General features: G+C 57.2%; 362 protein-coding genes, 2 tRNA genes, 1 other RNA gene, 4 pseudogenes, 1 riboswitch and 1 other annotated feature (1 of these 371 running past the window's edge). Of the genes and pseudogenes, 176 read left to right on the top strand and 193 right to left on the bottom strand.

Translation table 11 applies throughout. The features are described 5' to 3' along the window. Positions 1–300: 300 nt before the first annotated feature. The 4 genes from OVA03_RS16940 to gatC all read right to left on the bottom strand — a co-directional run bounded on the left by OVA03_RS16940 (position 301) and on the right by gatC (position 3,723). Positions 301–1,263, bottom strand: coding sequence for a FecR family protein (locus OVA03_RS16940; protein WP_267526201.1), 963 nt, complete (start codon positions 1,261–1,263; stop codon positions 301–303). Then, positions 1,257–1,739 (bottom strand): RNA polymerase sigma factor, encoded by a 483-nt coding sequence (locus tag OVA03_RS16935; protein WP_267526200.1) that lies wholly within the window; start codon positions 1,737–1,739, stop codon positions 1,257–1,259. Before OVA03_RS16935 ends, OVA03_RS16940 begins: the two co-directional genes overlap by 7 nt. A gap of 209 nt (positions 1,740–1,948) precedes the next feature. After that, entirely contained in the window at positions 1,949–3,433 is a 1,485-nt protein-coding gene (gatA, locus tag OVA03_RS16930; protein WP_267526199.1) for an Asp-tRNA(Asn)/Glu-tRNA(Gln) amidotransferase subunit GatA, read from the bottom strand. A gap of 2 nt (positions 3,434–3,435) precedes the next feature. After that, positions 3,436–3,723 carry an Asp-tRNA(Asn)/Glu-tRNA(Gln) amidotransferase subunit GatC gene (gene gatC / locus OVA03_RS16925; protein ID WP_267526198.1) on the bottom strand — a complete coding sequence of 96 codons (288 nt, stop codon included), beginning with the start codon at positions 3,721–3,723 and terminating at the stop codon, positions 3,436–3,438. A gap of 178 nt (positions 3,724–3,901) precedes the next feature. Between gatC and OVA03_RS16920 the strand changes: the two genes are divergently transcribed. Next, a complete protein-coding gene (locus tag OVA03_RS16920; RefSeq protein WP_267526197.1) occupies positions 3,902–4,717 on the top strand; it encodes a 2OG-Fe(II) oxygenase in 816 nt (271 codons plus the stop codon). Positions 4,718–4,728: 11 nt separating this feature from the next. On the opposite strand, the gene OVA03_RS16915 is transcribed toward OVA03_RS16920, so the two are convergent. The 3 genes from OVA03_RS16915 to OVA03_RS16905 all read right to left on the bottom strand — a co-directional run bounded on the left by OVA03_RS16915 (position 4,729) and on the right by OVA03_RS16905 (position 6,088). After that, the gene (locus OVA03_RS16915) at positions 4,729–4,971 is read right to left on the bottom strand and encodes a hypothetical protein (RefSeq protein WP_267526196.1); all 243 of its coding nucleotides are present in this window, start codon (positions 4,969–4,971) and stop codon (positions 4,729–4,731) included. Further along, on the bottom strand, positions 4,968–5,393 hold the full coding sequence (locus OVA03_RS16910; protein WP_267526195.1) for a class I SAM-dependent methyltransferase: 426 nt from the start codon (positions 5,391–5,393) through the stop codon (positions 4,968–4,970). The genes OVA03_RS16915 and OVA03_RS16910 overlap by 4 nt, the downstream gene beginning before the upstream one ends. 332 nt (positions 5,394–5,725) lie before the next feature. Continuing rightward, positions 5,726–6,088, bottom strand: a complete 363-nt coding sequence (locus tag OVA03_RS16905; protein WP_267526194.1) for a UrcA family protein — start codon at positions 6,086–6,088, stop codon at positions 5,726–5,728. A gap of 290 nt (positions 6,089–6,378) precedes the next feature. On the opposite strand from OVA03_RS16905, the gene ruvX reads away from it, so the two are divergent. Together ruvX and OVA03_RS16895 are read left to right on the top strand one after the other, a co-directional pair. Further along, positions 6,379–6,849, top strand: a complete 471-nt coding sequence (ruvX, locus tag OVA03_RS16900) for a Holliday junction resolvase RuvX (protein WP_267526193.1) — start codon at positions 6,379–6,381, stop codon at positions 6,847–6,849. Positions 6,850–6,852: 3 nt separating this feature from the next. After that, a complete protein-coding gene (locus tag OVA03_RS16895; RefSeq protein ID WP_267526192.1) occupies positions 6,853–7,794 on the top strand; it encodes an AEC family transporter in 942 nt (313 codons plus the stop codon). Here the strand turns inward: OVA03_RS16895 and OVA03_RS16890 are convergent. Then, positions 7,791–8,537, bottom strand: a complete 747-nt coding sequence (locus OVA03_RS16890) for a hypothetical protein (RefSeq protein ID WP_267526191.1) — start codon at positions 8,535–8,537, stop codon at positions 7,791–7,793. The two genes, OVA03_RS16895 and OVA03_RS16890, sit on opposite strands and share 4 nt — an antisense overlap. Before the next feature lie 281 nt (positions 8,538–8,818). Here OVA03_RS16890 and OVA03_RS16885 point away from each other — a divergent pair, with 281 nt between their 5' ends. Genes OVA03_RS16885 through dprA form a run of 4 tightly spaced genes read left to right on the top strand, consistent with a single transcriptional unit; the run spans position 8,819 to position 12,886 of the window. Then, positions 8,819–9,793 carry an aspartate carbamoyltransferase catalytic subunit gene (locus OVA03_RS16885; protein WP_189486493.1) on the top strand — a complete coding sequence of 325 codons (975 nt, stop codon included), beginning with the start codon at positions 8,819–8,821 and terminating at the stop codon, positions 9,791–9,793. A 6-nt stretch (positions 9,794–9,799) separates the two neighbouring features. After that, on the top strand, positions 9,800–11,095 hold the full coding sequence (pyrC, locus tag OVA03_RS16880; RefSeq protein WP_267526190.1) for a dihydroorotase: 1,296 nt from the start codon (positions 9,800–9,802) through the stop codon (positions 11,093–11,095). 9 nt (positions 11,096–11,104) lie between these two features. Further along, entirely contained in the window at positions 11,105–11,734 is a 630-nt protein-coding gene (plsY, locus tag OVA03_RS16875; protein WP_267526189.1) for a glycerol-3-phosphate 1-O-acyltransferase PlsY, read from the top strand. Beyond that, on the top strand, positions 11,735–12,886 hold the full coding sequence (gene dprA / locus OVA03_RS16870; protein ID WP_267526188.1) for a DNA-processing protein DprA: 1,152 nt from the start codon (positions 11,735–11,737) through the stop codon (positions 12,884–12,886). A 130-nt stretch (positions 12,887–13,016) separates the two neighbouring features. Here the strand turns inward: dprA and OVA03_RS16865 are convergent, their stop codons facing one another. Further along, positions 13,017–13,199, bottom strand: a complete 183-nt coding sequence (locus OVA03_RS16865; RefSeq protein WP_267526187.1) for a hypothetical protein — start codon at positions 13,197–13,199, stop codon at positions 13,017–13,019. A gap of 328 nt (positions 13,200–13,527) precedes the next feature. Here OVA03_RS16865 and topA point away from each other — a divergent pair, with 328 nt between their 5' ends. The 6 genes from topA (at position 13,528) to OVA03_RS16835 (ending at position 22,815) form a co-directional block, all read left to right on the top strand. Continuing rightward, complete coding sequence (topA, locus tag OVA03_RS16860) at positions 13,528–16,155, top strand: type I DNA topoisomerase (RefSeq protein WP_267526186.1); 2,628 nt, start codon at positions 13,528–13,530, stop codon at positions 16,153–16,155. A 208-nt stretch (positions 16,156–16,363) separates the two neighbouring features. Next, positions 16,364–16,957: a hypothetical protein gene (locus OVA03_RS16855; RefSeq protein WP_267526185.1), complete on the top strand. Its 594-nt coding sequence runs from the start codon at positions 16,364–16,366 to the stop codon at positions 16,955–16,957. A 58-nt stretch (positions 16,958–17,015) separates the two neighbouring features. Next, on the top strand, positions 17,016–19,391 hold the full coding sequence (rnr, locus tag OVA03_RS16850; protein ID WP_267526184.1) for a ribonuclease R: 2,376 nt from the start codon (positions 17,016–17,018) through the stop codon (positions 19,389–19,391). A 162-nt stretch (positions 19,392–19,553) separates the two neighbouring features. Then, on the top strand, positions 19,554–19,721 hold the full coding sequence (gene rpmG / locus OVA03_RS16845; RefSeq protein WP_004620056.1) for a 50S ribosomal protein L33: 168 nt from the start codon (positions 19,554–19,556) through the stop codon (positions 19,719–19,721). A gap of 130 nt (positions 19,722–19,851) precedes the next feature. Next, the gene (locus OVA03_RS16840) at positions 19,852–22,020 is read left to right on the top strand and encodes a TonB-dependent receptor (protein ID WP_267526183.1); all 2,169 of its coding nucleotides are present in this window, start codon (positions 19,852–19,854) and stop codon (positions 22,018–22,020) included. 69 nt (positions 22,021–22,089) lie between these two features. Continuing rightward, positions 22,090–22,815, top strand: coding sequence for a sterol desaturase family protein (locus OVA03_RS16835; protein WP_267526182.1), 726 nt, complete (start codon positions 22,090–22,092; stop codon positions 22,813–22,815). 127 nt (positions 22,816–22,942) lie between these two features. Here OVA03_RS16835 and OVA03_RS16830 read toward each other — a convergent pair whose 3' ends face one another. Beyond that, positions 22,943–24,310 (bottom strand): PleD family two-component system response regulator, encoded by a 1,368-nt coding sequence (locus OVA03_RS16830; RefSeq protein WP_267526181.1) that lies wholly within the window; start codon positions 24,308–24,310, stop codon positions 22,943–22,945. Positions 24,311–24,323: 13 nt separating this feature from the next. Next, positions 24,324–24,692 carry a response regulator gene (locus tag OVA03_RS16825; protein ID WP_267526180.1) on the bottom strand — a complete coding sequence of 123 codons (369 nt, stop codon included), beginning with the start codon at positions 24,690–24,692 and terminating at the stop codon, positions 24,324–24,326. Between the two features lie 230 nt (positions 24,693–24,922). Between OVA03_RS16825 and OVA03_RS16820 the strand changes: the two genes are divergently transcribed. From OVA03_RS16820 to OVA03_RS16800, 5 genes are all read left to right on the top strand, one after another. Next, positions 24,923–25,393 carry a RidA family protein gene (locus OVA03_RS16820; RefSeq protein WP_267526179.1) on the top strand — a complete coding sequence of 157 codons (471 nt, stop codon included), beginning with the start codon at positions 24,923–24,925 and terminating at the stop codon, positions 25,391–25,393. Between the two features lie 159 nt (positions 25,394–25,552). After that, entirely contained in the window at positions 25,553–26,701 is a 1,149-nt protein-coding gene (locus tag OVA03_RS16815) for a GNAT family N-acetyltransferase (protein WP_267526178.1), read from the top strand. Between the two features lie 315 nt (positions 26,702–27,016). Further along, positions 27,017–27,439: a DUF1801 domain-containing protein gene (locus OVA03_RS16810; protein ID WP_267526177.1), complete on the top strand. Its 423-nt coding sequence runs from the start codon at positions 27,017–27,019 to the stop codon at positions 27,437–27,439. Between the two features lie 9 nt (positions 27,440–27,448). After that, on the top strand, positions 27,449–27,841 hold the full coding sequence (locus OVA03_RS16805; protein WP_267526176.1) for a CPCC family cysteine-rich protein: 393 nt from the start codon (positions 27,449–27,451) through the stop codon (positions 27,839–27,841). Between the two features lie 210 nt (positions 27,842–28,051). Then, on the top strand, positions 28,052–28,423 hold the full coding sequence (locus tag OVA03_RS16800) for a DUF962 domain-containing protein (RefSeq protein ID WP_267526175.1): 372 nt from the start codon (positions 28,052–28,054) through the stop codon (positions 28,421–28,423). Positions 28,424–28,431: 8 nt separating this feature from the next. On the opposite strand, the gene OVA03_RS16795 is transcribed toward OVA03_RS16800, so the two are convergent. From OVA03_RS16795 to OVA03_RS16780, 4 genes are all read right to left on the bottom strand, one after another. After that, complete coding sequence (locus OVA03_RS16795) at positions 28,432–29,181, bottom strand: ATP12 family chaperone protein (RefSeq protein ID WP_267526174.1); 750 nt, start codon at positions 29,179–29,181, stop codon at positions 28,432–28,434. A gap of 27 nt (positions 29,182–29,208) precedes the next feature. Continuing rightward, the gene (locus tag OVA03_RS16790) at positions 29,209–29,886 is read right to left on the bottom strand and encodes an HAD-IA family hydrolase (protein ID WP_267526173.1); all 678 of its coding nucleotides are present in this window, start codon (positions 29,884–29,886) and stop codon (positions 29,209–29,211) included. Between the two features lie 135 nt (positions 29,887–30,021). Continuing rightward, entirely contained in the window at positions 30,022–31,029 is a 1,008-nt protein-coding gene (locus OVA03_RS16785; RefSeq protein ID WP_267526172.1) for an RluA family pseudouridine synthase, read from the bottom strand. A gap of 1 nt (position 31,030) precedes the next feature. Next, complete coding sequence (locus tag OVA03_RS16780) at positions 31,031–31,420, bottom strand: fluoride efflux transporter FluC (RefSeq protein ID WP_267526171.1); 390 nt, start codon at positions 31,418–31,420, stop codon at positions 31,031–31,033. An 86-nt stretch (positions 31,421–31,506) separates the two neighbouring features. Here OVA03_RS16780 and OVA03_RS16775 point away from each other — a divergent pair, with 86 nt between their 5' ends. The 12 genes from OVA03_RS16775 to kduI all read left to right on the top strand — a co-directional run bounded on the left by OVA03_RS16775 (position 31,507) and on the right by kduI (position 51,484). Continuing rightward, entirely contained in the window at positions 31,507–31,938 is a 432-nt protein-coding gene (locus OVA03_RS16775; protein WP_267526170.1) for an HIT family protein, read from the top strand. Positions 31,939–32,056: 118 nt separating this feature from the next. Beyond that, positions 32,057–33,313: a PQQ-binding-like beta-propeller repeat protein gene (locus OVA03_RS16770; RefSeq protein WP_267526169.1), complete on the top strand. Its 1,257-nt coding sequence runs from the start codon at positions 32,057–32,059 to the stop codon at positions 33,311–33,313. Then, positions 33,262–33,609: a hypothetical protein gene (locus OVA03_RS16765; RefSeq protein ID WP_267526168.1), complete on the top strand. Its 348-nt coding sequence runs from the start codon at positions 33,262–33,264 to the stop codon at positions 33,607–33,609. The genes OVA03_RS16770 and OVA03_RS16765 overlap by 52 nt, the downstream gene beginning before the upstream one ends. Positions 33,610–33,722: 113 nt before the next feature. Further along, positions 33,723–34,346 (top strand): histidine phosphatase family protein, encoded by a 624-nt coding sequence (locus tag OVA03_RS16760; RefSeq protein ID WP_267526167.1) that lies wholly within the window; start codon positions 33,723–33,725, stop codon positions 34,344–34,346. Between the two features lie 334 nt (positions 34,347–34,680). Then, complete coding sequence (locus OVA03_RS16755) at positions 34,681–36,954, top strand: hypothetical protein (RefSeq protein WP_267526166.1); 2,274 nt, start codon at positions 34,681–34,683, stop codon at positions 36,952–36,954. Positions 36,955–36,993: 39 nt separating this feature from the next. Next, a complete protein-coding gene (locus OVA03_RS16750; RefSeq protein WP_267526165.1) occupies positions 36,994–40,362 on the top strand; it encodes a DUF4450 domain-containing protein in 3,369 nt (1,122 codons plus the stop codon). A gap of 347 nt (positions 40,363–40,709) precedes the next feature. Next, positions 40,710–42,005, top strand: a complete 1,296-nt coding sequence (pelA, locus tag OVA03_RS16745; RefSeq protein WP_267526164.1) for a pectate lyase — start codon at positions 40,710–40,712, stop codon at positions 42,003–42,005. Between the two features lie 11 nt (positions 42,006–42,016). After that, complete coding sequence (locus OVA03_RS16740; RefSeq protein ID WP_267526163.1) at positions 42,017–43,438, top strand: glycoside hydrolase family 28 protein; 1,422 nt, start codon at positions 42,017–42,019, stop codon at positions 43,436–43,438. A 96-nt stretch (positions 43,439–43,534) separates the two neighbouring features. Next, on the top strand, positions 43,535–46,891 hold the full coding sequence (locus tag OVA03_RS16735) for a TonB-dependent receptor (protein ID WP_267526162.1): 3,357 nt from the start codon (positions 43,535–43,537) through the stop codon (positions 46,889–46,891). A 111-nt stretch (positions 46,892–47,002) separates the two neighbouring features. Then, on the top strand, positions 47,003–49,240 hold the full coding sequence (locus OVA03_RS16730; protein WP_267526161.1) for a glycoside hydrolase family 88 protein: 2,238 nt from the start codon (positions 47,003–47,005) through the stop codon (positions 49,238–49,240). Positions 49,241–49,251: 11 nt separating this feature from the next. Beyond that, complete coding sequence (locus OVA03_RS16725) at positions 49,252–50,628, top strand: oligogalacturonate lyase family protein (RefSeq protein ID WP_267526160.1); 1,377 nt, start codon at positions 49,252–49,254, stop codon at positions 50,626–50,628. 7 nt (positions 50,629–50,635) lie between these two features. Further along, positions 50,636–51,484, top strand: coding sequence for a 5-dehydro-4-deoxy-D-glucuronate isomerase (gene kduI / locus OVA03_RS16720; RefSeq protein WP_267526159.1), 849 nt, complete (start codon positions 50,636–50,638; stop codon positions 51,482–51,484). Between the two features lie 21 nt (positions 51,485–51,505). Here kduI and OVA03_RS16715 read toward each other — a convergent pair whose 3' ends face one another. Then, on the bottom strand, positions 51,506–52,105 hold the full coding sequence (locus OVA03_RS16715) for a biliverdin-producing heme oxygenase (RefSeq protein WP_267526158.1): 600 nt from the start codon (positions 52,103–52,105) through the stop codon (positions 51,506–51,508). 45 nt (positions 52,106–52,150) lie between these two features. After that, positions 52,151–53,359 (bottom strand): NAD(P)/FAD-dependent oxidoreductase, encoded by a 1,209-nt coding sequence (locus tag OVA03_RS16710; RefSeq protein WP_267526157.1) that lies wholly within the window; start codon positions 53,357–53,359, stop codon positions 52,151–52,153. Between the two features lie 99 nt (positions 53,360–53,458). Here OVA03_RS16710 and OVA03_RS16705 point away from each other — a divergent pair, with 99 nt between their 5' ends. The 6 genes from OVA03_RS16705 to OVA03_RS16680 all read left to right on the top strand — a co-directional run bounded on the left by OVA03_RS16705 (position 53,459) and on the right by OVA03_RS16680 (position 62,982). Further along, the gene (locus tag OVA03_RS16705) at positions 53,459–54,346 is read left to right on the top strand and encodes a Ku protein (protein WP_267526156.1); all 888 of its coding nucleotides are present in this window, start codon (positions 53,459–53,461) and stop codon (positions 54,344–54,346) included. Then, complete coding sequence (gene ligD / locus OVA03_RS16700; RefSeq protein ID WP_267526155.1) at positions 54,347–56,893, top strand: DNA ligase D; 2,547 nt, start codon at positions 54,347–54,349, stop codon at positions 56,891–56,893. 80 nt (positions 56,894–56,973) lie between these two features. Beyond that, a complete protein-coding gene (locus OVA03_RS16695) occupies positions 56,974–57,492 on the top strand; it encodes an RNA polymerase sigma factor (protein WP_267526154.1) in 519 nt (172 codons plus the stop codon). Next, positions 57,482–58,438 (top strand): FecR family protein, encoded by a 957-nt coding sequence (locus OVA03_RS16690; protein ID WP_267526153.1) that lies wholly within the window; start codon positions 57,482–57,484, stop codon positions 58,436–58,438. Before OVA03_RS16695 ends, OVA03_RS16690 begins: the two co-directional genes overlap by 11 nt. Positions 58,439–58,569: 131 nt before the next feature. Then, positions 58,570–61,500: a TonB-dependent receptor gene (locus tag OVA03_RS16685; protein ID WP_267526152.1), complete on the top strand. Its 2,931-nt coding sequence runs from the start codon at positions 58,570–58,572 to the stop codon at positions 61,498–61,500. 81 nt (positions 61,501–61,581) lie between these two features. Continuing rightward, on the top strand, positions 61,582–62,982 hold the full coding sequence (locus tag OVA03_RS16680; protein WP_267526151.1) for an alkaline phosphatase: 1,401 nt from the start codon (positions 61,582–61,584) through the stop codon (positions 62,980–62,982). A 54-nt stretch (positions 62,983–63,036) separates the two neighbouring features. On the opposite strand, the gene OVA03_RS16675 is transcribed toward OVA03_RS16680, so the two are convergent. Both OVA03_RS16675 and OVA03_RS16670 read right to left on the bottom strand, forming a co-directional pair. After that, a complete protein-coding gene (locus OVA03_RS16675; RefSeq protein ID WP_267526150.1) occupies positions 63,037–64,263 on the bottom strand; it encodes an MFS transporter in 1,227 nt (408 codons plus the stop codon). A gap of 84 nt (positions 64,264–64,347) precedes the next feature. Beyond that, positions 64,348–66,309 (bottom strand): sialate O-acetylesterase, encoded by a 1,962-nt coding sequence (locus tag OVA03_RS16670; protein WP_267526149.1) that lies wholly within the window; start codon positions 66,307–66,309, stop codon positions 64,348–64,350. Positions 66,310–66,569: 260 nt separating this feature from the next. On the opposite strand from OVA03_RS16670, the gene OVA03_RS16665 reads away from it, so the two are divergent. The 4 genes from OVA03_RS16665 (at position 66,570) to OVA03_RS16650 (ending at position 73,878) form a co-directional block, all read left to right on the top strand. Continuing rightward, a complete protein-coding gene (locus OVA03_RS16665; RefSeq protein WP_267526148.1) occupies positions 66,570–69,683 on the top strand; it encodes a TonB-dependent receptor in 3,114 nt (1,037 codons plus the stop codon). A 90-nt stretch (positions 69,684–69,773) separates the two neighbouring features. Further along, positions 69,774–70,853 carry a LacI family DNA-binding transcriptional regulator gene (locus OVA03_RS16660; protein ID WP_267526147.1) on the top strand — a complete coding sequence of 360 codons (1,080 nt, stop codon included), beginning with the start codon at positions 69,774–69,776 and terminating at the stop codon, positions 70,851–70,853. A gap of 21 nt (positions 70,854–70,874) precedes the next feature. After that, the gene (locus OVA03_RS16655) at positions 70,875–72,164 is read left to right on the top strand and encodes an alginate lyase family protein (RefSeq protein ID WP_267526146.1); all 1,290 of its coding nucleotides are present in this window, start codon (positions 70,875–70,877) and stop codon (positions 72,162–72,164) included. 13 nt (positions 72,165–72,177) lie between these two features. Further along, positions 72,178–73,878 carry a glycosyl hydrolase family 28-related protein gene (locus OVA03_RS16650; RefSeq protein WP_267526145.1) on the top strand — a complete coding sequence of 567 codons (1,701 nt, stop codon included), beginning with the start codon at positions 72,178–72,180 and terminating at the stop codon, positions 73,876–73,878. A gap of 380 nt (positions 73,879–74,258) precedes the next feature. Here OVA03_RS16650 and OVA03_RS16645 read toward each other — a convergent pair whose 3' ends face one another. Then, entirely contained in the window at positions 74,259–74,882 is a 624-nt protein-coding gene (locus OVA03_RS16645; RefSeq protein WP_267526144.1) for a TetR/AcrR family transcriptional regulator, read from the bottom strand. Positions 74,883–74,884: 2 nt separating this feature from the next. Next, complete coding sequence (locus tag OVA03_RS16640; RefSeq protein WP_100771327.1) at positions 74,885–75,349, bottom strand: DUF1348 family protein; 465 nt, start codon at positions 75,347–75,349, stop codon at positions 74,885–74,887. Between the two features lie 110 nt (positions 75,350–75,459). On the opposite strand from OVA03_RS16640, the pseudogene OVA03_RS17110 reads away from it, so the two are divergent. Beyond that, positions 75,460–75,825, top strand: a pseudogene (locus OVA03_RS17110) (IS5 family transposase); the annotation flags it as partial. An 18-nt stretch (positions 75,826–75,843) separates the two neighbouring features. On the opposite strand, the gene OVA03_RS16630 reads toward OVA03_RS17110, so the two are convergent. The 3 genes from OVA03_RS16630 to OVA03_RS16620 form a co-directional block, all read right to left on the bottom strand. After that, the gene (locus tag OVA03_RS16630) at positions 75,844–76,269 is read right to left on the bottom strand and encodes a hypothetical protein (RefSeq protein ID WP_267526143.1); all 426 of its coding nucleotides are present in this window, start codon (positions 76,267–76,269) and stop codon (positions 75,844–75,846) included. A 99-nt stretch (positions 76,270–76,368) separates the two neighbouring features. Then, positions 76,369–77,157, bottom strand: a complete 789-nt coding sequence (locus OVA03_RS16625) for an SDR family oxidoreductase (RefSeq protein WP_267526142.1) — start codon at positions 77,155–77,157, stop codon at positions 76,369–76,371. Next, positions 77,154–77,480, bottom strand: a complete 327-nt coding sequence (locus OVA03_RS16620; protein WP_267526141.1) for a nuclear transport factor 2 family protein — start codon at positions 77,478–77,480, stop codon at positions 77,154–77,156. The genes OVA03_RS16625 and OVA03_RS16620 overlap by 4 nt, the downstream gene beginning before the upstream one ends. Positions 77,481–77,538: 58 nt before the next feature. On the opposite strand from OVA03_RS16620, the gene OVA03_RS16615 reads away from it, so the two are divergent. Beyond that, positions 77,539–77,952, top strand: coding sequence for a winged helix-turn-helix transcriptional regulator (locus OVA03_RS16615; protein WP_267526140.1), 414 nt, complete (start codon positions 77,539–77,541; stop codon positions 77,950–77,952). A 70-nt stretch (positions 77,953–78,022) separates the two neighbouring features. On the opposite strand, the gene OVA03_RS16610 is transcribed toward OVA03_RS16615, so the two are convergent. Further along, positions 78,023–78,490: a MarR family winged helix-turn-helix transcriptional regulator gene (locus OVA03_RS16610; protein ID WP_267526139.1), complete on the bottom strand. Its 468-nt coding sequence runs from the start codon at positions 78,488–78,490 to the stop codon at positions 78,023–78,025. Between the two features lie 143 nt (positions 78,491–78,633). On the opposite strand from OVA03_RS16610, the gene OVA03_RS16605 reads away from it, so the two are divergent. Beyond that, positions 78,634–79,425 (top strand): alpha/beta fold hydrolase, encoded by a 792-nt coding sequence (locus OVA03_RS16605; RefSeq protein WP_267526138.1) that lies wholly within the window; start codon positions 78,634–78,636, stop codon positions 79,423–79,425. A gap of 120 nt (positions 79,426–79,545) precedes the next feature. Here the strand turns inward: OVA03_RS16605 and OVA03_RS16600 are convergent, their stop codons facing one another. The 5 genes from OVA03_RS16600 to OVA03_RS16580 form a co-directional block, all read right to left on the bottom strand. Continuing rightward, the gene (locus tag OVA03_RS16600) at positions 79,546–80,349 is read right to left on the bottom strand and encodes an anti-sigma factor family protein (RefSeq protein WP_267526137.1); all 804 of its coding nucleotides are present in this window, start codon (positions 80,347–80,349) and stop codon (positions 79,546–79,548) included. Further along, a complete protein-coding gene (locus OVA03_RS16595) occupies positions 80,346–80,873 on the bottom strand; it encodes an RNA polymerase sigma factor (protein ID WP_267526136.1) in 528 nt (175 codons plus the stop codon). The genes OVA03_RS16600 and OVA03_RS16595 overlap by 4 nt, the downstream gene beginning before the upstream one ends. Before the next feature lie 18 nt (positions 80,874–80,891). Further along, entirely contained in the window at positions 80,892–81,416 is a 525-nt protein-coding gene (locus OVA03_RS16590) for a cytochrome b (RefSeq protein WP_267526135.1), read from the bottom strand. Beyond that, on the bottom strand, positions 81,413–82,465 hold the full coding sequence (locus OVA03_RS16585) for a catalase family peroxidase (RefSeq protein WP_267526134.1): 1,053 nt from the start codon (positions 82,463–82,465) through the stop codon (positions 81,413–81,415). Before OVA03_RS16585 ends, OVA03_RS16590 begins: the two co-directional genes overlap by 4 nt. A gap of 199 nt (positions 82,466–82,664) precedes the next feature. Then, positions 82,665–84,281: a GMC family oxidoreductase gene (locus OVA03_RS16580; protein ID WP_267526133.1), complete on the bottom strand. Its 1,617-nt coding sequence runs from the start codon at positions 84,279–84,281 to the stop codon at positions 82,665–82,667. Positions 84,282–84,420: 139 nt separating this feature from the next. Here OVA03_RS16580 and OVA03_RS16575 point away from each other — a divergent pair, with 139 nt between their 5' ends. The 3 genes from OVA03_RS16575 to OVA03_RS16565 all read left to right on the top strand — a co-directional run bounded on the left by OVA03_RS16575 (position 84,421) and on the right by OVA03_RS16565 (position 88,261). Then, entirely contained in the window at positions 84,421–85,533 is a 1,113-nt protein-coding gene (locus tag OVA03_RS16575; RefSeq protein ID WP_267526132.1) for a GAF domain-containing protein, read from the top strand. A gap of 78 nt (positions 85,534–85,611) precedes the next feature. Continuing rightward, positions 85,612–86,793, top strand: a complete 1,182-nt coding sequence (locus OVA03_RS16570) for a benzoate/H(+) symporter BenE family transporter (RefSeq protein WP_267526131.1) — start codon at positions 85,612–85,614, stop codon at positions 86,791–86,793. A 457-nt stretch (positions 86,794–87,250) separates the two neighbouring features. Continuing rightward, positions 87,251–88,261 carry an alpha/beta hydrolase gene (locus tag OVA03_RS16565; RefSeq protein WP_267526130.1) on the top strand — a complete coding sequence of 337 codons (1,011 nt, stop codon included), beginning with the start codon at positions 87,251–87,253 and terminating at the stop codon, positions 88,259–88,261. A 669-nt stretch (positions 88,262–88,930) separates the two neighbouring features. On the opposite strand, the gene OVA03_RS17105 is transcribed toward OVA03_RS16565, so the two are convergent. From OVA03_RS17105 to OVA03_RS16550, 4 genes are all read right to left on the bottom strand, one after another. Next, a complete protein-coding gene (locus tag OVA03_RS17105; RefSeq protein ID WP_420710441.1) occupies positions 88,931–89,176 on the bottom strand; it encodes a helix-turn-helix transcriptional regulator in 246 nt (81 codons plus the stop codon). A gap of 610 nt (positions 89,177–89,786) precedes the next feature. After that, positions 89,787–90,566, bottom strand: a complete 780-nt coding sequence (locus OVA03_RS16560; RefSeq protein WP_267526129.1) for an ABC transporter ATP-binding protein — start codon at positions 90,564–90,566, stop codon at positions 89,787–89,789. Beyond that, positions 90,563–91,381, bottom strand: a complete 819-nt coding sequence (locus tag OVA03_RS16555; protein ID WP_267526128.1) for an ABC transporter permease — start codon at positions 91,379–91,381, stop codon at positions 90,563–90,565. The genes OVA03_RS16560 and OVA03_RS16555 overlap by 4 nt, the downstream gene beginning before the upstream one ends. A gap of 1 nt (position 91,382) precedes the next feature. Next, on the bottom strand, positions 91,383–92,477 hold the full coding sequence (locus OVA03_RS16550) for a putative urea ABC transporter substrate-binding protein (RefSeq protein ID WP_267526127.1): 1,095 nt from the start codon (positions 92,475–92,477) through the stop codon (positions 91,383–91,385). A 239-nt stretch (positions 92,478–92,716) separates the two neighbouring features. On the opposite strand from OVA03_RS16550, the gene OVA03_RS16545 reads away from it, so the two are divergent. From OVA03_RS16545 to OVA03_RS16515, 7 genes are all read left to right on the top strand, one after another. Further along, positions 92,717–93,172 (top strand): CopG family ribbon-helix-helix protein, encoded by a 456-nt coding sequence (locus OVA03_RS16545; protein WP_267526126.1) that lies wholly within the window; start codon positions 92,717–92,719, stop codon positions 93,170–93,172. 24 nt (positions 93,173–93,196) lie between these two features. Next, the gene (locus OVA03_RS16540) at positions 93,197–94,006 is read left to right on the top strand and encodes an urea amidolyase associated protein UAAP1 (protein ID WP_267526125.1); all 810 of its coding nucleotides are present in this window, start codon (positions 93,197–93,199) and stop codon (positions 94,004–94,006) included. Between the two features lie 5 nt (positions 94,007–94,011). Continuing rightward, positions 94,012–94,650, top strand: a complete 639-nt coding sequence (locus OVA03_RS16535) for an urea amidolyase associated protein UAAP2 (protein ID WP_267526124.1) — start codon at positions 94,012–94,014, stop codon at positions 94,648–94,650. Further along, positions 94,640–98,236, top strand: coding sequence for an urea carboxylase (uca, locus tag OVA03_RS16530; protein WP_267526123.1), 3,597 nt, complete (start codon positions 94,640–94,642; stop codon positions 98,234–98,236). The genes OVA03_RS16535 and uca overlap by 11 nt, the downstream gene beginning before the upstream one ends. Further along, a complete protein-coding gene (locus OVA03_RS16525) occupies positions 98,236–98,622 on the top strand; it encodes an amidase family protein (protein ID WP_267526122.1) in 387 nt (128 codons plus the stop codon). Before uca ends, OVA03_RS16525 begins: the two co-directional genes overlap by 1 nt. Next, positions 98,508–100,001 (top strand): allophanate hydrolase, encoded by a 1,494-nt coding sequence (gene atzF, locus OVA03_RS16520; protein WP_267526121.1) that lies wholly within the window; start codon positions 98,508–98,510, stop codon positions 99,999–100,001. Before OVA03_RS16525 ends, atzF begins: the two co-directional genes overlap by 115 nt. A gap of 86 nt (positions 100,002–100,087) precedes the next feature. Beyond that, a complete protein-coding gene (locus tag OVA03_RS16515) occupies positions 100,088–101,020 on the top strand; it encodes a LysR family transcriptional regulator (protein WP_267526120.1) in 933 nt (310 codons plus the stop codon). Between the two features lie 20 nt (positions 101,021–101,040). On the opposite strand, the gene OVA03_RS16510 is transcribed toward OVA03_RS16515, so the two are convergent. Together OVA03_RS16510 and OVA03_RS16505 are read right to left on the bottom strand one after the other, a co-directional pair. Continuing rightward, the gene (locus tag OVA03_RS16510; protein WP_267526119.1) at positions 101,041–102,258 is read right to left on the bottom strand and encodes an alpha/beta fold hydrolase; all 1,218 of its coding nucleotides are present in this window, start codon (positions 102,256–102,258) and stop codon (positions 101,041–101,043) included. A 183-nt stretch (positions 102,259–102,441) separates the two neighbouring features. Next, a complete protein-coding gene (locus OVA03_RS16505) occupies positions 102,442–103,680 on the bottom strand; it encodes an MFS transporter (protein ID WP_267526118.1) in 1,239 nt (412 codons plus the stop codon). Positions 103,681–104,039: 359 nt separating this feature from the next. Between OVA03_RS16505 and OVA03_RS16500 the strand changes: the two genes are divergently transcribed. Beyond that, a complete protein-coding gene (locus tag OVA03_RS16500; protein WP_267526117.1) occupies positions 104,040–104,819 on the top strand; it encodes an N-acyl homoserine lactonase family protein in 780 nt (259 codons plus the stop codon). Between the two features lie 26 nt (positions 104,820–104,845). Here OVA03_RS16500 and OVA03_RS17100 read toward each other — a convergent pair whose 3' ends face one another. Both OVA03_RS17100 and OVA03_RS16495 read right to left on the bottom strand, forming a co-directional pair. Next, entirely contained in the window at positions 104,846–105,640 is a 795-nt protein-coding gene (locus OVA03_RS17100) for a helix-turn-helix domain-containing protein (protein ID WP_420710439.1), read from the bottom strand. A 129-nt stretch (positions 105,641–105,769) separates the two neighbouring features. Beyond that, a complete protein-coding gene (locus tag OVA03_RS16495; RefSeq protein ID WP_267526116.1) occupies positions 105,770–108,061 on the bottom strand; it encodes a TonB-dependent receptor in 2,292 nt (763 codons plus the stop codon). 380 nt (positions 108,062–108,441) lie between these two features. Between OVA03_RS16495 and OVA03_RS16490 the strand changes: the two genes are divergently transcribed. Continuing rightward, entirely contained in the window at positions 108,442–108,906 is a 465-nt protein-coding gene (locus tag OVA03_RS16490; protein ID WP_267526115.1) for a hypothetical protein, read from the top strand. 367 nt (positions 108,907–109,273) lie between these two features. On the opposite strand, the gene ftrA is transcribed toward OVA03_RS16490, so the two are convergent. Then, positions 109,274–110,260 (bottom strand): transcriptional regulator FtrA, encoded by a 987-nt coding sequence (gene ftrA, locus OVA03_RS16485; RefSeq protein ID WP_267526114.1) that lies wholly within the window; start codon positions 110,258–110,260, stop codon positions 109,274–109,276. A gap of 82 nt (positions 110,261–110,342) precedes the next feature. Between ftrA and OVA03_RS16480 the strand changes: the two genes are divergently transcribed. Together OVA03_RS16480 and OVA03_RS17095 are read left to right on the top strand one after the other, a co-directional pair. Continuing rightward, complete coding sequence (locus tag OVA03_RS16480; protein WP_267526113.1) at positions 110,343–110,741, top strand: rhodanese-like domain-containing protein; 399 nt, start codon at positions 110,343–110,345, stop codon at positions 110,739–110,741. After that, positions 110,707–111,123 carry a GNAT family N-acetyltransferase gene (locus OVA03_RS17095; RefSeq protein ID WP_420710438.1) on the top strand — a complete coding sequence of 139 codons (417 nt, stop codon included), beginning with the start codon at positions 110,707–110,709 and terminating at the stop codon, positions 111,121–111,123. Before OVA03_RS16480 ends, OVA03_RS17095 begins: the two co-directional genes overlap by 35 nt. On the opposite strand, the pseudogene OVA03_RS16475 reads toward OVA03_RS17095, so the two are convergent. From OVA03_RS16475 to OVA03_RS16465, 3 genes and pseudogenes are all read right to left on the bottom strand, one after another. Next, positions 111,120–112,036 (bottom strand): annotated as a pseudogene (locus OVA03_RS16475) (IS3 family transposase); the annotation flags it as partial. The gene OVA03_RS17095 and the pseudogene OVA03_RS16475 overlap by 4 nt on opposite strands. Beyond that, positions 111,636–111,752, bottom strand: a sequence feature (AL1L pseudoknot). Its footprint overlaps the pseudogene before it by 117 nt. Before the next feature lie 105 nt (positions 112,037–112,141). Further along, a complete protein-coding gene (locus OVA03_RS16470; RefSeq protein WP_267526112.1) occupies positions 112,142–113,377 on the bottom strand; it encodes a hypothetical protein in 1,236 nt (411 codons plus the stop codon). 478 nt (positions 113,378–113,855) lie between these two features. Then, a complete protein-coding gene (locus OVA03_RS16465; RefSeq protein ID WP_267526111.1) occupies positions 113,856–115,553 on the bottom strand; it encodes a methyl-accepting chemotaxis protein in 1,698 nt (565 codons plus the stop codon). Between the two features lie 427 nt (positions 115,554–115,980). Between OVA03_RS16465 and OVA03_RS16460 the strand changes: the two genes are divergently transcribed. Further along, entirely contained in the window at positions 115,981–116,967 is a 987-nt protein-coding gene (locus OVA03_RS16460) for a LacI family DNA-binding transcriptional regulator (protein ID WP_267526110.1), read from the top strand. Here the strand turns inward: OVA03_RS16460 and OVA03_RS16455 are convergent. Next, complete coding sequence (locus OVA03_RS16455; RefSeq protein ID WP_267526109.1) at positions 116,964–118,190, bottom strand: MFS transporter; 1,227 nt, start codon at positions 118,188–118,190, stop codon at positions 116,964–116,966. The genes OVA03_RS16460 and OVA03_RS16455 overlap by 4 nt on opposite strands. Before the next feature lie 141 nt (positions 118,191–118,331). Then, positions 118,332–120,761: a TonB-dependent siderophore receptor gene (locus tag OVA03_RS16450; protein WP_267526108.1), complete on the bottom strand. Its 2,430-nt coding sequence runs from the start codon at positions 120,759–120,761 to the stop codon at positions 118,332–118,334. 343 nt (positions 120,762–121,104) lie between these two features. Here OVA03_RS16450 and OVA03_RS16445 point away from each other — a divergent pair, with 343 nt between their 5' ends. The 4 genes from OVA03_RS16445 to OVA03_RS16430 all read left to right on the top strand — a co-directional run bounded on the left by OVA03_RS16445 (position 121,105) and on the right by OVA03_RS16430 (position 126,659). Beyond that, positions 121,105–122,898, top strand: coding sequence for an alpha-amylase family glycosyl hydrolase (locus tag OVA03_RS16445; protein WP_267526107.1), 1,794 nt, complete (start codon positions 121,105–121,107; stop codon positions 122,896–122,898). A 4-nt stretch (positions 122,899–122,902) separates the two neighbouring features. Beyond that, positions 122,903–123,787, top strand: a complete 885-nt coding sequence (locus tag OVA03_RS16440) for an ROK family protein (protein WP_267526106.1) — start codon at positions 122,903–122,905, stop codon at positions 123,785–123,787. 325 nt (positions 123,788–124,112) lie between these two features. After that, positions 124,113–125,156, top strand: coding sequence for a PAS domain-containing protein (locus OVA03_RS16435; RefSeq protein WP_267526105.1), 1,044 nt, complete (start codon positions 124,113–124,115; stop codon positions 125,154–125,156). 471 nt (positions 125,157–125,627) lie between these two features. Continuing rightward, entirely contained in the window at positions 125,628–126,659 is a 1,032-nt protein-coding gene (locus OVA03_RS16430; protein ID WP_324291013.1) for a glucokinase, read from the top strand. Positions 126,660–126,837: 178 nt separating this feature from the next. Here the strand turns inward: OVA03_RS16430 and OVA03_RS16425 are convergent, their stop codons facing one another. Next, positions 126,838–127,776, bottom strand: coding sequence for a hypothetical protein (locus OVA03_RS16425; protein ID WP_267526104.1), 939 nt, complete (start codon positions 127,774–127,776; stop codon positions 126,838–126,840). Positions 127,777–128,300: 524 nt separating this feature from the next. On the opposite strand from OVA03_RS16425, the pseudogene OVA03_RS16420 reads away from it, so the two are divergent. Continuing rightward, positions 128,301–128,730, top strand: a pseudogene (locus OVA03_RS16420) (ATP-binding protein); the annotation flags it as partial. A 150-nt stretch (positions 128,731–128,880) separates the two neighbouring features. On the opposite strand, the gene OVA03_RS16415 reads toward OVA03_RS16420, so the two are convergent. The 9 genes from OVA03_RS16415 to OVA03_RS16380 form a co-directional block, all read right to left on the bottom strand. Beyond that, on the bottom strand, positions 128,881–129,843 hold the full coding sequence (locus OVA03_RS16415; protein WP_267526103.1) for an AraC family transcriptional regulator: 963 nt from the start codon (positions 129,841–129,843) through the stop codon (positions 128,881–128,883). 313 nt (positions 129,844–130,156) lie between these two features. Continuing rightward, the gene (locus OVA03_RS16410) at positions 130,157–130,642 is read right to left on the bottom strand and encodes a methyl-accepting chemotaxis protein (RefSeq protein ID WP_324291012.1); all 486 of its coding nucleotides are present in this window, start codon (positions 130,640–130,642) and stop codon (positions 130,157–130,159) included. A gap of 495 nt (positions 130,643–131,137) precedes the next feature. After that, positions 131,138–131,272, bottom strand: a complete 135-nt coding sequence (locus OVA03_RS17090; protein WP_420710514.1) for a helix-turn-helix domain-containing protein — start codon at positions 131,270–131,272, stop codon at positions 131,138–131,140. Positions 131,273–131,523: 251 nt separating this feature from the next. Further along, a complete protein-coding gene (locus OVA03_RS16405) occupies positions 131,524–131,829 on the bottom strand; it encodes a DUF2149 domain-containing protein (RefSeq protein WP_267526102.1) in 306 nt (101 codons plus the stop codon). Next, on the bottom strand, positions 131,829–132,299 hold the full coding sequence (locus OVA03_RS16400) for a MotA/TolQ/ExbB proton channel family protein (RefSeq protein WP_267526101.1): 471 nt from the start codon (positions 132,297–132,299) through the stop codon (positions 131,829–131,831). Before OVA03_RS16400 ends, OVA03_RS16405 begins: the two co-directional genes overlap by 1 nt. Before the next feature lie 7 nt (positions 132,300–132,306). Further along, positions 132,307–136,125 (bottom strand): cobaltochelatase subunit CobN, encoded by a 3,819-nt coding sequence (gene cobN / locus OVA03_RS16395; RefSeq protein WP_267526100.1) that lies wholly within the window; start codon positions 136,123–136,125, stop codon positions 132,307–132,309. Further along, positions 136,125–138,086 (bottom strand): TonB-dependent receptor domain-containing protein, encoded by a 1,962-nt coding sequence (locus OVA03_RS16390; RefSeq protein WP_267526099.1) that lies wholly within the window; start codon positions 138,084–138,086, stop codon positions 136,125–136,127. Before OVA03_RS16390 ends, cobN begins: the two co-directional genes overlap by 1 nt. A 234-nt stretch (positions 138,087–138,320) precedes the next feature. Beyond that, a complete protein-coding gene (locus tag OVA03_RS16385; RefSeq protein ID WP_267526098.1) occupies positions 138,321–139,589 on the bottom strand; it encodes an ABC transporter permease in 1,269 nt (422 codons plus the stop codon). Continuing rightward, positions 139,583–140,245: an ABC transporter ATP-binding protein gene (locus OVA03_RS16380; RefSeq protein WP_267526097.1), complete on the bottom strand. Its 663-nt coding sequence runs from the start codon at positions 140,243–140,245 to the stop codon at positions 139,583–139,585. The genes OVA03_RS16385 and OVA03_RS16380 overlap by 7 nt, the downstream gene beginning before the upstream one ends. Before the next feature lie 122 nt (positions 140,246–140,367). Between OVA03_RS16380 and OVA03_RS16375 the strand changes: the two genes are divergently transcribed. The 3 genes from OVA03_RS16375 (at position 140,368) to OVA03_RS16365 (ending at position 142,171) form a co-directional block, all read left to right on the top strand. After that, a complete protein-coding gene (locus OVA03_RS16375; RefSeq protein WP_267526096.1) occupies positions 140,368–140,853 on the top strand; it encodes a DUF3299 domain-containing protein in 486 nt (161 codons plus the stop codon). A 37-nt stretch (positions 140,854–140,890) separates the two neighbouring features. Further along, positions 140,891–141,223, top strand: a complete 333-nt coding sequence (locus tag OVA03_RS16370; RefSeq protein ID WP_267526095.1) for a hypothetical protein — start codon at positions 140,891–140,893, stop codon at positions 141,221–141,223. A 510-nt stretch (positions 141,224–141,733) separates the two neighbouring features. Next, complete coding sequence (locus OVA03_RS16365; RefSeq protein ID WP_267526094.1) at positions 141,734–142,171, top strand: DUF3471 domain-containing protein; 438 nt, start codon at positions 141,734–141,736, stop codon at positions 142,169–142,171. Between the two features lie 77 nt (positions 142,172–142,248). Here the strand turns inward: OVA03_RS16365 and OVA03_RS16360 are convergent, their stop codons facing one another. The 6 genes and pseudogenes from OVA03_RS16360 to OVA03_RS16335 form a co-directional block, all read right to left on the bottom strand. Continuing rightward, complete coding sequence (locus OVA03_RS16360; protein WP_267526093.1) at positions 142,249–142,668, bottom strand: carboxymuconolactone decarboxylase family protein; 420 nt, start codon at positions 142,666–142,668, stop codon at positions 142,249–142,251. Further along, positions 142,598–143,032 (bottom strand): MerR family transcriptional regulator, encoded by a 435-nt coding sequence (locus OVA03_RS16355; protein ID WP_267526092.1) that lies wholly within the window; start codon positions 143,030–143,032, stop codon positions 142,598–142,600. The genes OVA03_RS16360 and OVA03_RS16355 overlap by 71 nt, the downstream gene beginning before the upstream one ends. A gap of 730 nt (positions 143,033–143,762) precedes the next feature. Beyond that, positions 143,763–144,122, bottom strand: coding sequence for a hypothetical protein (locus OVA03_RS16350; protein WP_267526091.1), 360 nt, complete (start codon positions 144,120–144,122; stop codon positions 143,763–143,765). Between the two features lie 303 nt (positions 144,123–144,425). Beyond that, complete coding sequence (locus OVA03_RS16345) at positions 144,426–146,105, bottom strand: methyl-accepting chemotaxis protein (RefSeq protein ID WP_267526090.1); 1,680 nt, start codon at positions 146,103–146,105, stop codon at positions 144,426–144,428. A gap of 182 nt (positions 146,106–146,287) precedes the next feature. After that, a pseudogene (locus OVA03_RS16340) lies at positions 146,288–146,727 on the bottom strand (transposase); the annotation flags it as partial. A gap of 107 nt (positions 146,728–146,834) precedes the next feature. Beyond that, entirely contained in the window at positions 146,835–147,728 is an 894-nt protein-coding gene (locus tag OVA03_RS16335) for a LysR family transcriptional regulator (protein ID WP_267526089.1), read from the bottom strand. Between the two features lie 119 nt (positions 147,729–147,847). On the opposite strand from OVA03_RS16335, the gene OVA03_RS16330 reads away from it, so the two are divergent. The 4 genes from OVA03_RS16330 (at position 147,848) to OVA03_RS16315 (ending at position 150,455) form a co-directional block, all read left to right on the top strand. Then, positions 147,848–148,528 (top strand): DsbA family protein, encoded by a 681-nt coding sequence (locus OVA03_RS16330; RefSeq protein WP_267526088.1) that lies wholly within the window; start codon positions 147,848–147,850, stop codon positions 148,526–148,528. A gap of 45 nt (positions 148,529–148,573) precedes the next feature. Beyond that, positions 148,574–149,449: an MBL fold metallo-hydrolase gene (locus OVA03_RS16325; protein ID WP_267526087.1), complete on the top strand. Its 876-nt coding sequence runs from the start codon at positions 148,574–148,576 to the stop codon at positions 149,447–149,449. A 4-nt stretch (positions 149,450–149,453) separates the two neighbouring features. After that, positions 149,454–149,846 (top strand): nuclear transport factor 2 family protein, encoded by a 393-nt coding sequence (locus OVA03_RS16320; protein WP_267526086.1) that lies wholly within the window; start codon positions 149,454–149,456, stop codon positions 149,844–149,846. 123 nt (positions 149,847–149,969) lie between these two features. Next, positions 149,970–150,455 (top strand): GlcG/HbpS family heme-binding protein, encoded by a 486-nt coding sequence (locus tag OVA03_RS16315; protein WP_267526085.1) that lies wholly within the window; start codon positions 149,970–149,972, stop codon positions 150,453–150,455. Between the two features lie 35 nt (positions 150,456–150,490). Here the strand turns inward: OVA03_RS16315 and OVA03_RS16310 are convergent, their stop codons facing one another. From OVA03_RS16310 to OVA03_RS16295, 4 genes are all read right to left on the bottom strand, one after another. Further along, positions 150,491–151,054, bottom strand: coding sequence for a thiosulfate sulfurtransferase GlpE (locus tag OVA03_RS16310; protein WP_267526084.1), 564 nt, complete (start codon positions 151,052–151,054; stop codon positions 150,491–150,493). A gap of 442 nt (positions 151,055–151,496) precedes the next feature. Next, a complete protein-coding gene (locus OVA03_RS16305) occupies positions 151,497–152,264 on the bottom strand; it encodes an SDR family NAD(P)-dependent oxidoreductase (RefSeq protein ID WP_267526083.1) in 768 nt (255 codons plus the stop codon). A 21-nt stretch (positions 152,265–152,285) separates the two neighbouring features. Continuing rightward, positions 152,286–153,044, bottom strand: a complete 759-nt coding sequence (locus OVA03_RS16300; RefSeq protein WP_267526082.1) for an SDR family NAD(P)-dependent oxidoreductase — start codon at positions 153,042–153,044, stop codon at positions 152,286–152,288. 22 nt (positions 153,045–153,066) lie between these two features. Then, positions 153,067–153,810: an SDR family NAD(P)-dependent oxidoreductase gene (locus tag OVA03_RS16295; RefSeq protein ID WP_267526081.1), complete on the bottom strand. Its 744-nt coding sequence runs from the start codon at positions 153,808–153,810 to the stop codon at positions 153,067–153,069. Between the two features lie 105 nt (positions 153,811–153,915). On the opposite strand from OVA03_RS16295, the gene OVA03_RS16290 reads away from it, so the two are divergent. From OVA03_RS16290 to OVA03_RS16255, 8 genes are all read left to right on the top strand, one after another. Next, positions 153,916–154,863: a LysR family transcriptional regulator gene (locus OVA03_RS16290; RefSeq protein ID WP_267526080.1), complete on the top strand. Its 948-nt coding sequence runs from the start codon at positions 153,916–153,918 to the stop codon at positions 154,861–154,863. Positions 154,864–154,924: 61 nt separating this feature from the next. Continuing rightward, entirely contained in the window at positions 154,925–155,371 is a 447-nt protein-coding gene (locus tag OVA03_RS16285) for an Rrf2 family transcriptional regulator (RefSeq protein ID WP_267526079.1), read from the top strand. A gap of 148 nt (positions 155,372–155,519) precedes the next feature. Next, positions 155,520–156,164, top strand: coding sequence for an NADPH-dependent F420 reductase (locus tag OVA03_RS16280; protein WP_267526078.1), 645 nt, complete (start codon positions 155,520–155,522; stop codon positions 156,162–156,164). A 208-nt stretch (positions 156,165–156,372) separates the two neighbouring features. Next, positions 156,373–157,443, top strand: a complete 1,071-nt coding sequence (locus OVA03_RS16275) for an alkene reductase (protein ID WP_267526077.1) — start codon at positions 156,373–156,375, stop codon at positions 157,441–157,443. Between the two features lie 114 nt (positions 157,444–157,557). Beyond that, entirely contained in the window at positions 157,558–158,340 is a 783-nt protein-coding gene (locus OVA03_RS16270) for a pirin family protein (protein WP_267526076.1), read from the top strand. A gap of 175 nt (positions 158,341–158,515) precedes the next feature. Beyond that, positions 158,516–160,057, top strand: coding sequence for a GMC family oxidoreductase (locus tag OVA03_RS16265; RefSeq protein ID WP_267526075.1), 1,542 nt, complete (start codon positions 158,516–158,518; stop codon positions 160,055–160,057). A 28-nt stretch (positions 160,058–160,085) separates the two neighbouring features. Then, positions 160,086–161,081 carry an alpha/beta hydrolase gene (locus tag OVA03_RS16260; protein WP_267526074.1) on the top strand — a complete coding sequence of 332 codons (996 nt, stop codon included), beginning with the start codon at positions 160,086–160,088 and terminating at the stop codon, positions 161,079–161,081. A 52-nt stretch (positions 161,082–161,133) separates the two neighbouring features. Beyond that, positions 161,134–162,072: an amidohydrolase family protein gene (locus tag OVA03_RS16255; protein WP_267526073.1), complete on the top strand. Its 939-nt coding sequence runs from the start codon at positions 161,134–161,136 to the stop codon at positions 162,070–162,072. A gap of 230 nt (positions 162,073–162,302) precedes the next feature. Here OVA03_RS16255 and OVA03_RS16250 read toward each other — a convergent pair whose 3' ends face one another. Continuing rightward, a complete protein-coding gene (locus OVA03_RS16250) occupies positions 162,303–162,941 on the bottom strand; it encodes a hydrolase (protein ID WP_267526072.1) in 639 nt (212 codons plus the stop codon). A gap of 60 nt (positions 162,942–163,001) precedes the next feature. Further along, entirely contained in the window at positions 163,002–164,468 is a 1,467-nt protein-coding gene (locus OVA03_RS16245; RefSeq protein WP_267526071.1) for an aldehyde dehydrogenase family protein, read from the bottom strand. Positions 164,469–164,974: 506 nt separating this feature from the next. Between OVA03_RS16245 and OVA03_RS16240 the strand changes: the two genes are divergently transcribed. From OVA03_RS16240 to OVA03_RS16230, 3 genes are all read left to right on the top strand, one after another. Then, positions 164,975–165,586 carry an FMN-dependent NADH-azoreductase gene (locus OVA03_RS16240; protein WP_267526070.1) on the top strand — a complete coding sequence of 204 codons (612 nt, stop codon included), beginning with the start codon at positions 164,975–164,977 and terminating at the stop codon, positions 165,584–165,586. 42 nt (positions 165,587–165,628) lie between these two features. Beyond that, a complete protein-coding gene (locus tag OVA03_RS16235; RefSeq protein WP_267526069.1) occupies positions 165,629–166,414 on the top strand; it encodes a DoxX family membrane protein in 786 nt (261 codons plus the stop codon). A gap of 182 nt (positions 166,415–166,596) precedes the next feature. Further along, the gene (locus tag OVA03_RS16230; protein WP_267526068.1) at positions 166,597–167,460 is read left to right on the top strand and encodes a pirin family protein; all 864 of its coding nucleotides are present in this window, start codon (positions 166,597–166,599) and stop codon (positions 167,458–167,460) included. Between the two features lie 69 nt (positions 167,461–167,529). Here OVA03_RS16230 and OVA03_RS16225 read toward each other — a convergent pair whose 3' ends face one another. The 14 genes from OVA03_RS16225 to OVA03_RS16160 all read right to left on the bottom strand — a co-directional run bounded on the left by OVA03_RS16225 (position 167,530) and on the right by OVA03_RS16160 (position 180,829). Continuing rightward, positions 167,530–167,742 carry a DUF2274 domain-containing protein gene (locus OVA03_RS16225; RefSeq protein ID WP_267526067.1) on the bottom strand — a complete coding sequence of 71 codons (213 nt, stop codon included), beginning with the start codon at positions 167,740–167,742 and terminating at the stop codon, positions 167,530–167,532. A 1-nt stretch (position 167,743) separates the two neighbouring features. Beyond that, positions 167,744–168,913 carry a TrbI/VirB10 family protein gene (locus OVA03_RS16220; protein ID WP_267526066.1) on the bottom strand — a complete coding sequence of 390 codons (1,170 nt, stop codon included), beginning with the start codon at positions 168,911–168,913 and terminating at the stop codon, positions 167,744–167,746. Next, the gene (gene trbG, locus OVA03_RS16215; RefSeq protein WP_267526065.1) at positions 168,910–169,815 is read right to left on the bottom strand and encodes a P-type conjugative transfer protein TrbG; all 906 of its coding nucleotides are present in this window, start codon (positions 169,813–169,815) and stop codon (positions 168,910–168,912) included. Before trbG ends, OVA03_RS16220 begins: the two co-directional genes overlap by 4 nt. A gap of 11 nt (positions 169,816–169,826) precedes the next feature. Continuing rightward, positions 169,827–170,555, bottom strand: a complete 729-nt coding sequence (gene trbF, locus OVA03_RS16210; RefSeq protein WP_267526064.1) for a conjugal transfer protein TrbF — start codon at positions 170,553–170,555, stop codon at positions 169,827–169,829. A gap of 3 nt (positions 170,556–170,558) precedes the next feature. Beyond that, entirely contained in the window at positions 170,559–171,800 is a 1,242-nt protein-coding gene (trbL, locus tag OVA03_RS16205) for a P-type conjugative transfer protein TrbL (RefSeq protein ID WP_267526063.1), read from the bottom strand. Positions 171,801–171,832: 32 nt separating this feature from the next. Beyond that, positions 171,833–172,558 carry a P-type conjugative transfer protein TrbJ gene (gene trbJ, locus OVA03_RS16200; protein ID WP_267526062.1) on the bottom strand — a complete coding sequence of 242 codons (726 nt, stop codon included), beginning with the start codon at positions 172,556–172,558 and terminating at the stop codon, positions 171,833–171,835. 91 nt (positions 172,559–172,649) lie between these two features. Then, complete coding sequence (gene trbE, locus OVA03_RS16195) at positions 172,650–175,061, bottom strand: conjugal transfer protein TrbE (RefSeq protein WP_267526061.1); 2,412 nt, start codon at positions 175,059–175,061, stop codon at positions 172,650–172,652. Further along, the gene (locus OVA03_RS16190; protein ID WP_267526060.1) at positions 175,055–175,318 is read right to left on the bottom strand and encodes a VirB3 family type IV secretion system protein; all 264 of its coding nucleotides are present in this window, start codon (positions 175,316–175,318) and stop codon (positions 175,055–175,057) included. Before OVA03_RS16190 ends, trbE begins: the two co-directional genes overlap by 7 nt. Continuing rightward, positions 175,318–175,668, bottom strand: coding sequence for a TrbC/VirB2 family protein (locus tag OVA03_RS16185; protein ID WP_420710513.1), 351 nt, complete (start codon positions 175,666–175,668; stop codon positions 175,318–175,320). Before OVA03_RS16185 ends, OVA03_RS16190 begins: the two co-directional genes overlap by 1 nt. A gap of 11 nt (positions 175,669–175,679) precedes the next feature. After that, complete coding sequence (trbB, locus tag OVA03_RS16180; protein ID WP_267526058.1) at positions 175,680–176,657, bottom strand: P-type conjugative transfer ATPase TrbB; 978 nt, start codon at positions 176,655–176,657, stop codon at positions 175,680–175,682. A gap of 38 nt (positions 176,658–176,695) precedes the next feature. Next, positions 176,696–177,106 carry a CopG family transcriptional regulator gene (locus tag OVA03_RS16175; protein WP_267526057.1) on the bottom strand — a complete coding sequence of 137 codons (411 nt, stop codon included), beginning with the start codon at positions 177,104–177,106 and terminating at the stop codon, positions 176,696–176,698. An 8-nt stretch (positions 177,107–177,114) separates the two neighbouring features. Continuing rightward, positions 177,115–179,199 carry a conjugal transfer protein TraG gene (locus OVA03_RS16170; RefSeq protein WP_267526056.1) on the bottom strand — a complete coding sequence of 695 codons (2,085 nt, stop codon included), beginning with the start codon at positions 179,197–179,199 and terminating at the stop codon, positions 177,115–177,117. Positions 179,200–179,520: 321 nt separating this feature from the next. Further along, on the bottom strand, positions 179,521–180,231 hold the full coding sequence (locus OVA03_RS16165; RefSeq protein WP_267526055.1) for a hypothetical protein: 711 nt from the start codon (positions 180,229–180,231) through the stop codon (positions 179,521–179,523). A 124-nt stretch (positions 180,232–180,355) separates the two neighbouring features. Then, positions 180,356–180,829 (bottom strand): carboxymuconolactone decarboxylase family protein, encoded by a 474-nt coding sequence (locus OVA03_RS16160; RefSeq protein WP_267526054.1) that lies wholly within the window; start codon positions 180,827–180,829, stop codon positions 180,356–180,358. A 78-nt stretch (positions 180,830–180,907) separates the two neighbouring features. Here OVA03_RS16160 and OVA03_RS16155 point away from each other — a divergent pair, with 78 nt between their 5' ends. Then, complete coding sequence (locus tag OVA03_RS16155; protein ID WP_267526053.1) at positions 180,908–181,240, top strand: LysR family transcriptional regulator; 333 nt, start codon at positions 180,908–180,910, stop codon at positions 181,238–181,240. 629 nt (positions 181,241–181,869) lie between these two features. On the opposite strand, the gene OVA03_RS16150 is transcribed toward OVA03_RS16155, so the two are convergent. The 17 genes from OVA03_RS16150 to OVA03_RS16070 form a co-directional block, all read right to left on the bottom strand. After that, positions 181,870–182,127, bottom strand: a complete 258-nt coding sequence (locus OVA03_RS16150) for an Arm DNA-binding domain-containing protein (protein WP_267526052.1) — start codon at positions 182,125–182,127, stop codon at positions 181,870–181,872. 162 nt (positions 182,128–182,289) lie between these two features. Then, positions 182,290–182,365 (bottom strand) — tRNA-Phe (locus OVA03_RS16145). A gap of 124 nt (positions 182,366–182,489) precedes the next feature. After that, positions 182,490–182,735, bottom strand: coding sequence for a DNA gyrase inhibitor YacG (locus tag OVA03_RS16140; RefSeq protein ID WP_267526051.1), 246 nt, complete (start codon positions 182,733–182,735; stop codon positions 182,490–182,492). A 9-nt stretch (positions 182,736–182,744) separates the two neighbouring features. Beyond that, on the bottom strand, positions 182,745–183,776 hold the full coding sequence (locus tag OVA03_RS16135; protein WP_267526050.1) for a ribonuclease E/G: 1,032 nt from the start codon (positions 183,774–183,776) through the stop codon (positions 182,745–182,747). Then, the gene (locus OVA03_RS16130; protein WP_267526049.1) at positions 183,773–184,360 is read right to left on the bottom strand and encodes a Maf family nucleotide pyrophosphatase; all 588 of its coding nucleotides are present in this window, start codon (positions 184,358–184,360) and stop codon (positions 183,773–183,775) included. The genes OVA03_RS16135 and OVA03_RS16130 overlap by 4 nt, the downstream gene beginning before the upstream one ends. Positions 184,361–184,375: 15 nt before the next feature. After that, complete coding sequence (gene infA, locus OVA03_RS16125) at positions 184,376–184,594, bottom strand: translation initiation factor IF-1 (protein WP_189486447.1); 219 nt, start codon at positions 184,592–184,594, stop codon at positions 184,376–184,378. Between the two features lie 183 nt (positions 184,595–184,777). Next, on the bottom strand, positions 184,778–185,284 hold the full coding sequence (locus OVA03_RS16120) for a porin family protein (protein WP_267526048.1): 507 nt from the start codon (positions 185,282–185,284) through the stop codon (positions 184,778–184,780). A 386-nt stretch (positions 185,285–185,670) separates the two neighbouring features. Then, the gene (locus OVA03_RS16115; RefSeq protein ID WP_267526047.1) at positions 185,671–186,126 is read right to left on the bottom strand and encodes a UPF0262 family protein; all 456 of its coding nucleotides are present in this window, start codon (positions 186,124–186,126) and stop codon (positions 185,671–185,673) included. A 5-nt stretch (positions 186,127–186,131) separates the two neighbouring features. Continuing rightward, positions 186,132–186,596, bottom strand: a complete 465-nt coding sequence (locus OVA03_RS16110; RefSeq protein WP_267526046.1) for a DUF2948 family protein — start codon at positions 186,594–186,596, stop codon at positions 186,132–186,134. 9 nt (positions 186,597–186,605) lie between these two features. Further along, on the bottom strand, positions 186,606–187,904 hold the full coding sequence (gene murA, locus OVA03_RS16105) for a UDP-N-acetylglucosamine 1-carboxyvinyltransferase (protein ID WP_267526045.1): 1,299 nt from the start codon (positions 187,902–187,904) through the stop codon (positions 186,606–186,608). Between the two features lie 95 nt (positions 187,905–187,999). After that, positions 188,000–188,167 (bottom strand): hypothetical protein, encoded by a 168-nt coding sequence (locus tag OVA03_RS16100; RefSeq protein ID WP_267526044.1) that lies wholly within the window; start codon positions 188,165–188,167, stop codon positions 188,000–188,002. A gap of 154 nt (positions 188,168–188,321) precedes the next feature. Further along, positions 188,322–188,396, bottom strand: a tRNA-Thr gene (locus OVA03_RS16095). 365 nt (positions 188,397–188,761) lie between these two features. After that, the gene (gene mutT / locus OVA03_RS16090; RefSeq protein ID WP_267526043.1) at positions 188,762–189,160 is read right to left on the bottom strand and encodes an 8-oxo-dGTP diphosphatase MutT; all 399 of its coding nucleotides are present in this window, start codon (positions 189,158–189,160) and stop codon (positions 188,762–188,764) included. Continuing rightward, positions 189,157–189,540 carry a type II toxin-antitoxin system VapC family toxin gene (locus OVA03_RS16085; protein WP_267526042.1) on the bottom strand — a complete coding sequence of 128 codons (384 nt, stop codon included), beginning with the start codon at positions 189,538–189,540 and terminating at the stop codon, positions 189,157–189,159. The genes mutT and OVA03_RS16085 overlap by 4 nt, the downstream gene beginning before the upstream one ends. Continuing rightward, complete coding sequence (locus OVA03_RS16080) at positions 189,537–189,794, bottom strand: type II toxin-antitoxin system Phd/YefM family antitoxin (protein WP_267526041.1); 258 nt, start codon at positions 189,792–189,794, stop codon at positions 189,537–189,539. Before OVA03_RS16080 ends, OVA03_RS16085 begins: the two co-directional genes overlap by 4 nt. A gap of 125 nt (positions 189,795–189,919) precedes the next feature. Beyond that, positions 189,920–191,329: a bifunctional glutamate N-acetyltransferase/amino-acid acetyltransferase ArgJ gene (argJ, locus tag OVA03_RS16075; protein WP_267526040.1), complete on the bottom strand. Its 1,410-nt coding sequence runs from the start codon at positions 191,327–191,329 to the stop codon at positions 189,920–189,922. 77 nt (positions 191,330–191,406) lie between these two features. Continuing rightward, positions 191,407–192,366, bottom strand: a complete 960-nt coding sequence (locus OVA03_RS16070) for a peptidylprolyl isomerase (protein WP_267526039.1) — start codon at positions 192,364–192,366, stop codon at positions 191,407–191,409. Positions 192,367–192,546: 180 nt separating this feature from the next. Here OVA03_RS16070 and secA point away from each other — a divergent pair, with 180 nt between their 5' ends. The 5 genes from secA (at position 192,547) to OVA03_RS16045 (ending at position 198,614) form a co-directional block, all read left to right on the top strand. Continuing rightward, positions 192,547–195,414 carry a preprotein translocase subunit SecA gene (gene secA, locus OVA03_RS16065; protein WP_267526038.1) on the top strand — a complete coding sequence of 956 codons (2,868 nt, stop codon included), beginning with the start codon at positions 192,547–192,549 and terminating at the stop codon, positions 195,412–195,414. A gap of 258 nt (positions 195,415–195,672) precedes the next feature. After that, positions 195,673–196,206: a hypothetical protein gene (locus OVA03_RS16060; RefSeq protein WP_267526037.1), complete on the top strand. Its 534-nt coding sequence runs from the start codon at positions 195,673–195,675 to the stop codon at positions 196,204–196,206. Positions 196,207–196,263: 57 nt separating this feature from the next. After that, on the top strand, positions 196,264–196,974 hold the full coding sequence (locus OVA03_RS16055) for a hypothetical protein (protein WP_267526036.1): 711 nt from the start codon (positions 196,264–196,266) through the stop codon (positions 196,972–196,974). A gap of 199 nt (positions 196,975–197,173) precedes the next feature. Then, the gene (locus OVA03_RS16050; RefSeq protein ID WP_267526035.1) at positions 197,174–197,368 is read left to right on the top strand and encodes a hypothetical protein; all 195 of its coding nucleotides are present in this window, start codon (positions 197,174–197,176) and stop codon (positions 197,366–197,368) included. A gap of 124 nt (positions 197,369–197,492) precedes the next feature. Next, entirely contained in the window at positions 197,493–198,614 is a 1,122-nt protein-coding gene (locus OVA03_RS16045) for an aromatic ring-hydroxylating oxygenase subunit alpha (protein WP_267526034.1), read from the top strand. A gap of 148 nt (positions 198,615–198,762) precedes the next feature. Here the strand turns inward: OVA03_RS16045 and OVA03_RS16040 are convergent, their stop codons facing one another. The 3 genes from OVA03_RS16040 to OVA03_RS16030 all read right to left on the bottom strand — a co-directional run bounded on the left by OVA03_RS16040 (position 198,763) and on the right by OVA03_RS16030 (position 200,588). After that, positions 198,763–198,963 carry a DUF3126 family protein gene (locus OVA03_RS16040; protein ID WP_267526033.1) on the bottom strand — a complete coding sequence of 67 codons (201 nt, stop codon included), beginning with the start codon at positions 198,961–198,963 and terminating at the stop codon, positions 198,763–198,765. Between the two features lie 137 nt (positions 198,964–199,100). After that, positions 199,101–199,928, bottom strand: a complete 828-nt coding sequence (gene cysE / locus OVA03_RS16035; protein WP_267526032.1) for a serine O-acetyltransferase — start codon at positions 199,926–199,928, stop codon at positions 199,101–199,103. A 33-nt stretch (positions 199,929–199,961) separates the two neighbouring features. Beyond that, the gene (locus OVA03_RS16030; RefSeq protein ID WP_267526031.1) at positions 199,962–200,588 is read right to left on the bottom strand and encodes an NUDIX domain-containing protein; all 627 of its coding nucleotides are present in this window, start codon (positions 200,586–200,588) and stop codon (positions 199,962–199,964) included. Between the two features lie 78 nt (positions 200,589–200,666). Here OVA03_RS16030 and OVA03_RS16025 point away from each other — a divergent pair, with 78 nt between their 5' ends. Both OVA03_RS16025 and OVA03_RS17085 read left to right on the top strand, forming a co-directional pair. Beyond that, complete coding sequence (locus tag OVA03_RS16025; protein WP_267526030.1) at positions 200,667–201,305, top strand: nitroreductase family protein; 639 nt, start codon at positions 200,667–200,669, stop codon at positions 201,303–201,305. Between the two features lie 36 nt (positions 201,306–201,341). Next, a complete protein-coding gene (locus OVA03_RS17085; protein ID WP_420710436.1) occupies positions 201,342–201,566 on the top strand; it encodes a DUF6980 family protein in 225 nt (74 codons plus the stop codon). Between the two features lie 54 nt (positions 201,567–201,620). On the opposite strand, the gene queF is transcribed toward OVA03_RS17085, so the two are convergent. Further along, positions 201,621–202,082: a preQ(1) synthase gene (gene queF, locus OVA03_RS16020; protein ID WP_267526029.1), complete on the bottom strand. Its 462-nt coding sequence runs from the start codon at positions 202,080–202,082 to the stop codon at positions 201,621–201,623. A 195-nt stretch (positions 202,083–202,277) separates the two neighbouring features. Here queF and OVA03_RS16015 point away from each other — a divergent pair, with 195 nt between their 5' ends. Both OVA03_RS16015 and OVA03_RS16010 read left to right on the top strand, forming a co-directional pair. Beyond that, positions 202,278–203,240, top strand: a complete 963-nt coding sequence (locus tag OVA03_RS16015) for an NAD(P)H-dependent flavin oxidoreductase (protein ID WP_267526028.1) — start codon at positions 202,278–202,280, stop codon at positions 203,238–203,240. After that, complete coding sequence (locus OVA03_RS16010; RefSeq protein ID WP_267526027.1) at positions 203,233–203,931, top strand: TorF family putative porin; 699 nt, start codon at positions 203,233–203,235, stop codon at positions 203,929–203,931. Before OVA03_RS16015 ends, OVA03_RS16010 begins: the two co-directional genes overlap by 8 nt. Positions 203,932–203,982: 51 nt before the next feature. Here OVA03_RS16010 and OVA03_RS16005 read toward each other — a convergent pair whose 3' ends face one another. After that, the gene (locus tag OVA03_RS16005; protein ID WP_267526026.1) at positions 203,983–204,645 is read right to left on the bottom strand and encodes a TetR/AcrR family transcriptional regulator; all 663 of its coding nucleotides are present in this window, start codon (positions 204,643–204,645) and stop codon (positions 203,983–203,985) included. Positions 204,646–204,970: 325 nt separating this feature from the next. On the opposite strand from OVA03_RS16005, the gene OVA03_RS16000 reads away from it, so the two are divergent. Further along, positions 204,971–205,174, top strand: a complete 204-nt coding sequence (locus OVA03_RS16000; protein WP_267526025.1) for a twin transmembrane helix small protein — start codon at positions 204,971–204,973, stop codon at positions 205,172–205,174. Beyond that, positions 205,174–205,746, top strand: coding sequence for a cob(I)yrinic acid a,c-diamide adenosyltransferase (locus tag OVA03_RS15995; protein ID WP_267527745.1), 573 nt, complete (start codon positions 205,174–205,176; stop codon positions 205,744–205,746). Before OVA03_RS16000 ends, OVA03_RS15995 begins: the two co-directional genes overlap by 1 nt. A gap of 70 nt (positions 205,747–205,816) precedes the next feature. Here the strand turns inward: OVA03_RS15995 and OVA03_RS15990 are convergent, their stop codons facing one another. Both OVA03_RS15990 and OVA03_RS15985 read right to left on the bottom strand, forming a co-directional pair. Further along, complete coding sequence (locus OVA03_RS15990) at positions 205,817–206,065, bottom strand: hypothetical protein (protein WP_267526024.1); 249 nt, start codon at positions 206,063–206,065, stop codon at positions 205,817–205,819. A 38-nt stretch (positions 206,066–206,103) separates the two neighbouring features. Next, positions 206,104–206,409 (bottom strand): hypothetical protein, encoded by a 306-nt coding sequence (locus tag OVA03_RS15985; RefSeq protein WP_267526023.1) that lies wholly within the window; start codon positions 206,407–206,409, stop codon positions 206,104–206,106. 299 nt (positions 206,410–206,708) lie between these two features. Between OVA03_RS15985 and OVA03_RS15980 the strand changes: the two genes are divergently transcribed. From OVA03_RS15980 to OVA03_RS15960, 5 genes are all read left to right on the top strand, one after another. Then, entirely contained in the window at positions 206,709–207,455 is a 747-nt protein-coding gene (locus tag OVA03_RS15980; RefSeq protein ID WP_267526022.1) for an electron transfer flavoprotein subunit beta/FixA family protein, read from the top strand. 1 nt (position 207,456) lies between these two features. Then, positions 207,457–208,392, top strand: a complete 936-nt coding sequence (locus tag OVA03_RS15975) for an electron transfer flavoprotein subunit alpha/FixB family protein (RefSeq protein ID WP_267526021.1) — start codon at positions 207,457–207,459, stop codon at positions 208,390–208,392. 136 nt (positions 208,393–208,528) lie between these two features. Next, on the top strand, positions 208,529–209,407 hold the full coding sequence (locus OVA03_RS15970; RefSeq protein WP_189486420.1) for a 3-hydroxybutyryl-CoA dehydrogenase: 879 nt from the start codon (positions 208,529–208,531) through the stop codon (positions 209,405–209,407). A gap of 14 nt (positions 209,408–209,421) precedes the next feature. Then, complete coding sequence (locus OVA03_RS15965) at positions 209,422–209,877, top strand: hypothetical protein (protein WP_267526020.1); 456 nt, start codon at positions 209,422–209,424, stop codon at positions 209,875–209,877. After that, entirely contained in the window at positions 209,870–211,072 is a 1,203-nt protein-coding gene (locus OVA03_RS15960) for a DUF418 domain-containing protein (RefSeq protein ID WP_267526019.1), read from the top strand. Before OVA03_RS15965 ends, OVA03_RS15960 begins: the two co-directional genes overlap by 8 nt. Positions 211,073–211,223: 151 nt before the next feature. Here the strand turns inward: OVA03_RS15960 and OVA03_RS15955 are convergent, their stop codons facing one another. Then, positions 211,224–211,886: a Fe2+-dependent dioxygenase gene (locus OVA03_RS15955; RefSeq protein WP_267526018.1), complete on the bottom strand. Its 663-nt coding sequence runs from the start codon at positions 211,884–211,886 to the stop codon at positions 211,224–211,226. Between the two features lie 125 nt (positions 211,887–212,011). On the opposite strand from OVA03_RS15955, the gene OVA03_RS15950 reads away from it, so the two are divergent. Next, positions 212,012–212,782, top strand: a complete 771-nt coding sequence (locus tag OVA03_RS15950; RefSeq protein ID WP_267526017.1) for a hypothetical protein — start codon at positions 212,012–212,014, stop codon at positions 212,780–212,782. 281 nt (positions 212,783–213,063) lie between these two features. Here the strand turns inward: OVA03_RS15950 and OVA03_RS15945 are convergent, their stop codons facing one another. Beyond that, positions 213,064–213,792: a TlpA family protein disulfide reductase gene (locus OVA03_RS15945; protein ID WP_267526016.1), complete on the bottom strand. Its 729-nt coding sequence runs from the start codon at positions 213,790–213,792 to the stop codon at positions 213,064–213,066. Here OVA03_RS15945 and argH point away from each other — a divergent pair. The 5 genes from argH (at position 213,791) to OVA03_RS15920 (ending at position 218,166) form a co-directional block, all read left to right on the top strand. Continuing rightward, a complete protein-coding gene (gene argH / locus OVA03_RS15940) occupies positions 213,791–215,209 on the top strand; it encodes an argininosuccinate lyase (protein WP_420710435.1) in 1,419 nt (472 codons plus the stop codon). The genes OVA03_RS15945 and argH overlap by 2 nt on opposite strands. Before the next feature lie 15 nt (positions 215,210–215,224). Continuing rightward, on the top strand, positions 215,225–215,509 hold the full coding sequence (locus OVA03_RS15935; RefSeq protein ID WP_267526015.1) for a hypothetical protein: 285 nt from the start codon (positions 215,225–215,227) through the stop codon (positions 215,507–215,509). A gap of 18 nt (positions 215,510–215,527) precedes the next feature. Further along, positions 215,528–216,823, top strand: coding sequence for a diaminopimelate decarboxylase (gene lysA / locus OVA03_RS15930; protein WP_267526014.1), 1,296 nt, complete (start codon positions 215,528–215,530; stop codon positions 216,821–216,823). Positions 216,824–216,973: 150 nt separating this feature from the next. Next, the gene (locus tag OVA03_RS15925) at positions 216,974–217,543 is read left to right on the top strand and encodes a DUF4175 family protein (protein WP_267526013.1); all 570 of its coding nucleotides are present in this window, start codon (positions 216,974–216,976) and stop codon (positions 217,541–217,543) included. Between the two features lie 71 nt (positions 217,544–217,614). Further along, entirely contained in the window at positions 217,615–218,166 is a 552-nt protein-coding gene (locus tag OVA03_RS15920) for a thermonuclease family protein (RefSeq protein ID WP_267526012.1), read from the top strand. Between the two features lie 9 nt (positions 218,167–218,175). On the opposite strand, the gene OVA03_RS15915 is transcribed toward OVA03_RS15920, so the two are convergent. From OVA03_RS15915 to OVA03_RS15905, 3 genes are read right to left on the bottom strand one after another with little or no spacing between them, the layout of a single operon-like run. Beyond that, positions 218,176–218,670 (bottom strand): hypothetical protein, encoded by a 495-nt coding sequence (locus OVA03_RS15915; RefSeq protein ID WP_267526011.1) that lies wholly within the window; start codon positions 218,668–218,670, stop codon positions 218,176–218,178. Positions 218,671–218,677: 7 nt separating this feature from the next. Next, positions 218,678–219,193, bottom strand: a complete 516-nt coding sequence (locus tag OVA03_RS15910) for a phosphoribosyltransferase (RefSeq protein ID WP_267526010.1) — start codon at positions 219,191–219,193, stop codon at positions 218,678–218,680. Positions 219,194–219,201: 8 nt separating this feature from the next. Beyond that, the gene (locus tag OVA03_RS15905) at positions 219,202–220,167 is read right to left on the bottom strand and encodes an MJ0042-type zinc finger domain-containing protein (protein WP_267526009.1); all 966 of its coding nucleotides are present in this window, start codon (positions 220,165–220,167) and stop codon (positions 219,202–219,204) included. Between the two features lie 96 nt (positions 220,168–220,263). On the opposite strand from OVA03_RS15905, the gene OVA03_RS15900 reads away from it, so the two are divergent. The 6 genes from OVA03_RS15900 to OVA03_RS15875 all read left to right on the top strand — a co-directional run bounded on the left by OVA03_RS15900 (position 220,264) and on the right by OVA03_RS15875 (position 225,858). Further along, positions 220,264–221,070 carry a cell division ATP-binding protein FtsE gene (locus OVA03_RS15900; RefSeq protein ID WP_420710434.1) on the top strand — a complete coding sequence of 269 codons (807 nt, stop codon included), beginning with the start codon at positions 220,264–220,266 and terminating at the stop codon, positions 221,068–221,070. Then, positions 221,067–221,996, top strand: coding sequence for a cell division protein FtsX (locus OVA03_RS15895; RefSeq protein ID WP_267526008.1), 930 nt, complete (start codon positions 221,067–221,069; stop codon positions 221,994–221,996). The genes OVA03_RS15900 and OVA03_RS15895 overlap by 4 nt, the downstream gene beginning before the upstream one ends. After that, the gene (locus OVA03_RS15890; protein ID WP_267526007.1) at positions 221,983–222,630 is read left to right on the top strand and encodes a YdcF family protein; all 648 of its coding nucleotides are present in this window, start codon (positions 221,983–221,985) and stop codon (positions 222,628–222,630) included. Before OVA03_RS15895 ends, OVA03_RS15890 begins: the two co-directional genes overlap by 14 nt. A 3-nt stretch (positions 222,631–222,633) precedes the next feature. Next, positions 222,634–223,365: a lysophospholipid acyltransferase family protein gene (locus tag OVA03_RS15885; RefSeq protein ID WP_324291011.1), complete on the top strand. Its 732-nt coding sequence runs from the start codon at positions 222,634–222,636 to the stop codon at positions 223,363–223,365. Between the two features lie 115 nt (positions 223,366–223,480). After that, positions 223,481–223,702: a hypothetical protein gene (locus OVA03_RS15880; protein ID WP_267526005.1), complete on the top strand. Its 222-nt coding sequence runs from the start codon at positions 223,481–223,483 to the stop codon at positions 223,700–223,702. Between the two features lie 479 nt (positions 223,703–224,181). Further along, positions 224,182–225,858, top strand: a complete 1,677-nt coding sequence (locus OVA03_RS15875) for a putative bifunctional diguanylate cyclase/phosphodiesterase (RefSeq protein WP_267526004.1) — start codon at positions 224,182–224,184, stop codon at positions 225,856–225,858. On the opposite strand, the gene OVA03_RS15870 is transcribed toward OVA03_RS15875, so the two are convergent. From OVA03_RS15870 to OVA03_RS15860, 3 genes are all read right to left on the bottom strand, one after another. Next, positions 225,859–226,374 (bottom strand): hypothetical protein, encoded by a 516-nt coding sequence (locus tag OVA03_RS15870; protein ID WP_267526003.1) that lies wholly within the window; start codon positions 226,372–226,374, stop codon positions 225,859–225,861. Between the two features lie 4 nt (positions 226,375–226,378). Then, positions 226,379–228,037, bottom strand: coding sequence for a DUF2793 domain-containing protein (locus OVA03_RS15865; RefSeq protein ID WP_267526002.1), 1,659 nt, complete (start codon positions 228,035–228,037; stop codon positions 226,379–226,381). A gap of 75 nt (positions 228,038–228,112) precedes the next feature. After that, entirely contained in the window at positions 228,113–228,574 is a 462-nt protein-coding gene (locus tag OVA03_RS15860; RefSeq protein ID WP_267526001.1) for a DUF4112 domain-containing protein, read from the bottom strand. Positions 228,575–228,670: 96 nt separating this feature from the next. Between OVA03_RS15860 and OVA03_RS15855 the strand changes: the two genes are divergently transcribed. Together OVA03_RS15855 and OVA03_RS15850 are read left to right on the top strand one after the other, a co-directional pair. After that, entirely contained in the window at positions 228,671–228,988 is a 318-nt protein-coding gene (locus OVA03_RS15855; protein WP_267527742.1) for a heavy metal-binding domain-containing protein, read from the top strand. Positions 228,989–228,994: 6 nt separating this feature from the next. After that, positions 228,995–229,942 carry an endonuclease/exonuclease/phosphatase family protein gene (locus OVA03_RS15850; RefSeq protein ID WP_267526000.1) on the top strand — a complete coding sequence of 316 codons (948 nt, stop codon included), beginning with the start codon at positions 228,995–228,997 and terminating at the stop codon, positions 229,940–229,942. A gap of 3 nt (positions 229,943–229,945) precedes the next feature. Here OVA03_RS15850 and OVA03_RS15845 read toward each other — a convergent pair whose 3' ends face one another. The 4 genes from OVA03_RS15845 to OVA03_RS15830 all read right to left on the bottom strand — a co-directional run bounded on the left by OVA03_RS15845 (position 229,946) and on the right by OVA03_RS15830 (position 233,594). Continuing rightward, positions 229,946–230,497, bottom strand: coding sequence for a hypothetical protein (locus OVA03_RS15845; protein WP_267525999.1), 552 nt, complete (start codon positions 230,495–230,497; stop codon positions 229,946–229,948). Between the two features lie 200 nt (positions 230,498–230,697). After that, complete coding sequence (gene rlmJ, locus OVA03_RS15840; protein WP_267525998.1) at positions 230,698–231,570, bottom strand: 23S rRNA (adenine(2030)-N(6))-methyltransferase RlmJ; 873 nt, start codon at positions 231,568–231,570, stop codon at positions 230,698–230,700. Then, positions 231,567–231,926 carry an MmcQ/YjbR family DNA-binding protein gene (locus tag OVA03_RS15835; RefSeq protein WP_267525997.1) on the bottom strand — a complete coding sequence of 120 codons (360 nt, stop codon included), beginning with the start codon at positions 231,924–231,926 and terminating at the stop codon, positions 231,567–231,569. Before OVA03_RS15835 ends, rlmJ begins: the two co-directional genes overlap by 4 nt. After that, positions 231,927–233,594: a homoserine dehydrogenase gene (locus OVA03_RS15830; RefSeq protein WP_267525996.1), complete on the bottom strand. Its 1,668-nt coding sequence runs from the start codon at positions 233,592–233,594 to the stop codon at positions 231,927–231,929. 173 nt (positions 233,595–233,767) lie between these two features. Here OVA03_RS15830 and OVA03_RS15825 point away from each other — a divergent pair, with 173 nt between their 5' ends. After that, positions 233,768–234,691 (top strand): DMT family transporter, encoded by a 924-nt coding sequence (locus tag OVA03_RS15825; RefSeq protein ID WP_267525995.1) that lies wholly within the window; start codon positions 233,768–233,770, stop codon positions 234,689–234,691. Here the strand turns inward: OVA03_RS15825 and OVA03_RS15820 are convergent. After that, positions 234,680–235,189 carry a chalcone isomerase family protein gene (locus OVA03_RS15820; RefSeq protein WP_267525994.1) on the bottom strand — a complete coding sequence of 170 codons (510 nt, stop codon included), beginning with the start codon at positions 235,187–235,189 and terminating at the stop codon, positions 234,680–234,682. The two genes, OVA03_RS15825 and OVA03_RS15820, sit on opposite strands and share 12 nt — an antisense overlap. A gap of 128 nt (positions 235,190–235,317) precedes the next feature. Next, positions 235,318–235,433: riboswitch (SAM riboswitch) on the top strand. A 16-nt stretch (positions 235,434–235,449) separates the two neighbouring features. Here OVA03_RS15820 and metX point away from each other — a divergent pair. The 3 genes from metX (at position 235,450) to OVA03_RS15805 (ending at position 238,830) form a co-directional block, all read left to right on the top strand. Beyond that, the gene (gene metX, locus OVA03_RS15815; protein WP_267525993.1) at positions 235,450–236,523 is read left to right on the top strand and encodes a homoserine O-succinyltransferase MetX; all 1,074 of its coding nucleotides are present in this window, start codon (positions 235,450–235,452) and stop codon (positions 236,521–236,523) included. Positions 236,524–236,528: 5 nt separating this feature from the next. Beyond that, entirely contained in the window at positions 236,529–237,701 is a 1,173-nt protein-coding gene (gene metB / locus OVA03_RS15810) for a cystathionine gamma-synthase (RefSeq protein WP_267525992.1), read from the top strand. A 241-nt stretch (positions 237,702–237,942) separates the two neighbouring features. Continuing rightward, on the top strand, positions 237,943–238,830 hold the full coding sequence (locus OVA03_RS15805) for a DUF4349 domain-containing protein (protein WP_267525991.1): 888 nt from the start codon (positions 237,943–237,945) through the stop codon (positions 238,828–238,830). A gap of 6 nt (positions 238,831–238,836) precedes the next feature. On the opposite strand, the gene OVA03_RS15800 is transcribed toward OVA03_RS15805, so the two are convergent. The 4 genes from OVA03_RS15800 to OVA03_RS15785 form a co-directional block, all read right to left on the bottom strand. Continuing rightward, complete coding sequence (locus OVA03_RS15800) at positions 238,837–239,664, bottom strand: PhzF family phenazine biosynthesis protein (RefSeq protein WP_267525990.1); 828 nt, start codon at positions 239,662–239,664, stop codon at positions 238,837–238,839. A 68-nt stretch (positions 239,665–239,732) separates the two neighbouring features. Next, entirely contained in the window at positions 239,733–240,143 is a 411-nt protein-coding gene (locus tag OVA03_RS17005) for a YdcH family protein (RefSeq protein ID WP_189486388.1), read from the bottom strand. 73 nt (positions 240,144–240,216) lie between these two features. After that, on the bottom strand, positions 240,217–240,729 hold the full coding sequence (locus OVA03_RS15790; RefSeq protein WP_267525989.1) for a TIGR02444 family protein: 513 nt from the start codon (positions 240,727–240,729) through the stop codon (positions 240,217–240,219). Beyond that, entirely contained in the window at positions 240,722–241,306 is a 585-nt protein-coding gene (locus OVA03_RS15785) for a UbiX family flavin prenyltransferase (RefSeq protein ID WP_267525988.1), read from the bottom strand. Before OVA03_RS15785 ends, OVA03_RS15790 begins: the two co-directional genes overlap by 8 nt. Positions 241,307–241,462: 156 nt before the next feature. Here OVA03_RS15785 and OVA03_RS15780 point away from each other — a divergent pair, with 156 nt between their 5' ends. Beyond that, a complete protein-coding gene (locus OVA03_RS15780; RefSeq protein ID WP_189486385.1) occupies positions 241,463–241,663 on the top strand; it encodes a DUF465 domain-containing protein in 201 nt (66 codons plus the stop codon). A 74-nt stretch (positions 241,664–241,737) separates the two neighbouring features. On the opposite strand, the gene OVA03_RS15775 is transcribed toward OVA03_RS15780, so the two are convergent. From OVA03_RS15775 to OVA03_RS15740, 8 genes are all read right to left on the bottom strand, one after another. Further along, positions 241,738–243,693 (bottom strand): sialate O-acetylesterase, encoded by a 1,956-nt coding sequence (locus OVA03_RS15775; RefSeq protein WP_267525987.1) that lies wholly within the window; start codon positions 243,691–243,693, stop codon positions 241,738–241,740. A 145-nt stretch (positions 243,694–243,838) separates the two neighbouring features. Then, a complete protein-coding gene (locus tag OVA03_RS15770; protein WP_267525986.1) occupies positions 243,839–244,540 on the bottom strand; it encodes a DUF1013 domain-containing protein in 702 nt (233 codons plus the stop codon). 186 nt (positions 244,541–244,726) lie between these two features. Next, positions 244,727–247,363: an alanine--tRNA ligase gene (gene alaS / locus OVA03_RS15765; protein ID WP_267525985.1), complete on the bottom strand. Its 2,637-nt coding sequence runs from the start codon at positions 247,361–247,363 to the stop codon at positions 244,727–244,729. A 271-nt stretch (positions 247,364–247,634) separates the two neighbouring features. Then, positions 247,635–248,717 carry a recombinase RecA gene (recA, locus tag OVA03_RS15760; RefSeq protein WP_189486381.1) on the bottom strand — a complete coding sequence of 361 codons (1,083 nt, stop codon included), beginning with the start codon at positions 248,715–248,717 and terminating at the stop codon, positions 247,635–247,637. A gap of 193 nt (positions 248,718–248,910) precedes the next feature. Then, on the bottom strand, positions 248,911–251,748 hold the full coding sequence (locus OVA03_RS15755) for a beta-L-arabinofuranosidase domain-containing protein (protein WP_267525984.1): 2,838 nt from the start codon (positions 251,746–251,748) through the stop codon (positions 248,911–248,913). 24 nt (positions 251,749–251,772) lie between these two features. Then, complete coding sequence (locus OVA03_RS15750; protein WP_267525983.1) at positions 251,773–252,066, bottom strand: hypothetical protein; 294 nt, start codon at positions 252,064–252,066, stop codon at positions 251,773–251,775. Beyond that, complete coding sequence (locus OVA03_RS15745; RefSeq protein ID WP_267525982.1) at positions 252,011–253,360, bottom strand: family 43 glycosylhydrolase; 1,350 nt, start codon at positions 253,358–253,360, stop codon at positions 252,011–252,013. The genes OVA03_RS15750 and OVA03_RS15745 overlap by 56 nt, the downstream gene beginning before the upstream one ends. Before the next feature lie 10 nt (positions 253,361–253,370). Further along, complete coding sequence (locus OVA03_RS15740; RefSeq protein WP_267525981.1) at positions 253,371–255,782, bottom strand: glycoside hydrolase family 127 protein; 2,412 nt, start codon at positions 255,780–255,782, stop codon at positions 253,371–253,373. 108 nt (positions 255,783–255,890) lie between these two features. On the opposite strand from OVA03_RS15740, the gene OVA03_RS15735 reads away from it, so the two are divergent. Next, the gene (locus tag OVA03_RS15735) at positions 255,891–257,645 is read left to right on the top strand and encodes a DUF885 domain-containing protein (protein ID WP_267525980.1); all 1,755 of its coding nucleotides are present in this window, start codon (positions 255,891–255,893) and stop codon (positions 257,643–257,645) included. Positions 257,646–257,648: 3 nt separating this feature from the next. Here the strand turns inward: OVA03_RS15735 and OVA03_RS15730 are convergent, their stop codons facing one another. The 4 genes from OVA03_RS15730 to OVA03_RS15715 are packed head-to-tail and all read right to left on the bottom strand — an operon-like array spanning position 257,649 to position 260,685. After that, positions 257,649–257,924: a type II toxin-antitoxin system RelE/ParE family toxin gene (locus OVA03_RS15730; protein WP_267525979.1), complete on the bottom strand. Its 276-nt coding sequence runs from the start codon at positions 257,922–257,924 to the stop codon at positions 257,649–257,651. After that, positions 257,921–258,217 (bottom strand): antitoxin of toxin-antitoxin stability system, encoded by a 297-nt coding sequence (locus tag OVA03_RS15725; protein WP_267525978.1) that lies wholly within the window; start codon positions 258,215–258,217, stop codon positions 257,921–257,923. The genes OVA03_RS15730 and OVA03_RS15725 overlap by 4 nt, the downstream gene beginning before the upstream one ends. Before the next feature lie 52 nt (positions 258,218–258,269). Beyond that, positions 258,270–259,448, bottom strand: a complete 1,179-nt coding sequence (locus tag OVA03_RS15720) for a M24 family metallopeptidase (RefSeq protein ID WP_267525977.1) — start codon at positions 259,446–259,448, stop codon at positions 258,270–258,272. Between the two features lie 10 nt (positions 259,449–259,458). Beyond that, a complete protein-coding gene (locus tag OVA03_RS15715) occupies positions 259,459–260,685 on the bottom strand; it encodes an NAD(P)/FAD-dependent oxidoreductase (protein WP_267525976.1) in 1,227 nt (408 codons plus the stop codon). Between the two features lie 84 nt (positions 260,686–260,769). Here OVA03_RS15715 and OVA03_RS15710 point away from each other — a divergent pair, with 84 nt between their 5' ends. From OVA03_RS15710 to OVA03_RS15695, 4 genes are all read left to right on the top strand, one after another. Further along, positions 260,770–261,684, top strand: a complete 915-nt coding sequence (locus tag OVA03_RS15710; RefSeq protein WP_267525975.1) for a dihydrodipicolinate synthase family protein — start codon at positions 260,770–260,772, stop codon at positions 261,682–261,684. Between the two features lie 170 nt (positions 261,685–261,854). Beyond that, complete coding sequence (locus OVA03_RS15705; protein ID WP_267525974.1) at positions 261,855–262,874, top strand: 4-hydroxyproline epimerase; 1,020 nt, start codon at positions 261,855–261,857, stop codon at positions 262,872–262,874. Positions 262,875–263,024: 150 nt separating this feature from the next. Continuing rightward, positions 263,025–263,681 carry a GntR family transcriptional regulator gene (locus OVA03_RS15700; protein ID WP_267525973.1) on the top strand — a complete coding sequence of 219 codons (657 nt, stop codon included), beginning with the start codon at positions 263,025–263,027 and terminating at the stop codon, positions 263,679–263,681. Positions 263,682–263,856: 175 nt separating this feature from the next. After that, the gene (locus OVA03_RS15695) at positions 263,857–264,495 is read left to right on the top strand and encodes a GntR family transcriptional regulator (protein WP_267525972.1); all 639 of its coding nucleotides are present in this window, start codon (positions 263,857–263,859) and stop codon (positions 264,493–264,495) included. 60 nt (positions 264,496–264,555) lie between these two features. Here OVA03_RS15695 and OVA03_RS15690 read toward each other — a convergent pair whose 3' ends face one another. From OVA03_RS15690 to OVA03_RS15680, 3 genes are all read right to left on the bottom strand, one after another. Then, positions 264,556–265,962 (bottom strand): amino acid permease, encoded by a 1,407-nt coding sequence (locus OVA03_RS15690; RefSeq protein WP_267525971.1) that lies wholly within the window; start codon positions 265,960–265,962, stop codon positions 264,556–264,558. A gap of 147 nt (positions 265,963–266,109) precedes the next feature. Continuing rightward, positions 266,110–268,881 (bottom strand): DUF5695 domain-containing protein, encoded by a 2,772-nt coding sequence (locus tag OVA03_RS15685; protein ID WP_267525970.1) that lies wholly within the window; start codon positions 268,879–268,881, stop codon positions 266,110–266,112. Between the two features lie 240 nt (positions 268,882–269,121). Continuing rightward, the gene (locus OVA03_RS15680) at positions 269,122–271,119 is read right to left on the bottom strand and encodes a glycoside hydrolase family 97 protein (RefSeq protein WP_267525969.1); all 1,998 of its coding nucleotides are present in this window, start codon (positions 271,117–271,119) and stop codon (positions 269,122–269,124) included. Positions 271,120–271,301: 182 nt separating this feature from the next. Here OVA03_RS15680 and OVA03_RS15675 point away from each other — a divergent pair, with 182 nt between their 5' ends. Beyond that, positions 271,302–272,930, top strand: coding sequence for an ABC-F family ATP-binding cassette domain-containing protein (locus OVA03_RS15675; RefSeq protein WP_267525968.1), 1,629 nt, complete (start codon positions 271,302–271,304; stop codon positions 272,928–272,930). Between the two features lie 6 nt (positions 272,931–272,936). Here the strand turns inward: OVA03_RS15675 and OVA03_RS15670 are convergent, their stop codons facing one another. The 4 genes from OVA03_RS15670 to OVA03_RS15655 all read right to left on the bottom strand — a co-directional run bounded on the left by OVA03_RS15670 (position 272,937) and on the right by OVA03_RS15655 (position 277,770). Further along, positions 272,937–273,422, bottom strand: a complete 486-nt coding sequence (locus OVA03_RS15670) for a MarR family winged helix-turn-helix transcriptional regulator (protein WP_267525967.1) — start codon at positions 273,420–273,422, stop codon at positions 272,937–272,939. Beyond that, the gene (locus tag OVA03_RS15665; RefSeq protein WP_267525966.1) at positions 273,415–274,746 is read right to left on the bottom strand and encodes a S41 family peptidase; all 1,332 of its coding nucleotides are present in this window, start codon (positions 274,744–274,746) and stop codon (positions 273,415–273,417) included. The genes OVA03_RS15670 and OVA03_RS15665 overlap by 8 nt, the downstream gene beginning before the upstream one ends. Positions 274,747–274,905: 159 nt before the next feature. After that, entirely contained in the window at positions 274,906–277,197 is a 2,292-nt protein-coding gene (locus OVA03_RS15660) for a S9 family peptidase (protein ID WP_267525965.1), read from the bottom strand. Positions 277,198–277,221: 24 nt separating this feature from the next. Then, a complete protein-coding gene (locus tag OVA03_RS15655; RefSeq protein WP_267525964.1) occupies positions 277,222–277,770 on the bottom strand; it encodes a hypothetical protein in 549 nt (182 codons plus the stop codon). Positions 277,771–277,922: 152 nt separating this feature from the next. Here OVA03_RS15655 and OVA03_RS15650 point away from each other — a divergent pair, with 152 nt between their 5' ends. Then, entirely contained in the window at positions 277,923–279,434 is a 1,512-nt protein-coding gene (locus tag OVA03_RS15650) for a tryptophan halogenase family protein (protein ID WP_267525963.1), read from the top strand. A gap of 119 nt (positions 279,435–279,553) precedes the next feature. On the opposite strand, the gene OVA03_RS15645 is transcribed toward OVA03_RS15650, so the two are convergent. Further along, positions 279,554–282,289 carry a TonB-dependent receptor gene (locus OVA03_RS15645; RefSeq protein WP_267525962.1) on the bottom strand — a complete coding sequence of 912 codons (2,736 nt, stop codon included), beginning with the start codon at positions 282,287–282,289 and terminating at the stop codon, positions 279,554–279,556. A 385-nt stretch (positions 282,290–282,674) separates the two neighbouring features. Between OVA03_RS15645 and OVA03_RS15640 the strand changes: the two genes are divergently transcribed. The 5 genes from OVA03_RS15640 to OVA03_RS15620 all read left to right on the top strand — a co-directional run bounded on the left by OVA03_RS15640 (position 282,675) and on the right by OVA03_RS15620 (position 290,383). Beyond that, on the top strand, positions 282,675–285,041 hold the full coding sequence (locus tag OVA03_RS15640; protein WP_267525961.1) for a glycoside hydrolase family 127 protein: 2,367 nt from the start codon (positions 282,675–282,677) through the stop codon (positions 285,039–285,041). Between the two features lie 22 nt (positions 285,042–285,063). Further along, a complete protein-coding gene (locus OVA03_RS15635) occupies positions 285,064–286,956 on the top strand; it encodes an Svx/AvrXca family virulence/avirulence protein (RefSeq protein WP_267525960.1) in 1,893 nt (630 codons plus the stop codon). After that, complete coding sequence (locus OVA03_RS15630; protein ID WP_267525959.1) at positions 286,953–287,726, top strand: hypothetical protein; 774 nt, start codon at positions 286,953–286,955, stop codon at positions 287,724–287,726. The genes OVA03_RS15635 and OVA03_RS15630 overlap by 4 nt, the downstream gene beginning before the upstream one ends. 84 nt (positions 287,727–287,810) lie before the next feature. Next, positions 287,811–289,616: a translation elongation factor 4 gene (gene lepA / locus OVA03_RS15625; RefSeq protein WP_267525958.1), complete on the top strand. Its 1,806-nt coding sequence runs from the start codon at positions 287,811–287,813 to the stop codon at positions 289,614–289,616. 179 nt (positions 289,617–289,795) lie between these two features. Beyond that, complete coding sequence (locus OVA03_RS15620; protein WP_267525957.1) at positions 289,796–290,383, top strand: DUF3833 domain-containing protein; 588 nt, start codon at positions 289,796–289,798, stop codon at positions 290,381–290,383. An 82-nt stretch (positions 290,384–290,465) separates the two neighbouring features. Here OVA03_RS15620 and OVA03_RS15615 read toward each other — a convergent pair whose 3' ends face one another. The 3 genes from OVA03_RS15615 to OVA03_RS15605 form a co-directional block, all read right to left on the bottom strand. After that, positions 290,466–290,714 (bottom strand): hypothetical protein, encoded by a 249-nt coding sequence (locus OVA03_RS15615; RefSeq protein ID WP_267525956.1) that lies wholly within the window; start codon positions 290,712–290,714, stop codon positions 290,466–290,468. Between the two features lie 301 nt (positions 290,715–291,015). After that, positions 291,016–292,503: a sigma-54-dependent transcriptional regulator gene (locus OVA03_RS15610; protein ID WP_267525955.1), complete on the bottom strand. Its 1,488-nt coding sequence runs from the start codon at positions 292,501–292,503 to the stop codon at positions 291,016–291,018. A 170-nt stretch (positions 292,504–292,673) separates the two neighbouring features. Beyond that, positions 292,674–293,630: a hypothetical protein gene (locus OVA03_RS15605; protein WP_267525954.1), complete on the bottom strand. Its 957-nt coding sequence runs from the start codon at positions 293,628–293,630 to the stop codon at positions 292,674–292,676. Positions 293,631–293,796: 166 nt separating this feature from the next. On the opposite strand from OVA03_RS15605, the gene OVA03_RS15600 reads away from it, so the two are divergent. The 10 genes from OVA03_RS15600 (at position 293,797) to OVA03_RS15555 (ending at position 302,202) form a co-directional block, all read left to right on the top strand. Then, a complete protein-coding gene (locus OVA03_RS15600) occupies positions 293,797–295,599 on the top strand; it encodes a M3 family oligoendopeptidase (RefSeq protein ID WP_267527740.1) in 1,803 nt (600 codons plus the stop codon). A gap of 81 nt (positions 295,600–295,680) precedes the next feature. Then, positions 295,681–295,932 carry an aa3-type cytochrome c oxidase subunit IV gene (locus OVA03_RS15595; protein WP_267525953.1) on the top strand — a complete coding sequence of 84 codons (252 nt, stop codon included), beginning with the start codon at positions 295,681–295,683 and terminating at the stop codon, positions 295,930–295,932. A gap of 273 nt (positions 295,933–296,205) precedes the next feature. Continuing rightward, entirely contained in the window at positions 296,206–297,345 is a 1,140-nt protein-coding gene (locus OVA03_RS15590) for a Re/Si-specific NAD(P)(+) transhydrogenase subunit alpha (RefSeq protein ID WP_267525952.1), read from the top strand. Then, positions 297,342–297,737: a nuclear transport factor 2 family protein gene (locus OVA03_RS15585; RefSeq protein ID WP_267525951.1), complete on the top strand. Its 396-nt coding sequence runs from the start codon at positions 297,342–297,344 to the stop codon at positions 297,735–297,737. Before OVA03_RS15590 ends, OVA03_RS15585 begins: the two co-directional genes overlap by 4 nt. Continuing rightward, entirely contained in the window at positions 297,724–298,056 is a 333-nt protein-coding gene (locus OVA03_RS15580; RefSeq protein ID WP_267525949.1) for an NAD(P) transhydrogenase subunit alpha, read from the top strand. The genes OVA03_RS15585 and OVA03_RS15580 overlap by 14 nt, the downstream gene beginning before the upstream one ends. Before the next feature lie 187 nt (positions 298,057–298,243). Beyond that, positions 298,244–299,662 (top strand): NAD(P)(+) transhydrogenase (Re/Si-specific) subunit beta, encoded by a 1,419-nt coding sequence (locus tag OVA03_RS15575; RefSeq protein WP_267525948.1) that lies wholly within the window; start codon positions 298,244–298,246, stop codon positions 299,660–299,662. Positions 299,663–299,764: 102 nt separating this feature from the next. Beyond that, complete coding sequence (locus OVA03_RS15570) at positions 299,765–300,043, top strand: hypothetical protein (RefSeq protein WP_267525947.1); 279 nt, start codon at positions 299,765–299,767, stop codon at positions 300,041–300,043. 54 nt (positions 300,044–300,097) lie between these two features. Then, a complete protein-coding gene (locus tag OVA03_RS15565; protein ID WP_267525946.1) occupies positions 300,098–300,877 on the top strand; it encodes a hypothetical protein in 780 nt (259 codons plus the stop codon). A gap of 11 nt (positions 300,878–300,888) precedes the next feature. Next, complete coding sequence (locus OVA03_RS15560) at positions 300,889–301,377, top strand: DUF1801 domain-containing protein (RefSeq protein WP_267525944.1); 489 nt, start codon at positions 300,889–300,891, stop codon at positions 301,375–301,377. Positions 301,378–301,440: 63 nt separating this feature from the next. After that, the gene (locus OVA03_RS15555; protein ID WP_267525942.1) at positions 301,441–302,202 is read left to right on the top strand and encodes a hypothetical protein; all 762 of its coding nucleotides are present in this window, start codon (positions 301,441–301,443) and stop codon (positions 302,200–302,202) included. A 16-nt stretch (positions 302,203–302,218) separates the two neighbouring features. Here the strand turns inward: OVA03_RS15555 and OVA03_RS15550 are convergent, their stop codons facing one another. From OVA03_RS15550 to rpsU, 3 genes are all read right to left on the bottom strand, one after another. Next, positions 302,219–302,758, bottom strand: coding sequence for a hypothetical protein (locus tag OVA03_RS15550; protein ID WP_267525941.1), 540 nt, complete (start codon positions 302,756–302,758; stop codon positions 302,219–302,221). 249 nt (positions 302,759–303,007) lie between these two features. Beyond that, positions 303,008–303,412, bottom strand: a complete 405-nt coding sequence (locus OVA03_RS15545) for an acyl-CoA thioesterase (RefSeq protein WP_189486338.1) — start codon at positions 303,410–303,412, stop codon at positions 303,008–303,010. Positions 303,413–303,516: 104 nt separating this feature from the next. After that, positions 303,517–303,753 (bottom strand): 30S ribosomal protein S21, encoded by a 237-nt coding sequence (gene rpsU, locus OVA03_RS15540; RefSeq protein WP_189486557.1) that lies wholly within the window; start codon positions 303,751–303,753, stop codon positions 303,517–303,519. 285 nt (positions 303,754–304,038) lie between these two features. On the opposite strand from rpsU, the gene OVA03_RS15535 reads away from it, so the two are divergent. Next, positions 304,039–304,704, top strand: coding sequence for a COQ9 family protein (locus tag OVA03_RS15535; protein ID WP_267525939.1), 666 nt, complete (start codon positions 304,039–304,041; stop codon positions 304,702–304,704). A gap of 246 nt (positions 304,705–304,950) precedes the next feature. On the opposite strand, the gene OVA03_RS15530 is transcribed toward OVA03_RS15535, so the two are convergent. Next, positions 304,951–306,036 carry a 5-(carboxyamino)imidazole ribonucleotide synthase gene (locus tag OVA03_RS15530; RefSeq protein ID WP_267525938.1) on the bottom strand — a complete coding sequence of 362 codons (1,086 nt, stop codon included), beginning with the start codon at positions 306,034–306,036 and terminating at the stop codon, positions 304,951–304,953. Then, positions 306,036–306,527: a 5-(carboxyamino)imidazole ribonucleotide mutase gene (gene purE, locus OVA03_RS15525; protein ID WP_267525937.1), complete on the bottom strand. Its 492-nt coding sequence runs from the start codon at positions 306,525–306,527 to the stop codon at positions 306,036–306,038. The genes OVA03_RS15530 and purE overlap by 1 nt, the downstream gene beginning before the upstream one ends. Before the next feature lie 241 nt (positions 306,528–306,768). Between purE and OVA03_RS15520 the strand changes: the two genes are divergently transcribed. Beyond that, positions 306,769–307,635 carry a GGDEF domain-containing protein gene (locus tag OVA03_RS15520; protein WP_267525936.1) on the top strand — a complete coding sequence of 289 codons (867 nt, stop codon included), beginning with the start codon at positions 306,769–306,771 and terminating at the stop codon, positions 307,633–307,635. A gap of 127 nt (positions 307,636–307,762) precedes the next feature. Here OVA03_RS15520 and OVA03_RS15515 read toward each other — a convergent pair whose 3' ends face one another. Then, positions 307,763–308,062, bottom strand: a complete 300-nt coding sequence (locus OVA03_RS15515) for a DUF5615 family PIN-like protein (RefSeq protein ID WP_267525935.1) — start codon at positions 308,060–308,062, stop codon at positions 307,763–307,765. Positions 308,063–308,081: 19 nt separating this feature from the next. Next, positions 308,082–308,717, bottom strand: coding sequence for a DUF433 domain-containing protein (locus tag OVA03_RS15510; RefSeq protein WP_267525934.1), 636 nt, complete (start codon positions 308,715–308,717; stop codon positions 308,082–308,084). Positions 308,718–308,927: 210 nt separating this feature from the next. On the opposite strand from OVA03_RS15510, the gene OVA03_RS15505 reads away from it, so the two are divergent. Then, the gene (locus tag OVA03_RS15505) at positions 308,928–309,515 is read left to right on the top strand and encodes a hypothetical protein (protein WP_267525933.1); all 588 of its coding nucleotides are present in this window, start codon (positions 308,928–308,930) and stop codon (positions 309,513–309,515) included. A 334-nt stretch (positions 309,516–309,849) separates the two neighbouring features. On the opposite strand, the gene OVA03_RS15500 is transcribed toward OVA03_RS15505, so the two are convergent. The 4 genes from OVA03_RS15500 to OVA03_RS15485 form a co-directional block, all read right to left on the bottom strand. Next, positions 309,850–310,869: an alpha/beta hydrolase gene (locus tag OVA03_RS15500; RefSeq protein ID WP_267525932.1), complete on the bottom strand. Its 1,020-nt coding sequence runs from the start codon at positions 310,867–310,869 to the stop codon at positions 309,850–309,852. A 68-nt stretch (positions 310,870–310,937) separates the two neighbouring features. Beyond that, the gene (locus OVA03_RS15495; RefSeq protein WP_267525931.1) at positions 310,938–311,900 is read right to left on the bottom strand and encodes a class I SAM-dependent methyltransferase; all 963 of its coding nucleotides are present in this window, start codon (positions 311,898–311,900) and stop codon (positions 310,938–310,940) included. A 256-nt stretch (positions 311,901–312,156) separates the two neighbouring features. Next, positions 312,157–312,645: a bacterioferritin gene (bfr, locus tag OVA03_RS15490; protein WP_267525930.1), complete on the bottom strand. Its 489-nt coding sequence runs from the start codon at positions 312,643–312,645 to the stop codon at positions 312,157–312,159. Positions 312,646–312,696: 51 nt separating this feature from the next. Continuing rightward, the gene (locus tag OVA03_RS15485) at positions 312,697–312,882 is read right to left on the bottom strand and encodes a (2Fe-2S)-binding protein (protein ID WP_189486327.1); all 186 of its coding nucleotides are present in this window, start codon (positions 312,880–312,882) and stop codon (positions 312,697–312,699) included. A 242-nt stretch (positions 312,883–313,124) separates the two neighbouring features. Here OVA03_RS15485 and thiE point away from each other — a divergent pair, with 242 nt between their 5' ends. After that, positions 313,125–313,769, top strand: a complete 645-nt coding sequence (thiE, locus tag OVA03_RS15480) for a thiamine phosphate synthase (protein WP_267525929.1) — start codon at positions 313,125–313,127, stop codon at positions 313,767–313,769. On the opposite strand, the gene OVA03_RS15475 is transcribed toward thiE, so the two are convergent. Next, positions 313,741–314,940, bottom strand: a complete 1,200-nt coding sequence (locus OVA03_RS15475; protein WP_267525928.1) for a hypothetical protein — start codon at positions 314,938–314,940, stop codon at positions 313,741–313,743. The two genes, thiE and OVA03_RS15475, sit on opposite strands and share 29 nt — an antisense overlap. A 7-nt stretch (positions 314,941–314,947) precedes the next feature. Beyond that, complete coding sequence (locus tag OVA03_RS15470) at positions 314,948–315,628, bottom strand: hypothetical protein (protein WP_267525927.1); 681 nt, start codon at positions 315,626–315,628, stop codon at positions 314,948–314,950. A 229-nt stretch (positions 315,629–315,857) separates the two neighbouring features. Between OVA03_RS15470 and efp the strand changes: the two genes are divergently transcribed. The 3 genes from efp (at position 315,858) to OVA03_RS15455 (ending at position 318,430) form a co-directional block, all read left to right on the top strand. Further along, complete coding sequence (gene efp / locus OVA03_RS15465) at positions 315,858–316,427, top strand: elongation factor P (protein WP_267525926.1); 570 nt, start codon at positions 315,858–315,860, stop codon at positions 316,425–316,427. A gap of 156 nt (positions 316,428–316,583) precedes the next feature. Continuing rightward, complete coding sequence (locus OVA03_RS15460; protein WP_267525925.1) at positions 316,584–317,381, top strand: inositol monophosphatase family protein; 798 nt, start codon at positions 316,584–316,586, stop codon at positions 317,379–317,381. A gap of 77 nt (positions 317,382–317,458) precedes the next feature. Next, positions 317,459–318,430 carry an SMP-30/gluconolactonase/LRE family protein gene (locus OVA03_RS15455; protein ID WP_267525924.1) on the top strand — a complete coding sequence of 324 codons (972 nt, stop codon included), beginning with the start codon at positions 317,459–317,461 and terminating at the stop codon, positions 318,428–318,430. Between the two features lie 213 nt (positions 318,431–318,643). Here OVA03_RS15455 and OVA03_RS15450 read toward each other — a convergent pair whose 3' ends face one another. After that, positions 318,644–320,494 carry an ABC transporter transmembrane domain-containing protein gene (locus OVA03_RS15450; protein WP_267525923.1) on the bottom strand — a complete coding sequence of 617 codons (1,851 nt, stop codon included), beginning with the start codon at positions 320,492–320,494 and terminating at the stop codon, positions 318,644–318,646. Positions 320,495–320,646: 152 nt separating this feature from the next. Here OVA03_RS15450 and rpmE point away from each other — a divergent pair, with 152 nt between their 5' ends. Beyond that, on the top strand, positions 320,647–320,871 hold the full coding sequence (gene rpmE / locus OVA03_RS15445) for a 50S ribosomal protein L31 (RefSeq protein WP_267525922.1): 225 nt from the start codon (positions 320,647–320,649) through the stop codon (positions 320,869–320,871). Between the two features lie 87 nt (positions 320,872–320,958). Further along, positions 320,959–321,831, top strand: coding sequence for a heme-dependent oxidative N-demethylase family protein (locus OVA03_RS15440; protein ID WP_267525921.1), 873 nt, complete (start codon positions 320,959–320,961; stop codon positions 321,829–321,831). A gap of 176 nt (positions 321,832–322,007) precedes the next feature. On the opposite strand, the gene cckA is transcribed toward OVA03_RS15440, so the two are convergent. The 4 genes from cckA to fliQ all read right to left on the bottom strand — a co-directional run bounded on the left by cckA (position 322,008) and on the right by fliQ (position 326,703). After that, the gene (gene cckA, locus OVA03_RS15435) at positions 322,008–324,173 is read right to left on the bottom strand and encodes a cell cycle histidine kinase CckA (RefSeq protein ID WP_267525920.1); all 2,166 of its coding nucleotides are present in this window, start codon (positions 324,171–324,173) and stop codon (positions 322,008–322,010) included. A gap of 331 nt (positions 324,174–324,504) precedes the next feature. After that, positions 324,505–325,578 carry a flagellar biosynthesis protein FlhB gene (flhB, locus tag OVA03_RS15430; RefSeq protein ID WP_267525919.1) on the bottom strand — a complete coding sequence of 358 codons (1,074 nt, stop codon included), beginning with the start codon at positions 325,576–325,578 and terminating at the stop codon, positions 324,505–324,507. 3 nt (positions 325,579–325,581) lie between these two features. Then, on the bottom strand, positions 325,582–326,394 hold the full coding sequence (gene fliR / locus OVA03_RS15425) for a flagellar biosynthetic protein FliR (RefSeq protein ID WP_267525918.1): 813 nt from the start codon (positions 326,392–326,394) through the stop codon (positions 325,582–325,584). A 45-nt stretch (positions 326,395–326,439) separates the two neighbouring features. Beyond that, positions 326,440–326,703, bottom strand: coding sequence for a flagellar biosynthesis protein FliQ (gene fliQ / locus OVA03_RS15420; RefSeq protein ID WP_267525917.1), 264 nt, complete (start codon positions 326,701–326,703; stop codon positions 326,440–326,442). A gap of 290 nt (positions 326,704–326,993) precedes the next feature. On the opposite strand from fliQ, the gene OVA03_RS15415 reads away from it, so the two are divergent. Further along, the gene (locus tag OVA03_RS15415) at positions 326,994–327,920 is read left to right on the top strand and encodes a hypothetical protein (protein ID WP_267525916.1); all 927 of its coding nucleotides are present in this window, start codon (positions 326,994–326,996) and stop codon (positions 327,918–327,920) included. Between the two features lie 106 nt (positions 327,921–328,026). Here OVA03_RS15415 and fliE read toward each other — a convergent pair whose 3' ends face one another. From fliE to flgB, 3 genes are read right to left on the bottom strand one after another with little or no spacing between them, the layout of a single operon-like run. Beyond that, entirely contained in the window at positions 328,027–328,341 is a 315-nt protein-coding gene (fliE, locus tag OVA03_RS15410) for a flagellar hook-basal body complex protein FliE (protein WP_267525915.1), read from the bottom strand. 9 nt (positions 328,342–328,350) lie between these two features. Then, complete coding sequence (gene flgC / locus OVA03_RS15405) at positions 328,351–328,788, bottom strand: flagellar basal body rod protein FlgC (protein WP_267525914.1); 438 nt, start codon at positions 328,786–328,788, stop codon at positions 328,351–328,353. Between the two features lie 10 nt (positions 328,789–328,798). After that, the gene (gene flgB, locus OVA03_RS15400) at positions 328,799–329,206 is read right to left on the bottom strand and encodes a flagellar basal body rod protein FlgB (RefSeq protein WP_189486311.1); all 408 of its coding nucleotides are present in this window, start codon (positions 329,204–329,206) and stop codon (positions 328,799–328,801) included. A 164-nt stretch (positions 329,207–329,370) separates the two neighbouring features. Here flgB and OVA03_RS15395 point away from each other — a divergent pair, with 164 nt between their 5' ends. Further along, positions 329,371–329,721: a flagellar biosynthetic protein FliO gene (locus tag OVA03_RS15395; RefSeq protein ID WP_267525913.1), complete on the top strand. Its 351-nt coding sequence runs from the start codon at positions 329,371–329,373 to the stop codon at positions 329,719–329,721. 104 nt (positions 329,722–329,825) lie between these two features. Continuing rightward, positions 329,826–330,536, top strand: coding sequence for a flagellar type III secretion system pore protein FliP (gene fliP / locus OVA03_RS15390; RefSeq protein WP_189486554.1), 711 nt, complete (start codon positions 329,826–329,828; stop codon positions 330,534–330,536). Here fliP and OVA03_RS15385 read toward each other — a convergent pair. From OVA03_RS15385 to OVA03_RS15350, 8 genes are all read right to left on the bottom strand, one after another. After that, on the bottom strand, positions 330,533–330,865 hold the full coding sequence (locus tag OVA03_RS15385) for a hypothetical protein (RefSeq protein ID WP_267525912.1): 333 nt from the start codon (positions 330,863–330,865) through the stop codon (positions 330,533–330,535). The genes fliP and OVA03_RS15385 overlap by 4 nt on opposite strands. A gap of 15 nt (positions 330,866–330,880) precedes the next feature. Next, entirely contained in the window at positions 330,881–331,450 is a 570-nt protein-coding gene (locus OVA03_RS15380) for a hypothetical protein (protein ID WP_267525911.1), read from the bottom strand. 134 nt (positions 331,451–331,584) lie between these two features. Then, positions 331,585–332,490, bottom strand: coding sequence for an SPFH domain-containing protein (locus OVA03_RS15375; RefSeq protein WP_267525910.1), 906 nt, complete (start codon positions 332,488–332,490; stop codon positions 331,585–331,587). A gap of 109 nt (positions 332,491–332,599) precedes the next feature. Beyond that, positions 332,600–335,647: a tetratricopeptide repeat protein gene (locus tag OVA03_RS15370; protein WP_267525909.1), complete on the bottom strand. Its 3,048-nt coding sequence runs from the start codon at positions 335,645–335,647 to the stop codon at positions 332,600–332,602. A gap of 22 nt (positions 335,648–335,669) precedes the next feature. Continuing rightward, on the bottom strand, positions 335,670–336,536 hold the full coding sequence (locus tag OVA03_RS15365) for a MotE family protein (RefSeq protein ID WP_267525908.1): 867 nt from the start codon (positions 336,534–336,536) through the stop codon (positions 335,670–335,672). A gap of 16 nt (positions 336,537–336,552) precedes the next feature. After that, positions 336,553–337,287, bottom strand: coding sequence for a DUF6468 domain-containing protein (locus OVA03_RS15360; RefSeq protein ID WP_267525907.1), 735 nt, complete (start codon positions 337,285–337,287; stop codon positions 336,553–336,555). Positions 337,288–337,300: 13 nt separating this feature from the next. Beyond that, entirely contained in the window at positions 337,301–338,341 is a 1,041-nt protein-coding gene (gene fliM, locus OVA03_RS15355; RefSeq protein ID WP_420710512.1) for a flagellar motor switch protein FliM, read from the bottom strand. A 265-nt stretch (positions 338,342–338,606) separates the two neighbouring features. After that, on the bottom strand, positions 338,607–339,281 hold the full coding sequence (locus OVA03_RS15350) for a flagellar basal body-associated FliL family protein (protein WP_267525905.1): 675 nt from the start codon (positions 339,279–339,281) through the stop codon (positions 338,607–338,609). A gap of 346 nt (positions 339,282–339,627) precedes the next feature. On the opposite strand from OVA03_RS15350, the gene flgF reads away from it, so the two are divergent. The 5 genes from flgF (at position 339,628) to ssrA (ending at position 343,260) form a co-directional block, all read left to right on the top strand. Further along, positions 339,628–340,380 (top strand): flagellar basal-body rod protein FlgF, encoded by a 753-nt coding sequence (gene flgF, locus OVA03_RS15345; protein ID WP_267525904.1) that lies wholly within the window; start codon positions 339,628–339,630, stop codon positions 340,378–340,380. A gap of 154 nt (positions 340,381–340,534) precedes the next feature. Next, positions 340,535–341,323, top strand: a complete 789-nt coding sequence (flgG, locus tag OVA03_RS15340; protein WP_267525903.1) for a flagellar basal-body rod protein FlgG — start codon at positions 340,535–340,537, stop codon at positions 341,321–341,323. 12 nt (positions 341,324–341,335) lie between these two features. Continuing rightward, positions 341,336–342,109 (top strand): flagellar basal body P-ring formation chaperone FlgA, encoded by a 774-nt coding sequence (gene flgA, locus OVA03_RS15335; RefSeq protein WP_267525902.1) that lies wholly within the window; start codon positions 341,336–341,338, stop codon positions 342,107–342,109. Positions 342,110–342,118: 9 nt separating this feature from the next. Beyond that, the gene (gene flgH / locus OVA03_RS15330; RefSeq protein WP_267525901.1) at positions 342,119–342,853 is read left to right on the top strand and encodes a flagellar basal body L-ring protein FlgH; all 735 of its coding nucleotides are present in this window, start codon (positions 342,119–342,121) and stop codon (positions 342,851–342,853) included. 49 nt (positions 342,854–342,902) lie between these two features. After that, positions 342,903–343,260: a transfer-messenger RNA gene (gene ssrA / locus OVA03_RS15325) on the top strand. Between the two features lie 98 nt (positions 343,261–343,358). On the opposite strand, the gene OVA03_RS15320 is transcribed toward ssrA, so the two are convergent. Further along, a complete protein-coding gene (locus OVA03_RS15320; RefSeq protein WP_267525900.1) occupies positions 343,359–344,699 on the bottom strand; it encodes a globin-coupled sensor protein in 1,341 nt (446 codons plus the stop codon). 550 nt (positions 344,700–345,249) lie between these two features. Between OVA03_RS15320 and OVA03_RS15315 the strand changes: the two genes are divergently transcribed. Next, positions 345,250–345,756, top strand: coding sequence for an SspB family protein (locus tag OVA03_RS15315; RefSeq protein WP_267525899.1), 507 nt, complete (start codon positions 345,250–345,252; stop codon positions 345,754–345,756). A gap of 39 nt (positions 345,757–345,795) precedes the next feature. Then, positions 345,796–347,970, top strand: a complete 2,175-nt coding sequence (locus OVA03_RS15310; RefSeq protein WP_267525898.1) for a serine hydrolase domain-containing protein — start codon at positions 345,796–345,798, stop codon at positions 347,968–347,970. Positions 347,971–348,090: 120 nt separating this feature from the next. Here OVA03_RS15310 and OVA03_RS15305 read toward each other — a convergent pair whose 3' ends face one another. The 5 genes from OVA03_RS15305 to OVA03_RS15285 all read right to left on the bottom strand — a co-directional run bounded on the left by OVA03_RS15305 (position 348,091) and on the right by OVA03_RS15285 (position 352,370). Next, the gene (locus tag OVA03_RS15305; protein WP_267525897.1) at positions 348,091–348,453 is read right to left on the bottom strand and encodes a RusA family crossover junction endodeoxyribonuclease; all 363 of its coding nucleotides are present in this window, start codon (positions 348,451–348,453) and stop codon (positions 348,091–348,093) included. Then, entirely contained in the window at positions 348,450–349,250 is an 801-nt protein-coding gene (locus tag OVA03_RS15300; protein WP_267525896.1) for a peptidylprolyl isomerase, read from the bottom strand. Before OVA03_RS15300 ends, OVA03_RS15305 begins: the two co-directional genes overlap by 4 nt. Positions 349,251–349,252: 2 nt before the next feature. Further along, on the bottom strand, positions 349,253–351,562 hold the full coding sequence (locus OVA03_RS15295; RefSeq protein ID WP_267525895.1) for an ATP-dependent helicase: 2,310 nt from the start codon (positions 351,560–351,562) through the stop codon (positions 349,253–349,255). 213 nt (positions 351,563–351,775) lie between these two features. After that, a complete protein-coding gene (locus tag OVA03_RS15290; protein WP_189486289.1) occupies positions 351,776–352,015 on the bottom strand; it encodes a ribbon-helix-helix domain-containing protein in 240 nt (79 codons plus the stop codon). Between the two features lie 151 nt (positions 352,016–352,166). After that, positions 352,167–352,370 (bottom strand): DUF4169 family protein, encoded by a 204-nt coding sequence (locus OVA03_RS15285; RefSeq protein WP_267525894.1) that lies wholly within the window; start codon positions 352,368–352,370, stop codon positions 352,167–352,169. Positions 352,371–352,708: 338 nt separating this feature from the next. On the opposite strand from OVA03_RS15285, the gene OVA03_RS15280 reads away from it, so the two are divergent. The 5 genes from OVA03_RS15280 (at position 352,709) to OVA03_RS15260 (ending at position 357,143) form a co-directional block, all read left to right on the top strand. After that, positions 352,709–353,107 carry a YccF domain-containing protein gene (locus OVA03_RS15280; RefSeq protein ID WP_267525893.1) on the top strand — a complete coding sequence of 133 codons (399 nt, stop codon included), beginning with the start codon at positions 352,709–352,711 and terminating at the stop codon, positions 353,105–353,107. Positions 353,108–353,153: 46 nt separating this feature from the next. After that, positions 353,154–354,101 (top strand): alpha/beta hydrolase, encoded by a 948-nt coding sequence (locus OVA03_RS15275; RefSeq protein WP_267525892.1) that lies wholly within the window; start codon positions 353,154–353,156, stop codon positions 354,099–354,101. Between the two features lie 249 nt (positions 354,102–354,350). After that, positions 354,351–354,488 (top strand): hypothetical protein, encoded by a 138-nt coding sequence (locus OVA03_RS15270; protein ID WP_267525891.1) that lies wholly within the window; start codon positions 354,351–354,353, stop codon positions 354,486–354,488. 25 nt (positions 354,489–354,513) lie between these two features. Then, a complete protein-coding gene (locus OVA03_RS15265; RefSeq protein WP_267525890.1) occupies positions 354,514–355,407 on the top strand; it encodes a GIN domain-containing protein in 894 nt (297 codons plus the stop codon). Positions 355,408–355,517: 110 nt separating this feature from the next. Then, positions 355,518–357,143, top strand: coding sequence for an FMN-binding glutamate synthase family protein (locus OVA03_RS15260; RefSeq protein ID WP_267525889.1), 1,626 nt, complete (start codon positions 355,518–355,520; stop codon positions 357,141–357,143). Here OVA03_RS15260 and OVA03_RS15255 read toward each other — a convergent pair. The 3 genes from OVA03_RS15255 to OVA03_RS15245 all read right to left on the bottom strand — a co-directional run bounded on the left by OVA03_RS15255 (position 357,140) and on the right by OVA03_RS15245 (position 360,350). Next, positions 357,140–357,700 (bottom strand): PH domain-containing protein, encoded by a 561-nt coding sequence (locus OVA03_RS15255; protein ID WP_267525888.1) that lies wholly within the window; start codon positions 357,698–357,700, stop codon positions 357,140–357,142. The two genes, OVA03_RS15260 and OVA03_RS15255, sit on opposite strands and share 4 nt — an antisense overlap. Before the next feature lie 75 nt (positions 357,701–357,775). Next, positions 357,776–359,170 (bottom strand): class II fumarate hydratase, encoded by a 1,395-nt coding sequence (gene fumC / locus OVA03_RS15250; protein WP_267527739.1) that lies wholly within the window; start codon positions 359,168–359,170, stop codon positions 357,776–357,778. Between the two features lie 229 nt (positions 359,171–359,399). Next, positions 359,400–360,350, bottom strand: a complete 951-nt coding sequence (locus OVA03_RS15245) for an SDR family oxidoreductase (protein ID WP_267525887.1) — start codon at positions 360,348–360,350, stop codon at positions 359,400–359,402. A gap of 91 nt (positions 360,351–360,441) precedes the next feature. Between OVA03_RS15245 and OVA03_RS15240 the strand changes: the two genes are divergently transcribed. The 4 genes from OVA03_RS15240 to sodC all read left to right on the top strand — a co-directional run bounded on the left by OVA03_RS15240 (position 360,442) and on the right by sodC (position 366,127). Further along, positions 360,442–361,320: a LysR family transcriptional regulator gene (locus OVA03_RS15240; RefSeq protein ID WP_267525886.1), complete on the top strand. Its 879-nt coding sequence runs from the start codon at positions 360,442–360,444 to the stop codon at positions 361,318–361,320. A 94-nt stretch (positions 361,321–361,414) separates the two neighbouring features. Further along, the gene (locus OVA03_RS15235) at positions 361,415–363,760 is read left to right on the top strand and encodes a glycoside hydrolase family 127 protein (RefSeq protein ID WP_267525885.1); all 2,346 of its coding nucleotides are present in this window, start codon (positions 361,415–361,417) and stop codon (positions 363,758–363,760) included. 28 nt (positions 363,761–363,788) lie between these two features. Beyond that, entirely contained in the window at positions 363,789–365,369 is a 1,581-nt protein-coding gene (locus tag OVA03_RS15230; RefSeq protein ID WP_267525884.1) for an alpha-N-arabinofuranosidase, read from the top strand. A 236-nt stretch (positions 365,370–365,605) separates the two neighbouring features. Continuing rightward, the gene (sodC, locus tag OVA03_RS15225) at positions 365,606–366,127 is read left to right on the top strand and encodes a superoxide dismutase[Cu-Zn] (protein WP_420710511.1); all 522 of its coding nucleotides are present in this window, start codon (positions 365,606–365,608) and stop codon (positions 366,125–366,127) included. A gap of 88 nt (positions 366,128–366,215) precedes the next feature. Here the strand turns inward: sodC and OVA03_RS15220 are convergent, their stop codons facing one another. Together OVA03_RS15220 and OVA03_RS15215 are read right to left on the bottom strand one after the other, a co-directional pair. Then, complete coding sequence (locus OVA03_RS15220; RefSeq protein WP_267525882.1) at positions 366,216–366,806, bottom strand: lipid-binding SYLF domain-containing protein; 591 nt, start codon at positions 366,804–366,806, stop codon at positions 366,216–366,218. Positions 366,807–366,911: 105 nt separating this feature from the next. Further along, positions 366,912–367,583: a peptidoglycan DD-metalloendopeptidase family protein gene (locus OVA03_RS15215; protein ID WP_267525881.1), complete on the bottom strand. Its 672-nt coding sequence runs from the start codon at positions 367,581–367,583 to the stop codon at positions 366,912–366,914. A 135-nt stretch (positions 367,584–367,718) separates the two neighbouring features. On the opposite strand from OVA03_RS15215, the gene OVA03_RS15210 reads away from it, so the two are divergent. Then, positions 367,719–368,120, top strand: a complete 402-nt coding sequence (locus tag OVA03_RS15210) for an OsmC family protein (protein ID WP_267525880.1) — start codon at positions 367,719–367,721, stop codon at positions 368,118–368,120. Here the strand turns inward: OVA03_RS15210 and OVA03_RS15205 are convergent. After that, the gene (locus OVA03_RS15205; RefSeq protein ID WP_267525879.1) at positions 368,098–368,715 is read right to left on the bottom strand and encodes an alpha-ketoglutarate-dependent dioxygenase AlkB; all 618 of its coding nucleotides are present in this window, start codon (positions 368,713–368,715) and stop codon (positions 368,098–368,100) included. The two genes, OVA03_RS15210 and OVA03_RS15205, sit on opposite strands and share 23 nt — an antisense overlap. A gap of 61 nt (positions 368,716–368,776) precedes the next feature. Then, on the bottom strand, positions 368,777–371,923 hold the full coding sequence (locus OVA03_RS15200) for an autotransporter outer membrane beta-barrel domain-containing protein (protein ID WP_267525878.1): 3,147 nt from the start codon (positions 371,921–371,923) through the stop codon (positions 368,777–368,779). Positions 371,924–372,167: 244 nt separating this feature from the next. On the opposite strand from OVA03_RS15200, the gene OVA03_RS15195 reads away from it, so the two are divergent. Beyond that, a complete protein-coding gene (locus OVA03_RS15195; RefSeq protein WP_267525877.1) occupies positions 372,168–373,643 on the top strand; it encodes an alkaline phosphatase in 1,476 nt (491 codons plus the stop codon). Here the strand turns inward: OVA03_RS15195 and OVA03_RS15190 are convergent, their stop codons facing one another. Then, complete coding sequence (locus OVA03_RS15190) at positions 373,644–374,981, bottom strand: sigma-54-dependent transcriptional regulator (protein WP_267525876.1); 1,338 nt, start codon at positions 374,979–374,981, stop codon at positions 373,644–373,646. Continuing rightward, the gene (locus OVA03_RS15185) at positions 374,978–376,687 is read right to left on the bottom strand and encodes an ATP-binding protein (protein WP_267525875.1); all 1,710 of its coding nucleotides are present in this window, start codon (positions 376,685–376,687) and stop codon (positions 374,978–374,980) included. Before OVA03_RS15185 ends, OVA03_RS15190 begins: the two co-directional genes overlap by 4 nt. Before the next feature lie 204 nt (positions 376,688–376,891). Between OVA03_RS15185 and OVA03_RS15180 the strand changes: the two genes are divergently transcribed. From OVA03_RS15180 to OVA03_RS15170, 3 genes are all read left to right on the top strand, one after another. Next, the gene (locus OVA03_RS15180) at positions 376,892–378,274 is read left to right on the top strand and encodes a dicarboxylate/amino acid:cation symporter (RefSeq protein WP_267525874.1); all 1,383 of its coding nucleotides are present in this window, start codon (positions 376,892–376,894) and stop codon (positions 378,272–378,274) included. Between the two features lie 48 nt (positions 378,275–378,322). Then, complete coding sequence (locus tag OVA03_RS15175) at positions 378,323–379,027, top strand: TorF family putative porin (protein ID WP_267525873.1); 705 nt, start codon at positions 378,323–378,325, stop codon at positions 379,025–379,027. 69 nt (positions 379,028–379,096) lie between these two features. Then, positions 379,097–379,816, top strand: coding sequence for an SURF1 family protein (locus OVA03_RS15170; RefSeq protein ID WP_267525872.1), 720 nt, complete (start codon positions 379,097–379,099; stop codon positions 379,814–379,816). On the opposite strand, the gene OVA03_RS15165 is transcribed toward OVA03_RS15170, so the two are convergent. Next, positions 379,813–380,247, bottom strand: coding sequence for a hypothetical protein (locus tag OVA03_RS15165; RefSeq protein ID WP_267525871.1), 435 nt, complete (start codon positions 380,245–380,247; stop codon positions 379,813–379,815). The two genes, OVA03_RS15170 and OVA03_RS15165, sit on opposite strands and share 4 nt — an antisense overlap. A 306-nt stretch (positions 380,248–380,553) precedes the next feature. On the opposite strand from OVA03_RS15165, the gene cyoA reads away from it, so the two are divergent. The 4 genes from cyoA (at position 380,554) to cyoD (ending at position 384,829) form a co-directional block, all read left to right on the top strand. Next, a complete protein-coding gene (cyoA, locus tag OVA03_RS15160; RefSeq protein WP_267525870.1) occupies positions 380,554–381,618 on the top strand; it encodes a ubiquinol oxidase subunit II in 1,065 nt (354 codons plus the stop codon). Between the two features lie 80 nt (positions 381,619–381,698). Continuing rightward, positions 381,699–383,723, top strand: a complete 2,025-nt coding sequence (gene cyoB, locus OVA03_RS15155) for a cytochrome o ubiquinol oxidase subunit I (protein ID WP_267525869.1) — start codon at positions 381,699–381,701, stop codon at positions 383,721–383,723. Positions 383,724–383,726: 3 nt separating this feature from the next. After that, the gene (gene cyoC / locus OVA03_RS15150) at positions 383,727–384,392 is read left to right on the top strand and encodes a cytochrome o ubiquinol oxidase subunit III (RefSeq protein ID WP_189486270.1); all 666 of its coding nucleotides are present in this window, start codon (positions 383,727–383,729) and stop codon (positions 384,390–384,392) included. Beyond that, a complete protein-coding gene (gene cyoD, locus OVA03_RS15145; RefSeq protein WP_267525868.1) occupies positions 384,392–384,829 on the top strand; it encodes a cytochrome o ubiquinol oxidase subunit IV in 438 nt (145 codons plus the stop codon). Before cyoC ends, cyoD begins: the two co-directional genes overlap by 1 nt. Positions 384,830–384,907: 78 nt before the next feature. Here the strand turns inward: cyoD and OVA03_RS15140 are convergent, their stop codons facing one another. The 4 genes from OVA03_RS15140 to OVA03_RS15125 all read right to left on the bottom strand — a co-directional run. After that, on the bottom strand, positions 384,908–387,406 hold the full coding sequence (locus OVA03_RS15140; protein ID WP_267525867.1) for a zinc-dependent metalloprotease: 2,499 nt from the start codon (positions 387,404–387,406) through the stop codon (positions 384,908–384,910). Between the two features lie 165 nt (positions 387,407–387,571). Beyond that, on the bottom strand, positions 387,572–389,176 hold the full coding sequence (locus OVA03_RS15135; RefSeq protein WP_267525866.1) for an amidohydrolase: 1,605 nt from the start codon (positions 389,174–389,176) through the stop codon (positions 387,572–387,574). Positions 389,177–389,204: 28 nt separating this feature from the next. Beyond that, positions 389,205–390,809, bottom strand: coding sequence for an amidohydrolase (locus tag OVA03_RS15130; protein ID WP_267525865.1), 1,605 nt, complete (start codon positions 390,807–390,809; stop codon positions 389,205–389,207). Positions 390,810–390,916: 107 nt separating this feature from the next. After that, a protein-coding gene (locus OVA03_RS15125; protein WP_267525864.1) for a TonB-dependent receptor plug domain-containing protein crosses the window boundary here: on the bottom strand, positions 390,917–393,550 show its 3' portion. It continues 177 nt past the right edge of the window; 2,634 of the gene's 2,811 nt are visible here — the last part of the coding sequence; the start codon falls outside the window, past its right edge; it ends in the stop codon at positions 390,917–390,919.

The following is a 393,550-nucleotide window of genomic DNA, read 5'->3' as shown; positions in this document are numbered from 1 at the left end:
ATAAACTTTAACAATGTTGATAAACCGCCACGCATCGAATGTGCTTAAACAATTCAGCAAAAACTGAATCATCTGTTTCACAATCAGGCCTAATAAATGCGGCCTCTAAAGTGTTGACGTAATCCGGATGGCAAACCCGCATCCATCGAGCGAAAAAATTTATAATATTTTTGCCGCGGACCTAAAACTAAGACCTGACAGCCTCTGTGGCAGGATGTCTGAACGGCTGGCCTTAAGCCACGGTCGAGCAACCGGCTAAAGCCGCCCTAGAGTTTACGGCCGCCGGCTTGCACTCAACGCTTAAGGAGCGACTTTGCTCGAAAGTGTAACGGCCTTATCCGTATTATTGACGCGCAGATCATAAACGCCGGCCACCGTCTCAACGAAAATCTCAGGCTCGGCGATACGCACAACACCGCTTATTTTTCGCTCAGCCGCACCCTGATCATTTAAGACGATGGATTTTTTGGTGTAGCGGTTAACCTCGGCTATCGCGACATTAAGCGGCGTTTCATCGAATATGATCTCGCCGTTGCGCCAGGCGGTGACGGTCTCTATCTGAGGCCTGTCTAAAACCGGTGCGGCCCCCGTTTCACGCCAGCGATCTCCGGGTGTAAGCGATATTTTTTTAGCCGAAGGGTTAAAGTGGCCGCGCCCGATGTCGACCAGCCCCGACAGCAAGGTCACTTCCATTCCCTGCGCCTCAGACCGCACGACGAACAGCGTGCCGACCGCTTCGACATATTTGTCATTGGCTTCAACAACAAAGGGTCTTTGCTTATCATGGGCGACATTGAAAAGCGCTTCGCCCCGCTCAAGGCGCACCCGGCGAATACCTTTTTCGAAATCCACTTTCAGCACAGAATTTGTATTGAGCACTAACCGGGTGCCGTCCTCAAGACGCACCGTGCGCTGCTCACCAATGCCGGTTTTGTAGGTCGGCGTCATGAAAGCAGAACCGAAACCAAACGCCAGCAAGATAACCGCCGCCATAGCGGCAATCGCTGCGGGCAGACGCCATTTGTTGGGGTGAATAAGGCGCTCAGACGCCCCGTCCCCAGCCACCTGCCCCAATTGCTCCCAGATCAGAAGTCCCTCGGCATAGGCCTCAATATGGGCATCATCTTCAGCCAGCCAGTCATCCATGGCGCCGCCCGCAACCGCCGACATATCAGAAGAGTCGATGATCCAGTGGGCAGCCTGCTGGTTGACAGACGTGCCAGTCGTCTGCTCACGGATGTAAGACACTGATGACCTTACCATTCCTTCATCCAATCCAACAGAAATGCCAATCCCTTTGCCAGCCTTTTTTCGACCGCGCTGACACTAAGGCCGTGCCGTTTGGCTATGGCCGCCACCGTTAACCCCTCAACCCTCTGCGCACGGACAATCTGCCGGGTCAGGGGATCAAGCGCTGCGAAACCAAGGCTTAATCTTTGTAGACGTTGTTTTGAGGCATAAACCTCATCAGGTTGCGGATAATTATCTACGATCGTGTAATTTTCGACCGGCTCCGGGGCCACATCAACGTCCTTGTGCTTACGATATGAATCGATAACCAGATTGACGACGGTACGGGCCAGAAAGCCCTTTACCTGGAGAACCTCATTCGACTTTTGATAGATTTCGAGCCGGATCAGGGCTTCCTGAATAAAATCGTCAGAGTCCTGCGGATTAACGCCCCGGCGCGACAGAACCCTTTTCAAGTGGGTTATGATCTCGGAAACAGAGGTCGTCATCCCCGCCTGAAGCCCTCAAATTTTTAAAGAACCATTCTGTCAAATGGCGTCAAACAGGTATCATAATATAAAATTGTGACGGATAATGTATACCACCATGCGCCTGCGTCTCTCAGGCCCGAACCTCATGACTACCTATTGTAGACGATATTTTTGCGCACACCCACATCAACCAGCATAAAAAACGGGGCCGAAGCCCCGTTTTTCACTTACCACCACTTTGAGGGCTTTTGCGTAAAGCCTGCGGCCTTCTCCAGCACCGAGGCAATGTTGAGGACCGTGCCTTCATCCAGCGCTTTACCGATGACCTGCAAACCCAGCGGCAGACCGTGCTGATCGAGGCCCGCGGGCACCGAAAGCCCTGGCAGACCGGCCAGATTGGTCGTGACCGTGAACACGTCATTCAGATACATCGACACCGGATCGGCGGCCTTTTGCTCATCACCCAGCGCAAAGGCCGATGACGGCGTGGCGGGGGTCAGGATCACGTCGCAGGACTTGAAGGCCTCAGTAAAATCGTCAGAGATTTTCCGCCGGACTTTCAAGGCTTTAACGTAATAGGCGTCATAGAAACCGGCCGACAGCACATAGGTGCCGATCATGATCCGGCGTTTGACTTCCTTGCCGAAGCCCTCTGAGCGCGACAGCTCATAGGTGTCAGTCAGGCTGGTCGCCTCCGGATTGCGATAACCAAACCGCATCCCGTCATAGCGCGCCAGATTGGACGACGCCTCGGCAGGCGCCACGATATAGTAGCACGGCAGAGCGTATTTGGTGTGCGGCAAGGTAATGCGCACGATCTCAGCACCGGCATCTTTCAGCCAGGCAATGCCTTGCTCCCACAGGGCGTCAATTTCCGCTGGAATACCCTCAAGGCGATATTCGTCAGGGATACCAATGCGCAAACCCTTGACCGACTTACCGATAAACTGCGTGAAATCAGGGACTTCGATATCGAGACTGGTCGAATCCTTGATGTCATGCGAGCACATGACATTCAGCATGATCGCCGCGTCTTCGACAGTCTTGGTGATAGGACCTGCCTGATCCAGAGACGACGCGAACGCCACCATGCCAAAGCGCGAGGCTCGGCCATAGGTCGGCTTGATCCCGACCGTGCCGGTGAACGCTGCCGGCTGACGGATTGAGCCGCCGGTATCGGAGGCCGTCGCCGCCAGACACAGATCCGCAGCCACCGCCGCCGCTGAACCTCCCGAAGAGCCACCCGGCGTCAGGGCCTGATTGGAATCTTTGGCCTTCCACGGGTTGACCACCGGCCCCCAGTGCGAGGTCTCATTGGATGAGCCCATCGCAAATTCATCCATGTTGAGCTTGCCCAACATGACCGCGCCGCCCTGCCACAGATTGGCAGTGACCGTCGATTCGTAGGTCGGTATGAAATTGCCCAAAATCTTGGAGCACGCCGTGGTGCGCACACCTTCGGTACAGTACAGATCCTTGATGCCGAGCGGTGCGCCTTCAAGTGCGCGGCCCTCACCCTTGGCCAGTAATTCGTCCGATGCCTTGGCCTGAGCGCGGGCCTTATCAAAGGTCGTCTCGACATAGGCATTGAGTGCGCCGCTGCTGTGCTCAATCGCGCCAATAAAGGCTTGCGTTAATTCGGACGACGAAAACTGCTTGGCTTTCAGGCCGTCCAGCGCGCCTTTGAGGGTCAGTTTGGTAAGATCACTCATGACTATTCGACTACCTTCGGCACGATGAAAAAGCCATCGACGGTTTTGGGCGCGTTTTTAACGACATCGGCGACCTTGCCACCGTCGGATACCACATCATCACGCAACGGAGCGGCGGCGGCCACGGCGGTCGTCATGGGTTCCACGCCGGTCACATCGATCTCATTCAGTTGTTCGATCCAGCCCAGAATACCGTTCAGTTCGCCCGACAGGCTTTCCAGCCGCGCTTCGGGCTCCCGCAGTCGCGACAGGGACGCGACCTTCTTCACCGTTGCCACATCAATGGCCATGAGCTTTAGACTCCATGTAAAATCAATGACAGTGGGTTAGACATTACACCGCGGCTTGACAAGGCCCCGCTTCGCAAAGAGTGCACAATTTGACGCACATAATTTGAGCGCTACCGTCTGGACAGGCCCGTCAAAGCCCGTCACAACTGCGCAGATTCTAGGCGCAGAGGAACCTTCCATGTCCGAAAAGGACCGCTTTATCGCCCTGATCCGCGACGCTCTGATCCGCAATCGCGATGGCCTGATCCGTCAGTGGCAAAAGCCGCACGGCACAAAGACCCGCCATTTTATACTGGATGACCTGCTGCCCACTGCCGACGCGCACCGTATTCATGAGGCGTTTCCGCGAGATGGTGACGGCTTTTTCAACCGCGACACCTTTCGGGAAAAGAAGCGCACCTCAACCGACCTCAGTGGTTATGCCCCCATTTTGTCCGATATCACCTATGCCTTGCAGGATAAGGCTATTGTTAAGCTGATTGCCGATATGGTCGGCTTTGAGGCTATTGAGCCGGACCCCAAGCTGTACGCCGGCGGGTTGTCAATGATGTTCAAGGACGACTTTCTCAACCCGCACATCGACAACAGCCATGACGGCGACCGCCAAAAATACCGGCGTCTGAACCTGCTCTACTATGTCTCACCGGACTGGCAGGCCGATTTTGGCGGCAATCTGGAGTTATGGGACGATGAGCGCAAAACGCCAGTGACGGTCACAGCCCGCTTCAACCGGCTGGCGGTGATGGAAACGACCCGGATTAGCTGGCACTCGGTTAGTCCGGTGATTGCGGATCGTCCGCGCACTTGCGTCTCCAACTATTATTTCTCGGATATTTCGCCGGATCAGTCGGACTATTTCCACGTCACATCCTTTTCCGGCCGGCCAGATGAGCCGATGAAAACCGCGATTGGTGTGGTTGATAATGCCGCCCGCAATCTGGTATCCAAAGCCCTGGGCACCGGCCGCGGACGTGACCGTATCAATAAGACGTAGCACGCACAAGGCTACAATTTTTGAAACAGATACACATCCTGATATATGTTGACCAGATTCCCGACAGGCAAAAAGGCCTTTAATTCAAACCCTTTAGCCATAACCTTGGTCACATATTCATGCGGATGATAGACCCCGCACAGGTTTAAGCCACTCACCTCACTAAAACGAACAACAGGACGCCCTGCATCATATTCAGCTTTCTCGTTTGGGGTAAGTTTAGCCGCGAAACTGTCACCATGGGTTGTAATCAATACATACCCCCCGGCATGGTGACCCGGCTCAGTTCCTGAAACCAAGGCACCTGCAAATCTGCGGACAGATGAGTAAACACAGATATGGCATAAATAAAATCAAAGCTTGCATCTTCGTAAGGCAAGGGCGGTGCGGCTTGATTAATCGCAATATTGGCAAAGCCGAGATTGTTCCGGCTCCAGTCAGCCAACCGCGCATTATAGTCACAACCATGTATTTTCGGCCCTTTAACGCCAGCCCAGTGCCGTAGCACACGCCCGCAGCCGCAGCCAAATTCCAGAACGGACTTCAAATCTTCGAGGCGCACATGCTGTTGCGCCATAATTTGCCGCAAACTTTCGTGTAAAGAACTCCCAAAGTTCAGAAACCAATGCGTGTCCGCACTACCGCCGACCAGAACTCTGAGGCTGGCTGGCGGCAAGGGCAAGCCTTCATCATATATATCCCTCTCCCCCCCCCTCAAGCGTTCGTATCCACTCATAAATTCTAAAAGATACCCCAAGCAGCATAAAACGGCGGGCAAGTCCTAATAATGGGGCCAGCCAGCCCGATCGCTTAAGACTGACAATAGAATCGCCCCAATTTCCCATGCCCACTCACAATCATCCTGATATTTCGACACATTAACCACTAGGGTGGCTCTGGGCGTTTAAGCTATTCCCCCTGAGCATGCATCAAATATTTAGCTGACGCGTCGACAAAATAAGCGCCGACAACGTAACTGCCGGCACCATATGCGCTTCAGGCGGTTCATTAATTAGCGCCGTAAAGTATACCCTTATCGGCATAGATCGTGCGCTGAGCCGTTTTTTCCTCATGCATCGCCGTCAGGGTTGGCTGATTCAGTTGACGCACCGCGCTGGCAAGAGCCGCATCGGCACATTGACGGTCCTGAGCGGCGTAGCGCTGATATTCGCTGTCACACAACGTATAGGCCGTGTTTTTAAGCTGACGATAAACCTTCGCCACCTGCGCGGCATTATTGAAGTTAACCCCCTCAACCGACACCACAGCCTTGGTCGGCGAACGGTCTTTTTCTCCGGCCTGAGCCGCTGATACGCCGACACCAATCAGTGCGGCTGAAACCAGAGCCACCATATAAACTGAACGCTTCATTTTCATTCTCCCGCTTTAAATGAGGCGGCATCGCCTCGGTGCCCACTCAATACACTTACCAATCATTACTTGAAATAACATTTTTATTAAATAATCGTCATACATTACATTGATTTCATTAATTAAATACATTCCATTTATTACACTTTTTTAACAGATTAACTTTTCGTAATGCGTTAAATACTTGTAACAAAATCAACCAGACCAACTTTTGTTAACGCTGCAACAATGCCTGGCGCACCAGTTCCAAAATCGTTGACTTTTCAGCCGTTCAGGCCCACAGCACCGCCATGTCTGTAGTCGATATTACCGAACTGAAAGCCCTGCTGCCTGCCCGCTCAGGCCTGCTGGGCCTAGATCTGGGGGAAAAAACCATCGGCGTGGCGGTGAGCGACATAACGCTTACCATCGCGTCGCCGCTGGAACTGATCAAAAAGACTAAATTTACCCAGGAGGCTGAACATCTGTTTGGCCTGATGAAAACGCGTGAAGCCTCCGGGATTGTGATCGGCCTGCCCGTCAATATGGACGGCACCGAAGGCCCACGCTGCCAGTCGGCACGGGCTTTTGCCCGGAACTTACTGAGATTACGCGACCTCCCGATTGCGTTCTGGGATGAACGCTGGTCATCGTCAGTGATGAACCGCTTTCTGATCGAAGAGGCTGACCTGACCCGCGCCAAACGCGCCGAGGTCATCGATCGATCGGCAGCCGCCTATATCCTGCAAGGGGCGCTCGACCGTATCAAGGGCATGGAATAGGCAATGACGCCGGAGGTTTTCATCAACGGCATTATGCCGGTCTTTCTGATGATCGCCCTGGGGTACGGCCTGAAAAAATCAGGCTTTTTGCCACTGCATGTCTGGAACCCGATTGAGCGGCTGGCGGTCTATGTCTTTTATCCTGGCTTTCTGATCCCCGCCATCTGGCACGCCGACCTCAGCGGTCTGTCCGCCGGGCCGGTCAGCATTGGCGTTACCGCGGCGATGATATTATCGGCAGGTCTGGGCTTTGCGTTAAAGCCGTTTCTGCGCTTGAGCGGCCCCACTTTCACATCGGTGTTTCAGGGCCTGATCCGGTTTAATTCGTTTGTGTTCCTGCCGATCGCCACCGCCATTTTCGGGGATGAGGCCTTGGGATTGGCGGCCATTGCCATGAGCGCGCTCATTCCCTTAAGCAATATGGCCTCGATCATGGTGCTGGCCCGCTGGGGCGAGCTTGAGGGCGACAACCAGCCCGACCGCTCATTCAAGGCCATAGGGCTTAAGCTATTCACCAATCCGATTTTTCTATCGTGCCTGATCGGTCTGTTTCTCAATGCCACCCACGCCCCCAGCGTGCCGTTTATCGACAAAGACCTGAAAATGTTGGGCGATGCCGCTATTCCGACAGGACTGATATTGGCCGGCGCGGGTTTGAGTTTCGGCTATATTTTCAAAAGCCCCGGATTGGTAGTCGCCACGTCGCTGTTCAAGGTCATGGTGGTGCCGATCCTGAGTTGGGGCATCTGCCGCGCTCTGGGTGGGGATGAACTGGCGCAAGGTGTCGCTCTGTGCTGCGGAGCGGCCCCGTGTGCGGCCGTGGCCTATGTGCAGGCCCGCCATATGGGCGGCGACGCCGCCCTCATGGCCGGTATCGTGGCGCTCACGACTTCACTGAGCCTGATCACCCTGCCGATATTGTTATGGTTATTTCATCTGGCTTAGGCGAAGCGCGTTTGCGGTGTTAACTTTGTCAAATCCTCGCCGTGGTTATCAGCAAACAATGCTACCAAACTCAGCCACACTAGCCGCTCATCGAGGCGGGCACCCGCCTGCACCAGCTTATCAGAGTTAAGCCCAGCACTAAATTCCGCGAATTGTCCGAGCGTAATGATATTCTTTGGATATCTTCGAGGTGAAATAGTTTGCGAAAGCAAAGCGGAAATAACCAATACCAAAATCAAGTCGATCAAGAACATCAGAAACACCATGCTGTCAGCGATAAAATCTTGCCACACGGGCAAATTGAGGCGCTTCAGAAAATCTGAAACCCAGAGACACAGCGCCCCAACACCAGTACCGAGAACGATCAAAAGCAACACCTGCATAATCGGGCGCGCAACATCTACTGGACGCCAGCCTGAGTGCTTTTCCATATGCCTAAACAACGCGCCATAGTGAAAGCCTTTTATGTTGCTCAAGGGTGTTGAAGGGGTAAGTCTGCGCCTGATGCCATTTTGGCGCAAATTTTCTCTAAGCCTGTAAAAGGTAATCTGGGTCGCACATTTGCCCCCCGCAGTTGCACCCCCAAGCTTGTTCATGACAAGACCATGCAGACCACCCAAGGTCTCACATCTGAAAAGCTCTTCAGGCGTCAGGGAAATATCGAAGTGCTCGGAAATGAAATCCGCCATATCTTCTTCGGAAAAGTCCTGAAAGACGATACGATAATCTACAGAACTTGGCATGATATCTCCCCAGACCCGATCAGCGAAATGATTGGCAAACCCTATAAAATTGTCAATAAGCGGATTGATCGTACAGAACTCCCCCTGCGGGGCCGCCCGCGCGGTGCAGGGGGAGCTGAATTTTCAACGAAAATTCAGAGGGGGTAAACCGAAGCGTGGAGCCTGTTATTACCCCACCACCGCTGCGCTGTCGCTTGCGGTCCCCCTCCCCTCCAAGAGGGGAGGTTCTAAATGCTATCTCCCCTTGCCACGTCCATCATTGCGGCCTATAGCCCCCTTTTATGACCGATTTCACCGACCAGATTCGTGAGCGGCTGCTGCCGTTCCCCAAACGCCACTTTATCGCGTCGCAGGACCTCGATCCGCCCGACATCATGGCGCTGCTTGATCTGGCCGATCTGTTCGTCGATATGAACCGGCGCTCGACCAAAAAACTCGACCTGCTCAAAGGTCGCACCCAGGTCAATCTGTTCTTTGAGAACTCCACCCGCACCCAATCGAGCTTTGAACTGGCCGGTAAGCGCTTAGGCGCCGATACGGTCAATATGGCCGCCAAGACCTCAAGCGTGGCCAAGGGTGAAACCCTGATCGACACGGCGGTGACACTCAACGCTATGAAGCCCGATCTGCTGGTCGTGCGCCACTCGGCATCGGGTGCGGCAGAACTTCTGGCCCAGAAAGTCGGCTGCTGCGTGATCAATGCCGGCGACGGCCAGCATCAGCATCCGACGCAGGCCCTGCTTGATATGCTGTCGATACGCCGCGCTTTTGGGCATGTGGATGGTCTCACCGTGGCCATCTGCGGCGATGTCGGCCACTCCCGCGTGGCGCGCTCCAATGTCATACTGCTCAACGCGATGGGAGCCAATGTTAGGCTGGTTGGCCCTGCGACCCTCATTCCGGGCGATGCTGACCAATGGGGCTGCGAAGTCTATCACGACATGCGCGAAGGCATTGCCGGGGCCAATGTGGTCATGATGTTGCGCCTTCAGCTTGAGCGCATGGACGGGGCCTTCATCCCCTCAACCCGCGAATATTTCCGCTTCTTTGGCCTTGATCGTGAGAAATTACAGGTCGCCGCCAAGAATGTGCGCGTCATGCATCCCGGCCCGATGAACCGCGGCGTTGAAATCGACTCCGAAGTGGCCGATGATTTGTCGATCTCCCTCATTCAGGATCAGGTCGAAATGGGCGTCGCCGCCCGCATGGCGGTGCTGGCCTCGCTGGCCGCGCGTCTCGAAGCGGAGGGGAAGTAACCCGTAATGACATCTCAACCCCTCGCCCTTGTGAACGCCCGCCTGATTGACCCCGACAGCGGTTATGATGGTCCGGGCTCGGTCATCATTGCCGAAGGCGTCATCGCTGACGTCATTTTCTCCGACGTGCCGCCTTCGGGTAGCGCGGACTATAAGGTCATCGACTGCGACGGTAACCTGGTCTGTCCCGGCCTGATTGATCTGAGGGTCAAGACCGGTGAGCCCGGCCATGAGCAGAAAGAAACCTTAAAATCAGCGTCGTTAGCGGCGGCGGCGGGTGGCGTGACCTCGTTTGTGGTGCAGCCCGACACCCATCCGGTCATTGATGAACCGGCCATGGTCGATTTTATCCTGCGCCGTGCCCGCGATATCGAGCTTGTCCACGTCTACCCTGCCGGTGCTGCCACCAAGGGCTGCGATGGCAAGACCATGGCCGAGATCGGCCTGATGAATGAGGCCGGGGCGCTCTACTTCACCGATGTCGATCAGCCAATCATTAATACCAAGGTCTTTGGCCGCGTCCTCGCCTATGCAGGCGGGTTTAACGCGCTTGTGGCGCACCGCCCCAAGGAGCCGTGGCTGTCGGACGGCGCGGTTGCGACCTCCGGCGAAATGGCGTCGCGCATGGGCTTGTCGGGGGTATCAGCCCTAGCGGAGCGCATCGCGCTTGAGCGCGATCTGGCCATGGTCGAACTGACCGGCACGCGGCTTTTGGTCGATCAGATATCAACCGCCGCGTCGGTGGAAACCCTGAAACGTACCAAGGCCAAGGGCCTGGAGGTCTATGCGTCGGTCAGCATCAACCATCTGGTGTTCAACGAATTTGACATCGGCGATTACCGCACCTTCTACCGCCTTGATCCGCCGCTTAGGGCCGAATCCGACCGGGTCGCCCTGGTCGATGCGGTTGAGGACGGCGTGATCGACGTCATCGTCTCCAACCACTGCCCGGCCCCCGCAGAGGATAAGCGCCTGCCGTTTTCGCAGGCCACCCCCGGCGCTATTGGCCTTCAAACCCTTCTGGCCGCCCTCATCGGCCTGCATTTCGACCGCGATATCCCGCTGATTGACCTGCTGCGAACCGTGACCATCAACCCGGCGCAGATACTGGGCCTTGAGGCCGGACGGTTGAAAAAAGGCGCGCCTGCCGATATCATTGTGGTCGATGTCGATGCGCCGTTTGCGTTGCGCGAAAAAGACATATTGTCAAAATCCAAAAACTCGCCGTTTGAAAACCGCACCCTGCAAGGTAAGGTCTTAAAAACGCTGGTGGATGGACGAATCGTCTACGCCGCCGATTAAGGACAAACCGTGCTGAGCCAACCGATCATCTATGCCCTTGCTGTCCTCGGTGGCTACCTTCTGGGGTCGATCCCGTTTGGCGTGCTGACGACCAAGTTGGCGGGCATAGACATCCGCGAAGTCGGCTCCGGCAATATTGGCGCCACCAATGTGTTAAGAACCGGCCGCAAGGATCTGGCTCTGATCACCTTTTTAGGCGACACCGGTAAGGGCGCTATGGCCGTCGGTATCGCGTTTGCCGCCCTTTTATCCGTCGATATGGCTACGCGCCAGACCGGCATGGCGCTGGCGGGTGCTGCAGCGTTTCTGGGCCACCTGTTCCCCGTCTGGCTGAAATTCAAGGGCGGCAAGGGGGTGGCCACATTCTTAGGCACCCTGTTTGCCGCCGCCTGGCCCATGGGGCTGGCCGCCGGTGCCATCTGGTTGCTGGTGGCGTTTACCCTGCGCATCTCGTCTTTAAGCGCTCTGGTCGCCGCCGCACTCATCGCACCCGTAGGGTTCCTAATTGATCAGCCCTACCCGTTCGTGCTGATGAGCCTGTTCATGGCGGTGCTGATCTACATCCGCCATAAGGACAATATCAAACGGCTGATGGCTGGCACCGAGCCGAAGATCGGCAAAAAGGACAAGACCGCCTAGATGTCCCTGTTCGATGCGCCGCCCTTTCCACCTGTGAAGACCGAAGAGGAGCGCATCGCCCGCCTGAGACTGGCGCGCACCCAGCGCATCGGCCCGATCAATTTTCAGCAGCTTATCACCCGCTTCGGCAGTGCCATCAGCACACTTGAAGCCCTGCCCACCTTGGCCCAACGCGCAGGCGGCGGCATAACACCCGCCCCCATGGCGATGGTTGAGGCTGAGATCAAAAACAGCCGGGCCACCGGTGCGCGTCTGGTTGTGCTGGGGGATGCGGATTACCCCAAACTGCTCAGCCATATCGCCGCTGCCCCGCCCGTTCTGTGGCTGCTGGGTGAGCACGCCCTGCCCCCCAAAGCTGTGGCGATCGTGGGGGCGCGCAATGCCTCGGCTGCCGGCATGAAGATGGCCCACCAACTGGCCGCCGAACTGGGCGAAGCCGGTTACACCATCGTCTCAGGTCTGGCGCGGGGCATCGACACCCACGCCCATCAAGGCTCCCTCAAAACCGGCACGGCGGCGGTACTGGGCGGCGGGATTGATGATGTCTATCCTCCGCAAAATCAGGATTTATATACCGCGCTTAAAACCTATGGTGTGCTGATCTCCGAAAGCCCGGCGGGCTATAAGGCCCACGCCAGAGATTTTCCCCGTCGCAACCGGGTCATCAGCGGACTTACACTCGGCACCATCGTGGTTGAGGCCGAACTGCGCTCAGGCTCCCTGATTACGGCGCGGCTGGCCGTTGAGCAAAACCGCGATGTCTTTGCCGTACCCGGCTCGCCGCTTGACCCAAGGGCGCGAGGATCGAATGACCTGCTGCGTCAGGGCGCGCACCTGTGTGAAACCGCCGAAGACGTCATTCGCATTCTGGAAAGCGGCATGGGCTTAAACGACGGCGCACGGCCGGCCTATGACGATATGCGCCCGCACTATCTGGCGACACCTGAGGACACCACCGACGATCTCGATGACCGGATCGATGACCTGCGCACGCAAATCCTCAACCTGATCAGCCACACTCCCAGCCACCGCGACGAAGTCTTACGGCTGGCGGGTGCGTCGATGACGCTCGGTTTTGCGGCCTTGAGTGAGCTTGAAATCGCCGGTCTGATCGCCCCTCAACCCGGCGGCTATTACGTACTGGCCAGTTAATCAGGCCACAGGCCCTCTGGCCTTTTGTGCCGCATCAAAGATGACGCTCGGTTTTGCGGCCTTGAGTGAGCTTGAAATCGCCGGTCTGATCGCCCCTCAACCCGGCGGCTATTACGTACTGGCCAGTTAATCAGGCCACAGGCCCTCTGGCCTTTTGGGCCGCATCAAAAAGGTGCTCACTCAGGCCCTGATGCCCCACCTTCTGCGCCAGTTGCGCCAAAGATACCGCCATGTCCCCGATGTAGACCAGCACATCAGACCGCTCCTCGATGGAAACCTCCTGACCACCAGCGTCACGCTCCAGTTCCTTCATAGGTACTCCTTATGCCTAAATGCCCGCAGGCATGAGATATGGTACAGGCCACACCTCCCCCATGAGTTGAAAGCTTAAATAAAATTACCGTTAATTGCAATTCTCATTCTTACCACCTCTGGATTTATGTGGGGGAGGCTTTAGATCAGCCCTTAGCAGTGGCTGTGGTAAAAAAGCCGCTTCACAGTTCGTCGAAACCGCTTTAAGGCTGGCATATTTGATGCCTGCGCCTATTTTCAGGTTCATTATTTTTTGATTAGCCCGCGAATTAACTCCTGTGAGTTAACGCTCTGGCCTGAATAGCGTTTAGAGGATTTGTCGAAACCTTATGAACCTCGTTATTGTCGAAAGCCCGGCCAAGGCCAAAACCATCAACAAATATCTGGGTAAGGATTACAAGGTTCTGGCCTCCTATGGCCATGTGCGCGATCTGCCGTCCAAGGATGGCTCGGTCAAGCCCGACGACGACTTCGCCATGATCTGGGAAGCCGACCCCAAGGCCAGCAAGCGCCTGAGCGAAATCGCCGACGCCGCCAAGTCGGCCAACCGCGTTATTCTGGCGACCGACCCCGACCGCGAAGGGGAAGCCATTTCATGGCATGTGCTTGAGGTGCTGAATAAGAAAAAAGTGCTCAAGGACAAGATCGTTGAGCGCGTGACCTTCAACGCCATCACCAAATCCGCCGTTGAGCAGGCCATGGCCAGCCCGCGTCAGTTGGATATGGAGCTGGTCGAAGCTTATCTTGCCCGCCGCGCGCTGGATTACCTTGTCGGCTTTACCCTGTCGCCAGTGTTGTGGCGCAAACTGCCGGGTGCGCGCTCAGCAGGCCGAGTGCAGTCGGTGGCGCTCAAGATCGTCGTTGACCGCGAAGTCGAGATCGAAAAATTCAAAACCGAAGAATACTGGACCGTCGATACCGAGGTTTCGGCCAATTCGCCGCCGTTTTCGGCCAAGCTGATCCAGCTTAATGGCAAAAAACTGGGCAAATTCGACCTGCCCAACGAAGCCGCCGCCAAAGGTGCCGAAGCCGCCATCGCGGCGTCAAACTTCACCATTACCGAGGTCGACCAAAAACCCGGCAAGCGCACGCCGCCACCGCCGTTTACGACCTCGACCCTGCAGCAGGAAGCGTCGCGCAAGCTGGGCTTCTCCGCGTCGCGCACCATGCAGACGGCGCAGAAACTTTACGAGGGCGTTGATATCGGTGGGGAAACCACCGGCCTGATCACCTATATGCGAACTGACGGCGTCTATGTCGAGCCGGAGGCCATTGCCGAAATGCGTAAGCTGATCGGCGAACGCTACGGCCCGGCCTATGTGCCGGAAACCCCGCGTTTCTATAAGGCCAAGGCCAAGAACGCCCAGGAAGCCCACGAAGCCGTGCGCCCGACCTCGCTCTATCGCCGCCCCGAAACCCTGCGCCTTGAGGGCGATCAGGCCCGGCTTTATGAGTTGATCTGGAAGCGGACCATGGCGTCGCAGATGGAAGCGGCCAAGGTTGAGAAAACCGCCATTGACCTCACCAGCCCCGATAAGCAAATCGCCTTGCGCGCCACCGGTCAGGTCATCACCTTTGACGGCTATCTAGCGGTCTACGAAGAAGGCAAGGACGACGATGGCGACGAAGATGGTGGCCGCTTGCCCGCCGTGCGCGTCGGCACCACCGCCAGCGTCCATGCTATCAAGCCCGCTCAGCATTTTACCGAACCGCCCCCGCGTTATAGTGAAGCCACCCTCGTCAAAAAGATGGAAGAACTGGGCATCGGACGCCCATCGACCTATGCGTCGGTGCTGACTGTCCTGCGTGACCGCGCCTATGTCCGCATGGATAAGAACCGTTTTATCCCGGAAGACAAAGGCCGGCTGGTCACGGCTTTCCTTGAAGAGTTTTTCAAGCGCTACGTCGAATATGATTTCACCGCCGACCTTGAGGAAAAGCTCGATCTGGTTTCCGCCGGTGAGCTCAACTGGAAGGCGCTGTTGCGCGAATTCTGGCAGGATTTCCACGCCGCCGCCGGTGGGGTGCAGGAATTCCGCGTCTCTGAGGTGCTCGACCGCCTCAATGATGCCTTGGGGCCGCATATCTTCCCTGACAAAGGCGACGGCACCAATCCACGCGCCTGCCCGTCCTGTTCCAATGGTCTGCTAAGCCTGAAAACCTCACGGTTTGGGGCGTTTATCGGCTGCTCCAACTATCCGGAATGTAAGTTCACCCGGCCCGTCGGCAACCCTGAAAGCGCGTCTGAGGACGGTGGTGCCTCCGGCGACCGCGAGCTGGGCGTTGACCCGGCCACGGATAAGGTCGTCTCCTTGAAAATCGGGCGCTTTGGCCCCTATGTGCAGTTGGGCGAAGCGGAATCGAAAGAGGATAAACCTAAGCGATCATCATTGCCCAAGGCCTGGCCACCGGCATCGATCGATCTGGAACGCGGGCTTAAGCTGTTGTCTCTGCCGCGCGAAATCGGCATCAATCCGGAAAATAACAAGCCGATTACCGCGGGCTTGGGGCGCTTCGGGCCGTTCATTGCCAATGACGGGACATACGCGAACCTTGCCAATTTCGATGAGATTTTTGAGGTCGGCATCAACCGCGCTGTCGTCATGCTGGCCGAGAAAAAAGCCAATGCCAAGGGTAAGGGTTCCGCGGCCGCACCGCTGAAAGACTTAGGCAAACATCCTGATAATGATGAGCCCATTCAGGTCATGTCCGGCCGCTATGGCCCCTATGTCAAATGCGGTAAGGTCAACGCCACCCTGCCCAAGGACATAACGCCCGAAGAGGTGACGCTGGAGCAGGCGCTTGAACTGATCGCAGCCAAAGGTGGCGTGAAAAAAGCTACGGCGAAAAAGGCTCCGGCCAAGACCGCGGCAACCAAGACCACGGCGGCCAAAAAACCCGCCGCCAAGAAAGCCCCGGCTAAAAAAGCCCCCGCAAAGAAAAAGGCCGAGGCGTAAGGTTAGGTAGTTCGCTCCCCCCCTCCTCCCTGTTGCGCAGCAATGGGGAGGTGGAAGACCGCCAATGGAGGGATGACGGAGGGGGATAGCGCCGCAATTGTGAACACTCCGGCGCTCAAGATTAAGTAAGAACACCCCTCCGTCGCGGACTTCGCCGCGCCACCTCCCCACCCGTGGGGAGGAGAGGAACGCCAGCCCCAAGAACCGCTTGCCGCCGCCTGAATATGCTGGCATTTTCGCTGAGACTGTATTTGGGGGAACATCAGTGCTGGAAAAATCGATATTCATGGCTATCGCATCAGTCTGTGTTTTCACGGTATCTTCTGAAGCTCAAGCTTGTGCAGAGCCCAAGACCTTAAGCCTAAGCGCCATCGGATCAATCGAACTCGGCAGCAGCATAAAATCGCTGACGCCCCGTTTCAAACTGAAAACCGAGCAATATGCATCAGATGGTGACGATTACCTAAGACACGAAATAGACGTTTGCCCCGACGTTATCGTGATAGCAGCAACCGCTTTGGATAGCCCCGCCATCGACAGGATCGAGACGATATCAAATTACTTTGTGACAGCAAAAGGCGCAAAGGTCGGCATGACCGTCGCCGAACTCAGGAGGCTTTATCCGCGAGGAGAAACCTATACTGGTGCTGAAGAAGGATGGCATGCCTCTTTTTCGACGAATGATGGCGTTTATTTCGAACTGCACAAAGCGTCGATCCCGCGGGATTGCTTTGAAACCAACCGAAACTGTGAAACTGTTATCAATGGCGTCAAGGCGATAAGAGCATACATTCAAAAATAGCCTGATTTATGCCCCCTACGATATGGCTTAAGGGCCGACTCTGCCGTACATATTGGCGATGATAAAAATCCCCAAGCCGCCCCGCGCACCCACCCCACCACGTAGCTCTGCGGGCCTGCCCGACGATGACACCTTGCTTGAGGCGCTGAGCGCCGCCCGCGAAGTCGATGTCAATGATCTCGCCCGTAAGTTTGGCCTCAAAGGTGATGACAGACGGGCACTTAGGCAGCGGCTGAAAGCCCTGTCGGAAGCCGGAAAGCTCGATAAACGCGGTCGCAAGACCTTTGGTGCGCAAGGCGTACTGCCCGATACCGGCGCTGGAAGCGTCATCTCACAGGATGTCGATGGGGAACTTTGGGTCAAATGGGGTAAAGACGACAACGACAAATCCCCGCTCGCCCGCCTCGCCCCGCTCAAGAAATCCGCAGCCCAAACCCCGCCGGGTTTGGGCGACCGCGTCTATGTGCGCTTTGAAAAAGCGGCTGACGAATGGATCGCCCATCTGATCAAGGTGTTGGATCAGGGCGCGCCCAAGGTCATCGGCGTGGTGCGCAAAACCAAAAAGGCAAAAGGCCAGCCAGAAATCCGTCTGGAAAGCGTCAACCGCAAGTCCAAGGAAAACTATGTCCTGACCGGCGCGGATCTCGATAAACTCAAAGACGGCGATGTCGTCATGGCCCGTCCGCAAGGGGGCCTGACCCGCTATGGCCCGCAACCGGCCACCCTGATCGAGATCGTCGGCCATGAAACCGACCCCAAGGTTGGCTCGGTCATGGCGGTGCATGCCCACGGCCTGCCGATCGGGTTCAAGACCTCGACCGAGGATGAGGCCAAATCGGCCACCGCACCCGACCTCAAAGGCCGCACCGACTTGCGTGATCTGCCCTTTGTGACCATCGACCCGATGGACGCCAAGGACCACGATGACGCCGTCTACGCCCATCCTGACGACGATGAAGCCAATCCCGGCGGCTATGTGGTCTGGGTCGCCATTGCCGATGTCGCCCACTATGTGAAGCCCGGCTCATCGCTGGACCGTGACGCCCGCGAAAAGGGCAACTCGACCTACCTGCCCGACCGCGTGGAACCCATGCTGCCGCATGTGCTGTCGTCAGGCCTGTGTTCGCTGCAGGAAAATGAGAACCGCGCCACGCTTGCTGTGCGGATGGTGTTTGACGCCTCCGGCACCAAGATCGCCCATAAGTTCGTGCGCGGCCTGATGCGCTCGGCAGCCAAGCTTAGCTATGAGCAGGCCCAGTCCGCCATTGATGGTGAGCCGGACGATAAGACCGCCCCCCTGCTGGACAGCCTGCTTAAGCCCCTTTGGGCGGCGCACGCCTGCCTGACCAAGGGCCGCAATGTGCGCGGTCCGCTGCATATCCATTCGCCGGAACGCAAGGTTCACCTCGACAAAGAGGGCAATGTCATCGCGATTGAGCCGCGCGTGTCGCTTGAGGCACACGGCCTGATCGAAGAGATGATGATTCAGGCCAATGTCAGCGCGGCAGAGACGTTGGAAAAGCACAAATCACCGCTGATCTACCGTGTCCACGAGACTCCTTCGCTGGAAAAGATCACCAATCTGGCGGATTTTCTACACACCATCGGCCTGCCCTGGAACAAGGGTGAAGCGCCCAACACTTTGCGCTTTAACAAGCTGCTGGATAGCCAGCGTGAAGGCCCGCATTCGGAAATCATCAACGAAGTCGTCCTGCGCACCCAGATGCAGGCCCATTATTCGGCGGAAAACTTCGGCCACTTCGGGCTTAATCTTGATCGCTATGCCCACTTTACCTCGCCGATCCGGCGTTATGCTGACTTGATCGTGCACCGGGCCCTGATCCGCGCGCTCAAGCTGGGCGATGACGGCCTGACCGACTATGAGGTCAAGACCTTAAGCGACACCGCCGACCACATCACCGCCACGGAACGGCGCTCTATGGCGGCCGAGCGCGAAGCCATTGAGCGCTATATCGCGGCGTACTTAGAAGAACATGTCGGGGCTAATTTCGCCGGGCGGATCGTTGGGGTCACACGCTTTGGCCTGTTTGTGCGCCTGCTCGATACCGGTGCGGACGGGATTGTGCCAGTGTCGTCCCTGCGTGATGATTACTACATCCATGACGATAAGGCCCATGCCCTCGTGGGGGAGCGCACCCATCAGCGCTGGCGCCTGGGCGGCTCAATTGTCGTTAAGCTGATGGAGGCTATGCCGCTGACCGGCGGGCTGGTGTTTGAGGCCAAGAGCGAGCCTGAACCGCATGACCCGAATATGCCCCGTCCGCGTCTGGGGGCACGGGTCCGGGCTGATTCCCGCAACCCGGCGCGCCGCCCGACCGGCGGCCCGCCGAAGGGGCCTTCCAAGGGGCGCACCAAGGGCGTGACCGAGAAGAAGGCGGGGAAAGGTGGCAAAGGCGGGAAAAAGCGGAGATAGCGTTATTGTCAGTGAAAGGTTTAAAACCTTCTCTCTGCTAATTTACGACGTTTTTTCTGCTAAGATTGTTGACTTATCACTTGGTCTTTGTCATATCCCCCGCTCTTAAGAATTTCTGCGACGGCTCGCGCCGGTGCGCACCCGTTAATAAGGATTTTCATCATGGCTAAACCAGCCTCTATTAAGATCCGCCTGAACTCGACGGCGGACACCGGCTTCTTCTACGTCACCAAGAAGAACGCCCGCACCAAGACCGAAAAGATGGTACTGAAGAAGTACGATCCGGTTGTGCGTAAGCACGTCGAATTCCGCGAAGGCAAGATTAAGTAGTCTTCCGCTTTCAGCGACCGAATACATAAAACCGCGCAGGACAACCTGCGCGGTTTTTGTTTGGCCGCATCACTTGGCACTCTCAACTTTTCGTATATGGTATAAATATGCAGGTGTGAGGGTGGCGCGCATGGGGGACATCAAACGAAAACTGGCCTGTTTGTGGTGGGTCACCGTCGCCCTAAGTCATCCGGCCTGGGCGCAGGAAACAACTAAGCCTAAAGATGAAACCCCGACCGTCACCATCAAAGGCAAAAAGCCGCTCAACCGCGCCGACCGTCAGGTCTATGACGTCACCAAAGACCCTGACCATGACACTGCCACAGCGGATGATACGCTTAAGAAAATTCCGGGCGTCGCGGTCGATGCCGAAGGCGGCGTGACGATCCGCGGCAATCAGGCCCAGGTCATGGTCAATGGCCGCCCTTGGCTGATGTATGTTGGCGATAACCGCGCCGCCGCCCTGCGCTCCATGCCATCAAGTATGATCGCCTCAATTGAGGTCATCTCAACCCCCGGCGCGCAATATGGCTCAAACGGCACTGGCGGCATCATCAATATCGTGACCAAGCGGTCCCTGCCGCCGGGCTGGTTCGCCAGCACAACCGTGCAAGTGTCGTCAAACGGCGCTGGCATGGTCAATGGCGTTTTTCAGTACAACAGGGATAAGCTGACCGCCTCGGTCTTTGCCAATATCGCCGATTACAAAAGCGAATCCCACTCTGCCTTTGATCTGGCGCAACTGACCCCCGATGGCCGCCCGGTCATCACCACGGATCAGACAAACCGGTCGACGGTTAAAAGCCGGTCAAACGTGATCAACGGTTCGATTGACTACCAACTGGATGACAACGATTCGCTCAGTGGTCAGTTCAGCTACCTGTCCTCCTCCGGCACTGACGGCGGCGAAGGCCAGACCCGAAGGTCAGACGCTAATGGCACGCCCACCGACCTTTACGACAGCGACTTAACCTCACGGTTTGACAACGAAACCCAGACCCTTGGGCTGGGCTGGACGCGCACGGGTGCTACGGCGGGCGATGCGCTCAAGGTCGATCTGAAGGTCAATCGCAACACATCGACCAACCGTGGTGATAACCTCTCCTTCTACAGCCTGTCGTCCCTGCCCGAAAATCAGGGCCCACGGGCGCAGAATTCCCTTAACCGCTCCGAAGCCACCACCGCCGTCTTCAGCGTCGATTATAACAAAGGTCTGGAATCCGGCGAGGTTACCACCGGCCTTCAGATCACCCACGATGATGCCGACAATAATAATGAGAGCAGCTTCCTGTATACGCCGGGCGTTGAGACGCCTGCGCTCAATCCGGCCTTCAGCAACCCGTTTACCTACAGGCAAACCATCCGCGCGGCCTATGCCACCTGGCAGACCATGCTGGGCGATCACTGGGTGGTGCTTGGGGGCTTACGGGCCGAAGGGCTCAGTTTCGAGAGCCGCAATGCCGCAACCGGCGCGCCGGTTAAGGTCGACTACACCAATCTGAACCCCAGCGCCTTTGCGACCTATGTCATATCGGAGCACAAGAAAATCCGGTTCAACTATTCGCGCCGCCTGCAACGGCCAGGCGCCTGGGACCTTAATCCGTCCCAGCGATACGGCGGGGCGCAATTGGTCAGCGTCGGCACGCCCGACCTGAAACCGCAGGAAACCGACTCGTTTGAAACGTCTTACGAATACGCCAAGGACATGACCAGCCTGTCGGTGCGCGCCTACCGCCTGCAAAACCGCAAGATCATCAGCAATGTCCGCACCTTCATAGACGACCCGCAAAATGCCGGCAATCAGGTGGTTCTGGTCTCCCGCCGCAACGCTGGCCGCAGCGAGCAGACCGGCGTGCAGTTCGATTACCGAAGCCAGATAAGGCCGAACCTGTCGTTCAATACGACGCTGACGGTCTTTGAAATGGCTATGACCCTCCCCGACATGCCGGATCGGTCGCAGGTAACGGTCAACAGCCAGATCGGCCTGAACTACTATTCAAAAAAAGGCCACGGCATCTCGCTGAACCTCAATTCCGTGGGCAAGCAGATCAACGATTATGGCTATATGGTCGGCAACACCAGCGTCATGGCGACCTATAATCACGCGTTGTCGCCGCCCCTGACTCTGACGGTTATGGCAACCGATGTGCTGAGGACTACCAAAACGAAGTTTGTGACCGAAACGCGCGATTCCCGCGGCCTGAGCTACGCCTCACGGCAGGCTCCGGTGATATCGATCAGCCTTAGCCGCCGGTTCGGATCGGGCTACGGCGCGCCGAAGTCCGTGAAACCCAAATAAGGGCAGTGCATTGATAAGGGAGAACCTCAAAGCTATAAAGCTCAGGCTTCGCATCCGGGGGACGGGTTTATGATTGTGGTCTATTTTATTACCGCTCTAACTTTCACCCTCATATTTACTCATGAAGTTATTGCCCCGGCATCAGGGGCGACCTGTGACAAGCGCTGGCAATTGATCGCGGGCGGACTCAACGCTGTGAACTTCGCGGTGATTGTCGGTGCAGGCTTCGTGTTCGAGACACTGATCTCAAAATCGTCTTTCCTGCATATGCAGCAGCATGTCGACCCGGTCACAGGCGGGGTACTTGCCTTTTTATTATCAAGCCTTCTGGCCTACTGGTGGCACCGTGCCACCCATGAATCCGATACACTGTGGCGCCTTACTCATCAGTTGCACCACGCGCCGCAACGAATAGAAGCCCTGACGGCATTTTATCTTCATCCCCTCGATTCCCTGATGGCGGTGCTTTTGAACGTGGGTGTTGCTTACGGCATTTTGGGCGTAAACGGCCTGTCTCTGGCGTTGGCACTCATCCTGGCGGTGCTGTTTGATCTGGTGGCCCATGCCGATAAGCGTACCCCCAGATGGCTGGGATACATCACCCAAAGACCGGAAATGCACCGCATTCATCACCAACGCGATCATCACCGCCAAAACTATGGTCTGCCAGTCTGGGACATGCTGTTTGGCACCTATGCCAATCCTCAAGACGGGCCGGAAACCTGCGGTTTTGATGCCGAGAAATCAAGCCGCGTCAAAGACATGCTGCTATTTCGCGATGTGCATAAATCGTGAGTTTTCAGCCTTTTGCATAAGGTAAAATCGTGAGATTTGAGACTAGCTGCAGGAGCCTAGCGCTGCAGGTACTTTTGTACCTGCCAGCGACGGCGACGCCCAGATAGTCCAAATACCGCGATTTTTCTCAGGCGGCGGCTTTGACGATAACCCTATTCCGGCCCGCCTGCTTGGCTTCGTAAACGGCCTGATCGGCGCGTTTCATCAGGGTATCAGGTGTATCCCCCGCACCCTTGGAGGTCGACACCCCGACCGATATGGTCACATCGAGCGTGCGCCCATCGGCCAGTTCAAACGGCTTGGCCGCCACCTGCGCCCTCACTCGCTCAGCGATCATGGCGGCATCCTTGGCTTCGGTTTCGGGCATGATCACCACGAACTCTTCCCCGCCCATCCGGCAGGGCAGATCAATAGCGCGGACATTGTGGCCGAGCCTGCGCGCAAATTCTTTTAAGACCTCATCGCCGCCGTCGTGGCCATAGGTGTCATTGACCTTTTTGAAGTGGTCGATATCGACCAGCAGCAGCGACACCTTGGGCCCGCCCTTGATGGCCTTGGCGACCAGACGCAGCAACTGATGATCCATAAAGCGGCGATTATTCAGGCCGGTCAGAGTATCGGTCACCGCCAGTTCCATGGTGCGGTCAAGCGATACCCGCAGATGATCGGCATAGCGTTTGCGGTGAATGAGGGTTTTGACGCGGGCTGACAGTTCCTGCCCATCGACCGGACGCACGATAATGTCATTAGCACCCAGTTCCAGCGCCTTAAGCAGGCCGGTGCGGTCTTCGGCGCTGGCAATGCCAAGGATCGGCTTGTGGCGTGTGGCCTCATGTGACCTGAGTTGCGCAATCAGCCGCAGCGGATCAAACCCTCTGGCCGACAGGTTGATAATCACCAGATCGACCCTTTTTGCGGCAATCTCCAGCGCGCGGGCGGTATCGGTCTCGTAGGCGCAGCGGTGATTGGCACCCAATAGCCCCATCAACCGCTCGGCCTGACGTTCATTGTCATCGATGATAAAGACATTGCCGGGGGCCGACATCTGGCGCTGACGGTCAGCCTCATCGATCATGCCCAGGCGCCGGCTGGAGGCTTCGCGCTGGCGCAATTCATCGATCATGACCTTAAGCCGCACCAGAGAGCGCAGGCGCGCGGTCAGCAGGGCAATATCCACCGGCTTGGTCAGGAAATCATCGGCGCCAGCCTTTAAACCGGACAGCCGGTCGCTCTGGCCGTCAAGGGCCGTGACCAGAATGATCGGGATATGGCTGGTGGCGGCATGGTCTTTCAGCCAGCGGCAGGTGGCATAACCATCCATGCCCGGCATCATAACATCGAGCAGGATGATATCCGGCTGTTCGGTCACCGCTTTTGAGATCGCCTCATCACCGTTTGCCGCCACGATCACATCGTAATAGTCCGCTTCCAGCTTGGCCTGAAGCAGCTTTACGTTGGCGGGGGTATCATCGACAATAAGAACCTTGGCGGTCATGATCCCTACCCGATCAGCCTAAATAACGCCGCACGGTATCCAGAAAATGCGCCACCGAAATCGGCTTTGAGATATAGGCCTCACAACCGCCGTCGCGGATGCGCTCCTCATCGCCCTTCATGGCAAAGGCGGTTACCGCCACCACCGGAATATGCGACAGTTCATCGTCCTCTTTCAGCCACTTGGTGACTTCAAGACCGGAAATCTCCGGCAACTGAATGTCCATCAGGATCAGATCCGGCAGGTGCTTACGCGCCAGCGACAGAGCCTGAAGCCCTTCGTGGGTTTGCAGGGTCTCATAGCCCTGCGCATCAAGCAGATCATGAAACAGCTTCATGTTCAGCTCGTTATCCTCAACGATCAGGACTTTTTTAGGGGTCATCACCAATTCCATATAGAGCCCGCCTCAAAGAGACGATTCGCTCACCTTTAGGCTAAATCTCTACACCAACTGTCTTAAGGCGAGGTGAAAAGGAAGGTAACAAAAGGTAAACGCAAACGGTATCTTATGGCCGCCACACACTAAGCCTGCTGAAAATTACCGCTTCTAAAAGCCTTGGGGTTTGGCTTATAAGGCGCCAACCACCCTGCCCACTCACAAAGGTAACCTCCATGTCTCAAGTTAAGGCCCGCCTGGACTCCCTCGGCATCACTTTGCCCGCCGCCGCCACGCCGGTGGCCAACTACGTCTCCTATACCCGCACCGGCAATATCGTGAACATTTCGGGCCAGATCTCGGTCGATGCCAACGGCGGCATCAAGGGCACGGTTGGCGTTGACGTGTCGCTGGAAGACGGCGTGAAAGCCGCCCGGATTTGCGGACTGAACCTGCTGGCCCAGATGCAGGCCGCCTGTGACGGCGACCTCGATAATGTTGTGCGCGTGCTGAAACTGAATGCGTTCGTGCAGGCCGGCCCTGATTTTTACGACATCCCCAAGGTCATCAACGGCTGCTCAGACCTGATGGTTGAGGTGCTGGGCGAAGCGGGCAAGCACGCCCGCTCGGCCGTTGGCATGTATAAGATCCCGCTGGGTTTCGCGGTCGAAATCGATGCCCAGATCGAGGTCAAGGACCGGCGGTAATAATCTCCTCCCCATTTCATGGGGAGGTGGCATTTGAGCGATTGCGAAAATGACGGAGGGGTATCTGTCCCACCTCACGTCACCAACGTATAAGACCCGCAGAGCACAAATCTGCGGGTTTTTCATTGTGCTTTCGCAAAGGCGAACTAGATTAGCCTTATGCCCGACACCGATCAGCCCTCCCTAACCATCACCCTGTGCAACAGCCTGCGCGAGGTTGACGCCTCAGAGTGGGATGCACTGACAATCGACGCCAACCCTTTCACCAGCCACGCCTATCTTGAGGCGCTGGAGGCCACCGGTTGCGTCGGCGAAGACGCGGGCTGGCAACCTGTCCACCTGCTGGGCCGCGATGAAGCCGGGGCGCTACGCGGGGCCATGCCACTCTATGTCAAAACCCATTCATATGGCGAATATGTCTTCGATCAGTCGTGGGCGCAGGCCTATGAAAGTGCGGGCGGTAGATATTACCCAAAACTGCAAGCCTCGGTGCCGTTCACACCCGTGACCGGATCACGCCTGCTGGCGGCGGATATCGCAACGAAACAGGCACTGGTGCGCGCCGCCATAAACCTGTGCGACCACAACCGGCTGTCGTCTCTGCACGTCACCTTCCCCACCCACGACGAATGGCAAATGATGGGCGAAAGGGGATTGTTGTTGCGCCAGGATCAGCAGTTCTGGTGGGAAAATCGCGACTACGGCACGTTTGATGATTTTCTGGCCGCCCTGTCATCCAACCGGCGCAAGGTCATCCGGCGCGAACGGCGCGACCTCAGCCATCTGGATATGCGCGTCATTACGGGCACGGACATAACCGAAGCCCACCTTGATCATCTGTATGAATTTATTGAAGATACGTCTGATCGCAAATGGGGCCGCCCCTATCTCAATCGCGACTTTTTCAGCCTGATCACGGAGCGGATGCGCGATAAGATCGTGCTGATCTTTGCCTATGACGGGGATCAACCGATTGCCGGGGCAATCAATTATCTGGGGGGCGATACGCTGTACGGCCGGCAATGGGGCTGTAACCGCCAGGTGCCGTTCCTGCATTTCGAGGTCTGCTATTATCAGGCCATCGACTATGCCATCGCGCATGGCCTCAAGCGGGTCGAAGCCGGGGCGCAAGGCGAACACAAACTGGCGCGGGGCTATCTGCCGCAGGCGGTCTATTCCGCCCATTATATTCGCGATAAGGCGTTACGCACGCCGATCGAGCATTACCTCAACCGCGAGCGCGACGCTGTTGCTGCTTATATTGAAAGTAGTAGTAAAGAAGGCTCACCATTTAAAAATCTCTCTTAAATCTCCTCCCTATCAAAGATGGGGAGGTGGCAGCCCGAAGGGCTGACGGACGGGGAATGAGACGAAATCTCAGACTTAGTTCGACGCTGAGCCGGGCGCAAAGCCCATGGCGATCAGGGCGGCGATAAAGTTTTCAAACAACTTTTCCATGAATTTTTCTCCAGACAACACACAAAACATCTATGACAGCGCTGTCATTATTGCATCTGCGAGATAAAGTCCAGCCCTCACCCAGTCACATTTGAAATTATGTTTTGTAACCGTCCGTGAGCGATATCATGGTTATATGGCCGATCGCCACACCGGGAGGCCCTGATGACTGAGACAAAAACCGATAAACCCGTTCTACTGTCCGGCGGTAATCCGCAAATCCCAAAGGGCTATGGCGACGGGCCGGTTCAGGCCTATATTGCCGCTATGCCGGAGTGGAAGCGCGATATAGGCCGCCGCCTGGATGCACTCATCGAACAGACCGTCCCCGGCGTGCATAAGGCCGTCAAATGGAACACACCGTTTTACGGCGTCCGCGATGACCACTGGTTCGTGGCGTTCCATTGTTTCACCAAGTACGTCAAGGTAACCTTCTTTCGCGGCACCTCACTCGCCCCGGTGCCGCCCAGTAAATCGAAACAGGCCGAGGTTCGCTATCTCGACATCTATCAGGACCGCCCGTTCGATGAGGCCCAGTTTACCAACTGGATCAAACAGGCTAGCCAATTACCGGGTGAAAGATTATGAGTACAAGATATGACCTATCCTCGTCCAACCCTTTGCCCGTGCTGTAAATTTCCGACATTAAATGCTCGTGGACCACGCGGCGAAATATGCGTGATCTGCTGGTGGGAAGATGACGGTCAGGATGATCACGATGCCAATGATGTTCGTCGCGAACCTAACAGACGATACTCTTTGAGCGCCGCCCGCGCAAATTTTGCTGATCACGGGCATATGTATGACCGTCGCAAAGGCATTAAAATTGTCGAGCAACCCTCCGCAGCACGCTCAAATTTGATCGATTACCTGCGTAGCGTTGAGTTTTCACCCTCACATGCTGACATTCAACACTTAGGCAAGCTCTTGAGCGCGGCTGACCAAGCCGTCGGGCAGCTACAAACGAATATTAACAAACAAGATAATTGACGGTCACAAAACACCGCACACAAAGGTGTGATGACTGTTAACCGCCAATCCTCTGCCGTCTGAATACATAGCGTGGTATTATTCTGTTTAAGTCCACGCCAGATATGGCTATCGCGACGTCTTATGCCAATGCGCCTGTGAACTTCCATAATCGTGGACCAATACTGATCCGATAAAAGTATCCGCATTTCAAATAAGGACTAAGGACAGATGGAAACCCCGCAACCGCAGGCTGAAGCCGAGCCCCAGTTCAAAAGATATATCCACTTTTTCGACCATTACTTAAGTCATCCGCGCCAGCCCTTGTCGCGGCTTATGCACTATGCGGCCATAGCTATCAGTGTGGCGACGCTTCTGGTAGCGATCTGGGACGGCAATCCCCTGCTGTTTCTGGCGGGATTGATTGTCAGTTACGCTCTGGCCTGGATCGCCCACACCGTCGTCGAAAAGCATGACGGCTCAAAGCTTATCTATCCGCTGTGGGCGCTGATTGCCGATTTCCATATCGTGCTTCTGACTATGATCGGTCAGATCGATGTGCGCCGCCGTGTGGCCCGCCACGATCACGATTATCGGGCCTAACATTGGGCCTAAACTTTTAACGCCTTAAACCAGTCCTCAAGGCTTTGCGCCTGCGCCCGGTGGGCCTCTGCGCGGGCGCGCGCTTCGGCATCATCCCCCCAAGTCTCGGCCTGAAACGCCTCACCGATGCGCGACAAGGCGTGCGCCTCATCGCCCGTCACGCGCCCCTTGAACAAAGCCAGCGCCAAAATGACCGACCCAAACAGTGGCGTTGCCGCCATGATCCCGGCCCGTTCATAGGTACTGGCCTGCGCCACCAGATCCTTTAGCGCCGCCACGGTCGCTTCCGGTTGCGGCTTATGGACAATCGACAGGTTCTGTACAAACCGCAGGCCCAGTTCCTTTTCAGCCCAGTTCAGCACAGGGGCCCAGCCTGCGGATTCGCGCGCTGTCAGCTCCTCTGGATAGTCCGCCGGATAGCACAACAGGTCGGTTTCGGCGTAGCGATTGATTTCCCTCAGCATTTCCTCCAGCGTATCGCCCATACGGTCGATAGCGGCGTAAGCGAGGCGCGTCAGCGGCATGTCGTTAAATTCAACAACCTCACCGACCGCGTTCCATTCTGCAGCGACCTTGGCGGCCAGCGCGAAATTGGGCAGGGCCAGAGTTTTGCCTGCGGGCGTTTTGGCGGAGCGGCCATCCAGTGTCACCGCAAAACCTTCGGGCGTGTGCGCAAACGCGGCCTCTTTCCAGAAGCGCTTAGGGCGAAAGCCGATCTTATCAGCGTCTTTGGCGGGTTTATCTTTGGGCTCGTTCATAGCTGTCAAATAGAGCGCCTGAGCGCTTTACGCAACCGCGCGGGCCTCAAAAGCGTTGAGTGCCACGTCCAGCTCATTGAAATCATGCACGATCTGATGGGCACCGGCGGCATCCAGTTCCTCAACCGTATGGAAACCCCACGACACCCCAATGGCATAGGCGCGGGCCTCACGAGCCATACGCATATCAAACGACGCATCGCCGATCATCAGGGTTTGGGCAGCATCAACCCCCAATACACGCATGTTTTCCGTCACCATAAACGGGTGTGGCTTTGACGGGCCATCATCACCGCAATAGGTGGCATCGAACAGGTCGCGCCAGCCAAACACATCCAGCACGCGGTTTACCCCGCGGCGCGATTTGCCGGTCGCCATACCAATCAACCAGCCTTCGGCCTTAAGGCGCAGTAAGGTCGCCTCGGCACCGGGATAAAGAATTTCACGGAAATCCGGATCGGCATGAAAGCGTAAAAACGCTTGTTTGTACTCATGAGCATAGGCATCGATCAGGGCCGCATCAGCCTCTGGTCGCAGGTGTTGCAGAGCCTCAACCAACGACAGACCGACAATGTGGCGTGCCTCTTCATAGGATGGCGCAGCAAGCCCCACGGCGCTGGCACCTTCGATCAGGGCCTGTAAAATCGGGCCGCGGCTGTCCACCAGGGTGCCGTCCACATCAAAAACCGCCAGCTTCAAACTCATCGGGGCTTACTTTTATCTATTATGTATTTAAACAATCAATTTAGATCAAATTTGACAAATTGAAACTACAAATAACGCAAAAATTGCACAATAATGATCATACAAATTACAGCGGTAATACTTCGCCTAAACCATTTACCGTGACCGCTTCTTGCCCGATTTGGCGAACGGGTCGGTCTCGGCTTCATCGGGCGTAAACCCAAAGCGCGCAAAGCCCGCCTCAATCACCGGATCAAGTGGCGCCTCGACGATCAGCGTCCCGTGAGTCGGGTGCGGCAGTTCAATCCGGCGGTGATGCAGTTGCAGACCTAAGCCGACGCTCAGTTCGCCTGATTTTTCATCGGCATATTTCGGATCGCCCAGGATCGAATGACCGATCGCCTTCATGTGGGCGCGAAGCTGATGGGTGCGGCCGGTATGAGGGCGCAGGGCCATCCATGACACGCGCGGACCAGCGCGGGAAATGGTGACATATTCGGTCTCAGCCGCCTCGGCGCCCTGCTCTTTGATATCAGCAGGCATGACGATTTCGCGGTCGTTAAAGCCCTTTTTGATCAAAGGCGTGTCGATATAGCCTTCTTCGGGCTTAGGGTTACCGGCGACCAGCGCCCAATAGGTCTTATGGGCTTTACGACGGGCAAACGCTCCGGCCAGACGGGCGGCGGCATTGGGGGTCTTACCCAGCAGCAGGACGCCGGACGTATCGCGGTCAAGGCGGTGGACCAGACGTGGGCGCTCCAGCCCCTCACCCCACGCCGACAACAGGCGATCAACGTGGTTCTTGGTCTTGGTGCCGCCCTGAACCGCCAGCCCCGCGGGCTTATTGATGGCGATAACGTCCTCGTCCTCATACAGCACTAAGGACTTGGCGTATTTGATCTCATGGGGGCTGAGCGTCGCCCGTTCGCGCTTTTGCTGATCCTCAGATGGGGCGGCGGGCAGCGGCGGCACGCGCACGGTCGATCCGGTGCTCAGGCGGGTGTCGGCCTTGACCCGGCCACCATCGACGCGCACCTGACCCGACCGCAGCAGCTTATTGAGCTGGATGTGGTTGATGTGCGGCCAGCGGCGCTTGAAGAACTTATCGACGCGCACGCCGTCTTCGCCGTCAGTGACATAAAGGGTTTTGACTTCGTTCGACATCTTAAAACACAAACTTTCGGGTCAGATAAAGACCGACAATGACGGCCCCCACCGCCAGTAAAACAGATAATAACGCATAGCTGCCGGCCAGGACATAGTCGCGCCGCTCCAGCATCTGCACGACCTCCAGCGAAAAGGTCGAAAAGGTGGTGAACCCACCTAAAATCCCAACGCCAACAAACAGCCGCAGACGCTCGACCTCCATCGGGGCCTGTGCGCGCATGACAAAGGCCATGAGCACACCCATCAGCAACCCACCCAACACATTGGCGGCAAAGGTCGCATAGGGCCAGCCGCCCATCGGCAGATAAAGCGCACTCACGCGCCACAATCCGTACCGCCCGACCGAGCCAATCGCGCCACCCGCGGCAATAAGCACCCAATTCAACATTCGCTCTCATTACCTGTCTTGGCGGGCAAGGCATAGTCCTTTAGAGAGATTATATAACCTCATTCCCTGATGGACGAGCCGATTTCATGAGCCTTTACGGTGACTACGACCCAAAGAACATCTTCGCCAAGATCTTAAGCGGCGATATTCCGTGCGCCAAGGTCTATGAGGATGCCCGGATTTTGAGCTTTATGGACGCTTTCCCGCAGGCCAAGGGCCATACGCTGGTGATCCCCAAGGTGTCGGCGCGCAACCTGTTTGATATTCGCTGCGAAGACCTGCAATACCTGATCGCCCATACCCAAAAAATCGGCCGCGCGGTCAGATCAGCACTTGAGCCCGACGGTATCCGTATCGCTCAGTTCAATGGGCAAGCCGCCGGACAGACGGTATTTCACATTCATTTCCATATTATCCCGGCCTGGGATGACACCGCCCCACGCGCCCATGCGTCCGGTCAGATGGCCGATCTCGCCGAACTCAAAGACCTCGCTGCCCGTATCAAATCAAAGCTTTGATTAGAGTACCAAGACCTGCCGGATACGCCCGCGCCTTCCTAAAGTTGTGCGCAGCCCCCTTGACACCCCGGATTTAAAAAACTTAATATAATACCGAATACTACGGGGGCGACTTACCATGAATAAGACCTTTTTTGCCATGAGCTCCGCGCTCATGTTGTCGGCGTGCGGCGGTGGTGGAGGCGGTGGAAGCAGCGCACCGCCCCCTCCTCCCTTGCAGATATCTTTGTCAGCCTCCAGCGGCAGCGCGTCTGCTACCGAAGGTAATACGCAGACAATCTTGACGACTACGGCGACATTAAGCGGGACTATTCCCGCAGGCGCCATAGCTGATGTGCAGTATGATAAAACCGTTTTCGCTTCGGTAACGGCTGCCGCCGGTGCCACCAGCAGCACCTACACAATCACGGCCCAAACCTTGCCGGACCTTGGTGGTGGCGACTACAAAGGCAATATCACGTTCCGGCTATGCCGCGAAGTGGCCTGCACCAATGTCCACGCAGGGTCAGCGACCACTTATAATTACTACATAAACGTAAAGTTACAGGATTGGCAGACTCACCAGAGAAACACCTCTCACACCGGCTATGTGCATGTCACGCTTGATCCAACCAAGTTTGCCAAGGCATGGGAATGGAACCATCCTGAAAGCACAGGGAGTGGAATAAGTGCCGTAACCACATACGGCGGCAACGTGGTCATCACCCGTGGCAGCTCCTTCTCATATCCCGGAACTGTTTTTGCCGTTAACGAAGTAACTGGCACTACAAACTGGAACACCAGTATTCCAAACATTGCCAGTATCGGGACACCATCGTCGCATAATGGTAAAATCTATGTTCCTGCCATCGGCAGTTCGCAGGACAATGCCGTTTATGTCTTTGATGCCGTTAAAGGCACATACCTTTATAAGTCGATATTTTATGCGCAGTGGACCATGCCAGGTGCTGCAGTGCCGTTTAAAGATAACTTTTACGTCGCATCTGGTTATTATGGCGGAGAAGTGAGTAGTCACTCAGACCTAAACGGCGACATTAACTGGCGAACCATGTCTACGATAGGAAACGCCTGGGGCGGTCAATCCCCAGCCGTAGACGACGCATATGTCTATTATACATCAGGCTCTGGCCTTATGGTTTTTAATCGCGCGACCGGGGCGGTGAATGCTGCCATTACCGATCCCTTGGGCACCTGGAATGGATACGATTATTACGGCAGCCCTATAATCGCAGCTAATAATACGGTCATTGCCCTCAGTGGCCAAGGGGGATACTATGCGTCCAGGCCCTTGATAAGGTTTGACATAGCCAACAAATCCGTACTATGGCGACAACGCAGGGATATTCGATTGCACCTGCCTATGCCAAGGGCTTGATTTACACGGCGAAAAATACGCCGCCACGCTTTGAAGTCATTAACGAAAGCGATGGAAGCGTGGCTTGGACATGGGTTCCGCCAATTGCAGACACCTCCTTCGTGGGCAATGTTGTCTTGGCAGATAATCTGGCATTCATAAGTACTGATAAAGCGGTGTATGCTATCGATTTAGTGACACGGCAAAGTGTCTGGTCGTACCCCATGAGCGGTAACCTGGCGATATCACCGGATTTCAAGCTATATATCCAAAACAATGTGATACCGGTGCGCTTGGTTGGGATCTCGCTCAGATAACAATCGGCCGGTACACTAGACAGCCATATTGCGAAAATTTGTCTGCAGGGTAGGCTTTATAAGCAAATCATCCTATCAGACAACGAATCCGCAATAAATGTTGAGCCTACGCCATGTTTTACGTCCTCCGCCACGGCCAGACCGACTGGAATGCCGCGCTCAGGCTGCAAGGTTCAACCGACATTGCGCTCAATGAGATTGGCCGTGAGCAGGCGCGGGTCGCGGCGCAGTTACTGACCGGACAGGGCCTGACCAAGATCGTGACCTCGCCCCTGTCGCGGGCGCGGGAGACGGCGGAGACCGTCGCCCATGCCGTAGGTCTTGAGGTCGAGACCGACCCGCGCCTGATTGAGCGCAATTTCGGCGCCTTTGAGGGACTAACCCTGCCCGAAGTCGAAATCCTGCGCCGAGACATGGGCGAAATCATGAACCCCGAAGCTGATTTGGATGGCCGCCACTACCCGCTCGATGCCGAACCGTTGAGCGACGTATTCACGCGTGTATCATCGTCTCTGATTGATCACAGAAAAAACAACGAAATCAGCCTGTTTGTCTTTCACGGCATCCCGTTCCGCGTCGTCAGCAAACTTTATCTGGGTGAAATGCACACCAGCCCCAATGCCTCGCCGGTGAGGTTTGAGCCGGTGGGTGATGGCTGGCATATGTCGCCGCTTGACCCCGGTAACACACCGCTGTCCCAACACCAGAACCTCCAGACCAGCATGGGCCGGTTTTAGACGTCAATTTCCGAAACAGGCGTTTCATCTTTATGCGGCATTTGGACAAGCCATTGCCGTATATGATAGGCATTTTATATTTAAAAACTCACCACGCGATCATTTTCAGGCAAAAATTCACAGCCGATAACGCTAAATTTGATCCATTCCGATCAGTTTCGAGCCACATCTGATCGTTTTTAGCCTTGATGCGGCTTTTGCCTTACCTTACTAATTTTAGAAACCTCCGTCCGGCATACCGGAACGGATATCCACATAATGATACAAAATATAAAAATGTGAGACCAGCCCGTAAGGTAATTGGTCTCCGCGAGGCAACAAAAAGGACCCAACCGTGCCGAATCTTTCGCGCCGACACCTGATGATGACCGCTGCCGCCGCGGCAAGCGCCTCTCTGCTCAGCCCGCCCGCCCACGCTGCCCGCGCAGGCCGGATAGATCGCGAACGTCTGGTCCGGCGCCATAATCCGGTTTTGACGACAATCGATCCTCATGCCCCCCTGATGCTGGGCAACGGCAATATCGGCTTTACCGCCGACATCACCGGCCTTCAGACCTTCACCGAACCCTATAGTAAAATCGCGCCCCTGCTGACCGAAGCCCAATGGGCCTGGCATAGCTTTCCCAATCCAAACGGCTACACCGTCGCTGACACTCAAGTCCCGATCGAGGTGAACGGCCACACCCGCCGCTATGGCTATATTAAGGACTGGGCCGACGCGGCGACCAATCCGGCCATAGCCTACATCCGCGAAAACCCGCACCGCTTTTCTCTGGGGCGGGTGTCGCTCGACCTGCGCGCCAGGGACGGCACGCCTGCAAAATTCGCGGATATAAAAGACACGCATCAGACGCTGGATATGTGGACCGGCACCCTGACCAGCCGGTTTATATACGATGGCGAGGCCGTCACAGTTGTGACCCGCGTCTTGGCCGATCAGGATGCGATCATGGCCGAGGTGACCTCCGCTCTGGTGGCGCAGGACCGATTGGGTGTGACCGTGCGCTTTCCCGGCGTATCAAAATCCCTCAATCCCGATCCGTCAGACTGGACAAACCCTGATGGCCACAGCACGACTGAAGTTTCGCGCAAGGCTGGCGATATCCGCCTGAAACGCCAGATTGATGACACGGTCTATTACAGCCGCATCCATGCCCCCGGTGCGTCCGTCGAAAAAGCTGAAGCCCACACCTATCGCGCCACCTCAAAAGCCAAAACCCTGACGGTCACGGCGGCGTTTGCCAATACCCCTGCCCTCGACCTGCCCAGCCCAGCGGACGCGAAAACGGCGGCGGAGCGTCACTGGCGCGACTATTGGTCAAACGGCGGCATGGTCGAGCTGGCGGGCAGCCCCGATCCGCGCGCGACCGAACTGGAACGCCGGATTATCCTGTCGCAATATCTGATGGCCGTGAATGCTGCAGGGGCCTTCCCGCCGCAGGAAGAAGGGCTGTTTTCCAATAGCTGGAACGGCAAGTCGCACCTTGAGATGCATCCGTGGCATTCGGCACATTTTGCCCTGTGGGGTCGACCGCAGTTGCTGGAGAAAAGCCTCGGCTGGTATACCACCTTCCTGCCCAAGGCCCGCGTCCGCGCCGACGAACAGGGTGTCAAGGGCGCGTGGTGGCCCAAGATGATCGGCCCTGATGGTGCCGACAGCCCCTCAAAAGTCTCTCCCTTCATCCTGTGGCAGCAGCCGCACCCGATCTATATGTCGGAATTGCTTTATCGTGCTGGCGGCGATCAACGAGTCCTGAAAACCTATGGCCAACTGGTCGAGGACAGCGCCGATCTGCTGGCCTCGATCATGGTACTGGATACCGCATCCGGTCGCTATCGCCTCGGCCCGCCGGTTATTCCGGTACAGGAAAACTTCCCGCCGCTGACCACTTTTAATCCGATGTTTGAACTGGCCTATTTCCGCTGGGGGATCGAGACCGCCCAAAGCTGGCGCGAACGAACGGGTCAGCCGCGCCGCGCCGACTGGGACGCGGTTCTGGCCAAATGGCCGGACCTGCCGCAAAAGGACGGGCTTTACCTGCCGGTCGGCTCAGAACCCGGTTTCTGGGATAAGGCGGCAGATACCTGCAAAAGCAATGCGATTGCCGAGACCTGCCAGAACCGCGACCACATGTCGTTCCTGATGCCGCTCGGCTGGCTGCCCGGACGCGATGTCGATAAACCGGTGATGCGTAATACACTCGACCGGATGAAGCGTGACTGGGATCTGCGTCAGACCTGGGGCTGGGACTATCCGATGATGGCCATGACCGCCACACGGTTGGGCGCGCCGGATGAGGCCATCGACTGGCTGTTTTTCGACGCCAAAAACAATAAATTTGGCACAAGCGGCATGACCCCGCGCGTCCATCTGGATGCCCATGCCGCCGCGTTCGTGCCGACCGCGACGGGTGCGGGTGTGCAGGCCGACGCGGGCCTTGACGGGCATGGCTATCAGCGGGCGGCGGAAACCTATTTCCCGTCAAATGGTGGGTTGTTGCTGGCGATTGCCCTGATGGCCGGTGGCTGGGACGACCAGACCGGCCACGCCCCCGGCTTCCCCAAGGACTGGAAGGTCAAGGTCGAAGGTATCCGACCTTCGCTTTAACCGCATCAAGTATAAAAAAACTCCAGAGGAAATGCCAAAATGCCCCGTAACCTGCGATCGACTGCCGCCCTGTGGTGCCTGCTGCTGGCCACACCGGCCTTAAGCTACAGCCCGCAGGTTTTGGCTCAGTCGGCCGTGCCGTCGGCCACGCGCGGCCTGACGCCGAACCTTGAGGGACAACTGGCAACGCCGATGCGCTACCGGCCAGAGGGCGGCGATTTCATTATTCGCAATGGCGCGGAATATTTCAACCGCGCCCTTTACGGCGGCCACACGGCCTTTCGGGTTGATGCGGGTGATAAGCCGGAGTTTTCGCTTTATCTGCCCGGCCGTGGCGGCAATGTCCGCTTAGGCGTACGCACATCGGCGGGGGTGAAGTGGTTCAGTGATGCGGCAGAGATCGAGACCCGCTACCGCCCCGGTGAGATGCTTTATACTATCCGTGACCCGCTGCTAGGGCCAAATGGCCGGATCGAGCTTGAGGTCATCGCCTATCATTCGGTTGAAGGCCTATCGGTGCGCGCGACCGGTCACACCCTGCCCAAGGGGGCGGAACTGGTGTTCGCGTTTGGCGGCGGTAACGGTGTACGCGGCAAACGCGACGGCGATATCGGGACTGAAAATGTGCCGATCAGCGAGTATTTCCAGTTCAAGCCGGAGGTCGCCGCCGATACCCGCTACGGATTGATGAAGCAGGGCTTTACCGCCGATGGCAAAAACTCAGGGTTAACCGGCACGGTCTCCGCCCCCGTCACGATCAGGCTGGCCGATGCGCAAATGTGGGCTGATCCGGCGGCTTTATTAGCATCCTCCGCCGAGGCCCCCACAAAGGTCGTGATCGGTCACCTCAAACTGACCGACAAACCGGTGTTCTTGACGGTGCAGGTCACCCGCAAAGGGGCCGCGCCTGAACTGGGCGATTACCGCGATGTCACCGCCGGCAATACCGGCACCGGCCCCAACACCGTCACCACCATTGCCCCCTACGCGGCCAAAGACCTCGCCGCCCAGTTCGATCTGACCCGCCGCCATTTTGAGACCTTGCGTAATCGCGTGCGTACCGAAACCCCCGATCCGCATCTTGATGCCGCTATGGGCGCGCTCAATGTCGCCGCCGATGCCCTGTGGGATGTCAATGACGCTGGCGGCGGCATTACCCACGGCGCAATCGCCTGGCGGGCGCGACTGCTGGGCTGGCGCGGCCCTTATGCGCTCGATGCCCTGGGCTGGCACGACCGGGCGCGGGAAAACCTGAACCTGTGGACGCGCAAGCAGAACATCAAGCTCATCCCCGATCATGTGGCTCCCGCCGAAGAGGCCACCAATCTGGCCCGCAATCCGGTTGGGCTGCATACCAATGGCGACCTGTCCAACACCCACTATGATATGAACATCGGCTTTTTCGACGCCATGTTCCGCCATATCCTGTGGACCGGCGATCTGGACTATGCCCGCGAAGTCTGGCCTGCGTTAGAGCGCCATCTGGCGTGGGAGCAGCGCCTATTCCGCCGTGAGTTCGGCCCCGATAAGCTGCCGCTCTATGAAGCCTATGCCGCCATCTGGGCGTCGGATGATGTGCAATATAGCGGCGGCGGGGTCGCCTACACGACCGCCTATAACCTCTATCATAACCGCATGGTCGCCCGCCTCGCCCGCCTGATCGGTAAAGACCCCGCCCCTTATGAGGCCGAGGCCGCCCTAATCGCCAAGGCCATGAAAACCCACCTGTGGATGGAAGATCGCGGCGCGTTTGGCGAATATAAAGACTATCTGGGTGGACAAATGCTCCACCCCAGCTATGGCGTATGGAGCTTTTATCACACCATGGACTCCGGCGTGCCTGATGCCTTTGAGGCGGCCCGCATGGCCGCCGATATTGAACGCAGCTTCAAGCCCCTGCCGGTGACCGGCGAAAATGTCCCGAACGACCGCCCCTACCGGATGCTGCCCAGCACCGACTGGATGCCCTATAGCTGGTCGATCAACAATGTCGTCATGGGTGAAAACCTACATACCGCGCTGGGGCTGTGGCAGGCGGGACGATCCGATACGGCCTATGAAATCACCCGCGGCGGCATTTTGGCCAGCTTCTTTATGGGCATCGCCCCCGGCAATGTCGGCAGCCTGAACTACCTCGATGTCTACCGCCGTGAAAGCCAGCGCGACTTTGCCGATGGCGCCGGTGTGATGTCGCGCACCGTGGTTGAAGGCCTGTTTGGCGTCAAGCCCGATGCCTTAAGCCACACATTGACGCTCACCCCCGGCTTTCCGGCCGAATGGGATCATGCCCGCCTGACCCACCCGAACCTGACGTTCGGGTTTAAGCGCGAAGGACAGATTGAGACGTGGCAGGTCAGCCAGACCGGCAAAACCTTTGAACGCACAGTCCTAGATATCCCTGCCCGTCAGGATGGTGTGGAAGCCGTCACCGTCAACGGTCAGCCGGTAAAGTGGACGGCCCTCAAAAGCGTCGGCGCACCGAAACTGCGCATCGAAGCGCCATTGTCAGCCGCCGCCGAAATTCGCATCGTCTGGGCCGGTCAGGCGATTGATGCCGCGAAAACCACGACCGTGGCTGCCACCGCGCCGTTCAGCCAGAAGCGTCAGGGCGCGTTTGAATGGTACGCGCTCGATGCTACGCCCACTCTACCCGCCACCTGTCCGGTCAATGCACCGGTCTGGGCCAGCGGCACGGCTGCGGTTGAGCCGATCGATATCAGCGCGGCCTTTAACGATAAGGTTACGGCGATCTTCGCACCGGGTAAGTACCGCTCACCACGCTCGCCTTTCGTGTCGCTTGCCATGCCCGCCCAAGGCATTGGAGCCTGGGCCGGTCACGTCAATGCCACCGCCACTATTGATGATAAGGCCTTACGCGCCTCCGGCGGGCAGATCACGCCGATCAAAGGGTTAAACTTCAAAACCCCGGCAGGCGATACCAACAACATCGCCTTTGCCTCCCTGTGGGACAACTACCCCGATGAGATCAGCGTCAAGCTGTCCGGCAAGGCGAAACGCGCCTATCTGCTGATGGCCGGATCGACCAACCACATGCAAAGCCGCATCACCAATGGTGAGGTCATCGTCACCTATACCGACGGGACCACCGCAAATCTGGAACTGCGCAACCCCGACAATTGGTGGCCGATCGAGCGCGACTACTTCATCGACGACTATCAGTTCCGCCTGTGCGGTGAAGCCCCCGTCCGGGTCGATCTGAAAACCGGTAAGGTCTGGGTGCCAGGGCCGGAGTCAAAAGGCCGGAAGGACCGTGAAAAAATCGACGGTGGCGCGGCCAATGTGCTGGCGCTCGATCTCGATCCGTCGAAAACCCTCAAAAGCTTGAGTGTGCGCGCCGTCGCCAATGAGGTGGTCATCGGCCTGATGGGCGTCAGTCTGGAACACTGACCTTAATGCGCTTCATTATCAATATGAAGTTTCAATTATCGGAACGATATTTGCGTCTGTGCGGCTAAGACGGCACCTCTGACGCCTCAGAAAACCGCGCAGCGTCCCGTTAAGCGGCACCTTAAGGCAAAGTCAGTACAGACTCTGCGACGTCACTAAGAAGCATATTTAATCATACAAATACTCGAATTAAGGCCTTTTTATTTCAAATAAATTGGCATGAAACGAGTTACCATTCACTAATAAAAACATTTGCAAAAAATCCGTCGAAATCGAGCATTTTCGTTTACAGCCGCTCAGACCTAACGTATCGTTTTTGAAATAATAATCCGATAATAGGGACGGAAATGAAACTGGGTAGATGGTCGGGCGCAATCCCGGTAATCGGAATGGTGTTTGCAGCGCACGCCACGGCGGCGGTCATCGGGGTCAATACCCCGGCGACTGAGGTCAGTGTGACACGCCTGAGTGAGGTGGCTGAGGCGGATCGCGCGGCGTGGAGCGCCTATATTCTGAGGTCCGAGCAGCAGATGACCTTTGACCGCGCCACCTTGGCCGCAGAGCTTCAACCCGGCGAGGCCGCCCCGCCCCCACCTACCGCGGGCAGCGGCAAGATGGTGCTGAATAAGGACGCAGCGTGGTATGCCACGGCTGAGGCGCGCGCGATAGCCGATACGATCGTCAGCTTTCAAACCCCGTCCGGCGGCTGGAGCAAGAATCAGGATCGCACCAAACCGCCGCGTCTCAAAGGCCAGCGCTATAGTAATAATGCCGAGACCATGACGGTCGGCACCGGCAGCTTTGATGAACCGCGCGACCAGTTCTGGACCTTTGTCGGCACGCTCGATAACGACGCCACCACCACCGAAATGCGCTTTTTGGGCAAGGTTCAGGCGCAGTTACCGGGTGCCGAGGGTGACGCCTACCGCGCCAGCATCATTAAGGGCGTGACCTACCTGCTGATGGCCCAGTACCCCAATGGCGGCTGGCCGCAGAACTATCCGCTGGAGGGAGGCTTCCATGACGGCATCACCTTTAATGACAATGCGGTGGCCAAGGCCGCTGATATTTTAGAAGACGTCGCCGAAGGCCATGCCGATTTCGCTTTTGTGCCTGCGGAACTGCGCCAGAAGGCTGGAGCCGCCAGCGCGCGCGCCGTCAAGATCATTCTGGACTCGCAGGTGGTTGTGAACGGCAAAAAGACCGTCTGGCCGCAGCAGGTCGATGCTCTGACTTTAAAGCCCATCTCGGCCCGCAACTATGAGCCACGCTCGCTGGCCAGCGCCGAAAGCAGCGATGTTCTGCTGTTCCTGATGCGCCAATCCAACCCCTCACCCCAACTCAAAGCGGCGGTCCATACCGGCGTTCAATGGCTCAAAGATCATGCGGTTTACGACGTGGCCTTTACCTCGGTCAGTCCCGAAGAAGGCCGTAAGCTGATCGCCAAGCCCGGTGCTGGGCCGATCTGGTCGCGCAATTACGACATCAGGACGGGTAAGCCGATCTTCGGCGACTGGAGTAAGTTCATCCATAACGATGTCAATGAAATCTCCAAGGGCCGCCGCAACGGCTATTCCTGGTACGGCAACAGCCCGCAAAAGGCCATTGACGCCTATCTGGCATGGAAGGCTGCGAACCCGTAATGGCCCCTTTCGTGCGACGCCTTTTCCTGAAAATGACCTGCGCTACGGTGGCGGCGACGGGCTTTGGCTTGGGCGTGCCAGCACTTGCCGCCGATGCCGACGACATCGCCATTGACGCTCCGAAGGACCTGACCGACGCGGTTATCCACGCATCAGCCTACGGTGCTAAAGGTGACGGCATCACCAATGATACCGCCGCCCTGCAACGGGCCATTGACGCCACAGCCGCGGTTCATGGCACTCTGGTGCTCAAACCCGGCACCTATCTGACCGGATCTTTGTTCCTGAAATCCGGCATGGCGCTTCGTCTTGATAAGGGCGTGACCCTGATGGGTGAGCAGGATATCGCGGGCTATCCGGATATGCCGACGCGCATCGCGGGGATTGAGCTGTCGTGGCCGTCGGCCCTGCTCAATGTCTACGGCCAAAGCGATGTCAAAATCTATGGTGAAGGCACGATCGACGGCAATGGCAAGGTGTTCTGGGAGCGCTTCAATTCGATCCGCTATGATTACGAAGCCCGTGGCCTGCGCTGGGCGGCCGATTATGACGCCAAGCGCCCGCGCCTGATCCAGATCTATAATTCCAGTCGCGTCGAACTGGGCGGCGGCCTGATGCTGACCCGCTCCGGTTTCTGGACGGTGCAGGTCGTCTATTCCAACAATGTCAAAGTCTCTGGCATTACGGTACGCAACAACGTTGATGGCAAGGGCCCGTCGACCGACGGCGTCGACATCGATTCCTCCCATACGGTCTTGGTCGAAAATGCCGATATCGACGCCAATGACGACGCCCTGTGCCTTAAGGCCGGACGCGACGCCGATGGCTTGAGGGTCAACCGCCCGACCGAGAATGTCGTCATCCGCAACTCAACCGTGCGCACCGCCTATGCCGGAATCACGTTTGGGTCGGAAACCTCCGGCGGCATCCGCAATGTACGGGTTTACGGCCTTAAGGTCGTCGGGCCAGTGCGTTACGGCATACTGTTTAAATCGGCCGCCACGCGCGGCGGCAGGGCCTCAGACATCCATATCCGCGACATCGACGTGAGTGAGGCCGAAACCGGCATTCGCATCAACCTCAACTGGTTTCCGGCCTATTCCTACGCCAAGATTCCGGACGACCTGACCGATTACCCGTCCTACTGGACAACCCTGACCACGCAGGTGCCCAAGGATAAGGGCCTGCCGCAGGTCCACGACATCCACATCAGCCGCGTCAGAGCGCGCGGGCTGAAAACCGCCATCGAGCTTGAGGCCTATCCGGACGCACCGCTTTCGGACATCCACCTTGAGGACATCGATATCGAAGCCGCTCAGTTCGGCGTCATTCGCCACGCCCGCAACGTGCATGTCGCCCGCAGCCGGATCGTGGCCCAAAACGGGGGGAAGATCATTCTGGAGAATACCGAAAATATAACCGGTCTGACCTAAAGGCCATTAGCCCATAACCGCGCTACATAAAATGACACCGGTAGCGCGACGATTGAACCACCAAAAAACCATCACCAAAAAAAGGGGTAGGAAACCATGAAACACAAGGAATTTAAATATTTGCTGGGCGCTTCGGCGCTGGCGATGTCGATAGCGCTGGCGGGAACCGTCCAGGCACAGGACGCTGCGACGACGGCACCGGAAGCCACCACCACGGACGATGTGCAGGAAGTTATCGTCGTCGGCGCCCGTAGAGCTGAACAATCGGCCATCAATCGTAAAAAACGCGCCGCCACCACTCAGGATTCGATCGTCGCTGATGACGTCGGCAACTTCCCGGACAAGAACGTCGGTGAAGCCATCGCCCGCATCGCCGGTGTGGCCCTCGACGTCACCGATTCCGGCGATACCGGCGGCTTTACGATCCGCGGTCAGGCCGCCGATCTTATCCGCATCGAAGTTGACGGCATGTCCATGTTGCCAACCGACTCGCAAAACGGTCGTTCGGTCACCGGACTGGGCGATATGTCGTCCGATCTGATCAAGAGCGTGGACGTCATCAAGGGTCAGACCGCTGACATGCGTTCCGGCGGCGTCGGCGGCACGGTCAAGATCGAGCAGCGTAACGGTCTGGATTTCGCCAAGCCGCTGTATAAGTTAAATGTTCAGTATCAAAAGAATACGCTGGATGGTCACTGGTCGCCGCGCATCAACACTATTTTCACGCGCAAGTTCCTTGATGGTCGTCTGGGGGTTTTGTTCAACGCCACCTATGACGATGCCCGCACCTCAACCGATTTCAACAGCGTGTCGGACAAGCAGGTTGGCTACCAACCCTTTGGCGATCACGACAATTCGCCGGAAAAATCCTTTACCACACCATATGACCCGGTAGCCGCAGCCGTCACGACCAAGGCCGGTTGTGCGGCCCTGCCCACCACTGGTATCAACAGCCGTCTGAACTGCTATGCGCAATGGGAAGACTTTACGCCGTCCCTGCCACGTATGCGTCGTGAAAACCGCCGCGATACCCGCACCTCGTTCCAGTTGCGTGCGGACTACCGTGTAAACGACGACCTGACCATTTTTGCCTCATATAACCCGAATATTCGCAAGCAGGATTTTCAGGCCTATAACCTGCAAATCATAGCCCCGACCGGATCGACCAACGCCTCCGGCATATTGTCCACCAATATGCGTAACGTCGTGGTCAATGAAAACCACTACGTCACGCAGTACGACCTGATCAGAGGTAACGGCGTTACTACCTTGAACTACGACAGCCAGGTTCGTGACATTCAGCGCACCAATGAGCAGCACTATTCCCAGGTCGGTGCCGATTTCAAACGCGATCAGTGGGTCGCGAAAGCCCGTATCCAATACGGTTTTGCCAAGGGTGAACGCGAAGACGATGCCTTTAAGATCATCGCCTCCATTCCTCAGGCGCGCTTCTATATGATCCCGGAAAATGGCCTTTGGACCTTCGAGGTGCCTAACTTCGATCTGAACAACCCCGCGTCATACTACCCAACCGCCCCTGACAACCGTTCAACAGGCTTGGGCGGCGTGCGTCCCGGCGTCTTCCAAAACCCCGGCACAACGGCACGTCTTGAGTACACACCTCAGGCAGATAAGAACAAAGAGTGGAACTATCAGATGGATGTGACGCGTAGCTTCGATAATTTCGGGCCGCTGAAATCCATTAAGTTCGGTGGCTCTCATACCAATCGTGAGAACCAGACATGGCGTGAAGGTGGCTTCCTGATTGCGCCGGGTGTCACCCTGTCTCGCGCCAGAAGCCTTGACTATGTCAAGTTCTGCGACCCGACCGTCACCAATGCCAACTGTCAGTTCGGTTCCACCACCATCAATACGATCAGCACCAGTCAGGATCGACTGGAAAAGGAACATATGCTGACGCGAGCTCAGTATGAAGAGTTGATCAACAACAGCCTGATCACCTTGCCCGGCGCCAACTATTTCAACGGTATGCCCGATCGCGGCAGCCTGATAGATTCCTGGAAAGCGTTTGATTTCGATGATTTCTATGGCACTCTGAGCAAGTATGCTGATCTCAGCGCGCACAATCTTGATTGCCTGTATGAATGTATCGCTTCGGACGGCAAGACCTATACGCGCCCCAGCTACTCGACCACAGAACTGACCACGTCAGCCTACCTAATGGGTGACTTTGAAACCCGCCTGTTTGGTATGGATGTCATGGGTAACCTCGGCGTCCGCTATCAGAAGATCAAGGTTGAGGCGGCCCCTTCGGTTAACTTCCAGACAACCACGCTTGATCCCGTGGACATTGCCGCGATCCGTGCCGGTGCTGTGGGTGTCGACCCGACGGTCACCACACTGGTCTCACGCCGGACAACGGAAATTTCCCGCGAATCCGAAGACTTCCTGCCGAGCTTCAACCTGGCGATCTGGCCGATCGAAGATCAACTGGTTATCCGCTATGCGAGCGCAAAACAACGCGCCCGGCCCAGCATGACCCAGCTTACCGGCACATCGGCATCCACCTGTAACTTCATCAGCGCCGCCGACCAGGCGACCCTGGAAGAACTGGGCGTAGCCTTCCCCGGCTACTGGAATGATGCCGATGCTGACGTTGAGAGCGAACCTGTCAGCGAAAAGAGATGCTCAGGCCGTATCGGCAACCCGGAGCTTAAAGGCTATGAAGCCACCACTCAAAACCTGTCGCTGGAATGGTATCCGAACCGCGATACCCAGGTAAGCGTTGGAACCTACTCTATCGACGTCAAAACCGGACGGCCTGATGATGATGTTGTGCTTCCGGAATATGAACTGGAAGGCAACACCTATATCGCCCCCACCTATCGGGATGGCGATGGCGGTCTGAAACAAACCGGCTTCGAAGTCGCCGCCCGTACCGCCTTTACGTTCCTGCCCAGCTTCCTGAGATATACAGGCGGTGGATTCAACTACTCGACCACAGAAGACAACGCCAGCTACACGGCCGTCGATCCGCTGACCGGCAAGCCTTTGCCTCCGATCAATCAATCAAGCTACTACTACAATATCAACTTCTGGTATGATGACGGCCGTATCAACGCCCGTATCGCCTATCAGGAACGGGACTTCTACTATAACCGTATCGACGCTTCCGAAGGTACAAACCGTGTGCCTACCGAAGCGGTTCAAAACGCTATCGGCATAGACCTGCCACCCGCCGGCGGTGCCACCAGTTACTTCAAGACGGTTACCCCCGTCTATAAGAACGGCTCAAAGTCTCTGGATGGCCGCGCCTCTTATAAGGTCAATAAGAACCTTGAGTTCTTCATCGAAGGCAAGAACCTGCTGGATGATACCGTCACCCGTTATGCGCCGGACGAACTGCGTGACATTGGCGGAGGTACCCCATACGTCTTCGATACTCTGTACTCCGGTCGCCGTTACTATGTGGGTGTAACCACGACCTTCTGATTTTAACGGATACTCTCCTGGCCCTGTCCGGCCCTGATTCGTTGGGGCCGGACCTTTTTTCCTTAAGGTCAGCGTTAAAATCGATCTGTTTATAGCTTAAAGGATTACCTTATGAATATGCGCGCGATTATGCTGTCCTCAGCCCTGTCACTGGCCATGATCGGCGCGATACCCGCCTATGCGCAAACGTCCGCCCCTGCTCAGGTGGCTGGTATTGAGACCCGTTGGCTTACCCCCCCCGCACGACCCGATCTTGAGTTTTCGCCGGCCAGCGTCCCGTCGCGTCAGTCCGTTTTGTCCGCGCTGGACTATGTCGCTGCGTCGCAAATCGCTGACATGAGCCGCCGCCCCATCCAGCTTTCGACCGGCTCAAACCTGTCGGAAATTTCGTCCAACTGGGTGGCCGCCACCTTCTATGTCGGCGCAGCGCGTCTGGCGCGCGAGTCCGACAATACAGACATTCTGCGGTTTTTGACCGCCACTGCCGAACACTATAACTACGCCTTTCGCGGCGCGCGGGCCGAGCGCCTGCTGCTCAATGCCGACGATGTGGCGATTGGTGATCTCTATCAGGAAATCTATGCCCGCCGTGGCCAGCAAGGCGTGATCATGCCCTTGCAGCAGCGTCTGGATTACATGGTGCCGCACCTGAACCGCGCTCAGGAGACGGAAAGCCTGATCTGGTGGTGGTGTGACGCGCTCTATATGGCCCCGCCCGTTCTGGCGCGTCAGACCGCGCTGACCGGTGATATGAAATACCTCAAGGCGATGGATAAGGAATGGCGGCGCACGGCAGCCCGCCTGTGGGTCGAAGACGACCGCCTGTTCCTGCGGGATGAGCGCTTTAAGGACGAACATCATAAGGGCGCGGGTGGCCAGCCGATCTACTGGTCACGCGGCAATGGCTGGGTCATGGGGGGGCTGGCGCGCACGCTGGAGTCCATGCCGGCGGATTTTGAGGGCCGCGAGTTTTACGTCACCACCTTCACCAAGATGGCGGCCCGCATCAAAGACTTACAACGCCCCGACGGCCTGTGGGCGACCGATCTCAACGATCCGAAGTCTTTCCCCGAAGCGGAAACGTCGGGCTCGGCGTTCTTTGTTTATGCCCTGGCCTGGGGGATCAACCACGGCCTGCTCGACCGCGCGACCTATCAACCGTCAGCACTCAAAGGCTGGGCGGCGCTTAACCGCCATGTCCTGGCCAACGGTCTGATCGGCGCGGCGCAAAAGACCGGCGACCGCCCGGTGCCCACCAAAGCCGAGGATGTCGGGCCCTATGCGACAGGGGCTTATCTGTTGGCCGGGATCGAGGTCATGAATCTGAATGGGGCAACGCAGGCCCTGCCCGAAGCCGAACCGGCCCGCGACGATGAAGCCACGATCTTTGCCACCACGCCGCAGCCGATTGCGCCGGTGACGGTCATTGGCGACGAAGAGAAAAAGCGCCGCGCTGCCGAAATGCGCGCGACCCGCGCCCTCGCCTACGATCCGGCCACGCTAAAACGCCCGGCCAATGTTGAAAAACTGACTCCGCCCGCTGATCACACCCCGCGCGCCGTCGCCCGCTTTGCGCCCGACCGGTTTGATGACCTGCTTTGGGAAAATGATAAGGTCGCCCACCGCATCTATGGCCCCGCTCTGGAAGCCCGCGAAGCCCCGTCCGGCTCCGGCATTGATGTCTGGGCGAAGCGCGTGCGCTACCCCTATATGGACCGCCAGCTTAAGTTCCCGAACTACCACGTCGATCGCGGCGAAGGCTTAGATTATTACGATGTCGGGCGTGGCCGCGGGGCGGGTGGGCTTGGCATCTGGTATGACAATAAGCTGTGGACATCGCGTAATTTCAGCACATATGAGATCCTGAAAACCGGCGGGGACGAAGCCAAATTCAAGGTTGATTACCGCCCGTGGCCGGTCGATGTAACGCGCAAAGTCTGGGAGACACGGACGTTTTCACTGCCGCTGGGGTCGAACTTCACGCGCATGACCTCGACCATCTCTTCGGATACCAAAGATCCGCTGATCGTCGCCATTGGCATCATCAAACGCAAAGGCGATGCGGGCAATGGCATCGTCACCAAGGATGCCAAATCCGGGACTTTGAGCTTCTGGGAACCGGCCAGCGTCAACGGCAGCATCGGCATTACCATCGCCGCTGATCCGGCCATGGTCACAGGCTTCACTGAGGACGCTGAAAACTACCTGATCCTGCTGAAGGTCACACCGGGCAAGCCCTTTACCTACTACATGGGCTCGGCCTGGGACGGCGGGCTTGATTTCAAATCGCGTGAGGCATGGGACGCCTTTGTGAAGTCCCAGACCTTTTCATTCGCGCCCGTTAAGTAAGGAGTACCGCCATGACCACCGGAACACGCCGCACCGCCCTCAAAGGCTTTCTGGCCGGAGCCTCGGCTATTGGTATGTCGATGACGCAGGCCAGCGCGCAAACCGCGCCCGCGACTCCTGCAAAGCCTGCAGGCCCAATCCCGAAAGATTGGATAGACCCCAAAACCGGCCACCGCATTATCCGTGTGTCGGAAGAGGCCGGTGCGCAGGGCATGTACTTCTACCGCCATGTCTACACGCCGCAGGGCGATATCATGGTCATCAAATCGCCGACCGGCATTCAGACGGTTGATCTCAAAACCTGGAAAGTGACACCGCTGGTTACCGGCGCAGGGAATGACCTTTTGTTCGCCGCCCGTAAATCGCGCGACATCTATTACGCCGTCACCGATGCGGGTGAGGCCCTGCCCGCCGACCGGCCCAAGACCATCTTTGCCATCAATATCGACACGAAGAAAAAGCGTCAGGTCGCCCGCATCCCTGCCGGTCAGATCAGCGCCATGAACGCTGACGACACGGTGCTGCTCGGCACGGTCGCATACGGTGCCAAACCGTTGCAGCCCAAGGACAAGGACAGCCTTGAAAAGTTCGGTCAGGCCGAATATGCCGCCCTTGGGCCCGACGGTAAGCCGCTCAACTTCGCCAAGGCGAAGGGTGTGCGGATGCTGGAGCGCTGGGCCTCGCGTGTGCCCGCCGAGCTGTTTACCATCGACATCAAGACCGGCACGCGCAAAGTCATCTACAGCACCGAAGAATGGATCGGCCACGCCCAGTTTTCACCGACCGATCCGAATCTGATCCGCTTTTGCATGGAAGGGCCGTGGCACCGGGTGGATCGCATCAAGCTGATCAATGCTGATGGCACCAACCTGCGCTCAGTCCACACCCGCACCATGAATATGGAAATCTGGGGCCATGAGTTCTTCAGCCAGGACGGCAAGTGGCTGTGGTTTGACCTGCAAACGCCGCGCGGTCAGGTGTTCTGGGTCGCAGGTCTTGAACTGGCGACCGGCAAGCGCGTCTGGAAACGGGTCGAACAAAACGACTGGGGCGTGCACTTCAACGTCGCCCATGACGGGGTGACCTTTGCCAGCGACGGCGGTGATTTTGACATGGTGGCTCACGCGCCCGATGGCAAATGGATATCACTGCTGGAGGCCGTCACCATCGTCGATGCCGACCTGCCGTCATATGATGACGACCTGATCACCATTGAAAAGTTCACCTCCACCCGTCTGGTCGATATGTCGGCCCACGACTACCGGCTGGAGCCCAATCTGCGCTTTACGCCCGACGATAAGTGGATCGTGTTCTGCTCCAATATGCACGGTGACAACCATGTCTATGCGGTTGAGGTCAAACCGACCCGCGCGCCTGTGAAGGGTTAAGTGTAACGTGTTTCATAAGACCTATTACGCCACCCATCCTGACCAACTGGCGACGGCTGACACCAAGGCCCTACGAGATCGATATTTGATCACCGATCTGTTTGCGACCGATGATATCCGGCTCAACTATGTCCATCAGGAACGCCTCGTCATCGGCGGGGCAGCCCCCGTCAGCACGGCGGTGGCATTACCGAGGTTGACCGAACCGCCCTCGGCGGCCGGCACCTCGCTGCTGGACCGGCGGGAAATGGGTGTGGTCAATGTCGGTTCAGGCGCGGGTGTTGTGCGCGTCGACGGCGTGGCGTTTTCGCTTGCCCCGCTCGATGCGCTATATATCGGCAGTGGTAGCGGTGATGTATCGTTTGAAAGCGACAGCCCGGACAAACCGGCGCGCTTTTATCTGGCGTCCACCCCGTCGCATCAACCCTACCCGACCGTGCGCATTGCCCTTAAGGACAGTCAGCCGCTGGAACGCGGCAGCCTTGAAACCTCCAATGAGCGCACCATCCATCAGTTGATCGTACCGCGCGTCTGCCGATCGGCGCAGCTTCTGCTGGGCTTGACCCTGCTTAAACCCGGCAGCGTCTGGAACACCATGCCGCCGCACCTGCATGACCGCCGCTCAGAAGCCTATTTTTACTTTGATATGGGCGCCAATGACCGGGTGTTTCACTTTATGGGACAGCCCGACAATACCCGCCACCTGATCGCCGCCAATGAGCAGGCCGTGATCTGTCCGCCGTGGTCGATCCATTGCGGTGCCGGCACATCCAACTACGCCTTTATCTGGGCGATGGGCGGGGAGAACCTCGACTACGGCGATTTCAACGAACTGGATCTATGTCAGTTGGCTTGATGTAAAACCGGCGCCGATTAGTCAGTCAAAAAATTGCCGCACCCGCGCGTGCACGCTCACAAAAGCCGCTTCAGCGCCGGACACAACGCGCGCGTCTTCTTCCGCCGTCAGGTCGATGCTGTCAAGTGCGGCCGTAAAGGTGCGCCAGTGCAACCCCCGTCCCTCATCCGCCGGCGCCAGATGACGGGCACCGTATTTGGCATTCAGCCCCAGTTTTGCGGCGAATTTAAGCAGAAAGGCCGCTCCAAGACTGGAGCCTTCGGCGACATAAAGCCACCCCAAGGCCGTCGGAACATCAATGATCTCCCCGGCCACAAATCGCGCGGGATCGGCCTCAAGTCCCTGAATATCCGCCACCCCAAGATCGGCCAAATCCTGCGCCACCGCCTCAAACCGGCGCCGCCCGACCAGATCAGGCAGTAAACCCTCCAGTTCGGCTACCTGATAAAGTGCGGCAATATCACGGTGAAACAGATACTGAACCTTCAGAAATTTCGCATAGTTCGCGCGGTTGGCAAACGGATCACCAACCATAATCGCCTTATCCAGCCGATCATGCGTCCCGCTGGTCAGAGCTTTCAGGCGTCTGGCACGGCTATCCTGCGCCGGGATCTGGTTCATGCTGCACTCCGTTCAGCAACAGTCTAAACGGGCAAGCCCCCGAATTCAAAACTCAAATAAATCCGCCTCGGGGTCCTGCCCGCCGGTGAGCGTCGTGGTCAGAAGTTCCGCCCCTAACCGGCTGAACGTAATACCATTTCCGCCGTAAGCCATAATGGCAAACACATTGGCCTTACCCGGCACCGCGCCTATGGTCGGCAAGCCGGTGGCTGAGGCCCCGAATGAGCCGCACCAAGCAAAATCGGCCTTGGTGTCAAGCTGTGGAAATATGTCCTTAAGCTTGGCCTCCAGCCGCGCGACCTTTTCGGTAAGCATCCCGTCACGCTTGTCCTCGTCCTCAAATTCCTCGTCCTCACCGCCGCAGATAACTCGGCCATCCGCCGTGCAACGCATATAGAGATAAGGATCAGACGCTTCCCAGATCAGGCATTTCTGCGGCCACAGCTTATCCGGTTGTGGGCGGGTGGCGATGGCGTAGGTCGAATTGAGGCTATGGCGACGGGTGCGGATATCTTTCGGCATCTCATAGCCGCTAGCATAGATGACGTAGCGGGCACGGATCACCGGCCCCTCAGCGGTGATTACATCGGCGCCGTCGCGGTGGGTCTCGACCCTCTCGGCGGTCACCGGCGCAAAGACCTGCGCGCCCTGGCCTATGGCCTTGAGCAGAAACCCACCGGCCAGTTTGACCGGATTGACCGACAGATTATCATAGGCCTTAAGGGCGGCGATTCGGCGGATATCGTGATCGTTTTTCAACATGTCGCGGGTGAGGTAATCGGTATAAAGCCCGATTTCATTTCGGTTTTTGGCCTCTTCTTTAAGACCATCCGCGTCCAGAACATTGCCCGCCAGAAACAGCGAACAGACTGGCTTTACATCGCATTTCAACCCCAGAGACGATATCCGCGCATGAAGGCTCTCCAGCGCCAGCTTAGACCGCCGCCAGGCCCGCATGGCCTTATCGCGCCCGATCTGGCCCAACAGCACGGTCAGCGGCGTGTCGATCTCATACTGCAACAGGGCGGTGGAGGCCGAGGTTGCCCCTTTCAGCGGCCCGCGCCGGTCAAGCAGAATGATCTTAAAACCGGCCGCACTTAGGGATTCAGCGGCCATAGCGCCAGTAATACCGGCCCCGATAATGACGATATCGGTGCGCTGATCTTTGGTCAGTTTTGAGGTCGGAATGCGCGGCTTAGGCTTAGACAGCCATAACGGATTGCCGGTGCGCAGGTCTTTGGATTTGGTAAGCATTTTCCAAGCGTACGGTGCGCCATATAAAAATGACATTCCGACTGACTTTTTACGCGAGGTAAGCGCACCCTCTGACGAAACCCATATCCGGAGGCCAAAATGGCTTTGCGACCCTATTGGAGCGGCAATTTGCGCATGTCGCTGGTGACCTTGCCGGTCAGTATCTATTCGGCGCTCAATCGTTCGCGCACCATTGCCATGCACGAAATCTACCGCAAAACTGGTCAGCGAATCCGCCACCAGAACGTCACCGACGACGGCACCGAGGTCGAGCGCGACGATATCATTAAGGGCTATGAGGTTGAAAAGGGTGAATATGTCCTGATCGAACCGGATGAGATCAAGGATTTGAAAATCCCGTCATTGCGCACGCTCGATATCGTGCAGTTTGCCGCCGCGGCTGACATTGACGATATCTATTTCGACAGCCCCTATTTCGTCGCCCCGCAAAAATCAGCCGACGAAGACACCTTTGCCGTGATCCGCGATGCCCTGCGCCAGACTAAAAAGGTGGGCTTAGGCCAATTGGCGATCGGCGGGCGCGAGCGGTTATGTTCGGTCAAGCCTTGCGGCAGCGGGTTGTTGCTGCACACCCTACGTTATGAGGATGAACTGCGCGAATCGGACCCTTATTTTGAAGATATCGACGCCAAGGCATCCTCCGAAGAACTGGACTTGGCCAAGGAACTGATCCGGCGCAAAACGGCTAATTTCGACGCGGGTAAGTTTAAGGATCACTACCGCCAGGCCTTGCAGGACCTGATTGATTCCAAGATCGAAAACCGTGAACCGACCGCCGTTGAAGAGGATCGCCCAGCCGCCAAGGTCATCAACCTGATGGATGCCCTGCGCAAAAGTTTGCAGGATAAAGAGGGTGACAAACCAGCGACAAAGCCCACCGCAAAGGCCAAACCCAAGACGACGACGAAAGCCAAACCCGCCACCGCCAAAACTTCCACCAAAGCGCCGCGCAAAAAGGCCAGCTAAATGGCAAGTCTCGACCTTTATAATCAGAAGCGCGATTTTACCAAAACCGCCGAACCGGAAGGTAAGCTGGGCGATGGCAGCGGATTTCGCTACCTGATCCAGAAACATGCCGCCACCCGTCTGCATTATGATTTCCGGTTGGAACTGGACGGGGTGCTGAAATCCTGGGCCGTAACCCGCGGGCCCAGTCTCAACCCCGATGATAAACGGCTGGCGGTCGAAACCGAGGGCCACCCCGTCAGTTACGGCAGTTTTGAGGGCATTATCCCCAAAGGCCAGTACGGCGGGGGCACGGTCATGATGTGGGACGAAGGGACATGGGAGCCGCTGGAAGACCCACATAAGGGCTTAAAAGACGGCAATCTCAAATTCCGGCTGCATGGGCAGCGTTTGACCGGCGACTGGGCGCTGGTGCGCATGAAACCGCGTCCGCAAGATAAGGGACGCGCCAACTGGCTGCTAATCAAGCATAAGGATGAAGCATCCACAACAGACGATGCGGAAAGCTGGCTGGAGACTATGGCCACCTCCATCATCAGTGGCCGGTCGATGGACGACATCGCCAAAGCGGGCAATAACGTCTGGAACTCGCGCCCAAAAGACACCCCTGCCAAGGCCGCCAAGTCAGGGAAACTCAAATTCGTCCCGCCCGAACTCGCGACCTTGGCCGTCAGCATCCCGCAAGGCGATAAATGGGTGCATGAAATCAAATTTGATGGCTACCGAATACAGGCGCTGATCGAGAATGGCACCGCCCGCCTCCTAACCCGCACGGGGTTAGACTGGACCGCCAAGTTTGCGCCCCTGCCGGAAATTTTGGGCCGTCTGCCGGTAAAATCCGCCATACTCGACGGCGAAATCGTGGCCGTAGATGATGATGGCCGCATCAATTTTAAAGCCCTGCAGGCGACCTTGAGTGGGGAGGATAGCGCCCCGTTGCAATATTACGTTTTCGATTTCCTGCATCTGGACGGCGAAGACCTGCGCGCCCTGCCCCTGCTGGATCGCAAGGCCAAGTTGGAAGCCATGCTGAACGCCGCCGATACCGATGATCGCATCAACTATTCGGAGCACTTTACAAAAAAAGGCGACAGCTTTCATCAGCAAATCTGCGACATGGATATGGAGGGCCTGATCTCTAAACGGGCTGATGCCCCCTATAGCTCAGGCCGCGGCAAGTCGTGGCTGAAGATCAAGTGCCATAAGCGTCAGGAATTTGTCATTGGCGGCTTTACCCTGCCCGCTAAGGGCGGACGCGGCATCGCTGCGCTGCTGGTCGGTTATTATGACGAGGATCGCCTGATCTATGCGGGCAAGGTCGGCACCGGTTTTACGGCTGATAGCTCTATAGACCTGCGCAGACGCCTCGATACCCTGGCTGATGATAATCCGTTTGAGGGCGTGCCGGCCCTGGCCCGACGCGGGGCGAACTGGGTGACGCCTAAGCTGGTGGCCGAGGTGCAGTTCGGCGAGTGGACCTCAGACGGCCGCCTGCGCCACCCGTCGTTTCAGGGCCTGCGCGATGACAAACCGGCCACAGAGGTCAGCCGCGACTACGCCGTCAAAACCGCCAAGGCTGAGACCGAAGCTGAAAAGGAGGTCAGGGTGGCCCCCAAAACCAAACCCACTGCCCCGCGCAAGTCCTCAAAAGACTCTGAGGTCGGCGGCGTGCGTATCTCCCACCCTGACCGCATTGTCTATCCAGGCACGAATATCACCAAGGTCGATATCGCCCAATATTACTTCAGCGTTGCCGACCATATCCTGCCCCACATTGCCGGACGGCCGATCTCGATGATTCGCTGCCCGGAAGGCATTGGTGGTGACTGCTTTTTCCAGCGCCACATGGGTCTGGCCAAAATGGCCCACGTCAAGGACAGCGGCATCAAGGTCAAGGGCCGGCGCGAATCCTACATCATGATTGAAGACGCCAAGGGCCTGATCAGCCTGATCCAATGGGGGGTGATTGAAATCCATCCGTGGGGCTGCATGGCCTCGGGTCATGACCGGCCTGACCGGATGATTTTCGACCTCGATCCGGATCCAGACGCCAAATGGGAGGATGTTATCGCGGGCGCTACCGAGGTGCGCGATCGCATGGCTGAGTTTGGCCTGCAAAGCTTCCTGAAAACCACCGGCGGCAAGGGCCTGCATGTTACCGTGCCGATCATGCCTGAGCATGACTGGGACGCCATCAAGGCCTTTACCCGCGTCATTGCCCAGTCGATGGCGCACGATAACCCTAAGCGCTATATCGCCACGGCGTCAAAGGCCGCGCGCAAAGGTAAGGTCTTCATCGACTATCTACGCAACGACTATACCGCCACCGCCATTGCCCCCTTTGCCGTGCGTGCCCGTGATGGTGCGACCGTGGCCACGCCGATCGCCTGGGATGAGTTGCCCCCCAAACTTAAACCGGATGAGTTTACCATTGCCACGGTGCCTAAGCGCCTCACAACCCTCAAAACCGATCCGTGGGCGGATATATTTGAGGTTAAGCAATCTCTGTCCGGCAAGATATTGACAGCACTCGGCATTCAGTCGTGAGGGTTGAATAGGCGGACCGATAGGCGTTGCAACAATGACGTTGTAATATAACTGTCACCCAAGCCGTCTATTCAGCAGGCATGGCCACAGGACTACCCGAACATTTCTGGGTGCCGCAGGAGCGCGGCCGTCTCATGCAGTTTGTCGCGGGCAAGGTGCGCGATGAGGCCGTGCGCGAAGATGTGGTCCAGGAAACCCTGACCCGCCTGATCAGCTACAGTCGCCGCCACGCCGTCGAGAACCTCACCGCTCTGGCCCGCACCATCGCCACCAACCTGATTAACGACCATTTCCGGGCTGCCAAAGCGCGTCCCACCGAAGAAATCGACACTGACCTTGCCTGCAATCAACCCTTGCCGGAGCAGATCCTGATGCACCGCCAGCGACTGGATGTTTTCACGGATGCCTTAAAAGGGATGCCGCCGCTGCGGCGCGAAGTACTGATCCGTAGGCGCGTCCGGGGCGAAACCTGCGAAGAGATTGGCAAGGCCCTGAACCTTAGTCCTGACGCCGTCGAAAAACATATCTCACGGGCCCTGCGCCAACTGCACGACCATCTCGAAAAAGCCGAAAAGAAGCGCGTAAAATATGACTCCTGAGACGGCGGATATCACAGACACCATTTGGGACGTTGCCGCCGGATTTGTTGATCGCCAGCTGCACGATACAAAGTTCACGACCGCAGCCTTCGATGAGTGGATCACGCGCGATCCCCGCCACCGGATCGCCTATGATACCCTGATGCGTGTGGCGCGCGACGCGGCGTTGAACGATGCGCTGGCGGCCTTTGACACCCCGCCTGCCGTCAATATAGCTGCCGTGAAGGCGACGCGGCGTAGGTTCATGGCCGGTGGCATCATGGCCGCCGCTGCGGTCGCAGTTGCCGCCTTCTTGCTGCCGCCGGTCGTGTATGATCAGTTCACACCGCTCAGCGTCTATGAAACGGAGGCCGGACAGCCGCGTGAGGTGCGCTTAAGCGATGGCACCGATCTGCATATCAATGGTGCCAGCCGCGTGGAAGCCCGCATAACCCCCTATCGCCGTCATGTGCGCCTAAGCCAGGGGGAGGCCTATTTTGCCGTCGCCAAAGATGCCGACCGGCCCTTTACGGTCGCGCTCGATGGCGGCGATGTCCGGGTCTTAGGCACCCAGTTTAACCTAAGCTATATGCCGGATGGCGTTGAACTGAATGTCTATGAGGGCAAGGTCAGGCTCAAGGGCAACGACCGTAAATTTGGCCTGTTCACCCGCGGCATGAGGGCGCGCCTGGCGGATGGTGCCATCACACCGCTGGCGGCCTTTGATCCGGACGGTGGTGACTGGCGCGCCGGCTGGATCGAGCCCGATAACTGGAGCTTAGAGCGAGTCGCGCAGGAATTTACCCGCCGCTCCGGTGTGGCCATCCGCTTTGAAAACGCGGCCCTGAAAGATAAGCGCATCATCGGCCGTTTGCGCCTCGATGACCCGCAAAGCCAGTTGGAGACCCTGGCGGTTGTGCACGGCTTTGAGGTCGCCCGCGAAAACGGGTCAATAATTATACGTTGAAATACATAAGCTTAGGCATGTCATGAATAATTCACGAAATGACCTGTCGGGTAAATCCGTCTCTCATCCGTCCCTTTAACCGTAAGACGCTCGTCACTGGGGCTGAGCAATCTATTCATGGGGATCTGGTTTTGACTTTTAATTTTCATCGCATTCTATGCCTGTCGGCGTCGCTGGCCGCGCTCAATCTGGGGGCGGGCATGGTCGCCGTCACCGCGCAGGCCCAGACCGTCGCCAACCGCGTCGTCACGGTTGACATTAAGGCCGGTGACCTGAACACCGCTCTGGTGCAGTTGTCGCGCACATCGGGCGTGCAGGTCGTCGCTGACCCCGCCCTTCTGGCCGGTAAGACCACCCGCGGCGTCAAGGGCAACATCAGTGTAGATCAGGCTCTGGGCAGCCTGCTGTCCGGTCAGAACCTGAGCTATAGCCTCAAGGGCGATACGGTGATCGTCAAAGCCGGTGTCACAAAAGCTACCGCCCAAACCGTCACCCCGGTTATGGCCGCAGCCTCAGTCCCGCAAGCGGACACCACCGCCCCCGAAGCCATCGAAGAAGTTGTCGTCACCGGTTTCAGAAGCTCACTGGCTAAGTCGCTCAATGAGAAACGCAAGGCCGTCAACGTCATCGACGTCATCAATGCCGAAGATATCGGTAAGTTCCCGTCCAACAACATTGCCGAAGCGCTGCAGCGCGTGCCGGGAATCTCCATCACCCGCGACCGTGGCGAAGGTCTGTTCGTGCGGGTGCGCGGCCTTGGCCCCAACTTCCAGAACGTGACCATCGATGGCCGCAGCGCCGCCGTGAACGAAAACGTCCGCGACTCGGGCCAGTCGGGCCGCCAGTTCCGCTTTGACACCATGGCGTCAGAACTGGTTTCCGGCGTCGAAGTCATCAAGTCGCCGCTGGCCTCACTTGACGAAGGTGCCATCGGCGGCACGATCAACATCCGCACCTTTAAGCCGCTTGATTTCAAAAAACCGACGACCTCGGTCAGCCTGACCACCACCTATGTTGAACTGGCCGATAAGGTTGATCCCAAGGCATCGGCCCTCATTAGCTGGAACAACGAAGACCGCACGTTTGGCGCGCTGGTCTCCGCCAATTACGGCATCCGCTCCCTGCGTTCGGATCGCATCACCGGCGTAAGCTGGGCGGCCAATAAGATCGATGTCACCGGCGACGGTGTCACCGATACCAACTTCACCCCGTCCGCTGTGCGCCCGACCCTGGAGCGCGAACGCCGCGAACGCTATGGCCTGACCGCCGCTCTGCAATGGCGCCCGACCGAAAATACCGAAATCGCCCTGACCAGCTTTTACACCTATCTCGACAACTTCTATGACGAACTGACCTATTCGGCTGATTTCGTTTTGTCATCGCTGGTGCCTGGCACCGCAAAGGTTGAAAATGGCGCCCTCGTCGGCGGGCGCACCACCTCAACCAGCACCCAGATCGGCCGTGAGATCGACTACCTGACCCACGACAACATGCTGACCGATCTGACCGTCAAGCATCGTCTGGGCGAATGGGATCTGTCGGGCAGCGTCTATGTGGCGCGCGCCTACTCCAATACCGATAAGCCGATCACCCGCACCCGCGTACTGGGCAATTCCGGCGCGTTAGAGTTTTATATCCCGCAAGTTGGTGATGGGGTACCCAGCCTTGATTTCCTGACCCGCGACCTGAACGATCCGATCCTGCCGTTCCGCCGTCTGGAATGGCGCATCAACGACTCGACCGACGAAGAAGATGCCGTCCAGTTCGACGCCAAACGCGACCTGAGCTGGGGCGTGTTCAGCCAGATTTCCGGCGGCGTCAAATTCCGTGACCGTTCGCGTGAATATAACCGCCGCGATATCAACTTCACCCGCAATAAGTCAGGTCAGACCATCGGCGGCAACAACACCCTGTTCGGCCGTGAGTTCTATGACGGCTTCCCCGAAGACGACTTCCTGAGCGAAGTGTCCGGCACCCTGCCCCAGACCTGGCTGCTGCCAAACCGCGATGCATTTCTGGCTATTCTGGACACATCAGCCATCGCCAATGCCGCCCCGGCGCGCGGCGATCTGAGAAACTCATATTATGTGGCCGAAAAGATCAAGGCCGCCTATGTCGCCACCAATATCGACACCATGGTGTTCGAGCGGTCCCTACGCGGTGAAATCGGTGTACGCTATGCCGAAACCGACCAGACCTCACAGGGCCATGCCGACACCGGCTCTGCCGCCGTGCCGGTCAGCTTTGATAAGACCTATAAGGACACCCTACCGAGTGCCAACTTTGTCTACGAACTGCGCGACGACATTCAAATCCATGCCGCCGCCGCCAAGGTCATCACCCGTCCATCACTGGCTGACCTGTCGCCGCGCCTGACGCTTAATTCATCGGGTACGGTCTTTACTGCCGTCGGCGGCAATCCGCTGCTCGATCCGTTTGAGGCCAATCAGTTCGACCTGACCGCCGAGTGGTACTTCGCACCGGGTTCGGCCCTGATCGGCGGGGTGTTCTATAAGGACATCACCACCTTTGTGTATAACCAGAACACCACAATTGCTATCGACGGCCAGAACTACCTGCTGACCGCGCCGGTCAATGGCGGCGAAGCCTGGGTCAAGGGCTTTGAGCTGGCCTGGCAGCAGAACTTTAAGTTCCTGCCCGCCCCGTTCGATGGTCTGGGCGCGCTGGCCAACTATACCTGGACAGATTCTGAGGCGACCTATTCGGCCACCCTTAAGGACAAGATGCAGAACGTGGCGGAGAACAGCTACAACATCACCGTCTTCTATGAAAAGGATAAGCTGGGCGCGCGCCTGTCCTATTCATGGGTCGATGATGTACTGGCCTCGGTCGGCACCGGCGGCCTGAGCAACCTGAACGAAAAAGAATACGGCTCGCTCGACGGCAATATCAGCTATAAGATCGATGACCGCTACAGCATCGTGGCCGAAGCCCAGAACCTGACCAACGAAGCCCAGTGGCAGTTCGCCCAGAACGGCCAGTTCGGCGGCTATACCTATAATGGCCGCACCGTCTCCATCGGGGTTCGGGCCAAGTTCTAGTTCCCGCCCGTAACCTGATGACCTCCCGCCCGGTTCTCCAACACCGGGCGGGATTTTGTAATTTTGCTGAGGAGTACACCGATGAAAGCCGCCCTGTGTCTCGCTACCGCCCTCATAACCACACCGGTATGGGCGCAACCGGCCTCCCCGGCTCTGGACGTGGCTTTGGCGCGCACGCCCAATACCGGTAAAGCCAAAAACATCATCCTGTTTATCGGCGACGGCATGGGCATCAATTCGGTCACCGCTGGCCGCATCATGGCCGGACAGGCGCGTGGGCAGGACGGCGCGTCCTATCGGCTGACCTTTGAGACCCTGCCCTATTCGGCGTTTTCCAAGACCTATTCGGCCGATAAGTTTGTCACCGACTCGGCCAACGGCATTTCCGCCATCACTACCGGCGTTAAGACCATCAATGGCGCGATCGGGGTTGATGCCACGGTCACCTCAAAGGCCTGCGCGCTCAGGGCAACCCATATCCCGACCATAGCCGAACAGGCCAAGCGCATGGGCAAATCCGCAGGCGTCGTGACCACCTCTGGAATCACCGACGCCACACCGGCCGGAGCCTATGGCCACACATCCACCCGCGGCTGGCGCTCAGATTCAGAACTGCCCGCCGACGCTGCCAAATCCGGGTGTGTCGATCTGGCCCGCCAAATGGTCGAAGCCGCCGAAGATGTCCGCATGGATGTGGTGCTGGGCGGTGATCTGGCGCGTTTTCAGACCGTTGCAGATGGCGGCAAGCGTAAGGACCAAGACCTGACGAAGGTTTGGGCCGCACAAGCCAAAGCTCAGGTCGTGACCGGAAAATCAGCCCTAAGCGCGGTCGATGCAAACAACACCTCAAAACTGCTCGGCCTGTTTGCTGAGGGCGATCTGCCCTCGGTCGTCGATCATAAGAACCAGACCGAAGTCCCCAACCTGGCCGACATGACCGCCAAGGCCATTGAGGTTTTGTCCAACGATCCTGACGGCTTTTTCCTGCTGGTGGAATCGGCCGCCATCGATAAATGGCACCATCAGAACAATGCTTACCGGGCGCTGACCGATGTCGATGAACTGGATAAGGCCGTGCAGGTCGCCCTCAGTAAAACTGATGCCAGAGACACTCTGATCATCGTTACCGCCGACCACAGCCACGGCCTGACTCAATCGGCGGGCTCTACCCGCGAAGAACCGATCATGGGCCTTGCCCGCAATCGCGGTGTCAATGAGCCGGATAAAAACGGTAAGGGCCGCACGGTGTTGGCCTACGCCTCCGGCCCATCTGCGCTGGGGCCGCACGATCATGATCTGACGCAGGATGAGGCACTGGCACCCGATTTCAAACAGCCGACCCTGGTGCCGCTATCGAGCGCCCAGCACACCGGCGAAGATGTGCCGGTCTATGCTTCCGGCCCGCAAGCGCACCTGATTTCCGGCACGGTGGAATCGACCTTTCTGTATGATGTCATGAATTACGCTATGTCAATGAAATAGCCAGACCACAAAAACATAAATAGAGTTCCGCCCTGGATATCTGGTTAGCTGACATCAATCGATTTTTTCTGGGATCACTGAGTAAACCCGGCTGAAAATAATGATCAAGGTTGCAATACCATAGACCACGCCAGCCACACAAAATATCGGAACGTAGGACTGCATAAATTCCAGCACCACGCCCGAAAACAGTGCCATTAGAATAGCACCTATGGCGCCGGCAGCCCCGCCAACGCCTACGATGCTGCCGACGACCTCTTTCGGAAACAGGTCGGACGGCAGGGACAGGAGATTGGCTGAAAACGCCTGATGGGCCGCGGCGGCTACGGCGATGATGGCGACCGACAGCCCCAGCCACGGGCTGAACGGCACGGCGATGAGCGGTAAAATCAGAACCGCGCATACTGCCATAACCGTCATGCGGGCGCGACCAACCGAGGCCCCTTTGGCGATCAGGGCCGAAGATGTCCAACCCCCGGCCACGCTGCCGACATCGGCCAGTACAAAGATCGCCAGTAGCGGCACACCAAATACACCCAGATCAAGCTGGTGATTGCGGTACAGAAAATCAGGCAACCAGAACAGGTAAAGCCACCAGACGGGGACGGTCAGGAACTTAACCGCCACATAGACCCAAGCCTGCCGGTGCCGCATCAATTCGGCAAATACCGTCCAGGTCAAGCCCTGTCGCCACGCGGACGGATCAGCATTGGGCGGGCGGCGATAAAACGCCAGCCATAGCCCTAGCCACAGCAGACTGAGCAGGCCCGTTCCGACAAAGGCCCCGCGCCAGCCATAGAATTGCGTCAGCACCGGCACCAGAGCCAGCGTCAACAGCGCCCCGGTCGACGCCCCGGCATTAAACACCCCGATGGCCAGCGCGCGTTCCTGCGGAGGAAACCATTCGGACACCGCCTTGAGTCGGGCGGGAAAGGTACCGGATTCCCCCACGCCTAACAAAAAGCGGATAAGGCCAAACTGCATAAGGCTGCTGGCCAGCCCCAGCGCCGTGTGCGCCGCCGCCCACAGGGAAAAGGCCGCCGCATACCCCCGGCGAGCCCCAAAGCGATCCATGACCGGCCCGAACGTCAGAAACCCGACCACAAAGGCCGCATGGAACGCAATCACGACACCGGAATAATCGAGTTCCGACCAGCCCAGATCGGCTTGCATCACGGGTTTAAGCAGACCGAACATCTGCCGGTCCATATAGGTCAGACACGACGCCAGAAAAATCAGGCCAACGATCAGCCATCGCTCGCGGCGTGTGCCTGTGGTCATTCTGTGTACGCCCGCCCCTGTGTTTTAGCGATCATGGGTCAAACCCGTCGCCGTGTCACCTCTGCCGAAAGCTTACGGACGGCGTTACGGTATATTTATGGCAAACGGCACCACCGGCAGACCGCTCTTGCCATAGAGATTAACCGGCGGAGAGCCCTGCCAGGCATAGCGAACCTGACGGGCCTGCGGATCGGCGGGCAGGCGAACCGCGTCACCGTCCACCTGCGCCGTCGCGAACCGGCACTTTGCGTCAGAGTCACACAATTCGAACGCCGCCGCGTCATGCGACCCATAGGCCATAAGCCCACCCCCGGTATCTTTAAACTGCACACGGATGCCGTCGCCCGCGGCCTCTGCCTTAACCGGCGACGGCGCGGACAGGACTTTGCGGCCATAGGCCAGACGCAGCATTTCGTTACTCAACCGAGCCCCGACTTCATCTTTGTGGGCCGGGTGAATATCATAGGACACCCCCAGATCAATCAGAACCGCCAGCCCTGCGTGCGGATCCTGAGCCACCATAAGGCGCTGGGCCTCCCGCAGTTTTGCCCAGTCATTGTCGGTCGGCACGGCACTGCGCGGGCCATATCCCGGCAGTTGGGCAATAACGACCGGCAGGGATGGATCGTTAAATTCCTCACGCCACGATGACGCCCACAGGGTCAGGAGCGCCCCATAGTTTTCAGCCTCGCTGGTATTGGTTTCGCCCTGATACCAGGCGATCCCTTTGAGCGGAAAGCCATGCAGGGGGGCTATCATGCCATTCCACAACATGCTGATACCGCGCGGCGCAGCCCACGGCACAAACGGCGGCGGGGTTTTCCAGATGCGGCGTGCGCGGCCGGTCTGGTAGCGCCACGCACCACTGAGATCAACGGACGCGCCCGCCGTCAGATCGAGCCGCACATCCGAGGCCTTGCCCATCAGTCCGCCCGCCCCGCGTTCATCGAGCACACGGATGGCAATGACATTGCGTCCAGCCTTGAGGACGCCCATGGGGACAACATAGGCGCGGGTTTCGCTGCCCAGCAGGGTCGCGCCCACGACCTGACCATTGATCCAGACCTGATCGCGTTCATCAATACGCCCCAATCGCAGGATAGCAGGCCCAATGGCCTGCGCTACGGTCAGATCAAGACTACGGCGGAACCACATCAGGCCGTCGAAACTGCGTAAAGCCGCGATGCCGGAGCGCTCCCACACACCGGGCAGCGAGATTTCTGGCCAAGCGGAATCGTCAAAGGCCGCCAAGTGATAGCCTGCCGCCACACCTTGCGGATCGGCGGTTTGCGCCCAAGCCTCGGTTGCGGCGATACGTTCCTGCGTAGCCGCTTGCGGATCGCCGGCATACTGGCTCAGGCGGTCAACATCCTCACGATACTGAGGCACGGTCTTCAGCGCGCCACCGGAAAGCCAGTCCTCGATCGACGTGCCGCCCCATGAGGCCTGAATAACGCCAATAGGTGCGCCAGTGTTGGCCGCCACCAGCGACTTAGCCATATGCCAGCAGGCGGCGGAAAAGGACGGTAAGCTGTCAGGCCCCGCCGGTGCCCAGCCGATTTCCGGCGTGACCCAGCTTTGCGGCTGCGCGCTGGCGGTGCGGGCAACCTTAAACAGGCGGATGGGTTTGCCGCCCCCCTCCTCAGCCGTGCGCTTGGGATAGGCCGTATCGCTGACCGACAGGTCCATATTCGACTGCCCGGAACACAGGAACACATCGCCCGCCACCACATCTTTGAGACGCTGTGTTTCGCCACCCGACACATTGATGTCCATTATACCTTTGGCGCCATCAGGCACCGGCGGCAGGATGACGGCCCACCTGCCATCCGCATCGATCTGGCCTTTAGCAGTCATTCCGGCAAACCCGACCGTTACCGTGGCTCCGGCCCGGCCGTCACCGCGCACCGTGACCGGTTTACCCCGCTGCACGACCATATGGTCGCTAAATAACGGATCGATCCTGAATGGCGTGTCGGCCTGAGCGGCAAAGCCTGCGCAAAGCCCAGCCATAAACAGCCCGCGAAGGGCGGTCGTCCTGATCATGCGTATCTCCCTTTTATCCCGCACCATTGGGCGAGGCTTTTGAGGGAGATTATTCATTTTTCGATACCGGTGTCAATTTATTTTGCAAACCAAAACTCGTCATAATCCTTTTAAAATAAGGCATAAATTACTTGAAAAGATTCATTATTGACACCGGTATCGATTCAGAACTACCAATATAAGCAGGGTTAAAGGGCAAAAAAACAGCCCATCACAAGGAAATGCCAATGATCAATTCTCAGGGAAGGGGGCGCCGCCCCTTGAAGGCATTGTGCCTGGGCACAGTGGCGCTCGCCAGTTTATGCAGTGGCGCGACGGCGCAAACCGCTTCGGAAACGCAAACGCCTCTAGCGGAAGAAGATATTGAGGTTGTGGTCGTGCGCGGCATACGTGGATCGCTCAATGACGCGCTTGAAATCCGCCGCAAGGCCGATGTCATTCTGGACGGCATTTCCGCTGACGATATCGGCTCGACCCCGGATCTCAATCTGGGCGAAGCCCTGCAACGCATTCCGGGCGTGCAGATCAACCGCTCGGATGACCGGCGCGATGCCTCGATCAGCGTGCGCGGCCTGCCCAGCGAATACACCAAAACCACCGTTATGGGCCAAAGCATTGCCGCCCCTACGCTTGGCACCCGCGGATCAGGTAATCCGTTTGGGATATATGATGCCGCCATCTTTGGCGGGGCGGATGTGATTAAGTCGTTTTCGGCCGATATGCCCGCCGGTGGGCTTGGGTCCATCGTCAATCTGCGCATCCGTCCGGCCCTGTCGCGCAAAGACGGCGGCGTGTTCAGAATTGAAACTCAGTGGGAAGAGTCCACGGAAAAACTCAATCCGGCCTTTTTCCTGACCGGCTCAAAGAAATTCACACCCAACTTCGGCGTCTATGGCACCCTGTCCTATTCCCGTCAGAATTTCCGGCGCGACACCATCCGCATCAACGCCTACACGGCCTATAGCGCTGCGCGCCTGACGCAACTGGCGGCCAGCAATCCGGCCTTTGCTATTCCGGCCACCACCGACGGCGTCGCCAATCAGGTGGTCTTCCCCTCAGAAGTCCGGCAATATTCACGCACATCGGACGGCTCCCGCCTGTCAGGGGCTGCCGGTTTTGAGTGGCGCGTCAATGATAATCTAAATATTCGCCTTGATGGGATCGCGACGCGCCGTGAGCTTGATGAAGCCAACCTCGATATACTCACCGCGTTTGCCTCCGATACGACCGGGATCGTAACGCCGCTCAGTGATCCGGTTCTGGTCGGTCAGTTCGACCGCGGCTCGGACGGTACGGTTGAAAACGTCTATGTCGTCAATAAGGTGCAGGCCAGCGATGTGCAGTTACCCATCGGTAATCGCGGCATGCCGTCAATTGACGAAAGCTTTGCCCTTTATCCGCAGGTGAACTTCAATACGGGCGGCTGGCAAATCAATGCCATCGGCACGATCTCCGAAGCCCTGGGGACGCGCGATGAATATCTTTATGAGCACCGCATCCAGCCAACCACCGGTCGCACGGACCCCGACGGCGACGGCATAGACAACACCACCAACGGCATTACCGCCATCATTGATACCGGCCTGGGCAACTATAAGAACTACCTGTTCGATCTTAACCTGCCCAGCCGCCTGTTGACCGCGACCGGCCCCTATACGGTCAGCGGCGGCAATGGCACTCAGGCGCGCAACGGCCTGCGCCCTGAAAACGTCGTCGTGACCGCCAGCGGCGCTAATCTTCGGGTACGGCGTAATATGTATGCGCTCGATCTTAAGGCCGAGCGTGATGTCAATTTTGGACCCTTCACTACGGTGAATTTTGGCGTCTATTACTCCAAGGAAAAGGCCCGTCAGATCTATCAGGAAAACGCCAATCTGGGCCTGCAACTCAACAAACTGACCAGCGACATCTTCAAGCTCAACGATGCGGTCACACGCGGCGGTGATTTCTTTGGATCGGGTGCGCCCAATGCCGAGCTTGATAATTTCTGGTCGGTCGATTACCGCCTGATCGAGCAGCAGATATTCCCGGTGCTAAACACAGTGCCGACCAATGTCGGCTTCACGATGACGACGGCGCAACTGGCCAACTTCTTCCCGGAACTGACGCCCGCCGCCCGCAGCCGCATCACCTATCAGAAAATACTGGAACTGGCGCCGCGCAACGAACTGTCGGGCATGATCCAACGCTTTCCGCTCAACCGGGTGGCCGGTCAGAACTTTCGGGCCTCGCGCGAAAACCTCGAAGCCTTTGCCCAAACCAAGTTCGATTTTCTGGAAACAGCCGCAAGTTGGCCGGTACGCGGCAATCTGGGCCTGCGCTATGTTAAGGCCGATCTGACCGGATTGATCGAGGATCAGGCTTTGAAATTCTATGAGGCGCTGGGCTTCACCAGCGCGGATTTCCGCCCCGGCTATTTCAGGCCCGCGGAACCGGCGGGCGGGTCGTACGATGCGCTGTTGCCCTCAGCGAACCTGATTGTCGATTTTTCGCCCAAGCTGGTGGCGCGCGCCGCCTATTATGAAACCTTTGAAGCGTTCGATATGGTCGAGTTTTCACCAGCCCCAACGCGGGTGCTGGAAAATGTCGATCCGGATACAGGTGAGACCCAAAGTTCGGTGCGTATCGACATGAACCGCTTTGACCTCAAACCCCGCAGTTCAAAGGCCTTCGACCTTGGCGTGTCGTACTATAACCGGCGCGGCAATGTTGTAGCCATCGGCTATTTCCACAAGACGATCGAAAACAATATCATTGAGCAGAACAACTACTGCCCGGTAGGTGAGAATTTTGAAGTTGAGGGCGAATCTTACGGCCCAATGTTTATCGACGCGACGGGCTTTTGCCGGATCAGTCAGGGGGCCACACCCGAAACCGCCAATCAGCGCATCGTCATCAACCGCGTCATCAATGATCCCAATCAGCTCAAGGTCGAAGGGGTCGAATTCCAGATGCAGCAGGATTTTTCCTTCCTGCCGGGTATCTGGCAGAACTTCGGCATGGTCTTTAACGCCACCAAGGTCACCTCCAGCGGCAGCAACGGCTCAAAGCTTTACGGCGTTGCTGACCATACCTACAATCTGATCGGCTATTACGAGGACGACCGGTGGCAGGCGCGACTGGCCTATAACTATGCCTCGGAAATCCTGCTTGAGGGCGGCTCGACCTTTACCGGCAGTTCCAGCCGCGTCAGTCCGCGTGGCCAGCTCGATTTTTCCGGAGCCTATACGCCCACTAAAACCACTGAACTGCGCCTTGAGGTCTATAACATCACCAATTCGCGCCGTGAGGAATTTGAAGGGGTCGAAGCCTTTAACCGCGTGGCCGATTATGATGGCATTACCTATTCGCTCAGCGTAACCAAAAAATTCTAACTGTAACCGGCGGGCGGCCACCACCGCCTGCCATTCCCCCCCGATCAGCCAAGTTCAGGCGGCTGATCACAACATGAGTACAGACCCAACGTGACCGAAAAACGGACGGAAAAGACAGGGACGATTGTCGCCTTGCCGCGAAAAACAGGCTCAGCGCCGACCATCACCGATGTGGCGGAACTGGCGGGCGTGTCGAAAAAGACCGTTAGCCGCGTCATCAACCGTGAGGCGCTCAAAGCCTCCACGCGGGTCAAGGTCGAAGCCGCCATCGAACAGCTCGGCTTTGTGCCGAATGTACAGGCGCGCGCTCTGGCGTTTCGCAAGAATTTCGTCATCGTCCTGTTTATTCATGACTCGACCTCGCCCATGGCCATGACCTTTCAGCGCGGGGTACTGTCGGCCATAGCCGACAGCGAAATCGCCCTGGCGGCACGGCCACTGGATCGCAGCGCACCTCACCTTTTGAGCGATATTGAGACCTTCCTCACCCGCCAAAAACCCATGGGCGCCATCTTTCTGCCGCCTCTGTCGGAGCGCGACGATATCGGCGAACTGTGCCAGCGCATGAACATCAAATATATCCGCGTCGGCTCAGCCCAACTCGACATGATGTCGCGCAGTGTCTGGTCCAACGACCGTGAGGCCGTTATGGCGGTCGTTCGGGATATGGTAGCCCTGGGCCATCGCCGCATCGGCTTTGTGCGTGGCCCGGCGGGGTTCCGCTCCGCCCGTGAGCGCGAGGCCGGGTTCCGGCAGGCCCTGCAAAACGCCGGTCTGCCGATGGATGAGACTCTTTTTGCCGATGGTGAGTACAGTTTTGAGTCCGGCGTGAGGGCGGGCAAAGTCCTGCTCACCGCGCCTGTACCGCCCACGGTCATTTTCGCCAGCAACGATTCGATGGCCGCCGGGGTCACGCGCGCCGCCCATGAACGGGGGCTTAATCTGCCGGGTGACCTGTCGATTGTGGGTTTCGATGACGGGCCGGTGGCCATGCAGCTCTGGCCATCGCTGACGACCGTGCATTGGCCGATTGCCGAGATGGGGGCGCTGTCGGTGCGTAAGTTGGTGCCGGAAATGGTGCTGAAATCCGGCGAGATGGCCGACGACCTGCCGTCCATGGTCGAGTCGACGCTTATCCGCCGGGAATCGCTGAGTGACGCCAAGACCTGACCTTTTGCCCAGGAGATCGTGATGAAACGCTATTTTAAATTCGGGCTTAAATACGGCCTCTTATCCGGCCTGATCGGGGTAATGCTGATGGGGCCTGCGCACAGCGCGGAACTGGCCCGCTGCGACGGCGTAGAAGGCTATGCGACGCAGGGCGCGCGGACATTTTTGTGGCGACCAGAATGGCTGGCCATCGCCAAAACCCAAATCACCACCTCGCCGGAACAGGCCAAGGCCCTGAAATCAGCCGCCGATAAGGCCCTGGGTCGCGGCCCATATAGCGTCACGGATAAGCCCCGCGCCCCCACTGGCGGCAGTCCTCATGACTATGCCAGCATCGGCCCCTATTGGTGGCCTGATCCCGCTAAACCTGACGGGCTGCCCTATGTGCGCCGCGACGGTGAGGTCAATCCCGAACGCGCGACCGCCAGCTTTGACATGACCCGCTCACAGGCCCTGCGCGATGATGTGCAAACCCTGTCGCTGGCTTATAGTCTTCTGGGTGATGAAGCCTATGCTCGCCATGCCGCAAACCTGTTGCGGGTGTGGTTCCTTGATCCCAAAACGCGCATGAACCCGAACCTGACCTTTGCTCAGGCCGTACCGGGCCAGTCTGACGGGCGGGGTGAAGGTATAATCGACGCCCTGCGCTTTCAGCCCATCGTCGAGAGCATCGGACTGATCGCGCCGTCAGGGGCGCTGACCGCCGATGAGTTGCGCGGGCTTGAGCAATGGTTCGGCGCGCTGGCCAACTGGATGCGCGATAGTGACAATTGCCGGGATGCGCGCGCCAGATCCAATAATCACGGCATCTATTACGATATGATGCTGGCACATTTTTCGCTGTTTGCCCGTCAGGAACCGCAAGCGAAAACCGTATTGTCAGCCTTTGCCGAGACACGGCTAAAGGCTCAGATGGCGGCGGACGGCAGTTTCCCGCAAGAGATGTCGCGTACCCGCTCATGGCATTATTCGGTATGGGCGCTGGACGGGGCTCTGTCGGCAGCCCAACTGGCGCAGTGCGTCGATGTCGATCTATGGCGCGCTTCAGCGGACGGGCGCAACCTGAAAACGGGTGTTGATTATCTCACGCCGTATCTGACCGGCGCCCGCACCTGGCCCAAGGCCGATCTCGACCTAAACGATCCAAAGCGCAAAGCCCGCGAACAGGTCGCCGCCAAACGCACCCTCCGGCGGGCCGCATGGGGCTTTGGCGACGCCCAATTGTCGCAAGCCATAGAAAACCGCACGCTACCTTCAAATCTCGAAGACGACCTGCTGCTGCCGGCCTTCCCTGTTACCACTCAGAAATGAAAGGACATATCTCATGTCTGACGCCCCCTCGCGCCGCGAGACTCTGCACCGGCTTTGCGCCACGGTTCTCGCCTCCGGTATGATGGGCGCGGGTTACACTCAGGCGCATGGGGCAAATTCGCAACCTTTTGAGCGGTCCGCGGTTCTGCCTTCGCTGAAAGGCCTGGCCGATTATTCCTACGCCGGGTACGGCTTCGGGCTGGAGGCTATTCCGTCCGACAGCGGCACCCTCATCAACGTCGCTGACTTTGGGGCCAAAGGCGATGGACAGACCGACGATTCAAGAGCTGTGCGCGAAGCCATTGCCGCCGCCCATAAGGTGGCGGGCAAGGTCACCGTTCGTTTCCCGAAAGGCCGTTTCGTCCTGACCGAAGTTATGCGCATTGAGCGCAGCGACTTTGTGCTCGAAGGGGCCGGACGTGGTGATGACGGCACGACGCTCTATTTCCCGCGCCCCTTGCGGTTGGTGGATGAAAGCCAGAGCCTTAAAGAACTGCGCGAATATATCCGCAAAGAAAACAAGCGCCAGATCGAAAAAGACCGCAATGTCGACTACTGGTTCAGTGAATATAGCTGGAGCGAAGGCTTTATCCGCGTCGGCATCCCTGGCACACGTTACGCTGAATATCTGCCGGATTATGACACCGCCCCCGACATCGTAACGACAGGGGCTTCTGGCGCGAAATGGACGCGGCATCTTGAGGTCAAGGACGCCCGTGCGATCAAGGCCGGGCAAATCCTGCAAATCCAGTGGTTCTCAGACAAAGGCCGCGACAGCGCCATCATCCGGTCGCTGTACGGAGAGACCGACCTGCCGATCGGTCAGCGCCATTATGACAACCCGGCCCGCGCCCTTGTCACCCAAACGACGCGGATCCTATCCGTTCGCGGCAACCGCATCGAACTGGGCGATCCGCTGCTACATGCCGTGTCGGCGGAACAACCGGCGAGGATTGTGCGCAAAGCCTTCCTGACCGATGTGGGGATACAAGGTCTGCTCATCGAGTTTCCTGATGCACCGGCCTTTGGACATCATCTGGAAGAAGGCTATAACGCGCTGGCTCTGCATGAGATGTTCGACGGCTGGGTGCGCGATGTGACCATCCACAATGCCGATTCCGGCGTGCTGACCTACGACAGCGCCAGCCTGACCCTGACGGACATAGCGACAACCGGTGAACGCGAAGCCCATTATTCGGTGCATGTCGGCAATGCGCACAACGTCTTGGTGCGCAATCTCATGGTCGCCAATACCGTTATTCATCCGTTGAGCGTGAACACTCAGGCGACCCGCGCCGTCTATTCACGCGCGGTCGTTCTGCGCGGCGGACTGATTGACCAGCACGCCGGTGCCAACCATGAAAACCTGTTTGATGCCGTGCGGCTTCATATTCAGCCGCGTCTGGTTGACGGGGTCTGGGTTCATGATACCTGGGCGGGTGGCGGCGCGCCCTACTGGCAGCCCAATCATGGCCTGCACAACACGACGTGGAACCTTGAAATCGTTATCGAAGGCGGCGCACCGTGGAACGCGACCGTCGAACTGCGCGGCCTGAAACAGGGCGTGGGTGAGAACATCATAGGCGTTTATGGCAATCGCAGGCTTACCGTCACCTATCCCCGCGCCGCCCGCATAGAGGGGGTGAATAGCTCATATGAGGCCGCCCCGTCCCTCTATGACTATCAGACCTCAAAACGAAAACGGCTGACCTGACGGTCAATCCGAAATATAGACTTGCGCTCGAAACGACTTAGCTCGGCGCAGCGGGCTTCAGCAAAGGGACGGCTACCGCTGCGCTGACCGCGTCAGCTTCACTGTTCTGCACATACTTAAGTCGTTTTTTACTCCTGTCTTTGAGCGCCTCACGATTCCCGGCCCACTTGAATGAAGCCCAATCGGATCTTGGCAGACCCGCACTATCTGTAAGCGGCTCAAGGCTCTAACAAATTACTTAGGTTCTGTTGACAAAGTTCTGTCCCGTCTCCCAGCGGACGCTTTGCCGAAACTCCTGCCGCTGGTCTTTGACCGCTCGTGGAGTGGCAAGATTGCCCGAAGTCCTGCCGCTCCGCGTTGTGTTGATATCTCCGCTAATCTTAGACAAGCCGACCTTCATTTTGCGGTGAAACGTCGGTTGTGCCTTTGTTGTTAGAGGTATCGTTTTCGATCACCAATCGTCCCCGGAGTTGGTCGATAGCCCGTTGGAAAACGGCTGGATCGTCCATTGCCCGAGAAAGAATAATTGCGCCTTGGATAGCGAGAACTGCCTCTTCCGCGAGGAGGCGCGATTGATCGGCTTCACGGCCCTGCCGAATAAGCGCTGACTGCAATGCGTCCACCCAAGCTACGAAATAACCTCGGATGGCTTGCGCGAAGAGGTCACGCGTATTGGCCACTGCCAAGGCACCGACGAGGCACACGCGCCTGCCGGACCGAAAATATTGGTCCGTCGAGGCGAGCATGGCACGGATGGCACCATTAGCATCGCTCTCGTTACGCAACGGGGAATATACGGCATCCTCGAACCATTGGCCGATTTCGCCGAGAACAGCCCGCACCATCTCTTCCTTTCCGTTCGGGAAGAAGTGGTAGAGGCTGCCCTTGCCGAGACCGGTAGCCTTGCCGATCAAAGCAAGGCTTGCGCCTTCATAGCCATGTTCTCGGAAAACTTCCGCCAACGGGGCTATGGCATCGGCTCTTTCAGCGACCATGCGGGCCATGATTAGAGGCCCAGATCGCTGAGGCTGGCGTGATCATCCGGCCGACGGCCAAGAGGCCAGTGGAACAGACGATCGCTTTCAGCAATCGGCATTTCATTGATGCTCGCGTGCCTGTGCGCCATCAGACCGTCCTCTGCGAATTCCCAATTCTCGTTACCATATGCGCGGTACCAGCGGCCGCCATCGTCGCGATATTCATAAGCGTAGCGTACCGCGATGCGGTTACTGGTGAAAGCCCATAGCTCCTTTATGAGGCGGTATTCGTGCTCCTTGTTCCACTTACGTGTCAGAAATGCCTGAGCTTCTTCGCGATTGCTCGCGAACTCGACGCGGTTCCGCCAGCGGGTGTCGAGCGTATAGGCCAGCGCAACTTTCGCCGCGTCTCTGGTGTTCCAGCCATCCTCGGCTAACCGAACCTTTTCGATGGCGCTTTCGCGGGTGAAGGGGGGGAGTGGGGGACGTGACATCTCTAGTTCCTTGTTGAATTGATGAAAGTGTACCGATCGGTAATTTGTTTACCGATCGGTACACTTTCACATGAGCCTGTGGTTGTCAAGCGGCATTTCAGGGACGCCCTCTTGACTTCGTCCTGACAGGCGGGGAGGCTTCGGACTACAACGCCGTTCCGAACCTGCTGGCGCTACCAGTCGGCAAGCCGAGGCTGTTCCTTGCTGACAAGGGTTACGATGGTGATTTCCTGCGCGAGGAACTCCTGATCCATGGGATCAGACCAGTCATTCCGCCGAAGGCCAACCGGAAGAGCCCGCCTGTCTGCGACTTCCGGGTTTACAAGGACAGAAACCGCATCGAGCGGATGTTCAATCGCCTCAAGCAATTCCGTCGCGTTGCGACCCGATACGACAAGACACGAACATCCTTCTCAGCATTCCTTGCCCTGGCCGCCACAAAGATATCGCTGCCATACTTTGTCAACAGAACCTAGTACTGCAACGCGTCGTTGTTATTTGTTTGGATCGAAGGTCTGGAGAGCTGCAGGCAAATCATAGGCAGGACAATAGCCGTAACTCAATACGCCTGAATTGGTTCTTAGCGAGAAATTCAAGGCGTCGGTGGTACGCACAACATATTTCTCATCAGAACGAATGCCCGCGTCCTTACCTCGGCTCAGGCAGGACTGGACGGCGGTATATCGGTTACCCTCTATCGATACGACGCGCGCAATGCAGTCATTCGACGACGGTGCGTGGAGTGATTTGCCGTCATATATTCTTACTGAGGTATTCGACGCCTTCGCACACGACGAGCCTTTTTGGGCGTAAATGCCTGGCTTAAGGCCAAACACCCCACCCGGAGGCATTGTGTTATCAACCGCCGCCCAGGCTGGCGCTGCAAAACAAAACGCCAGCAGACATATATTCAACTTCATAATTAAACCCGCTTAATAATCAAAATAGTCGGCTCTCAGCCGTCACGCCGCGGCTGTTAGGCACCACAAAGGCGGCATTCTTACGGCCATGGTCCGGCGTCAGGTCGTCGGGATAGTCCCGCCGTCAATCACATACTCCGCGCCGTGGATGGCTGACGCGCGGTCAGACGCCAGAAACGCGATGAGCTCAGCCACCTCTGCCGGCTCGGCGGGACGACCAAGCGGAATCCCCCCCAGAGCCTTCAAAACGCTCTGACGAGCCTCCTCTAAGGTGCTACCTGTGCCCTCAGATATCCGTTTCATCAATTCTTCAGAGGCCTCGGTGTAGATCCAGCCGGGCGATACCGCATTGACCCGCACACCTTTCGGACCAAGCTCTTTAGATAGGGCCTTACTATAGGTAGACAGGGCCGCCTTTGCAGCTGCATAGGCTATGGTGGACTCCGGCAAAGGCAGCGTGCGCTGGATCGACGAGACATGGACGATCGTGCCCGACCCCCTATCGATCATCTGAGGCACAAGCAGACGATCCAGTCGCACAGCGGGCATAAGATTCAGGTTCAATTCCGCCTGCCAGTTTTCATCCGTCAGGGCCGCGAACCCTCCAGCTGGCGAAGATGAGCCACCAACAACGTGCACCAGTATATCTATACCCCCGAAACGCGCCCTTGCCGCCTCGGCCAGAGTTTCGCAACCTTCTGCGGTCGCAAGGTCAGCGGTCACGAATTCGACGCCGTTCAGGGCATCCGGGGCCGCGCGGGCCGCGGTGATAACCTGCGCGCCGCCAGCCAGGAAGCGCTGCACCGTCGCCCGGCCCGCGCCCTTGGTGCCAGCCGTGACGAGGACGCGCCGGCCTTCGAACTCCAGAGGATCAGGTCGTGCCATCATAACGAAATCTCCAGAGCGGTGATCAGGTCATTTTCAATCGTGAACTGAAAGGTGAAACGCAGCGGACTGCCCTTAAAGTTACCAGAGGTCAGTCCCGACACAACACACCGCCCCTCTTCGTCTCGGACTGTATCGGGTGTGAAGATCGCTTCACTGGCGATTGTTGCGGACTTTAGCCACGTCAATATCTCGGCATGGCCCTGGTGTGTGCCGCCCTCATCTTTGACGACGGCGTCCGTCGCGAACGATTTAAGCATCCCTCCGGCATCGAGCCGGGCATTGGCGTCCACATAGTCGGCGATAGGTTTAGGTAGATCAATCATATCGGAACTTTCTTCGTCCTGAGTTGCATCAACACAAAACTAGGAATAAGCTGCAGGAATGACAAGAACGGACGAAAAAGTAAGGGACTTACCCGAAAGTAAGCGTGACGAATACACGGCACATACCGCCGCACAAAGCGTCCAGAACATTATCCGCGTGCTTGAAGGGCGCTGGAAGCTGGTGATCCTTTTTCAGCTCTTTGGCGGTCAGGTGCGCCGGTTCTCAGACCTTGAACGATCCATTCCGGGCGTGTCCCAAAAAATGCTTATTCAGCAATTGCGTCAACTCGAAGCGGATGGCGTGGTCGCCCGGATAGTCCACGCGCAGGTGCCGCCAAAGGTCGAATATCACTTGACCGATTGGGGCCAATCCCTGTGTCCGGTATTGGATAAGCTGCTGTTATGGGCTGAGTCCGCCCCTTCTGAGGTACGATCACGGATGATCGAAACCCAATCGCCCTCTGCGGAATGATCCCAGTCATATTGTTGCGATGCGCGTGACGCCTCCTCCCGAACCAAAAAGCCTTGGTAGCCGTCTCTGATCAGGCGGGCGCGCTCCAGCCATCTATCCCGGCATAGATCGTATCGCGCAAATGCCTGATACCTTTGTTTAGGTCAGCCAGATCTTGCGGACTTTGCATAGACGCTTCAAGCAGGGCTTGACCAAGGCACCCGGCGCGCGACTGCAGCGCGCGTCCATCGGGCGTCAAAGCCAGAATAACCTGCCGCTCATTTTGAGGATTCCGCGTCCTAAGAACGAGCCCTGCCGATTCGAGGCGCTTGAGCATGGGCGTCAGCGTGCTCGATTCCAGAGCCAGGGCCTCAGCAATAGCACCGACGGTCTGTTGATCGTCTCGCCATAAAACATTGAGCACCAGATATTGAGGATAGGTCAGCCCGAGCTCATCAAGAAGCGGCTTATAGACACGCTGAATGGCGATCCCGGCCGAATAGATCGAATAGCACAACTGGGCGTCCAGAGGTGGCGGCGTATTTGTCTGATCTGCCATGTGAAGCTCCTTTGGCCACTATATAATACGTGATATCGCGAAAAACAATATCGCGATAATTTTTTAGCTTGACAGCTAAATAATCCGGAATTAAAGCTTAATTTATCGCGATAACTGTTACCGCGGTATAGATGGAGATGACGATGAAACCCACGATCAAAACAGTCCTCGCAGCCACAGCCGCCACCCTGGCGATCATAGCTGTTCAACCCGCAAATGCGAAGGAAGCCATCCCGCAGAACCAAGCTGTCAAGAATGTCGTGCTGGTTCACGGCGCCTTTGCTGACGGCACCGGCTGGCGCGGGGTTTACGACAGACTGACGCAGCGCGGCTACCGCGTGACTATCGTTCAGAACCCGCTGACCTCACTTGAAGACGATGTAGCCGCCACCAAGCGCGCCCTGAATCAGCAAGACGGCCCGACCATCCTTGTTGGCCATTCATGGGGCGGCACCGTCATAACTGAAGCCGGGGTCGATCCAAAGGTTGCAGGGCTGGTGTACGTCTCCGCCTTGTCGCCCGATGCCGGAGAAACGACCGCTCAACAATATGAGGGCTTCGCACCGGCGACCGAGTTTGTTCTCGATACACGGTCAGATGGCTTTGCGTTCATCAACCGGGATAAGTTCAAGGCCGGGTTCGCCCATGACGTGAGCGATGCGGACGCCGCCTTCATGGCCGACTCGCAAGTCCCCATCAATCTGTCCGCCTTCGGTACAAAGCTCAAAAACGCGGCCTGGAGAACGAAGCCAAGCTGGGCGGTCATCGCCACCGAAGACAAGGCCTTTGATCAGGCGATGTTGCTGCACATGGCCAACCGCATGAACGCCAAGATCACCAAGGTCTCGGCCAGCCACGCCCTGTTCATGACCCAGCCAGAAGTGGTCGCCGATACGATCGACACGGCCGCACAGACGGTCTCAAAAACCCGCTAAAGTCCAGATAAATTGGACTATCGGAGCAGATGCCCCCGGGTCACCTGCTCCGCTTTTTTTTTGCGCGGCGCACAAGAGGCCCCGGTAGTATTGCGTGAGTGGACGCACCATGATGCGGCGTCAGGAACTGAACCTGCCCTGTTCAGATTGAATACGTTGCGCCAGTGACCGAAGAACGTGATCAGGTGCGGCCCCCACCAAGGAATAGCCGATACCAGAGGATGCCCAGGCGTAGCGCCTAAGGTCGCCATCCTGACTGTTTCGCAGCGGCGCCTCCCGGTCTTTGTGGTTCATAGTCCGCGTAAACAGGACAAATCTCGATCCATGGTCGTCGTCGTACATAATCATCAGCGCCGGCCCGCGTGGGGTTGCCACAACCCGCCCCCCCATCAAGCGATACCCGGCGGGGCTAAGATCCGGAAGCGCAGGGGTATAGCCTAGCCGCGTTTGCGCCCAGTGGCTGAGGGTTTGTCTATCCGAGGCCCGGATTTCTACCGGTCGCTCCCGGTCAGGGGCGTAGACCACGTAACTGGCGCTGGCTTCTTCAATTAAAGCCGTTAGCCCTTCTGGCTGAGGTAAACTCGCCTGCCGCAAACCCCAGCCCCCGGCACCGCCAATCAGCAGGAGTGCGCTGGCGGCTGCCGCCCGCCAGAGCGGGACAACTAAAGCCCCGCGCCGTTTGGCAACGACACGCTCCTGAATATGGTTCAGGCGCAAACGTGATGGCAGAGGCTCCTCGGCGACCGGTCTGAACATGTCGCGCAGCGCTTCGGTTTGTTCACGCATAATCGATACGCGTTGCGCGTCTTTCGGATGGGCTTTAAGCCACATCTCAACGACGTGCACCCTCTCGGGTGTGAGATGTCCGTCCACGAAAGCGTGCAGATCATCTTCGGTGACGGGGTCGCTGACGGACTCGATCACGTTTCCTGTCTCCTGTTATCCAGTTTTTGCCTAAGCCCAAAGGGGATGACGCCGTCGCCTGTGGCTTTAATCATCGTCGCCAGCCCCTCGCGCGCGCGTGAGAGTCTCGACATAACCGTTCCGGTCGGTATGCGTAACACGTCGGCACATTCGCGATAACTTAGCCCTTCAAGCGCAATCAGAAGCAGAACGGTGCGCAGCCCCTCCGGCAACTGATGGACTGAGGCCAGCAATTGGGCATGTTCAAGTTCATGTAATTGTGGCGGCGCAATTTTCGGCAAGGTGGCTTCATCAAGCGGCACTGTCATATGTCTGCGATGTTTACGCCCTTGATCGATAAAACGATTATGCAGAATAGCGAATAACCAGTTGCGCACATCCCCTTCACCTCGCCGGCTGTGCCAGCGGGCTACGGCGCGTTCAAGCGCATCCTGCACCAGATCGTCCGCCGCCGTCACGTCGCGCAAAAGCGCACGGGCATACCTGCGCAGGGCCGGTATATGCGGTTCGATCAGGCGCGTCATATCGTTCATGTATACAAGTTACCGTCCAAAACCCATGCTGGCCAGAACCCCGTCTTTACGGATCAGGCCATGAGCGAGTCCAACGGCCAGGTGCCCCAGTATTAGCGCAAAAAAGATGAACGCCAGACACGTATGGAGCTTTCGCAAGCCTGCGAAAAGCTGAAGGTCGTGGGGCGCAATCGGCGGTAAAATTACTCCATTGATTAAGACCACAGGCGTGCCTGATGCCGACAGCATGGCCCATCCTATCATGGGCATGGCCAGAAGCAGCCCATAAAAGGTTAAATGTACGGCTCGCGCGGCCATTTTTTGCCACCCCGGCAGATCGTGGGGAAGCGCTGGCGCCCCTAAGCGCCATCTTAAGGTCAGCCGTATCACGACCAAGGCCAACAGGGCTATGCCCACTAAGCGGTGAAGCGCGAGGAGCCACGGGTAGGCCGGGCCCGCCGTTGAAACCATGCCCACGCCTATAAACAGCATCGCTATAATGAGGGCTGCCATAAACCAGTGCAGGAGCCTCAGGGTCAGATGAAAACGGGTCATGAGTGCGCTCCATTGGATGGAGGCGGCGTTTCGCCCGCCCTGCGCGTAAAGGATGCGGAATAGGCAGCAGCGCGCGCCGCCAGAAGAGGATCGTCTGAGATGGCGATACCTGGCGGCAGCACGGTTGGATCGAAATTGAGATCGCGACAGGCGTCACCGGATTGAGGCTCGGCGCGATCGATAACGAGGCGTCCCGTCTCAAGCTGGCGTCGCCCGGCGGGCCACCGCACGGTGGCATTGTCCGTGACATCATCCGGGGCCGCTAAGGTCACCACCATGCGCCAGGCCACAGGCCCCTGTTTTAGGCGCGCCTTCATTTCGTCGAACAGAAAGTCCTTTGGTAAGTCATTCAGGTTCGCTTTATCAAGCAGCGGGCCTGAGGCTTCGGGCTGAAAAGACCAGCGTACAAAGCGATGCTGTGCCTGAGCGTCCGTAAAGCGGAAGGCATTGATGCTGTGATATGGCCCCGTCGCAAAGCTGCCGGGCAGAGGATTAGTCTTCATATAGTCCTGGAAGGCCTTGGTTTCGGGGTGTTCAGCCAGATAAGCCTTCATGACGGCGGGATCGGGCTGGCCGGTCGCAGGCAAGGGCGTCGAGGCCTTTTGAAGCGCGACGAAGGCTTGCGGGGTCGCGACGGGGAAGATGTCGGTGTGGTCCATGGCCAGCCGCCACTCTTGCCGGTCCGGGGTGACAATGCGCAGGGCCAGGGCATGGAATACGTTGCGTCCGTCCCTAGCCAGCGGGTTGCCCCCGCCCAATGAAAAGCGCCCGACGACGGGGTAGCGTCCCGGCTTAAATACCGTCGCGGTCGAAACCTTGCGTCCGTTGCCGTTACTGTCGAAGTACCCGGTCACGCACATACCCTTGGCATGGGCGCGGCGATGTCCGGCATGCTTACCGGCATTGCCTTCCAGAGCATCGGCAATGGCCGCACCACTCACGCGCGTCGGGCCCAGCCATCCCCGCGCCCACCCAAAGCCTAGTATAAGAACCGCGACTATAGCGCCAATGGCGCCGAGCGCGGGCAGAGCCGATTTAGAATCCAGCATGAGCGTTATCTACCTCCATGAAGTGATAGACGCTTTCGGGAGCTGATTATTCCATTCCAGTGAAAATTTAGACTCAGTCTCGTAATTTTACCTCCCACCAAATCTCAAAACTCAAGGATCGAAGGCGTGTGCGCAGCCAATATGATCTCGGCTGCACACACCTTTTCACTGTACCGTAGTCTTTTTATCGGTCGGGAACCTAGAGCCCGTAGGTGGCCCGAATATAGCGTGACGCCTTTTCTCCAATGATAGTGCATGGCGCCATGGTGTTACCGGTGGCGACGCGTGGCATGATCGAGCCGTCAGCTATGCGCAGACCTTCGATGCCGTAGACCCGCAGGCTGGCGTCAACTACCGACATCTCATCCCGCCCCATCTTGGCTGAACAGGTCTGGTGCCAGTAGGTCACCGCCGCGTCGCGCACATACTGTTCCATTTCAACGGGGCCCAGCGGGCCGGGCATGGCTTCGCGGGTGACGAGGTGATCAAAAGCGCGCGTATTGCCCAGATCACGGCAAAGCTGGACGCAGGCTACGGCCGCGCGCAGGTCATCAGGGTGGCCGAAGGTGTTCAGGTCGATCTGCGGTACAGCTAATGGGCGGTTACTCTGCAACCGCACGCGCCCCCGGCTCTTGGGGTGGGCCAAACCTGCAAACATCGTCCAGCCATGTTCGGGCACGCCCCGCGCGGCGGTTTCCGGGCTTGCCACGGGGAATTCAACCTGACAGAACAGCATATCCGGATCGGCGATCGACGGCTCCGATTTCCAGTAGAGCGTCGCCGAGCTGCCACTGTTACGCGGGGCTATAGGTTCACGATATTCCCAGATGCAGCCGAACGATACATGGTCCTGAAGATTACGCCCGACGCCCGGCAAACTGTGATTGATCTTTATGTCGGCGGCTTTGAGCTCCGCCTCATCACCAATCCCTGACCTCATGAGGACAGCAGGTGTCTGAATAGCCCCCATTGAGAGAATGACTTCGTGGGCCGCAGTGTACCATTCAATGAACCCGTCACGAACCACCTCCACCCCAACGGCCCGCCCATTGCGCAGGATGACGCGGTTGACCTGGGTGTGGGTTAACAGGGTCAGATTTGGGCGATCAAGGTAGGGCCAGGCAAAGGCCCGAAATATGGAGTTTCGCTTACCATCGCGAATAAGCACGTCACTAATGGCGCAGCCCCCCTCGCCTTCCATCATAGCCCCATTCGGACTTTGATAGGTCGGGATGCCCATTTCCAGCGCGGCGTGCAACATGGCTTGCGCGGCCGGACCGGGTTCAGGCGCGGGCTGGACGTAAACCGGGCCACCTGAACCGCGCCGCAGCGGGTCCGGCGCGCCCTGCCAGTTCTCGATCTCACGGTAAATGCCGAGCACGGACTCGTAGTTCCACGATGCGTCGCCGCTTTCTTGCGCGAAATAGTCCCAGTCGCTGCGGTGGCCGCGTGCCCAGACCATCACGTTGATGCTTGAGCCGCCCCCCAGCACCTTGCCCATCGACATGGGCATAGCGCGGCCATTCAACTCAGGATTTGGCTCAGCCATAAAGCCCCAGTCGGTTTCGCTGCCAAGGTTGGTCGGCCAGGCGGCGGGCTCCATCACACTCGGGCGATCGTCGCTGCCACCCGCCTCAATCCACAGCACCTGCACAGAGGGGTTCTCAGCCAGGCGTCGTGCCAGAACTGAGCCCGCGCTGCCCGCACCACAGACAATAAAATCATAGGTCCGGTTTAAATGGGCTAAACGTTCGGCCTGATTGGCGGCTATTCGCGCAGCAAATTCAGGGGTGTCGGTGGTGGGCTGATCCATCATTTTAATCTCCTTTTTGGGTTAAGTATCAATTTTATCAAATTTATCAATTTTTCCATTTACATCAAATTATGGCCTTGTCAAGGCAATGGCGGTCGGGTATTTCTACCGTTCAGAGGGGCCAGTGCCCGCAGGAGTACGGATGGGCGCAGCAGAAAAAGAGATTGTGACGACCGCAGACGCCGCGAAAATCCTTGGCGTGTCTGTCAGAACGGCGCAGTTGCTGATCGAGGGGGGGACAATCCCGTCATGGAAGACGCCTGGCGGTCATCGCCGGGTTTACCGCAACGATGTCATCGCGCTCGTTAAAGGCGCAGATACGAGTGTAAAACTGGCTTCGGCCCGGGTTATTCTCATCGCCGGGCCTGAGCGCCTGCCCGAACTCACGGCCGCCCTCGAAAACGCGCCGTCATGTTTTGTCGACAGCTACCCTGAGCCATTTACGGCCTTGCTGGATATCGGGGGCCGCTCTCCGGCCGCTGTAGTCCTTGACGCCAACACTGTTGCCATATCCGACGGTCTGCTTATCGCTCTGGGCTCCGACGCGGGCCTTCAACACACCGCCATTCTCGTGGTGGGCAGGAGTGATCGTCAAATCGCTTCGGATTTTGCCAGGTCGTCAGGAAGGGTACAGTTTATCAACGGCCCTGATGAACTGGCTGAGGCGGCGGAGGCCGTAGTCAGCCGGCCACACGCCACAGCCGGACTTATCCCTCCCTCCCCATTTCCGCTGCCCGGTAACGAGGCCCAGCGGTTGCTGGCTCTGGAGCGGTCGGGACTGATCGATACACCACCCGAGGATACCTTCGACCGCCTGACCTGGCTGGCGGCTCAGACCCTGGACATGCCGATCTCACTGATCACCTTGTTGACGCCCACTCGCCAGTGGTTCAAGTCGCGTCACGGCCTCGACATGGCCGACACGCCCAGAAGCTGGGCCTTTTGCAACCACACTATCTTGCAAAACAGGTGTATGATTTCTGAGGATCTGTCGGCAGATCCCCGCTTCGAAGACAACCCGGCCGTGATAGATGCACCGCATTTTCGCTTTTACGCCGGCTGCCCGGTGGTTGATCCGGATGGTTTCACCCTGGGGTCTCTTTGCGTGATCGACACGCGGCCCCGCACGCTCGATGACACCCAGCAGGCTATTTTGACCAACCTTGCCGCATTGGTATCTGACGAGATCAAGCTGCGAGCGACCGATAAGCGGTTGCGGATAGCTATGGATGCGCTTGACCGCAAACCAAACTGATCCTACGCCCACAGACACCACCCAATCCTGTCATACCCCTTATCTGGATGGCTTGCGCCCCACTAGAAGCTCAGATTGATGACCCTTAGCTTTCCGCCACTGCCTTCATGGTCCGCTGCCTTAGTTGCCACCTTTGTTGGTTTCGGGGGCACCATTGCCCTCGTCGTTCAGGCCCTGAGAGCCATGGGCGCAACGGTGGATCAAACGGGCTCTGCGGTTACCGCTCTGTGTCTTGGCATTGCGTTTGCGGGGGCAGCGCTATCTTTTCGCCATCGGATGCCGGTTGTGCTGGCGTGGTCAACGCCGGGAGCGGCACTCCTTGCGGCCACGTCAACGGGTATATCCTGGCCTGCGGCAATCGCCGTCTTCGTAACAGCCGCGGTAATGATGATTATCGTCGGTGTAACACCAGCTCTGGGACGGCTAATTGCCAGGATTCCTGCCGCCATTGCCTCGGCCATGCTGGCCGGGGTGCTGCTGCCTTTTTGTCTGGCCCTGTTTCGACTGGGATCGACGGATCCGGTTTTGGTTGCCAGCCTTGTCGTCGTGTTCTTAGCCGCACGTCGGCTAATCCCCCTCTACGCCCTTATCGTCGTTCTTGCCCTTGCCATTGGCTTCACCTTGGTTCGCGGTGATATGGCGCAACTCGCCGCAGGTCCAACATTCGGCACCCTGTTACCGATTGCCCCCCAACCAGACATAGCGTCTATTATTAGCCTCGGCATACCTCTGTTTATGGTGACACTGGTCTCGCAAAACCTTCCTGGCCTGGTGGTATTGCGCTCGGCAGGCTATCAGCCGCCGGCGGGTACTCTGATTGCGACCACGGGTTTGGCCAGCCTTATCGCGGCCCCTTTTGGTGCCCACGGCGTCAATATCGCGGCCATAACGGCCAGCCTTTGTACGAGTGCTGAAGCCCACCCTGATCCGGCACGTCGCTGGCAGGTCGCGATGATCTATGCGGGATTTTATCTTGCCCTCGCCCTGTTCTCGCCCGCACTCGTCCGTCTTTTCCTGGCATTACCCCCACCCGTTATCGCATCTGTGACGGGTCTCGCGCTCATTCCGCCCCTCATTGGCGCGCTGGAAAACGCGATGAGCGACCCGCGCGACCGTGATCCGGCGATCGTCACGTTTCTAGCCACCGGTTCCGGAGTGGTGCTGTTCGGTTTGGGCTCAGCCTTCTGGGGCCTGATCGCCGGGGCTGTAGCCCTTGGCCTGAAGCGGCTATTTGAGAAACGCGCAGCCCCGGCTAACTAAAAGTCCGCCAATCATGAAACCTGTCTCAGTTGCGTCGGCCAACCCTAGAGCTTCAAAGCGCCCGAACCGGACATATAGGCGACCGCAAGGAGCAACCTTGGAAGCGGACATCAGCGTTTTATTGGTCGCCACCTTTAACGACGATTACAGCTTTGGTGTAGAGCTTTGATTGAAAAAGGAAACCACCTACGAAAGCTGCCATTCCGCAGGATCACCAAGAGCGAGTCCGGAAGCGGACAAGCACTGGTTTGCCATGCGCGCTGCCAATTTGAGCCTTATTTTCGGCGCGATGCTTTGATGGTGTCCGCAAAAAATGGAGGAGCCTGTGCGCATTTATGATTTTATAACTATCACCTCGTTGATTGGACTTCTAGGTAGCGTGCCCTCTGAAGGGCGCGCGTTAATCAGGCATTCGGTTCCCTCCTGTGCATCCGCTGGCGCTGGTGATAGGTGTTCGATGACACCTGATTTTACGGCCGACGACGCGGCGGCGAAATTGGGCTCGAAAGACATCGTCTTCTGGGTTGAGGGAAACATTCTCAGAATAACCGCCCGCTCAGACACCACTCCCCACATCTGCTGCACCTTTTCAGAACGCATGATGCCCGTTGGAGAATCCCTGTGGGGTTTACAGTATATAGTGCCTGAAATTCGGCAGTCTTACTTACAGTTGGGTCTTCAAAGTGATCGAACACTAATCGGTATGCAAAACTACGTAGGCCCTGACGCTGCCCCGTTACCTGAGATTGCGACAACGCTGAAAGGCAAACTGGAAACCATTGAATTGCCTAGTCGTTCGCTGGGCACTAACCGGAAAATCTCCATCTACATCCCTCCAGCCCCACGTCCAGTAGACGGATATGCGACCATTTACCTCGCCGACGGTCAGGACACTGAACGCTTCGCACGAATATTGGAGCCGTTAATTCGTACTAATAAGGTCAAAGCCGTCATGCTCGTGGGCCTCTGGTCTGGCGTAGGGTCATCGAACTCATCAGGTGAGTACGATTTACGAGGTGCCGAGTACCTCCCTGGTGCCGTTCCTGAGGTATATGCACAGCATGAGAATTTCGTCCTTAGTGAAGTGATGCCGCTAGTAGAGCAGAAATTCAATGCGAGCCGAAATCGAAATGACCGAATGACTTTCGGCATATCCAATGGTGCGGCTTGGGCCATCTCCTTCGCTTCGCGGCATACCAACCTGTTCGCGCAAGGCAGCGGGTTTGGCGTGCCACACTCGGCGGACCACTTCCGGTTTACTCAAGGAGCCGCGCCACTGAAAATTACGATGGGTGCCGGACGCTACGATTGGGCGTACGGCCCCACTTTCGCATTAGCTGATAAGGCGCGTACAGCAGGTTACGACGTTGCTACCGTCAGCCTTTGGAGTGGGCATGATGAAGCTGTGTGGGACACCGGATTTTCCAAGGCCTTAGCGAACTATTTTGCGTTCAAAAAGTCGCCATGAATAAACGTGCCTTGCCGTCTTTCAAACGGCCTAGCCTATTCAGCCCTTCAAGGATGTGACTCGTCACCTGTCAGAAGTATAGATCGGTCGTTAAACTCCGCGATCACGACGATGCTGGAAAATTGTAGGGCGTCCTGTCATCGAAACCCGCGAGCACAATTTCCTTCCGGTTTTTCTTCCAGACCGTTCTCAGCTTTTCAATAGCATCAACGGCCTGTCACGTTTGTACGCCGTACCCCCATTCGTACCCCCAAATGATGGTGACTCGTGTGAACTTTAGCGGACGAATTCGGACAAGAATTCACGCAACATACCATATTTAAAGGGTTTTTTCAACAAATCCGAACATATGCGGAAGAGGAAATGGTGCCTGGAGCCGGAACCAATTTCACCGCTCAACGGTCTGATTTAATTCGACATTCTACTCTGAAACAATTACGGACTGCCCCCAACTATGCCCCAGAAAAAGGTGACTGTCTCAGGAATCGAACCCGTGCCAACACACTGATAAATTTGGCATAATCCTCATATTTGAGGTACATTTTTGCGGCAATATATAGCCGCAACAAACTGTGAGAATGGGCTTTGGTGCGGCAAATTTCGGTAACATTCGCGTTATTTCCGAGTTTTGATCAGTTTTTCGATAGTCGAAACGGCCACTTTCCCCCTCTATAAATCGTGAGCCCGAGCAGTTTCGACTTGCTTGAATATCCACCGCCGCACTTCACATTCAAGCCACCCTACACTCCGCCCGCCCAAGGGAATTGGCTTGGGGAAACGCCCGGCCTTCACCCGCTCGTAAACAGTCGATCGACTAAGTCCAGTCAGCAATTTAACCTCAGGCAATCGTACGATACGGGTATCATCCAACGACTTGGGTTCAACTGCGTATGCCTTAATTTCATCGGTTACCATAGCGCTCTCACGGATTTGAAAATTGCCCAACAACAAACACACTGTGCTCACACGGTTCCAACAAGAGTAACACTTAAGAGACCGCATTGACGAGGCTCCGGCCGAGGCAATCGGCAGTATGCGGTCAGTTGCGATGTGGGACTGGGAACACTGTAAGTGGTACTGCGAGGAAGCATGATCCCCGCCAGTCTCATCTGGGGCCAGCCCTTGCGCACACCACAGACCTCGTAGTTCTCGGCATACGTGCGACCTACGGCTTGAGTTCCAGATCACGCTTCACCCGCGCCGACAGTCGACCCGGATCATTGCGCTGAGCGACGCGTTCGAAATTGGAAAATGGCGCAAACGGCTGCATGATCCAGAACCATTCGCACAGAGCGCTCGCGGATATCAGGGGGAGAATTTACTCGTCGTTTTGTTTGTCCTAGCCCTATCTACCCACGAGTTAGGGCGTCCGGCAAACCCGGGGCGGTTCAAACCCAAATAAGCTGTAGGATCTAGCTACGCTTACTAAATAGCTTATCAAGAAAAGCCGCAAAATGGCGCGCGAAGGAAAGACGCGCAAACTGTACTGAGATTTCACCTTTGGGATGGGGAGCGGACATGATGATTATGCGTCCTCAGGCGCGGGCAACAGGAGAGTGGAAATATCGGCCGGAATAGGTGCCGATTTATCGGGTGAGATGTCGCAAACAATCTTGGAGCCGTAGCGATGCGGGGCTTGAGGGTCGTGACGGCGCTTATCGACCTTGATTACGCGCGTCGCGAGTTTGAAAGCCTCGTGAAGATCGTGGGTTACCATGAGTATGGTGAGCTTTTGCTCGGACCACAGCCGCAAGACCAATTCGTGCATTTCAAGGCGGATTTCAGGGTCTAGCGCGCCAAAGGGCTCGTCCAGCAGTAGCACGCGCGGCTGCTTTACCAGCGCTTGAGCGATAGCGAGCCGTTGCTGCATACCTCCCGATAGCGCGCTGGGATAGACGTGGAGATTATGCTGTAATCCGACGGCGGTGAGCATATCGGTCGCTATTATCACCGCGTCACGACGTGCCCTGCCGAATAATCGGCCCAGCAAGGGCGATTTGGCAAATTCAAGACCCAGCAATACATTCTGCAGCACCGTCAGGTGCGGATAGACCGAATAGCGTTGAAAGACCACACCGCGATCCGGATCGCACTGCGGCTCTAACACTTTACCGTCCAGAAGCACTTGCCCTTTGGTCGGTGCCTCCTGCCCCAAAGCCAGACGTAAGAAGGTGCTCTTGCCAGCACCGGATGGGCCGATGATCGATACAAAGCTGCCTTCACAGATGTCGAGACTGACTTTCTCGAGCACAATCTTGTCACCGTACTCAACCCAGATGTCCCTGAAGCTCAGGATATCGGTCATGTGCCCCACCGATGATACCAGGGATACACTTCGCGACTTATAGCGCGCAGCGCCACATCCATCAGCAAGGCCAGGACCGCAATCCAGATGACGTACGGCAGTATGATGTCCATAGATAGATAGCGCCGGACGAGGAAGATCCGGTAGCCGAGCCCGGAATCAGCCGCGATCGCCTCGGCGGAGATGAGAAATACCCATGCCGGACCAAGCGACAGACGCAAGCTGTCGATCAGTCTCGGCAGCGCCTGGGGCAATGCCACGCGCAAGGTGAGCTGCCAGGTGCTGGCCCCAAGTGTCTGCGCCTTGAGTATCTGCTCATTTGGCAGGGCGGCAACGTGGGCGGCCAGGTCACGGATCATCAAAGGCGCGATACCAATGGCAATCAAAACGATCTTCGACGTTTCCCCAAGGCCCAGCGCAATGAAAAGGATAGGCAGGACGGCAATAGGTGGAATGACAGCGAAGGTGGCGATGGCCGGCGCAAGCGTCGCCCGAACCAGAGGCACGACCCCCAACGCCAGGCCGAGGATCAGGGCGACCAGCGTAGCCACGCCAATGCCGATACCTAAGCGCTGAAGGCTCGCCACAGTATCCGTGAGCAGCAGCACCTTCCCCGTTATGACATCCGGGTGAAATCCTATCCGCGCAAAACTGTCGGCCATCTTATCGATGGATGGCATAAGCTTGTCCGCGGAATTGGCGGCCAAGCGGTCCCCCGCCACCTTCACATAGGTCAGGAGCAAACCTATCAGCGGAACGGCCCCCAGAACAAAGGCCGCCCCCTGATGAGGCCTTATGTTGATCAGGCGTTTCATCCTAGAGCTTGTTATCGGCTGCCATTTGCATATAGGCAGAGTCAAAGCGCAGTTTCACATTGTTGGCGGCCCCTAGAACTTTTCCGCCAGGAATTGAAATCCCGATGGCATCAACCGACGTCGCGCCAGGTCCGAACAGGCCTTGTGCGAAACTGAACTGACGTACGCGGTCCGTGGCCTCGGCAAACGCGGGCGCGGTGACCGCAGCGACAGCTTCGGCGGGCGTGTAGTACATAAAGGTTGTCGACAGTTGGCTTTCGTAATCCTCTGGCGTCGTCCCTGACAAGCTTGCCATGGCCGCGCGCGCCGCCGCACCTTCCGGGGTCTTTGCACTCATAACCGTCATGGTCTCGAACCAGATTCCTACAAGCGCCTTGCCAAGATTGGGCGTAGCGACAAGAAGCGCCGTATCCACAACGAGCAAATCAAGGATTTCGCCAGGGATTTTTGAGCTGTCAAAGATTAGGCTTGAGCCGGGAGCCTTCTTGACTTCGCCGAGTTGCGGATTCCATGTCGCAACGTTTTGGACATCCGCAGAAGCGTAGGCGCCCACAATGTCAGCATCAGAAGTATTTACGGTTTTAATGTCAGCCAGTTTTAGATTTGCCGTCTCGAGTGCGCGCGCCAGCAGATAGTGGGAAACCGAAAGTTCAACCAAATTGACGGTCGCGCCCTTAAGGGCCGCGACGGTCTTGGCAGACTTTGAGACAATACCATCATTGCCATTGGAATAGTCACCAACGATCAGGGCCGTTGTATCTTTGCCACCGGCGGCAGGAATGGTAAGTGCATCCATGCTGGCCACCGTGACGCCATCAAGTTTGCCAGCGGTGAATTGATTGACCGACTCTACATAATCATTGATCTGGAGGAGGTTAATCTTGAGGCCATACTTGTCAGCCCATTTCTTCACGATCCCGGCCTGAGCGGCATACGGCCACGGCATCCAGCCGGCATAGATTGACCAGCCAATTGTGAACTCTGTTTTCCCCGCAGGCGCCTGAGCCTCGTCTTTTGGCTTACTGCATGCCATCAGGCTCACCACAGAAACAGAGGCAAAAAGGCCACCCAGAATGACGCGTCTCGATATGCTCATTTCAATCCCCTTTTAATCCTCGCGACGGCCCGGTTCGTCCGTTCGCGGATGTTGCAATGCAATGGGTATGGAATGCGAAAAAATATCCACAGTCCAAACACGATAATGTAACGGTTTGTAATTGTTATTTTCTTTCAAAATTCGTCCACATCAATTATTACGATTTACAAATTTCGTAATAACCTTTAGAGTATTCGGCCATGTCAGACTCCGAGACCGATTTTTTAGCGCGGCTCAGTATGAGCTTGCCGGGTTCTCTCCTGGATTCCTTCGATAAAATGGTGGCCGATCGCGGCTTGCCATCCCGTTCCAGCGCTATGACCGAGTTGATCCGTGGGGCGGTCGCCGATCACGCGGAACGACAACGCCCTGACGATGTCATTGCGGGCACGGTGACGCTTGTCTACGTCTCTGATTCCGGCACGGTCAGACACCGTGTGGCCCAGAAGCAGAGAGATTTTCTCAAGGAAGTCATATCTTCTCAGCACGTTTTTCTGGAAAATGATCAATCTCTGGAAGTGCTTCTGGTTCAGGGGCCGCCCGCGCAACTGGAGGCGCTTTGTGATGCATTTAGACGGATACGCGGCATGTATCAGGTCAAACTGGTAACGACCGCGGCCCTTCTGCCCCAACTTCACGACCATAGCGAAACTGAGGCGCCACCGGTTCAGCCGGCCGCTGCCAACAGCCGATAAATTCTCTTTCTAACGAGGCCATTCATGACTACCGCAGACCCCAGGGGTGCGCGCGACCACGCGCGTGCTCAGGCCAGCATCCGTGTTGATGCCATGCCCATTCTTCCCGCTGCTGCCGATGATGCCCCCGAAGGCACGAGGGTATGTTGGGAGGAGACGGTGGCGTCAGGGGGCTATAGTGCCAAACGTGTGTCTCGCGGGACGCGGGTGCGTCTGATTGATATCCACGGTGACGGCTGCGCCTCAATGTTGATATTCAACGCCGAAATGCCCACCGAACGCCTCAACATTGCCGATACGCTGAAAGTGCAATGGAACGGATATATTACGCAGGGTAAACTTCTGTTGTCTGACCTCGGCCGGGTCATGGCGTCGGTGATGGCCGATACAGCCGCAACGCATGATGCGTTCTGTGGCGCGTCAAATCAGGCCTCGAACGCGCGCAAATATGGTGAGGGTGCCAATCACGGCGATCATCCCAATGCGCGCGATCGCCTCATGCTGGGCGTCGCAAAGTTCGGTCTTTCTCGTAAGGACATTCATCCTTGCATAAACTGGTTCAAAGGCGTGACCATTGAAGCCGACGGCACGACCAGTCCTCGCATTGGCCCCTTCTCTTCCGGCCGTGAGGTCATTCTGCGCGCCGAGATGGATCTGATCATCGTCATCGCCAACGCTCCCCATGTCCTGGACCCACGCGACGGCTACACAGTCACGCCGATACGACTGACGGCCTGGAGCGGTGCGATCACACCGGCGGATGATGAGATCCGCACCAGCACCCCGGAAGGCTTGCGGGCCTTCCTTAACACTGAAGACTTCTACGCACGGTGAATGCCATGAACGATACCCGCCTGAGCGACCTGAACGGCGCTATCCTCCACGATGAAACCGTCGTGGCCCGCGCACCATGGATTCATACGGTTAAAAAGGGGCAAAGTCTGCGGATCATCGACCTCGAAGGCAATCAGGCCGTCGACTTCCTCGTATATTCGGCCCGCGATGATGCCGAGCGCTATAGCGCGCAGGACACGATAGCGGCCCAGGGCAATCTGTTCCTACGCGAGGGCGCCTTGCTGCTCTCAAATGAGGGCAATCCCATGATGCGTATTGCCGCAACCTCAGTCGCGTATCATGACACCATCGGAGGGGCGTGCAGTTGCGAGTCCAACACCCTGCGCTATGGCCACCACACCCGATCTCAACACTCCTGTGTCGACAATTTCCTGACGGCTAACGCCACTAAAGGGCGCGGAAAACGCGACATGGTATCCAACATCAACTTCTTCATGAACGTACCTGTCGAAGCCGACGGCACGCTGGGGATCGTCGATGGCATTTCAGCACCTGGTTTGACGGTAGATCTGGAAGCCTTGATGGATGTCGAGGTAGTGGTCTCGAACTGCCCGCAAATCAACAACCCCTGTAACGGATTCAATCCAACCCCTATCCGCATGGTCGTAACAGATGTTCACTAAAGTCCTGATTGCCAATCGTGGCGCGATCGCCTGTCGCATCATTCGCACCCTTAAAAAAATGGGTATTGCTTCGGTCGCGGTATTTAGCGACGCCGATGCGGGCTCCTTACACGTCGCGGAGGCGGATGAAGCGGTTCATATAGGCCTCTCACCAGCTCGCGACAGCTATTTAAATGTTGACGCTATTCTCAGGGCTGCGCGCGATACAGGCGCTCAGGCCATTCATCCGGGTTATGGTTTTCTATCGGAGAATACCGCTTTCGCCGAACGCTGTGCGGCAGAGGGTATTGTATTCATCGGTCCCACACCTGACAACATTCGTGCTTTTGGCCTGAAGCATACAGCGCGCGACATGGCTCAGGCTCTGGGCGTACCCTTGGCCCCGGGCACAGACCTGCTGACAGACGAAGCGGCCGCGATAGAAGCTGCCAGCAGTATCGGCTATCCCGTTATCCTGAAAGCCACGGCGGGCGGCGGCGGCATTGGCATGAAGGTTTGCCATGACGCGACTGACATCCGTGAAGGTTTTTCGACCGTGGCGCGCCTCGGGGCAGGAAACTTCGGTGACGGCGGGGTCTTCCTTGAGCGCTATGTCGCGATCGCTCGCCATATTGAGGTTCAGGTTTTTGGTGATGGCCAGGGCAATGTCATTGCTCTGGGAGAGCGGGACTGTTCCCTGCAGCGCCGCAATCAGAAGGTCGTTGAAGAAACCCCCGCTCCGCACTTGCCTGAGATGACACGTCAGGCCCTTATGGACGCCGCTGTGCGTCTGGCGTCTGGCGCAAACTATAAATCTGCGGGCACGGTCGAGTTCCTCTACGACGCCGATCGCGACGACTTTTTCTTCCTCGAAGTCAACACCCGTCTCCAGGTCGAGCATGGCGTGACGGAACAGGTGACCGGCGTGGATCTGGTCGAATGGATGATCCGGGGGGCAGCGGGTGACTTCAGCTTCCTGAAAGACGCCGTCGTCGCCAAAGGTGCGTCGATCCAAGTCCGGCTTTACGCGGAAGACCCCGCCGAAGGCTATCGGCCATCGTCGGGTCGCCTGATTGAGGTGAGCTTCCCGAAAGGGCCGCGCGTGGATGGCTGGGTAGCATCGGGTTCCGACGTGAGCGCCTTCTACGACCCCATGCTGGCCAAGCTGATTGTCACCGCATCCAACCGCGACACGGCGGCGAAGGCTTTGGCCGAAGCCCTGGATAACACCATCCTGGCCGGTATCGAGACGAATCTAGACTGGCTGCGGACCGTGGTGCGTTCTGAAGCCTTCACAAGCGGCAAGGTCTCAACGCGAGCGCTGGAACAGATTAGCTATACGCCTAATACAGTCAAAGTACTGTCCGGTGGCCCAGCCACGACGATTCAGGACTATCCGGGACGGCAAGGTTACTGGGATGTGGGCGTCCCGCCCTCAGGCCCTATGGATTCCCTGGCGTTCCGGCTTGGCAACCGCCTACTGGGTAACGTAGAAGAGGCGACGGGCGTTGAGTTCACCGTTGCCGGGCCAACGCTCACCTTCAACGGTGCGACCCGGGCTTGCCTAACGGGAGCTGCCTTTGAGGCAACACTCGACGGACAGGCTGTGCCGCTCTACACGCCCTTTGCGGTCGGTGCGGGGCAGACTCTCAAGGTAGGACGTGTCAGCGGCGCGGGTCTGCGCGGATATCTTCTCGTGGCGGGCGGGTTCGACGTTCCGACCTATCTCGGCAGCCGTTCAGCCTTCGTACTGGGCGAATTCGGGGGCCACGCCGGGCGGGGCGTCACCACGGGTGATACCCTTCACCTAAACGTCGCCGTACCCACCATCGAGGCCGCCCTACCCGAAACGCTGCATCCCGAAATTACGCGCGAATGGAACCTGCGCGTGCTCTACGGTCCGCATGGCGCGCCTGATTTTTTCACACCGGCTGACATCGAAATGGTCGCCGGGACGGCGTGGAAAGTGCACTACAATTCTAACCGCACCGGCATCCGCCTCTCCGGCCCCAAACCGGAGTGGGCGCGTAAGGATGGCGGCGAAGCCGGTCTGCATCCCTCCAACATTCACGATAACGCATATGCTATTGGTGCCGTTGATTTCACCGGGGACATGCCGATTATCCTCGGTCCGGACGGGCCGTCGCTCGGTGGATTTGTTTGCCCCTTTGTGGTCATCCAAGCCGATATATGGAAGGTCGGGCAACTGGCACCGGGCGACACCGTCCGCTTTGTGCCGGTAGACGATGCCTTCGCGGTCGCCGCCGAGCAGGCGCAGGATGCTCTGATCAGCTCGTTGTCGACCCCAGCGTCCCTGCCCGATTTTACCCCCTGCGCATCTCCTGTACTGCGCTCGGTTGACGGCTGCGGTGACAGACCTGCCGTCGTATACCGGCGACAGGGAGATCGACACTTGCTGGTAGAATATGGCCCCATTGTCCTCGACCTGGAGCTCAGACTACGTGTTCACGCCCTTCTGCTGGAGATCGAAGCCGCTAAACTCGATGGCATCATCGATATCACCCCTGGCATCCGCTCGATTCAGATACATTTTGATAGCCGAATACTGCCACAAGCCGAGCTCCTCGACGCCTTGCAAGCGGCCGAGGATCGACTGGGTACACTCGATGATTTCGAAATCCCTTCACGTATCGTCCATCTTCCTCTGAGTTGGGGCGACCCCGCCATTTACCAGACTATCGACAAATACATGGCTTCGGTACGAGACGACGCCCCCTGGTGTCCGGACAACATCGAGTTCATCCGTCGCGTAAATGGCCTGGGCAGTGTAGACGATGTCAGGCGCATCGTTTTCGATGCCAGTTACCTTGTGATGGGCCTCGGCGACGTATACCTCGGCGCCCCGGTCGCCACGCCCACCGACCCACGTCATCGCCTCGTAACGACGAAATACAATCCTGCGCGCACCTGGACACCTCCGAATGTCGTCGGTATCGGCGGAGCTTACATGTGCATCTACGGCATGGAAGGCCCTGGAGGCTATCAGTTGTTTGGCCGTACAATCCAGGTTTGGAACACCTATCGACAAACCGATGCATTCGTCGATGGCAAACCCTGGCTTCTTCGGTTCTTCGATCAGATCCGTTTCTTCCCGGTCAGCCACGAGGAACTTAACATCTGGCGCCGTGACTTTCCTCTCGGTCGACGCGCCATCAAAGTCGAAGACAGCGTATTTCGCCTGAAGGATTATCGTGCCTTTTTGCACGAAAACGCCGAAAGCATCGAGACTTTTCAGGCGACTCGCGAAGCTGCCTTCCTTGCTGAACGCGAAGACTGGCAGCGCCGCGGCGAGTTTGATCGCGTCGCATCACTGACCGCCGATTCTGCCACGGACGGCGATTCCAAAGACATAATCGCTCCAGCGGGCAGCGAATTGGTCGAGTCTCCTTTTGGCGGCTCGATCTGGAAGGTGAATGTTAAACCCGGACACACGGTCGAGAAAGGCGCCATAATCGCCATAGTCGAAGCCATGAAGACTGAATGCAGTATCGCAGCGCCCTATAAAGGCATCGTCCGGGCCGTTTATGTCGACGAGGGTAAGACGGTTAATCCGGGGGCACCTCTACTGGCCTTGGAGGCTGTTTGATGGAACGCCTGCACGTTGGAAAAATCGCCGATGCCGTCAATAGCCACCGAACGTCAGCGAGAGATGTGATCGAAAACGTCATCGCCCGGCTCGCCGACTATGACCGACGTCAACCCCAGGCGTGGATAGCTCGTGCCGATGACGCGGCCTTACGTCTGCGTGCGCGTGAGATAGATGAACGCGTGAAAGCCGGTGAGCGTTTGCCCTTGGCAGGCGTCCCCTTCGCGGTAAAGGACAATATTGATGCGATAGGCTTCGAGACGACAGCCGCGTGTCCCGATTTTGCCTATACGGCCAGGGCCAACGCGACCGTGGTCAAAAGGCGTTGGACGCCGGAGCCATTCTCGTCGGCAAGACCAATCTTGATCAGTTTGCCACAGGGTTGAACGGAAGCCGCAGCCCCTATGGGGCCCCGCGTTGCGTATTCAACCGCGCCTATGTCAGTGGTGGGTCAAGTTCAGGCTCGGCCGTCGCCACCGCCGCCGGGCTTGTGGCTTTTGCCTTCGGCACAGATACCGCTGGCTCAGGCCGCGTACCGGCCGCGTTCAATCACTTGACGGGGTATAAGCCTACAAAAGGCCGCTGGAGCACGACGGGCCTTGTCCCTGCTTGCCGGACGCTGGACTGCATCACCGTCTTCACTGATGATCCCCGGGATGCGGCGCTTATCGATAGCGTGGTGGGCGGTTACGACACGACGGACGACTATTCGAAAGACGTGCCGGATAAAAAACGCAGCGTGCATCGCATTGGCGTCGCGAACGCGTCTCAGCTTAACTGGTGCGGCGATTTCCAGTCTGAATATCTCTATGGCGAAGCGCTGAACAGGCTGAAGACACTAGGGTTCGAACTGGTTGAGATTGACCTGGCGCCGCTGAGCGCCGCCGCCGCCTTGCTCTACTCCGGCCCCTGGGTCGCCGAAAGAACCGCCGCCATCAAGTACTTCCTGAAAACCTCCCCCGATGCACTCGATCCAACCGTTCGTCAGATCGTTGAGGGCGGCCTCAGTGTCAGCGGCGTAGACACTTTCGAGGGCATATATAAGCTCGCTGGCTACAAGCGCTACGCCGACGGGCTATGGAGAAACATCGATGTCCTCATGCTACCGACCGCGCCGACCATCTATCGCGTTCAGGAAATGCTGGCCTCGCCGCTGACGTTGAATGCCAATCTCGGTCTCTATACCAACTTCGTCAATTTGCTGGATATGGCGGCAATCGCTGTCCCAGCCGGTTTCCGCCAGAATGGAACGGGCTTCGGCATCACCTTCATTGGCCCCGCTGCGACAGACGCCACGCTTTTTAACCTCGCCGCGAAATGGGACGGTCATAACGCCTACCCAATCCCCGAATATGATCTTACACAGGACTCTCGAATGGACACGATTAAACTTAGCGTCGTTGGGGCGCACCTGGAAGGCATGCCGCTGCACTGGCAGTTGACCTCACGTGAAGCGAAGTTCGTTGAAAAAACCAAAACCGCAGCGACCTATAAGCTCTATGCTATGGCCGACACGGTGCCCCCGAAGCCTGCCCTAATTCACGACGCCGGCGGCGCCGCCATTGAAGTTGAGGTCTATGAATTGGATGTCGCGGCTTTTGGTAGTTTTGTCGCTGAGGTGCCGCCGCCTCTGGCTATCGGGACGGTTACGCTCGCCAGCGGCGAACAGGTGAAAGGCTTCGTTGCTGAACCGCGTGCTATTGTGGACGCCACCGATGTCACTGACCTCGGGGGCTGGCGCGCCTACTTAGCCTCTAAAGATTAGGAGAATGGGTCTATGCCTCTCTGGTGAGCATCCCGGTTCGGCTTTACGGGTTACCGCGCGGGTGAGACCTCGTTTGGAGTACATGTATGGACCTTAGCCTCAAGCGCTTTAGCGGACGAATAAGTGACAATGATCTGCGGCTGCTGCGAACCTTTGCCACCGTGGTCAGGCACGGCGGGTTCGTGCCGGCTGAATCCGAGCTTCAGGTCGGCCTGCCTTCCATAAGCCGCTATATCAAAGATCTGGAAGTCCGTCTCGGCGTGCGGCTTTGTGACCGCGGCCGTCGGGGCTTTGCTCTGACATCCGAAGGCGTCCATGTTTACGAAGCGTGCGTCAAACTCTTTGAGCAGTTGGAAAGTTTCGAGAGCACCATCCGAGATATGTATGCGAATCCGGTAGGCGCCCTACGGATCGGCATTATTGACGCCATGGTTTCGGCGCCTCAGCAACCCCTAGCCGCCGCCATAGACTCGTTCAAGCGCATCTACCCAAACATCTACCTGAACGTCAGCTTCATGACCTCCAACCGCGTCGAACAGGACATCATTGATGGACGCCTTGACCTGGGCATCGTGTTCGAACGACGGCATATGGAGCAACTCCAGTACCATTTCCTCTACGAGGAATGGAGCAATCTCTATTGTTCATCTACACATCCGCTCTGGGACGCGCACGGACCGGACGTAACCGAGGCGGACCTGACGGCACTCGAATATGTCGGCTACCCCTTCATAACGGGGATGGGAAAACTGAAAATTGAAGGTTTTGTGCACCGTACCGCAACCGTCAACCACATTGAAGCGATTGCTATCCTGCTTCGCTCCAGCCGCTATCTCGGTTACCTGCCTGATCATTATGTTGAAGCGCTTCCTGACAAGAGCACCTTTAGGAAGGTATCTCCCAAAGTCTTCGGTATCAACAGCCGTATCTCGGCCATCACACGGCAGGGCCCACTTTCTGGCCTCATCCCGCAATTCCTAAAGCATTTGATGGACAGTGCGGCCCGCAGCGCCAAATGACGCTGAGGTAAAAGATCTCCTTATTCCGCTTCCGGTTCTTGCGCAGGCCCGGGCGGCACGAGTTCGCCGCAACGATTTTGAGGCTTTTTACCGTGCAGAACTTTCTCGATGAATGCCGGACTGTCAACGCGCGAGCGCATGACGGCGCTGCTATGGGTGGCATTGGGATAATAGCGCCACTCCACCGAGGTCCCCGCCACACACATGGCTGAGATGAAATTGTACTGAAAGTTGCTCTGGGCCACGACGTCGGCCTGACCGGTGCCTGTAAAGACCGGCGTCTGGATTTTAGCGTCCGGAAACGCACTCACCTTTTCCGCCTGCGTCGTCAGGGCCTGTATATCCTTCTTATACATATCCGGGATGCTGAGTTTAATCTCGTTAGCGTAGCCGATCAGATCCCAGAAACAACTCGATTGCGCTTTGCGCAACATGGGCAGGCCCGCCTCAGATATGTAATCTTCTGCTTTTATGCCCGCGCTGTCCATAGAGCGGATAGTGCCCAGGAAGTACAAAATTTCAAACGCTGTATTGGAGTAGTCTGAGGGATCCGCGAATATACCGGGTAATGGTTCCTGATGGGCTTTTCCAAAATTCTGAGTGTGCGCTACCGGACCCGTTGCTACTGTTCCTTTAATTTTGAGTTCCGGTGCGTAAGATGGGGCAAGGTAGGCAGCGGCCAACGCCGCCCCACCGCCCTGAGACTGCCCCATAATAATGATCTGGTCATCACGCAGGAGATTAGGGTAGGCGTTCTGAGCCGCCCTTAAACTGTCAAGCACGGATATCGCCTCTGACTTGTATTGCAAGTAGGGGTGCGGTCCCGGCGTACCCAATCCCTCGTAGTCGGTTGCGACAATTGCAAAACCCGCCTCAAGCCAGGCGTTCAGATAATCCTTGTCCCGGTCGGATCTCGGCAGGAAGGATGGCGCACAAACGTCCGCTACGCCAGTCGTCCCGTGGGCCCAGGCGATAATGGGCCATCCGCCTTTAGGCATTGCGCCCTTCGGAAAGAAAACCATGCCAGAGACTATGGTGGGTTTGTCCGGATTGAGCCAGTCAATTGAACTGTAGAGAATCCGCTCGGTCCGCACCGCTTGCTGCAGGGACGCCTCTGGTGACGCTAACTCACGACGCAGCATTGTCCCCGCTTTTGTGGGGATCGGCCCTTCCCAGCGGTAGAAAGGTGTCACGCCACCATCGCCATTCCAGGTCTCAGCGACTGTTGCAAAGGGCATCGCGCAAACTGTAAACGCAAGCCAAATCGATTTCGCCGTTCTGCCACGCATAATCAGAGATACTCCACGCCGGTCGTTAATTCCAGATCAACTCACAATGAGAGGTCTGTTGCGAGATCATTTTAAGCCGCAGCGAGCGGGATTAAATGGATAGTTTTGGAAGTTTAGTTGTTTGGGAGACAACTATTCTAAGCCTGCGCCGAGTGCGGAATGCGCCGAAGGCATGGATGGACGGCGCCAAAGAGGCAGGACCAGTAAACTGACCAAAAGCCCTACACAGGCGTAGATTATATACTCATTCCAGCCCTGACGCTCTAAGGCTGCGAAATATATGGGTGGCACGGCGAACGCCATTAAAGAGATGACCTGACCAACAATACCCGCGGCTGCCCCACTGCCCACGCGCTCACTAACAACCTGCGGCAACAAAGCCATGGATATGGCGATGGCCATGCCCTTCAGGCCCATCCAACCGGCCAGGGCAAAAAGTGCTAGTCCCAGTGGCATAGCAGGCTGAAATAACAAAAACTGCGCTGCAATACACAAACCAACAATGCCCATGAACAAATAGGCCGTGGGAACGCGCCTCGTCATCAAGATGCCGGCAGCAATTCCGCCAACGACACTTAGCACATTGGCTGCCGCGAGAATGGCGGTGGCCCGGCTGATGGGAATTGCATGCAGGCGAGTAAGCGCGTCGGTGGCGACAAGCCCGGTTCCGTAGGCCACTGCGGCGACCAATCCTGCGCCAATAGCCAAACGGAGAACCTTGACATTTCGTACGGCCGACCAAAGGCTAGGTTCAGTCGTTTTTGCTTCAAGCCCCTTTATAGTCGGCTTCGCTATGAATGGGGTACATAGAAGGGCCAAGACCAACATTACCCCGTGTGCAACAAAGGTCAGCCGCCAGTTGTCGGTTCCGGCCAGTTGTCCGCCTGTAATCAGTCCCACGGCGTAGCCGGCGCAAGGATATGTCGACCACACAGACATCGCACGCACGCACTTCGTGCCCTGCACTGTCGTCATGATGAGGGCTGGCGCAGCAATACTGATACCGGCAAAACCAAGCCCCGCCAACACCATCGCCACATTCAGTCCGAGCGCGCCCGGCATGAGATACGCGACCGGATCGGCGAGTAGCGCAACGAGGGCACTTACGATGAGACTAGGCCGAGCCCCAAAACGATCAATGGCCCCGCCTCCAAAAGTCGCCAAAATAGCTGAGGGTGCTGAAAACAATGCGAGCGAAAAGCCAAGGGCCGTGGGCGTTGCCCCTGAATAGCTCTGAATATCTCCCAAAAGGGGGACAACGCATGTCACTGAGGCCATGCTCAAGAAGGTTATAACGTAAACTACAGCGATCGATAACCAGTCGCTCGCCCCCGCCGCCATCGATTTCGAACTTTTCGCAAAGGTTGACATGGTCTTGACCTGAAAATGTACCGTTCACTAGCATGAGCCTAGTGCGGCATTTAAGCCAAGGATCACGCGAACTCTGGCTACTATTCAGGGTCATACGATAAGCGTCAACATCGTTACTAACCGACAGACAGGCTTGTTCGATAATCGAACGCACTTTCTGTTGCAAACAGCACTCGCGATCGACTTTTACGCGCGTCGCGGGCGATAAAGGTTGGCAAACCTCCCCACAAAACTTGCACAATTACTCATACATCCGCCCCCCTCCCGCCCCTATAGCCATAGTCTAGCCGAGTCCGTCTCGCCCTCGTGGGCTACCTAGGCTCGGCCAAAAGCTACCTAGACGTATAAAGGTGATGAGTTTGACGACCGATGTCCGCCGCTTGTTTGTTCTGCTGTGTGGATTTGAGTTCATACCCAAAACCGTCTCCACGAAAGACCGCGGTGGACGTTTCATATTGAGTGCGCCAGTGTGCGCCTATTTGCTAGACACGTCTCACGGATGGGTGATGCTCGATTGCGGCATGAACGAGGACACTCTGGCTGATCCGGACCAGGTTCGGAAGAAGTTCCTCGATCTGGGGTTGATGCCGCCAGTTGTGCGACGCGATCACCGGCTTGATCGTCAGTTTGAAGCTATCGGCATCGGCTATGAGGACGTCAAGCATGTGATCCTGTCGCATCTACACCTCGACCACTGCGGTTCGCTCAAGCGATTCCGGCACGCGCGCATCTCCCTCCAGCGTCGAGAATTCGACTACGCTTTCTCCGAGTACGCTGGCTTTGCCTACTTCAGGGAGGACTACAGCATGCCGGATATGGACTGGGATCTGAAAGACGGTGACTGGGATGCCATGCCCGGACTTGAGTTGCTAGATACGGCCGGCCACACCCCAGGACACCAATCTGCGATCATCACTCTGCCGAGCGGTCAAACCATTGTCCTGCCTTTCGACGCCGGTGACCTGCAAGAAAACTTCGACCACGAACGGCTGCCAGGCGAATGCTCCGACGAAGTCGCGGCCTTGGCAGCTATTCGGCGTTTGAAATCGTTAACCGTCGATCGATCGGCGAAGATGATTCTTTTCCACGATCCGGTTCAAATTCAGTCGATCCGACTAGCTCCAGAGTTCTACGAATAGCCGAAGCGGGCAAAGTGGCAGACCAGCTATTCAAGTTGGCAGCAAAGGACCGCCGCTTCGCGTAGCAGGACTGGCAAGTGGCTTTCAAGCGGGAACTCAAAAGATGCGTCCGGTGCAGCGAAACGCAAAACCAACGCGAATGCGGCCGTTTGACTTCCATGCGAGATGGGAACGGCCAACTCCATCCTACCGTCTTCTTCGACCCACAAAGCGTAGCCGCTTGCAGCTACCTCATTGAGGCGCTGACGCAGGCGTCCCTCACTTGACAGGGTCGCGCTCCTCGCCGCTGTAGGCGCATACTGGTGAAGGTATTGCGCCCGCGCGGTCTTTGACAGCCCTCCACATAAAACCTGCCCCGCTGCCGTCTCAAATGGGCTTAATCGGGCCCCGATTGGTGGCACGTAAAGTTTATCGCCAGGCCCTTGTTTAGCGGCAATGGACACCACGCTGTCTCCCTCGAGGGTCGCCACATAGACCGTAGTTCGCGACTCCTCTGCTAGACGATCACAGACTGCCTGGAAGACAAGCGCGGATACAGGAAATGGAACAAACATGCCCGAAAGATGCAGCACTTTGGGCGACAAACGATATCCTTCATCAGTAGCTTCGGCATATCCCAAGTAGATCAGAGTGATTATCGCCCGTCTCGTCGTGGCACGCGGTAGCGCCAACCGGCGTGCGACCTCGCTGAGGGTTAATGCGGAAGGGCTAGATCCCAATGCACGGATGACAGACAGTCCACGGGACAAACCCTCGGAAAAGTCTTTCCCTACGGGTCGCGCCGCCCGCGCCTGAGCGGCTTTATCACCAAGTCTGCCCATCAACACACCTTACCTATGAAGCACCAAACGCAGGAGGACATACCCGCGAGATAATAGGTTTGCACTACCAACGCAAACGGCTTCGGACCTTTCGATCCAAAGCCGCTCTCACTCTTTACGGCCGTTACCTTAGAAGGTCTTTCTGACATTGATCCCAACCGTGCGCGGGCGGATCGTCAAGCCGTGCGTCGTAAACAGCACTGAGGGCTGCTGTATGATTTTATCTTCGTCGAAGAGGTTTTTCGCAAAGATCGACCACGTCAGGCTCCTGGTCTCCAGCCCCAGGTTGGTGTTTACCACATCATAGGCCGGGCGCTCGAAGTCTGTGTTGGTCCGGGAGAAGGAGCCATTGCTTCGTCCCGTGTGTGTCACGGCGATACTGGCGTACCCAACCATGCCCTCCCCCAGCGCGCGGGTATAATCCAGACCGATGGTGTAGTTATTGCGAGGTACGGAAAGGAGATGCTGACCGTTTACCGCGCCTGAACCTACGGCGGCGTCCGTAATCGTAGCATCGGTGACGGTTCCCGACACATTGAGGACCAGATTGTCGGTTAGACGTGCCGTGGCTTCGAACTCACCGCCCTGGCTGCGCGCCGTACCCGCATTGACGGTAACATTATAGCCACACGACCCCAGGAGAAGACGTTGCTGGACATCCTCCCAGTCGACGTAGAAGGCCGATGCGTTTAGGCTTACGCGATTAGAAAATAGCCGTGCCTTGATGCCCCCTTCATAGCTCCAAAGAGAGTCGGAACCGAATGATTTAACGGCGTCATTGGTGAGTCCCAGCGACGACAGAGCGGAAGCGCAATAAGTTGGAACGGGTGCGTTCTGACCACCCAACCTGAAGCCCTTCGAGGCGCTGGCAAAGAGGTTTACCGTGCTGGTCAGTTCGTAAACAAAGGCCAGTTTAGGCGTCACTGGGCTTGAGCTCTGTTCGGCGCTATCCGTTGCCGGCACGGCGCTGTAGAGCCAGCCGCCTTCATCAACACGATAGCGGCTCTCGGCTTTCGTATATCTGAGACCTAGCGTCGCTTTGAGTTTCGGCGTGACCAGATAGGAGCCTTCTGCAAATAACGACGCCTGTTGATAGCGGCTGCGCGTATGGAAGTATCCGAGCCTGTCGTCCGGCGCCGCGTAGCCGAGCAGGTCTTCGACTGTTCGACCATACAGCTGTTGCACAGTCTCGTTCAGCCCTTGGACATACTCGTCATCAATGCCGGTTACTCTCAGGCTGGACACATAAAGGCCAGCTTGCCACTCATACCGCTTGCCGGACTCTTTAATACCGGGGCTAGCCAGACGAAATTCCTGCGACCAACTCCGTGTTGTATCGGTGTTTGGAAAAATCCCCGGCAGAGCCGCCAGCGTGTCGTAGTTGGTCCCAAAGTTTGGATCGAGAGTGAAGGCGACGTAGGAGCTGTCAAAGATAGTCGCGTCGAAAGTTCGAGCAAACTCGCGGTGAGCGTAGCTTGTGACCGACGTAAAAGTGAGATCGCCGAAGGTTTTTTCGATAGTTAGGCTCGGCACGTAGAGGTTATCTCGGCTAGGCTCGCGAACAATTTTATCCTGCTGGAACTTCGGCAGCGCTGGATTGAAGATGCCTGTATCGGCGCTGGATACTTTCTGCCACTGCAAGGATGCCGTAACTTTCAGCGAATCCGAAGGGACAAAAAGCAGTGTCGCTCGTGCCGCCGTTGTGCGTTCGGAGTTGACGTTATCGCGATCGACTTGACCGGTTGAATCCACATGATCGACAAAGCCGCTCTGGAACTCGTTGACGGCGGCAATGCGGAGCGCGAACTGGTCGTTTAGAGGCAAATTGGCCGCGCCTTCGATCTTGTGGTTCAGGTCACCGCCTTCCGTTGAAGAGACCTCTGCCGACATATAACCGCTATAGTCCTCGAGCCGAGGTGCTTTTGTAATGAAGCGGATTGTCCCGCCCATAGAGCTATCGCCGAAAAGCGTCCCTTGGGGGCCACGCAACACTTCAACCCGCTCCAGGTCGAAAATTCGGGGCATCGTGACACCGGTAAAAAATTGATTGGGCAACGTAAGTGAAACATCATTCAGGTATACGCCAACGGTTGCGGCCCCTTCAGACGAACTTACGCCGCGGAGGCTTATGCGAGACAGGCCACTGTTGCCGGTGTTCGTGAAAGATAGCCCCGGCACCAGACGGGCCAAATCCGCGTAGTCTGCCACATGGTGTTTCTCAAGCGCCGCCGCACTCAGGGCGCTGACACTTACCGGAACAGAGCGAGCATCCTCTCGGCGCTTCTGAACGGTTACGACCGTCACCCCATCTTGAGCCGTTTGGGCTTCGGGTGCGGATTGCGCATAGCCCAGGCCAGGCAGCACGGCAGCCGCCAGGATTATCGCGCTGCCACAACGCAATAGAGCTTTTGGTGAAATCATCTTTTTATCCCCTTCAGTGTTAGCGCTCGCCAACGCCGATCCTCAGAATGAAGACGGGACTGCGTGATTTGCCCGAGTCGAGTACTTTCCCTAACCCGACCTAGTATTGGGGAAGCACCTGTCCGTGACGTCGCTGGAGGTCCATAGGTCGCAGATTTCACGATCCGAACAATGATGCTATGCACAAAGAAAGTTACCTGAATTGTAAACTATCGATGATTGTCGGTGCCGGGGCTAGCACCGATTGTAGCGCCCCCGGTTATTGCCTGTGAGGTGGCACACCCTTCGAGAACATTGCTCTGGTCATTCAGGGCGGCGGCGCGCTAGGCTCTTCAGGTTGGGGTCTATGAGGCCATGGCTGAGCGCGGCATTGAACCGACATGGGTTTCGGGCATTTCGATCGGTGCCATAAACGCAGCCATCATTGCGGGAACGCGCCGGTTGATCGCGTCAATAAACTGCGAACTTTCTGGGAGCGGGCTAGCACCGATGCTGGCTGGAGCCAATGGTTTGGCAGTGCCTGGCAGAACGATAGTCAGCGCGGAGTCATCAACCAGATGGCTGCCGCTCACATTATGACCCATGGCGTACCCGGATTTTTTACGCCGCAGCGCCCGCCGCCATTCATGGCACCCTCAAGAAGCATGCAGGCAACAAGCTGGTATGACACCCGCGATCTCAAAACGACTCTTGAAGCGCTTGTTGATTTCGACCGCATATCGGCGTCCGAAATGCGGTTTAGTGTTGGCGTTGTCAAGATAAGCAAAATTGCCAGTCCGGACATTGACAGCGGCCGCAATATCGCTGCGAGCGCGCCCCTGACTCTGCCACCGTGGGGCTGGTGATCGTTGAACAGGCGTCACCGGGGAAGAAATAAGCTATGCCGCTGCGGCTCAACCGTGGCGAAATTGGGTGTCCGTTACACAGCATTCACTGGCCACCATAAAAGGACATTGAGAGACAAAAACTCGCTGTCATCCGCAGAGGAAGTCCATCCGGGGATGCAATGTCTTCGCTGCATTTCTGGAATTTACGCTGATTTGCAACACCGTTGGCGGACTTGTCGAAAAGCTTCTCGGTGGTTGTAGGCTGGCCGTATCCCGCCGTGGGGCCGGGTTTCTCATCCAGGCGGCCTTCCTCGTAGGTCGTCACGACGCCGGAAAACTAACCTTCAAATTGGCTGAGCAAACTGGGAGGACGTCACAGACTGCATTATAATACCGCATCCGCGCCCGATCGGTTATCAGAAAACTGGCTACGATACTCACTGGGACTGAGCTTCACTAAGCGGCGGAAATGATGTCGCAATGTGTGGGAACTACCAAAACCAACAGCCTCTGCTATCTCTTCCATGGGGCTTTTTGTTTGGATGAGGAGTTCTTTTGCGGCCGCGACTCGTTCACCGATCAGCCATTCGCCTGGCCATTGACCCGTTGCCTCTACAAAGCGCCGCTCGAAGGTGCGTTTACTCATACGTGCTTCGCGCGCCATGTCCTGTATAGGCCAACGGCAATGGATCTGCTGTCTCATTAGGTCAAGCAGCGGTGCAATTTCCGCAGTGGGCCTAATGCTCACAGGACGTTCAAGAAACTGCGCTTGCCCACCACTGCGATGCGCGGGCATGACAATTCGCCGGGCAACGGAATTGGCCGCGTCAGAGCCAAAGTCCTGCCGTACGATTTCAAGCATCAAGTCGATCCCGGCCGCGCTGCCTGCCGAAGTGAAGATGCCGTCCGCACCACGATAGAGCGATGCTTCATCCACCTCGATCGCAGGAAACTGACGGCGAAGTGCGTCTGCATAGCGCCAGTGGGTCGTTACCACCGCACCATCCAACAGACCGGTTGCGGCAAGGACGAATGCGCCCGAACATATTGATGCGAGCCTTGCGCCGCGCGCATGAGCGCGCCGTAAGGAGCCTGTCAAACTATCGGGTACGTGGACGCCGGCTCCCTTCCAACCGGGCACGACGATTAGGTCGGCGTGTTCGATCAGATCAGAGGCACCGTCAGCAATGATGCTGAACCCGCCGTGCGCCCGCAATGGCCCCGGCTCGATCGCACAACTGGCGAAGCGATACCATGTCGGCCCCATCTCCGGTCGGGCGAGGCCGAAAACCTCCGCGACGATCCCGAATTCGAATGTGCATAGCCCGTCATAAAGCAGGGCGACGACGAGTGGGTTCTGTAGGTTTGGCATAATATGTACGTATATTGTCATTTACGCCAATTGCAAGCAACGCGCGCTGCATGTCACCAGTGCTGCGAAAGGAGATTTCACTATGCCAACCGCTGTTACCGCTGTAGCTCCCGCCCCAAGCCATCTTGCGCGCGAGCATTTCGCTGCTGAGTTCACGTTCGAGACCGACTGCTGGGACGTTCACGAGTCCCTATCGAAGGGCGCGGACTTCGTGCTGCTCGACGTGCGCAGTCCCGCTCTCTTCGCCAAGGGCCATGTTCCTGGTGCAATTAACCTGCCCCACGGAAAAATCGTTACTTCGAAGATGGCGCAGTGGAGCGAGGACACCATTTTCGTGACCTATTGTGCTGGCCCGCATTGTAACGGAGCTGCACGCGGCGGACTCCGCCTCGCCGACTTGGGACGCCCCGTGAAAATTATGGCCGGTGGTGTTACCGGCTGGCTCGATGAGGGTTTTTCGCTTCAGGTCGAGCCGACCTGATGCCCGTCACCGTCAGGCAAGCCCGGCCAAGCGATTGCGACGGCTTGCTGGCGATGATCCGCGATCATGCGAAATTCGAACACAGCGAGGCGACAATTTCCAAGGAGGATTTGTCTTGCATTTTGGGCGCGAGTCCTCCGAGAGTTCATATCTTCGTGGCGGACAAACATGGGCGCATCTCGATTGCCTGTATGTGGAAACCCAAGCACGTAGCCAAGGCGCCGGCGCGAGCCTTCTTCATCATGCTAAAGCGACCGCTCAACGCCTCGGTGCCGACCGGCTTGAATGGCAAACACCCGAATGGAATGAGCGAGCGATCGCGTTTTACATTCGAGAGGGAGCATCCGGACAAGCAAAGATGCGCTTCGCATTCGATACATAGTGAGGAGCCTGCATGCGATGCGTCAGACGCGCTGAATGGCTCGCCTGCTCCAGCGCATCGAGGACGAAACTGGCATGGGCGGTACGACTGGCGCGCCAGCCGACGATCCGTCGGGCGTAGGTGTCGATGACGAAGACCACATAGACAAAGCCCTGCCAGGACGCGACATAGGTAAAGTCAGACACCCATAGCCGGTTGGGTGCCGGAGCGCGGAATTGCCGGTTCACATGATCAAGCGGGCAAGGCGCCGCCTTATCGGAAACCGTTGTACGAACTGGCTTTCCACGGATGACACCCTGCAGGCCGAGGCCACGCATCAACCGCTCGACTGTACAGCGGGCAACCGTGATCCCCTCCCGTCGCATCTGGCGCCAGACCTTGCGCACGCCATAGACCTCGTAGTTCTCGGCAAACACGCGCGCGACCTCCGGCTTCAGTTCCAGATCACGCTTCGCCCGTGCCGACAGTCGAGCCGGATCCTTGCGTTGAGCGATGCGTTCGAAATAGGAAGATTGGGCAATCGGCAAAACTCTGCAGATCGGCTCGACCCCGTACGCCTCCCGGTGATCATCGATGAACGCAATCATCGCCTGAACGCGCGGTCGAGCTCCGCCTGGGCGAAATAAGCGCTGGCCTTGCGCAATATCTCATTGGCTTGCCGCAACTCCCGGTTCTCGCGCTCCAGGGCCTTCTTCTTCTCCGCCATATCAGTCGGAACGCCGACACGCTTGCCGGAATCAACCTCGGTCTTCTTGATCCAGTCGTTCAGCGTGCCTGGCGCACAATCGATCTTCTGAGCCACCGACAAGATCGCTGTCCATCGCGATGGGTAATCGGCTTCATGATCGAGAACCATCCGCACAGAGCACTCACGGACCTCGGGCGAGAATTTATTCGTCGTCTTGTTTGTCATAGCCCTATCTACTCACGAGTTTGGGCCTCCGGCAAATCCGGGGCGGTTCAATTGGCACTTGGGCATGGACACGAGATTGATCCAAGTAATTTTACGCAATTGGCATCAAAGGCTGATCGACCTTTCCCGGCTTCTTTCGTCGTTGAGATGAACGACGGCTAGGCTTTCTTCAAAGTCCATCAGAATATCGGCATAATCTTCGGCTGGAAGCCGAAGATGGTTAGAACCACTGCCCATTCTATAATTCCAAAATGAACAGATATGGCTGAGAATGCCAATATTCTCGCCTAATTCATAAAACAGTTCAGGACCGTTAATCAGGAAATTGCGAAAATGCGACGGCTCTTTTCCGACAACTAAGGCTGAGTATGCACGATCATAAACACTCAAAGTTTCACTCACCGCAACAATAGATAAGTAAATTTGCCGAGCCAGTCGTGGTTTCACCTGCTCTATATAAGCCTTTACATCGTTATTTAGTGTGCTGCTTGGCTGATATTTTGATAGACTTTTTAACAGCCATTCAATTTCGCTCTGTAGAGTCAGATGCCGCCATTTAAAATAAAGAAATGCCCGCCAAGAAAAAATACCGTCGGAGAATTCTTCCGGCTTCATCCGAAAAGTTGACCTAAGGGGAGTCAGCTCAATATCTAGCTCGTTAGAGAGAATTTTACTCGCGAGCTTGAATGTTCCATGCTTAATAGCACCGCCGAATGCGGTTACAACCAGCTTTTCTATTTCTGAATTAGCGAACCCAATCATGTCATTTACATCAGAGGACGATATTTTAAGATAACAAGAGGCCGGTGTAACCCCCAGCCGACCCAGATGTTCCTTTACTAGAAAGGGGTCCAAAGAGGGAATTGCGTCGAGGGCTTTGAGGACTTCGATATCAACATGCTTGCCCGCACCCTGGTCGTCGAAGAAGTCTTTTATGAATCTATCGAAACCATGTTGATTCACAAAAATTGAGCTGCCCCCTAACCTTAAATCCAGAGGGTCGAAAGGCAATATCACCTTGGTACCTGTGCGACGGCTTGATGAAAACAGCGCTCTTTCATTGGGCCGCAGCGTATGCTTAACGAGAATCGCTTTGTTGAGTTGGCTGTCTCTGAAAAACGGTGCGGCTCGGTACTCCTTTTCTTGACCGCTGACCTTGAATATATTTGACAGGTTTAACACTCTGCTGGTCGATGCAGTTTCTCCCAAATTTGATAAACTTCGAATATCTTTTCGGGACGTTTGTTTACGGTCGTTGTTACGCATGGCGATCGCTCTTGAAATGGCCGGCCAGGTTTTGGCCCAAGGTCTGCTGTCTTCAAAACTGTCATCGCCTGTCACGAGCCGCGGGCGTGTTCGGGGGAAAACCGCAAGCCTGTGACAGGCGATGTTACAGAGGGATAAAATCACCTCTGTAACTCTATGGTCTGTTGGACTCGCCACGCTATTCTCTGAGGCTATAAAGCCGCGAGCCATACCAAGCTAAGTCACCTCTGCGCGTGACCAGTTCCGTGGTCTGGATGCGCGGTCGCTTCTGGCCGACCAATTTGCCGCACAAGGCTCAAGTAGTTTTCGACAAACTGGTCTAGCCCATTGAGCATCATGCTGACAGTTTCTGGGGCCTTATTGTCCATCATTTGGGTCAGCTCTACACACTCTGTACGCAGACGGCTGAATTGCACTTCAGATATATTCACCAAGCGCGCACGTACTAGATCAAGATCTTCAGGGGGTAGTTTAGCGGCCAACCTGAAGATACTGTCAGACCCTAGGCTAGATGGGTGCATCGCTAAATTGTCCTCGCGGCGTCGATTATCCATCATGCTGCCCTCACAGTACCAAGGAATTTTTGCATCTCATGGGTCAGACGTGCGGCCTGTTCGGCCAGTTCACTTGAAGAACTCAACACCTGAGAAGCAGCAGCACCTGTTTGCTCCGCTGCGTCGGCGACACCTGAAATATTTACCGTCACCTCCGTTGTTCCCATCGAGGCCTGATTGATGGAATGTACGATTTCCTGAGTTGCTGAGCTTTGTTGTCCGACGGCTGAGGCGATTGCGGTAGAGTTGCTGTTGATTTTATTTATGGTGTTGCCGATATTCTGCATGGCTGCCAAAGCCCGGCCCGTAGCCGTCTGGATTTCGCTAATCTTTTCGGATATCTCCGTCGTGGCTTTCGCCGTCTGACCGGCAAGCGCCTTAACTTCAGACGCCACAACCGCAAACCCCTTACCGGCTTCACCAGCTCTTGCCGATTCAATCGTGGCGTTTAACGCCAACAGGTTGGTCTGGCTGGCAAGGCCTGAGATCATATCGACAAACCCTCCTATACTTTCAGCCGCTTCGGTTAGTTCCTCGACTATCCTGCCAGCCTGAGCCGCTTCAGCCATAGCATCTGCGGAGATTTGCGCGGAGCTTTCGACTTGGCGACTGATTTCAGAGACGGAGGCACTCATTTCCTCAGTCGATGCCGCAACTGAGGCGACATTGGCTCCAGCTTCTTCGGCGGCAGCCGAGACCGCGAGCGTTTGGGCGGACGCTTCCTGCGCTGTGCTCGTAAGTTGTTGTGCCGACGCCTGTAGTTCTGTTGCCGCGCCTGAGACCATGTTGATAATTCCACCCACTGATTTTTCGAAATCGTCGGCGAGGTCAAGCATGCCCTGGCGCCGTTCGGCCTCAGTGCGCTCCTTCAATGCCGCAGCGCCTGCGCGTAATGCCTCTGCCTCTTCGAGGCCCTTGCGGAAGGTCTCTGCCGTACGCGCCATCTGTCCAAGTTCGTCCTTTCGATCCTGTCCCGGCACCAATGCAGCTAAGTCGCCTTGTGACATGCGCGTCATGACGTCTGTAAGTGCCTTTATCGGCGACACAATTCCAGTCAGCGTCAGCCAGAAAGCAAGGGCGGCAATCACAGCAAGGGCCCCAAACACTGACACATAAGTGATCATGATGGTCGATTTTGTACTTGCGGTGGCCTCATCGGAGATCTTGTCGAGCCGTTCCGAAGAAGACGTGGCATAGTCGACAGTTGTTTTAACCAAAGCGTCTATGGCGGGAGTACAAACTGTTTTTGCAAGCTCAACAGACTTAATCGCGTCTAAAGGATTGGTTGAATGGCCCATACGGATAGTCTCGGCACAGGTGGTATTTAAGATGGACAGAAAATCGGCGCGAAACTTTTCATAGTCCGATGCGTGTTCTGGGTCTGCCGCCTTTGCGATATCAATCTGCGTACCAAAAAATGCCTTGGATTCGTCCAGCGCTTTAGCCGCCCTATCCATTTCGACAGGCGCGGTGGCCACGCTCAGCGCAAATATGTCTCGGGATGAAGAGACCATACTTCGGTTTGCTCGAGCCAGTGCGGTCAACGCCTTTTCAGGCCCGCTGATAATCCCACTGTAGAGATTATCGATCTTATTCATGCTGTTTGCAGAAAAGATAACCGTCAAAATGCAAGCGAAACCAAGCGCCGCCAGTAGCGACAACGATTTGCCTAGTACTGGCCAATTTTTGAAATTCATCTAAATCTCCAAACCATCACATGAATAAGGACAGAACATTTCCAATATGAAACATGGTAAATAGAGTTGGTTTAAAATAATTAAATCATATGGTGGTCTAAGCGCCTGTAATATATTTTAAAGTGATACCAGTTATCAGAAATATCTGCTTATAAATTTTACCCCATTTAAAATGGTCAAATACACTTCATTCCAGTATTGTCGCATTATTATGAAGCGTTGCGTTCTGGATGTAATTACAAGTTGCGTGCGCCGGCACTGGATCGCGCTATGGTTCTATTTGCAGGGCGTTGCCTAGAGCGGAATGCCGTAAAAACTCCACACAATGCGGCCAAGATCGGCTAACATCTTCGCAGAATTGCAATCGTTTTCGGATGCCCACTTGCCAAGTACACTCCCTGATAAGCCAGCCATACAACGTATCAAGATGGCTGATATTGCCAAACTCGCTGGCGTTTCGGTTTCAAGCGTGTCTCGCGCCCTCGCGGGCAGCCCGTTGATTCCTCATAACGTACGGGAAAAAATAACGACGATTGCTGAAGAGAATGGCTACGTGGTCAATCAGGCGGCCCGGAACTTACGCCTTCAGACAACGCGCACTATCGGGCTCGTCTTACCCATGCGTCATGAAACCGGCCAGCAGGTAACCGATCCCTTTCTTTTGGAACTGATCGGTCACCTGTCCGAAGAAGTGTTTAAACGCGGATACGATCTGTTGATGTCGAAAAACCCCGCACCTCGTCAGGGATGGTTGAAAGACCTGGTACAATCACATCGCTTTGACGCCATGCTGGTTCTGGGGCAATCGGATCAACACGCCCAGATTAATGCTCTGGCGGAGAAATATCCACCCATGGTGGTCTGGGGAGAACGCCTTTCCGCACAAGCTTATTGCTCGGTCGGCGTCGATAACGTCTATGGTGGACGCTTAGCCACCGAACATCTGATCTCACGAGGTCGCAATCAGATTCTATTCTTAGGCCCCACTCAGGTGCCCGAGGTCTCAAGTCGTCTGCACGGCTATAAACAAGCCCTCACCGAGGCCGGGGCACCTCCCCGCCCCGCCCAGATCATCGAGGCGCATTTCACCTATGACTCCGCCTATCAGACCGTACGCGACCTCCTGACCTCACGCCGGAAGTTCGATGCCATTTTCTGCGCCTCGGACGTGATTGCGCTCGCTGCGATAACCGCTCTCACCGAGGGGAACCGCAAGGTACCAGAAGATGTCGCGGTCTGCGGGTTCGATGACGTGACCATGGCCAAGTCGATCACGCCACCCCTTACCACGATCAAGCAGGATCTGCGCATGGGCGCTCAGATGATGGTTGACCTGCTTTTCCAGCGGCTTGGCGGAGACAAGACATCCTCAGCCGTTATTCCCGCCAGCCTGATTGTCAGGGCTTCAACCTAATATTCGCTGACATCGAGTGCCTTAAGCCGCGAGGCACTGGGGTCGCGTATCAGGTTAAACAGCAAGGCGCCAAACAACAGCGCGGCAAGAACTGTCGCAAGCACAAATCCATACTTAGCATCACCAAATACATCGCTGATCGCCCCCATAGCCAGGGGCGCGATAACCGCACTGAGGCATGTGAAAAAAAGGATAATTCCCCCCACCGCGCCGTGCTGTGCCTTTTTGAAGCCCGATATGCCCTTGGAGTTTATGGTCGGATAAATGACCGACATAAATAAGCCCGACAACGGCAAAACATAGACGGCCAACGACTGACCTCCGAACAATGCCAGCACAAAGCAGATCAGGATAGCCCCAGAGCACAGGGCCATGACAACCGTCCATGACAGACGCGCCAGCATCCATGAGCCAAAGAAACGGCCAGCCGCGCGCAAGACGAAAAATACTGAAAGCGCGTAAAGCGCCAACCACATCGCGGGGCCCTGATACCCGGCCAACAAGGTCGGCATCCACACATATATGGCCGTTTCCACCCCGACATAAAGCATGGCCAGACCCGAGAATGCCATGGCATAGGGGTCTTTCATCATGGCGAGTGAAGCCTTGAGATTGACGGTCTCTTGCGAGGGTTCATGTGTAGTGGGATATTTAACGCCGAAGGCCGCAAGTATCAGCAAGCTACATAGTACGCCCGCGATGACATAGAGCCACTTCCATGATGCCTCACTCAACAGCAATTGGGTGACGATCAGCGGTCCGAGAATGGCTCCAACACCAAAAAAGCCCTCAACCATATTCATGACGCGAGTATGGCTTTGGGTCGAGGTGGAGATATCGCCAATCAGCGCCAAGGCTCCGGTCTTGAACACCCCAATCGACAGACCTGAGATAAATAGCAAAGTACAGAAAAACAGGAAATCATTACCCGCGGCAAACAGGAAGGAATTTAGCGCAAACATAGCCAACCCCAGAATGATCGTCCACTTACGCCCCATCCGGTCAGCCAGAAAGCCTAGCCCTAAACCAGCCAGCGCAATGCCGGCCATGGTGGCATAATGGAATGCCCCAGCCTCCGTCATAGTCAGGCCAAATTCTTTGATGATTTGTGGAATGATCACACCTACGGCATCCGTGGTCATGGCAAACATCATGAACATGAGGTAGGTCAGCCAGGTGATTACCATGAGGTTCACGGGCCGAGTGGCCGCAGCATTTTTCATAGGGCATTATCCCCCTGGTTTGTGTCTATTGACATGAAAAAGAGGCGGGAACGGCCTTTGGTCGTCCCCGCCTAAAGCAGTCACAAGCTTACACGCGAACGAAGAGGGATTTCGCATAGCCATGACTAATAGCAACCCCCGTCAGAACCTGTACTTTAGCGTGGCTGTCGAGGTGCGTCCGTTGATGGCTCGGGCGCGGATGTAGTTGACCGCATTGTTCGTGATGCTTCCCTCTTCGGCTTCAGTAATGCCTACCACATCAAACGCATTGTTCACATTAAGTGACAAGGTAAGCTTGTCTGTAAGGGCGTAATCCAGAAACAAATTCGTCTGGACATAGGCGGGCATGACGAGCTGATTATCATCTGATGTATAGGCCTTGGTTGTGCCCACAAAATTAGCCCCCAGATCGACCTTACCAATCTTGTAAGTTGGCGTTAGCTGATAAACCCATTTCGCCTGACGACGGGGTGTGTTGCCAACTTGAGTTGGATTGAGCGGGTCCCTGACAATCTTGGCGTCGGTATAGGTCGCGCCGCCGTTCACCGAGAACCGGCCGAGACGGTAAGAGGCTTCCAGTTCCACACCCTTGGCTTCGTAAAGACGATCGATGAAGCGTTGCGTCGTCGCCTCGTAGTTCTGCTCCTCTGTCTCAGCTTTGAAAGCCGTGACATAAAGTCCGATTCCGTTGGCGCGATATTTGACGCCGGCTTCGTATTGCTTGACAAAATCGATCGCGTCTTCACGTGACACCGAGCCATCGGCATTGACCTTGCCGAATAACAAACGATCCGCATTCACCCGCGCTCCCTTCGATGCCCGCGCAAAGACCGAAAGGCTTTCACCCAGACGGTAGTTGGCGCCTAAGGAGTAGCTGAGATAGTTCCAGCTATAGTCGACGGGCTTTGAATTGGCGTAATCGATGACGGTTACGCTTTGCTCAGGTCTTGAGATAACGCCATCGCCGTTGACATCAAAATTGGCACGCTGGGTATTTCCAGCATAGGAGCCCTTGGCCGTACCATGGTCGTAGCGCAGGGAGGCTTCGAGTGTAAGTTTGTCCCAAGCCGCACTTACGATGGCGTAGGGCGCCGCAATGTCGTACTTCGTATCATAATGACGGGTGCAGCAGTTCCCCCATAGCGGTTGACCATAGGCCAACAACCCATCCTGCGACAGATTGGTTGTCCCATTAAAGGCGTTTAGCAGACGAGCATTGTCTCCGGACAACTCCATCAGGTAGGTGCTCCACACCCAGTCCATATTGATGGTTTGGGTGGAGTTATAAAGCCCCATGGTCAGGTTCAGTTTCGATCCGGCGACATCAAAGCTGTTCATCAGACGCAGGTCGTTGGTGGCGTTATCGAGATTGTTAAGGATAACGTTGAAAGTGTGAACCCGCATGGCGAGGCCGGTATAGGTCGAACCCACACCCGAGCCATTAGCCACAACGAGGCGCGTCCCGCCGGCGCCGGTCGCAATCGCCGCAGCCGTGCCGACTTCGGCCGGGAAAAGAGACGCGAAATTGCCCTTGGTGCGAGCGATACGGAACTTGTCGTTGATGGTCCAACCGCCAGCAAGGTCGAAATTCAGCTCTGTGTTGAAGACGACACTATCAGGATGCATACCGTCACGCATATCCGTGACGTGATATTTATTATGCCCATCAATGCCTTTGTCCGCCAGCATATTCGCGGACAGGATAGAACCCGAGCGGATGTTTAATCCGGGTGCCGAGGACCAGTCAGGATCGCCGTCCGTCCCCGTCACCTGCATGGGCATCGGCAAATAGCCGGCCGCCTTATCATTGAGGTACTTTAGCCCCACGGTGACAAAACCGTTGGAAAAATCGCGAGTAGCATTGGCCTTGATCTGACCACCCTTATTGCCGTTATAGCCCGTCTCGCGGGGGCCTTCACCCGAACGATAAAAGCCCCCGACATGGAAGCGCCACTCCTTAGTTAATTTGCCGCCATATTCGAAATCGGCGCGGGTTTGATCGAAATCCAAACCCTGGGTCACCGCAACCGTACCGCCTTGGGTGGTGCCCGTCTTCGACAAAATATTAATGATGCCGCCTGGCGAGTTTGAAGCGAACGTCGAGGCTGTCCCGCCCCGAATAGCTTCCACTCGGGCGATGTTCAGGTCTGTGCGCAGGAAAATGTCGGCGTTAGCAAAGGCGATATCGCCAAATTCCAAAACCGGCAAACCATCTTCGTGAATCTGAAGAAATTTAGCGCCGCCGGCCGCTACCGGCAATCCACGTACTGCGATATTGGCGTTGCCTTCACCGCCCGTCGATTCCGACCTTATACCGGGCACGTTGCGGAAAACTTCTGCCGCAGACCGCGGCGCAAACTTCTGAATTTCATCGACCTGTAGGGAACTCACTGAGGTGGACGTATTGAGCTTGTTCGTCCCCTTGGCAACACCGGTCACAATAACCTCGGTCACCCCGTCAGTATTGGCCGCCTCTTGCGCAAAGGCGCTGCCCATCGGCAAGCCCGCAAGACTCACGACGGAAACGCCGAACATCAAACCCATTCGCTGGCGGTGCAGAGAGCTCTTCATTTTTTAATCCTTCCTGTGTCACGGTCATAAGTCGCCGCGATTATTATCTTCGGCCGCCACAAAGGCGCCGCTTGCTCCAAGCTCTCATCACTTACAAACGTTTGCAAGATAAATTTGTAAATTTTAACACTAGCGGGCCAAAGCGTGGCCATAATGCCACCAACCTACCGCAAGAACGCCCAAAATCTAACGGTTGGCGGTTAAATGAGTCCTGGGAGACAAGATTTTATTGCAAACGTTTGTATTGATCTGCATATTGCTGCCTCAACAATGCGCGCAGGATGCACTTACGCGCAAGCACACTAAAAGAGCCATCTGACGAGGCGAAGGAAACGACGGATAAATGATGAGAACGGCACAATTTAAAAAGATAATGACGAAAGACGCCGTACAGTTTCCGGGTTTGCCCCCGCAATCAGAGTCCTATTGGAGGCAGGCAGCGGAGGCATTGACCCGCCTCTACGGTGGCCACTCGAATTTCCCTCATCTCCTGAACGAAATTGGATCGCGCACGCTTGCCGCCCTGCAGGCACGTCCGGATGAGCTTAAATGCCTGGACCAACAGCGCCCACCAAACTGGTATCTAAAGTCCGGGCGCCCGGCCTATTGCGCCTATATTGACCGTTTTGGTGGCACACTGGCGGGCAGTGCGGCCCGCCTGGACTATTTGCAAGCCTTAAACGTCGGTATATTTCATCCTTTGCCCCTGCTTAAGCCGCGCGAAGGTGACAGTGATGGCGGCTTTGCCGTCGCCGACTACCGCGATGTGGATCCGCGCCTTGGCAGCTTTGACGATCTGAAAGACTTCGCCACCGCTTTGCGTCAACGGGATATGTCCCTCGTGCTCGACATGGTGTTGAATCACACCGCGAAGGAGCATGGATGGGCTCAAAGACAACTCGCGGGTGACCCGCAATTTGAGGACTTCTATATTGTCGTCAAGTCAAAGACTGAGGTGGACGCCTGGGAGGAAAATTTACAGGATGTATTCCCCGACACGGCCCCGGGCAACTTTACGTTGGACGAGCGTGCTGGCGGATATGTCTGGACAACGTTTTATCCTTTCCAGTGGGATTTGAACTATGCCAATCCGCAGGTCTTCATCCAAATGATGGACTGCCTTTTGCATCTGGCCAATGCCGGTGTTGAAGGCTTTAGACTCGATTCAACGGCCTACCTTTGGAAGCGCTTGGGCACCGCCAGCCGCAACCTGCCCGAAACCCATGACATATTAAGAGCCTTCAGGGCGTTATTGTCGATCGTAGCACCATCAGTCTTCCTCCTCGCCGAAGCGATTGAGAGCCAGGCCTCCGTCCTGCCGTTTTTCGGAACACCTGAGGATAGAGAGTGTGATCTGGCCTACAATAATGGTGTCATGACCGCCCTTTGGGGTGCGCTCGCCGACCAAAAGGTCGACGTTCTGACCAAGGTGATAACAACCGCCGCCGAGAAGCCCGACCACGGTCAGTGGCTGAACTATGTCCGATGCCATGATGACATTATATGGCACGCCTTGTCAGACTCGGCGCCGAAAGAGCGCCTGCAACACTGGTCTGATTTCTTCGCGGGGAAAGACAGCTATGCACAGGGCATGGCCTTTCAAGCCCCGCCTGGCTTTCCGGCGTCCGGCTGCGGCATGGCCGCGAGCCTTTGTGGCGGTCGCGACGATGCGATGGCGATCGATCGCCTGAAACTTCTTTACGGCGTGACCTATGCGCTCGAAGGCGTGCCCTTGCTTTATATGGGGGATGAAATCGCGCTGGAAAATTTCGAAGACTTCAGGAACGACCCCACGCTGAAAGATGAAATGCGCTGGTTGCATCGCCCTAAAATGGATTGGAACAAGGCCGCAGCACGAAGCGATCTAGCGACCCCGCAAGGCGAGATGTACACCTTTCTGGCTGAACTCGCTCAAGGCTTAGCGATACTGCCGTTCGCCGCTGGCATGCGCGTTATGGACACGGAGCACCCCTCTCTTCTGCACATTGAGAGACCGCTGGAAACCGGCAGGTTTGTCTGCGTCGCCAACTTTAGTCCGCGGCCGGTAACCTTCACGGCACCTGGCACCCTTATCATTGGAAACGAAGGCACGGCCCTGGCCCCCTATGCGGTCAATTGGTATGTTGCGGGAGTATAAGGCTATGTCAAAATTTGTGGGCATTGAACTCGGTGGCACCAAGGTCAATATCATAACCGGCACTGGCCTGAATGACCATTCGGAGATGATCCGTATACAGACGCGTGATCCGCGCTCCACATGGCAAGAGGTCATCGACACACTGCGTTCACTTCAAGTGCACCAAGGTGAATTTGCCGGAATTGGTATCGCCAGCTTCGGCCCGATCAACCTTTCGGTTCGCGATCCTAACTATGGAACCTTTCTGAAAACCCCAAAGCCGGGATGGAGTCATTTTAATCTGTTTGCTCCCCTCAAGGCAGCCTTTCCGCAGGCTCAGATTGTCTTTGATACCGACGTCAATGGCGGGGCACTTGGTGAGTACCTTTGGGGCGGCGCCCAGGGTTTGGAGAATTTCGCTTATGTGACCGTAGGCACCGGTGTTGGGGTTGGGGTTATTTCGAACGGCAAGCCTGTGCACGGCCTGCTTCACCCCGAAGCCGGGCATATACTGATCAAGCGTGAACTGTCCGCTGATCCGTATATCGGACATTGCCCCTTCCACGGCGATTGCCTGGAGGGGCTAATATGTGGCCCAGCCATCCTGGCGAGAACGGGGAAAGCTGGTGAAGACCTTGCCTATGACGATCCACTATGGGGCATCCTCGGTGGCTACCTGGCTCAGCTATTCTACAGTTTGGCCCTGATTGCATCCCCCCAACGGATTCTGGTTGGGGGTGGAGTGGGGTTGAATGAACCGGTGATTAAGGCGGCCCGTGATGAATTCCACCGTTTAATGGGCGGGTATATTGAGGCCTTATCTGAACGCTCCGCCTATGACAGCTTTGTGCGCCCAGCACACCTGCGTGAAAAGGCTGGCGTGCTCGGAGCCCTGAGTTTGGTGGGCTAAGTTGCTATCCGAGGTCGAAATTTGTTATATGGCTAGCAATTTTTGAGCAACCCGGTTTTTTTGAATACCTATAAGTAACAGCAGAGAATATATAGCGCAAAAATATGTTTTGTAATTTTAACAAAGAAGTAATTGCTGCTAATTTTGTGAATACAATATTTCCGAGTCGCCCTTATTCACTGCAATTTAAATATAAAATATGGTGCGTTACTAAATTTATATGCTTATTTGCGGACAAGGTATTAAGTATTAATTGTGGCTTTCTAAGGGCGAAAATTTGGAGATACAGTCAATCTCGACGCCGCGGCTTTGAAGGCAGATAGAAATGTCCAAAATCGTCAAACTTTCCTCTATTCATATACTGAAAATCATCGAGCAAGTTGGGCGACTGGGTTGGATTGAACTCCCGGTATTGCCATCTGATGGCCTCGTGAGTTTTTCGCAAGGGTTTCGGGGACTGTTTGGGATAGATGAGACCGAGCCCGAGCGACTAGAGAGTGTCGCTCGGGCGATCCAGCCGAGGGAACGCAGTTTGTTTGTTGAGGACGTGGCCGTGCTACGTCGCAGACAAGAAGCGCCGCCTCGGATCTATCGCTTATCAACTCAGTTCATGCCGCCAAGGTACGTCTCCCTTATATTTACGCCCGTGCTAGGCGACGATGGAGAGATTGCAAAATTTCTTGGGCTGGCGCGTGACGTGAGCGCTGAAGAGGTAGTGGCTCGACATAAGATCCAGAATGCCCATCGTATTGACATGTTGATGACATATTTCGGCGCCGCGTGCGTATGGAGCGCAGACGAGGCCGGCCAGCTTTTCGAGCGCTACGCCTCGGGCAACCTTGCTGGGGTGATGCCAAAATTCGATCCAATATCACCTAGTTCCATACATCCTGAAGATCGCAAGAATGTGCTGACTGAACTGGATATTGCCATGTCAGGCAAAGAAGCTTTCTCTGTGCCAATGCGGTTGTTCGGTGCTGATGGCGTTCCTCGGAAATACATATATATGGGCTTCCCCATTACGGAAGACGGTAAGGTTGTCGAGTGGTGGGGCGTCATAAACGAAGAAAACGCCTCGCTGGCGATGAAAGCTATAGCCCTGGATCACGCGATAACGGTAACAACCGGCGCGACCCTTCGAGCGATCTGTGCACTTATCGGATGGACCCATGACGAACTGGCCAAACAAACAGGGATTTCACGTACAACCATTTATAGAATGGTCTCGACATCCGCTCCTCTTTTGGGCCAGTTCAAATCTAAAACCATAGAAACCGTACTGCAAATCTTTATCCCGTACGGCATACGTTTCTTCGCTGATAAGAACGGAAACCTTGCAATTTTATCCGAGGCCGTAAACAACGAATAATTCGATCTTTAAAATAAACTCCCGAACAAATTTCAACATTAGATTTTGAAAAGAGAATTGAATGGTAATTAACGATTTCAAATTTGATTACTTTGAATAAATTTTCTTCACTTCTCGGTGCAATGTACATATTTTCGTATTCGAATATTAAAATTATAAAAATCAATTTCATTCACTGTATTTAAATAGTCGGGAATTTTGGGATGAAAATGATGCTACGTCTATCTATTATAAAAGATCTTGTTTGTTCGATTTTATATGCACGTTCGGACGTACGCCTGGTTCGAGCATAAGTTAAGCGCGCTGAATATCTGAAATAGATAACCAGTTATACGGGGGCGTCGGCTGCAAATAGGTCTGGTGATTTGCACATATCCGAAGCCTTTGCGCGTAAGCCTTTAGCAGACCTCTCGTACTGAATTCAATTTAGACTCGGTAGTTCGGTCCCTTATTGTTCTTTATCTAACCCTTGTGAGCAGGGCGTCGCAGGCCGCCAATGGTAAACTCTTTGGTCGCCATTTTCATTCCGTTTTCAAATATTGGTATTTACAGGTGCTAGCACAGGTTTTGTTTGTCGATTTTAGCGGAGACAATAGCGTCCGGATAACCACAGCAGAGCCAGGGCGGCGCCCGCCTGCGGCTCAACTCTATAGATGCCAATCACTGGGCGAGTTTGACAAGGCTTTGGAAAACTTCCTCGCGAGTGCAAATAAGCCCGATTTGCTAGGGGCAGCTTTCTCTATATGTGGTTGGGAACAAGAAGGCACATTTGAAATGCCCAATCTCAGCTACCGGATCAATCGCAACTGGATTAAGGAGCGGCTGGGTATTCGCCGACTGAACATAGTCAATGATTGCGTGGCGACCGCACTGGCTATCGACCATCTTGAGGTAGCGGAGCGTCGTCTGATTTGCGGCAGCGCGACGGCATCTGAGCAGATAAGGGCGATGATCGCCGTCGGGCGTGGTCTTGGAACCGCTTCTATCTTGACCGACGAGTTGGGGAATTCAGTGGCTTACCCGTGTGCCGGCGGACACAGCGATCTGCCTGCGACGACGGATCGGGAATTTGCCGTGGTCCGTTGGTTAAGACAGAAATATGGACATGTGTCGCGCGTCAGGGCGATATCCTCTGCAGGCCTCGCCGAGGTTTACTACTGCTTGATGGTTTTAGACGGACTTAAGCCGCGCGTAACAAGTGTAACCCAGGTTGTGGCTCTCGCACGCGACGGGGATATGTGGGCAAGTGATGCAGTCAAGTTGGTAACGGGCTGGCTCGCGGCGATGGCGTCGGACACGGTGCTTTGCGTCGGCGCGCGTGGTGGACTGTACCTAGCGGGTTCTTATTTCGATATGATCGGGAACCTTTTTGATAGCGCCCATTTCACAACTCGATTCTATAGGAAGGGGCGGCTTGAGAGCTACCTTCAGAACGTTCCAGTCTACCTTGTCAAAACCCATGAGCCGGAGATGCTGGGTCTTAGCACCCTGTTCGGACGATGATTCAAAGAGCCCAATCCAGTTCGAGAGCAACACCCTCTGGCAGGCCGCCTAACCCGAAGATCGCTCTCCACTTTTCCCGGGCAAGTTCAGGTTTCGCGCACCTGCAAAGGCACTGACTTGACAATGGTCGCCGAAAGATCATCCTCTCTGATGCGCTTTGCGCGGTATAGGAGGTTTCTTAAGGGCCGTTCAACGATGGAGAAATATTTGTGTTCGGATAGTCATTCGCGGATAACCATGAGAACGCTAGCTTCCCGTCCGGGGCCCTGTGAAAGCGCACTCCGTGCTGGACGAAAATATTCAACACGGCTTCAATAGTTTTGCGTTTGAAGTGAGCCTGTAGGCCCCCCGATACGGAGACCATGCGGTAGATTGTGGTCCGCGATATGCCGGTGTTCTTAGCAAGTTCGTCATGCGTCCATCCCGCGAGAGCGCACAAGGCACGCAAATTGGTTCCGTTCGCCGCCTCGATTGCGTGGTCCATTTCAGTCGACGTCAACGCCAGAAGCTCTTTTTCCTTAATGATTAGCCCCCACCACTCAACCACGCGGTCTTGCCGCCTAAGTGGAAGGCCCTTTTTCACGTACTTTCTTGCCAGCCCATCAACCCCCAAGATGCGCATGGAAATCGAAAAAGGCTCGTCTCCCTCCAGCGCCGAGGCTATCTCAGCTAACACCGCCTCGCGATCATCCGGATGAATCGATGAGGGCCGAAGTGGATCAAAATGCGGTATTATAGATTCGAGGCCCCCGGTCGTGAAATGCTCGAATAATTGTCCCGACTTATCCGTATTCCAAATGCACTCTACACCAAAATAATCCATGAGCACCCCAATCCGACGCGCATTCTGGTCCTTGTGTCTCGCCCTCACCTCATCCACACTTACATCGCGCGCTAGTCCGAAAAATTTCCTTACATTACCAACCTCGTCTGTAACGGGCGTGAAGGCGAGCGACACATAGCGCATAGGAGTATGGTGCCCCACCAAACGGTAGATACGTGGAGGCGGCTCTTGTCCATGCCGCATGACACCAATGTCCTCAACGAATATGTTCTGCTCGCATGGATGTATAGTTTTAACTATGTCGTCCAGCTTAGGAACCTCTAACGCATCCATACGAAAAAGTCTTCGAAACCCTTGCGAACATAGCATAGGTTCATCCGTCGGTGTCAAAGGTATTTCCATCCGCCCGAGTTGTCCGAGTTGCTCCATAAGGGAGAGAATGTGGACTGATGACAGTTTCATTGGTTGAAGCGATTTCGATTTACGATAGTCTAGGTGAGAAAGTCATGGGTACGCATACAAATTCAGCATTGCCGTGCCGTTCAAAGCGTGCAGACGCTCGGTAGAACATGCCGCACGCTTTCATCCTACTAAACACCTGCTTTGAGAACGGCTTTTTTTCAAAGAGCTATCCCCAGAGCGAATTCAACATCCCCCACACGCAGAAAACGTTTTTCGAAGCCGGCTCTATAAGCGGCGGTGCAAAAAGCAACCACGGAAGGGTCGGAATCGTGCCGACGCGGGCGGGTAAAAGTCGTCCACCTATGTTCTTCCTGCATGTGGCAGGGAGGGCGGAAGGATTTATACCGTGGAATTATATTTGAAGGTTCGTCTTGCCTGTTCTTAGGGGATGAGTCAGCGGGAAGACACATGTCGCCATAGGGCTTGGGATGGCGGCTTGCCAGAAGGGCCTGTCCTGTCGGCTTCGCCACAGCGGTCGCGCTGGTCAGCGAGATGATAGAAGTGCGCGACGAGCTCCGTCTTCTGCGCTTCCAGAAGCAGATGGCGGCCTACAAGCTGCTTATCATCGATGAACTGGGCTCCGTACCTCTGTCCAAGAACGGGGCAGAGGTTCTGTTCGAGCTGATCTCCCAGCGCTACGAGCGCGGATCGACGCTGATTACCAGCAACTTGCCCTTCGATGAATGGACCTAAACCTTCGGATCCGGGCGGCTCACCGGCGCCTTACTGGACCGCATGACCCACCATGTCAGCATCCTCGAGATGAATGGCGACAGCTATCGTCTGGCTCATAGCCGCGCTCGTAAGGCCAGCCAAGCCCCCTGATTACCCCAAAAACAGGCCGACCGCGTAGGAGAGCACCCTTCGGGCTACACGCTATAGGGGCTCTCCTACGCGCAGAACAACTGGCCTACTTTTGCGTCGCCACGTGGCCGACTTTTACTCCGCCGTTGACACGGCTCGCTGAAACCTCGTTTATCGCGCCCGATGCATTGAGGGATTTTCGCCGAATGTCGAGAGATAGCTTGCGGCGAAATGGCCTAAGTGGATAAAGCCCCAAGACCGGGCAATGTCGCCAACAGTCCGACCGCTTTCCGGATTCAACAGCTCACGTCTGACACCATGAAGCCGTACCTCTCGTATATACGCTCTGACCGTTGTATCCTTGAAACGACGGAACCCCATTTGCAACGCGCGCACGCTAACGTTTACGGCCTCGGCTATTTGCGGAATGGTCAAAGGCTCACCCGCGTGTTCGTCAATGTAATCGATGGCGGCCTTGACGTGTTTTGGGGAAACTGACGGCGCGGGCGACACCATCAAATCAGAATAATTGTGCGTAAGGTTGCCAAGCACCATATGGACAAGCGCCTGAAACATATGGTGCGCCGCAATGGGCGCTTGGCACAAGGCGCCACCATCTTCCAAACCCGATGAAATAGCCTTCACCATCGTATTCAGTGTGCCGCCGAACCTCGAATTTTGTTCGAAGTTCGGCGTGAAAATTAGGTCCTCGCGAATTCCCCTATCCAGCACAGAGACCAAACACTGCGTGATCATGCTACGCGGAAGAGAGATCCCGGTCGCCAGATTGCCGGGTGCGTGGTATATGCGCGTGGTCCGCCTTGCCTCCTCAACAAATCCTTTGTCGGGTGTGGAGCCGTTAACCTGGCTTGGGCTGGTAAACTCGACAGCGTTATGAGAGGACAGGTGAACCAGAAACGCATCCGGTGGATCGTAAGGAAGGACTTCTGCGCCGTGCGCGTAATCCGTTGTCCAAAGCATACCCTCGCCGATGACATGCATTTTGACGCGCGCTGAGAACCGCGAACCAGAAATCGGCAGTATACGCGTCCTGGAAACATGCCCCGCAACAAACCACTCAAGTTCCTCGGCAGAAGTCGAGTAATGGTCAACTTGGTGAACCGTTATAACCATAGTGTCCTTTGTCAAAGATGGTGGGACAGTTGCGTGCGCAAAATAGCGGAGAGTTTGGTCTAGAGGTGGTTTGAAATTAGGCCGCTTGTTTTTCATATTGCAGGCAGCGGTGTTCGAGGGTTTTCAGTTTTATTTTTTGCCGTTGGTTGAGTATAGGCCTGCGCGCTGCCGAGGTAAGCATCCTACCTCTTCGACCCGGACCGTTGTCCGCAACTTTTGTGCGCTAGAGCTTTGACCACGGGCACTGAAATCATTGAGCCGCCAGTGTAACCAGGTAAATTTCGGCGTTCATATCTAAATTTGAACATCATCTTCACCCTAAAGCCCTGGCGGCGTCACTTACACTTTTCGTGCTTTGATCAACCTGAACCGCCGCACTGGCTATGGTTGCGGCGTTATTTGTTATGGTTTCAATACTATCCGCCGCCAATTGCATATTCGAGGCGATATCACGAACCACGGCAGACTGTTCGTTCATGGCTCCGGCGATGCCCGTCGAAATCACATTGATCTGGTCGATAACCGTGGTGATCTGCCCGATGGCATCCACAGCGTTTTGTGTAGAGTTTTGAACCGCAGCGATCTGGGTTCTGATTTCATCGGTCGCCTTCGACGTTTGGGAGGCAAGGGTTTTAACTTCGGACGCCACAAACGCAAACCCTTTGCCCGCATCGCCTGCCCGCGCCGCCTCGATGGTCGCATTCAACGCCAGCAAATTTGTTTGCGAAGCGATCTGATTGATTAATAAAACGAAATCACCAATGTTTTGGGTGGCTTCGGCTAGAGAATTATGGAACATGGTTTCCTGACCTGATGAGGCGCGGATGATTGCCTTGAATTACATAACGCCATTATCGTTACACGCCATTAATCTTGGTTTTATTAATTGTTACGCAGGTGTAACAATTTGTCTTTCGGCATATCTTTGTTAGAAAACAATATTCAATATGCCCCTCTAGGGAGCTTGAGAGGTTTCAGCCTCTCTCATAATCTACCTTTGAATGAGCGTGGTCAATGCCATCAAGTGGGCGGTTCGGCGCGGACGCTACATCACCCTTGAAACCATCGCTCAAGTCAGCGATGATCCGCTCTTCAGCATTCCATCAGTGGGAAACTGAGCGAAACCCGGCCCTATCCGTAGGTCATTGATTCCAAGCGCTCAATTGCGGCATCACCCGGGGTACGATCCTGTTCCGCCCGCTTCAATTTCCTGTCCATCAAAGTGATGTCCGGTTGACCTTCTAGAACGGACAATATGTTATCTGACGATATTTCAGTGGCTTTGGAGCGAAAATCACCTCCCTGTAGTCTTGGACTCGATTAGGCCCGTTTCCCGAAACCGCCGGATCCACTTGATCGCGCTCGACTCGCTAACACCAAAATGGGCGCCGGCCTCAAGGCATGTGGAACCCACTAAAACAAAATCGATTACACGCTTGCGGAGCTAAAAAGAATAAGCTTGTGACATCTGAACTCGCCTCCGAACACCAGTCAAACCATGAATCACTGTTCGCAAGTTGAGGAATCCCCAAAGAGTCAGCCAGATAGCAAACGCTCTAGGCGCAGTTCTACATTCTACAAAGTCGCTCGGCGGTCAATTGCTGCCGAACGCCCTTTTCGGACATTTTACAGTCCTGCAGATGCATCCATAAAGGCTGTGAATTACCTCCCTAAAAAACGTCACTCAGGCACATAGACCAGTTCGCCCGACGGCAGACGGTAAGTGACGCCAGCCTTAGTGCCCTGACCTTCACCGATCTCACCGCTTGATTCGTAGCGGGTCAGTTTTTCGCCGTCCCTGACGGTAATGCGCATATCGTCCTGGCCAGGATTTTCAACGACCACCACGGATTTCGACTGAAACGGATTAAGCGGGTTGGCCGCGATCATCACCATCAGTATGGCCGCGACCACCAGGAACAGATCCACCAAATTGACCACGCTCAGGATCGGGTCATCACCTTCTTCGTCTTCGATAAAGCGCATCAGATATCTCCCCGCTCATAGCGACGCAGATCCTGAAGTAACCAGCGGCGGCGCACGGTCTGAATGTAGAAGGTAACCGAAGCGGCGATTAGGGCAATAATAACGGCCGAGAACGCTGCCACCAGATGCTGACTAACATTTTCGGCCTGATTGGTGCTGAGCGCCATCAGGGCCGGCCCCATCGGGATCATGGTAGCCACCAGTCCCAACATGGGCGCGGTGCGCGAGACAATGCGCAGCCCTTCCAGCTTTTTGAGGATCAGCAGTTCCACATCGGCACTTTCAAGTCCGTTATTCCGGGCGGTGCGCACAAACAATGGCGCGTAGCCTTTCTGAAACCGTTGCCCCCATTCGATCACAAAACCACCCAGCGCATACAGCGCAAAGACAAGGCATAAAAGGATTAGCGCCATCACCGGCATCTGGAAAAGAGGCGTGAGACTATAAAGCTGGAGTTCTAACGATGGCATGAAAAACCTATGGTTCAAGGGGGCTACGGCTGGCGCGCCATTGATGAAGCGCACCGGCCAGCATGAGAAGGAGTCCGCAAAGCCCGGCCAGGAAGGGGAAACCCGGTGGACTTTGCGGTGCCGACGGACGCTGAGCCTCAGGCTTCAGCACCCGCCCGCGAACGGTAGGATTGGGCGGCGTACCCGGCTCAGCCACCGCTGGATCAGATGGGGCTGCCGCCGTAGCAGCAGGCGGGCCACTCATTAGACGGCCAAATCCAGACGCGGCGGCCGAGACGCGCTCTAGCTGTTGCCGACGATTTTCGAGCACGCTTACGGTTTCAGCATCGGGCTTCCAGTAGCCTTTGCGTACGGCCTCCAGCATCTGATCGACCATCTGTTTCTGGGCGGAGGGATGGTTTTTTTCGAACCAGTCGTTAAGGCCCAGATTTCGACTGTCACGCACATAGGTATCGGTCATGGCCTGCCATTGATCGGGGCGGACGGAGGCTGGATCCGTAACCTGCCAGCCGAACAGGTTTTGGGTGACGGCCAGCATTTCATTAGCCCCGGCATAACCTTCGGTTTGCATCTGCCGTATCCATTCCGGATTGAGATAGCGGGTTCGCAATTCGGCGGACAAGAAGGCTGCCGGCGTGGTGGTGCGCACCTCACCGGAACGGGTATCGGTAATAAACAGCTCGGGAGACTTACCGCTTAAATGTCGCACCGCCAGCGACAGCCCGCCCAGATATTCAAACGGATGATCGGTCGATAGTAGACCGTGCAGGCTGGAGGAGCGCGACAATACCGCAGCATCGACGGTTTTCAGGTTCTCCGCCAGCAGATTAGCGCCGTCCTCCGATGTCCCCCAACCGTCAGACCCGTAACCATATTGCAGCCGCGCCAGAAAGTCTTCGGCCAGTTCGCCTTCGGTTTCCCAGCTCTTAGAGTCGATCACCCGGTCCGGCAGGCCGGAGCCGTATTCTCCCGGTGCATTTGAAAACATGCGCAGGCGGGCCAGGGCTTTGGCTCGATCCGGGGCTATACCTTTGGCGATAAGTTGCGCTTCAAGTTCAGCGCTATTAGTCGCGACCGGATTACCGCCTTGTGCGGCCAGCTTATTAATCGCGCGCGCCAGCAGGGTCATGAAATTATCGAACTGATCACGGTAGACGCTGGTAATCTGAAGCACCGCATCAACCCGCGGCGCGCTCAGGTCGCTATCCGGCCGGATCGTCAGGTTGATCACCCGCCCGCTGGCATCCCAAACCGGGTCAAGGCCATAGGCCCGCAAGACCTGCCCCTCCATGACACCTAAGGTGCGGATGGACTCGCCCGACCACAGGCTAAAAACCAGCTTACGCGGCAGCCGCCGGTGCTTGGCCTGATAGGCGTCAATCAAACCTTTATATGCCGCTTCGGATTGATCATAGGCGGCTTTGGTGGGGATTTTGGCGGCATCAAAGGCATAGAGATTGCGCCCGCTGACCAGCATAGGGTCGCGTACCGGATCGCCGCCGGTGGCGGGCCGGACAAACCGCGCGTCAAGGGCCGCCAGCAAGGCCTCCATCTCGCCCGTAACTGACAACCGCTCAAACTGCGCCCGCCCTTTTTCGATCTCAGCCTTGAGGGCCGGGTTGAGATCATCAACCGCTTGCCCATCAATGAGGTGCGCCTTCAGAACGCGGTAAGGCTCACCGGTCTGGATCGCGCTGAAATCCTCGGCAAAGGCTTCATTCGGATCAAGTCCAAGGGCCGACAGATAGGGCTTCCCGAGCGCCTGCATTACCGTCATCAGGCGGTGTTCGACTGTGGCCGACTGACCAAAGGTGTGCAGCCCCAGCGGTACCGCCGCGCGCGCCAACTCATGCAGATGATCATGAAGCACAGCGTAAAATCCGGGAAAATCCGCACGCGCCGCTGCCTCGGTCCAGCCGATATCCTTATGCAGGTTGGCTGCCACCGCCGTATTCAGCAAATTATCCTGCACACGATCGCGCACCCCGCCAGGCTCAAGCTGCGAATATTCGTGGATCAGGCCGTGCAGGTCGCGCAATTCATCATATAGCCCAGACGGCGCAAAGGGCGGAGTCTGATGGCTGATAGTCACGGCCCGACCCCGACGTTTGGCCTGAATGGCCTCGGCGACATTATCCTGAATATAGGGGTAGATCACCGGCATATCGCCCACCGCCAGATTGGGGTAGTCATAGGCCCACAGCCCGCGATCCTTACCCGGCGTCCATTCCTGAGTGCCGTGGGTACCGAAATGCACCAGGGCATCGATCTTTTCCTGTTCACGCAGTATGACATAGGCGGCCAGATAGATATGATCCGGCACGCTTTTAGTGTCGTGGGTCGCGGCTCCGACCTTCCCGGCGCGGGGGGGCTGCGGCAGAAAGGTCATGTTTCCGATCCGCACTCTGGGGATAATGAAACAGGCCGATGCCCCCGAACCACGCACCGCCCAGTGTCGCTCCGGCGCGCCGTGCCGGTCAAGCAGTTCGGTCCGAGTCACTGGTGGCAAGGTGCCTAGCCACGCTTTATAGGCACTTACTGGCAGGCAGGCGGCAAAGCCCTGACGTGCCAACCCATCCAGGGTTTCGGGCCGGTAATACCCTCCCATCATCAGTTGGGCGGCTGTGATCAGTGTCGCCTCTGTGGTCGGCGGCACAGTATAGCCCGCAGCGTGCAGGGCGGCGGTAATCGCCTCAACACTACGCGGCACATTGAGATGCGAAGCTGAAAAGTTCTTTTCACCCGCCGGAGAATTCCAGAACATCAGGGCGACGCGTTTCTCGGCATTGGGCCTACTCCGCAAGGCGGCCAGACGTCTGAGTTTGGCCCCCAACAGCGCCACCTGCTCCGGGATAGGCACCTGCGCGCCGTTTTCGACTGCGCTGATCAGCACCGGATCGGACAGACCCCAGCTTTCCGGCACGGCAAACTGCGTCGGCACCGATGAAAACCCCACACCTGACGCCTCCGCCCGCCACTCGGCTATGGTGCCCGCGCGATAGCCCATGACCTGAAGGACAGTGATATCGAGGTCGGCAAACTCGGCCTGCCTAGCCGGGCCGTTCTGCATGTGCGTCATATTAACGAGTGCCACAGCCTTCAGCGGACGCACGACCCTGGTCAGCGCCTGCGGATCGCGTTCATCGTACCAGAAGGCGACCGCACTCAAGCCCCGTGTTTCGGCATCCCGGATAACCGCATCGACCACGGCGGTTTGCATATCCGCGATGACACCGTCCGAAATCGCCAGCACCACGGTCGGACGATCCGCGCCACGCCAGCTTAGAAAGGCTCCGGCATCAACAAGGACGCCCGCCTGCGGATGATATAGCCCGCTTGCCGCGCGGCGCGGCGCGGCGGGCAGATCCGCCAGTGACTGACCCGACAGACGACGCTTGAGGGCTTTCAGGAATATTCTGAAATTGGCCTCACCGCCGGCTGCATAATAGCCGGCCAGCTTGGCGGCATCGGGCGCTGACAACCCCTCCCATTTGGGCGGGCCGCCGCCAACCGCCAGCCAGGCCTTACCCGATAAGTTGTCTGTGGTCACTTTCTGAAGTGCGGCCATATCGTTGGGGCGCGGCCCATCCAGCAGGATAAGGTCAGTCCCTTCAACTAACGCCGGATCAGGCTTGCCGCGGTCGACATAGCGGTAGTCCAACTCAAGGCCCTCTTCGGCGGCCCAGGCTTTCAGGGTCTCAAACTTGGCGGGCAGGACAAAACTGGTCGCCACAATACGCACTTTTGGCGGCGGCGCGGCCTGAGCCCCGCCCCCAAAAGCTATCATCCATGCGAACATAGCGATCAGCCAGACGCGAACAGTCATCAAAACCTTCCCGACAGGCCCACAAACACCACCCGCCCTGGTTCAGCGAAACTGTAGAGCGTGGACTTTTCGGCCAACCGCGCTTTGAACAGATTGTCCACACCCGCCCTCAGGGTGACGTGTTCATTGAGGTCATAGCTGACATTAGTGCCCCACAGACTGTAGCCTGGCAGACGCACATAGGTTGAGGTCAATTGCTCGCCGATGAACCGCCCGCGCACCCCGACCGAAAGGCGCGGTGTCGCCTGTAAGTCGAGACCGATCTTGCCGGTGCGTTGCGGTCGTTCGGCTATCGGCCGATCTGTGGCCTTATCGAGACTGTCGACATAGGTGTAGGATGCCATCAGGGACAGCCCCTCGACCGGACGCAGCCCAAAGGCGGTTTCAACCCCCTCAAGGCGGGCCTCATTCACATTGGTATAAGTACGTGTTTCACGTCCGCGAATACCGCAGTTGGTCAGACAGTAAGAAGTCACCAGATTGCCGACCTCATTGCGGAAAAGGGTGACCGAAGCGTCGGCCATCTCATTGCGCCAAGCCAGCCCCAGTTCGGCACTGTCATTGGTTTCAGGCTTGAGATCAGGATTGCCGTAGATGGTAAACCGTCCACCGGCCGCAATGGCCGCATAGGTGGGCGATAGTTGCTTCAGGCCGGGGGCGCGGAAAGCGTGCCCTATCCCGCCGCGCACTGTCCAGTGCTCAGACGGTTTATAGACAATGTAAAGCCGGGGACTGGTTTCCCAGCCATAGGCGTCATGATGGTCGAAACGGGTACCCGCAACGATCTCAAGCCGGTCAGTAAACAGGTTGATCTCATCCTGAACAAACAGGGCCTTATGTTCGGTCTCTTTCTCTCCACTGGTCGAAACCGTGGCATCCTTCAGTTCTTCGCGCCGCCATTCGGCCCCCGTCGTCAGACGGTGCACCCCTATGGCTGGCAGAGTGTAGCGCACATCCGCCACCGTGTCGACCAGATCGCTGGATGGGGTTGGCGTCTGGCCCTTATCGCGCGCATTCACCCGGCGCAATTCGGTGCGGTAAAGGCGCGCTTCGATGTCGCCAAAGCCGAACTGGCCATTATAGGTCACAAACCCGCTTTGGCGGCGTACCTTGTCCATATAGCGGTAGCTGAAAATCGTGCCCGAAGTCGTCAGGGTATCGCGGCCGCGCTCATCTTCGCCGTAGGTCACGCCGATATCGACCCGCTGGCGGTCAGTCGGGGTCAGGTGCAACTGCGCCGTCCCGCTATAGGAATCACGGCTTTCAAGTTCGCTTTGGCGCGGGTCTTCCTCAGAAGCGGTTATATCGCGCTTATGGTAATCGCCCCATAGCGACACCGCCACCTTGTCGTTGATCGGACCGCCCGTGTAGAGACCATATTGTTGGGTATCACCGCCCTCGCCTTCACGGAAACCCGTCATGGCATCAAAGCGTGTCTGCCATACCGGCCCAGGCTTGCGGGTAATGATATTGACCACGCCGCTTAAGGCTTCGGAACCGTAAAGCGCAGACAGCGGCCCGCGCACCAACTCAATACGGTCAATGGCCACCGACGGCACCCAGCCCAGGTCAAAATCGACGTGGGCCATATTGGATGAGGCGGCATTGATCCGGCGACCATCGATAAGGGTCAGGGCATATTCCGGCGCCATGCCGCGGATGATGATGCCGCGGCGGCTCATGCCGATTCCGCCAATAACCACGCCCGGCTCATCTTCCAAAGCTTCTGCCATATCCTGAACCGGCCGGCGGGCCAGTTCCTTACCGTGTACGACGGACATAGACGCTGGAACATCTGACAGATTACGTTCGGTTTTGGTCGCCGTGACCACCACTTCGGTGACTTCGGAATCCACACCCTCAGCCGCCATAGCCCCAGAGCCCCCCACAACGGTCAGGCTGGAAAATGCCAACAAAAATCCCTTCAGGCGGCTAGAGCCCCCCGATTGCACAACACGCATGATACGCCCCATATGTAATGTTATATCGTATCATCTTCGATATAAAAACATCACGCTTATGGCAAGGGGTAAGCGTTACTTTATATCATTTATTTTAATGGACTTCCCTGTTGGGTAATAAAAAGAAGTGCGCACAGAAATAACGGTAAACGCCTACAATTTCTGGGCATAACCGAAAAATGAGCCGTTTCGACAGGTTAGCTTTTAAGATGTCCCTAATCCAGCAAGCCAAACTTACTGTGCTCTAGCCAGGGTGTGGGCAAGATCGACGCGGAAAATGCGTATCGCCGGCATCAACGCCGCCAGCAACCCAATGACCTGGACTCCAACCATGATCACAAGTTCGCCGGGGTGAACCATCCAGGGATTGAGCCCGATCTCGGCAAGCGGCTCGAAAAGTTCACGCGCAACGCTCAGCGCTACATGCCCCATAATGAGGCCGAGCAGCGCACCAGCCAAGGCAGTGAGCCATCCTTCAAGCAGGATAGTCCCGAATACCGAGGCGCGCGTCGCCCCCATAACGCGCAGAAGAGAAAGATCCGCCTCGCGCGCGCGCGAGGCGTTGAGCAGAGCGACAAAAATGGCAAGCCCTCCGGTTGCGGCGAGTAGCCACGCGAAGACCCGTGCGCCTTCGATGGCAGCACCGAATAAAGATAACAGTCTTGCGGTCTCCTGCGCCGGCACCGCAGCCTGCATATTGGTTTGGCGATTGACGAAGCCCGGCACCCGTACCGCCCCCAGAGCCGAGCGATAGGTCACCAGCAAGGCCGTCACCTCAGGCTCCGGCGTTTCGGTCGCGCCGATGATGGGTTCGGCTTCATGGTCGTGAGGGGCATCCAAAGCATCGAAATTTTCGGGCGTATCATGAACGGCATGAGCCTCATGGCCGATGCCATGAACGTCCCAGACGCTTTCGACCGAGGTGAGGATCAGCCGATCAACGACCGTACCTGTGGGCACCAGAATGCCCACAGTGGCGAAGGGACGCTCGTCATGGCCCGCAGATCTACCATCGTCACCCAGACCGTGGCTGCCGATAAAGCGCTGGCCGATTCCAGCCCTCAGTTTACGTGCAGCGGTGGCGCCCAGCACGGCCTCGCCTTCTTGGGCGAAAAGCTTGCCCTGCGCCAGTTTCGCACCATAGAGGTCGAGATAGCTGTGCTCGGTACCGACGATCCGGTAGCCGCGAAAGTTGTCGCCGATCGCCAGCGGAACCACACGCGCCACAGCCGGATCGCGGCGCAGGATGTCGATGCTGTTAAGCGGTATGTTCCCTGTCGGGGCGTCGATATGGTAGATGCTCGACGTAATGAGCTGAAGCGGCGAGCCCTTGGCCCCAACCACTAGGTCAATCCCCTGGGCATCGCGCGTAAGCCGGTTACCAAGCTGCGTCGAAAATAGCAGCAATATCGTAAGCGTCGCCACCGCAAGTCCAAGCAGCAGCACATTGAGCAGAGTCGTAAGCGCACGATCGCGCAGATAGGCGAGCGCCAGACTTAACATGGGGCAGTCTCGGTGATTGGCGTGAGTTGTACCGCGTCGGGGATAAAAGATTTGATCCGTGCGTCATGGGTTGCGACCAGAAGCGTCGAGCCATAGGCATCAGCAGCACCTAACAGCAGGCGTGATACGCGCTCCGCATTGCGGTCATCAAGCGCCGAGGTCGGCTCGTCCGCAATCAGCAGTTTGGGCCGCGCGATTAAGCCGCGGGCGATCGCCGCGCGTTGCGCCTCACCCTGACTTAATTCTCGCGGTCGGGCATGGGCACGGTGGGACAGACCCAGGTCGCCGAGCAGCGCCTTCGCTTCGGCGCGGTCAGGTTTCTGCCCGGACAGGCGCTGGGCTAACAGTAGGTTCGAAGTCACATCGAGCGCGCCCACGAGACGTAAGGTCTGGAAAACCACACCGATCTTTCGGCGGCGCAAATTGTCACGTTTAGCCTGCGGCAGGTTGCTGATCGTCTCGCCGTCTATCACGACCGCCCCCTGCTTTGGGGTGAGTAGACCGGCGATCAGATGGATGAGCGTGGTCTTTCCCGACCCGGAGGGTCCCAGCAGTACGCGGTGCTGCCCCATCTGTTGCACCAGATTGAAGTCCGCAAGCACCGGGCGCGCGTCATAACCGTAGCCCAGCCCGCGTATCTCCAGAACAGGTGACATCTATACGCTCCTTAAGGAAAAGGTATCCCTTCACAGGATACGCTGCAATGCAAAAATAAGCTTAACATTGCCCTACATCCTAGATATGATATACCGTTACATGAAAATTATGTGAGATAAAGATGCAAAAAGGATGGATTATCGCCGGACTTTGCTGCGTGTCGGTAGTCTCCGCTGCGGATGCACAGCAATCTGGCGCGTTGAAACCGTACGAGCAGGTGTGGAAGCCGGCCGCGACACCGCCCGGAGGTATCGCTTGGTCGGTCTTGGAATCTACCAAGGAGATCCAACGCATCGAAAACGGTGTCATCTATTCTAAGCCGGTATTCCCGAAAGCCATCAAAGCGCTTGCTGGTAAAAAAATTAAGGTAAATGGATACATGCTGCCGCTTGAGAATGGCGTGCGCCAATCCCGCTTTGTACTCTTGGCCTACCCACCCGATTGTCCGTTTCACCTCAACCCCTCGCCTATGCAGTTCATTGAGGTGCGGGCCGTTACCCCGGTGGCTATGAGGGACGATGTGAATACTATTGAGGGCACATTGGTGCTGACTGGCGATGACGAAGGCGGAATCTTCTATAAGCTGGTTAACAGTAAGGAACTTTAAGCCCGTTCAGGCACGGCTCTAAAGTAAGGAAACACGAATGCGACATCTATATTTCGCTCTTTCCCTATCGCTTCTGACGGGAGCGCCGGCAGCCTATGCCTGCGATATGCATGGCAATGCGGATGAAAACTTTTTCCTGGCTTATATTGATTTTCGCGGGATGACCGAAGAGCAACAGCGCCAGGTCGAACAGCAGGCGATAGACAAGTATCACGCTCAAATGCTCACCGCCGCCAAAACACAGTTCTTAAGTCGTTTTAAGTCCGGCGATGACGCACCAGAAGCGCCCGACACTGAGCGGACCGCTAAGAAAGTTGATGAAACCTCGCAAACGGCGAGTGCTAATCAGGCAGATAAGAAAAGATATTAGGCTGTAAAGTCATAGAGCCTGGCAGTCATGCTGACCTGAACGCATTAAAATGTGCCAGTAGCAGACTACGCCTTTTTCGGTGAAAAATTTAAGGGCAGATGTCACTGGTCAGACAGCATTCAGGATGGACGGGATCAGTTCGGCAGCGATTTTGGCAGAACTATAGGTCACCTTATAGATATTAGCGCGTTCTATGGCCTAATAATCAGCATGATTAAGGAATATATGGGAGCCCAGACTGTAACGACCTGTACCTGACTGTTTTTAACTGCGACTCGGGCTAGCGTCGCCCGCGGGTACCGCGAACAGAGAAAGTTTTTAAACGGCCACTCCAAAGCCTGGCCAGCGTGTGTAAGTCACGGCGCGCGCACAAGATCGATCGCGATAGGCCAATGGTCCGATGAACCCGAGCTTTTGCCGGAGACCTCATCAAAGCGGAACGCTTTTGGTCGCATTACCTGGTCGCGTTCGTCCCAGTGATTTCCCAACAGACGCGCTGGTTGCCGCCGGATGGCAGATGTCCTCCAAAAACAGACATTATCTGACCATCCGGGAGCGCCAGATCTACCTGCAGGATATCGCGGGTGGCACCGGGCGACCCATCCCGGCCCTGACATTCGCTATTTTGGGTCAAATCGACCACATGTGCGGCATCCCGCTGAGGTCGTGCCGCTGCCCATAGCAATCAAGGTCGCTCCGGAGATCCTTGCGCAGTACGACGGCACCTATGTACTGATGCCCGATCTGAGCCTCACCGTGAGCGTTGAAAGCGATCATCTGGTGGTCCAAGCGACTGACCAGGACAAGGTCAGCGCCTACCCTGAATCAGAGACGCTGTTTTTTGCCAAGTCTGTTGAAGCCAAGCTGGAATTCGTGCGCAACTGGGACGGCACGATCGGCTGCGTCCTTCACCAGGCTGGCCAGCAAATTTTGGGGGTTAAGCAGTAACGGCAAGTGCCAGGTAGGCGCCCGAAGCGGTCACCAAGCCCACACCGCAAACCCCCATCATCAGTCGTCTCGGCGTATCATACTTCGTGGCCCAGCCCTATCGCGGACATGTTCGCGAACACTTCCTTGGCGGCAAACAGCCCGTTGAGCGCCGCTGGGAAACCGGCGTAAACCGCCATCTGCATGATGATCTCGGTGATTTCGTCCCGTGACAGTCCAACGTTCAGGCCCGCTTCGATATGGACTTTGAGTTGTGGGGCCGCGTTGCCCATGGCTGTCAGGGCGGCGATAGTAGCGATCTCCCGGGCGCGCAAGTCGAGTCCGGGGCGGCTGTAAATATCGCCAAACGGAAACTCGATCAGATAGGTCGCAAAGTCGGGCGCGATATCCGCCAGGGCGGCGACAACCTTTTCTCCGGCCTGGCCGTCAATTTCCGCGAGCGCGCGCCGCCCGCGTTCCAGTCGGCTTTCGCCGACGCTCTGGTGGTGTTGCATCATAGTCTTTCATCCTCTCTTCCTGACCGGCGTAACCGGCGATCTTGGTGTCGAGGACGAGAAGCGAGGCCTGGAGTTCGGCAACATGGATGCGGACGCGCTCACGATGCTGTTCCAGCATTTCGCGCCGCTCTGTCTCCGTACTGACGCCGCGCTCCCGCAGAGCTGCATAACGCAGCATGTCCCGGATCGGCATCCCGGTCGTTCGCAGACGCCCAAGGAATTCGATCCAGATCAGGATTGACGCGTCGAAGTCCCGTTGGCTTAATCGGTCCCTATCCGCATAGGGAAGCAGCCCGATCCGCTCATAGTAACGGAGGGTATGGGCCGACAATCCCGAACGCTTCGCCAGTTCACCAATCTTCATCAGCACCTGTTCTTGTCACGACACATAAACAGATACGAGTTCGAGTGCGCTCTAAGTCAATAGTGTTTTTATGTGAAAAATGGAAGTCTTCAATTTCTGACACCTATGGACTGAGGTGATGGGGTGGACGGCTCCCGCTCCCGGCATCTAGGTGCCATACTGTGGCTGTCGAAGGTCACAACATTGGGATCATACCCCGGTGGGAGCCTGTGCGTTCGCCTGACTGAAGCCGGATGGTGCGAGAGTATCGCGTCCGGTTCCTAGAAAGGCCGTGGGTGAAATCCCCACGTCCTACACACCTCGCGTTGCGGGGAGAAAGCTTTTCTCTAATTTTAAGTCTCCGTCGTCAGCCAATCTTCGCAGCGCAATCCTTCAACGTTTGAAAACTCGCCGAAATTCCCAGTCACAACCACAGGCGCTACTTAAGCTTCAGACACAGGCAATTAGGCTCCCTAAGGCCATTGCTGAGTGCCGTGCGGCAAGCGAATAATCTCAACCCGGCTCAGGCGCTTTTTAACGCGGTATACAACAATAAACGAGGTGCCCTGAACGACAAGTTCACGGGTTGCTTACATTCGCCCGGTACGGCCCATTTCAGGGAAATCGGCAAGGCCGATTACTTGGTCATCAATCAATTAGTCCTGATAGGCTGCAGCGGCAGGATTTCGCTGCGCGACGTAGTCGATGTTCCGGTCGAGTTCGTCGAGCGCTTCCTTCAACCAAACGACGTTCAAGTGTTAGCCCCTGCTGCATCGACGCGTGCTAAAAGCTTGGCAATCATCGATGCTTTCACGTCCTCGTGGCTGATCCATATCGCATCCGGGGAGTCGGCTGCTTTCAAGCCTTTGGCGACCTCTTTCTGGAACCACTTGTCATGAGCGGCGGCTTCATGAGCTTCTTTGAGCGCGGTCGAACGGTCAGGACGAGTGTAGCTTACCGGCGCATAGGCGGCGGTATCCACGTCAAATTTCTCGATTCCGAGTTTTTTCAGATAGCCGACCAGCGTATCCATCTTTTCGAATACCCGGGGTTCAGATTTACGTTGAACGGAGAGGATGTAGAGCTTGTCGGCCCGAACGCGCACGACCACTTCCCAGCCGCCTTAGCGCCCTACAACCCTCGCCTCTTTCACTGCACCGTTTTCAACGAGCTGAGTAAGGTGGCTATGGTCAATGCTGCGGTGAGGGAGGCCATATCGTTCTCCATATTTTATTGCTCAAATTGTAGTCAATTAATAGTAGTTTGCAACGACAAGCTCTTTGACCTTATCCGCCCGCGAAAATCGTCGGCAAATCTAAAAGTACCGGCCACTACACCCTCCGGGCCGTTTTGCATTCCTTACGCCGAAAATTGCCTTTCACATTATGGCCTCCTGGGGCGGATCGGCCGTTTTCTAAGCCGCCTGTATCTGAGCCACGAAGGTTTCGACTTCGCGGCGCAGCACCGAAGATTGCTGCGCCAATTCCTCCGACGCCCCCAGCACCTGAGACGCTGCCGCGCTCGTTTCCTCCGTGGAGCGCGTCACACCAGTGATATTTTGCGTGACCTCTAGCGAGACCATCGAAGCCTTTTGGACATTTCGGGCGATTTCCTGCGTCGCGGTAGACTGTTCCTCGACCGCCGCTGAAATGCTGGCCGATATACTGGCCAAACTTTCGATGGTTTGGGTTATCTGGGTGATGGCGGTTACGGCAGCCGCCGTGATAGTCTGAATTTCGTTTATCTGCTGAGATATTTCGCCTGACGCGCGCGCGGTCTGCCCGGCGAGCGTTTTAACCTCATTGGCCACGACGGCAAACCCCAGGCCAGCCGCGCCAGCGCGCGCGGCCTCTATGGTTGCATTGAGGGCCAGCAGATTAGTCTGTGACGCCACGTCGCCTATTAGCTTGACGATATCCCCGATCTTTTGCGCACACTCGGACAATTGCTGGACGATCTGGGAGGTCATCATGGCATCATTGCGAGCCTTAGCCGCTATTCTAACCGAAGTCTGCACCTGCCGCGCAATCTCGTTCACCGTCGCGGCCATCTCTTCAGCAGCGGCCGCAACCGTCTGCACATTGACTGAGGCCTCTTCCGACGCAGATGACACCGCGATGGACTGTTTCGAGGTTTCCTCGGCACCCATGGTCATGGTATGGGCCGACGCTTCCAACTCGGTCGCGGCGGTTGAGACTACCGAGATGATTTCCGAGGTCTTGGTATTAAATTGCCGGACCAGCCCTTCGATATGGATGGCCCTTCGCTCGCGTTGCGCCACCGCCGCCTGGTCGGCGGCCTCAAGGCGCGCCCGCTCCATACTGTTAGTCTTGAAAATCTCCAAGGTCTTCGCCATGGCGCCAATTTCGTTGGGTGCGCCCAGTGATGGTACCGCTACACTGAGCTGACCGTTGGCCAGAGCCGTCATGGCGCTCGTCATCGCATTGATCGGTTGGATCACGCGGTGCCGCACTACCCAAATGCCAGCGGCACCAATCGCGAGGTTTATGACGACGACAAGGCCTAAAATTTTAAACAGCACGCTTTGTTGCCCCAGCGCCTGATCGTAGGATTTTTTCGCTTCGGTCACCTGCAATTTGGTCAGAGTGTCGATAATACCGGTAAAAGGATCGATGGCCGGATACAGCTCTGTTGAAATATAGATTTCCAGCGCTGCCTGATCACTTCCGGCCACAATGTTCTGCAATCTGTCCAGAGATCGGTTTGCCTCTATCATGCGTACGCGTGCCTCGTCCGCCAAACGCTTCTCGTTTGCATCCATACGCGTCAGCATATAAGCGGCGTATTTTTCCTCCGCCAGAGCTAGAGCGTCACGCATAGTATTGGCACCCTCGTCCCAGCTGACTGCGCCCGACCTTATCTTGTGGGCATTGTCTACGATTGCGACAGCATAAGCGTCGCTGACGCTTTTCAGGTCGCTCAATGGCACCACGCGATCTGCAAATACCGTCTGAAGGCCCGTGCGTCCAGCGCCGGCGATTTGCCAGGCGCATATCGATAAAGCGATGATGCCGACGATCAAAACGCCCACTACACCCAAAAGTTGCGTTCTGATTAGCTGAAATTTAAACATGTTTCCGCAATCGATTTCATTGTTCTCAGAACAATGATTTGGAGGCAAAGTCTTAAAGACCTTTTAATCAAGGCTCACAACTTACGGAAACTGGGTTAACCTAACCCATTTCCTTTTGCCGCGCAGAACAGAGTTATATTCCGGAATGACTCGCCCGAAGCTTAACCCTAACCAGGTGTGCATGCCTGCCTGATCAGCGCCGTCTGACGCGCATCCTCGATAGCCCGTTGGCTCAAAGGGGCCTTCAGCCAGGCATAAAAGCCGCTGAAATGTACACTCAGCATGCGGCACATAGCCCGGATCGAAAACTCAGGCCTGTGAGCTTCGATAAATGCGTACCTCACCGAGAGTCTCGCGCGAAGTACGCTGCGGCCTTTTTTAGAATGTTGCGCTCCTCCGTCACACGGGCAAGCTCGGCTTTGACTCGCCGAAGTTCTGCCGCCACCGCGTCATCTTCGCGCCTGACCTTCGCAGGCTTCGAAAACTCAGCCTTCCATGTGTAAAGCGACTTCGTGCTGATCCCGAGTCGGGCGGCGACCTCTTTGACCGCATAGCCACGATCAACAACCTGAATCACCGCGTCCTTTTTGAACGCGTCCGAAAACCTGTTTCCAGTCTTCATCTGTAGCTCTCCTTGCTTCCGTTTTATAACGAGCAAAGCGTCTACAATTCTAGGGGCACCTCAAACAGCATCTCATGCGCCTGCAGCGGATATGGGAATTTACCGCTCTAGTTTGAATGGGATATCAGCATGTCGACGAAGGCGCGAACCTTTGCTGGTCTGTATCTGGCGGCGGGAAAGACAACAAATATCCCACCTGCCGGAAGCTCCCATTCCGGAAGCACGTGAATAAGTTCACCAGACGCGATCATCGGGTTTGCAACATAGTCGGGCAACACGGAAAGGCCCGCACCCGTTCGAACGGCCGCTAGAACGGCGAGCGTTGCATCTATCGTAATTGCGGCGCGGAGACTGACGGCTTTTCGCTCGATTTCGCCGCGAGAGAAACTCCACTGCAACGGATGGCGCAAGGCACCGTTGGCGATGAACGGCAAAGCTTCCAGAGCTTCCGGCGACGTCAGCCCAGAGACGACAGATGCCATTTGCGAACCGGCCACGAGGATCTGCTTGAACGCGCCAATCCGGCGGGCCTGCAGGCTGGAATCGGTCAGCCAGCCCACACGAATGGCCATATCGATGTGGCCTGAGATCAGATCAACCGTTTCATCTTTTAACGAGAGGTCCACCTCACAGGCGGGGTAACGCGCAGTGAACGCCGCAACCTTTGGCACGATAATCGAAATGCCATAGTCAAAGGGTGCCGTCAGACGCAGAACACCTGACGGAAGGGTTGCACCTTCGGCCATGGCATCAAAGGCGTCTTCGGCTTCGCGAAGGATGATCACGCAGCGGGCATAGAAGGCCATCCCACTTTCCGTCGCACGCACATTACGGGTGGTTCGGATCAGCAAGCTTGTACCAAGCTCTTCTTCAAGGCGGGCAACCTGCTGGCTGACGACGGCCTTTGTTGTGCCGAGCCTCGCGGCCGCGGCCGTGAAAGATTGGGTTTCAACAACGGCTGTAAAATAGGCCAGACGATTGAGATTCATATGCTTGGTCACGCTTGTCTCCTGGGCGGAGATTGTATGTCAAAAACAGACAGTATGTAAAGATTGACCCCTATTATAGCGCGAAGTCTTCTCTGGTATCTTGCAGCCTGTAAACAAGTTGAGGACGTATCATGCTGATCACCTATCTCTTCGATCCCCTGTGCGGCTGGTGTTACGGCGCCGCACCCGCGCTGGATAAGCTGGCTGGCATTTCAGGCGCAGTCATCGAACTGGCACCCACAGGGCTGTTTTCAGGCACGGGGGCGCGTCCTATGGATCAATCCTTCGCCGCCTATGCCTGGTCGAACGACCAACGTATTGCCCGCCTGACGGACCAGACGTTCAGCGACGACTATCGCAACAATGTGCTGGAAAACTTTGCACAGATGTTCGATTCCGGTCCGGCAACCCTGGCCTTAACCGCCGTCAATATCACGCAGCCAGATCGTGAGCGTGACGCGCTAAAGGCCATCCAGACAGCACGCTATGTGGAGGGCCGTGACGTTTCGTCCCTACCGGTCCTGTCAGACATATTGGCAAGCTTGGGTCTCACTACAGCGGCCAACGCTCTTCTCGCACCGGACGAAGCCCTCGTCCTCGCCAACCGCCAGCGTATCGATAAGGCCCAGTCCTTGATGCGCGAGTTTAACGCGACCGGCGTGCCCACCCTGATCATTGAGCGCGATGGCAAGCACTATCCTGTCCTGACCAGTGCCTTGTTTGGTGGACTAGAGGCATTGGTCGCCGACTTGACGCCTAAGAGCGCGGCATCGGATGGCGCCGCAGAAGACGCAAACGTTCTCTATCTCTAAATCACCCCAAAGGAGCTCTTAACAATGTTAAATCGGAGACAAACCATGAAATCCATCCTCGCTACCGGTTCAGCCGCCGTCTTCGCGCCGGCCGAGCCTTCGTCGGCCGCCACGCCTCTGACCTGGAAATCATTCCCCGCGGGTGAAAACGGCTTCTTTCGGGCGCCGGTTCTGATTACCGGACAACACGACGCGATCCTGATCGACGGCGGCTTTACCCTACCCGATGGGCAGGCATTGGCCGCTGAGATCACAGCGTCGGGCAAAACCCTGAAGACCATCTATATCAGCCAAAGCGACCCTGACTATTATTTCAGCCTCGGCCCCATCCACAAAAGCTTCCCCAAGGCCAAGGTCATTGCCGCCAGCGATACGGTTGCGGCGATCAAGGCCAGCGTCCAGAAGAAGCTGGATACCTGGGGCCCGCAATTGAAGGAAAATGGCCCGCAAAACCTGACGGATGTTGTAATCCCCGAAGTTTCGGATGCGGCACACCTGACTTTGGAAGGCAAAACGATCGAGATCGTCGCCGCCAAAGGGCTGGCCAATCGTCGCTACCTTTGGGTACCCTCGCTGGAGGCCATTTTTGGCGGAGTCCTTATCTTCAGCGGCGTTCACGTCTGGACCGCGGATACGGCGACGGCGGAGGGCCGCGCAGCCTGGGTGAAGACTTTGGAAGAGATGGCCGCGCGCAACCCGAAGGTGGTCGTCCCTGGCCATATGATGCCCGGTGCTGCGCTTGATGTTTCTGCAATAGACTATACCCGTACCTATCTTCTCGCCTTCGAAGAAGAACTGGCCAAGGCCAAGGATAGTGCTGCCCTGATCGAAGCGATGACCCAGCGCTATCCGCAAGCCGGTATGGGGATCGCCCTTTCGATCGGCGCTAAGGTCGCTCTCGGCGAAATGAAGTGGGGCTGATCCCATGCCCAGCAATCTCGACATCATCCGCTCGACCTATGAAGGGCCGTCAGAAGAAAACGGTAAGCACCTGCTCAGCGCGCTTGCACCCGACGCCGTTTGGGTAGAGGCTCCCGGCTTTCCTTATGCGGGCACCTATGTGGGTGCCGATGCCATCATCGCCAACGTCTTTCACCGGTTGGCGACCGAATGGATCGACTACAAGGCCAATGTCGAGAGCTATATCGAGGACGGGGATAAGGTCGCGGCTTTCGGTGTTTACTCCGGTACGTACAAGGCGACGGGCAAATCCATGCAGGCCATCTTCGCTCATCGCTACGAGCTTAAGGACGGCCAGATCGTGCATATGAACCAGTATGTCGACAGCCACATGGTCCAGCAAGCCATGCAACCTTGATCGAAGACGGGGTTCAGTCTCCAACCGGGGCTGAACCCTTCCTTCAATACGTAGCAAAGTGACCACCAAACGTCGGTCACTCCGTGCTGCCCCTCGCCTTTAACCGAAGCAAAGGTATCCCAGATGCCCCTTAGACCCATTGCGCCTTTGATGGCTGCCATCGCCGTGCTCCTGACCCCAGCGACACCGAGCCTCGCCCAGAACCAGCCTTACGGTGCGCCTATTACGGTTGAGCAAGCCAAGCGTGTCGCGCAAGCCGCATCCGTTGAGATGCGCAAACGCAACCTGCAAATGACCATTGCCATAGTCGATTCCGGGAGCAACCTTGTCTATCTGGAACGGGCTGATCAGGCAGGCATCGGCACCATCGACGCGGCTATTGGCAAGGCCAAGGCCGCCAATGGCATAAAATCGCCGACCAAAGCGATCGGCGATCTGATCGTCAACCAGAACCAGATCAATCTACTGGGTGTTACGGGCGCCTTCCCCGTCGAAGGTGGCGTGCCGCTTATTGTCGACAACAAGGTCATTGGCGCGATCGGTGCCAGCGGCGGAATGCTGCCGGATGATGGCGCGGTCGCCAATGCGGGTGCAAAGGGCTTACAGTGAGCGGGTATTATTTGTGCGGCATAGTTTGACGAAGGCTACGACGCTCGCGCACTTTGGGTGGCGTCCAGCCAAGCCTCATAGCCTCCGGCCAAAGGCCTTATTTTTTGAAAGCCCGCGCGACGCAAATGCAGGGCGGCGACGGCTGCTGAGACCTCGTTGGGACATGCGCAATAGACCACGACTTCAATCTGCTTTGGAATATCCTTCAGCAGATCCTCCACTTCGTCCGGATGGGCAAACAAGGCCCCGGGAATAACTCCAGCCTCGCGCAGGGTCGGCGCCCGCACATCCAGAATAACCGGCGGAGGTCCAAGCCGGACAAGGTCAAGAAACTCGGAGATAGCCATCCTGTCCATGCGCAGCCGATGTATGAAGATTTGACGCTGCACCATTCGGATCGCGCCATAGAGCCCCAAGGCGCAGACCAGGACTATGGCTCCAATCGTACCCATGTTGCCAAGAACTGCCATAGCGGTGCTGATCGCCGACTTGAAGAATGCCCCAATCAGCGCCGACAGACCAACCAAAACGCCAAGGCCCAAGGTGTCGAGTAGAACAAACTGAGCGACGGAGGTCTGCGTAGCCCCCGCCAACACCATCGCAATGACACCGCTGCCGGGGACAAATTTGGATAAAATGAGTGAGGCTTTTCCAAACCGCCCATAGAGCAAATCGGTTTTGCGGACGCAGGTGTCAGGTGACGCTGATACCTTGCAAGCGAAACGCAGTAGGGATCGGCCATGCCGGCGGCCAGCCAAGAACCACGTACAATCAGCGACTAAGCCTCCAGCCACCCCCGCCATCACAATTGAAAGTATATCCCAGTGCGTGTGTGCGGTAAAAGCGGCTGCGGACATCACGACCAAGGGGGATGCCGTTGGCAATCCGGCCTCATCAATGAGGACCGCAAAGAACACTAAGGCGAGGCCGTATTGAGTGAGTAGCAAGACAATGTGTGTCATATTCAGGTACCAGTGGATCTATTCTCGACCGTCAGTGTCCGGCCGCCTTAGGGATGACCGGTGACCACAGTCTCACCGGTTATAAGAACATACCGCCAGACGCTTCGATGCGTTGCGCATTGATCCAGCGATTATCATCAGACACCAAGGCGGCAATCACCGGGCCAATGTCGTCGGGTAAGCCCACACGACCAAGCGCCGTCTGACTGGCGATGATCTTGTTCAGCGCTATATTATCGCGCACCACACCCCCACCGAAGTCCGTTTCAATGGCACCTGGTGCTACGGTATTAACGCTGATCCCTCTAGGTCCTAGTTCCTTTGCGAGATAACGGGTGAACACTTCGATGCCGCCCTTCATCATGGCGTATGCCGCATACCCGGGCAGCGCAAAACGGGTTAAGCCTGTCGACAGATTGACGATACGTCCGCCGTCGGCAAGAACGGGCAAAACCGCCTGCGTCAGAAAGAACACGCCTTTCAGGTGAACGCTCATGAGACGGTCGAACATGTCTTCGCTAACGCTCTCAATTGGCCCCGTAAGACCGATACCGGCATTGTTCACCAAAATATCCAGGTGGGTGCGGGACCATGTGAACCGTAGGATTTCTCGAAGTCGGTCGGTGAAATGCGCAAAAGACGCCACGTCGCTCACATCAAGCGGCAGGGCGACGGCATGGGCACCGAGGCGTTCAACCTCACGCACAACCTCGGCAGCCTGCGCCGCCTGAGTGTGATAGGTGAACACGGTGTCGATGCCGACCTTTGCCAGAGCCAGGGTTGTGCTGCGACCAAGGCCCCGGCTCCCACCGGTGACCAAGGCGATCTTACCAATACGAGGCGTCACTTCTGTATTTCCTTCCCCAGTTTACCAAACCGCCATGCCGCCATCGACCTTGATATCGATGCCGGTGACAAACGAACTTTCGTCTGAGGCCAAAAACAGCGCGACGTTCGCAACTTCTTCAGGTTTGCCCAAGCGCCCCACAAGAGTCTTACCGAGCATATAGTCAGCCCATTCCTTATCCTTGAGCTGTTCCTGCGTCTGACTGGTTTCGATCACGCCCGGCGATATGGAATTTGCCCGCATCCCGTATTCGCGGCCCTCCATTGCCAGTTGTTTCGTCATCCCGACAATACCCATCTTGGCCGTTGCGTGGGCCAGACCGCCCAGGGTCTTAAAGACCCGCCACCCGGTGAGCGATGCCGTATTGACGATGGTTCCACCACTTGTCTTCAAATGCGGCCAGGCACACTTCGTCAGGAAGAAAACGAGGTCCACCTCCTCACGCGTGTTGCGCCGCCATTCTTCCTCGGTAATGTCTTCGATCCAGTTGAAATGCGCCATAGCCGCGTTGTTGAACAGCACATCTATCCGACCAAAACTCTTAATGGCGAAATCGACAAGCGCCTGACAATTGGCCATGGTTGTCAGGTCGAGCGGATGCAAGGACACCATCTGTCCGCCCCTGGCCCGAACCAGTTCAACCGTCTCCTGCGACGTCAGGGCGTTCATACCACAGCCCACGACCAGCGCCCCTTCTTCGGCGAACCGCAAAGCCGCCGAACGTCCAATGCTGCCGCTGGATCCCGTGACGATGCACACCTTGTCCTTCAATCTATCCATCTAACGTACTCCCTGACTGCATTTACCCGACCCGGTATTGGCCGCCGTCAACCACGAGGGCCTGGCCCGTCATAAAGGCCGCATCATCTGTGGTGAGGAACATAACCGGGCCCACAATGTCTTCCGGCTCAGCGAAACGTTTGATCGCTTGTGTCTGCCAGGTCGCCCGCCTTTGCTCTTCGCCCTGGGCTTCAGTGGCCACGGTATGGGTCAGGCCTGGGAGGACGGCATTGCAGGTGATCCCGTCGTCGGCCACATCATTGGCGAGCCCGCGCATGAAGCCCATGATGCCCATTTTAGAAGCCATATAATGGCTCATGCCGGGAACCGTTAAACCGATAGAGTTCGAGGAAATTCCGACAAAGCGACCCCATTTTTTACGACGCATGCCGGGGACAAATTGCTTGGCACTTAGAAATTGAGCGTCGAGGTTCACCGACATGGTTCGCCGCCAGGTCTCGAAATCGAGATCGTCGATGGCATGATTGGGGTAGTAGGCCGCGTTGTTGACGACGATATCCACGTCGCCAAAAGCCTCTTTGGCGGCCATATCAATCGCTGCCCATCCAAGTGGATCGGACACATCGGCGGCAACACCGATGGCATTTGGCCCGATGGTCTGAACCGTGACAGACGGGTCCTTAAGATCGACAGCGACGACCTTAGCGCCCCTGCGGGCAAATTCTAAAGCCATCGCTGCGCCAATACCCCGGCCTGCCCCCGTGACGACGGCGATGCGGTTGCGATGGGTGACAATGTCGGTCATCTAGGTTCCTTCTGAGCGGCGTCGCGGGAGCGCTGGTCCAGCTCAATTAGATTTATAATTGTGTGTCAGTTGCACGCTTGCAGAACTTAGGGTAGCCTATATTAAATGATGATAACCATCGGTCAGACCGATAGGAACCTAACCATGCTTGATGGCGTATCTTTGGATCAGTTGCGTACGTTCGTTGCCGCCGCCGATGAGGGCAGCTTCTCAGCCGCGTCGCGCCTACTGAAGCGCACTCAATCCGCTGTCAGCGAAACTATTGCCAACCTCGAAAGCCAGCTTGGCGTCGCCCTTTTTGATCGTTCGGGAAAATATCCAAAGCTAACGTCAGCCGGCGGCGTTCTTCTCTCCGATGCCCGCGAGATCGTCAACGGCGCCGACTGTATGAAGGCACATGCCAAAGGCATGGCCGGCGGGTTAGAGGCGGAGCTGACAGCGGTCATTGACGTCTTTTTTCCGATCGAAGTCATCGCCGATGTTGCCGAAGAATTCCGAGTGCAATTCCCCGCAACGCGCTTACGCATATACGTTGAAGCACTGGGTAGCACCATACAACCCATCCTCGACGGGCGCGCCAGTTTTGCGCTGGTCGGATCGTTACCCACCCTGCCGTCAGGGCTTATGTCCGAGCGCATGACAACCGTCTCGTTTGTGATGGTAGCCAGTGCCAATCATCCCCTTGCCGCGCACAATGGCTCAATACCCAGGGACGTCTTATCTCAGCATGTTCAACTGGTACTCACGGATCGGTCTGAGTTAACCGCAGGCCTGAATTTCGGGGTTGTTTCGCGGTTAACCTGGAGGCTGGCAGACCTGTTCGCGAAACACGCCTTCCTGATTCGCGGTCTCGGCTGGGGGGCCATGCCCCTGCACGCTGTGGCCAAGGACATAGAGGCGGGACGCCTCGTCCAGCTCAAGATTGATGGCGTTCCCACCCATGAATTAAAACTGCCGATGTCGGCCGTTTACCGCACGGCGGAACCTCCCGGCCCCGCAGGGCGCTGGATGATCGATCGGCTCAAAGGCTGCTCGGAAGACGTCCCGCACTGAATAGGCGTTGACAAAAGCGATTGTGTGTAATAGTGACAATGACACACATTTAGGGATTGCCATGCCCACCAGCACACGATTTGCCGTCGCTATCCACACTCTGACCGCCATGGCGGTCAGTGAGGGTAAACCGTTGCGCTCAGAAGACATCGCCTATTCGGCCAATACCGGTGCCGTGGTGATCCGTGGGATTTTATCACGCTTGAGTGAGGCCGGATTGACACGCTCGCAACTGGGCGCAGGCGGCGGTGCTCTGCTGGCCAAACCCGCCGAGCATATCCGGTTACTTGACGTTTATGCGGCGGTTGAAGACACTGAGTTTTTTTCCCTTCACCGCACCCCCCCATGTGAGAACTGCGCCGTAGGCGGGAATATTATCGCCGCTATGCAGCCATCGCTCGATCGCGCCCGTAAAGCGCTGGAAGACGAACTCTCTAAAGTGACCATTGCTGACATTGCGGCAGAGGTTGCACGCCTTGGCAGGTTCTCCATCCCCCTCCTCTGGTAGCGCATTTTATTTTAATTTAAATGTCATTACGTCGTTGACACACTAATATAATAGTTTAGATGTGTCGATGCACTGATTACACACTACCGTAGGCATCGGGGCGCCTCGGTTTCTCACTCCTCAGCCCCATCTTAGATTGGATAAAGATATGAGCATTGGCATCATCGGTTCGGGCGCACTGGGTTCCAACCTGGCACGGGCACTTGCAAAAGCCGGGATCGCGGCGACCATTTCCAACAGCCGTGGCCCGGCCTCGCTGGCCGCCTTTATTAAAGAAGTCGGCCCTTCTATCAAGGCCGGTACCGTTGAAGAGGCCGCCAGCGCCGACATCGTCGTGGTCGCGGTTCGCTGGACGGACGCTGAGCGCGTACTGAAGGCCCTCCCCGCCTGGAATGGCCGCATTGTCATTGACGGCACTAATCCGGTCGAGTTCATCGATCCCAATTCGCCGGATGCGAGCGATCCCACAAACCCTTTGGCTGCCTGGGGCATCAAGGCCGTCGACTTGGGTGACAAATATTCTAGCGAAATCATCCGCGACTTCGTTCCTGGGGCTCGCGTGGTAAAGGCGTTCAATCACCTCGACGTAAATGTGCTGAATGAACCTGAAGTGTCCGGTGGACAACGCGTCCTGTTCTACTCTGGCGATGACGCCGCAGCCAAGGCGGAAGTCCGCGCCTTAATCGAGGCCACGGGCTTCTTCGCTGTCGACCTTGGGACACTGGATGTTGGCGGTCGGCTCGCAACCCTGCCCTTCGGCGCGCTCTCGGCGATCAGCTTCATCAAGATCTAAGCGGGGAGCTTTGGTCTCGATACGCTCATCGTGAGACGGGATATGCGCTTTGGCGAACGAAGCGCATATCCCACCATCGAAATTAACTGGGAACTCCACTCATCGGATTTATTGATGGGTTACATCGGCTTATACCGGCTTCATTCCGGTGGCCTTGTGACTCTAAAATAGATCCTTAAGTCCTTGTCCCGATGTTTGGTAAAACAATATGACTTCCGTTTGGAACCCTATCACGATCGGCATGCTCACGCTTAAACATCGGTTTGCTCTGGCACCCATGACCAGAGGGCGCGCACAAATTGACGGCACGCCTAGCCCTCTGGCGGCAGAATATTATGGTCAAAGAGCCAGTCTGGGCTTGTTGATTACGGAGGGCACCCAACCTTCTGCTGACGGCCAGGGCTATATCGGATCACCCGGCATCTATACCGATGCGCATGTCATCGGTTGGCGCAAAGTCACTGATGCCGTCCACGAGGGCGGCGGGCATGTGTTCATCCAACTCATGCACGTTGGCCGTCAGTCTCACCCTGATAATACGCCTCATCATCGTCAGCCCGTAGCCCCTTCGGCGGTCAGACCGGGCGTTCAGATGTTCACCCTTTCGGGTATGCAGGACATTCCTGAGCCTCGTGCGCTGAGCACAGAGGAAGTCCAATCCACTGTCCAGGATTTTCGTCTGGCCGCGAGGAAGGCTATCGAAGCCGGGGCTGACGGGGTCGAAATCCATGGAGCCAACGGCTACCTGGTGCATCAGTTTCTCGCAGAAAATGCCAATCTGCGCACTGACGCCTACGGCGGATCAATTGAAAACCGTGGCCGCTTTGCTCTCGAGGTCGCCCAGGCTATAGCCGACGAGATCGGGCCTGAGCGCACCGCCATCCGACTGTCACCCGGTGCTCCACTTGGCGGCATTGTCGAGGGATCTGACAGCGCAGAGCTTTATCGTTATCTCACCCGTGAGTTGGCCAAGCTCAATCTGGCCTATCTGCATATCATGCACTTTGGAGACGATGCTTTATTGGCGGATATTCGCACCCTGTGGTCAGGCCCGGTGCTGGTGGTCCGGCTGGGTCGAACCCGTGAGACACTGCTTGACGACCTTAACAGCGGCCTCGCCGATCTGGTTCCCATTGGCCGCTGGGCCTTGGCCAATCCTGATTTCGTTGAGCGCTATCGCACCGGCGCCGCCTTTAACCCGGACGACCCAGCGACCTACTATGCGGGCGGTGCTGTTGGCTATACCGACTACCCTTTTTTGGCGAACGCAACCGCCTGACTTAACCCTACCTCATCGAGGATAACGATCATGAATGCTCCCACATCTATCACGCCACAACGCCAAGTCGCCCTTAAGACCCGAGGTCGGGGGCAGGGCCCGATCGTGCGCCTCATGAGCCCAGGCGATTATGGCAAAATCGTCAAGCCGTTCGTGTTCCTGGATCTGTTCTCACCCGAAGCCCACGCCGTCGGCGACATGCCGTTGCACCCTCACTCAGGTCTGGCGACCATTACGGTCCTCACCGAAGGTGATTTGCGCTTCGATGATCCGGTGTCTGGTTCCGGCACGCTGTCATACGGCGGCGTCGAATGGATGCGCGCCGGTAATGGCGTCTGGCATGGCAAGGAAATGTCCCCCGGCACAGCGGCACGCATCAAAGGCTTTCAGCTTTGGATCGCGTTACCGCCTGAGTTGGAGAATGGGGCCGTCGACAGCCAATATCTTGAGGCGCCGGCCATGCCGGTAACCGGGCCCGCGACGGTCATTATGGGGGAATACGATGGGGCGAAAAGCCCAGTACGTTCTCCCGACGGCATCAACTATCTCCTGGTAACGCTCAAACCCGGTCAGTCCTGGATTTATACGCCCCCCGAAGGACATGATGTGGCGTGGTTGGCCGTCAGCCACGGCGCTCTGATGGGCTCTGTGCCGGTGGAAGCTGGCGAAATGGCCGTTCTTGAAGGCTCAGGCCCAGTCGTATTGGATGGGTCGTCTGAGGGAGCCACCTTCGTCATCGGCTCAGCGGTGCCTCATCCGTTCGATCTGGTGACCGGTTATTACTCAGTCCACACCAGTAAGGTGGCCCTGATCAAAGGCGAAGCACACATCGAAGAACTTCGCGCCCGGCTCCCTACGCAAAACCCTACGGGACCGACGCCTGTTTTCAGAGGTTAAGGGCTTACCTGGGTCGATCGATCCGTCCACCACACGAAACGACTAACGCTTTCACCTGAAGGCGTTAGTTCCTCACCTATTAAGGCCGAAACCCATGACTGACAGCAACGCTTCGAATGTTCCGGGACAAGATCGCCGGCAGTTTCTTGCCACGAGCAGCGCTGCTGCGGCCCTCGTGGTATCGGGGCCAGCAATCGCCGCGACCAAAGACGCTGCCAACTACGATGTCATCATCGTCGGCGGCGGGTCTGCCGGGGCGACGCTTGCCAATCGTCTGAGCCAGACACCTGCAACGCGGGTTTTGCTCATCGAGGCCGGTAAAGCCTATCAGCCAGAAGCCTATCCCGACGTGGTGCGCAGCCAAAAGATCGTCGGCGGTGACCCGGCGCACGATTGGGGGTTTGCCTCAGAACCCGGTTGGGCGGGAAAGCCAGAACCGATCCCCCGCGGCAAGGTGTTAGGGGGCTCATCGGCGGTCAATGGTGCGGTGGCGATGCGCGCGCACGCCGGCGATTTTGAGCGTTGGGCACGAAACGGATTGCCCAACTGGAGTCATGCCGAGGCGCTTCCTTTCTACAAACGCATGGAACGGACAAGCCATGGTGACGACGCGCTTCATGGACGCGATGGGCCTTGGCCTATCCATCAGTTGGGTTGGGAAGAAATTTCGGACATGCAGCGGGTCTTCGTCCAATCTGCCGAGGTTGCTGGCTATAAGCGCGTGAGCGACTTTAACGGCGCCGACCCGTTTGGCGCCGGGCCTTATCCGATGAACACCCGAATTGGTGATCGCCTCAATACCGGCATGACCTTTTTGTCGAGGGGTGTGCGAGCGCGCAAGAATCTCACCATCAAATCGGAAACCCTCGTCGATAAGGTTGAGTTCGATAAGGGCAAGGCAGTGGCGGTGCGTTTGGCCACGGGTGAACGCGTCACCGCAGATAAGATCGTCCTCGCAGGCGGTGCGTTTGGGTCAGCCACGATTCTGCTGCGTTCCGGCGTTGGGCCTGCGAAAGACTTAAAAGCCCTGAAAATCCCTGTTGTCGCCGACCTCCCCGTCGGCACACGCCTTCAGGATCACCCTTTCTTTTATGCCACCTATGCGGCCTACCCGGAAAAACTCGGCCTGCCCTCCCCGCCGATTGGCGCGATCCTTTGGGCCAAGTCGTCACTGGCGCTACCGGAAGATCTCGACATCCACGTGACGGCCGTGCACTTCGGCGACCCCGCCATGTCACCAACCGGCGGTATTTTCGTGCTTGGCGTGGCCAATACCCGCCCTCAGGCCCGCGGTTACGTCAAGCTGAGGGATACAAACCCGAACTCGGCACCGCTCATAGCACTCAATCTTCTGGGTGAAGCGGAAGATCGCACCCGGATCATGGATGGGATAGACATCGTTCGCAAGGTCGTCACAAACGGTCCGCTCAGTGAGATCATCGCCAGCGAACTTTTACCCGGGCCTTCGGTTCAGGATCGGACCGCTCTGGAAAAAGTGCTCCCCGTGGGCCTGGCCAGCTATGGGCACCCAACATCCACAGCCCCAATGGGCGGTGACAAAGATCCTCACGCTGTCCTCGACTGGCAAGGTCGCGTTCGCGGCGTCAAGAACCTTTGGGTAGCCGACGCCTCAATTTTCCCGGACGTCCCCTCTGTCGCGACCAATCCGACCGTCATCATGGCGGCCGAACGCATCAGCGACTGGATCTTAGGTTAAACGCGCACGCTTTGGAAGAACGCTTTCTATGACGGATCAACCGCCCAAGACCAGCCGACAGACCACTCGTCGATTTCACATCCCCGAGACCATCTCTGGCGAGGCCGCGACAGCCCTTACAGAGATGTACGGTTTGTTATCTCAGGCGCCTGAAAGCACGCCGCCGGTGTCGCTTTCAGATTGGGATGAGCGAAATACGCTGGCAAAGCAGGGATTTGAACCTCTTTCGCAAGCCACCGCGCAGCGACTTCAAATCGAAACCATCAAGGACGTTATCGGTGGGGTGCCAGTCCTGCGAATTCGGCCACCAGATTATGCGCCAAGCCCTGTTCGCCTGATCTACACCCATGGCGGCGCTTATACAATGTTCTCGGCAGAAACCCCGCTTATGCTTCCGGCGCTGATGGCGGTGGAGTCTGGGTGCGAGGTCATCTCAATTGACTACACTTTGGCTCCACAGTTGAGATGGCAAGGGGTGACGGATCAGGTTCTCGCGGTCTGGCGGGCTTTGCTGGCGGATGGCATGGACTCTGAGCGCACGGGATTGTTTGGCGATTCAGCCGGAGGCGGATTGGCGGCGGGCTCAGTGCTCAAAATGCGAGATGCAGGCTTACCGCTTCCGGGCGCGCTTTACCTTGTCTCCCCATGGTCCGACATAACCGCCACCGGTGACAGCGTGACCACCCTGGCGGACTTCGATCCGATCCTTACAAGTGAAGTTCTATCGTGGTCGGCGGCGGCTTATGCGGATGCGACTGACCAGACCCATCCGTATGTGTCGCCGGTATACGGTGACTATTCAAAACCGTTTCCCCCTACCCTGATCCAGGTCGGCACACGGGAAATTTTTCTCAGCCACGCCGTCAGACATTATCAGGCGATCCGCTTCGGAGGCCACGACGCAGTTCTGGATGTCTATGAGGGTATGCCTCACGTTCATCAGGCCATGCTCCCGTTTTCACCCGAAAGTATGACGGCAACACTACGCGCCAGCGAGTTTCTAGCCCGCCACCTTAAAGTCTGACGGAATTATTTTCCTGCCGTTCAACGAGACCGTGCAATCACATGAGGCGAATATGAGCTTGGGTAAAATCGACACGCACCAGCATTTTTTCCCGAAAGTCTATATAGAAGCGGTTAGTATGGATGTGTTGGCGGCGCAGATGCCAGATAAGCGCGCGCCTCAATGGACGCCAGAGGGCGCCATCGCAATGATGGACGCGAACGATATTGCTGAAGGCATTCTCTCCGTATCGTCCGTGCCGAATATAGAAGACACGGCCGTCGTGCTACGCGGTTGCAATGAGGCGGCAGCCGATCTGCGCGCGAGATATCCGGGTCGCTTCGGCGCGTTTGCCAGCTTGCCCTTGCCAGATATTGACGCAAGCCTTGCCGAGGTCGCATACGCTTTGGATACGCTTAAAGCCGACGGGTTCATTGTTTTCACAAGCTATGCCGGCAACTATCTTGGTGATGAGCGTTTTATGCCCTTGTGGGAAGAGCTTGATCGGCGCGCTGCCGTCGTTCTGATCCACCCTAATGAGCCGAGCTACGCCCTGCCAAACGTGGCGCCGGCGTCCGTGCTTGAGTTTCCATTTGAAACCACGCGGACGGCCACAAGCCTGATCCTTGCCGGGGTCCTGACACGCTTCCCAGGTATCCGGTTTATCCTGTCTCACGCCGGCGGGACTCTGCCCTTTCTGTTTCCCCGGATTTCGCTCTGCTTACAGATGATGCCAGGTGTCATCGAGCGGATCGGTGATCCGGCGACTGCATTTCGCGCTTTCTATTACTACACCGCGCTTGCGGCTGGTCCGGCGACCTTTGCGGCCTTAGCCAAGGTTGCAGACCCGCAAAAAATCACTTTCGGAACGGACTTTCCGATGGCGCCTGCGTTCGGGATTGAGGGTTTTGCCAAAGAACTTGTGGCGATGGATATCGAGGGATTATCGCGCGCGGCAATTTACAGGCACAATGCGGCACGACTGATTGGACGACATATCTCAAACCAATGAGTGAAACTTTACACCTCTCGCGAGCGCCTTGCCTTTTGCCGACACTTCCGAGCCATTTTGACTCATCCTGGCAGGGGGAATTGGGTAGAGGACTAAAACCGGCCACGCGAGGCGCGACCGGGTCACAAGATGATTGTCGATCAATCCTGTACGGCCCCAATGGGGATGTTTGATATAGCTCAATAGGTCAGGGATCAGACTTTCAGGCACGTCTGGGCCGTATGAGCTGCCTAGCTGCGCAAGCCTAAGAGTTGCATCTCCCAGGCTAGAGCAATGCCGCTGGCGCCACCGTGGTCAGATAAAATACTGGCCACACCTGGCACGGTGGACTCCCGCGCCCAGTCGCGTTGCCATTCCCCTGCCACGGCCAGCCAGGTCATCGGCACGGCACCCGCCGCCGCCATACGGTGCACGGCCATGTTGTGTGCCTCAACTGAAACGCCACCAGACGCGTCAGTGACGATAAAGACGTCATAACCTTCCCCAAGGGCTTGGATCGCTGGCATGGCGAGACATATTTCGGTCCACAGCGCCGCCAAGACAAGTTGCTTGCGACCCGTCTTCTTGACAGCCTCAACCACCCGCGCGTCCTGCCAGGTGTTTATAAAAGTCCGGTCGATCGGCGTCTGATCCGGGAACACATCTTGCAGCCCTTTGAGAATGTGGCCACCACGCTCGCCTAGAACTGTTGTCAGGATAGTCGGAACATTGAAGTTCCGTGCGGCTTTGGCCAGACCAATGACGTTATTAGCCACCAAGGTCGGGTCATGGCTTTGTACGGCCGCGAATTGGTAAGGTTGATGATCGATCAGCACGACGATGCTGTCTTCCGGGCGGAGTAGCGCATCAAGTCCAGTTTTAGCAGTCACAGGGAACTCCTTGAAAACGAGTGGACGGGCCCCGTCCGGGGCCGTCGCACTCTGAGTCGATCAGAACGGATATTGTGCTTCGTTGGCGCTATGGCGGGCATTGATCCAGATTGTGTCGGTGAAATCGTTCATGCAATCGGGCCCCGTCCGTCCCCATCCGCTATCGCGGACTCCGCCCAAAGGCACTCGGGCCTCGTCGTTGACTGTCGCTGTGTTGACATTGACCACGCCCGCCTGAATGCGAGGGGCCAGTTCCAAACCCCGATAGCTATCGCCACTGAGGATGGAGGCGACCAGACCATAGGATGTTCGGTTGGCCACCCGAATGGCATCCTCGACCGTATCAACCGGCTCGACGATTACGACCGGACCGAACGTCTCTTCATTAGAAATCGTCGCCTCATAGGGCACGTTGGTCAGGATTGTTGGATGGTAGACCTGCCCCTCGAACGTACCGCCTATCTCGACCTTGGCACCCAAGGCCACCGCTTCCTGAATACCCTGGTGTACCTTCTGGATAGCGGCAACATTGATGAGCGGCCCGATCAAGGTCTTGGGGTTTGAGGGATCACCGCGAGGGAGCTCACCCGCACGCTTGACGAATTTCTTGAGGAACGTGTCAAGCAAGTTGCGCTGGATAATGATTTTGCGCGTGTTCATACATATCTGGCCCTGATGGAAGAAGGCACCGAAGATCGCCGTCCGTACGGCGTAGTCGACATCGACGTCATCAAGGACAATCATGGGGTTGTATCCGCCCAGTTCGAGAACGCTGCGCTTAAGGGTTTTACCGGCCCGTTCAGCGAGAATGCGGGCAGTCTTTACCCCGCCGATCAGATTGATGCACCGGACGTGGTCCGAAGCAAACACCGCGTCGGAGATCGCACCGGCGCCACCGGGCGCGTGTGGTACGACATTGATTACGCCGGCAGGAAATCCGGCTTCTTCCGCAATCAAGGCCACCATGAGCCCCGCAGAGACGGGGGCAAACTCTGAGGGTTTAATGACGACAGTATTGCCGGCTGCCAAGGGACCAAGGGCGGCTCTCCACGAGAGAATATTGGCACCGTTCCAGGGCGTAAAGCAGGCGACGACACCAAGGGGGCGACGAATACTGAAGGAGAAGCGACCGGGAACATCGCTCGGGAAGGTCTCGCCGCGAGGATGATGAACCCACGCCGCCGCCGCCTCAAGGTTCTCGACGACAAGCGTTTGTTGAAAGCGGGCAAAAGAGATTGTGCTGCCGGTCTCGCGCGAGAGGATATCCGCGATCTCATCCATTCGGCTTCGGTAAAGTGCCGCCGCCTTCAAGAACAGGGCCGCTCGTGCCGTTGGGGCCATTGCAGCCCAGTCCGGGAACGCTTTGTGGGCGGCTTCGATGGCCGCGCGGGTTTCGTCGCCCCCGCAGTCCGCCACGCGAGACATCAACTTGCCACTATAGGGCTCGATCACGTCGAAGGTCTTATCACCAGACGCGCCTTTCCATTCTCCGCCGGCGTAATACGAGTAGGTTTTGATATCAGTCATTTTTAGGTCTCCCAATTAAGTCGCGCCTGCGCATGTCAATGGAATTTCAAGGTTCCACGCCCGCCAAGCGGCCTTGCCCGCCCTTTGGGGGTGCGCCAGTAAAAACGATCGAAAATGCCTGACGACCTTTTGGCCGATTGAGACATTTGACCTTTCGTCTTCATCGTTTTGAAATGTCGGCCCCTGAGTGACACGCCGGAAAGACCGTAAAAAGCCTTTATATTTTGATGGAACCCATCGGATTTCCCGATGCAAGAATGAGCCGGGCGCAGGCATTAAAGGCCAGAAGCGCTCTCCCCCTTCCCTGTCGAAGACAATTCCATCGCCGGGATGAAGCAGATCCCCACGCGCTCATCCATCGTAATTTCCGATTATAACCATCGCATTATCCCGGCTAGTCCCGATTTTAATGGCGTGTCATGCACAGGCCCATGCTCAGATTTCTCAAACAGCTTCTTTCAAAATCAGTAGCGCCCGCCAAAACCGGGCCGAATAAGGCTAAATCCATGACAACGATCCTTCATATCGACTCAAGCATTCTCGGTGGTTACTCGGTCAGTCGCGCGCTGACGGCAGAAATTGTGGACAGGCAACTGGCTTTGCATCCCCATGCTCAAGTCGTTCGTCGTGACCTTGTCAAGGATGCCGCCCTGCACCTGTCGGATGCTCATCTGGCCGTATTTCAAGGCGGCGCAATCTCAAGCCCTGCACTTGGCCAAGACCTAGCGGTAGGCTCTGCCTATATGGATGATCTGTTCGCAGCCGACGTGATCGTCATAGGCGCGCCCATGTATAACTTCTCCATACCCTCACAACTCAAGGGCTGGGTCGATCGGATCTCCGTAGCCGGTCGTACCTTCCGATACACCGACAAAGGCCCCGAAGGACTGGTTAAAGGAAAGAAGGCCTATATCGCTTCGGCTCGTGGCGGGGTTTACACGGGCGATAGCCCCATGGCCACCCTGGACCATCAGGAAACCTACCTGCGCAACGCGCTGGCCTTCATCGGCGTGACGGACGTGACGATTATCCGGGCCGAAGGTCTTTCTCTGGGTGACGAAAGCAAGGCCTCAGCCATAGCCGCCGCCAAGGCGCAAATAGCGGCCATCGCCGCCTGATCCGTACCGACTACGCAGACGCCACTCAAGAAAGTTACTTACATGCCCTTCACAAAACTTAACCCGGCCGTCGGACGCGTCATGATCGCGCTATTGTTCCTGATAAGCGGCCTTGGCAAGATCGCGGCGCCTGAAGCCACGCAGGGCTACATCGCCTCAGTTGGTCTGCCATTTCCTGCTCTGGCCTACTTCGGGGCCCTCGCCGCCGAACTTGGGGGCGGTCTTCTGCTGCTGATCGGATATCGAACGCGCATTGTCGCTCTGGGTATGGCCGGCTTCACGCTAGCGACCGCTTTGTTTTTCCACAACAACTTCGCGGATCAAAATCAGATGATCCACTTCCTGAAAAACATCGCGATCATGGGTGGTTTGCTTCAGGCCTATGCCTTTGGTGCTGGCGCCTACAGCATCGACAGCCGGCGACCAACGGCGGAGAGCCTTTTTACGCGGAGTCTCGATACCTTCCTGGCCAAAGATATGAAGGGGTGGGCCGCGCTGTGTGACGAAAATGTGGTCGCCGAATTTCCTTTTGCGCCTGCAGGTTCGCCCACACGTATCGAAGGTCGTGAGGCGCTATACGAGTATCTGCGGAATTACCCAGATGTGATCGACGTGCGGTCGATCCCGACGCGAAAAATTTACACGACGAGTGATCCCAATGTGGCGATTGCTGAATGGAGTGTGTCAGGGCGTGTGATCCGCAACGGCAACCCCTACGAAATGAGCTATGCAACCTTTGTCACCTTCCGGAATGGCCTGATCGTGAATTACCGCGAATACTGGAACCCGCAGGTATTTCTGGCCGCGCTTGGCGGAGACAAGTTTTAAACCCCTGAAAACTTGCCGTTATACCTCATCGTTAAATGACTGGGCCGAACGACATGTGTGTGAACGTGCGTGTTTCGGCCCAGGTGGGCGGTTGCGGCAATCAATCGAAACATTACGACCTCTCGGCCCCACGCCTATTGCCGTTGGACATCAGACCTTAAAATTCGAGCGAGCCCGCGGCTATGTCAAACGTCAGCGAGACAACCGACCGCTTGGCACTCTCGCTTCACAAAGCGTTCCGCACCCTGGAAGTCGACGGCTTCGACGTGCGCCGTGCCATACCGTCCAAAGCCTTTGAGGCGATCGGCCCCTTTATCTTCCTAGACCATTTCGGACCCATTCCTATACGGCCCGGCGCGGCCAAAAGTGCATCCGCCCATCCGCATGCCGGGATTGAGACCCTGACCCTGCTTCTTGAAGGCCAGGTTCAGCATAAAGACAGTTTAGGCAATGACAGCACGATGCAGCCCGGCGAGGTCCAATGGATGCGGGCGGGCAAGGGCATCGTCCATGACGAAGCACCCGGTGCCAACGTGTTACGCCACGGCGGCCACCAGCATGGCATCCAATTTTGGATCAACATGCCGATGACTGAGAAGTTTTCCGAGCCGATGTACCGGCACGTCAACCGCGACGAAATCCCGCTCCTGGAAAGCAGCAATGGCACGGTGAGACTTGTGGCAGGTCAATCAAACGGACAGACAGGTCCCGTCGGAACCTGGGGGAATCCCTTTCTTGTTCACGCCTCGCTCCCGGATGGTGGTCCTCTGGCCCTTGAAGCACATAAGCCCAAGGAATTGGCACTCTACGTGATGACAGGCGCGATTGATATAGATGGTTCACGCGCCAGGTCTGGCGAACTTGTCCGCCTTAGCTCGGGTGAAAACGTCAACTTGGTAGCTACTCCCCACACAGAGGTCGTTCTGGTTGGCGGCGATCCCCTCGATGCGCCTATTGTCCGCCAAGGTCCCTTTGTCATGAACACCAACGCCCAGCTCGAACAGACCGTTCGCGACTACTATGCAGGCAAGATGGGTAAGGTTTAGGCGCGACCAATACGCACGATTCCCAAGCATTGAATGGTGATGTTGCCGACAGGCCCCCGGTGACGAAACCTACTTTCGGATCGTTCGCACAAACCCTTTGTCACTCTGCAGGAAGGCGTCGAGCATGAACGGAATCAAGTCCACGACCTGTTCGGTGATGCCATAGGTCGCCTGATAGATGTCAGCATAGTCCTTGAGCGCCTGATTGAGGTCAGCGCCCAGAGTAATGGTCAGTTTCACCGGAGTGCGATCCGGAAGCTTTGCGAGTTTGAGTTCGGCCATCTTAGGCCCCCTTATAGGGCTTCAGGATAAGATCCTTGTGAACGACGACGCGCACAGGCCAGCCCGGCCGGACCGTCAGGCTTGGTTGGATATTCAGCGCTATTTCGACGATACGCTGCCCGGCCTGATTGGCGGTGTCGCGGGTGGCCTCGCGAAACGCCCGGATAAGGTCACTGTCGTCGCCGGTCTGTCCGCTGTGGGCGGCGATCCCAAGCAGGGTCGAGAGGCCCACGCCCTTCAACAAGCTCCAGGTGTGATAATCGACGCGGTCGGATAGGCCGGCGTATCCTTGCCGGTCGGTGGCCGGCAGGTTGTCGATCTCAAGGGACGAGCCGTCCGGCAGGATGAGGCGTTTCCACACCAACAAGGCCCGCGACTGCCCGAAGCCGATCTGGTTGTCATATTCGCCCAGCAGCCGGGTGCCCTGGGGGATCAGGAGATGGTGGCCGGTCACGGTGTCGAACACCGGCTGTGTCACTTGGGCGATGACGAAACCCGGCAGATCGGACTTCAATCCGGTGACCAGACTGGCGCTGATCACCGTGCCCGCCATGACCTGATAGGGGGACCGCGGCGTCTCCAGGGTGTGGCTATTATAGATGCCACCAGTATCCCTGCGGTCCCGCACAACGGGAATAACCTCAGGCCGGGGCAATTCGGGTCGCATTTGAAGACCTAGTGCCGTCAAGGGGTCTGGTGGTGGCGGTCCAGCGACCTGACCATTCTGGTTTCGGGTTGCCACCTGAAAGAAAAGCCCGCTATCGCGCTGCGCCTCCGCAGGGGCCGACCTTTGATCGGAACCTTTGATGACCGGGGTCACTTGACCGCGCTGTGCCTCAAGCATCGGGCCGCCTAGGTCACCCGGCAAGGGCGGGCCGAGTTGCGGAATACTACCCGGGAGGTCGACATAGGAATGGGGCAAGGCCGTCAGAGCCTCCGGCCGGGGCTTCTGGTTGTCACTGCGCTTTTCCGGGTCGTACAGTTCTTTGGCTTCAGGCACTTTCGGTTTTGAGCCACTCAGGCCCATCCAGGCGATGCTGACCAAGGCCACAGAGCCGATGGCGGTCGCGCCGACCAGCAAATGTCGTTTAAAGCGCACGACCCGACGCGGCTGCGCCCGCAGCACGAGGGTTTCCGGATCTGCCTTAAGCGGGTTCACGGGTTCGGTCATGGCCGTCCTCCGGCGCGCTTGCTCGATCTGGCCTCATCCGTCCGGGTTATGCGCACCACGACCTGTTTCTTGTCACCAAGGCGCAACTCTGCGGCGCCGAACAGGGTATCGACGACATAGAAGCGCCCCTGGACGCGGTAGTTGGTGAGGTCCGCCGTGCCGGACGACGAGATCACGAACAGAGGCGGCGCCTCACTCTGGGCCAGGGTTGGCGGGAATTCGATATAGACCTTCTGGCCGTCATCGAAGGCGCGCACTGGTCGCCACGAGGGATGGTCACCGGTGATGGCGTAGTCAAAACGGAGGTCCTCGATCTTCGGTCCGACACCTGTGGTCACCGGCACTGGTGTGGGCGATCCCACCTTTACAGGCTCGACCTTATGGGTCAGAAGCATATCCTTCGGGTATCGCCAGGAAATGGCCGCCATGGCGGTGGAAACGGTGCTTTCCAGTTGCAGATGGTAGGTACGACGCGAGGTCGTGATGATCAGGTTTGTCTTGAGCCCGGCGGAAAATGGCTTGGCGAGGATATGAACCTGCTTGGCCTCCCCCTCGCCGCTGACGGTATCGCCAATGACCCAACGCGCCGTGTCGCCTGCCGATACGGAGATCAACTCTTCGCCGGCTTGCAGGACGATGTCGCTGACCTTGTCGGGTGCGGTAAACAGCCGATAGATCGCGCCCTCCGTATAGGTATAGACCTGGACGGCGTTCATGAAACTGTTAGCTTGCGGGTTCTGCACGGCCGAAGCGTTGGCGTTTAGGATCACGCGGGCGGATGATTCTGTGGCGAGTGGCGCCTGAACCCGCTTAATCGGGCGAACGGGTTTGGCGTCGGCCGCCGTCACCATCAGCAGGGTTAAGCACGACATTGCCGCGCCGAGAGAATATCGCGTTTTCATTGGGGGGCTCCTTAGGGCTGAGGAACGGACGCAACAACCGGGGTTTTGACCTCGGGCGTCCCATAGTCCTGCGACCAGGCGAGATCGGTGACGTAGAGGCCGAGCGGGTTCTGGCGCAGAATGTCTTCGCGTTTGGGCAAGGATTGCTGAACGCTCAATATGGCGGTCCAGGCGCTGGTCTTGGCGGGCACGCCGCGAACATAGGTTTGCTCGCGCCACTTGACCTGGAACGAGGTCGGTGACGCTCGGACGACACTGATGATGGAGACGGTGACGCTACGTTGTCCAATACCGGCAAAGGGGTCATTGGCCTGAGCCTGCGCGTTCAACACCTGCGCAGCTCTGTCGGTGGCAAACGCATAGGCCTCCAGCCAGTTCTGCCGCACGAGGACCGGATCGATGGACAGACCGCGGATATTGGTGATGAAGCGGGCGAGGAACCAGGACACTTGCGCATCCGTCGGCTCGTAGGTTTCATTGGCGGGCCCGACCGCCCTTACCTCTCCCAGACCGTCCACCTCCACCACGTAGGGGGTGACCCGGCTCTGAGCGGACATCCAGATCATGCCGCCAGCCAGGGTCAGGGAGACGAGGCATGTCCCAAAGGCCAGAGCGCGCCAATTGGCGGCCTCAGCGGCTGCCGATCCGACGCGATCGTCCCAGATTTGCGCGGCTTTCTGGTACGGGGTTTCCGGTGCCGGACTGTCGCCGTAGCGTTGGACGGGGCGTTTAAAGCGCATGATCTACTCCTTTTGAGCTATGTCGGGATTGGCGGCGGCGATAGGCTGATCGCCGGAAGCAATGGCCGTGTGGGCGGCCTGCAGGTGCCCGCGCAGGCGCTGCTCGGCCTGCATTTTCTTGGCCCAAGCCGGTTGCGCCGTGTCTTTGGCCGGATCGCCTCCCGTTGAAGAAGACGGCGATGCTACGGCGGAGGATCCACTCCGGGAGCCTGAAGACGGCGGAGGCGACGGTGGCGGTGGAGGCGGCGGTGATGATGAGCCCCCCGCCCCCGCACCGCCACCCGATGATCCGCTACCCATGGAAGCCGCCGACTGAACGGCAGACGGCCCGCCCCCAACGGCGCCACCCGCCATACGCGCGGCGGCCATGGCGCCACCGCCAGCCAGCATCCCAGCGCCTGCGGCGGCCGCCATGGTGCCAAGGGCGGCATCGGCGCCGAGTTGAGGGGCGCCCGACACGAGGCCCGAGGCGATACTTGGGCCAAAGATACCCAGGCCCAACAAGGTCAGGGACGCCAGGACCAGGGTCATCGTCTGACCGATGTCAGGTTCTGCGCCATCCAGCGCGCCAACAAAGGTTTCAAAAAAGCCTGAGCCAATGCCGATGATCACGGCCAGGACCATGATCTTGATGCCGGAGGTGATGACATTGCCTAAGACGCGCTCGGCGAGAAAGGCCGTCTTGTTCCAAAACGCGAAGGGGACGAGGACGAAGCCTGCCAGGGTGGTCAGCTTAAATTCGAGGACGGTGATGAAGAGCTGAATGGCGAGGACGAAGAAGGCCAGAAGGATGATCAGCCAAGCAATGAGCAGGATGACGATCATCAACAGGTTGGCAAAAAAGGTATCGAGACCCAGAAGGTCAGCGACCTGTTCCAGCAAGGGATGCGCCGCCTCAAAGCCTATCCCCGCCAATCGGCCGGGTTTTAGGAGATCACCGGCGGCTACTGTGCCACCGCTGGCATTGATGCCGAGTTGGGCAAAGGACTGATGGATGAGATTGGCCAGCATCTGGAAGTTATTGAGGATGTAGGCGAAAGCGCCGACATAGAGGACCTTCTTGATCAGCTTGCCAAATATCTGGCCTTCGCCATCGAGCGCCCAGAATAGGGCGGCGATGGTGACGTCTATGGCGATCAGGATGCTGGTCAGATGCGCGAGGTCCCCGCGCAACAGTCCGAAGCCTGAATCGATATAGGCGATGAAGGTGGCCAGAAAACTGTCGATGATGTTGAGGTCGGTCATGTCGATGCCTTCACAGGTGGCAGATTGGCGGGTTACTGAGAGGAATAGGCCTTGCCGTCGCCGAGGAACTTCATCGTGGCCGCCTTGGCCGCGGCTTCCCCTTGGGCCCGGCGGGCAGCGTCGAGCGCCTCGGCGCGATATTGGGCCGCCATCAGGGTCGCGATCTGCATCTGCTGTTTCGCCACGAGTGCGGTGAGCTGGTTGGTCGCCTGCTGGGCCTGAAGGCCGCCCTCTGCACCTTCCGACGCCCGAACCAGGTCGTTCAGCGTGCCGGCGTCGGCCTGAAGCGCCTCACTGATTTGCGACTGGACCTGGATGGTTTGTTGAAACGCGTCCATGGCGCTTTGCCATCTCGCTTCCGCTTCGGCGGCCAGCCCCTTGCCAGTCATATTGAGGCTGTAGCCGGACGGAAACTGTGCCGTTAGGGCGGCCTTAGTCTGCTCCAGGGTGAAGGCAATGCCCTTGGCCTGCGTCATCAACTGGTTGATGGCAGCCAGGTCCTTGTTGAGTTTCAGAAGCGCCGAGACGTCGAGCTTTTTGAGGTTGGTCGCCATGTCACGGATCATCTGGGCTTCGTGCTGAAGCGACAGGATCTGGTTGTTGATCTGTTGCAGGGCGCGCGCGGCCTGAAGGATATTCTGGGTGTAGTTGGTCGGATCAAAGACAGCGACCTGCGCTGAGGCGGGCACGACGATGGCTGAGGTTCCGCCAAGCAAGAGGCAGGACAGGGCCATGGGGCGAAGGGATTTGAGGAACATTAGATATCTCCAGGTTAGGACAAAGGAAGGGCGTGACCAGTGGAAGCACTGGCCGGATTTCGTTGATTCAAAAGACGAAGTGAGGTCGACTCTAAGGTGGTTTGAGAAGTTCAGCGGCCCAGCCCAACCCGCGGCCGCGCAGGAAGGCCGAGGCAAAGCCCCCGGACCCCGACTCGGCCAGGAGTTGGTCGATGAGCACCTGATCTTCGGGCGATGAAGCGCTGCATATGGCCAGAGCCAGTTTGCCGAGCCCGAGATCGAACAGACGATTACCGCGCCTGGACTGGAGGTAATATTGCCGCTTAGGCACGGCGTGGGCGATGAGTTGAATCTGTCGCTCATTCAGGCCCATGCGCAAATAGGCGGCTTGGGCTTGGGGCTCGACCGCCCGCTCATTGGGTAGGAAGAGCCGCTGGGGACAGGACTCGATCAGAGCCGGCGCTATCGGACTGTCGGCGATGTCGGCCAGAGATTGGGTGGCGAAGACGACACTGACGTTCTTTTTGCGCAAGGTCTTCAGCCATTCGCGTATTCTGCCGGCGAACTGCGGGTTGTCGAGGAAGACCCAGGCCTCATCAAGGATCAGGAGCGTTGGCCGTCCGTCAAAGCGGGCTTCGAGCCGATGGAACAGGTAGGTTAGAACGGGCACCACCAGTCCCGCCTCCCCCATCAACTCCTCGGTCTCAAAACAATGGATATGGGCGATATCCAGCCCGTCCCGATCGGCGTCGAGGCACTGCCCGTACGGCCCATCCAGCGTATAGGGCTGCAAGGCCAGTTTAAGGTCGTTTGATGGCAACAGAACACTTAATCCGGTCAAGGTCCGCTCATGTGCCGGGGCGACCGCCAGGCTGTTCAACGCCGACCAGACCATCGCCTTGATGTCGGGGGTGACCTCTATCCTTTCATTGGCGAGCAGGCCCAACACCCAGTCCAAGGCCCACGCCCGCTCAATGGGGTCATCAATGCCCCATAAAGGTTGAAAGGCCAGACCGGCACTTCTGCCCAGCGCATGATGACGCCCGCCCATACTGAGCGTGGCCGCGCGCGCCGATCCCCCCTTATCGAAGATGAAGGTCTGGGCACACGGATAACGCTGAAACTGAAGTGCCAAAAAGGCCAGGAGCACGGACTTGCCGGCGCCCGTTGGGCCCAGCACCATCATATGGCCGACGTCGCCAACATGGTTGGACAGACGAAAGGGGGTCGAGCCGGAACTCAGGGCATAAAGCAGCGGCGGACCGTCGAGATGGGTGTTGCGGTCCGGTCCGGCCCAGACGGCGGACAAGGGCATGAGGTGGACGAGATTAAGCGAATGCACCAGCGGCTGGCGGACATTGGCGTAGAGATGCCCCGGAATGGTGCCGAGCCAGGCTTCCACGGCATTGAGGCTTTCGCGGAAGGTGGTAAAGCCGAGACTATTGATAACCTGCTCGACCGCCCGCAGCTTTTCATCGGCAAGATGGGGATCAGGATCGAACACGGTAACGCTCGTGGTGAGATAGCCAAAGCTGACGTGGTCGCCGCCGACGGCCTGCAGGGCGACATCAGCGTCGGCCACCTTGTTGTCGGCATCGGTATCGGTTAGCGCCGAATTTTGGGAATACATGACCTCGCGCAGGATCGCTGTAACGGATTTCCGCTTGGCGAACCATTGTCTCCGGATCTTAGTCAGGGCCTTGGTGGCGTCTTCCTTGTCGAGCGCGATAAACCGCGACATCCAGCGGTAGCCGAACTCCAGATGATTGAGGGCATCGAGCAGGCCCGGATGGGTATGGTTGGGGAACCCCAAAATGGTCAGGGTGCGCAGGTGCTGATCGCCCAGTTTTGGCGCCATGCCACCGGTGAGCGGCGTATCCACCAGTAGGGCGTCAAGATAGATCGGCGTATCGGGAACCCTGATGCGGTGGCTTTTGGTCGAGATGGTTGCGTGCAGATAGGTCAGGGTTTCCGCGTCATCCAGGGGTGCTATGAACGGCATGAAGGCGGTCAGCATATCGATGGCGCTATTGGTGCGATTAACGAACAACTGAACCTCCCGACGCCAATCGCGGACGTCGGGCGTCTCTCCTGGCGTCTCGATAAAGGCCTGGCCGGCCTTGGACAGCGTGTCCGGCGACGGCATGAAGACAAAGGTCAGGTAGTACTGGGTCTCAAAATGCTGATCGGCCTCACCCTCAAAGGCGGCGCGGCGTTCTTCATCGACCAGTCGCGCCACACCGGTCTCGGCGCCGGGCCCCGGATAGGCCATGGCTTGAGACCTGCGGGCCTCAAAGAACAGCGCCCAACCCGAGCCAAAGCGGCGCAATACATTATTGGCCCGGGCCGAGACGCCGACCAGTTCAGCCGCCGTGGCACTTTCGAGATCAGGGCCGTAATAACGCACACTGCGTTGCAGGCTGCCGTCTTTGTTGAGGATGACGCCGGGGGCGACGAGTGCAACCCAGGGCAGGTGATCGGAAAGCCGGTCGGCGGTGGGTTTATACTGTTTGAGGTTCAACATGAGAGAAAGGCCTTCTGCCGGAGGTGACGCAACATGACGGGGACAAAGTCGGGATCGTAGCGTGCGGCAAAGACCGCCAAAGTGTGGCCAATGAGGCCGACGCACAGACCCGGTAGCCACATCTGCAATCCGAGCCCCAAGGCGGCGGCCACGGTGCCGTTGGCAATGGCCAGGGTCCGCGGCGCACCGCCCAGCAGCAGGGCTTGCGTGAGGGATTGATGCAGGGGCACTTCAAACCCCTCGACGCGCGCTGACATCAGATGACCGCCCCCCCGGCAAAGCTGAAGAATGTCAGGAAGAAACTGGAGGCGGCAAAGGCGATGGACAGACCAAAGACAATCTGAATCAGCTTGCGAAAGCCTCCCGAGGTTTCACCGAACGCCAGGGTGAGGCCCGTGACGACGATGACGATCACTGCCACTATTCGGGCGACGGGCCCTTGGATACTGTTGAGCACTTGCTCCAGCGGCGCTTCCCATGGCATGCCGGAACCGGCGGCCTGGGCTGAGCCAGCAAGCACGATCGCCATGGCCAGCAACGCCGGAGCGACAACTTGCGGGGATGGGACACGACCTGCCAGAAAGGCAGGTAGACGGATAGACGTCATCATTAGATCTCCTATGGGTTAAAGGGGGTGGTGTCAGGGTCTTCCCCGGGCCGGAGCACCGGGCGAAGGTCGTAATCGCCACGGGCATCAAGGCCCAGCACCTCAATTATCTCGGCGACATGGCGGGGGGTACGGCTTAGAGCGTTCGCACCCTGAATAAAGACGATGACGTCAACGGCCTCAGCGATCAGGGCCTTGGGCACATTTGTGACCGCCTCCTGAATGAGTTGTTCGAGCCTAAACAGAGCCCCGCGCGCCGAATTGGCATGAAGGGTCGCGATCCCGCCGGGATGGCCGGTGTTCCAGGCCTTGAGGAGGTCGAGGGCCTCGGCGCCGCGGACTTCACCGACGATGATGCGGTCGGGACGCAGGCGTAAGGTAGAGCGCACCAGATCGCCGATCGTCACGTGATGCGGGCGGGTCCGAAGCTCGACCACGTCCTCGGCGGCACAGCGCAATTCGCGGGTATCCTCGATGACGATCACCCGCTCCTGCAACTCAGCGACTTCGGCCAGCAAGGCGTTGGTCAGGGTCGTCTTGCCAGAACTGGTGCCGCCGACCACAAGGATGTTTTCACGGTACCGGACGGCCCGACGCAACGCCCTCGCTTGCGCCACGGTCATGGCGCCGATGGCAACATAGTCTTCCAAGGCAAACAGGCGATAGGCCGGTTTGCGGATCGAAAAGCACGGTGCCCGGGCAACGGGGGGCAGAATGCCTTCGAAACGTTCGCCGCCCGTGCCATCGCTGGCCATGGGCAGTTCGGCGCTGACGATGGGGCGCTCAGAATCGATTTCGATGCGGACGTGGCTGGCGACCAGGCGAATAATGCGCTCAGAATCTGCGGCTGGCATGGAAAGACCGCCGGGCACCCGCCCCTCGCCAGCCTTATCGAATCTGACCGTGCCATCGGGGTTTACGAGAATTTCAAAGACATTGGGATCGGCGAGTGCCGATGCCAAAACATCGCCCATGGCGGTCCGGAGCATGCCTCGCAGCCTTTGATGCGGGATAGACAGCGTATCCATCAGGTGCGCTCCGATGCGGTTACAGGGTTGAGGGAGGACTGACCCGACGCGAGATGGCGTCCGACCTGGGCCACGAAAGTCTCGTAGCGATCACGGGCCAGTGCCCGTGCCGACGGATCGGGATCCGGCAGATGGGCGTCGCGTAGGAGGGTCAGGCGAATGAACAGGGCGAGGCTCTCAAGCAGGATCATCTGATCGCGTTCTATCCGATTGAGTTGGGCTGACAGGCGGTTCAGGCGTTGGCCGAAATGATCGTCCAGTTCGTTGGTGCCCCGGCGATCGAGCCAGGCGGTGACGGCGTCCTGAAGGACCGCCGACTTGTTCATGCCGGGCTTGGCGGCCAGAGCTTCCAGCCGCTCACTGACGGCGAGGTCCAGGAAAAGCTGATAGCGAACTTTGCGTTTCGACATGAGCCCTCCTAAAAGCCGGAAAAGAGGTCGGGGGTCTGGTCAGACTTGGCGTGACCTTTGGTCTTGCCGCTGCCCTTGGTCTTGGCTTTGGCCTCGATGTTATGCAGGTCGGCACGAGCTATGGCGGCCGTACCCTTCAGTTGATTCATAGTCTGCGTCGCGCTGGCCACATCGCCATCGTCTTCCGGCGCGACCTCGGGTGCAACAGCCTCGGCATCGCGTTTGCCTTCTAGCTTTTGTTCCTTTTCCGGGTGACGTTCCTTGGCGAGACCGCCGGAGGTCTCCTCTACACCCGCCTCTTCGACAAGGGCCGCCGCCAGCCGCGCATCCGTCCCCCGCACATGGCCTTCCCAGTCGTTGGGCTGAGCAAGGGGGCAATCGCTGAAGCCATCAAGGGCCAACTCAGGTGGCGGGCACTGACGGGAAACGAAATTGCGGTCCTCATAGTAGCGGAGCTTCTTTGCGCGGATGGGTGCGAGGCCCGACACCAGCACCAGTTCGTCGGTATTGGGCAGTTGCATGACTTCGCCGGGGGTCAGTAACGGGCGAGCGGTTTCCTGACGGGAGACCATGACGTGCGACAGCCATGGCGCCACACGGTGGCCTGCATAGTTGCGCTGCGCGCGCTGTTCGGTGGCGGTACCCAGGGCATCGGAGATGCGCTTGGCGGTACGCTCATCGTTCGAGGAAAAGGCGATGCGGACATGGCAGTTGTCGAGAATGGAATTGTTATCACCGTAGGCCTTGGAAATCTGGTTCAGGGACTGAGCGATCAGGTAGGCGCGCAGACCATAGCCCGCCATGAACGCCAAAGCGGATTCAAAGAAATCCAGACGGCCGAGTGCGGGAAACTCGTCGAGCATCAGGAGCAATTGATGGCGGTTGCGTTTGGCCGGATCGCCCTCCAGACGCTCCGTTAGCCTGCGGCCGATCTGATTAAGGATCAGGCGGACCAGGGGCTTGGTGCGCGAGATGTCCGACGGCGGTATGACCAGATAGAGAGAGACCGGGTTCTTGGCATTGACCAGGTCCGATATACGCCAGTCGCAGGTCGACGTCGTCGCAGCCACCACCGGGTCGTGATAGAGCCCGAGAAACGACATGGCCGTGGACAGGACGCCGGAACGCTCGTTAGGTGACTTGTTCAACAACTCTCGGGCGGCAGAGGCGACAACAGGATGAACCCTTGGCGCCTCTTCTGACCCCAGATGGTCGGTAGACAGCATGCGCTCCAGCGTATCGACCAACGTCCTTTGAGGATCAGAGAGGAAGGTGGCCACCCGCGCCAGGGTCTTTTCTTCTTCGGCGTAGAGGACGTGCAGGATGGCGCCGACCAATAGCGAATGACTGGTTTTTTCCCAATGGGAGCGGTGTTCTAAGCTACCTTCCGGATCGACCAGGATATCGGCTATGTTCTGAACGTCGCGGACCTCATTGATGCCTTTGCGCACCTCCAGCAGTGGATTGTAGCGGGCGGAGCGCAGGTCGGTGGGATTGAACAGGACCGCGTGGGAAAAACGCGAGCGCCAGCCGGCGGTCAGGTCCCAGTTTTCGCCCTTGATGTCATGAACGATGACAGACCCAGTCCACGATAACAGGGTCGGTACGACCAGGCCTACGCCCTTGCCGGAGCGGGTCGGGGCAAAGGCCATGACGTGTTCCGGTCCATCGTGGCGGAGGTAATCGCCGCCCATCCGCCCCAGAAACACGCCGCGCTCGCGCAGTAACCCCGCCTGTTGGATTTCCCGAGGCTTGGCCCAGCGCGCTGAGCCATAGGTGGTGACCTGACGGGACTGGCGCGCGCGCCATAGAGACCCGAAGATCGCCGCCCCGCACCCGACCGATCCACTCGACGCGGCCATCCACCCCGCACGCCGAAAGACGTCTGGCGCATAGGCCTCATAGTGGTACCACCATGGAAAGAGCTGCCAGGGCCGATAGATCGGCACGCCAAAAAATGGAAACCACGGCACCCCTAATTGCGGCTGATAGCTCAGTTGATGGGCCGCCCATTGCGTCGATGCCCACACCCCCAGGACCACAATCCCGAGGACGACACATATCTGACCGATGAGGAGTTTGGTGGGGGTCACAGATCTGTCTCGCATCCAGCGCAAAACGCGCGTTCGCAAGACCATCCATGATTAGCCGAAAAACTCATATGGCCTTCACGGCGTCATTGGACGCCGTCCACCGCAGTTCGTTCAGTGAATGCCTTCTCAATTGCGCATAAGGCCGTTCTTCGCTGGGCACCGAAACGTCGCATTATCGGGAGTGGAACCAGATTACTATCATTTAGACATATCTAGCCGACAGCGGATGCCAGCCCGACAGTATAGCTTACGAGAAACTCAGCTTGGGCTGACCTTCCCAGGGATGGACGTGGCGCGCCGGTTACCCAATTTGACCACTGATTACCGAAACGTCTTCTCCTGGATATGCCATGGAACGGGAGCGGATGCCGGCTTCCAGCAAGGATCGAGGGTTTTTGCAAGTTTGTCGGCCCAGGCCGCAGGTGAGCGTTTCGCCAAATATCCTTGGTACCGGACCTGACGTAGATAATAGGGAAACTCGACCGTGATCGTGTCGGCATGAAGCACCAACTCAAACTCGGTCTCAGGGGTTGGCTTCAGGGTTTCAGATGTCACCCATATAAGACTATTGCCCTCGGCCAGGACTTCCATGGCTCCGGGGCAAGTTACAAGATCCGCCTCCATCCACTCCATACCGACAGTATCGAGCACTTTCGCGGTCTCATAAGGATTTGCCGGTTTTTGGGCTGAGACTTTGCCAATCAGCGCCGTGCCTCGCCAGCGAGGTCGCTCCATCTTCTCAATTACGGGTGCCCGCACCATTCGGGCGCGGCGGCCCATGTGGCACTCTTTTGTGCGTTCGTTCAGGCATCCGTTACGTATCGCTATCGAATACACAGGCCAACCATAATCGTCACCACGGTAGGCAAAGCGGACGAGGTCCTGACCGTTCTCTTCTTGAAAGAATTTACTTGGATCAAAAGCCAAAGCCGATACGACATCCCGGGTCTCAAACATCGGATTTGGCGTTTCAGCTGACGCACTGGCTGTCACGACCAACACAAGACCGGCAACCGTGGCTAACAACTTCATAGACATCGCTCCCTTGTTCCTTGCGCAAAGATAGGACGGCGCCATTCCGTTGACGAGAACAAATTTTTTGGAAAGCGTGTATGCGGAACAGGGCGAAGGTCTACGGTTTAAAGCCTGAGCAGTCTTACGGTTCCTCTGGCTCGGGATGTCTGTCAAAAACGGCCTGCGCCGCATTCAGGCCGTTAATCGCCGCAGGGAACCCGGCATAGACTGACATCTGCATGATGATTTCCAGGATTTCCTCCCGCGTCAGGCCGACATTCAGCCCGGCTGCGATATGAACCTCCAACTGCGGACGTGCATTCCCAATCGCGGTCAAGGCCGCAATGGTGGCGATCTCACGGGATTTTAGATCCAGTTGCGGGCGCGCGTAAATATCGCCGAACGGATATTCGATCAGATAGCGCGCGAAATCTGGTGAAATCTTCCTCATACTTTCGACCACCACCTCGCCATCCCGACCGTCTATGGCCTTAAGTTGGTTCAGTCCTCGGGTGTAGCGATCGTTCATGGGCGTGTGCTCCTGTGTTTGGGCGAAGACGTGACTGGTTGTCACCGATAGTGTTGCGGCCATCAGAACCGCTATGAACCTGCGCATCTCTATCTCCTTGCCGATGGGGAGATCACTCTCCCGCAAACCCCTTCACCACTCCAATTCATTCTGATAGAGTTTGACATGCGCCAAATTCATATCTCCAGGCTCGACCTTAACCTCCTGAAGATGTTCGATGCCCTCATGACGGAACGCCATGTCACCCGGGCAGGTGAACGTATCGGCCTGACCCAATCCGGTGTCAGCCATGCACTCAGCCGGCTACGGGTATTGCTAAACGATCCACTGTTTGTCCGCACCCCCAAGGGCATGATGCCAACTAAAACCGCTATAGATATGGCCGACGATGTCCATGCACTGCTGGAACACGCCCAAAGTCTGCTGACACCACGCCGTCATTTTGATCCGGTCACCAGTGAGAGAGTGTTTCGGCTAGCCACGCGCCAACTTGGCTGACCTTTAGCAGTCTCTACTGAGGTATGCTGCAAAGCGCCCAATGCGGACATTCTAGGGTGGGGGGTGAAACCTCCGTAGCGGACATTTACCGACGGACCCCATTTTCTTGGAAGGGGGCCATACTTCTGAAACCAAAGCTCGGAAAACGGCGACGATTCGGCCCAAACTGGAGGAGTTGGCAGCAGCGAGTTATCTCGTCTTAACGCTTCTTTTCCTGACGAGCCGGTTCAAACGTAAAATAGAAGTTGGAATCGATGTTAGCGGTGGAAAAATCCAAAGTCGTTGGCTCAGACAAATGATCTTGCCCATCCTGTTTGACATGCAAAATCCGTCCCGGAAGGTCCGAGCGTTTCAAGTATTTGCGTGGGCGATTTTTAATTGCGCTCATCAGTAATTGGTAAAGAGCTTTCTAAGCTCTTTCTCCGTAATCGATTTATTGCAGGCATCACCAACTCGACGCCGTGCCCCTCCATTCACAGATTTGTAGCAGATTGAACTTCCATCAGCGTTAACAGTCACCTCATATGATGTTCCGTTTTCGTTCTTTGTCCAGACTTTTTTGTCTGCATGAGGGGCATAGTTCCAGTCCAGACATTCCCCGTCAATACCAGCAAGGGCGTTTGCTACGTCTATTGCGGATTTGTAGCGGCCATTCGGATTTCCAGAAGCTCCCTTGCCTCATCGCGCTGCTTGCGCGCTTCCTTCAGTGTGGTGGCCGGATAAGACCCTAAGGCCAGTTGCTTCTCTTTCCCGTCAAATCGGTATTTCAGGCGCCATAGCTTGGAACCAGAGGGCGAAACCAGGATATGAAGTCCGCCGTCATCGAAGAGTTTGTAAGCTGCGTTTTTGCCTTTGGCAGAACGGATTGCGGTGTCTGAGAGGGCCATTTGGGGGCATCGCCTTTCTAAGATGGCGGTGATGCCCCCAATCGTGCCCCCAAACACTCAGGATTTGGTCGGACGTCGTCGGACTTCACCGGATCGAACAAGGCCTAACCTACCATATTTAAAGGGTTTTTTCAACTTACCGGACTTGTGCGGAAGGTATAATGGTGCCTGGAGCCGGAATCGAACCAGCGACACGCGGATTTTCAATCCGCTGCTCTACCAACTGAGCTATCCAGGCACGCTTACACCAATAAAAGCTTGGCATCGCCGAAAGCTTGGTTCCTTGCGGCGGGAGGCAGGTCTATAGGCGAGGATTTAAGTCATGGCAAGCCGCTGCTGCGCCCATTTTACAAAAAATCCGTCTAAATCCCGTCATCTTCTTCAAAAGATGAGGATAAGTTGCCGGTGTCCGCACCGTCCTGATCGCTGTCGTCAACGCTTAATCCGCCTGCACCATCGATGACATAATCGCCTTGCAGCCAGTGAACCAGATCGACATCGGCGCAGCGTTTAGAGCAAAACGGTGTGTAGTCGCGCGCCGCATTGGGAAGCGTGGCGTCAGGCGCATCATAAGCTTGCTGGCAGCGGGCACAAAATCGGATCGCCATGGTGTGATCCTATACAATCTTTCCGGCCATCGGAGCCGCATCGTCACGTTCAAGCTTCAGACGCGCGGTCAGCGGGTCAAGCGAGCCTTTAATATAGTCGCGCACGGCGTCAATCACCACGGACGACGCTCGGATCGTCAGCAACCGCCCGCCGTCATGACGGCCTGCCTCGGCGGCCTGTCGCAGCAGCAGACGCGCCGCGCGGTCGGGACGCAGCCGCCCGGCCTCATCATAAGCCCGATCTCGCAAAGGGGCAGCCCCCCACGGTCGGATGAACTCAAGCGTGCCGAACTTGGTCACCGGCGCTATGATCAGGCGGGCGGCCTCATCACCAAACGCTGTCTGCGCCAGGCCGCGGATGATATCCGCATCGTGTCTGCGCCCAATCAGGTCAACCACCACAAGGCCCGCCAGATTGGATAGCCGCAACCGCCGCGCCACCTCGAATATCGCCCGCTCATTGCACTGGCGCGCCCATTGTTTGGGTGACGCGGCGATAGTGTCCGCCGCACCCGCATCTAAATCGCAGGCGATCAGAGCGCGGGTCGGCTCGATGCTCAAATAGCCACCGTCCGGCATCGGGCCTGACGGCGACAGAGCCTCGGATTCGGCGGCATCGAGATAGTCTGCGGCCTCTTCGCCCTCAACCACACAGGCGTCCGGTGCGTGGCGTAGCAGTGCCACCTTAAGCGACACCGGCGGCGTTATCCGGCGCGGTTCGCCATCAAGCAGCTTAATGAAATTGGCGCGGGCACGCTTGTCACGACGGGCCTCCGCAATCATCTCTACCTCAACCGCCGCCCCCAAAGGCGGCACCTTAATGTTTTGCGGCAGATCCAGCACGGCCTCGATGCCATCCGCCAGGGTCAGGAAATTGACCCCACCAGCCCGGCCCGACAGCCGCGCTACCGAGCGCACACCAACCCGAGCACACGACGGCTCAATCTCAAGCCCTTCGTCATAATAGTGGGGCTGGCCGTTGAGATAAAGTGCTGCGCGCGCAATCCCGAACCGGCTATGGTAATAAAGAACCGCGCTCATGCGACTTTGTACCCCGCGCCCTCCAGCAGGCAGCGGGTTTCATAAAGCGGCAAGCCGACCACCGACGTATAGCTGCCGACCAGTTGGGTCACATAACCACCGGCAATGCCCTGAATGCCGTAGCCCCCGGCCTTGCCCAGACCCTCACCGGAAGCGACATAGGCTTTGAGTTCCACAGCGCTCAAACGCTTAAACCCCAGACGTGTCTCAACTACCCGCGCCGATACCCGTCCACCTGGGGCAATAGCCGCAACACCCGTTAACACCCGATGATTACGGCCGGACAGCAGTTTAAGGCAATCCGCCACCTCCTGATCGGTCTCGGCCTTGGGCAGGATGCGGCGGCCCACACACACCACCGTATCGGCGGCCAGCACAAATCCGGGCGTCTCAAGTGCTGCAAACACAGCGTTCGCCTTGGCTCGGCTGAGACGTCCGGCCAACTCGCGCGGAGTTTCAAGTTTTAACGGAGTCTCATCCAGATCAGCCGCCACAACCCGGTCAGGCACGATGCCGATCTGTTGCAAAAGCGCCAGCCGTCGGGGGCTGGCGCTGGCCAAAATAAGGTTTGCGGTCACGCCCATCACCGGAGCGGAAGCTTACTTAAAGCGGTAGGTGATACGACCCTTAGTCAGGTCATAAGGCGTCATTTCGACCATGATCTTGTCGCCGGCCAAGACGCGGATGCGGTTTTTGCGCATCTTGCCCGCCGTATGGGCGATGATTTCGTGATCGTTCTCAAGCTTCACGCGAAAGGTCGCATTCGGCAGCAGTTCAATGACGGTACCCGGAAACTCTAAAAGCTCTTCTTTTGCCATACGGCCTTCTCAAAAAATTGGGGAACAGTGCGAATCTTACACGCATTCGCGCGGGCGCTCCGTTCAGGAGCGCCTCCTTTATACCTATTAGGGTTTGGAGAAAAGTAAAAAGACGTTAAGCGAAGAAAAGCCCCGGTGCGGGGGCGCACACCGGGGCTTTTTGACTACAGTCATTTATGCAGCTTAGAACTTACGGACAAGGTTCAAAGACACCGTGTCGGAATCGCCGTGCTTTTCACGGTACTCCGAGCGCGTGTAGTCGCCGCGGACAGCATAGGTGTCATTGACCTTATACTGGGCACCGACGCCGTAATCGAAGGCATTGCCGTTTTCGACCATGTTGACGCCTTCCGGGCGCTTAAGGCGGGTGTTGGACACACCGGCGCGACCGATCAGTTCAATGTTTTCGGTCACCGGCAGATAACCTACGGCATAGGCCCCCAGACGGTGGGTCTGCTTATAGGTGCCGGTGGCGTTGGTATCGGAATTGGTGCCGACGGCCGCCTCACCTTCGACGCCAAAGTGCGGGGTAATCTTTTTACCCACACGGGCATTGATTGAATTCAGGCTGGAATCGGATTTGGAGGTCTTTGAGTTCTGGACGCCGATCGACCCATAGGTTTCAGCGCTGGCGATACCGGCGGTGGCCACCAGAGCCAGGGCAGCGGCAGAGGCGATGATCTTGTTCATGGGTATGCTCCTATTTTTACTTTCAGGGGTGGGATGTGATCCCGACGAAACGCACAAACAATTTCGCGTTCCGACCTGAATGAATATAGGCGCTGAGATCAGGGCATGTGTGACCCTTGCGAGGTGATTTCGGGGCATTTGATGACAAATGTGGCGCATTTGCCCCGATCCCGCCACCTTGATGAACGATCGTTCATCTACATTAAATTTTAGTCATTTCAACGGGATGCGGCAAATAAAAATGCGATGAGGAAAGCCCTGCCAAAACCATCAGTCACAGCAAATGCGGCCTTTATGCAACAGCCGGATCGCCATTAAATTAATGCCGATCCTTTTTTGACGCGCATTTATTTCCGAAAACCGCTGCACACTTTTCGGAATGCGCTCTAGCTCCGCAAATGCAGGGCATGAACCAGCGTAAACAGGCGGCGCGCCGTTTCATGGTCAATGGCGATCTTACCCGCCAGCCGCTCGGTCAGCAGTTCGGCCCCTTCGTTGTGAACCCCGCGGCGGCCCATGTCGATCGACTCGATCTGGGTCGGCGTCGCGTTCTTCAAGGCATCATGATAGCTTTCGCAGATCATGGCATAGTCGCGCGAGATTTGCTTGAACGGCGCCAGCGACAGCATGAACTTGCGCGCATAGTCCGGCCCCGTCACATCGAACACTAACCGACTGTCTTCATAGGCCAGCCGCAGATCATAGGGCCCCTCGCCGCCACCATCGGGCGTGAAGCTGTTCTTTTCGATCAGATCGAAAATGGCGACCTTGCGTTCATGCTCCACTTCGGGAGTGGCCGCGGATAGGCTATTGTCATCAATCTCGATACGGGCCAAACGCATGGGTTTTAGTCCTCTATATTATGGTTAGGCACGGACTGAGCGCGGTGGGGGGCGGCCAGATCCATCAGCAGTATATCAAGACATTCAACTTCAAGGCAGAGCTGATTGCCTTGCGGCCCCGCAAAGGTCAGCAGCAACTCGTATGCCCCGTCCGCAAGCGGCTTAGCCTCCATAGTCAGCACGCTCAACGCCTGCACTCGGCGTTTAAGATCAATCCCACGCGACCTGACCTTAAGCACACTATGGATTTGCAGCACGCACGGCGCGCGTAGCGGCACAGACGTCACCTGTTCATGGCAAAAGCGGTTCATGCGCAGCATGAAATGACGCGCCTTCGGGTCATAGTTCAGGCCGACCCCACGCAGGGCGGCATCCTGAATAAGGGCAGCGATCGGCATGACATCTTCGGCCGACTGCGCCATCAGGCGCAACGGTTTGGGCTGTGATCGTTTTTTAAAAAGCCCGAACATTCGCCAGCCCTATTCCAGTTCTTCAGGCAAGGGTTCATCACCTTTTAGGCGCTTGATCTTCGCCCCGCAGGCCGACAGCTTGCCTTCAAGATTTTCAAAACCACGATCCAGATGGTAGACGCGATTGACAATGGTTTCCCCTCGCGCCGCTAAGCCCGCAATGACCAGACAGGCCGAAGCCCGCAGATCAGTCGCCATCACCTGCGCCCCGCGAAGTTCCTCAACCCCATGCACCCGCGCTTCCGGGCCGTGAACCGTGATGTCGGTTCCCAGACGGCCCAGTTCAGGTACGTGCATGAAGCGGTTCTCAAAGATCGTCTCACGGATAACGCTTTCGCCGTCGGCCATGGTCATCAGGGCCATGAACTGAGCCTGAAGGTCGGTGGCAAAGCCCGGATAGACGCCGGTCGTCACATCAACCGGCTTCAGGCGGCCCGCGCCGCGTTTGATGGTGACTGTGTCGGCGGTCGTCGAAATCTCACACCCAGCCTCGACCATCTTATCGAGCAATATCTGGATAAGCTCCGGCCGCACATTGGTCAGGCGCACTTCGCCGCCCGCCATAGCCCCGGCCACGGCGTATGTGCCGGCTTCGATCCGGTCGCAGATGACGCTCCAGTCAGCCCCATGGAGCGACGTGACGCCTTCGACCACGATCGTCGGCGTACCGGCACCAGAGACCTTGGCCCCCATCGCATTCAGGCATAGGGCGAGGTCTTCGATTTCCGGCTCACAGGCGGCGTTTTTAAACACGGTCGTGCCCTGCGCTAGAGTCGCGGCCATCAGAGCGTGTTCGGTGGCGCCGACGCTGACGAACGGAAACTCAATCTCGGCCCCTTTGAGCCCACGCGGGGCCTGGGCGAACACATAGCCTTCGTGCATGTCGATATGGGCACCCAAAGCCTCAAGGGCTTTGAGATGCAGATCAACCGGCCGCGCGCCGATGGTGCAGCCACCGGGCAGAGATACCTTGGCGTGGCCGGTACGCGCCAGCAGCGGACCCAGCACATTGAACGACGCCCGCATCTGACGTACCAGATCATAGGGCGCAAAGGCCGAGGTGATTTCCGGCGTGTGCAGGATCGTTTCTTGACCGTCAACCCCAACGGTTTCGGTGATCTGCGTCCCCAAACGGGTCAGCAATCGCCCCAGAAGGCGGGTATCAGCCAGACGCGGCATATTGGTCAGGCGCAGCGGCTCGGAGGTCAGCAATGACGCCGCCATCAGCTTGATGGCCGAGTTTTTAGCCCCGCTGATGGGGATATCGCCGAACAGGGGTGTGCCGCCTTCGATGGCTATACGATCCATAAATACGCCTTATAAACTTTTAAATGCAGGGCCAGAGACAACTCACAGCGCGGATTAGCGGTTCTACATCGAATACAGACGATGGCAACACCGTTTTATCTATCGTCCTGGGGTGTAGGGCTATCCGTGGCCGAGGTGGGGCTTGTGGCCGCCTTACGGCGCTTAAGATTATGACGCAGGGCGTCAGCCAGACGCCGGGCCTTATCGGCCTGAGCTTTGGTGCGCACCTCTTCGGGTGTGGGGGCAGCGGGTTTTTCAGACATGGCGGTAATCTGTGTGAGATTGTAAATGGGTTATAGGCTATTCCAACCGAAGCCTTAACACGCTTTTAGCGCGAAAACAGCTTAAGAAGCCCCCCAATACCTGTCATTAAGCCCAAATGAAGAAGGCCCGAACCCTTTAGGGGCCGGGCCTTCGTGGTGCCGCCGAGAAGGATTGAACTTCCGACCTCAGCCTTACCAAGGATGCGCTCTACCACTGAGCTACGGCGGCTTAAGACGGTGTCAAACACCGGCTGAGGGGTGCGGCTATAGCGAAACTTATCCGGCAACGCAAAGCAAAAAATGATATAATCTGTGAATTATTGCCAAAAGGGGCTGTTTAATAACCCGCCAATGCTTTGTGGATCAAGGCGGCATTTATTATACCCAAATTACGGGCCAGATCCGTTTCCTTGATCTTCGCGTATTAGGCCTGCGAAACAGGGGGGACGTGGCTTTATGAATACATCAGTTATATGGGTGGGCCTGATCAGCTTTTGCGCGCTGGCACTTTTGTTTTGCTACCTGGTGTTTAAATTTATTCCAGAGGAAAAAGATGACGATGACGATTCTCATCATCTTTAAACCAGAGCTTGTTTAAATGAAATCAATCAGATAGGCAACCAGCGGATCATCGGCGGGCGGCATGGGGTAGTTGCGCATGTCCTTGGCCTTGACCCATTTGATGGCCTGATGCTCGATGGCCGTGGGTTGCCCTTCCCAGCGGCGGATCAGGTAAAGCGGCATCAGCAGGTGAAAGGCCTCATAGGTGTGAGACGCGAACACAAACGGCGCCAGACACGCCTGCTTGACGGTAATGCCCAATTCTTCGTGCAATTCACGGATTAAGGCCGCTTCGGGGGTTTCCCCAGCCTCGACCTTACCGCCCGGAAACTCCCACAGCCCCGCCAGTTGCTTGCCCTCCGGCCGCTGAGCGATCAGCACACTCCCGTCATCATCAACAAGAGCCGCAGCGACGACTAGGATGGTTTTCATAGAGCGCTCACAACATCGGTTTGGGAAAAATCATTGCCGACGAACAGCAACGGACATTCATAAGCCTTGGCGGTAACATAGGAAAAACAGTCCATAAGATTTAAGGACGCTTTGTGCCGCCCCTTCCCCCACGCCATGTAGGCCGCTGTGACCATTTCAGCGACATGCTCATCTGCGGGAACGATCTCGATATCAAGACGGTCTATCAAGGTCTGCAAATCCCCCAAAAAGCCACGATGGCCGGCAACGACAGAAACCTCCGCCAGAATAGCCGCTGAAATAAGTAATCTTTCCGCCGTTTCTAACACCTCTATGCAGGCGTGACCGGTTGGCTCTTTCAATACAATTGAAATAAGCGCCGAACTATCGACGACAATCATCCAGGCAAACCATCATCGCCGTAAAGGAAATCAGCCGCATGCGCCGCATCGGGGCCTGGTGCCACTTTCGCACCCGCGTTTTTCTGAAACTCTTCTAAAAGCTTGCGCCGTTCTTCAGGCCTAAGCCGGGCCCTGACCGGCACAAGTCGCACCGCCGCGTGGCCGTGGCGGGTCAGAATAACCTCATCCCCCGCTTCGGCACGGCGCACCAGATCGGTGAGTTGAGCCTTAGCGTCAGTTACGGAAATAAACATGGTGACCTCCGCTCATAATTTAGACCATTTATTGGTCCAGATCAAGCGATAGGAGCACAACTTTAAACTGGTATATTAATACCCGTTATTGACGACAACGAAGCAATGACCCTAAGACCGCGATTTTAGCTGCGGTAGTCGCCGTTGATGCTAATATAGCCATGTGTCAAGTCGCAGGTATAGACATGCGCCGCGCCGCGGCCGACGCCGACATCGACGCTGACTTCTAACTCGGCGTTTTTCATATAGGCGCTCATGGCGGCCTCATCATACCCTAGCGACACCGCACCGTTTTCGGCAGCCACAAGGTCACCAAACTTGATCGAGATACGGTCGCGATCAACCTCTTCTTCGGTCTTACCCACCGCCATGACGATCCGGCCCCAGTTGGCGTCTTCGCCCGCAAAGGCGGTCTTGACCAGCGGGCTTTCGGCAATCGACTTGGCGATCTTGCGCGCTGATGCCGGTGATGACGCGCCAGTCACATTGATCTTGACCAACTTGCGCGCCCCTTCGCCATCGCGCACCAGTTGGATGGCGAGGGTGTGCATGACCTTTTCCAGCTTGACGCGGAAATCGGCCAGCCGCCGGTCACCGGCTCTGGAGATCTTCGCCGACCGCGACGCCCCGGTGGCAAACAGCAGCGCTGTGTCATTGGTCGAGGTATCGCCATCAACCGTCACGCAATTGAACGTCGTGCGGGTATAGAGCCCGAGCAGTGATTGCAGCACGCCCGCCGACAGATTGGCGTCGGTCACGATAAAGGCCAGCATAGTCGCCATATCGGGCGCGATCATGCCGGAGCCCTTGGCGATCCCGGCGATACGCACTTCGACGCCGTCGATTTCGGCAAATTCGTAGGCGCCCTTGGGGAAGGTGTCGGTAGTCATGATCGCCTGCGCCGCCTGATGCCAGGCATCGGCTTTGAAACCGGCGTCGATTTCCGGCAGCTTGGCGGCGATCTTGGCGTCGTCCAGCACCTGCCCGATCACACCTGTTGAGGCCAGCATGATGTCGCGCTGACGGCAATCCAGACGCCGCGATACCGCGGCGGCGGTCCGGCGGGCGGCATCGGCGCCCAGTTTGCCCGTAAAGGCATTGGCGCACCCGGCATTGACCACCAGCGCACGGATGTCGCTGCCTTCGTTAGCCGCCAGTTGCTTTTTGCACCAGTCAACGGGTGCAGAACCAATCGTGTGGCGGGTAAAGACGCCCGCCGCCGTGGTGCCTTCGATAAACTTCATAACCAGCAGGTCGGGCCGGACGTGCTTATAGAATCCGGCGCTGGCTATGGCGATTTCGACCCCCGCCACCACCGGCATGACCGGCAAGGGCTGCATCAGCGGCGACACCTCAAGCCCCGGTTTTCCGGTGGTAGGTTTCGCGGGCTCAACCGACGCAGGCGTGCCCAGGCCGGCCATTTCCGCCCCTGTCTGCACGGCGCGTTTCAGCGCATTCGCCAACGGGTCGAGCGCACGCTCCAGACCGCTTGATGGCGAAGACGATGAGGCACCGGAAGTCGGGGTTTTAGTCACAGGCAATCTCCACAAAACAGACAGGCTAAGCCCCTTATCAGAGGCTAAACCGTTCGCCAAATAAAGATTTTACAAACCTATCGCGCTGCGGGTGCAGGTGCGGCTGAGGCCGCCTCGGATGCCGATTCTGATGCCATTTCGACCACCTGAGACGCCGAGGCCGGTTCCTGATCGGCCCCAACCCCAAAGTCGGAATCCTTGACCAGCATTTTGACATCGGCCTTATCGCGCAGCTTAGTCAGCAGGATGCGCACCTGATCATAGGTCAAAAAGCGCAGGATCTGCGGGCGGGCTTCATCCAGCGACAGAGGCTGTTCCTGACGGCGATCCTCGACCTTCAAAATCGCAAAGCCGCCATCAATCTCAATGGGACCGGCGATCTGACCGGGCTTGGCGTTGGCCAGCACGCCCTTATAGGCCGCCGGCATGACGTCGGTGGTGAAATAGCCCATATCGCCGCCATTAAAGCGCGTCGCCTGATCGGTCGATTTCTCCATCGCCAGCGCCTCAAACATCGATCCGGCCTCAAGCTGCTTGATGATCGCCTCGCCCTCTTCGCGGGTGCGAGTCATGATCAGGCGGGCGCGGATTTCTTCGGACTGCTTGGCGAGTTTGAGCTGTTCTTCGTAAAGGTTCTTGACCGCATTATCATCAATCGCCGCATCGACCGTATTTTCGACCAGCATGTCGCCTAAGATGCGCTCGCGCGCGGCGGCCAGTCGGCGTTGGGCGACGATAGATTTATCAAGGCCGTTTTTGACCGCCTCACGCGCCAGAAGCTTTTGGTCGATGACTTCCTCCAGCATCCGCCGGAACAGGTCAGAGGTGATATCGAGCGGCTCACCTTCACCGATCAGGCCTTGTGCGACCGCTTCGTTGCGCACGTCGGACGCCCACACCGTCTGGTCTTCGATCTTGGCCACAGCGGTGTCGCCAGGCTCCGGCGCAGGCTCATTTATAGAGGGTTTATCACAGGCCGAAATGACCAGAGCCATCATCAAACCGGTCACCGCCAGAACTATTTTACCCTTACCCATGCCAAACCCCATATATCCGCTCCCCAAATATGCCCTTAGCTGCGGTGTACGTTGACATACACCAGTTGGCCGCTTAAGTCAGTCCCCGCGCTTGAATAAGGCGCAAACCATACTATTTGCAGTGATACCCTCCGCACTGTTCACGCGGACATCATATAATTCAAGCATAGAGTTCTTCGAATGCTGGCATTTGCCCAAAAGCTATTCGGCTCATCCAATGAGCGTAAAGTTAAGTCCATGATGCAGCGCGCGACGCGCATTTCGGCCCTTGAGCCGAAATATAAAGCCATGAGCGACGAAGAGCTTTCGGGCCAGACAGTCCTGTTCAAGGAACGAATCGCAGGCGGCGCCTCGCTTGATTCGCTGCTGGAAGAAGCCTTTGCGGTAGTGCGCGAAGCCGCCTGGCGCACCATTGGTCAGCGCCCTTATGATGTGCAGTTGACCGGCGCCATGATCCTGCACGACGGCGGCATTGCTGAAATGCGCACCGGTGAAGGTAAAACCCTTGTCGGCACCCTGCCCGTTTATCTCAATGCGCTGGCCGGTAAGGGCGTCCACGTCATTACCGTCAACGATTATCTGGCCCGCCGCGACTGCGAGTTTATGAGCCGGGTCTATAAGTTCCTCGGCATGACCACCGGTGTGGTGGTGCAGGGCATCAGCCAGCCGGAACGCAAGGCTGCCTACAATGCCGACATCACCTACGGCACCAATAACGAGTTTGGCTTTGATTATCTGCGCGATAATCTGGTCTACAACAGCCGTGAAAAGGTTCAGCGCGGTCACAACTTCGCGATCGTCGATGAAGTCGACTCCATCCTGATCGACGAAGCACGCACCCCACTGATTATCTCCGGCCCGACCGAAGACCGCTCTGAGCTTTATAAGATCCTCGACGGCATCATGCGCGAGATGATCACCGATCCCGAAACCTTTGAACTAGACGAAAAGCAGCGTCAGGTGCTGCTGTCGGAACTGGGGTCTGAGCGCCTCGAAGAAGTGCTTGAGGCCCGCGGTCTGCTGGCTGAGGATTCGGCAGGGCTTTATGACCCGGTCAATATCTCGCTGGTTCACCATGCCAATCAGGCCCTGCGCGCCAACACGCTCTACACGGCCAATAAGGACTATATCGTCAAGGCCAATGACCGCGGCGAACACGAAGTCGTCCTGATCGACGAATTTACCGGCCGTATGATGACGGGCCGCCGTTTGTCCGAAGGTCTGCATCAGGCGATTGAAGCCAAGGAAAAGGTTGAGATCCAACCGGAAAACCAGACGCTGGCCTCGGTCACCATCCAAAACTATTTCCGCATGTATACCAAGCTCAGCGGCATGACCGGCACGGCGGCGACCGAAGCGGCGGAATTTGGTGACATCTATAAGATGGACGTACTCGAAGTCCCCACCAACCGCCCGATCAAACGTATCGATGACGACGATGAAGTCTACCGCACCGAAGCCGAAAAGCTCACCGCCATCGCCGCGCAGGTTGCCTATTGCTACAATCGCGGCCAGCCGATTCTGGTCGGCACGGCGTCGATTGAAAAATCCGAACTGCTGTCGGAGTTCCTGAAAAAATATAGCTTCAAGTCCGAAGTCTCCCGCACGGTTAAGCCTGAATATGCGGGCAAAGACGCCAAGGAACTGAATAAGCTTGGCGATGACGCCTACGACATCACCTATAAGACCGGCAAGGGCATCCCTCACAGTGTCCTGAACGCCCGCCATCACGAAAACGAAGCCTATATCATTGCCGACGCGGGTGTGCCCGGCACGGTGACCATCGCCACCAACATGGCCGGTCGCGGCACCGACATTCAGTTGGGCGGTAACGTCGATCTAAGAGTCCAGAAGTGGCTGGAAGACGAAGCTGCCGCCGGTCGTGACCCCAGCGCCGAGCAGATTCTGGCCAAACGCGGCGAGATTGAAACCAGTGTCGCAGGCCTTAAGCAAAAGGCGCTTGAGGCCGGTGGCCTGTTCGTGCTCGGCACTGAACGCCACGAAAGCCGCCGTATTGACAACCAGCTTCGCGGTCGTACCGGCCGTCAGGGCGACCCTGGCCGCTCAAAGTTCTTCCTGAGTTGCGAAGACGATCTGATGCGCATCTTTGCCGGTGACCGCCTCAACGCCATGATGAAGACGCTCGGCGTCGAAGACGGCGAAGCCATCACCCACAAACTGCTCAACTCGGCCATCGCCACCGCCCAAAAGCGCGTTGAGCAGCGCAACTACGAAATCCGTAAGAACCTGCTGAAATACGACGATGTGGTCAATGACCAGCGTAAGGCCGTGTTTGAACAGCGCCAGGAATTTATGGATTCAGAAGACCTGTCCGAACTGATCGCTGAGATGCGCGTCGATACGATTTCCGACATTGTTGAGCGCCACCTGCCGCCCAAGGCCTATGCCGAACAGTGGGATGTTGAGGGCCTGAAAGAGCGCTGCGTCGCCTTGCTTGGCCTTGACCTGCCGATCGAGGATTGGGCTAAGGAAGAAGGCATTGCCAACGAAGAAATCGAAGAACGCATCCAGAATCTAGCGGCTGAAAAAATGGCCAAGCGCCTTGAAATGCTGGGCAACGACCAGATGAAGGCGCTGGAGAAAAACTTCCTGCTGCAAATGATCGACATGCAGTGGCGCGAGCACCTGATGCACCTTGACCACCTGCGCGCGGTTATCGGCCTGCGTGGTTATGGCCAGCGTGATCCGCTCAATGAATATAAGACCGAAGCCTTCACTCTGTTTGAAACCCTGCTGATCAACCTGCGCCACAATACGACGCGGTGGCTGATGACGCTGGAGATCCGTTTTGAAGAGCCCGCCCCGCAGCCTGTCGCCTTTGATCCGCTGCAGTTTGAGGAAATTCACCTTGATCCGCTGACCGGCCACAACGAAGCCGGTGCTGATCCGTCGAGCCTGACGCCGGAACAGCGCGCGGCCTTGCCGAACTCATCACTTCCGGCCGGGTGGGAAAACACGTCGCGCAATGGCAATTGCCCTTGCGGATCGGGCAAAAAGTTCAAGCACTGCCACGGGGCGCTTGTCTGATCTCATCGAAAAGTCCTTCGCTGTCGCTCAGTGTACTTTCCGATGGATTGTTATTGTAAATTTCAGGCGTGGAGCAATCCGCGCCTGAAATTGTTTTTCGGGGGCATTCGCGCCACACTTAAGCGCTGAAATCAGAGCCATAAATTCAATCATTGCCACGGATGCACCGATTAACTATCATTAACCCTGAATTGGGGGTTGATGATGATGGGTGTGGGACTTCACAAATTAGCTGCGATATCAGCGGGCGCGATGTTTATGGCCGGTGCTGCTCAGGCTCAGGTCGTGGTTGACGACCGCCCCGTCCATGCCCCTGCGGTCATCACCGATCTGGCCCAGGACGCTCTGGCTCAGGTCAATGACACGGCCAATGCGTCTGCCGAAGCCCGTAAAATCGCGCTCTATCGTCAGTTGATGGAGCTTAACGGCACCTCACGCAATATTCGCACCATCATGCTCAACACCAAGGCGGCGGTGCGTCTGGTCATACTCGACCGCGCCAAAGCCACCTCCTTGAGCGCAGCGCAGGAACATAAACTCGATCAGATATCAGATGATATTCTCAAAGAGACCGAGTTCAGCCTGATCAACGCCGTCGCCTTATCTCAGGCAAAGGCGTTTTCCGAAGACGAAATTACCTTGCTAATCAAGGCTAACGGGTCTGAAGCCGGGATGCGCTACAATGCCGGCAAGTTCATGGCGCCGGAAGCCAGTGCTCAGCAAATTCAAACCTACATGGTCGATGCCGTGGTCAAAATCATCAAGACCTTCAAGGAACAGGTTCAGAGCTGAGGCTCTGTCGCTTAAGATATGGGGACGGCCCGGAACGGGCAATGTGGGGGTTATTTAGTGTTTAAATTCAGTCATTTGCTTATTTATGCCTTTGGGTTGATCAGTGCCGTGTCAGGTTCCGCCACCGCCGGATCGATTGATACACCCAACACCTTACCTAAGCTGATCCTTGATCCGATCCGCCAGCAGGCACTGGCACAAAAACAGCCGGTCATTGATGCCGACACCCTCAAGGCCATTATCGACAAATCAAACAAAGAGACAGAGCTTAAGGCGCAACCCTTAGTGCCTCTGCCCGGCAGCGCCCTAGATGCCAGCCAGCAAGCCGCTACCCCGGCCGAAGACCCGGCCTTTCTGGAGCGCGTCGATCTGATGCGTAAGCTGTTCGAGGTTGATGGCACAGACGAAATCACGCGCCAGTTCATCAATAATATTCACATGCGCCTCATCATTCTGGAAGTGAATAATTATATTGATATCAACTCCTTATCCGAAAGCGACAAATACCGGATCGCGGCTATCGCGGCCGTTGCGGCCACTGAATTAGGCGATAAGGTGCTCAATCTGGGTGCCCGCCAGCACGCGCTTTATCTAACCCGCGATGAGATCGTGCAACTCACCGCCGACCTTAGCAACGGCGCGCAAAAAAAGCTGACCTACATCCGCATGAACGATGACGGGGCCGTCGACAAACGGGCCGAGATCGATATGCAGATTGCCGCGCTTAAAATCATTCAGGCCTATGAGACCGCCCCCGCGGTTCCCTGAACCCGCCTCTGATCCGGCAAGCAAATCGCAATTAAAAAATGAATGATTACAGTAACCCGCTACAGCCATTCGCCTGTAGCGGGTTAAATTCTTAATAGTGGTTAAATTTTAGTAGTCGAAATCCAAATTTGCGCTACACTGCTTTACGTTAACGTCCACTAAAAACCAAGGACGGACAGCCTTAAGGGAGGCAAAACCGATGAAGTGCGTGCGTAAGGTCTTGGCGGCCGTTGCGGTCGTTTCTCTATTATCGGCAGGTGCCGTGCAGGCCCAGAATGCCATTCAATGCAAGCGTAATTGCGACAACACCTACAACACCTGTCAGAAAACCGATAAAAATTCGGATAAGTGCCTGAAATCCTGGCTGCAGTGCAAGAAAACCTGCCCGAAGTAGTTACTGCGCCCGCCCCTTGTGGCAACGCGCCGCAGGGGCGGAAATCCATAAAAGACTTTGGGCGCACGACTGAGGACTGCTATAGTGGGCAACATATTGCTCCCTGATTGAATCCGTAGCCTTCATGCCTGATCAAGCCGCACCGTCTGAAATATCGTCATCTGCGAATACGCCGCGTGAGCGGATGGTGTTTGGTCAGGGTTTTCTGAAAGACTGCTGGTACTTCGCGGCCCTGTCATCGGAACTGGTTTCCGGCAAACTGCAACGCTATGTGCTACTGGATGAACCGGTATTACTGGGCCGCGACCTGAACGGCAAAGTCTACGCCATGCGCGACATCTGCCCGCACCGCGCCGCCCCTTTGTCCGCCGGTCAGATGATAGAGGATGAGAGTGGTGCCTGCATTGTTCAATGCCCCTATCATGGCTGGACATTTGATACGACGGGCACCTGCACCAAAATACCGTCCCTGACCTCGGATCAGGCGATGGATGCCTCGAAAATCCGCGTGCGTCAGTATGCGGTGAAGGAGCAGCAGGGACTGGTCTGGGTCTATGTGACCTCAGACCCGCGCCGCACCGCCGAGCCTGATCATGAGCCCCCGACCCTGCCCGGTGTCGTCGGCGGTAAGCCCATAATTGTCGAGCGTATGGATTTCGACAGCCATATCGACCATGCGGTCGTGGGCCTGATGGACCCCGCCCATGGGCCATACGTGCATCAGCAATGGTGGTGGCGCTCATCCAGAAAACAGTTAGAAAAATCAAAGGCGTTTGCGCCGACTGAATATGGCTTTGCGATGGTGCGCCACGCCCCGTCGAAAAACTCCCGCGCTTACCGTATCTTAGGTGGTGCACCGGCGACCGAGATCACGTTTCGTTTGCCGGGCGTGCGCTATGAGCATATCGTGATCGGAGAGCGCCAGATTTTGGGGTTGACCTGTCTGACGCCGATCGATGCCAGGACCACGCGTATCACCCAGATTTTCTGGTCGGATCACAGCATTTTCCGCGCCATCACGCCGTTTTTCCGGCTGGGGGCAAAGGCCTTCCTCAAGCAGGACGGCGATATGGTCAATTTGCAGAATGAGGGCCTGAAATACGACCCCAGCCTGTTGTGGATCGACGATGCTGACACTCAGGCCAAATGGTATCAGCAGCTAAAGCGGGAATGGGTGCAGTCGCGGGCCGATAAGCGGGCGTTTGTGAACCCCGTCAAACCCACCACGCTCAAGTGGACGAGTTAATTGCCTTCCGGGCTAAACCTCCCAAAACATAAATCAAAAATCGTGAGATTTGAGTCCTATAATAGCCGGCAAGCGCCGCGGGTATAGTTAATACCCGCAAGCGCTGACTGCGTATTAGAGGGCCAAAGACCGCGATTTTGACTGGTTTTTACAGGTCTTCTTTTAAGATCGCCATTTCGAAGATGTATGAGCCCTCTTCGTCTTCGTCGACATAGACCACGCCGATGAACTCTTCGCCGATATAGACTTCCGACGAATCCTTTTGCTTGCGGGCTTTGACTTCAAGGCCCTTGGTGCCGAAGGTTTTGGTGAGGTAGTCCTGGACCTTGGTGATATCCGAAGCGTTCATCGTTTTAAGTCTCTACGTGATTGGTGAGGCATCAAAGCATGAATCCCAGCAAGCGGGGATAAACTTTGCGTTAGACGTCTATAGCGACGACCACTTCAGCGCAAACCGAAAGCTGTCCCGCCCGCAGATTTCTGGGATTAAATCACGTAGTCGTAGACCACATCCGACAAGGTCTGATCCATGCTGCGGGCCGGATCGGAGCAGGTCTTGCAGTTGATCAACTTAGCCGGCACGCCCGCCGCTGTGCAATGTTCCGGCACGGGCTTAAGCACCACGGAACCCGCGGCAATCTTGGCATGGTCGCCAATTTTAATATTGCCCAGCACCTTGGCCCCGGCCCCCAGAAGAACCCCATTCCCGATCTTGGGGTGACGGTCGCCGGTATGAGCACCGGTACCACCCAGGGTCACCCCGTGCAGCATGGAGACATCATCACCAACCACCGCCGTTTCACCGATCACAATGCCGGTACCGTGATCCATGAAGATGCCTTTGCCCATCGTCGCCGCCGGATGGATATCGATCTGGAACAGTTCCGACACACGGCTCTGGAAATGGTGGGCCATGGTAAAGCGCCCGTCCCGCCACAGCCGGTTGGCGATGCGGTAAATCTGGATCGAGATAAAGCCTTTGAAGAACATGAAGGCCTGCAGATAGCCCTTGGCGGCGGGGTCGCGCTCATAGACCGCCTGCAGGTCGCGCTCAGCGGCCTCAATCAAGGCCGTGTCCTTCGCGTAGTAATCATCAATGATCTCACGCAGGGTCATTTCGCCGAAACCCGCGTCATTAAGCTTTCGCGCAATGTGGAATGACAAAGCGCAGTTTAAGCCATCGTGGGACAATATGGTCGAATGCAGCATGGACGCCAAAGCGGGCTCAGCCTTGGCCGCCTCCAGCGCTTCGTTCCGCAGCGTATGCCAGATCGGCTTATCATTGCGCGAAATGACATCAAACTTATTGGCCATATCTTTACCTCCGGTGGGATAGGGATACATCCCTTATCCCAAGATCGCGTTAATCAGGTGCGGCGGTAAATCACCCGTAGTTGCCATATGGTGTATCCGCAACGCGCACACAACCGTCTGGGAGTCCCTGACCTGCCCGCTTATAACAGCCTTTAACAGGTCTTTGAAGGGGATGCGCCTGATTTCAAGGCTTTCGGTCTCATCCAGCGCCCCCTTAGTAGGTGTGAGGCCTGTCGCCAGATAGCCGGTGGCCACCTCGTCGGTAATGGAGTTAGACAAATCCATCTGGATGATTTCGTGCCAGTGTTCGGCTTTTAATCCGGCCTCTTCGGCCAGTTCGCGTCTGGCCCCCTCAAGCGGATCCTCACCGTCCGGCACACCGCCTTCGGGCAGTTCCCAGCTATAGGCGTTCAGCGCAAACCGTTGCTGGCCCACGATCATCACCGTGCCGTCATCAAACAAAGGCACCACCGCCACCGCCCGGTTTTTAAAGCGCGTCACGCCGTAATGGGCGGAATGGCCGGTAGGGGCTATCACGTCATAGCTTTCAACCCGCATCCACGGGTTTTCAAACACGATATCTTGCGTCAAAATTTGCCAGTCAGGACGCGCCGCCGCGGCATCAGCACTATCCCAGGGCGGCAGGTTACTATTTTTCATGAGAAAGACTCGCAATTTTCGTGACGCGCTATAATATAGTTATGGTCGGTTACAATTTGATTTTAAAGAGACATTTCCATGAGTTTACCTGATTTCGCCCCATCTGATCTGGATTTGGCCCCAATTGAATTTGGCACCCCGTTGCCGCTCATGAAATCAAAGGAAACTCTGGAACTGCTGTTGCGCCGCCGCTCAGCCCCAGCCCCGACCCTGGGTCTGCCTGCCCCGTCAGAAGATGAAATCGAGCTTCTGATCAGCATTGGCCTGCGTGTGCCCGACCACGGTAAGATCGGGCCGTGGCGGATTGTGCGCTTTACGCCCGAATCCAAAGGCCATCTGGTTGATAAATTGAAGGCACTGGCCGATAGCCGTGGCGACCGGCAGGCCGCAGGCGCGCTGCTGAAACTGTCGGCCCCACCAGAAGCCCTGCTGGTGATTTCCTCCCCCATTCAGCCGCACAAAATTCCCCTGTGGGAGCAGCAACTGTCGGCCGCCGCCATCTGCCAGAACCTGCTGATCGCGGCGGGTGCTTTGGGGTACGGCGCCAACTGGATCACCGACTGGTATTCCTACGATGCTGAGGCCAAGGAGATTCTGGGCCTGAAAGACGGCGAAGAGGTGGCGGGCTTTATCTTCCTCGGCACCCCATCCGAGGCCCCGCTGGAACGCGACCGCCCCAACTACGCCGAGCGCATCAGTTGGTGGGCAGGATCTTAGACCCTGCACCCGGAAATCAAAGGTACAAACGACCACATGACCAAATATTGCTGCGAGCGCATGGCTGACGATTTTGAGCAGGTTTGCGACCTTCATCCAGATCGCTATGAATGTCCCGACACGCTTATGGCCGAGGTGCGCGGAGGGTATGGGCTAATCATCCACGACGGAGGGAGCAGTCAAATCGAAATATCCTTTTGCCCTTGGTGCGGAACCAAGCTGCCTCCGATTGGCGACTTCAACCCTGACGACATCGACTAAATCGAGTTTGTAGGCACAGCTAAAAACTAACGGGTCAAGGGCCTGTGGCCCTTGTTATCCGCGACCGCGATATGGAGCAACCCCCGTCTCCGGCACCCAGACGCCCTTGGGGGCTTCGGACGTTTGCCAGAAGACATCGATCGGGATGCCGCCGCGCGGATACCAGTAACCGGCGATGCGCAGCCAGCGCGGGTCAAGCAGGTCTTTCAGGCGCTTGGCGATATAGATGGTGCAGTCTTCGTGGAACGCGCCGTGATTACGGAACGAGGTCAGAAACAGCTTAAGCGACTTTGATTCCACCAGCCATTCGCCCGGCACATAGTCGATGACAATATGGGCAAAGTCCGGCTGGCCCGTCACCGGACACAGGGAGGTAAACTCCGGCGCGGTAAAGCGGGCGACATAATCGACATCGGCGTGAGGATTGGGTACGCGCTCAAGCAGCGCGTCCTTGGGATCATTCGCGGAGCGGGCATCTGCGCCCAATTGAGTGAGGTTATCTGTGTAATGGCTCATGATATGGGTCTTTAATACTGCACAAAACAAAAATGAAGCGAAACTTACTACAAGCACCACAGAGGCATAAAAGAAAGACTATTATGGTATTTTATTACTAAGGTAAAATTAAGGATTGATAAACACTTATTTAAACCTATTGAAACCCATTTATTTTATAGTCTCTGCAGTGAATACTTTGGAAACTGTAACCCAATGCCGGTACCTGAACGTCTCAAAAAAGGCATGTCCTTTCCGGCCATAGCGGCACCTATGTTTCTGGTGTCCGGCCCTGAACTGGTCATCGCGACCTGTAAATCCGGGATGATAGGCACCTTCCCGGCCCTCAACCAACGCACTTCCGAAGGCTATGCTCAGTGGCTGACTGAGATCAAATCGGCACTGACACCCGATGACGCGGCGTTTGGGGTCAACCTGATCGTCCATAATACCAACACCCGCCTGATGGCTGATCTTCAGATCACCGCCCAACATAAGGTGCCGCTGGTAATTACATCTCTCGGCGCCGTCAAGGACGTGGTTGATGCTGTACATGCTTATGGTGGCGTTGTGTTTCACGATGTCATCAATGCCCGCCACGCCAAAAAGGCCGCGGAGGCCGGTGTCGATGGCCTGATCCTGGTGGCCGCCGGCGCTGGCGGTCATGCCGGCAATCAGCACCCGTTCGCCCTGATCAATGAAATCAAAAGCTTTTTCAGCGGCACCATCATCTTATCGGGCTGTATCTCGACGGGCCGCGACGTCGCGGCCGCCCTGATGGCAGGGGCTGACCTGGCCTATATGGGCACGCGCTTTATCGCCACCCGTGAGGCCCGCGCCGATGACGGCTATAAGGACATGCTGGTAGAGACCTCGGCAAAGGACATTACCTATACCGACGCCATTTCGGGAATAAACGCCAACTTCCTGACACCCTCTTTGATTGCCAACGGGCTTGATCCCGCCGCGGCCAAAGACCCGCACCACGCCATTGATATGGCGCACGAACTCAACCCTGACGCCAAAGCCTGGAAGACCGTCTGGTCCGCCGGTCAGGGGGTCGGCTCTATTCACGACATTCTGCCCGCGGCCGAACTGGTCGCGCGGTTGAAGGGGGAACTCACTGCCGCTATCGCGGATTTCAATCAACGTACCATCCTAGGGACAACCCATGCGTAAAGCTTCTCTCCTTCTCATCGCCACCACTTTTGGCGCCTCTTTGGGCGTAACCTCTGTCGTTCAAGCCGCCGAATCTGGCCCGTTCGATATAGGCGGACAAGTCAGCATCGGCAACGATGGTGTCGTCAAGGGCGTTTCGGAAACCAATGGTAATGCTCAGGCCGTTGGCACTCTAACGGTCTCAAAAGGCATGTTCTTTGCCGGAACCAAAGTCAAAAACGTCAAAGGTAGTGACGGCAGCGACGCCCAGACCCAACTGTTTGCCGGTATCAAAGGCGATATTGCGGGCTTTAAAACCGGCCTGCAATTCTTATATAAGGCTAATCAAAATGCCCGTCCCGGCGTTGATGATGATTTCTATGAGTGGCAGGGCGACATTAGCCGCACCGTCGATAAAACGACGGTGAAATACACGACCGTGTATTCAGCCGATTCATCCGGCTCCACTAAGGAAGCCTGGTGGCACGATCTGGGGGTTTCGCAAAAGCTGAACACTAAATGGACCGTGTCGGGTAGCGTCGGTCTGCGCCGCGTCACGCCAAAGAAAGATTACACAGCTTACAATCTCGGCGCGACCTATGCGCTTAATAAGACGACCAGCCTTGATATGCGCTACTACGACACTGACAAGCACGAGTACGGTAAGCGCTTTGGCGACCGGGTCGTGCTGACCCTGTCACGAAAGTTCTAAACTTCAGGCTTTCACCTGAGAAAGGCGGCCTTTGCGGGCCGCCTTTTTTATTTACGCGGCAACGGCCTTAAGCCCAGCCACCACAAGCGTAATTTGCTGTTTCATACGCTCGATCAACTCGCTGAGTTGCATCTCACCGTGAAAGCCACGGCGCAGGTTCGAAAAGCACAAATCTTCCAGAATCTCAGAGGCACATTCGATCGGGCTACCCGCGGGCAGTTCGTTGTGCTCACGCGCATAGCTCAGGCTGGCCAGCATGGTCTGGCGCACCAGGTCGCTGAGGCGGTCAATCTCATTAAACGCCGGATCCCGGCGCGCCCAATGCATCACAAAGGCCGACAGGATAAGCTGCATGTCGGTATGGGCAGCTTCATAGGTACATTTCAGTTGTTTGAGCAGGCGTTCCGTCAAAGGCAGGGTCGGATCATGGGCATCAATCATGCGCTCCAGTACGACAGCAGATTCAGCTTCGACGACCTTGATAAAAATTTCGTTCTTATCGCTGAAATTAGCAAATAGCGCGCCCGTGGATAACCCGGCTTCCTTGGCAATATCGCGCAAGGTCGCGGCTTCGAACCCGCGGTCTTTGAACAAAGCCTTGGCCGAAGCCAGAATCTTTTGGCGGTTCAGTTCTTTGGATCTGGCTCTGGCACCTAACGGCACAGTTCTCTCCTCACGCGCCAACTTCTCTTTCAACTCATAGGCCTTGTACATACGCTAACTCACACTCAGATATATCTAAAAATAAAGGCAGAGCTTACCCTAGGTAAGCCTGCCCTGAATGTCACCATATCACCTATATAGGTATACATAGCCGTCCATCCAATAGGCAAAAATCAGGTAGGCCATCGCATTACATATGGTATACGTGACACCTGCGTTAAACTGTCGCAACGCATTCGCAGTTGCAAACGATATAGTCTAACATTTATGTCCGGTTCATGGCTTTACGCCTGACAGGTGTGCACTTATGCACAAAAAGCGCTTTCGCAAAACCGGACTATGGCGTAACGGACACTTCTAGTCGAATGGATATACGATGAATACGTTTCTGACTAATCTGGCGCTCGTGGCCATGCTGAGTGTTCTGGTCGTTTTGGGGCTTGGCATTTTCAGCCTAGCCAGAGGCGGGGCGTTTCGTGAGCGCTGGTCCAATAAGCTGATGCGCCTGCGCGTACTTTTGCAGGCGGTCGCAATTATTCTGCTGTGCGTGCTGTTGTGGTGGCGGGCGCAGAACGGCTGATGGTCAAGCTGAATAAGATTTACACCCGCACCGGTGACGGCGGCGACACGGGTCTGGCTGACGGGGCGCGCCGGTTAAAATGCGATGCCCGTATCCGCGCCTTTGGCAGCATTGATGAAGCCAATTCCATGATCGGCGTGGCGCGGCTTTATGTCGCTGGCTTTGACGGTTTCGATGCGCTTCTGGCGCAAGTTCAGAACGATTTGTTCGATCTGGGGGCCGATCTGGCGGTGCCCGAAGACGGCCAGCCTAAGTCCTGGACGCCGATCCGTATCAAGGCCGCTCAGGTCACAGCTCTTGAAGCCGCTATCGATAGTTATAACGCCGAACTGTCGCCGCTAAATTCGTTTATCCTGCCCGCCGGAAATCCTTTGAGTGCGCACCTGCATCTGGCGCGCACCATAGCCCGCCGTGCTGAAAGCGATCTGGTGGCGCTGACGCATACACCCGATGAAGTCGTAAATCCCGAAGCGCTGAAATATCTCAACCGGCTGTCAGATCTTCTGTTTGTACTTGCCCGCTATGCCAACAACAAGGGCGCGGATGATGTGCTGTGGGTGCCGTCGACTTAGTTCTCTCTCCCCGCTCGCGGGGAGAGGGTTAGGGTGAGGGGCCAAACTTGGAAGAGGCGCTTCCGTAAGATTAAGGCTCTCCGTCTTTCCAGCGCTTGAAGGATTCCGTTTTGATATCCTGCTTATTAAGCAAGTGCCTGTAACTAAAGTATTTTAACAAATGAAAGATGCCTGCGCTCAGCCAGATCAGGACCACGCCGACAACTAAGAAGATGACAAACAATCGTCCCTGAAAAGCCAGCCTGTCCAGGTCAAAGCCATCGAACAGAATATTGCTGATAACAGGTACTGCCATTGCCACAGACAAAAGCTTGAGCAACCATATACTCCACCTGATTGCCCCCATGTCTCGGCGCCCTACTGCGTTGCAGCCTCTTTCTCGATAACCGGGGCCTTGGCGCCCGGAGCGGAATTGTTAACCGTCGGGGCCTGCTCGGTTGGCCAGTGGATTTCACGGCCTTCGCCGGCTGGTCGGCCGGTGATCGTTGGAAGGTAAACCGGTGCGCGGCAGATGCGGTACTCATTCGACCACCACGCCCCTTTGGCCTCGCATTTTTTGCGCGGGATTTCGTACAGGGCCGTATAGACCCATGCCCCCGCCGACGCGAAAATAAACACGATCAGCGCGATAATCTTGATGCGCATGATCAGATTATTTTTCATGGGTCGTCCTTCTTAAAGTTGCTCACGCTGGTTTAGGGCGTGGCAAAGGTGGTGTCAAAGCCATCAGGGCTGGTGCAAATTGACTTTAGGGCACCGCAAATTACTGTGAAATGCCCTGAATTTCCGGCTGTTATGTATCTCTTTGATTGACTTTGGCAAGCAGGCTCGTCACTTATCTCGACCGAAATCTGAAGAGTAAAGACTCTTAAGATACGTTTGAAACGATAAAGCTTATTGCCGCTGCGGTATGTCAATTTTACGGCCACCGCAAAGGCTTCATGTCTTAAGGTGAGAGACTGATGAAAATTCTGGTCCCCGTTAAGCGGGTCATAGATTACAACGTCAAGGTACGCGTCAAGGCCGATCAGACCGGCGTCGATCTGGCCAATGTCAAGATGTCGATGAACCCGTTTGACGAAATCGCCGTCGAAGAGGCTGTGCGTCTCAAAGAAGCGGGCATTGCCACCGAAATCGTCGCGGTCTCCATTGGCGTGGCCCAGTGCGAGGCCATACTGCGAACGGCCCTGGCTATGGGCGCTGATCGCGGCCTGCTGATCCAGACCGATCAGGATATCGAGCCGCTCGGCATCGCCAAGCTGCTCAAGGCCGTGATTGCTGAAGAAAACCCGAATATCGTCCTGATGGGCAAGCAGGCCATTGATGGCGACAACAACGCCACCGGCCAGATGTTGTCGACACTGCTCGGCTGGCCGCAGGCGACCTTTGCGTCAAAGGTGGTCATCGAGGGTGATGAGGCCAAAGTGACCCGCGAAGTCGACGGCGGCCTGCAAACCTTAGAGGTGAAGCTACCGGCGGTCATCACCACCGACCTGCGCCTCAATGACCCGCGCTATGCCTCCCTGCCCAACATCATGAAGGCTAAGAAAAAGCCGCTCGATACGAAACAGGTGGCTGATTACGGCATCGATGTCGCCCCGCGCCTTAAGGTGCTGAAAGTGGCCGAACCGCCCAAGCGGTCGGCGGGCATCAAGGTCGCCGACGCCAACGCCCTGGTCGCCCATCTGAAAACTGCGGGAGTGCTGTAATATGGCTGTTTTAGTTATTGCCGACCACGACGGCGCGCACTTACGCGATACCACCCTTAAGGTTCTGAGCGCCGCCAAAGCCCTGTCGCCTGACATCGACGTGCTGGTTTATGGTGCGGGCTCGGCGACCGTAGCCGTTCAGGCCGCCAAAGCCGACGGCGTGCGCAAAGTGCTGACCGCTGAGAGTGCAGGCCTGAACGCCGATATCGCCGAAGATGTCGCCGCACTGATCGCAGGCCTTGCCGCCAGTTATGACACTATTGCCATTCCGGCGACGGCGGCGGGCAAGAACTTTGCCCCGCGCATTGCGGCTCTTCTGGATGTTTCCATCATCTCTGATGTGATGGAAGTCGTTGATGCCAATACGTTTGTGCGCCCGATCTATGCGGGTAATGCGCTGGAAACCGTGCAGACCTCGGATACCAAAAAAGTTCTGACCGTCCGTCCGACCAGCTTTGCGGCGGTGGCCGCTGACGGCGGTTCGGCCTCGGTTGAAGCCGCGTCAGCTGCGGCCGATTTTGCAGGCACGCGCTTTGTCGGCGAAGAAAAAGTCACCTCCGACCGCCCGGAACTGGGGGCGGCCAAGGTCGTCGTCTCCGGCGGACGGGCGCTGGGTTCCGCCGAGGAGTTTCATGCGGTGATCGAGCCTCTGGCCGATAAGCTGGGGGCTGCCGTCGGGGCCTCACGGGCGGCGGTCGATGCCGGTTATGCGCCCAACGACTATCAGGTCGGCCAGACCGGTAAGGTTGTGGCCCCGGCCCTTTATATCGCCGTGGGTATTTCAGGTGCCATTCAGCATCTGGCCGGGATGAAGGATTCCAAGGTTATCGTTGCCATCAACAAAGACCCCGAAGCGCCGATCTTCCAGATCGCGGATTATGGTCTGGTCGAAGACTATAAAACCGCCGTTCCGGCCCTGATGGCTGCCCTCGGTTAAGGGACAGGCATCTATAAAATTGCAAATCCCTCAGAGCCCGCCCTCAAGCTGGCTCTGGGGGATTTTCTTTTGGGCTTGATTGTGCGGTCAGGCCCTATAGTCTTACAGATACAGTTTTGTAGCAGGTGTAATGGTGATTATGAATATCAAGTCAGTGGGCATTATCGGCGCGGGTCAGATGGGGGCAGGTATCGCTCAGGTTTGCGCTCAGGCGGGTTACACGGTGCTGCTGCATGACCAAAAGATCGACGCCGTCCACGCTGCCCTTGAAAAGATCAATAAGGGCTTCAATCGCCTGATCGAAAAAGAGGTCATTACGCCGGACGACGCCAAGGCCAGCATGGGCCGCCTGCAACCGGCAGCGTCCGCCCATGACCTGAAAGACTGCGATCTGGTGATCGAAGCCGCCACCGAAAATGAAGAGATCAAAAAAGCCATCTTCAAATCGGTCAGTGAGCACTTAAAACCTGACGCTATTCTGGCCTCCAACACTTCCTCCATTTCGATCACGCGCTTAGCCGCCGCGTCCGATCGTCCGGGCAAGTTTATCGGTCTGCACTTCATGAACCCGGTGCCGGTGATGAAGCTGGTCGAGATTATTCGCGGCATCGCCACCGACCCCGAAACCTATCAGGCCGCCGTCGAATTTGCGCAAAGCTTAGGCAAGATCACCGCCAATTCCGAAGATTACCCGGCCTTTATCGTCAACCGCGTCCTGATCCCCATGATCAATGAGGCGATCTATACCCTGTACGAAGGCGTCGGCACGGTCGAGGCTATCGACACAGCTCTGAAACTTGGGGCCAATCACCCGATGGGGCCGCTGGAGCTTGGCGATTTCATTGGGCTTGATACGGTGCTGGCGATCATGGAAATGCTGCATGACGGTCTGGCGGATTCCAAGTATCGGCCCTGCCCGCTGCTGGTGAAGTATGTCGAGGCTGGCTGGCTGGGACGTAAAACCGGACGCGGCTTTTACGACTATCGCGGCGAAAAGCCGATACCTACCCGTTAAGACAAGAGCCCTGCGTGCTTCAGCTTAGACAACCCGCCTTTCCATGGATGGTCACCAGCCTGATCGGGGCGATGGTGTTGCACGGCTGTGTGTGGTTTTTCGCGCGTCTGCTGGCTCCACAGGGTGCCGATGCCGTGGTTGAAACCCAAAGGCAGATCGGGCTTGGGTTCTTCTGGATGGTCGGGGCCCTGGCCCTGTGGTCGCTCAAGGTGCCCAAATCGCGCCTGAAGGCCGTCGTGATGGGATTGACCTGCGCAGGGCTGATCGGCCTACTGGGCAGTGCCTTGGCGTTCGGGCAGTTTCTGCTGCACCATAAGGTCCCCGCGACATCGCACAACCTCATCCCCTTTGCCGGCTTCAGCCTGTTGATGGTGGTGGCGCAACTGGTACTGGCCATTCCGGCAGCCATTACCCTGCAACAGATAGCCCTGAAACGCACCCCGCCCGACACAGCGGTTCCCCATGTCTGACGCTGCACCCCGCCGTATTGTCTATCTCGACATCGTGCGGGGCCTGAGCATTCTGGGCATATTGTTTGTCAATGCCATAGCCTTTGCCATGCCGATGCATGTCTATGTCAACCCGGCCCTGTCGCCGCTGGGTATGACGTCCGCCGACATCGCCGTGTGGTGGGTTGATGAGGTCTTTTTCACCGGCAAGTTCATCACAATTTTTTCCATGCTTTTCGGCGTCAGCCTCCATCTGATCAGCGCATCAGAACCGGACGACATGCCATTGACCGGGCGGGTGATCGGCAGACGGTTGGGTTGGATGGTGATCTTTGGCCTGATCCACGGCGCGCTGATCTGGTACGGCGATATTTTGCTGCTCTATGCTATATGCGGGTTTGTCTTTTTCAGTTGGCGTAATCTGGGGGCTAAAGCCTTGCTGGTCGCGGGCAGCGCGCTTTATCTGGTCGGCAACGGCATCATCCTGTGGCCCGCGATTAATGACGGCATCGGGGTTATACCTGAACCGTCCATGCCCCTGCCCGATCTGTTGAATCCGATCATTGAGCAGATGCGTTCAGGCTTTTCCGGTTCACTGAGCGGTAATTTCGCCATGTGGTCGCAAAGCATCGTCAATGAAATCCTGTTCTACCTGCCGGTGACGATCGGGCTGATGATGATGGGTCTGGGCCTGTTCAAATCCGGCTTTTTCAGGGGCGAGAGCCGGACGGCCACCTATGCCACGGTCATCGCCCTTGCCGGGGTCAGTCTTGCCGTGATCGGCTGGCAGGCCGCCGTGATCATTAGTGAGGGCTTTCCCGCCGTTCGGATTATGGGGCTTTATGCCGTCGCCAATGAATATCTGTCGATCATCGTCAGTCTGGGCTATGTGTCGGCCCTGATACTGATCGCTCGGACACCGTGGGGGCTTAGGCTGTTGTCGCCTCTGCGTGATGCCGGTCGTATGGCCTTCACCAATTACCTGCTGCAATCGCTGATTATGACAGTGATATTTTACGGTGGTCGCGCCCCGCAAAGCTGGGGGCTTGGGCTATATGGCACGGTTGGCAATGCGGGCCTTGTGCCGATTGTCGTCGCCATCTGGGTGGGCCAGCTTATCTTCAGCCACCTGTGGATGCGTGCCTTCCGCTATGGGCCGTTCGAGTGGGTGTGGCGGTGTCTAAGCCATCAGCGGTTTGTGGCTATTTTGAAATAAAAGTACCCCTCCGTCACGCCGCTAAAGCGTCGCGCCACCTCCCCACGCAAACGTAGGGAGGAGATTAAAAGTCGCGCACACCCTACCTCCTCCCCATTTAATGGGGAGGTGCCGAGCCATAGCGAGGCGGAGGGGTACGACGAGCGATTTTTTAAACTTCGGACCACATACGCAGCAGATTCCCCACGCTCTTATCGACCATCAGCTTTTGCGCGCTTTCGGGCAGGCTGGCGCGCACCTGATCAAGGTCAAACAGCACCTCACGCTGATCGTCGCGGCGGATCTGGCTCTGCACCCAGCCAACGCAAGCGCGCCGTTCGCCCTCAGTCACCGGAGTTACCTGATGCAGCAGGCCGGTGCGGTAGACGATCATATCCCCGGCCGCAAGGCGCACATCGCGCACCCCCTCAACGCTTTCCAAGCTTAGCGCGCCGCCCTCATAGCTGTCACGCGGCGACAGAAATAACGTAAACGACAAATCGGTACGCAAATGCCCGCCCGCCTCATCCTTCATCATGGCGTCATCGGTATGCATCCCGTAGGCATTGCCGACACCGTACCGGCTTAGGATCAGGCGCGACCACTTCGCCGGACGGACATAGGACATAAACAGAGGGTGGCGCTCCATCGCTTTTCGCAAGAAACCACGCAGGGCAATCGCCTTGGGGTCGCGCCAGTCGGCCTGCTGATTGGACTTGACCTTGCGCGCCGCAGCGCCTGCGGTTTGCTTGCCGTCGGTCAGCCGCATCTCATCAAACAGGGCCGTCACACGCTTAAGGTCTTCGTCATCCAGTACGCGATTGATCAGCAGCATGTCGGACCTTAATTTACGTCGTAAGCCAAAAACTAATATTGCGAACCACTTGCAAAGTGACACATGGTGCGCTACAGACCACACCACATTGATATATGGCGTCAACTTATTTCGGGTGATTTTAGATGATCGAGTTCAAACCTAAACTGTGGACCGGCGCGGCCGGCGGCCTGATGATGCTTGGGGCGCTTAGCGCCTGCGGTGAAAAGCCAAAGGACGGCACGGCCACCACAACCGAAGATGCCGCCGCCAGCGCTGATGCAGCCAACACTGCGGTTGTCGCCGGTGGCGAAGCCGGTGAAGGCGGCGCGGTTCTGGCCTATTCGTCGATCCCGGAATCGAGCCGTTTGACCCTGCGTTTGCAGCACATCAAGGGCTTTTTGCTGGTCGGTCAAAAGGTCTCCAAATCCGCTGACGGCACCGAAGGGGCGGCTATCGTTATCGGTCAGGGCCTGTCGGAAGCGCTCGATCCGCAGGAGCCTAAACTGGTTGCCGCCGGTCTCGATGTTGCGGCTGTGCGCAAAGCTGCGGAAACCGGATCTGAGGCCGACATCAAGGCCGCGATTGCCGCCATCGACGCCGCCTACGCCAAGAACCCCGGCGTGGCCAAGGACACCGCCATTGGTATGGCCGAACTGACCCAAGGGCTTTATGCCGAAGTCCTGAAAGAAGGCATCATCGATCCGACCGAATATCTGCACAGCCAGGGTGCCGCCCTGTCGCTGAAGGATCTGGTCGCGCGTGAAAAGTCGCTGGCCCCGATCAAGGCCGATGTCGATGCCCTGGCCGCCTACTGGCCAACGACCCTGGCTCCGGAAGAGGCCGCCAAGATCGTTGATAAATCCAAGGTCGTCTCTTCGGTCAGCCGTATCGAGCTTTCGATCAACTCGCTGTAATTAAGGCGTTATTGATCTGCGCACCCGCCGCACTGTGGCCTTAAGTCACCGTGCGGCCCGGATAACCTGAAACCGGCACATGCGCAGACATATAAGGGCGGCGATCCATCCCCGATCGCCGCCTTTTTTAGTGCGTACCTTCTCCTCCCCATTTCATGGAGAGGTGTGAGCCTGAAAGGATGACGGGGGGGTATTACCCGCCATAAGATACCCCTCCGTCTTGCCGCTTACGCGCCAATCCACCTCCCCACGCAAGCGTAGGGAGGAGAAAAGCCACGATTTTACTGGGTGAGCAACTTATCCAAAAACGCCTTCACTTCCGGCTGATCCCAGTGGGCTTCGCCCTCCAGGCGGGCGACTTCGCGGCCCTGCTTGTCGATGATCAGGGTCGTGGGCATGGCGTTGACGACATAGTTCGACGGCGCGGCAAAATGCGGATCGTTATAGATCCCCAGCGGCTCATGCACCCCGATAAAGCTTTTGACATCGGGCAGTTTGTCTTCGGTATCGACGCTGAGCGGCAGCACTTTCATCTGATCGACCGGATACATGCCTTGCAGGCGGGCCAAGGTAGGCATCTCGACCCGGCACGGCGCACACCAGGTCGCCCAGACGTTCAGCACCACGACCTTGCCCGCAAAATCGCTGACGTGGATGGGGTTTTTGTCGCCGTCATAAAATTCGATGTCGGTCAGAGTCTTTGGCGTCTCATGGGTGATCAGTTTGGCCAAGGTGCCGGTGGCATAGGCTTTCAGCGGCCCCTGTGCAGTCGGCACCGCTACGGCCTGCACCGCCTGACTGTCGGGCTTCATGGCAATGACCGCAAACAAACCAGCCCCAAGCACCGCCACAATACCTAGGCCAATCGCCATTCCCAGACGGCGCTTATTCTTTTTGCCCTCGACGATTTTGGACTTTGCCGCCAGTTCAGACTTGGCCTGAACCTTTTCCGAGGTTAAGGGTGCGTCAGTTTTTTTCACACCGTTGTTTTCGTCCGGAACTTCACCCATGACCGATCAATCCGACCCTCAAAAACCCGTGGCCCCGGAAGGCCAGAAAATGTGGGGCGGTCGCTTCAATGCCAAGCCCGATCAGATCATGCAGGCCATCAATGTCTCCATTGAGGTCGACAAGCGCCTGTGGGCTCAGGACATTGCGGGCTCACGCGCCCACGCCGCCATGTTAAGCCAGCAAGGTATCATAAGTTCTGACGATGCCCAACAGATTGATACCGGTTTGGCGACAATTGCCGAAGAGATTCAATCAGGTGTATTCCCCTTCCGCGCGGAATATGAGGACATTCACATGAATGTCGAGGCGCGCCTGCGTGAACTGATCGGTGCCACCGCCGGGCGTTTGCATACCGCCCGCTCGCGCAACGATCAGGTCGCGACCGATTTTCGTCTGTGGGTGCGCGCTCAGGTCGATCAGACCATCGTGCAATTGACCGACCTACAACAGGCCTTGCTGGAGCGCGCTGAGGAATATGCCGACGCCCTGATGCCGGGCTTTACCCATCTTCAACCCGCCCAGCCGGTGACCTTTGGCCACCACCTGATGGCCTATGTCGAAATGTTCAGCCGCGATGCGTCGCGCTTTGCCGATGCCCGCGCGCGCATGAACGAAAATCCGCTCGGGTCGGCAGCACTTGCCGGATCGCCCTTCAATATCGACCGCTTTGCGACGTCCGCAGCACTTGGTTTTGACCGGCCAATGGGCAATAGCCTTGACGGCGTCTCCGCCCGCGATTTCGCGCTTGAGTCCTTAAGCCACGCCAGCATTTGCGCCGGTCATCTGTCGCGTCTGGCCGAAGAAATCGTCATCTGGACCACGCCGCAATTCGGGTTCATCAAGCTGTCCGATGCCTTTTCGACCGGCTCCTCGATCATGCCACAAAAGCGCAACCCTGACGCTGCCGAACTGGTGCGCGCCAAGACCGGGCGAATTACCGGTGCTCTGATGGCGCTGACCACCGTCATGAAGGGCCTGCCGCTCGCCTACTCCAAGGACATGCAGGAAGACAAACCACCCGTATTCGAGGCCTTCGATTCGCTTGAACTGGCGCTTAGCGCCATGACCGGCATGGTGCGCGACCTGACCGCCAACACGGCCCGCATGAAGGCGGCAGCCTCCGGCGGGTTCTCGACCGCCACCGACCTTGCCGACTGGCTGGTGCGCAATCTCAACATGCCGTTCCGCGATGCCCACCATGTTACGGGGGCTGCGGTAAAGCTTGCCGAAAGCCGTGACATCGATCTGGCGCAATTAAGCCTCAATGACCTGCAAAAACTTGAAGCGGGCATTACCGATGATGTGTATAAGGTTTTGACTCCCGAAGCCTCCTGTGCGTCGCGCCAAAGCTATGGCGGCACGGCTCCGGATCAGGTGCGTTTGCAAATCGAGCGCCACAAACAGCGCTTAAGCTAAAAGGGATTTAAGGTGATGGTGAAACTGGGGAAAGCCGCTCTCATTATCGGCGTGGCGATGGGCTTAAGTTTAAGCGCCTGCGGTAAGCAGGGCGATCTGGATAAGGCGCCGCCGTTGTGGGGCAAGGAAGCCAAGGCCGAACGCGAGGCCATCAAGACGGCAGAGGCCCAAGGCAAGAAAACCGAAAAATCCCTGCCGCGCGCCAGCGATAAACCGGCCGCAGCCGACCCTTACTACAGCAACAACGTCAAGGTGCAGGACGCCCCGCTTGAGGGCACGGGCAATTCCCAGCGCCAGTAATTAAAAGATAAGAGTTCGATGAACCATTTCGACTACAAAGACGGCGATATGTTCTGTGAGCAGGTTTCGCTCAAAGACCTGGCCGACCATATCGGCACGCCGCTTTATGTCTATTCATCCGCCACGCTGGAGCGCCACTATAAGGTGTTTGCGGGGGAGCTGATCGATCAGCCGGAACTGCAAAGCCCCAAGGGCGAAGACCCGCTGATTGCCTTTGCGATGAAGTCGAACTCTAACCGCGCCGTCCTGCGTAGCTTGGCCCGATTGGGCTGCGGGGCCGATACGGTCTCGGAAGGCGAAATCCGCCGCGCCCTTGATGCCGGGATTGCGCCCGAAAAAATCGTCTTTTCCGGTGTGGGCAAGACCGATGCGGAAATGGCCTTCGCGCTCAAGGTCGGTATTTATCAGCTCAATGTCGAATCCCGTCCCGAACTCTTACGCCTATCAAAGGTCGCGGCCTCGCTCAACATGGTCGCCCCGCTGGTCATCCGCATCAATCCGGGTGTCGGTGCGGGCGGGCACGCCAAGATCACCACCGGCGGCGCGAAAGACAAGTTTGGCGTATCAGCTCAGGAGGCGATCGCGCTCTATGCCGAGGCCGCGAGTGATCCCAATCTCGCCCCGCTCGGCATTGCCTGCCATATCGGTAGCCAGATTTCAGACCTCGCGCCGATGCAGGCCGCCTTTGCGCGTATGAAATCATGGGTTCTGGAACTGCGCGCCCAGGGCTTAAGCGTTGAACGGCTTGATCTGGGTGGCGGTTTGGGCGTGCCCTATTTCAACCAGCCCGCCCCGCCCTCGCCCGATGTCTTTGCTGAGATGGTGGCGCTGACCGTTGGTAATCTGGGCGTGCGCTATACCTTTGAGCCCGGTCGCCTGATCGCCGCCAATGCCGGGATCATGCTGTCGCGCGTCATCCATGTTCATGAGCGCAAGGATTCCGGCCAGCAGTTCTTAGTGGTCGATGCCGCCATGAACGACCTGATGCGTCCGGCGCTTTATGACGCTTTCCATGATATCCGCCCGGTCACGCAAGTGGGCGATGCCAAAACAGCCATCTATGATGTGGTGGGCCCCGTGTGTGAAACCGGCGATACCTTCACCCGCGACCGTACCTTGCCCGAACTCAAAGCCGGTGACCTGATCGCCTTCATGTCGGCAGGGGCGTATGGTGCCGTAATGGGAGGCGAATATAATTCGCGTCCACTCGCCCCGGAGGTGTTGGTGCGTGACGAAAAATGGGCAATAGTGCGCCCTAGGCCAAGCTATGAAGACATGCTGAAACGCGAAACACTTCCTGAGTGGCTGGCGTAACTCATAAAAAAGTCCTTCGCTGACGCTCAGTGTACTTTTTCATGGGGCCCATATGGCCAAATTTAATCTTGGGGCGGCCCTGCGATTAAATTTGTCATTATAAGTTTTTACGGCAAGGCGTACCGCCTTGGTTTTAGGTTGGGGAACCGGATGAAACTGCAACGACCATCGCGCTTTTCCGATCACGGCCGGGCCATGACCGGCACGGAATGGGTCATGATCTGGGAGCGGATATTACCCGCCCTCGCCCCCATTGTCGTGAGTGCGGCCCTGATTGCCGTCGGCGGTCAGTGGGGCCTGTTTGCACTTTTGGTACCTTTGGCCCATGCCGGAGTTTTGGCTGGAATTGTCATCGTGACGGTGGCGTTTGTCGTGCGGGGCCTTATGCGTTTTAAGCGTCCGACCTTTCAGGAAATCATTGCCCGTCTGGCGCTTGATAACGGCTATGAGTACCATAAGGTCTTAGGGATGCGTCATCTTAAGATCCATCCGAAACTAAAGGTAGCCAAGCCCAAGGCCGGGCTAGCTCAGGGCGATCCGATGGCGCTGCGCTTTGTGGCAGCCCTTGCCGCCGTGCTGGGGTTCCTGATTATTGGGCCGGTATCCATTAACCAGGTCGGCGCGGCCTTTAACCCTTTCCTTGAGGATCGCCCGCCCGCACCCGCCGCGATTATAGCGGTATCCCAGAACCTGATGAGCCATTTACCCCCGAACGGTTAACTGTGTCGCTTAACATTTGCGAAACACGCCTGTGAATAACTTTGATATCCGAGCCTTTAATGGATATCACAATGACCAAGTTTGTTATGGCCGCTAACCGCTCTACCCGTCCGAAAATCAGGCGCACCATCGTCAGCACCGCCCTGCTGTGGGTCACCCTGATCGTGGTCGGCGTCATCATTTACGATAAGACCTTTCCAGCCCCCGCACCTGCCGAAGCCGCCGCAGCTCAATCCACCCTACAGGGCCGCGCCACCGCCATAGACGGCGACGGACTGAAAATCGGCGACCACAAAATCCGCCTGCACGGCATCGATGCGTTTGAATATGATCAGACCTGCGGACCTTACGCCTGCGGTCAGGCCTCCAAAGCGCATCTGGCGCAACTGGTCGCGGGTCTGGCCATCACTTGCTGGGCCCGCGATACCGATCGCTATGGCCGGATCGTCGCCATCTGCAAGGCGGGAAGTAAGGATATTGGTGCCGAACAGGTCAGATCAGGACTGGCGCTGGCCTATACCCGCTATTCAGATATATACGTCCCGCTCGAAAAAGCCGCCCGCGATCAGCGCCGCGGCGCGTGGGCCTACGGTTTCAGCCGCCCGGAAACCTATCGGCATTAATGCTCAAGTTTAAATCCTAGTCACACGACGCCTAGCATACTCGCATGTTAGTTTTTCATACTCTGCGTTCCATTCCCCTATACCATTCAATGCTTGTAGCGCTTTATGGAAATGGAGAGGAGAAACATTAAACTTGTAGTCAAGCAAATCGACTTCATGCGGACGAATGGGCCACGTCTGCTTTCCATCATAATCCGTAACCCGTAGTTCTTGAGCAGTGCCGATCTTCCAATTTGGGTAGGGAATATTTACGGGAATAAGAAAATCATGAGCAATTAAATTCCAACGATCATGATGGAAAAAACTATCTGTTGTGGCACCAATCAATCCAGAGTCATCTGCAAGCAATTCATTTATGTCAGGCCTTCCGATGTAAATTTTGCTTAAAATCAGTACACTAAAAACAACACCGGGCTTTGTAATTACGCCATAACCAAAGCAGCCATCGTCAACAGTCAATTCAAAAAGATCACCAACCTGCAAGGCTCGTTTTGGCTGCGCCATTGGAAGGTCAGTCCAAAGCGCCGATATAGGGCAAACCCCGCATCCTGGCGCCATCATCAAGGCCGTAGCCGACCAGATAGCGCAGCGGCGCTTCCCAGCCGACCACATCCGCTTCGATAGAGCGGGCGACCGGCTTTTGGGCCATGACGGCGATGATGACCTCGCTGGCCTCGGCGCGCAGCACATGGTCGCGCGCGAATTTCAACGACGCCCCGGTATCCAGCACATCGTCCATCAGCAGCACCTGCCGCCCCTGCACCGGGCGTTGCAAATCGGCCCGCAACAGCAGTTCGCCGCTTTCACGGCCATCACCATAGGACGATAGCCACAGGGCATCAAAACTCAGGTCAACCCCCAGCCGTGCAAGCGCCCGCGTCAGATCGGCGGTGAACCACAACCCTCCCGTCAGCAGGCAAATCCCCACGCAGTCGGGTTTCAGCCGCGGGGCCAAGGCTTGCGCTACGCGCTCAACGCAGGCGGCGATCTCGGTTTCGCTTAACAGAACGGTTGTTGCTGCGGTCATGGGGCTACTCAGTGATGCGGGGTCGTTTTAAGCGGTGGTGGCGCATGGCCGTCACCGCCTGAAGACAGTGCCGGTTTTAAAGCAGGTTCCTGATGAGCGTCTGGTGCCGGTTCATGACTGGCCTCATCCGGCACAGCATGGGCATCAGCGGCTTGCTGGGCATGATCAGCCGCTGTGGGGGCGTGATCGGCTGCCTCTTCGCCGTGCCCGTCTGCCGGAACCGCATGGCCATCCGTTTTATGGCTGGCCGAGGCGTGTTGCGTAGACTTGCTCTTTCCTTGCGCCTTCATCGCGACCAGATCAAACATCAGCTCTACCGATGCGGCCATATTTTTGGCATCCGGCACATCGAACACCAGGGTCCGTGTTTCATTGGGAGCGACCACCAGCCCGTTCGATGGCACCAGAATGGTTGAGACCGTGCGGTTCTCAGAATCCAGAATCGTGGCCTTGACCGGCGGTACAGGAGTGTCTTCGTCGCGCAGGTTCTTCACCTCCGCATGGACGCTGACCACAAAGCGCCCGCCCTTGAACGACGGCTCGACCTTATAGTTGACGAACTCCAGCCCCGCCGCATTGACCTTCAGACCGGCCATGGCATAGGCATTGGCGACACCGGGAAAGGCGCGCACAATATCAACCCGCAGAAAATAACTTAAGCCCAGAATAGCGACAAACACGGCAGCAAGCCCGCCCCAGATCATGCCTTGCGTCGCCAGCGCCTGAGCGCGTTTTTTATCGACCAGCATGGTGCGGTAAAGCTTCGGCAACTCTTTGGCCTTGACCTCAGCCGGTTTTTTATCGACAGGCTTGGGGGCGGCCGCGGCACTTAACGGCAGTTCAATCGGTTCTTCCGGCTTTTGGGCATGCCACATGGTCTTACAGGCCGCGCAGCGCACATTGCGCCCGGCCGGACCTAAGCTGGCATCGGCGATCTCATAGCTGGTCGCGCAATTGGGACAGGTGAGAATCATTTAAGCAGAATCAATTCTGGCGAATCGCCAGATAAAGCCCATATTAATACCTGTCCGTTTTATGCTTCGGAAACCCTTAACAAGTGATCAAGCCCGTTGCGCCAATATGCTCCGTCTGCCCCGCCCGATAGCGCTGATGAACAGGCGATTCTGTCGTTCATCGACGTCAGTCTGGGCTACGGGCGCGACGCCAAAATCAGCCGCGACCCCAATCAGTTCATCCTGAAATCCCTTAATTTTCAAATCGCTGCGGGCTCATTTCATTTTCTGACCGGCCCATCGGGCGCGGGCAAAACCTCCCTGCTCAAGATGATCTATCTGGCCCAGCAACCTAGTGCCGGGCAGATTTTACTTATGGGCGAAAAAATTAACCCTGATGACCGCGATCAACGCACGCGCCTGCGCCGGCGGCTGGGGGTCGTGTTTCAGGAGTTCCGGCTTCTGGATCATCTCAATGTGTTTGATAATGCCGCCCTGCCGCTGGTGGTTACCGGTGCCAAGCCGCGCGACTACGCCGGCGATGTTACCGAACTTCTGACCTGGGTCGGTTTGAAAAACCATCTCCATCTGATGCCGCCGGTACTGTCGGGCGGGGAGAAACAACGGCTGGCTATTGCCCGCGCGGTGGTCCATCGCCCGACGCTGATTCTGGCCGATGAGCCGACCGGCAATATCGACTACGCTATGGGCCTGCGCATCATGCGGTTGCTGATTGAGCTCAACCGGCTGGGGGCGACGGTAATCTTTGCGACCCACGATGAGAGCCTCATTCAGGCGTCGGGCATGCCGGTGCTGGAACTGCGCCACGGCAATATCCATAAGCGCGACCTGAGCCGCGACCTGTCGGCGCGGCTGCAACCGGGCAACATGCCGGAGCGCAATACACCGGAGCCTGGAGTATGATCCGCGTGTTGCGTCGTAAGAAAGTCAAAGCCCCCAAAGAGTCCATTCCCGGCATTGTCCGGGCCGACCTTTTGCCGGCCGAAGACACCCGCGAAGTGTCGCTGCACTTTGTCATCGCCGTCCTGTGCTTCATCGCTTGCCTGTCGGCGATTGTGGCTATGGCCTCTGACCGGGCGGCGCAGGGCTGGGCCCGCGACCTGCGCGCCGAAGTCACCGTGCAGGTGCGCCCGTCAGGGCTGGAGACCGGGGCCATGGCCGCCGCCAAGGCCGCTGAGATTCTGGGCGGCGTCAAGGGCGTCGAAGAAGCCGCGGCCCTTGAGCCTGAACGCGCCCGAGAGCTGATCAAGCCTTGGCTGGGCGATGTGGTACTGGATGACCTGCCCGTACCCAATCTGGTCGAGGTCAGGCTGGATAAGGACAACCCCGCCACCGCCATTGATGTTATGAGCGCGCTGACCGCCCGCGACATTGACGCCAGCCTTGATGACCATTCGACCTGGCTTAAGGATATCGAGCAAGCGGCCCTGATTATTCGACTGATATCGTTTGCGATTTTCACGATTGTCGCGGTCGCCGCAGGGGCCGTCGTCAGCTTTGCCACCCGCGCCGGTTTGACCACACGATCGGACATTATCGAAATTTTAAGCCTGTGCGGTGCGTCCGATGGCTTTATCGCCCAGCGCTTTCAGTACCGCTTCATGAGCCTTGCCGTGACCTCCGGTGTCATGGGTGCGGCGGCGGCGGGTCTGGTCACAGTGATCATCAAACTGATCTCCCCGTCACAAAGCTTTGCCTTAGCCCTTCCCTTTTCGTGGTTTGACCTGTTAATATTAATACCGTGTCCGTTACTGGTGGCATTGATTTCCGCCACGACCGCACGCATGGTCACGTTGAGACTATTGGGGGGAGCACATGAAAAAGCGTAAGATTATGCTGGCTGTCCTCAGCCTGATCCTGTTGTGGGTGGCGGGTCTGTTTTTCTTTGCTGACCGTGTCATCGATTCGACCCCCGCCATCGAGCCCGAAGACAAGGCTGACGCGATCGTCGCGCTTACCGGTGCCTCCGACATGCGCATCCGCGAAGGTATGCGCCTGCTGGAACGGCGCAAAGGTGAGCGTCTGCTGATCTCCGGCGTCAACAAAGAGGTGCGCCGTCCGGAACTGCTGCCCGTCACCGATGGCTCAAAGCGGCTCTATGACTGCTGCGTTGATCTGGGCTTTGATGCCGTTGATACGGTGGGTAATGCCGCCGAAATCGCCGCCTGGGCGCGGGCCAAGGACTATGATGACCTGATCGTGGTCACCTCCGACTACCACATGCCGCGCAGTTTGCTGGAGATCAAGCAAGCCCTGCCCGAAGCGACACTGCACGCCTACCCGGTGGCCACACCGTCTCTGGATGCGCGGGCGTGGTGGAAATCGACCTCAGGGTCGCGGGTTCTGGTGATCGAATATTGCAAATACCTCGCCATACTGGGGCGTAATCTGGTAGGGAGTGTCGCGTCGCTGTTCGGCAAGGATAAACATGCCGATGGCGTGGCCCCGGAGACTTCTTCTTAAGTGATGGCTTTGCGAAATATTCTGTTCCAGATCTGGCTTTACGGCATGATCTTCCTGGTCGGTTTCGGCCTCTCCCCCCTGCTGCTGCTGCCGCGAAAAATGGTGATGGCTATCATCCGTTGGTGGGCGAAATGTGTAATTTGGGGGCTTAAGGTCATCTCCGGCGTTAAGGTCGAGTTTCGCGGCCTTGAATATGCCCCGCAGGGGTCTGCCCTGATTGCGGGCAAGCACATGAGCATGCTCGATACCATAGCGCCGTTTCTGATCCTGCCGGATACCTGCTTTGTGCTCAAAAAAGAACTGACGCGGATGCCGTTTTTCGGCTGGTACATGTGGCGCGCCCATATGATCCCGATCAAACGCGAAGACGCAGCCAAGGCGCTCAAATCCATGCTGGTCATGGCCAAAGAACGCCTGCGCGAGCAGCGTCAGATCGTGATCTTCCCCGAAGGTACGCGCACCGAGGTCGGCGAAGACCCAACCTATAAGCCGGGGGTCGCCGCTATTTATCGCGATCTGGAGGCGCCCTGTTATCTGATGGCCACCAATTCCGGTCAGTGCTGGCCTGCCCACGGCATCAGGCGCTTCCCCGGCACTGTGGTTTATGAATTTCTGCCGCCCCTGCCCGCCGGGATGAAGCGCGCCGAGTTTATGAGTGCTGTGCGCGAGCGGATCGAGACCGCCTCAAATGCCCTAATGGCGGAAAATAGCCGCAAACAGGCCGCCAGGGATTAACTGTCTTTTTCTACCGTCCCATTACCGCAGCGCAACATGACACTTATCGATCCTTTATATTAATAATGATACGGTATCATCATGCCTTTATGTGTTTGTGATAAGGAGGATCGCTGTGAGCCAGCCATTGTCAGAAGACGACAAACGCGCCCTGTTTGAAAAATTGGACCGCGTTATGGACGAACTGGGCCATAGACCGGTCGAATATAACCGCGCCTGTATCTATGTTGAAAAGCTGATCGGCGAACGCGCCGGTGATAGCGATGACGCCAGCGACCTGATCACCATGACAGAACGCGAGATTGCCGGGATATTATCCCGACCTCGCGCCGCCTGATATTTTAAGACTTACACATCTTTCGCATAGCTATGCGAGTGTCGTTAGCGATGCTCGTGGTCCTGCATCCAGGGAAGCACTACGAACGCTACGAAACACGCAAGCATTATCGCGGTGGCGGTTAAGCCTACGAACGCTTCCATTTTCATCCTGCCCTAATTGGAATAAGAATCTTAAGCGTACTATATTGCCGCCCCGGATTCATTCGCCCCACAGGTTTCACCGGGGCCTTATATAAAAAGTTAATAAATTCTTAATTCGATAGCAAGCCCTATCGCATTACGAATCGTTGTGGCGCTGCGGTAGGGCAAAAATGACACGAAATTCTCTTATTTGGCGAATTATCGCCCCTCGAAAACTCAAAAACCCTTAACGAAGTATAATGCTTTGCCCATTATGGTCGAGATGGTCGAGCGACCCGCGGACAAGACGGCACAAAGACCGGTACAACCTAAAAAACAGCCCATAAGGCATTCCTCATGGCCCAATCCAGGCGCTCAGGGTCTCTTTTATCCGGTCACATCCGGGCTGACAACGCCCGTGACCTGATGGTGGGTCTGGTCTTTCTGGTAGCTATTGGCATTGGCGTCTATATCGACCTGTTTCGCGGTCTGGTTATTTTCGCTCATGGCCATCATACCGCTTGGATTAATTCGGCAGCCTTTGTCTTCTTAGCCTTACTGGCGTGCGGCTATGTTCTGTCACATCGGCGGGCAATCGCGTTGAAGGCTGCGCTCAAAACCCGCGATGAGGCCGAAGTCAGGTTAAACGAAATTGCTTTTTTTGATGCCCTGACCGGCCTGCCCAACCGGCGCAAGCTGGGCCAGGATCTGGCTGAGGCCCTGTCGTCGCCCCACGCCCGTGTCGGTCTGATGATGATTGACCTCGATAATTTCAAACCGCTCAATGATACCCACGGCCACCGTGCGGGTGATTTGTTATTGCAGATGGTAGCTGAGCGCATGGTCGAGGCCCTGCGCCATCAGGGCCAGCTTTACCGCACGTCCGGCGATGAGTTTGCGGCTCTGCTGTCGGCTCAAACCGATGACGAAGCCTATGCCAATACAGCGCTTCGCCTGTTGCAGGCGTTTGAGGCCCCGTTTGAGGTCACGACCGATAAACCCGTCCCCTGCCATCTGGCCGCCAGCATCGGCATTGCCCTGGCGTGTGAGGCCCATAGCCTGACCGGCAGCGAGCTTTTGAAACGTGCCGATATGGCCCTGCACCGCGCCAAGGACGATGGCCGCGGGCAGTTCCGTTACTATGATCAGGAAATGGATGCCCGTATTCAGGCCCGCGCCCGGATCGAAGCCGACATGCGTCAAGCCATACTCAAAGGCGAAATCAGAGCCTATTATCAGCCTTTGGTCACCCTCTCGACCGGGCAGATCGAAGGCTATGAGGTTCTGGCGCGCTGGCACCATCCACAAACCGGCACCATCGCCCCCTATGCCTTTATTTCGGTCGCCGAAGATATGGGGTTGATTGATCAGTTAACGCTGCAACTGCTGGATCAGGCCTGCGTCGATGCGCAGGCCTGGCCGGATGATATCTATATTTCGCTCAATATTTCGCCCAACCAGCTTATGGATGATCAGTTATCCAAAGACATTCTGACCTTGCTGGATAGTTATGAGTTCCCGCCCTCACGCCTTGAGGTCGAGGTGACCGAGACCGCGCTGGTTCATGATTATGAAGCCGCCAAGCGCATTTTATTTGCCCTCAAAGCCAAGGGGGTGCGCATCGCGCTCGATGATTTCGGCACCGGCTATTCCAACCTCAACCACCTGCGCGAACTGCCGATCGATAAGCTCAAGATCGATTCGTCCTTTGTCATGGCCGCCCAGCGCACCCCGGCCAGCCGCAAGATCGTTGAGGCCATTTTAAGCCTGTGCAAAAGCCTTGATCTGGCCACCACCGCCGAAGGGATCGAAAACTTCGAGACCGCCCACTGGCTGTCCGAGCAGGGCTGCAAAACGGGTCAGGGCTTTTTGTTCGGCAAGGCCATCAGCGGTGAGGAAATCACCGTCAATGGCTTCTGCGACGAACAGATCGAGGCCCTGCGCATTGCCCTGTCAGCCCTGATCGCCGCAGACCCGGAAAAATCGGCCCTGATGACTGATGGGCGCTTTCCGGCTTTGCTGGCGGCGAAGTAACTAAAACCTAGGCCGGACAGGCCCGCGATCGCCAAACCACCACGCTAGCGCGGTTGAGGCGCTAAACGTCACCGCATTGACGAAGGTGATGACAATGTCGTCTCGGATCGCCGCGGGCAATCGCGCCCCCAGAGCCGTGAAAAACAACAGACTGAACACCAGCCAGATCAGCACCGTCAGTACCGGTCGCACCAAGGCCCGCACGGCCTCAACCCAAGCGTAGCCGCCAGTCAGTTTCGCCTCAGCCGCAATCGAGGCCTCAAGCCCCGCCCAGCGGCCTTCGGTGTCGGCGCGGTCTAAAGCCTGATCCGCCTGACGGGCCTGCGCGTCCGACTGCACCCCGATCAGCCTCAGATCATGATCCCAGCGGTCGCGATCATGGGCGATGTCCATGGCGCGGTCTTTGCGTTTTTCGCGCAGCTCATAGATGCCGATCAGACGGCTCAGGCCAGAGCCCACCGCCCCGAACACCCCGCCCAAAGCGCCCGCGCCACCGATCATATCCAGTATGGTCATGACCTTAGCTCCGGTAAGTAAAGCTATAAGCCGACACTGAGGTCATGGCCCGCTGACCCGTGCCCGTATTGGCGACGGCAGCAAACAAACCCAGTTCCGGCGACCATGCTACGCTGTGCCAGCCCTTATCGGCAGCGCTGACGCCCAACGACCAGTTGATACCATCAGGCGAAGTCATGACACGATTGCCGGTGCCGGATGAGGCCACCGCGCAAAACAGGCCAATTTCCGCTGCCCGAGATACGCTGCGCCATTCCAGATCAGCGGGCGTGGTGCGCAAAGTCCAGGTGATGCCGTCGTCGGAGGTCATGACGCGACTGCCCGAACCCGATGCTGCCACCGCCACGAGACGGTTCAGCTCCGGTGAAAAGCTTAAGCCCTGCCAGTCAAGATCGGCGGGTGTGGCCTGCTGCGTCCACACTACCCCGTCGGCTGAGGTCATAATCCGACTGCCCGTGCCGGATGAGGCTACTGCGACAAACACACCCATCTCTCCCGCCCAGACAAGGCTGCGCCAATCAAGGTCAGCCGGGGTTGTTCGCGCCGTCCACACCGCCCCATCGGGTGAGGTCATCACCCGATTGCCTGTACCGGACGCGGCGACCGCGCAAAACAGATGCCGCTCCGACGACCAGCAGATACTTGACCAAATATAATCAGCCGCCGATGTGCGTGCTGTCCACGTCACGCCATCGGGGGAGGTCATGACGCGATTGCCGGTGCCCGATGCTGCCACCGCGCAAAACTGCCAGGTCTCACGCGACCAGCAGACACTCATCCAGCTATTATCGGCGGCAGAGGTGCGCTGCGTCCACGTCACCCCATCCTCAGAGGTCATGACCCGGTTGCCGGTGCCGGATGCGGCGACGGCGCAGAACCGGCCCAACTCCGGCGACCAGACGACGCTTTGCCAGTCATGGTCAGCAGGTGTGGTGCTGTTCAGCCACCCCTGCCCTGCGACATGGCGGCGCTGAACGACATTGGCGGTCTTAAACGGCGCCGAGGCAAACCGCACGCGCCCTGAGACGTGATTGACCCGCAAGGCTTCACGCCAGTTCATGCCGTCCGAGACCTTGAGCGTCAGATCATCATCGCCCAACAGCCCCAAAAGCGCACGAGTCTCGTATTCCGACTGCCACAGGATCTGTACCTCGGCGTCACCGGCACTGCGGTTGAGTGTCAGACTGAAATCACCGCTGCCGCCATCTTCGGCCGACATGAGGGCCGCCGGGCTTTTGAGCGCCAGCCGGTTATAACTATCGGCACCGGTACCGATTCCCAACCGGAGCAGGTTATCTATCGCTTTCAGGTGACTTTCCAGCGCCACCCAGCCGGTGTCCGTACGCACCACAAAGCTTTGGGTATCGGCGACATAAACCAGAGCACCGGCGGGTATATTGATCACCGCCCATAGGTGGGTATCATAGCGCATCATCGCCCCATTGGGCTGTCCCGCCCAATCCGCGCCTACCGCCCCGGACGGCAGGATATAGGCGTCACCATCCAACGGCGTGGCGGGCTGCGCGCTCACGCTCACACTTAAGACGCGGGCGTGGATAAGGGCGTCGCAGCGCATCAGGGCTTCGTTCAGGGTGATGTGTTTCTGGCTCTGCCCCGCCGCCAGCAGGGCAAGGTTCAGGCGCGGTGTCTGGGTGTCGGGCACAATTGATCCTCAGATAAAATGGGTCTGAGGTCAGGATGGCGGCTTGGCTAACGGCGGGCATAGATGCGGGGATAGTCACGGATGAAGGTAAATGACCCGCTTTTTGCCCTTGACGGCTTTCATCGCCGCGACATGATCGGCGTGCGCCCCTGATGCATGGGCTTCGCGCTTGCTGGCGGCGACATAGTGGGTCTTGTCGATATAGTTCTGCACCAACTTAGCAGCATAGAGGTGGCCCTGAAAGAACAGGTCGGCGGCTTGGCCCACGACCGGCACGGAACTTACGCCGTTATCGACAAACAAAACCCCAACCGCCATCAGAAAAGTCGGCAAATCCATGCGCGCCCGAATACCGTGCAGCAGGATAATAATACTGGCCCCGATGCTGTAAATCAGCCCCGCCCCCGGTATCCAGGTCAGAATCCCGTCAAGGCCGATACCAAACGGCCCAAGGCCCACAACGCGGTCAGACAGGCGCTTGATTGTACCTATCTGTTCATAGACGCGGTTCACATCTTCATGAGATTTCACAAACATAGGCCTTGCCCCCCGCAAGGATGTGGATATTAATCCGTGCAATCACCTGCCATTTAGGCACAGCTTAAATCAAAAGGAAATACTATGTCCGAGGGAATAATCCTGACCACGACCAACACGATAGAAGGCCGCCCCGTCGAGGCCTATCTCGGCATTGTCACCGGCGAAGCCATTCTGGGCGCCAACATATTCCGCGACCTGTTCGCTGGCATCCGCGATATCATTGGCGGGCGGTCAGGATCGTATGAAAAAGTCCTGCGTCAGGCCCGTGATGCGGCCCTCAAGGAAATGCAGATCGAAGCCGAGAAACTGGGCGGTACGGCGATTTTGAGCGTCGACATCGACTACCAAACCGTCGGTCAGGGCACTATGCTGATGGTTAGCTGCTCCGGCACCGCGGTCAAGCTCGGTTAAATTCTGTTGCTTATCACCAGGCTTTTCAACGCGCTCTGTTACATAGCCGCGGCGGCTCTGCTGGCGCTTGGCGGTGTCGTTTGGCTCGATCCGATGAAGCGGGAGCTTTATCTGATCGACATCTTCACTCTGCCGGTACTGACAGTAACGGCAGGGCTGGCTCTGCTGTTTCTGCTGATGCGAAAGGCCCTGCCGTGCGTGATGGCCTTAATCGCCTCGGTTCTGATGGCGATCAGCCTGATCCCCGCCGCCGTCAACCACAGCCCGCCGCCCGCGATGGGTACCAAACCCGTGAAGCTGATCTTTGCCAATCTGTGGGTCAATAACAAGACGCCGGAAGCCCTAGCCGACTGGGTGATCGCAGAAAACCCCGATGTCGTGACCTATATCGAAGACAGTCCCGGCGCCGAAAAACGGCTGATGCCAATCTTGACCCAACGCTATGAATACCATTTCGAGACCTGGGACAGTCACGTCTTTTCACGCTTTCCGCTGGCCAATGCCCACGGCTATATCGATCACCGCAACCTGCACCGCGTCGATGTGCTAGCCCCGCAAGGCCGGTTTACGCTGGTGGTTGCGCACTTCACGCGTCCATGGCCGTTTCAGCCGCCGCAGGCTCAGGTCAGGCAACGCGATTTCCTGAATGATTATCTGATAGACCATACGGGTGCCAATACGGTGATTATCGGCGATTTCAACTCGACCCCCAGTGCCGATTTGCTGCATACCCTGATGAAGGCCAATGCCCTGTCGGCGGCCCCGACCATCGGCGGCACATGGCCCGCACGGCTGCCCGCGCCCTTACGCGTCAATATCGATAATGTCTTTGCCCGCCATGACATTAGCCTGTCGCGCAAGACGATCGGCCCCTTTAATGGCTCAGATCACCTGCCGGTGATGGTCGATATCCGCCCCGCCAGACATACGTCCGCCACATCTCAGGTCAGATAAGGATTATTCTTCTTCGGCCTTATCGGCTGATTTCGGGGCACGCTTCTTTTTTACAGGCTTTTCCAGCGGCTCAAAGCTGTCCGCCGCCGTATCGAGCGCCGCCGCCACAACGGCCGGGGGCAGTGTGATGTCATCTGCGACCTCTTCGGCATCAGGGACAAAAACCGGTTTGATATCCACTTCAGGCATACGTTCTACGGCCTCAAGGGCGACCTCTTCGGCCTCCATCATCATCTTCATGGCCGCGCGCTGAGTGTCGCGAATAGCGCTTTCGGTTTCGGCCAGCATCGTGGTCATCACAGAGCTGTCAGGCAACCACGGATTGATGAACCCTAACGGCTTGCTCCCGCCAGAGCCCACAACCTTAGTCGCACTCAGAGCCTGCGTCATGCTCCAGGCGCTGATCCCGAATGAGGTTGCGGCGAAGAATGGCACCCACATGGGCGACAGCGCCCCCATCCAGAAATTAGCCATGCGCTCAGACGCCTGCTGCACGGCTTTTCCGGCCTCTTCAGCCTGCGCCAGCGGAGCAAACTCGACAGTATCGTCAGCCATAGACATGTTTCCGTAAATGAAGTTGGGGGTTAACCCAGCGTAACATGGAAAACGCGCGCTGACCATGAAGTCGGCATCACAGGCGCGTTATTGCACTGCGGCATTTTAGGCACTTATTTAGCTCAAACGCCGCATGGCTCCTCACATTAGTTCGGGCGACCGGTCGGTCTTGCCAAAGCGCCTTATAAGGCACTTTGGATTTACGAATTGAGCGTCCAGACCTTGGCCAAACCGCCCTTGTCGCCAAACACCGTGACCACATCGGCGGCAATCGAGCGCAAATCAGCTTCAAAGCCCACCGGCGCATTGACCGCCACCAGCGCGCAGCCGTTCATCTTCATCGGGTTCCATAGCGGCCGCAGACGCAGTTCGGCAATCAGCAGGTCCGGCTCATGGGTTTCGCCATCAGAATCTTCATGGGCAAATAACTCATGCTCCATATCGCGCAGATAACGATCGAACGTCTCAAGATCTTTCAGCGGCAACCAGATCAGGGCGCTTAAGCTTGGTCGCGCCGTAAGTCCCGCCTTTAACGCATCGACAATCTGCGTATAGTCATCCGACCGCTCAAACGGCGGATCGATCAGCCAGAACATATCGGCAGGGTCATCAATCTGAGCGGCATTGACGGCGAATTTGTAGCCGTCGACATTTTGCGCCTTACCGCGCGGCACAATCGCTTCCTGCAAATAGCGGAAATCGTCAGGGCGTAACTCACAGCCGACATAGGCATCGCCGACCCGGAGATGATCGAGCGTCAACACGGGCGAGCCGGGATAAAGACCTATCGAGTCGCGAAATCCGGCCCGCTCATTCTTGGCACGCACATAACCGGCCAGAGGTTTCAGGCTATCCGGCACATCCGAACTGAGCAGGTATTTGATGCCGGCCTCGGCCTCTTTTGAACGCGCAAAATGCGGATCGGACAGGTCGTAATAACCCGCCCCCGCATGGGTATCGATGACCGTCAGCGGGGCCACAGACCCGCGCAAATGCTTGAGGAAACTCAATACCGCCGCGTGTTTAGCCAGATCAGCGAAATTTCCGGCATGAAAGCCGTGGCGGTAGTTCATTCCATCAGTCCCAGTTCACGCTTAAGTTTTTTAGGCAGGGCCGCTGCAATCAGATCATACGACCCGCGCAAATGATCGCGCAATTCGTCATCGCTCATTTGCTCAGACCCGCGCGCCTGTATCCAGGTCATGCCCCGCGACGCGAGATAAGGGGCCGGAATGCAATCGGGATGATCGCGCAGGATTTCAAACCCGACCGGCGTGACCTTGAAACTCACCTTAAACTGATCATTCTCTACGGAAGCAATCGCAAACACCTTACCACCGACCTTCCACACATCTGAGCCGCCCCACTGCACCACATGGGTCGTGGCGGGTAAGGCAGCACAGAAGGCGTTCAGGTCATCAAGGGTCATCTATTTCAAATTAGCCTCACGCGCGATTTGCAGCACATCGGCCAGAAGGGCCTCAGATGTTGGCCACGCGCCCGCGCCCTTACCGGTGACGTACCAGGTCTCATCGTTATCGAGTTCGAGGATCAGGCGGTTCTGCTCCCCCTTGGCCCCGACCAGATAGTGATCGGCATCCAGCACCTCAAGTTTCATCGAGGCATCAATGCCGTCCTCAGTCCGCCAGCAACGCGCCACATAACGCAGGCCTTTGCCGTCGGGGATGATCAGCGAGTCCTCAGTGATCGCACCAACTTCCAAATGCTTTGGCGTCAGGCCCGGATAGGCGATTTCACGCAACAGTTTGAGTTTTGCGCCAACATCAGTGCCGTCAAGGTCGGCGGTTGAATCCGGCTCGGCAAAGCCCAGACGGCGGGCCTCATCCATAGCCGCGTCAAAGGTTTTACCCGCCTCGACCTGATCAATCACAAAGTTCGAGGTGCCGTTAAGCACACCGCAGAAGCTTTTGATCTTATAGGTTTTGACCGCCCGGCTCAACGCTTCGATGATCGGGGCCCCGCCGCCGACCGAGGCTGAATAGGTCAGCATAGCGCCTGACGCCTTTGATGCCGCCCGCAGCTTGTCGCCCGATGCCGCCACCGCCTGCTTGTTGGCCGAGGTCACCGACACACCTGCCTTGAGGAAAGATTCCAGCAATTCGGCCGAAGGCGACACGCCGGTGCCAATATCGACAAACACATCGACATCACCCTTGGCAAAGCTGCGCGCATCCGAGGTAAATTTGGCAGCCAGCGGATGATCGCGGCGCTTGGAGACATCGCGCACCAGCACGCGGTCGATCTCGATCAGGTCGTCCCATTCCTGCGCGCGCTCAAGGAACTTCGCGCCGACACCGCCAGCCCCCATAACGGCGATGCGCAGCTTGCGTTTCAGCGGCACGGCCTTGCGCACGCTGGTTTTACCCCCCAGCACAGTCTCATAGCCCTTGGTCAAAGCTGCAACCTCAACCGTCATGCCGTTGTCCTTGGCATAGCGCATGGCCTTGTTCTGCACCACCGGATGGGCGATTTTCAGCGCCTCATCCCAGGCCAGCGCTTCGTATGGCTTGGCGCTGTCGCCGACCTGCGCCGGATCAGCGTCATAGACGGCATCGATGTCCTTATAGAGCTTGACCGGCACATCCAGCGCCTTAGCGATATAGACGGCGGTCAGATCAGACCCGCCGCGCCCCAGCAGAACCGGCTCGCCTGAAGCGTTTTCAGCCACATAGCCCGGCACAACCACCAGATCGAATTTTTCAAGATCACCCTTAAGCACATCGGCATTAACGCCGGTCGGATTGGCGTTGAAATGATCGCCCTCCGCCGTCAGGCCGATTTCATAGGCCGAGCGAAACTTGGTAACGATGCCCGACCGCTCACAGGCCATAGCCAAAAGCGTCGCCGCCTTCATCTCACCGGTCGCCAACAGGTGCGGCGTGGCCGAAGAGGTTGAGGCCTGAGTATAGGAAACCGCCAGCCGCATAAGCTGATCGGTGTCGCCCTTAAAGGCAGAAACCACGGCAATAATCTTATGGGCGTCGCGCACATACCGATAAATTTCAGCCACCGCCCGGTGCAGCGCACCCTCAGACGTCAGGACTGAACCGCCGAATTTCACAACAAGGGTAGACATATCAAAGTTCCGATCATGAGTTTGCGCCCATACGGCAGGCGACAAATTTTAAGAGTTAAGGCTTGCGTGGTTATAAGACCTGACCCGAAATTCAAAGGAAAAAGATAAGCCATCCGGCAAATTGTGTTATGGCGATCATATAACGCACCCAATTGGTTTCAAAAGAAATTTTCGTGTCTTCGACTCCCGTCACCCCTGCTGCCTCCGCTTCGCTCAAAGCCTATGGCTTTTTGGCGACCGCGGGTCTGTTGTGGGCCGGTAATACGGTCGCGGGCAAGATGGCGGTCGGCCATATCGATCCGGTCACGTTGAGCACCCTGCGCTGGCTGAGTGCCTTTTGCCTGATAGCCGCCTTTTCAATTAAGCCTTTGAGCCGCGACTGGCCGAAAATCCGCAGCCACTGGCCGTTGCTGCTAGGTTATGGGGCCGCAGGGTTTGGCCTGTTCAATATCGTGCTCTATTCGGCGCTCAGCCTGACGTCGGCCACCAATGTGGTCATTGAGCACGCGGCCATGCCCGCCGTTATCTTCGCGCTCAACTATGCCATATTTCGGGCGCGGGCCAATCTGGCCCAGATCGCCGGCTTCAGCCTGACCCTGTTTGGCGTTCTGGTCACGGCCAGCCACGGCGACCTGATGTCACTGATCCACCTGAACCTCAATCGTGGCGATGCCCTGATGGGGCTGTGCGTGCTTTTATATGCTGGCTACACCATTGCGCTGCGCTTCAAACCCGACATCCACTGGCAAAGCCTGATGGCGGTCTCAGCCCTTGGGGCCGTGCTGGCCTGTTTTCCGGCCTTGGCCCTGCAAGGCATGGCGGGCAAGATCATCTGGCCCGATGCCACCGGCTGGGCTATTGTCGCCTATACCGCGCTTCTGCCCGCTTTGGTGGCGCAGGTGGCATACGTCTGGGGCGTCGAACTGATCGGCGCCAATCGGGCAGGCCTGTTTATCAACCTGATCCCCATATTCGGCGTGGGGTTGTCAGTGCTTATCCTGCGTGAACCCTTGCACGGCTTTCACTTTGTGGCGCTGGCGCTGGTCTGTGCGGGCATTGCGCTGGCGGAACTGGGGAGACCTAAATCAACCGCCTAACAGCTTATCGCGCAAGGTTTGCGGCGCTTTAGGCCCCAGCCAGATATTAAAGAACGCGCGGCTAAACTCCGCATCCCTGATCGTGCCCAGCAACCTGCCGCCGCTGTAAAACAGCGCATGACCACTGGCATCACGTATTCCCGTAATACTGGCGCCTTTAGAGACATCCGGGAAAATCGCCGCCATCTGCTCACGCCAGCGGTTCAGCTTATCGGCACTCACGCCCTGCTTCTGGATTTCCTTGACCGAATTATCTGTGATGGACTTGCCCTTGATGTTCCTGAGATATTCAAGCTTTAGCGCAAATGGCCCAGAGGCATTATACCGGCTCTGCGGCGCATAGAGGGTGGCATCAAATATATCAAACCCCAGATGGCTGAACCGTCCGGCCCCGACTTTTTGGGCGCTGGGAACGTGTTTCAGGATATCCGGCGTTTCGGCCTGAGCCGCAAAGGCCGAAACGGCAAGACATGAGGCAATAAAATAGCGGCGGTGCATGGCAGATGGCCCTTTTGGTCTGATCTTTTGTGTCCCGTCACATCAGTCTACGCACCAAACAGCCCCCCGGATCAAACCCAGCTACATATACCCTTGACGGTTTTATACAAAATACGGCATAGGAAAATCACTCATCGAGACCAGCCGAGGGACAGGCCCATTGACGCTGGGGCAACCGCTTATCCGTTTACCGGATAAAGTATGGTGCCAACTCCTGCGAAGATTTATCTTCGACAGATGAGAGGAAGACGCGCCGCGCCGTGCGGCAGAGCCGTCTTATCTTCTCGCCCGTCATGATAATTGTTCTGGTCGCGATTGAGCCCGTTTTGCTTGATGCCCATATGGATGACATGACCGCGACTTTGGACCACTTGCCCGATCTGACCGGCGTTGATGTAATTGCGCCGATCCCTGCCGATTTTCGTCTCGCCAGCGGCCAAAAGCTGAGCCAATCCCACGCTATCGGCCGCGTTTACGGCCCGGCCAACGCGCCTATGGTGGTGGCGATCGGCGGCATTTCAGCCAGCCGTGTCCTGTTCCAAAAGGAAGACTCGACCGACACCGCCCCCGGCTGGTGGGAAGGTGTCGCGGGGCCTAATCAAGCGCTGGATCTTAATCACTGGCGGGTCTTAAGCATCGACTTTGCCCCGTCCCTGCCCGCCGATCAGGTTTATACGATTTCTACCCACGATCAGGCGCGGCTGGTTAAGCTGTTGCTCAATCAGTTGGGCGTGGATGAGGTGCATGACTTTATCGGCGCGTCATATGGTGCCATGATTGGCCTTGCCTTTGCCGAGCTTTATCCGGACTTTGTGAAGCGTTTGTGCGTGATCTCCGCCGCCCACCGCGCCCACCCGATGGCGACCGCCATGCGCGGCCTGCAACGGCGCATCCTGATGTTCGGCAAGCAGACCGGTCATGAGCGCGACGCTATATCGCTGGCGCGGCAACTGGCTATGACCACCTACCGCTCTGAGCAGGAGTTTCTGGAACGGTTTGACGGTCTGGCGCCCGATGTCGCCGGTGAGAACTACACGGTCTGCAATTACCTGCGGGCGCGCGGCGATGCCTATACGGCGTCGGACGTCAACCGCTGGGTGTCGCTGTCGGATTCGCTCGATCGCCACCGCGTTGACCCAAAGAACATCAAGGCCAGAGTCTTTCTGGCGGCCGTGCCGACCGACCGGCTGGTGCCCTATGCCGACATGGTCGCTTTGTATGAAAGCCTGTCAGACAGCGTGTTCATTGAACTGCCCTCACTCTATGGCCATGACGCCTTCCTTAAGGAAATCGCGCGCGTGTCCGATATCGTCAAACACTCCCTGGAAGACTGAGTATCATGTCGAAAAAAGACTACCTCAAAGACGCCAAGCTTTCGACCCGCGTCATCAATATCGGCATCGATACGGATACGGCCCACGGTGCGGTCATGCCGCCGATCTACCTGTCATCGAACTACACGTTTGAGGGCTTTGGCAAGAAGCGCACCTTTGACTATGCCCGCTCCGGCAACCCGACCCGTGAGGTTGTGTCTGAAGTGATTGCTGAACTCGAAGGCGGTGTGGGTGCCGTCATGACCGCCTCCGGTATGGCAGCGATTGACCTGTTATGGCAGCCGCTGACCACAGATAATAACCGCGTCGTCGCCCCCCACGACTGTTACGGAGGTACTCAGCGGCAGTTGAACGCCCGCGCCAAACAGGGCTTGATTGACCTCGTTTATGTCGATCAGGGCGATGACGCGGCGGTGGCGCAGGCCCTGTCGCAACCAACGGCCATGCTGCTGATTGAAACCCCGTCCAACCCGCTGATGCGGGTGGTCGATCTGCAAAAACTGATCGATCTAGGCCACAAAGCGAGGGCTAAGGTCGCCGTTGACAACACCTTCCTGTCGCCCGCCCTGCAAAACCCGATCAAATTCGGTGCTGATTTTGTGGTTCATTCGACCACCAAATATATTAACGGCCATTCGGACGTGATCGGAGGCGCGCTGGTGTGCACTACGGCGGAGGATCTGACACTGTACCGCTGGTGGGCCAATTGCGTCGGCTCAACTGCGCCTGCGTTCGATTCCTATCTTACCTTACGCGGCGTGCGTACCCTGTTTGTGCGCATCAAACAGCAGCAGCAATCGGCGCAGGCCGTGGCCGAATATCTGGAAAGCCATCCGGCTGTATCAAAGGTCTTTTATCCCGGCCTGAAATCCCACCCGCAGCACGACCTGGCCGCCCGTCAGCAGGCCGGTTTTGGCGCGATGATGAGCTTTGAGCTTAAAGGGGGCTTAGATGCGGTCAAAGCGGTGCTGGATGTGGTTGATCTGTTTTCACTGGCTGAGTCTCTGGGCGGGGTCGAAAGCCTGATCGTCCATCCGGCCTCCATGACCCACGCCGCCATGTCGCCAGAAGCGCAGGCCACGGCCGGCATCACCGGCGGCTTACTGCGCCTGTCGATTGGCCTGGAAGATGCGGATGATCTGGTCAAGGCGCTGGAGCGGGCGTTGGCAGCGGCATGACCTGACCAAGGGCGGCACACCACGCCGCCCATTTCGTGATCAAAGACGCCATAAAAACGCCGAAAATATGTTTTCAGCCGCGCTTAATACATAATAAAACAAAATAAATTCAATACATTACAATAAGTAACGAAAAATCACGCAATTATCACATTTACGTGATTTCGTCGTGAAAACGCCACGGTTTGCGCGCCGGAATAGGTCATCCCCAACGGGGATCAACCCATGCCAGGAGGCCGCCATGACCACGCGTTTACTCAAGTTTAAGTCCTTAATTGTTGGCGTATCCTTATTTATAGTCCCCGCCTATCTTACCGCCTGCTCCAAACCCGCCGAAGCCCCGGTCGAGGAAGCTGTCATGGAGGCAGCACCCGAAATCACGACGGATGGCCAGACGTCCGAGGCACGCCTCGACACCCCATCTCTGCCGCAACTGGCCTACGACTACAGCTTTAGTTTAAGCGCGCCGGACAAGGCACTGGACAGTTTGTTGTCGGCCCATCGTAACGCCTGCACCGCTGCCGGGGCCGCAATCTGTCAGGTCATATCGATGGACAGCACCTCTGATCGGGCACAGCATTTCCAAAGCCATCGCCTGATATTGCGCGCCACGCCCCAATGGATCGAGAGCTTCCGCAATGACCTGAATAAACAACTGGCGGCGACCGATGGCCGGATCGAGGCCCAGACCATCGCCACCGAAGACCTGACCGCGCAGATGGTCGATCATGAGGCCCGCATCAACAATCAGATCGCCCTGCGCGACAATCTGCAAACCACCTTACGCACCCACAGGGGTAAGATGTCCGACGTTATCGAGTTGCAAAACCAGCTTAACGACGTTCAGTCGCAGATTGATTACGCCCGGTCTCAACTGGCGCTGATGAAAAAGCGGGTGGCGATGTCGAAGGTCACCCTGACCTATTCCGGTGCGGCGGCGGCACAGTCGCAAGGGACACTCTCGCCGCTACTGAGCGCTTTTGGCAGCGTCGGTCCTAACTTTATCGCCGTCATGACCTTTATGGTTATGATTTTCAGCTATGTCCTGCCATTTGCGGTGGTGTTGGCGCCCATCGTCTGGATCGTGACCCGGCGCAGGAAAAAACCCGCAAAAGTCCCTGGCGCCTGATCAAGCTCACTCCTCAACTGCGATCATCACCTGGGTTTTCTGGGTGGTGATCGCACGCCCGCGCAGTTTCACGCGGTCGCCGACCAGTTCGCACCTAAGATCGCCACCACGGCGGGGATAGGCTTGGTGAAACTCAAGCACAGCCTTCCCCGTAAGGTTTGCATAGAGCGGCATCAGTGCGCAGTGCATTGACCCCGTCGTCGGGTCTTCGGCAATGCCAAAACCGGGCGCAAAAAACCGGCTGACGACATCATAGGGGCTGCCCGCATCCGCAAACGCCGTCACCACCACATGGGCGGCATCAAACAGAGTGCAGGCTTGCGGATAGCCGATCTCACCGGCATTGAATTTCAGTTCGTGCACGGCAGCCTCTGAGGCCAGTTGCAGGATCAGCATCGGCCCGCCAAAGGTCGCCACCGCCGTCTGACCGATCACCGCTTCAATCTCAGGCACGGGCGCGATGGCCTGCACCGGATAGGCCGGAAAGTCCATTTCAAGCTGGCCGCCCACGCGGCGCACGCTCAAACGGCCCGCATGACGCGTGTCGAAATGCACAACCTCGGCCTCAAGCCCCAGTTCGGTAAACAGGGCATGGGCCGCCGCCAGCGTGGCATGACCGCACAGATTGACCTCAACCGCCGGCGTGAACCAGCGCAGGCCAAATACATTGGCCTCAGCGGTTTTGAGCATATAGGCGGTTTCGGCCTGATTGTTTTCCATGGCCAGACGGCTCATGAAATCGTCGGACGGCCAGGTATCAAACGGCTCGACCACCGCCGCCGGATTGCCCATAAACGGCGCGCGCGCAAAGGCGTCGATCAGAAATTGTCGCATAGAATAACTTTCAGAAAATAAAAAGGCCGGGATTACCCCGGCCTGCCACGTCAATGATGTGGATCACATCAGGCGATAATGTCCGGGCGGATCTTGTCTTCGATCTCGGTAATCTGATCGCGCAGGGCCAGTTTTTTGCGCTTTAGGCGGGCAATCAGAATCTGATCCGGCAAGGGCATGGATTCCAGCGCGCTGATGGACTCGTCCAGATCCTTATGCTCCATCCGCAGATGCGCTACCTGCCCGCGCATCTTGACAGTTTCGACGCTGATCGGCAATTCGCGCACGGTCGGATCGAGGTCGTCCTTCTGGTAATCCAGCACGTCCTCAGCAATATCATCGAAATTTTCAGCATCGACATCGCGACGGCCAAAGACACGGCGCTCAATATCGGCTCCGCCTTCGCCCGCACCGGTTTTCACGAGGGTGAGGCCCTGGGTCGGAAACAGCGATCTTATATTGCTCTGATCGTCATGCATGTAGACATCCGCTCCTTAAAATCTTCGACCGGAACCCGATCCGAAGTCTTCGGGCCCCACAGTATTCAGGACATTAAGACGCAGGAGTATACTCTAAAAATCCGCCGTCCGAAAGAGTGCCAATCAGACTAATCAACTGAGGTCGTGGCACTTTTGGCCCCCACGCTTTTGACACCATCGCCACATTGTCCGTGCACAGAGCGGTAAGATTTTGTTTCGTCTCAGAAAAATCAACAATGGACAGCGCTTCTAACGCCACCATCAGCTCGCGCTCACTGTTCAGTTCCACTGATTTTACCTGCGCACGAATACGCTCCCGCGCCAAATCATCTATGTCGGACAAAGGTTTCCGCAGCCTTTTGCGAAGTATTCGCAAGTGTTTAATCACGGCCTCGCTCCATGACCGGGCCACCTCTGCACCTTCTTCGGCCACCTCGGCGCTGAGTTTGCCGCTATTTGTGCCTACCCAGACCGCCCACAGCACCAGCGGCACGCATTGATCATGATCGTCCTGCAAACTAAGGCACTGCGCCGCCACCCCGTCCGCGCCATAGACCGCCACAGCCCAATTCCAAAAGCTAGTCATGGTTCAGCGATACGTCCTCGCCCCACTTTTTAAACGGAGCATTGAGGCCAAACAGGTCCAGCACCCGCCCGATATTCTGTTCCACCATCTCATCAAGCGACTGCGGGCGGGTATAAAAGGCCGGCATGGGCGGAGCTACGATCGCCCCCATCTCTGTCACCGCCGCCATCGAGCGCAGATGCCCCAGATGCAGCGGGGTTTCGCGTACCATCAAAACCAACCGACGACGCTCCTTAAGCGTCACATCCGCGGCCCGACTAATCAGGGATGATGTCACGCCAGTGGTGATTTCGCTCAAGGTCTTGACCGAACAGGGCGCCACCAACATGCCCAGTGTACGGAACGAACCTGATGCAATCGCGGCACCAATATCAGCGGGTTTATAGACCACATCGGCCTTGGCGTGCAGATCGGACAAGGTAATGTCCAGTTCCGCCGTCAAACTCAGCGCCGCCGCTTTCGAGACGATCAGGTGGCTTTCGACCTTTAACGCGCGCACGGCTTCCAGCGCCTTAAGGCCATATATAGCCCCGGATGCGCCGGAAATGGCGATGATCAAACGCGGTGTGTCAGGCATGTGGGTACTCATCATTCATATTTTATAAACTAACAATCTCTCAGTTCCGTGATCAATTGTAATCCATTGTGATTCTACACACAGCCATTTCGGGTGTTCCCTAAGCAGGTTCGGACATGGGGTTCGGACCGGTATAGACAAAGAGGACCCTGCAATATGACCATAGCAGCCAGAGTACGCGAGTTGGATCAGCGTCACCAATCCCTCAAGCATACGATTGAACGCGAAGCGAAAAATCCGTCTGTGGACTCTCTATACCTTAAGGAGCTGAAGCGCAAAAAACTTAAGCTCAAAGAAGAAATCGAACGCATCAGGGATGTTATGCGACAGGGCGACGGCATGAAGGTGCTGCAATAACCGCGTAAAATATCATTGATGGGGAAAAAACGCCGGAGAGAAATCTCCGGCGTTTTTGTTATTTACCCCGCGTCTTACTTGATCGCGATCTCAAACGGCCCCGCCGGAAGGCCCGCCCGATCATAGAGCGTGCAGGTGGGCGCATCAGCCCAGCAATAGCGCACATATTGAGCGGTGGCCGCATTGGGTGCTTTTAAGGTCACGCCGTTGCCGCTCAGTTGGGCGGCGGCATAGGTGCACGGCCCGCGGTTGCTGTCGCACAGTTCAAAACTGATCGGCTTGTCGGTTGAATAGGAAATCAACCCGCCGTCGATATCAGTAAAGTTTACCGTCACCGTGTCGCCTGCGCGCGTGGCCGACTGAGGTTGCGGCCCCGAAGGCGTGATGTTTTCCTTATAGATCACCGACCGCGCCCCGCGCGCAAGCCGTTTACCGACCGTGTTCTTATCGAGCGGGTGGATATCGTTCGGGTCACCAATATCAACCGTCACCGCCAGAGCGGCATTACCGTCGCGTGCCACGGCCAGCCGTTGCTGATCCTGCAAACGCGCCCAGCCAGATTCGACGGGCTCAGTCGGGCGCGCACCGTAATTGGCCAATTGCACGATCAGGAACGGCAAATCCGACCCGAACTGGCCGCGCCAATCCTTCATCATGCCGCCAAGCAATCCGGCATAGCTATCGGCCTCACCCGCATTGGATTCACCCTGATACCATAGCGCCCCTTTCAGGCCATAGGGCCCGATCGGCGCGATCATGGCGTTATAAAGCGTCATCAACCCACCCGTGGCATCCCACGGTGCGCGCGGCGGCTGAGGCACAGTTTTCGCGACGCGCTGAAACCGCCAGTCGGTAAGCGCGACGGTCGTGCCATCGGCAAGGGTCAGGGTGCGCGGCCCGTCGCCGTAAACGCCGCCCGCGGCCCAGGTATCGACCACATTCATTATGATGGTGTTATCGCCCGCCTTAAGCGCCACCGCCGGCAGTTTATAAACGCGCGGCGTCCCCGCCCCTGAGGTATAGCCCGCCGGTTTGCCATTAACCCAGGTCTGATCGATCTCATCAATCGTGCCGAGGTTCAGGGTCGCTGCCCCCTTGGCCTGCGCGGCGGTCAGCTTCACCGTCGCGGCATACCACAGACCGCCGTTATAGGCCGCAAATTCGCCAAACCCCCATTGCTCCCAGTTCTTTGAAATGTCGGGCACCTTGTCCCAGGTGGCGATCGTTTTCGCGTTGGCCGCCCACGGCTTGCCTTCGCCGCCATTGGCCGCCCACCAGCTTTCAAACTGCTGCCCCCAGCGGGTCGTCCCCGCCGCGGTGTCTCTGGCATAGACCTTCATCAGATCAAGCTGATCATTATATCCACCATTATTTCGCAGCGCCGTCTCGCTCATAAACGGGCGGATATTCGCCCCGCCCCACGACGCATTGATCAGGCCGATAGGTACATTGATGGTGCGCTTCAACTCACGCGCATAGTAATAGCACACCGCCGACCAGTTCGGCACGGTCTCCGGCAATGCCACCTGCCAGCGTACGGGCGAAAGGAACGTATCGGACGGCGTCAGGCTTTGGGTCTTGGCCACCGTCATCATACGGATGGCGTCATCTTTGGACGTGGCGACAGCCCCCTGAGACCCGATCGTACCCTGAACATTCCATTCCATATTCGACTGGCCCGAACACAGGAACACATCGCCGAACATCATGTCGCGGGCCGTTTGCTTTGCACCGGATGCGGTCACGACCTCCAGAGTATACGGCCCGCCCGCCGGTGTCGCCGGATAGCTGACCCGCCACTGACCGTTCGCATCCGCCATGGCCGTCAGGGTCTGCGCCCCCAGCTTGACGGTCACCGCCTCATTCGGGGCCGCCTGCCCCCAGATCGGCACGGCGCGATCACGTTGCAGCACCGCATGATCCTGAAACATTTCGGCCAGAAGCGGCGTCGCCGATTGAGCGTGCGCCCCTGTGGTCAGCATAGTTAAACCCGCGCCAATGGCGCCTGCGATAGCAAGCCTGAGCTTCATGATCCTGCCCTGTCTTTTTTATATGTTAGCGGTAAAACTAGCGCGCACCTCACCGTCTCGCAAGTCACCGCTACCGTTATATTTTCAGGATTTATCACACAAAAAAGCCTCCCCGGAGGGAGGCTTTTATTCTCAGATTGACCGATTAATAATCCTCATCATCTTCATTAACAGGCCGCGACGGTGCCGATCCGAACACGTCTTCAGCACTGAGGTCAGGACGGCTGTTGTAGGTGTCTTCTTCCTCATCCGGAATGATAGCGGCCGCTGGTTTCAGCGACGGATCATCGAGCGGGATACCCAGCTTTTCAGCCTGCTTGATCTTGACGGCGGCGGCCTTGCGCACGGCGGCGTCCAGTTCAATCTGCGACACGAGGCCGAGCGTCACCGGATCGACCGGCTTGATATTGGTCGCGTTCCAGTGGGTGTTGTTGCGCACCTGCTCGATGGTCGATTTGGTGGTGCCGAGCAGCTTGGAAATCTGGGCGTCGGTCACTTCGGGGTGGTGGCGCACGAACCACTTGATGGCGTCCGGGCGATCCTGACGACGCGACACCGGCGTATAGCGCGGGGCTTTTTTGGCGGGCTTAAGCAGTTCGGCGTGACGGCTGACCAACGCCTTCATGCGATAAGCCGGGGTGCTTACGGCCTTATCCAGTTCTTCGCGGGTCAACTGACCGTTGGCGATCGGGTCAGCGCCGCGGATGTCGCGGGCGACTTCGCCATCGGCAATGCCCTTGACTTCAAGGAAGTGCAGGCCACAGAAATCGGCGATCTGCTCGAACGAGAGCGAGGTATTGTCGACCAGCCACACAGCGGTCGCTTTCGGCATCAAAATATCAGACATAGATGCATCTTTCCTGAGCGGTGAATGTTGGCTCTCGTCATGAAAACCGCCATTCAGAAACGGCTACGCCCGACCTTTTCGGCCGGGCGCGGGTTGTTGCCACCATCTATAAAGCGGTTTTGCGTCAATGGGAACACCCCAAACACAATTTCTGCGGCGAAGGCCGCACACCGATAAAAAGACCGGTTAAATCAGCCCCTTGATCGCCGCAAGCCCTGCCTCAGCCTTAGTGGCATCCGGTGCGCCGCCTTGCGCGAAGTCAGGCTTGCCGCCCGCTCCTTGCCCGCCCATAGCGATGACGGCAGCCTTGGCCAGTTCAGCAGCATTATATTTATCGGTCAGATCAGCCGTCACCGCGACCGTCACCGCCGCCTTGCCATCCAGAACACCGACCAGCGCCACAATACCGGAGCCCAGCGCTTTACGGAAATCCTCAGCCAGCGGCCGCAAATCCTTGCCGCCAACCCCGTCCAGCACGCGAGCCGTGACCTTGATGCCATTGATCTCTTCGGGGCCAGACGCGGCCCCGCCGCCACCGACCGCTAAAGCGCGCTTGGCGTCAGACAGTTCTTTTTCAAGGCGTTTGCGATCCGCGATCAGGGCTTCCACGCGGGCAGACACTTGCGCCACCGGCACCTTAAATTGATCGGCTAATCCCTTGGCGATACCCGCCTGCTCCAGCAGGTACTGCCGCGCAGCTTCGCCGGTCACCGCTTCGATTCGGCGGATACCCGCCGCGATGCCGGTTTCGGACACGATCTTGAACAGGGCAATATCGCCGGTGCGCGCCACATGGGTGCCGCCGCACAGTTCGACCGAATAGCCGCCCTCGCCTGCCAACTTGGTGCCGAGCGACAGAACGCGCACTTCGTCGCCATATTTTTCACCAAACAGGGCCACGGCCCCTTCTTCGATGGCGGCTTCGGGTGACATCATCTTGGTCGCCGCCGCCTGATTTTGCAGGATGACGGCATTGACCTCGGCTTCGATACGCTCGATCTCTTCGGCCGTGACCGGGCCACCGTGGCTGAAGTCAAAACGCAGACGCTCAGCATCGACCAACTGACCTTTTTGCGCCACATGCGGCCCCAGCACATTTTTGAGGGCTGCGTGCAGCAGGTGCGCCGCCGAGTGATTTGAGCGCGTGGTTTTACGCTTTACCGGGTCGACCTGAAGTTCAGCCTTATCACCGACTTTCAGAACCCCCTCAATGATTTCAATGCGGTGGACAATCAGATCACCGGCCTGCTTTTGGGTATCGAGCACACGGCCATGACCGTGAATAAAATCGACCACGCCGGTGTCCCCGGCCTGCCCGCCGCCTTCAGGGTAAAAGGAGGTCTTTTCAAACACAACCTCAACCGTATCGCCAGTATGGGCGGATTCGATGCCCTCACCGTCATGGACGATAAATTGGGCATGGGCCTGCGCATTAAGGTGGTCGTAGCCAACAAATTCAGAGGCCCCGATCTGATCCTTGATCGAGAACCATTCGGCGGCCACGGCTTTTTCACCGGAGCCGGTCCAGTGTTCACGGGCGCGAGTACGCTGCGCTTCCATGGCAATCTCAAACGCGGCCGTATCGACCGTCAGGCCCTTGGCGCGCACAGCGTCCTGGGTCAGGTCGAGCGGGAAACCATAGGTATCATAAAGCTTAAAGGCCGTATCACCGGACAAAACATCGCCGTCTTTCAGGGTTTCGGTCGCTTCATCCAGCAGGGTCATGCCCCGGCCCAGGGTGCGGCGGAAGCGTTCTTCTTCCTGACGCAGGGTCTCAACGATCGTCGCTTCGGCGCGTTTCAGCTCACCATAATGACCGCCCATTTCCTGAACCAGAACAGGTGCCAGACGGGGCATCAGCGGTTCATTGGCACCCAGCATATAAGCGTGGCGCATGGCGCGGCGCATGATCCGGCGCAGGACATAGCCGCGGCCTTCGTTCGACGGCGTCACCCCATCGGCAATCAGGAACGCGGTTGAGCGCAGGTGGTCGGCAATAACGCGGTGCGACGGCAAGGCCTCGCCTTCGGCCTTGACGCCGGTCAGGTCAACGCTGGCGCCAATCAGGGCCTGAAACAGGTCGATGTCATAATTGTTATGCACGCCTTGCAAAACCGCCGCGACTCGCTCCAACCCCATGCCGGTGTCAATCGAAGGCTTGGGCAGGTTCAGGCGCGTGCCGTCAGGCTGCTGGTCGAACTGCATGAACACAAGGTTCCAGATTTCGACGAAGCGATCGCCGTCTTCTTCGGGTGAGCCCGGAGGGCCGCCCCAGATGTGTTCGCCGTGATCATAGAATATTTCCGTACACGGCCCGCACGGGCCGGTATCGCCCATGCTCCAGAAATTGTCCGAACCGGCGATGCGGATAATGCGCGATTCCGGCAGCCCGGCGATTTTCTGCCACAGGCCAAAGGCTTCATCATCGTCGATATAGACAGTGGCCAGCAGGCGGTCTTTGTTAAGCCCGTAATCCTTGGTAATCAGGTTCCAGGCATGTTCAATCGCCTGTTCCTTAAAGTAATCACCAAAGGAAAAATTGCCCAGCATTTCAAAGAAGGTGTGGTGACGCGCGGTATAGCCGACATTATCGAGATCGTTATGCTTGCCGCCCGCGCGGACAACCTTTTGCGAGGTCGTGGCGCGTTTGTAGGGGCGGGTTTCGGCACCGGTGAAGACGTTTTTGAACTGCACCATGCCCGCATTGGTAAACATCAGAGTCGGATCATTTTGCGGCACAAGCGATGACGAGGACACCACCTCATGGTCGTTGCGGGCAAAGTAGTCCAGAAAGGTCTTACGAATGTCGTTTAATGAGGGCATGGATAAGACGGAATAACCGCTCCGCGTTCAGGGGGATTACAAAATTCAGGCGTATATAAAGGGCTTATGCCTGAGCGCAAAGGGGTTTGCGCGATATTTGAACTTTACGTGAAAAATTTACAAAAAAGCCGCTCCCGAAGGCGCGGCTTTTAGTCTAACGCGCATTTGGGGTCCGAAAACCGCTACACACTTTTCGGAATGCGCTCTAAGACGGTTAAGGCACAGGATCGGGTTGGTTTAGGGATTCGCGCCCGTGCCCTAACCGATGGCCTTATAACGATTCATCGCCTTCGTTAGCGTCGGGTTCAGGGGTGCCCAGCAGATCTTCGGACAGTTTCTCCGTTTTCTTGCGTACACCCATCTCGATTTCATTCGCCATGGCCGGATTGGCTTTCAGGAACTCACGCGCATTTTCGCGTCCCTGACCGATGCGGGTCGAATTATAAGAGAACCATGAGCCCGATTTTTCAACGATACCGGCCTTTACGCCCATATCGATGATTTCGCCCAGCTTGGAGATACCTTCGCCGTAAAGGATATCAAATTCAACTTCGCGGAACGGAGGGGCGACCTTGTTCTTGACGACCTTGACCTTGACGTTGTTACCGATGATTTCGTCGCGAACCTTGATCTTACCGATGCTGCGGATATCCAGACGCACCGAAGCATAGAATTTCAGCGCATTGCCGCCGGTCGTCGTTTCGGGCGAACCATACATGACGCCGATTTTCATGCGGATCTGGTTGATAAAGAGCACGATACATTTTGATTTAGAGATCGAGCCGGTCAGCTTACGCAGGGCCTGCGACATCAGGCGCGCCTGAAGACCGGGCAGGCTATCACCCATATCACCTTCGATTTCCGCGCGCGGTGTCAGGGCCGCGACCGAATCGATCACAACGATATCAACGGCACCGGAGCGCACCAGCGTATCGGTGATTTCCAGCGCCTGCTCACCATTATCGGGTTGCGACACCAAAAGCTCATCCAGATTCACACCCAGCTTTTGGGCATAGGCGGGATCAAGGGCGTGTTCGGCATCCACAAACGCCGCCGTGCCGCCAGCTTTTTGAATTTCGGCGACTGTATGCAGAGCCAGCGTGGTCTTACCCGACGATTCCGGCCCGTAAATTTCAATCACGCGGCCCTTCGGCAGACCGCCGATACCGAGCGCGATGTCGAGGCCCAGCGAACCGGTGGAGATAGATTCCACTTCGGCAAATTTGCCCGATGCGCCCAGCTTCATCACTGAGCCTTTACCAAAGGCGCGATCAATCTGCGCCAGCGCCGATTCTAAAGCGCGTTGTTTTTCTGCTTCGTCTTTTCCCACGAGTTTCAATACCGCTTGCGACATACCAATCCCTTCCCTATGTCACGATTCCCATTCAAGGCTGCCCTAAATCTCGAAATCTTTGCGACACCTAATTCGTACCCTATTTGTTCCAGGTTCGCAATATGTTCTCACAAAAAATTTGGAACATTTTATTATCTGAATGGATTCAAAAAATTAGGGGGACGATTGTTGCCGCCCCCCCCTCTTCAATGCTTCATACCTTGTCGCGAATCCAGACCTGAGATTGCAGGCCCGTCACCCGCACCCGTGGGCCGACCGGCGCCTGAGCCGCCGGTGTGGTCGCACCGGGCGCAAAGTCGACATCGCCGCTGCCGATGGCCGCCACTTCACCGACGCGGTTCATGCGTGCATAGTTCGGGATGGCCAGCATGGGTGAACCGTCCTGCCATTTACCGGTCAGGGCCATGACCCCGCCCAGCAGGTCGCCACGCCACTCAGCCTTGATCGGCGCACCGCTCAACACCTGCTCGATATTAGGTTGATCGGCTTTTTCGACATTGTAAACCAGCGGGCCAAAGCCCAGCGCCACCCGGCCACGATCCGCCTCGATACGTTCATCGGCATGGATGCGCTGCGGTGCCAGTGGCAGCTCAAGCTCAATGCGGTCACCGGCTTTCCATTCGCGCGTGACAACGGCATAGCCTTTTTCGATGGTCGGCGTAACGGCCTTACCATTGACCTTGAACGATTTCACACCGCTCACCGCGGGCGTTAAGGTGTAAAGATCGCTGGTCTTGCGGTTCGGGATGCGGACATAGACGGTAAAGGTCTTGGTTTCTTTAGGGTTGACGGTGATCGAGACAGCCCCGTTCCACGGATAATCGGTCTTTTGCACCATCTCAACATCGGTGCCTGCGACGCGATCGACTACGATCTTTGAGCCGACGAACATGTTCACATAGATACCGGCCTTATCCTTGACGTAGGTCCAGGTCGGCACCATCAACAGCGTGCGCGGGATATTGCCGACACAGCACGGACAGACGTGCCACAGGGTGCGCTCACTGTTGATCAGCGGATTGGTGTAACCAAAGCTGGTGCCGTTCAAATCCGTACCACCCAGCAGGGCATTATACATGGTCTGCTCATACAGATCAGCGTACTTGGCGTCGTGATAGGCCAGGTTGAGCTTATACTGGAAGAAGATTTCCCCCGCCGACGAACAGGATTCGCAGTAGGCATTGTTGCGCAACGAATAGTCCGCACCAAAGCCTTCGGCGGTTTCGCCTGAGCCTATGCCGCCGGTAACATAGTATTTGCGGTTGACGATATTGTCCCACAACGACATGACCGCACTTTGGTACTCGACATCGCCGGTTTCGGCGGCAATATCGGCCATAGCCGAATAGGAATAGACGGCGCGGACGGCGTGACCGACGGCTTCGTACTGCTTTTCGGGCGGCAGGTGGCTCTGGTCATATTCATGCCCCCCCTGGCGGGATTCGAGCAGGAAACGCGCCAGAGCAATATAGGCATCGCCATTGCCGCCGCCTTCCATATCGTTGACGAAACGGCCAAAGCGCACCAGCGCCTGCTCCATCTCCTGATGGCCATCAAACCATTCGATCTTGCCGGGGCCGACATTGGCGACCCAGCAGTCGGCCAGTTTCTTGGCACCGTTATAAAGCCGCACGTCCTGACCATTGGTCAGGGTGTAGTGATTGATGGCCGATTCGATGAAGTAGCCCGCGATATAGCCTTCGTGGTCGGCGCGGTGGGCAGGGTCCCAGCGCTTATCCCACGCGCCCGGTGCCGCCAGTGTCTTGGCGGTTTGCAGGTAACCGTCCGATTCCTGCGCAGCCAGAATCGGCGGTATCCAGCGCTCCAGCGTCGCCTTCATGTGGGCTTGCGCCTTCATCATGTCGGCATCGCCTTGCGGGTCAACCATCAGGGCAATGCAGATGGCCTCAACCGTTTGCAGCACCCACGCGTTTGAGAACACAAGGCCCTTATGCGGGCCATGCGGTTCGCCGCGATTGGCCTTGGCGGCCTCAATAAAGTTGTCGATACCGCCTTGGCCCGTCGGCAGATCGGTGCGCTCACAATAGTTGATGCAGTGCGGAATCCAGTTGACGATCAAAGACTTGGCACGCGCGTTCCACAGCGGACTGTCGAGGCTATAGCGGCGGGTATAGACCACATCAAGGCGTTCCTTCGGCGGGGCGGCCTGAGCGCGCACCCGCAGGCGTGAGGTGCTAACCCGCTGACCCGAATGGGCGGCCAGTTCCAGCACATAGTCGCCGGTTTCCGAGAACGTCGCCGTTGTATCCGCCGACAGAGCATCGGCAAAGCTGACCTGACCGGGGCCGGAGACCTTACGCCACAGGCTGCCGGTGTCGGCCCCCGGATTGAGCCAGTCGGCCTTACCCATCAGATAGGTCTTGCCGCCCATGATGACAGTGCGGTCAACACCGGCGACCACGACCGGCGCAAACGCCGGCACGACGCCAAAGCTATAGACCTTCCATTCCAGAACGCCGGTCGACAGCTTACCGTCCGAGACGATCTCAAGCCGCAGTTTGTCGGTTGTGACCTCATCAAAGGTGGTGGTGTTGTAGCCATTGGCCTTGACGCCCAGCCCCTTGGCTTTTGGCACCGGCACGAAAGCCTTGCCGTTCCAGTACAGCACGCGGCACGATTTCGGCGCGCCCACGCCCTGCCCGTCGATCCACCAGTAGACATCGACTTTGTTGGTGGTGATCGGCTGGCCCCAGTCATACTGCACCCATTCCGTGCCGGTCTTGGGCCAGTTGCCATAAGAGGTGGCGGCATTATCAGAGGAGTTTTTAGGCTCAACCCCATCATTGAGCGCGGTCAGCTTGCCGTCACCCGACATGAACGAGGTCGATGGGGTCGCCACCTTGGCCAGATTAACCACGGTCGTGTCAGCAAAGGCAAATGAGGCACCAAGCCCTAACCCGCCGACCACAGACGCCCCCGCAGCGCCCGCCAGAAATCCGCGCCGGTCAAGGCAGCGACAATCGGGCTGGCACAGATGAGGGTTGATCTCGGCGGTAAATTTGCGGGTCATGATATGGGTCTTTATTTAACAGAATTATTCGGACGGGACGCAGGTGGCGGAGGCCGAAAGCTTGGTGTCAGCGGCTTCGACCAGCACCGGCTTGGGGTACAGGGCTTCCCATTCCTGAGCCGCGACGGCAGCATAGGTTTTACCGTCGGTCGAGGCATCAAACACCGCCCGCAGACAGCGCGTGGTCACGGTCTCAAACGCCACTTCGTTAAAAGTATTGAGAGTCGCGGTCGGGTATTGGGCGCTGATCGGCGTCCATTTTTTATCGGCATCCGACCAGTATTCCAGATGCCAGGCCGTTGGGCGGGGCCACGCCAATGCCGGAACCGGCGGGCTGATCGCCCCAGAAATAGAGACGCGAACCGTTAAACTTCAGCGGCTGTTCCCATTGATAAACCACCCATTGCTGCTTGGGGTTATTCGGCGACCAGGTGCCCCAGGTATCGGGCGGCAGCGGCGCTTCGCGCACCTTGCCGTCATTGAGCGCCCTGATCCAGTATTGCACCGGCACGGGTGAGTTTGAGGCGACAATACGGGCGGCGGGGGCTAAGTTGCGGGTCGGTGTCGGCGCAGGCGGCGGGGCCTTGGTTTGCACAACCTTTTCAATTGCGGGCGGTGAAACGGTATCGTCCCAAGTGAACTTATCGAGCGCTACGGCGCGGCGGAAATGGCCGCCATTTTTGCCATCAGCCGTGTGATAGGCGATGTACCACTCACCCTTATAGTGCGCGATACCCGAATGCGAGGTGGTCGACGATACCGGGTCAAGCATCACGCCGCGGTAGGTCCACGGCCCCAGCGGTGATTTGGCGGAGCCATAAGCGATACAGGCATAGTAAACCGCTTCGGTACATTCGGAATCCGGCCCGGCCTTATTGCCGGCATAGGCCATGTAATAGGTGCCCTTGCGCTTGAAAATCCACGGGGCCTCAAAGAAACCGGTCAGGGTGTTCACATCGACCGGCTTACCCTTAAAGGTCACCATGTCTTTTTCGAGTTCGACGCCTTTCAGGCGGCCAAACGTGCCCCAATAGAGGTAGACGCGCTGATCGTCGTCAATAAGGATGGTCGGATCGATGTTCTGAATGTCATTGGCGACCGGATAGGACTGCGAAATGACCGGCCCTGACGGATGGGCATCGACCCACGGCCCGGTCGGGCTGTCGGAGACGGCGACGCCAATGGCAAAGCCGTCTTTGTTAGCCGATCCCTGCTGCATCACCGGCGCGTAGAGATAGAACCTCTTGTCCGGCCCCTGGACGATCTGGGCGCCATAGGCACGGCCCGGTGTCGCCCATTTGAAGACATCATTGGGCTTGAGGAAATACGGATAGTGGGTCCACTGGCCAGACTTTGGGTCAGAGGTTTCCAGCATCTGCCATTCCGGCATGATGAAGTCGTTGACGCCCGGTTCGGCCACGTCGCGGCCGGTCAGGATATAAAGCTTATCACCCACAACCAGCGGGGCCGGATCGGTCGTATAGTCTACGCCGTCGGCTAAGATCGGGTTATAAGGGGCCGTGACCTGACGGGTTTCCAGCGCCGTTTGAGCTAAGGTTGGCGCACATGCCGCCAGCAGCGGCAAAAGGCTTAAAGCCGCGAGACGTTTCATAATATGATCCTTAAACCGCTTTGGCCGCTGCCGTGGTGAACAAACGCACGCCGAACACAGGGCCAGCGGTCTTGCCTTCCTGCGGGTTGAACTTGACCGTGACCTTTTGTTTGCCCTTGGTCAGGTTGTGCGGGATCGGATAGCTGACATCGATCCAGTCGCCCGGTTGACGGCCCGACAGGCGTTCATGGGCAATGACGGTGCCATCGATCTCGATCGTGAAGCTGCGGTTGAACTCTGAGCCCCAATAGGTCGCCTGCAGCACCAGCGGGCCGGCATCTTTACCGTCCTTAGATACCTTCATATCAAACTGGAAGAAGCCCATGGTGCGGGCATCACGGCCCTTACGTCCACGGTAGACGACCGGATAGGAGGTGCCGCCGGTCGTCAGATTATGATCCCGTTCGGGCTGCATTTCGCCCAGATACATGACATCGACCGACCGCGCCGCCAGTTCCTTAAGACGGGCCTGCTCTTCGCGGAAGGCGACCTGAGCCGTCGCCCATTCAGCATCGTTATAGCGGTTGAAATAGACGGCGTTGCGGCGTTCATACTGGGCGTAGAACGGCTTGAACGTCAGGTCGCCCGGACGGCCAATACCATTGGTTTTATAGACCGCCTCGGTTGCCGATACCGGCACAATACCAGCCAGCAGATCCGCACCCACCAGAGCGGGGGCGTCGCCCTTATATTCCGGATCTTCGTCCTTGTTAGGCGCTGGCCCCAGATCGGCGGCCATAACCATCGGCCCGCGCAGCAACGCCACGACCTTATCGTTGCCCGCCGTGGCCTCAAAGCGCAGATCAAGCGGCAGATCCAGCGTGACCACATCGCCGGAGCGCCATGTGCGCGTGATCAGGGCATAGCCCTTATCCATCCTGGCCAGAGCCGGTTTGCCGTTGACCAGCAGGGTGTTGGATTTCGCCCAGGCCGGAATCCGTAACGCCACGGTGAAGGCTTTCGCCCCCTGCACGCGCTTAAGCTTTAGCGCGATATTGCCCTCATAGGGATATTTGGTCAGAAGCTCGAACTCAGCTTTTTTCGCCGCCCAGTTCAGGGTTGACGGGATAAACAGGTTCACAAACAGCGTATCGCCGCTTTCCCAATAGATGGAATCGCCATGCTTGGAATGGCTTTCGATCCCCGACAGCACGCAGCACCAGAACGAATCAAACGGTGTTGAATATTCCCGCGCCATGCCCGACATCAGCGGCATCATATAGGTGAACATGCCGGTTTCAGGGTGCTGGTGCGCCAGAATGTGGTTCAGGTGCGCCCGCTCATAGTAGTCAAAGTATGACGCCTGCGGCGACCAGCTATAGAGATGGCGCGTCAGCTTCATCATATTATAGGTGTTACAGCTTTCGCAGGTCTGCTCGGTGATGTGGGCCGAAATGGTATCTGGCTCGAAGAAATACTCACGGTCGGCATTACCACCAATAGCAAACGAATGGTGGTTGACCACCCGCTCCCAGAAGAAGCTTGAGGCCTTTTGGTATTCCGGCTTACCGGTGATTTCATAAAGCCGCGCCAACCCGACCAGTTTTGGCACCTGAGTATTGGCGTGGAAATTGGCCAGTTTGTCCTCACCGGCTTTCAGCGGATCAAGGACGCGGTTGTCATAGATGCGCTCGGCCAGCACCAGCCAGCGCGGATCCTTGGTACGGACATAAAGCTCGGCAAACGATTCGTTGAGACCACCATATTCACAGGCCAGAACCTTTTGAACCTGCTCATCATTCAGGGCGGCAAATACCTTCTCGATATAGCCGCTCAAACCCAGCAGGATCGGAATACCCGCATCGTTTCCGGTTAGGGCCTGTACATCCATCAGCCCCGCATAAAGCTTATGCCAGTTATATAACGGCACCCAGCAGCCGTTGAGGTCAAACCCGGCCGAGCGGATATCGCCGGCCATGATTTCGGGGAAAATTTCTTTGCCATCGACGACCGTGCCGTCTTTGCGCTTACGCATAAAGCCCGCCACATAGCCATCGCCATGCGCTGCCTGAACTTTTTTCAGCTCAGAAATGATATAGTTGATGCGGGTGATGCATTCGGCATTGCCGGTTTGGGCGTACATCAGCGACAAGGCCGAAAGATAGTGGCCCAAAGCTTCCCCGGCAATCGTGTCCGATTCCCATCCGCCATAGATTTCGCCCTTGACCGGCAGGCCTGCAAACTTATGGTAGTTATGCAGCAGGCGGTCAGGCTCAAGTACCATCAGATACTTGGTGTTGACCTCAACCGCGTTCAGGAACGGCGATGGCAGAAGGCGCACATCCTTCATCGGCACGGGTTCAGCCTTCAGCGGCACCCCTGTGGCGGCCATGACCGGCAGGCTCAGGCCACTGATGAGCGTGGTGGCAGCCACCCCTCCTAGAAGGGCGCGGCGGTTGGTGATAAGGGCGGGTCGGGACATGATAGCGGCCTCGCATTTTTGAATAGTCAGACAGTTGCACCACAATCATTATACTGTATACAATTGTCAAGACACATTGTTTCGTTCTGTTCGTGAGGTCCGCACCCTATGAAGTCCCTGTTCGCCGCCACCGCTGTTGCCGCCGTTTTATCCCTGAGCGCCATGACCTCTTTTGCTGACCCCGCCACAGACTCTCAGTTCAAAGACATCTATACCACCGAATGGAAATGGCGCGGCGAGCAAATGTCGGTCAGCGAAGACATCCCCGCCGATCAGCGCGGCGGTGGCTTGCCTGATGTCTCAAAGGCCGCACAAGATAAGAAGCTGGTCTACTGGCAGAACGTGCTGAAACAACTGGACGGCATCGATAAATCAAAACTGTCGGAAGCCGCGGCTGTCGATTATCAGATTTACCGTTTTCAGATCGAAACGCTCTATAACGCCCAAAAGTTCAAGACCTATGAGCGTCCACTGGCGGGTGATACCTCGTTCTGGAGCGACCTCAGCTACATCACGGGCGGCACCTACCGCACCGAGGCCGACTACCGCAATTATCTGCGCCAGTTGAATGACATGCCGCGCTATTTCGGCCAGAACATGGACAATATGCGCACAGGTATGAAGCGTGGCTTTACCGTACCGAAGGTGTCTCTGGCCGGACGCGATGTGTCCCTGACCACCGTGATTGATGCCAAGGGCGAGAATAACTCATTCTACAAACCCTTCAAATCCATGCCCGCCTCAATACCTGCCGACAAACAGGCGGAACTGAAAAAGCTGGCGCTTGAGGCCATCGCCAAAAGCGTCATCCCCGCCCACCAGTCGGTTCTGACCTTTATCACCAAGGAATATGAGCCCAAGGCCACGACCAAAATCGGGGCCTACGACCTGCCCGACGGCAAGGCGTTCTATGCCGCCCAAAGCCGCGAATACACCACGCTAGACCTGACGCCGGAGCAAATCCACCAGATCGGCCTTGATGAAGTCGCCAAGATCAAGGCTGAAATGCTCACCGTCATGAAAGAGGTCAAGTTTGAGGGCGACCTGCCCGCGTTTTTGCACTTCCTGCGCACCGATCCGCAGTTTTATGTGACGAAGCCCCAGGATCTGCTCGACCGCGCCGCCTGGACCGCCAAGGAATTTGATGCCGTCTCCGGCAAATATTTCGGCCGTCAGCCACGCATGAGGTTCGGCATCTTCCCCGTCGCCCCGGAACTGGCCCCGTTCTACACTGGCGGTCGCGGCGGCCCCGGCGGTTACTGGGTCAATACCTATAACCTGCCCGCGCGTCCGCTCTATTCGCTGCCGGCCCTGACCTTGCATGAATCGGCGCCGGGCCATGCCTTCCAGATGCCACTCGCCATGGAAAACAAGGGCCTGCCGGAATTCCGTCAGAATACCTATATCTCGGCTTACGGCGAAGGCTGGGCGCTGTACTCTGAGCGCTTAGGCGTTGAAATGGGCATGTATCACACACCGTATGAGCACTTTGGCATGTTAAGCTATCAGATGTGGCGCGCTGCCCGTCTGGTGGTTGATACCGGCATCCACGCCAAGGGCTGGATCCGCGATCAGACCATGGCCTTCATGCGTGATAATACCGCCCTGTCTGAGCACGAAATCACCACCGAAACCGACCGCTATATCGCCTGGCCCGGTCAGGCGCTGAGTTACTATCTGGGTGAAATGGCGATCTGGAAAGCCCGCGCCAAGGCCGAAGCTGCGCTCGGTGAAAAGTTCGACATCCGCGCCTTCCACGACACGGTGCTGGAACTGGGCTCCGTGCCCTTGCCGGTGCTGGATTCGGCCATCGATAAGTTCATCGCCCGTGGCGGCACCAGCCCCTATGAAGGTAAGGACTAATATTTATCGGTTTTGGGCGGTGTGTAGAAACCGGAGTATCTGCACCGCCTGATCCGTGACCCTGTAAATGACAATGAACGGTGTGTTGCGGATGACCAGTTCCCGCGTCCCTTTAATGCGGCCCAGACGGCCTATATTGGGTTGGTCTATCAGCAACCGGGTCTGACGCTGGATTTCATCCAATTGCGACAAGGCGGCCTGCGGGCTGTCTCTGGCGATATATTCCATGGCCTCATTACGCCGGACGCGCGCCGCCGTCATCCAGACAATAGCCCTCATTCGCCCGCCTTAATCCGGCCGAGGAACGATTGACGCTGACGCTCCATATCGGCCACAACGTCTTCATGGCTGTGCCAGACGGTGTTGGGGTCGTCAGCCTCTTTCAGCCCGGCCTCAACCTCAGCCCGGAACCAGTCATCATATTCGCGGGCCTTTTGTTGTTGCTCAACATAGTCGCGCATAAATTCCCGCACGATTTGGGAGGCCGGACGATGCACCGCCGCTGCTTCGGCCATAAAGGCTTCGCGCAGTTCCGGCTCGATCTTCAGCGTAAAGACGGCTTCCTTGGACATGGCGACCTCCGCGAACCATACTCACGATGTATATACACCGTGAGTACCCGTTCTACAATCGATCGATCGCGCCCTGCGGTTCGGTGAACCACTTGGCACCAGATTCAGCGACGTACATGTGGTCTTCCAGCCGGATGCCAAAGCGTTCCGGCACCACGATCATCGGCTCATTGGAAAAGCACATGCCGGGGGCCAAAAGCGTCTTATCCCCGCGCACCAGATAGGCCGGCTCATGGATGGCCAGCCCGATGCCATGACCCGTGCGGTGCGGCGTGCCGGGCAGGTTATAGTCCGGCCCCAGACCGTGCTTCTCTAAGATCGCGCGGGCGGCATAATCGACGCTTTCGCACGGCTTACCGACCTCAACCGCCGCAAATGCCGCCGCTTGGGCCTCCTTTTCGATGTCCCAGATGCGCTGCTGCTCTGGTGTGGCCTGCCCATAAATATAGGTGCGGGTGATGTCGGAGGTGTAGCCCTGCACGTAGCAACCGGTATCAATCAGAACCAGATCATTCTCAGCCAGGGTCTGCACACCCGGTAGGCCGTGCGGATAGGCGGTGGCGTGGCCGAACTGCACAATGACGAACGAATTGCCCGCCGCCCCCATCTTGCGGTGAGCGGCCTCGATGAAATTGATCACCTCTGTGGTCGTGATACCGTCGCGCAGGATTCGCGCCGTCGCCTTGTGCACGATCTCGGTCATGGATTTCGCCTGCTGCATCAGAGCCAGTTCGGCGGACGATTTATACATCCGGCAGCCATTAATGACCGATGAAGCTTCCTGAATCGCCAGACCGGTTTCGCGCATCAGGCGGCTAACCATTTCAAACGACAGGGCCGGATCAACGGCGATGACCCCGCCGCCCCAGTCGGACATGGCCTGCTTGATCAAAGCATGGGGGCTTTCGTCCTCCTGCCACAAACGTAGTTCCGCCGGAATTTTGAGATCGGCCTCTAACGACCCGCGCTCAAAAAACGGGCAGATAATGACCGGCTCGCCATCTACGGGCAGCAGCATGGCCACCAACCGCTCCGACGCGCCCCACGGCACGCCTGCGAAATAACGCAAAGATGCTCCCGCCCCAACCAGCAACGCCTTGGCGCCCATGTCACGGGTCAGTTTGCGGGCCTTATCCAGCCGCGCCTGATATCCCGCCGCCGAAATAGCCTCTGCGGCCACCGGAGGCTGAAGCTTGGCCAGTTCGGCCTCAATCGTCGATCCACCAATCATCGTCTATCCTTTACGCAAATCTATTCAAATCAAAGGCCTTGGGCGCATGGCCGGTCGTGACCATATCGGCCACGATCTCACCGGTCACTGGCCCCAGCGTCAGGCCCAGATGCTGATGGCCGAAAGCATAATAAAGATTATCGGCCTTATCGCTTTTGCCGATAGCTGGCAAATAATCCGGCAAGGTCGGTCGCGACCCGATCCATTCAGCCCCCTCACCCTCAAACGGCAGGCCCAGCGCCTTGACATGGCCGCGCAGCCGTTGCCACTTGCGCGCATCAGCGGGGGCATCCGGCCGGTTAAGCTCCACAAAGCTAGCCGCGCGCAGCCCGCTTTCAAAGCCCGTCACGATCATCGAGCGGTCTTCAAACACCACCGGCGGCAAGCTTTGCGGCCAGCCATGCTGCGCCGTCTGAATGTGATAACCGCGCTCGGCAATGATGGGGACGCGGTGCCCTAATGGTTCAAGCAGGGTCTTTGATCCCACGCCCGCACTGATGACAACGCGATCTGCGGTCAGTATCTCTCCGCCTTTAAGTTTTACAAAAGCCTGCCTGCCTTCGACGCTAAGAGCGGCCACGGATTTATAGTAGATCACCCCGCCCCGTTCGACAAACACCGCTTCCAGCGTTTTCAGAAGACGGGCGGTGTCACTGACCTGCCCGGTGTTTTCAAAGCGAATCGCGCCTGCGATCGGCGCTTTGGTGATGGCCTTTAACTGCGCCATTTCATCATTGGTCACCTCATGAAAGCGCGCCGTGCCGGTGTCGGTGGCCTTCCAGCCCGCCAGCCCTTTGGCCGCACTCTCCGGCGTTTCCCATATAACAAAGTGTCCATCTTCGCGCAGCAGGTCAGTCGCACCTATGTCTGACACCCTGCGTTTCCAGGCCGGCATGGCCTCAGCGATCAGAGCAGATAACGCAGCCTTACCCTTTGCGAATCGGGCCGGTGCCGACGCCCTTAGCAGTCGCAGCGAAAACGGCAGCCATTCCCTAAAACCCGCCGCCGGAAACGATAATGGCCCGCCCAAAGCGAACCAGCGCTTAAACGCCGATTTAACCATGGCGGCCGACGCCAAAGGTTCGACCTGTTCGATCGCAATATGTCCGGCATTGCCATAAGACGCCGCCTTGCGCACCGGCTCAGCTTCAAGCAAGATAACGCCGATATTTTTACTCTGGAGCGCCAGAGCGATGTTCAAACCCACCAAGCCACCGCCGACCACAATCGCCTTCATTTAACCGACCAATCTGTGTTGCATTACACCATCGCATATAGTATACGGTATATGTTCCTATACAAGACTCAGGAGTAGTATAAAATGAAAATCGATTGGCAGGGTGTGTTTCCGGCCGTTACCACACAATTTAATGAAGATCTTTCAATCGATTATGCTGACAGTCAGCGCGTCGTCGATGACCTGATCAATGATGGCGTCACCGGTATTATAGCACTCGGCACCTGCGGCGAAAACAATTCTCTTGAGCCTGACGAAAAGCGTAAACTCCTGACCGCTATCGTCGAAGTCGTCGCCGGTCGCGTACCGGTTGTTGTCGGCACCTCTGAACTGACCACCCCGCGGGCGGTATCCTTTGCCCGGGACGCCGAAAAGATCGGCGCCACCGGCCTGATGCTGCTGCCGGCCATGGTCTATGTGCCAAAGACCGCTGAACTGGTTGAGCACTTCACGCAGGTCGCCAATGCGACCTCACTGCCGATCATGCTTTATAACAACCCGACCGCCTACCGCGTAAACATCGGCAACGATGCACTGGAAGCCCTGCGTCCGGTTAAGAACATCGTCGCCATCAAGGAATCGGCGGCCGATACCCGCCGTTTCACCGACGTTTATAACGCCTTCGGTGACCGTTATTCGATCTTTGCCGGTCTGGATGACGTGGCCTATGAAGGTCTGCTGCTGGGTGCTCAGGGCTGGGTGTCCGGACTGACCTCGGCCTTCCCGGCTGAGTCGGTTCTGCTGGTTAAGGCGCTCAAGGCCGGTGACCTGAATACGGCGCTTGAAATCTATCGCTGGTTCCTGCCGCTGCTGCACCTTGATGCCGAGCATGACCTTGTTCAGTCGATCAAACTGGCTGAGCAGATCATGGGCCGCGGTTCTGAGCGCGTGCGTATGCCGCGCCTGCCGCTGACGGGTGCGCGCCGCGCCGAAGTCACCAAGATGGTTGAAGAGGCCGCCGCGTCGCGTCCTTCGCTGTCGATCCACAAAGCCGCTTAAACTACACATGGGGGGAGTTTTCTCCCCCCATGTGCCCCCTCCCCGGCGCGCCAGGGAGGTAAAAGTGTCTCGTTCCGCCGAAGGGCCGCCCCGAGGCTGAATGTGTCGATATTGATTTACATGAAAAAGTATTCCCGATCTTATCGGGAAACTTTTTTATGAGGTGCCCCATGCGTCATACCTTCTTCTGCATCGATGGTCATACCGCCGGTAATCCGGTACGCTTAGTTGCGGGTGGCGCGCCGCTACTCGCGGGCAGCAATATATCCGAGCGGCGGCAGGACTTCATGAACCGCTTTGACTGGATCAGAACCGGCCTGTGCTATGAACCGCGCGGTCACGACATGATGTCGGGCGGGTTCCTGTATCCGCCGACCCGCGAAGACACCGACGCCGGTATCCTGTTTATCGAAACCTCCGGCTGCCTGCCCATGTGCGGCCATGGCACCATCGGCATGGTGACCTTTGCGCTCGAAAACGGCCTGATCACCCCGCGCACACCGGGCAAGCTTAAGCTCGAAGTTCCCGCCGGCATCATCAATATCGATTATAAGACCGAAGGCCCAAAGGTCACGGCGGTCAAAATCACCAATGTCCCGGCCTATCTGGCCAGGACCGGCATCGAGATCGATGTGCCGGAGTTCGGTCAGCTGACGCTGGATGTGTCTTACGGCGGCAACTATTACGCTATCATTGAGCCCACCACCGACGGCCCCTATACCGGCCTTGATGATCTGGGGGCGGCGCGAATCATCGAGCTGTCGCGCACGATCCGCACCCTCGTTCGGGAAGTCTATGAGCCGGTTCATCCGCTTGATTCGACTATTCGCGGCGTCAGCCATGTCCTGTGGGCCGACAAGCCAAAGAACGCCGAAGGTGAACCCAACCCGGCCCACGGTCGCAATGCGGTATTCTATGGTGAGCGCGCCATTGATCGCTCACCGTGCGGCACCGGCACTTCGGCCCGTCTGGCGCACCTGCACGCCAAGGGCAAGCTGAAAGTCGGAGAAGCCTTTATACATCAAAGCTATATCACCAGCCGCTTTTCCGGCGTGGTGACCGAAGAGGTCGACCTGAACGGTGTGGCCGCCATTATTCCGTCCATCGAAGGCTCGGCCATTTCGACCGGTTTCAACACCATCTGGATTGACCGCGAAGACCCGTTCTGGCAAGGCTTTCAGGTCGTTTGATAGCGCTAACAGATAAGCACAAATCCCCCCTTGCCTTTCGTAACAATTTAATGAAATACTGGTATACTTTATAAGTAAAAGTGCCGGAATTCTTACGGAATTAAAGGCCGCAGGGGAACGCCGATTATTCGGTTTTAATGGATTTGATAGATGGCCATTGTGGTTCAGACGCTCTCAGAGCAAATATTCTCCCTGGTGCGTGACCGCATCATCTCAGGTAAGTTCCCGGTTGATGTTGCCATCCGACAGGACGCCTTGGCGGCGGAACTGGGCGTCAGCAAAATCCCGTTGCGCGAAGCTCTGGCACGTCTGGAACAGGACGGCCTGCTGCTGTCTCAGGCCAATCGCGGCTTTTTTGTCCGCCCGCTCAATGCCGATGAAGTCGATGAAGTCTACGCCCTGCGCCTCAAGATCGAACCCGAAGCCGTAGGTCTGGCCTCAAAGATGGCGACCGATGCCGACCGCAAGGCGGCACGCGATGCCCTCGACGCCCTTGATCAGGCCGCGATCACCGATAAAACTCAGGTTGGCCGACTTAACCGCGCCTTTCACATGTCGCTGGTCCGCCCGTCAAAGCGTCAGGTAACCATTCAGATTGTAGAACGCCTGAATATCATTTCTGAGCGTTATGTGGGTAAGCACCTGGAACCGGCCGGTCGCGGTGACCGTGCTCATCAGGAACATAGCGCTATGCTGGAGCTTTGGTCGGCCGGTAAGGGCGATGAAGTCGCCGCCGTCATGTATGACCACATTGCCTCGACCCTTGATGATCTGCGTAAGCAGTTCGAGGCCGAAAAGGCCGGTTGATCCCAGCGAGAAGAACTGCCGTCTTTATTGATCCAAACGAAACAATATGTGTAGGCATTTTTATAGTCATCCGTCGTAAAATCACCACATCTCGGATATATGGATTGTATAAGATATAACAATCCATCAGGAAGCACGCCCCCGGAAGCGCTGGTAATCATTCAGTGGTGCTATCATGGGAATACATGTCCAGACCGTTTCCGAACAGGTCTATAAGCTTTTACGCGACCGGCTGGTGTCGGGTACTTTGAGTCCGCATGACGCCATACGTCAGGAGGCCATCGCGGCGGAACTGGGGGTCAGCAAGATCCCTGTGCGTGAAGCGCTAATCCGGCTCCAGAACGAGGGCTTGGTGGTGCTGGAGGCCAATCGCGGCTTCTTTGTTTCGCCGCTATCCCTCGAAGAAGCCGAAGACGCCTATGGCCTGCGCCTGACCATGGAACCGCAGGCCGCAGCCTTAGCCGCCATGCGCGCCACCCCCGAAGACCGGCTGGCAGTGACCGCCGCCCTCAACGGGCTGCAACATGCCGCCGAATCCGACCGGGGTGATGTCGGTCGCTGCAACCGCCTGTTCCACCTGTCGCTGATCCAGCCGGTGCGCAAGCCCGTGACCATCAACTTTATCGAACGCCTGCACCTGATCTCAGAACGCAATGTTTGCGAGCATCTAGTGGCGGCGGGCAGCGAAGACCGCGCCCATCAGGAACATCTGGTGATGTATGACGCCTGGATGTCGGGTAAGGGCGATGAGGTGGCAAGGCTGGTCTATGACCACATCAATGCGACGTTTGAGGAACTCAAAGCGCACTACTGATCATAAAAAAGGCCCCGGAAACCGGGGCCTTTTACGTTTCGCTTAGACGCCCTTGTTCGCTTAAGTACCTTTGCGCAGACGGCTGTTCCACTTGCCATAGGAGAAGTAGACCGCCAGACCGATCACCATCCAGATCAGAGTGAACAACTGGCTCTCTACCGGCAGGCTGGAGAAGATGAATATGCAGCCGCCAATCGCGAACAACCCGACCACCCAGTAGAATGGCACCTTAAAGGTTCGGGGCGCGTCCGGCATTTTCTTACGCAGGATGATCATCGACAGGGCCACGGCCACGAAGGCAATCAGTGTCCCGGCATTGGACAGTTCTGCGATCTTCTTCAGCGGCACAAAGCCCGCAAAGATGGCCACGAAAATACCGGTCAGCAGGGTGATCAGGGCCGGAGATCCCTTGGCATTGACCTTAGCCACCGCCTTGGGCAGCAGGCCATCACGGGCCATGACGAAGAAGATGCGGCTTTGGCCGTACATCATCACCAGAATAACCGATGGCAGAGCGACAATAGCGGCACCCCCAACCAGAGACGCAATCAGCGGATAGCCCAGGGTGCGCAGAACGTGCGGCAAAGGCTCACCCGATCCGGCGATTTCGTTGAAGTTGACAGCACCGATCGCCACCGCGGCCACCAGCATGTAGATAAAGGTCGAAACCCCCATTGAGCCCAGAATACCGATGGTCAGGTCACGACCGGGGTTCTTGGCTTCTTCGGCTGAGGTCGAGACGGCATCGAAACCAAAGAAGGCAAAGAAGACGATGGCCGCCGCCGCCATGACGCCGAACTTTTCGGCCCCGACTTCGTGAGCCAGAAAGCCAAACGGCATGAACGGATCATAGTTACCCGCCTGAATGGCGGGCAGGCCGAGCACGATAAACGCCCCCAGAGCGACGATCTTAATGATGACCAGAACGATATTGACGGTCGCACTTTCGCGCGTGCCGAGCAGCAGCAGTCCCATGACCGACAAGGCCACAAAGACGGCGGGCAGATTAACCAGACCACCGGCATAGGGCCCGCTCAGGAGCATGGCCGGTAACTGCAAACCGATCCCTTCCTGCAACCAGCCGACCAGGTGGGCTGACCAGCCAACGGCCACGGTCGAACAGGCCAGCGAATATTCAAGGATCAGCGCCCAGCCGACCACCCACGCCGCCATCTCACCGATGGCCGAATAGGTATAGGTATAGGCCGAACCCGCGGTCGGGATAAGAGTTGACATTTCGGTATAGCAAAGCGCTGCACAAGCACAGACCAGACCACACAGCGCAAACGATACGATTACCCCCGGCCCGGCCAGCCCTGCGCCCACGCCGGTCAGCGTATAGATGCCGGTGCCGATAATGCCGCCGATACCGAGCGCCATCAGATGCGGCCAACTCAGCGTCTTAGCCAGCGCCTTGCCATCCTCCTCTGCCCTATGCAAAGGCTTGATTGGACCAAATAATCCCATTGGAATCCCCTTAAACTACCATTTACCGAATTAGGGTGACGAAACCCGACACTGTCAACATATCGTCACCAATTTGTTGCAAATGCAACCTGTCACTCTGTTGCGAAAAAAGGCCATGCCGCATTTGCGCGACATGGCCTGATGAAATTATGCGGGAACAAGTTCCACCGTGGTTGGGCCTGAGCCTAGCTTGACAGTGTAGGCACCAAGCTCCTTTGGCGCTGACAGGCTGTAGGCCTTAGCACCCTTGACCGTTGTCTCAAGATTGACATAGGCCTTGGGCGTATATTGATCGGCGGCTTCAAATGTGACGCTGACCTTGCCCGTGGCGGTGTCAAAGGCGACCGACGCGATTTTACCGGCATCGAGCGTGATCCACAGACCGGCAGGGGCGATGAACACCCGACGGCGACCGCTGTCTTTCGGGGCGATCGTCACCATCGAACCTGAGTGCGTGACCACACCGCCAAAGCCGGTCCAGCCAAAGGTCGGATGGTTGACGAGGTAAGATGCCGTCGTCACGGCATGGCCAAAGAAGCTCATGCCGTAGTCGCCGTTGATGGCATCCCACTTCATGGCGTCGGGGAAAGAGTGAAACGCTGCCGAGGCAAAGCCTTCGGTGTCGATATTGGTCAGCGACCCCATCAGGCCGCCGTAAGCGACCCGCAGCATGTAGAGATCATCCGGCGTTTCACGGAAGGCATCAAACAGCGGCACCGCATTAAGCGATGAGCCATAGTGGTGAAGCTGACGCTCGATACGCGACTGCTTCCCGGCATAGAGGAAGTCCCAGAACCGGCGCGCCGAGCCATTATAGCCCCAGTGCGGAATGGCCGGGTCATAGGCCATGATCACTTCGCGGGTGACATCGGCCTTATCCTGATGGCCGAAATAGCGCATCCACATATAGACTTCGGCCTGACCGGTCGAATCCCACGGCATTTCCGAGCCGAACGGATATTTGAGCTTTTGCCAGATTTCGACGCGCTTTTTCATCAGCGCTTCGACCTCAGCGGCCAGTTCGGTCATATTCTCGCGCTTGAGATCAAGCAGGATATAGAGGAAGACATCGCCTTCCATCTGGCCGAACTGGGTATAGTACGGCGCTTTAGACATCATGGCCTTGGTGGTTTCCGCCGCCCGCGTCAGATAGGTCTGCCAGCTCTCGCCCGCCGTCATGCTGTCATGATAACGGCCGAGGCGGTACAGCGTCCACCACGCCGCCGCCGGGTGCGGATAGTTGTAGGAACGGCCAAGGTCAGCGGCACCTTTGCGATCCCATGCCGACCAGACTTTCCAGTTGATCGACGGATCATAGGTGCCCGCGGGCATGCCTTCGGGATCATAGAACATCACCGACTTGCGCACGCCGTACTTATCGGGGCCGTCAGGAGTCTGGATCTGGCCCCACAGGGTGGTGTTGGCGAAGCGCTCGAACTTGGCGACCTCTTCCTTTTTAGGGTTATCAAGCTGCTTCATGATCGCCGCCAGCCACGCGCCAGCGCCGCCTTCGTCCGACAGGCCGGAAATCCAGATGCGGTTATCCTGAAGCACGATCTCGTTCTTGTCGCGGTCATAGATCATGATCGACGGCGAACGCTTGAACGGATCGTTGGGGTTCTCATACCACTGCTTGGTGGTCAGGAAGTGGCCCATATCGGCCACGGCTTCGGCTTGCGGTTTCGTGACCTTATAGTGGACGGTTTGAATGGTGCCGTCAGCATAGGTCACATCCAGCCGCGCACGGCCCAGAATCTTACCGGTGATGCTATATTTGACCCAGCCCCCCTTGACGGTGCTGGCCGATGAGACCTCAAGCGCACCCGCTGTATGAACGGCCAGAGATTTCACCGGCTTAGGCGCATGGATAAACAGATCGGCGGGCAGATCGGTCGGCACCACATAGCCCGGCAGGCCCACGGCCACCGGACGGTTATGCTTGATCAGGGTCGGCTCGATCTCACGGATGGTCGGCGACAGCACAAACTTGACGGCCACCGTGGTCGATTGACCGGGCTTGATAAACAGCGAGGTCGGCGTGTTCCATTGCTCGATCCCCTTCCATTCGGTGTCGGCAAAGCCCTTGGCGTTAGTCATCCAGCTATAGAAGCCTTCAAACGTCATGTTGCGACGTTCGGCGTCGTTGTAGATTTTCAGCTTCTTATCGGCATCAACCTCATTGAGGATGGGCTTATAAAGCTCGAACTTGGCCGTATCGGTTTCCGGCAGCACCAGCAGCGACGGCCCCTGCCCGTTCAGACGATTGACCTGCAAATAACCGGCATTGAGGCCGACATAGGGGTCGTAGAACGACGCCACATCATGGGCCTCATCCAGATGACGGCCCGTGATGATGTTATCAAACACCATCGCAATTCCTAAGCCGCCGACCTCAACGCTCTTTGTGGTAAGGTTCGACAGGGTAAAACGTAAGACCAGCTTGCCACCGACCACGGCCCATGTCCGCACGACCTTAAGCGGCACACCACCGAGCGACGGCGTAATATCAGCGGAGGCCAGCGCGCCTTTTGGCTTAGGCAAGGCCTTAACCTTAGTGCGTTTAAAGGCGGTCGAATGATCGCTCCAGGCCGTATCGCCTTCTGAGCGCACGCGCAGATCAAGGTCGCCCAGACGATAGCAACCGTCGGCCAGACGCTGCGTGAACTTGCCCGACGGGGCGAAATCAAACCCACCGGCGACACCCTTGGGCGCCAGCGACACGAGGGTCTGAGAGGTATCTTGTAGTGAAATCAGAAAATCTGGTGTTTCAAAGATCGTGGTCTTCGCATCCGGGCTGTTCCATGAATTTCCTTGGGCATGGGGCGCGCTTTGGGCCAGCGATGGGCCAGCCGTCGCGGCGGCCGCTAATGAAATCAGGCTCGTCCGTCTCGTTAAATGCGGGGCGGGGATGCGGGTCATTAGGGTCAGTCTCCGAATGGGTATTTAGGACGAAAAGAACGTCTGCCGCAGTCCTTCCACGGCAGACGCCTAAAGTTGCCGACAAAATGCTCTGCACCAGGGAGGACCAGAGATTTCAGTGCCGGTGTGAGGATACGCAAAACAAATCTACAACAGTCGCAAGCGACTAGGTTCGATAGTAACCACCATATGACAAGAGCGTCAAATATAAATTATACGATTATCATAACGACAGCGTTATCACTTGGTTTTTTTCACCTTATCCTTTGGCGTGATGACGGCCACTGCCCCACCGGAGGGTGCCAGCGTCAGGGTCAGGCTGTCCGATGCGGTGGTTTTTTGCGACGTGGTGATAAGGCTGGAAACGGTGGCCCCGTCCTGCCACAGACGGGCATCATAATTGCCGCCCTTCAAGAACGATAGCGGCAGGGTGATGGTGCGGCCCTGCTCATTGGTCATGGCCCCGATGTACCAGACATCGCCCTTACGGCGGGCGGTGACGATGAACTGACCGATATCGCCTTGCAGCACACGGGTTTCATCCCATGTCACCGGCACGGATTTGATAAAATCAACGCCGTCTTCCCATTGGCCATCAGCCTTTTTGTAGGCTTGTGGCGCATCGGACAGCATGGTCAGGGGGCTATCGTAAACCACATACATGGCCACCGCCTGACCGCGGGTGGTCATGGTCATCGGACGGTCAATCTGGATCTCAAACGTCTCCGGCGTGCGGTGCGCGAACCCGCCCGGCGTATAGTCGATAGGCCCCAGAATCATGCGGGTATAGGGCAAGGTGACATTGTGGGTGGCGGTGATCCGCGTCGTCCATTTATTGTATTCCGCCCCCAGCACGCCTTCCTGCGTGATGTAGTTGGGATAGGTGCGCACCAGTCCGTTCGGCGCATAGGCCCCATGCAGATCGACCAGCAGCTTGTGCTTGGCAGCCTTGGACAGCACCTTATGATAATAATCGACCATGTCCTGATCGGAGCGGTCCATGAAGTCGATCTTGATGCCGACAATGCCCCATTGTTCATAGGTTGCCAGCGCTTCATCCATCTGCCAGTCCAGTTGCTGCCATTGCAGCCACAGCATGACCTTGACGTTGCGGTCTTTGGCATATTTGAGGATTTTAGGCATATCGAGCGCCGGAATGGCCTTAGTGACGTCCGATCCGGGCTTAGGGCGCGTTGATGATCCAACCGACCAGCCTTCGTCGATCAGCATGTAGTCCAGCCCCATCTCTTTGGCGAAGTCGATATAGGCCAGATAGGTTTCCGTATTGATGCCGGGGTTTTTGACCGGCGCATTAAAGCCGTTCCACCAGTCCCAGGCGCTCTTGCCACCCTTGATCCAGCCTGTGTCGGCAATCTTAGACGGCTCCCCCAGCGTGGCGATCAGGTTGGATTCGACCAAGGCGCGCGCGCTGTCGCCGATCATGACCACCCGCCACGGGGTTTTGAACTCAGGCCCCGTCTGGGTGATTTTGGTGACATAAGGCTTGAGCGAGTCGCTATCCAGACGCGGGGGCAGCTTGACCGCGACGCCTAAGCCATTGTCGCCTTTACGGTTATAAAAGGCCGCCGGATAGTGCTTCACGTCCGATTCCGCCAAAGCAAACGCGGTCTCTCCGGTTCCGGTCTTACAGACCAGCGGCGAATCGAGCAGGTAATGATCGCGGATCAGGGACGCCTTGACCGCATCGAATTCGCCTTCGTGGGCATTGTGGAATTTGCCGAGGTTCAGCCCCCAGCAGTCATAATCCTTTGGGAAAGCAAACTCGGTCTTTTCGCCCAATATCCCAAAGCTTTCAAAGCCCGGCTGATTAGGCAAAACATAGCGCACCGCTGCCCCGTTATCATAGGCGCGCACCACGATCGCCATCTTACGACCGCCCTCCACCTCTTCAAAAGTCAGGGTGGTTTCGTTAAAATGATCGGGGGCGGATTTGGCCTTACCCACCACGATGTTGTAGGTCTCATTGACCGTGCGGTTGGTCACGACCGGCGGCTTGAACCCCTTAAGCCCAAAGCCCGCCACATCGGTGCGCAGGCCCGTCGCCGAAGGAGCTATCACCGGCTGGCCTTTGTAAGCGACACGCCATGTCGGCAGGTCAGCCCCTGATTTATCGAGCGTCACCACCACCTGACCGTCCGGCGAAGCGGCGGTGTAGGTTTCGGCAGACACTGCTACCGCCACGGTCATCAGCATCAGCGGTAAAATCGAGCGAAGCATGGGCCGCCTTTTCAATAAACAGACAATTCAAAATATGAATACTGTATACGATAATCGTCTGTAAAGGCCTATTGGCACGGATGGCGCGTGCCGGACATATTTCCCTCAGCCAAACTTACCCTTCCCTAAACCGGCGCGCCATTGTAGAGGCGTCTCAACACCCAATTACATAGTTAGTCCGCATGATCCGCCTCGATAATATCAGTAAGCAAAACGGCCACCAGATCCTGTTCATCGATGCGTCTATGGGCCTCCAGAAGGGCGAAAAGGTCGGGCTGGTCGGGCCGAACGGTGCGGGTAAATCGACGCTGTTCCGCATGATCACCGATCAGGAACAGCCCGACGACGGTCAGGTCGCCATCGATACCGGCATGAAGATCGGCTATTTCAGTCAGGACGTGGGCGAAATGTCCGGCCAGAGCGCGGTGGCCGCCGTGATGGATGGCGTCGGCCCGGTCAGCGCGCTGGCCACCGAAATGGCGCAGCTAGAAGCCGCCATGGCCGACCCGGATCAGGCTGACGCGTTTGACGCCATCATTGAGCGCTATGGTGAGGTACAGGCCCGCTTTGAAGAACTGGACGGTTATTCCGTTGAGGCGAAGGCGCGTGAAGTTCTGGCGGGCCTGAGTTTCAGTCAGGAACGCATGGACGGCGATGTCGGACTTCTGTCTGGCGGCTGGAAGATGCGGGTGGCGCTGGCCCGCATCCTGTTGATGCGGCCCGATGGGATGTTGCTGGACGAACCCTCCAACCACCTTGACCTCGAAAGCCTGATCTGGCTGGAGGCTTTCCTTAAAAACTACGACGGCGCGCTGTTGATGACCTCGCACGACCGCGCCTTCATGAACCGCATCATCAATAAGGTGGTGGAGATCGATGGCGGCTCGCTCATCACCTATTCGGGCGATCTCGACTTTTATGACCAGCAACGCGCCCTCACCGAAGCGCAGCGGCAGGCGCAGTATGAACGCCAGCAGGCCATGCTGGCCAAGGAAATCAAGTTTATCGAGCGATTCAAGGCGCGGGCCTCCCACGCCGCGCAGGTCCAGAGCCGGGTCAAGAAACTCGACAAGATCGAACGGGTCGAAGCTCCCCGGCGTCGGCAGACTGTTCAGTTTGATTTCCGCAGTCCCCCGCGGTCGGGCGATGATGTCCTGAACCTGCGCGATGTCCATAAGCGCTATGGCAGTCAGTCGATCTATGCCGGGCTCGATTTCAAAGTCCGCCGCAAAGAACGCTGGGCCGTGCTGGGGGCTAATGGTGCCGGCAAATCCACCCTGCTTAAGCTGGTGGCCGGCGATACGACACCTGATGAGGGCAGCGTGACCATCGGCGCCAGCGTCAAAATGGGCTATTTCGCCCAGCATTCTATGGACCTGCTGGACGGCGAAGAGACGATTTTCGAGTCACTGGAAGGCTCGTTCCCGCAGGCGGGCCAAGGGGCTTTGCGCACGCTGGCGGGGTGTTTCGGCTTCTCCGGCGATGATGTCGAAAAGCCGTGCCGTGTGCTGTCCGGCGGCGAAAAGGCGCGTCTGGTCATGGCCAAGATGCTGTTCGATCCGCCCAATCTGCTGGTGCTGGATGAGCCGACCAACCACCTCGATATGGCGACCAAGGAAATGCTGGTGGCGGCGCTTGCTGATTTCGAGGGGACTATGTTGTTTGTGTCCCACGACCGCCATTTTCTGGGGGCACTGTCGAACCGGGTGCTGGAACTCACCCCCGACGGCATTCACCAGTACGGCGGCGGCTACAGCGAATATGTCGCCCGCACCGGCCAGGAAGCCCCCGGCCTTCATCCGGGCGGGTAGCCGCATTCAGCCGTCTGGATTTATGCGCGCGCCCAACGGCCTCACACTGAGCGCATCGGCCATTTGATCGACCAGCGTCTTGACGTCTCCTGCCTCTGCAAAAAGCCCTTCATAGACTATGTGAAGGCGCGCCCTGCATTGCTCAAACTTTGCAAGCTGCTCTACGCCTTTATCCGTAAGGTGAAAGACCCGCCGACGCGCGTCCTCGTCATCCTTTTGATGGTGTATCAGGCCCAGACTGACAAGCTTGGGTATTTTTTGCATGACCAACTGATGCGAACGCCCAAGCTCTTTTGCCAGATCCGATGCTGAGGCCGCGCCGAGGTGTGCCAAAATGACCATCAGTGAGCAGGAATGCACCGGGATGACAATCCCCATATCATCGAAGACGGCTTTCGATTGCTCATCAATCAGAACACTTAATCGCTCCAGAGCGCGGCCGAGAAAGACGATGTCATCAATCGCGGCCGGATTATTTTTTCGCTCAGTCATGGCGTTTATAGACCTGAATGGTGCCGTCTTTGTTCACACGCTCCAGCGACGTCACTTTTCCGCGCTGCGTATTTAACCGATATCTGAAATCCGACACACCTTCTACCGCGAACACATTCCCACCGATCGGCTCCAGCGCCACGCGGAAACGGTCTCGCCAGATATAGTATAGCGTACCGTTCTCCAGAACTATTTTGCGCCCGTCGTATGACCCGACGGCTTTTTGCAACATGCCGGTATCGACATCGGGACGCTGAATCTTTGCCATTAATACCGGCAACTGCCAGACATATGCCTCTCGACTAGCGCTATCGGCCCTCGACAGATTTTCAAGCGCCAGCTTATGCGCGAACGGAAGGGCTTGAATCGAGGGGCTTTCAATGTCGGGCTTCACCCCGATGCCTTCAAAATCACCATGATCTACCGGATCGCGTATCTGACCGATCGGCACCTGCACAAAGAAATCGTCATTGACCGGTTTACTGGCAACCGGATGCGCCCCGCCCGCGGTCAGCTCCCCGATCAGGGTCGCCCGCCCAAGCTTTTTCATCGTGTAAGAAAACCATTCAGCCGCTGAGAACGAGGTGGAGCCCGTCAGAATATAGACCGGCTTATCCACCATACGCTTCCCCGGCAGCCCCGGCAGCACCCATTGCCCGCGTTCGATCCGCTTGCCGTCTTCATTGTAATAATAGTCGAAGAGAAGCTGGTCTTTGTCCGCGGGGAAGAAATAGCTTGCCAGAAATTGTGCCATTTCAAGGTGGCCGCCATTATTATAACGAAGATCGATGATTATGGCATCGCTGTTCTCAACGAAGCGCATCACAGATGCGGCGGTATCATACGCAAGTTCGGGATCGGCAAAATAGCTGAACCGGATGTACCCGATATTACCATCCAGACGGCGAACCTCGTCAAATCCGAAATTGGTTTCCTCAAGCCTGGCCCGTTCTTCTGCACGTATTTTGGCCTTAAGCGCCGGGTCAGCCGTCGCCCGATATTCGGCTACCCACTTGGCATCGACGCCTACGAAGAAGTGCAGGTCACCGCTGAGTTTAACGAGATCATCCGTCAGCTTGTGCGCAAACTCATCCTTCGTGGCGGCTGAATCGTAGGCTCCCATTTTCAGTTGATTCTGAAGCGCTGGCGCAATTTTTTGGGCCATGTCTGGAAACGCATAGTTCGCATTTAAGGTGCTGTTAAGCGATGCGACGATCGCTGTCTTTTCGTCCTGCGAGATGGCCGGACTATCGGCAAACGCGCCGGTCGCTAAAAAAAACGATAGTACCGGGATTATCGAAACCCGTGATAGTCGAGCGCGCATTTGGTGCTTCTCCAGAGTGGCAATATTTTTATACAACATATTGCGCAATATATTGTAATAATTATCGCACCAGATTTTTGTTAGCCGTGCGCATCGATCTGAATTTTGCGGTTAGCCGATACTAAAACCCCCTCCCGAAGGCTTCGGGAGGGGGTTTTGTTATTTTTGAACGATGGGGTCGTCGGCTCTGGGTTCGATCAGGTTATCGTAAAAGAACCCGAACATTTTCTGGAAGTAATAGGGCTGGCTGACATTGTGCTTGGTGTTGGGCAGGATGACCAGTTCATGATCCTTACCGGCATCAATCAGGGCCTTGGACAGCTTCATGGTCGCGGCAATCGGCACATTGTCATCAATGTCGCCGTGGATCAGCATCAGCTTACCCTTAAGGTTTTTGGCGACCGGAATATTGGAATTGGCTTCCCAGGTCGCGTCATCGGCAATGCCCATCGTCACTTCCGGCCACCAGGCCTTATCGATGCGCTGATCATGGTTGCCCGATGAGGCCACCCCGACCTTATAGAAATCCGGCCGGCGCAACACAAAGCGCGCCGTATCATAGCCCCCGGCCGAGCCGCCGTAGACGCCGACACGGTCAAGGTCAAAATACGGATATTTCGCCTTCATGGCCTTAAGCACCCAGATGTGGTCGTCAAGGCCGACTTCGCCCAGATTCTGATAGGCCGACGACCGGAACGCCTTACCGCGCTGGGAGGTGCCGCGCCCGTCAACCGTGACCACGATCGCCCCCAGTTGCGCCATGGCGTTCAGACCATTGACGATATTGCCGGCGTAATCCTCAGTGAAACGGTGGGTCGTAGGCCCGGTATAGACGTTTTCAATCACCGGATAGGACTTTGACGGATCAAAATTCTTCGGGCGGTGGATCATACCGTACAGCTTGGTCTTACCGTCATCGGCCAGGGTCTCAAACGGCTCCGGCGGGGTAAAGCCGGTGGCCAACAAGGCCGATATATCGGCGACCCCAAGCTCAGACACGATCCGGCCATCCCTGGCGTCCCGCAGCACGGTACGCGTCGGATCGGTCGGTGACGACATGCGGTCGATGATCCACTTGCCATCCGGTGAAATCGTCGTGTTGTGATCCAGCGGCTCCGGCGTCAGGTGGGTGATCTTACCGCCTTTGGTGACGCGGTACAGCGACGATGCATACGGGTTGACGCCCTTTTCGCGGCCGATACCGGCGATGATCACATCGTCTTTGTCGATCCGTTCAATGCCGGTGACTTCCCAGTCGCCGCTCGTCAGAGCCTTGCCGCCATCAGGATTTTCGCCGGTCTTGATGAAGTATAACTGTGCCCAGCCGCTGCGTTCGGAAATGACGAAATTGCCGCCCCATTCCGGCGCGTGGCGGATACCGCTGGAGGTCACGGTCACGATGGGTTTGAGCGCTTCACGTACCCGCACCACGCCCTTGGCCGTGGCTGGATCGACCTCAAACAACACGATTTCGCCGTAGCCGCGCTTTGACCACTCATAGATAACCTTATCGTCCGACCAGTAAACCGCCGGATCGCCGGGCCACAGCAGTTCGGTCGCGGGGACGTCCAGATAAGTCGCCTTGCCCTTAAGGTCGATCAGGACCGGCTTGACCAGCGGCAGATTGGGCGCCCCGGCGGTCGGATAGACATACTCAAACGAACGCGGGAAATGGCTGCCCTGCGGCGCCTGTTGCACGCCGGTCCAGATATAGGCCCCGTTGCGATCCAGCCGGTAGGTCAGTATCTTTTGCGAATCTGGCGACCACTGCACGCTCAGGCGCATTTTCGGGGTTTCGGAATTGGCATCGGCCATATCGCCAAACTGCGGATAGTTCTGGCCGTAACGCTGATCATACCCACCATCAAAGGTCAGCGGCGTTTCGCGATTGGTGGCGACCTCAACCAGATAGAGGTTACAGTCACGCCCAATGACCTTATACTTGCCGTCAGGTGACACCGCCCCATCCGGCATAACGAACGGCGCATTGGCCGTAAGGTTTCCGGTCGCGATCTCATAGCTCCACTCGCGGCCACCCGCCGACAGCTTAAGCACATTTTTATCCGCGTCATAATCCAGCGGGCGGACATCGATGACGCCGTCCGCCTTGAGGCCCGCGGCTTTGAGCTTGGGCGTGAGCGCCGCCTCGGTCGTCAGTTCGGTCTGCGTACCCTTGGCCGGATCGGCCAGGATGAGCCGGCCCTGCCCTTTTGGGCCCTTGCGATAGATCACGCCGTTGCCGCCGCCCGTAAACGACGCTGGCATATTCAGATCGGTTACCAGCGCCGACAAGTTGGCGTACATATAGGCGTCCGCCGCCTTGAAACGGTCTGCGCGTTGCGTGGCTGGCGTGGGGGCCTGCGCATAAGCCAGCGGTGTCGTCATAAGACAGGTAGCCATAAGCGCGGCGGCCATGACCGATGAGGCCAGAAGGGAGGATTTGAATGTCACGAACATACTCATTGAAAAGAAGAATTATTGCGCCGCGACGGCGCTGACCACAACCGTCAATTCACCGGCATTGTCGGCGAAGATATCGTCATTGAGACCGAACTGAAGCTTTTTGGCATTTGGCGGCACGATGACCTGAAACGCGTCGCCGACCGCAAACGGACGGGCGACCAGGGCGCCCTTATCGTCGACAAACACGCCAATCAGTTCGTTGAGATGCACCGGATACATGGCCGGGTCGATAAACCGCGCCGGAAAGATCGAGCCCGACCCGCCGACCTGATCGGTGGCTATGAACGACTCCTGCCCCGCCGGCCCAAAGGTCGGTCCGCCCGGAATGGTCGAGGTCGCGCCGGTTGCGGTAATCATCAGCTCTTTACCGGCAACGATATCGCCGCCCTTGACCTCGATGGGCTTGGTGCCATCATTGCGGCCAAACGGAATATTCTTGTTGGCCTTGAGACTCCACGGCATGGTCGTGCCCGGCACCTTGACCGTCACAGTCTCCGCAAATGCCGCCCCCGCCATAATTGAAAACGCGGCGATTATGACCGCAGTGACCTTAACCGACATATCGGCTCCCCTCGATACCAGCCAAAACTATTGTCAGACATATTGAGTAGTTTTGCGGAACAGTCAAATATTTTATACGATATACCACGCTATTGACAATTGTCAGCGCAGATCTAGGGTCATAAACATAGGGCCAAAAAGTGGGTGATATAATGAGCCATATTCGCAAGCTGGTAATTGTCGGCGGCGGTACCGCGGGATGGATGGCCGCGGCTGCCCTGTCGCGCGTCATGGGCACACGCAATTATCAGATCACGCTCATTGAATCCGATGAAATCGGCACGGTCGGCGTCGGCGAAGCGACGATACCTACCATTCAGGAATTTAACACCCTGCTGGGGATCGATGAAAACGACTTCATGAAGGCGGTCAATGGCACGTTTAAGCTCGGCATCCGCTTTGATAATTGGTCAAAACCCGGCAGTTCCTACTTCCACCCGTTCGGCGTTTACGGCGTCGATATGGGCGGTTTGAACTTCAATCACTTCTGGATGCGCTACCATAAGGCCGGCGGCTCAGGCGATTTCGGCCTGTTCAACCCGCAGACCCTGGCCGCCCGCAAAGGCCGCTTTGGACGCATGGCCGAGATAAACCCGCAGGCGCCGAAGGTCAACTACGCCTTCCATTTCGATGCCTCATTATACGCCAAATTCTTGCGCGGATACTGCGAGAAAAACGGCGTCGTGCGTCAGGAAGGGACGATCACCAAGATCGCGCAACACCCCGAAACCGGCGATATCACCGCGGTGACCTTAGCCAATGGTCAGGTGATCACCGGCGACCTGTTTATCGACTGCTCCGGTTTCCGGGGTCTGCTAATCGAACAAACGCTCAACAGTGGTTATGAGGACTGGTCAAAATGGCTGCCATGCAACCGCGCCGTCGCTGTGCCGTGCGATAAGGTCGGGCCCGCCACGCCTTACACCACTTCGACCGCGCAGGAAGCTGGCTGGCAGTGGCGCATCCCGCTACAGCATCGCACCGGCAATGGTTATGTGTTTTGCGACGCTTATATGAGCGAGGACAAGGCCAGCGACCTGATCCTGCAACGACTGGACGGCAAGGCTCAGGCCGAGCCGCGCGTTATCCGATTTGTCACCGGCCACCGTAAGCAGATGTGGAATAAAAACGTCATCGCCATGGGCTTGGCGTCGGGGTTCCTTGAGCCGCTGGAATCGACCTCGATTTGGCTGGTGCAGGACGCGATTACCAAGCTGTTGAAATATTTCCCCAAAGAGCGGATCACGGACGTTCAGCGGACCTGCTTTAACCGCGACATGTTGGCGGCCTATGATAACGTCAAGGACTTCCTGATTGCTCACTATAAGGTGACCGAACGCGAAGACACGCCGTTCTGGGCCTACTGCAAGCACATGGATATCCCCGACAGCCTGAAATTCCGGCTGGAGTCCTTTGCCGAACATAATCAGTCACTGGTTGCGCCCACCGAACTGTTCAAGGACGCCAGTTGGTTCGCCGTTCTGGCCGGTCAGGGCATGGTCCCAAAATCCTACAACCCCGCCGCAGATATTATGCCGGACGATGAATTCCGCTGGCGGATGCAGCGTATCCGCGAAGGCAGTGCGGGCTTAGCCGACATGATGCCGCCGCACGAAACCTATCTGGCTAAGGCCTGCCCCTCCCCGCAACTGGTCGCGGTCTAAGGCCCCATAACCTTTGGAAACCGCCAGCCTGTCTGGCAGTTTTTTAGTGTCTGCAAACACACAAAACAAAACAGCCCGCCGTTTCCGGCGGGCTGTTCGTTTAGGTAATCACAGTTCGATTAGTAGCGGAAACGCGCACTAACCTGAATGGAGCGCGCCTGAACCCGCAACCCCATCGGAGATTTGTTGTCCTCGCCCCAATAGCGCTTGGTGTTGTCTTCGAGCAGGTTTGTGCCCTCGACGCTAAGCGTAAGCTGCTTAATTGGTGTCCAGTTAAGCGAAGCATCCAGACGAGAGGTTGGCTCAACATAGAGTGAGTAAGCCCCTTGATCGTAATCAAGCACAGCGCTGTCACGATAACGATCACGATAGTTATAAGCCACCCGAGCACTCAACTGAGGCGTATCGTAATATAGAGACAGGTTATAGGTATACTTAGAGTTACCCACCGCATTGTAGTCGCCCAGACCATTATCATCAAGGTATGGATACTTGATTTCAGCCTTCTGGTTATAGGTGGCATTAAATTGAGCGCCAAAATTTGACCAGAAATCCGGCAGGAATTCAAAGAAACCTTGAGCCGCGAATTCATATCCCTGGAACTTACCGGGGCCCGCATTGACAGGGCGATCAAGTATCCAAAGGCCGGAGTATCCCGGAACCTCAACCCCCAGACCGTCAGGCCCGGTTTCACGTACCCATGTGATAAAGCCGTCCGGCTCTTTCAGATAAGTCGCGAACGATACAATCCCGCCACGGCCGAAGTAATATTCAAGTGACGCATCATAGCTGGTTTCACGGTTAGGCTGCAAATCAGGGTTACCACCCCAACCACACCGGCAGCCATCGCTCAGTGATGCCCATGACGTAGCCTCACCAAATCCGGGACGCTGAATGTTTTCAGTGTAGGCAAGACGAAGTTGCAGCTTCGGTGTGAAGTGAATAGCGGCACTTGCACTGGGCAATACATCCATATACTCGATAGGTGCCGTTACCGGATCAGCGGTTGGGTTAGCCCGGGTTGTACTCGCCCCTTCAGTACGGGCGACACGAACACCGGCATTACCATCAACGGGGAATTGACCCAGATTAAATCCGTAGTCAAGGCGACCGTAAAGCGATGTCACCTGCTCAGTCGATATAAACGAGCTGAAGCCATTTTCAGTCGTAACGACCTTATCTCCCCAACCGCCGGAGCCACCGGAATAAGACCATTTGGTTGGATCGGAAGCATAGGTTCGGATAGCATCAAAATTGCTGATGATGCTGTTGAGATTTAAGCGATACCATGTCGGAGAATCGAAGCCGGGAACCTCAATGGAAACAGCATCGTAATTTTCAGAACCAGGGAAATCGAGAAGCTTAACGGCCTTAGCCCCCTCGAAGCCCGCGTATCTGTAACCATAGGCGCGAGCAGCGTCACGATCACTGTAGCGCGCACCAAACTGCACAGCACGGAAGAACTTATCCTCACTTATGCGATAGTTGACATTCGCTTGCCAGACGATTTCTTCGCTTTCTTCAAAGCTTTTGCCGTTTTCGATTTCGCGAAGATAATAGTTATCAACATTGTCGAGACCAATGCCGACATATTCGACATAAGGCGCACTATCCACCGACTTAGGGGAGTCCATATCTATCTTGAAGGATGTGGCATTGTTGAAGCGAATAGTCTGTCTATACCATTCCAGATCAAGGCGGTTTTCATCACGATAGACGCTGGCATCAAAGGTCAAGCGGCCATTGGTCCAACGGGTTTCAAAATTGATACGCGTATTTTTTGTATCAATCGCCGAGTCATTAGCCCACGGGCCAATCGGCAAGTTTGTGCCGGTAAAGGTCGCCGACTTAAGCGTACGCCCGTCAGGCATAAGCACAACATCAGAAAGAACCGCATTGGAATCCTTAAGGCGGGCTTCTAGAACGTCCATCTGACGATGTTCTTCAGCATCAAAACCAGAAGCTTCCAGCAGGAAGCTCAACTGGTCATTCACCTTCCACTGCAAGGCCGCGTTATATGACGGGCGCTCAACATAGCCACGCTCAACGCCGTAACGGGCCTTGTAAACACCAACGACACCCTTCTGATCAGCCGGAAGACTGGCTAGCTGGTCCCCCCAGAACGGGCGAGGGGTTTCGCTTTCGATGTACTGCTCACCGTAGTTGTTCTTCTGGTACGAAAGATTGAGCAGGAAGCCTAATTCGCCCGCATCGGTCAACCAACGGTTCGCCACCAAGGCACTGTAGTAAGGGCTTTCGGTATCGCCGACATTGCTGTAAACGCGGCGAACACTGCCTGCGGCCGTTAAGCCCATGGGCAGGTCCAGCGGACGACGCAGATCTACGTTCACGGTCCCGGCGATACCGCCTTCGACCTGATCAGCGCTTCGCGTTTTGTAGACCTGAACTGACTTGAGCAATTCAGCCGGGATATCGTTCAAAGATGCGCTACGTCCCGTGCCGGTATTGGTGGAATTTCCGTTAACCGTCGTTTGAATGTCCGTCATGCCGCGAATGGCAACGCTGCCGCCTTCGCCACGCTCACGCGTAATCTGCACGCCCGTGATGCGCGCGATCGCTTCGGTCACGTTGTTATCAGGCAGCTTACCCACGTCTTCGGCGTCGATGGCGTCAACGATTTGCGCGGCGCGGCGCTTTTTGTTGACGGCGGACTGAAGGCTCTTGCGCAGGCCTTTAACAACGACGGTTTCGAGTTCCTCGGTCGCCGCCGCGTCGGCGGCAGCGCCGGTCGTAGGTGTAACTTCTTGAGCAATCGCGGGCGCGCTGATAACTGCGGCAATCAACCCAGTGGCCGCCAGTACCCACCGCCTGGCGCTTCTGTTCGTGTGCATCATAATTTTCCCTTTAAGCGAATGTCGCCTGAAGGGTAAAAGGCCATGAAAAAACGAGAACGTCAAAATATTTTATACGATATACCGGCGTTTTCGTGACGATTTTATTAACCGGACAAATAGTGTTGCGGTTTTGTCACGCCATTTTCACCTGTGATATGCTGCGCCGCAAACCAACAACCACCTGTTATAGCTGTGTATTTTCCACATAGAGCCGCCCCATAAGGGATAAGATATACAAAATACGAAAATGGCCGCCACTATAGCCACGACCAGCCCGTAGTCTGGATTTCGGCAAAATGTAGGCAAACCTCTACCTATTTGTCTGCGTAAAGCCTTGCATATATCTGTATATTGTATACAACTTGACGCAATATTGGAGACCCACATGCCCTCATTTGCCCTCACCTCCCGCCGCCGCCTGCTGTGCGGAGCCGCCGGTTTGACCGCCCTGTCCGCCCTGCCCGCCATGGCGCAGACCGCTTCGAAATTACTACCACAAAAGGCAAAGTCATTGCCGCTGTCGGACGTGCGGCTTTTGGCATCGGACTTCAAAACCGCCGTCGATGTCAATGAAAAGTACCTGCTGACGGTCAATGCCGACAGTCTGCTACATAACTATCGCAAGGGTGCGGGCCTGACACCGAAAGCCGAAATCTACGGCGGGTGGGAGCGCGACACCATCGCCGGTCACAGTCTGGGGCATTATCTGTCGGCCATCTCCTTGATGTACGCCTCGACCGGCAATGCTGAGTTTAAGACCCGCGCGGCCTACATCATTGATGAACTGGCGCTGATTCAGGGGATGCAGGGCGACGGCTATGTCGCCGGCTTTACCCGTAAGCGTAAGGACGGCAGCGTCGTTGACGGCAAGGAAATCTTTCCGGAAATTATGGCCGGTGATATCCGCTCAGCCGGATTTGACCTCAACGGCTGCTGGGTGCCGCTCTATAACTGGCATAAGCTGTACGGCGGCCTGTTCGATGCGCAGACCTTTTGCGGCATCAATAAGGGCCTCTATGTCGGCGAAAAGCTGGGCGTCTATATCGATAAGGTCTTTGCTGCCCTGAACGATGAGCAGGTGCAAAAGGTGCTCGACTGCGAATTTGGCGGGCTGAACGACAGCTTTGCCGAGCTTCACCGCCGCACCAATAACCCGCGCTGGCTGGCTCTGGCCAACCGTATGCACCATAAGCGCATCATCGACCCGCTGATGGCCGGTGAGGATAAGCTCGGCGGCAACCACGCCAATACTCAGGTGCCGAAGCTGCTGGCCGAAGCCACGCTCTATGAAATCACCGGCAAGCCTGAGCACCATAAGGCGACCTCGTTCTTTTGGGAGCGCGTCACCAAGCACCATTCCTATGTCATCGGCGGCAATGCCGACCGCGAGTATTTCTTCGCGCCCGACACCATCTCAAAGCACATTACCGAAGCGACGTGCGAGCATTGTAACACCTATAATATGCTCAAGCTGACGCGCAGCCTCTATAGCTGGAACACGGATTCAAGCTATTTCGACTATTTCGAGCGCGCCCATTTAAACCACGTCCTGGCCCAGCAGAACCCAAAAACCGGCATGTTCAGCTATATGATGCCGCTGTTTACCGGGGCCGAGCGCGGTTTCTCCAGCCCATTCGATAACTGGACCTGCTGCCACGGCAGCGGCATGGAAAGCCACGCCAAACACGGCGAGTCGATTTTCTGGGAAGGTGGAGACGCCCTGTTCGTCAACCTCTACATCCCAGCGACCGCCAAATGGGCCGCGAAGAACGCGCAGATAACGCTCGATACCCGCTATCCTTATGACGGTGCGTCAAAACTAACCGTGACCTCGATCCGCCGACCGACGCGGTTCAAGCTGGCCCTGCGCGTGCCGGGTTGGGCCAAGTCGGCTGACGTATCTGTTAATGGCAAGCCCGCCAAGGCCACCCGCGAGGGCGGCTATCTGGTCATCGACCGCGTCTGGGCGGCGGGCGATTCGGCCACCCTCACCCTGCCGCTTGATCTGCGGTTCGAGGCCACCACCGACGACGCCAAGGTCGGCGCCATCCTGTACGGCCCGCTGGTTCTGGCCGGTGATCTGGGGCCGGTGGAAACCGAGTTCAAGGGCACCGAACCGGCATTGGTGGCCAACGACCTGATCGCGACCATCAAGCCGGTGGCGATTGAAAAAGCCCACTTCCGTACTCAAGGCTCCGGTCGTTCGGGCGAGCTTACCCTCGTGCCGTTCTACAGCCAGTATGAGCGCCGCAGCGCTGTCTATTTCAAGAACTTCGACGAAGCCCAATGGAAAATCGAAGAAGCCGCGTTTCTGGCCGAGCAAGCCCGCCTGAAAGACCTCGCGGCCCGCTCGGTCGATGTCATGCACCTCGGTGAAATGCAGCCCGAACGTGACCATAATCTCGAATCCGAAGTGTCCTGGCCGGGCAGCTATCGTGGTCGCTATGGCCGCGATGCCCGTCAAGGCGGCTTCATACAGTTCACCATGAAGGTGCGCCCCGATGCGCCGCTGATCCTTCAGGCCAGCTACTGGGGCGATGACCGCCGCCAGTACGACATCCTGATCGACGGTGAAAAGCTGACCACCGTCACTCACGCGACGGCCCCGAAACCCGGTGAGTTCTTCGATGAGCAGTATCCCGTGCCGGAGCATTTCACCAAGGGCAAGTCGCAGGTACTGATCCGCCTGCAACCGTCCGGCGGGCGATCGACCGGCATGGTATTTGGTATGCTTTTGTTTACAGCGAAATAATTAATCCATCAGGACTCCGAACATGATCCGCGCCCTGCACCACAGCGCCTCAGCGATTGCGCTTTGTCTGTCACTGTCTCTTACCCTGTCGGCCTGTGGCGGCGGGGGCGGATCAGCCTCGGCCCAAACCCCGCCTGCAACTCCACCCACTACCCCGCCGGTTGATGCCAGCGGCTGCGTTTCGGGCGACTATAAGGTTGTCTCCGGCACCCCTGAAGAAGCTGCCGTCAGATACGAGACCGCGCACTATGCCTTCCGCTGGAAGGGCGATGCGGTCAATATGAATGATGCGGTGGCCGCCGGTCAAAAGCTGGAGCAAATCTGGACCGCCTATATGGGCCCGATCAAATTTCCGACGCCCTATTGCGACACCGCCACCAAAGGCAAGGCCAATATCAACCTGGATCCGTCGTTTGCGCTATCGGGCGGCCCGACCGGCGACCGCGACATGGGCATGTGGATTCATCCGTTGTCACTGAAAGACAACTGGGGTCTTGCCCACGAATTTGCCCACGGCCTGCAAGGCTCGACGCGGGGCCTGCGCGATTCGCCCTATGTTGGGTGGTTGTGGGAAAGCCACGCCAACTGGATCACCCATCAACTGCCGGAGTTTCGTTCCAACGTCCATTGCTCGGAAATGCTGGTCAACTTCCCGCATCTCTATTACGGCTCGACCCGTGACCGGTACTGCAACTGGCAGTTCCTGGAGTACCTGAAAAACGAACATGGCTATGAGGCCGTCAATAATATCTGGACCGGTGCTATTGATACGGGCCAGCCGGGTTACCTTGAGGAAGACGTTTTTGCGATCCTGATGCGTAATCAAAAATGGACGATTGATGAGTTGAACACCGTCTTTGGCAACTGGGCGCTGAGCAATGTCAACTGGGACTATATCAATCCCGATGGCAGCGATCAGGGCGCGGTTTACCGAAACTCCTATGGCTCCTACGATAGCCGTGACGGTCAACGTGCGCTGAGGGTCACCCAGCTTGATCCGATCGATCTGGCCAAGGGCCGCTTCTCAGTACCAGAATTATGGGCGCCGCAGCGCTGGGGCTATAATCTGGTCAGGCTTTATCCCGATGCCGGGGCGACCCGCGTCACCGTCACCTTCCGAGGCGTGGTGCAGGATAAGACGTCCTCACCCCTGCCCGGCCTGAATAATGAACCGGCCACGGTCGCGTATGCCAATTCCGACTGGCGTTGGGGCGTGGTGGCGATTGGTGCGGACGGCAAATCACGCATCAGCCCTGCCGTCGATGGCGCGGACGGCGATATGGTCTTCCCCGTCAAGGCCGATGATAAGGCGCTCTATATGGTCGTGGTCGGCACGCCCAAGGTGCACCAGAAAATCGCGTGGGATCAGGCCTACTACTCGCTCTACCGCTACCCGTGGATGGTGCAGTTGGACGGCGCCAAACCCGAAGGCTTTCAGGCGGGTGCCCCCACCCCGACCGCCAGCGGTCACCGTCATGCCAATGGCGGCGGCTGGGTGGCAAGTGCCGCCAATGTCGCCTCAAGCGCCTATGTTGGGCCCTATGCCCGCGTGCTGGGCGGCAAGGTATCCGGCAATGCCCGCATCGAAGACCATGCCATCGTCACCGGCGGCGACATCTCCGGCAATGCGGTTATCGGCGGCATGAGCGTTATTTCCAAGAGCGTCGTCGTCAAAGACAATGCGGTGGTCAAGACCACCTTCATGGGCATTGGTGAGTTTGAACCGGGGACGGAGCTATCCGGCACCGCGCAGATTTACGGCGATGCCGAGGTCCGCGGCGGGCCGAAACTGTCGAAAGGGGTTTATACCGGCATGGTTGATCAAAATTCTCAGACCGACCCTAAACAGGGGTTGGAGCTTACGGCTATACCTGCCGGTGTCACCGCGAAACCTAACTATGTGTGGCGACCATGATCCGGCGCAGGTTTTTCATGGCGGGGGCCGCATCAGCGCTCCTGCCCGCCATCGCGTGGGGGCAAACAGCACCCGCCATGCCTGATGACAACACCAAGGTCATTCAGATCACGGACTTATCTAACCGCCGCACCAATCTGCGCACTCTGGCCGACAAGGCGGGCTACACCGGCCAAAGTCCGGCCAGCTTTGCCTTTGTGGTGCCCGCCAAGACCAATATCTTGGGCGCATCGGGCGGCGGTCACGGCATCGACACCGGCGAATGGCCAAAAGACGCCCAACTGTGGCTGATCGTTGACGGCAATGTCTACGGCGGCGGCGGAGACGGCGGCAATGGCGGCGACATTCCGGGCGCTTCTGATGGCGGACGCGGCGGCGATGCCATCTTTGCGCGCGCGCCAATCCACATCATTGTCACCGGCAAAGGCTCGCTCAAGGCCGGAGGTGGCGGCGGTGCCGGTGCCAATGGCGGCGGTGTTGGCGGATCAGGTGGCGGCGGTGGTTTCCCAAACGGTCGCGAAGGTGAGGCGGGTTCAGCGTCCAATCCTGATGATCAGACAACGGCTGTCGGCAACAAGGGCCGCATCGGCACCATAGCCGGGGGCGGTGCGGGCGGCTCCAAGGGCAATCCGGGCGGTAACGGCGGCAATGCCGGCATGGCCGGACAGTCCTTAAGCCGATCCGGCGGCGGTGCCGGTAATGCCGTCCGCAAAAACGACCACGCCGTGAAGATCGTCAACTACGGCCAGATCATCGGGGAGAGCTATTAAGCCCACGATTATCATCCGGGTGCAGGGGCCGTGCCCCTGCCTGCCCCCTTCCCTTCGCTTGTGCCACATGCTATCGCGGCGCGTATGAGCACTGATTTATCCCTGATCCGTAACTTTTCCATCGTGGCCCACATCGACCACGGGAAATCGACCCTGTCTGATCGTCTGATCCAGTTCACCGGCGGCCTGACCGCGCGGGAAATGAAGGAGCAGGTGCTCGACAATATGGACATCGAGCGCGAGCGCGGGATCACCATTAAGGCGCAGACCGTGCGGCTGAACTATAAGGCCAAGGATGGCAAATCCTATATCCTCAACCTGATGGATACGCCGGGCCACGTTGACTTTGCCTACGAAGTGTCGCGCTCACTGGCCGCGTGCGAAGGCTCGATCCTGGTGGTCGATGCGTCACAGGGCGTCGAGGCGCAAACCCTGGCCAACGTCTATCAGGCGATTGATAACAACCACGAAATCGTGCCGGTTCTGAACAAGGTCGATCTGCCGGCGGCTGAGCCTGAGCGTATCCGCGCCCAGATCGAAGACGTGATCGGCATCGACGCCAGTGAAGCCGTGCTGTGTTCAGCCAAGTCCGGCATCGGGATTGAGGACGTGCTGGAGGCCATCTGCGCCAAGCTGCCGCCGCCCAAAGGCGATGTGACCGCCCCGCTTAAGGCGCTGCTGGTTGATGCCTGGTACGACGCTTATCTGGGCGTGATCGTTCTGGTGCGGGTGTTTGACGGCGTGATGAAGCCCGGCCAGCAGGTCAAGCTGATGAACGCCGGTGCAACCTATAAGATCGACAAGCTGGGGGTATTTCAGCCCAAGGCGACCGACGTTGAGGCGCTGGGCCCCGGCGAAATCGGCTTCTTTACCGCCCAGATCAAGGAAGTGTCTGACGCGGCGGTGGGTGACACCATCACCGACGAGAAAAAACCGACCGCCCAAGCCATGACTGGCTTTAAGGAAGTCCAGCCGGTGGTGTTCTGCGGCATCTTCCCGGTCGATGCGGCCGATTTTGAGGATCTGCGCGCCGCCATGGGCCGCCTGCGCCTGAATGACGCCAGTTTCTCCTATGAGATGGAAACCTCAGCCGCGCTTGGGTTCGGGTTCCGCTGCGGGTTCTTAGGCCTGCTGCACCTTGAAATCATTCAGGAACGTCTGTCGCGTGAGTTCAATCTTGATCTGATCGCCACCGCCCCGTCGGTGGTCTATAAGATCTATATGAACAATGGCGATGTCATTGATCTGCATAACCCCGCCGACATGCCGGACGTGGTCAAGATCGACCATATCGAAGAACCGTGGATCAAGGCGACCATCTTTACGCCCGACGATTATCTGGGCGCGGTCATCAAGCTGTGTCAGGATCGCCGCGGGGTGCAGCTTGACCTGTCCTACGTCGGCACGCGCGCCATGATCGTCTATAATCTGCCGCTCAATGAGGTCGTGTTCGATTTCTATGACCGCCTGAAGTCGATCTCCAAGGGCTATGCGTCGTTCGACTATACGATCGAGGAATACCGCGAAGGTGACCTGGTCAAAATGTCGATCCTGGTGAATGCCGAGCCGGTCGATGCTCTGTCGATGCTGGTCCACAAAGACCGCGCTGAAATGCGTGGGCGCGGCATGTGCGAAAAGATGAAAGACCTGATCCCGCAGCACCTGTTCGTTATTCCGATTCAAGCCGCCATCGGCGGGCGCATCATCGCCCGCGAAACCGTCCGCGCTCTGCGCAAGGACGTGACCGCCAAGTGTTATGGTGGTGATGCGACCCGTAAGAAAAAGCTTCTGGAAAAGCAGAAGGAAGGCAAGAAGAAGATGCGGCAATTCGGCAAGGTCGAAATCCCGCAGGAAGCCTTTATTGCCGCGCTCAAGATGGATAATGATTGACCCCCTCCTCCCCATTTCATGGGGAGGGGAACCGCGAAGCGGTGGAGGGGTACAAAGGGGATAGATACCCCTCCGCCTCGACAAGCTCGGCACCTCCCCACTTCGTAGGGAGGAGGAGGCAGTCCAAAACCGGCCGCCGTTCGTAGAAAGCGTAAGTTTTCACAACCGGAGCCCATGCCATGTTCATTCGCCCTGCCGCCCTCATCGCCGCCGTCAGCACGCTGGCCTTATCGGCCTGCGCGTCACTGGATATGGCCACCAATTCGCAAGCCGAACCGAAGTTTATTCTGGAAGACTATTTCGCGGGCAAGACCCTGGCCTACGGGACGTTTGAGGATCGCTCATCCAAGGTCATGCGCACTTTTACGGTCGTGACCTACGGCACCAAGACCAACAGCGGCTTGACGCTGGATGAGCAGTTTCTATGGAGCGACGGTGAGCGTCAGCGCCGCACATGGACATTTACTAAACTCAGCGACGGGCTTTATGAAGGCCGTGCCGGCGATGTCGAAGGGGTGGCCAAGATCACCAATCGCGGCAATGCTATCCGCATCCAGTATGACCTGAACGTGCCCTATAAGGGCAAGACGATCAAACTGAGGTTCGATGACTGGTCGCATCTGGTGGCCGATGGCGTGGCCATCAACCGCGCCGATGTCTCTAAATTCGGCATCCATGTCGGTCGCGCGACCTTGAGCTTCATTAAGCCCGATGCGGATCGCCCCGTCGCAGATGAGCTTGGGAAAGCGTTTGCGGCAAACAAATAAAATATAAATTAAATTGTTTAGTTTTTTTATTTATAAAAGAAGCAATATGAGTAATATTCGAAACTTTTAAAGTAAAATTTCTCTAAACAATATTCCCTAATTTATCAAAAACAGCCACGTAAAAGTTAGACTGTAAATCATTTCCCTTTTGATTTATCCATTCTGCAACTCTTTTGGCTTTTTGAATATTATGGGTTTCCAGAACATTTGCTACGACGAACAATCTGTCACTCACATCTGTTCCCGCTCCATTGCGTCTTACGTGATCAATCACAGTGATAACCGAGAATGATCCCGCCCCCATTTCCATTTCAGTAGCTTTCTCTACCATGAAAACATCTCCAGATTGTATAATCGCCAATACACAACCTGGGATTTTTCGTTAAGTAAATTCTCCGTGATCGCCGCAAAAAAGAGCCTTGTAAGGCCGCATTTAAATACAGAAGCCCATAGATTATCGTGGGAGCAAACTCAAAAACGCCCTGAAAATTCAATACACAGTGTAAAAAATAAGGCTACTTTCTGTTCATGGCAGCTATATGCACTTGCCAACATGAAAAGAACACTTAGCTCGCCCTCAAACAGCGAAGCGTACGAGCAACGCATCAAGGGATAGGGACTTTCTTACGAGCCTAGCTCGCGTCCTTAACCATGCCCTCAAGGCCGCAGTCGCGCACCTTGCGATACAGCGTTGAACGGCCAATGCCTAAGCGGCGGGCGACTTCGGACATATGACCGGCATAGACGCCGATGGCATGTTCGATCAGATCGCGCTCGATTTCCTCAAGCTTACGCAGATGGCCCTTATCGTCCAGAATACGCACCGGCGCGTCCTGATGCAGTTCATTAAAGGCCGCCTGATGCTCAACAATCACCTGCGGTAAGGTCGGTGTAGGTGCCGCCTCAGACGCCGTAGCGTAGCTGGCCGGGGCCGGCATGGGCGCGCTCTGGCCACTGATGGCCGGGAAATCGAACGCTTGCAGATGCGGCGTATCCGACAGCACTATGGCGCGGTAGATGGTGTTTTCCAACTGACGGACATTGCCGGGCCAATCATACTGGGTCAGCATGTGCAGGGCTTCGGGCGACACACCCGTGACGCGTTTGCCCTCTTCGATATTGAAGCGGCGGATGAAATGTTCCACCAGCGCCGGAATATCTTCGCGGCGTTCGCGCAAAGACGGCGCATCGACCGGAAAGACGTTCAGGCGGTAAAACAGGTCTTCGCGGAAGGCACCGGCCTTGACCTGATCCTGCAAATTGCGGTTGGTGGCGGAAATGATGCGGACATCGACCTTGACCGGGCGCTTGGAGCCGACCGGATCGATCTCGCCTTCCTGCAGCGCGCGCAGCAGTTTGACCTGCATATCGAGCGGTAGTTCCCCGATTTCATCAAGGAACAAAGTCCCGCCATTGGCTTCCTGAAACTTGCCCAGATGCTTATCCGACGCGCCGGTGAACGAGCCTTTTTCGTGGCCGAACAGGATAGATTCCACCAAATTTTCCGGCAGGGCCCCGCAGTTGACGGCCACAAACGGCTTACCCGCCCGCTCCGATGAGCCCTGAATGGCGCGCGCGATCAGTTCCTTCCCCACCCCGCTTTCGCCCAGGATCAGCACCGGAATGTTCGACTTGGCGGCCCGTTCGCCCAGACGGCGGACCATCAGCATGGCCTGAGACGCCCCCACCAGATCATCAAACGACGTACGACCCGTGGTGTGTTTTTTCAGGCGCTGCACTTCGGCGACCATATCGCCCATTTGCAGCGCGTTACGGACGCTGACGACGATGCGTTCCGGCGACGCGGGCTTAATGAAAAAATCCTGCGCCCCGGCCTGCATGGCCTTAACGACCGTGTCGATCCCGCCCGAGGCGGTCAGCACCACCACCGGCGTTTTGATACCGGCCGCGCGAATGTCTTTTAAGGTGTCGATGCCCGATTGTCCCGGCATGACCAGATCCAGAATGACCGCATCAATGGTCTGCCCGCCCGAGAGGCGATCATAGGCCTGCGCGCCGTTTTCGGCATGCACCACCCCAAACCCTTCGCGTTCCAGAACGGCCTGAATCAGGCGACGCTGCGTCGGATCGTCATCGCAGATCAGTATCGTCTTAGCCATGTAACACCCATCATCTGATTTTCGGCGCGGACATTTCCGCCTAACCGGATTATTTTGAGACAGGTTTACGCCCATCAGGTGAAAATCACGTCAAGACATGTGGTTAATGTATCGTTTCAGTACGGATGGGTGGGATTTTGTCCAATATTTACGTACTCAGTTTGAGCGTTTTATAATGCCCTCAACAACCAACGGCTGATATTCAAGGCGAATTGTTCATTGTCGATGCTTCGTAATCCCATACCAACCGTTTGAGACTGCCCATTACCAAAATTCACACGTTGAGCGGTTATCATTGCGGCCTCCCCGAGAACGACAAGGCGCCCGGCACCGTGCTCAAGCGCAAAGCCCTGTACGCGACCTGCAACGGCGGCATCCATAGGGGCCTGCCTCTTCTTGAAGGCCATTTCTGCGTCGCTCAGATCCTTATTTGATCTGGCTTCACGAGCGCCGGCTCCGAGAGACAACAAGGCAACCCCTCCGGGAGGCAAGGTTAATGACTGGCCTGAGAAGCTTTTGACTTTCTTGATTGCCTCTTTTGCATTCAAGCCGTTTGTGATGGGATGATTTCCGAGAGCACCTGACTTTCGGTCAAATTCTATCTGGGTTGTTAAGCCGCCCGATGTCGGCTCATAAACCCATCCATCTCCCATTTGAAACCCAAATACGTTCGCAAGGTTTTGGGTGGCAGCGCCGAAAGGTGCGTGGTCGGCAACCAGCCAAAGCGCCCCTCCCGATCGAACCCAAGCCTCAAGTGCTGCGCATTCCTCAAGTGTGAAGGCGGTGTCGCTGGATCGATCTCTGGGAGGAAGGGCATTGGCGATAACCAGAGCATCAATGCCAGTCAAAGCATTTTCGTCGAACTTTACGACACCAGGCTTGACGATGAGACCATCGGCTCTCAGTAGATTCGCAAAGGGCTCATAACGCCCGGTCGCCGTATGAAAATTATTGTGGGCCTCGTCTATGACGACGACCTTTCCCGAACCTTGAAAGACCGGGGCGTCCACTTTGGGCTTATAGCTCTTGTCGGCCTGTTGTTGGGCCAGGCTGGGATAGGCAGTGGATACAGCAGACACCGCAGCCGCAAGCAAAAACAAACGCCGATCAATGGTCACAGATTCCATTAAAGTCGTCCCCCCATATAATCCCGATAGTCGTATGGTCAGAATTCATATAATGCAAAAATAAAAGGGTTATGACAGGCGTTTTCCCTTAAATTCATACCGTAGCGGAATTCGAGCGCAAAGATTCCCGCTCGATTTTTGAGGAGCATTGTGGTTGAACGCGACTATGACCCCAAATGCCCCCCTGCCCGTCGATCCTGAAACGCAACTGCCCGTCTGGGATCTGTCTGATCTCTACAGCGGCCCGGAGGATCCGGCTATCGCCGCCGACCTCGATAAAGCGCAGGGCCTGATCAAAGACCTCGCCAAGCTAAACGGCGCGTTTCTGGCCGGACGGCATGATGCCGAGCGATTGGGGGCGTTAATCGATCAGGCCGCAACCCTCAATGAGCGGGCGATGGACAGTTTGAGCGGGGCTATGGCCTATGCCACCCTGGCGTCCACCATCAACCGCGACGATGCGCGTATTTCAAAGCTTGATGCCGATCTGCGCGCCAAGGTCGCCATGATGTCGACCGACACTTTGTTTCTCAATCTGGAACTGAATAAGCTTGAAGACTGGGAAATCGAGCAGGCGCTCAAATCCGACCGTGCCACCAAATGGCGGCCGTGGCTGCGTCGTATCCGCGCCGGTCGGCCCCACGAATTGTCGCCTGAGCTTGAAAAACTGATGCTGGAACGGATGCCGGCCACCACCCAATGGACGCGCCTGTTTGATGAGACCCTGGCCCGTTTGCGCGCCAAGGTTGGTAAAGAAAGCCTGACCCTCAATGAAACCCTGTCGCGGCTTGCGGCCCCGCAGGCCTCGGTGCGTAAGGCTGCCGCTAATGGTCTGAGCGCGGCCCTGAAAGACAACGCGCCGACACTCGCGTTGGCGCTCAACACACTGGCGTTTGAAAAGCAGATCGACGACCGCTGGCGCAAATACCCCACCCCCGCGGCGTCTCGCCACCTCGCCAACGAAGTCGATGCCGACGCGGTCGATGCCATGGCCGAGGCGGTCAGTGAATCCTATGCTGCCTTGTCGCACCGTTACTATGCCCTGAAAGCCAAGCTGATGGGCAAGAAACAGCTCGATTTCTGGGACCGCAACGCCCCAATCACCAGTGATATCCAGAAAAAATATAGCTGGGATGAGGCCAAATCCGTCGTCCTCAAAAGTTTTGCCCAGATGGGCGGCGATTTCGAGGCCCGCGCCCGCGTGTTCTTCGAAAAACCGTGGATTGATGCCGCCCCCAGAGCCGGGAAATCGTCCGGAGCCTATGCCCATCCGGTGTCGTCATCGCACCACCCTTACGTTATGCTCAACTTCACCGGCGACCGGCGCGAAGTTTTGACCTTAGCCCACGAACTCGGCCATGCGGTCCATCAGACTATGGCCGCGCCGCTGGGCTCGACGCTGGCCGACACGCCGCTGACGCTGGCTGAAACCGCCTCGATCTTTGCCGAAGGTCTGGTGTTCGAGCATCTGGTGGCGGGCGCAACGCCTGATGAGAAAAAAGCCCTGCTGGCCGGTAAAATCGAAGACGGCCTGAACTCCGTCATCCGCCAGATCGCCTTTCACCGCTTTGAGGAGCGGTTCCACGCGGCCCGTAAGGACGGCGAAGTCAGCGTCGATCAACTGAACGCCCTGTGGCTTGAGATCATGGGCGAATCCCTCGGCCCCGCGATCAAGCTGAATGACGGTTATGAATACTGGTGGGCCTATATCAGCCACTTCGTCCATGTGCCGTTCTATGTCTATGCCTATAGCTTTGGGGATTTGCTGGTATCCTCCCTGATGGAAAAGCGCCGTCAGGATCCGACAGGCTTCACCCCGCTCTATGAGCAGCTTTTGAGCGCGGGCGGCACCAAAACCTATGTTGAGGCCTTAGCGCCGTTTGGCCTCAATCCGCGCGAAAAAGCGTTCTGGAAACTGGGCTGTCAGCGTTTAGAGAGCCTGATCGACCAGTTTGAAGCGTTAAACTGAGCCCGAAACCGTGACAGTTGACCGGATCACCCGGTGTTTGCTATATCCTCAACGACATAAGATTTATTCAGGGAACCTGTCATGGCCGATCATCACGATGCTCACAACGATTACGTCAAGGGTGAGATGGATGTCCACGCTCAGCAAAATTCATATGACCTGTTCGTGGGCATGACCAAGTGGGGTTCGCTGGCCACGGCGGCGTTTGTCCTGTTCATCACAGTCATGTTCGCCGTTAAGGGCGCGGGCTTTATCCCGGCTGTGATTTCGACCGGGGCGCTGGTGGTTGTCGGCTGGTTCATGCTTAAGACCAAGCCTGACGCCAAACATTAACTGGCCGTTCACCGCATCATCTGTTTTACGCCCTGACTTTTAGCTAAGTCAGGGCGTTTTCATGTGCGCCGCACAATAAAGCTTTTAATTGTAGGACTAATACTTAAAAATGACACCGGTGTCTCAAAACCAATAAACAGGCTTTGACACCTCGACTATTTCCTCATAATGACGCAATACTTGTACAAAGCGACACATCCGGTTTCAATTGATAGTATTTACATGATGTAACTACCTTCCTTTGCCGCCGGACAAGCAAAAGAGGGAGCGAACGTGGCCATTACCATCGCCATACCAAAGGAAACGCGCACCGGTGAGACCCGCGTGGCCGCCACCCCCGATACCGTGAAGAAATGGACCGCTGCGGGCATCGTTGTGCAGGTTGAAACCGGCGCAGGTCTGGGGGCGGCCATCACCAATCAGGCGTTTGTGGACGCAGGCGCGCACATCGCCAAATCGGCCACCGAAGCCATAAAAACCGCCGATATCGTGCTTAAGGTGCGCGGGCCGGAAGCCGTGGAAATCGCCGCGCTGAAACCCGGCGCGCAGGTTATCGCCCTGCTCGATGCCTACCGCGAGAAAGAAACCCTCGCCGCGCTGGCCACGGCGGGGGCTTCGGCCTATGCGATGGAGTTTGTGCCACGTATCACCCGCGCGCAGGTCATGGACGTGCTGTCGTCTCAGGCCAATCTGGCCGGTTACCGCGCCGTCATTGATGCCGCCGCCATATACGGTAAGGCGTTCCCGATGATGATGACGGCGGCGGGTACGGTCGCCCCCGCCAAGACCTTCATCATGGGGGTTGGCGTTGCGGGTCTGCAAGCCATCGCCACCGCCCGTCGTTTAGGCGCGGTTGTCTCCGCCACTGACGTGCGCCCGGCCACCAAGGAACAGGTCGAATCACTGGGGGCCAAGTTTACCGCCGTTGAGGACGAAGAGTTCAAAAACGCCCAGACCGCCGGTGGCTACGCCAAGGAAATGTCGGCGGAGTATAAAGCGAAACAAGCCGCCCTCGTCACCGCCCATATCGCCAAGCAGGACATTGTGATTACCACCGCCCTGATCCCCGGCCGGGCGGCCCCCATTCTGGTCACCAAAGAGCAGGTCGCCTCGATGAAGCCCGGTTCGGTGCTGATTGATCTGGCGGCCCCCCAGGGCGGCAATGTCGAAGGTTGCGTACCCGATCAGATCGTCGATGTGAACGGCGTCAAAATCTATGGCCCGACAAATATCGTCACCAGCATAGCCACGGACGCCTCCGCCCTGTATGCCAAGAACCTTCAGGCGTTTGTGGGCCTTCTGATCACCAAAGACGGTGCCTTAGCCCCGGATTTTGAGGATGAAATCCTCAAGGCCGCGCTGGTCACCAAGGATGGCGCCATCGTCCATCCCTCTTTGAAAGCCCCCTCATGAGCCTTAATGCCTCCACACCCCACGCCCGCGAACTGGCCTTTTACGCCGCATGGAACAACCGCGATGCGCAGGGCATTTGCGAGCTTTATGCCGACGACGTTGTGTTTTCATCGCCCTTCGTCACCCGAATGGACATGTCCGAAGACGGCGTCCTGAACGGTATCGAGGCCTTATTTCACTATGTTAAAGCCGCCCTTGAGCGCGTGCCGAACCTGCATTTTGAAGGCATCGCCAATTGTCAGGGTGTCGCGCACAACACTCTGGTCTACCGCAACCAATCCAGCCATGTGGTGACGGAAACCCACGAATATGATCAGGACGGCCTGATCCGTGCGGCCAGCGTCGCCTATTCCATCGCCCCGCTTAAGAGGAAAAACTATGGAAGTCGTTGATCCAACCATCTTTCGTCTGGCCATTTTCGTACTGGCCATTTTCGTGGGCTATTATGTGGTGTGGAGCGTCACCCCCGCCCTGCACACGCCGCTGATGGCGGTAACCAACGCCATTTCCTCAGTCATTATCGTGGGGGCCTTACTGGCCGCTGCGGCATCCGCCACCGGATCAGACGCATGGATATCCAAAGGCTCTGGTGCCATCGCCTCAGCCTTTGCCGCGGTCAATATCTTCGGCGGCTTCATGGTCACCCGCCGGATGCTGGCCATGTACAAAAAGAAAGAAAAGCCCGCAAAAGCGGACGGGGGGAAGCACTAATGCAAAACATAGCACCTTTCTCCTCCCCATCGCATGGGGAGGTGGCAGCGCGCGCAGCGTCGCTGACGGAGGGGTACAACCTCCCTCTCCATTACCCCTCCACCGCGTCAGCCCTTACGGGCTCGCGGTCCCCCTCCCCACAGAGTGGGGCGGAGACGCAGCCCTCCACACGCACAGGAGGCGTTCAATGACCTTCTCTGACATTTCCGCCCTCGCCTATCTGGTGTCCGGCGTTCTGTTCATTCTGGCCCTGCGCGGGCTATCGTCGCCGGAAACCAGCCGTAAGGGCAATCTCTACGGCATGATCGGCATGGCCATTGCGGTCGGCGTGACCCTGATTGGCCTGTTTATCGGCGGTGAGCTTGATCCCGTCACCATCGGCCTGATCGTCGGCGGCATCGCCATCGGCGGCTTTGCCGGGGCCACCATCGCCAAGAAGGTCTCCATGACCTCCATGCCGCAGCTTGTGGCAGCGTTCCACTCACTCGTCGGCATGGCCGCCTGTCTGGTCGCCGTCGGTGCCCTCTATGCCCCCGAAGCCTTCCATATCGCGGACGGTCTTGGCGGCATCAAGATCCAGTCGATCATCGAACTGGCACTGGGCGTCGCCATCGGGGCGATCACCTTTACCGGCTCGGTCATCGCCTTTGCCAAGCTCAACGGCAATATGTCGGGCGCACCGATCATCCTGCCCGCCCGCCACCTGCTCAATATCGCGCTTGGGCTCGGCATTGTGGTGCTGATCGGGGTTTTAATCTCGACAGCCGGTCAGGCGACCTGGGCGTTCTGGGTCATCTTTGCCCTGGCGCTAATCCTCGGCATCACCCTCATCATCCCGATCGGCGGCGCCGACATGCCGGTCGTGGTCTCCATGCTCAACTCCTATTCCGGCTGGGCGGCAGCAGCACTTGGGTTCACGTTAGAGAACATCGCCCTGATCATCACCGGCGCGCTGGTGGGGTCTTCGGGGGCTATCCTCAGCTACATCATGTGTAAGGCCATGAACCGGTCGTTTATCTCGGTCATCTTAGGGGGCTTTGGCGCCACAGCCGACACCGCTGCGGGCGGTAAGGTCGAGACGCGGCCCGTGAAACAAGGCTCAGCCGATGACGCCGCCTTCATCATGAAGAATGCCTCAAAGGTCATCATCGTCCCCGGCTACGGCATGGCGGTCGCCCAAGCTCAGCACACCTTGCGCGAAATGGCCGACAAACTCAAAGAAGAAGGCGTCGAAGTCAAATACGCCATCCACCCCGTCGCAGGTCGTATGCCCGGCCACATGAACGTGCTGCTGGCCGAAGCCAACGTCCCCTATGACGAAGTGTTCGAGCTTGAGGACATCAACTCAGAGTTCGCCACCGCCGATGTTGCTTTCGTTATCGGGGCTAACGACGTCACCAACCCGGCTGCCAAGACCGATAAGACCTCGGCCATCTATGGTATGCCGATCCTTGATGTCGAAAAAGCCGGCACCGTCCTGTTCGTCAAACGCGGCATGTCGTCAGGCTATGCTGGCGTCGAAAACGAACTGTTCTTCCGCGACAATACCATGATGCTCTTTGCCGATGCCAAGAAAATGGTCGAAGGCATCGTCAAGGCCCTCTAAGCAGGGACACAGTCCCTGCACCCGAAACTGGGAGCCAGCGGCAACGCTGGCTCTTTTTATTTCGAGCCGTCCGCGCTATCCTCACCCGAACGGGAGGGGCGCATGACAAAAACCACACGACTAATCACCTTTGGCACGGTGCTCGTCACCGCCTTGGCCTTAAGCGCCTGCATGGCCCATCAACCCGCAGGCACACCGGGCGCACCGGCCTTCTGGATGGGACTGTGGCACGGGCTGATCGCCCCCATCAGCTTTGTCATCAGCCTGTTTAACGACGACATCCGCATGTACGCTGTGCCCAATATCGGGCGCTGGTACGATTTCGGCTTTCTGCTGGGCCTGTCCATCTGGGGTGGCGGGGCGGCGGCGTCCAATCAATAAGTCCCTTGACGCCAAAGCGTATTGAATTACCGTCAGCCACGGCGGGGTAAATTCATGAAAAACGACTATTTCAGAACCAGTTGGGTCAAACGTCATCCTCTAGGTTTAGGAATTATTCTTGGCGTCATCCTGGTGATCCTGTTCGCCATTGTGAGCGGAGTTCATCAGAAGTTCGTCGGCTATGTCAGCGACAACCCATCGCCGTTTTACGCCAGCCTTTTAACACAGCCCCTGTTCTGGCACCGCTGGACACCCCATAGCTTTAAAACCTTGGGCTTCCTCTGGTTTACCGTCTTTCTGGGCCTGATGTTTTTACATAGCTACGTGGCAAAAACCAAAGCTCAGGATCGGGTTGTTTTCGGATCAGGCGTCATATTCACTCTGACCTATGCCGCGGCCCTGTTTTATAACTTCCACTCAGGCGGCTTTGCTCTTTATGGCAACCGATTTACGGTGAGCGCCCCGTTCAGGGATTTATCGCCACAAACCTATGATATAAAAGACATAGAACGTATCGAAGTTGGCTGCCGGATAATGTGTTTTGGTGGCCACAGATGTAGCGACGGGGGTGCCACCGCCGTCTATGATGTCCACCTAAAAAATGGCCGCAGCTATCCTCTGTATCAAGCAGCTCTTGACGATTTTGATGATCCGGCGCTGATAGAAGCCATCGCTGTGTTCGACAGCCATGTGCGCGATGCTGATATTCCGCGCTCATATAAGATGAACATACTGAGTGAGCCGATGTCGACCCATGTATGTTACACACGTATGCAGGAATATGCTGGCGGCGATAGCCTGAAAAGACTGCTCAGAGCCAGCCGCGTCCCGTAGGAGGGTTCATCATGGCCGAGCTTAAAACCCAACCCACCGATGCTGATCCGAGCGCCTTCGTCGCCAGCATACCCGATCCGAAAAAGCGCGCGGATTGTGAGACTTTGCTCACCTTGTTTGCCGAGGTCACCGGAGAGCCGCCCGTCATGTGGGGGCCGTCGATTGTGGGCTATGGCTGCTACACCGATATGAAAAACCCGAAAAAGCCCGCCGACTGGCCCCTCACTGGCTTTTCGCCGCGGGCCGCCAATCTGACACTCTACATCATGCCGGGATTTTCTGAGCGTCCCGACCTTATGGACGGTTTAGGCAAGTATAAGGCCAGCGTATCGTGCCTTTACCTCAAATCGTTGAAGGATGTGGATAGTGACCGGCTGCGGACTTTGATCCGCTGGGGCTATGAGGCGATGAAATCACGTTACAAAGCGCATTCCGAAACGAAGTTCGGTGTAGCCAAAAGTGTTAGGCGGTTTTCGGAATCAAATGCGCGTCAAAACTGAATTTTAGGGGTTCATCTTCCATTCAGCCCAACTATGGTCATATGACGCCTGTAAAGACGAACCATGGAAACGATGATGCACACCAAATCCGCCGCCCGCGCCTTATCCTCGAAAGCCCTAGCGGCCCCGCAGACTTCATTTCTGGCCGCCGCCATGTTCGGTCTGACGGCGCTGGGTGTCGCTTTGTCGCCTCAGATTGCGGAGGCCGCCCCTGTGGGTCAGATTGAGACCAAGGAAGTCCCTGCCTCGCGCCTGTTTCCGTTGCTCAAAGGCTTCTTGAGCCAACCCGCCTCGGCGCGCGATCAGATCCAGTTGGCCTATGTGGTGCGCGTCAAGCATGTCCCCGTCAGCGCCCTCGATTTCAAGCTTAAGGACGGCGCCAACCTCACCAAGCTGACCCTTGGTCCCGACAACCGCATCACGCCCCTGCCGACGCTGGCGCAGCTCAACCGCAATGCGGTGGTGGTGGCGACCGGCCCGAACAATGTCTCGCTGGCCATGAAGCTTAAGGTCTATTCGACGCAAGCCCCTGCCCGCACCCTGTCGGCCGCTGACATGACCAAGGCCGTCAACCAGACCCAGACCGTCGGCAAAAAAGCCGCTGGCCCCGCCGCCATGCTGATTTCTCTGCCCGACCGGGTGTTCTTTGCTGGCGCCGGTAAGGGCACGGTCACCCTGTCAAACGGTCAGGTCAAAACCTTGCCGGTGACCACCAAGGGCGAATACCCGTCCGGCACGCCCTATTTCTACCCGTCCGATTATCCGGAGGCTGCGACGCTCAATTTCGAGCGTGTGCCTCAGCGCATCGAAATCGATAACAAGTGATCAGGCTGAATAGCCCCTAAGCAATCTCTTGGCTGGCGGCGTCCTGACGGGCGGCGGCGCGGCGTTGGGCGCGCACATACTGCTGATGCAGCACGACATAGCCCAGCCAGGCGCCGACAAAGGCCGACACGGCCACCAACGGCACGCTGATCAGGTTGAACCACATCGGATGGGGCGTGGAAATGATGGTCATCAGATCACCGGCAAACAGCAGTATGCCGACGATCCAGCCGGGATACTGCCCGGTCTTGGCGACCCGAACCGCCACATAGGCCCCAAACAGGGCCCCAACCGCCCACGACACCAGCGTGATGACAAAGGCCGCCGACGGTATGGTGCTCATCAGCTCCAGCCGCTCTTCGGGGGTAACCATGTCCAGCAGCGGCGGCGGCGGAAACAGATAATCGCCCACTTCCTTGAAAATGGTCTGAAGCACCATCCCCAGCAGTAAGCCCAACAAAACCGCCAGTGTGCTCACCAAGGCCCGACGGGTTTTTTCGTCATCCCACTCCAGCAGCCAGCGCCGCATCACATCGCTAAAACGTGTCTGAGCCATAGGTTTTCTCACCCCCAAAACCTGTACGCTTAGGGTTACAGGCTTGCCCCATTTTGGGCACATTTATGTATCGGCAAGATGTCAGGGCTTTGGGTTGCGGTCAATTGTTTGTTTACCAGAAGGGGAAGTTGAAGTTGATCCGGGGTGGAGATTTAGAGCGTAATGATTTTCAAGGAATCATTACGCTCAAGCCGCCATTGCGGCGGCGGCCAAGGTGGCGGAGCCACCGCCCGGCGAGGGACTTTAAGTTTAGTGGTGTGGAAGTGGCCGCGGGCGACCGCCGGAATCAATCGCCACAAACGTAAACACCGCCTCAGTTACCTTGATGCGCTCATCGCCGTCGCGCGAGCGGCGATAGGCTTCGACCTCAAACTTCATCGACGTGCGGCCGGTGGAGATCAGGCGGGCATAGACCGTCACTTCATCACCGACATGCACCGGCGTCAGAAACACGATCCGGTCCACTGCCACCGTGGCGCAGCGGCCCCGCGCGCGCCGGCCGGCGACATTGCCCGCCGCCAGGTCCATCTGCGACATCAGCCAGCCACCAAAGATATCACCCGCCGGATTGGTATCGGACGGCATGGCGATCGAGCGGATGGCCAGTTCAAACTCGCCGGGCTCAGGGATAGCGTCAGGGGCGTCGTTGGACATGGGTCGGGCGTCTCAGTTTAAACTTATAGAAAAAGCGTTGCAACCAGATGATCACAACGCTTTTATATCTGCAATAGATTACGTGTCTTTAGGCGCGGTGTAAATTAAGCGCGCGCTGGGCGGGCGGGCATAGGCGCGCCACCTTCGCGTTGAAGACGCTTGCGGGCCAGCTTGCGGGCGCGACGCACGGCTTCAGCCTGCTGACGGGCGCGCTTCTCGGAGGGCTTCTCATAGTGTACGTGACGCTTCATTTCGCGGAAGGAACCTTCACGCTGCATCTTCTTCTTGAGGGCTTTCAGGGCCTGATCGACGTTGTTGTCACGGACAAAAATCTGAACCAGAGGAATCTCTCCATTCTTGCTTGATGCCGAGGGGCTTGCCCGGATCGGCGACTGGTTACGACCAGCCCCTCTGAATGAAGCGATAGCAACCGTGGTCAATTAAAATCTGAAAACCCGCAAACACCAGTCTGCGGGCATGTAGGGGAGTGCACATACAACAACCCAACCAAGGAGTCTAGCCAAACTGGCACAAGAAAAAGCGCATTTCGCGCGAAATTTGCCATAATGCCGCACACGGCTACCAATCCCTTGGCGCGACGGGGGTTTAGGGGTATCTTTGGAGCCATGACGACCTCACCCCTCAAAGCCCTCGAAGCCGATCTGGCTGCCGCCACCGCGAAATTGATGCCGGATTTGGGCCTCAATAGCACGAGTTTGCGCCGCGCCGCCGCCCATATCGGCCTGACACCCGCCGAATCCGACCTGATCTGCCCCAACGGGCCGCGCGATATCGCGGCTGTACTGTGGCGCAGCCATGATGCGGCTTGGTTGGCCGTGGTTGAGGCCACCGACATGATGGGCATGAAGGTGCGTGAGAAGATATCTTTTTTGCTAACCGCGCGGCTGGATCAGGCCGCGGTTGAAGAATCGGTCACCCACCGCCTGTTCGGTTATCTGATGCTGCCGCAGCATCTGGGATTGCTGAAATCTCTGGTGTGGGACAGCGCCGACATGATCTGGCGCAAGGCTGGCGATCAGGCGCTGGATGAAAACCACTATTCCAAGCGGCTGATTGTATCGGGGATTCTGACCACGGCGCTGACCACCCGACTGGCGCAAGGCAAGGCCGCACAGGACGACCAGATCGCGCGAAATATCGACGCGGTCATGGCTTATGAAAAGTTTAAAGCCAAATCTGGTTTCAAACCCGAACAGACCCTGCTCGATATCGCCGCCAAGCTAGGCGCCTTACGCTTCGGCAAGGCTAAGGCGGAACCCGCACAAAGTTAAGCAAGAACCCCCACCACCATTTCGCTTTGCTCATGGTCCCCCTCCCCGGCACGCCGGGGAGGTATAACCTTTTTTATACTCCCCCAGTTTACTGGGGGAGGTGGATCGGCGCGTTAGCGACGAGACGGTGGGGGGCTCTTGGGGGGGACGCCTTAATGCTATCCGAAACGGATGGCTTTGGCTCACTGTAACACTACCCGCAAAAAACGTATCTGGCGCGCCAGCGCCATAACTTTTTTGCGCGACCTAGACTCTTCCCTTGATCCGGTTGATGTGGCCCATCTTGCGGCCCTCACGCGGTTCATCCTTGCCGTAGACATAAAGCCGTGCGCCCGCTTCGGCGGATAAGCTTTCCCACGCCAGCACGTCCGGCCCCAAAAGGTTGGTCATTTCAACCTGAAAACGGGCCTCGGTGTCCCCCAGCGGCCATCCGGCGACGGCACGGATATGCTGCTCAAACTGATCACACAGACACCCATCCTGCGTCCAGTGGCCCGTATTGTGAACCCTGGGTGCGATTTCATTAAGCAAAAGACTGTCATCACTCAACACAAACAATTCGACGCCCAAAACGCCCACATACTCAAGACCTTCCAGCACACGGGTGGCAATTTCGACCGCACCTTCGCGCAGGGATTCCGACACATAAGCCGGTGCCAAGGTCGTCGATAAAATCCCGCCGACATGGTGGTTTTCACCGATGGGATAGGTCTTGACCTCCCCCCCAAAACCACGCGCGGCAATGACCGAGACTTCGCGCACGAAATCGGCCTTGGCCTCAAGGATCGCCGCCCGCCCGCCAAGGCTTGCATAGGCCGCGTCAATGTCGGCCACATCCCTGATCCACACCTGGCCCTTGCCGTCATAGCCTTCGCGGCGGGTTTTCAGCAGCGACGGCACGCCTAAGCGCGCGACACCGGCCTTCAGGTCAGCCAGCGAGTTCACCTCATGGAAATCAACCGTACGAATACCGACCGAACGGGCAAAGCTTTTCTCACTCACCCGGTCCTGCGTTATGCCAAGTGCGCGCGCATTAGGAGCGACCCGCGCCCCACCGGCCAGCAAATGCTCCAATGAGGCCACCGGAATGTTCTCGAACTCAAAGGTCACGACATCGCATTGGGCGGCAAATTTATCGAGCGCGTCCAGGTCAGTATAGCGGGCCACTTTCGACAGGGCCGACACACTGGCCGCCGGTGATTCGGCATCAGGCCCAAACACCACGACCTTGAACCCCAGACGCGACGCCGCCTGAGACAGCATCCGTCCCAGTTGGCCATCACCTAAAATACCGATCTTTGCCCCAAGGGGTAAGGATTTATCGTGACGCATTAATCTTCCACACTCTCAGGAACGCCGTCCGTCTGCGCCTGACGCAAGGCATCAACCCGCGCCGCCAAATCCGCATCATTCAGCGCCAGAATCTGCGCGGCCAGCAGGCCTGCATTCTTCGCCCCCGCCTCACCGACCGCCAAGGTCCCGACCGGCACTCCGCCCGGCATCTGAACGATCGACAACAGCGAATCGATCCCTTTCAGGCCGTCCCGCACCGGCACCGGCACCCCAAGCACCGGCAGAGGCGTCAGGGACGCGGTCATGCCGGGCAGGTGCGCTGCACCCCCAGCACCGGCGATAATCACCTTGAAACCGGCGGCCTTGGCGCCCTTGGCGAAGTCCACCATCCGCTCAGGCGTGCGGTGCGCAGACACCACCTTCGCTTCATAGGCGACGCCAAGCTTCTCCAGCATTTCGGCCGCATGCTTCATGACCGGCCAGTCCGAGCGGGACCCCATGATGATGGCTATTTGCGGCGATGTAGCCATGTGCGGCGGTGTCCTTAACGGCATTTTTGGAAAGGCGCGGAGTATAGGGAGAAACGTCCCCGTAGCAAGTGCTGATTTCGGGACTATTCTCCGACTTATCCACGCCCCCAAAAACCTGTTCTCTTAACCAAAGAATCTTGTCCCAATTCCATTGCGATGCGGTATAGTTGCCGCAATCACCGGCTAAGGTCGGCACAGGGCCCGCATATCCTCCCCATCTCAGGCTATAAGAGTATCGTCTATGGGTTTAGACCCCACGCATTATAAAACCGCGCACGAAAATCTAAGCGGCGGTCAAGGCTCTGCGGAGGTAACACCGGCGGAACCCCAAAGCGTGTTCGCCTCGACGGCATCGATGCAAAGCCTGCTGCAATCCTATTTCGAGGAAATGCAGATCACCCCGCAGCCCGCGGCCAATTCCAATGCACCCAAGGCTGCGGCGCCCGCAAGCCCGGTCAAGATCACCCCGCCCGCGCCTAAGCCCGTCGCGGCACCCGTTAAAAGCGAACGCGAAAACCCTTCCCGCGAACATTGGCCGGATGAGGCTAAACGCCTGATCGAGACCCTGACGCGCCAGAACCGCGACCTTAAGGCCGGTGTCAAAATATTGCAGGAACGCCTCGCCCAGACTGAAAATCTGGCTGACTCAGACGTTCTGACCCCGACGCTGAACCGCCGCGCCTTCCTGCGCGAAGTCCACCGCGCCATGGCCGACTGCCGCCGCTATGATCAGCAGGCGTGCCTTGTGTTCCTTGATCTGGACGGCTTTAAATTCATCAATGACACCTATGGTCACGCGGCAGGCGATCAGGCCCTGATCCACGTTGCCGACCTGCTGCTGGCCAATACCCGCGAAGGCGACAGCATTGGTCGGCTGGGCGGGGATGAATTTGCCATCCTGCTGCGCCACGCCGATCTGGCCTCCGCCAAGGTCAAGGCCATGAAGCTTGAGGCCGAACTGAATATCGCCACCTTCCCGCACAAGAACCTGTTTCTTAAAGTAGGCGGATCGTTCGGGGTGCGCGCCTTCTCAGGCCAGAAAACTGCCGAAGCCTGGGTGTCCGAAGCCGATGCCGCTATGTTCCTGATGAAAAAGTCATCGCGCTAGGCAGGGGCACGGCCCCTGCACCCGGAATGTTGGGCGCTGCCCCCATTAATCACCTCTGAATAATTACGCGCCTGTCTTCAACATAAACCTGAACTCTTTGGTTTGATGCCAAGCGGTGCTCGGCCTCTCATTCAATAACATCAATAATATCTGCAACACGGCGCAAAGTATCAGGCCCTAGATCACAGATATGAATTAAGTGCACACTCTCCATAACCTGCCTATTTGCTCTGTTACGCCGCTGTTGAGTCCGAAAATCACGATCTTGAGTCAACAATATCCTGTTATCGCTTAGAGCAGCTTGCGCGACGACAAAATCTGGGGAAGCGGCTCCAACAGCATCCCGAACTCTCAAAACGTCATGTTGACGCGCTTCAAAAAATTGAGATATTTGTTCTATCAAATTATGGTCGGCTAAGAATCTCACTCCCGTCCGACCTCGTTTATTAAGCAGCTTTATTAGCCGCAACGGCACGTACGGTTGCAATATCTTCGGAAGTCAAATCCGGATAAGCTTCAATAATCTCTTCATCAGTAGCTCCCGATTTAAGATATTGAATAACAGCCGACACAGGTATCCGTGTGCCAGCTATTCTTTGTGCATTATGCAGCACATATTTTGACCGCTCTAATTTCCCTTCGCTACCAGAGGGACGTTTGCGCATACTGGCTATATCTCGGTGCAAATCATCAATTACTGAATCTAGTTCTATTAAAGCTTTTTGCCCATTCAAAACCGCTTCTCCTTGCCCTAAATCATCTAGAACAAGGACTTCATTTTTCAGAACCGCTAATCGAAGTTCAGACCAAGGTTTTTCGCATACGGCAGCAAGTTGATCCGCCACCTCCCGGAGGTGCAACATTGGCACTTTCCACTTATCTCTCAATATTTGAAGCGTTTTAAGGCCGACTACATCGCTAAATGAGTAAATACGGCTATAGGGCAATCGTCTATTATCCTCAGCGAATTCCGGAGGAAAAAAGCCCGCACGATCCCACTCTGCCAATCTTGCAGGCGAAAGGTGAGTCAAGCGTGACACTTGCTCAACGCTATATGCGCCTTTGACTTTGACTGGTGTCACAAAACGGCCTTACGTTAATTGAATCGTTCATTTATCATGGTTTGCGAAGAGTAACAATAAACTCAGCATATCAACTAGCACAAGTCACGGCCATGCCTCTACATCGATAGGTTCGTTAGGAAAAGTAAGCCACAACCGTCCCGCTTGCCAGCCTAATGGCAAGGCGAAGTGACTTATCCCCTATCCTCGCGTTTCCCCCATGCTTAGGGGATGACATCCGACACGCACACGGCTGAACGCTATACGCCCGAAGAACGGCGGGCGAAGCTGCGTGCGTTTGCCGACCGGATGCTGGATCATCTTGAGGATCTGGCCCCGCCGCAGGACGTGGCAGAGGTTGAACGCGGTCTGCGCACCGGCTTGCTGATCGAGCGGCTCTATGCCCGCGTCGATAAGGCTGAACGCACCGAGCGGGCCAATCCTAAACCGCGCACGGACGAAGAGATCGCCGCCGATGTCGCCAAAAGCCGTGCCGAATGGGCGGCCAAGCTCAACCGCATGCGTCTTGAGCGTGAGGCCCTTGAAGCCAAGGCCGCAACTCCTATTGCGCCGCCTACGCCTAAACCGGCCTATACTCCGGCCCTGAAATCCTCGCTCAAGGCCTTGCGTCAGCATGAGGGTTTGAAACATTTTACCGATGAGCTTGAGGACGAGTTGGAAAACGGGCTGAACCCCGACTGTGTTCCGTCTCCTAAACCTGAGCCACCTCTGCCCCGGTTTATTGATACCGAAGACCCGCTGCACGCCCCGTTTCAGCACTGGTGCGCGACGGAACGCCCCGATTTCGGCAGCGGTTAAAGTTAAGAGCCCCCACCACCACATCTCGCCTGCGGCTCGTGCGGTCCCCCTCCCCGGCAAGCCAGGGAGGTATAAGAAAATCACCCATATTTACACCTCCCCAATTGCGCTCAAGCAGCGCAGCGTTAGCGCACTAAAATGCACTGGGGAGAGGGACCGCTTTGCGCAGCAAAGGGGTGGTGGGGGCTCTTTCTTTAAAAAATACCCCTCCGTCAGGACGCTACGCGCCTGCCACGGCACGGGCCGCCCCGCTCCCCATCTGCGATAGGGAGGAGAAGATTGCGCGTCCCGTCCCACCCGCTCCAATTAACGGGTCAAGGGGCCGTGCCCCTTGCTATGCCTGCATACCTTTAATCGGGCCGTCGAACTCCGCCTCAAGCTCATCCGCGACCGCCCCTTCACGAGGGGCGGCGATGTCAGCCAGCGCGTCAAATTCACTGAAAAACTGATCGCGGAAATCATCGATTTCGATCAGGATTTCATGATCCGATCCGGCCACTTCGACATATTTACCCTTGGGCAGCTTCTTGGCAAAGGCCTTGGATGGGGCCTTCATGATGATGCTGTCTTCACCGGAGCAGACGACCGTGATCGGGGTCGTGACCTTTTTCAGCAGTTTAAGCTTATCCTTGATCAAGGTTTCCCCGATCTTGAGGCAGAAGGCCAGCCACCCCCAGGTTGGCGTCCCGACCGCCAGATGCGGGCAGGCGAACAATTGCTCCTGCCAGATATCATAGCGCCGGCGATCATGGGTCAGGGCATCGTTCTCAAACGTATGCTCGAACGGATCATCAAACAAATCAGGGACATATTCGGTCGCCTGACCGTGACCCACCTTCCAGTCGCACTGAAACGTCACCGACCACAGGGTATGTTTGCCCGTCTTGACCCTTAGCATGGGGTTGGACAACAGCGCACCCGAAATGCGCTCATCGCCCTTGATCAGGGTCGCCAGATTGAGCGCTGCCCCCATCGAATGACCGACCATGAGCCACGGCTTAGGGGCGCGGTCTTCAAACCCGTCCAGCAACCGCTGAAAATCATCCAGAAATTCATCCGACGTGCGGGCATGGCACTTCAACCGCTCCGGCAACAGCCGCGCCGACAGGCCTTGGCCCCGCCAGTCATGAACCACGACGCAGAAGTTGCGCGACAAAATATCGCGAACGGTTTCATAATATTTTTCAATGGGTTCGCCGCGACCGGGACTGATGAACACGGTCCCGCGCGGCTCACCTTGGGCTGCCGCCCCGCCCGTCGGCACCCAATATCCCAGCCGCAATCTCAAACCACCCGCACCACGATACCATTCCCCGGCCCCGCCCGGCGGGCACATCGCCTCCGGTATGGACATCAAGGGCGCTTGGGTCGAAAGGGCGGCTATGCGGCTCACGTAAATTTCTCATCTGCGGAGGCCGTAGTCTAAGGCTTCCTGAATTTCAGGGTCATACGGTCGCTTTCTCCGATTGATTCATAGAGCGCCCCGTCGAAGTCAGGATTAGAAGGCTCTCCGCGCTTCGCTGTCAAGCGTTGAGGCGGCAAGGTCCACACGCCAAAGGGGTGATCCTTGGAATCTTTGGGATTGGCGTTGATTTCAGAGGCTTCGACAAAGGTGAAACCCACTTCGGTCGCCAGTTGCTTGACGAACGGTTCCTGCACATAGCCGGAGGTCGCCGCCGGGTCCTGCACGTTGCCGATGTCGGCGCGGTGTTGCTCGACCGCCAGCGTGCCACCGGGTTTCAGGGCTGTGAACGCATCAGCAAAGGCTTTCTCGGCTATCCCCGCCGCCATCCAGTCATGTATATTGAGGAAAAACAGTACCACATCGGCGGTGCCTGCGGGGGCCAAGGCCGTGCTGTTCGGGCCGAATTCGGTGATGCCGATTTCGCCGAACAGTTTTTTGTTCTCGCCAAAATGCTGGGTATATTGCTCACCCAATGAGACCACGGCCTGACTGGAGGTCGCCGCCCCCGTCTCTGTGCCAGTTTCTGCGGTTTCAGACGCCTCTTCGGCGGGGGCGCTGTTTTCAAACAGGGCGGCGATATATTTGCCCTTACCACGCGCCAGATAGGGGGCCAGAATCTCAGTCATATAGCCCGCACCGGGCCAGACATCGATGACGGTATCGCCGGGTTTAACGCCAAAGAACTTAAGGGTTTCAAGGGGGTGACGAAACGGGTCGCGGGCCTTATTGAGTGGGTTGCGCCAGCCACCGGCCACGGCCCATTCCAGAGTGCCTTCTTCACCCGCAGCCACCGGTTCACCGTCCTGCGGCGGCGGGATCTTTTTGCGGTTGACGCACGCATAGACGCCGAAGGTCGAGCCCGTCAGCACCGCGCCCGCGATGCCTATGCCGATAAAGTCTCTTTTGGTTAAGGATACCATCTTTGAGAGATTAAACCTTTTCCACCTATTTCAACAGCCTTTTGCTGACGGCAACAGGTTAGGGGGCAGAACCGAAAAGTCAAAGATGAAAACGCGAAATTTTTGATAAATTCTCGCTACTTATGCGCGCACCCCACCTCCCCATTCCATGGGGAGGTGTCTTTAAGCAAAGCGAAAAGACGGAGGGGTACCTTTCTAAGATACCCCTCCGTCTCGTAAACTCGACACCTCCCCACGTTGTAGGGAGGAGTAGAAATCAGCCCTCGCCGGACTCAATTTCTTTCATCGCGCTTTGCAGGTAGTTGGCCTCGCCCATCAGCTTGATCAGGCTAAGCTGGGTTTCCAGCCAGTCGATATGATGTTCGGTATCGGACAGTATCTTCTTCAGCAGTTCACGGCTGACGTAATCGGCATGGTCTTCGCAATATTTAACGCCCGCCACCAGATCGAGATGCCCACGGGTTTCGACCGACAGGTCGGCTTCAAGACATTCGGTAATCGTCTCACCGATACGCAGCTTATTCAGGTCCTGAAGGTTCGGCAGGCCCTCAAGGAAAAAGACCCGCTTGATGAGCATGTCGGCATGCTTCATCTCTTCGATCGATTCCTGATAGACGATCCGGCCGAGGTGATAAAGGCCCCAGTTTTCCAGCATCCGCGCATGGAGGAAGTATTGATTGATCGCTGTCAGTTCGTTGGTCAGAACCTTGTTCAGCAATTTGATGATGTCGGGATTGCCCTTCATAGCGGCGCCTTTCGCATAAATGTCAAAGGCGCGGCAATGTCTCTTGCGCGCCTATTCCGCGGCGATCGCCATGACCGACTGCTGCTCGGCAATCATCTGACGAATGTCGCAGACGCATTTGGCGCATTGGGCGCGGGTCTGGCAATGGTCAAAAACGGCTTTAGGAGTAATGGCCCCCGATAAAATCGCAGATTTAGCATCTCTTTCGCGAATTGCGTTACAATTACAAACGTACACGAGGTAACCTTACAGCCGTATATGAGCGGATGACTATGCGAACAAGTCTCATATAGCTTAAGCCAGACGCATTCGCAAGGTTTTTGAGAATGCGTGTCAAAGATTCATGCAAATGCGTGGCAAAGTTTAATAGTTTTAAGCGCTTAACCGCGCCACTTGCGGCGACGGGCTACCGGACAAGCGGCAACAGATCGCAATTTATGGATTTGCCGCCCATTAAAAAATATGTCATCGGACACCTTATGACTCAAAAAGCCCCTTACAGAACACCCTGCCAGATTTATCTGATCACGCCGCCGAAGATCGCTGACCTCAGCGCCTTTGCCCGCGATCTGGAGGCCGTTCTAGACGCCGCCCCCATAGCGGCCCTGCAAATCCGCCTGAAAGACGCCACCGACTATGAGATTGTGGCCGCTTCAAAAGCCATCACGCCGATCGCCCATCAGCACGGCGTGGCGGTGATCATGAATGACCGGGTGCCGTTGGTGAAGTCACTGAAACTGGACGGTGTACATCTGGGCCAGAGCGATATGTCGCTGAAAGAGGCCCGCCAGATTTTGGGGCCGGAGGCGATGATCGGTATCACCTGCCACAATAGCCGCCACCTGGCGATGGAAGCGGCAGAAAACAGCGCGGATTATGTGGCCTTCGGGGCATTTTTCCCGACCACGACCAAAGAGGTTCTTCATATGGCCGAGCTAGATACCCTAAGCATCTGGCAGGAGAGTATGGAAATCCCGTGCGTGGCCATTGGCGGGATCACCGCCGACACCGCCGCCGAAATCTACGCCGCCGGTGCTGACTTTATTGCGGTCTCAGGCTGCGTCTGGAACCACCCAGACGGCCCGGTCGCCGGCATCAAGGCCCTGACGGCGGCGCTGGCTTAGGCGTGCATTTATCAACGCTGTAATACGGCCAGCCCAAGGCTCCGGTATATAGATGAGCACAAACCGGTTCGGCGTGCCGCAGTGATTTGGCGAAACTGCGGCTGACGCCCACCCTCTGCACCTCGGTCACAGGCCCCCACGGAGGCAACACGACATAGCTGGAGCTTTTCCGGCCCGTGCCAGCTTTCACCTCGCTGGGCACGACCTCGTAAATTTTGGCCTCACGCGCGGGAAGGCTGTTGATCAGGCTCAAGGCACCAAAGGCATAGATAAAGTGCGGGACGAAGGCGACGGCGAGATACCATTTGGCTTTGCCGTCGCGGGATGTACACACAATCCATAAGATCACGCAGGTCAGAATAAATGCCCAGCCCAGTATGGCCCATTCATTGACTGGTCGTCCCGCATGAAAGCCCCAAAAACCTAACGGAACTACCGGCCAGAACATCACCCAGCTTAGGTTCAGCTTTGCCGGAAGGCCGTCACTATAGACCGCCCACCGGCCCCGCGATAACCATATGGCGGCCACGGCCAGAACCGGGATCACGATACAGATATAAAGCAGGACATCGTGTATTTTGAAAAACACAAACGCAGAACCGGATATCAGACCTGACAGAACCGCCGCCCCAATAATCGTATTTTTGTCATAGCGGATCTTTTTAACGCGAGCGGCCTCATCCGTCCCAAAGGCCGGATTATCCAGCAGAAGTCGTTCGCGCGTCGCTTTTGTCGTTTCATCCAGATCAGGAAATACCGAAAACCAATCTGTAAGCTTACTATCCCGATCGCCAAAATAGGGGACATTCACGAGGTTGGATTTATTCTTTAAACCTACTATTATCGAGCCAATGCCGCTCCGGCTCGGCCCCCATTTAAAGGCAGCTATATCCGAGCGTTCAATGCGCTGAACTTCATAGATGCGACAGTATTCCAGATAATCGGGGTATAATTCTAAGTACCCTCGACCAAGCAACATAGACGAATACACGATTGCAAATACCAAGAGTAAAACTATTGCCACAATGAACAACTGAACCAAAGGCCGCGCATCAACGCCAAAAAACACGAAAGCAAAATACATAAAAATCAAGACAGGGCTTAGCAGAACAATCTGCACGCTCGTTCCACTTGATGGCCTGTAAATATAAGGATAATTCAGGTTTTCCATATTTCCCCTACTCAGCCCCTTGCGGCCAGGTTAAGCGCAGTTCCGACACCACCGGCGCGACCTCTGCAAACGCTTTATCGTCACTGCGCAGCGGATGATCGCCGCTTAAACCTTCCGGCAAGGCGGCCTTATCCGGTACACCAAAGCGCAGTTTCAGCGCACAGCCATCAAGGTGCGCCAGCTTACCGCCCCTGAAATCGACCACCGTGCCGCCCGCTTCCCAGCCAAAGCCCATCAACACAAACGGCCTGCCATTGGCGGTCTCCACGGCTTTCAGTGTTGCCCCCAACCGCACGCCGCCGGGCCCCACCCAGTCCGTCGCAGTGGGCGCCAGGGACAGATCCGACACCTGCGTCATGGCGGCGTCCCAGAACCACACCTCGCCCCGACGCTGCGGCATCTTGGGGTACAAAACCACGGTGCGCGACACCTCACCCTCAAGGCCGCGCATGATATTGATGCGCGCCTGCCCGCGATAGATATCGGTTATCGCTTTGGCGCTTAAGCCTTTGGACACCGGCACGGTGCAGTTGAGGATATTGTTCTCGGACACGCCTGCGGACATAGCGGCCTCGCTTATGGCGCGTTCGGCCACCGCGCCGGGCCCCAGCTCTTCGGGCTCAGGCTGGCGCGAACAGGCGGCCAACGCCAAAACCCCAACAATCAAACGGCCCGCCTTAAGCCCCATACTTAACCCTTTATCTTCTCCTCCCTACGCAGTGGGGAGGAGGAAGGCCGCACAACTCACGTCGTCATTAAAGCTAAACTATTGCACATCCCTAAACAGCGCTTTCCCAGCTTAGGCGAACCTACAGGATCGCCCCCTTGCCATTGCGGCCCTTTGCGCGTAGTAACGCGCGCAAGCTTTTTTCGGCTGCGCGTGGTGCGCGGCTCTTTTCTTTGACAAGTCGTATCTCATGCCCAAAATTAACGCGAACACCATCAAACCCGGTATGGTTCTCGAATATCAGGGCGGTCTGTGGACCGTCGTGAAGACTGCGCACGTAAAGCCCGGTAAGGGCGGCGCCTTTGCTCAGGTCGAGCTGAAGAACCTGATCACCGGCACCAAGCTGAATGAGCGTCTGCGCTCCGAAGACACCGTTGATCGCGTTACCCTTGAGCAGAAAGATCACCTCTACCTGTTTGAAGAGGGCGACATGCTGGTGTTCATGGATCAGGAAAACTACGAACAAATCAGCCTGCATAAGGATTGGGTCGGCGAAGACCAGATCCAGTACCTGCATGACGGCATGGTCGTGATCCTGGAATTCCACGATGAACGTCCGATCTCGATTACCCTGCCTGACACCGTGATCCTTGAGGTCGTGGAAACCGAGCCTACCATCAAGGGCCAGACCGCGTCATCTTCCTATAAGCCCGCCAAGGCCTCCAACGGCATGCGCGTCATGATCCCGCCATTTATGGGCGTGGGTGAGCGCATCGTCGTCGCCACCGAAAACGGCGAATATATGAAGCGCGCAGACTGATACTTTTCCTCCCCTGCGCGCGGGGGAGGTGTCATTGAGTTTGCGAAATGACGGAGGGGGCATCCACGGCTGGAAGCCCCCTCCCCCGCTTCGCGGTTCCCGGCTCCGGCCACCCGGCTCCCCCGTAAAACGGGCGGAGTATAAAAGGAATTTCACATGATCCTGCAATCCTCCCTCATCCAGGTCATGGTCGCTTCGGTGCGTAAGTCGCTGAAGGGCATCTCACGCGACTTCGGCGAAGTCACCGAGCTTCAGGTTTCGCGCAAAGGCCCCGGCGATTTCGTCACCGCCGCCGATAAGCGCGTCGAAGCCGCCCTGTTTGAAGAACTGACCCGCGTGCGCCCCGGCTATGGCTTCCTCGGCGAAGAACAAGGCATGATAGACGGCACCGACAAATCCCACACCTGGATTGTCGACCCGATCGATGGCACCACCAACTTCATGCACGGCATCCCGCATTTTGCCTGCACGGTCGCATTGGAGCGCAGCGGCGAGATCGTCGCCGGTGTCACCTATAACCCGATCACCAATGACCTTTATTGGGCCGAAAAGGGTAAGGGCGCGTATCATAACGACCGCCGCCTGCGCGTCTCATCGCGTAAGCAACTGGACGAAACCGTGATTGCCACGGGATTACCATTCATTGGCAAGGCCGGTCACACCCAGGCCCTGAAAGAACTGCACCAGATCATGCAACGCACCGCCGGCATCCGCCGCATGGGTGCCTGCTCGCTCGATCTGGCCATGGTCGCTGCCGGTCAGTATGACGGCTACTGGGAACGCGGTCTAAAGCCGTGGGACATGGCCGCGGGGCTGTTGCTGGTGGCCGAAGCGGGCGGCAAGGTTACCTCGATTGAGAACGACGACTCGCCGATGAAAACCGGTGAATTGCTGGCCACCAACTTAGAGCTCTATCCGCAACTGCTGGATAAGCTGAAGATCGGCGCAGTCTAAAACCTGCCCTTGACATTTCTTATGCTCGGCCTGCCAATGTAGCGCTAACATAACGAAAAATGTCTACGGGAAGCGCTATGATGATTACACGTCGATCGGGCCTGAAAATGGCTTTCGGAATGGGGGCTGCCGTATGTGCGGCCCCGATCACCGCCTTGGCTGATAGCGGCATCCGCATATTGGGTGGTGCAGGCGACCTGCTCGGCGAAGGGCCTTTGTGGTCGGCGGATACCGGCCGGATATTCTGGGTCAATATCGCTGCCCAGAAAATCTATGCCCTGAACCTCAAAACCAAAGCCCTGCAAACATGGGATGCGCCGAAACCCGTCTGTTATCTGGCCGAACGCAAAAGTGGCGGCATGATCGCGGGCCTAAGCGACGGGGTTTATGCGTTCGATGAAAAGAGTTCGGCTTTCAACCTGCTGGTCAAACCCGAAGACCGCACAGATACCCGCCTCAATGACGGTAAGGTCGATGCCAAAGGCCGCCTGTGGACCGGCACCATGCACCTGCCCTGGTCGGAAAAAGTCGGGGCCTTTTACAGGGTCGATAACGATCTGAAAGCTACCAAGGTTGACGGACCATATCTGTGTACCAATGGCCCGACCTTTAGTCCCGATTTGAAGCGGCTGTGGCACGTCGAGTCCTTTGACAAAGTGGTCTATGTGTTTGATGTCGCCGAAGACGGCACGCTGTCCAACAAGCAGGTGTTTGTGGATTTTAAAACCCATGAAGCCGATGGCTGGGGCGGGCCAGACGGCATGGCGACAGACGTCAAGGGCGGGGTGTGGATCGCCCATTACGGCGGCGGGCGCATCAGCCGCTTTTTCCCGGACGGCAAGTTTGATTTTCAGGTCAAACTGCCCGCCAGCCAGATCACCAGCCTGACCTTTGGCGGCGATAAGCTGGATCACCTGTACGTCAGTTCCGCAGCGCAATTCCTGCCTGACGGTGCGCCGGATAAGGCCGTGGCGGGTGCGCTGTTTGAGGTGTCCCCGTCCCTCTTGCACGGTCATACGGGCCTGCCAACCAACAAGTTTGGGGGCTGACCCTTATACTCCCCCAACTTGTTGGGGGAGGTGGATTTTTGGCGACAGCCAAAAAGACGGTGGGGGGTAGCGCCGCCCGAATATTTGTCTCTGCCTTTAGTCAGGATAACGCGTTAAGGTATGTGTCGGTAGCCATGTCACCGCCATACCCCTCCGTCTTTTGAGAGCTTCGCCCTCAAAATCCACCTCCCCATCTGCGATAGGGAGGAGAAACTACCCCGCGTTAAACTGCAATTCGGCCAGACGCGCATAAAGCCCGCCGCGGGCCACAAGCTCATCGTGGGTGCCGCTCTCAACCACCTTGCCTCCATCCATGACCACAATCCGATCAGCCTTAAGCACGGTCGCCAGACGGTGCGCGATCACCAAGGTTGTGCGCGTTGTCATCGCCTCATTGAGGGCCGCCTGCACCAGCCGCTCATTCTCGGCATCCAGCGCACTGGTCGCCTCATCCAGCAGCAGGATCGGTGCCTCACGCACCAGGGCCCGCGCAATCGACAGGCGCTGTTTTTGCCCGCCGGACAGCGATTTGGCGCGTTCACCCAGGGGCTGATTGAACCCTTCGGGCAGGGCTTCGATAAAGGTCAAAGCCTGCGCACGGGTTGCCGCGGCGCGGATATCGTCGTCGGTCGCGGCCGCATTGCCAAAGCGGATATTGTCGGCCGCCGAGCCGGAAAACAGCGACGCATCCTGCGCCACCAGCGACAGGCGCTCCCGCACCGCCTTGGGATCGGCTTGTGCGATATCGACGCCGTCCATGAAAATATGGCCGCTCACCGGCTCATAATAGCGCAGCAGCAGCTTAAACACCGTCGATTTACCGGCCCCGGATGGCCCGACCAGAGCGACGGTTTCGCCCGGTTTGACCTCCAGCGAAAAGCCATCCAGCACCGGCAGATCGGGCCGCGACGGATAGCCAAAGACGATATTATCAAACCGGACATGGCCCACCGGCGGCGATAGCAAGGCCACCGGATGCTCAGGCGCCTTAATGCCCGGTTCGGTGCTCAATAGCTCATCCACGCGACTCATGGCGCCGGCGGCTTTTTGTACGTCGCCCCAGGTCTCGGACAGTGAGCCTACCGACCCCGCCACCAATACCGACAGGATCACGAACTGGATCAACGCGCCTTCGGTCATGTCGCCGTCCATGACCGCATTGGCTCCCAGCCACAGCACAAACGCCACTCCGCCAAAGACCAGCGAGATCACCAGCGCGGTCATAATGGCGCGGGCCCGCATCCGTTGTTGGGAGGTCGCATAGGCTTCATCGACCGCGCCGGAAAACCTGGTCTTGGCAAAGGCTTCGCGCACAAAGGCCTGCACGGTTTCCAGCGCATCGAGCGTTTCCGCGGCGAAACCGACGGCCTGCGCGAAACTGTCCTGAGACTTGCGCGTTAACCGCCCGACGCTGCGCCCAAAAGTAAACAACGGCACCAGCACGAACGGAAAGATCAACAGCACCAGGCCGGTCAGTTTGGGGCTGACAAACATCAATAGCGTCACCCCCCCAATGAAACTCAGGGCGTTTCTGAGCGCGATCGAAATGGCCGATGACACCAGCGTATCGATGATCTGAAGATCAGTCGTCAGGCGCGACACCACTTCGCCAGTACGGATTTTCAGGAAGAAGCCGGGATCGAGGCTAAGTATATGCCCAAACACGTCTTTGCGCAGATTGGCAACCACCCGCTCACCCAGTTTGGTAATATAATAGTACCGCAAGGCCGTGGATATGGCCAGCATGATCGCCACCCCTGCCAACACCAGAAACCAGCGGTTCAGTTCCGCCGCATTGCCCGATCCAAAGCCGTTATCGATCAGAAAGCGCGACGCGCCGGTGAGCCCCAGAGTGGCGGCTGACGACAGCAGCAGAAACAGCACCGCAAACCCGGCATCGACCTTTTGCCGCAACAGGTAAGGCACCAGCCGTTTCAGGGGGCTAAGGTCGCGGGTTTTGGCGCGGCCACCGGCGGCTTGCGACAATTGCGAGACCAGTTCGCTGCCCGATCCGGGGCGGTCAGTTACGGCGGTGTCGGGGGACGGAGATGAGCTAGCTTGCATGACGGCGCTGTTTACAGAGGAATGGCTTGCACCGCAACGGCTCATGATGTAATGACCCCGATCTGGATTTCGGCGCAAGGATGGTCCTTGTGCTGCTTAACCCTTTTTGCGCGTCCGCGAACATGCTGGCCGGACGTATCAAGGAACATAAAATGAAAAAAGATGGTCACCCCGATTATCACTGGATCACCGTCACCCTGACGGATGGGTCTTCGTATCAGACGCGCTCCACCTACAGCAAAGAAGGCGCGGTCCTGAACCTCGACATCGATCCGCGCACTCACCCGGCATGGACCGGTGGTGCCAACACCCTGCTTGACCGCGCCGGCCGCGTGTCGCGCTTCAACAACAAGTTCGGCGGCTTCCTTAAGAAATAAGCGGGTACACTCGCTTGCGGAAACCAAGTTTCTTAAAAATCCGGCTCAGGGCAACTTGAGCCGGATTTTTTGTGTTAAAACGCAGCTATGACCCCACTGCACACACCTTATGACGGTTCATCGAAACTATTTCAGATCGGCCTGAAGCCGCTCGATCTGCATGACTGGATTGATGCCGACACACATCTGCTGGCCTATCTGGATGCCAAGGATCAGGTCATGAACAGGGTTCCGCATGAGGTGTTTGTGGCTGAGGCGGGCACGGAAGAGGCGCAAGGAGAGGTGCTGCATTTGCTGGCCGATCATTTACCACAAAGATTTCCGGATACTTATCACCGTCTGGGGCCACAGCTTGATATTGTACCGGCGTTTCGGCGCGTGCGGATGGATGCACCATTTCTGCCGCCGCTGCTGATTGCGGCAGGGCTGATCCAGGAAGATCTGGTGCTGATGCGCAAAGGTGCCGATGGTTGGCGACTGACAGCGGGGTGCGTTTGTTTTGCGTCGTCATGGAGCCTGCCCGAAAAATTCGGTAAGCCGCTTGACGCCATCCACGCGCCGGTGCCGGGGTTTGCGGCGGGCACCCGCAACGCCAGCATCATGAACCGGATTTTCGATAACCTGACGCCGGATCAGCCGGTCGTGCGCTGGAACTGGTCGATCTATGGCAATGACGAATTGCACCACCCGCACCTGTCGCCACCGCGCCGGTTCGATGACGGGATCTACCTGCGGCTGGAGCGTCAGACCTTACGCAAGCTGCCGGTCAGCGGTGATATCCTGTTCACCATCCGCATCTATATCGACCCGCTGGAAGCGCTCACCCGCCGCGATGACGGTGCGGAACTGGCGCGGGCCATTGCCGCGCAGATTGAAGCCTTATCACCGGAAGAACTGGACTATAAGGGCTTGACGGTGGAGAAGGACAGGTTGTTGCAGCGGCTGTCGGAGATAGTTTAGCCCCCTCCACCATCTGCGCTAACGCTTGATGGTCCCCCTCCCCCGCTTCGCAGGGGCGGAGAGGAAATCATGAGATAAAATTTCGGATCTTGAGTCAGATAATAGCCGGCAAGCGCCGCAGGTACTAAAGTACCTGCCAGCGCAGACTGCGTATTAGATGGCCAAGAGACGGAATTTTATGCGGCGAGTTGTTCTTTGACGCGCTCCGCCAGTGTCTTGATGTCGAGCGGTTTGGGCAGGAAGGAAATATTGGCCTCATTATCCAGCAGGTCCGAGAACTCGGCTTCGGCATAGCCAGAGATAAACATCACCGGCACATTTCCGAGCAAGGGCCGCGCGCGCTTGAGCATGGACGGCCCGTCAAGACCTGGCATGATCACGTCCGAAATCAGCAGGTCGAACCGGCCATTTTCGGCCTCGATAATCTCCAGCGCCTCTTCGCCGTCAGCGGCCTCCAGCACCTCATAGCCGCGCTGACGCAACAGACGGGCCGCGATACCGCGCACGATGTCTTCGTCCTCGACAAACAGGATGCGGCCCGCGCCCGACATGTCCTTGGGCGTGACCTTGGCCACCACCAGCGGGGCGACCGGCGCAGATTCGGGCATGGCGACCTCGATCTTTACCGGCAGGAAGATGCGAAAGATTGCCCCGTGGTTCGGCTCAGGGGCGACGACCGAGGTGATGGTGATGTGGCCATCGGCCTGATTGACGATGCCGTAAACGGTGGCGAGGCCAAGGCCGGTGCCTTCGCCCTGCGGCTTGGTGGTAAAGAACGGCTCGAACACCTTGGCCATGATGTCAGGCGGGATGCCGGGACCGTTGTCGGACACTTCGATCAGGGCGGCGCCCTGTTCCGGCGCTTCAGCCCAGCCGAGGGCTGCGGCCTCGGACTGGCTCAACACCGCCGTCTTAATGCGCACCTTGCCGCCGCCGGAGGCATGGACGGCGTCGCGAGCATTGACCACCAGGTTCATGACCGCCATTTCCATCTGGCTCTTGTCGGCGTGAATATTGGGCAGGTCGCGGCCGTAATCGGTCTCAAGCTTAACGTCTTCGCGCATCAGTCGGCGCAGGAAGACCTCGAACTCAGAGACCAGCTCACCTATATTGAGCGTGACCCGCTTGACGGTCTTTTTGCGGGCGAAGGCCAGAAGTTTGGACACCAGATCCTCAGCGCGGGTGCCGATCTGGCGGATTTCTTTCAGGCCATCATAGGACGGATCACCGAGCGGATGGTTATAGAGCAACTCATCTATACGCAGTTTCAGGCCGGTCAGGAGGTTGTTCAGGTCGTGAGCGACACCACCGGCGAATTGGCCGATCGCCTGCATTTTCTGCACCTGAGCGAGGCTTTGCTCCAGTTCCTTTTGTTCAGACACATCAAACAGATAGACCATAAACCCGGTCGTATCTTCGGAGATCAGCATCTGTACCGGCAAGTCAGGATTGGCGGCCAGATGAATATCAAAGCGCCCGCTTTTGCCGCCCAACAGGCGGGCTTCAGTCTCCGCGCGTGACGACGGCGTCAAAAGGTCACCAAACCCGCGGCCAGTCAGGTCATCGGCTGAGGCTTTAAGCAGTTGCGCAAACACCGTATTCACCCCGACCACGGTCGCGGTCATCAGATCATCGCCGGTCAGCAGGGCCTTACCAAACGGCGCCCCACGTGCAAAGGAATCAAAGGCACCGTTACCGGCATCATGACCAGCTTGGACAGCATCCGGCGCGTCGTTTAAAAAGGTTTCGCTGGACAGGTCACCCTGCGCTGGCGGGGCATATATGGCCACGTCGTGAACCACCACCGGCACGGCGCGCACCAACACCTGATCGTCGGTCAGGCGCGACACCGTAACGTCAAACTCAGAGGCCCCGATCTGCACCACCGCGCGGCCCATACCGCTCACGCGGGCGTCTTTCATGGCGACGAACATGGCCTGCGCCGCCTCACCTTGCGGCAAGCGTTTGGCCGATCCGCCGACCTCTGCCCAGGCGCGGTTTGACGCCACGACCCGGCCATCCATCGCAGCCACGGCAGCGGCCTCAGTCAGTGCCCCGGTCAGATGGGCGGCGTTCAGGCCAGAGTTTGCGGCGTCATCATCGCCGAAAAATGCAAATAAGCCCATGCCGATCACTCCTGCTATCGCCACCAATACCGCCGCCAGCACTATGCCGAAGGGTAATGTGCCTGACACCATCCAGAACGCGCCGGAGGCCGTCAATACCACCACCGCTACCCAGGCCATGGTCCACAAACTGCCGCGTTCCGTCATCCGCGACGTTAGCGCCTTAAGATCAAAGGCGGGCGCGGGCGTTACGGCAGGGTTTGAGGTTGCGGACACTTAGGTCTCCCTTAAGGGATGTGACGCGGGCGGCATCGCAGGGGCGATACTTGCGAATCACAAAGCCATGATAGCGAATTTCAACTCATCTGGCCCGTCAAGATTGAACGAAGTGTTTATGCGCACGGAACTATGGATAATTTGTTGTTAATTCCCTCTCCCCGCAGGCGGGGAGAGCGGGGCGGCCCGTGCCGGTTAGGGTGAGGGGCAAACATCAAGAGTGTAGACAATTCAACAGAGCACGGAGCTTTAAGCCACCGGTACTCAGCCCCTCATCCGGCTTGCCTGTCGCCAAGCCACCTTCTCCCCGCCAGCGGGGAGGAGGAAAGACTTAAAACCCCCGCTTCTTTCGCGCCATAACGAAGCCGATCAGCTTGGCCACGGCGACAAAGTGTTCTTCGGGGATTATTTCATCCAGATCGACCGCCGCATAGAGCGCGCGCGCCAGCGGTGGGTCTTCGACGATCATGACCTCATGCTTGGCCGCCTCTTCCCGGATGCGCAGAGCGACGGCATCAACGCCCTTGGCCACACACATTGGGGCGGGCGTGTCTTCGGCATCATAGCGTAGCGCCACCGCATAGTGGGTCGGGTTGGTGACCACGACCGTGGCGGTCATAACATTGGCCATCATGCGCTGACGGCCCTTTTCCATGCGTATCTGGCGCAGGCGGGCCTTGACGTGCGGATCGCCTTCGGCCTGCTTGTATTCATCCTTTTGCTCGGTGCGCGACATCTTCATCTTTTGCGCAAAGCGGAACTTTTGCCACAGAAAATCAAGCCCCGCCCCCAGCGCCAGAAAGATACAGACCGCCATGGTCATGACGATCAACACATCGCGCACATAGGGGAAAATAAGCACTGGCGATCCGCCCGCCAGCATGGGAATATCCATCAGACGGGGCTTCAGCACCGCCCAGCAAATCCAGCCGGTGACCAGCACCTTAACGAAGGTTTTCAGGAACTGCACCAGCGCATCAATGCCAAACAGTCGGCCAAACCCCTTGATCGGATCGAGCTTATCAAAGGTCGGCTTTAGGCTTTCGGTCGAAAACAGAAGACCGGTTTGCAGCAGGTTGCCCGCCACCCCCAGCACAAACGCCCCCGCCATGGCCAGCCCCACCACCGGCAAGACCATCAGGATAATATGGCGGGCAATCTCTACCCCGCCGCCATTATCGAGGTTTTTGACTAACGCATGCGGCATAGCCAGAAATGGCGTCAGGCTCTCAATCAGACTCAGGCATATTTTCTCGCCGTAGATGGCAATGACCGCGCAGGTGCCGATCAGAGCGAATACCTGCGGCAGGTCCGGGGTCTTGGCAACCTCACCCCGTTTTCGCGCGTCGTCCAGTTTCTTGGCCGAGGCTTCTTCTGTTTTATCTTCGTCACTACCCTCGGCCATGGCTTAGCCACGCCTGATGAAGGTGGCCAGAAAGTCACGGTAATGCTCAAGGAACACAGTCCCCGACACCCCAAGACCTATGGCAAAGACGCTCAACCCCAACAGCACGCTAAGCGGCGATGAGGCGAAGAAAATCGGAAACTGCGGCATGATCCGCCCGACAAAGCCGGTGGCAACATTAAAGATCAGGCTAAAGGCAATGACGGGGGCTGAAATCTGAATGGCCACCATGAAGGTCTGCGCGACGGTGCGGATCATCAGGGTTACGGCATCCCCGATCATCAGGGCCTTGCCCGGCGTGAAAATCTGATAGGAATCAACGATGCCTTCGATGAACAGGTGGTGCAGCCCGGTCGCATAGATCAGCACCAGCCCCAGCAGCGCCAGAAAGGTCGCAAGGCTCGTGCCCGGCTGCGCCTGCATCGGGTTGGCCGTCTGGGAAAAGGACAGGGTCGTGCTCAGCGACAGGATTTCCCCGGCAATGGCCAGGGACGCGATAAACACCCGGATAAGCGACCCCATCATCAGGCCGATCAGCATTTCTAAGATAATCAGACCGCCGGCCTCACCGACACTTGCGGGTAAGGGCGGGATCTGCGGCCCCAGAATCGGCAGCATCATCAGGGAAAAAACCAGCGAAAACCCTAAGCGCATCCGCGGCGGCACGGCCTGATCGCCCAAGCCCGGCAAGAGCATGACCACGGCCCCGATACGCAGGAAAATCAGCCCGGCCGCCCACACCTGCTGCGACGGGCCAAAGAACGACACCGCATCGGTGGCGGCCTGAACGTCAACGGGGGTTAGCGGGAGGCTCATCTATACAGCCCTTAAGAAGCGAAGCGTTAGGGCAACTTTCACGCTTCACATCCCCGCGATTCGGGCCGCAATCTCACGCATAAAGGTCGATAACAGCCCCCCCATAAACGGCAGGGCTAACAACAAGGTAGCGAAGATGGCGATAATCTTGGGGGCATAGATCAGGGTGGCTTCCTGAATCTGGGTCAAAGCCTGAAACAGGCCGATAACCACACCGACGACGAGGCCGACCAGCAACACCGGCGCACAGAGCTGTATCGTCAGCCAGATCGCATCGCGGCCCACATCCAAAACTTCGCCACCGGTCATGAAACGCTCATCCTAAATCTTAATATTTACCCGCAAACCGGCATAAGATGCCGGGTCACCGGGCAGAAAATGCACCCCGGAGGGTTAATTTCGCATTAAGGGTTAGCGCGATTCTCAAAGCCTACGCGACGAAAAACCTGAAGCTTGTCTGTGCATGGAAAGGTCGAGGGTTCGAGATCGTTGTGGTGATCAACTTGTGGAACGCCTTGCTACAATCCAAGTTGACGAGAAGACGTAAACGTGCGGAATAAGCTTTCCAGAGGCAAATTCACGGCGGCTTATCTCTTATTATGTCTGAACGCGATTGGGTCAAGCACGCTGCATTTGGAGCCATAGGCCTAGCTGTCTTCGGTGCATTTCTATTTTTTGCTTGGCAGACCAGGCCTAATCTAAAGCCAGAAGACATTGCCCATGATTTCGTTTGGAACTGTGACCAAAAGCATGCCCCAAATGCTCAAATCAAGAATGACGCCGCCCCAAAACAGCCGCCAAAGACGCGTCTGCAAATCGCCGAGGAAAACAAAGCAAATGCCGAGAACGCAGCCCGCGCAAAAGCTGAGTGCGAGGCTATAAAGCGCGAGGAAAGCGATCTTAGGGCGCAATGGGTCGCGGCTGAAAGCGCCCGCAGCAATTATTGGCTTGCTTTAGTAAACTTCATAGCCTTGATCCTCACCTTGGGCGCAGCGGCTTGGGCCGCGTGGGCTTCTCAAAAAAGCGCTAATGCTACCGTTGAGGCCGTGAGGCTGGCGCGTGAACAATTCATCGCCGCACATCGACCTAGAATAAAAGTACGTCATGTCGCACTCACGGACATCAGTATCGATGCTCCAATACAATGCGCAATCGTATTTGCTAATGTCGGTGATACACCAGCAACAACTTTCAGGCTTGCTGTAGATTGCTTTCTCATCACCCCCGACGGTGAGGAAACTCCCGCCGACAACATGGTAAAAATTGAGAAGCAAAAGATCATACCTGGTCGAGAACTCAGGTTTTTTCGAAACTCCTCTCGATCTTACAATTCCGCTCAGCTCGAAGGCATCCGAGATGGAATCTTTACACTCTGCATTTCGGCTACACTTCTTTACAAAGACAAAAACGGAACAGTGCGATCTACTGGCCTTTGCAGAATGCTGGACGCTGAAAACAGGGTGTTCTTGCCATTTCCCAATGAGCGAAAATTCACTAGGTATCAGGAGGACGAGTATCAAAACTAAGCAATTCACTTATTACCTCGGACTTTCCGAGGCGTCGTGACGGTTGGTGTGTTTGCTACATAGGGCGCCCTGATCGGCGGCACGGGCCCCACAAAGACCGCGATTTTTAAATCGGCATGCGCATGATTTCTTGATAAGCCGCGATGACTTGGTCTCTTACGGCGATAACCGTCTCTAACGACGCCTCGGCGCTGGAAATCGCCGTCACCGCATCAATCAGTTCGGTCTTGCCCTGAGCCTGCAAAGCGATCTGATTTTCGGCATTGGCGGTTGAGGCATAGGTCTGCTGCACGGTATTTTGCAGCAGGCTTGAGAACTTAGAGCCGATATCCGGCGTGCCGCCCGCTTCTTCGCCGCCGGATATTTTATTGAACTGACTTTGGGCGGCACCATAGGCCTTGGCCGCGAGGATCGGGTTCATCTATCTACCCTATCTCTTTAAGATATCGATCGTGCGCTGCTGCATAGCGCGCGCGGTATCGATGACATTAAGGTTGGCTTCATAGGCGCGCTGGGCTTCGCGCATGTCCATGGTTTCAATCAGCGAATTGACGTTGGGGCGTTTGACATAGCCCCTGGCATCAGCCGCCGGATGGGACGGGTCATGCTCAACCGAAAAGTCGCTCATGTCCGGCTTGACCTGGGCCAATCTCACGCCGGTTGTGCCGTCGATGGGGGCGGCCTGAAACACCGGCACCTGACGGCGGTACGGATCACCGCCGGGGGTTTTGGCAGTCGATTGAGCATTGGCGATGTTTTCAGCGATGATACGCATCCGCGCCTGCTGGGCCTTAAGGGCAGATGCCGCCGCGACCATAGCCGAGTTCTGAACCAGGTTTTCACCGCGCTGAGATTTGATCGTAGGCATAGGCTATTCCTTATCTTGGTCGCGTCGAAGCCAGCCGCAGCATGGCCAGCGATTTCTGATAAAAGCCGATGGCCGCATCGTACTGCATCCGGCTTTCGGCCATTTTGAGCATCTGCTCTTCGACCACCACCGAATTGCCATCCAGCGTCGTTTCCGAATCCGGGGCTACCACGGCCTTGGCCGCATTGGCCAAACCGCCCGCCGGGGCAATGTGACCTGCGCGGGTGGCGGCCATCTTAAGCTCACCCGATGCCTGCCCCTTCATGGCGGCGGCAAAGTCCTGCGGCCGCAGATCGCGCGGCTTGAAACCCGGTGTCGAGGCATTGGCGACGTTTTGGGCCACCACTTTCTGGCGCTGCCCCAGCCAGCCCATCTGGGTTTTCAGGGCTGAAAAGATGCCGATCTTATTCAGATCCATTGAGGCTGTACCTTTACAAAGATTAACCACCTGACGCCGACTCATCCTATAGGACAAGACAGCTAAGCAAATTATGCCCAGTTTTTGGTTAACAACGCCTTTACGATAACCGCTTGTTAACCCCCGCCGGGCATGGCTAATCGTGTGTGGGTTTGGGAGCGTCTATGGATTTGGTCGGCGTGCTGAGGGCGGTGTTTTCGCTGATGACGGTCTTAGGCCTTATTCTGGGTCTGGCCTTCGTCCTGCGCCGCTATGCGCCGCAACTGATGGCGCGCCTGACGGCCCCGCGCGGGCAAAAGCGGATGCAAGTCGTCGAAACCCTTGTGCTCGATCCGGCGCGACGGCTGGTGCTGGTGCGCCTTGACGACGAAGAGCGCCTGCTGCTGCTCGGCGAAGGCAAGGAACTGATCGAACCGCGCCAGTTGCCCAAACCAAAACCTAAATTACCGCCTGAGCCTACACCCGTCGCAAGACCCGCCCTACGCACCCGCCCCCTGTCGGATAAGGATCTGTAATGGCCAAATCCGTCACGCCATCCACAGCGCGTAAACCTAAAAAACCACTGCCGAAATGGGCCACCTACGGTTTGTTGCTGGCGGGCTTCATCGTCGGGTTTGCGATGATGATCATGCCAACCCAGGTTCTGGCGCAATCGATCAATCTCGACCTCGGCACCGGCGGGGGCTTAAGCTCGCGCATCGTGCAGATGATCGGCCTGCTGACCGTGCTGTCGCTGGCCCCGTCAATCGTCGTCATGACGACGTCGTTTATTCGGATCGTGGTCGTGCTGTCGCTGCTGAGGACCGCGCTGGGTCTGCAACAAAGCCCACCCAATGCGGTGATCATTTCCCTGTCGCTGTTTCTGTCAGCGATCGTCATGGCCCCGACCTATCAGGAGGCCTATCAGGCCGGTATCCGCCCGCTGATGGATCAGGAGATGGAACTGCCGCAGGCCTTTGATGCGGCGTCTGAGCCTGCCAAACGCTTTATGCTGTCTCAGGTCGATGAGAAAGACCTGGCCCTGTTTGTGCGCCTGTCCAAGGTGGAGCGTCCGCAGGAAGCCATCGACCTGCCGATCACCGTCATCACCCCGGCCTTTATGATCTCGGAACTGAAAAAGGCGTTTGAGATTGGCTTTTTGCTGTTCGTGCCATTTCTGGTGATCGATCTGGTGGTCGCGTCCGTGCTGATGAGCATGGGTATGATGATGCTGCCGCCGGTCGTGGTGTCCCTGCCGTTTAAGCTGATTTTCTTTGTGCTGGTCGACGGCTGGAACCTTGTCGCCGGATCACTGGTCGAAAGCTTCCAAAAGGGCACGGGGACGGGTTAAAATACATCCGCCGCATTGGTGCCCTTGGTGCTTAAAACCTGATAAGCCGCCGCTGTTGCCCCGTAGAACAGCGCATAGCCTATCCCGGACAACAGACCGCTGATGACGATCTGAACGCCGTAGATACCGCCGAACAGCGCCGAAAGCGACGACATGTCCGGCTGCATGATCTGGCTGGCCGCTTCCGAAAAGCCGATGCCCATGCCCATTGCCACACCGAACAAAACCCCGAACACCACGGCCGCGATCATCAGCACCACAATGGTCAGCAGGACATATCCACCCAACAGCGTCCAGCCGCTGCCCTTGGTCAGTTTGAAGCTGCCCAACAGATTGATTTTGCGCTAATCAAAACTTTGCACCAGCGCCAGCGACCAGCGGCTGAGAATATAGATAAACGCCACCACAGCAGCGATGGCGACGATAAAGATCAGGATACCGCCCAGCACGCCACTGGCCCGCGTTACCAAACTGGCGAGCACCAGCGGGATCATAGCGGCAACCAAAAACAACAGGTAGAACAGGAAAAACGCCAGATACCACAGGATGGTCGCAACAATCTGACGCACTTCGTGGCTGCCCAGTTGCATATAGCCAAAGCCCTTCGCGGAGGGCTGCAACACGGTGCGGTAGACGGCGCACTGAATGACGGCTGAGACCACCAGACCGATAAGCCCCGCCAACAGGGCCGACGGCAGTACCGCCGCCAATTGTCCGAAAACCGCCGCGGGGTCAGAGGGCGGTGACTGTTCATAGTTTTGCAAAGCCGCCAGCGATGTCCCGCCGGTCAGGACCATAAGCACCGTCGCGGCCAGACTGACGACCGTATAGACGACACCCCACAGCAGCACCGCCACCGGGTTTTTCTTGATAATCTCAAAACCTGCGAATGCGAAATCGATCGACAGTTTCATATGCCCCCCTTCGGACTTGAGGCGTACCCGCCCGTATGGGTTGAGACGCTAACCGATCTTCTGACCCGGAACAAGGCCGCAAAAAAGGGAGGGCCATAAGCCCTCCCTCTCAAACTGCGGATGCCAACCGTAGTTTACTCAGCGTTTTTCAGGTTAATGAACGGCGTGGCCGATCCGGTCACCTGCGGCAGCTTACCGTCCCACTTTTCGATGGCGCGCAGTTGCACGACGCCGGGGCTGGCGGCGATGGATTGCGCGATCAGACGGTTGGCCTCGGCCTGACCACGGGCCTCTTCGATCTTGGCATCGGCCTGAGCCTTGGCAACCGCGACCTGTGCCGTCGCAGCCGAAGCATCAGCATCGGCCTTGGTCTTGGCCTGAATGGAATCGAGGATCACCTGCGGATAGCGGATGGTGCCGATCCAGTCGAGCTGGCTGATGTTGACCCCTTGCGGTTCCCATTTGCGGTTGACGCGGGCCAGCGCCTTTTGGATCACCTGCTGGCGGCCACCCCGGTACAGGAACTCAACGCTGACCAGTTCGGTTTCGGCCGCGATAGCTGAGCGCACGTCGTTACGGATCGGGCCTTCGAACATCTGATCAAAGCTCAGGCGATAGCGGGTATAGAGCGCGGGCGCCTTAGCCGGGTCGATACGCATGACCAACTGTACATCCGCCGTCATCGGCAGGGCGTTGTTATCGGAGAACGCCACTTCTTCGTTTTCCGGCCCGCGTTCATCGCTTTCACGCGTGTAGGTATAGGTGCGCTGGATCACCGGAAACTCAGCGATACGCTCACCCGGCAGGTTGATATGCCAGCCCGATCTCAGCGGCACGGGATCAACCCCGGCACTGGGCCCCAGCGTCCTGATCTTCACGCCAACATTACCCGGCTGAATGGTCTGCCCACATGAGGCCAGCCCCACCAGCGCCAACACGAAAGCCGCCCCGATCAGCACCAGGTTCATATTAATCTGGCGCGGACCGCCAGAGCCAGAGCCGCCCCCTGAACCCCCACTACGCATATTGAACACATTCATATCGATCTCTCCCTAAAATATAGGGTCGGAGTCTAAAGCGATACGCCGCAAAGTGTAAGCATTTTCGGTTGAAAAATCGCGTTAGGCCGCGACAGTTGTGGCTAAATGATTAAGCCTTCGGCGCGGCCGGGGCCGGATTGGCCGCCGTTCTCTGGCCGCTCGCGCCCGGCAGAGGGGCCGCCGCCTTTTCCCGCAGGCGCTTTTTCATGCCCGCCACCCAGCCGGTGAAGCTATCCGCCTTAGATGCCGCCACGGCAAAATCCTGCGCATTGATCGGGCCATTGTCCATCCCGGCCAGCGCCACATGGACGGCTTCCGGCGACTGGGCGCCGTCGGCGAACTTGCCGAAACGGTCGGCCAGACGGCTAAGTGAGCGATGATCGGACATCAGGCTATAGGCGACACCGGCCCGGATCAGGCGCGATTCATCGTCAAGGCTTAAAGCCCCGTCGCGCTTCCAGCGGTCGCCCAAGCGCTTTTCCAATATGGCCCCAGCCTTGGCCCAGTCCTTATCGCGCCAGGCGATATCGGCGCGAATATCCATAGCGTCGCCGGAATTGTCAGGCCCCAGCACCTCCAGCGCGTGATCGGTGCGCCCCAGTTCGGTCAACGCCCGCGCCTCAAGGATGCGGCGCTCAGCCATGACCGGCTTCGGCAGCAGAGACGTGCGCGTCTTCCACAGGGCCTGAAGCGCCTTTTCCGGCTGACGGTTCATCAACTGGATAGCCGCCACATCCGACGCGACCGATGCCTTTGCCACACCCTGAAGGCGGTTATCGATCTGGTACTGCAACAGGTCTGCCGCCTGATCGAGCAGGTCAACATCCATCAACCGCCGCGCCAGACGGCGCACCATCTCATCACCATCCGCCCCGATCGGCGTCAGGTCACGGAAATCATAGAACAGGCCCAGGGCCTCAACCGGTTGCAGGCCATCGGCCTGACCGTCCAGAAACAGGCCGCGAAAGGCGGTGTTGAGCTTGGCCTGAATCGGTAGGGCATCGGGACGGCCTGCAAACTGCTGACCACTCGATTTCAGCGTCTCCAGCGCCTGCCGGTAGCGGCCCTGCCCCAGATAGATATCGCCAATGGTCGATAACAGCTCAAGCTCGGCATCATCGCCGCGCCAGCGATACCTCAGCCCATTGAGCTTATCCAAAGTGTCGTCTGACTTTGATCGCCCCAGCGCCAGATTAAGCCGCGCCGCCCGCATCTGAGCCGGCATCGCAATCCGCCCGACCGGCGCGCGCGCAATGGCGTCATACATTTTCAAAGCGCGGTTTTTATCGCCGAGCCCCTCAAATATCTGCGCCTGCACCAGTTGCGCCTCAAGCGTCTCCAGCGGCGGTGCGTTCTGTGACACCGCATAGGTGATGATGTCCTTAGCCGCGGTCAGGTCGTTCATCTGATAGGCGGCATAGGCATTAGCAGCCGCAAAGCGTGTCCGCCAGGTCGCCGGAAACACATCCAAAGCCCCGGCACCGTCTTTAAAGCTCTGGCGGGCCTCAGCATATTGGCCTTCCTGAACCGCCACATAGCCGCGCCACAGGTCAGCGGCTGGATCACTGATCAGGGCGGTCGAATCGAGATCGGCGCGGGCATCGCGGTAGCGCCCGACCATGACCTTGGCCATCACGCGCAGGCCCCGGAACTGCGGATCTCCCAACACGGCAGGCGTTTGCTTACCCAGCAGGTCGAGCACGCCAATGGCTTCAAAATTAAGCCCCTGCCCGATCAGAAAGCGCGCCAGCGATAGACGCGCGCCGGTTGTGGCGCCTATGCCCTTATCGGCCTCATCCGCCGCCTGTTGCTGCAGTTGATTATAGCGGCCAAGGAACCCCGACATCGGCCCGCCGGTCGGCAGCTTAGACCAGTTTTCCTCATCCATCAGGGACGGGAATGCCGCCGCCTTATATTCCAGGGGCTTTATGGTCTCATCCTCACGCGCCCACTGGGCCGGGGCCGACAAAGACAGGCCTTTGGGCCGCGTAATTGTGACGATATCGCCTGAGACATCCACCGTGACATCCGGCGTCATGCGCTCAACCACCAGCCCCTGCGCCGTCGTGCCCAAAGCCGCCTGTGGGGTGGTGCGTTCTGACATCAGCCGCTTGACCGGCCCGCGCGCGGTGATGACCGCCATACGATCGCCGATGGCCGGATCGCGTATCCACGCCACCCGTCCGGCCCCGGCCATATTGACCGCCAGAGCCGACGCGCCTGTGGTATCGTCCCGCGCCACGCTGACCTCACTGACCTGTTCGGTATTGATTGACCGCCCGCCGACACGCACCCGCCAGGTGCCGTTTTCAACACTGGCCGTCACCGCCCCTGCGGGTGCCGTCAGACGCAGGGCGGTAAAGCCGTCATTGCGCGCAAAGGCGGCGGCGGTGATCACCTTGCCGTCACGTAAGCTCGCGGGCAGTTTCAGTTCGGCGTCCTTATCGAACACGATCCATACCGACTCGCCGCGCCGGAATACCGACGCCCCGACCGGTGCCGTGAACGGGAAGCTCAGATCGACCCCGCCGTCAATGGCTGTGGCCTGAACCTGGACCGTCTCAGCGGCGGTGGGCGCAACCCCGACCTTGCGTTCTAATTCCTGCAGCGTAATGGACGCCTCGCCGCGCGTGGGCAGAACTTGCGCTTTCGGCAGATCGATCTGCACAAACACTGCCCCGTCGGCGCGTCCGAAATGGCTTTCGACGCCGTCCTTCAGGGTGAGCAGCAGCTCCGTGGCGCGACTGTCCTGACGCAGGCTGACCGATTTGACCCCTTCGGGCGGGTTGGCGCTCAGGTCACCGATATCGGGCCGCAGATTACCGGGCAGGCGCACCACCACCTGACCATTGTCACGCCGCACCGACGCACGCGATCCGGTCGAGCCATAGATTTCAATCCGCCCGGCGCTATCGTTGCGACCGACGCGGATATCGATCTGAGCCTTTGAAGCCATAGCACTAGCGATCCCGGCCTTGACGGCGGGCGTGGCCAAGGCAATTGAGGTCACCCCAAACCCTGACAGGAACACCACCGCCGCCGTTGTCTTCAAAGCCGCGCGCAAGGATACGACCGGCGCTTTCACGCCGCCCTCATCGCGGTCATCGTCTTTGGCGCTGGCCTCGAAAGGCGACGCGGACAACAGGAAGCGGGTCATGGTGGTCAACACGCGCTAAGGGTTACTTTCTGGCCTGAGTTTGACTTGGTTGAGTTTGACTGGGTTGGGTTTGCGGCGGGGTAGCCGGTTTAGCGGCCATCTGGTTAAGTTTAGATTGAATGTCTTCGCTTTGTTTCATGCGCATGGCCAGTTTTTCGGTCAGCTCCTTGGCCCCATTTGGGGTCATCTGGGCCAGTACGGCGGCCAGACTGCGCTCTTTCATCTTGGCCGCGATCGGCAGACGGACATCATCGCGCATGGTTTCCAGCACACGCGCCGCGTCCTTGGGCTTCATGGCCTCATAGACCTTAATCATGCGGGCGGTGTCGTCGTCGGCACCTTTGTTGGCCTGATCGAGCAGGGCCTGAATCTGACCTTTAAGCGCTTCCATCTGCTTGATGCGGCCATCAAGCTTGGCATCCGCCGCCTGAATTAGCGCTTCCTGTGAGGCAATCTGCTTTTCGCGGGCATCCAGTTGGGTGCGACGGGTGCCCAGCGATTGCAGCACCTGAAGCTCAGACGGCGACATCCCCGCCTGCTTGGCCAGATCATTGATCGAGGTCGCACACACCGGTGCCGGGGCGACGGTCGCCGCCGGTGTGGCCATATCCATCACGCTCATGGCGTTCGGGGCTTGGGCGCTTGAGGCGTCAGCACCTTCACCGTCCGCCTTAGTTCCAGCAGTTTGGGCCTCGGCGGTTTTGGCCTCAGGTGTTTTGGCCGCAGGTTTGGCGGGGGCCTTTTCTGCGGGGGCGGCCTCTTCGGCAAAGGCCGCGCGCGCCGATTTCAGCATGTCCGGCATGGAATCGACGGACGATACCGCCTTCATGGCCAGAACGCCGCCAATGGCGACGAACACGAGCGGCAGGAAACGGGGCAGATTAGCCATGGCTACTCAAATCTCACTATTCAAATCTTTGGTCAAAGCGGCGACGGCGGCGGGCGGGAAGGTCTAAGGGCGGCTCAGACGGCGTATCAAACAGATCGTCATCACGGTTTTTCGCGTCGGGTTTGGGGACTTCAAAGGATCGCAGCATGTCGTTGAGCGACGCCAGCACGTTTTCGGATATGTGTGGCACCTCGTCATCCGATGGTCGGGTCAGCTTCGGTTTTGCGAAGGTTTTCGGCCCCTCTTTAAACGGCCCCTCTTTAAACGGAGAGGGCCGCTCGGCGCGCAGGGCTCCGAAGCGGCGATTATCGGCAGGTTTGGTGACGGGTTGATCCGGCACCTGAGCGGGTGGCGGTTCCGGCTCAGGCCTGATCGCCACCAATGGCGCGCCACGCATTGGCGCTGACTGAGCGTCAGACTTAAGCGCTTTGGCCGCCTCAACATGACGACCGATATCGCGTTCGGCCTTTTCGGCGCGGGCAATCTGGCTTTCAAGCTTCGCCAGCAGGTCACGCGCCACCAGAATACGCCCGTGCAGAAGTTCCTGCGATTCATCGGTGCCGGTATGAAGTTCGCGCAGCGCCGAATGGGCCTTGATCGCCGCCTGATCGAGGTCAGCCACGGCGCGGGCAAAACTGTCATGGGCCGCCCGCAAACCTTTGAGGCGCTTGTCCAGACGCACGCCGAACATCAGCGCTGCTATCAGCAGCGCCATCAGTACGACATCCATGACAATGCCCGCATAGGACATGGGTTAAGGCCCTCTACTTCTTTTTGGTTTGCGTCAGGCGACGTTTAGTGGACACGGTCAGCGGTGCTTCGACCCGTACGGCGATGCTGTGGCCCTTACGCCCCATATAGCCATGGGTCAGCGGAATGGTGCCGCAGCGTAACTGCACCGGCGATTCGGCATTGGCGTTCAACATAAGCGTTTCGCCGACCTTTAGGTTCAGCACCTTGCTGAGCGGCACCTGCTGTTCATCCAGAACGGCGCGCACCTCCATCTGAGTGGTCCACAACTCTGTCGCCAGGTGGCTTTCCCAGATGTTGTCACGGCCGAACTTTTCACCCATGAACTGCTGCAGCAGCATCTTACGGATCGGTTCCAGCGTGGCATAGGGCAACAATAGCTCGACCCGCCCGCCGCGGTCTTCCATGTCGATGCGCAGCTTGACCAGGATGGCGGCATTGGCCGGACGCGCAATCGCCGCAAAGCGCGGATTGGTCTCAAGGCGGTCAAGGTTGAAACTGACCGGCGTCAGGGGCTCAAACGCGGCCTTAGCATCGGCCAGAATGACCTCAACCATCCGCTGCACCAGCACACGCTCAATCGTGGTATAAGGCCGACCTTCGATGCGCAGCGCCGCCGTACCGCGCCGCCCGCCGAGCAGCACGTCCACGATCGAATAGATCAGGTTGGAATCGACCGTCAGCAGACCGTAATTATCAAGCTCTTCGGCCCGAAACACCGCCAAAATCGCGGGCAGCGGGATCGAATTGAGATAATCGCCAAACCGGATCGAGGAGATATTATCGAGCGAGACTTCGACGTTATCAGAGGTAAAATTGCGCAAGGAGGTCGTCATCAACCGCACCAAACGGTCAAAGACGATTTCCAGCATCGGCAGGCGCTCATAGGACACCATGGCCGAATTAATAATGGCCCGGATGCCGGAGCGTTCGTTATAGTCTTCGTCGGACAGATCAAAACCCAGCAGGCTATCGATTTCGTCCTGATTAAGGATGCGCTCGGCCCCGGCGGGCACATTCATCCGGTCGCCGCCACCGCCGCCACCGCCGACCATGGCTTCCCATTCGGCCGCCAGATCGTTGCCATTGCCGCCACCGCCCCCCGTCGCGGCATCCGCTTCGGCGGCCAGTTCGGCCTCCCATTGGGCCATCATGGCTTCCTGATCGACTTCTCCGGTCATGAAGCGCATCCCGAAAAGTGTGAAGCGGTTTTCGGATACAGATGCGCGTCAAACATCGAACCGCATCCCGAAACGCAGTTCGGCGCCAGCCAAAAGTGTGACGCGGTTTTGGGATCAAGATGCGCGTAAAAGCTATACATCATGTGATCAGCATTTCTTCGATCAGCACGGCATTGACCTTATGGGGTGCCATGACCAGATTTACGCGGCGCAGGATTTCGAGGCGCAACTGATAATTGCCCTGCGATCCGGCCATGTCTTCCGGGCGCAACTCGCGCAGGAAGGATTGAAGGACATCCTGAATGCGCGGCATGTTGGGCCCCAGGGCCTCAACCGTTTCGTGATCAGCCACTTCAAAGGTCAACTTAAGCTTAAGGTAGGAGGCCCGACCGCCTGCCGACTGAATATTCGAAATCAGCGGCGGCAGTGTGTAATAGGTAACGCCGTTCGGCCCTTCGGTGATCACCGGCTGCTTTGACGGATCGACCTCAGCCTCAGCGCCGCCGCCATGACCGCCTTTTTCTTCTTTTTTCTTACCGTGGCCGTCGTCTTTTTTTGCGTCCTTTTTGTCTTCCTTACCGTGGCCCTCTTCGGCCTTACCATGCTCACCGGCCTCAGCCGCAGGCTTTGGGGCCAGCAATAGGAAATAGGCTGCGGCCCCACCGCCGCCCAGCAGCAGGACACCGGCCGAAATCGCAATAATCAGTATCGGCGGGCCCTTTTTCTTGGGCGCACCTTCACCATCCGCCGCGGCTTCGCCATCAACCGGCGGCGCTTCTGCGTCTTTTGGTTTTTTATCCTTACCCTTGGCCATTACGTGCCTTACATCCCAATCCAACCGGTACTCTAACGGGGCAGCAGGGTTTGATTAACAAACCTTACCTTAACCCTCGTAAACTGATCATGACCAAACATGGTTAACGATCCGTTTGGAAGCCCAGAGCCCGCGCGGCATTTTTTGCCGCACACAAACCCGCCTCCGACCATGGGCAGATTCGCAATACGAATCCACAGCCCTGCGCAAACATAGGTATTTTAAGGGTTTCGAGAAAATCCACGCCCGTTAACCATCTTTGGCACAGCGATTGCACACCGATAAGAAACCGCCCTGCATTTATGGTTAACGGCTTTTAACAAACGAGTTCAGAGGAGCGCCACAAATGGATAATGCGAGCTACATCGCCCTGTCCCGTCAACTGACGCTGCGGCGTGAACTGGACATCACGGCCAACAACATCGCCAACATGAACACCAATGGCTATAAGTTCGAGCAATTACTGGTCGAAACTGAGCCCGGCCGCCCGGCCTTTAACGATCCGATCCGCACACCGGCCAACTTCGCCTATGATAAGGGCGTGGGCCGTGATTTTTCCCAAGGCACCTTTACCCAGACCGGGTCGCCCTATGACATGGCCCTGGACGGGGAAAACACCTTCTTTGCCATCAACGGCGCTGACGGTCCGCTCTATACCCGTAACGGCGCCTTTACCGTTAATCCGCAAGGGATTCTGGTGACCCAGAACGGCCTGTCGGTGCAGGGCGAAGGCGGTGCGGAGATACGCCTTGACCCGCAATATGGCGAACCCTCGATCTCGGCTGACGGCATTGTCTCCCAGCGCACGCCGGATGGTGCCCTTCGCGTGGGTAAGATTGGTGTCGTGCGCATCGCCACCCTAAGCGATCTCGAAAAAGCCGGTGACACCAGCTACCGCCTCAATAACCCGCAGGCCGCCACCCCGATCACCGAATCCGTGGTGCGTCAGGGTATGCTGGAATCGTCCAACGTCAATTCGGTGATGGAAATCACCAAACTGGTCGAAATCAACCGCGCCTATGCGTCTTTGGCCAGACTAATCGATCAAAATCAGGAACTTAATCGCACTGCGGTTGAACGTTTAGGGAAGGTAGCATGATGAGTATGCGCTCAGTTGCCCAAAACTTTCTTGAGAAAGAATATGGGGCTCGCCGCATAAGCGGCGGCGGCCCATTCTTCACTATTTTGGGCCCTTGCCAGATCGCTAACACGATCTGGAGTTCATTTATCCCCGTATCTGCGGAGTGTAATTCATGCGCGCTTTAAGAACCGCCACCACCGGCATGTCCGCCCAGCAGATGAACGTCGAAGTCATCTCCAACAACATCGCCAACATGAACACGGTCGGCTTCAAAAAACAACGCGCCGAGTTTCAGGACCTGCTCTACCAGAACGTCGAGCGCATGGGTGCCCAGTCGTCGGAAACCGGCACGGTCGTCCCGACCGGTATCCAGATCGGTAACGGCGTCAAGGCGGGGGCTACTTACCGCATTATGACGCAAGGCTCCCCGACCCGGACTGAGGGCACCTATGACCTGGCGATCGAGGGTAAGGGCTATTTCCAAATCCTGATGCCGTCGGGTGAGACCGCCTATACCCGCGCCGGGAATTTCAGCGTCAATGATCAGGGCCAGTTGGTCACCGACGACGGTTATCTGGTTCAGCCCGCCATCACTGTGCCGCAAGGGGTGCGCGATGTCGCCGTCTCCAAGACCGGTCAGGTGCAGGTCGTGCAGGACGGCGTGACCGAGCCAACCATCATTGGCCAGCTTGAAATCGCGACCTTCTTCAACGAAGCGGGCCTCGAAGCCATGGGCGATAACCTGTTCCTGGAGAGCGGCGCGTCGGGTGCGCCCAATATCTCAACGCCGGGCGATGTCGGTTATGGTACCTTGTTGCAGGGCTATATCGAAGCGTCCAACGTCGATGCCGTATCCGAAATCACCTCGCTGATCGTGGCCCAACGCGCCTATGAAATGAATTCAAAAGTCATCACCACAGCCGATGAAATGCTGTCGGTCGCCGGCCAGCTCAGGTCTTAAGGGTAACTGATCATGCGTAAGCTATTGTTATACCTTGCCTTTGCGGCAGCACCTACCTTGGCGATGGCCGACAATATGCTGGTGCTCAAGGCCGCGCCCAGCGACGGCGACGGGCGCATCACGCTGGGCGATGTGTTTGACTATGCTGACGGCGCGTCAGACGTGGTTTTGGGGGTGCGCTCAGGCGCCACGGCGGTTCTGGATGCCGCTCAGGTTCAGGCCATTGCCCGTCAAAGCGGCTTTTACTGGACCAACCCCAAGGGTTTACGCCGGATTATCGTCGCGCAAGGCCCGGATGGTTCTGCGCCTGCTCCGGTCGCGCACACCGTCAAAACCGCCGCGAAAGCCCCAGCGGGCAAGACCTCAGAGGCGCTTGTGTTTACCCGATCGCTCAATACCGGCGATGTGGTGCAGCCGTCAGACCTCTCTTACCAGCCGGTTCAGGCTCATCTGGCGGGGGCTAACGTCTCACCGCAGGATATTATCGGCAAATCCGCCCGCTATCCCTTGCGCGAAGGGGCGGTTGTGCGGGCATCTGACCTGTCCAACCCCGTCGTCGTCAAGAAATCTCAGTCCGTCAAGGTTGTCTGGTCGGTCGGCGGCATCAACCTGTCTATGACCGGCCTCGCCCAAAAAGACGGCGCGGCTGGCGATGTCATTTCGGTGCTGAACCCGACCTCGAAAAAGACCGTCGATGCCGTCATTACCGGCCCCGGCACCGCCGCGGCTGGTCCCGCTGCCTTACAGATGCGTGCCGCCAACCCGCAATATTATTCCGCCAGATAGGTCATTATCATGCGTAATCTCAAAGCCTTAGCCATCATTGCCCTCGCGGGCGCGTCACTCAGCGCCTGCTCGACCGTCACCGAAGCGGTCAAAGGGCCGGAACTGGCACCGATCGGTTACCCCGCCGCTCTGGTGCCGCAACAACAGGTGATCATGGTGCCGCAAGGTGAGCGCCCGGCCGCCTCCTCCAACAGTCTGTGGCGCGCCGGTGCACGCACTTTCTTTAACGATCAGCGCGCCCGTCATGTTGGCGATATTCTCACCGTGAGCATCGATATCAACGATTCCGCCCAGACCCAGAACACCACCGCCCGCTCCCGCGACAATGAATATTCCGCCGGGGTCGGCAGCTTCTTCGGGCTGGAGTCTTCGCTGGGGAAGATATTGCCTAACGGTTTTGACCCGGCCAATGCCCTGAGTTCGCAGGGATCAACCACATCGAACGGTTCCGGCACGATCAACCGCTCCGAAAAGGTCTCCCTGACCATCGCCGCGGTGGTTTCGGGTGTTATGCCGAACGGCAACCTGATCATCCAGGGCCGTCAGGAAGTGCGCACCAACCGCGAAGTGCGTGAACTAACCGTCGCAGGCATCGTACGGCCCGAAGATATCTCCTCGGCCAACACCATCAAGCACACCCAACTGGCCGAAGCGCGCATATCTTACGGCGGCAGAGGCGATGTCACCCGCATGCAGGGCGCACCGGCGTCTCAGGCTATTATGGAACGCTTCTCGCCGTTTTAAGCTTTACGTGCCTCGCATCACGTATAATTCCACGCATATTATGCGTATCCCCCTTTCCCTCACTGGCCAAAGGGCCTATATTGGAGGGGTCAGTTTCGGCTGACTATGGGGATAAACGTGCGTGTAATAAGCGATTTGGACCCGGGTGCAATTCCCGGCGGCTCCACCAAAACTTCAGACGTTATCATCTGGACATACGGGGCCGATCAGGATCGACAAGCGTGTAAAGACGTGGCTTTCTCTCGGTGTGGGCCTCCGCGATCGGCCTTATTGTAACTGCAAACGATAACTTTGCACAGGATGTTGCTGTCGCTGCGTAATGCGGTGCCGGTAATTCCGACCTAAACTCCTAGGGGTAGCCCCCTAGGCGGGGCCCGGAGGGCGCCTGGCAACAGAAGCCCTCCACTTCCCTCACTAAAATTTCGGACGCCTGGCAACAGAAGCCCGTCGTTTCCTCAGTGAAAATTTCGGACGCGGCAACAGAAGCCTGTCACTTTCCCCAAATTTAGCCCGCCCGCAGCGTCTTGAAGAAGCCGTCAACATAGTGACTGAGGCTTTCGGACTGCTCATTCAGCAGACGGGTCGCCTGATCGACCTTAACCGTGGCCTCGCCGGTGTCGCCCACGGCGGAATTGAGCGATTCCACATTGCCGGACAGTTCAGACGCACCATCAGACACGCTATGGATGCTGGCGGTGATTTCGTTGGTCGCCGTCGACTGTTCTTCCATCGCGGCGGCAATAGCCGTGGCGGTGGCTTCGACATCACCGATGGAGTCCACGATCCGGCCAATGGACTCAACCGCCTTGCCGGTCGATTGCTGAATGTCCTGAATCTGCTTGGCGATATCGGTTGTGGCCCGCGCGGTCTGATCGGCCAGTTGCTTGACTTCGGTCGCCACAACCGCAAAGCCTTTGCCGGCGTCACCGGCGCGGGCGGCTTCAATAGTGGCATTGAGCGCCAGAAGATTGGTCTGAGAGGCAATGCCCTGGATTAGTTGCAGGATTTCCCCGATCTTAAGCACCGAGGTCGAAAGGTGGCCCACTTCCTGGGATGAGGCCTCGGCCATCTGGGCGACCGTGCGGATGCCATGGGACGCGCCGTGGACCTGAGAGGCAATTTCCTGAATGGCCTTACTCATCTGTTCGGACGCCGAAGCCACGGACGATACATCCATGCTGGAGCGCTGGGCGATGCTGGCCACACTTTCGGAACTGCTTTGGGCGATAGTCACGACGGAACTCAGCACCTGAGAGGTGGTGCCGAGGTCATCGGTGCTGCGGTTGACGTTTTTGAGTATCTCATCCAGCCGGACTTCAAACTCACCAATCGCGGTTTCAATGACCGTGTTTTTACGGTTCAGCTCACCTATGATAGCGTCCTGATAGGTCGAAATGGCGATATCGAGATCAATGAACACCGCCTTATTGACGGCCACGAGTGCTGCGGCGGATTGCTTAGTATTGAAGCGGTAATGACCGACGATCAGTTCAACCAGGGCATCCGTAACATACTGATAGGCGGCAATGTACCAGCGCGGCTCAAGCCCGATGCGGAAGTGGGTATTACCGATGCGGTAAGAGCTTTCAAAATAGGCGTCGGAAAATCCGGAATTGAACAGGCCCTGCCAGTGGCGCTTTTGCGCGGCCTTAAGCGCCGGCTCGCGGTCACCGATCATCTTGCCCAGCCCTTCGTCGGTACGGACATGACGGTAAAAGCCGTCCAAAATCCGGTCAAGCTGCGGCTCAATAAACACCCATATTTTCTTGAGCGTGGCGATATCAGCGGGCTCGATACGCGCAAACGCCAGACGCTGGCGGGTGGTTTGGGTAGCAGCGTGTGTCATGTAAAGACCCTGTCGAAAATGCGGCGTATCTGTTGATCCGTTTTCAACCTGAAATGGTTAACAAAGATTTTCGTCAAACCCAGTTGCCATTTGTTTGCAATATCAGTTGGTTATATAGTGCCGCAAAATGCGACACACCACATAACAGCGTTCGGCAAGACGTGTGCGATGGGCAGTAATATCAATAATTAACCTCCTGTTTTTGCTAAAGTATAATTCAGGGAACCGCAGCTAAATATTCGAATATGTAATTTTTTCACAATCAGCGATTTTTTTTTTTGCGATCATAGTTCGTCTGAGGTCACCATTTGGCTCATGCCGGCCTGAAGGCGAAGAGAGAATCGGGTAAATCGTGGTGGCGCCGGTTCCCGCAAACCCGTTGAGGCCATGCGCATTTTTTTATCAGAATCACGCCAATTTGCTGTTTTGTTTACGCATGCCTGTGTTAAGTCTCAAACAGACCGTGAGACGGACTGCCAAGTTCTGTTTATCTGGCATTTCCCGATCATGGTGTAACCCGGTAGAGGCATCCGCTAGTAAAGGCATAAGAATGAGCGACGATCAGATCAGCATGGACCACATGGACTATGCAAACCTGACCCAGACGGCCCTGAGAGGCGTAATCCGCTCAGCGCTGACCCGCGCGACCACGCCCGAAGGCCTGCCCGGCGAACATCATTTCTATGTCACCTTCCTGACCCGTTTTGAGGGCGTTCAGGTGCCTGCCGATCTGCTGGCTAAGTATCCCCATGATATCACCATCGTGCTGCAACATCAGTTCCGCGACCTTAAGGTGCTGGAAAACCTGTTTACGGTGACCTTGAGCTTTGGCGGCGCGCCCAAGGTTTTGGTGGTGCCCTATACCGCGATCACGCGTTTTTATGACCCCAGCGTGCAGTTCATTCTCGAATTCGACGTCGTTGAAGGCGATGAAGACGAGGACGATCTAAGCCAAGATCTCAGCATCACGCCGATGGCCAACATCGATAAACCCGATCCCCTGCCCGAAGACGCTGGCCCGAAGGTCGTTTCCCTCGATCAGTTCCGGAAAAAATAGCCTCTATCCTTAAGTTAAAAAATAAAAATGCCCGCGCCTATGCCCTCTGGTTTTTTGCCCCGCCTTTCAAAAACCCCCGGCCTGTGCGGTGCGCTGGCAGGTCTGGTTTTCGGCCTGATGGGTCTACAGGCAACCGCGGCACCGCCGTCTGAAACCGCGCCGCCCCCTGCGGAAGCCTCGGCACCGCCAATTACTCCACCCGCTCAGGCTAAGCCTGCGCCGAAAGTGGCACCACGCCCCAAACCGGCCACAACGCCTGCACCAGACCTTCCCGTTGCCAGCGCAGTGCCCGCCAGTGCCGCCGATATCGAAGCCTTCACCGACAGCGTTATTCCCGCCCTGATGAAACGCGATCATGTGCTCGGCACGACCGTGGCCATTGTTCAGGGCGGCAAACCCCTGCTGATCAAGGGCTACGGCTATGACCGCCTGTCCCCGGCCCGCGCGACCAACGGCTATACCAGCCTGTTTCGCATAGGCTCGATCACCAAGACCTTCACCTGGATCGTGGCCCGACAGGAGATTGAGGCCGGGCGCATAAAGCTTGACGGCCCCATCGCCGATTACCTGCCGCCGGATATCTACCGTGAGGATCGCCGCTACAAGCCGCTGCGTATGCGCGACCTGATGGCCCACACCACTGGCTATGAGGACACCAGCCTTGGACACCTGTTCCAGCTTGACCCAACCCATCTTCAGGGCACCGATTCCTATCTGCGCCGTCATACGCCGATGCGGGTGCGCGATCGCGGCCAGTTCTCCAGCTATTCCAATTTCGGGGCGGCGTTGGCGGCCATGACGGTCGTGCAGACCTCAAAAGCGCGCGATGTCCCCGGCCTGATGGAAGCCCGCATCTTCAAGCCGCTCGGCCTTAATCACACGACCCTGCGTGAGCCCTACGATCCGCAGACCTCCTTAAGCGAACTGCCCACGCCGATGAGCCGCGATCTGGCGGCGAAGTTATCAAGCGGCTTTTTGTGGGACGGCGCCACCTGGCAGACTGAGCCCTTTGACCACAGCATCGCCATGTCCGGGGCGCTCGGGGCCTCATCAACCGCCGCCGATATGTCGCGCTACATGGCGCTGCTGCTCGGCAATGGCCAACTGGACGGCGTGCAGATATTTGGCCCGTCATCGGCCAATGCCTTCCGCAGTCCGCTGCTGAAACTGCCCAAGGGCTATAATGGCTGGGCGTCAGGCTTTGTGATGCGTGAGCATCCCTCCGGCGTTATGACCTATGGCCACGGTGGGGCTACCCTGTGGTTCAATGCCAATATGATTCTGGTGCCGGAACTGGATATCGGCATCTATGTCGCCGCCAACACCCAGACCGGTGAGGCCCTGACCGAAGCCTATCCCGACCTGCTGCTGGCGCACCTTAAGGGCGAAAGCCCGAACCCGGCGCCGCTTCGTCCTGGCAGCGACATGAGCTACGGCAGTCACCGCGCCTATTACGATGCCATTGCCGGTCAGTATGCCTCGACCCGCCGCGCCTACAGCGGCCTAGAAGGCGCTATCACCCGCCTGATCAATACGGTCGATGTGGATTTTGACACCAACGGCCGCATGATCCTGTCGTCCGGCGACGGCATGGCCGCCTATGTGCCGGCAGGCACCTCCGGCTTTTTCCTGCCCGAAGACCGCGGCAATTCCGGCACCGGCCTGAATTCCGGCAGCCTGCGGGTGGCGTTTAAGCCCGAAGGCGGTAAGGCGGTAGCCTTTGAGACCTCATCAAATATGACGCGCTATGAGCGCATCGGCTGGGTGCATAACCCGCAGACCCTGGGCGGCTTTACTAAGCTGGTGCTGGTCAGTTGCCTGGTCGTGCTGGTCGGTTTGACGCGCCAGCACCATCAGAACAATCCGACCGAAGCCCAGACGCGGGCGGCGTGGCTGTCCTATACCATTGCGTTTATGTGGCTGCTGGCCATCTGGGCGTTCAGCGACTGGCGGGCGGGGCTGGGGTCTGATCCGTCCAGTCTGTTTATCAACTGGCCGAGCGGCATGGTGCGCATGGCGTCAGGTCTGGCGTTTCTGGCCGCGCTTGGCACGGCACTACAGTTCGCCCTGATGTTCTGGGTGTGGCAGGACGCGCAATACTATACCGATGGCTGGAGCCTGACGCAGAAAATCGGCCACACAGCTCTGATGGCGTTCTGGGCGCTTTACAGCCTTGTCCTCGTCATGTGGGGCGCTCTGACCTGGTGGAGCTAATGAATTTCACATCAAAGTTGTTTGGCTAAAGCCAAAAATACTTTGATGTGGTTCATCAATATCGTCAAATTCAGACTAAATATTCAGACTTGGGGGGCAGCCCTGCATCTGAATTTGGCTTTATCTTTTCAACGCATAAACCTTGATATGAATCTGTTCGCGCTCGCCCTCATGGCGTTCGACCAAAAGCCGGGCCACCTGACTGTCGTCGTGAAACACAAAGCCTTTGATGGCATCCAGCAAAGCCTTGGCGAGATTATCGAGGTCCATCCACGGCGGATCGCCGATGTGCTCCATGCGGATCTCGACGCCGTAATCGCCATAAGCCGGACGCGCCCCTCTCCATTCTTTGCGGAAAAACTCATAGACCAGCGGCTTATAATAGCGCCCCTGCGTGGTGAGACCGTCGATCAGGATTTCAATCCCTTCCTCAGTCTCCCGCGCCCGCACTTTTCCCGAAGCGATCCAGCCATCTGCGTTCATCGCACAGCTCTTACCGGAACTGTGATGTCGCACACTGAAAAATCCGCACCGCGCTCATTCCGTTTCGCTTTGACATGCGCCGCGAACGCAGCCCCGGATACATCCATAACTTCAAGCTTGGGCCGCTCTGTTGCCGCTATATCCGCCAGCACCCTGACCCGCGTCATCGCATCCGGCGCTGTGGGCGGCTCTCCGGCGTTCAGGGCTTTCACGATCTCAAAACCAGACACCACGCGCCCGACGACGGTATAATCCCGATCCAACCGCGACACGTCCGACAGGGTAATATAAAGCTCACTATTGGCTGAGTTCTTGGGCTCATCATCGCGCCCCATACCGACCACACCCGCGCAGTGCGTCCCCCAGGCCCGAACGGTGCCGGTCTTGATATGATAGTCATCGGTCGAGGCAAACGGGGTCGCCCCAATAAAGCCGACCGCACCGGTCACAGGCCGCGCAGCGGTATAATGCGGCGTGGTTTTCAGATTAAATACGGACTCCAGCGCAAGGTTCGGCAGGTCGCTTTTGCCGCCATCCTTATTGTTGGGATTACCGGTTTGAACCACAAATTGCGGGATGACCCGGTGGAACAGCAGCCCGTCATAGAACCCGCGACGCGTTAGGGTCTTGATGCGTTCGGCCGCCTGTGGGGCCATTTCGGGCGACAGGGCGATAATCACTCGCCCTTTGGATGTATCGACCACCAGCGTATTGTCGGCATCGAGCGGCTTCCAGTCCGCGGCGTGTGCACCACTCGCCATTATCAGGGCGATTAAGCCCATCCCCCACATCTTCATACTCACGCCTTTTCCACAAAGCTGTCCATGACCTTTTTATCGCCCGTCTCAAAGCGCACAATCAGTTTGTTACCCTCGGTTTCCTTAACCTCGCCATAGCCGAACTTGACGTGGAAGACCCGCGTCCCCACTGGCAAGCCCTTGGACGGTTGCGGCTTGGCGGGGGCTGATGGCCGGTGGGGCCGCGATTCTAAACGGCTCATATCGACGCCCGATAGGTTGCCGCCAAACGCCTTAGGGTCTTCGCGCTTGGTGTAGTTGGGCTGATACCCGGCGCGATCCCAGCGCGATTCCTGCGAGGTCCAACCGGCCTGGGCGTAGCCGGTCTGGGACACGGCCTCGACATGCTCAATCGGCATTTCATCAATAAAGCGCGACGGCAGTTGCGAGGTCCAGCGGCCATAGACCTGCCGGTTAGCCACAAAACTGATGCGGGCCTCCTCACGAGCGCGGGTGATGCCGACATAGGCCAGCCGGCGCTCCTCCTCCAGCCCGCGCAGGCCGCTTTCGTCCATTGAGCGCTGCGACGGGAAGATGCCCTCTTCCCAGCCCGGCAGGTAGACCACCGGAAACTCCAGCCCCTTGGCGCCGTGCAGGGTCATGATCTTGACCGAATTGGCCCCGGCATCGCGCTCAAGCTCCATGACCAAAGCCACATGCTCCAGGTACGCGCCCAGATCCTCGAAATCGGCCATCGAATTGACCATTTCCTTGAGGTTATCCAGCCGCGATTGACCCGACACCTTATCGGCGCGGTGCATGTCATAATAGCTGGCATCGGTCAGGACGGTATCGAGCAGCATGTCATGCTTGATGGTCTTGGCCAGTTCACGCCAACGGTCATAGTCGCGCACAAAGGCTGTGAGGGGGTTGCGGGCGCGCGTCGGCAATTCATCAGTGTCGATCAGGTCGCGCACGGCGGCCATCACGCTTTGGCCCGCCAGCCGTGCCTGCATTAACAGCTTTTGCACCGTCGCATCGCCAATGCCGCGCTTAGGCACATTGATGATGCGCTCAAACGCCAGATCGTCGTCCGGGGACTGGATCAGCCTAAGATACGCAATCGCGTCACGGATTTCCGCCCGTTCGAAAAAGCGCGGCCCGCCGATGACCACATAGGGGATTTGCAGCATCAGGAAGCGTTCTTCAAAGGCCCGCATCTGAAACGACGCCCGCACCAGCACGGCCATGTCCTGATAGGCACGGCCGGATTTTTTCTGTTTTTCGATATCTTCCGACACCCACTGGGCCTCAGCCGCCGAATCCCAGATGCCCTGCACCAAGACTTTTTTACCCGCCTGATCTTCGGTCCACAGGGTCTTGCCCAGACGCGCGCTATTGGCCTTGATCAGCCCCGCAGCGGCCCCCAGGATGTGCTTAGTCGAGCGGTAGTTTCGCTCCAGCCTGATGACTTCGGCGCCCGGATAATCGCGCTCGAATTTCAGGATATTATCGACTTCCGCCCCGCGCCAGCCATAGATCGACTGATCGTCATCCCCGACGCAGCACAGGTTACGATCCGCATTGGTTAGTATCCGCAGCCACAGATACTGGGCGACATTGGTGTCCTGATATTCATCGACCAGAATGTACTTAAAGCGAGCGTGATACTGGGCCAGAACCTCATGATACTGCGTGAAAATCTTGAGGGTGTGGAGCAACAGATCGCCGAAATCGCAGGCATTGAGCACGCGCAGGCGATCCTGATATTCGGCGTATATCTCAGCGCCCTTGCCGAACGCGAAATCAGCACCTTCGTCACCTTTTTTGGCATCGTTCAGCTTGGCAACCTGATCCGGCAGCAGGCCCTTGTTCTTCCACTGATCAATGAAGTGCGCCAGGGTCTTGGGCGGAAAGCGCTTGGTGTCGATCCGGCGGCCTTCGATGATCTGTTTCAGCAGACGCACCTGATCATCGTCATCAAGGATGGTAAAGGTCGATTTCAGGCCCACCAGTTCGGCATGGCGGCGCAGAATCTGGGCGGCGATCGAATGGAACGTGCCCAGATTATAAAGTCCGGTTGCTGCGGGCCCGATCAGACGCTCGGCCCGTTCACGCATTTCGCGCGCCGCCTTATTGGTAAAGGTGACGCACAGGATCTCAGACGGTCGCGCCAACCCCTGACGCAAAATATGCGCGATCCGAGTCGTCAGCACGCGCGTCTTGCCTGTGCCCGCCCCCGCCAGCACCAGCACCGGCCCGGTCACCGTGCGCACAGCCTTAGACTGTTCGGGGTTGAGACCGCTCAGATAATCCGGCGCGGATACGCCAAGATGGCTTGATGCCTGAACGCTTATAGGGATTGCACTCATGTATGAACCATAGCTTAGGGCTCAGGAGACTTCCAAAGCCGATGCGGTAGAACAGACGCACCATAACAGCGCGCGAGTCACGTTTTGTTCGCATCATAAGCCGATTTTCAACCGCGATCCAAATCATATCGCCGTTTATGCCCACACAGCGCAAACCTTCCCTCATGTCAGTTTTTTTAAGAAACTAACATGAGGTAAAAAAGCGTTTGCAGATCAGGCTTTCTTTTTCTTCGCACCGCCCGCTTTAGCCTGCACAAAGGCAAGCGCCGACAACCGGCAAAATGATGCCAGAAGCGATTCACCGCGCCGGGAATCGAGGTCGGCAATCAAAGCCGCCAGACTAACCCTGCGCTCTTTGGACATATCCTCAAGCACCGTCCAGAACTCCGGCTCCAGCGCCACCGACGTGGCGTGTCCGGCAAGATTAACAGAGCGTTTTTTTAAACCAGGCATGAGGTTCCTCCAACTTCACGGCGTCTTTCCACGACAGCGTATGTTTTTTTAGGGTTTATACTGTACTTGGATGAGGTACATTTATTCATCATAATCCACGGTATTATAAGACCATTCCCGCAAAGGCTACTTAGAGGATGGCTTTTATTGTTTAACACTCGTCCTTTTTATTACCATCCGGTGTGCTTAGCAATCTCTGTTCCAGTTTTTTCGACTCTATATCTGCCTTTTTTATTTCAAGCTTTCTAATTTTGGTTGAAGTTCCAAATATTATACGGTTTTCAACCGCCTGTTTTTGCTTTTTAGCCTTGTTTTTCGCTTTTCGAGCTTTGCTTAGGCTTACAACATCTGACATGATAACTACTCTCATTACTACAAAGGCTTTAAAAACTGACTTTCGATCTGCGAATCAGAGCGCGATATCGGTTTTATACTTAAAAACGAAACCAGTTCATGTGACCATCTTACCGTCCGGCGGTATTTAAGCGCGGTTGCCGCATAGGCCTACCCCTTCGGCAACTCAGGCCTCAAGTAGATCGACAGACTACACTCAAACCTTGACTAATATTTTATACGTTTAATTATACGCTGCCGCCGTGACCGCATAAATGAAATTTAACGTGATTACGGCGGCCTTTACCCTATAGTCCCGGTATCCGGTGCCAACCGCCTTATCCCGCAGAGAGCCCCCTCATGAGATTACTACTTAACCTGCTCTGGTTCATCTTCGGCGGTTTCATCTGCGGCTGTTTGTGGCTGCTGGGCGGGTTCTTTCTGGCCATAACCATTGTCGGCCTGCCGTGGGCCTTTTCGGCCTGGCGCATTGCAGGCTTTGCCTTCTGGCCGTTCGGTAAGGAAATTGTTGACCGCGATGACCACACCGGCCGCACCGATATCGGCACCGGTGCCGTCGGGTTGTTTCTCAATATTATATGGTTCGTCTTTGCGGGCTGGTATATTGCGCTGGCTCACCTGATCACTGCGATTGGTGAGGCCATTACCATAATCGGCCTGCCGTTTGCGTTTAAGGATCTGCAACTGGCACAGCTTGCCCTGGCACCGGTCGGTAAAATGGTGGTTGAAAAACGCTGAGCGCTCGGCCAAAGTCCCTGCATTATAATATAGTTAGGGACAGTTCATGCCGATTGATCGCCGCCATATCTTAAGTGCAGGCCTTTTGGCGGCCCTGCCGCTGACCGTAAATTCTCAGACGCCCGCCGCGTTTCAGGACAGCACCGAAGTTATGCCCTTGTGGCCCAAGGATCCAGCAGGTGACCTCAATCCGGCCCGTCAGGAAGTCTCACCCCCGTCCGGCAACACCAAACGCTTTGTCACCGGAGTGTCTCAGCCGCGCCTGACCATCTATCGCCCGCAAAAGCCTAATGGCGCCGCCATGCTGGTCATTCCCGGCGGCGGCTACCGCTTTGTGTCAATTGATAACGAAGGCCATGAGATCGCCCGCTGGCTGGCGGCCCATGGGGTGGCGGCCTTTATCCTGACCTACCGCCTGCCCGCCGAAGGCTGGGCGACACCTCATCTGACACCGCTGGCCGATGCCCAACGGGCACTAAGGCTCATCCGCCATCACCATGCCAGCTACGGCATTGATCCGGACCGGACGGGGGTGATCGGCTTTAGCGCGGGGGGCCATCTGTGTGCGTCACTGGCGACCCTGTTTGACCATAAGGCTTATGACGCCGTCGATACTGCCGATAGTTTAAGCGCACGCCCCACCCTGTTTGCGCCCATCTACCCGGTGATTTCGATGGCAGCCGGTATCTCGCACGGCGGATCGCGCATCAACCTGTTGGGCGCGGCCCCGACTGAAGACATGGTAAATCAGTTTTCGACCGACAAACAGGTAAGCCCCGCCACCCCGCCCGCTTTCATCGCCCATAGCGAAGATGACGGCACAGTGCCGGTCGCCAATGCGCTTTTGCTACGGGAAGCGCTCAAAACCCACGGCATTAAGGTCGAAACCCATCTGTTTGCCGAAGGTGGCCACGGCTATGGCCTGAACTCCACCAAGGCCAAGTGGGGCGATCTGTTCTTAAGTTTTGCGCGTAGCAGAGGACTTTTTGCTTAAGTGTCAATGGCTTGTTCGCGATACAAACATTACAGAAAATTCATATTAACACATTGATTTTGTTTAATATATTAAATCGGCGTCATGACATCCATTTAATTTGAAACCAAACCATCCTTGCGCCATTTAGGGGTCAGTTCCGAAGCAAACCCGCTTCACTTTCGTACCTTAAATTTTTTGACGCGCATTTAATCCGAAAACCGCTTCACACTTTTCGGAATGCGCTCCCCAACCTCAAGGATGTTTAAAATGACCACCCCTATCTCTCCGTTTATCTTTTCGTTTGCCGCTCTGGCTCTTGCCTTTTCGCTGGTCACCATCAGCCCGCAACCAGCTTCTGAGCGCGCGCTTTACGGTGCCACCGCCACTGCTGACCGTAACGGCTAATCTCTGACCCTTGGGAGTGAACACGATGCGCACAGCCACCCTGACCGCCCTCTTTCTCGCTACGCCGATTGTGGCGGTCTGCGCCCTCAGCGCCCGCGCCGAAGCCGCCAACCAGCTTGAACTTAAACACATGGCCGCCCGCGTCATCGTCACTCCCGAAGACCGGACGGACATTGATCTTAAGGTCAAAAACAACCCTAACCTGCCGAAAATTACCGTCACTGTCAGAGGCGACAAGCTGATCGTCAGCGGGCAATTGGCTCATAAGATCAAGGGCTGCGGCCGCGATGTCAAAATCAGCGGTGTCGGCACTGTTCGCTATGATGATCTGCCAGTCATTCATGTCCGCACCCCGCGCGATGTGAAGCTGTCGGCGGCCAGCCCGACCTTTGGTGACATCGGCCAAAGCCGCACGCTTAAGCTGGCGCTGTCCGGTTGTGGATCGTGGCAGGCCGCACCCGTGGCGGGCAAGCTTAATCTGGCCAACTCCGGCTCCGGCGATATCAAGGTCGCCTCGGCCTCAGAGGCGGACATCGCGGGTTCCGGGTCCGGCCAGATTAAGGTCGGTGCCATCCGCGGTCGCACCCATGCCGTCAATGCCGGGTCTGGCGATCTCGATCTGGGTGATATCGGCGGAGACCTGTCGATCAAAACCTCTGGTTCCGGTAGCTCGACCATCAACCGGGTCAATGGCGATGTCGATATCGCCGGTGCCGGTTCAGGCAGTTTTACCCTCCGGGACGGCAATGCCCCGCGCGTCACCATCAGCCTGGCCGGATCGGGCGACGTGCAGTTTGGCGGCACGGCGGGCGATGTCGAAGCCTCCATCGCAGGCTCCGGCGATGTCCGCCTTGGCCGCGTCACCGGCAGCGTCAATAAGCGTGTGATCGGCTCAGGCTCAGTCCGCGTTGGGCCATAGTCAAAGCCCGAGCTTTTTGGCGGCGCAACCGGGTGCCCCTTAAGACTGTCAAACAAGGGTCGCATAGGTTTGTTAACGTCCACGGATAATATCCGGGGGGGCGCGGGCATATGGGCTTATCGAGGTTTTTCATTCTGCAACTGTGTCTGGTTCTGACACTGGCCAGCGCCGCCGCAGGCTATTATCTGCGCCCCGAATTTCTGTGGCCGCTGATTGTGCTGGCCCCGCTAAGCCTCATCGGGATCGGCGATCTTATACAGTCGTCTCACGCGATCCTGCGCAACTATCCGATTATCGGCCACTTTCGGTTTATCCTCGAAGCGCTCCGGCCCGAAATACGCCAGTATATGATAGAGGATGACCGCGATCCTCTGCCCTTTTCCCGTGAGCAGCGGGCTCTGGTTTATCGCCGCGCCAAGAATGTGTCAGACAAACAACCGTTCGGCACGATCCGCGATGTCAATGCCATAGGCTATGGCTGGATTTCCCATTCCATGCGGCCATCGAAAATCATAAATCCCGATTTTCGTATCCACATTGGCGGCCGTGACTGCCTTAAGCCCTATGCCGCCTCCGTCCTGAATATCTCCGGCACAAGTTTTGGCGCGGTATCCGCCAACGCCATCATGGCCTTCAATAAGGGGGCTAAGAAGGGCGGGTTTGCCCATAATACCGGCGAAGGGGCGATCTCGAAATACCACACCAAATATGGCGGAGATCTGATCTGGCAGATCGCCTCGGGCTATTTCGGCTGCCGCACCAAGGCGGGACGGTTCGACCCGGACATTTTTGCCAAAACCGCCGCCCTGGATCAGGTCAAGATGATCGAACTCAAGCTCAGTCAGGGCGCCAAACCCGGCCACGGCGGGGTTCTGCCCAAAAACAAGATCACCGCAGAAATCGCCCGCACCCGTCTGATCGACCGCACAAAAGACTGCGTATCGCCGGCGGCCCATCCGGAATTTGCGACCCCGCGTGAGATGATGCGCTTTATCGCTTACCTAAGGGATCTGTCCGGCGGCAAGCCCGTGGGCCTCAAACTGGCCGTCGGTCACCGGTCTGAGTTTCTGGCCCTGGTCAAGGCGATGCTGGCCACCGGCGTTATGCCTGACTTTATAACGATCGACGGCGGCGAAGGCGGCACCGGCGCGGCGCCCGTGGAGTTGGCCAACCATGTCGGCCTGCCGCTGGTCGAGGGTCTGAGCTTTGTTCACAATGCTTTAGTCGGGGCGGGCCTGCGTGATCAGGTCCGGATTGGCGCATCGGGTAAGATTGTCTCGGCCTTTGACTTTTGCCGGGCCCACGCTCTGGGGGCGGATTTTGTCATGTCGGCGCGCGCCTTTATGTTCGCCGCGGGCTGTATTCAGGCCCGGTCATGTCACACGAACCACTGCCCTACAGGGGTCGCCACCCAATCAAAGCTCCGCCAGCGGGCACTGGTGGTCTCGGATAAGGCCCCAAGAGTCGAAAATTACCATCGCAATACGCTCAAGGCCCTGGCTCAGATGCTGGAAGCCGCCGGACTGAACCATCCGCGTGAGCTCAAGCCCTGGCACCTGCATGTGCGCGCCACAACTGGAGAAGTGGTGCGCGGCGATGTCGCCTATCACCATGTCGAACCGGGATCGCTGCTAAACGGAACCGCGCGCGAGTGGCTGATGAAGCAATGGCACCGTGCCCAGATCGACAGCTTCGATCCGGTCGATGAGGCCACGGTTGAGACCTTGATGGCTTAACCGGCATCCGATTTGACCAGATCAAGCTGGGTCTCGATGGCGCGCTTGCAGGCGATCGGATCGGCCATCGGCCCAAACTTGGTGGCCGATGAGCCGGTGCCGGTGACGGTCACCGTGCCGTAGTTGAGCAGCCGGCCCAGAAAGCTTTGATAGACATGGATCGACTCGACCTTGGACAATCTTTGTTCGCTGGTCGTGCGGCTAAGCAGGCCGAACTTTGAAATCACCCGCCGGTCGGTCAGCACAAAGTCGGAATTATAGTAATAGATCAGTGCCTTGATCAGGCTCTGCACCCCGATCAAAATGGCGATCAATATAACGATGTGGGTGAAGGACAAGGCGCTTAACCACCCCAGCGCCTGCGTCGCCCGCTCATCGGCCAGATTTTCGCTTAAATCACCGACAATGAGCACCCCGATAAACGTCCAGACAATGGCCAGAAATACCGCCGTGCCGATCCATTTGGTGAACGGTTCCAGAAACACCGCCCAGTGCACCTTGGCGTCATACAGAATGGGTTCCCCCGCACTCAAAGCCGTATCGACATACCGCGCCATATCATCCCCCAAAGAAAAGGCTATGCTCCCTTTCGGAACATAGCCCTTTTCCCGCCTAATTGTACAGAGCGCCTCTTAACCCGGCGAGACCATGTTTTCAGGGCGGACGAACTGGTCAAATTCTTCGTTGGTCAGGTAGCCGCCGCCGACGGCTTCTTCGCGCAGGGTCGTGCCGTTTTTGTGGGCGGTCTTAGCGATCTTGGCGCAAGCATCGTAGCCGAGTTTGCCATTCAGCGCCGTGACCAGCATCAGTGAGTTTTCAACGCCCTTTTTGATGTTGTCGATGCGCGGCTCAATGCCGACCACGCAGTTATCAGTGAACGACACCGCCGCATCGGCCAGCAGACGCACGCTTTGCAGGAAATTATAGGCCATGACCGGATTATAGACGTTGAGTTCAAAATGGCCTTGCGAACCGGCGAACGTCAAGGCGGCATTGTTGCCAAAGATCTGCACGCACACCTGCGTCATCGCTTCGCACTGGGTCGGGTTGACCTTGCCCGGCATGATCGACGACCCCGGCTCATTTTCCGGCAGTGCCAGTTCGCCTAAGCCTGCGCGCGGGCCGGAGCCTAAGAAGCGGATATCGTTGGCGATTTTAAACAGGGATGCCGCGACCGTATTGATGGCGCCGTGGCTGAACACCATCGCGTCATGCGCCGCCAGAGCCTCAAACTTGTTCGGCGCGGTCGTGAAGCCAAGGCCAGTAATAGCGGCGATCCGGTCAGCCACGCCCTCGGCAAATCCGATCGGGGCATTGAGGCCGGTTCCGACCGCGGTGCCACCCTGGGCCAGTTGCATCAGCTTGGGCAGGGTTTGCGAAATGCGCTCAATGCCGTTGGTCAGTTGCTGGGTGTAGCCGCCGAACTCCTGCCCCAAGGTCAGCGGAGTCGCGTCCTGAGTGTGAGTACGGCCGATCTTGATAATGTCTTTCCAGGCCTCAGCCTTATCGTTCAGGGCATTGCGCAGGGTCTGAAGCGCCGGCAGCAGGCGGTGGACGATCTCTTCGGCACAGGCCACATGCATGGCGGTCGGATAGGTATCGTTCGACGATTGCGACATGTTGACGTGGTCATTGGGGTGGACGGGCTTTTTGGTGCCCATCTCGCCGCCCAGCATTTCAATGGCGCGGTTGGAGATGACTTCGTTGGCGTTCATGTTCGACTGGGTACCCGACCCCGTCTGCCACACCACCAGCGGAAAATGCTCATCGAGCTTACCCTCGATCACTTCGTTGGCGGCAGCAATCACGGCATTGCCGATAGCCGGATCAAGCTTGCCCAGCGCCATATTGGTCTCCGCCGCCGCACGCTTAACAATCCCTAACGCCCGCACCACCGGCAAAGGTTGCTTTTCCCAACCGATCTTGAAGTTGCCAAGCGAGCGCTGGGCCTGAGCGCCCCAGTATTTCGAATTATCAACCTCGATCGGGCCAAAGGTATCGGTCTCGGTGCGGGTGGTTTTGGTCATCTTGGGGGCCTCTTGAACGGTTGGGTCGGGGGTCGCGGGCGTGGCTACGGGCGGCGGTTCAGCCTCAAATGTCTTGGTTGCTGGTTTTTGGGGCGGCTTATTCGATGTTTTCGATCCGAACAGCCCGCCAAACAAGCCCTTGCCCATAGTTCGCACTCCGCAAAAAACACGGAATTTGTCCTATGACCTCAGCCGCATAAGTGCAAACCCTTTGTGCCTTTTTCGCGAATTATTCACGCAGACACCCTTGGCCAATCAGGGCGCTACGCACCGCCTGATCCAGCGGGGTGTGCGGTTCTGCGCCCAAAGCCGCCACCAACCGGTCATTCGACATATAGACCGGCACCTTCCACAGGTAGCGCATTTCGCGTAGCTCCCGAAACATCACCACAAACGGCACCAATAGCTTCATCAGCTTCCACGGAAACTTTTTGACCGGCAGGTTAGGCTTACCCACCACACGACGGATGGCGGCAATCATCTGCGTGCCATCCGCATCCCAATGGCCTTTCATATGAAAGACCGAAAAGGGTTCCAGCGCGTCAGTTTCAATCAAGCGCATGACCGTTTCGGCCATATCCGGAAGGTAGGTCCACTGATGACCGACACCCTTTTTGCCGGGATAGGTGATGGCGGTGACCGGCGCACCCGGCTTCGCCATCGCCTGGGCGAACCAGCTATTGCCGGCGCTCGGCCCAAAGAAATCCCCGGCCCGCACGATCAGCACCTTGAGGCCGTGCTGACTGGCCATTCGCAAACGCCGCTCCATCTCGGCGCGGATTTTGCCCTTGGCCGTGATGGGGTTCTGCGTTGAAGTTTCAAGAATATTGGGCAGGACATCAGGGCCGAAATTATAGACCGTCCCCGGCAAAATTATCCGCGCCCCCGTGGCACGGGCAGCCTCAATGGTGTTGTCGATCATCGGCAAGACCAGCTTGCCCCAGTTTTTATAGCCCGGTGGATTAACGGCATGGACAATAACGGCCACACCTTGCGCCGCCGCCCTGACATCACTAGCGATCATGGCATCGCCTTTGATCCAGTCGATACCTTCGTCTTTGCCTGAACGCGTCCGGTGCAGCGCCCGAACCTGCCAGCCGCGGGCCAGTAAGGTGCGGGCCATTTCCCCACCGATACCGCCGGTGGCACCCAATACCAAGGCTATGTTTTGCGTGGTCATCGTGATCTCTCCATGTTTGATAGCGCCACTATGACGGGTTTAACGAATCAATAAAATTGCATGATTATGTGCTTATGCTATACATTTTTGCATGGACATAAGCTGGGACATCTACCGCACCTTTTTAAGCGTGCTGACCGAGGGGTCGCTATCGGGGGCCGCCCGCGCACTGGGGTTGGCCCAACCGACGGTCGGGCGGCATATGGATGCTTTGGAAGACGCGGTAGGTTATCAATTGTTCACCCGCTCTCAGCACGGCCTGACCCCGACCGAAGCGGCGCGCACGCTGGAACCCTATGCGGTGGCCATGCTGTCCTCGGCGGCCGCTTTGAAACGGGCGGCTTCAGCCCAGGGTGACACCCTGTCGGGCACGGTACGCATCTCGGCCAGCGAGATAATAGGCGTCCGCGTGCTGCCCCCGATATTGTCTGATCTGCATCATCGCCACCAAGACATTGCCATTGAGCTATCGCTATCCAATGCGCCCGCCGATATGTTGAGACGTGACGCCGATATTGCCGTACGCATGTTTGAGCCAAAGCAAGAGGCGTTGGTGGTGCAAAAGGTCGGCATCATTACGCTTGGCCTTTATGCCCGCGCAGACTATCTGGAACGCTACGGCACGCCTCTGACGGCACGCGACCTTAGAGACCACAGCACGGTCGGCTATGATACTGAAACGGCGGCCATCCGCGCTATGAAACAGCGCCTGCCCGATCTCGACATCGACTTTACCTTCCGCTCAGACAGCGATGTGGCGCAACTCTCGATGATCGAAGCGGGTTTTGGCATCGGCTTTTGCCAGACAGGCCTTGCCTATCACTCAGGTCTTGTGCGGGTCGTACCGGGCCTTACCCTGACATTGCCAACCTATGTGGTCATGCACGAAAACCTGAAATCGACGCCGCGTTGCCGGGTCATGTTCGATGCGCTGGTTGATGGCCTTAAAACCTATGCGGCCAATAGCTGAAAAATACAGGCTTCAGGCTTGACCCTGCCGAAAATATCGCGATTATGTCCGACAAATAATAGCGTTATAAAACGCATCGGATCAGGGAGAAGGTATGTTCACGTTTTCACGACGCGCAACACTGTTTACCGCGACCGCTTTTGCGGGGGCGGGCTTAAGCACACCCAGTCGTGCCCAGCCGAAATCGGCAAGCTATGAGCCCTTCCCGCTCAGTGCGGTGCGGCTAAAGCCGTCGATCTTCCTGACATCGATTGAGGCTAACCAAAAATATCTGCTGGCTCTGGAACCCGACCGTCTGCTGCATAACTTCCGTAAAGGTGCGGGGCTTGAACCCAAGGGCGCACTTTACGGCGGCTGGGAAGCGCTTGATATCGCTGGCCACTGCCTTGGGCATTACTATTCTGCCTGTTCTCTAATGTACGCCCAAACCGGCGATGAACGCCTTAAAACCCGCGCCCTCTATATCACCCGCGAACTCACTGAGGTTCAGGCTAAACAGGGTGATGGTTATGCGGGCGGCACAACGGTTGGCCGCAACGGCCAGACTGTAGATGGCAAGGTCGTCTATGAGGAATTGAGAGCCGGCGATATCCGCACGTCGGGCTTTGATCTCAACGGCGGCTGGGTGCCAATCTATACCTATCACAAGGTGTTTGCCGGTGCCTTGGATACCCATAAATACTGCAACGATGCGGCGTCGCTCAAGGTCGCCATCGGCCTGGGCGACTATTTCGGTAAGATCATTGAGGGCTTAAGCGATGATCAAGTGCAGGAAATCCTGCGCGCTGAGCATGGGGGGATCAACGAATCCTACGCCGAGCTATATGCCCGCACGGGCGATAAGCGCTGGCTAACCTTATCACAGCGCCTATGCCACAAAGCGGTGCTCGATCCACTGGCGCAGGGACGCGACGAACTGAACGGCAAGCACGCCAACACGCAAATCCCCAAGATCGTCGGCGCCGCCCGTATCTATGAACTGGCGCGCGAACCCCACCACGCCAAAACCGCGCTGTTTTTCTGGGAAACGGTCACCAAAGACCACAGTTACGTCATCGGTGGCAATTCCGATCACGAGCATTTCGGCCTGCCGCGCCAGTTATCGACCCGTCTGGATCAGCAGACCTGCGAAGCCTGCAATACCTACAACATGCTGCGCCTGACGCGGCATCTTTATGGCTGGTCAGGGGATGCACGCTATTTCGATTTTTATGAGCGCGCCCACCTTAACCATATCATGTCGCAGCAAGACCCGGCCACCGGCATGTTCAGCTATTTCTCGCCGCTAGTGTCGGGTTTTGGACGGGTGTACTCCGACCCCGAAAACGATTTCTGGTGTTGCGTCGGCACCGGCATGGAAAGCCACTCGAAACACGGCGAAAGCATTTACTGGAAGTCGGGCAACCGCGTCGCCATCAACCTCTACTATGCCTCTAGCCTGAACTGGGCCGAAAAGGGCTTTAAGCTCGATATGGACACGGCCTTTCCGCTAAAGGATACCGTATCGATCCGCGTCACGAAGGCCCCGAAAAAAGCCGCGCCTGAGCTTGCCCTGCGCGTGCCGGTATGGGCCAAATCACCGTCTCTGAGCGTCAATGGCAAGGCGGTGACCACCGCACCCAAGGATGGCTACCTCACCTTGACCGGCCTGAAAACCGGCGATGTCATTGCGCTGACCCTGCCCATGACGACCTATCATGAGGCCATGCCGGATGATGCTAATCTGGTGGCCTATTTGAGCGGCCCGCTGGTACTGGCCGCCGATCTGGGGCCGATGCGCGAGGCGTGGGAAGGCTATGATCCAGCGATTGTGGCCGACAGTGCTGAGAATTTACTTAAAGCGTCATCGGGCGACCACATCTATAGTTTGGGCGAAAAAGGCCGCCCGGATGACCTGACCTTGCGGCCCTATTTCGCCCAGCACAATAACCGCACCGCCGTCTATTTCCGCAGGTTTTCCCCTGCCGAATGGCAGACGGTTGAGGTCGGCTATAAGGCTGACGCTAAGGCTCGTGCGGCGTTTCGAGCGGCGACCGTTGATCACATCCGACTGGGCGAACAACAGCCGGAAAAAGATCATAATTTTGTGGGCACACCCAATACGGCGGCTAGCAGTCATATCAGCCTGCGGGGCCGGATAATAAACCGCGGCTATTTTCAATTCGACATGGCAGTAGCTCCTAGTGATCTGACTCTTCAGGTCACCTATGCGGGCCGTGATCGCAATAAGGATTTCAAGATCCTGATCGACGGTCAGCCGTTTGTGCACGAACGGCTGGAAGGTGAGCCGACCACCACCATGAACACCAAGACCTACCCCCTGCCCGCCGCGGCAACCCAAGGCAAATCAAAGATCACGGTGCGCTTTGAGGCCGAGCGCGATCAGTGGACCTCAGTCTACGACGCGCGGGTGTTCCGCACCGGCCCTGCCAAAATTTGAACGTCAATAAAAACAAAAGAGGATACCCATGTTGAAAACCCTAACCCTGGCAGCCCTTACCGCCACGGTGGCCTTTGCGCCCCTGATGGCAACCGCCCAAAGCAAAACCGAAACGGTCGAGGCGACGCTGAAAGCCGACGCACCCGGCCCGCAGATTTCACGCCATATCTATGGTCAGTTTTCCGAGCACCTGGGCCTGGGCGTCTATGAAGGCATCTGGGTCGGTGAAGACTCAACCATCCCTAACACCCGCGGCATCCGTAATGATGTGGTCGCGGCCTTAAAAGCCATCAAAATGCCTGTCGTGCGCTGGCCCGGTGGCTGTTTCGCCGACGAATATCACTGGCGCGATGGCATCGGTGAGCGCTCAAAACGCCCGGCGCGCAAGAACAACTGGTGGGGCGGCACGCCGGAAACCAACGCCTTCGGCACCCATGAATTCTTTGACTTCGTCGAGCAGGTCGGCTCCGAAGCCTATATCTCAATCAATGTCGGCTCGTCCACGCCCAAGGAAATGCGTGAGTGGATCGAATATATGACCTCGCCCGGCACTGACGATCTGGCTAATGAGCGCCGCGCCAATGGCCGCGATGCGCCGTTCAAAGTGCCCTATATCGGTATTGGTAATGAAAGCTGGGGCTGCGGCGGCAATATGACGCCGGAATATTACGCCGATGAATATCGCCGTTTCTCGGCCTTCTTCCATAAGGGCTCTGACAATCCGGCACTTCGCATCGCGTCGGGCTCCAATGCCGACGATGTCAACTGGACGGACGTGTTAACCAAGAATGCCGGCCGGTTCATGGACGGTATTTCGCTGCACTACTACACCCTGCCGACCAATAATTGGACCACCAAAGGCCCGGCGACCAACTTTCCCGTCGAGCAGTGGAACTCAACCTTCTACCAGACGACCCAGATGGATCAGATTCTGAAAGATCACATCGCGGCCATGGACAAGAACGATCCGCAAAAGCGCATCGGCCTTTATGTCGATGAATGGGGCACCTGGTACGACGTGGAAAAAGGCACCAATCCCGGTCACCTTTATCAGCAAAACACCCTCCGTGACGGCATTGTGGCGGCCGCCAATTTCAACATCTTTCACCGCTACACTGAGCGCGTGAAGATGACCAACATCGCCCAGACCATCAACGTCCTTCAGGCCATGATCCTGACCGATAAGGAAAAGATGGCCCTGACGCCGACCTACTATGCCTATAAGATGTATGTGCCGTTCCAGGACGCGACCCCGCTGCCGGTTGAGGTCAATGCCCCGACACTTACCGCCGGTAAGGATAAGGACGGTAAGGATAAAACCTATCCGGCCTTTAACGTCTCGGCGGCTAAGGCCAAGGACGGCAAGACCTATGTCGGCGTGGCCAATATGGATGCCGATAAGGGCTATAAGATCAGTCTTGATCTCGGCACCCTCAAGGCCAAGAAGGTCACCGGCGACGTGCTGACGGCGACCAAGCTTGATGCCCACAATATCCCCGGTCAAAAGGAAGTGGTCACCACCACATCCTTTAAGGGCGGTAAGATCGCTGGTGGCAAGCTGACGCTCGATGTCCCGGCTAAGTCGGTCGTGGTCGTCGCGGTTGAGTAAGAACTCTCCTCCCCATTCTATGGGGAGGTGTCGAGTTGGCGAGACGGAGGGGTATCTTTTCCAAGACCTTCCCCCTCCGTCTATTCGCTGTGCTCACAGCCACCTCCCACTTTGTAGGGAGGAGAATAAAAGCCCGCCCTCACCGGCGGGTCTTTTTCATTATCGGTCACACTTATTGTATTTTGATAATAATTCTCATATCTCTATGGCCAACTGATTTACACAAGAAAGGTAATATTATGCGCAAGTTTCTGCTGGCCGCCACAGCAGTGGCCCTGACCGCCGCCCCGCTGACCGCTTTGGCCGACACCCACTCTGGTGAGTTCAAAGGCACCGGCATTTCCGGCACCGTGACCGTTATCGACGCGCCCAAGGGTGTAGTGCTGAAAATCGAAGTTGCGGGCCTGACCCCCGGCTGGCACGGCATCCACTTCCATGAAAAAGGCGACTGCGGCGATGAGAAATTCACCAATGCCGGGGCTCACGTCCATGAGCACGGCCTGCCCAAGGTTACCCACGGCCTGCTGAACGCTGAGGCCAATGATTCCGGCGATCTGCCCAATATCTTTGCAAATACAGACGGTAAGGCCACGGCTGAAATCTATTCGACCCTGGTGTCGGTCAAGGGGGCGACTGGCCGTCCGGCGCTACTCGATGCTGATGGCGCCGCCGTGGTCATTCACGCCAATGCCGACGATCACACCACCCAACCGATCGGCGGTGCCGGTGCGCGTGTCGCCTGCGCGGTTATCAAGTAGGCCCTGTAATATTGGATGATAAAAAAAGCCCTCCGGATTATCTCCGGAGGGCTTTAAGTTTAAGGGGAACGCTACTCAGGGAAGAAAGCTATTCTTTGATCTTGGAGATCTTGGTGCCATCGATGGTCACACCGGCCATCAGGCCTTGCTGATTGAAGGTGAAGGCATAGGCATCGTCCTTAAGCGTCGAGGTCGACAGGTTTTTCGCCACACCTTCATCGACAATCACAACCGTTGGACCAACACCGATTTCCCAACCTTGGGTATCATGGATGTATTTGACGGCATTGTCGTTCATCAGGAACACGGCATAACCGTAGGACTGCGCCCCGGCCTGAAGACCCCAGGAACCGGAGAACGAGTTATAATAAGAATCGGCCTTGCCTGAATGCATCAGCACGCCTTCGCCGTAAGCTCCGCCGAAGACCAGACCGGCCTTGACGATATTCGGGAAAATCAGAATGGCCTTGGCCTTGGAGCCAATCAGCTTGGCGGTCGGGTTTGAGGCATAGAGGCTGTTGAGGGCCTGATTGGCTTCAACCGTCAGTTCGCCCTTGGTGGCCGCTTCGGCAGGGGCGGCGATCAGGGCGGGGGCCGCCATCGCAGTCGTCAGAGACAAGGCCATCACTAGGCTCATCAAGGTCTTTTTCGGGGCGGTCATTACAGCGGTTTTCGTCATGGTGTAGTTCCTTCGGGGTTGTTGGAATTATCGTCAACCTACATCCGCCCGCGTGAGGAATCCCATGCGGATTGTCAGGCCATAAATAAGGATAACATCAGGCGCTCAAAGCCCCAGAAGCGGTCTTGGGTCGGGACATAACGGTCGGCCATAGTCGCGGTCGCGCCTGCGAAATACCCCCGGAAAATCTCCGATTTTGTCACCGATATCGAGGATAACCTGAACGTGCAGATGCGGGGCCCAGCCGCCGTTTTCATGGGAGTCACCAAGCGTTGCGATGACATCCCCCGCCGCAACCTCTTTGCCGACATAGAACTCCTCAAGGCTGTCGCGGCTGAGGTGACCATACAGGATCCAGAACACCAGATCCGGCGACACCATATGCTCCAGAATGATCGTCGGGCCATAGTCTTTAAGGTTATCATTATCCTGAAAACTATGGACGCGGCCATGTATGGGCGCATGAACTTCAGTCCCTGCCCGAGCCCAGATATCGAGCGCCAGATGGACCGTGCGCGGCTCATCATTAGCGTCCGTCGCGGCAAACACATCGCTGTCGTAGAGGGCGCGGTCTTCGTCATAGCCGCCGATGCGGACACCGTCACCGATATCGAGCGGCATGTCCGTGCTCCATCCCTCTGCCACCATCCCCTGAGCGTCCAGCCGCAAAGGTCGCGCCGTGTTCAACCCCGCCATGACCGGCGCCGGTTTGTCGGTGCGCGCGGATAACCAGTCCTGATAAAGCTTAAAACGGGCGGTTGCAGCAGCCATATCCATGACGATAAGCCTTTCTATTGTGGCGATTAGTCATAGCGTAGTGTTGCATCCCTGATAAAGCCGATTATTCTGCGGTCATGGGCGTTACAAGCCTCCGTGTGCTTTCATAGCGAACTTTTAAAAGGCATTTTGATCATGGCCCATGCCCACGCCCGTATCGGCACCGAAAACTTTAAGACCGACATTGAGGCGGGTGGACGGTCACTAATCGCGGATGAGCCGGAATCGCTCGGCGGCCAGGGCGCGGGCTTTACGCCCTATGAGTTGCTGCTGTCGGCCCTGGGGGCGTGCTCAGCGATTACGCTCAAGATGTATGCCGACCGTAAGGGTTGGCCGTTGACCGGCATTGATGTCCAGCTTCATCACACCAAGAGCGATGACCGGTCGGTGATCACCCGCACGGTTACCCTGACCGGCGAGCTGAACGACGACCAACGCGCCCGACTGGCTGAGGTGATTGAGCGCACGCCGGTGACCCGCACCCTAAAAGAGGGTGCGGATATCGCCACCACTTTTATTGAGAACACCGGAACATAATCGACAGCCTGCGTCCGCGCGGGCGGATCAGGCCGCAGATCTTATCCGAGCGACGCGGCGCAATACCGTGCATCCACTGATACCTTGCCTCACCCGCGATCAGCAGCAGACTACGCCGGTGCAGATAGTACGATCTGACATCCTGTCGGGCCTTATCGGCGGGACGTACAAAATCCATCATCAGGCCGGAACCGAGGCTTAGGATCGCCACGGATGCCACCACCTCATTATCGCGATCCATATGCGCGCCAATCCCCTGCCCTGGCTGATATTCATTCACACCAAACCGTGTCGCCACAGACGGCAAAACACCATCGGCACATAACCGCTCAGCCACCTCACCAAACCGATCCGGCGGCGCAGAGGCGCGGTACGCTTGCGCCAGCCCCAGTTCGGTATCGTCATAATCACCACCATACCATTGCCGCCGTCGCCCCAGTTCCAGCGACCATGGACGGGCGTCAATCTCGGCCATCAACGCGGCCTCAAGCGCCTCATCGACATAGTTTACGCGGTAAACCAGCCCCGCTAAAGCCGGTGGGTCAAACAGGCCCAGCACAGGCGGACCGCCACTAAGTTCACAGATGCTTCGCATGAACAAATAGTGAACATAATTTCCGGCTGGTCAAGCTTTATTTGCGTGCGCCGCGCAAAGCTTAAAACTTAAAGCCGGTACGCAGGCTGATCGAATAGTTGTCATAGTCGCTGTATTTTTCGCCCTCGGCCTCCAGCGACAGATAGCCGTATTCATTGCCCGCCGAAATGCGCATCCCCACCACCGGCGCGCCGCCCTTAATGTCGCCGCCGGTCAGGGTAAAGGGCGTGCCGCTGCCAAAACGGGCGACCGTATCATCGATATTGACCGAGAAATTGCTGCGGTAGCCGACCCAGGCTTCGGGCCGGATCAGGGCATCTGTTTTGGCGCGCCCCAGATAAAGGATTGCCGCCGCACTGGCCAGATGACTGGTGCGATCATCGACACTCAGGTCAAAGCTGGAGCCACCGCCGGTCTCAGTGTGGGCATCTTCTTTCAGGCCGTAATAGTCAACTGAGACCACAGGTTTCACACTGACCGGCCCCAGCGACGTCTCATAGGATGCGCCGAAATTGCCGCTTAACGAATAGCCGTTCCATTTGCCGGTCGAAATCAGCGCGGAATAATCAGATAGCAATTCGCGCTCGCTCTTAAACATGGTCCGGCCCATGCCGGCACTGGCCCAGCCCTTGAGCTTACCGGCATTAACGCGCCAGTAACCGCCGACCGTGATATCTTCGGCGGAGGTCGTTTCATTGGCGGTGGCATAGGTGTCCTGCGGTGATGTGGTCGTGTAGGACACATAGACGCCGATGGCCTGATGGCTACCAAGCCCGCGTTCGGCCCCGCCCGCAAAGCTGAAACCGGTGCTTTCAAAGCCGGTCGTTTCTTCGCGTTCGCGCTTTAAGCTATAGCCATATTCCTGAAGCCAGTATTGGGTCTGCCCCACGTCCGGCAGGAAGGATTGCTTGGCCAGAGATTGATTGAGGGCCTGATGGCCTTTGGACAGGGTCAGCAGATTCTCGCCGGAATAGTCGGGCAGAAAGGCGGTATAGACCTTGGCGAAGCCGTACCGGGTCGTCTCGGCCAACAGTGTGGTGGTGGTGTCATCGTCAGTAGCGGCAGCCGTCAGAATGGCGCTCAGAGCCGAATATTCATTCACGTTCAGGCCCGACTCGGCCTGAGTGCGCACCCGGAAATCGGCATAGAGATTGGTATTGGCCTCACCCGTCGCCAGCGCCACCTTATAGAGCCACGGCACATTCTCATCCATATCAGCAAGATCAAGCGTTCCGTAGTCGATATTTGAACCGGTCAACAGGGTGAACCGGGTCGGGGTCTGGATAATCTCGTCCAGCGACAGATAAAGGGCTGCCCCATCATCAAAGGTGGTGGTGCCGGAATTGATAAGGATCGGCGTGTCGGGACTTTGGGTTTGCAGCACCATATAAAGCTCGGCTTCGCTGCCCAGATGCAGGGATGACAGGTTAAGCTGCGACCCTGCCGACAGGCCCAGACGGGCATCGGCAATGTCTACGGCCACCGTACCGGCCCCGGTCAACTTACCCAGCAGGATCGCATCGTCGCTAAGGTTCAGGCTGTTGGTGCCTGCGCCAAAATCGACATTGCCGTACAGATAGCCGCCGCTTAAGCTCAGGCTGTCATTGCCAGAGCCGAACTTGACATCGCCCGCGATATAGGGCGCGGCATAGTCGTCATCATCAGGATATTCGTCGGTGATGTTAAGATTCGTTGCCACCGTATTGCCGCTCAGGTCGATGGCCACCCCACGATTAACGGCGGTGTCGGTGACATCATCTTCGTCCTCATCGCCGGGCGTGATGCTGGCGGTAATGCTGCCGTTTACGGTGATCGAAGTCAGGCTATTGGACTGGTCGCGGATGGCCGTGGCATTGGCGGTCGTGCCATAGCCATAGGCCGTAATCGAACCGCCGGTTTTGATGTTCAGAGCCGACAGATTGGCACCGGAGGCGATATCCAGCGCATAGGCCGTATCATAATCGGTTGTGGTTGATGACGCCCCCAAAGACCCCGAAATATCGAGCCGTCCGACCTGCGCCCCGGCAAGCAAAGACAGCCCGCGCGCTATGCCCTCATAGGCGGTCGAGCCGACCGAGCCTGAAATCGAGATGCCATTGGTGATGGTAGCGTCATGGCCCAAGCCCGCGATCTGCACCGCGGTCGAATCTATGCCTTCATAAATGCCGTAGCTGGCGATCGAGCCGCGAATATCCAGACCGTGATTGATCTCATCGGGCTCAATGGCCGTATCGCCAACCACAATCGGACTAAGAGTGATGGCCTTGGTGTCCGAGCCGATCAGAAGGGCGGCATTGCCGCCGTACTGGGTGATGCTGGCTGAGCCTTCTTCAGTGTCTTCGATGCCATTGCCGTTTTCATCGGTATTATCGTCATCCTCGCTGGTGACCGCCCCATTGATCAGCACCCCTTGGGTGACGTCATTGGAAATGCTGACCAGGGCCTTGTTCTGATAAAGATCATCCGCCTCCAGCAGGTCGAGATAATCCTCACCGATACTGGTATAGCGATAGCCGGTGCCGGAAATGCTGCTGTCAATAATCAGCGCCCCGTCGATCAACCCAGAAATATCGACCGCCGCCGAATCCTTACCCGTCGCACTGATCGAGCCGCTGATATAGGTCTGGCCGGCCTGAGTGCCGGCCAGATTAAGGCCTACGACCTCATCGCCCAGCACCGAAATAGAGCCGTCAAAAATGAAATCGCCGGTACGTCCGCCTTCGAGCGAGATACCATAGGACTGATTACCCTGCACTGTGATCGTGCTGTCGATATCGACCGCACCCGTCATGAGGCCCGTGGCGCGCACTCCGTACCGACCGGTCCCTTCCGCAAATACCCCATCGACCAGATCATCATCGTCTTCGTCCTCCGCCGTATAATCATCAGTGACGTTGATAGTGCCGGACAGGTCGACGGTCGTTGATCTGACACCGCTGATCAGCACACCGGTTGCGTTACTGTCCGACCCTGACATTTCCAGCGTTCCGTTGAGCGTGACGGTGTTGTCGCTGTCGACCGTCACCGCCGTGCCGCTGGTCAGGGTAATTGAGCCATCGCTGGTGACATCGACATTGCCGCCGGTGGAGGTCACAACCGGCGTGGTGGTCGCCGTAGACACGGTCGTGTCTGCCCACGCCACAGGTGCTGCGCCCACCGTCAGAACAAGACCAAGCGCCGTTGCGCAGCGGAAGCGGGATATGGGCATGGTTCAACTTTCAGTCATCTGGAATTGACCAAAGTCGTTAGAGGGGGAATGGGGGGTAAGTTTGGCCCCTATCTATCCGTTCGGACAGAAACCGGCCGCAAGTTGGCCGTTCGTGTCCTGAATATGAAAAGCTCAATACAATGTGTCACCGTTTAAATGATAGTGATCAGCCCACGCGCACCGGTGTCATAAAAACGTAGCCGTCACGGCCTAAGCAGCAGGGAATTATCTTGAGGACCTGCTGATGCGTAATCTCATTTATGGCCTGTGCGCCGCCGCCCTTATCCTGCCGTCACTGGCCTGCGCTCAGAGCGCGCCACCGCTTAAGGACAAGGCCCAGAACGTCTATTTCATCGACGGTAAGGCTTCACTTAATGAGGCGCTCAAACGTGTGCCCAATGTTGGCCGTGCCAAGAATGTCATCCTGTTTATTGGCGACGGCATGGGCGTCAACAGCGTCACCGCCGGTCGTATTCTGGCCGGTCAGAGCCACGGTGACATCGGCGCGACTTATAAATTGGCGTTTGAAGCCTTTCCCTATACCGGCCTGTCCAAAACCTATTCGACCGACGACTATGTGACCGATTCCGCCAACGGGATTTCGGCCATCACTACCGGCGTGAAGACCATCAATGGCGCGCTCGGCGTCGACGGTTCTGCCAAGCGCAAGGACTGCCCGTCGGGCTTAAGTGGCCGGGTCATTACCATCGCCGAACAGGCCCGGTTGATGGGGTTGTCGGCCGGTGTGGTCACAACCTCCGGCGTGACAGACGCCACCCCCGCCGGTGCCTATGGCCACACCACAACGCGCGGCTGGCGCTCAGACGGCGAACTGCCCGCTGAGGCCATTAAGGCCGGTTGCATCGATCTGGCCCGTCAGATGGTTGAGGCTCCGGCCAATATGCGCATGAATGTGGTCATGGGCGGCGATCTGGCCCGCTTCACACCCGAATCGCAAAAGGGCCGCCGCAAGGATGGCCGCGACCTGACCAAGGTCTGGTTGAAACAGAGCCCGACCGCGCGGTTCCTGCGCACCGAAACCGAACTGAAAGCCTTTGACCCGCAAACGAGCGACCATGTGCTGGGCCTGTTTGCCGCCGGTGATCTGCCATCCCCCATCGATAAGGCCAACAATCCGGAAAATCCGGCCCTTGCCGACATGACCTCGGCGGCCATTGGCGTGCTTGCCCGCAACCCGAAGGGCTTTTTCCTGCTGGTCGAAAGCGCGTCGATCGATAAGTGGCATCACATGAATGACCCCAAGCGCGCCCTGCGCGATGTCGAGGAACTGTCCAAGGCCGTCGCCGCCGCGAGAGCTGCCACAAATCCGGACGATACCCTGATCATCGTCACCGCTGACCACAGTCACGGCCTGACGCAATCGGGCTATTCCAGCCTGGGCGAGCCGATTCTGGGTCTGGCTCGCGTTAACGGTGAAAATGTGCTGGACGACCATAAACACCCCTACGCCGTACTGAATTACGCCACCGGCCCCGGCGACCATGGTCATGAGGATGATCCCGAGCTCACACAGGACAAACTGACCGCCCGGGACGCCAAGCACCCGTCTCTGGTGGCTATGGACAGTGCGGCCCACAGCGGCGAAGACGTACCGGTCTATGCCACCGGCCCGCAGGCCCACCTGCTGACCGGCGTGATGGAATCGAGCTACATCTATCAGGTCATGGCCCATGCGCTGGGCATAGACACCGATAAGTAATCAGCCGCGGTAATCGTCCAAAGCAATACCGTAGCGGGTAATTTTATCGTAAAAGGTTTTGCGCGGCAGTTTAAGCGCCGCGATGACCTCACGCACATTGCCCGCGTAATGGCTTAAGGTCTCGCGCAGGACAGCTTCTTCGTATTGGCTGACCTGTTCGGCCAGCCCCAAGGCCTGTGAGCCTTCGGGCAGATGTGCGGTATCAAGACCGAGGGCGCACAGTTCAGCAAACTGCTCCAGCTCACGGACATTGCCGGGCCAGTCATGGCGGCTGAGATAGGCCTGTGTGGCCTGGGTCAGCTTTGGCGGCGGACGGTTCAGACGCGTCGCCGCCCCCAGCAGAAAGTGCTGAAACAGCACCCGAACATCGTCGCCGCGTTCACTTAAGGGTGGCACACGCAGGGACACCCCGCTTAGGCGGTAATAGAGATCGGCGCGGAACTGCCCGTCCTTGACACTTTGGGTCAGGTCTATGCGCGTGGCGGCCACGACGCGGATATCCAGACTGCGCGGGCTCTCAGAGCCGACCGGCCAGATTTCACGCGTTTCCAGCACCCGCAGCAGCTTGGCCTGCTGCGACAGGCTAAGCCCCTCAACCTCATCCAGAAACAGCGTGCCTTTGTTTGCGCGCTCGAACCGGCCAATGACCCGCGCCGCGCCGGGGCGGTGTCCGGCCTCTATGCCGAACAGTTCGGCCTGAAAACTGTCCTCGGTCAGGGTGGCGCAGCCGATATGGACAAAGGGGCGGTTTTTGCGGGCACTTAAGGCATGCAGGGCGCGCCCGACCCGTTCCTTACCCACGCCGGTATCGCCGGTAATCAGGGCATCAACATCGGCTTCGGCCACCCGCACCACCACCTGCTTGAGGTAGGTCATGGCGGGCGACTCCCCCAACAGCAGGTTCTGAGCCGGATTTTCGCGGTCGAGCAAGGCGGCGTGGGCCTGACGCAACTGGCGGTTTTCCATCACCAGAGCGCGGGTCTGGAGGGCGCGGCGGACCGACTGGATCAGGTCATCGCGGGCAAAGGGTTTTGAGATGAAATCATAAGCCCCGTCTTTCAGCGCCTGCACCGCCATCGGCACATCGCCGTGGCCAGTCATCAGGATCACCGGCAATTCGGCATCGATCGCCTGAACGCGCTTGAACAGGGTCAGCCCGTCCATGCGCGGCATGCGCACATCGGTGACGATCACCCCGTCAAAGGCTGAGGTGATGACCTTCAAAGCATCCTGCGCATTGGCAAAGCCGCGCACCGAAAACCCGTCCAGCTCCAGCGCCTGAATATGCGCGGATAAAAGGTCGGCATCATCATCAATGAAAATGACGTTTCCGGTCATGTCGTGATCTTTAGTCCGAGGATGAAGGTCGCCCCGGCACTTGAGCTTTCTGCGCTCAGGTCGCCGCCAAAATCGCGTAAAATATCATGGGCGATGACCAGCCCCAGCCCCAGCCCCTTGGGCTTGGTCGTCACAAACGGCGTAAATAACTGATCCAGCACTTCGGGTTTGAGGCCGGGGCCATTATCAATGACCTTTAGCGTCACCCAGTCGTCCGTCACCTTAACCGTCAGCCGCACGGTCGGATTGGGCGTGGCTTCCAGCGCTTCAAAGGCGTTTTGCAGCAGATTGACCAGCACCTGCTCCAGCCGGATACGTCCGGCCATGACCTTAAGCACCGGATCGATCGGATCGCAGACTAGAGCCACCCGGTTTTCATGCAAGCGGCTCTGGTTCAGAAGGATGGATGAAGTGACCGTATCCTGCAACGGCACCGGCTCAACCTCGCCGGTGGCCTTGCGCGAAAAGGTGCGCAGTTCGCCGGTAATATGGCCGATACGCTCGCACATGCGGATGATCTTATCGAGGTTTTCGCTCAGCATCGCCTTGCCGGTTTTGGGTGTCGCCAACAGTTTCACACTGGTGTCGGCCAGTATGCGGATGGTGGCGACCGGCTGGTTGATTTCGTGGGCAACGCCGGCCGTGATCTGGCCCAGACTGGCCAGTTTATTGGCCTGCACCAGATCAGCCTGAAGGCTGCTCAGGCGGCGCTCAGCGTCGCGCCGGTCGTGGATTTCCGCCGACAAACGGGCATTGGTGATGCTGATCTCACGGGTGCGGGCCCCGACATCAGCCTCAAGGCGCTTGCGGTATTCGGCTTCGCGTGCGGCCATGATCACCCCTTGCGCCTGCTTCAACCGCACGCGCCGCCACTGCCAGATGATGAGCATGCCGATGAACCCCAGCGCCAAAGCCAGCATCAGGGTGGCATTGCGCGCCATATCAAGCGCCGGACGGGCGGCGCTTACGACCTGCAATTGCCAGCCATCGACCGGCACAGCCACCGGGGTTACAAACTCATCCGCGCGCACCGGCGGGCGGGCCTGAAAGCGCAGATCCTGACGGGCGGTGAGCACAACCTTGCCTGCGCGGTCGGTGACATAGGTCGGGTGCGGCGACTGGGCCCAACTGGTTTCAATCGCGTCGAACTCCATCTTGACGACCACAACCCCGATAGCTTTGCCGCCATCGCTGACGCTGTGGGCCATGTAAAGCCCCGGCTTATGGCTGACGGTGCCGAGCGCGAATTGTTCGGCCACCACGCCGGTCATCGCCTGCCGGAAATAGGGCCGAAACCCGTAGTTTTCCCCGACGAACGAGACCGGCAAAGCCCAATTGCTGGCGGCTACGGCCACGCCCTTATCGTCGATCAGATAGATCACTGCCCCGCGCGTTTCCTGACGCAGGCGCTCCAGCTTTTGCGAAATGCGGATAAATCGGGCCGGATCAGGATCGCGCAGAGCCGCCACCACATCGCTGTCGTCAGCCAGAATAACCGGCACGGCCCGTTGTTTATCCAGCTCACTTTGTAAGACCGCCACCCGCAACTGCGCCGTCACCCGCGCCTCACGTTTCAGGTCATCCAGAGCGCTGCGCCGGGTCAGGTCATAGGTCGCAAACAGGGCCACGGCGGCCAGCAGCGCACAGCCTATCCCTGCCCACAGACGCAGGGGTAACACAGCGATCTTCAGGCGGGGCATATCCATGTCACGATCATACACGCTGGCGGAAAATCGCACAATGAAGATTTAACGTGTGCGGATTTTCGCACAAATATTCAAATGAAACGTAACAATATCGAACTAATTCAATTCGCTAACAAAATACACCCTTGCAATTGCCGCCCGACACCACCGGCATAAACTGACCCTTAACAAAAAATCGTCTCACACAGGTTGAGGAACATTGCCATGCTTATGTCTACACCGTCCGACACGCTTGCGTCCGCACCCCCGCCCAAAAAGAGCGGGCCATTCTATACCCACCTCTATTTTCAAGTTCTGATCGCCATTGCGCTGGGCGCGGCCATCGGTCACTTTTATCCGCAGACCGGCGAAGCGCTTAAACCGCTGGGCGATGGCTTCATCAAGCTGGTCAAGATGATCATCTCACCGGTCATCTTCCTGACCATAGTCACCGGCATTGCGGGCATGGGCTCACTCAAAGGGGTGGGCTCGGTCACCGCCAAGGCGTTTGGCTATTTTCTGACCTTTTCGACCCTGGCCCTGATTGTCGGCCTGATCGTCGCCAATGTGGTCCAGCCCGGCCACGGCATGAATATCGACCCGGCCACCCTGCACGATGCCAAGGTCGATGAATATGCCGCCAAGGCCCACGACTCGACCCTGATCGGGTTTGTGATGGGCATCATCCCCACCACCTTCACCTCGGCCTTTGTCGACGGCAATATCCTGCAGGTGCTGTTTATCGCCATTCTGTTCGGGATTTCGCTGATCTTTATCGGCGAAAAAGCCAAGCCGCTGGTCAACATGCTGGAAACCCTCAGCCACGCTGTTTTCCGCATGGTTCACATCCTGATGAAGGCCGCGCCCATCGGTGCGTTCGGCGCCTTTGCCTTCACCATCGGCAAGTATGGCATCGCCTCGATCGTCAATCTGGCAGCTCTGGTCGGCACATTTTATGCGACCTCAGCCCTGTTCGTCATCGTCATTCTGGGCGCGGTCTGTGCGGCCAACGGCTTCTCGATCTTTAAGCTTATCGGCTATCTCAAGGCCGAACTGCTGCTGGTGTTGGGCACCTCATCATCGGAATCGGCCCTGCCGAGCCTGATGGAAAAGATGGAGCAGGCGGGCTGTAAGCGCTCCGTCGTGGGTCTGGTCGTGCCGACCGGCTATTCGTTCAATCTGGACGGCACCAACATCTATATGACTCTGGCGGCCCTATTCATCGCTCAGGCCACCAACACCCACCTGACGCTGGAGCAACAACTGCTGCTGCTGTCGGTCGCCATGCTGTCCTCTAAGGGTGCGGCCGGTGTCACCGGAGCTGGCTTCATCACGCTGGCGGCCACGCTGTCGGTCGTGCCCACTGTGCCGATCGCCGGTATGGCCATCATCTTGGGCGTTGACCGCTTCATGTCGGAGTGCCGCTCACTGACCAACTTCATCGGCAATGCGGTGGCCACCGTCGTCGTCAGCCGCTGGGAAAAGTCGGTCGATATGGACACCTTCCGCGCCGCCCTCAACGGCCAACCGGTGATCGAAGCCGAGCCGGTTCTGGCGATCCACGGTGCCCCCGCCGGTGTGCAACTGGGTGAAAAAAGCGCGGATTAATCTCAGCTTTTTCTCAATCTCTCATAAAAAATATTTCAGGAGGAAACCATGTGGGTTTCAGTCAAGGCTACCGCTTTATCTACATTCGCCGTCATAACCGTTCTGGCCCTGCCACTGTCCGCTCAGGCCGAGACGCTTAAATTTTCAGGCGAGGTTAAGGGCCTGACCGACGGCATCTATCGCGGCGTCAGTCAGACTGAAGGATTGCCGCAATATATCGCCGGGGCGCAGGTTGCTTACGGTAAGGTCTTTGTTGGCACTCTGTTTAAGACCATGCGCGACCGCACCACCGGCGTCGATAATCAAACTCAAGCCCTGATTGGCTATAAGACCAAGGTCAAGGGCGTCGATATCACCGCCCGCGCCATCTATAAGCAATATAATGGTGTGCGCCCCGGCATCGATGATGAGTTTATGGAATATGAGGTCAATCTGGGCCGCAAATTGTCGGATAAGCTGACTGGCAAACTCAATCTGGCCTACAGCCCCGACAACTACGGCAACCGCGCCAAGCAGGCGAACTTTGTTGAGATTGGCGTGGATTACAAGCTGACCCCGCGCCTTAGCCTGCAGGCCGCCAACGGCTTCCGCCATGTCGAGAACGGCACGGACTACACCAGCTATCTGGCCGGGGCGACCTATGCGGTGACCAAGACCCTGAACGCCAGCCTGACCTATACCCATACCGACAAGGCGGACTTAGGCGACAAGTACGGCGACGCCACTTTCATCACCCTGTCGAAAAAATTCTGATCCCTCCGCACCGCAGCCCTCATTTCATGATAATCAGGCCCCAATCCTGATCCGTGAAGAGGTGCTGCGGTGCGTCGTCTTATTGCCCTGAGCTTGGTTACCCTGTGCGTGTTGGCCCTGACCGGGCTTGGTGTGTGGCAAGTGCAACGGCTGATGTGGAAAAATGCGCTGATTACCGCCGTCAATGAACGCACGCAAAGCCCCCCGATCGTGCTGGATGCCACAGACGGTCAGTGGCCCCCCCTCACCCAAGACCGTGACGAATATCGCCGCGTCACCGTGACGGGGCAGTTCCTCCACGACAAAGAAGTGCAGGTCTATGCCCTGACCGAAGCCGGGGCCGGCTACTGGGTCATGACGCCGCTGGTGACCGATAGCGGCGCTACTATTTTCATCAACCGCGGCTATGTGCCGACCGACCGGCGCGATCCGGCGACGCGCGCTGAGGGGCAAATTCCCGGCCCGGTCACGATCACCGGCCTTGCGCGCATGTCGCAGGATAAGGGCTGGCTGTTTTTGCCACCGAACAATCCGGCAGCCGAGCAATGGTCCTTACGCGACACAAAACAAATGGCCAAGGCGCGGGGCCTTGGCCATGTGGCTGATTATTTTGTTGATGCCGATGGGTCAACAACGGCGGGTAATGGGCCCAAAGGCGGGATGACGGTGGTGAAGTTCACCAACAACCACCTGTCCTATGCCCTCACCTGGTTTGCCATGGCGGCATTTCTGGCGGGGTTCACGGTCTGGTGGTTGCGTCGCCCAAAAACTCAGGCCCCCAAATTTTAGGCTTTTGCCGACTGGAACCAGTTCATCAGGCGGTCTTCGTTGCGCGCCATGATCGCCAGATGCAGGCGACGGAACGGCCCGTTCATCATCTCAAGTGAGACATCGAACATCCCAAAGCCCGGACGGGGTGCGGCGGCGGCTACGACGATATCCTTGCGTGGAATAGCGATATCGAGCAGGACGCCCTGATATTCCAGACGGTCTTCGAACACGCGCAATTCACAGCGCCACAGCACCGGCACCACAAATAAAGCGATGCTGACCGGAATCATGCCCAGAACAATGCCGGAAAACTGCGTCAGAACCGAATCCCCGGCCATGTAAGCATTCGCCATCAACAGCACGCCTGCGACAATTTGCAGCATAGCGGCAACAAACAGCCCGGTCTTTACGATGATACCAAAACGGTAGGTGTGCAGCGGCTCAGTCATTACGCGTCTCCTGTGCAACGCCAAAATTTCACATTAGCGTCAGTTTTCATATAGTTGGGGCAGAACAAGCGTTTGCGCAAGTAAAATATGCGACAATTTGACCCATATGTCAGTTATTTTATATGCACCGCACAGCCGCCGCACCAGTTTTTTACATAAGTGACGAATTTTACAGCAAAATTATTTGATCACCTCATGCTGCACCTGCGACATTTTGCCTATTGCCATTGCGCAAATTTTCATTAGTAGGCAAGCGCTTTGACATTTAAAACCTCCTCTTTGAGGAGACAGCCTCGGTGAATATCTGTGTCCTTACCCTGTCCCGTTAAGTGTGCTGGAACCGCCCAATCCCTGATCCGCAGAACTCTGGGTGCCTCGCTGATCATTCTGGCCGCCGTATCCTTAAGCGGCTGCGAGATGGCCCTGATGGACCCCAAGGGCCCGATTGGTCTGCAACAAAAGGACCTGATTATTCTGGCTACCCTGCTCATGATGATTCCGGTCGTTCCGGTTATCGTCATGACCATCTGGTTTGCCTACCGCTACAGAGCCACCAATGACAAGGCGACCTACGATCCGAATTTTGAGCACTCCAACCGCATCGAAGCTGTGGTGTGGGCCGTGCCGACCCTGATCATCATTGCGCTCGGCACCGTGACCTGGATCACCACCCACCAGCTTGACCCGCACAAAAAGATCGAAGCCGCCGCCGACCGCAGTCATATCGCCCCGATCGAGGTCGAAGTTGTGGCCATGGACTGGAAGTGGCTGTTCATCTATCCGCAATACGGAATTGCCACGGTCAACGAAATGGCTATGCCGGTCGGCACCCCCGTCCATTTCAAGATCACCTCGGCCAGCGTGATGAACTCCTTTTTCATTCCGCAACTCGGCAGCCAGATCTACGCCATGAGCGGCATGGAAACCAAGCTGTCGCTGCGGGCTGACCACGCCGGTGCCTATGACGGCATTTCGGCCAACTATTCCGGCAATGGCTTTGCCCATATGCGCTTTAAGGCCAAGGCCATGACCGACGCCCAATTCGAAGCCTGGATCGCCAGCGCCAAAACCTCGGCCCAGTCGCTTGACACCGTCGCCTACAAGACCCTGAACCAAAAGAACGTCGCCCCACAGCCGCTCTATTTTGCCGCCGTTGAGCCGCTAATGTTCAACAAGGTTCTGAATGGCTGTGCCGAAGGCGGCATCTGTAAGGACGACGCTTACAACATGGCCGTCATGAAGAAACTGGCCCCCAATGCCGAAGAGTGCGAAGACCCGAAGCTGGCGGCCGCAACAGGCCAAAGCGTTAAGGGCACGAGAACGCCGATCGGCAATGTCGCCTTCAAGGACAACGCCACCCCGGCCAGCTAAGCCCCACGACACGACAAAAGCGGCCGGGCAACCGGTCGTTTCATACTAACTGTACCTTCTTTTTTGAAGTGAATTAACTCATGTCCAGCCCTGTCGCCGAACTTCACGAAGATCCGCTTCTTCGCTTCATCTTCGGTAAACTCGATATCGATTCCGTACCCTGGCACGACCCCATCATCATGGGTGCCGGTTTTGGCATGGTCAGCGCCGCCGTGCTCGTGATCGGGCTTACCACCTATTTCAAAAAATGGGGCTATGTCTGGTCCGAATGGCTGACCAGTGTTGACCACAAGAAGATCGGGGTGATGTATGTCATTCTGGCGCTGATCATGCTGCTGCGCGGCTTTGCCGATGCCCTGATGATGCGCGCCCAGCAGGCGCTGGCGGCCGCGGGCGGTCCTGGTTACCTGCCGCCCGATCACTTCGACCAGATCTTTACCGCCCACGGCGTGATCATGATCTTCTTTGTGGCCATGCCGCTGGTGATTGGCCTGATGAACATCATCATGCCGCTTCAGATCGGCGCGCGCGACGTGGCCTTCCCGTACCTGAACTCGTTGAGCTTCTGGTTCACGGTCGCAGGGGCCATTCTGGTCAACGTCTCTTTGGTGGTGGGTGAATTTGCCCATACCGGCTGGCTGGCCTATGCGCCGTTGTCGGGGATAGAATTCTCGCCCGGTGTGGGGGTCGATTACTACCTGTGGGCGCTGCAAATATCGGGGCTTGGGACGACGCTGTCCGGTGTCAACCTTATCGCGACCATCTTTAAAATGCGTGCACCGGGCATGACCCTGATGCGTATGCCGATCTTTACGTGGACATCGCTGGCCGCCAACATCCTGATCGTGGCCGCCTTCCCGATCCTGACCGTGACGCTGGCCCTGCTGACGCTCGATCGGTATCTGGGCATGCACTTCTTCACCAATGACGGCGGCGGCAATGCCATGCTGTACGTCAACCTGATCTGGGCGTGGGGCCACCCGGAAGTCTACATCCTTGTGCTGCCTGCCTTTGGTATCTTCTCGGAAATCGTGGCGACTTTCTCGCGCAAGCGCCTGTTTGGCTATGACGGCATGGTCTATGCGACCATGTGTATTGCCCTACTGTCGTTCCTGGTGTGGCTGCACCACTTCTTCACCATGGGGGCCGGTGCCGACGTCAATGCCTTTTTCGGCATCACCACCATGATCATCTCGATCCCGACCGGGGTGAAGGTGTTCAACTGGCTGTTCACCATGTATCGCGGCCGGGTGCGACTTGAACTGCCGATGCTGTGGACGCTGGGCTTCATCATCACCTTCGTCATAGGGGGCGCCACCGGCGTCATGCTGGCCATTCCGGGCGCAGACTTCGTGCTGCATAATTCGGTGTTCCTGATCGCCCACTTCCACAATGTCATCATCGGCGGCGTGCTGTTTGGGTGTATCGCGGGCCTCAATTACTGGTTCCCGAAGGCGTTCGGCTTTAAGCTGCACACCGGTCTGGGCAAGGTCTCGTTCTGGTGCTGGCTGATCGGCTTTTATGTCGCCTTTATGCCGCTCTATGTGCTGGGCCTGATGGGCATGACCCGCCGCCTGAGCCACATGGATAACCCCATCTGGCAGCAGTACCTGATCGTGGCCGCGGTCGGTGCCCTGATCATCGCCGTCGGCATCGCCGCTCAGATCGCTCAGATCGTGTGGAGCGTAATCAAGCGCGATGAACTGCGTGACGAAACCGGCGATCCGTGGGATGGCCGCACGCTGGAATGGGCGACCTCCTCGCCGCCGCCGTTCTATAACTTTGCGGTGACGCCGGCGATCGGCAATCACGACTCGTTCTGGGACGCCAAGCAAACCGGTCAGGCTTATGTTCAGCCGGAAAGCTATCAGCCCATCCACATGCCACGCAATACCGCCACCGGTCTGCTGATCGGCCTGATCAGCGTACCGCTCGGCTTTGCCCTGATCTGGCATATCTGGTGGCTGGCCATCGCATCGTTTGTGGCCATGGTCGGTATCGCCATTGCCCATACCTTTAACGAAGACCGCGACTATTATGTGCAGCCGGATGAGATCAAGGCGATCGAAGACGCGCGCTTCGCCAAACTCAAGACGGAGGCGTAATCCATGAGCCCTCACCCCGCTAACCCTGTAGACGCCCTGAAGGACGAACTGAAGTCCGCCTACGACCATAACCCTAACGACGCCCACGACACGGACGATCACCACCATCAGGACGAGGCCGCCAAGGTTACCCTTGGGTTCTGGATCTACCTGATGAGCGACTGCCTGATCTTTGCGACCCTATTTGCCACCTTCGCGGTGCTGAAAGACGCAACCGCTGGCGGGCCCAACGGCCGGGAACTGTTTGACCTCAGCTTTGTGGCCTTTGAAACGGCGCTGCTGTTGCTGTCGTCCCTGACCTTTGGCCTGTCGATGATTTCGATGCAGGCCAATAAACTCAAAGGTACGATTGGCTGGCTGGCCGTGACCGGCCTGTTGGGTCTGGGCTTCATGGGCATGGAAATCTATGAGTTCAACCACCTGATCCACGAAGGCGCAGGCCCCGACCGTTCGGCTTTCCTGTCGGCCTTCTTCACCCTGGTCGGCACCCACGGCCTGCACGTCACCTCCGGCCTGGTGTGGATGGGTGTGATGTTCGTTCACCTCTTCCGCCGCGGCCTTACCCCCGCCAACCGCATCCGCATGATGGAACTGAGCCTGTTCTGGCACTTCCTTGACATCATCTGGATCGGCGTTTTCAGCATCGTTTACCTTATGGGAGCCGCCTGATGCACATCCCTGATAAGCCCACCCTGCACCCTGCGCAGGACCCGCACACGGAACTGGCCGACCATCACGCGGTCGATCATCTCAAAAAAGATGACCACAGTCACGATCATGGCGCCAGCCACGGTTCGGTAAAGTCCTATCTGATCGGCTTTGCGCTGTCGGTGATCCTCACGGCCATCCCGTTCGCCCTGACCATGATGAAGGTCCTGCCGTCCCAGATGCTGGTGCCGGTGATCCTGATCCTCGGCGTCGTGCAAATTCTGGTGCACCTGCACTACTTCCTGCACATGGACACCTCCTCCAGTCAGGTCTGGAACAATGCCGCCTTCGTATTCACGGCCATTATTCTGGGCATACTGATCATCGGGACGATCTGGGTCATGACCCACCTCAACCACAATATGCACCCCGGTATGATGGGCGGGGGCATGGGATAAAACCCAAGCCATAGTGTTGAAAAAGAGCGCTGCCAGAACCGGCAGCGCTCTTTTTTTTCGCTAATGCTCATTGCCTGCCTAAATCGGCTCACCCGGCGGGATGCGGACATCATAGCGCCCGCTGGCCAACAGGGCCTTCATGGCCTCGGGATCGGCAATCAATTCCGCGAGCCAGGCATCCTGCGCGGCTTGCAGGGCGTCCTTTGACTTTGATTTTTTGAGCTTATCGCCCAGCGCCTTAAGGCGAACTGAGACCACCGCCGCCGCAACCGGTGACAGCACGGCATCGTTACGTCCGGCAATCGCCCCCGGTGTGGTGCCCAGCGCCACGCCATTAATATGGCGCGCCAGCATCAGCACGGTGCGCATCTGCACCCTGCGCGCCGCTTCGGCCTCCATCGGCGTGCTAACCGCAGGCGCAAACACCGCCGATATGACGCGGTCGATAACCGTTTCCAGCTTAAGCGGCTCCCCGTCGCGCACTTCGGCGACCGCCAGCCGGTTGAGCCGCTCCGGTGCAAACAGGGCCGACAGGGTCACTTCGGCGGCGGTTTCCGTGGCCACGCCGGGATCAAACGACCGGCCCATGCGCGAACCAAAGATTTCCGTCTCATACTGCGGGTCGGCATCGCCTGTGGTCTGGGCCGCCAGCAGCTTTAATTGCGCATCACTCAGCACCAGTTCCGAAGGTTTCAGCGTAGCAACCAGGGCGTCCAGCGCCGCCGATTGCTGTGAGATTGGCACCGGCGTCAGCACCGCCTCAGCCCCGCCGCCCTTGACCGGATAGGCGTAATCCGTACCGCCAATCAGCTTGGCCGTCGCCGACACCTGATATCGGTGAAGCAGGAACACCGGCACTAACCGGCGGCGCAGTTCATTGACCGCGACACCGTCGGGCAGGCTGTTCAGGCCAAAATTACCTAGCGCGATCCGGCGCACCTGCATCAGGTGGTTTATCTCCGCCACCGGATCGGCGCCATTGTCCCACGAACTGGCATAGGGGTTGCCGGTCGAATCCGCCCGCCCGTCGATATCGGCGCGGAACCGCAGACGCGCGGCCCCGGCATCGATGCGGTCTTTCAGGCCCGCCTCAGCGCCGTAAAGGGCATCGATCGAGAACTTATCCCACTCACCGATCCCGACCGCATAGGCATCGGCAAAATCAAGCGCCTCGCCCTTAATGTCGATCTTGGCGACCGGATAGTCCATGACCGAGGTTCGGCCCTGCCCGGAGGCGGCGAAATTGTGCTGAAAGCCGAGCGCATGGCCGACTTCGTGGGCCGACAACTGCCGCGCCCGCGCCAGAGCGATCTCGACCGGATCATTGGGGCCACCCTTCGCGGTTTTATCGACGCCCAGCATGGTCTCAAACATGATGATGTTCTGGCGGATACGCTGTGAGCCCAGAATAACCGCCCCGCGCACAATCTCGCCGGTACGGGGGTCGGTCACCGTTTGGCCATAAGACCAGCTCCGCGTCAGGCGGTTGGCCCAGAAGATGACATTATAGCGCGTGTCCATCGGATCGACGCCTTCGGGCAAGACCTCAACCCGGTAGGCGTCGATATAGCCGGCCGCCTCAAACGCATCTTTCCACCACATCGCCCCGTCAACCAGGGCGCTGCGGATCGGCTCAGGGGCTGAGTTATCGACATAAAAGACGATCGGTTTTTTGACCGTCGATCGCGCCGCTGACGGATCGGTTTTTTCCAGCCGGAACCGGCGCGCCAGCCGTGTCACCAGCGCCTGCCCCAGCGGGGTTGAAAAATCAGTGATCAATATATCGTTTTCGGCCGTGCGCGGATCAAACACGCGCGGCACATAACCAGCATCCGGCAGGCGGATGAAGCTGTGGTGCATGGTAAAGGTCAGGCTGGTCGGATCAGAGGCAATGTTGCTGATTTCACGGCCCGGATTTTCCGACGCAAAGGAAAAGATGGCGTCCATTTCAAGATTATCGGGAAAAGCCTTGACCGTCGTAGTGTCGGCCAGCGTCAGTTCCGGCGCGGCGCGAAACGTGCCCTGCCCGGAGCGGTTAAGGCTGTCGCGCATCCCCCAGGCGTCACGGGTCAGAAAGGCGGTGATATCAACAATCACCGATCCGTCGCCAAGGGTTGTCACCACGGGTCCGGCCCAGACGGCGGAGTTGGCAAAGGCATCCTCGACGGCCTTGGCCTCTTCTTTCGTGCCCGATGCCTTGAATTCCGGCGTCTTATATTCGGCCAGAACCTTGCCGCCGATTTTACGGAATTGCAGCAGGCGGGTCGGGCCGAACTGGCCACGCTCAGGGCGCACGCTGGCCGAGCCCATGCCCTCCTTGATCAGGGTATGGTGCAAAACCTCCGTCATCACCCCGTCAGCTTTGGCGGGTGGCAACTGCATAAATACCCGCCCGCCGGTGGCATCGACAAACAGCGGCAGCAGGCCGTCAAGGCGCTTATAGGCCGCCGATTGCGCCGCCCATCCGGGGGCCGGGGCAGACGCTGCGGGTTTATTCTGCGCCACAGCCTGAGCCGGGGCCTGCGCCATAAGGATAAGGGCCAGAAGGGTTGAGACCTGATAATTTGCGTGCCGCACCGCGTACCTCATTGATAAAAATCACAAAATAGAAAAATGATCCGCGCCGTCGCTTCCCTGCGCGGATCAGGCCCAAAAGAACCAGACCAAGGGGATAGGGCCGAGTAGAGTTTTTTAGTCGCGCATCTTGATCCCAAAACCGCTGCACACTTTTGGGGATGCGCTTTACTTTTTAGCCGCGGGCAGAACTGCCGCCGCCGGATATTTGACACCAAGCTGCTCAAGGTAAGAGCTATACTTGGTCGGATCGTAATAGAACGGCTCCATCTGCGGACGCAGACGCTCCATGGTTTCCTTGTTGAGGTGGATAGCCGGAGTATCCTCGGCGGTCAGAACCGGATCATATTTCATATCCTTAAACTGCACGGTCTGCTGATAGTCCTTGGCGGCCGCAACCAGCGACGGGGTCGTCACAATATCCATGATGGTCATGGCCAGAACCTCAGCGCCATTGACCGCCCCTTTGTGGGCAATCGGGGTGGCCATGGCGATCGCCGCCGTCACATTATGGCCGATGACATTGGGGATATTGGACGGGAAGCGGATGGTGATGGTCGGCACCGTCCACATGATGTCACCAATATCGTCTGACCCGCCACCCATAGATGGCCCGCGCGTTTCCGGCGTCGACAGAGGTGCCAGTTTGGTCGTCAGCGGTTTCAGCGCAAAGCCGTTGGTTTCCTGCACAGCCTTGGCAAAGGCCTGATCATCGGCTGACCATTTAGGCAAACCGACCTTTTGCATATTGGCATAGGCCGCCTCAGCCAGAGGTTTATTGCCATAGTTCGGCGCGGCATAGCCCAGAACGCGGCGGGTGACCGTCGTGCCGGTGGCCTTGGCGGCGGCCTCTGAGATCGTGTTGCCGGTCTCATAAAGGTTACGGATGGACTCAAAAGTCTGCTCCCGGAAATAGTACCAGACGCTGGCTTCGCCGGGAACGATATTAGGCTGGCTGCCGCCATTGGTGATGATGTAGTGCGAACGCTGCGTGACCGGTAGATGCTCGCGCTTCATGTTCCAGGCGGCGTTCATCAGTTCGACCCCGTCAAGGGCGCTGCGACCAGCCCACGGCGCGCCGGCCGAGTGCGAGGTCTTGCCCTTAAAGGTATATTCGACCGACACCATGCCGTTATTGCCGGCAGGCCCCCACGACGTGCCCAGTTCATTGGCCACATGGGTAAAGATTGACACATCCACATCCTTGAACACGCCGTCGCGGACATAAAATGCCTTGGTCGCCAGCAGTTCTTCGGCCACACCGGGCCAGATCATCAGACGGCCTTTGATGTTGTTGGCGACCATCACATCCTTGGCAGCCAATGCTGCCACCACCACCAGCGGCATACCGGAATTGTGACCTTCGCCGTGACCGGGCGCACCCGGCACCTGCGGCGTGATCACCGGATTGCCCGGCACCTGCGATAGCCCCAAAAGTCCGTCGATATCGGATCCCAGCGCGATCATCGGCCCGCCCTCACCCCAGGTCGCCGTCCAGGCGGTGGGGATACCGGCAATGCCACGCGTAATGGTAAAGCCGTTCTTTTCCAGAATACCCGTAACGTACTCGGAGGTCTTAAACTCCTGAAAACCCGGTTCCGCGAAGCTGTAGATCGAATCGACCATCTGCTGGGTCAGGACGGCGCGGTCCTTGACGCCTGCCTGAGCGGCGGCTTTCAGCTTGGGGCTGGCCTGGGCGTGAGCCAGACCTGCGGGCAGGACTAGGGCGCTCGCCATCAGCGCGGCCATAAGTGAGCGTTTGGAAATGTGCATGAAGTTTACTCCGTGAGATTATGTGTAATTATTGACCGCTTTTGGCGGCAGGCGGCACGGCCACCGCCGGATATTTGACGCCCAGTTGCTCAAGGTAGGAGCTATATTTGGTCGGATCGTAATAGAACGGCTCCATCTGCGGACGCAGACGCTCCATGACCTCTTTATTGAGGTGGATGGCCGGGGTATCTTCGGCGGTCAGAACCGGATCGTATTTGACATCCTTGAACTGCACGTTCTGCTGGAAGGCTTTGGCCTCTTTCACCAGTGAGGGGGTGGTGACGATATCCATGATGGTCATGGCCAGAACCTCAGCGCCATTGACGACCCCTTTGTGGGCAATCGGCGTGGCCATAGCCATAGCCGCGGTCACATTATGGCCGATGGTGTTGGGTACGTTTGAGGGATAGAAAATGGTGATGGTCGGCACGGTCCACATGACGTCACCGATATCGTCCGAACCACCAAAGTTCATGCCCGCCCGCATTTCCGGCGTCGACAAAGGCGAAAGCGTGGTCGTCAGCGGCTTTAGTTTAAAGCCGTTGGTTTCCTGCACGGCCTTGGCAAAGGCCTGATCGTCCGCCGACCATTGTGGCAGGCCAACCTTTTTCATATTGGCATAGGCGGCTTCGGCCAGAGGCTTATTGCCATAGTTCGGCGCGGCATAGCCCAGCAGTTTGCGCGTCACGGTCGTGCCCGTCGCCTGCGCTGCCGCCTCTGAGATCGTGTTGCCGGTTTCATACAAATTACGAACCGTGGCGAAATCCAGCTCACGGAAATAGTACCAGACACTGGCGTCACCGGGGACGATATTGGGCTGGCTGCCGCCATTGGTGATGATGTAGTGCGAACGCTGCGTCACCGGCAAATGCTCGCGGCGCATGTTCCACGCCAGATCCATCCACTCTACGGCATCGAGCGCGGACTTACCGGCCCACGGCGCCCCTGCCGAGTGAGATGTCTTGCCCTTAAAGCTATATTCGACCGACACCATGCCGCTCAGCATCGGCCCCCATGAGGTGCCCAGATCGTTGCTGACGTGGGTGAAGATCGACACATCGACGCCCTTGAACACGCCGTCGCGGACATAAAAGGCCTTAGTGGCCAGCAGTTCTTCGGCCACACCGGGCCAGATCATCAGGCGGCCCTTAATGTTGTTAGCCACCATGACATCCTTGGCAGCTAAGGCTGCCACCACAACCAGCGGCATACCGGAATTGTGGCCTTCGCCGTGACCGGGCGCTCCCGGCACCTGCGGCGTGATCACCGGATTACCCGGCACCTGCGACAGGCCCAGCAGCCCGTCGATATCAGAACCGAGCGCGATCATCGGCCCACCCTCACCCCAGGTCGCCGTCCAGGCAGTAGGGATACCGGCCACGCCGCGCGTAATGGTAAAACCGTTTTTCTCTAAGATACCGGTCACGTACTCGGAGGTTTTATATTCCTGAAAACCGGGTTCCGCGAAGCTGTAGATCGAATCGACCATCTGCTGGGCCAGAACGGCGCGGTCCTTGACGCCTGCCTGAGCGGCGGCTTTTAATTTAGGGCTGGCCTCGGCATAGACTAGAGATGGGGCTGTCAGGCAGGTCGCCAGCAGCAGGGTACTCAAAAAACGTCTGGACACAGTCATACGCGTTTACTCCTGTAAATCGGTTGATTTTGACGGGGTTGCGCCGCTTAACGACGCGAAAGGCAATAAAAATGCCCTGCCGTGGGGACGACAGGGCATTAACCGGACTAGAACTCCATCCGCAGGCCAACGCGGTAGACGCGGCCCATGACATCATAGAGCCCCCGGTTGGTTTGCAGATAGGCTGGCGTGTTTTCGGCACCCAGGTTGGAAGGGTTGGACAACAGCACCGGGTCCTTATCCATAATGTTTTTGACGGTGAAATAGCCCTCCGCCTTAACGCCACCGATCTCGATGACGCGGTTGATCGCCACATCGAAATAGACTGCCCCGTCAACGGAATTATCGTTGATGGTGTAGTAAGGGGCGACGCTGGCCGGGCAACCGCTGGTGCATTCGGTATAGGCGTTAGACAGAACCCCGTCGGAGACCCCGCGCGCCGTCAGATTGATCGTCCACGGATCGAGCTTATAAAGCGCGGTCACGCGGTACACCCAATTCGGCGTTGATCCGGAGTTGGAACCGGCAAAATCAACGGCGGTCACACCATCATCGGTGATATTGGTGATGTAGTGGGTCGCCATACCGCGCAGGATTAAAGACCCGCTGGCCTTGGAATAGACATCGGCCAGATTGAAGCGGTAGGAGGCTTCGATATCCATACCCCGCGCCAGCATACGGTTGAGGTTATCATAATAAAGGTTGATGGTCTGAAGCGTCCCGCCGCTATAGATCATGTTGTTGCAGTAGCTCTGGATACCGTTGATGTTACAATAGTCCGCGACCTGCTGGGCGGTGACAAAGCTGATGACGCCTTCGACCTCGATGTCATAATAATCGACCGAAGCCTCAAAACCAGGCCAAAAGCGCGGACGGACCACGATACCCACACCGACCCCATCGGCGACTTCGGGCTTGACCAAGGTCGAGCCCTGAAGGTTCTGCACAAAGGCCACCGACGTACCGTTGATGGCGACCGAGTTGGAACGGGCCGTGCCGGAGTCATAAAGTTCCGACAGGTTCGGCGCACGGATATCGCGCGACATGGTGTAGCGCAGCTTGATATCCTCGATCGGCGCGTAGGTGAAGCCGACCTTCCACGGACGGGCCGCGCCAGAGGTGGAATAGTCGGCATAGCGGAAGGCGGCGTTCAGATCAAAGCCCTTGAACATTGGCACCACGGCTTCGACATAGGCTTCGGCCACCTCATAGGAACCGGTCGAGACCTTGAAATTGCCGTACTTCCAGCCGCTTTGATACTGCGGCGGCACAAAGCCGTCCATCGCCTCACGACGCCACTCCGCCCCGAAGGCCAGAGAGATCGGCCCGGCCCAGCCCATGATGTCGCTGGTCGAGAAATTGAACGCCGCCACGTCCTGCTCAAAGCGCTGCTTACGGGTCGGCGTGCCCAGCACATAATCAAGCGCCTCGGCACTGGCTACACCGATACCAAAGCGGTTGATCGGCACGCAGCCATTGGTCGGATTGGTCAGGGTCGAACGGCACACGATTTCGGTCGTACCGGGGCGGAAGACCGCATCGGTCGCCAAGGTCAGAAGGGCGGTATTATAGGTATCGGTCAGGGCTTCGACCGTGTCGGTGATGCCCATCTGATAATAGCTGTCCCACTTAAAGCCTAAGCCGAGCGCATCAAAAGTGCCGTCAGCACCGACCACATAACGCTGAGTCTCGCGCTCCATAGTGCTGCCCGACGCGGGCATATCGGCATTGCTGGTGCCCATAACAAAGGAGGTTACCCCTGCGTTGGTCATGGCCGTGCGGACCGATGCGGGCAGATAGGCATTGTCTGAGCGGATCGTGACGCCCGTCGTGGTCGGCTGGATGTAGTAGCTCAGGCCTTCATATTTAGCGTAGGACGCCTGAGCGAACACGTTCAGATACGGTGTGACCTCATAGCTCAGACGGGTAAAGAGGCTGTCGCGGTCATCACCAGCCACCAGACTGTTGGTGCCGATCATGCCCGATGTTGAATATGCCCCGTCCCCGCCCAGCATCCACTGGCCCGATGATGCGCCGTAGGTCAGTTGGTTGACAGAACCGCCTTCGCCGAAATAGGTGCCCTTGAGCGGTCCCGCCGTGATCAGTCCGCCCGGCGTCAGGCTAGACAGACCAATACCGTCGGAGACGATATAATAGGGCTGTCCCGCGGCGGTATTAGGATTGCGCATCGAGTAATAGCCTTTTTTGGCCCAGTCGCGCGCGGTGTAGTGAACCCCTTCCTGCTTGGCCTTTTCATAGCTCAGCAGGAAATGGCCGCGATCATCGGCAAAGCCTGCGCCATAGGTGGCGTTCAGCTTCCAGTTTTCGGCATCGCCTTCGGCGGTTTCGCCGTACTCAGCCGTCGTCTTGAAGCCGGTATATTTCTTATCAAGGATGAAGTTGACCACCCCGCCGATGGCATCGGAACCATAGGCCGAAGAGGCCCCGCCGGTCACCACTTCGACGCGCTCAATCAGCGACTGCGGAAAGGTATTGGTGTCGACAAGGCCGGTGGCGGACGAAATCACCGAACGCTGCCCGTCAAACAGAACCAGCGTGCGGCCCGTACCCAGAGCGCGCAGGTTCAGCGCACTGATGCCCGCCTGCCCGTTCGACAAGGCCCCCGATGAGTTGGACGCCGTCGCACTGCCCTTAACCGATGGCAAGGTGTTGACGAAATCGGCGATATTGGCGGGGGCTTCGGCCTTGATTTCTTCCTTGCCCAGCACGTTGACTGGGGT

The sequence above is a fragment of the Asticcacaulis sp. SL142 genome (assembly GCF_026625745.1).
GTDB lineage: Bacteria > Pseudomonadota > Alphaproteobacteria > Caulobacterales > Caulobacteraceae > Asticcacaulis.
This window is presented reverse-complemented; position numbering and strand designations above follow the sequence as displayed.

Excerpts from the sequence above, each read along its gene's own strand:
- OVA03_RS16160 (WP_267526054.1), bottom strand. The coding sequence starts at position 180,829 with ATGCGCAGGTTCATAGCGGTTCTGATGGCCGCAACACTATCGGTGACA.
- OVA03_RS16235 (WP_267526069.1), top strand. The coding sequence starts at position 165,629 with ATGCCCTTCACAAAACTTAACCCGGCCGTCGGACGCGTCATGATCGCG.
- OVA03_RS16555 (WP_267526128.1), bottom strand. The coding sequence starts at position 91,381 with ATGAAACGCCTGATCAACATAAGGCCTCATCAGGGGGCGGCCTTTGTT.
- OVA03_RS15860 (WP_267526001.1), bottom strand. The coding sequence starts at position 228,574 with ATGTTTGTGAAATCTCATGAAGATGTGAACCGCGTCTATGAACAGATA.
- OVA03_RS16890 (WP_267526191.1), bottom strand. The coding sequence starts at position 8,537 with ATGCCAAGTTCTGTAGATTATCGTATCGTCTTTCAGGACTTTTCCGAA.
- OVA03_RS15265 (WP_267525890.1), top strand. The coding sequence starts at position 354,514 with ATGCGCACAGCCACCCTGACCGCCCTCTTTCTCGCTACGCCGATTGTG.
- OVA03_RS15955 (WP_267526018.1), bottom strand. The coding sequence starts at position 211,886 with ATGCTGCTGATCAATCGCGTACTGGATGACGAAGACCTTAAGCGTGTG.
- OVA03_RS16330 (WP_267526088.1), top strand. The coding sequence starts at position 147,848 with ATGCTGATCACCTATCTCTTCGATCCCCTGTGCGGCTGGTGTTACGGC.
- OVA03_RS16240 (WP_267526070.1), top strand. The coding sequence starts at position 164,975 with ATGACAACGATCCTTCATATCGACTCAAGCATTCTCGGTGGTTACTCG.
- OVA03_RS15635 (WP_267525960.1), top strand. The coding sequence starts at position 285,064 with ATGATCCGCGCCCTGCACCACAGCGCCTCAGCGATTGCGCTTTGTCTG.
- OVA03_RS15615 (WP_267525956.1), bottom strand. The coding sequence starts at position 290,714 with ATGGTAGAGAAAGCTACTGAAATGGAAATGGGGGCGGGATCATTCTCG.
- OVA03_RS16130 (WP_267526049.1), bottom strand. The coding sequence starts at position 184,360 with ATGGGCGTGACCGCAAACCTTATTTTGGCCAGCGCCAGCCCCCGACGG.
- OVA03_RS15995 (WP_267527745.1), top strand. The coding sequence starts at position 205,174 with ATGGTCAAGCTGAATAAGATTTACACCCGCACCGGTGACGGCGGCGAC.
- topA (WP_267526186.1), top strand. The coding sequence starts at position 13,528 with ATGAACCTCGTTATTGTCGAAAGCCCGGCCAAGGCCAAAACCATCAAC.
- metB (WP_267525992.1), top strand. The coding sequence starts at position 236,529 with ATGTCGAAAAAAGACTACCTCAAAGACGCCAAGCTTTCGACCCGCGTC.
- OVA03_RS16790 (WP_267526173.1), bottom strand. The coding sequence starts at position 29,886 with ATGAGTTTGAAGCTGGCGGTTTTTGATGTGGACGGCACCCTGGTGGAC.
- OVA03_RS16830 (WP_267526181.1), bottom strand. The coding sequence starts at position 24,310 with ATGACCGCCAAGGTTCTTATTGTCGATGATACCCCCGCCAACGTAAAG.
- OVA03_RS16595 (WP_267526136.1), bottom strand. The coding sequence starts at position 80,873 with ATGACGCGCCTGATCGAACCGCATATACCGGCCCTGCGCAGGTATGCC.
- OVA03_RS15135 (WP_267525866.1), bottom strand. The coding sequence starts at position 389,176 with ATGCACATTTCCAAACGCTCACTTATGGCCGCGCTGATGGCGAGCGCC.
- lepA (WP_267525958.1), top strand. The coding sequence starts at position 287,811 with ATGAGCACTGATTTATCCCTGATCCGTAACTTTTCCATCGTGGCCCAC.
- OVA03_RS16800 (WP_267526175.1), top strand. The coding sequence starts at position 28,052 with ATGGAAACCCCGCAACCGCAGGCTGAAGCCGAGCCCCAGTTCAAAAGA.
- OVA03_RS16750 (WP_267526165.1), top strand. The coding sequence starts at position 36,994 with ATGCCCCGTAACCTGCGATCGACTGCCGCCCTGTGGTGCCTGCTGCTG.
- OVA03_RS16825 (WP_267526180.1), bottom strand. The coding sequence starts at position 24,692 with ATGACCCCTAAAAAAGTCCTGATCGTTGAGGATAACGAGCTGAACATG.
- OVA03_RS15700 (WP_267525973.1), top strand. The coding sequence starts at position 263,025 with ATGGCCATTGTGGTTCAGACGCTCTCAGAGCAAATATTCTCCCTGGTG.
- rlmJ (WP_267525998.1), bottom strand. The coding sequence starts at position 231,570 with ATGAACTACCGCCACGGCTTTCATGCCGGAAATTTCGCTGATCTGGCT.
- OVA03_RS16360 (WP_267526093.1), bottom strand. The coding sequence starts at position 142,668 with ATGATGCAACACCACCAGAGCGTCGGCGAAAGCCGACTGGAACGCGGG.
- OVA03_RS16620 (WP_267526141.1), bottom strand. The coding sequence starts at position 77,480 with ATGATTGATCTACCTAAACCTATCGCCGACTATGTGGACGCCAATGCC.
- OVA03_RS16385 (WP_267526098.1), bottom strand. The coding sequence starts at position 139,589 with ATGTTAAGTCTGGCGCTCGCCTATCTGCGCGATCGTGCGCTTACGACT.
- OVA03_RS15200 (WP_267525878.1), bottom strand. The coding sequence starts at position 371,923 with ATGCCCATATCCCGCTTCCGCTGCGCAACGGCGCTTGGTCTTGTTCTG.
- OVA03_RS15270 (WP_267525891.1), top strand. The coding sequence starts at position 354,351 with ATGACCACCCCTATCTCTCCGTTTATCTTTTCGTTTGCCGCTCTGGCT.
- purE (WP_267525937.1), bottom strand. The coding sequence starts at position 306,527 with ATGGCTACATCGCCGCAAATAGCCATCATCATGGGGTCCCGCTCGGAC.
- OVA03_RS16650 (WP_267526145.1), top strand. The coding sequence starts at position 72,178 with ATGTCTGACGCCCCCTCGCGCCGCGAGACTCTGCACCGGCTTTGCGCC.
- OVA03_RS15870 (WP_267526003.1), bottom strand. The coding sequence starts at position 226,374 with ATGACCATACTGGATATGATCGGTGGCGCGGGCGCTTTGGGCGGGGTG.
- OVA03_RS15670 (WP_267525967.1), bottom strand. The coding sequence starts at position 273,422 with ATGACTGAGCGAAAAAATAATCCGGCCGCGATTGATGACATCGTCTTT.
- OVA03_RS16455 (WP_267526109.1), bottom strand. The coding sequence starts at position 118,190 with ATGAAAAATGCTGCGGCCACTCGGCCCGTGAACCTCATGGTAATCACC.
- OVA03_RS16865 (WP_267526187.1), bottom strand. The coding sequence starts at position 13,199 with ATGAAGGAACTGGAGCGTGACGCTGGTGGTCAGGAGGTTTCCATCGAG.
- OVA03_RS15195 (WP_267525877.1), top strand. The coding sequence starts at position 372,168 with ATGCGTAATCTCATTTATGGCCTGTGCGCCGCCGCCCTTATCCTGCCG.
- cyoB (WP_267525869.1), top strand. The coding sequence starts at position 381,699 with ATGTCCAGCCCTGTCGCCGAACTTCACGAAGATCCGCTTCTTCGCTTC.
- OVA03_RS15950 (WP_267526017.1), top strand. The coding sequence starts at position 212,012 with ATGATCGAGTTCAAACCTAAACTGTGGACCGGCGCGGCCGGCGGCCTG.
- OVA03_RS17095 (WP_420710438.1), top strand. The coding sequence starts at position 110,707 with ATGAGGGTTTTTCGCTTCAGGTCGAGCCGACCTGATGCCCGTCACCGT.
- OVA03_RS15925 (WP_267526013.1), top strand. The coding sequence starts at position 216,974 with ATGAAACTGCAACGACCATCGCGCTTTTCCGATCACGGCCGGGCCATG.
- OVA03_RS16735 (WP_267526162.1), top strand. The coding sequence starts at position 43,535 with ATGAAACACAAGGAATTTAAATATTTGCTGGGCGCTTCGGCGCTGGCG.
- OVA03_RS16080 (WP_267526041.1), bottom strand. The coding sequence starts at position 189,794 with ATGTTTATTTCCGTAACTGACGCTAAGGCTCAACTCACCGATCTGGTG.
- OVA03_RS15565 (WP_267525946.1), top strand. The coding sequence starts at position 300,098 with ATGAAAAACGACTATTTCAGAACCAGTTGGGTCAAACGTCATCCTCTA.
- secA (WP_267526038.1), top strand. The coding sequence starts at position 192,547 with ATGCTGGCATTTGCCCAAAAGCTATTCGGCTCATCCAATGAGCGTAAA.
- OVA03_RS16465 (WP_267526111.1), bottom strand. The coding sequence starts at position 115,553 with ATGAATTTCAAAAATTGGCCAGTACTAGGCAAATCGTTGTCGCTACTG.
- thiE (WP_267525929.1), top strand. The coding sequence starts at position 313,125 with ATGACTCAAAAAGCCCCTTACAGAACACCCTGCCAGATTTATCTGATC.
- OVA03_RS15690 (WP_267525971.1), bottom strand. The coding sequence starts at position 265,962 with ATGGGATTATTTGGTCCAATCAAGCCTTTGCATAGGGCAGAGGAGGAT.
- OVA03_RS16690 (WP_267526153.1), top strand. The coding sequence starts at position 57,482 with ATGACTCCTGAGACGGCGGATATCACAGACACCATTTGGGACGTTGCC.
- OVA03_RS16920 (WP_267526197.1), top strand. The coding sequence starts at position 3,902 with ATGTCCGAAAAGGACCGCTTTATCGCCCTGATCCGCGACGCTCTGATC.
- OVA03_RS15285 (WP_267525894.1), bottom strand. The coding sequence starts at position 352,370 with ATGTCAGATGTTGTAAGCCTAAGCAAAGCTCGAAAAGCGAAAAACAAG.
- OVA03_RS16605 (WP_267526138.1), top strand. The coding sequence starts at position 78,634 with ATGAAACCCACGATCAAAACAGTCCTCGCAGCCACAGCCGCCACCCTG.
- trbJ (WP_267526062.1), bottom strand. The coding sequence starts at position 172,558 with ATGTTCCTCAAATCCCTTCGCCCCATGGCCCTGTCCTGCCTCTTGCTT.
- OVA03_RS15185 (WP_267525875.1), bottom strand. The coding sequence starts at position 376,687 with ATGGATATGCCCCGCCTGAAGATCGCTGTGTTACCCCTGCGTCTGTGG.
- OVA03_RS15305 (WP_267525897.1), bottom strand. The coding sequence starts at position 348,453 with ATGAACGCAGATGGCTGGATCGCTTCGGGAAAAGTGCGGGCGCGGGAG.
- OVA03_RS15280 (WP_267525893.1), top strand. The coding sequence starts at position 352,709 with ATGAGATTACTACTTAACCTGCTCTGGTTCATCTTCGGCGGTTTCATC.
- OVA03_RS15650 (WP_267525963.1), top strand. The coding sequence starts at position 277,923 with ATGAGCCATATTCGCAAGCTGGTAATTGTCGGCGGCGGTACCGCGGGA.
- OVA03_RS15790 (WP_267525989.1), bottom strand. The coding sequence starts at position 240,729 with ATGACTAGCTTTTGGAATTGGGCTGTGGCGGTCTATGGCGCGGACGGG.
- OVA03_RS15920 (WP_267526012.1), top strand. The coding sequence starts at position 217,615 with ATGACCAAGTTTGTTATGGCCGCTAACCGCTCTACCCGTCCGAAAATC.
- gatA (WP_267526199.1), bottom strand. The coding sequence starts at position 3,433 with ATGAGTGATCTTACCAAACTGACCCTCAAAGGCGCGCTGGACGGCCTG.
- OVA03_RS16535 (WP_267526124.1), top strand. The coding sequence starts at position 94,012 with ATGAACGATACCCGCCTGAGCGACCTGAACGGCGCTATCCTCCACGAT.
- murA (WP_267526045.1), bottom strand. The coding sequence starts at position 187,904 with ATGGATCGTATAGCCATCGAAGGCGGCACACCCCTGTTCGGCGATATC.
- OVA03_RS16840 (WP_267526183.1), top strand. The coding sequence starts at position 19,852 with ATGGGGGACATCAAACGAAAACTGGCCTGTTTGTGGTGGGTCACCGTC.
- OVA03_RS15680 (WP_267525969.1), bottom strand. The coding sequence starts at position 271,119 with ATGCTTCGCTCGATTTTACCGCTGATGCTGATGACCGTGGCGGTAGCA.
- OVA03_RS15610 (WP_267525955.1), bottom strand. The coding sequence starts at position 292,503 with ATGGCTAAGACGATACTGATCTGCGATGACGATCCGACGCAGCGTCGC.
- OVA03_RS16045 (WP_267526034.1), top strand. The coding sequence starts at position 197,493 with ATGCCTGATCAAGCCGCACCGTCTGAAATATCGTCATCTGCGAATACG.
- OVA03_RS16760 (WP_267526167.1), top strand. The coding sequence starts at position 33,723 with ATGTTTTACGTCCTCCGCCACGGCCAGACCGACTGGAATGCCGCGCTC.
- ligD (WP_267526155.1), top strand. The coding sequence starts at position 54,347 with ATGGCAAGTCTCGACCTTTATAATCAGAAGCGCGATTTTACCAAAACC.
- OVA03_RS16390 (WP_267526099.1), bottom strand. The coding sequence starts at position 138,086 with ATGCGTGTTGTGCAATCGGGGGGCTCTAGCCGCCTGAAGGGATTTTTG.
- OVA03_RS16655 (WP_267526146.1), top strand. The coding sequence starts at position 70,875 with ATGAAACGCTATTTTAAATTCGGGCTTAAATACGGCCTCTTATCCGGC.
- OVA03_RS16175 (WP_267526057.1), bottom strand. The coding sequence starts at position 177,106 with ATGTCGAAACGCAAAGTTCGCTATCAGCTTTTCCTGGACCTCGCCGTC.
- OVA03_RS16230 (WP_267526068.1), top strand. The coding sequence starts at position 166,597 with ATGTCAAACGTCAGCGAGACAACCGACCGCTTGGCACTCTCGCTTCAC.
- OVA03_RS15710 (WP_267525975.1), top strand. The coding sequence starts at position 260,770 with ATGAAAATCGATTGGCAGGGTGTGTTTCCGGCCGTTACCACACAATTT.
- OVA03_RS16905 (WP_267526194.1), bottom strand. The coding sequence starts at position 6,088 with ATGAAGCGTTCAGTTTATATGGTGGCTCTGGTTTCAGCCGCACTGATT.
- OVA03_RS15895 (WP_267526008.1), top strand. The coding sequence starts at position 221,067 with ATGATCCGCGTGTTGCGTCGTAAGAAAGTCAAAGCCCCCAAAGAGTCC.
- OVA03_RS16100 (WP_267526044.1), bottom strand. The coding sequence starts at position 188,167 with ATGTCTGAAAAACCCGCTGCCCCCACACCCGAAGAGGTGCGCACCAAA.
- OVA03_RS16495 (WP_267526116.1), bottom strand. The coding sequence starts at position 108,061 with ATGATTTCACCAAAAGCTCTATTGCGTTGTGGCAGCGCGATAATCCTG.
- OVA03_RS16540 (WP_267526125.1), top strand. The coding sequence starts at position 93,197 with ATGACTACCGCAGACCCCAGGGGTGCGCGCGACCACGCGCGTGCTCAG.
- OVA03_RS15960 (WP_267526019.1), top strand. The coding sequence starts at position 209,870 with ATGTCTGACGCTGCACCCCGCCGTATTGTCTATCTCGACATCGTGCGG.
- OVA03_RS16320 (WP_267526086.1), top strand. The coding sequence starts at position 149,454 with ATGCCCAGCAATCTCGACATCATCCGCTCGACCTATGAAGGGCCGTCA.
- OVA03_RS16820 (WP_267526179.1), top strand. The coding sequence starts at position 24,923 with ATGTCTCAAGTTAAGGCCCGCCTGGACTCCCTCGGCATCACTTTGCCC.
- OVA03_RS16085 (WP_267526042.1), bottom strand. The coding sequence starts at position 189,540 with ATGATTGTCGTCGATAGTTCGGCGCTTATTTCAATTGTATTGAAAGAG.
- OVA03_RS16675 (WP_267526150.1), bottom strand. The coding sequence starts at position 64,263 with ATGACCACAGGCACACGCCGCGAGCGATGGCTGATCGTTGGCCTGATT.
- trbG (WP_267526065.1), bottom strand. The coding sequence starts at position 169,815 with ATGAAAACGCGATATTCTCTCGGCGCGGCAATGTCGTGCTTAACCCTG.
- OVA03_RS15255 (WP_267525888.1), bottom strand. The coding sequence starts at position 357,700 with ATGGCGCGGTATGTCGATACGGCTTTGAGTGCGGGGGAACCCATTCTG.
- OVA03_RS15755 (WP_267525984.1), bottom strand. The coding sequence starts at position 251,748 with ATGACCCGCAAATTTACCGCCGAGATCAACCCTCATCTGTGCCAGCCC.
- OVA03_RS15775 (WP_267525987.1), bottom strand. The coding sequence starts at position 243,693 with ATGAAGCTCAGGCTTGCTATCGCAGGCGCCATTGGCGCGGGTTTAACT.
- OVA03_RS16640 (WP_100771327.1), bottom strand. The coding sequence starts at position 75,349 with ATGTCACGTCCCCCACTCCCCCCCTTCACCCGCGAAAGCGCCATCGAA.
- OVA03_RS15180 (WP_267525874.1), top strand. The coding sequence starts at position 376,892 with ATGCTTATGTCTACACCGTCCGACACGCTTGCGTCCGCACCCCCGCCC.
- OVA03_RS16050 (WP_267526035.1), top strand. The coding sequence starts at position 197,174 with ATGAAGTGCGTGCGTAAGGTCTTGGCGGCCGTTGCGGTCGTTTCTCTA.
- infA (WP_189486447.1), bottom strand. The coding sequence starts at position 184,594 with ATGGCAAAAGAAGAGCTTTTAGAGTTTCCGGGTACCGTCATTGAACTG.
- OVA03_RS15745 (WP_267525982.1), bottom strand. The coding sequence starts at position 253,360 with ATGAAACGTCTCGCGGCTTTAAGCCTTTTGCCGCTGCTGGCGGCATGT.
- OVA03_RS15535 (WP_267525939.1), top strand. The coding sequence starts at position 304,039 with ATGACGACCTCACCCCTCAAAGCCCTCGAAGCCGATCTGGCTGCCGCC.
- OVA03_RS15805 (WP_267525991.1), top strand. The coding sequence starts at position 237,943 with ATGACCACGCGTTTACTCAAGTTTAAGTCCTTAATTGTTGGCGTATCC.
- OVA03_RS15205 (WP_267525879.1), bottom strand. The coding sequence starts at position 368,715 with ATGCGAAGCATCTGTGAACTTAGTGGCGGTCCGCCTGTGCTGGGCCTG.
- OVA03_RS15885 (WP_324291011.1), top strand. The coding sequence starts at position 222,634 with ATGGCTTTGCGAAATATTCTGTTCCAGATCTGGCTTTACGGCATGATC.
- OVA03_RS15835 (WP_267525997.1), bottom strand. The coding sequence starts at position 231,926 with ATGACCCTTGATGACCTGAACGCCTTCTGTGCTGCCTTACCCGCCACG.
- OVA03_RS15300 (WP_267525896.1), bottom strand. The coding sequence starts at position 349,250 with ATGAAGATGTGGGGGATGGGCTTAATCGCCCTGATAATGGCGAGTGGT.
- OVA03_RS16150 (WP_267526052.1), bottom strand. The coding sequence starts at position 182,127 with ATGGCCCTCTCAGACACCGCAATCCGTTCTGCCAAAGGCAAAAACGCA.
- OVA03_RS15910 (WP_267526010.1), bottom strand. The coding sequence starts at position 219,193 with ATGACCGCAGCAACAACCGTTCTGTTAAGCGAAACCGAGATCGCCGCC.
- OVA03_RS16070 (WP_267526039.1), bottom strand. The coding sequence starts at position 192,366 with ATGGGTAAGGGTAAAATAGTTCTGGCGGTGACCGGTTTGATGATGGCT.
- OVA03_RS16310 (WP_267526084.1), bottom strand. The coding sequence starts at position 151,054 with ATGGTGTTGGCGGGGGCTACGCAGACCTCCGTCGCTCAGTTTGTTCTA.
- OVA03_RS16935 (WP_267526200.1), bottom strand. The coding sequence starts at position 1,739 with ATGACGACCTCTGTTTCCGAGATCATAACCCACTTGAAAAGGGTTCTG.
- OVA03_RS16505 (WP_267526118.1), bottom strand. The coding sequence starts at position 103,680 with ATGTCAACCTTTGCGAAAAGTTCGAAATCGATGGCGGCGGGGGCGAGC.
- OVA03_RS16435 (WP_267526105.1), top strand. The coding sequence starts at position 124,113 with ATGTCCAAAATCGTCAAACTTTCCTCTATTCATATACTGAAAATCATC.
- OVA03_RS16005 (WP_267526026.1), bottom strand. The coding sequence starts at position 204,645 with ATGTACAAGGCCTATGAGTTGAAAGAGAAGTTGGCGCGTGAGGAGAGA.
- OVA03_RS16460 (WP_267526110.1), top strand. The coding sequence starts at position 115,981 with ATGGCTGATATTGCCAAACTCGCTGGCGTTTCGGTTTCAAGCGTGTCT.
- OVA03_RS15260 (WP_267525889.1), top strand. The coding sequence starts at position 355,518 with ATGGGCTTATCGAGGTTTTTCATTCTGCAACTGTGTCTGGTTCTGACA.
- OVA03_RS15715 (WP_267525976.1), bottom strand. The coding sequence starts at position 260,685 with ATGAAGGCGATTGTGGTCGGCGGTGGCTTGGTGGGTTTGAACATCGCT.
- OVA03_RS16245 (WP_267526071.1), bottom strand. The coding sequence starts at position 164,468 with ATGACTGATATCAAAACCTACTCGTATTACGCCGGCGGAGAATGGAAA.
- OVA03_RS15365 (WP_267525908.1), bottom strand. The coding sequence starts at position 336,536 with ATGGCTAATCTGCCCCGTTTCCTGCCGCTCGTGTTCGTCGCCATTGGC.
- OVA03_RS15685 (WP_267525970.1), bottom strand. The coding sequence starts at position 268,881 with ATGACCCGCATCCCCGCCCCGCATTTAACGAGACGGACGAGCCTGATT.
- OVA03_RS15830 (WP_267525996.1), bottom strand. The coding sequence starts at position 233,594 with ATGTCTACCCTTGTTGTGAAATTCGGCGGTTCAGTCCTGACGTCTGAG.
- OVA03_RS16015 (WP_267526028.1), top strand. The coding sequence starts at position 202,278 with ATGCCGGTACCTGAACGTCTCAAAAAAGGCATGTCCTTTCCGGCCATA.
- OVA03_RS16580 (WP_267526133.1), bottom strand. The coding sequence starts at position 84,281 with ATGATGGATCAGCCCACCACCGACACCCCTGAATTTGCTGCGCGAATA.
- bfr (WP_267525930.1), bottom strand. The coding sequence starts at position 312,645 with ATGAAGGGCAATCCCGACATCATCAAATTGCTGAACAAGGTTCTGACC.
- OVA03_RS16480 (WP_267526113.1), top strand. The coding sequence starts at position 110,343 with ATGCCAACCGCTGTTACCGCTGTAGCTCCCGCCCCAAGCCATCTTGCG.
- OVA03_RS16060 (WP_267526037.1), top strand. The coding sequence starts at position 195,673 with ATGGCCGGTGCTGCTCAGGCTCAGGTCGTGGTTGACGACCGCCCCGTC.
- OVA03_RS15375 (WP_267525910.1), bottom strand. The coding sequence starts at position 332,490 with ATGAATGTGTTCAATATGCGTAGTGGGGGTTCAGGGGGCGGCTCTGGC.
- OVA03_RS16190 (WP_267526060.1), bottom strand. The coding sequence starts at position 175,318 with ATGTCAGCGCGCGTCGAGGGGTTTGAAGTGCCCCTGCATCAATCCCTC.
- OVA03_RS16370 (WP_267526095.1), top strand. The coding sequence starts at position 140,891 with ATGCGACATCTATATTTCGCTCTTTCCCTATCGCTTCTGACGGGAGCG.
- OVA03_RS16590 (WP_267526135.1), bottom strand. The coding sequence starts at position 81,416 with ATGACCCGTTTTCATCTGACCCTGAGGCTCCTGCACTGGTTTATGGCA.
- OVA03_RS16570 (WP_267526131.1), top strand. The coding sequence starts at position 85,612 with ATGACCCTTAGCTTTCCGCCACTGCCTTCATGGTCCGCTGCCTTAGTT.
- fliM (WP_420710512.1), bottom strand. The coding sequence starts at position 338,341 with ATGGTCGGCGGTGGCGGCGGTGGCGGCGACCGGATGAATGTGCCCGCC.
- OVA03_RS16710 (WP_267526157.1), bottom strand. The coding sequence starts at position 53,359 with ATGCTTACCAAATCCAAAGACCTGCGCACCGGCAATCCGTTATGGCTG.
- OVA03_RS16040 (WP_267526033.1), bottom strand. The coding sequence starts at position 198,963 with ATGAACGCTTCGGATATCACCAAGGTCCAGGACTACCTCACCAAAACC.
- OVA03_RS16345 (WP_267526090.1), bottom strand. The coding sequence starts at position 146,105 with ATGTTTAAATTTCAGCTAATCAGAACGCAACTTTTGGGTGTAGTGGGC.
- OVA03_RS15475 (WP_267525928.1), bottom strand. The coding sequence starts at position 314,940 with ATGGAAAACCTGAATTATCCTTATATTTACAGGCCATCAAGTGGAACG.
- OVA03_RS16225 (WP_267526067.1), bottom strand. The coding sequence starts at position 167,742 with ATGGCCGAACTCAAACTCGCAAAGCTTCCGGATCGCACTCCGGTGAAA.
- OVA03_RS16295 (WP_267526081.1), bottom strand. The coding sequence starts at position 153,810 with ATGACCGACATTGTCACCCATCGCAACCGCATCGCCGTCGTCACGGGG.
- OVA03_RS15655 (WP_267525964.1), bottom strand. The coding sequence starts at position 277,770 with ATGTCGGTTAAGGTCACTGCGGTCATAATCGCCGCGTTTTCAATTATG.
- OVA03_RS16695 (WP_267526154.1), top strand. The coding sequence starts at position 56,974 with ATGGCCACAGGACTACCCGAACATTTCTGGGTGCCGCAGGAGCGCGGC.
- flgF (WP_267525904.1), top strand. The coding sequence starts at position 339,628 with ATGGATAATGCGAGCTACATCGCCCTGTCCCGTCAACTGACGCTGCGG.
- OVA03_RS17105 (WP_420710441.1), bottom strand. The coding sequence starts at position 89,176 with ATGGTAACCGATGAAATTAAGGCATACGCAGTTGAACCCAAGTCGTTG.
- OVA03_RS16290 (WP_267526080.1), top strand. The coding sequence starts at position 153,916 with ATGATGATAACCATCGGTCAGACCGATAGGAACCTAACCATGCTTGAT.
- OVA03_RS16765 (WP_267526168.1), top strand. The coding sequence starts at position 33,262 with ATGGCGACAACGCAGGGATATTCGATTGCACCTGCCTATGCCAAGGGC.
- OVA03_RS15520 (WP_267525936.1), top strand. The coding sequence starts at position 306,769 with ATGGGTTTAGACCCCACGCATTATAAAACCGCGCACGAAAATCTAAGC.
- OVA03_RS15190 (WP_267525876.1), bottom strand. The coding sequence starts at position 374,981 with ATGACCGGAAACGTCATTTTCATTGATGATGATGCCGACCTTTTATCC.
- pelA (WP_267526164.1), top strand. The coding sequence starts at position 40,710 with ATGAAACTGGGTAGATGGTCGGGCGCAATCCCGGTAATCGGAATGGTG.
- OVA03_RS16325 (WP_267526087.1), top strand. The coding sequence starts at position 148,574 with ATGAAATCCATCCTCGCTACCGGTTCAGCCGCCGTCTTCGCGCCGGCC.
- OVA03_RS16400 (WP_267526101.1), bottom strand. The coding sequence starts at position 132,299 with ATGCCATCGTTAGAACTCCAGCTTTATAGTCTCACGCCTCTTTTCCAG.
- OVA03_RS16260 (WP_267526074.1), top strand. The coding sequence starts at position 160,086 with ATGACGGATCAACCGCCCAAGACCAGCCGACAGACCACTCGTCGATTT.
- OVA03_RS16615 (WP_267526140.1), top strand. The coding sequence starts at position 77,539 with ATGACAAGAACGGACGAAAAAGTAAGGGACTTACCCGAAAGTAAGCGT.
- OVA03_RS16380 (WP_267526097.1), bottom strand. The coding sequence starts at position 140,245 with ATGTCACCTGTTCTGGAGATACGCGGGCTGGGCTACGGTTATGACGCG.
- OVA03_RS16525 (WP_267526122.1), top strand. The coding sequence starts at position 98,236 with ATGGAACGCCTGCACGTTGGAAAAATCGCCGATGCCGTCAATAGCCAC.
- OVA03_RS16135 (WP_267526050.1), bottom strand. The coding sequence starts at position 183,776 with ATGAGCGCGGTTCTTTATTACCATAGCCGGTTCGGGATTGCGCGCGCA.
- mutT (WP_267526043.1), bottom strand. The coding sequence starts at position 189,160 with ATGAAAACCATCCTAGTCGTCGCTGCGGCTCTTGTTGATGATGACGGG.
- OVA03_RS16025 (WP_267526030.1), top strand. The coding sequence starts at position 200,667 with ATGAGTTTACCTGATTTCGCCCCATCTGATCTGGATTTGGCCCCAATT.
- OVA03_RS16550 (WP_267526127.1), bottom strand. The coding sequence starts at position 92,477 with ATGAGCATATCGAGACGCGTCATTCTGGGTGGCCTTTTTGCCTCTGTT.
- OVA03_RS16645 (WP_267526144.1), bottom strand. The coding sequence starts at position 74,882 with ATGGCCCGCATGGTCGCTGAAAGAGCCGATGCCATAGCCCCGTTGGCG.
- flhB (WP_267525919.1), bottom strand. The coding sequence starts at position 325,578 with ATGGCCGAGGGTAGTGACGAAGATAAAACAGAAGAAGCCTCGGCCAAG.
- OVA03_RS16815 (WP_267526178.1), top strand. The coding sequence starts at position 25,553 with ATGCCCGACACCGATCAGCCCTCCCTAACCATCACCCTGTGCAACAGC.
- gatC (WP_267526198.1), bottom strand. The coding sequence starts at position 3,723 with ATGGCCATTGATGTGGCAACGGTGAAGAAGGTCGCGTCCCTGTCGCGA.
- OVA03_RS15645 (WP_267525962.1), bottom strand. The coding sequence starts at position 282,289 with ATGATGCACACGAACAGAAGCGCCAGGCGGTGGGTACTGGCGGCCACT.
- OVA03_RS15230 (WP_267525884.1), top strand. The coding sequence starts at position 363,789 with ATGTTGAAAACCCTAACCCTGGCAGCCCTTACCGCCACGGTGGCCTTT.
- OVA03_RS16120 (WP_267526048.1), bottom strand. The coding sequence starts at position 185,284 with ATGAACAAGATCATCGCCTCTGCCGCTGCCCTGGCTCTGGTGGCCACC.
- OVA03_RS15575 (WP_267525948.1), top strand. The coding sequence starts at position 298,244 with ATGACCTTCTCTGACATTTCCGCCCTCGCCTATCTGGTGTCCGGCGTT.
- OVA03_RS15550 (WP_267525941.1), bottom strand. The coding sequence starts at position 302,758 with ATGGCTCAGACACGTTTTAGCGATGTGATGCGGCGCTGGCTGCTGGAG.
- pyrC (WP_267526190.1), top strand. The coding sequence starts at position 9,800 with ATGACATCTCAACCCCTCGCCCTTGTGAACGCCCGCCTGATTGACCCC.
- OVA03_RS15735 (WP_267525980.1), top strand. The coding sequence starts at position 255,891 with ATGAAGTCCCTGTTCGCCGCCACCGCTGTTGCCGCCGTTTTATCCCTG.
- OVA03_RS16110 (WP_267526046.1), bottom strand. The coding sequence starts at position 186,596 with ATGTTCGGGCTTTTTAAAAAACGATCACAGCCCAAACCGTTGCGCCTG.
- OVA03_RS16610 (WP_267526139.1), bottom strand. The coding sequence starts at position 78,490 with ATGGCAGATCAGACAAATACGCCGCCACCTCTGGACGCCCAGTTGTGC.
- OVA03_RS15215 (WP_267525881.1), bottom strand. The coding sequence starts at position 367,583 with ATGGATATGGCTGCTGCAACCGCCCGTTTTAAGCTTTATCAGGACTGG.
- fumC (WP_267527739.1), bottom strand. The coding sequence starts at position 359,170 with ATGACCAAAACCACCCGCACCGAGACCGATACCTTTGGCCCGATCGAG.
- OVA03_RS15570 (WP_267525947.1), top strand. The coding sequence starts at position 299,765 with ATGACAAAAACCACACGACTAATCACCTTTGGCACGGTGCTCGTCACC.
- rpmE (WP_267525922.1), top strand. The coding sequence starts at position 320,647 with ATGAAAAAAGATGGTCACCCCGATTATCACTGGATCACCGTCACCCTG.
- OVA03_RS15530 (WP_267525938.1), bottom strand. The coding sequence starts at position 306,036 with ATGCGTCACGATAAATCCTTACCCCTTGGGGCAAAGATCGGTATTTTA.
- OVA03_RS16895 (WP_267526192.1), top strand. The coding sequence starts at position 6,853 with ATGACGCCGGAGGTTTTCATCAACGGCATTATGCCGGTCTTTCTGATG.
- flgH (WP_267525901.1), top strand. The coding sequence starts at position 342,119 with ATGCGTAATCTCAAAGCCTTAGCCATCATTGCCCTCGCGGGCGCGTCA.
- OVA03_RS15595 (WP_267525953.1), top strand. The coding sequence starts at position 295,681 with ATGGCCGATCATCACGATGCTCACAACGATTACGTCAAGGGTGAGATG.
- cyoC (WP_189486270.1), top strand. The coding sequence starts at position 383,727 with ATGAGCCCTCACCCCGCTAACCCTGTAGACGCCCTGAAGGACGAACTG.
- OVA03_RS15845 (WP_267525999.1), bottom strand. The coding sequence starts at position 230,497 with ATGGCTGACGATACTGTCGAGTTTGCTCCGCTGGCGCAGGCTGAAGAG.
- OVA03_RS15695 (WP_267525972.1), top strand. The coding sequence starts at position 263,857 with ATGGGAATACATGTCCAGACCGTTTCCGAACAGGTCTATAAGCTTTTA.
- trbE (WP_267526061.1), bottom strand. The coding sequence starts at position 175,061 with ATGTTGAACCTCAAACAGTATAAACCCACCGCCGACCGGCTTTCCGAT.
- OVA03_RS16115 (WP_267526047.1), bottom strand. The coding sequence starts at position 186,126 with ATGCGTTTGGCCCGTATCGAGATTGATGACAATAGCCTATCCGCGGCC.
- OVA03_RS15320 (WP_267525900.1), bottom strand. The coding sequence starts at position 344,699 with ATGACACACGCTGCTACCCAAACCACCCGCCAGCGTCTGGCGTTTGCG.
- recA (WP_189486381.1), bottom strand. The coding sequence starts at position 248,717 with ATGTCGCAAGCGGTATTGAAACTCGTGGGAAAAGACGAAGCAGAAAAA.
- OVA03_RS16010 (WP_267526027.1), top strand. The coding sequence starts at position 203,233 with ATGCGTAAAGCTTCTCTCCTTCTCATCGCCACCACTTTTGGCGCCTCT.
- OVA03_RS16220 (WP_267526066.1), bottom strand. The coding sequence starts at position 168,913 with ATGACCGAACCCGTGAACCCGCTTAAGGCAGATCCGGAAACCCTCGTG.
- OVA03_RS16885 (WP_189486493.1), top strand. The coding sequence starts at position 8,819 with ATGACCGATTTCACCGACCAGATTCGTGAGCGGCTGCTGCCGTTCCCC.
- OVA03_RS15980 (WP_267526022.1), top strand. The coding sequence starts at position 206,709 with ATGAAAATTCTGGTCCCCGTTAAGCGGGTCATAGATTACAACGTCAAG.
- OVA03_RS15705 (WP_267525974.1), top strand. The coding sequence starts at position 261,855 with ATGCGTCATACCTTCTTCTGCATCGATGGTCATACCGCCGGTAATCCG.
- OVA03_RS16415 (WP_267526103.1), bottom strand. The coding sequence starts at position 129,843 with ATGGTTATAACGGTTCACCAAGTTGACCATTACTCGACTTCTGCCGAG.
- flgG (WP_267525903.1), top strand. The coding sequence starts at position 340,535 with ATGCGCGCTTTAAGAACCGCCACCACCGGCATGTCCGCCCAGCAGATG.
- OVA03_RS17085 (WP_420710436.1), top strand. The coding sequence starts at position 201,342 with ATGACCAAATATTGCTGCGAGCGCATGGCTGACGATTTTGAGCAGGTT.
- OVA03_RS15395 (WP_267525913.1), top strand. The coding sequence starts at position 329,371 with ATGGATTTGGTCGGCGTGCTGAGGGCGGTGTTTTCGCTGATGACGGTC.
- OVA03_RS15620 (WP_267525957.1), top strand. The coding sequence starts at position 289,796 with ATGTTCATTCGCCCTGCCGCCCTCATCGCCGCCGTCAGCACGCTGGCC.
- OVA03_RS15605 (WP_267525954.1), bottom strand. The coding sequence starts at position 293,630 with ATGGAATCTGTGACCATTGATCGGCGTTTGTTTTTGCTTGCGGCTGCG.
- OVA03_RS16795 (WP_267526174.1), bottom strand. The coding sequence starts at position 29,181 with ATGAACGAGCCCAAAGATAAACCCGCCAAAGACGCTGATAAGATCGGC.
- OVA03_RS15220 (WP_267525882.1), bottom strand. The coding sequence starts at position 366,806 with ATGACGAAAACCGCTGTAATGACCGCCCCGAAAAAGACCTTGATGAGC.
- OVA03_RS15585 (WP_267525951.1), top strand. The coding sequence starts at position 297,342 with ATGAGCCTTAATGCCTCCACACCCCACGCCCGCGAACTGGCCTTTTAC.
- OVA03_RS15455 (WP_267525924.1), top strand. The coding sequence starts at position 317,459 with ATGATGATTACACGTCGATCGGGCCTGAAAATGGCTTTCGGAATGGGG.
- flgC (WP_267525914.1), bottom strand. The coding sequence starts at position 328,788 with ATGCCTACGATCAAATCTCAGCGCGGTGAAAACCTGGTTCAGAACTCG.
- OVA03_RS16770 (WP_267526169.1), top strand. The coding sequence starts at position 32,057 with ATGAATAAGACCTTTTTTGCCATGAGCTCCGCGCTCATGTTGTCGGCG.
- OVA03_RS16725 (WP_267526160.1), top strand. The coding sequence starts at position 49,252 with ATGACCACCGGAACACGCCGCACCGCCCTCAAAGGCTTTCTGGCCGGA.
- OVA03_RS16030 (WP_267526031.1), bottom strand. The coding sequence starts at position 200,588 with ATGAAAAATAGTAACCTGCCGCCCTGGGATAGTGCTGATGCCGCGGCG.
- ftrA (WP_267526114.1), bottom strand. The coding sequence starts at position 110,260 with ATGCCAAACCTACAGAACCCACTCGTCGTCGCCCTGCTTTATGACGGG.
- fliP (WP_189486554.1), top strand. The coding sequence starts at position 329,826 with ATGATGATCATGCCAACCCAGGTTCTGGCGCAATCGATCAATCTCGAC.
- OVA03_RS16805 (WP_267526176.1), top strand. The coding sequence starts at position 27,449 with ATGACCTATCCTCGTCCAACCCTTTGCCCGTGCTGTAAATTTCCGACA.
- OVA03_RS16165 (WP_267526055.1), bottom strand. The coding sequence starts at position 180,231 with ATGAAGTTGTTAGCCACGGTTGCCGGTCTTGTGTTGGTCGTGACAGCC.
- OVA03_RS17100 (WP_420710439.1), bottom strand. The coding sequence starts at position 105,640 with ATGGGCAGACTTGGTGATAAAGCCGCTCAGGCGCGGGCGGCGCGACCC.
- OVA03_RS16785 (WP_267526172.1), bottom strand. The coding sequence starts at position 31,029 with ATGTCGAACGAAGTCAAAACCCTTTATGTCACTGACGGCGAAGACGGC.
- OVA03_RS16810 (WP_267526177.1), top strand. The coding sequence starts at position 27,017 with ATGACTGAGACAAAAACCGATAAACCCGTTCTACTGTCCGGCGGTAAT.
- OVA03_RS16000 (WP_267526025.1), top strand. The coding sequence starts at position 204,971 with ATGAATACGTTTCTGACTAATCTGGCGCTCGTGGCCATGCTGAGTGTT.
- OVA03_RS15165 (WP_267525871.1), bottom strand. The coding sequence starts at position 380,247 with ATGACTGAGCCGCTGCACACCTACCGTTTTGGTATCATCGTAAAGACC.
- OVA03_RS15275 (WP_267525892.1), top strand. The coding sequence starts at position 353,154 with ATGCCGATTGATCGCCGCCATATCTTAAGTGCAGGCCTTTTGGCGGCC.
- OVA03_RS16780 (WP_267526171.1), bottom strand. The coding sequence starts at position 31,420 with ATGTTGAATTGGGTGCTTATTGCCGCGGGTGGCGCGATTGGCTCGGTC.
- OVA03_RS15380 (WP_267525911.1), bottom strand. The coding sequence starts at position 331,450 with ATGAAACTGTCGATCGATTTCGCATTCGCAGGTTTTGAGATTATCAAG.
- OVA03_RS16280 (WP_267526078.1), top strand. The coding sequence starts at position 155,520 with ATGAGCATTGGCATCATCGGTTCGGGCGCACTGGGTTCCAACCTGGCA.
- OVA03_RS16545 (WP_267526126.1), top strand. The coding sequence starts at position 92,717 with ATGAGCTTGCCGGGTTCTCTCCTGGATTCCTTCGATAAAATGGTGGCC.
- OVA03_RS16425 (WP_267526104.1), bottom strand. The coding sequence starts at position 127,776 with ATGGATGCGTTAGAGGTTCCTAAGCTGGACGACATAGTTAAAACTATA.
- OVA03_RS15500 (WP_267525932.1), bottom strand. The coding sequence starts at position 310,869 with ATGTCCATACCGGAGGCGATGTGCCCGCCGGGCGGGGCCGGGGAATGG.
- OVA03_RS15290 (WP_189486289.1), bottom strand. The coding sequence starts at position 352,015 with ATGCCTGGTTTAAAAAAACGCTCTGTTAATCTTGCCGGACACGCCACG.
- OVA03_RS15495 (WP_267525931.1), bottom strand. The coding sequence starts at position 311,900 with ATGGTATCCTTAACCAAAAGAGACTTTATCGGCATAGGCATCGCGGGC.
- OVA03_RS16365 (WP_267526094.1), top strand. The coding sequence starts at position 141,734 with ATGGCAGATGTCCTCCAAAAACAGACATTATCTGACCATCCGGGAGCG.
- OVA03_RS16405 (WP_267526102.1), bottom strand. The coding sequence starts at position 131,829 with ATGCGCTTTATCGAAGACGAAGAAGGTGATGACCCGATCCTGAGCGTG.
- flgB (WP_189486311.1), bottom strand. The coding sequence starts at position 329,206 with ATGGATCTGAATAAGATCGGCATCTTTTCAGCCCTGAAAACCCAGATG.
- OVA03_RS15310 (WP_267525898.1), top strand. The coding sequence starts at position 345,796 with ATGCCCTCTGGTTTTTTGCCCCGCCTTTCAAAAACCCCCGGCCTGTGC.
- OVA03_RS15555 (WP_267525942.1), top strand. The coding sequence starts at position 301,441 with ATGGAAACGATGATGCACACCAAATCCGCCGCCCGCGCCTTATCCTCG.
- OVA03_RS15630 (WP_267525959.1), top strand. The coding sequence starts at position 286,953 with ATGATCCGGCGCAGGTTTTTCATGGCGGGGGCCGCATCAGCGCTCCTG.
- OVA03_RS15905 (WP_267526009.1), bottom strand. The coding sequence starts at position 220,167 with ATGATTCTCACCTGTCCCAATTGCGCGACCAGCTATGAGATCGCCGAT.
- OVA03_RS15470 (WP_267525927.1), bottom strand. The coding sequence starts at position 315,628 with ATGGGGCTTAAGGCGGGCCGTTTGATTGTTGGGGTTTTGGCGTTGGCC.
- flgA (WP_267525902.1), top strand. The coding sequence starts at position 341,336 with ATGCGTAAGCTATTGTTATACCTTGCCTTTGCGGCAGCACCTACCTTG.
- efp (WP_267525926.1), top strand. The coding sequence starts at position 315,858 with ATGCCCAAAATTAACGCGAACACCATCAAACCCGGTATGGTTCTCGAA.
- OVA03_RS15210 (WP_267525880.1), top strand. The coding sequence starts at position 367,719 with ATGGCCCATGCCCACGCCCGTATCGGCACCGAAAACTTTAAGACCGAC.
- OVA03_RS16585 (WP_267526134.1), bottom strand. The coding sequence starts at position 82,465 with ATGCTGGATTCTAAATCGGCTCTGCCCGCGCTCGGCGCCATTGGCGCT.
- trbB (WP_267526058.1), bottom strand. The coding sequence starts at position 176,657 with ATGCTCCGGACCGCCATGGGCGATGTTTTGGCATCGGCACTCGCCGAT.
- OVA03_RS16450 (WP_267526108.1), bottom strand. The coding sequence starts at position 120,761 with ATGAAGAGCTCTCTGCACCGCCAGCGAATGGGTTTGATGTTCGGCGTT.
- OVA03_RS16255 (WP_267526073.1), top strand. The coding sequence starts at position 161,134 with ATGAGCTTGGGTAAAATCGACACGCACCAGCATTTTTTCCCGAAAGTC.
- queF (WP_267526029.1), bottom strand. The coding sequence starts at position 202,082 with ATGAGCCATTACACAGATAACCTCACTCAATTGGGCGCAGATGCCCGC.
- OVA03_RS15580 (WP_267525949.1), top strand. The coding sequence starts at position 297,724 with ATGGAAGTCGTTGATCCAACCATCTTTCGTCTGGCCATTTTCGTACTG.
- OVA03_RS15720 (WP_267525977.1), bottom strand. The coding sequence starts at position 259,448 with ATGATTGGTGGATCGACGATTGAGGCCGAACTGGCCAAGCTTCAGCCT.
- OVA03_RS15770 (WP_267525986.1), bottom strand. The coding sequence starts at position 244,540 with ATGTCTGATATTTTGATGCCGAAAGCGACCGCTGTGTGGCTGGTCGAC.
- OVA03_RS16285 (WP_267526079.1), top strand. The coding sequence starts at position 154,925 with ATGCCCACCAGCACACGATTTGCCGTCGCTATCCACACTCTGACCGCC.
- OVA03_RS16375 (WP_267526096.1), top strand. The coding sequence starts at position 140,368 with ATGCAAAAAGGATGGATTATCGCCGGACTTTGCTGCGTGTCGGTAGTC.
- OVA03_RS15245 (WP_267525887.1), bottom strand. The coding sequence starts at position 360,350 with ATGACCACGCAAAACATAGCCTTGGTATTGGGTGCCACCGGCGGTATC.
- OVA03_RS15935 (WP_267526015.1), top strand. The coding sequence starts at position 215,225 with ATGGTGAAACTGGGGAAAGCCGCTCTCATTATCGGCGTGGCGATGGGC.
- OVA03_RS15415 (WP_267525916.1), top strand. The coding sequence starts at position 326,994 with ATGTCTGAACGCGATTGGGTCAAGCACGCTGCATTTGGAGCCATAGGC.
- alaS (WP_267525985.1), bottom strand. The coding sequence starts at position 247,363 with ATGCCCTCATTAAACGACATTCGTAAGACCTTTCTGGACTACTTTGCC.
- OVA03_RS16155 (WP_267526053.1), top strand. The coding sequence starts at position 180,908 with ATGCGCCAAATTCATATCTCCAGGCTCGACCTTAACCTCCTGAAGATG.
- OVA03_RS15730 (WP_267525979.1), bottom strand. The coding sequence starts at position 257,924 with ATGAGGGCTATTGTCTGGATGACGGCGGCGCGCGTCCGGCGTAATGAG.
- trbL (WP_267526063.1), bottom strand. The coding sequence starts at position 171,800 with ATGACCGACCTCAACATCATCGACAGTTTTCTGGCCACCTTCATCGCC.
- OVA03_RS15780 (WP_189486385.1), top strand. The coding sequence starts at position 241,463 with ATGACCATAGCAGCCAGAGTACGCGAGTTGGATCAGCGTCACCAATCC.
- OVA03_RS16445 (WP_267526107.1), top strand. The coding sequence starts at position 121,105 with ATGATGAGAACGGCACAATTTAAAAAGATAATGACGAAAGACGCCGTA.
- OVA03_RS16940 (WP_267526201.1), bottom strand. The coding sequence starts at position 1,263 with ATGGTAAGGTCATCAGTGTCTTACATCCGTGAGCAGACGACTGGCACG.
- OVA03_RS15460 (WP_267525925.1), top strand. The coding sequence starts at position 316,584 with ATGATCCTGCAATCCTCCCTCATCCAGGTCATGGTCGCTTCGGTGCGT.
- OVA03_RS16715 (WP_267526158.1), bottom strand. The coding sequence starts at position 52,105 with ATGAACCAGATCCCGGCGCAGGATAGCCGTGCCAGACGCCTGAAAGCT.
- OVA03_RS16730 (WP_267526161.1), top strand. The coding sequence starts at position 47,003 with ATGAATATGCGCGCGATTATGCTGTCCTCAGCCCTGTCACTGGCCATG.
- OVA03_RS15785 (WP_267525988.1), bottom strand. The coding sequence starts at position 241,306 with ATGCCTGACACACCGCGTTTGATCATCGCCATTTCCGGCGCATCCGGG.
- OVA03_RS15370 (WP_267525909.1), bottom strand. The coding sequence starts at position 335,647 with ATGACCCGCTTCCTGTTGTCCGCGTCGCCTTTCGAGGCCAGCGCCAAA.
- OVA03_RS15890 (WP_267526007.1), top strand. The coding sequence starts at position 221,983 with ATGAAAAAGCGTAAGATTATGCTGGCTGTCCTCAGCCTGATCCTGTTG.
- lysA (WP_267526014.1), top strand. The coding sequence starts at position 215,528 with ATGAACCATTTCGACTACAAAGACGGCGATATGTTCTGTGAGCAGGTT.
- fliE (WP_267525915.1), bottom strand. The coding sequence starts at position 328,341 with ATGAACCCGATCCTCGCGGCCAAGGCCTATGGTGCCGCCCAAAGTCAG.
- OVA03_RS15975 (WP_267526021.1), top strand. The coding sequence starts at position 207,457 with ATGGCTGTTTTAGTTATTGCCGACCACGACGGCGCGCACTTACGCGAT.
- OVA03_RS15295 (WP_267525895.1), bottom strand. The coding sequence starts at position 351,562 with ATGAGTGCAATCCCTATAAGCGTTCAGGCATCAAGCCATCTTGGCGTA.
- OVA03_RS16355 (WP_267526092.1), bottom strand. The coding sequence starts at position 143,032 with ATGAAGATTGGTGAACTGGCGAAGCGTTCGGGATTGTCGGCCCATACC.
- OVA03_RS15875 (WP_267526004.1), top strand. The coding sequence starts at position 224,182 with ATGGCCCAATCCAGGCGCTCAGGGTCTCTTTTATCCGGTCACATCCGG.
- OVA03_RS17005 (WP_189486388.1), bottom strand. The coding sequence starts at position 240,143 with ATGCATGACGATCAGAGCAATATAAGATCGCTGTTTCCGACCCAGGGC.
- rnr (WP_267526184.1), top strand. The coding sequence starts at position 17,016 with ATGATAAAAATCCCCAAGCCGCCCCGCGCACCCACCCCACCACGTAGC.
- trbF (WP_267526064.1), bottom strand. The coding sequence starts at position 170,555 with ATGCGCTTTAAACGCCCCGTCCAACGCTACGGCGACAGTCCGGCACCG.
- OVA03_RS15640 (WP_267525961.1), top strand. The coding sequence starts at position 282,675 with ATGCCCTCATTTGCCCTCACCTCCCGCCGCCGCCTGCTGTGCGGAGCC.
- OVA03_RS15820 (WP_267525994.1), bottom strand. The coding sequence starts at position 235,189 with ATGCACCGCCGCTATTTTATTGCCTCATGTCTTGCCGTTTCGGCCTTT.
- OVA03_RS15315 (WP_267525899.1), top strand. The coding sequence starts at position 345,250 with ATGAGCGACGATCAGATCAGCATGGACCACATGGACTATGCAAACCTG.
- OVA03_RS16140 (WP_267526051.1), bottom strand. The coding sequence starts at position 182,735 with ATGGCGATCCGATTTTGTGCCCGCTGCCAGCAAGCTTATGATGCGCCT.
- OVA03_RS15130 (WP_267525865.1), bottom strand. The coding sequence starts at position 390,809 with ATGACTGTGTCCAGACGTTTTTTGAGTACCCTGCTGCTGGCGACCTGC.
- OVA03_RS16270 (WP_267526076.1), top strand. The coding sequence starts at position 157,558 with ATGAGCCCAGGCGATTATGGCAAAATCGTCAAGCCGTTCGTGTTCCTG.
- OVA03_RS15240 (WP_267525886.1), top strand. The coding sequence starts at position 360,442 with ATGGACATAAGCTGGGACATCTACCGCACCTTTTTAAGCGTGCTGACC.
- OVA03_RS15985 (WP_267526023.1), bottom strand. The coding sequence starts at position 206,409 with ATGAAAAATAATCTGATCATGCGCATCAAGATTATCGCGCTGATCGTG.
- OVA03_RS16560 (WP_267526129.1), bottom strand. The coding sequence starts at position 90,566 with ATGACCGATATCCTGAGCTTCAGGGACATCTGGGTTGAGTACGGTGAC.
- OVA03_RS16275 (WP_267526077.1), top strand. The coding sequence starts at position 156,373 with ATGACTTCCGTTTGGAACCCTATCACGATCGGCATGCTCACGCTTAAA.
- cobN (WP_267526100.1), bottom strand. The coding sequence starts at position 136,125 with ATGACTGTTCGCGTCTGGCTGATCGCTATGTTCGCATGGATGATAGCT.
- OVA03_RS16630 (WP_267526143.1), bottom strand. The coding sequence starts at position 76,269 with ATGAAGTTGAATATATGTCTGCTGGCGTTTTGTTTTGCAGCGCCAGCC.
- OVA03_RS16185 (WP_420710513.1), bottom strand. The coding sequence starts at position 175,668 with ATGACGTCTATCCGTCTACCTGCCTTTCTGGCAGGTCGTGTCCCATCC.
- OVA03_RS16440 (WP_267526106.1), top strand. The coding sequence starts at position 122,903 with ATGTCAAAATTTGTGGGCATTGAACTCGGTGGCACCAAGGTCAATATC.
- fliQ (WP_267525917.1), bottom strand. The coding sequence starts at position 326,703 with ATGACCGGTGGCGAAGTTTTGGATGTGGGCCGCGATGCGATCTGGCTG.
- OVA03_RS16300 (WP_267526082.1), bottom strand. The coding sequence starts at position 153,044 with ATGGATAGATTGAAGGACAAGGTGTGCATCGTCACGGGATCCAGCGGC.
- OVA03_RS15350 (WP_267525905.1), bottom strand. The coding sequence starts at position 339,281 with ATGGCCAAGGGTAAGGATAAAAAACCAAAAGACGCAGAAGCGCCGCCG.
- OVA03_RS16515 (WP_267526120.1), top strand. The coding sequence starts at position 100,088 with ATGGACCTTAGCCTCAAGCGCTTTAGCGGACGAATAAGTGACAATGAT.
- OVA03_RS15235 (WP_267525885.1), top strand. The coding sequence starts at position 361,415 with ATGTTCACGTTTTCACGACGCGCAACACTGTTTACCGCGACCGCTTTT.
- OVA03_RS16835 (WP_267526182.1), top strand. The coding sequence starts at position 22,090 with ATGATTGTGGTCTATTTTATTACCGCTCTAACTTTCACCCTCATATTT.
- OVA03_RS15440 (WP_267525921.1), top strand. The coding sequence starts at position 320,959 with ATGACCCCACTGCACACACCTTATGACGGTTCATCGAAACTATTTCAG.
- OVA03_RS16625 (WP_267526142.1), bottom strand. The coding sequence starts at position 77,157 with ATGATGGCACGACCTGATCCTCTGGAGTTCGAAGGCCGGCGCGTCCTC.
- OVA03_RS16510 (WP_267526119.1), bottom strand. The coding sequence starts at position 102,258 with ATGCCCTTTGCAACAGTCGCTGAGACCTGGAATGGCGATGGTGGCGTG.
- OVA03_RS15725 (WP_267525978.1), bottom strand. The coding sequence starts at position 258,217 with ATGTCCAAGGAAGCCGTCTTTACGCTGAAGATCGAGCCGGAACTGCGC.
- OVA03_RS16705 (WP_267526156.1), top strand. The coding sequence starts at position 53,459 with ATGGCTTTGCGACCCTATTGGAGCGGCAATTTGCGCATGTCGCTGGTG.
- uca (WP_267526123.1), top strand. The coding sequence starts at position 94,640 with ATGTTCACTAAAGTCCTGATTGCCAATCGTGGCGCGATCGCCTGTCGC.
- OVA03_RS15175 (WP_267525873.1), top strand. The coding sequence starts at position 378,323 with ATGTGGGTTTCAGTCAAGGCTACCGCTTTATCTACATTCGCCGTCATA.
- rpmG (WP_004620056.1), top strand. The coding sequence starts at position 19,554 with ATGGCTAAACCAGCCTCTATTAAGATCCGCCTGAACTCGACGGCGGAC.
- OVA03_RS15945 (WP_267526016.1), bottom strand. The coding sequence starts at position 213,792 with ATGGGTGAAGTTCCGGACGAAAACAACGGTGTGAAAAAAACTGACGCA.
- OVA03_RS15600 (WP_267527740.1), top strand. The coding sequence starts at position 293,797 with ATGACCCCAAATGCCCCCCTGCCCGTCGATCCTGAAACGCAACTGCCC.
- argH (WP_420710435.1), top strand. The coding sequence starts at position 213,791 with ATGACCGATCAATCCGACCCTCAAAAACCCGTGGCCCCGGAAGGCCAG.
- OVA03_RS16775 (WP_267526170.1), top strand. The coding sequence starts at position 31,507 with ATGAGCCTTTACGGTGACTACGACCCAAAGAACATCTTCGCCAAGATC.
- OVA03_RS16490 (WP_267526115.1), top strand. The coding sequence starts at position 108,442 with ATGGGTTTCGGGCATTTCGATCGGTGCCATAAACGCAGCCATCATTGC.
- cyoD (WP_267525868.1), top strand. The coding sequence starts at position 384,392 with ATGCACATCCCTGATAAGCCCACCCTGCACCCTGCGCAGGACCCGCAC.
- ruvX (WP_267526193.1), top strand. The coding sequence starts at position 6,379 with ATGTCTGTAGTCGATATTACCGAACTGAAAGCCCTGCTGCCTGCCCGC.
- cysE (WP_267526032.1), bottom strand. The coding sequence starts at position 199,928 with ATGGCCAATAAGTTTGATGTCATTTCGCGCAATGATAAGCCGATCTGG.
- OVA03_RS15450 (WP_267525923.1), bottom strand. The coding sequence starts at position 320,494 with ATGCAAGCTAGCTCATCTCCGTCCCCCGACACCGCCGTAACTGACCGC.
- dprA (WP_267526188.1), top strand. The coding sequence starts at position 11,735 with ATGTCCCTGTTCGATGCGCCGCCCTTTCCACCTGTGAAGACCGAAGAG.
- OVA03_RS15360 (WP_267525907.1), bottom strand. The coding sequence starts at position 337,287 with ATGTCCTATGCGGGCATTGTCATGGATGTCGTACTGATGGCGCTGCTG.
- OVA03_RS15560 (WP_267525944.1), top strand. The coding sequence starts at position 300,889 with ATGGCCGAGCTTAAAACCCAACCCACCGATGCTGATCCGAGCGCCTTC.
- OVA03_RS15545 (WP_189486338.1), bottom strand. The coding sequence starts at position 303,412 with ATGTCCAACGACGCCCCTGACGCTATCCCTGAGCCCGGCGAGTTTGAA.
- OVA03_RS15800 (WP_267525990.1), bottom strand. The coding sequence starts at position 239,664 with ATGCGACAATTTCTGATCGACGCCTTTGCGCGCGCGCCGTTTATGGGC.
- OVA03_RS16410 (WP_324291012.1), bottom strand. The coding sequence starts at position 130,642 with ATGTTCCATAATTCTCTAGCCGAAGCCACCCAAAACATTGGTGATTTC.
- fliR (WP_267525918.1), bottom strand. The coding sequence starts at position 326,394 with ATGAGCCTCCCGCTAACCCCCGTTGACGTTCAGGCCGCCACCGATGCG.
- OVA03_RS15665 (WP_267525966.1), bottom strand. The coding sequence starts at position 274,746 with ATGCGCGCTCGACTATCACGGGTTTCGATAATCCCGGTACTATCGTTT.
- OVA03_RS15915 (WP_267526011.1), bottom strand. The coding sequence starts at position 218,670 with ATGGCGCAGCCAAAACGAGCCTTGCAGGTTGGTGATCTTTTTGAATTG.
- OVA03_RS15675 (WP_267525968.1), top strand. The coding sequence starts at position 271,302 with ATGATCCGCCTCGATAATATCAGTAAGCAAAACGGCCACCAGATCCTG.
- OVA03_RS16670 (WP_267526149.1), bottom strand. The coding sequence starts at position 66,309 with ATGATCAGGACGACCGCCCTTCGCGGGCTGTTTATGGCTGGGCTTTGC.
- OVA03_RS15505 (WP_267525933.1), top strand. The coding sequence starts at position 308,928 with ATGACATCCGACACGCACACGGCTGAACGCTATACGCCCGAAGAACGG.
- OVA03_RS16575 (WP_267526132.1), top strand. The coding sequence starts at position 84,421 with ATGGGCGCAGCAGAAAAAGAGATTGTGACGACCGCAGACGCCGCGAAA.
- OVA03_RS16315 (WP_267526085.1), top strand. The coding sequence starts at position 149,970 with ATGCCCCTTAGACCCATTGCGCCTTTGATGGCTGCCATCGCCGTGCTC.
- OVA03_RS16565 (WP_267526130.1), top strand. The coding sequence starts at position 87,251 with ATGACACCTGATTTTACGGCCGACGACGCGGCGGCGAAATTGGGCTCG.
- OVA03_RS15740 (WP_267525981.1), bottom strand. The coding sequence starts at position 255,782 with ATGTCCCGACCCGCCCTTATCACCAACCGCCGCGCCCTTCTAGGAGGG.
- OVA03_RS16680 (WP_267526151.1), top strand. The coding sequence starts at position 61,582 with ATGAAAGCCGCCCTGTGTCTCGCTACCGCCCTCATAACCACACCGGTA.